General features: G+C 37.3%; 406 protein-coding genes, 4 tRNA genes, 3 rRNA genes, 1 other RNA gene and 1 pseudogene (2 of these 415 running past the window's edge). 220 read left to right on the top strand and 195 right to left on the bottom strand.

Translation table 11 applies throughout. From position 1 onward, the window contains the following. Nucleotides 1-464 carry the final stretch of an ABC1 kinase family protein gene (locus ACZZZK_RS20920; RefSeq protein ID WP_463485821.1) on the top strand. 841 nt of this gene lie to the left of the window's left edge, so 464 of the gene's 1,305 nt are visible here — the last part of the coding sequence; its start codon lies beyond the left edge, outside the window; it ends in the stop codon at nucleotides 462-464. 211 nt (nucleotides 465-675) lie between these two features. On the opposite strand, the gene ACZZZK_RS20915 is transcribed toward ACZZZK_RS20920, so the two are convergent. Together ACZZZK_RS20915 and ACZZZK_RS20910 are read right to left on the bottom strand one after the other, a co-directional pair. Continuing rightward, nucleotides 676-894, bottom strand: a complete 219-nt coding sequence (locus ACZZZK_RS20915) for a hypothetical protein (protein WP_463485820.1) — start codon at nucleotides 892-894, stop codon at nucleotides 676-678. A gap of 37 nt (nucleotides 895-931) precedes the next feature. Next, the gene (locus tag ACZZZK_RS20910) at nucleotides 932-1,288 is read right to left on the bottom strand and encodes a response regulator (protein ID WP_056850336.1); all 357 of its coding nucleotides are present in this window, start codon (nucleotides 1,286-1,288) and stop codon (nucleotides 932-934) included. A gap of 315 nt (nucleotides 1,289-1,603) precedes the next feature. Between ACZZZK_RS20910 and ACZZZK_RS20905 the strand changes: the two genes are divergently transcribed. Further along, nucleotides 1,604-2,206 (top strand): GIN domain-containing protein, encoded by a 603-nt coding sequence (locus ACZZZK_RS20905; RefSeq protein ID WP_463485819.1) that lies wholly within the window; start codon nucleotides 1,604-1,606, stop codon nucleotides 2,204-2,206. A 157-nt stretch (nucleotides 2,207-2,363) separates the two neighbouring features. On the opposite strand, the gene ACZZZK_RS20900 is transcribed toward ACZZZK_RS20905, so the two are convergent. From ACZZZK_RS20900 to ACZZZK_RS20875, 6 genes are all read right to left on the bottom strand, one after another. Further along, nucleotides 2,364-4,778, bottom strand: a complete 2,415-nt coding sequence (locus ACZZZK_RS20900) for a GAF domain-containing protein (RefSeq protein ID WP_463485818.1) — start codon at nucleotides 4,776-4,778, stop codon at nucleotides 2,364-2,366. A gap of 140 nt (nucleotides 4,779-4,918) precedes the next feature. Continuing rightward, on the bottom strand, nucleotides 4,919-8,524 hold the full coding sequence (locus ACZZZK_RS20895) for a BamA/TamA family outer membrane protein (protein WP_463485817.1): 3,606 nt from the start codon (nucleotides 8,522-8,524) through the stop codon (nucleotides 4,919-4,921). A gap of 39 nt (nucleotides 8,525-8,563) precedes the next feature. Next, nucleotides 8,564-9,466: an SdiA-regulated domain-containing protein gene (locus ACZZZK_RS20890; RefSeq protein WP_463485816.1), complete on the bottom strand. Its 903-nt coding sequence runs from the start codon at nucleotides 9,464-9,466 to the stop codon at nucleotides 8,564-8,566. Between the two features lie 10 nt (nucleotides 9,467-9,476). Beyond that, nucleotides 9,477-11,519 (bottom strand): polyphosphate kinase 1, encoded by a 2,043-nt coding sequence (gene ppk1, locus ACZZZK_RS20885; protein WP_463485815.1) that lies wholly within the window; start codon nucleotides 11,517-11,519, stop codon nucleotides 9,477-9,479. Continuing rightward, on the bottom strand, nucleotides 11,519-12,736 hold the full coding sequence (locus ACZZZK_RS20880; protein WP_463485814.1) for a Pycsar system effector family protein: 1,218 nt from the start codon (nucleotides 12,734-12,736) through the stop codon (nucleotides 11,519-11,521). The genes ppk1 and ACZZZK_RS20880 overlap by 1 nt, the downstream gene beginning before the upstream one ends. A gap of 204 nt (nucleotides 12,737-12,940) precedes the next feature. Beyond that, the gene (locus ACZZZK_RS20875; RefSeq protein ID WP_463485813.1) at nucleotides 12,941-14,269 is read right to left on the bottom strand and encodes a putative sensor domain DACNV-containing protein; all 1,329 of its coding nucleotides are present in this window, start codon (nucleotides 14,267-14,269) and stop codon (nucleotides 12,941-12,943) included. A gap of 225 nt (nucleotides 14,270-14,494) precedes the next feature. Between ACZZZK_RS20875 and ACZZZK_RS20870 the strand changes: the two genes are divergently transcribed. From ACZZZK_RS20870 to ACZZZK_RS20860, 3 genes are all read left to right on the top strand, one after another. Further along, nucleotides 14,495-14,779: a hypothetical protein gene (locus tag ACZZZK_RS20870; RefSeq protein WP_265800207.1), complete on the top strand. Its 285-nt coding sequence runs from the start codon at nucleotides 14,495-14,497 to the stop codon at nucleotides 14,777-14,779. A 25-nt stretch (nucleotides 14,780-14,804) separates the two neighbouring features. Then, nucleotides 14,805-15,008, top strand: a complete 204-nt coding sequence (locus ACZZZK_RS20865; protein ID WP_463485812.1) for a hypothetical protein — start codon at nucleotides 14,805-14,807, stop codon at nucleotides 15,006-15,008. A gap of 68 nt (nucleotides 15,009-15,076) precedes the next feature. Further along, nucleotides 15,077-15,421 (top strand): hypothetical protein, encoded by a 345-nt coding sequence (locus tag ACZZZK_RS20860; RefSeq protein WP_463485811.1) that lies wholly within the window; start codon nucleotides 15,077-15,079, stop codon nucleotides 15,419-15,421. 59 nt (nucleotides 15,422-15,480) lie between these two features. On the opposite strand, the gene ACZZZK_RS20855 is transcribed toward ACZZZK_RS20860, so the two are convergent. From ACZZZK_RS20855 to ACZZZK_RS20845, 3 genes are all read right to left on the bottom strand, one after another. Continuing rightward, nucleotides 15,481-16,098, bottom strand: coding sequence for a hypothetical protein (locus ACZZZK_RS20855; protein ID WP_463485810.1), 618 nt, complete (start codon nucleotides 16,096-16,098; stop codon nucleotides 15,481-15,483). A gap of 134 nt (nucleotides 16,099-16,232) precedes the next feature. Continuing rightward, on the bottom strand, nucleotides 16,233-16,739 hold the full coding sequence (locus tag ACZZZK_RS20850) for a DUF4385 domain-containing protein (RefSeq protein WP_463485809.1): 507 nt from the start codon (nucleotides 16,737-16,739) through the stop codon (nucleotides 16,233-16,235). Nucleotides 16,740-16,751: 12 nt separating this feature from the next. After that, nucleotides 16,752-17,528, bottom strand: a complete 777-nt coding sequence (locus tag ACZZZK_RS20845; protein ID WP_463485808.1) for a DUF72 domain-containing protein — start codon at nucleotides 17,526-17,528, stop codon at nucleotides 16,752-16,754. 161 nt (nucleotides 17,529-17,689) lie between these two features. On the opposite strand from ACZZZK_RS20845, the gene ACZZZK_RS20840 reads away from it, so the two are divergent. Continuing rightward, a complete protein-coding gene (locus ACZZZK_RS20840) occupies nucleotides 17,690-17,983 on the top strand; it encodes a hypothetical protein (protein ID WP_463485807.1) in 294 nt (97 codons plus the stop codon). Between the two features lie 76 nt (nucleotides 17,984-18,059). On the opposite strand, the gene ACZZZK_RS20835 is transcribed toward ACZZZK_RS20840, so the two are convergent. The 3 genes from ACZZZK_RS20835 to ACZZZK_RS20825 all read right to left on the bottom strand — a co-directional run bounded on the left by ACZZZK_RS20835 (nucleotide 18,060) and on the right by ACZZZK_RS20825 (nucleotide 19,438). Further along, nucleotides 18,060-18,133, bottom strand: a tRNA-Ile gene (locus tag ACZZZK_RS20835). 118 nt (nucleotides 18,134-18,251) lie between these two features. Next, the gene (locus ACZZZK_RS20830) at nucleotides 18,252-18,797 is read right to left on the bottom strand and encodes a 2'-5' RNA ligase family protein (RefSeq protein ID WP_463485806.1); all 546 of its coding nucleotides are present in this window, start codon (nucleotides 18,795-18,797) and stop codon (nucleotides 18,252-18,254) included. A gap of 38 nt (nucleotides 18,798-18,835) precedes the next feature. After that, complete coding sequence (locus ACZZZK_RS20825; protein WP_463485805.1) at nucleotides 18,836-19,438, bottom strand: hypothetical protein; 603 nt, start codon at nucleotides 19,436-19,438, stop codon at nucleotides 18,836-18,838. A gap of 286 nt (nucleotides 19,439-19,724) precedes the next feature. Here ACZZZK_RS20825 and ACZZZK_RS20820 point away from each other — a divergent pair, with 286 nt between their 5' ends. The 4 genes from ACZZZK_RS20820 to ACZZZK_RS20805 all read left to right on the top strand — a co-directional run bounded on the left by ACZZZK_RS20820 (nucleotide 19,725) and on the right by ACZZZK_RS20805 (nucleotide 24,026). Then, a complete protein-coding gene (locus tag ACZZZK_RS20820) occupies nucleotides 19,725-20,066 on the top strand; it encodes a hypothetical protein (protein ID WP_463485804.1) in 342 nt (113 codons plus the stop codon). Nucleotides 20,067-20,181: 115 nt separating this feature from the next. After that, nucleotides 20,182-21,186, top strand: a complete 1,005-nt coding sequence (locus ACZZZK_RS20815) for an ABC transporter transmembrane domain-containing protein (protein ID WP_265800196.1) — start codon at nucleotides 20,182-20,184, stop codon at nucleotides 21,184-21,186. Continuing rightward, a complete protein-coding gene (locus ACZZZK_RS20810; protein ID WP_463485803.1) occupies nucleotides 21,179-22,543 on the top strand; it encodes an HlyD family secretion protein in 1,365 nt (454 codons plus the stop codon). Before ACZZZK_RS20815 ends, ACZZZK_RS20810 begins: the two co-directional genes overlap by 8 nt. Before the next feature lie 58 nt (nucleotides 22,544-22,601). Further along, nucleotides 22,602-24,026, top strand: a complete 1,425-nt coding sequence (locus ACZZZK_RS20805) for a TolC family protein (RefSeq protein WP_463485802.1) — start codon at nucleotides 22,602-22,604, stop codon at nucleotides 24,024-24,026. 33 nt (nucleotides 24,027-24,059) lie between these two features. Here the strand turns inward: ACZZZK_RS20805 and ACZZZK_RS20800 are convergent, their stop codons facing one another. Genes ACZZZK_RS20800 through ACZZZK_RS20775 form a run of 6 tightly spaced genes read right to left on the bottom strand, consistent with a single transcriptional unit; the run spans nucleotide 24,060 to nucleotide 36,152 of the window. Next, nucleotides 24,060-28,088 carry a hybrid sensor histidine kinase/response regulator gene (locus ACZZZK_RS20800; RefSeq protein ID WP_463485801.1) on the bottom strand — a complete coding sequence of 1,343 codons (4,029 nt, stop codon included), beginning with the start codon at nucleotides 28,086-28,088 and terminating at the stop codon, nucleotides 24,060-24,062. A gap of 51 nt (nucleotides 28,089-28,139) precedes the next feature. Then, nucleotides 28,140-29,216: a glycoside hydrolase family 2 TIM barrel-domain containing protein gene (locus ACZZZK_RS20795; protein WP_463485800.1), complete on the bottom strand. Its 1,077-nt coding sequence runs from the start codon at nucleotides 29,214-29,216 to the stop codon at nucleotides 28,140-28,142. Between the two features lie 36 nt (nucleotides 29,217-29,252). Beyond that, on the bottom strand, nucleotides 29,253-30,299 hold the full coding sequence (locus tag ACZZZK_RS20790) for a glycoside hydrolase family 43 protein (protein WP_463485799.1): 1,047 nt from the start codon (nucleotides 30,297-30,299) through the stop codon (nucleotides 29,253-29,255). 1 nt (nucleotide 30,300) lies between these two features. Beyond that, complete coding sequence (locus ACZZZK_RS20785) at nucleotides 30,301-31,383, bottom strand: glycoside hydrolase family 43 protein (protein WP_463485798.1); 1,083 nt, start codon at nucleotides 31,381-31,383, stop codon at nucleotides 30,301-30,303. Nucleotides 31,384-31,432: 49 nt separating this feature from the next. Further along, complete coding sequence (locus ACZZZK_RS20780) at nucleotides 31,433-32,968, bottom strand: RagB/SusD family nutrient uptake outer membrane protein (protein ID WP_463485797.1); 1,536 nt, start codon at nucleotides 32,966-32,968, stop codon at nucleotides 31,433-31,435. Between the two features lie 16 nt (nucleotides 32,969-32,984). Then, nucleotides 32,985-36,152: a SusC/RagA family TonB-linked outer membrane protein gene (locus ACZZZK_RS20775; RefSeq protein ID WP_463485796.1), complete on the bottom strand. Its 3,168-nt coding sequence runs from the start codon at nucleotides 36,150-36,152 to the stop codon at nucleotides 32,985-32,987. 546 nt (nucleotides 36,153-36,698) lie between these two features. Here ACZZZK_RS20775 and ACZZZK_RS20770 point away from each other — a divergent pair. Beyond that, the gene (locus ACZZZK_RS20770) at nucleotides 36,699-37,418 is read left to right on the top strand and encodes a hypothetical protein (protein WP_463485795.1); all 720 of its coding nucleotides are present in this window, start codon (nucleotides 36,699-36,701) and stop codon (nucleotides 37,416-37,418) included. Here the strand turns inward: ACZZZK_RS20770 and ACZZZK_RS20765 are convergent. Beyond that, nucleotides 37,412-37,930 carry a DinB family protein gene (locus ACZZZK_RS20765; RefSeq protein ID WP_463485794.1) on the bottom strand — a complete coding sequence of 173 codons (519 nt, stop codon included), beginning with the start codon at nucleotides 37,928-37,930 and terminating at the stop codon, nucleotides 37,412-37,414. The two genes, ACZZZK_RS20770 and ACZZZK_RS20765, sit on opposite strands and share 7 nt — an antisense overlap. Nucleotides 37,931-38,035: 105 nt before the next feature. Then, nucleotides 38,036-39,118 (bottom strand): fatty acid desaturase family protein, encoded by a 1,083-nt coding sequence (locus tag ACZZZK_RS20760; RefSeq protein WP_463485793.1) that lies wholly within the window; start codon nucleotides 39,116-39,118, stop codon nucleotides 38,036-38,038. A 318-nt stretch (nucleotides 39,119-39,436) separates the two neighbouring features. Here ACZZZK_RS20760 and ACZZZK_RS20755 point away from each other — a divergent pair, with 318 nt between their 5' ends. Beyond that, on the top strand, nucleotides 39,437-40,705 hold the full coding sequence (locus ACZZZK_RS20755; protein ID WP_463485792.1) for an Hsp70 family protein: 1,269 nt from the start codon (nucleotides 39,437-39,439) through the stop codon (nucleotides 40,703-40,705). 228 nt (nucleotides 40,706-40,933) lie between these two features. On the opposite strand, the gene ACZZZK_RS20750 is transcribed toward ACZZZK_RS20755, so the two are convergent. The 4 genes from ACZZZK_RS20750 to ACZZZK_RS20735 form a co-directional block, all read right to left on the bottom strand. Beyond that, a complete protein-coding gene (locus tag ACZZZK_RS20750; protein WP_463485791.1) occupies nucleotides 40,934-41,710 on the bottom strand; it encodes a helix-turn-helix domain-containing protein in 777 nt (258 codons plus the stop codon). A 301-nt stretch (nucleotides 41,711-42,011) separates the two neighbouring features. After that, on the bottom strand, nucleotides 42,012-42,209 hold the full coding sequence (locus ACZZZK_RS20745) for a cold-shock protein (protein ID WP_056850364.1): 198 nt from the start codon (nucleotides 42,207-42,209) through the stop codon (nucleotides 42,012-42,014). Between the two features lie 3 nt (nucleotides 42,210-42,212). Then, the gene (locus tag ACZZZK_RS20740; RefSeq protein ID WP_463485790.1) at nucleotides 42,213-42,398 is read right to left on the bottom strand and encodes a cold-shock protein; all 186 of its coding nucleotides are present in this window, start codon (nucleotides 42,396-42,398) and stop codon (nucleotides 42,213-42,215) included. Between the two features lie 409 nt (nucleotides 42,399-42,807). Then, on the bottom strand, nucleotides 42,808-43,017 hold the full coding sequence (locus ACZZZK_RS20735) for a cold shock domain-containing protein (RefSeq protein ID WP_463485789.1): 210 nt from the start codon (nucleotides 43,015-43,017) through the stop codon (nucleotides 42,808-42,810). 199 nt (nucleotides 43,018-43,216) lie between these two features. On the opposite strand from ACZZZK_RS20735, the gene ACZZZK_RS20730 reads away from it, so the two are divergent. The 3 genes from ACZZZK_RS20730 (at nucleotide 43,217) to ACZZZK_RS20720 (ending at nucleotide 44,444) form a co-directional block, all read left to right on the top strand. After that, a complete protein-coding gene (locus ACZZZK_RS20730) occupies nucleotides 43,217-43,399 on the top strand; it encodes a hypothetical protein (RefSeq protein ID WP_463485788.1) in 183 nt (60 codons plus the stop codon). A gap of 81 nt (nucleotides 43,400-43,480) precedes the next feature. Continuing rightward, nucleotides 43,481-44,116, top strand: a complete 636-nt coding sequence (locus ACZZZK_RS20725; protein ID WP_463485787.1) for an HAD family hydrolase — start codon at nucleotides 43,481-43,483, stop codon at nucleotides 44,114-44,116. Nucleotides 44,117-44,123: 7 nt separating this feature from the next. Next, nucleotides 44,124-44,444, top strand: coding sequence for an Mpo1-like protein (locus ACZZZK_RS20720; RefSeq protein WP_463485786.1), 321 nt, complete (start codon nucleotides 44,124-44,126; stop codon nucleotides 44,442-44,444). 272 nt (nucleotides 44,445-44,716) lie between these two features. On the opposite strand, the gene ACZZZK_RS20715 is transcribed toward ACZZZK_RS20720, so the two are convergent. Beyond that, nucleotides 44,717-45,904 carry a proline dehydrogenase family protein gene (locus ACZZZK_RS20715; protein ID WP_463485785.1) on the bottom strand — a complete coding sequence of 396 codons (1,188 nt, stop codon included), beginning with the start codon at nucleotides 45,902-45,904 and terminating at the stop codon, nucleotides 44,717-44,719. Nucleotides 45,905-45,996: 92 nt separating this feature from the next. Between ACZZZK_RS20715 and ACZZZK_RS20710 the strand changes: the two genes are divergently transcribed. The 9 genes from ACZZZK_RS20710 to ACZZZK_RS20670 all read left to right on the top strand — a co-directional run bounded on the left by ACZZZK_RS20710 (nucleotide 45,997) and on the right by ACZZZK_RS20670 (nucleotide 55,320). Beyond that, nucleotides 45,997-46,203 (top strand): RNA-binding S4 domain-containing protein, encoded by a 207-nt coding sequence (locus ACZZZK_RS20710; RefSeq protein WP_056850370.1) that lies wholly within the window; start codon nucleotides 45,997-45,999, stop codon nucleotides 46,201-46,203. Beyond that, a complete protein-coding gene (aroB, locus tag ACZZZK_RS20705; RefSeq protein ID WP_463485784.1) occupies nucleotides 46,203-47,261 on the top strand; it encodes a 3-dehydroquinate synthase in 1,059 nt (352 codons plus the stop codon). Before ACZZZK_RS20710 ends, aroB begins: the two co-directional genes overlap by 1 nt. Nucleotide 47,262: 1 nt before the next feature. After that, on the top strand, nucleotides 47,263-48,213 hold the full coding sequence (locus tag ACZZZK_RS20700; protein WP_463485783.1) for a sterol desaturase family protein: 951 nt from the start codon (nucleotides 47,263-47,265) through the stop codon (nucleotides 48,211-48,213). 667 nt (nucleotides 48,214-48,880) lie between these two features. Further along, on the top strand, nucleotides 48,881-49,714 hold the full coding sequence (locus ACZZZK_RS20695) for a prephenate dehydratase (protein ID WP_463485782.1): 834 nt from the start codon (nucleotides 48,881-48,883) through the stop codon (nucleotides 49,712-49,714). A gap of 106 nt (nucleotides 49,715-49,820) precedes the next feature. Further along, on the top strand, nucleotides 49,821-50,960 hold the full coding sequence (locus ACZZZK_RS20690; protein WP_463485781.1) for a chorismate mutase: 1,140 nt from the start codon (nucleotides 49,821-49,823) through the stop codon (nucleotides 50,958-50,960). 259 nt (nucleotides 50,961-51,219) lie between these two features. Then, nucleotides 51,220-52,488 carry a 3-phosphoshikimate 1-carboxyvinyltransferase gene (gene aroA / locus ACZZZK_RS20685; protein WP_463485780.1) on the top strand — a complete coding sequence of 423 codons (1,269 nt, stop codon included), beginning with the start codon at nucleotides 51,220-51,222 and terminating at the stop codon, nucleotides 52,486-52,488. A 101-nt stretch (nucleotides 52,489-52,589) separates the two neighbouring features. Beyond that, complete coding sequence (gene aroC, locus ACZZZK_RS20680; RefSeq protein WP_463485779.1) at nucleotides 52,590-53,687, top strand: chorismate synthase; 1,098 nt, start codon at nucleotides 52,590-52,592, stop codon at nucleotides 53,685-53,687. A gap of 146 nt (nucleotides 53,688-53,833) precedes the next feature. Then, nucleotides 53,834-54,445 (top strand): DUF1684 domain-containing protein, encoded by a 612-nt coding sequence (locus tag ACZZZK_RS20675; RefSeq protein ID WP_463485778.1) that lies wholly within the window; start codon nucleotides 53,834-53,836, stop codon nucleotides 54,443-54,445. Between the two features lie 122 nt (nucleotides 54,446-54,567). Further along, on the top strand, nucleotides 54,568-55,320 hold the full coding sequence (locus tag ACZZZK_RS20670) for a LytR/AlgR family response regulator transcription factor (RefSeq protein ID WP_463485777.1): 753 nt from the start codon (nucleotides 54,568-54,570) through the stop codon (nucleotides 55,318-55,320). A 59-nt stretch (nucleotides 55,321-55,379) separates the two neighbouring features. Here ACZZZK_RS20670 and ACZZZK_RS20665 read toward each other — a convergent pair whose 3' ends face one another. Then, nucleotides 55,380-57,644 (bottom strand): tetratricopeptide repeat-containing sensor histidine kinase, encoded by a 2,265-nt coding sequence (locus tag ACZZZK_RS20665; RefSeq protein WP_463485776.1) that lies wholly within the window; start codon nucleotides 57,642-57,644, stop codon nucleotides 55,380-55,382. A gap of 288 nt (nucleotides 57,645-57,932) precedes the next feature. Beyond that, a complete protein-coding gene (locus ACZZZK_RS20660; protein WP_463485775.1) occupies nucleotides 57,933-60,356 on the bottom strand; it encodes an alpha-ketoacid dehydrogenase subunit alpha/beta in 2,424 nt (807 codons plus the stop codon). 166 nt (nucleotides 60,357-60,522) lie between these two features. Here ACZZZK_RS20660 and ACZZZK_RS20655 point away from each other — a divergent pair, with 166 nt between their 5' ends. Both ACZZZK_RS20655 and ACZZZK_RS20650 read left to right on the top strand, forming a co-directional pair. After that, complete coding sequence (locus ACZZZK_RS20655; RefSeq protein ID WP_056850381.1) at nucleotides 60,523-60,915, top strand: DUF1573 domain-containing protein; 393 nt, start codon at nucleotides 60,523-60,525, stop codon at nucleotides 60,913-60,915. Between the two features lie 62 nt (nucleotides 60,916-60,977). Further along, nucleotides 60,978-62,177, top strand: coding sequence for a pyridoxal phosphate-dependent aminotransferase (locus ACZZZK_RS20650; protein ID WP_463485774.1), 1,200 nt, complete (start codon nucleotides 60,978-60,980; stop codon nucleotides 62,175-62,177). 428 nt (nucleotides 62,178-62,605) lie between these two features. Here ACZZZK_RS20650 and ACZZZK_RS20645 read toward each other — a convergent pair whose 3' ends face one another. The 3 genes from ACZZZK_RS20645 to ssrA all read right to left on the bottom strand — a co-directional run bounded on the left by ACZZZK_RS20645 (nucleotide 62,606) and on the right by ssrA (nucleotide 64,529). Continuing rightward, nucleotides 62,606-63,313 (bottom strand): hypothetical protein, encoded by a 708-nt coding sequence (locus tag ACZZZK_RS20645; RefSeq protein ID WP_463485773.1) that lies wholly within the window; start codon nucleotides 63,311-63,313, stop codon nucleotides 62,606-62,608. Nucleotides 63,314-63,673: 360 nt separating this feature from the next. Beyond that, complete coding sequence (locus ACZZZK_RS20640) at nucleotides 63,674-63,946, bottom strand: hypothetical protein (protein WP_463485772.1); 273 nt, start codon at nucleotides 63,944-63,946, stop codon at nucleotides 63,674-63,676. Nucleotides 63,947-64,162: 216 nt separating this feature from the next. After that, nucleotides 64,163-64,529, bottom strand: a transfer-messenger RNA (tmRNA) gene (gene ssrA, locus ACZZZK_RS20635). A gap of 234 nt (nucleotides 64,530-64,763) precedes the next feature. Here ssrA and ACZZZK_RS20630 point away from each other — a divergent pair. Beyond that, nucleotides 64,764-64,973: a hypothetical protein gene (locus ACZZZK_RS20630; protein WP_463485771.1), complete on the top strand. Its 210-nt coding sequence runs from the start codon at nucleotides 64,764-64,766 to the stop codon at nucleotides 64,971-64,973. Nucleotides 64,974-65,180: 207 nt separating this feature from the next. Continuing rightward, nucleotides 65,181-65,477 (top strand): hypothetical protein, encoded by a 297-nt coding sequence (locus ACZZZK_RS20625; protein WP_463485770.1) that lies wholly within the window; start codon nucleotides 65,181-65,183, stop codon nucleotides 65,475-65,477. A gap of 134 nt (nucleotides 65,478-65,611) precedes the next feature. On the opposite strand, the gene ACZZZK_RS20620 is transcribed toward ACZZZK_RS20625, so the two are convergent. The 5 genes from ACZZZK_RS20620 to ACZZZK_RS20600 all read right to left on the bottom strand — a co-directional run bounded on the left by ACZZZK_RS20620 (nucleotide 65,612) and on the right by ACZZZK_RS20600 (nucleotide 71,609). Beyond that, complete coding sequence (locus tag ACZZZK_RS20620) at nucleotides 65,612-66,055, bottom strand: luciferase domain-containing protein (protein ID WP_463485769.1); 444 nt, start codon at nucleotides 66,053-66,055, stop codon at nucleotides 65,612-65,614. Further along, on the bottom strand, nucleotides 66,052-66,954 hold the full coding sequence (locus tag ACZZZK_RS20615; RefSeq protein ID WP_463485768.1) for an SRPBCC family protein: 903 nt from the start codon (nucleotides 66,952-66,954) through the stop codon (nucleotides 66,052-66,054). Before ACZZZK_RS20615 ends, ACZZZK_RS20620 begins: the two co-directional genes overlap by 4 nt. A 109-nt stretch (nucleotides 66,955-67,063) precedes the next feature. After that, nucleotides 67,064-67,951 (bottom strand): SMP-30/gluconolactonase/LRE family protein, encoded by an 888-nt coding sequence (locus ACZZZK_RS20610; RefSeq protein WP_463485767.1) that lies wholly within the window; start codon nucleotides 67,949-67,951, stop codon nucleotides 67,064-67,066. A 177-nt stretch (nucleotides 67,952-68,128) separates the two neighbouring features. Next, the gene (locus tag ACZZZK_RS20605) at nucleotides 68,129-69,928 is read right to left on the bottom strand and encodes an ABC transporter ATP-binding protein (RefSeq protein WP_463485766.1); all 1,800 of its coding nucleotides are present in this window, start codon (nucleotides 69,926-69,928) and stop codon (nucleotides 68,129-68,131) included. Next, nucleotides 69,873-71,609 (bottom strand): ABC transporter ATP-binding protein, encoded by a 1,737-nt coding sequence (locus tag ACZZZK_RS20600; protein ID WP_463485765.1) that lies wholly within the window; start codon nucleotides 71,607-71,609, stop codon nucleotides 69,873-69,875. Before ACZZZK_RS20600 ends, ACZZZK_RS20605 begins: the two co-directional genes overlap by 56 nt. 391 nt (nucleotides 71,610-72,000) lie before the next feature. Between ACZZZK_RS20600 and ACZZZK_RS20595 the strand changes: the two genes are divergently transcribed. Next, a complete protein-coding gene (locus tag ACZZZK_RS20595; protein WP_463485764.1) occupies nucleotides 72,001-72,846 on the top strand; it encodes a CvfB family protein in 846 nt (281 codons plus the stop codon). 75 nt (nucleotides 72,847-72,921) lie between these two features. Here the strand turns inward: ACZZZK_RS20595 and ACZZZK_RS20590 are convergent, their stop codons facing one another. Both ACZZZK_RS20590 and ACZZZK_RS20585 read right to left on the bottom strand, forming a co-directional pair. Continuing rightward, on the bottom strand, nucleotides 72,922-73,590 hold the full coding sequence (locus ACZZZK_RS20590) for an MCP four helix bundle domain-containing protein (protein WP_463485763.1): 669 nt from the start codon (nucleotides 73,588-73,590) through the stop codon (nucleotides 72,922-72,924). Nucleotides 73,591-73,803: 213 nt separating this feature from the next. Continuing rightward, on the bottom strand, nucleotides 73,804-75,237 hold the full coding sequence (locus ACZZZK_RS20585; protein ID WP_463485762.1) for an ATP-dependent DNA helicase: 1,434 nt from the start codon (nucleotides 75,235-75,237) through the stop codon (nucleotides 73,804-73,806). Between the two features lie 148 nt (nucleotides 75,238-75,385). Here ACZZZK_RS20585 and ACZZZK_RS20580 point away from each other — a divergent pair, with 148 nt between their 5' ends. After that, nucleotides 75,386-75,583, top strand: a complete 198-nt coding sequence (locus ACZZZK_RS20580; RefSeq protein WP_463485761.1) for a hypothetical protein — start codon at nucleotides 75,386-75,388, stop codon at nucleotides 75,581-75,583. 70 nt (nucleotides 75,584-75,653) lie between these two features. Here the strand turns inward: ACZZZK_RS20580 and ACZZZK_RS20575 are convergent, their stop codons facing one another. Continuing rightward, nucleotides 75,654-76,793 (bottom strand): putative sensor domain DACNV-containing protein, encoded by a 1,140-nt coding sequence (locus ACZZZK_RS20575; protein WP_463485760.1) that lies wholly within the window; start codon nucleotides 76,791-76,793, stop codon nucleotides 75,654-75,656. Between the two features lie 381 nt (nucleotides 76,794-77,174). On the opposite strand from ACZZZK_RS20575, the gene ACZZZK_RS20570 reads away from it, so the two are divergent. The 5 genes from ACZZZK_RS20570 to ACZZZK_RS20550 all read left to right on the top strand — a co-directional run bounded on the left by ACZZZK_RS20570 (nucleotide 77,175) and on the right by ACZZZK_RS20550 (nucleotide 80,446). After that, entirely contained in the window at nucleotides 77,175-77,981 is an 807-nt protein-coding gene (locus ACZZZK_RS20570; RefSeq protein ID WP_463485759.1) for a DUF3822 family protein, read from the top strand. Next, the gene (gene rsmD / locus ACZZZK_RS20565) at nucleotides 77,972-78,508 is read left to right on the top strand and encodes a 16S rRNA (guanine(966)-N(2))-methyltransferase RsmD (RefSeq protein WP_463485758.1); all 537 of its coding nucleotides are present in this window, start codon (nucleotides 77,972-77,974) and stop codon (nucleotides 78,506-78,508) included. Before ACZZZK_RS20570 ends, rsmD begins: the two co-directional genes overlap by 10 nt. Before the next feature lie 206 nt (nucleotides 78,509-78,714). Next, nucleotides 78,715-79,176 carry a pantetheine-phosphate adenylyltransferase gene (gene coaD, locus ACZZZK_RS20560; RefSeq protein WP_056850396.1) on the top strand — a complete coding sequence of 154 codons (462 nt, stop codon included), beginning with the start codon at nucleotides 78,715-78,717 and terminating at the stop codon, nucleotides 79,174-79,176. Nucleotides 79,177-79,347: 171 nt separating this feature from the next. Continuing rightward, complete coding sequence (locus ACZZZK_RS20555; protein ID WP_463485757.1) at nucleotides 79,348-79,851, top strand: RNA polymerase sigma factor; 504 nt, start codon at nucleotides 79,348-79,350, stop codon at nucleotides 79,849-79,851. Further along, on the top strand, nucleotides 79,841-80,446 hold the full coding sequence (locus tag ACZZZK_RS20550; protein ID WP_463485756.1) for a hypothetical protein: 606 nt from the start codon (nucleotides 79,841-79,843) through the stop codon (nucleotides 80,444-80,446). Before ACZZZK_RS20555 ends, ACZZZK_RS20550 begins: the two co-directional genes overlap by 11 nt. A 247-nt stretch (nucleotides 80,447-80,693) precedes the next feature. On the opposite strand, the gene ACZZZK_RS20545 is transcribed toward ACZZZK_RS20550, so the two are convergent. After that, nucleotides 80,694-81,305, bottom strand: a complete 612-nt coding sequence (locus ACZZZK_RS20545) for an NUDIX hydrolase (protein WP_056851230.1) — start codon at nucleotides 81,303-81,305, stop codon at nucleotides 80,694-80,696. Here ACZZZK_RS20545 and pyrE point away from each other — a divergent pair. The 6 genes from pyrE (at nucleotide 81,304) to ACZZZK_RS20515 (ending at nucleotide 87,805) form a co-directional block, all read left to right on the top strand. After that, nucleotides 81,304-81,963, top strand: coding sequence for an orotate phosphoribosyltransferase (gene pyrE, locus ACZZZK_RS20540; RefSeq protein WP_463485755.1), 660 nt, complete (start codon nucleotides 81,304-81,306; stop codon nucleotides 81,961-81,963). The genes ACZZZK_RS20545 and pyrE overlap by 2 nt on opposite strands. 45 nt (nucleotides 81,964-82,008) lie before the next feature. Continuing rightward, entirely contained in the window at nucleotides 82,009-82,407 is a 399-nt protein-coding gene (locus ACZZZK_RS20535; protein ID WP_265801264.1) for an SRPBCC family protein, read from the top strand. A gap of 387 nt (nucleotides 82,408-82,794) precedes the next feature. Beyond that, complete coding sequence (gene clpB, locus ACZZZK_RS20530) at nucleotides 82,795-85,395, top strand: ATP-dependent chaperone ClpB (protein ID WP_463485754.1); 2,601 nt, start codon at nucleotides 82,795-82,797, stop codon at nucleotides 85,393-85,395. A gap of 277 nt (nucleotides 85,396-85,672) precedes the next feature. Continuing rightward, complete coding sequence (locus tag ACZZZK_RS20525) at nucleotides 85,673-86,326, top strand: hypothetical protein (RefSeq protein ID WP_463485753.1); 654 nt, start codon at nucleotides 85,673-85,675, stop codon at nucleotides 86,324-86,326. A 10-nt stretch (nucleotides 86,327-86,336) separates the two neighbouring features. Next, a complete protein-coding gene (locus ACZZZK_RS20520) occupies nucleotides 86,337-86,834 on the top strand; it encodes a hypothetical protein (RefSeq protein WP_463485752.1) in 498 nt (165 codons plus the stop codon). 455 nt (nucleotides 86,835-87,289) lie between these two features. After that, nucleotides 87,290-87,805: a DUF6646 family protein gene (locus ACZZZK_RS20515; RefSeq protein ID WP_463485751.1), complete on the top strand. Its 516-nt coding sequence runs from the start codon at nucleotides 87,290-87,292 to the stop codon at nucleotides 87,803-87,805. Nucleotides 87,806-87,993: 188 nt separating this feature from the next. Here ACZZZK_RS20515 and ACZZZK_RS20510 read toward each other — a convergent pair whose 3' ends face one another. Beyond that, nucleotides 87,994-89,196: an MFS transporter gene (locus ACZZZK_RS20510; RefSeq protein WP_463485750.1), complete on the bottom strand. Its 1,203-nt coding sequence runs from the start codon at nucleotides 89,194-89,196 to the stop codon at nucleotides 87,994-87,996. A 106-nt stretch (nucleotides 89,197-89,302) separates the two neighbouring features. Between ACZZZK_RS20510 and ACZZZK_RS20505 the strand changes: the two genes are divergently transcribed. Further along, nucleotides 89,303-89,860, top strand: coding sequence for an NADPH-dependent FMN reductase (locus tag ACZZZK_RS20505; RefSeq protein WP_463485749.1), 558 nt, complete (start codon nucleotides 89,303-89,305; stop codon nucleotides 89,858-89,860). A gap of 607 nt (nucleotides 89,861-90,467) precedes the next feature. Continuing rightward, nucleotides 90,468-91,070, top strand: coding sequence for an outer membrane beta-barrel protein (locus tag ACZZZK_RS20500; protein ID WP_463485748.1), 603 nt, complete (start codon nucleotides 90,468-90,470; stop codon nucleotides 91,068-91,070). 165 nt (nucleotides 91,071-91,235) lie between these two features. Here ACZZZK_RS20500 and ACZZZK_RS20495 read toward each other — a convergent pair whose 3' ends face one another. Beyond that, entirely contained in the window at nucleotides 91,236-92,888 is a 1,653-nt protein-coding gene (locus tag ACZZZK_RS20495; protein WP_463485747.1) for a M28 family metallopeptidase, read from the bottom strand. A 447-nt stretch (nucleotides 92,889-93,335) separates the two neighbouring features. Between ACZZZK_RS20495 and ACZZZK_RS20490 the strand changes: the two genes are divergently transcribed. The 18 genes from ACZZZK_RS20490 (at nucleotide 93,336) to ACZZZK_RS20405 (ending at nucleotide 106,291) form a co-directional block, all read left to right on the top strand. Beyond that, nucleotides 93,336-94,061: a hypothetical protein gene (locus ACZZZK_RS20490; protein WP_463485746.1), complete on the top strand. Its 726-nt coding sequence runs from the start codon at nucleotides 93,336-93,338 to the stop codon at nucleotides 94,059-94,061. 167 nt (nucleotides 94,062-94,228) lie between these two features. Further along, complete coding sequence (locus tag ACZZZK_RS20485) at nucleotides 94,229-94,825, top strand: hypothetical protein (RefSeq protein ID WP_463485745.1); 597 nt, start codon at nucleotides 94,229-94,231, stop codon at nucleotides 94,823-94,825. Nucleotides 94,826-95,001: 176 nt separating this feature from the next. Continuing rightward, the gene (locus ACZZZK_RS20480) at nucleotides 95,002-95,499 is read left to right on the top strand and encodes a hypothetical protein (RefSeq protein WP_463485744.1); all 498 of its coding nucleotides are present in this window, start codon (nucleotides 95,002-95,004) and stop codon (nucleotides 95,497-95,499) included. Between the two features lie 198 nt (nucleotides 95,500-95,697). Next, nucleotides 95,698-96,519 carry a hypothetical protein gene (locus tag ACZZZK_RS20475; RefSeq protein WP_463485743.1) on the top strand — a complete coding sequence of 274 codons (822 nt, stop codon included), beginning with the start codon at nucleotides 95,698-95,700 and terminating at the stop codon, nucleotides 96,517-96,519. Between the two features lie 181 nt (nucleotides 96,520-96,700). Then, a complete protein-coding gene (locus ACZZZK_RS20470) occupies nucleotides 96,701-97,549 on the top strand; it encodes a hypothetical protein (RefSeq protein WP_463485742.1) in 849 nt (282 codons plus the stop codon). Nucleotides 97,550-97,723: 174 nt separating this feature from the next. Continuing rightward, a complete protein-coding gene (locus tag ACZZZK_RS20465) occupies nucleotides 97,724-98,131 on the top strand; it encodes an NTF2 fold immunity protein (RefSeq protein ID WP_463485741.1) in 408 nt (135 codons plus the stop codon). 190 nt (nucleotides 98,132-98,321) lie between these two features. Next, nucleotides 98,322-99,152 carry a hypothetical protein gene (locus ACZZZK_RS20460; protein ID WP_463485740.1) on the top strand — a complete coding sequence of 277 codons (831 nt, stop codon included), beginning with the start codon at nucleotides 98,322-98,324 and terminating at the stop codon, nucleotides 99,150-99,152. Nucleotides 99,153-99,341: 189 nt separating this feature from the next. Next, nucleotides 99,342-99,989 (top strand): hypothetical protein, encoded by a 648-nt coding sequence (locus tag ACZZZK_RS20455; protein ID WP_463485739.1) that lies wholly within the window; start codon nucleotides 99,342-99,344, stop codon nucleotides 99,987-99,989. 208 nt (nucleotides 99,990-100,197) lie between these two features. Further along, nucleotides 100,198-100,563 carry a hypothetical protein gene (locus ACZZZK_RS20450; RefSeq protein WP_463485738.1) on the top strand — a complete coding sequence of 122 codons (366 nt, stop codon included), beginning with the start codon at nucleotides 100,198-100,200 and terminating at the stop codon, nucleotides 100,561-100,563. Between the two features lie 134 nt (nucleotides 100,564-100,697). Continuing rightward, nucleotides 100,698-101,060 (top strand): cupin domain-containing protein, encoded by a 363-nt coding sequence (locus ACZZZK_RS20445; RefSeq protein ID WP_463485737.1) that lies wholly within the window; start codon nucleotides 100,698-100,700, stop codon nucleotides 101,058-101,060. Nucleotides 101,061-101,136: 76 nt separating this feature from the next. Continuing rightward, nucleotides 101,137-101,640 (top strand): hypothetical protein, encoded by a 504-nt coding sequence (locus tag ACZZZK_RS20440; protein WP_463485736.1) that lies wholly within the window; start codon nucleotides 101,137-101,139, stop codon nucleotides 101,638-101,640. Between the two features lie 180 nt (nucleotides 101,641-101,820). Then, nucleotides 101,821-102,489, top strand: coding sequence for an EF-Tu C-terminal domain-related protein (locus tag ACZZZK_RS20435; protein ID WP_463485735.1), 669 nt, complete (start codon nucleotides 101,821-101,823; stop codon nucleotides 102,487-102,489). Between the two features lie 184 nt (nucleotides 102,490-102,673). Continuing rightward, nucleotides 102,674-102,949 carry a hypothetical protein gene (locus ACZZZK_RS20430; RefSeq protein ID WP_463485734.1) on the top strand — a complete coding sequence of 92 codons (276 nt, stop codon included), beginning with the start codon at nucleotides 102,674-102,676 and terminating at the stop codon, nucleotides 102,947-102,949. Beyond that, nucleotides 102,946-103,281 (top strand): Imm19 family immunity protein, encoded by a 336-nt coding sequence (locus ACZZZK_RS20425; RefSeq protein WP_463485733.1) that lies wholly within the window; start codon nucleotides 102,946-102,948, stop codon nucleotides 103,279-103,281. Before ACZZZK_RS20430 ends, ACZZZK_RS20425 begins: the two co-directional genes overlap by 4 nt. A 172-nt stretch (nucleotides 103,282-103,453) precedes the next feature. Beyond that, nucleotides 103,454-104,167: a hypothetical protein gene (locus tag ACZZZK_RS20420; protein ID WP_463485732.1), complete on the top strand. Its 714-nt coding sequence runs from the start codon at nucleotides 103,454-103,456 to the stop codon at nucleotides 104,165-104,167. A 26-nt stretch (nucleotides 104,168-104,193) separates the two neighbouring features. Continuing rightward, nucleotides 104,194-104,460, top strand: coding sequence for a 50S ribosomal protein L11 methyltransferase (locus tag ACZZZK_RS20415; protein WP_463485731.1), 267 nt, complete (start codon nucleotides 104,194-104,196; stop codon nucleotides 104,458-104,460). Between the two features lie 517 nt (nucleotides 104,461-104,977). Continuing rightward, complete coding sequence (locus ACZZZK_RS20410; RefSeq protein ID WP_463485730.1) at nucleotides 104,978-105,538, top strand: hypothetical protein; 561 nt, start codon at nucleotides 104,978-104,980, stop codon at nucleotides 105,536-105,538. A gap of 201 nt (nucleotides 105,539-105,739) precedes the next feature. Next, a complete protein-coding gene (locus tag ACZZZK_RS20405) occupies nucleotides 105,740-106,291 on the top strand; it encodes a DUF2199 domain-containing protein (protein WP_463485729.1) in 552 nt (183 codons plus the stop codon). A gap of 141 nt (nucleotides 106,292-106,432) precedes the next feature. Here the strand turns inward: ACZZZK_RS20405 and ACZZZK_RS20400 are convergent. The 3 genes and pseudogenes from ACZZZK_RS20400 to ACZZZK_RS20390 all read right to left on the bottom strand — a co-directional run bounded on the left by ACZZZK_RS20400 (nucleotide 106,433) and on the right by ACZZZK_RS20390 (nucleotide 111,439). Continuing rightward, nucleotides 106,433-107,350: pseudogene (locus ACZZZK_RS20400) on the bottom strand (IS3 family transposase). A 1,016-nt stretch (nucleotides 107,351-108,366) separates the two neighbouring features. After that, entirely contained in the window at nucleotides 108,367-108,810 is a 444-nt protein-coding gene (locus ACZZZK_RS20395; RefSeq protein WP_463485728.1) for a PepSY-like domain-containing protein, read from the bottom strand. Nucleotides 108,811-108,931: 121 nt separating this feature from the next. Further along, a complete protein-coding gene (locus ACZZZK_RS20390; RefSeq protein WP_463485727.1) occupies nucleotides 108,932-111,439 on the bottom strand; it encodes a S9 family peptidase in 2,508 nt (835 codons plus the stop codon). 175 nt (nucleotides 111,440-111,614) lie between these two features. Between ACZZZK_RS20390 and ACZZZK_RS20385 the strand changes: the two genes are divergently transcribed. The 3 genes from ACZZZK_RS20385 (at nucleotide 111,615) to ACZZZK_RS20375 (ending at nucleotide 114,795) form a co-directional block, all read left to right on the top strand. After that, nucleotides 111,615-112,493, top strand: coding sequence for a polysaccharide deacetylase family protein (locus tag ACZZZK_RS20385; protein WP_463485726.1), 879 nt, complete (start codon nucleotides 111,615-111,617; stop codon nucleotides 112,491-112,493). A 177-nt stretch (nucleotides 112,494-112,670) separates the two neighbouring features. Then, nucleotides 112,671-113,558: a polysaccharide deacetylase family protein gene (locus ACZZZK_RS20380; protein WP_463485725.1), complete on the top strand. Its 888-nt coding sequence runs from the start codon at nucleotides 112,671-112,673 to the stop codon at nucleotides 113,556-113,558. Nucleotides 113,559-113,625: 67 nt separating this feature from the next. Continuing rightward, nucleotides 113,626-114,795, top strand: a complete 1,170-nt coding sequence (locus ACZZZK_RS20375; protein ID WP_463485724.1) for a DUF3298 and DUF4163 domain-containing protein — start codon at nucleotides 113,626-113,628, stop codon at nucleotides 114,793-114,795. A 460-nt stretch (nucleotides 114,796-115,255) separates the two neighbouring features. Here ACZZZK_RS20375 and ACZZZK_RS20370 read toward each other — a convergent pair whose 3' ends face one another. The 3 genes from ACZZZK_RS20370 to ACZZZK_RS20360 form a co-directional block, all read right to left on the bottom strand. Then, nucleotides 115,256-115,708, bottom strand: coding sequence for a 3-oxoacyl-ACP synthase (locus ACZZZK_RS20370; RefSeq protein ID WP_463485723.1), 453 nt, complete (start codon nucleotides 115,706-115,708; stop codon nucleotides 115,256-115,258). A gap of 88 nt (nucleotides 115,709-115,796) precedes the next feature. Beyond that, nucleotides 115,797-116,369, bottom strand: a complete 573-nt coding sequence (locus ACZZZK_RS20365; RefSeq protein ID WP_463485722.1) for a nitroreductase family protein — start codon at nucleotides 116,367-116,369, stop codon at nucleotides 115,797-115,799. A 173-nt stretch (nucleotides 116,370-116,542) separates the two neighbouring features. Further along, nucleotides 116,543-117,082, bottom strand: a complete 540-nt coding sequence (locus ACZZZK_RS20360) for a hypothetical protein (RefSeq protein ID WP_463485721.1) — start codon at nucleotides 117,080-117,082, stop codon at nucleotides 116,543-116,545. 1,136 nt (nucleotides 117,083-118,218) lie between these two features. Between ACZZZK_RS20360 and ACZZZK_RS20355 the strand changes: the two genes are divergently transcribed. The 6 genes from ACZZZK_RS20355 to ACZZZK_RS20330 all read left to right on the top strand — a co-directional run bounded on the left by ACZZZK_RS20355 (nucleotide 118,219) and on the right by ACZZZK_RS20330 (nucleotide 123,851). Beyond that, nucleotides 118,219-119,841 (top strand): ABC-F family ATP-binding cassette domain-containing protein, encoded by a 1,623-nt coding sequence (locus tag ACZZZK_RS20355; RefSeq protein WP_265801213.1) that lies wholly within the window; start codon nucleotides 118,219-118,221, stop codon nucleotides 119,839-119,841. Between the two features lie 80 nt (nucleotides 119,842-119,921). Then, a complete protein-coding gene (locus ACZZZK_RS20350) occupies nucleotides 119,922-120,575 on the top strand; it encodes a hypothetical protein (RefSeq protein ID WP_463485720.1) in 654 nt (217 codons plus the stop codon). Nucleotides 120,576-120,677: 102 nt separating this feature from the next. Beyond that, nucleotides 120,678-121,379: a DUF4397 domain-containing protein gene (locus ACZZZK_RS20345; protein ID WP_463485719.1), complete on the top strand. Its 702-nt coding sequence runs from the start codon at nucleotides 120,678-120,680 to the stop codon at nucleotides 121,377-121,379. Between the two features lie 116 nt (nucleotides 121,380-121,495). After that, a complete protein-coding gene (locus ACZZZK_RS20340) occupies nucleotides 121,496-122,080 on the top strand; it encodes an RNA polymerase sigma factor (protein ID WP_082455101.1) in 585 nt (194 codons plus the stop codon). Then, nucleotides 122,073-123,338 (top strand): hypothetical protein, encoded by a 1,266-nt coding sequence (locus ACZZZK_RS20335; protein WP_463485718.1) that lies wholly within the window; start codon nucleotides 122,073-122,075, stop codon nucleotides 123,336-123,338. The genes ACZZZK_RS20340 and ACZZZK_RS20335 overlap by 8 nt, the downstream gene beginning before the upstream one ends. A 63-nt stretch (nucleotides 123,339-123,401) precedes the next feature. Next, on the top strand, nucleotides 123,402-123,851 hold the full coding sequence (locus ACZZZK_RS20330; RefSeq protein ID WP_056851450.1) for a hypothetical protein: 450 nt from the start codon (nucleotides 123,402-123,404) through the stop codon (nucleotides 123,849-123,851). 51 nt (nucleotides 123,852-123,902) lie between these two features. On the opposite strand, the gene ACZZZK_RS20325 is transcribed toward ACZZZK_RS20330, so the two are convergent. Beyond that, the gene (locus ACZZZK_RS20325) at nucleotides 123,903-124,409 is read right to left on the bottom strand and encodes an FKBP-type peptidyl-prolyl cis-trans isomerase (protein ID WP_265801206.1); all 507 of its coding nucleotides are present in this window, start codon (nucleotides 124,407-124,409) and stop codon (nucleotides 123,903-123,905) included. Nucleotides 124,410-124,419: 10 nt separating this feature from the next. Next, nucleotides 124,420-126,441, bottom strand: coding sequence for a thioredoxin domain-containing protein (locus ACZZZK_RS20320; protein WP_463485717.1), 2,022 nt, complete (start codon nucleotides 126,439-126,441; stop codon nucleotides 124,420-124,422). Nucleotides 126,442-126,548: 107 nt separating this feature from the next. On the opposite strand from ACZZZK_RS20320, the gene ACZZZK_RS20315 reads away from it, so the two are divergent. Continuing rightward, a complete protein-coding gene (locus ACZZZK_RS20315; RefSeq protein WP_463485716.1) occupies nucleotides 126,549-127,646 on the top strand; it encodes a mandelate racemase/muconate lactonizing enzyme family protein in 1,098 nt (365 codons plus the stop codon). 211 nt (nucleotides 127,647-127,857) lie between these two features. Here the strand turns inward: ACZZZK_RS20315 and ACZZZK_RS20310 are convergent, their stop codons facing one another. After that, nucleotides 127,858-128,724 carry a glycoside hydrolase family 25 protein gene (locus tag ACZZZK_RS20310; protein WP_463485715.1) on the bottom strand — a complete coding sequence of 289 codons (867 nt, stop codon included), beginning with the start codon at nucleotides 128,722-128,724 and terminating at the stop codon, nucleotides 127,858-127,860. 149 nt (nucleotides 128,725-128,873) lie between these two features. Here ACZZZK_RS20310 and ACZZZK_RS20305 point away from each other — a divergent pair, with 149 nt between their 5' ends. Further along, nucleotides 128,874-130,127 (top strand): MFS transporter, encoded by a 1,254-nt coding sequence (locus ACZZZK_RS20305; RefSeq protein WP_463485714.1) that lies wholly within the window; start codon nucleotides 128,874-128,876, stop codon nucleotides 130,125-130,127. Nucleotides 130,128-130,462: 335 nt separating this feature from the next. Here ACZZZK_RS20305 and ACZZZK_RS20300 read toward each other — a convergent pair whose 3' ends face one another. Further along, nucleotides 130,463-131,443, bottom strand: coding sequence for a glycoside hydrolase family 43 protein (locus ACZZZK_RS20300; RefSeq protein WP_463485713.1), 981 nt, complete (start codon nucleotides 131,441-131,443; stop codon nucleotides 130,463-130,465). 21 nt (nucleotides 131,444-131,464) lie between these two features. Here ACZZZK_RS20300 and ACZZZK_RS20295 point away from each other — a divergent pair, with 21 nt between their 5' ends. Beyond that, nucleotides 131,465-131,635, top strand: coding sequence for a hypothetical protein (locus ACZZZK_RS20295; protein ID WP_463485712.1), 171 nt, complete (start codon nucleotides 131,465-131,467; stop codon nucleotides 131,633-131,635). 205 nt (nucleotides 131,636-131,840) lie between these two features. Here ACZZZK_RS20295 and ACZZZK_RS20290 read toward each other — a convergent pair whose 3' ends face one another. Then, a complete protein-coding gene (locus ACZZZK_RS20290; RefSeq protein WP_463485711.1) occupies nucleotides 131,841-133,211 on the bottom strand; it encodes a dipeptidase in 1,371 nt (456 codons plus the stop codon). A gap of 252 nt (nucleotides 133,212-133,463) precedes the next feature. Between ACZZZK_RS20290 and ACZZZK_RS20285 the strand changes: the two genes are divergently transcribed. Genes ACZZZK_RS20285 through ACZZZK_RS20275 form a run of 3 tightly spaced genes read left to right on the top strand, consistent with a single transcriptional unit; the run spans nucleotide 133,464 to nucleotide 136,552 of the window. Continuing rightward, nucleotides 133,464-134,438: a GDSL-type esterase/lipase family protein gene (locus tag ACZZZK_RS20285; protein ID WP_463485710.1), complete on the top strand. Its 975-nt coding sequence runs from the start codon at nucleotides 133,464-133,466 to the stop codon at nucleotides 134,436-134,438. Between the two features lie 55 nt (nucleotides 134,439-134,493). Beyond that, complete coding sequence (locus ACZZZK_RS20280) at nucleotides 134,494-135,051, top strand: PH domain-containing protein (RefSeq protein WP_463485709.1); 558 nt, start codon at nucleotides 134,494-134,496, stop codon at nucleotides 135,049-135,051. Beyond that, nucleotides 135,044-136,552, top strand: coding sequence for a PH domain-containing protein (locus ACZZZK_RS20275; protein ID WP_463485708.1), 1,509 nt, complete (start codon nucleotides 135,044-135,046; stop codon nucleotides 136,550-136,552). The genes ACZZZK_RS20280 and ACZZZK_RS20275 overlap by 8 nt, the downstream gene beginning before the upstream one ends. A 181-nt stretch (nucleotides 136,553-136,733) precedes the next feature. On the opposite strand, the gene ACZZZK_RS20270 is transcribed toward ACZZZK_RS20275, so the two are convergent. After that, nucleotides 136,734-137,057, bottom strand: coding sequence for a DUF493 family protein (locus ACZZZK_RS20270; protein ID WP_463485707.1), 324 nt, complete (start codon nucleotides 137,055-137,057; stop codon nucleotides 136,734-136,736). Nucleotides 137,058-137,334: 277 nt separating this feature from the next. Between ACZZZK_RS20270 and ACZZZK_RS20265 the strand changes: the two genes are divergently transcribed. Continuing rightward, a complete protein-coding gene (locus ACZZZK_RS20265; RefSeq protein WP_463486307.1) occupies nucleotides 137,335-139,635 on the top strand; it encodes an ATP-dependent helicase in 2,301 nt (766 codons plus the stop codon). A 47-nt stretch (nucleotides 139,636-139,682) separates the two neighbouring features. On the opposite strand, the gene ACZZZK_RS20260 is transcribed toward ACZZZK_RS20265, so the two are convergent. After that, nucleotides 139,683-140,828: an LGFP repeat-containing protein gene (locus tag ACZZZK_RS20260; protein WP_463485706.1), complete on the bottom strand. Its 1,146-nt coding sequence runs from the start codon at nucleotides 140,826-140,828 to the stop codon at nucleotides 139,683-139,685. Between the two features lie 277 nt (nucleotides 140,829-141,105). Between ACZZZK_RS20260 and smc the strand changes: the two genes are divergently transcribed. The 3 genes from smc (at nucleotide 141,106) to ACZZZK_RS20245 (ending at nucleotide 145,965) form a co-directional block, all read left to right on the top strand. Beyond that, complete coding sequence (gene smc / locus ACZZZK_RS20255; protein WP_463485705.1) at nucleotides 141,106-144,645, top strand: chromosome segregation protein SMC; 3,540 nt, start codon at nucleotides 141,106-141,108, stop codon at nucleotides 144,643-144,645. A gap of 99 nt (nucleotides 144,646-144,744) precedes the next feature. Continuing rightward, nucleotides 144,745-144,942 carry a hypothetical protein gene (locus ACZZZK_RS20250; protein ID WP_463485704.1) on the top strand — a complete coding sequence of 66 codons (198 nt, stop codon included), beginning with the start codon at nucleotides 144,745-144,747 and terminating at the stop codon, nucleotides 144,940-144,942. A 48-nt stretch (nucleotides 144,943-144,990) separates the two neighbouring features. Continuing rightward, nucleotides 144,991-145,965 carry a M28 family peptidase gene (locus ACZZZK_RS20245; protein ID WP_463485703.1) on the top strand — a complete coding sequence of 325 codons (975 nt, stop codon included), beginning with the start codon at nucleotides 144,991-144,993 and terminating at the stop codon, nucleotides 145,963-145,965. Here ACZZZK_RS20245 and rsmG read toward each other — a convergent pair whose 3' ends face one another. Next, nucleotides 145,966-146,601 carry a 16S rRNA (guanine(527)-N(7))-methyltransferase RsmG gene (gene rsmG, locus ACZZZK_RS20240; RefSeq protein WP_463485702.1) on the bottom strand — a complete coding sequence of 212 codons (636 nt, stop codon included), beginning with the start codon at nucleotides 146,599-146,601 and terminating at the stop codon, nucleotides 145,966-145,968. It abuts the gene before it with no gap. Between the two features lie 26 nt (nucleotides 146,602-146,627). Continuing rightward, nucleotides 146,628-147,839: a glycosyltransferase gene (locus ACZZZK_RS20235; RefSeq protein WP_463485701.1), complete on the bottom strand. Its 1,212-nt coding sequence runs from the start codon at nucleotides 147,837-147,839 to the stop codon at nucleotides 146,628-146,630. Nucleotides 147,840-147,936: 97 nt separating this feature from the next. Here ACZZZK_RS20235 and tgt point away from each other — a divergent pair, with 97 nt between their 5' ends. The 6 genes from tgt (at nucleotide 147,937) to ACZZZK_RS20205 (ending at nucleotide 156,163) form a co-directional block, all read left to right on the top strand. After that, a complete protein-coding gene (gene tgt, locus ACZZZK_RS20230) occupies nucleotides 147,937-149,067 on the top strand; it encodes a tRNA guanosine(34) transglycosylase Tgt (protein WP_463485700.1) in 1,131 nt (376 codons plus the stop codon). 1 nt (nucleotide 149,068) lies between these two features. Further along, a complete protein-coding gene (locus ACZZZK_RS20225; protein WP_082455102.1) occupies nucleotides 149,069-150,172 on the top strand; it encodes an LptF/LptG family permease in 1,104 nt (367 codons plus the stop codon). A 2-nt stretch (nucleotides 150,173-150,174) separates the two neighbouring features. After that, a complete protein-coding gene (locus ACZZZK_RS20220; protein ID WP_463485699.1) occupies nucleotides 150,175-151,053 on the top strand; it encodes a DMT family transporter in 879 nt (292 codons plus the stop codon). Nucleotides 151,054-152,333: 1,280 nt separating this feature from the next. Then, on the top strand, nucleotides 152,334-155,138 hold the full coding sequence (locus ACZZZK_RS20215; protein WP_463485698.1) for a TolB family protein: 2,805 nt from the start codon (nucleotides 152,334-152,336) through the stop codon (nucleotides 155,136-155,138). Between the two features lie 139 nt (nucleotides 155,139-155,277). Then, nucleotides 155,278-155,559, top strand: coding sequence for a LapA family protein (locus tag ACZZZK_RS20210; RefSeq protein ID WP_463485697.1), 282 nt, complete (start codon nucleotides 155,278-155,280; stop codon nucleotides 155,557-155,559). A gap of 211 nt (nucleotides 155,560-155,770) precedes the next feature. Then, a complete protein-coding gene (locus ACZZZK_RS20205; protein WP_463485696.1) occupies nucleotides 155,771-156,163 on the top strand; it encodes a GxxExxY protein in 393 nt (130 codons plus the stop codon). Nucleotides 156,164-156,244: 81 nt separating this feature from the next. On the opposite strand, the gene ACZZZK_RS20200 is transcribed toward ACZZZK_RS20205, so the two are convergent. From ACZZZK_RS20200 to ispE, 5 genes are all read right to left on the bottom strand, one after another. Then, entirely contained in the window at nucleotides 156,245-156,544 is a 300-nt protein-coding gene (locus ACZZZK_RS20200) for a response regulator (protein ID WP_463485695.1), read from the bottom strand. Nucleotides 156,545-156,624: 80 nt separating this feature from the next. Further along, on the bottom strand, nucleotides 156,625-157,344 hold the full coding sequence (locus tag ACZZZK_RS20195; protein WP_265799756.1) for a pirin family protein: 720 nt from the start codon (nucleotides 157,342-157,344) through the stop codon (nucleotides 156,625-156,627). Between the two features lie 249 nt (nucleotides 157,345-157,593). Continuing rightward, the gene (locus tag ACZZZK_RS20190; RefSeq protein WP_463485694.1) at nucleotides 157,594-158,760 is read right to left on the bottom strand and encodes an O-succinylhomoserine sulfhydrylase; all 1,167 of its coding nucleotides are present in this window, start codon (nucleotides 158,758-158,760) and stop codon (nucleotides 157,594-157,596) included. A 70-nt stretch (nucleotides 158,761-158,830) separates the two neighbouring features. Then, complete coding sequence (locus tag ACZZZK_RS20185) at nucleotides 158,831-159,250, bottom strand: OsmC family protein (protein ID WP_463485693.1); 420 nt, start codon at nucleotides 159,248-159,250, stop codon at nucleotides 158,831-158,833. 78 nt (nucleotides 159,251-159,328) lie between these two features. Further along, nucleotides 159,329-160,132, bottom strand: coding sequence for a 4-(cytidine 5'-diphospho)-2-C-methyl-D-erythritol kinase (gene ispE, locus ACZZZK_RS20180; RefSeq protein ID WP_463485692.1), 804 nt, complete (start codon nucleotides 160,130-160,132; stop codon nucleotides 159,329-159,331). Nucleotides 160,133-160,330: 198 nt separating this feature from the next. On the opposite strand from ispE, the gene ACZZZK_RS20175 reads away from it, so the two are divergent. From ACZZZK_RS20175 to ACZZZK_RS20155, 5 genes are all read left to right on the top strand, one after another. Further along, nucleotides 160,331-161,125 carry a thymidylate synthase gene (locus ACZZZK_RS20175; protein WP_463485691.1) on the top strand — a complete coding sequence of 265 codons (795 nt, stop codon included), beginning with the start codon at nucleotides 160,331-160,333 and terminating at the stop codon, nucleotides 161,123-161,125. A 211-nt stretch (nucleotides 161,126-161,336) separates the two neighbouring features. Further along, nucleotides 161,337-161,846, top strand: coding sequence for a dihydrofolate reductase (locus ACZZZK_RS20170; protein WP_265799764.1), 510 nt, complete (start codon nucleotides 161,337-161,339; stop codon nucleotides 161,844-161,846). A 389-nt stretch (nucleotides 161,847-162,235) separates the two neighbouring features. Further along, nucleotides 162,236-165,214 (top strand): protein translocase subunit SecDF, encoded by a 2,979-nt coding sequence (gene secDF, locus ACZZZK_RS20165; RefSeq protein WP_463485690.1) that lies wholly within the window; start codon nucleotides 162,236-162,238, stop codon nucleotides 165,212-165,214. 652 nt (nucleotides 165,215-165,866) lie between these two features. Next, entirely contained in the window at nucleotides 165,867-167,192 is a 1,326-nt protein-coding gene (locus tag ACZZZK_RS20160; protein WP_463485689.1) for an NAD(P)/FAD-dependent oxidoreductase, read from the top strand. Between the two features lie 197 nt (nucleotides 167,193-167,389). Continuing rightward, nucleotides 167,390-168,250, top strand: a complete 861-nt coding sequence (locus ACZZZK_RS20155) for a hydroxymethylglutaryl-CoA lyase (protein ID WP_463485688.1) — start codon at nucleotides 167,390-167,392, stop codon at nucleotides 168,248-168,250. A 161-nt stretch (nucleotides 168,251-168,411) separates the two neighbouring features. On the opposite strand, the gene ACZZZK_RS20150 is transcribed toward ACZZZK_RS20155, so the two are convergent. The 3 genes from ACZZZK_RS20150 to fbaA form a co-directional block, all read right to left on the bottom strand. Further along, nucleotides 168,412-168,834: a GNAT family N-acetyltransferase gene (locus tag ACZZZK_RS20150; RefSeq protein WP_056851284.1), complete on the bottom strand. Its 423-nt coding sequence runs from the start codon at nucleotides 168,832-168,834 to the stop codon at nucleotides 168,412-168,414. Next, entirely contained in the window at nucleotides 168,834-169,316 is a 483-nt protein-coding gene (locus ACZZZK_RS20145) for a low affinity iron permease family protein (RefSeq protein ID WP_056851285.1), read from the bottom strand. Before ACZZZK_RS20145 ends, ACZZZK_RS20150 begins: the two co-directional genes overlap by 1 nt. 142 nt (nucleotides 169,317-169,458) lie before the next feature. Beyond that, nucleotides 169,459-170,538, bottom strand: a complete 1,080-nt coding sequence (fbaA, locus tag ACZZZK_RS20140) for a class II fructose-bisphosphate aldolase (protein WP_463485687.1) — start codon at nucleotides 170,536-170,538, stop codon at nucleotides 169,459-169,461. Between the two features lie 347 nt (nucleotides 170,539-170,885). On the opposite strand from fbaA, the gene accD reads away from it, so the two are divergent. The 5 genes from accD to ACZZZK_RS20115 all read left to right on the top strand — a co-directional run bounded on the left by accD (nucleotide 170,886) and on the right by ACZZZK_RS20115 (nucleotide 176,777). Next, a complete protein-coding gene (gene accD, locus ACZZZK_RS20135) occupies nucleotides 170,886-171,731 on the top strand; it encodes an acetyl-CoA carboxylase, carboxyltransferase subunit beta (protein ID WP_056851287.1) in 846 nt (281 codons plus the stop codon). A gap of 978 nt (nucleotides 171,732-172,709) precedes the next feature. Then, nucleotides 172,710-173,081, top strand: coding sequence for a YciI family protein (locus tag ACZZZK_RS20130; RefSeq protein WP_463485686.1), 372 nt, complete (start codon nucleotides 172,710-172,712; stop codon nucleotides 173,079-173,081). Nucleotides 173,082-173,099: 18 nt separating this feature from the next. Next, the gene (locus ACZZZK_RS20125) at nucleotides 173,100-173,852 is read left to right on the top strand and encodes a helix-turn-helix domain-containing protein (RefSeq protein ID WP_463485685.1); all 753 of its coding nucleotides are present in this window, start codon (nucleotides 173,100-173,102) and stop codon (nucleotides 173,850-173,852) included. A 23-nt stretch (nucleotides 173,853-173,875) separates the two neighbouring features. Then, nucleotides 173,876-175,036, top strand: a complete 1,161-nt coding sequence (locus ACZZZK_RS20120) for an FAD-dependent oxidoreductase (RefSeq protein ID WP_463485684.1) — start codon at nucleotides 173,876-173,878, stop codon at nucleotides 175,034-175,036. A 193-nt stretch (nucleotides 175,037-175,229) separates the two neighbouring features. Further along, nucleotides 175,230-176,777, top strand: coding sequence for a M20/M25/M40 family metallo-hydrolase (locus tag ACZZZK_RS20115; RefSeq protein WP_463485683.1), 1,548 nt, complete (start codon nucleotides 175,230-175,232; stop codon nucleotides 176,775-176,777). Nucleotides 176,778-177,071: 294 nt separating this feature from the next. Here ACZZZK_RS20115 and ACZZZK_RS20110 read toward each other — a convergent pair whose 3' ends face one another. From ACZZZK_RS20110 to ACZZZK_RS20080, 7 genes are all read right to left on the bottom strand, one after another. Further along, a complete protein-coding gene (locus tag ACZZZK_RS20110) occupies nucleotides 177,072-178,076 on the bottom strand; it encodes a cytochrome d ubiquinol oxidase subunit II (protein ID WP_463485682.1) in 1,005 nt (334 codons plus the stop codon). Nucleotide 178,077: 1 nt separating this feature from the next. Then, entirely contained in the window at nucleotides 178,078-179,409 is a 1,332-nt protein-coding gene (locus ACZZZK_RS20105; RefSeq protein WP_463485681.1) for a cytochrome ubiquinol oxidase subunit I, read from the bottom strand. A 181-nt stretch (nucleotides 179,410-179,590) separates the two neighbouring features. Then, entirely contained in the window at nucleotides 179,591-180,490 is a 900-nt protein-coding gene (locus tag ACZZZK_RS20100; protein WP_463485680.1) for an MBL fold metallo-hydrolase, read from the bottom strand. A 77-nt stretch (nucleotides 180,491-180,567) separates the two neighbouring features. Next, complete coding sequence (locus ACZZZK_RS20095; protein WP_056851293.1) at nucleotides 180,568-180,771, bottom strand: hypothetical protein; 204 nt, start codon at nucleotides 180,769-180,771, stop codon at nucleotides 180,568-180,570. A gap of 864 nt (nucleotides 180,772-181,635) precedes the next feature. Further along, entirely contained in the window at nucleotides 181,636-182,784 is a 1,149-nt protein-coding gene (locus tag ACZZZK_RS20090; RefSeq protein ID WP_463485679.1) for a cysteine desulfurase family protein, read from the bottom strand. Nucleotides 182,785-182,787: 3 nt separating this feature from the next. Then, nucleotides 182,788-184,176 carry a phosphoglucosamine mutase gene (glmM, locus tag ACZZZK_RS20085; protein WP_463485678.1) on the bottom strand — a complete coding sequence of 463 codons (1,389 nt, stop codon included), beginning with the start codon at nucleotides 184,174-184,176 and terminating at the stop codon, nucleotides 182,788-182,790. Nucleotides 184,177-184,335: 159 nt separating this feature from the next. Then, entirely contained in the window at nucleotides 184,336-184,494 is a 159-nt protein-coding gene (locus ACZZZK_RS20080; protein ID WP_463485677.1) for a hypothetical protein, read from the bottom strand. A 418-nt stretch (nucleotides 184,495-184,912) separates the two neighbouring features. On the opposite strand from ACZZZK_RS20080, the gene ACZZZK_RS20075 reads away from it, so the two are divergent. Genes ACZZZK_RS20075 through ACZZZK_RS20060 form a run of 4 tightly spaced genes read left to right on the top strand, consistent with a single transcriptional unit; the run spans nucleotide 184,913 to nucleotide 187,603 of the window. Beyond that, nucleotides 184,913-185,644 carry a class I SAM-dependent methyltransferase gene (locus ACZZZK_RS20075; protein WP_463485676.1) on the top strand — a complete coding sequence of 244 codons (732 nt, stop codon included), beginning with the start codon at nucleotides 184,913-184,915 and terminating at the stop codon, nucleotides 185,642-185,644. Then, on the top strand, nucleotides 185,641-186,204 hold the full coding sequence (locus tag ACZZZK_RS20070) for a phosphatase PAP2 family protein (protein WP_463485675.1): 564 nt from the start codon (nucleotides 185,641-185,643) through the stop codon (nucleotides 186,202-186,204). The genes ACZZZK_RS20075 and ACZZZK_RS20070 overlap by 4 nt, the downstream gene beginning before the upstream one ends. Beyond that, nucleotides 186,204-186,926, top strand: a complete 723-nt coding sequence (locus tag ACZZZK_RS20065) for a ZIP family metal transporter (RefSeq protein ID WP_056851298.1) — start codon at nucleotides 186,204-186,206, stop codon at nucleotides 186,924-186,926. The genes ACZZZK_RS20070 and ACZZZK_RS20065 overlap by 1 nt, the downstream gene beginning before the upstream one ends. 50 nt (nucleotides 186,927-186,976) lie before the next feature. Then, nucleotides 186,977-187,603 carry a Uma2 family endonuclease gene (locus tag ACZZZK_RS20060; RefSeq protein ID WP_463485674.1) on the top strand — a complete coding sequence of 209 codons (627 nt, stop codon included), beginning with the start codon at nucleotides 186,977-186,979 and terminating at the stop codon, nucleotides 187,601-187,603. Between the two features lie 35 nt (nucleotides 187,604-187,638). Here the strand turns inward: ACZZZK_RS20060 and ACZZZK_RS20055 are convergent, their stop codons facing one another. From ACZZZK_RS20055 to ACZZZK_RS20040, 4 genes are all read right to left on the bottom strand, one after another. Further along, entirely contained in the window at nucleotides 187,639-187,782 is a 144-nt protein-coding gene (locus ACZZZK_RS20055; protein WP_162237770.1) for a DUF5522 domain-containing protein, read from the bottom strand. Nucleotides 187,783-187,872: 90 nt separating this feature from the next. Beyond that, nucleotides 187,873-188,814 carry an exonuclease gene (locus ACZZZK_RS20050; protein WP_463485673.1) on the bottom strand — a complete coding sequence of 314 codons (942 nt, stop codon included), beginning with the start codon at nucleotides 188,812-188,814 and terminating at the stop codon, nucleotides 187,873-187,875. Between the two features lie 93 nt (nucleotides 188,815-188,907). Then, nucleotides 188,908-189,516, bottom strand: a complete 609-nt coding sequence (gene coaE, locus ACZZZK_RS20045; protein WP_463485672.1) for a dephospho-CoA kinase — start codon at nucleotides 189,514-189,516, stop codon at nucleotides 188,908-188,910. Next, complete coding sequence (locus ACZZZK_RS20040; protein ID WP_463485671.1) at nucleotides 189,516-190,463, bottom strand: YbbR-like domain-containing protein; 948 nt, start codon at nucleotides 190,461-190,463, stop codon at nucleotides 189,516-189,518. The genes coaE and ACZZZK_RS20040 overlap by 1 nt, the downstream gene beginning before the upstream one ends. Nucleotides 190,464-190,604: 141 nt before the next feature. Between ACZZZK_RS20040 and ACZZZK_RS20035 the strand changes: the two genes are divergently transcribed. Then, nucleotides 190,605-191,546 carry an energy transducer TonB gene (locus ACZZZK_RS20035; protein ID WP_463485670.1) on the top strand — a complete coding sequence of 314 codons (942 nt, stop codon included), beginning with the start codon at nucleotides 190,605-190,607 and terminating at the stop codon, nucleotides 191,544-191,546. Between the two features lie 54 nt (nucleotides 191,547-191,600). On the opposite strand, the gene yajC is transcribed toward ACZZZK_RS20035, so the two are convergent. The 4 genes from yajC to ACZZZK_RS20015 all read right to left on the bottom strand — a co-directional run bounded on the left by yajC (nucleotide 191,601) and on the right by ACZZZK_RS20015 (nucleotide 194,519). Then, nucleotides 191,601-191,924 (bottom strand): preprotein translocase subunit YajC, encoded by a 324-nt coding sequence (gene yajC / locus ACZZZK_RS20030; RefSeq protein ID WP_056851304.1) that lies wholly within the window; start codon nucleotides 191,922-191,924, stop codon nucleotides 191,601-191,603. Nucleotides 191,925-191,987: 63 nt separating this feature from the next. Then, complete coding sequence (locus ACZZZK_RS20025; RefSeq protein WP_463485669.1) at nucleotides 191,988-192,431, bottom strand: DUF1573 domain-containing protein; 444 nt, start codon at nucleotides 192,429-192,431, stop codon at nucleotides 191,988-191,990. 2 nt (nucleotides 192,432-192,433) lie between these two features. Beyond that, nucleotides 192,434-193,384 carry a transcription antitermination factor NusB gene (nusB, locus tag ACZZZK_RS20020; RefSeq protein ID WP_265799794.1) on the bottom strand — a complete coding sequence of 317 codons (951 nt, stop codon included), beginning with the start codon at nucleotides 193,382-193,384 and terminating at the stop codon, nucleotides 192,434-192,436. Nucleotides 193,385-193,430: 46 nt separating this feature from the next. Continuing rightward, nucleotides 193,431-194,519 (bottom strand): Glu/Leu/Phe/Val family dehydrogenase, encoded by a 1,089-nt coding sequence (locus ACZZZK_RS20015; protein ID WP_463485668.1) that lies wholly within the window; start codon nucleotides 194,517-194,519, stop codon nucleotides 193,431-193,433. 401 nt (nucleotides 194,520-194,920) lie between these two features. Between ACZZZK_RS20015 and ACZZZK_RS20010 the strand changes: the two genes are divergently transcribed. Next, nucleotides 194,921-196,711: an ABC transporter ATP-binding protein gene (locus tag ACZZZK_RS20010; RefSeq protein WP_463485667.1), complete on the top strand. Its 1,791-nt coding sequence runs from the start codon at nucleotides 194,921-194,923 to the stop codon at nucleotides 196,709-196,711. A gap of 79 nt (nucleotides 196,712-196,790) precedes the next feature. After that, nucleotides 196,791-197,114: a DUF3276 family protein gene (locus ACZZZK_RS20005; RefSeq protein WP_463485666.1), complete on the top strand. Its 324-nt coding sequence runs from the start codon at nucleotides 196,791-196,793 to the stop codon at nucleotides 197,112-197,114. 74 nt (nucleotides 197,115-197,188) lie between these two features. Here ACZZZK_RS20005 and ACZZZK_RS20000 read toward each other — a convergent pair whose 3' ends face one another. Further along, nucleotides 197,189-197,653 (bottom strand): hypothetical protein, encoded by a 465-nt coding sequence (locus ACZZZK_RS20000; protein ID WP_463485665.1) that lies wholly within the window; start codon nucleotides 197,651-197,653, stop codon nucleotides 197,189-197,191. Nucleotides 197,654-197,863: 210 nt separating this feature from the next. On the opposite strand from ACZZZK_RS20000, the gene ychF reads away from it, so the two are divergent. Continuing rightward, on the top strand, nucleotides 197,864-198,964 hold the full coding sequence (ychF, locus tag ACZZZK_RS19995; RefSeq protein ID WP_463485664.1) for a redox-regulated ATPase YchF: 1,101 nt from the start codon (nucleotides 197,864-197,866) through the stop codon (nucleotides 198,962-198,964). Between the two features lie 314 nt (nucleotides 198,965-199,278). On the opposite strand, the gene ACZZZK_RS19990 is transcribed toward ychF, so the two are convergent. The 3 genes from ACZZZK_RS19990 to ACZZZK_RS19980 form a co-directional block, all read right to left on the bottom strand. After that, the gene (locus ACZZZK_RS19990) at nucleotides 199,279-199,893 is read right to left on the bottom strand and encodes an HAD family hydrolase (protein ID WP_463485663.1); all 615 of its coding nucleotides are present in this window, start codon (nucleotides 199,891-199,893) and stop codon (nucleotides 199,279-199,281) included. 9 nt (nucleotides 199,894-199,902) lie between these two features. Further along, nucleotides 199,903-201,276, bottom strand: coding sequence for a magnesium transporter (mgtE, locus tag ACZZZK_RS19985; RefSeq protein ID WP_265799802.1), 1,374 nt, complete (start codon nucleotides 201,274-201,276; stop codon nucleotides 199,903-199,905). Between the two features lie 236 nt (nucleotides 201,277-201,512). Continuing rightward, nucleotides 201,513-201,584: transfer RNA gene (locus ACZZZK_RS19980), tRNA-Arg, on the bottom strand. A 204-nt stretch (nucleotides 201,585-201,788) separates the two neighbouring features. Between ACZZZK_RS19980 and ACZZZK_RS19975 the strand changes: the two genes are divergently transcribed. Continuing rightward, a complete protein-coding gene (locus ACZZZK_RS19975; protein ID WP_463485662.1) occupies nucleotides 201,789-202,319 on the top strand; it encodes an OmpA family protein in 531 nt (176 codons plus the stop codon). A gap of 198 nt (nucleotides 202,320-202,517) precedes the next feature. Continuing rightward, nucleotides 202,518-203,351 (top strand): alpha/beta fold hydrolase, encoded by an 834-nt coding sequence (locus ACZZZK_RS19970; RefSeq protein ID WP_463485661.1) that lies wholly within the window; start codon nucleotides 202,518-202,520, stop codon nucleotides 203,349-203,351. Between the two features lies 1 nt (nucleotide 203,352). Here ACZZZK_RS19970 and ACZZZK_RS19965 read toward each other — a convergent pair whose 3' ends face one another. Beyond that, nucleotides 203,353-204,093 (bottom strand): response regulator, encoded by a 741-nt coding sequence (locus tag ACZZZK_RS19965; RefSeq protein WP_463485660.1) that lies wholly within the window; start codon nucleotides 204,091-204,093, stop codon nucleotides 203,353-203,355. A 17-nt stretch (nucleotides 204,094-204,110) separates the two neighbouring features. Beyond that, nucleotides 204,111-204,806, bottom strand: coding sequence for a LytR/AlgR family response regulator transcription factor (locus ACZZZK_RS19960; RefSeq protein WP_463485659.1), 696 nt, complete (start codon nucleotides 204,804-204,806; stop codon nucleotides 204,111-204,113). A 236-nt stretch (nucleotides 204,807-205,042) separates the two neighbouring features. On the opposite strand from ACZZZK_RS19960, the gene ACZZZK_RS19955 reads away from it, so the two are divergent. The 6 genes from ACZZZK_RS19955 (at nucleotide 205,043) to ACZZZK_RS19930 (ending at nucleotide 211,640) form a co-directional block, all read left to right on the top strand. Further along, nucleotides 205,043-205,660: a peptidase M16 family protein gene (locus tag ACZZZK_RS19955; protein ID WP_463485658.1), complete on the top strand. Its 618-nt coding sequence runs from the start codon at nucleotides 205,043-205,045 to the stop codon at nucleotides 205,658-205,660. 140 nt (nucleotides 205,661-205,800) lie between these two features. Continuing rightward, the gene (locus ACZZZK_RS19950) at nucleotides 205,801-207,150 is read left to right on the top strand and encodes a M28 family metallopeptidase (RefSeq protein WP_463485657.1); all 1,350 of its coding nucleotides are present in this window, start codon (nucleotides 205,801-205,803) and stop codon (nucleotides 207,148-207,150) included. Between the two features lie 44 nt (nucleotides 207,151-207,194). After that, complete coding sequence (locus ACZZZK_RS19945; RefSeq protein ID WP_463485656.1) at nucleotides 207,195-207,668, top strand: TspO/MBR family protein; 474 nt, start codon at nucleotides 207,195-207,197, stop codon at nucleotides 207,666-207,668. Between the two features lie 55 nt (nucleotides 207,669-207,723). Next, nucleotides 207,724-210,015: a patatin-like phospholipase family protein gene (locus tag ACZZZK_RS19940; RefSeq protein WP_463485655.1), complete on the top strand. Its 2,292-nt coding sequence runs from the start codon at nucleotides 207,724-207,726 to the stop codon at nucleotides 210,013-210,015. Further along, nucleotides 210,012-210,542: a hypothetical protein gene (locus ACZZZK_RS19935; protein ID WP_056851322.1), complete on the top strand. Its 531-nt coding sequence runs from the start codon at nucleotides 210,012-210,014 to the stop codon at nucleotides 210,540-210,542. The genes ACZZZK_RS19940 and ACZZZK_RS19935 overlap by 4 nt, the downstream gene beginning before the upstream one ends. Before the next feature lie 183 nt (nucleotides 210,543-210,725). After that, entirely contained in the window at nucleotides 210,726-211,640 is a 915-nt protein-coding gene (locus ACZZZK_RS19930) for a Ppx/GppA phosphatase family protein (protein ID WP_463485654.1), read from the top strand. Here ACZZZK_RS19930 and ACZZZK_RS19925 read toward each other — a convergent pair. The 9 genes from ACZZZK_RS19925 to ACZZZK_RS19885 all read right to left on the bottom strand — a co-directional run bounded on the left by ACZZZK_RS19925 (nucleotide 211,635) and on the right by ACZZZK_RS19885 (nucleotide 218,681). After that, complete coding sequence (locus ACZZZK_RS19925; RefSeq protein WP_463485653.1) at nucleotides 211,635-212,324, bottom strand: carboxypeptidase-like regulatory domain-containing protein; 690 nt, start codon at nucleotides 212,322-212,324, stop codon at nucleotides 211,635-211,637. The two genes, ACZZZK_RS19930 and ACZZZK_RS19925, sit on opposite strands and share 6 nt — an antisense overlap. Before the next feature lie 75 nt (nucleotides 212,325-212,399). Next, nucleotides 212,400-212,969 (bottom strand): Maf family protein, encoded by a 570-nt coding sequence (locus tag ACZZZK_RS19920; RefSeq protein WP_463485652.1) that lies wholly within the window; start codon nucleotides 212,967-212,969, stop codon nucleotides 212,400-212,402. A 73-nt stretch (nucleotides 212,970-213,042) separates the two neighbouring features. Next, nucleotides 213,043-213,432 (bottom strand): hypothetical protein, encoded by a 390-nt coding sequence (locus ACZZZK_RS19915; RefSeq protein WP_463485651.1) that lies wholly within the window; start codon nucleotides 213,430-213,432, stop codon nucleotides 213,043-213,045. Nucleotides 213,433-213,577: 145 nt separating this feature from the next. Further along, nucleotides 213,578-214,105, bottom strand: coding sequence for a KdsC family phosphatase (locus tag ACZZZK_RS19910; protein WP_463485650.1), 528 nt, complete (start codon nucleotides 214,103-214,105; stop codon nucleotides 213,578-213,580). Between the two features lie 162 nt (nucleotides 214,106-214,267). Next, the gene (gene iscX / locus ACZZZK_RS19905) at nucleotides 214,268-214,513 is read right to left on the bottom strand and encodes a Fe-S cluster assembly protein IscX (protein ID WP_056851329.1); all 246 of its coding nucleotides are present in this window, start codon (nucleotides 214,511-214,513) and stop codon (nucleotides 214,268-214,270) included. A 121-nt stretch (nucleotides 214,514-214,634) separates the two neighbouring features. Beyond that, nucleotides 214,635-214,967, bottom strand: a complete 333-nt coding sequence (locus ACZZZK_RS19900; RefSeq protein ID WP_056851330.1) for a 2Fe-2S iron-sulfur cluster-binding protein — start codon at nucleotides 214,965-214,967, stop codon at nucleotides 214,635-214,637. Between the two features lie 39 nt (nucleotides 214,968-215,006). Next, the gene (locus ACZZZK_RS19895) at nucleotides 215,007-215,771 is read right to left on the bottom strand and encodes a Rossmann-like and DUF2520 domain-containing protein (RefSeq protein WP_463485649.1); all 765 of its coding nucleotides are present in this window, start codon (nucleotides 215,769-215,771) and stop codon (nucleotides 215,007-215,009) included. A 4-nt stretch (nucleotides 215,772-215,775) separates the two neighbouring features. Continuing rightward, nucleotides 215,776-218,241, bottom strand: a complete 2,466-nt coding sequence (locus tag ACZZZK_RS19890; RefSeq protein ID WP_463485648.1) for a heme lyase CcmF/NrfE family subunit — start codon at nucleotides 218,239-218,241, stop codon at nucleotides 215,776-215,778. A 5-nt stretch (nucleotides 218,242-218,246) separates the two neighbouring features. Continuing rightward, a complete protein-coding gene (locus ACZZZK_RS19885) occupies nucleotides 218,247-218,681 on the bottom strand; it encodes a cytochrome c maturation protein CcmE domain-containing protein (RefSeq protein WP_056851333.1) in 435 nt (144 codons plus the stop codon). Nucleotides 218,682-219,146: 465 nt separating this feature from the next. On the opposite strand from ACZZZK_RS19885, the gene ACZZZK_RS19880 reads away from it, so the two are divergent. From ACZZZK_RS19880 to ACZZZK_RS19865, 4 genes are all read left to right on the top strand, one after another. Then, complete coding sequence (locus ACZZZK_RS19880; RefSeq protein WP_463485647.1) at nucleotides 219,147-219,827, top strand: hypothetical protein; 681 nt, start codon at nucleotides 219,147-219,149, stop codon at nucleotides 219,825-219,827. Nucleotide 219,828: 1 nt separating this feature from the next. Further along, nucleotides 219,829-221,922, top strand: coding sequence for a hypothetical protein (locus ACZZZK_RS19875; RefSeq protein WP_463485646.1), 2,094 nt, complete (start codon nucleotides 219,829-219,831; stop codon nucleotides 221,920-221,922). 92 nt (nucleotides 221,923-222,014) lie between these two features. After that, nucleotides 222,015-223,367 carry a hypothetical protein gene (locus ACZZZK_RS19870; RefSeq protein WP_463485645.1) on the top strand — a complete coding sequence of 451 codons (1,353 nt, stop codon included), beginning with the start codon at nucleotides 222,015-222,017 and terminating at the stop codon, nucleotides 223,365-223,367. Between the two features lie 55 nt (nucleotides 223,368-223,422). Next, entirely contained in the window at nucleotides 223,423-225,033 is a 1,611-nt protein-coding gene (locus ACZZZK_RS19865; RefSeq protein WP_463485644.1) for a Na+/H+ antiporter, read from the top strand. 516 nt (nucleotides 225,034-225,549) lie between these two features. Here ACZZZK_RS19865 and ACZZZK_RS19860 read toward each other — a convergent pair. The 4 genes from ACZZZK_RS19860 to ACZZZK_RS19845 all read right to left on the bottom strand — a co-directional run bounded on the left by ACZZZK_RS19860 (nucleotide 225,550) and on the right by ACZZZK_RS19845 (nucleotide 228,839). Then, a complete protein-coding gene (locus ACZZZK_RS19860) occupies nucleotides 225,550-226,971 on the bottom strand; it encodes a Glu/Leu/Phe/Val family dehydrogenase (RefSeq protein ID WP_056851338.1) in 1,422 nt (473 codons plus the stop codon). Between the two features lie 133 nt (nucleotides 226,972-227,104). Then, nucleotides 227,105-227,323 (bottom strand): CcmD family protein, encoded by a 219-nt coding sequence (locus ACZZZK_RS19855; RefSeq protein WP_463485643.1) that lies wholly within the window; start codon nucleotides 227,321-227,323, stop codon nucleotides 227,105-227,107. A gap of 69 nt (nucleotides 227,324-227,392) precedes the next feature. Then, nucleotides 227,393-228,055 (bottom strand): cytochrome c biogenesis protein CcsA, encoded by a 663-nt coding sequence (gene ccsA, locus ACZZZK_RS19850; RefSeq protein WP_463485642.1) that lies wholly within the window; start codon nucleotides 228,053-228,055, stop codon nucleotides 227,393-227,395. A gap of 118 nt (nucleotides 228,056-228,173) precedes the next feature. Continuing rightward, entirely contained in the window at nucleotides 228,174-228,839 is a 666-nt protein-coding gene (locus tag ACZZZK_RS19845; protein WP_463485641.1) for a heme exporter protein CcmB, read from the bottom strand. A 505-nt stretch (nucleotides 228,840-229,344) separates the two neighbouring features. Between ACZZZK_RS19845 and ACZZZK_RS19840 the strand changes: the two genes are divergently transcribed. Both ACZZZK_RS19840 and ACZZZK_RS19835 read left to right on the top strand, forming a co-directional pair. Further along, nucleotides 229,345-229,824 carry a methylated-DNA--[protein]-cysteine S-methyltransferase gene (locus ACZZZK_RS19840; protein ID WP_463485640.1) on the top strand — a complete coding sequence of 160 codons (480 nt, stop codon included), beginning with the start codon at nucleotides 229,345-229,347 and terminating at the stop codon, nucleotides 229,822-229,824. Between the two features lies 1 nt (nucleotide 229,825). Then, nucleotides 229,826-230,212: a cupin domain-containing protein gene (locus ACZZZK_RS19835; protein ID WP_463485639.1), complete on the top strand. Its 387-nt coding sequence runs from the start codon at nucleotides 229,826-229,828 to the stop codon at nucleotides 230,210-230,212. A 34-nt stretch (nucleotides 230,213-230,246) separates the two neighbouring features. On the opposite strand, the gene ACZZZK_RS19830 is transcribed toward ACZZZK_RS19835, so the two are convergent. From ACZZZK_RS19830 to ACZZZK_RS19815, 4 genes are all read right to left on the bottom strand, one after another. Then, nucleotides 230,247-230,660 (bottom strand): hypothetical protein, encoded by a 414-nt coding sequence (locus tag ACZZZK_RS19830; protein ID WP_463485638.1) that lies wholly within the window; start codon nucleotides 230,658-230,660, stop codon nucleotides 230,247-230,249. Nucleotides 230,661-230,848: 188 nt separating this feature from the next. Then, nucleotides 230,849-231,184, bottom strand: coding sequence for a gliding motility protein GldC (gene gldC / locus ACZZZK_RS19825; RefSeq protein ID WP_010602534.1), 336 nt, complete (start codon nucleotides 231,182-231,184; stop codon nucleotides 230,849-230,851). A 127-nt stretch (nucleotides 231,185-231,311) separates the two neighbouring features. Continuing rightward, nucleotides 231,312-231,584 carry a hypothetical protein gene (locus ACZZZK_RS19820; RefSeq protein WP_463485637.1) on the bottom strand — a complete coding sequence of 91 codons (273 nt, stop codon included), beginning with the start codon at nucleotides 231,582-231,584 and terminating at the stop codon, nucleotides 231,312-231,314. A 4-nt stretch (nucleotides 231,585-231,588) separates the two neighbouring features. Continuing rightward, nucleotides 231,589-232,935 (bottom strand): DEAD/DEAH box helicase, encoded by a 1,347-nt coding sequence (locus ACZZZK_RS19815; RefSeq protein WP_056851345.1) that lies wholly within the window; start codon nucleotides 232,933-232,935, stop codon nucleotides 231,589-231,591. 414 nt (nucleotides 232,936-233,349) lie between these two features. Here ACZZZK_RS19815 and ACZZZK_RS19810 point away from each other — a divergent pair, with 414 nt between their 5' ends. From ACZZZK_RS19810 to ACZZZK_RS19795, 4 genes are read left to right on the top strand one after another with little or no spacing between them, the layout of a single operon-like run. After that, entirely contained in the window at nucleotides 233,350-234,684 is a 1,335-nt protein-coding gene (locus tag ACZZZK_RS19810; RefSeq protein ID WP_463485636.1) for a dihydroorotase, read from the top strand. A 33-nt stretch (nucleotides 234,685-234,717) separates the two neighbouring features. After that, nucleotides 234,718-234,915 carry a DUF2683 family protein gene (locus ACZZZK_RS19805; protein ID WP_463485635.1) on the top strand — a complete coding sequence of 66 codons (198 nt, stop codon included), beginning with the start codon at nucleotides 234,718-234,720 and terminating at the stop codon, nucleotides 234,913-234,915. Continuing rightward, nucleotides 234,906-235,172, top strand: a complete 267-nt coding sequence (locus ACZZZK_RS19800; protein ID WP_463485634.1) for a Txe/YoeB family addiction module toxin — start codon at nucleotides 234,906-234,908, stop codon at nucleotides 235,170-235,172. The genes ACZZZK_RS19805 and ACZZZK_RS19800 overlap by 10 nt, the downstream gene beginning before the upstream one ends. Then, nucleotides 235,172-236,248 (top strand): DUF3810 domain-containing protein, encoded by a 1,077-nt coding sequence (locus tag ACZZZK_RS19795; RefSeq protein ID WP_463485633.1) that lies wholly within the window; start codon nucleotides 235,172-235,174, stop codon nucleotides 236,246-236,248. Before ACZZZK_RS19800 ends, ACZZZK_RS19795 begins: the two co-directional genes overlap by 1 nt. A gap of 77 nt (nucleotides 236,249-236,325) precedes the next feature. Here ACZZZK_RS19795 and ACZZZK_RS19790 read toward each other — a convergent pair whose 3' ends face one another. Then, nucleotides 236,326-236,907, bottom strand: a complete 582-nt coding sequence (locus ACZZZK_RS19790; protein WP_463485632.1) for a MiaE family protein — start codon at nucleotides 236,905-236,907, stop codon at nucleotides 236,326-236,328. 152 nt (nucleotides 236,908-237,059) lie between these two features. Between ACZZZK_RS19790 and ACZZZK_RS19785 the strand changes: the two genes are divergently transcribed. The 4 genes from ACZZZK_RS19785 (at nucleotide 237,060) to ACZZZK_RS19770 (ending at nucleotide 242,514) form a co-directional block, all read left to right on the top strand. Beyond that, nucleotides 237,060-238,289: a glycosyltransferase family 4 protein gene (locus ACZZZK_RS19785; protein WP_463485631.1), complete on the top strand. Its 1,230-nt coding sequence runs from the start codon at nucleotides 237,060-237,062 to the stop codon at nucleotides 238,287-238,289. Between the two features lie 437 nt (nucleotides 238,290-238,726). After that, nucleotides 238,727-240,583 (top strand): molecular chaperone DnaK, encoded by a 1,857-nt coding sequence (gene dnaK, locus ACZZZK_RS19780; RefSeq protein ID WP_463485630.1) that lies wholly within the window; start codon nucleotides 238,727-238,729, stop codon nucleotides 240,581-240,583. 133 nt (nucleotides 240,584-240,716) lie between these two features. After that, nucleotides 240,717-241,403, top strand: a complete 687-nt coding sequence (locus ACZZZK_RS19775) for a hypothetical protein (RefSeq protein ID WP_463485629.1) — start codon at nucleotides 240,717-240,719, stop codon at nucleotides 241,401-241,403. Nucleotides 241,404-241,482: 79 nt separating this feature from the next. After that, a complete protein-coding gene (locus tag ACZZZK_RS19770) occupies nucleotides 241,483-242,514 on the top strand; it encodes an LLM class flavin-dependent oxidoreductase (protein ID WP_463485628.1) in 1,032 nt (343 codons plus the stop codon). Nucleotides 242,515-242,625: 111 nt separating this feature from the next. On the opposite strand, the gene ACZZZK_RS19765 is transcribed toward ACZZZK_RS19770, so the two are convergent. Continuing rightward, the gene (locus ACZZZK_RS19765; protein ID WP_463485627.1) at nucleotides 242,626-243,069 is read right to left on the bottom strand and encodes a DUF4395 domain-containing protein; all 444 of its coding nucleotides are present in this window, start codon (nucleotides 243,067-243,069) and stop codon (nucleotides 242,626-242,628) included. Nucleotides 243,070-243,211: 142 nt separating this feature from the next. Between ACZZZK_RS19765 and ACZZZK_RS19760 the strand changes: the two genes are divergently transcribed. The 4 genes from ACZZZK_RS19760 to ACZZZK_RS19745 all read left to right on the top strand — a co-directional run bounded on the left by ACZZZK_RS19760 (nucleotide 243,212) and on the right by ACZZZK_RS19745 (nucleotide 248,325). Next, the gene (locus tag ACZZZK_RS19760; RefSeq protein WP_463485626.1) at nucleotides 243,212-245,560 is read left to right on the top strand and encodes a DUF2339 domain-containing protein; all 2,349 of its coding nucleotides are present in this window, start codon (nucleotides 243,212-243,214) and stop codon (nucleotides 245,558-245,560) included. Next, entirely contained in the window at nucleotides 245,538-246,770 is a 1,233-nt protein-coding gene (locus tag ACZZZK_RS19755; RefSeq protein ID WP_463485625.1) for a hypothetical protein, read from the top strand. Before ACZZZK_RS19760 ends, ACZZZK_RS19755 begins: the two co-directional genes overlap by 23 nt. 116 nt (nucleotides 246,771-246,886) lie before the next feature. Further along, nucleotides 246,887-247,339, top strand: coding sequence for a DUF1569 domain-containing protein (locus ACZZZK_RS19750; RefSeq protein ID WP_463485624.1), 453 nt, complete (start codon nucleotides 246,887-246,889; stop codon nucleotides 247,337-247,339). 29 nt (nucleotides 247,340-247,368) lie between these two features. Further along, nucleotides 247,369-248,325 (top strand): zinc dependent phospholipase C family protein, encoded by a 957-nt coding sequence (locus ACZZZK_RS19745; RefSeq protein ID WP_463485623.1) that lies wholly within the window; start codon nucleotides 247,369-247,371, stop codon nucleotides 248,323-248,325. Nucleotides 248,326-248,405: 80 nt separating this feature from the next. On the opposite strand, the gene ACZZZK_RS19740 is transcribed toward ACZZZK_RS19745, so the two are convergent. The 12 genes from ACZZZK_RS19740 to ACZZZK_RS19685 all read right to left on the bottom strand — a co-directional run bounded on the left by ACZZZK_RS19740 (nucleotide 248,406) and on the right by ACZZZK_RS19685 (nucleotide 259,638). Then, nucleotides 248,406-249,089, bottom strand: a complete 684-nt coding sequence (locus tag ACZZZK_RS19740) for a VTT domain-containing protein (protein WP_463485622.1) — start codon at nucleotides 249,087-249,089, stop codon at nucleotides 248,406-248,408. Nucleotides 249,090-249,155: 66 nt separating this feature from the next. Beyond that, nucleotides 249,156-249,866 carry a hypothetical protein gene (locus tag ACZZZK_RS19735; protein ID WP_463485621.1) on the bottom strand — a complete coding sequence of 237 codons (711 nt, stop codon included), beginning with the start codon at nucleotides 249,864-249,866 and terminating at the stop codon, nucleotides 249,156-249,158. Between the two features lie 59 nt (nucleotides 249,867-249,925). Then, the gene (locus tag ACZZZK_RS19730) at nucleotides 249,926-250,597 is read right to left on the bottom strand and encodes a DUF4397 domain-containing protein (protein ID WP_463485620.1); all 672 of its coding nucleotides are present in this window, start codon (nucleotides 250,595-250,597) and stop codon (nucleotides 249,926-249,928) included. Between the two features lie 82 nt (nucleotides 250,598-250,679). Next, nucleotides 250,680-251,804, bottom strand: a complete 1,125-nt coding sequence (gene dnaN, locus ACZZZK_RS19725) for a DNA polymerase III subunit beta (protein WP_056851361.1) — start codon at nucleotides 251,802-251,804, stop codon at nucleotides 250,680-250,682. 33 nt (nucleotides 251,805-251,837) lie between these two features. Continuing rightward, nucleotides 251,838-253,526 carry a gliding motility-associated ABC transporter substrate-binding protein GldG gene (gene gldG, locus ACZZZK_RS19720; RefSeq protein WP_463485619.1) on the bottom strand — a complete coding sequence of 563 codons (1,689 nt, stop codon included), beginning with the start codon at nucleotides 253,524-253,526 and terminating at the stop codon, nucleotides 251,838-251,840. Beyond that, on the bottom strand, nucleotides 253,523-254,248 hold the full coding sequence (gene gldF / locus ACZZZK_RS19715; RefSeq protein WP_463485618.1) for a gliding motility-associated ABC transporter permease subunit GldF: 726 nt from the start codon (nucleotides 254,246-254,248) through the stop codon (nucleotides 253,523-253,525). Before gldF ends, gldG begins: the two co-directional genes overlap by 4 nt. A 41-nt stretch (nucleotides 254,249-254,289) precedes the next feature. Continuing rightward, nucleotides 254,290-255,063: a hypothetical protein gene (locus ACZZZK_RS19710; RefSeq protein ID WP_463485617.1), complete on the bottom strand. Its 774-nt coding sequence runs from the start codon at nucleotides 255,061-255,063 to the stop codon at nucleotides 254,290-254,292. A 361-nt stretch (nucleotides 255,064-255,424) separates the two neighbouring features. Then, nucleotides 255,425-256,075 (bottom strand): porin family protein, encoded by a 651-nt coding sequence (locus ACZZZK_RS19705; RefSeq protein WP_463485616.1) that lies wholly within the window; start codon nucleotides 256,073-256,075, stop codon nucleotides 255,425-255,427. Nucleotides 256,076-256,236: 161 nt separating this feature from the next. Then, on the bottom strand, nucleotides 256,237-256,773 hold the full coding sequence (locus ACZZZK_RS19700) for a hypothetical protein (protein ID WP_463485615.1): 537 nt from the start codon (nucleotides 256,771-256,773) through the stop codon (nucleotides 256,237-256,239). A gap of 3 nt (nucleotides 256,774-256,776) precedes the next feature. After that, on the bottom strand, nucleotides 256,777-257,484 hold the full coding sequence (locus tag ACZZZK_RS19695; protein WP_463485614.1) for an ATP-binding cassette domain-containing protein: 708 nt from the start codon (nucleotides 257,482-257,484) through the stop codon (nucleotides 256,777-256,779). A 91-nt stretch (nucleotides 257,485-257,575) separates the two neighbouring features. Continuing rightward, the gene (locus ACZZZK_RS19690; protein WP_463485613.1) at nucleotides 257,576-258,496 is read right to left on the bottom strand and encodes a glycerophosphodiester phosphodiesterase family protein; all 921 of its coding nucleotides are present in this window, start codon (nucleotides 258,494-258,496) and stop codon (nucleotides 257,576-257,578) included. A 134-nt stretch (nucleotides 258,497-258,630) separates the two neighbouring features. Further along, nucleotides 258,631-259,638 (bottom strand): IS110 family RNA-guided transposase, encoded by a 1,008-nt coding sequence (locus ACZZZK_RS19685; RefSeq protein ID WP_463485612.1) that lies wholly within the window; start codon nucleotides 259,636-259,638, stop codon nucleotides 258,631-258,633. A gap of 412 nt (nucleotides 259,639-260,050) precedes the next feature. Here ACZZZK_RS19685 and ACZZZK_RS19680 point away from each other — a divergent pair, with 412 nt between their 5' ends. Then, nucleotides 260,051-261,694: a glycine--tRNA ligase gene (locus ACZZZK_RS19680; protein WP_463485611.1), complete on the top strand. Its 1,644-nt coding sequence runs from the start codon at nucleotides 260,051-260,053 to the stop codon at nucleotides 261,692-261,694. Between the two features lie 191 nt (nucleotides 261,695-261,885). On the opposite strand, the gene ACZZZK_RS19675 is transcribed toward ACZZZK_RS19680, so the two are convergent. Next, a complete protein-coding gene (locus ACZZZK_RS19675) occupies nucleotides 261,886-263,082 on the bottom strand; it encodes a C40 family peptidase (protein WP_463485610.1) in 1,197 nt (398 codons plus the stop codon). Nucleotides 263,083-263,204: 122 nt separating this feature from the next. On the opposite strand from ACZZZK_RS19675, the gene ACZZZK_RS19670 reads away from it, so the two are divergent. From ACZZZK_RS19670 to ACZZZK_RS19635, 8 genes are all read left to right on the top strand, one after another. Further along, nucleotides 263,205-263,912, top strand: coding sequence for a CAP domain-containing protein (locus tag ACZZZK_RS19670; RefSeq protein ID WP_463485609.1), 708 nt, complete (start codon nucleotides 263,205-263,207; stop codon nucleotides 263,910-263,912). Nucleotides 263,913-264,031: 119 nt separating this feature from the next. Continuing rightward, nucleotides 264,032-264,535, top strand: coding sequence for a GtrA family protein (locus ACZZZK_RS19665; protein ID WP_056851371.1), 504 nt, complete (start codon nucleotides 264,032-264,034; stop codon nucleotides 264,533-264,535). Nucleotides 264,536-264,975: 440 nt separating this feature from the next. After that, nucleotides 264,976-266,754: an aromatic amino acid hydroxylase gene (locus ACZZZK_RS19660; RefSeq protein WP_463485608.1), complete on the top strand. Its 1,779-nt coding sequence runs from the start codon at nucleotides 264,976-264,978 to the stop codon at nucleotides 266,752-266,754. Nucleotides 266,755-266,812: 58 nt separating this feature from the next. Next, nucleotides 266,813-266,980 (top strand): hypothetical protein, encoded by a 168-nt coding sequence (locus ACZZZK_RS19655; protein WP_157255777.1) that lies wholly within the window; start codon nucleotides 266,813-266,815, stop codon nucleotides 266,978-266,980. Beyond that, nucleotides 266,967-267,329, top strand: coding sequence for a type II toxin-antitoxin system VapC family toxin (locus tag ACZZZK_RS19650; RefSeq protein WP_463485607.1), 363 nt, complete (start codon nucleotides 266,967-266,969; stop codon nucleotides 267,327-267,329). The genes ACZZZK_RS19655 and ACZZZK_RS19650 overlap by 14 nt, the downstream gene beginning before the upstream one ends. Before the next feature lie 43 nt (nucleotides 267,330-267,372). Next, nucleotides 267,373-268,074, top strand: coding sequence for an SDR family oxidoreductase (locus ACZZZK_RS19645; RefSeq protein WP_463485606.1), 702 nt, complete (start codon nucleotides 267,373-267,375; stop codon nucleotides 268,072-268,074). Nucleotides 268,075-268,189: 115 nt separating this feature from the next. Continuing rightward, nucleotides 268,190-268,552 carry a DUF4870 domain-containing protein gene (locus ACZZZK_RS19640; RefSeq protein ID WP_463485605.1) on the top strand — a complete coding sequence of 121 codons (363 nt, stop codon included), beginning with the start codon at nucleotides 268,190-268,192 and terminating at the stop codon, nucleotides 268,550-268,552. A 117-nt stretch (nucleotides 268,553-268,669) separates the two neighbouring features. Beyond that, nucleotides 268,670-269,215 (top strand): C40 family peptidase, encoded by a 546-nt coding sequence (locus ACZZZK_RS19635; protein WP_463485604.1) that lies wholly within the window; start codon nucleotides 268,670-268,672, stop codon nucleotides 269,213-269,215. A gap of 2 nt (nucleotides 269,216-269,217) precedes the next feature. Here ACZZZK_RS19635 and ACZZZK_RS19630 read toward each other — a convergent pair whose 3' ends face one another. From ACZZZK_RS19630 to ACZZZK_RS19615, 4 genes are all read right to left on the bottom strand, one after another. Beyond that, nucleotides 269,218-269,826, bottom strand: a complete 609-nt coding sequence (locus ACZZZK_RS19630) for a YdeI/OmpD-associated family protein (protein WP_463485603.1) — start codon at nucleotides 269,824-269,826, stop codon at nucleotides 269,218-269,220. Between the two features lie 24 nt (nucleotides 269,827-269,850). Beyond that, nucleotides 269,851-270,738: a flavin reductase family protein gene (locus ACZZZK_RS19625; RefSeq protein WP_463485602.1), complete on the bottom strand. Its 888-nt coding sequence runs from the start codon at nucleotides 270,736-270,738 to the stop codon at nucleotides 269,851-269,853. 508 nt (nucleotides 270,739-271,246) lie between these two features. Continuing rightward, entirely contained in the window at nucleotides 271,247-272,242 is a 996-nt protein-coding gene (locus tag ACZZZK_RS19620; protein WP_463485601.1) for a fumarylacetoacetate hydrolase family protein, read from the bottom strand. Between the two features lie 64 nt (nucleotides 272,243-272,306). Then, a complete protein-coding gene (locus ACZZZK_RS19615; RefSeq protein ID WP_463485600.1) occupies nucleotides 272,307-272,762 on the bottom strand; it encodes a hypothetical protein in 456 nt (151 codons plus the stop codon). Nucleotides 272,763-273,029: 267 nt separating this feature from the next. On the opposite strand from ACZZZK_RS19615, the gene ACZZZK_RS19610 reads away from it, so the two are divergent. The 3 genes from ACZZZK_RS19610 (at nucleotide 273,030) to ACZZZK_RS19600 (ending at nucleotide 276,099) form a co-directional block, all read left to right on the top strand. After that, entirely contained in the window at nucleotides 273,030-274,196 is a 1,167-nt protein-coding gene (locus ACZZZK_RS19610; protein WP_463485599.1) for a homogentisate 1,2-dioxygenase, read from the top strand. Between the two features lie 169 nt (nucleotides 274,197-274,365). Further along, nucleotides 274,366-275,496 (top strand): 4-hydroxyphenylpyruvate dioxygenase, encoded by a 1,131-nt coding sequence (gene hppD, locus ACZZZK_RS19605; protein ID WP_463485598.1) that lies wholly within the window; start codon nucleotides 274,366-274,368, stop codon nucleotides 275,494-275,496. Between the two features lie 141 nt (nucleotides 275,497-275,637). Further along, entirely contained in the window at nucleotides 275,638-276,099 is a 462-nt protein-coding gene (locus tag ACZZZK_RS19600; RefSeq protein ID WP_463485597.1) for a hypothetical protein, read from the top strand. 40 nt (nucleotides 276,100-276,139) lie between these two features. Here ACZZZK_RS19600 and ACZZZK_RS19595 read toward each other — a convergent pair whose 3' ends face one another. From ACZZZK_RS19595 to dnaE, 7 genes are all read right to left on the bottom strand, one after another. After that, nucleotides 276,140-277,876: a thiamine pyrophosphate-dependent enzyme gene (locus ACZZZK_RS19595; protein ID WP_463485596.1), complete on the bottom strand. Its 1,737-nt coding sequence runs from the start codon at nucleotides 277,874-277,876 to the stop codon at nucleotides 276,140-276,142. 292 nt (nucleotides 277,877-278,168) lie between these two features. Further along, the gene (locus ACZZZK_RS19590) at nucleotides 278,169-278,687 is read right to left on the bottom strand and encodes a DsbA family protein (RefSeq protein ID WP_463485595.1); all 519 of its coding nucleotides are present in this window, start codon (nucleotides 278,685-278,687) and stop codon (nucleotides 278,169-278,171) included. After that, nucleotides 278,680-279,153 carry a redoxin domain-containing protein gene (locus ACZZZK_RS19585; protein ID WP_463485594.1) on the bottom strand — a complete coding sequence of 158 codons (474 nt, stop codon included), beginning with the start codon at nucleotides 279,151-279,153 and terminating at the stop codon, nucleotides 278,680-278,682. The genes ACZZZK_RS19590 and ACZZZK_RS19585 overlap by 8 nt, the downstream gene beginning before the upstream one ends. Nucleotides 279,154-279,225: 72 nt before the next feature. Then, nucleotides 279,226-280,143 (bottom strand): DUF58 domain-containing protein, encoded by a 918-nt coding sequence (locus ACZZZK_RS19580; RefSeq protein ID WP_463485593.1) that lies wholly within the window; start codon nucleotides 280,141-280,143, stop codon nucleotides 279,226-279,228. A 384-nt stretch (nucleotides 280,144-280,527) separates the two neighbouring features. Continuing rightward, nucleotides 280,528-281,736 (bottom strand): PQQ-dependent sugar dehydrogenase, encoded by a 1,209-nt coding sequence (locus ACZZZK_RS19575; protein WP_463485592.1) that lies wholly within the window; start codon nucleotides 281,734-281,736, stop codon nucleotides 280,528-280,530. Nucleotides 281,737-281,887: 151 nt separating this feature from the next. After that, complete coding sequence (gene trxA, locus ACZZZK_RS19570; protein ID WP_056851389.1) at nucleotides 281,888-282,208, bottom strand: thioredoxin; 321 nt, start codon at nucleotides 282,206-282,208, stop codon at nucleotides 281,888-281,890. A gap of 157 nt (nucleotides 282,209-282,365) precedes the next feature. After that, nucleotides 282,366-286,799, bottom strand: a complete 4,434-nt coding sequence (gene dnaE, locus ACZZZK_RS19565) for a DNA polymerase III subunit alpha (protein WP_463485591.1) — start codon at nucleotides 286,797-286,799, stop codon at nucleotides 282,366-282,368. Nucleotides 286,800-287,154: 355 nt separating this feature from the next. Here dnaE and mdh point away from each other — a divergent pair, with 355 nt between their 5' ends. From mdh to ACZZZK_RS19525, 8 genes are all read left to right on the top strand, one after another. Next, entirely contained in the window at nucleotides 287,155-288,093 is a 939-nt protein-coding gene (gene mdh / locus ACZZZK_RS19560) for a malate dehydrogenase (RefSeq protein WP_463485590.1), read from the top strand. Then, nucleotides 288,094-288,543: a retropepsin-like aspartic protease gene (locus ACZZZK_RS19555; protein ID WP_463485589.1), complete on the top strand. Its 450-nt coding sequence runs from the start codon at nucleotides 288,094-288,096 to the stop codon at nucleotides 288,541-288,543. After that, nucleotides 288,524-288,919 (top strand): group III truncated hemoglobin, encoded by a 396-nt coding sequence (locus ACZZZK_RS19550; RefSeq protein ID WP_463485588.1) that lies wholly within the window; start codon nucleotides 288,524-288,526, stop codon nucleotides 288,917-288,919. The genes ACZZZK_RS19555 and ACZZZK_RS19550 overlap by 20 nt, the downstream gene beginning before the upstream one ends. 56 nt (nucleotides 288,920-288,975) lie before the next feature. After that, nucleotides 288,976-289,515: an SRPBCC family protein gene (locus ACZZZK_RS19545; RefSeq protein ID WP_463485587.1), complete on the top strand. Its 540-nt coding sequence runs from the start codon at nucleotides 288,976-288,978 to the stop codon at nucleotides 289,513-289,515. A gap of 170 nt (nucleotides 289,516-289,685) precedes the next feature. Beyond that, nucleotides 289,686-290,360: a response regulator transcription factor gene (locus ACZZZK_RS19540; protein WP_463485586.1), complete on the top strand. Its 675-nt coding sequence runs from the start codon at nucleotides 289,686-289,688 to the stop codon at nucleotides 290,358-290,360. A 3-nt stretch (nucleotides 290,361-290,363) separates the two neighbouring features. Continuing rightward, the gene (locus tag ACZZZK_RS19535) at nucleotides 290,364-291,725 is read left to right on the top strand and encodes a sensor histidine kinase (RefSeq protein WP_463485585.1); all 1,362 of its coding nucleotides are present in this window, start codon (nucleotides 290,364-290,366) and stop codon (nucleotides 291,723-291,725) included. 196 nt (nucleotides 291,726-291,921) lie between these two features. Further along, the gene (locus ACZZZK_RS19530; protein ID WP_463485584.1) at nucleotides 291,922-292,419 is read left to right on the top strand and encodes a hypothetical protein; all 498 of its coding nucleotides are present in this window, start codon (nucleotides 291,922-291,924) and stop codon (nucleotides 292,417-292,419) included. Nucleotides 292,420-292,444: 25 nt separating this feature from the next. After that, nucleotides 292,445-293,371, top strand: a complete 927-nt coding sequence (locus ACZZZK_RS19525) for a bestrophin family protein (protein ID WP_056851398.1) — start codon at nucleotides 292,445-292,447, stop codon at nucleotides 293,369-293,371. Nucleotides 293,372-293,556: 185 nt separating this feature from the next. Here ACZZZK_RS19525 and ACZZZK_RS19520 read toward each other — a convergent pair whose 3' ends face one another. Next, the gene (locus tag ACZZZK_RS19520) at nucleotides 293,557-294,777 is read right to left on the bottom strand and encodes an ABC transporter permease (protein ID WP_463485583.1); all 1,221 of its coding nucleotides are present in this window, start codon (nucleotides 294,775-294,777) and stop codon (nucleotides 293,557-293,559) included. A gap of 166 nt (nucleotides 294,778-294,943) precedes the next feature. On the opposite strand from ACZZZK_RS19520, the gene ACZZZK_RS19515 reads away from it, so the two are divergent. Both ACZZZK_RS19515 and ACZZZK_RS19510 read left to right on the top strand, forming a co-directional pair. After that, entirely contained in the window at nucleotides 294,944-296,215 is a 1,272-nt protein-coding gene (locus tag ACZZZK_RS19515; RefSeq protein ID WP_463485582.1) for an exo-beta-N-acetylmuramidase NamZ family protein, read from the top strand. Nucleotides 296,216-296,302: 87 nt separating this feature from the next. Continuing rightward, a complete protein-coding gene (locus ACZZZK_RS19510) occupies nucleotides 296,303-296,566 on the top strand; it encodes a hypothetical protein (RefSeq protein WP_463485581.1) in 264 nt (87 codons plus the stop codon). A gap of 55 nt (nucleotides 296,567-296,621) precedes the next feature. Here the strand turns inward: ACZZZK_RS19510 and ACZZZK_RS19505 are convergent, their stop codons facing one another. Further along, entirely contained in the window at nucleotides 296,622-298,472 is a 1,851-nt protein-coding gene (locus tag ACZZZK_RS19505) for an ATP-binding protein (RefSeq protein ID WP_463485580.1), read from the bottom strand. A 23-nt stretch (nucleotides 298,473-298,495) separates the two neighbouring features. After that, nucleotides 298,496-299,542: a DNA topoisomerase IB gene (locus ACZZZK_RS19500; RefSeq protein ID WP_463485579.1), complete on the bottom strand. Its 1,047-nt coding sequence runs from the start codon at nucleotides 299,540-299,542 to the stop codon at nucleotides 298,496-298,498. 89 nt (nucleotides 299,543-299,631) lie between these two features. Here ACZZZK_RS19500 and fmt point away from each other — a divergent pair, with 89 nt between their 5' ends. After that, nucleotides 299,632-300,540 carry a methionyl-tRNA formyltransferase gene (gene fmt, locus ACZZZK_RS19495; protein WP_463485578.1) on the top strand — a complete coding sequence of 303 codons (909 nt, stop codon included), beginning with the start codon at nucleotides 299,632-299,634 and terminating at the stop codon, nucleotides 300,538-300,540. 23 nt (nucleotides 300,541-300,563) lie between these two features. Here the strand turns inward: fmt and ACZZZK_RS19490 are convergent, their stop codons facing one another. Further along, on the bottom strand, nucleotides 300,564-301,403 hold the full coding sequence (locus ACZZZK_RS19490) for an aminotransferase class IV (RefSeq protein WP_463485577.1): 840 nt from the start codon (nucleotides 301,401-301,403) through the stop codon (nucleotides 300,564-300,566). A gap of 3 nt (nucleotides 301,404-301,406) precedes the next feature. Continuing rightward, complete coding sequence (locus ACZZZK_RS19485) at nucleotides 301,407-302,435, bottom strand: RluA family pseudouridine synthase (protein ID WP_463485576.1); 1,029 nt, start codon at nucleotides 302,433-302,435, stop codon at nucleotides 301,407-301,409. A gap of 365 nt (nucleotides 302,436-302,800) precedes the next feature. Between ACZZZK_RS19485 and ACZZZK_RS19480 the strand changes: the two genes are divergently transcribed. From ACZZZK_RS19480 to ACZZZK_RS19470, 3 genes are all read left to right on the top strand, one after another. Continuing rightward, nucleotides 302,801-303,670 carry a 1-aminocyclopropane-1-carboxylate deaminase/D-cysteine desulfhydrase gene (locus ACZZZK_RS19480; RefSeq protein ID WP_463485575.1) on the top strand — a complete coding sequence of 290 codons (870 nt, stop codon included), beginning with the start codon at nucleotides 302,801-302,803 and terminating at the stop codon, nucleotides 303,668-303,670. A 246-nt stretch (nucleotides 303,671-303,916) separates the two neighbouring features. Further along, nucleotides 303,917-305,248, top strand: coding sequence for an L-lysine 6-transaminase (lat, locus tag ACZZZK_RS19475; RefSeq protein ID WP_463485574.1), 1,332 nt, complete (start codon nucleotides 303,917-303,919; stop codon nucleotides 305,246-305,248). A 62-nt stretch (nucleotides 305,249-305,310) separates the two neighbouring features. After that, nucleotides 305,311-305,652: a hypothetical protein gene (locus ACZZZK_RS19470; RefSeq protein WP_463485573.1), complete on the top strand. Its 342-nt coding sequence runs from the start codon at nucleotides 305,311-305,313 to the stop codon at nucleotides 305,650-305,652. A gap of 362 nt (nucleotides 305,653-306,014) precedes the next feature. Here ACZZZK_RS19470 and ACZZZK_RS19465 read toward each other — a convergent pair whose 3' ends face one another. The 4 genes from ACZZZK_RS19465 to ACZZZK_RS19450 form a co-directional block, all read right to left on the bottom strand. Further along, on the bottom strand, nucleotides 306,015-307,379 hold the full coding sequence (locus ACZZZK_RS19465; RefSeq protein ID WP_463485572.1) for an acyl-CoA dehydrogenase family protein: 1,365 nt from the start codon (nucleotides 307,377-307,379) through the stop codon (nucleotides 306,015-306,017). A 258-nt stretch (nucleotides 307,380-307,637) separates the two neighbouring features. Then, a complete protein-coding gene (bshB1, locus tag ACZZZK_RS19460) occupies nucleotides 307,638-308,354 on the bottom strand; it encodes a bacillithiol biosynthesis deacetylase BshB1 (RefSeq protein WP_463485571.1) in 717 nt (238 codons plus the stop codon). Next, nucleotides 308,354-308,872: a glutathione peroxidase gene (locus ACZZZK_RS19455; protein WP_463485570.1), complete on the bottom strand. Its 519-nt coding sequence runs from the start codon at nucleotides 308,870-308,872 to the stop codon at nucleotides 308,354-308,356. The genes bshB1 and ACZZZK_RS19455 overlap by 1 nt, the downstream gene beginning before the upstream one ends. Nucleotides 308,873-308,876: 4 nt before the next feature. After that, complete coding sequence (locus ACZZZK_RS19450; protein ID WP_463485569.1) at nucleotides 308,877-309,491, bottom strand: DUF4294 domain-containing protein; 615 nt, start codon at nucleotides 309,489-309,491, stop codon at nucleotides 308,877-308,879. Nucleotides 309,492-309,601: 110 nt separating this feature from the next. Here ACZZZK_RS19450 and ACZZZK_RS19445 point away from each other — a divergent pair, with 110 nt between their 5' ends. From ACZZZK_RS19445 to ACZZZK_RS19425, 5 genes are all read left to right on the top strand, one after another. After that, the gene (locus ACZZZK_RS19445) at nucleotides 309,602-311,809 is read left to right on the top strand and encodes a RelA/SpoT family protein (RefSeq protein WP_463485568.1); all 2,208 of its coding nucleotides are present in this window, start codon (nucleotides 309,602-309,604) and stop codon (nucleotides 311,807-311,809) included. A 63-nt stretch (nucleotides 311,810-311,872) separates the two neighbouring features. Next, nucleotides 311,873-312,559, top strand: a complete 687-nt coding sequence (locus tag ACZZZK_RS19440) for a hypothetical protein (RefSeq protein WP_463485567.1) — start codon at nucleotides 311,873-311,875, stop codon at nucleotides 312,557-312,559. A 147-nt stretch (nucleotides 312,560-312,706) separates the two neighbouring features. Continuing rightward, nucleotides 312,707-313,201 (top strand): Fur family transcriptional regulator, encoded by a 495-nt coding sequence (locus ACZZZK_RS19435; protein WP_056851415.1) that lies wholly within the window; start codon nucleotides 312,707-312,709, stop codon nucleotides 313,199-313,201. Nucleotides 313,202-313,239: 38 nt separating this feature from the next. Continuing rightward, nucleotides 313,240-314,520, top strand: a complete 1,281-nt coding sequence (locus tag ACZZZK_RS19430) for an adenylosuccinate synthase (RefSeq protein WP_463485566.1) — start codon at nucleotides 313,240-313,242, stop codon at nucleotides 314,518-314,520. A 229-nt stretch (nucleotides 314,521-314,749) separates the two neighbouring features. Continuing rightward, nucleotides 314,750-316,009 carry an anthranilate synthase component I family protein gene (locus ACZZZK_RS19425; protein WP_463485565.1) on the top strand — a complete coding sequence of 420 codons (1,260 nt, stop codon included), beginning with the start codon at nucleotides 314,750-314,752 and terminating at the stop codon, nucleotides 316,007-316,009. 168 nt (nucleotides 316,010-316,177) lie between these two features. Here ACZZZK_RS19425 and ACZZZK_RS19420 read toward each other — a convergent pair whose 3' ends face one another. The 4 genes from ACZZZK_RS19420 to ACZZZK_RS19405 all read right to left on the bottom strand — a co-directional run bounded on the left by ACZZZK_RS19420 (nucleotide 316,178) and on the right by ACZZZK_RS19405 (nucleotide 319,215). Further along, nucleotides 316,178-316,981, bottom strand: coding sequence for a M48 family metallopeptidase (locus tag ACZZZK_RS19420; RefSeq protein WP_463485564.1), 804 nt, complete (start codon nucleotides 316,979-316,981; stop codon nucleotides 316,178-316,180). Between the two features lie 96 nt (nucleotides 316,982-317,077). Further along, on the bottom strand, nucleotides 317,078-317,725 hold the full coding sequence (gene plsY, locus ACZZZK_RS19415; protein ID WP_463485563.1) for a glycerol-3-phosphate 1-O-acyltransferase PlsY: 648 nt from the start codon (nucleotides 317,723-317,725) through the stop codon (nucleotides 317,078-317,080). 48 nt (nucleotides 317,726-317,773) lie between these two features. Continuing rightward, nucleotides 317,774-318,616: a carboxylating nicotinate-nucleotide diphosphorylase gene (gene nadC, locus ACZZZK_RS19410; protein ID WP_463485562.1), complete on the bottom strand. Its 843-nt coding sequence runs from the start codon at nucleotides 318,614-318,616 to the stop codon at nucleotides 317,774-317,776. A gap of 212 nt (nucleotides 318,617-318,828) precedes the next feature. Further along, nucleotides 318,829-319,215, bottom strand: a complete 387-nt coding sequence (locus ACZZZK_RS19405) for a DUF4783 domain-containing protein (RefSeq protein ID WP_463485561.1) — start codon at nucleotides 319,213-319,215, stop codon at nucleotides 318,829-318,831. A 185-nt stretch (nucleotides 319,216-319,400) separates the two neighbouring features. On the opposite strand from ACZZZK_RS19405, the gene gpmI reads away from it, so the two are divergent. Further along, a complete protein-coding gene (gene gpmI / locus ACZZZK_RS19400; RefSeq protein ID WP_463485560.1) occupies nucleotides 319,401-320,924 on the top strand; it encodes a 2,3-bisphosphoglycerate-independent phosphoglycerate mutase in 1,524 nt (507 codons plus the stop codon). Continuing rightward, nucleotides 320,924-321,454 (top strand): hypothetical protein, encoded by a 531-nt coding sequence (locus tag ACZZZK_RS19395; protein WP_463485559.1) that lies wholly within the window; start codon nucleotides 320,924-320,926, stop codon nucleotides 321,452-321,454. Before gpmI ends, ACZZZK_RS19395 begins: the two co-directional genes overlap by 1 nt. Nucleotides 321,455-321,497: 43 nt before the next feature. On the opposite strand, the gene ACZZZK_RS19390 is transcribed toward ACZZZK_RS19395, so the two are convergent. Further along, nucleotides 321,498-322,118, bottom strand: a complete 621-nt coding sequence (locus tag ACZZZK_RS19390; protein WP_265801665.1) for a tetratricopeptide repeat protein — start codon at nucleotides 322,116-322,118, stop codon at nucleotides 321,498-321,500. A gap of 309 nt (nucleotides 322,119-322,427) precedes the next feature. On the opposite strand from ACZZZK_RS19390, the gene lon reads away from it, so the two are divergent. Together lon and ACZZZK_RS19380 are read left to right on the top strand one after the other, a co-directional pair. Beyond that, entirely contained in the window at nucleotides 322,428-324,899 is a 2,472-nt protein-coding gene (lon, locus tag ACZZZK_RS19385) for an endopeptidase La (protein WP_463485558.1), read from the top strand. Between the two features lie 82 nt (nucleotides 324,900-324,981). Further along, nucleotides 324,982-325,932, top strand: a complete 951-nt coding sequence (locus ACZZZK_RS19380) for a lipid A deacylase LpxR family protein (RefSeq protein ID WP_463485557.1) — start codon at nucleotides 324,982-324,984, stop codon at nucleotides 325,930-325,932. Here the strand turns inward: ACZZZK_RS19380 and arfB are convergent, their stop codons facing one another. Then, nucleotides 325,933-326,346: an alternative ribosome rescue aminoacyl-tRNA hydrolase ArfB gene (arfB, locus tag ACZZZK_RS19375; protein WP_463485556.1), complete on the bottom strand. Its 414-nt coding sequence runs from the start codon at nucleotides 326,344-326,346 to the stop codon at nucleotides 325,933-325,935. 70 nt (nucleotides 326,347-326,416) lie between these two features. On the opposite strand from arfB, the gene cmk reads away from it, so the two are divergent. The 8 genes from cmk (at nucleotide 326,417) to ACZZZK_RS19335 (ending at nucleotide 336,102) form a co-directional block, all read left to right on the top strand. Then, complete coding sequence (gene cmk, locus ACZZZK_RS19370) at nucleotides 326,417-327,097, top strand: (d)CMP kinase (protein WP_463485555.1); 681 nt, start codon at nucleotides 326,417-326,419, stop codon at nucleotides 327,095-327,097. Nucleotides 327,098-327,157: 60 nt separating this feature from the next. After that, on the top strand, nucleotides 327,158-327,991 hold the full coding sequence (locus tag ACZZZK_RS19365) for a 3-keto-disaccharide hydrolase (protein WP_463485554.1): 834 nt from the start codon (nucleotides 327,158-327,160) through the stop codon (nucleotides 327,989-327,991). 65 nt (nucleotides 327,992-328,056) lie between these two features. After that, on the top strand, nucleotides 328,057-329,550 hold the full coding sequence (locus ACZZZK_RS19360) for a TPM domain-containing protein (protein ID WP_463485553.1): 1,494 nt from the start codon (nucleotides 328,057-328,059) through the stop codon (nucleotides 329,548-329,550). Nucleotides 329,551-329,675: 125 nt separating this feature from the next. Further along, nucleotides 329,676-330,665 (top strand): SH3 domain-containing protein, encoded by a 990-nt coding sequence (locus ACZZZK_RS19355; RefSeq protein ID WP_463485552.1) that lies wholly within the window; start codon nucleotides 329,676-329,678, stop codon nucleotides 330,663-330,665. 23 nt (nucleotides 330,666-330,688) lie between these two features. Beyond that, nucleotides 330,689-330,895, top strand: a complete 207-nt coding sequence (locus ACZZZK_RS19350) for a hypothetical protein (RefSeq protein ID WP_463485551.1) — start codon at nucleotides 330,689-330,691, stop codon at nucleotides 330,893-330,895. A 657-nt stretch (nucleotides 330,896-331,552) separates the two neighbouring features. Next, nucleotides 331,553-333,487, top strand: a complete 1,935-nt coding sequence (gene rpsA, locus ACZZZK_RS19345) for a 30S ribosomal protein S1 (RefSeq protein ID WP_010600211.1) — start codon at nucleotides 331,553-331,555, stop codon at nucleotides 333,485-333,487. A gap of 656 nt (nucleotides 333,488-334,143) precedes the next feature. Further along, nucleotides 334,144-335,811: a beta-N-acetylhexosaminidase gene (locus ACZZZK_RS19340; RefSeq protein ID WP_463485550.1), complete on the top strand. Its 1,668-nt coding sequence runs from the start codon at nucleotides 334,144-334,146 to the stop codon at nucleotides 335,809-335,811. Between the two features lie 90 nt (nucleotides 335,812-335,901). Then, entirely contained in the window at nucleotides 335,902-336,102 is a 201-nt protein-coding gene (locus ACZZZK_RS19335) for a hypothetical protein (RefSeq protein WP_463485549.1), read from the top strand. Here ACZZZK_RS19335 and ACZZZK_RS19330 read toward each other — a convergent pair. Next, the gene (locus ACZZZK_RS19330; RefSeq protein WP_463485548.1) at nucleotides 336,099-336,494 is read right to left on the bottom strand and encodes a thiol-disulfide oxidoreductase DCC family protein; all 396 of its coding nucleotides are present in this window, start codon (nucleotides 336,492-336,494) and stop codon (nucleotides 336,099-336,101) included. The two genes, ACZZZK_RS19335 and ACZZZK_RS19330, sit on opposite strands and share 4 nt — an antisense overlap. A 254-nt stretch (nucleotides 336,495-336,748) precedes the next feature. Here ACZZZK_RS19330 and pyrR point away from each other — a divergent pair, with 254 nt between their 5' ends. From pyrR to ACZZZK_RS19275, 11 genes are all read left to right on the top strand, one after another. Then, the gene (gene pyrR / locus ACZZZK_RS19325; protein WP_463485547.1) at nucleotides 336,749-337,294 is read left to right on the top strand and encodes a bifunctional pyr operon transcriptional regulator/uracil phosphoribosyltransferase PyrR; all 546 of its coding nucleotides are present in this window, start codon (nucleotides 336,749-336,751) and stop codon (nucleotides 337,292-337,294) included. Nucleotides 337,295-337,301: 7 nt separating this feature from the next. Beyond that, the gene (locus tag ACZZZK_RS19320) at nucleotides 337,302-338,231 is read left to right on the top strand and encodes an aspartate carbamoyltransferase catalytic subunit (RefSeq protein WP_463485546.1); all 930 of its coding nucleotides are present in this window, start codon (nucleotides 337,302-337,304) and stop codon (nucleotides 338,229-338,231) included. A 301-nt stretch (nucleotides 338,232-338,532) separates the two neighbouring features. Further along, a complete protein-coding gene (locus ACZZZK_RS19315) occupies nucleotides 338,533-341,556 on the top strand; it encodes a tetratricopeptide repeat protein (protein ID WP_463485545.1) in 3,024 nt (1,007 codons plus the stop codon). Between the two features lie 4 nt (nucleotides 341,557-341,560). Continuing rightward, nucleotides 341,561-343,258 (top strand): hypothetical protein, encoded by a 1,698-nt coding sequence (locus tag ACZZZK_RS19310; RefSeq protein WP_463485544.1) that lies wholly within the window; start codon nucleotides 341,561-341,563, stop codon nucleotides 343,256-343,258. 54 nt (nucleotides 343,259-343,312) lie between these two features. After that, a complete protein-coding gene (locus ACZZZK_RS19305) occupies nucleotides 343,313-344,785 on the top strand; it encodes an HU domain-containing protein (RefSeq protein WP_463485543.1) in 1,473 nt (490 codons plus the stop codon). Then, nucleotides 344,785-345,489 (top strand): MotA/TolQ/ExbB proton channel family protein, encoded by a 705-nt coding sequence (locus tag ACZZZK_RS19300; RefSeq protein ID WP_056851440.1) that lies wholly within the window; start codon nucleotides 344,785-344,787, stop codon nucleotides 345,487-345,489. Before ACZZZK_RS19305 ends, ACZZZK_RS19300 begins: the two co-directional genes overlap by 1 nt. Next, nucleotides 345,489-345,890 (top strand): ExbD/TolR family protein, encoded by a 402-nt coding sequence (locus ACZZZK_RS19295; RefSeq protein WP_056851441.1) that lies wholly within the window; start codon nucleotides 345,489-345,491, stop codon nucleotides 345,888-345,890. The genes ACZZZK_RS19300 and ACZZZK_RS19295 overlap by 1 nt, the downstream gene beginning before the upstream one ends. After that, nucleotides 345,890-346,723, top strand: coding sequence for an energy transducer TonB (locus ACZZZK_RS19290; RefSeq protein ID WP_463485542.1), 834 nt, complete (start codon nucleotides 345,890-345,892; stop codon nucleotides 346,721-346,723). The genes ACZZZK_RS19295 and ACZZZK_RS19290 overlap by 1 nt, the downstream gene beginning before the upstream one ends. Before the next feature lie 75 nt (nucleotides 346,724-346,798). Then, nucleotides 346,799-348,043, top strand: a complete 1,245-nt coding sequence (locus tag ACZZZK_RS19285) for a bifunctional folylpolyglutamate synthase/dihydrofolate synthase (RefSeq protein WP_463485541.1) — start codon at nucleotides 346,799-346,801, stop codon at nucleotides 348,041-348,043. Nucleotides 348,044-348,112: 69 nt separating this feature from the next. Then, on the top strand, nucleotides 348,113-349,771 hold the full coding sequence (gene pafA, locus ACZZZK_RS19280) for an alkaline phosphatase PafA (RefSeq protein WP_463485540.1): 1,659 nt from the start codon (nucleotides 348,113-348,115) through the stop codon (nucleotides 349,769-349,771). A 161-nt stretch (nucleotides 349,772-349,932) separates the two neighbouring features. Next, nucleotides 349,933-353,304, top strand: a complete 3,372-nt coding sequence (locus tag ACZZZK_RS19275) for a methylmalonyl-CoA mutase family protein (protein ID WP_463485539.1) — start codon at nucleotides 349,933-349,935, stop codon at nucleotides 353,302-353,304. A gap of 55 nt (nucleotides 353,305-353,359) precedes the next feature. Here ACZZZK_RS19275 and ACZZZK_RS19270 read toward each other — a convergent pair whose 3' ends face one another. From ACZZZK_RS19270 to ACZZZK_RS19245, 6 genes are all read right to left on the bottom strand, one after another. Next, entirely contained in the window at nucleotides 353,360-354,340 is a 981-nt protein-coding gene (locus ACZZZK_RS19270; RefSeq protein WP_056851446.1) for an acyl-ACP desaturase, read from the bottom strand. Nucleotides 354,341-355,017: 677 nt separating this feature from the next. Next, nucleotides 355,018-355,129 (bottom strand): 5S ribosomal RNA (gene rrf / locus ACZZZK_RS19265). Nucleotides 355,130-355,265: 136 nt separating this feature from the next. After that, nucleotides 355,266-358,142: ribosomal RNA gene (locus ACZZZK_RS19260) — 23S ribosomal RNA — on the bottom strand. Nucleotides 358,143-358,532: 390 nt separating this feature from the next. Further along, nucleotides 358,533-358,606, bottom strand: a tRNA-Ala gene (locus ACZZZK_RS19255). 13 nt (nucleotides 358,607-358,619) lie between these two features. Beyond that, nucleotides 358,620-358,694 (bottom strand) — tRNA-Ile (locus tag ACZZZK_RS19250). A 185-nt stretch (nucleotides 358,695-358,879) separates the two neighbouring features. Further along, nucleotides 358,880-360,399: ribosomal RNA gene (locus ACZZZK_RS19245) — 16S ribosomal RNA — on the bottom strand. Together the 16S, 23S and 5S rRNA genes with 2 tRNA genes alongside form the textbook arrangement of a ribosomal RNA operon. Before the next feature lie 1,322 nt (nucleotides 360,400-361,721). On the opposite strand from ACZZZK_RS19245, the gene ACZZZK_RS19240 reads away from it, so the two are divergent. The 9 genes from ACZZZK_RS19240 (at nucleotide 361,722) to ACZZZK_RS19200 (ending at nucleotide 372,055) form a co-directional block, all read left to right on the top strand. Further along, a complete protein-coding gene (locus ACZZZK_RS19240) occupies nucleotides 361,722-362,666 on the top strand; it encodes an outer membrane protein assembly factor BamD (protein ID WP_056849431.1) in 945 nt (314 codons plus the stop codon). 7 nt (nucleotides 362,667-362,673) lie between these two features. After that, a complete protein-coding gene (locus tag ACZZZK_RS19235; protein ID WP_025145617.1) occupies nucleotides 362,674-363,000 on the top strand; it encodes a DNA-directed RNA polymerase subunit omega in 327 nt (108 codons plus the stop codon). 76 nt (nucleotides 363,001-363,076) lie between these two features. Next, nucleotides 363,077-364,273, top strand: a complete 1,197-nt coding sequence (gene coaBC, locus ACZZZK_RS19230; RefSeq protein WP_463485538.1) for a bifunctional phosphopantothenoylcysteine decarboxylase/phosphopantothenate--cysteine ligase CoaBC — start codon at nucleotides 363,077-363,079, stop codon at nucleotides 364,271-364,273. Further along, complete coding sequence (gene porD / locus ACZZZK_RS19225) at nucleotides 364,270-365,163, top strand: type IX secretion system protein PorD (protein WP_463485537.1); 894 nt, start codon at nucleotides 364,270-364,272, stop codon at nucleotides 365,161-365,163. Before coaBC ends, porD begins: the two co-directional genes overlap by 4 nt. A gap of 248 nt (nucleotides 365,164-365,411) precedes the next feature. After that, the gene (locus tag ACZZZK_RS19220) at nucleotides 365,412-365,783 is read left to right on the top strand and encodes a BlaI/MecI/CopY family transcriptional regulator (protein ID WP_463485536.1); all 372 of its coding nucleotides are present in this window, start codon (nucleotides 365,412-365,414) and stop codon (nucleotides 365,781-365,783) included. 81 nt (nucleotides 365,784-365,864) lie between these two features. Further along, on the top strand, nucleotides 365,865-367,646 hold the full coding sequence (locus tag ACZZZK_RS19215; RefSeq protein ID WP_463485535.1) for a M56 family metallopeptidase: 1,782 nt from the start codon (nucleotides 365,865-365,867) through the stop codon (nucleotides 367,644-367,646). A gap of 95 nt (nucleotides 367,647-367,741) precedes the next feature. Continuing rightward, entirely contained in the window at nucleotides 367,742-369,394 is a 1,653-nt protein-coding gene (gene recN / locus ACZZZK_RS19210) for a DNA repair protein RecN (RefSeq protein WP_463485534.1), read from the top strand. 126 nt (nucleotides 369,395-369,520) lie between these two features. Continuing rightward, nucleotides 369,521-370,753 (top strand): carboxypeptidase-like regulatory domain-containing protein, encoded by a 1,233-nt coding sequence (locus tag ACZZZK_RS19205; protein WP_463485533.1) that lies wholly within the window; start codon nucleotides 369,521-369,523, stop codon nucleotides 370,751-370,753. Between the two features lie 69 nt (nucleotides 370,754-370,822). Further along, on the top strand, nucleotides 370,823-372,055 hold the full coding sequence (locus tag ACZZZK_RS19200) for a carboxypeptidase-like regulatory domain-containing protein (RefSeq protein ID WP_463485532.1): 1,233 nt from the start codon (nucleotides 370,823-370,825) through the stop codon (nucleotides 372,053-372,055). Nucleotides 372,056-372,059: 4 nt separating this feature from the next. Here ACZZZK_RS19200 and ACZZZK_RS19195 read toward each other — a convergent pair whose 3' ends face one another. The 7 genes from ACZZZK_RS19195 to ACZZZK_RS19165 form a co-directional block, all read right to left on the bottom strand. Then, nucleotides 372,060-374,018 carry a fibronectin type III domain-containing protein gene (locus ACZZZK_RS19195; protein ID WP_463485531.1) on the bottom strand — a complete coding sequence of 653 codons (1,959 nt, stop codon included), beginning with the start codon at nucleotides 374,016-374,018 and terminating at the stop codon, nucleotides 372,060-372,062. Nucleotides 374,019-374,035: 17 nt separating this feature from the next. After that, a complete protein-coding gene (locus ACZZZK_RS19190) occupies nucleotides 374,036-381,358 on the bottom strand; it encodes a hypothetical protein (protein WP_463485530.1) in 7,323 nt (2,440 codons plus the stop codon). Between the two features lie 73 nt (nucleotides 381,359-381,431). Then, nucleotides 381,432-383,117: a TonB-dependent receptor gene (locus ACZZZK_RS19185; RefSeq protein ID WP_463485529.1), complete on the bottom strand. Its 1,686-nt coding sequence runs from the start codon at nucleotides 383,115-383,117 to the stop codon at nucleotides 381,432-381,434. A gap of 66 nt (nucleotides 383,118-383,183) precedes the next feature. Beyond that, nucleotides 383,184-384,989, bottom strand: coding sequence for a hypothetical protein (locus ACZZZK_RS19180; protein WP_463485528.1), 1,806 nt, complete (start codon nucleotides 384,987-384,989; stop codon nucleotides 383,184-383,186). Nucleotides 384,990-385,121: 132 nt separating this feature from the next. Then, the gene (locus tag ACZZZK_RS19175) at nucleotides 385,122-385,730 is read right to left on the bottom strand and encodes a hypothetical protein (protein WP_463485527.1); all 609 of its coding nucleotides are present in this window, start codon (nucleotides 385,728-385,730) and stop codon (nucleotides 385,122-385,124) included. 88 nt (nucleotides 385,731-385,818) lie between these two features. Continuing rightward, on the bottom strand, nucleotides 385,819-387,969 hold the full coding sequence (locus tag ACZZZK_RS19170; protein WP_463485526.1) for a tetratricopeptide repeat-containing sensor histidine kinase: 2,151 nt from the start codon (nucleotides 387,967-387,969) through the stop codon (nucleotides 385,819-385,821). A gap of 22 nt (nucleotides 387,970-387,991) precedes the next feature. Beyond that, the gene (locus ACZZZK_RS19165; protein WP_463485525.1) at nucleotides 387,992-388,708 is read right to left on the bottom strand and encodes a LytR/AlgR family response regulator transcription factor; all 717 of its coding nucleotides are present in this window, start codon (nucleotides 388,706-388,708) and stop codon (nucleotides 387,992-387,994) included. A 121-nt stretch (nucleotides 388,709-388,829) separates the two neighbouring features. On the opposite strand from ACZZZK_RS19165, the gene ACZZZK_RS19160 reads away from it, so the two are divergent. Together ACZZZK_RS19160 and ACZZZK_RS19155 are read left to right on the top strand one after the other, a co-directional pair. Continuing rightward, the gene (locus ACZZZK_RS19160) at nucleotides 388,830-389,897 is read left to right on the top strand and encodes a PA0069 family radical SAM protein (RefSeq protein WP_463485524.1); all 1,068 of its coding nucleotides are present in this window, start codon (nucleotides 388,830-388,832) and stop codon (nucleotides 389,895-389,897) included. Nucleotides 389,898-389,933: 36 nt separating this feature from the next. Continuing rightward, nucleotides 389,934-390,815, top strand: coding sequence for an ATP-grasp domain-containing protein (locus tag ACZZZK_RS19155; protein WP_463485523.1), 882 nt, complete (start codon nucleotides 389,934-389,936; stop codon nucleotides 390,813-390,815). A 52-nt stretch (nucleotides 390,816-390,867) separates the two neighbouring features. Here the strand turns inward: ACZZZK_RS19155 and ACZZZK_RS19150 are convergent, their stop codons facing one another. After that, entirely contained in the window at nucleotides 390,868-391,395 is a 528-nt protein-coding gene (locus ACZZZK_RS19150; RefSeq protein ID WP_463485522.1) for a CAP domain-containing protein, read from the bottom strand. A 185-nt stretch (nucleotides 391,396-391,580) separates the two neighbouring features. Then, the gene (locus ACZZZK_RS19145) at nucleotides 391,581-394,133 is read right to left on the bottom strand and encodes an ATP-dependent Clp protease ATP-binding subunit (protein ID WP_463485521.1); all 2,553 of its coding nucleotides are present in this window, start codon (nucleotides 394,131-394,133) and stop codon (nucleotides 391,581-391,583) included. A 718-nt stretch (nucleotides 394,134-394,851) separates the two neighbouring features. Here ACZZZK_RS19145 and ACZZZK_RS19140 point away from each other — a divergent pair. From ACZZZK_RS19140 to ettA, 3 genes are all read left to right on the top strand, one after another. After that, on the top strand, nucleotides 394,852-395,169 hold the full coding sequence (locus tag ACZZZK_RS19140; RefSeq protein WP_463485520.1) for a hypothetical protein: 318 nt from the start codon (nucleotides 394,852-394,854) through the stop codon (nucleotides 395,167-395,169). 52 nt (nucleotides 395,170-395,221) lie between these two features. Next, on the top strand, nucleotides 395,222-396,745 hold the full coding sequence (locus tag ACZZZK_RS19135) for a DUF4394 domain-containing protein (RefSeq protein ID WP_463485519.1): 1,524 nt from the start codon (nucleotides 395,222-395,224) through the stop codon (nucleotides 396,743-396,745). 127 nt (nucleotides 396,746-396,872) lie between these two features. Next, nucleotides 396,873-398,552, top strand: a complete 1,680-nt coding sequence (gene ettA / locus ACZZZK_RS19130; protein ID WP_056849417.1) for an energy-dependent translational throttle protein EttA — start codon at nucleotides 396,873-396,875, stop codon at nucleotides 398,550-398,552. Between the two features lie 45 nt (nucleotides 398,553-398,597). Here ettA and ACZZZK_RS19125 read toward each other — a convergent pair whose 3' ends face one another. The 6 genes from ACZZZK_RS19125 to ACZZZK_RS19100 all read right to left on the bottom strand — a co-directional run bounded on the left by ACZZZK_RS19125 (nucleotide 398,598) and on the right by ACZZZK_RS19100 (nucleotide 402,210). Then, nucleotides 398,598-398,990 (bottom strand): hypothetical protein, encoded by a 393-nt coding sequence (locus ACZZZK_RS19125; protein WP_463485518.1) that lies wholly within the window; start codon nucleotides 398,988-398,990, stop codon nucleotides 398,598-398,600. An 18-nt stretch (nucleotides 398,991-399,008) separates the two neighbouring features. Continuing rightward, complete coding sequence (locus tag ACZZZK_RS19120; RefSeq protein ID WP_463485517.1) at nucleotides 399,009-399,356, bottom strand: hypothetical protein; 348 nt, start codon at nucleotides 399,354-399,356, stop codon at nucleotides 399,009-399,011. A 175-nt stretch (nucleotides 399,357-399,531) separates the two neighbouring features. Further along, nucleotides 399,532-400,254 carry a GDSL-type esterase/lipase family protein gene (locus tag ACZZZK_RS19115; protein ID WP_463485516.1) on the bottom strand — a complete coding sequence of 241 codons (723 nt, stop codon included), beginning with the start codon at nucleotides 400,252-400,254 and terminating at the stop codon, nucleotides 399,532-399,534. Between the two features lie 24 nt (nucleotides 400,255-400,278). Further along, nucleotides 400,279-400,509 (bottom strand): DUF1456 family protein, encoded by a 231-nt coding sequence (locus tag ACZZZK_RS19110; RefSeq protein WP_121948305.1) that lies wholly within the window; start codon nucleotides 400,507-400,509, stop codon nucleotides 400,279-400,281. A 134-nt stretch (nucleotides 400,510-400,643) separates the two neighbouring features. After that, complete coding sequence (locus tag ACZZZK_RS19105) at nucleotides 400,644-401,948, bottom strand: DEAD/DEAH box helicase (protein WP_463485515.1); 1,305 nt, start codon at nucleotides 401,946-401,948, stop codon at nucleotides 400,644-400,646. 43 nt (nucleotides 401,949-401,991) lie between these two features. Further along, nucleotides 401,992-402,210 carry a hypothetical protein gene (locus ACZZZK_RS19100; protein WP_463485514.1) on the bottom strand — a complete coding sequence of 73 codons (219 nt, stop codon included), beginning with the start codon at nucleotides 402,208-402,210 and terminating at the stop codon, nucleotides 401,992-401,994. Nucleotides 402,211-402,452: 242 nt separating this feature from the next. On the opposite strand from ACZZZK_RS19100, the gene ACZZZK_RS19095 reads away from it, so the two are divergent. From ACZZZK_RS19095 to ACZZZK_RS19085, 3 genes are read left to right on the top strand one after another with little or no spacing between them, the layout of a single operon-like run. Continuing rightward, nucleotides 402,453-402,926 (top strand): ribonuclease H-like YkuK family protein, encoded by a 474-nt coding sequence (locus tag ACZZZK_RS19095; protein WP_056849412.1) that lies wholly within the window; start codon nucleotides 402,453-402,455, stop codon nucleotides 402,924-402,926. A gap of 47 nt (nucleotides 402,927-402,973) precedes the next feature. Continuing rightward, the gene (locus ACZZZK_RS19090) at nucleotides 402,974-403,501 is read left to right on the top strand and encodes a TlpA family protein disulfide reductase (RefSeq protein WP_463485513.1); all 528 of its coding nucleotides are present in this window, start codon (nucleotides 402,974-402,976) and stop codon (nucleotides 403,499-403,501) included. Between the two features lie 31 nt (nucleotides 403,502-403,532). After that, nucleotides 403,533-404,000: an SRPBCC family protein gene (locus ACZZZK_RS19085; RefSeq protein ID WP_463485512.1), complete on the top strand. Its 468-nt coding sequence runs from the start codon at nucleotides 403,533-403,535 to the stop codon at nucleotides 403,998-404,000. 1 nt (nucleotide 404,001) lies between these two features. On the opposite strand, the gene ACZZZK_RS19080 is transcribed toward ACZZZK_RS19085, so the two are convergent. From ACZZZK_RS19080 to ACZZZK_RS19060, 5 genes are all read right to left on the bottom strand, one after another. After that, nucleotides 404,002-404,577, bottom strand: a complete 576-nt coding sequence (locus ACZZZK_RS19080) for a DUF4468 domain-containing protein (RefSeq protein WP_463485511.1) — start codon at nucleotides 404,575-404,577, stop codon at nucleotides 404,002-404,004. 82 nt (nucleotides 404,578-404,659) lie between these two features. Beyond that, nucleotides 404,660-405,676 carry a porin gene (locus ACZZZK_RS19075; RefSeq protein ID WP_463485510.1) on the bottom strand — a complete coding sequence of 339 codons (1,017 nt, stop codon included), beginning with the start codon at nucleotides 405,674-405,676 and terminating at the stop codon, nucleotides 404,660-404,662. Between the two features lie 37 nt (nucleotides 405,677-405,713). Continuing rightward, a complete protein-coding gene (locus ACZZZK_RS19070) occupies nucleotides 405,714-407,102 on the bottom strand; it encodes an ammonium transporter (RefSeq protein WP_056849407.1) in 1,389 nt (462 codons plus the stop codon). Nucleotides 407,103-407,446: 344 nt separating this feature from the next. Next, nucleotides 407,447-408,394 carry a tRNA modification radical SAM protein MnmL/YtqA gene (gene mnmL / locus ACZZZK_RS19065; protein ID WP_463485509.1) on the bottom strand — a complete coding sequence of 316 codons (948 nt, stop codon included), beginning with the start codon at nucleotides 408,392-408,394 and terminating at the stop codon, nucleotides 407,447-407,449. Between the two features lie 427 nt (nucleotides 408,395-408,821). Continuing rightward, nucleotides 408,822-410,267 (bottom strand): APC family permease, encoded by a 1,446-nt coding sequence (locus ACZZZK_RS19060; RefSeq protein ID WP_463485508.1) that lies wholly within the window; start codon nucleotides 410,265-410,267, stop codon nucleotides 408,822-408,824. A 307-nt stretch (nucleotides 410,268-410,574) separates the two neighbouring features. On the opposite strand from ACZZZK_RS19060, the gene ACZZZK_RS19055 reads away from it, so the two are divergent. The 4 genes from ACZZZK_RS19055 (at nucleotide 410,575) to ACZZZK_RS19040 (ending at nucleotide 416,482) form a co-directional block, all read left to right on the top strand. After that, nucleotides 410,575-412,821, top strand: a complete 2,247-nt coding sequence (locus ACZZZK_RS19055) for a sodium-translocating pyrophosphatase (protein ID WP_463485507.1) — start codon at nucleotides 410,575-410,577, stop codon at nucleotides 412,819-412,821. Nucleotides 412,822-412,951: 130 nt separating this feature from the next. Continuing rightward, nucleotides 412,952-414,409 carry an amino acid permease gene (locus ACZZZK_RS19050; RefSeq protein ID WP_463485506.1) on the top strand — a complete coding sequence of 486 codons (1,458 nt, stop codon included), beginning with the start codon at nucleotides 412,952-412,954 and terminating at the stop codon, nucleotides 414,407-414,409. A gap of 95 nt (nucleotides 414,410-414,504) precedes the next feature. Then, the gene (locus tag ACZZZK_RS19045; protein WP_463485505.1) at nucleotides 414,505-415,842 is read left to right on the top strand and encodes a porin; all 1,338 of its coding nucleotides are present in this window, start codon (nucleotides 414,505-414,507) and stop codon (nucleotides 415,840-415,842) included. A 58-nt stretch (nucleotides 415,843-415,900) separates the two neighbouring features. Further along, on the top strand, nucleotides 415,901-416,482 hold the full coding sequence (locus tag ACZZZK_RS19040) for a MarC family protein (RefSeq protein WP_056849401.1): 582 nt from the start codon (nucleotides 415,901-415,903) through the stop codon (nucleotides 416,480-416,482). A 422-nt stretch (nucleotides 416,483-416,904) separates the two neighbouring features. Here the strand turns inward: ACZZZK_RS19040 and ACZZZK_RS19035 are convergent, their stop codons facing one another. From ACZZZK_RS19035 to ACZZZK_RS19015, 5 genes are all read right to left on the bottom strand, one after another. Beyond that, nucleotides 416,905-418,071 (bottom strand): RsmB/NOP family class I SAM-dependent RNA methyltransferase, encoded by a 1,167-nt coding sequence (locus ACZZZK_RS19035; protein WP_463485504.1) that lies wholly within the window; start codon nucleotides 418,069-418,071, stop codon nucleotides 416,905-416,907. 22 nt (nucleotides 418,072-418,093) lie between these two features. Then, on the bottom strand, nucleotides 418,094-419,308 hold the full coding sequence (locus tag ACZZZK_RS19030) for an ABC transporter substrate-binding protein (protein WP_463485503.1): 1,215 nt from the start codon (nucleotides 419,306-419,308) through the stop codon (nucleotides 418,094-418,096). Between the two features lie 111 nt (nucleotides 419,309-419,419). Then, a complete protein-coding gene (gene guaA / locus ACZZZK_RS19025; protein ID WP_463485502.1) occupies nucleotides 419,420-420,949 on the bottom strand; it encodes a glutamine-hydrolyzing GMP synthase in 1,530 nt (509 codons plus the stop codon). A 154-nt stretch (nucleotides 420,950-421,103) separates the two neighbouring features. Beyond that, nucleotides 421,104-421,562 (bottom strand): deoxycytidylate deaminase, encoded by a 459-nt coding sequence (locus tag ACZZZK_RS19020; protein WP_463485501.1) that lies wholly within the window; start codon nucleotides 421,560-421,562, stop codon nucleotides 421,104-421,106. 63 nt (nucleotides 421,563-421,625) lie between these two features. Then, nucleotides 421,626-423,059, bottom strand: a complete 1,434-nt coding sequence (locus tag ACZZZK_RS19015; RefSeq protein WP_463485500.1) for an MFS transporter — start codon at nucleotides 423,057-423,059, stop codon at nucleotides 421,626-421,628. A gap of 144 nt (nucleotides 423,060-423,203) precedes the next feature. On the opposite strand from ACZZZK_RS19015, the gene ACZZZK_RS19010 reads away from it, so the two are divergent. Beyond that, nucleotides 423,204-423,830 carry a LysE family translocator gene (locus ACZZZK_RS19010; RefSeq protein WP_056849395.1) on the top strand — a complete coding sequence of 209 codons (627 nt, stop codon included), beginning with the start codon at nucleotides 423,204-423,206 and terminating at the stop codon, nucleotides 423,828-423,830. A gap of 8 nt (nucleotides 423,831-423,838) precedes the next feature. Here the strand turns inward: ACZZZK_RS19010 and ACZZZK_RS19005 are convergent, their stop codons facing one another. Together ACZZZK_RS19005 and ACZZZK_RS19000 are read right to left on the bottom strand one after the other, a co-directional pair. Then, on the bottom strand, nucleotides 423,839-424,402 hold the full coding sequence (locus ACZZZK_RS19005) for a hypothetical protein (protein WP_463485499.1): 564 nt from the start codon (nucleotides 424,400-424,402) through the stop codon (nucleotides 423,839-423,841). Between the two features lie 232 nt (nucleotides 424,403-424,634). Then, nucleotides 424,635-426,536: an amidophosphoribosyltransferase gene (locus ACZZZK_RS19000; RefSeq protein ID WP_463485498.1), complete on the bottom strand. Its 1,902-nt coding sequence runs from the start codon at nucleotides 426,534-426,536 to the stop codon at nucleotides 424,635-424,637. Nucleotides 426,537-426,748: 212 nt separating this feature from the next. Between ACZZZK_RS19000 and ACZZZK_RS18995 the strand changes: the two genes are divergently transcribed. The 4 genes from ACZZZK_RS18995 to ACZZZK_RS18980 are packed head-to-tail and all read left to right on the top strand — an operon-like array spanning nucleotide 426,749 to nucleotide 433,581. After that, nucleotides 426,749-429,526: a TonB-dependent receptor domain-containing protein gene (locus ACZZZK_RS18995; protein ID WP_463485497.1), complete on the top strand. Its 2,778-nt coding sequence runs from the start codon at nucleotides 426,749-426,751 to the stop codon at nucleotides 429,524-429,526. 3 nt (nucleotides 429,527-429,529) lie between these two features. Then, nucleotides 429,530-430,861 carry a DUF4876 domain-containing protein gene (locus tag ACZZZK_RS18990; protein ID WP_463485496.1) on the top strand — a complete coding sequence of 444 codons (1,332 nt, stop codon included), beginning with the start codon at nucleotides 429,530-429,532 and terminating at the stop codon, nucleotides 430,859-430,861. 19 nt (nucleotides 430,862-430,880) lie between these two features. Then, entirely contained in the window at nucleotides 430,881-432,437 is a 1,557-nt protein-coding gene (locus ACZZZK_RS18985) for a DUF6850 family outer membrane beta-barrel protein (protein WP_463485495.1), read from the top strand. A 4-nt stretch (nucleotides 432,438-432,441) separates the two neighbouring features. Then, nucleotides 432,442-433,581, top strand: coding sequence for a cytochrome-c peroxidase (locus ACZZZK_RS18980; protein ID WP_463485494.1), 1,140 nt, complete (start codon nucleotides 432,442-432,444; stop codon nucleotides 433,579-433,581). 914 nt (nucleotides 433,582-434,495) lie between these two features. Here the strand turns inward: ACZZZK_RS18980 and murI are convergent. The 13 genes from murI to ubiE all read right to left on the bottom strand — a co-directional run bounded on the left by murI (nucleotide 434,496) and on the right by ubiE (nucleotide 446,421). After that, nucleotides 434,496-435,314 (bottom strand): glutamate racemase, encoded by an 819-nt coding sequence (gene murI / locus ACZZZK_RS18975; RefSeq protein ID WP_463485493.1) that lies wholly within the window; start codon nucleotides 435,312-435,314, stop codon nucleotides 434,496-434,498. 149 nt (nucleotides 435,315-435,463) lie between these two features. Continuing rightward, nucleotides 435,464-436,042, bottom strand: coding sequence for an OmpH/Skp family outer membrane protein (locus tag ACZZZK_RS18970; RefSeq protein WP_463485492.1), 579 nt, complete (start codon nucleotides 436,040-436,042; stop codon nucleotides 435,464-435,466). Between the two features lie 60 nt (nucleotides 436,043-436,102). Next, nucleotides 436,103-436,633, bottom strand: a complete 531-nt coding sequence (locus ACZZZK_RS18965) for an OmpH/Skp family outer membrane protein (RefSeq protein WP_056851821.1) — start codon at nucleotides 436,631-436,633, stop codon at nucleotides 436,103-436,105. 99 nt (nucleotides 436,634-436,732) lie between these two features. Next, on the bottom strand, nucleotides 436,733-439,276 hold the full coding sequence (gene bamA, locus ACZZZK_RS18960; RefSeq protein WP_463486306.1) for an outer membrane protein assembly factor BamA: 2,544 nt from the start codon (nucleotides 439,274-439,276) through the stop codon (nucleotides 436,733-436,735). Between the two features lie 153 nt (nucleotides 439,277-439,429). Next, entirely contained in the window at nucleotides 439,430-440,170 is a 741-nt protein-coding gene (locus tag ACZZZK_RS18955; protein ID WP_463485491.1) for an isoprenyl transferase, read from the bottom strand. 19 nt (nucleotides 440,171-440,189) lie between these two features. After that, nucleotides 440,190-440,993 carry a type IX secretion system protein PorG gene (porG, locus tag ACZZZK_RS18950; protein WP_463485490.1) on the bottom strand — a complete coding sequence of 268 codons (804 nt, stop codon included), beginning with the start codon at nucleotides 440,991-440,993 and terminating at the stop codon, nucleotides 440,190-440,192. A gap of 2 nt (nucleotides 440,994-440,995) precedes the next feature. Further along, nucleotides 440,996-441,877 carry an NAD kinase gene (locus ACZZZK_RS18945; protein ID WP_056851824.1) on the bottom strand — a complete coding sequence of 294 codons (882 nt, stop codon included), beginning with the start codon at nucleotides 441,875-441,877 and terminating at the stop codon, nucleotides 440,996-440,998. 7 nt (nucleotides 441,878-441,884) lie between these two features. Then, on the bottom strand, nucleotides 441,885-442,547 hold the full coding sequence (locus ACZZZK_RS18940; protein WP_463485489.1) for a CBS domain-containing protein: 663 nt from the start codon (nucleotides 442,545-442,547) through the stop codon (nucleotides 441,885-441,887). Beyond that, complete coding sequence (locus ACZZZK_RS18935; protein WP_463485488.1) at nucleotides 442,547-443,311, bottom strand: alpha/beta fold hydrolase; 765 nt, start codon at nucleotides 443,309-443,311, stop codon at nucleotides 442,547-442,549. The genes ACZZZK_RS18940 and ACZZZK_RS18935 overlap by 1 nt, the downstream gene beginning before the upstream one ends. A gap of 195 nt (nucleotides 443,312-443,506) precedes the next feature. Further along, complete coding sequence (locus ACZZZK_RS18930; RefSeq protein WP_463485487.1) at nucleotides 443,507-443,953, bottom strand: GatB/YqeY domain-containing protein; 447 nt, start codon at nucleotides 443,951-443,953, stop codon at nucleotides 443,507-443,509. 87 nt (nucleotides 443,954-444,040) lie between these two features. Beyond that, nucleotides 444,041-444,802, bottom strand: a complete 762-nt coding sequence (locus ACZZZK_RS18925) for an SDR family oxidoreductase (RefSeq protein ID WP_463485486.1) — start codon at nucleotides 444,800-444,802, stop codon at nucleotides 444,041-444,043. A gap of 93 nt (nucleotides 444,803-444,895) precedes the next feature. Next, nucleotides 444,896-445,693, bottom strand: coding sequence for a type IX secretion/gliding motility protein PorT/SprT (gene porT / locus ACZZZK_RS18920; protein ID WP_463485485.1), 798 nt, complete (start codon nucleotides 445,691-445,693; stop codon nucleotides 444,896-444,898). After that, complete coding sequence (gene ubiE / locus ACZZZK_RS18915; protein ID WP_463485484.1) at nucleotides 445,690-446,421, bottom strand: bifunctional demethylmenaquinone methyltransferase/2-methoxy-6-polyprenyl-1,4-benzoquinol methylase UbiE; 732 nt, start codon at nucleotides 446,419-446,421, stop codon at nucleotides 445,690-445,692. The genes porT and ubiE overlap by 4 nt, the downstream gene beginning before the upstream one ends. A gap of 250 nt (nucleotides 446,422-446,671) precedes the next feature. On the opposite strand from ubiE, the gene yihA reads away from it, so the two are divergent. The 3 genes from yihA (at nucleotide 446,672) to ACZZZK_RS18900 (ending at nucleotide 450,008) form a co-directional block, all read left to right on the top strand. Beyond that, nucleotides 446,672-447,295 carry a ribosome biogenesis GTP-binding protein YihA/YsxC gene (gene yihA, locus ACZZZK_RS18910; protein ID WP_463485483.1) on the top strand — a complete coding sequence of 208 codons (624 nt, stop codon included), beginning with the start codon at nucleotides 446,672-446,674 and terminating at the stop codon, nucleotides 447,293-447,295. Between the two features lie 61 nt (nucleotides 447,296-447,356). After that, nucleotides 447,357-448,214: a UbiA-like polyprenyltransferase gene (locus ACZZZK_RS18905; RefSeq protein WP_463485482.1), complete on the top strand. Its 858-nt coding sequence runs from the start codon at nucleotides 447,357-447,359 to the stop codon at nucleotides 448,212-448,214. Between the two features lie 87 nt (nucleotides 448,215-448,301). After that, nucleotides 448,302-450,008, top strand: coding sequence for a M3 family oligoendopeptidase (locus ACZZZK_RS18900; protein ID WP_463485481.1), 1,707 nt, complete (start codon nucleotides 448,302-448,304; stop codon nucleotides 450,006-450,008). Between the two features lie 713 nt (nucleotides 450,009-450,721). Here ACZZZK_RS18900 and ACZZZK_RS18895 read toward each other — a convergent pair. Further along, nucleotides 450,722-451,945, bottom strand: coding sequence for an MFS transporter (locus tag ACZZZK_RS18895; protein ID WP_463485480.1), 1,224 nt, complete (start codon nucleotides 451,943-451,945; stop codon nucleotides 450,722-450,724). 283 nt (nucleotides 451,946-452,228) lie between these two features. Between ACZZZK_RS18895 and ACZZZK_RS18890 the strand changes: the two genes are divergently transcribed. Next, entirely contained in the window at nucleotides 452,229-454,175 is a 1,947-nt protein-coding gene (locus ACZZZK_RS18890) for an amino acid permease (RefSeq protein ID WP_463485479.1), read from the top strand. Further along, complete coding sequence (locus ACZZZK_RS18885) at nucleotides 454,175-454,723, top strand: transposase (RefSeq protein ID WP_463485478.1); 549 nt, start codon at nucleotides 454,175-454,177, stop codon at nucleotides 454,721-454,723. Before ACZZZK_RS18890 ends, ACZZZK_RS18885 begins: the two co-directional genes overlap by 1 nt. 57 nt (nucleotides 454,724-454,780) lie before the next feature. Here the strand turns inward: ACZZZK_RS18885 and ACZZZK_RS18880 are convergent, their stop codons facing one another. Together ACZZZK_RS18880 and ACZZZK_RS18875 are read right to left on the bottom strand one after the other, a co-directional pair. Next, nucleotides 454,781-454,939 carry a hypothetical protein gene (locus ACZZZK_RS18880; protein WP_157255801.1) on the bottom strand — a complete coding sequence of 53 codons (159 nt, stop codon included), beginning with the start codon at nucleotides 454,937-454,939 and terminating at the stop codon, nucleotides 454,781-454,783. A gap of 3 nt (nucleotides 454,940-454,942) precedes the next feature. Further along, entirely contained in the window at nucleotides 454,943-456,904 is a 1,962-nt protein-coding gene (locus ACZZZK_RS18875) for a KUP/HAK/KT family potassium transporter (RefSeq protein WP_265800939.1), read from the bottom strand. A 180-nt stretch (nucleotides 456,905-457,084) separates the two neighbouring features. Here ACZZZK_RS18875 and ACZZZK_RS18870 point away from each other — a divergent pair, with 180 nt between their 5' ends. The 5 genes from ACZZZK_RS18870 to ACZZZK_RS18850 form a co-directional block, all read left to right on the top strand. Further along, nucleotides 457,085-457,615 (top strand): T9SS type A sorting domain-containing protein, encoded by a 531-nt coding sequence (locus ACZZZK_RS18870; protein WP_463485477.1) that lies wholly within the window; start codon nucleotides 457,085-457,087, stop codon nucleotides 457,613-457,615. A gap of 71 nt (nucleotides 457,616-457,686) precedes the next feature. Beyond that, on the top strand, nucleotides 457,687-458,298 hold the full coding sequence (locus ACZZZK_RS18865) for a fumarylacetoacetate hydrolase family protein (RefSeq protein ID WP_463485476.1): 612 nt from the start codon (nucleotides 457,687-457,689) through the stop codon (nucleotides 458,296-458,298). Between the two features lie 3 nt (nucleotides 458,299-458,301). Further along, the gene (locus ACZZZK_RS18860) at nucleotides 458,302-460,035 is read left to right on the top strand and encodes a M23 family metallopeptidase (RefSeq protein WP_463485475.1); all 1,734 of its coding nucleotides are present in this window, start codon (nucleotides 458,302-458,304) and stop codon (nucleotides 460,033-460,035) included. A gap of 341 nt (nucleotides 460,036-460,376) precedes the next feature. Next, the gene (gene bcp / locus ACZZZK_RS18855) at nucleotides 460,377-460,841 is read left to right on the top strand and encodes a thioredoxin-dependent thiol peroxidase (RefSeq protein WP_463485474.1); all 465 of its coding nucleotides are present in this window, start codon (nucleotides 460,377-460,379) and stop codon (nucleotides 460,839-460,841) included. A 57-nt stretch (nucleotides 460,842-460,898) separates the two neighbouring features. Further along, on the top strand, nucleotides 460,899-461,373 hold the 5' portion of the coding sequence (locus ACZZZK_RS18850) for a transketolase (RefSeq protein WP_056851842.1). Its footprint extends 371 nt past the window's final position; the window shows 475 of its 846 coding nt (coding positions 1-475); its start codon is at nucleotides 460,899-460,901; the stop codon falls past the right edge of the window.

Genomic DNA, 461,373 nt, shown 5'->3' with positions numbered 1-461,373 from the left:
ACCCAGGAAATTTTATGATTACGCCAAATGAAGATTTAGGTGTAATTGATTTTGGCTGTATTAAAGAATTGCCAAATGATTTCTACTATCCATTTTTCTCATTAATTTCTACTGATGTAATCAACGATAAACAAAAAACCATTGATGCTTTTAGAAAGCTTGATATGATTCACAATGATGATACGGAAAATCAAGTCGAATTTTATTATAAAGCCTATAAAGAAATGATCAGCCTTTTTGCTAAGCCCTATATCAATAAGATATTTGACTTTAGCAAACCTGAATTTTTTGATCAACTATATGCTTATGGCGAAAAAATATCTAGAATGCCTGAATTTAAACAAGCTAGAGGCGTAAAGCATTTTATCTATGTAAACAGAACGAATTTTGGGCTTTATCAAATTCTGCATGAGCTGCAGGCTACGGTTAGCACGGATACTTACGAGCCAACGCTGAATAGGTAGTTACAGACTTTCCTACCAAATTTAGATTTTACTTTTGCTGCGTGATTGCTATTCCATCGAAATAATTTCCGTTTTGCAAACCTATGGTTAGCAATCTATCAAAGCCGCTCGTATTTCGATTTATGGTTATAACTATTGTATTGCCATTTATTCTTCCCACTTTGAAATCAGTATGATTGACAACGAAATTTTTATCTGTCTTTTTTACTGTCTATAAATCAACATCAACTTTGTTAAGCATGATGTTATTTAGCCACCAACTAGTTGATTCGGTATTAATGGTTATCGAATTTAAATTGGCGTTTAATGTCGCCGCTTTCTGAGATAATTTAATATTATCTTTCCATTTTCCTATTGGCTGATCTTTTTTACAAGAAATAAGGAGCAAAATCATCACGGAAATTAAGATTCGATAAGGAATATTTTTCATCAGAATTAGCATGAGAAATTCAAATAGCGGCTTAATGTTAAGCGTTTTTCTTTACTACGTCAACCATATGATCTATATCAAATGGCTTTTCAATGTAATCGTCAGCTTTACACTCTTCCGCAGTTTTTGGCAAATCGGCAGAAGTTGATGTGAGTACTGCAGAAACGTCCTCCGTCTCCGGATCAGATTTTAATGCCTTTATAATCTCAGATCCTTTAACTTTTCCCTTGATATGGTCATCGACTATCACTAAATCAGGATCAATTTCTTCTATATTCTCGATAGGTTCGGTGGTTAAAGATGGTGTAACATCAAAACCCTCCTCATCTAACACTTGGTCCATTATATCAAGAATATCTTTATTATCCTGAACAAGTACAACCTTTTTCTTCATAAACTAAATAGGAATATTAATCCATAAATATAGCAAAAAGAATAGTTGCAAGATATACTATTATTTTTTTTACGTGTCAACAACAGTGTACGCTTGAAGTTTCAAATTAACGTGGTTCAAAAACTTCTAGAAAGTTTCATGTTTTCGTCTTGAATTTATGCCCGTTCGTCGAGAATTACATGAGACTGGTATAATACAGACAGAACGCTTGCAACGTTTTCGATTTGGGAGCGTCTTATCTACAAAACAAAAACAAAATTACCTAAACAATTCAATAACAATTAATTAACATTTAATTATCAAATAAAAAACATTATGAAAACCTCAATCAAAACCCTAATCACATCTTCATTTGCAGCAATCGTTTTATCTACAACTCTATTTTCTTCCAGCATTTCGGCTACCGAAGTTGCACCAGTAAAAGTTTCGAGAGTTAGTGATTTTAAAAGAATTTCGGTTAAAGGAAATGTTGAAATTACTTTAATTCAAAGATCAAAAGCTGGAGTAACCTATGCAGATGATAATATTGGAAGTGCAAAAGTTTTTCAGGATGGAGATAACTTAAAGATCTCATCATCGGATAAGGAACTAACCAAAGTAATCGTTTATGTTAATGATATTTTTAGGATAGAAGCATCGGAAAATGCCATTGTTAAAACTGAGGGCAAATTGACTACCAAATTTTTACAAATTTTCTTGAATGGCAACGCACACGCAGATATCAACACCAGCACTGAAGGTTTATACACGGTAATTAAAGATAATGCCGATTTGAAATTAAGCGGTTCTACCGACAGCCACACACTGGTAATGGGCAAGAATCAAAAACTAACTATCGATAAATTTGCAGCTTTGAAAACGAACATGAGCTCGGTGGAAACAGTTGCTATCGAAAAGGAAATTGCTTCAATAAACTAAAAATTCACACACAAATAAAACGAAGGGCTTTCTGAGATGATCAGAAAGCCCTTTTTAATTTATCGCTAAAATACTGTTGAAGATCATCTAAAATCTATACATTTCTTTACAATCTTCAACACGATCACTTAATTAGGAGATCAAATATTTTATAATGCTAATTCTGGAGCATTTTAGCTATCTCTTTTTCAATCGATTTGAGTTCTCTTGGCTTTAGCTTCTTTGCAGCATCGCGTTTGTCATCTAAATACTTCACGCCTACACGCAGCGCTTTTAATCCTGAAACACCTTGTAATTCATCTAAATCGAGTAACTCAACATCGTTAGTTAAATAGCCTTGAACCTGCATGTATTTGATGTATTCAAGATATTCCTTAGCTTCTTCCTGGTTAAAATAAACCATCGAAATTTTATGTGGTTGCGTCAAACGTTCGCTGGTACCCTTAATCAAAACCTTATCTATTCGCTTTTTAACAACTTCATAGCGGATATTATAAGCGCCCTCTACATCGAAGCGTCGTTCGTCATTTCTGAAACTAATATCAATGGCGTTTGAATGGATAAATATCAATTGTGTTGTTTCTAAAGGCCGTGGCATTTCGCCAATTAGGCTTTTCGATAAACGGGCAATATCAACCATCGAAGTCAATTGCCATAATCGGATATTTTTTAAGTATAAAATATCGAATGGCTTCTCTGGAGCAATTTCCTGTCCGATATAAATATCATATTCTACCCCATCTGTTCTAAACTTGGCAAAATAGCAAGGATACGATGCCTGCAAATTAGCCTGCGATTTTTCTAAGTATTGACTTACTTCCGTATTGATTAACTGCATCGAAATTTCCAACTGCCGGCGATTTGCATAGGCAGCTCCGGTTTCGGGCACAATTACAGTAAAATACTCATTAACAATTTCTGCAGTTTCTGGGTGATTTGTTTTGATAATAGATAAGAATGGATAAACTTCCATCTCTAAAAATTCTCTTAAACGATTTTCTTCATTCGATGAAGCAAAACTTCCAATCTGTTTAATCCAATCTTTACAATTAAATAAAAGCTTGTCAATCAGATCAAGTTTAACTGTTTTTTTTATGGCTTTTAGTGCATCCATTAAATGATTTAATAGTACGTTTAAATCATCTTTAAGTGCCTTGTTGCGTTCTGTTGTCGAATTTCTAATATCAATTGCACCAAACAATGGGTACATATGCTTGAAAGTAACAGTTTCTATTTCTTTTACTTTACTATTGGTATTCTGACTTTGAAGAAAATGCCATACCGCTTCATTGAATTTCCATTGAACTGATGGTTGCAAGGCAGTAAACTTATCCATTAGTACCTCATCCATTTTCGCATCAAACTCTTCAATGCTATATTGAAAAAGCTGGCCAATTAACGGCATTGCCGGACGTAATCTTGAAAGCAATTTATCATCAACTAATACTTCATGGTTAGAATAAACTTCTAATACACCAGCAAGCTGGTTATTGTAGTATACCGGTAAAACAGAATAAGAACAAACTCCAGCTGCTTTTAATACCCTTAAAAATGGATCTTTCGAAATTTGATCATCATTAATGGCGCTTACAAATATCGCCTTTGGATTTTCCTTGTATTTATCAACTAATGAATAGAATACTTCCTCTTCGAGATTTGCCGCCTTTGCCGAATTGATCAGCATACTTTGAGAAAACTCTTTATTATCGAAAACCAGTTTGTTATTTACCGTTAGAAACGGCATCAGCCCAAATTCTAAATCCCCATTACCACTTAAACTTTTTAAAGCCTGGATAACGTGGGTATAAGCCTCGGTTTGATAGTTGTGATTTACCAGAGCATCACGAATACCATCAATTGAGTTTTGCAAAGTAACATCGGTAATGGAGATGATACTAAAACCTTCGAAGCAGAAGTTTTGCAATGGCAAATGAGTAATCAAATATTCCAGCTCATTATCTTCCTGAAAATAACGACCTAATTCCTCAAAATTAATTTTAGGCAGGTCGCCTTTGTGTTTGATATCTACAAATTTGGTATCAGTTTGAATATTATAATACTGTGTAAGCTTCGATTCTTCGTTAACATGTCCGTAAATAATTTCATTTTTAAGTACGTAAGTGAAGTTATAAAAACGGCTTAAAATGATATTATAAATAAACTTAAGCTGTTTCTTTTCAACCGGCTCACTATCTTTTGTAACTTTATTTTTAGGATCGTGATCTTTGAAAAATTTATAAAAGGCGTTAGTACTAAAGAAAATCTGATCGGGTATTGGTGTACTTAGCGCCCAGAACAAATCATCTTCATCACCCATTAACGGGGTAAGGATGGTAAAAATTAACTCTAATGTATCTTTGTATTTAGATAATTCTTCAGCGCTGATGCTTGTTAAAAGCACTTTATCTTTTTCAATTTTTTCGAGTAAAAATCTGTAAAATTCAGATTTAACTGATTTTTCTGTTTTTAATCTATCTTTTAAGTACTCCACGAGGGGGCGGAAAGACAGAGAAGATTCTACCTGGCAACCTATACATTCGTTTTTATGTATTTTTATTACGTTGGTATTCATTGTATAAGTTTTTCTATAGTGTAAATTTTATAGTTATCTAATTAATTATTAATCCGTTGCAAAGGTAAGCACTGGTTAAAGCAAAATCGTCTTTGAAACGTAATACTTGGGTTTAGTATCTATAAGGATGTTACACAAATTTAGTACCTAAAATTTAATGATAGGTATGGATACCAGCCATCAGACGAATGTCCCATCACAAATCTTACAACCGTGAGTGATGCCGGAGCGAAGTAAACGCCTCCACCAACGCCATGGTGCCATGTTGTTGAAATTTCATTGCGTTTCCAAACCCTACCCACATCATAAAAGCCAAGTAAGCCAACTTGTCCGGGTAAAACATAACTGACTAAATCACCAAGTCTTGCTCTTAACTCTAAGTTGTTATAAAAAATGTGCTCTCCAGCGAATCTGAACTGGCGATAACCTTGAAGGTTGCCTTGTCCTCCAAGATATAAAGCCTGGTAAAAAGCAGGTTGTCCTACCGTTACTCCTCCCCCGAATCGATCAGCCAAGATGAAATTTTTTCTTCCATCTAAGTTTTTGTACAACGATACACTGGCGGTAAGCTGACCAATAGAATTGGAATACTTGTTTACACCCTTATACGCAAGCAATTTGAAATCTACATAACTTCCTAAAGTTGGAAGCAAATCATTATCACGTGTATTGTTTACAAAATTTACAATCGCCCCAGCAAACATTTTTTCATTTCTAACCGTCAAACTGTCAGCTGAATGGAGCTGACCAGGATTTAAAATAAAACGCCCATCGTTGTCCTCTTTGTTAAATTTATAATATTGATAAGATGGACCAATAGAAAGAGTCGACTTCGGTCTTCTCCAACGAATGGCAGCATCAACCTGGTAAAGATTAAATCGAGCACGATAATACCTGATATCATCTCCATGTTCATCAAAACGGGTGTCATTACCTAAACCGAAAAAGTTTTGCGTATTGTTCGGAGCATAAGCATTGGCATTAACCAGCAAATCGCCTTTACCCAAAGCCTTTAGCCACTCCCCTTTGTAATTAAAACGGAATGCTTTGGTAGAAAATGAATGCAAAAACGAAACAGTCTGCGAGTTTCCCCAAGGTTGTTTCCTAAAGCCAGGGTTAGTTTGTTTGTAAACCAAGCCCAATAAAATTCCATCATCTCTGTTGTAACCTGCATTGAGATTGTACGATCTTCTAACGTACATATCTTTTGGGATGTAGCTAAAATTGGCCGTATCATTAGAAATTATTTTTTTGATTTTATCTTGAGATTCTCCTTGATAAATTGCTTTATCGGTTCTTCCGTACAACCTTACAGTGCTGTTGCTATTGGCGAAATCATAAAACTTATTTCCCTTACCCCCGATGATGCGAATTTTAATCTTAGAATTTTTATTATCCAAAAGCAAACTATCGTTACCATTGTGCATGTAAATCCTGAGCTCCTTTGTTACGTTAGGATCGAACTTGCGATCAAACAGCTCATCTTTGATATTTCCTTCTTTTGATATCTTATTAATTTTAACCCTTAAACCATCGTTCTCGGCATCGGTAACTTTAATAAGTTCGTGTTTATCGGTCATTTCAATATCGACAATGCGATTGAAGAAATGATAATAATCATTCATCATTTTTGGCAAGTTTGCTACACGCTCACGCAGTGTGGTTAAAAATGCATCGTGATGAAGGGAATAACTAGGTTCTGGCAGTTTCTTTAATGCTTTTTCAAAAACTTCATCATTATAGTTTGCGCAAAAATCTTTAACAATCTTATTAAATTCCTCCTCGTCAATATTGGCCGTCCAACGACTGCTAATTTCTCTTCCTTCCCATAAAAACCAATTGATATTTTGAATTGGCCGTTCGTAGCCTTGCATCATAGGCAATAATGAAGAGGATTGCGTAAAGCGTTGTAATTTTCCATCGCCACGAAAGAAAACCTGATCCCGATCGCGGGGAACCGGCGAATAGGTTGAGCCCTCTTTTGTTTTTGTTTCCTTCCAACGCCATTGGTCTTCATGCCTGTCCCAATCGCCAAGTAAAACATCCAATGCTCTTGCTTTCACCCACGCCGGACCATCTAATTTGTTATCATTATCTTCAGTTAATTTCTTATCCATTTTTGGTGAACTGTCTGATTCTCCAACAGGTTCACGCTCTTCGAACAAGCATAATGTATTGGCAAAAGCAGATTCAAACTCACCTAAACCATCATCGGGTGAAACCCAGCCTATTATCGGATTTGAATGTGGTATGTTTGCCGCTTTAGCCAATTCTGGCACTACCAATGCAGAAAATGGATGCTGTGCAGACATGTTATCCTTAATAATGTCTTTCGCAAAAGTATTTCTTAAGCCTTCCGGCAGCAATACTTCGGGAAATTTTTCTACACTGCGTAGAACATATTCTTTTCCGTTTTTATCTTCTAAACGTAAAGAGCGTGATTGATTACCACCTCCACGCTGAGTGGCTTTTAAGCCTCCCATCATTTTTGAAACATGAAGTACCGGAACTTTGGTTCGCTCAGCATATTCCTTTCTGTAATTTTCGCCAAAAACATAGCGATGAAAACGCCCAACACTATCGTATTCAGGTTTAATTTTCACAAAAATACTATCAGCGGTAATTGGTTTATCGCGGTTACGAACCTTTGAAGGAATGGTTTCGAACTTCTTAATATAGCTATATACTTTTTTCACACTGGTATCAGAATAAACATAATACTCGTAACGCATATCGTTATTCATCAACTGATCGGCAACAACATAACCTTGCTCCATCGCATGAAAAAGAGAGGTTTTACCTTGTTTATTTGGAGAGGTTTTTGAACCTGAACCACTCACAATCTGAAGTTGCTTTCCTTTGATTAACTGTAAACCATGTTCATGACCAGCTACATAAGTTACATTTGGATAATCGCCAAATACTCCGTTTACCGATCTGATCATATCTTTATACGCTGGATGATTTAGATCTTCAGGGCTTAAAAGCGTTGACCTTAAGAAAGGATAAACAGAACCTAACACCGGCATTGGGATATAAAGATTTTTGTTTAGAGAAGTTAAAGGGAAAAGGTGATTTCTTAGATTAAAGTAACCACCATGAGGGCCGTAACTTTGAAACGGATGGTGCGAAGCCAACAAAATTACTTTGTCTTTATTTTGCTCCAACAGTTCTTCCATTCTCACTAAAACCTCATCCTTTGTATTGCAATCGCACTCACTGGCCGCATTGGCTTTGTTGTAAGGAAACAGCCACCATTCGCTATCATAAGCAATAATGGTTAATTTATCTGTTAATTTAATAGCTACCGGATCAGGGCAACCATTATCAGGAATTAATTTTAAAAGCGGATCGCCCTGAGCCTTTAAAAAATCATCTTGTGCTTTAATTTTTGCCAAGCCTTTTGGTCCGGATTTATCCCAATCATGATTGCCGGGAATAAAATAAACCGTAGCACCCATTGAGCGCATAGGCTCATACTGAGAACGCAAAATTTTCTTGGTATCTTCCTCTTCCAAACTTCCTGGCAAACCCATACCCGTTGGATAAATGTTATCGCCTAAGTAAACTACTGTGGTTTTTTTAGGGATGATTTGTTTTGCAGCATTTTTTAAATCCTGCATTTGAGCGGTATTCATCTCGCCAGCATCGCCGAAAAGAATAACACGATATTTTACATCGCTTTGCGCAAAGGCAATAAGTTGGGTTAAAAATAAGATTGCTAAAAGGGTAAATCTTTTAATCATAGCCAGGCGTTTGTATAAAGATAGGATAATTTAAACTGCTTACTTTTTCAGCTTAAACATTAAAATATTTCCGGCAGATAAGTCACCACCTTCGTTTGAGATATAAAGATTGTTGTCCCGATCAAAAGCGATTCCTTCTGGCTGATTGAATGAAGTACCTTTTAATGGATAAGTTGCCTTCACTTTAAAGTCAGCATCGGTAATTACCAATAACTTGTTAACCGAAGAAAGAACATACCACTCGCCTGTTGAAGTATTTTTTGCCAAAGCCGAAGGACGAAATTTAAGTTTTGATTCACCTGCCAAATCAGCTATTTCTTTATATGGTAAGGAGAAAGTTCCGGCAGGGGTAAATTTCCCTCCCTCGAATTTAAAAGCGAAAATATCAGTTGCTTCTTTCTTTTCTTTTTTAACCTCTTTGGTTAAAACATATACCATCCCATTACTTTCATCGGCTGCTAAGCCTTCATATTCTGCTTTTGGAACCAAGTCTTTCGTTTTCTCCACGTTCGCTACTTCAGTCTTATTAATTTCTGAAATGGGAAAAGTATGCAGTTCGCCATTACTTTTTAAAACAATCACATAATCCTTTACGATCGCGACGTCTTCATAATCGCCTTTTCCGCCAAATTTGGTAAACTTTGATTCCTTATCACTCAAGCCCAGATAGAACAAATCTCCATCTTCATCCTGAATAGCAAAAACCTTACTTGGGTCGCCTTTGTGAAAAACAATACCAGAGATTTCGAAAAGATTTTGCGGCATATTGTATTTAACCGGGTTTTCTAAATCATAAGGCAGATTGGATTTTGCCTCGCTATTTTGAGAAGTTTCAGTCGTTTTCGAATTATCGTCGCGTTTTTCGTTTACACAAGAAACACCAATAAAAGCTATAGCCATTAATGCAATAGACATTGCTGTCTTAGATCCTATTTTATTCATGGGAAGAAAATTAATTTTTATTTTTTAAGTATTCATAAATAGCATGCTGTGATGAAACCTGGATCTGATCGTTTTTAATTGATACGTTATCCATGTTTTCATTTATAAAAACAGCTTGCACATTATCCTGTTTTTGAAGGTTGATAATATCTAATAATTCTTGCTTTATTTTTTGATCATAGATAGGAAAGCAAACCTCTATCCTACGGTAAATGTTCCGGTTCATCCAATCGGCCGAGCCCATATAAACCTCTTCTGAGCCAAGATTATGAAAAATAAAAACCCGACCATGTTCTAAATAACGGTCGACGATTCGGATTACCTTAATATTTTCACTCATGCCCGCTACGCCTGGGATCAGCCTGCAAATGCCACGAATAATCATTTCAATTTGCACACCCGCAACAGAGGCTTCATATAATTTGTTAATTAAAACCTTTTCTTCGAGGTTATTCATTTTTATGGTAATCGCGGCCGCTTTCCCTTCTTTTGCATATTGAATTTCACGCTCAATAAGTGAAATAAACGTTTGTTGCAAATTAAACTGTGCTACCAATAACTCATCAAATTCGATAAAATTATTTGCGCTTGGTTTAACACGTTTGGCCAGAAAAATAAAAAGCAGTTCTACTTCTCGTAACATCTCTTTATTTGCAGTCATCAAAATGTGATCTGTATAAAAACTGGCGGTAGTTTCATTGAAGTTACCAGTGGCAAATAAACCTACATACCGCATTCTACCCTCAACCTTGCGCTTAACCAAGGCAACTTTTGCATGTACTTTTAAAGCGGTAACACTGTAGATGATATCTACCCCAACCGCTTTCATTTTTTTTGCCCATTTAATATTGTTTGCTTCATCGAAACGGGCTTTAAGCTCTACTAAAACAGTTACTTTTTTCCCGTTTTTTGCAGCGCTGATTAAGGCATTTACAATTTTCGAGTCGCTTGCTACGCGATAGAGTGTAACATAAATCTCTTGTACAGTTTCGTCAATGGCTGCTTCATTAAAGAAACGTAAAACACTATCGTAACTCTGATAAGGGGTGTGTACAATGATATCGTTTTTATAAATAGCCTCGGTTAAAGAACCATCAATAAGATCGGTATCACATATTTTCGGCCAGGAATCATTGGAAAGCTTATCCGATTTTATAGGAAAAGACATCAGATCTTTCAGGTTGTGGTATTGACCTCCCTCTATATTGTTGGCTTTTTTTAGATTGAAGATTTTCTTCACTAAAACCAATACATTAATTGGAATTCCAGGCTGGTGGAGAAAACGGGTAGCTAAACCTAAATCGCGTTTTTGCAATTGCTTCTCTAATTGCTCCGACAAACTTCCGGAGTATTCATCCTTGAGGTCAATCTCCGCGTCTCTCGTTATTTTGAAACTAAAACACCCCGTAATTTCATCATTCGGAAAAATGCGATTTAAATGAAAACGGATAATATCATCCAAAAAAACAACAAAGGTTTCACTCGCCGATTCTACTTTGTAAAAACGAGGCAATTCATTTGAGGGAATATTTAAAATAACAGCTTTAGTATCTGAATCTTTTTTTAGTGTAATTAAGAAGTACAGCTCATTATTAACTGGAAAGAATTTGGTTTTCTCATTGATAAAAACTGGCTGCAAAAAAGCTAAAACCTGACTTAAAAAATATTGGGTGATTGATTTTTGAATTTCTGCTGGATAAATCTCTCCATAAACGAGATTTATTTTATTTGATTTAAGCGCTGGAATGATATTGCCTTTTAATATTTTCCCGAAGCGCTGTTGCTGATCAGAAATTAATTGATTGGCTCTTTTTAATAGATCTTCCTCGATATGAATATCGTTATCCTCTCTGCTGCTCAATTTTTCCAAAGCTAAAAGTACAGGCATGCGTACCCGATAAAATTCATCAAGATTAGATGAAAAAATTGATAAAAATTTAATTCTTTCCAGTAATGGAACCGATTCGCGTTCGGCTTCCATTAGCACACGTTCATTAAATTTCAGCCAGCTTAAATCGCGGTTAAAAAAAGAAGTTTCGATCATTGCAGCCATTAAAGTTTACCGTAAGCCGCATAAGCGATTACAAATGCAAAAACCGCAGCAATTAACCCCCACATAAAAATATTGTAGGCTAAACGAATCAGTTTATATTTCCTCCCCAATACTACACCTTGCGAATAAACATCTGTTATCAAGGTTCCATAAAGAAAATCTTTGTCGTTCATTACTTTGATCATCCCCTCGGTATAACTAGGCAAGCTCATTTTATAGAAATTACCAAAGAAAAGTAAATTAACCTTCTTATCATCCATATCTTGCTGCGTAAATTCTCCTTTAGGGATGGACGGCCTAGTTGATAAAATAGAAACGACCACACAGGTTAAACTAACAATAAGCAAAATAAATGTTGGAATAATTAAGTTTCCATGATCTTCTAACCTTCTCAGCAATAAACTCACAATTAAGGAAAGCATAATAGAATTTACGGTAATCAGGATGTGGGCTTTATTATCAGCCATATCACTTAAACGCTGATTATTGGTTGCTGTAATCCTAAACATGGTCTCAATACCTTTGTCTGGCCGATCATCTTTACCTTTCTTTTTAACCTTTGACAAATCTATTGCCGGCGCAAAATTTTTCGGCTCTTGCAATTCGGTATTAATGACCTCCTGAGGCGTTAACTTGCTTTTCAGCTTGCTAATATTGGCTTGCTTCTGGTCGTTAAGTAAAAGAATGGCATAATCAGTTTGATAGCGGTGAGATTCCATAAACTGAATATCTTTTTTTCGCCATTCCAACTTACTAATGTCTTTTTTATGGATGAGCTCGGCCTCCTTGTGCATGAGCTTTCCTTTCTTTCGAAAATCAGGTAATCCAAGGTGAAACAAATCTGCATCACAAACAATTTTATCGATTTGATTTTTAGGAGATTGAGGTATTTTTGTAGCCATAATAGCACTTTTTACCTGGTCTCTGATTTCGGTCTCCACATTTTGCTCAACCAAAAATTTATCTGCAAGCTCTGCCCCTTTAACTTCATGATTTAAAGCATCATCGTAATAACCCGTATCGTGGAAGTAGGCGGCAACAGTGACCGTAAAAAAATCCTGATCACTAAGCTGATAGTGGTTAGCGATTTGCTGAGCGGCCTTTACTACCTCTTCAGTATGCTCAAAATTATGATAAACCAATCGCGGATCGCTGTGGTTGCGAAAATAATCGCTTACGTACTTTTCTACGTTTTCCTGCAATTGTTTATAGCTCATGAATAGATTCTAATTGTACTAATTTATTTGTTCGGGAGAAATGCATTTTCTTTAAATACTTTAAGGCTAAAATTGTTTGCCAATATTAAATATAAAATTACGCTAAATTTTGCAAAAGTGATGCAGGAAGGTTCAGACTTGTATTAAGCTTTATATTTTACAATTCTATTATTGATTGTGAACGATTTAAAATATCTGAAATATCTACTGTTGGTTTCGCCTGCCCGAGCGGCTGGTTTTATACTGCTGTGTTTTTATATTCTCCCACATAATTAATTTATCTTCAATTTTAGAAAAGGCTCTAATTTCTCCATCTTGCGAAATCACAAAACCAAGCGCCGAAGGATGATTCCAACAGTAGGAAATCATAGATCTGTGTCTGGTTCCGTAATGTTTAGGATCATGCGGTACAAGCGATTTCGGAGTAGCTGTAGAAGTATTGGAAACAAAGATTTTTCGAGGCATTTTCTTCGATCTTAAAACCGCTCCAAAACCATTTGCAACCATGCTTTCATTAAATAATATCACTCCATCTACGCAACTTTGCGATGCTATAAAACTAATAGCGCCTTTAATTTCATCGGCTGTGCCTTTTTTATGGAAGAACAGCTCTGTTTCTTTTTGATAGGTATTTCGGGCAACCGATCTTCTTCCTTTTTTAAAATCACTATAAATTCTATTTTCAACTACATACTGGTCTATGGATGCTTTTGCATGTGCAATCAAGGCCTGTGCAAGCCGATCGTAGTGTATTTTGTATTTAACATCTAAATCAATTGTGTCCGGAGCGATTAAAATTGCGCCACCGTGCTGATAGTTTTGAATTTTCAACAACAGTCGTGAAAAGGTTTGAATCCATAAACCATCCAAAAACTCTTCCCACTCTGTGTATTGTTCCGTTGGATGAACCTGATCGATATATGTTCTTAATGCAACTTTCAAAAAGTCAGCATTTTTCTTAATCATTTTAGATATTGGTCCAATAGTTAGTACGTCCAGGTACCTTTTAACCAGAACATTTTGTTTAAGTGTAGCTAAAAGTTCGTAATCAAAAAACACATGTAGTGTACCAATGTCGCTCACAGCAACCTGAAATAATCCTGGTTGTTCAGAGTACATATCAGACTCGTAGTTGAGAAAATTTTGATAGTGCATGGCCTGATCAATCATTCCCCAAACATAAAGGCGCCCTTTATCGTCAAAATATACTGCCAAAGATGTGCTCGCAGGGTCGGCCGCTTTCGATAGTTTGGCCAATGATTTGGTCGTCATGGGGATTCGTCGATCGAAAGCAATGCAACTCCAGCGCTCTGGAACTAAGTTTGCTGGCGGAGCAGGATCGGGATTATCGGGATTGATTAACGTAACTGTAACTCGGGTCAAATCACTTTCCTCTTTACACATACTAGAGTAAAAGAGACAATCGAACAAATTTTCTAACACGGCCAATTCTGGAAGCAATTGTTTACTCCTGGTAAGACGAAGTTTGTGCTGAACTAATAAAGCAAGATCAATTGGGCGAGAATTTTCCAAAGTGAATGGTTTATCAAATAAACAAAATGAGACCTCTAAAGTTTGTTTACAAACATTAAAGTTGTGGGATAGCTAACAATCTTTCGAATATCATGATGATCCAATAAAATGAATTAAATAGTGATTTTTCATTTCAATAAATCAATTTTCCAAACTTATTTGAAAAGATCATGTTAAGTTATTAGGCCAATTCAGTTCGGTTGCGCTTAATACATTTAAAATTTTATGATGAAAATAAGTGATGAGGGGTTATTGATTCCCAACGATTATTACAGAACCCAATTTATAGATAGTTTTCGAGGCGGCATTGAAGGAGACAACACGATGACCTTTATTGTGAAAGATGATACCGATTTGGTTGTTTATGCCAATGCGGCAAAACTGGTTTGGGAATCTGTTGGAGATTACCCATCAAGCTTTAGAGGAATTGTTCGTACAAAACATGGAAATGCTTTTGCCACATTTGAATATGTTGGCGCTTTGAGTGAATCGGTTTCAGCCGCTGGGTAAATACATTATTTAAAATATATCTATTATGAAAACGAAATTATTAATAATTGGCTTAGCTATTTGTGCTTCGTTTGCAGCCTGTAATGGCAAACAAGCCGATCAGGAAAATGCTGATAAAATGAATCAATATACTGATTCAACATCTTTGGATACGACAACAAAAGATAGTACTAACGCAAACAACATGGCAGATTCTACAACAAATGCTCCCGCAGATGCTAACCATTAGGTAGATAATATAAGACCTGGTAAAACCTTGTGGAGGAAGAAGTGTTTGTTTTAAAAATATTCGATATTATGACTGAAGAAAAAAAACAACAAGCAATAAAATTGTTAAAGCAAGGGTTAGAAACGGTTGAAGAACGTGAATACACCGAAATTGCAGAAGTGCCAACCGAAGATAGCGATCGGTTTGAAGTGAAATATAGTTTTTTACATGATAATGTAGAAGGAATATTCACTGTAGTAGGCCGCAGTAATGAATTGCATGCATCAGATGAGGAAAAAGATTTAAAAATCACCTTACTGAGCGAATTTGCCGAGGACTCTTTACATTACGATTCGGCAACAGCGAAAGAGCAAGTTGATCACGATTTAATTAACGTTGAAGAATATCTGCACCGCCATATTAATGAGGGATAAATATTGAAACAGAGAGGATAAAATAGTTATCTATTTATCCTCTCTGTAATATTAATTTCCTAACTCCTTTTTAGCAAGCCTTTAACAAGGCTTTTCCATTGTGGATAAGAGAAGCCGATTCTCGCGGCTGTGCCTACTATAGCATTTCGAAAGTTATCTAATCCATTACCAGTTTCAAAATTTGGCGATTCGTTGCGAGCATGTTCCTCTGCATACACGAAGTTTTTGATTCGTTTAATTTGAAATGTAGAAGTGGCTCGCGACGTTAAAAAGTGAGCGATTTTTCCATCTGGCTCCAGTGGATGTGCTGATGGACGAACTCTAATAGTAAAAATGTCCTGATCGAAATCTACTTCAGAAAAAACTGCTTCTACATGCACCCAGTCGTAACCCTTTCCTAATCGCGTTCCTGGTCCGGGAATATCAATTCGGATGTAGTCGCCCTCCTCCACTTCACGATCGCAGGCACGGCCAGCATGATCAAAAAGTTTGAAAGATGATAATGGAATACTGGATAACGAACCCCAATTATTTACATCCGATAACCGATGCTTAACAACTTGATAAAATGCGGTAGCTTCTTGTTCACTGTCGAATTCAACATTTTCTACTGCATCTGTTTCAGCTCCACTTTGATGTACTGGAACATGATCTTTTCCGATAATTTCTCTTTCCATTGCGATAAATGTTATCAGTTTTTAACTATCCAATTAATAACACAATCATTTATTTAGAGGCTTTGTTTTATCAAATTAAGTTTTATACCGTCGATGCTAAGAAATTAATCCGCCCAATGAAACTTATATTTAAGCTAACCTAATTTAATTTTCCATTGCTGTTTCTGACTTCGATAATCCGGATCATTCTCTGCCCTTTTCCAAAACCCATAAAATATATCGGCAGCTTTTGCCTTCTCCTCCTCACCAGTGCCACGCTCCAGAGGCGAGTAACCGTTCTTCGCATCGTACTTTTTGCCGCCTTTATAATTTGCATATCTCCTTGCCCGGGTATAACCCATTTGCAGGTATTTCCTGGCGAGATCAGCACCAACAAATTCGTTATTCGATAAATAAGTTTCAAATAATTGATAGATTTTTTCAGCGCTTTCCTTTGCGATTTCCTGATTTTTAAATCTCCAAAGAGGACCGATTTCTGATTTATAAGGCTCGCAGATTAAAACGCCTTGTTCACCTTTTCCAACCTTATACTTTTCTGGATTTTCCCTATAATCAATATCTGGCTTCCAGGCATATTTAGAAACGTCAAAGTCGAGATAGGACGGCGTGGATAATTTTTCTTTTGCTGGATGATCTTTCACGTACATCTGGTTTTAGTATTCGCCGATATTGCTTTCTTCAATCATCGATTGAAGTGTGCTGATATTTTCATGTGCATTTCCCATTGTGTTGTTGAAGTAAATAAAAACTTTCTTTCCTTCCATCATCCAGTCTTTTATATAGCTAGCATATTCAGAAAGAAACGCCTCTTCATAACTCCCTTTATAATTTCCATCAGGTCCATGAAACCGCAAGTACACAAATGAAACATCATTAAACTCCATCGGACTAGCACTGAAGGACTTATCGTGAATAACAGAAGCGAAACTAAATTCGGTTAACAATTCGCTAATTTCTTCAACATAAAGAGATGGGTGCCGTAACTCTACCGCAATCTTCCATTTGTTACCGATATTGTAACTGTGTAAATTCTCCATCAAGCTTCGCAGCTGCGAGAAATCGCCAAGGCGAATACTCGGCGGTAGCTGAACCAACAGGCAACCTTTTTTATCCTCAACACGGTTGATTACGTTGAAAAATTGTGAGATTTCTGCAGGATCAAACGCCAGTTTTTTTTTATGGGTAATTCCCTTAAACAGTTTAAAAGTAAACTTAAAGCTTTCTCCAACTTCTTCCCGCCATTTGCTTACTGTTGATGGTTGCGGAATTTTATAAAAAGAACTGTTAATTTCTATGCTATTCATTAAACTGCTATAATAAACCAGCCTGGATTTGTCCTGAAATTCTACCGGATAGAAAGATTTATTTGGTACTGGCAAAAGCAAACCACTTGTTCCGAGATAATATTTTTCAGTGTTGATGTTGTTCATAAGCTACTATTCAACATCTATTTCGAGGTAATTGTTGTTACCATTAGCACTTTGCTAAACAATTGATTGCTAAAATTAAAACCTAATAAACTTTAATTGGTTATATCATCATGAATGGACTAAGCATACAACAACTTTTCGATCAATACTAAGATATTATATTGGAGGTTGAATTAGCGAAGAAAAATATTGATGAAACGCCATTGAAAGATCTTTCCGAAGAAGATTATATCTCTGCGGATGAAGCAGAAAAATATGTGACCAATTACGCAGAAAGGGAGCGTAAAATGGCGCACTTAGAAAGAGTAAGCCAGGAATGGTCGGAAATATCTGATGAACTTGCCGCCAAATTGTGCATTATTAATACCAAAGTTTTGGTAAATGATAAACGTGATGATACTAAAGCATTAATTTATTGTGTAGATGGAGCGGTTACAGTTGAGGAGATTGAGTAATCTCAAATTGAAATGCTGGTAATAACAAATTACAAAAAAGCCCTTCAGAATAAACTGAAGGGCGACTTTTTGTATGTGGGCCCACCTGGGCTCGAACCAGGGACCAAAAGATTATGAGTCTTCTACTCTAACCAGCTGAGCTATAGGCCCGAAAAACTTTCGTTTTTTTTGAGAGTGCAATGTTACAAATTTGCTTCGAATATTGGCAAATCTTTTTGAAAAAAATTATCGGCTAAATATTCAAAACATTGTATTTCAGCAATAAATTTTAAGCAAGTGGAAAATAATCAACGTGCTTCCAAGGTCCGCCAAGGTACTCCCACAGATCCAAACCTAAGGCACAGCAAGTGAATGGAACAAAATTTTCGGATAGTTTACGGTAAAGTTCTTTTGCCACTTCTGCCTTAACTTTATTTTGAACAGTAACATGAGGCCGATAACCTTGCCTGTCTTGTGCCGTTAAGTTATCCCAAAAATGTTGCGCAATTTTTGATCTAAGGGTCTTTAATTCTTCACTTTCAATTTTATAAGCTACCCCATTGCCTAAAAAACGCAGGGAGTTTACTTCCAAATCAAATTGTTTGACAACCAGGCTTTTCAAAAAATTCACAATGTCATCGTAATTAACCAAATGGTGGAAAAGCGTTAGGTGAGCATTAAGTAAATTTCTTTCTTTAGGAAAATAGGCTTTGCGTTGCTGATCAAAAAAATCTTGGCTTTTTTGATCTATTCTGAGTGTAAGGATGTAAACTGGCATTAAAAAAGCATCATCGATAACAAGTAATTTATATACTGCTAACAGCTGGTGCCTCAAGATGTTTTTCAGTTAGCTAAAGAATAAAGAGAATTCTATTAATTGTTTTTATCATAAAACTTGAAAAAGTCGTTCAATCTGAAAATTTTTGTGAGGTAAGAATAATCTTGATTAACGCGATTATAATTTTCAAAATCCGGCTCTTCATCGTCGATATTACCTTTGCCCATTGTTCTGTCAGGAATAAATAAATCGGTGGTCACTTCAGGTTTGCCTAAAAGCGAATAAATTTCCCGGTCTTCTATTGCATAAGCTTTAAACTGACTTCTTAAATCTTTTTTGGTGTAGATGATATTATAAATTACATACTTTGACTTTGTTGGATTTATTACACCGTATTCTGTCGGATCTAAATATAAATCTGCTGCAACTATGTTATAATCTTTACAGTCAATTTTATGATGACCCATTTCTAAATCGACTTTTAAAAACGTATTTGCTGGAACTTCATACTGCTGATCGTCGATGTTAACTACTAAAGCTTTGTTTGTAGGATTATCAATTAAAGTAGAACCGTTGATTTTTGCTTTCCAAACCAACTCGTAATAGCCGTAGCCAACAAAAGCCAGAACCACGAATAAGAGAACTAAAATTCCGCCGGTGGTTAGTTTTTTGGATGGTGCTGCTGTATGCTCTGCCATATCATTTAATTTTATAATGAATAAGTTTAAAATTTCTGTCGTTAAAAATAACAACCTCCTACATTAAAAATCTCATCCAATTATTATTCGCGGATTTTCAGGACAAATTTGTCAACATTGAGCAGCTATAGCTAGTCTATAATTTCCATTCACTCCTTTTTCTAATCCTGTTTTAATACTAGTATAACATTTAAGTTATCAAACCCTCAAGCTTTATGAAATTGACTTTTGCATGAAGCTTAACATCCGATACAAACATTTTCGCCCCTATCTTTGTATATAAGCGATGATGATGAAGCACCTGAGAAATAATTTTACCAAAAGCACCTTTGGCTTTTTGCTGCTGAGCATGCTGATGTTAAAATTCTTTTCTTATTCTATTTCTACATTCGCATCATCGAATAGTTCATATTCAACCGAAAAAGGCACAGAAGATAATCAAGATAAAGATGAGGAGTCTTTTGAGAAAGCAAAAAAGAAACTTCAGCTTTACGAATCTTCAGCAACTCATAAGGAAAATTTGCATTACATTAACCGGATGTTACTTCCCGCTCAAATGCAAAAAACGAAGCTGCATATTTTTCCGCCCCGAAATGTTCCAACACCGCCTCCCGACTTTTTGATATAATCTATTTGATTTATTTCAAAGAGAATCGATGGACGTGATTAGGTCTCCTGTTACATCCTGCTATCTCCTTGAGTTTTCTGCAAAGCATTTAAACTATTTTTAATCGTTAATATAAATGAAAAATCAACATATTGCCGGTGCACCAACGCCCTGGCAACGCCTAGTACGCATGCTCCATTTGGAGCGAAAAACCATCAATTACATCTATGTATATGCGTTACTAATAGGCTTAATTGGATTATCTCTACCTCTGGGAACAAGTGCAGTTTTTAACCTACTATCTAATGGAGCTGTTTATAGTTCAACCTATATTCTTATCGCAGTAATCCTGGTGGGCATTGTAATCGGTGGAATTTTATTAATTGGCCAACTTACACTGGTCGAATTTTTGGAGCAAAAAATATTCACCAAGGCTGCATTAGAATTTGCATTTCGTTTACCCCGAATCAAAAAGAAAGCGCTGGAAGGTGAGAATCCCTCAGAGTTAGTTAACCGTTTCTTCGATATTTTGACCATTCAAAAAGGCTTAACAAAATTACTGGTGGACATTATTGCAGCTGGAGTCCAGATATTTTTCAGCGTGATTTTGTTATCATTTTATCATCCTGTTTTTATGGCCTTCGGAACATTTGTATTGTTTGTAATTGTTTTGGTGCTAGTGATATATTATCGTCGTGGTGTACAAACCAGCATGGAAGAATCGAGCTATAAATATGAAGTGGTAGCTTATTTGGAAGAGATTGCCGGAGATTTAGACACTTATCGCCAAAGCAGTTCGAAAAGAAAGGAAATTATAGATCGCACTGATGAAATTACCGCAAATTACATTCAAGCCCGTAATGATCATTTCACCGTGTTAAGAAACTTTTTTATGAGTGCAGTGGCATTGCGTACCGTGTTAATGGGTGCACTACTGCTAATGGGATCTTATTTTGTAGTAGAAAGACAAATCACTTTTGGCCAGTTTGTGGCAGCAGAAGTGATTATCGTACAAATTAGTTATGCCATTGAGAAGTTGATGACCAATTTAAATACAGTGTTTGATATGGTTACCGGAAGTGAAAAATTAGCCGTTGTAACCGATTTAGAATTAGAGGAAGGAGACTTGAACCATGGGTAAAATTAGCAACAATTTGGCTCAGATTAAAAATTGGGAAGAGCTTTCAACGCATGCAAATAGCAGAATTATTGATGCCAAAGGTTCAAAACGGTTAGGGAAAGTTGCACTATTTGTCCTTGTTTTCTTCATCATCCTCCTATTTCTTCCATACCGCCAAACTATCCCTGGCCGAGGTACAGTTACCGCTTTGCGGCCTGAAGACAGACCTCAAACTGTACAGAATCAAATTGGAGGAAGAATTGAACATTGGGCAGTTAGAGAAGGCCAGGAAGTAAAAAAAGGAGATACCATTTTAGTGATCTCGGAAACGAGCCAGTCGTATTTCGACCCAGAATTACCCACCCGATTAAATGAACAATTAGACGCCAAACGCGGAAGCGAAACCGCAGCGGCACAAAAAATGGATGCCACCAGATCTCAAATTGATGCATTGAGCGATGGCTTGCGTTTCCAAATGAAGGCTGCAGAAAACAAGGTTCTTCAGGCCAGAAATTACTTAAGCATAGATAGTGCAGATCTTTTAGCTGTTCAAAAATTTTATGAAACTGCAAAAGCTCGTTTAGAACGATATGAAGCAGGTTACAAAAACGGCCTGTTCTCTTTAACAGACATCGAAACCCGTAGGTTAAAATTACAGGAAGACAATGCCAAAGTCATCAGCCAGCAAAATAAGTTGGGTAACTCCCGCCAAAATCTATTGAACTCGATTATCGAGCTCGACAACATCAGGGCGAAGTATCAAGAATCATTAGCAAAAGCGCAGTCTGATATGAGTTCGGCTATTTCTAGCAGGGCAAGTGCGCAGGGTGAAATTGCCAAATTGAGAAACGATATTTCCAACATTAATGTAAGGAGAAGTTTATACGTTGTTCGTGCACCACAAAACGGATACGTTGTAAAAACGCTAAAGGCTGGTATTGGCGAAAATATAAAAGAAGGAGAATCAGTAGCCACCTTGCAACCAAAATCGCCTATGGTAGCAGCAGAATTATACGTTAGCGCCATGGATGTTCCGCTAATTCTGGATACCAGCAATGTGCGGTTGCAATTTGAAGGTTGGCCATCCGTTCAATTTTCGGGCTGGCCATCTGTTGCTGTGGGTACCTTCGCTGGCCAAATATTCTCTATTGATAAAGTGAGCAGTCCTGACGGAAAATATCGCGTTTTGATTAGCCAAACCAATCCTGTACCTAAAAATGATGAGCCTTGGCCACCGCAATTACGACAGGGATCTGGTGTTTTCGGTCGCATCATTCTTCGATCTGTTCCATTATGGTATGAAATCTGGCGGCAACTTAATGGTTTCCCTCCAAGTTTAGAAAGAGAACCTCCAAAAAGTTTGACAGATACAAAATAAAGAAGCATTTAAGATGAACATAAAATTGAAAAGCTTTTCTGTCTGCTTAATATGGTTTTTGTTAATAAGCCAAATTGGTGTTGCACAGCTAAAGCCGAATACCGTTGTTAAAAAAAGTTACGATACCGCCCGGGTTTTCTCTTTGGAAGATTTACAAATGCTGGTATTTAAATATCATCCAATTATTAAACAAGCGGCATTATTAAGTGAGGCTGCACGGGCTAATGTTTTGCAGTCGCTGGGCTATTTTGACCCTACACTAAAAGCAGGCTTTGCCAGAAAGTTGTTTGGAAACACTGAGTATTATAATAAATGGGATAGCGAGCTTAAAATCCCTTTATGGTTGGCCGGTGCAGATTTAAAAGTGGGTTACGACCGCAACGTTGGAACTTACGTTAATCCAGAGAGTCAAACCAGTTCACAGGGTCTATCGGCAATTGGTATTAGCATTCCATTAGGACAGGGCTTAATTATCGATGCCCGCAGGAACACCTTGCGCCAATCGAAAATTATGGTGCAATATGCAGAAGCCGATCAACTCAAACAAATAAATAGTGTTTGGTATGGCGTGGCCAAAGATTATTGGAACTGGTATTATGCTTATAAGCAATATGAGTTGATTGAAGAAGGACTTGATTTGGCCGACCGACGGTTTAAGGCATTAAGTACGCAAACCATATTGGGAGATAAACCTGCTATTGATTCGGTAGAAGCTTATATCACCGTGCAAGAAAGAATGATCCAGCGGGCCAAATCAGCAATAGAGCTGCAAAATGCTCGATTGGTTTTGTCAAACCACCTTTGGAATGAAGATGGAAATCCATTGGAATTACCTGCAGACGCTATTCCGCAAAATGCAACCGAAACCCCTGCTAAACTAAACCCTTTAATTTTGGATTCGCTATTGGGTCAATCGGCAAACCAACACCCAGAGTTGGTAAAGTTGCGTACAAAAGGTGCTCAATTAGCCATTGAACGAAGTTACCGCCAGGAATTACTGAAACCTAAACTAAATGTTATTGGTAATTTAATTTCGAATAGAACCAGCTTTAACAGTAATATTCCGGGTTACTATGATTTTAACTGGAGCAATTACAAGTTAGGGATCGAATTTGCCTTCCCGTTATTTTTACGATCTGAACGTGGTAAGCTTAGAGAAGTAAAAATAAAACAGCAAGAGCTAAATTTTGAGCTGCAGCAATTTGGAAGGGAAATTAGAAATAACATCGTAGCATCATACAATGACGTTGCTGCCTACTCCGCTCAATTGGCTCTTCAACAAAAAAGTATAGAGAATCAGCAAGTTTTGGTTAACGGCGAAAACCAAAAATTTACACTCGGGGAAAGTAACTTGTTTTTAATTAACAGTAGGGAAACAAAGTTAATCGACATGAAAATTAAACAAGAAAGTATGATTTCGAGTTACCAGAAAACGATAGCCGAGCTTTACTACAAAGCGGGTACAAGGCAGCTACAAAATTAAAACAAATAGGTTTATGGCGGGATATTCCAATAGTTAATCTACTGGAATATCCCGTTTATATTTTTCAGCAAACTCTGTTGGCGTGAGTTCAAATTGCGTGAAAAAGCATTTACTAAAATACGAATGGGAGTTGAAACCTACCATGTAACCAATTTCTGAGATCGTGTACTCTTGTTCTACCAATAACTTCGCAGCTGTTTTTAGCCTAATCAATCTGACAAACTCATTCGGTACGTGGCCAGTTTTAGCTTTAATTTTCTTGTATAAACTAGATCGGCTTAAACCCACTTCCCTACCTAAATCTTCTACTGATAATTGTGGGTCGGAAATCCTGGCTTCGATTATCTGAGTAATTTTTTCCAGGAATTTTTTATCCCTATTGCCACTGATTAAAATTTCAGTTCCTTCCAAAGGGCTTTGAGAAAAGCGTTGCCTCAAATTCGATTGCAGCTCCAACAGATTTTTGATGACTAAAGAAAGCTGTTTCCACTTAAATGGTTTTGAAATATAGGCATCTGCCCCACTTTCCAAACCCTGTATTTCTGCATCGGTATTGGTTTTAGCCGTAAGCAGCACTACGGGCAAATGGCTGTAATCAATATCATTTTTTATGATTTTACAAAGCTCAATCCCGTCCATCACCGGCATCATCACGTCAGAAATAACTAAATCGACCTGATGATTATCCAGTTGTTTTAGGCCCTCTTTTCCATTTTTTGCTTTTAAAGTATGATAACCTTCAGCAATAAAACTTTTTAACAGAAAATCTAACAATGATGGATCATCTTCTACTACCAAAACCGTTTGTCTGCCCTCCCGATCTTCATTTAAGGCATCTAAATCATCAGTGATGCTTATTTCGTTTTGAATAAACGGGATCAAAACGGTGAACGTTGTTTTTACACCCTCGGAGCTTTGCACTTCTAACCTGCCGCCATGCTTTTCCGTTAATGATTTTGCCAAAGCAAGGCCAATCCCTGTTCCGCCTAAGTTTGTATACTGATGTTCTGCTGTAGAAACCTTAAAAAATTTCTTGAAAATTGAGTCCAATTGCGCTTTTGGAATCCCAATTCCATCATCTTCCACGCTAATGGAAATCATTTGTACGCCGTTTTCACTCGTGTACAAATCGTTAACTTTTATTTCCAGTTTCTCTCTTGCAAATTTAAACGCATTGATTAATAAATTGCTTAATATCTTCATTAAGGCCTCAGGATCGGCGTTTACTTCTAATGTTTTGAAATGGCTTTGTACAGAAAACGCTAATTCGCGTTTGGTAGCAATTGGCGCAAAGCGATCGCGGATGCTGTTTATTAAATAAATAAGTTCAATGGGTTCTGGGTGGATTTCGAAAATATCACTTTCAATACGCCTGAAATCCAATAGTTGATTAACCAGAGTGAGCAACCGATCTGAATTTTCTTCCATCACCTGTAACTGGCTCAAGCTTTCCGCATCTTTCTCCTTTCGGGATAAGAGCCTTTCTAGCGGAGCGATAATCAACGATAATGGCGTACGGATTTCATGCGCCATAGCCGTAAAAAACTCTATTTTTTGTTTGTAAAAATCCTGCTCATTTTTATTTTTAAGTCGCTCAAGCTTAATTTCATTGCGCTTACGTGCTTTCGTATAAACATATCTTCGCAGCCAAAAAGCACCCGAAACAAGTATCAGAAAATAAAAAATGTAAGCCGGTATGGTTTTATAAAATGGTGGCAGAATGGTAATTTTAATGCTGGAAATCTTTCCCGTATCTGCGCCTAAATCATCAATTACTTTCACCTGAAAGCTATATTCACCCGCTGGAAGATTGGTATAAGTTGCCTTACGCTGACTTCCCACGTTATTCCAGCCCTTATCAAAACCTTCCATTTTAAATGCGTATTGCAATTTGTTAGGCGCTATGAAACTCAAAGAGGCATATTCGATACTCAAAACCGATTGATTGTGGTTTAACACCACCTCATCCGTATAATTAATGGAACGTTTTAATGGACTGTTTTCATCATTCAGATCTAAATCTTTGTTAAATAACTGAAAGTTGGTAAGAGAGACTTTCGGGGTTGTTGTACTGCTTTGAACCTGGTTGGGATAAAAAGCATTAAAACCATTTATACCGCCGAAGTATAATTTGCCCGATGAATCTTTGTAATACGCCTTGTAATTATATTGCTGACTTTGAAGATTATCCCATTTACCAAAGCTCTTTTTTGCCTTCGTTTTAGGATCAAATTCAAACACCCCGTTATTGGTAGAAAACCACATTTTACCGAAATTGTCTTTTACGATACCATAAATTACAGCACTTTTTATCCAGTTTTCATCATCGTACGATTTAAACTTACCTGTTTTCTTGTTCAGTACATTAAGGCCGCTTCCATCAGTTCCCAACCAAAGATTGCCTTCTCCATCATCGAGTATACAAATTACCTTGTTCGAACTTATAGCGCCTGGATTTTTCGAGTAAGCATATTGCTTAAGTTGATTATTCGGATCCATCCGAATCAATCCATTGTCGTAAGTGGCAATCCATATAATATTGTCTGTATCTTGATAAACCTGATAAATACAGCTCTTTTCCAGGTTCTTTCCTTTTATTCTGATGAATCTGTCATTTTTTTCATCATAAAGATTCAAACCTGAAATGGTGGACACCCAGATTCTACCCTGCCGATCTTCTTCTATCGAATAAACACTGTTGTCACTTAAGGTATTGGCATTATTCGGATCGCTTTTGTATCTTTTTATCTTCCCCGTTGATGGATTTAAGACATTTAAACCTCCTGTGTACATCCCAATCCAGATATTTCCAGATTTGCTTTTGTAAAGTGCATGAATATTGTGGTATGAAAGACTGTCTTGCCCTGCCGAAAACGGGAATTTCTTAAAAGTTTTATCAGCACTGTTAAAAAAGTTCAAGCCACCATCTTCAGTTCCGATCCACATCTGGCCGGGTTTAGTTTCTAAAAATGCACTTACCGCATTTCCAGACAGCGAATTTTTAACTCCCGATGGATAATAGAATTCAAAACCTGAGCTTCCCTCGTGGTAATAATTCAATCCACCAAAATAGGTTCCCACCCAAATACCACCTTCTTTATCTTTAAAAACGTTGTAAACGGCATCGTCGTTAATACTGAAAAGATCGTTATTTTTGTTTTGATAAACAGTAAAGCGATTATTTTTCCGGTCGAAGATGTTTAGGCCTTTTTCGGTGCCCAGGCAAATGTAGCCAGGTTTGGGTTCATAAATCGTGCGAACAATATTGTCGCTTATCGAGTTTCCGGCAGATTTTTGATAAATGGTAAACTGATTGGTTTGATGATTCCATAGGTTTAGACCGCCTGCCATCGTACCGATCCAGATATCGCCGTTGGCATCTTTATACAAATCAAGAATTACGTTGCTGGATAACTTTGATGTTGAGGAGGTGGTGTAATGGCGAACTTGGAGTGTTCTGGGGTTCAAAACATCGATCCCCTTTCCGTAAGTCCCCAGCCAAATGTCGCCGGTATTGTCCTGCAAAATTTTTGGCACTTCGTTCGATGAAATTTTAATACCCGAGGAAGTGGAGAAATTGAGTAATCCCTGTGTTTTCGGCGCATAACAGTAAATGCCCTTCTCCTTGGTCGCAATCCAAATTTTCCCATCTTTGGATCGCATGATATCGTTTATGAAAAAATTTTTGAGCGGTTTAAAGAGCGTAAATTTCTCAGTCTCTAAATTGAAAACATAAATACCTTCATCTGTTCCAATCCAAAATGTTTTTGAATCATATTTGAAAATTTTTCTGATGAAGTTATTGCCTATCGTGCCCGGAATCCCTTTTTGGTATTGAAAAGACTTGAAATCGTAACCATCAAACCTGCTTAAACCATATTTGGTTCCAAACCACATATAACCCTGATCATCTTGCTCAATATCCCAGATTGTATTGGCACACAATCCATCACTAACGGTATAATGCCGAAAAAAAATCTTTTGGGCAGATCCATTTTCGGTCAGAAAAAAACTAAAAAAAAGTAGCAGGGCTATCGCCCTGCTTAGTTTTTCGAATTTCATATAATGGCTAGATAGAGCACACAATATAGCGATCTTTGCTGTGCAGCACCACTATTTTATATCATTAAGTTTTTTGATTACTTCAACCTCTTCCTTTTTGTAAGGTGTTCCATCTTTTCTAAAAACTTCATGAAACCATTCTTTAGGTTCTTCGCCATTTGGAAGTGGCGTATCCCAGGCATATTTGGTATTTGATTTTCCATCCACCAAACCCCAGTTAATGGCGCCGATATTTTCCTTTTTCAAAATTGGCATCACCGTTTCAAAGCGGCTGCCCCTGGTACGAGCCATGTATTCGGTACAAATCATCGGCCTGCCATGAGATTTTAACATATCGATAACGCGTTGATGCCATTGTGGTTCTTCATAGTCGTGGTAAGTAATTACATCAGAATTTAAGGCCTGGAAGGCGTTCAGCTCTCTGTAATCCCAGGCCCAAAGTCCGGCACTAATTGGCTGCTCTGGATTTACCGCTCGTGCCCATGTAAACACCGCCTTTAGTAAGGGATATGAGGTGGTCAGCTTACCAGAGTTTCCTGGCTCGTTGTACAAATCCCATAGCAAAATGCGTTTATCAGTTTTAAAACGGCTCATTACATCTTTTACATATTTCTCTAAAGCCGGAAAGTTTGCCTCATTTTTTGAATCTGGGTCGCCTGGATCCTGAACCCATCCCGAATTGTGAATACCCGGTTTTGGGGCAGGTTGCTTGCCGATTTTCGCTTGCTTGTTCCAGCAATCATCAAAAAACACAAAAATGGTTTTGATCTTGTGTTTATCAGCAATGCTGAGATATTGATCCATTCGCTTTTTGAAGCCTTCTTTATCTTGTTTCCAGGCCAGGCTATGTAAATATACCCTCATGGTATTAAACCCGATGCTTTCTGCCCAACCCAATTCCTTATCGATGGTTGCCGCATCGAAAGTATCTGCCTGCCACATTTCCAACTGATTGATGGCTGTGCTTGGCAAAAAATCCGCTCCGTTAATCCATTTATATTGTTTGTACCAGGCATTTGCCTTTTCTATCGACCATACCTTTCCAACAACCGGTGTAGTTTCCTGAGCATGAGCCAAAGTGCTGAGACCCAAAAAAATTATTAATAAGTAACTGAAATATTTTTTCATGATGTAAATTTTAGCAGGGCTTTTAAGCCCTATTAATTATTTAGTTTGTGATGGAATTTGCAACTCCTGACCGCTTTTTACAGGAACCCCAAAATTTGGAGAACCATCGGCATTCCAGGTAAACTTTTGTGCTCGTGGCGATCGTTGTCCGCCGCAGCCTTGTCCGGGTGCCGAGTTTGCATGATATAAAATCCAATCTTCTTTCCCATCAGGAGATTTAAAAAACGAGTTATGCCCCGGAGCGTAAACGCCATTTTCTGGTGATTGCTTGAACACTGGTTGCTGGCTTTTTTCCCAGGATGAAACATCCAAGAGATCCTTTCCTTTCAATGTGAGCATTCCCAAAGCATAAAAATCAGTCCAACAGCCGCTCGCCGAATAAATTAAGAAAACCTTGCCTTTGTTGAACAAAATTTGCGGTCCTTCATTTACATCAACATGTGGCGGATTGCCTGGATCGTTTAAATCACCGTGTTTTTCCCATTCAAATTGTGGTGTAGAAATTTTATGTCTTGCGCCATCAATTGTCCAGGGGTTTTTCATTTTTGCAATGTATATTTCCTGTTTCTGGTTGATGTCTCCTTCCCAGCCAGCCCAAACCATATACAACTGTTTTTTGTAGGTAAAAACAGAACCATCGATAGCCCACTTATTGGTTGCATCGCCCACTTTTCCTTTAAAAACCCATTCTCCTTTTAGCGGATCTTTTGACGAGTTTTCAAGCACATACATTCGGTGGTTTTTGTTATTGCCATCATCAGCAGCGAAATACACATACCATTTACCCGCAATAAAATGAATCTCTGGTGCCCAAAGTTCTTTAGAATAGGCCGTATTTGGCGGTGGAATAAAGATGGTTTTCTTTTCGGCCGTTTTTAAATCAGCCAGATTTTTGGTTTTCCAAATCACCAGTTTATTCTGCATAGAATGGGTATAATAATAATAGCCATCTTTGTAAATACTCCACGGATCAGCACCAGAAGGCAGCAAAGGATTGGTGAAGGTTTGCGCCAAACCCAACTTTGCAACCAGAAGGATACAAACTGTGAGCGCAACCTTATAGATTTTATTTTTTTTATTCATATTACTTTTCTCCTGATGGTCTGGCAATTTGTAATCCTGTTGCTACAGGAGTACCGAAATCCGGACTTCCATCTGCTTTAAACGTAAATTTTTGCATCCGCACATTTCTTAAATCAGCACAACCCTGATTGGTTGCAGAGTTAGCATGATAAATGAGCCAGTTTTCCTTCCCATCCGGAGATTTGAAAAACGAATTATGCCCTGGGCCAAATGCATTGCTGCCGGGTTGTTTACTAAAAACCGGAGTGGTAGATTTTGTCCAGTCGGCTTTTACCAAAGGATTTCCTCCCGCTTTTAAACTGAGCTGACCCAACGCATAATCGTCCGTTCCGCAATAGCTGGCAGAATAAATGATAAAGGCTTTGTTATCTGGCCCTATTAGTGCCTGCGGCCCTTCATTAACCCCAAATCCATTTTTTTCCCAGGCAAATTCTGGCTCGGTTAACTTTGTTGCCGTACCTTCTAGGGTAAAAGGATTGGTCATTTTAGCGATGTAAATATTTTGTGTCAAATTCACATTCGTTACATCGGGACGCCCGCACCAAATGAAGTACCTGTTGCCATTAACTTGAAGAACAGAACCGTCAATTGCCCAAAAATCAGCACTTGGACTGAAAATTTTCCCTTTATCTACCCAGGTTCCGGTTGTTGGATCAGGACTGCTATTCTCCAAAACCCAAGTGCGCTGAGTTTTATCATCACCACTACCTGCAGTATAATAGATGTACCATTTACCATCGAAGAAGAACAATTCTGGTGCCCACACATTTCTAGAGTTTGCAGCACCAGCAACTGGAGTAAATACGGTTTTTGGTACAGCCGAACTTAGTTTAGACATTGCCGTGGTGCTCCATAAATTGATGGAAACGCCATTGGTTTGCAGATAATAATACACACCATCCTTTTGAAATACCGATGGATCCGCACCGTTCATTAAAGGATTGGAGAATGTGCTAGCCGCCACCGGTGGTTCAGGGTCGATGGGTGTTGGATTACTTGTTTTTCCGCAGGATAAGCCCATTGAGACCGCAATCCCCAACCAAAGCAGGTGAATTTTTAATCCTTTTGATGTTGAAATATTCATATAGGTGATGTTAAAAAGGTTAGCAGCTATACCGCTAACCTTAGTATAATTAATATTTAGGATTTTGCGTCAAATTAGAATTCAAATCAATATCACTCTGTGGTATTGGATAAACTTCGTGTTTGCCAACAATAAATCCGGTAAAATCAGCATCTCTGGTTGCTAACGCCGGACTTAAATCACCCCAACGTTGCAAATCTGCCCAGCGCCAGCCTTCTCCAGCCAATTCCGTTACACGCTCATGTTTCAATTGTGTTAAAAACTGAGCCTGGTTTAAACCTGGTTTTGCTACTGTTAAGGTGGCTAATCCAGCTCTCTGGCGAACTCTGTCTACATAAGGGTAAGCCTCAGCCGTTCTGTTTAAGCCATTTAGTGCTTCTGCATACATCAGCAAAACATCCGCATAGCGAATTAAACGATAGTTGTTAGGAGAACGGAAACCTTCCTGATTTTTCCAGTGATCATTTAACAATTTACGAAACCAAACGCCATTTGCATCAGGTCCGTTGCCATAACGACTTTGAAATGTTTGGCCATAAACGATTGTTGCAGTTGGGCCAGCTGGATTTGCGTTATTAAAAATGAACGATGCTGCTAAACGTGGATCTTGCGCATTGGCTACGGTTCTTTCCTGCAAAAACTCGTCAACTACCCATCTGCGGGCACCACCATCAGAAAAACCTACACCCGGAGGCGCAAAAAATTGTGCAATAGAAGTACCGGTATTGTTAATCGCACCCTCATTTACATCATCATCTGTATTCTCATTTACATTTTCGTTAAACTGAATCTCAAAAATAGATTCGCTGTTGTTTTCTTTCGTGATGATAAAATTGTCGCGATAATCGGCTGTTAAAGTGTAAGTTGAAGCACCTGCACCAGTAATTAAGTACGCAAAGGCATCTGCTGCTTGCTGATACATTTTTTGCTGAAGATAAGTTTTACCTAAAAGTGCATAAGCTGCACCTCTTGTGGCCCTGCCTAAATCAACTGCCGGATAACTTACCGGTAAATCCACAATGGCTTCAGTTAAATCTTTTGCCACCTGAGCATAAGCTTCAGTTGTAGTGGCATTTCTTGGAACATCTTTCGGTTGCGAAGGCGCCAACATTAACGGCGGGCGACCATAATAAAGTGTTAAATTGAAATAGAATAAAGCCCTTAAAAATTTTGCCTCAGCAATAATTCGTTTCTTTGTCGTTTCATTCATTGTAATGTTAGGCACATTTGCAATCACTTGATTGGCTCTGAAAACACCAACATAGAGTGTTTGCCAGGTATCGGCTGTAAGCCCATCATTATAATTAGTTTGATTGAAACGCATTAGATTGTTCAATCCACCATCTCCACCCGATCCAAAACCTTCATCAGATTTTAAAATTCCATGGTAATAAATCCATCGGGAATATAAACTCGCCGTACGGTAAAAAGTACCATAAACTGCATTAATTCCTTTTGTCGCATCGGTTTCGTTTTTCCAGAAACTTGCAATTGTTGGTGCATTTGGGTTAACTGCATCAAAATCTCTCTTACAGCCTGCTAAAGCAATAATCGTAACAGTTAATATGACTATATATTTTTTCATGATCTATTTATTAAAATTAAAAACCTACGCTTAAACCAAATGAAATGATTCTTGAGGATGGATAATTTCCGTTATCTACTCCTGGCTCAAGGTTTGGATTTGCACCTACAACATCAGGATCTAAACCGCTATATTTCGTAATGGTGAACATGTTTTGTCCACTCACATATAATCTTGCACTGCTAATGTTGGCTTTAGAGATTAATTTCTGCGGGAAACTATAACCCAATTCTACATTGCGTAATCTTAAGAATGAACCATCTTCAACCCATCTATCGCTATTTCCTCTTGCGTTTTCGTTGATTCCTCTATCGTTTGCAGCAAATTGATAACCCAATCTAGGGAAAGTCGTATCGGTGTTACTTGGTGTCCATGGATTGATATCTCTTCTGTAGTTTGAGTTACCGTAGCTGTCCAAATCTCTCAATACATCGTTATATAATTTCTGTCCGAAAGCGCCATACAACTGGATAGAAAGGGTGAAATCTTTATATCTGGAATTGAATTGCAAACCGCTTGTAAATTTCGGAAATGCTGATCCTGCATAAACACGGTCTTTATCATTTATATCATCATTTGTTCCACCATCCACAGTATTTTGATAGCGAATGTCGCCTGGTTTTGCATAAGCACTTTGTGCCCGGTGTGCATTAATTTCTGCCTGATTCTGGAAAATGCCATCAGTTTTTAAAACGAAGTATTCTCCAATCGATCCACCAACCTGCGTTCTCGTATTGCCAGACTGGATATAATCTTTCGGTAAACCTGTTTCGGTATCAATACCCAAATTACCCAATGACAATACTTTGTTTCTTACGATACTGATGTTACCAGCAATGTCCCATTTAAACGCACCATCTGATTTTGGACGATAACCTAAATTAAGTTCTACCCCCTTATTTTGAATCGAACCAATATTTACGATTGGATCACCTTGTAAATTACCCAAATATCTTGGCAACGGCTGGCTTAGCAATACATCTTCAGAAACTGATCTAAACAAATCAAAGTTGATAGTGAACTGATCTTTAAAAAGAGAGGCATCAAAACCTAAATTGGTTGTTTTTTTCTTTTCCCATCTTAAATCTCCAGAAGCAAGTTTTGCTTGTATCGCACCTGCTGTAGTTACCTGGTTTGGCCCTAAAACTACATCTGGCGCCTGGTTTAAGAAACCGATAAATTGAAACGGACTTAACGTATTGACACCCAGCACACCATAAGAACCACGTAATTTCAAATCAGAAACCCAATCAACTTTAAAGAAATCTTCTTTAGAAATTCTCCAACCCAAAGCACCAGATGGGAAATAACCCGTTCTAAATTGAGGAGAGAAACGAGAATCCTTATCGGCTCTAAAGGTAAAAGTGGCTAGGTATTTTTCATCATAAGTATAGTTTAATCTGCCTAAATAAGAATCCAATAAACTTTTATACAAGTCACCAGAAGATGTTCTGCTGGCCGTTGGACTAGAAACAAGCGTAGTAAAATATTCGCCATTAAGTTGAGTAAGGTTATTGGCATTACCCGAAACAAAGTCGGTTTGTGTAGTTTGCTGCGTGTAACCTACAACACCATTAATGCTGTGTTTACCGATGTTGTAATTGTAATTTAACGTGTGCTCTAACAAATAACTTAAAAATTGAGAGCGACGTTCGCCTAGCTGACTAAGTTCTGGTGATTGATTTTGATACCAAGAACCGTCTTTCCTCACTGATTTACTTTTATCAAAACTGGTTTCTATACCTGCATTAAACTTGTAATTTAAGCCTTCGATAATTTTGAAATCGACGTAAGCGTTACCGATTAACTTTGCAAAATTAGATCTAACAGAAGTAATGTTGGCAATGGCAACCTGATTACGCGAAAAAGTGTTGATGTTCGCATTTGAACCATAACCCCACCCTCCTGGATTTGCAGTACTGATTAAAGCATTGTCCTGAACCGGAATTAATGGAACACTTGAAAACATGTCGTACCATGGGTTGCCAGCAAAGGCGCCACCTTGAAACGGCGCTTTCGAAGTAGAAGAAGAGAAAGCAAGGTTTTCACCAAATTTGAAGCGACCTTTAGTTGTTTCGGTATTAACACGGAAGGATGCACGTTCGAATTCACGGGCAATTAATACCCCTTTATCTTTGAAATAACCACCAGAAATAAGGTATTTTGAACCATTACCACCACCAGAGATACTGGCATTATAATCCTGAACAGAACCTGTTCTTAATGTTTCATCCACCCAATCGGTATTAATTCTGCCATTGTAATTAGCAACACCAGGTTGAATAGCCATTCCTGATGCCTGATAAGCACGGGTGTTTGTTGCTGCATATTCCGCAGCATCCATCATATCGTAAGTTTTTGGAACCTGAGAAATGCTATATCTGGTTGCAATGCTGATTTTGGCTGGCCCTTCTTTACCTTTTTTCGTAGTGATTAAGATAACTCCATTACCTGCTCTTGAACCATAAATGGCAGCTGCAGATGCATCTTTCAAAATTTGAATGTCTTCTACATCATTTGGATTAACGGTAGTATTCGGGTCTGCAATCATTCCATCAATAACATAAAGCGGACTTGCATTACCGAACGTGGCTAAACCACGAATATTAACTACAGCTTCTTGTCCTGGTGCTCCACCGTTCCGAACAGAAACACCAGGTGTTTGACCCTGTAGTGCTTCGGGAAGTGAGCGGGACACTAATTTTTCAGTATTTCCTGTATTCACAGAACCCGTTGCACCGGTTAAATCTTTTCTTCTGATGGTTTGGTAACCGATGACCACCACATCATCTAAAGCAGTATTAGACGATTCTAAGGTTACATTAATTACAGGATTTGACCCGACAACAACTTCTTTTGCGCTGAAGCCAATGTAATTAAAAACTAACGTAGCATTTTCCGGTACGGTAATGCTGTACTTTCCCATTGCATCAGTAACAACTGTTTTACCACCGCCTTTAACGCTAACAGAAACTCCAGGCAGCGTTTCACCGCTGGCATCTTTTACCGTTCCTGAAATTTGAATGTCGGCTTTAAAAGCTTTAATTTCTAAAGCATTTTTATTTGTTGATGAGGCATACCCCGGCGTAATGATCGCTGCCATTACTAAGGGCAAAGCAACTAAGCGCATGAAGTTACCAACCTGATGAACATGAAATAGATCGAGTAAATTTCTTTTTTTCATAATGTTTACATTTGGTTTTTTTTTGTGGAGAGAAGTAGATATCCGTCTGTTATACGACAGATTTTAAGCAAAGATGTTCGGCTTTTTTTCATCATTTAGAAATAAGTTTATATCGGTTAGTTTGTCAAATCAAAAGAGATTTAACAATAGCAATGTTAATGCTTTGCACAATAAAGCGGTATAAAAATTGTTTCTAAATCTATAACAAATGTAGCTTCTGCTTTAAAATATATGTGCCAGAGGAGCAGAAATGGAGTTTTACTAAAACTCATCGTTCGGTAGTCCAAAAATTTGAGCAATCTTTTTTTCATCTAAACAGCTGAAACTAAAAAAACCATATCATGAAATATGGCGTTATTTAAACACGTGTCGTTAAATAAATTTTATAATTTTACTGCCTAACATTAATTATTAATGCCAATCCTTTCTCTTTCGCCAAAAGACCTTTCAAACTTCGATAAGCAGCTTGTACAATTATCCTCAACCAAAGATAAATTTGAATTAATCAGAGAAATTTACAAACGTGTATCTGTTAATGAAACCGAATTGGAAAAATTGGAATTTGCCGTAAATTTATTGCAGGTTCAAGGCAATTATGATTTACAAAAAGAAGCATTAAGGAAGCAGCACCAAAAACTTAAAGATATCAGACAAACGATAGACGATAGGATTTTGGTTGTTGAACAGAAACTGTATTTAGGGATTCCAGAAGACCTGGATGAAATGGAGCGTTTAATTACCGAGCAGGAAGCGATTGTTGCCGATCAGGAAAAATTAAATGATGATGAGCTTTCACTGCTGGAAAGCATGAGCCAAATAGACGTTGCGTTTGGGAAACAATTAGCAGAAATCGACCAATCAAGATCCAATCGAGATTTGCCTTTAAAAGCGAAATTAGAAAGAGAACTATTACAGGTGGAAGAAACTGAGAAAAAGATACAGTTCCAATCCAAGCTTTATTCTTTTGTTCCCATTCTAATTATTCCAATTATTTTAGATTATTTGGCTTATCGATTAGGCTTAAATGGGACAAAACAAATTATTTTTTCTCATTATATATTTTTAGTTTCCTTTTTGGGTATCCAAATATTTTTCGCAGATACCATCATTCAAAAAATAGGAAATTATTTGGCCAATAAGCAAGCAGATGTGTTTTTAAAACAAATTTCTGATGAGGTAAATCAACTTGACAAAGCCAAAAGGCAAATAGAGAACAAGCATGGAATCAAAGTCGAAGATATAGTTGCATTAGATATGAACTATTGATTTGTATAGTTTACCTTTATCACAGCCGCTGTAACCATTAATTGCCCTAAATGCCTCATGGTATGCTCGGCTCCATGAAAAAGTAAACCCATTACGGTAGAAGGTAAACCCGCTCTACCGATTCCTCTAAATTCAGTCAGGGTATTTACCTCAGTTTCTCTAAGTTGCTTCATGGCGATAATAATTTGCCCATCAAACCTCTCCATCAATGATTGAACAGTGTATCCGGTTTTACTATCAAACCCCTCTTCTTCCAGTTGCTTAAACTGAACTGGTGTTAAACTTTCGTTTCTGGCGTAAGTAAAAACACGGTCCAGCACGCCTGAAAGATGTTGCAGATGAAAGCCTACAGATGCCATACCAGCAGGCTTTTGCCACAAAAGTGCAGTAGGAAAATCGAGCAGATATTCATGTAATTCTTCTTGCGCCTGTAAAATCGCATGACCAACAGGCTGTAACAGAGGTTCGAGGTCCTGTAATGGTCCTCTCTGCCAAACTTCTAATTTTGCCATAAATAAATTTTAAGAAATGCCAATTTATAACAAATAGTGCAAGTTTGATCTTCCTAGATGATCATTTTTAAAAGTCAATAAATGGTAAACCGACTCTTATAGAAATTAAACTTCGTTGGTACCCATTTTTTTAAGCATGCGATAATGGGAAGCCAAAGCTTTTAAGAAAGTAGGGTTTTCATGATAAGGCAATCCGAACTCGGATGCTGTTGCTTTTACTATTCCTGATATCCAGCCATAATGAACATGGCATATTTTCGGAAAGAGGTGATGTTCAATTTGCCTGTTTAATCCGCCAAGAAAAAAGGCAGCAGCAGGACTATTTGTAGCGAAATTTGCTGTGGTATGCATTTGATGTTCAGCCCAAACTTCTTCCATATTACCAACGGCATCAGGAACTGGAAAGGCCGTTCCCTCAACTACGTGTGCCAATTGAAAAACCAACCCCATGGTTACCCCTTGCGCAATATGCAGGATCACAAAACCAATTAACACCTGCCACCAGGCAGCATCCATCACCAGAATTGGAACCGCAATAAATAAAAAATAATATAGAAACTTATAAAAAAACAGGTTAAAATATTCGATTTTTGGATGAACATTTTCCCTCGCACCAACCCGCTTCTGAAAGAATTTTTTATAATCTTTTCGCAACACCCATGAGATCGAGGCCAAGCCGTATAACGGAAAAGCGTACCACTGTTGAAAACGTTGATGCGGCTTTAGTTCATCTTCCTTACAAATTCGAATTAGTCCTGGCGCAATTTCAATATCTTCATCATGACCGGGAATATTAGTGTAAGTATGGTGAACCACATTGTGTGTAATATTCCAAACATACGGACTTGCGCCAAGCAAGTGGAAGATCATTCCTAATGCTTTATTTACCTTTTTATTTGCAGAAAATGAACCATGAATGGCATCATGGCAAACATTAAAGCCTATAAATGCACAAGTGACGCCCAGGCTCAGAGTGAGCAGCGTTAAATAAATAAACTTTACATCCGAAAATAAAATCGTAAAATACAGGATGCAGAAAATGCTTAGAAATATAATCGTTTTCAGCCACATAAATCCATTAGCATTAATCGTTAAACCGCGATTTATAAAACCTTGATTTACCCTTTGCCTAACTTCTGCATAAAAACTGTTACAACCCGCTGAAGGAAATTTGGTGATGATTTTCATTTTTCTCGTTTTACCTACCCGCTGTACAGGGGCGATACTCCGAGTTCATCAAGATGACATCCTCAATTGGATGACGTGTAAAGATATGAATGTAATATGATATACTTTGGTTTTCAGGCGCTTATTTTATCGCTTTAAAATAAATTTCAATATTGTTATTTATTAAGCAATTTTTTGCAACATTTGCGCCTTAAATTATTTCGAAAAAGTAGTTTTCAGCTTTTGCTTAATCAGTTTTATCATATCATTTCAGCATAGCTGAATATAGGTCCTGCTTAAAATAAGGATTTCTTAAACACATACAAAAATTCGTTAACCATGAGTAAGTTTCTGTACGGTATCGACTTTGGGACAACCAATTCGGCGCTATCTATATATGATGAAGAAAAAAAAGTGATTGTGGAAACCATCTCCATACCCTCTTTAATTTATTTTACAGAAGCGAAAAGCTTTGTAAATGGCGAAAGTCATATTGTTGGCGAAAAGGCAATCGAAGCCTATTTGAATGATGGAATGAAAGGCAGATTTATCAAATCTATTAAGCAAATTCTATCAAGAACAACCTTTACCGAAACCAGGATCCATAATAAAAGATACACTGCAGCCGATTTAGTAACGTTGATTTTGCAAGATTTAAAGGCAAAAGCTGATAAAATTATTGGTGGAGAATGCAAAAAGGCAATAATCGGGCGGCCGGTGTTTTTTGATGATGATAATACACAAAAAGATAGTCTGGCGCAGAGCCGATTAAAGAAAGCCGCAGAAAATGCGGGCTTTACAGATGTCCGTTTCCAATTTGAACCGATCGGCGCCGCCTTTGCCTATGAAAAAACGATTACTAAGAAAGAAAGGGTGTTGGTAGCCGACTTAGGTGGAGGAACAACAGATTTTACCTATTTGATTCTAGATCCTCAAAAAGTTGGCAGCAAAGACAGGAAGAATGATATGATCGCTTCGGGAGGCATTTACATCGGTGGCGATAGTTTAGATTCGGCTTTTATGTGGGATAGAGGAACATCATACTTTGGAAAAAATACTACCTATGAAGCGACACCAGGTAAAATATTAAATGTTCCTAAATCGCTATTTGCTAACATTTGTACTTGGGATAAAATGAATTTCTTTAATGGTTTAAAGATTCAAAAAGAGATTGAGGAGTATTATTATTACTCAGGAAATGATCCGAAGTTTAAAAATTTAATTACACTGATAGAAAATAACCTCGGCTACTCGTTATTTAGATCGATCGAAAAAACAAAAATAGAGCTGTCTGACCTTCCTGCTTCCGACTTTAAGTATTCTAACATGGATATAGAAATTGATGAAAATATTTCATTAAATCAATACAATAGCATCATCGAAAAGGATGTAAATAAGATAGAAGTTTACCTCAATCAATTTATGGAGACTTATAAAATAAACGCCAATGAGATCGATTGTTTATTTTTAACTGGAGGAACATCGATGGTTTCTGCGATACAAAATCTATTTAAAACTAAATTCCCCCATATTCCGCTAAATTCTGGTGATAACTTTAAAAGTGTGGCCAAGGGCTTAGCTTATAGCGGATATCTCTTTGAAGATTAGCATAGACCCTTACCTGTAGCTCATTATTGACATTTAATTTGAATTAAAATTTCTTCTTTTTAGAATAGAATTTTTAATTTAGCTTTAAATTAATGCGGCTGAATAGAAACAGCCAGACTACTTTACGCGTATGGCGCCGAGGCAAGATATGTGGTGAGGTAATAAAACCTGTTTCTTGCAAGAAATTAAATCTAAATAGATCTATTTCTTAACAGCAGCATTAATTTTTTATTCCTGAAGCGTAAATTGATTTACCGAAATACCCTTGTATCTTCTAAAGTTTGTTGTAAAGTTAGAAGTTCTTTCAAAACCTAAAATAGCTGCAATTTCATCTACCGAATAATCAGAATGTAACAGAAGTTCTTCTGCCTCTCTCATTATTCTATCTTTAATCAGTGCTGATAGACTTTTGCCTAAAACATGGTCCAAAAATAAATTCAGTCTCCTTGGACTTATCCCCATGCCTTCCGCGTAAAATTTAATAGAACGTTCTTGCTTATAAAATTGCTCTAAAATTGCCCTAAAGCGTAAAACTTGTTGAAGTTCATCTAAACTTAGTGCAGCCAGATAGCCATCTAAATTTGCGGTGTAACCTAAAAATAACGACAAATATTGTGAAAGGTATGCAGCATCTTTTTGCGCATCAATCTCTTTTTGAAGTTGTTTGAGCAAACTAAAAGTCTTTTTCGAACCGTTCTCATCTAAATCCTGGTATGAGAGTTTAAGAAAAAGATTTTTTGCTAACGGATCGAGGTGTTGAAGGAGGAATTCGGCATATAAAACACTACTAAAAGTTAACCAATAGCCTGTTATTACTTCTCCATCCAACCGAACTAAACCTTCCTCAGGAATAAAAAATATTCTTCCATTTAACAGATCATAATCTCCAGAATTCATGCGCAAACATCCGCGAGCCTCTTTTACAACCAATATTCTCATTGGGAAATTGGCTGGCAACGCCATTTCACTTTTGTAATGTCCGGTGATAACCTCCAGCTGTATCATAGAGGTATTAAGCTTTTTTAAAGGATTTCGTTCGCATTGTATATGAGACAGTGATTTAGATATTAGGTTACAATATATTAAGTTTTTATAATTTTATCGTCTTCGCCATTCAGTAAATTTTCAGAATATATCTTTTAAACCGCAATCCATATAAGAGTTAGCGATGCCTGTTTACCAAATGGTCTTTCATTTTAAACGCAAGCTATATAGCATGTCAATGCATCCGGACGCCAAATTTTACTCCAAAAAAAAAGCAAACTAGTATTAGTTCGCTTTTTAAATATTATTAATAGATGATGACTTAAGATTTTAAAACTGAAACTTTGATCACCTCAACATTGCTATTCGAAAAATTCAAATCAAAAACCACAATATTTTTTGTTTTAATTTTATCAACCAATCCTTGAGCAGAAACAACCAAATCTTTCCCACCGTTTGAAGGCGTTATTAAGCCGAATCCCTTTTCATCATCATAAAATTTTACTGTTCCTAACCGCATCACTTAAATTAATTTAACGTTAACAGCATTTAACCCTTTTTTTCCTTGAGTGACCTCGAACTCTACCTGATCATCTTGGTTGATTTTATCAACCAATCCAGTAATGTGAACGAAGATTTCTTCTCCGTTTTCAGCTTTAATGAAACCAAAACCCTTTGATTCATTGTAAAATTTAACTGTGCCTTGCATTTATTTTGAACGTTTTAGATTAATAAACATATCAAAATAGATAAAGTTTGAAAAACATAATAGATTGGAAAGGGAATTAAATAGAGAAACCTGCTAAATCAGAAGTTTAGCTGGCTAACATCAGAATTTTGCAGGCTTATGATGATTTCAATCTTTTAAGTGTGTGATATTTATGGCTGGTTTAGCTATATTTTCTTACTTGCAAAAATTACCCAAAACACAGAAATTCCGCTCAAAATAAATACAAGGCCTAAGATAAAGTTCAATTTGTCGTCCATTTATGTAAGCTACAACATTTTCGATGACATTGAAATGATTTATGTTAAATACAACCTATAGTTTTGGTTTTTATAAAATCATCAATTGGTGGAAGAGTTTAGCCATCCCTCATGGAATGTCCATAACTTGTTTATACTCCAATCTTTTTCGAAACGCCCATAATGTTTTTGGCAACTGTTCCTTTTTTAGTTATAGCAAGGTCGAATTCTACAGCGCTCCCAATGAAGAGACCTTTTGCTTTACAATCTACGATATCAAAATAGATACTTTGTATTACTAATTCCTGGGAGATTAAGCCAAAACCTCTCTGCTTGTTGTAAGCTGTAATTACACCGTTCATAGTTTAGTTAATTGAGCGTTTGTTTAACAAAACTATTAAATGAGAATTAATGAATGCGGTGTAGTAGATATGCAATCGTAAATAATCGATATTAAATGATTAAGAGTTGATTACGTAAAGAAAACAAGCTTTGGCACCTAAAAAAACTTATAATCGTTAAGAAATGTTTAATACTATATAACAAAAAAATGTTCCTATCATGAAAAATGTAAATAAAAAAACGTCATCGAAAGTGCTTGATGATGTTAAAGAAGGAGATCTGATTAAAGATGATACTGGAAAAAAAGGTGAAGTTGAACAAATTGAAATACTTAATCGAAAAAAAGAGAAACAATACTATTATAAAATCAAAGATGATGGAACGATTCTAGTTATTAAATAATTTCGAATAGAAACAGTGTTTTTCAGTTTTCTGCCTACATTATTAAATATTTGGAGATATTTGCAAAAAGTTTAACTACTCATGCAAAATATTAAAAACATCATTTTTGATTACGGCAACGTAATTTTCGACATTGATTTTAAAATCGCTCAAGCTTCGTTTCAAAAGCTTGGCATAACTGATATTGAAAATTTCTTTGCGCATAAAGCACACAATCAATTATTTGATGATTTTGAAACAGGCGCAATTTCTCCAGCCGAGTTTAGAGCCGGTATCAGAAATGCTGCAAATAAACCAGACCTAACCGATGCACAAATTGATGAAGCCTGGAATAGTTTATTAGTAGGAACAATCCAGGAAAACCATGCTTTATTATTAGAGGTAAAGAAGAAATACCGTACATTTTTATTAAGTAATAATAATGAAATTCATTACGATTGGATCATCAATTACTTAAAAACTACTTTTGAACTAAATAATTACGATGACTATTTTGAGAAAGCTTACTTTTCTCAACACATGAAATTGCGCAAGCCAAATACAAACATTTTCGAACAGGTTTTGAAAGAAAATAGTTTGGATCCAACCGAGACTTTATTTATCGACGACAGTCCTCAACATATTGAAGGTGCGAAAAAGGTGGGATTAAACACCCTGTTGATGACCGAAAAACCCGCTCAACTTGAGGATTTCTTGAGGAAAAATGGCATTTTGTAATTGAAAAATGATAGAACAGAAATTCAAATCACTTAAAGAATTTTATCCTTACTATTTAAGTGAACATAGCAACACAACATCCAGAATACTTCATTTTGTTGGAACTGGCCTAGTAGTGCTGGCGTTTTTTACAGGCTTTTTATTCCACGATTGGCGTTTCTTCTTAGCAATGCCGGTTTTGGGTTATGGCTTTGCCTGGGTGGGGCATTTATTTTTCGAGAAAAACAAACCTGCTACATTCCAATATCCAGGTTATAGTTTAGCAAGTGATTTTATTCTTTTTTATGATTTGCTAACAGGAAAACAGGGATTTGTGGCGAAGAAATAGTAGAGTCCTCTTCTCAATTTCATCGAGGATCTTATCCATAGCCAAACGGTTGCCACGGAAACACAGAATACACGAAAAAATGGATAATTGCCGATTATTAAACTAACTTAAGGTCTTTAAACCCGATTGCAGCGTAAATACTTTTTGGTGCACATCTTCAACAAACTTAGGCTGACAATAACAAAAAGATTGAAGCAAAAAGCGGGACTGAATTTTCCGAAAAACTACAGAACGCTCATTTCCAAATCATCAAAGGCATCCTCGAAAAACAATTAAAGCTTTCTCCTCTTCAATTCCCTTTCTATTAAACCTAATTCCCTACCCGTTTGTCCGGCAACAGAAGTATTTTCCTGCGCCCTTCTAAATAAATAGGGCATCACTGCTTTTATCGGTCCGTAAGGGACGTATTTTGCTACATTATAGTTGGCATCGGCAAGATTAAAACTCAAGTTATCACTCATCCCTAAAAGCTGTGCAAAATAAACATGGTGATGATTATGCGCTATCTTCTTCTCATCTAAAAGATAAGTTAATAGCCGACTGCTATCCTCATTATGCGTTCCGCAAACGATGGCAATTTCCTCAATATGATCTATACAATAACGTAAAGACTCATTGTAATCTCTATCTGAAGAAGCTTTATCTGGCTGAATTGGAGAAGGATAACCCATCTCTGCAGCACGTTTTCGTTCTTTTTCCATGTAGGCACCACGAACCATTTTTACCCCCAAAATGAAGCCAGCAGCTTTAGCAATCAAGTGATCTGCCTTCATATCTGCTAGTTTATCATGGCGGTACATTTGGTAAGTATTGTAAACAATTATGCGCTCCTTATTAAATTTACGCATCATATCCAGCGCTAATTCATCAATCGTATTCTGAATCCAGGTTTCCTCTGCATCAATCATTACCGGCACGCCTTTATCAAAAGCGGTGCGACAAATCATTTCACAACGTAATTTCACCTTGTCGAATTCTGCATTTTCATCTGCAGTTAAAGCCTGTTTCGCATCTAATTTCTCTAACAAAGCAAAGCGACCAATTCCTGTAATTTTGAAAACCGTTATCGGGATATTTTTATCGCCATCAGCACGCAAGATAGTACGAATAATTTCCTGGCATGTTTCATCAAAAACCACCTCTTCTTCCTCACCTTCAACCGAATAATCCAGGATCGTTCCAACACCACCCTTCGCCAATTGTCCAATGGCTTTATCGCATTCGGCAATGGTTTCTCCTCCACAAAACTGTTGAAAAATAGTGGCCTTAATGGCACCTTGGATAGGTAAACCGATATTGAGAAAGAAATTAGTGATTGGTGGGCCTACTTTAGTTAGAAAGTTGCTCCCAATCATTTTAAACAACCAAAACGCTTTTTTTAGTTCGGCATTGCTTTTTTGACGAAAGGCTACTTCTGTATTGTCGAAATTGGGTTGTTTATTGGGTGATGATTCAATCATTTGTTATATAATAAGTCAGATAGATGCAAAATTATAAAAAGCATCCATTCTACGAACGTAAAACCTCGAAATAATCGTATTTTTGCAGCAAAATGATACAATTCAAATTAGAAGGCGAATTTATTCCACTTATCCAATTGTTAAAAGCGACTGGATTAGTTGGTACTGGTGGCGACGCTCAGGCGGCTGTGATGGATGGTCTGGTAAAATGCAACGGTGAAGTAGAATTTCGCAAGCGCTACAAAGTGAGAGTTGGCGATATCATCTCTTTTGAACAAGATAAAATTGAGGTAATATAATGGAAACTTTAACTAGCGCAGGTCATTCGCTTTACTTCGAAAGTAATTTAGATGCCTTAAAAACACTTCTTGAAAGCAATAAATACAGCAAGGTTTTTATTCTTGCTGATGAACATACCAGCGAAATTTGTTTGCCCGTTTTTCAGTCGATGATGGATGATTTCGCAGAGTTCGACTTGATTGAAACTTCTGCAGGAGAAGAAAACAAAAACATCGATTTCTGCATTGGGATTTGGAAAACGCTTTTGGATTTTGAAGCCGACCGTAAAAGTTTGATGATAAATCTGGGTGGTGGCGTAATTACGGACATGGGTGGTTTTATTGCCTCAACCTACAAACGCGGCATTGATTTCATCAACGTTCCCACTACCCTACTTTCGCAGGTTGATGCCTCCGTTGGTGGTAAAACCGGTATTGATATCGACAATGTAAAAAACATGGTAGGTACCTTCACCCTACCTCAAATGGTTTTTATCGAAACCGAATTTTTAAAAACCCTGCCCAAACGCGAATTGCTATCTGGCTTTGCCGAAATGATAAAACACGGTTTAATCTACGACAAACCTTATTACGAGAAATTAAAAACCACCGATTATTTAACACCATCTGCCGAAGATATCTATCGGTCAGTTGAAATTAAAAACGAAGTGGTAACGATTGATCCACACGAAAAAAATCTGCGGAAGATCCTGAATTTCGGCCATACTATCGGGCATGCCGTAGAAAGCTATTCACTGGCTAATGACGAAAATCCTTTAACTCATGGGGAAGCAATTGCTATTGGTTTCGTTTGTGAGGCCGCTTTATCTGTTAAAAACATCGGGTTAGCAAAGGAAGAATTGAAAGATATCAGCGATTATATTTTATCGTTATATCCTAAATATGAGATTAAAAATGAAAGTTTCGAAACGCTTTTAGAATTAATGAAAAGCGACAAAAAGAACGAGGATGGAAATATTTTATTCTCCCTTTTAGAAACAACAGGCAAATGCACGTTCAACTGCCGTGTAAGCACAGCCGATATCTTAAGCAGTTTAGCGTACTATAATAGTTTATAAAATGAAGTTTACCGGAAGCGACGTATCGGTTGGAGGTTTGTTTGGCTTTGTGATTGTACTCACCCTGGTGGAGATGTATTTCAGCTACGCTCACGATAAAAAGCTATACACCAAACGCGATACCTGGACAAATATCTATCTGATGATTGTTGCCGTGGTGATTAACCTCGGCATGAAAACCGCAACATTTTTCCTGTTGGAATATTGCTATCAGTTCCGTCTTTTTGAAATCTCTAATATTTGGATCTATTGGTTAGTCCTTATTTTGGCACAGGATTTTCTTTATTGGTTTCTGCATACCGTTGGCCATTATGTCCGCTTCTTTTGGGCAATGCATGTTACGCATCATTCGTCAGAGCATTTTAATTTAACTACAGGTTTCAGGTCTACCGTTTTTGAGCCGCTTTATAGGGTATTCTTCTATTTGCCGTTGGCATTTATGGGCTTTACAGCAATGGATATCCTTTTCGCTTATCTGGTAACGCAGATTTACGGAAACCTGGTTCACACGCAGTATAAAATTAATTTCCCCAAATGGTATGAATACATTTTTGTAACGCCATCGCATCACCGCGTGCATCATGCCAGTAATGTGCGCTACCTGGATAAAAACATGGGAATGGTTTTAATCCTTTGGGACAGAATGTTTGGCACTTTCCAAGCCGAATTGCCTGAAGATAAAATCAAATATGGCTTAACCACTCAGCCAACAGATACTGGCCCCGTTAATATTATTTTCCATGAGCTTATTGCCCTTTCTGCTGATGTTAAAAAGGCTCCTACTTTTATGGATAAGGTAAAATATATTTTTAATCCTCCAGGTTGGAGCCACGATGGAAGCACGAAGATTGCGAAGATTATGCAGCAAGAATTACACGAAGCCGAAGCATTAGCAACCAATAATGTTAAAGGTTTTGATGAAAAACAGCGAACGCTAAGTTCAACAGGATAATATTCTAACGATCTGTATTTGACAGATCGTTTTTTGTTTAAGGAGATTTTGGAAATGAATGCTCGGTACTTTTGGCTTATTGAGTGCTGTTGTTCAATTGTTTAAAAAACTTATCATTCTTAGCACGACAAAAGTCAGTGTTCCGCAGGTATCTGTTTCATAGGTTGCAGATTCTTCGTGCCTCAGAATGACAGAACATTCAGGGTTGCTGCAATGTAAAAGATTACAAGCAAATTTTATATTGTAATCGAAGTAAAATCCTTTTATTTCGATAATCAACAGCCAAAAATACTCTCAGCATGGCAACAATTACCGATCCCGAACTGAGTATTTTCCAAACAACTTATATCTTACCGTTGCTTTCAAGTAACGGCGACTACAATTAAAATCCCAGAATCAACGATTTCATACCCATCTCTAAAACAGTCTAAATCAAAAGAAATTAAATTTTATTGAAAATATTTTAACTTTCCTATTGACAAATTAAATTTTGTTATTACATTTGGCTCATTCAAAAACGAAAATGAAATTATTCAACACATATTACTTTGGTTACTTTTACTATTTTAGTAAGAGCCGGGGCTAATATGCAAAATGATAGATAACAATATTAAAATGTATAAAAAAGTCCCGGCAAACAGCCGGGACTTTTTTGTTTTACGCAAAAATGGAAACGACAAAACGAGTAGCAATTCAAGGTATTAAAGCATCTTTTCATGAAGAAGCAGCCTACAAGTTCTTTGGTAAAAACATTGAAACGGTAGAATGCAATTCCTTTAAAGAAACTTGTGATAAATTAGAGAAAAATGATGCCGACTTCGTAGTGATGGCTATCGAAAACTCAATTGCTGGCAGTCTTTTACCAAACTACACTTTAATCAGAGATTATGGCTTCTCAGTAGTTGGGGAAGTTTATTTGCCTATCCAATTACATTTAATGGCCTTGCCTGGGGTAAAATTCGAAGATATTAAAATCGTCACTTCACACCCTATCGCCATCCGCCAATGCATTGATTTCTTTTACGATTATCCACACATTAAAATCGTTGAAAGTAATGACACCGCAGCTTGCGCAAAACGTATCCAGGAGGAGAAATTAACAGATACAATGGCTATTGCAAATAGTTTAGCAGCAGAGTTATATGGCCTTAATATTTTAGAACGAAGGGTTGAATCAAACAAAAAAAATTATACCCGTTTTCTGATTCTTAAGAAAGACAAAACCGATGAGGGCAAAAAAATAAACAAAGCATCTATCTGTTTTCAGGTTGGCCACAAAGCTGGCTCATTGGCAACCGTATTAAACATCTTTGCAGAACAAGAGGTAAGCTTAACAAAAATACAATCTATGCCGGTGTTGGGGAAAAGAAACGAATACTATTTTTACGTTGATTTAGAATGGCCCAGCACTGAAAAATACGACAAAGCAGTTCGGAAAGTATTAAAATATACTTCAAACTTTAATATTCTAGGCGAATATCAAAAAAACGATAAAGTGTAGAAGAGTAACGATTTTAGATTTACGAATTACGATTAAAAAAAATTAAAAAACTATCAAAATATATCTTCGGACTTCAGAATCCGGACTAAAAAACAACCCATAAATCATGAAACTTAATTTAAACATCCAGCCATTAAACACTTGGTTAAACGTTAACAACGAACCATTAATCATCTCGGGACCATGCAGTGCAGAAACTGAAGAACAATTACTCACCACAGCACACTTGTTGGCTGCAACTGGCAAAGTATCCGTTTTAAGAGCTGGTATCTGGAAACCACGTACACGCCCGGGAGAATTTGAAGGTATTGGAAGCATTGGTTTAGAGTGGTTGAAACGTGCTAAAGCCGAAACAGGTTTACCAACCGCTGTTGAAGTTGCCAATGCAAAACACGTTGAAGAAGCTTTGGCAGCTGGTGTTGATATTCTTTGGATTGGAGCACGTTCTACAGTAAATCCTTTCACGGTTCAGGAAATTGCCGATGCTTTGAAAGGTCACGATGTTCCGGTGTTAATTAAAAATCCGGTAAACCCTGATTTACAACTATGGATTGGTGCTATCGAGCGAATTAACGGAGCTGGCATTACCAAAATTGGAGCAATCCACCGTGGTTTCTCTTCATTCGAAAAAAGTTCTTTTCGTAACGAACCAATGTGGGAACTGGCTATTCAATTAAAAACTTTATGCCCGGATTTACCGATCATCAATGATCCAAGTCACATTTGCGGGAACCGTGAATTAATCCCATACATCTCACAAAAAGCGTTGGATTTGGATATGCAAGGCTTGATGATTGAGTCGCATGTTGATCCATCAGTAGCCTGGACAGATGCTAAACAACAAGTTACGCCAGCAGCATTATCTGAATTGGTTGATCGTTTAACTGTTCGGGAGCCAGAAGCACCAAATGAAGCTTTCGCTGATAAACTTGCCGATCTGCGTAAAAACATCGACAAAATTGATGACATCCTATTGCAAAAACTAGCTGAACGTATGGCTATTGTAGAGAAAATTGGTGAATACAAACGCGATAATCAAGTAACTATCTTACAGGTTAACCGTTGGGATGCCATCATTAAAAAAGGTCATGCTTTTGCAAAGGCTTTGAAATTAGATTTAAACTTTACAGAGAAATTTTTAGAATTGATGCACGGTGAATCAATCCGTAAACAAACTGAAATCATGAATGCTGGCAAAGCTGCAAAAGGAATCGCTGCTGAGCAACATACTGAAGTTTCGAAATAAGGTAGAGGCTTAGGTTTAAAGGTTAAAACTAAATACTTAACCGTTAATTCCTCTACAATCCGTCATTGCGAGGCACGAAGCAATCTTAATGCTCAAAACATTAGAATTCATTTATCCTCATAATTACAATTACAAAATACAATGATGTTGTATTTAAGAAGTGTCATTCTGAGCTTGTCGAAGAACTTTTAATAGTGTTTCGACGGGCTCAACATGACAAGCAAAAAAAATAACGCATCGAGAATAAAACCAGAATAAAATGTCTAGAAATGCCTTAGTTTCTTTTAAGGGAACCAAGAATATTAATACGGAAATCCAGTTAACAGGCTCGAAAAGCGAATGCAACAGAGCCTTGATTATAAGCGCTTTAAGCAAAAAATTGGTTAAGGTAGAAAACTTATCAAACGCAGCTGATACAGTAACACTTAATGGTATCCTTAATAATCTTGAAGAAGAGTTAGAAGTAGAAATCCAGGAATCTAAAACAGTAGATGTTGGTCCTGCGGGAACAGCGATGCGTTTTCTTTCGGCTTATCTTTCTGCCAAGAATGGAAACTTTTTATTAACCGGAACCGAGCGTATGAAACAACGCCCAATTGGAATCTTAGCAGAAGCTTTGAAAACTTTAGGGGCGGATATTTCCTATGCAGAAAACGACGGCTTTCCGCCATTAAACATTGTTGGTCCTTTGAATCAAAAGACAGCAGAGGTAAAGATTAAAGGTGATATCAGTAGCCAATATATTTCGGCTTTATTGATGATTGCTCCTATTCTGCCTCAGGGTTTAACTTTGGAAATAGAAGGTGAACTTACTTCGAAGCCATATGTTGATATGACCTTGGATATGTTGGCTGAAGTTGGTATTGAGCACTCCTGGAATGGCAATTCTATTACGATAAAACCACAATCATTTAAACCAGGAACATTGGTTGTTGAACCAGACTGGAGTGCAGCCTCTTATTGGTATAGCATTGCGGCTTTGGCTGATGAAGCTAAAATCGATTTGCCTGCCCTAAAAGAAAAAAGTTTACAGGGCGATAGTCAAATTCAGAAAATAATGAAAATTTTCGGGATTGCTACCGATAAAACTGAAAAGGGAATTTCCATCAGCAACTTAGGCTTATCGTTGGAAACAACGCAGGTTCTAGATTTAAAAACCTGCCCTGATTTAGCGCAAACGATTATTGTCATCGCAGCAGCCTTAGGCAAAAATATGTCGTTTACAGGTTTGGAAACCTTAAAGATTAAGGAAACTGATCGCATTGCGGCATTACAAAATGAGCTTGCTAAAATCGGTGTTACGCTTACTGAAAACAACCTGGTTTACACACTTAATACCGACGAACTTCATTTTCCTAATAAGATTACTATTGCAACTTATGAAGACCATAGAATGGCGATGGCTTTTGCACCTCTTGCATTGTTGATTGATGAAGTAGAAATTGAAGAAATGCAAGTTGTAGAAAAATCTTATCCTTATTTTTGGGAGGATTTGAAAAAAGCTGGATTTTTAGTTAAAAGTATTTAGTATAAAGTATCAAGACTGGATGCAAAAATCGCAACTTAAAATCATTTTTACTAAGAAAGATCAACCTAACGACTAAATACTAACTACTTTATACTTACAAAATGGCAGGCAACTCATTCGGACAACTATTTCGCATTACCACCTTTGGCGAATCTCATGGCGTTGCTATTGGGGTAATTATTGATGGCTGCCCGGCGCAATTGGATATCGACATGGATTTTATCCAATCTGAACTGGATAAACGCAGGCCAGGTCAATCGAAAATTACTACGCAAAGAAAAGAAAGTGATACCGTTCAAATTCTATCAGGTATTTTCGAAGGGAAAAGTACAGGAACGCCGATTGCTTTGTTAATTCCAAATGAAGATCAACGGTCGAAAGATTATGGCCATAATGTTGATGTTTATCGTCCGAGCCATGCAGATTATGTGTATGATGCAAAATATGGCATCCGCGACCATCGTGGTGGAGGACGTTCATCAGCCCGTGAAACTGCTGCCCGAGTTGCTGCAGGTGCAATTGCTAAATTGTTTTTAAAGCAACAAGGGATCGAAATTTTCGCCCATGTAACTTCAGTTGGAACCATAGAGGCTCCAAATTTAGAAAGCAACGATTTATCAGCTTTGCTTAAGATTCGGGAAGAAAACATCGTTCGTTGTGCAGATCCGGCTACGGCTCATGAAATGATTGAATTTATCGACTCCGTTAGAAAAGATGGTGACACCGTTGGTGGTAAAATAGGCTGTGTGATTAAAGGTTGTCCGGCTGGTTTAGGTGAACCTGTTTTTGACAAGCTACATGCCGATTTAGGCAAAGCGATGTTAAGCATCAATGCCGTACATGGTTTCGAATATGGATCTGGCTTCGCCGGAAGTGAATTAAGAGGCTCTCAACACAACGATATTCCTCAAGCAAAAGCCGCTGATTCAAAAGTATTTAAAACGACTACAAATTTCGCTGGTGGCATTCTGGGAGGTATTTCCAACGGAATGGATATTACTTTCAAAGTGGCTTTTAAACCTGTTGCTACCATTATGCACAATCAGCAAACCATAAATGCAGCCGGTGAGGTTTCTGAAATTAAAGGCAAAGGTCGCCACGATCCTTGTGTGGTACCAAGAGCGGTTGTAATTGTTGAAGCCATGGCAGCATTAGTATTGGCAGACCAGTTTTTGAGAAATAAAGTTAGTGTGATCTAGATTTAAGCCGTCATTTCGAACGCAGTGGAGAAATCTTTGGATAATAAACTTGATTCCAGGATTTCTTCCTTTCTTAACACTCAACCTGAAAGCACTTAAAAAGTCTTCGACAAGCTCAGACTGACAACATATATTGACGATAGATCATGATAAAACTCCTTCCTATCTTATTTCTTTTCTTTGGTTTAAACTCTTTCGCTCAATCCTATTCGGAGCAAATTAGCACACACCGCGAAAAATATAAACAAGATTTTATAAAAGAATCCAATTCCCCCTTAAAAGAAAACGATTTGCAAAATCTTCACTTTTATGATGCAGACAGCAGTTATAAAATTTCAGCCGATGTGGAGATTCTAAAAAATGAGAAGGTTTTCAAAATGCCGACATACGATGGAACGAGCAAGGAATTTTATCGCTATGCAAAAATTAATTTCAATTTAAATGGTAAAGCCATAACGATGACTTTATATAAAAGCATTGCTTTGGCCAGTAACCCAGCTTATAAGGATTTACTCTTTCTGCCCTTTACCGACGAAACGAATAATGTAGAAACTTACGGTGGCGGCCGATATATCGACCTGAGTTCGAAAGAAATTAGCGATAACAAGATAGAAGTAGACTTTAATAAAGCGTACAATCCTTATTGTGCTTACAGCGATGGTTATCGCTGCCCGGTCCCTCCAGAAGAAAATAATCTGGAATTAGCCATAAAAGCAGGAGAAAAAAAATTTACAGGAGAAAAGAAACATAAGAAATAAGATTAGTAATAATAACGAATAGGGTTATTAAAAAATTTTTATATCAATCGACATTATTTTGAAGTATATTTAAAACAATACGGTGTTAAGCCTGTACTATTATAAATTTAATAAATCCAACAATGTTGTATAAATGTATTATCGTTGACGATAATGAAATTGAGCGAGATGCGCTCGAAATGCACCTCAAAAAAATTCCATCATTAGAAATCGTAAAGGTTTGTACAAACGCTATTGAAGCAGCTAGCATATTATCCAATACTGATATCGACATTGTGTTCTCTGACATTGACATGCCTGATCTCTCTGGAACCGCCCTGTTAAAGATTATTAAACAAAAGCCCTTATTTATTTTCATTACCTCGCATAGCGAATATGCGGTAGAAAGCTACGATTTAGATGCGATTGATTTTGTAGTGAAACCAGCCACATTTGAAAGAGTTTTAAAAGCCACAAACAAAGCAATCGAATACCTTGAGTTAAAAAAGCAATTTATTAATGATGGAACCGATCATAGCCAATCTAAAAATGATCAAAAAGATTTCTTTTATTTTAAGGAAACCAAAGGCATAAGCAAGCTAAAATATGATGATGTAATCTATATCGAAAGTATGGGAGACTTTTCCAAACTGTTTACCAGCAGCGATAAACACATCATCTTGGTTAGCTTAAAAAATCTGGAAAAACAGCTTCCGAAAGAAATTTTCGCACGTGTGCACAAGCAATATATTATCAATATAAACCATATTGCCACATTAACTAACCATGAGGTTCATTTAGATTTCAATTTTGTAGTTCCAATCAGTTCGGCAAATAGACAAGAATTGATGGAAAATTCAATAGATAAGAAGATACTATCCAGATTTACTAAATAAGTTGCTGATTCCTTCTGGTGAGCAGAAAGAAGTTAAGATTTAACTAGCAGCCAATATAATTATTTAGGTAAGGTTATTGTAAATGTAGTTCCTCTGCCCTCATTTGGCTCTACCCTTATTTGGCCTTCCATTAAGGTTATAAATGTTCGGCAGAGCATTAATCCCAGCCCAGTCCCCTTCTCATTGTTGGTGCCTAAACTACTTTCACCAGTCGCCAAATACTCTGATTTGTTGAAATGATTGATTTGGCCAGAACTTAGTCCAACACCACTATCGGCAACTTTTATTTCAATATTATTCGCATTTGATATTGAACTCAATGTAATTTCACCACCTTGAGGTGTAAATTTAACCGCATTTGTTAGAAGGTTCCGGATGACGAGCGCCAGCATATTTGCATCTGCTTTACACTCTACTTGCTCGTTTATATGATTTGTTATGGAAATATTTTTTTGCTGAGCATGATCTTGCATTGATTTTATCACGTCAACCACTAACTCTTGAAGTTTGAGCACCTCCAAATGTGGATTAAAGCCTTGCATTTGGCTGGCTGCCCAATTCAATAAATTTTCCATCATCGTTGAAGTATAACTTAAGTTATTTTTTAAAGATGAAGCATATTTTGTTAATTTCTCTTGTTCGATATTTCCACCTTCCAGGAGTTGTATAAATGATATGAGTGAATTTATAGGTGTTCGCATATCATGACTCACCACACTGAATATCCGATCTTTTACTCTATTTAATTGTTCTAACTGCCTTTTTTGGGTATTAATTATAATATTTAACCGAGTGGTCTTCCTTTGATTTAAAAAGATAAGAAATGCAGTCAGAAGCACCAGCGTAATTGCAGCTGTAAGAAATATTTTTACCCGCCAATCAAAATTGATTTGCTGTTCCTGCTTGATTATTTGTTTATCGCGTAGCGAAGTTTCATACTTTGATTGCAGCTTTGCTCTTTCAAACTTGTTCTTTTGCAATTGCCGATCCATCTCCAGATCAGCTTGTTTCTTCAAAAAGGTAAAGCGCTGTAGTGTTTTTTCCTTATCACTCAAAATCAATTGCTGTTTTCTTAAAAATAGCTCTTGTTGCTGCTGCCTGGCTAATAAAACCTGTTTTTGTAGCTCAATGTCCGTTATCTTTTGTTTAAATTGATAGTCCTTTTCTTTAAATCCGAAATCGATCTGCATTTGCCTACGGGTAATTTCCCGTTCCTTTTCCCTGTTAAAAATTTGATCCCTTACTAAAACATATTCCTTATAAAATGCCAAAGATTCATCGTAATTATTCAAAACTTCATAAACATCACTTAAACCTAGCGCCGCGTTCTTCTTTGTCTCTAAAAAATTATTTTCTTTCGCTATCGCGAAGCTGCTCGAATAAAGCACTATTGCATTATCAAAATCTTTCTGCTTGCGGTAAAAGTGGCCTAGCGCATATAGACACTCTGCATGCATACTCTTATCGTCACCAACCTGACTTATTTGAATAGCTTTTTGATAAGATTTTAAGGCCAGATCATTTTCACCCATTTCGTTGTAAACGTTGCCGATATTGCGTTTATTTGATGCGATTAGTCCATTATCCTTTAATGATTCGGCGAGGGCCAGAGATTTTTCAAAGTTGAAAAGAGCAATTTGCAAACGCTCTTTATCTGTGTTGCCCATCTTGTTTAATTCCTCCTTGGAAGCATCGAAATAGGCAGAACCCATTAAATTATAAACCACAGAAACACCTCTCACACTTTCATCATCTTTCATAAAAACCTTAAGGGCCATTTGAAGATAAATTAGCGATTGACTGGCTTTTCCAAGATTCTGATAGATACTGGCGATGTTGGTGTAACAGCTCGCCATATCTGATTCGTTGCCCATTTTTTCATAAATGGCTATCGCTTTTTGGTTTACCTCGAGTGATTTGGCGTAATCTGGTATCCCGGCATACATGGCTCCTAAGTTTAAATAGGTACCCGCAATCATATCTAAATTTTTGAGCTGATTATATTCACCTATCGCGGAAAGATAATTTGTTTCAGCTTTGCCATAATTGGCTCGACCATGATAAAACAAACCTCTTCGATAATAGGTAATGGCAACAAACTTTCTAAGTTTTAATTGCTGTGCCAGCTGTATCGTACGATCGGCATAATCTTCCATGCGATCTACATCTTTCATGCGCATGTATTGTCGATATACTTCAGTAAGTATTTTAACTTTAGTGCTGTCGAACTGATTATAATTCTGATTTTTAGCCAGTAAGCTATCCAACCTTTTGTACTGATCTGCAGTTTGCCCTATTGAAAATAACGGAAACAAGAGTGTCAAAGTGAACAGCGTAAATAGCAAAAGCTTGCTATCTGTAGGCGTACAAAATCGCCTCCCGCTGGAATATGTTGTTAACTTCCTCAAAATATTGATACCTTAAGAAAGATAAGTGTAGGAAGAATTTATAGCATCACTGATGCGCAGTTGAAAAATAGGAAGCATAGTATAGGGATGATAGACTTTTAACTACGTAATATAACTGTTTTATTACAAAAGTAACCGATTTATCAATAATATTCTATAATTGCCTTCCGAATCTTGGGATATTACATTTTTTTTAACAGAAAGTTAGTAGATCGAAGGATATTTTGATGGATTGGCATCATGCATCATCTCATATATGGTTTCAATAATATCATCAACCGAAGGTTTACTAAAATAATCTCCATCTGACCCAAATGGCGGCCTATGAGCCTTTGCCGTCAATGTCTTAGGTTGGCCATCCAGGCTAAAATACCCTTTCTGACCCTCCAATATCTTCTGTAAAATATAAGCTGATGCACCACCTGGCACGTCCTCATCTACAATTAATAACTTGTTTGTTTTCGCTAATGAGCTTGCACAAATATTGGTTTTATCAAAAGGCAATAATGTTTGTGGATCAATGATTTCGACCGAGATACCCATCGTTGCCAATTCTTCTGCCGCTTCCTGAACCAATCTTAAGGATGAACCGTAGGAGATTACGGTGATATCTGTTCCTTCTTCTAAAACTTCGGCAATGCCAAGCGGAATGGTAAATTCGCCCACATTATTGGGCAGGTTTTCTTTTAAGCGATAACCATTAAGGCACTCGATAACCACTGCCGGTTCATCAGCCCTGAAAAGCGTGTTATACATCCCCGCAGCCTGAGTCATGTTACGAGGAACACACAAATGCATTCCTCTTAAAGAACCTAGCAGCATACTTATTGGCGAACCCGAATGCCAAACTCCTTCTAAACGATGTCCACGGGTACGTACAATTACTGGTGCTTTTTGAATTCCTTTTGTTCGGTAAGATAATGATGCTAAATCATCACTTAAAACATTCAGTGCAAATATTAAATAATCCAGGTATTGAATTTCGGCAATCGGTTTTAATCCCCTCATGGCCAAGCCTATCCCCTGTCCCATGATAGTCATTTCGCGAATACCGGTGTCAGTAATTCTCAATTCACCATACTTGGCTTGTAAGCCGGCAAAACCTTGATTTACATCACCAATGTTTCCTAAATCTTCCCCAAACGCAACCAATCGCTGATCGCGAGCAAAATTTTCATTAAAACAAGCATTCAGCACTTCCCTGCCATCAACCATTTTAGATTGATCGTCGTAAACTGGATTTATGATTTCAATTTGGTCGGGACTTTCTTTACCATCTGTATGGAGTTTGGAATTGTATCTCTCCTGATTCAAGACCTCTTGCGCCTTATACCATTTTAGCAGTTCATCTCTTTCTGTTGATGGAAACTTTGTTGATAAGCGAATAGCCTTTCTGGCAGAAGTAAACACTTCTCGGCGCTGCGCATCTGCCGTTGCCGCCAATTGAGCGGCGATTTTTGCCAATTCTGGTTGGTGTTTAACCATTCCATTTACAAGGTCGACAACCTTTTTTTGCTCTGGTTTTATACTATCCAAAAATTCGTTCCATGCTTCTTTTTGTGCATTGCGAACGAATATTTTTGCATTTTTTTCTATTTCCGAAATTTCTTCTTCCGATGCCACAGCCGAATCAAGCATCCATTCACGCATTTTTAATATGCAATCATGCTCATTTTCCCAAGTCAATCGATCTTTGGATTTGTATCTTTCATGAGAACCAGATGTAGAATGTCCTTGTGGCTGCGTAAGCTCGGTAACATGGATTAAAACAGGTACGTGCTCCTCTCTACAAACGGCAATAGCTTTCTCGTAAACTTCGCATAAAGCCGGATAATCCCATCCCTTTACTTTAAAAATTTCGTAACCAGGTTGTTGTGCATCTCTTTGAAAACCTTTTAAAACTTCAGAGATATCTTCCTTTGTAGTTTGGTATTTAGCCGGAACTGAAATGCCATAAGCGTCATCCCAAATTGAAATAGCCATAGGAATTTGTAATACTCCTGCAGCATTTATGGCTTCAAAGAACACACCTTCTGATGTTGAGGCATTGCCTATTGTACCAAAAGCCACCTCATTTCCATTTACAGAGAAATTTTTAAGATAGTCAAGCTCTTTGTTGTTTCTAAAAAGTTTAGACGCATAAGCCAAACCTACCAGTCGGGCCATTTGACCGCCAGTTGGAGAAATATCAGATGAGCAATTTTTTATTTGAGTTAAATCATTCCAGCTTCCATCTTCATTGATAGATTTGGTAGCAAAGTGACAATTCATTTGTCTTCCGCCAGAAAATGGATCTGCCCCATCAGTTGGATTTGCGTATAACTGGGCAAAGAATTGCTTGATGGTAGATATACCCGTAGCAAACGCAAATGTTTGATCGCGGTAATACCCAGAACGCCAATCGCCGTTTTTAAAAGCTTTAGCCATTGCCACCTGCGGCACTTCTTTACCATCGCCAAAAATGCCAAATTTAGCCTTCCCTGTTAACACTTCCCTACGCCCTAAAATACTAGCTTGTCTGCTTTCAAAGGCGATTTTATAATCATTAATAACGATACTTTTAAAATCGTTAAAACTTAATTCGGAACGGTCAATAGAGTTGGTTATAAATTTTTCATTCTGCATCATAATCAAATATTGGTTGCGGCAAATATATACAAAATTAAAAGTTTGCCTTTATCTTGAATTGTAAAATTATATATGGGAGGGGAAAATATAATTGGAATAGTTTTTGTTTTAAACTGAAAACATTAAATTTGTTTTAATAAAAATTGAAAAATAATTTCAACATAACATGAAAAAGATCTTAGTATTATTCGCTTTTGTTTTAGGTTTTGGTATCGCGGCAAATGCGCAGGCTAAACCAGCTGAATTTAAATTTGAATCTGAAACTCACGATTTCGGAAAAATTGCTTTAAATAAGCCTGTTACATTTGATTTCAAATACACAAACGTTGGTGAAGAACCGTTAATTATTTCAAAAGCAGAAGCAAGCTGTGGTTGCACAGTTCCAAAATATACAACTACACCTATTAAAAAAGGTGAATCAGGTGTAATCTCAGTTACTTTTAATGCAGCTGCAGGTCCATCACCGTTTTCAAAAGCAGTAACCATTTCTTCAAATGCTAAAACACCTATTAAAGTGCTTTATATTAAAGGTGAAACTGTTGCAGCTACATCGAAATAATATTTAATTTAAATTATAGTTAAAAGTCCCGATTTTCATCGGGACTTTTTTATTTTTGTGCCATGCCAAAAATTTCACAAAAAGGCCTGCAGATGCCTGCTTCGCCAATCAGAAAATTAACTCCATTCGCAGATAGAGCAAAACAGGATGGGAAAAAAGTTTTTCACCTCAATATAGGCCAGCCAGATATCGAAACGCCTGAAGGAATGTTAAATGCTATAAAAAACATCGATTTTAATGTTTGGGCATATACCCCCTCAGAAGGTACATTGGCTTATCGTTTAAAATTAACCGAATATTATAATAAGCTAGGCTACAATATTAAGCCAGAAAATATCTTGGTAACTGTTGGTGGCTCAGAAGCCATTACCATAGCCATGCAAACTTGCGTTAACGAGGGCGATGAAATCATTATTCCTGAACCCTTTTATGCAAATTACAATGGTTTTGCCTGCATGAGTAATGTGGTTGTAAAACCAATTTTATCATATATCGAAAATGGTTTTGCATTGCCCCCAATTGCCGAATTTGAGAAGCTAATCACAGAGAAGACTAAGGCGATTATCATTTGTAATCCTAACAATCCAACAGGCTATTTATATTCGAGGGAAGAATTAGAAGCTTTAAAAACATTGTGTGTAAAATATGATTTGTTTTTATTCTCTGACGAAGCTTACCGCGAATTTTGCTATGATGGCCGGGAATTTATCTCGCCAATGCACTTGGATGGATTAGATGAAAATGTGGTGATTATGGATACCGTGTCGAAACGTTATAGCGCTTGCGGTGCTCGGTTAGGCTGTTTAATTACTAAAAACAAAGATGTTATTGCTTCGGGATTGAAGTTTGCGCAAGCAAGATTAAGTCCGGGTATGGTTGAACAGATTGCTGGTGCAGCAGCTGTTGATACGCCTGATAGTTATTTTGAAAAAGTAAATACTGAATATACTTTACGTAGAGATACCTTAGTTAACCGTTTAAATAATATTGAAGGTGTTTTTTGCCCTAATCCAGGGGGTGCATTTTATGTGGTTGCAAAATTTCCGATTGATGATGCCGACAAATTTTGTCAGTGGATTTTAGAAGATTTCAGTTATGAAAACCAAACCGTGATGATGGCGCCAGCTACTGGCTTTTATTCTACACCCGGTTCCGGTAAAAATGAAGTCCGTATGGCCTACGTGTTAAACACTGCTGATTTAAATACAGCGATGGACTGTTTGGAAGTTGCGCTACAACAATATCCCGGAAGGAAAATATAATAGAATTTTTTGTAAACTAAAAAGGGGTTGTATCATAAATTAATTTCTCCCTGGATATTGTCACGTTGAGTTTATCGAAACGCTACTTAAACCAATTTTAACGAGTCCTTCGACAGGCTCAGGATGACATCTTCCGTCTATGATACAACCTCTTTTTTGTGGAGCCAGTATATTCCCCTCGCTGTCGCACGCGTGTCGCGTGTGCATTTAAAATCTCAATACCAATCATAAATAGCTAATATCAATTTCTCCCTGGCCACGAGAGGCTATTACACTATATACTTCCAGTGCCAAGCTCCATTTACAAATCCTGAAACAACAGAATTTTCATGTAGATTAATCTCTTTTGTTCAACAACTTCTATATTCCATAAGTATAAACCCTCTTCATTATAGAATTCGTATTTACGGCTCATGGTATTTCCATTTTTATTCACACGAGGTACGCGTGCGCCAGCGAGGTAATGTATTAGGTATCAATGGCAATGCGTTATGATAATAAGTATGATCTGCCCAATTAAATACAGCGGCTAGTTCAGCATCTTCTAAAAAAATATTCTCATCGGTATCGATATAAAAGCCCCCCCCTCCTACATCCATATACAACATTAAATTAATGGCAACAAAAACTCCTCCCGGTTCTATTCCAGAAAAGTTATAATGAAAATCGAATCTACCATTATCCGGAATTGGTGGGGCACTTGAAAAAAAAGAGCCCAAATCCTCCAAATAGAAATATTTTCTAGTATCAATAATTTCATTAGAATTAATGTCTATTGTTTGATAAGAAATTGTTTTCCCAGTACTGTTCAAAACTTCTTTGGCTTTATAAGTTTTTGTGGTATTAACATAAGATTCAATATCCCATATTGTATAACCATTTATTAATTGTTTGTTGAAATAAAATCCGATGTTAACATGTTGATCTGCAAAATCAACAACTGCATTTGCTAAATCCTCATTTTGTCTTAAATAGTAAGTTCTTTCTATCAACTCCCCAGACCGATCAAAAAATTCAGACATTCTTAATTCAGTATCCGCATAATATTCTTTATTATGATAGTCTTGAATATTTTGAGCTTGCAGAGCCGTCATTTGCACTCCTGATAGATTTGTATATTTTATAGTTGTACTCATATATTTTATTTAAATGGAATAAATGGGCCTAAATCCCCCCTCGCTGGCGCACGCGTGTCGCGTGTGCATTTAAATCAATACAAATCATAAATAGCTAATATCAATTAATCCCCTCGCTGGCGCACGCGTGTCGCGTGTGCATTTAAATCAATACAAATCATAAATAGCTAATATCAATTAATCCCTGGACACTATAGGCTATCACACTATATACTTCCAATGCCAAGCTTCATTTACAAACCCTGAAACCACCTGATCATGTAGTTAATCTCCCTTTTTATTCAATAACTTCTATACTCCATAAGTATAAGCCCTCTTTATTATAGAATTTGTATTTACGACTCATGGTATTTTCAATATTCATTCACACGCGGCACGCGTGCGCCAGCGAGGGAAATAAAATCCGATATTAACATGTTGATCCGCAAAATCAACAACTGCATTTGCTAAATCCTCATTTTCTCTTAAGTAGTAAGTTCTTCCTAGCAACTCTCCAGACCGATCAAAAAATTCAGACATTCTTAATTCAGTATTCTCATAATATTCTTTATTATGATAGTCTTGAATATTTTGAGCTTGCTGAGCCGTCGTTTGCACTCCTGATAGATTTGTATATTTTATAGTTGTACTCATATATATCTTATTTAAATGGAATAAATGGGCCTAAATCCCCTGCCTGGCGCACGCGTGTCGCGTGTGCATTTAAAATCTCAACACCAATTTTATTTCTAGGTACTGACTAAGTACCTTTTTTAGTACCTAAGATTGCATTTATAACCTTAATTATTCAACTAAAAATAGTATTTTAAAAACAAAAGACCCACATAACTTAATATGTGAGTCTTTTTTTGGTGGAGCCGAAGGGAGTCGAACCCTTGTCCAGTTGTGAGATAACTTATACCTTCTACATGCTTATTTTTCAATTGATTTTCGGGAAATAAACGGGCTGAAAACCGACCTTATTTAAATCCTTAGATGCTTTATCTCACTTCAAATCGCATCTCTTTGAAGCCAGCTTTGTTGTTTCGATGCCCCAGATTCTAACCCAACAATGCAGCAGCTAGAGGGACAAAAGCTAATTAGTTCTAAACTAAGCAGCTAAGGCGTAAGTATTTTCGCCAACTAAAATGTGAACGTTCTCTTTTAAGTGCTCTCCGTACAACGCACTGCATGCTAACATAACCTTCGCCACCCTGTCAAATCCAAGAACGGCCCCAGTTCAGTTTTCAGTTTGTAGTTCTCAATTATTTATCATAACATAAAACCAACTGTAAACAGGACTGCAAATATACAAAAAGCAAGCCAAATAGATACATAACGCAGCTGTATAAAATATTTAATCTCAGATTTCTCCTAAATTTATTCATCAAACATTATTTCAATAAAACCTAAGCGGTAATTTCAGTCAAAACCTTCAGTTACTTTTTTGGTTAATTACTAAAAGAATAATATGAAAGTAAGCTTTTCAGAAATATTTGATGTTGTAGAAGGTAACATCAATCCAAAGGTACCAGTAACCTATAATGGCTCTGGTTTAAATCCCGGACAAAGTTTTGCATTGGGCGAAACAGTTATGGGGGTAAATTTTTCTCAATATACCAATGGATATTTGGAGGTAATTAAAGAAGATGGAATTTACCATATTCAGTCATTCTATTAATGTCTTATAATTAAGATCGAATTGTTAACATATGAAAGATTTTAGTTTTCATCATCTGAGTCCATAGATGAGCCAAGATCTAAATAATAAGTTTGTTTAATTGTTGAAAACATCATCCCATAAGTAATCAAGGATGTATTACTTTTGTCTACAATGTTGTCCAACTATAAAATACTATATCTTTTTGAAAACGCTGAAACCCTGATCATGGAAGTTAAGCGTACTGATCTACCTGAAGGTACTGATATCGCACAAGTTTATCATTGGCTCTACCTGGATAAGCTAACCTCTTCAATGGTTAAATTATGGTTTAGGTCGATGGATTCATCGGCAGAAATAGAGGAAAGATTTTTTGAGCAGGGTTATTTGAAATTTAGTAACACCGAAGCAACTTTTATTGAGAAATACAACTCATCTCAACATAAATTAGTTAATTATACTCATCATCCTCTGTCAGAGGATACCCATCATTTAATTGAAGATTATTTTAAACAGCCTAGTTAATGCTGATTTTTTTAAAAATAAAAAAGCCCCTCAATCCTGAAAGGGCTTTTTTTGTTGTCTATCCCTATATTCTAGGAAGAACAAAATTAACTAACATGATTAATAATTTTGAGGTATGAATAAACTGAACAGAATTATTTATCTATTGAAATGATTTGGAGTTTCTGCCTCCTACTATAAGCTAGACTTAACAAGGAAAGCGCATTTTCTACATCAGTTTGGTTTTTAATATATAGACTTACCCAACCCGATTTTACAAAAATGTGATGCTCTCGTGCAATTCCATCGGCAATAAGTGCCTTTTTTGTCTGTACACTAAAACGTATGTCAAGGATACCATTGCTGTGCAAATGCCCTAATTCTTTCTGTTGATAGTTAAATTGCGTGCCACCAAATTTGTGTAAAGAGATAGACGTACCGTCCCAATTCAATACTTCTTCTTCGATTTCGTCGAACCAAGAAAGCATTTGCGGATTTGAAATGCATATCCATATTTTTATTAAACTATCGTAAATCAAACCGAAGAACGGGATAGATTTTAAAAAACCTAAATATTTCACAACAAAGCGAAATATCATTTCTCGCTCAATAGTTTGATATGATCCATTACTCTTAAATGAACATTTCTGGTAATGCTTTCTGCCCAAATATCATAATACCATATTGGAAAGACATGAAGTTTATACCAACTATTCCCGATAAGTGTTGTGGTTCCATCGCCATTGTCTTTTAAAATAAATTGTCCTTTATCAATATCGATATGCCCCATAATCTCTGGATCTTGAGGTTGATTGACAATATCAAAAGTTAGGTTTTTATTCACTTCAAAAGCAACTATTTTCTCGTCGAAAGTGTATCCATTGCTAAAAATACATTTTCTACCGGCGCCAAGTTTATTTGCTGTAACTGTGGTTTGCATCGGGCTTGGCATGCCTAGCTTGAATAACCAATATTGATTTGGCTGCTTAATTTTTTCAAATGCAATAACATTTTTCCAAATTTTATCTGGCGTTGCTTTAATGATGATCTCGTCCGATACCATATTCTCATATTGGTGGTCGGATACCGAATCAGCAATAAAGATTAATAAAAGAAGGGAAACAAAGCTGATGTTCATTTTCTGGTCACGCCTTTTAAACATCACCTTTCCAATAAATGCTCCGGTAACTACAAATGCAAATATCAATGGAGATACAATTAATAAACAAATTGTACCTTCTCCCAGAAAAAAATAGCTTAGCAATATTGCGATAAAACCATTTAAAATAGAATTCCATATCAAGGTTTTGTTAGATAATTTATAGTCTTTCCAAAACCAGGCGCTCATAATTCCCATTAGCATTGGTAGAATAACAAATTCGGAAAATACCAATACACCCCCACTGGATGGGTTAAGCATCTTATTATTACCGATGATAGATAGGATGATCAGGTTTGGAATGATGAAACCTAAAATCTTTTTGTTTGATTGATCCATTGCGTTAATCTTTAAACAAACATAAATTAATATCTCAAACTTTCAAAATATACTGAAAATAAAATATCAATTACAACTAATTCAAGAAAAGCAATAACTATTTGCGCACTTACTCAATGCCTTTTACCGTAGTCTCTATCTTGTAAAGGGATTTTGATGCGGTGATAAATAAGATATTTTTGTTTTTTCCTCCAAAACAAAGATTACCACACCATTCTTCGGGGATGTTAATATGACCAATCTGTTCGCCAGTTGGCTTGTAGATATTCACGCCTTTTCCTGTTACATAGATATTTCCGTTGCTATCTAAAGTCATACCATCAGAATTTTGATTGAGGATAACTTCTCTATTACTTAAAGATGCATCACCATTAATTTTATATCGATAGGTTTTATTGGCAGCCATATCAGCAACGTATAGGAATTTCCCATCGGGTGTTCCAACTATTCCATTTGGTTTTTGTAAATCATCTGCAACAATGATGGCCGTTTTCTTGCCTTTTGGAAGGTAATAAACGCGTTGTTTTTCAAGCTCCGGTTTTTGCCTTTTCCAGTAATTGCGTTGATAATAGGGATCGGTAAAGTAAATTCCTCCCTTGTTATCCAGCCAAATATCATTCGGTCCGTTAACTTTTTTACCCTCAAAATCGGAAAATAAAAGCGTTATTTTTTTGTTTTTATCGATAGACCAGATTTCATTATTTTCATCAGCACAAACAATCAGGTTTCCTTTTTTATCAAAATAAGTGCCGTTAGCTCTCCCCGATTTATCCATAAATAAACTCAGCTTTCCATTCGTATCATATTTCCATATCTTATCATTAGGCTGATCGGTAAAAAAAACATTTCCTTGTTTATCTACTGAGGCACCCTCGGTAAATTTGAACTGAGAAGATATAAGCTTTAGGCTATCTTGAAAAAAGATTGGCTTTGGAGATTGTGCATATGAAAATAAGGAGACCAAGATTAGACAAGAAAGGGAAAAATACTTTTTCATGGGTTAATATTTGGTTGGGCAAAATGCCGATTTATCTCTTGCGATGCAAGTAAAAATGTTGTGTTAGATTTTATCTTCTTTGCACGAAGCAATCTGTATGTGCTAGCTTAAAAAACCATAGTAGTAAGATTGCTTCGTGCCTCGCAATGACGAGTGTAATAAAATAACGATGAGCAGTTAACTCACTCGTTTTCCTTTGAGTAACATATCAAGCGCATCATTAAGGGTTCCAGCCTTCTGCACTTCGCCTTCGTTTACAAAGTAAATTTCATCGGCGTTTTCGATAGTATTTAAGCGGTGTGCAATGATTACTAACGTAGTTTCCTTTGATAATTTTGCTAAAATGCTCCCCAACAGTTGTTCGGTTATGGTATCGATATTCGCAGTGGCTTCGTCTAAAATTAACAATTCGGGGTTGCGTAAAACTGCCCTCATAAAGGCAATCAATTGTTTTTGTCCTAAACTAATACTATCAGCGCCAGAAGCAATTGGGGTATTTAATCCTTCATCAAAAATAGCCAAAAGGGCGTCTAGGTTTGCATCATGAATAATTTTTTTCAGTTCATCATCACTCACGTGTTGGTATTGGCTATTGCCATAAAGGATATTGTCTTTCACGGTTCCGGTGAACAAAAACGGCTCCTGCAATATGAAACCTATTTTTTTTGTTCGTTCTTCTGCAGTAAACGAACGAATATCTTTGCCATTGAGTAGCACTGTTCCCTTTGTGGCATCGTATAAGCGTGAAATTAATGAAGCAGTAGTTGTTTTTCCACCTCCTGTGGGTCCGATTAAAGCATAAGTTTTACCTTTCTCGAATTTCAAATTGATGTTATGCAAAATCTCTTTCGAATCATCGTAAGAGAAATGAACATTCTTAAATTCCAACAAAGCATCAGATGTAGTGGCTTTTGAATCTTCAACCTGATCCAAATTTGTTTGTAAAAACAGGATTTGCGAAACCCTGTCCCAACTTGCCATCGCTACCTGAAAACTAGTCCAAAGTGCGGCTAACTGCCTTAAAGGGTTATAAAAGTTTGTGCAGTAAGAGAGGTAACTTACCAGCAAACCCAAGGAAAAATGACCAATAGAAATTAAAAAAATACCGAATAGCAAAACAATTAATTGTGCCGAGCTAGAGAGTAAACCATAAACCGGAACAAAAATATTATTGGCTAATCCTGCTCCAATAGCTGTTTTGTAATTTTCTCTATTTGCCTCGTCAAAACGTTTTCTAAAATAATCGCGACGGTTAAAAGCAATAATAACCTTAAAATTATTTAAGCTTTCCTGAATTTCGGCACTTAAACCGCCAACACTTTTTAAGTTTTTGGCATTTTTATTTTTCACCCATGGAGACAAAGCCATAGTAAAAATAACGATAAGAACTGCTGGCGAAAGCGCCGCAGCACCCAGTTCAAAATGAATGGACAAAAGAAAAACACCGGCACCAATCATGGTGATAATGCTGCTTACAAACTGCATTAACGATTGCGAGAAAAACTGATTAAGCTTGTCGGTATCGCTGTTAACCCTCGAAATTAAATCGCCAGCCTTGTTCTCATTAAAAAACGAAACAGGTAATTCCTGGAGTTTATTAAAAATTGCATTACGCAGCGTAAATAGCATTCTTTGCCCAATTCCACCCATTAATTTCGTCTGCGTATAGCCGGTAACCATGGCAATAAGATACATTACCAATAAAATTCCACCAAAAACCAACACACCATGAAATTGCTTGGTCCTGATGTAGGCATCGATGGTATGTCCAACCAAAAGCGGTCCGAGCAGTAACAATCCTGAGTTTACCAAAATGGCAATTAAAGCCAACCAAAGATTTTTATGCTCGCCAGAAATGAATTGGAGCAATCTTTTAAGCGCCTGGTAGGTGGATTGCTTTTCCTGCTGTGATTGCAGCTGGTTAAGATTGTATTTCATAATTACTGGTACTCTGTTGTGAATTATAAATTTGAACATACTCAGGACTAGTTTTTAGCAGTTCCTGATGGGTTCCTGACGCAATAATTTCGCCTTGCATCAGCAAAATAACTTGATCGTAATTTTCGACAGAGGCTATCTTTTGAGTAACCGATAACAAGGTTATACCGGGATAATTTTGTTGGATATTTTCTAAAATCCGTTTTTCGGTGTTGGTATCTACCCTTGCAGTAAAATCATCAAGCAATAAAATCTTCGGATTTACCGCCAATGCCCTGGCTAACATGATACGCTGCTTTTGCCCACCAGAAAGGCTATTGCCACGCTCAGAAACGATGGTATTTAACTTCTCTGGAAGACTTTCTATAAAATCTTTCAATTCGGCAGTTTGAATTGCTTTCGCCAAAGATTCGTCGGTTACCGTATCGCTGAAAGCAATATTTTCGCGAATACTCATATTAAACATAATACTGTCCTGAAAGACAAAACCAACCTGTTTATGGAAATTCTCCTGATCATATTGATTCAGCTCCTTGTCATCAAACAGTATTTCGCCAGAGTTTGGACTAATTAATCCTGTTAAAATGTAAAGCAATTGCGTTTTCCCTGCAGCTGTCGGCCCTATTATAGCAATTCTCGAACCTGCTTTCGCACTGAATGAAATCGATTTCAGGATTGGTTTTTGTCCGATGGTTAGCGAAATGTTTTTGGCTTCTACATTACCGATAATCGGTGCTGTTAACAGGCCGGGATGATTAATTTCTGGCGCATTTAAAACACTTTCAATTCGTTGATAAGAAGCTGTTGCCTGAGCAATTACATTACTCATAAAACCAATTACCAAAATCGGGAAAATGATGAGCGCTAAATAGCTGTTAAAGGCTGCAAACTCACCCAAACTAATGCTATTGTCAATCACAAAATGCCCACCCAGCACTAAAATTGTCAAGCCTGATAAGTTCGCAACGAAAACGATAATAGGAATTAAACCTGCAAATAAACGAAGAATGGATAAGCCTAAGTCTCTGGCTTTCGCATTTGCATCGAGAAATTTATTGTACTCAAGTTGCTGCGAATTGATTACCCGAATTAGCGCCGAGCCTAAAATACTTTCGCTAATGACCTTGTTTAGCCAATCGATTACCTCGCGACTCTTGATAAACAATACCCTCACCTTTTTTAGTACAAAAAAGAAAGCGCCGCCAATAATAGGTACAATCGCAATAACACAAAGGGCCAGCTTCCAATTTATCATCAGCAGTAAAATACTGGCACCAACAATTAAAAATATCGATGAGGCAAGCGAAACAATGGCCTGAGAAACAAACATCTTGATCGAATCGGCATCGGAAGTGAGGTTTGTAAGCAATTTTAACGGATTTGCCTGAAGAATATAAGCATGACTCTGACGCGAAATCTGGTCGGAAAGTTTAGTTCTCAGATCTCTTGCCACCTTCTCGGAGGCATAAGTTTGTACAATACTTTGTAAGTAAGTGAAGATAAAAACCAACATAATTGCCAGGGCAAATTGAAGTAATATCGAATTTAAATTAAACGTGTTGTTGGTGTAAGAATCGATTCCTTGAGCGATAATTTTCGGTAGCAATAAATTAATTCCATTACTTAACAATGCGAATAAGATCAGCAGAAAAATTAAGCTTTTATATGATGCAAGCAAACTAAAAACACTGGGTTTTTTAGCCTCTTTGGGTTTTGCCATGTTGGGATACGAACTTTTGTAAAATTCAAATTTAACCCAATTATCTGAATAGATGTTATGTTTAATTTAAATTATTGAAGTAATACCTGGTAACCCAATCTACCTTCATTCTCGCAAATGCAGGAATCTTGGTAAGGCAGATAGGCACCACTTTGCTCCATCCTTTGTTCCTAAACGGGATGGCAGCGATATACTTTTTGAGAGTTGACAACTTTAATAGCGCTGTAGAAAGAAAGTTGTCAAAACTCTTTTTACAAAAAGATTTAGCGAACAGCCCGGCTGCAAACCCTATGAAATACTTCAGCACCTTTTCAAATAATTTTTAAAACATAATCCACTCAAACATTGCTACCTTTACAGCACAACCATTGAAGAAAATGGTTTCCATATTATGATTGAAATAGGAAAATATAACGAATTAAGGGTTTTAAGCAAAACAGAGGCTGGTTTAAACCTATCAGACGGCGATAAATTGGTCATTCTGCCTTACCAATATGTACCAAAAGGCTTGGAAATTGGCGACAATGTAAACGTTTTTGTTTATATCCAAAAGGATGGTCGCCTTACAGGAACTACCCAAAAAGCTTATGCCGAAGTAGGCGATTTTGCTTTTCTAAAAGTTGTTTCGGATGGAGAAGATGGCACTTATATCGATTTAGGCATTGATAAGGATGTTTATGTGCCGACCAAAGAACAAAAACGGCCGATGCAAAAAGGCTATAAATATGTGGTTTATTTGTATCTGGATGAAAATAACGAACGCCTTTTGGCTTCGTCAAAATTATACGATTTTGTTGAGGAGGAAGATTTCGATTTCGAAGAGGGCGATGAAGTGAGTTTGTTAATTACTGAAGAAACAGATTTGGGTTTCAACGCGATTATTAATAACACTTACATTGGCTTGCTGTACCATAATGAAGTTTTTGATAATATTCAGGTTGGAGAGCAGCGTAAAGGCTGGATCAAAAAGATCCGTGTCGAGGGCAAAATAGATTTGACTTTACAACCGAGCGGATATGGTCATATTCTGGATTCGAAAGAAATGATTTTAGCCGAATTAAAGAAAAGTGGCGGCATCATTGAACTGGGCGATAAGAGTTCTCCTGAAGAAATTTACCATCGTTTCCAGATCAGCAAAAGCGCTTTTAAGAAAACGATTGGTTCACTTTATAAAGAGCGTTTAATTGTACTTTCTGATGATTCGATTCGGTTACTCACTGATGATGATGCAGAATAAGTAGACTTTTCGCCACAGATTTGCAGATTATATTTTCTTCATCAATTGAGATAATCCGCGAATCTGCGGCGAAGTTTAATTCAAATTAAACTTATCATTCTGGATTTTTACCATGTTTGATGCCGAGATAATCGACACAATCATAATTCCGATAAAAACGGCCAGAATACCTTGAAAGGTTGAATAGATTTTCGTTCCTGAAACAAAGATTTTAGAATCCCTAATCAGCTCATCCCCCACTTTCGACTGAATTTTAATTAGGGCCGAAAGTTTTGTTAGCGTTTGAGCAGTAGCACTTCTCCCAATTGACTCGTAGATTTGTTTTCGTTCACTACCTGTAAGCGCAAGTATCTTACTTTCCAATTGCTCTTGAATATTTAGCGCAATTTTTAAATCTTTAAGAAAAGCTTTTTCTTGTTTTACCAGTAAGGTTAATTCGTATTTATTAATAACGGAATCGATTTTTTGATTGTGTTTTTTAATCTGTAACTGGCTATTTAAGGATTGACTTTCATTGTTTACCAAAGCATCCTGGAGAATGGTGTTTTTATGATAAAGATTTTCCGCAACAAAGTATAAATCGGTCGCTGGCACCAATCTATCGTTATACATTGAGATGAAAGATTCATTAATTTTATTTACACTTTTGTCTTCCAAAAAACGAATGAGCAAAGTGCAGCACATAATGCAAAACAATAAGAAAGCTATCTTCAGTTTGTTTTTAAGGCTAAATGCGAATTTCATAGTGTAGATTTGGTTAGCGAGTCAAGGTAAGAATTAAAGCGTAATAACTGCAAAAGATATCATTTCTAACCCTAAGAACAATTAATCTAACATGTTCTTAAATGTATCTTATGCTAATATTCTAATCTGCTATAAAGGCAATTCTATCTGTGCTTATCTTGTCCATCCGTGGTTGATATTTTATTAGGGCAAGTAAATCTGTGCAATCATCATCTAAAAATAATCTTCCTGTGCAGTTTTCGCGAAAAGCTGTGGAGCAAAATTAACCAGATACAACTCCTTTTTGGCCCTGGTAACTGCCGTATATAACCAACGCAGGAAATCCAAATCAATCATTTCTTCTGTCAAATAGCCCTGGTCGGCAAAAACAGCATCCCATTGGCCGCCCTGAGCTTTATGACAAGTAACCGCATAGGCAAACTTAATCTGCAAAGCGTTATAAAACGGATCGGCCTTGATAGCCAGCATCCGCTCCCTTTTATTTGCTATATGTTCATAATCTTCATTCAAACCATCAAAAAGCTTTTTATTCTGTTCGTAAGGTAGATTTGCCGACTCAAGATTCAAAGTGTCCAGCATCACTTTGCAACTAATCTGCCCGGCAGCAGGGAAATCCATAAATTCTAACGTGGCATCGGCAAAGCGAAAACCGTAACGCTCTTCTTCTCCCCTTACTCTAATTACTTTGGCCATGTCGCCGTTGGCAATAAAAGCTGTCTCCTCGTTTTCAGGGAGCCAGAAATAATTGTTTTTAACCACCATAATCTGGTCACCACCGGTCAATTCCTCTTCGCGATACAACAACCTGGCCCTGATTTGCTGATTATAAACATTAGCAGATTTATTAGAGCGGCAAACCACCAGTGTATTTTCTATCCCAAATTTTCGGTAAGCATATTCCAGGCCTTCAACCAACCGGGCGCCTGCCATGTTGTAAATATCTTTATAATTCTTTGTTAAAAATTTTGGCAAAGGATTTTCAGGATTTTTAGAAATCTGATTCCTCAACATGGTTGCATTGGCTAAAATGCCTGATTTTTTTTCCTGCCGAACCACCTCCTTTAATTCCACAGAAGTGACCGTCAATGCAAATTTATCTTTCAAATATTGCTCGTTTAAAGCAGGACTTTCCAAACTTCCAACAGGGGGCAATTGTGCCGTATCACCCACAAAAAGCAGGAAACAGTTTTTGGTATTGTACACAAACTCAAGTAAATCCCTCAAAATTGAAGAACCAGTTTCATTGAATTCATCAGCGATCATTGAGGCCTCATCAATAATAAAAAGAGTATTCTCTGAGAGATTTGGCGCCAATTGAAACTGCATTTCGGGTGATGCTGCTGAACGTTTTCTGTAAATTCTTTTATGGATGGTTAAGGCTTTGCGATAAGAATACTGGCTCATTACTTTGGCTGCCCGCCCGGTTGGAGCCAATAATTCGCTCCTCAAATTAAACTTCGCCAACACTTTTACCAACGCTGCCACGGAGGTCGTTTTACCGGTTCCGGCATACCCTTTCAACACAAAACACCTGTATTCATCGTCCTCCTGTAGAAATTTCGACATCCGCTCGCAAAAAAGCAACTGTTCTTTTGTCGGCGTGTGTGCATAAGCTTGGGCAATGAGTTCACTTTTATCGAGGTACATGGATTGTTGAATGGTTCTACTTTAAAATTGTTTTAAGCAGCGTTTGTTTTAATAATTTGGAAAGCAATAGTTTTGCTAATCAGTTGCTGCAGTCCGTCTTTCCCTGCCCGTCTGGCAGGCGGGCGCTGTATCTTTAAAAACTGATGTCATGCTGAGGCACGAAGCATCCCTGCCTACCGCAGGCAGGTGTTTCATCGTTTGCAGATTCTTCGTGCCTCAGAATGACAATGTAAACGATTTGCTGAAATTTAATAAGATGCCGCTGCAATACGGTTTAGGTGGCAAATATAGAGGTATTTTTAATGTTAGTCCCGGCGAAATGGAAAAAGCCAAAACATTAACTTAAATAGAAAAATTGTCGGCTTGAACTAGATCGAATTAAGATTGCTTCGTTCCTCTCAACGACGACTTTTCACTTACAACAATAACGTTTCAATGCGATGTGCCATCACCATATTCTGTTGCTTACTCCAGCTAAAAATAGTAAAATGTCCATCCTGCGAGGCCACTAAACCAATTGCCTGCGGTTGATCATTAACGAACTGTGCGACCGAAAAATGCCGGGTCCCCCCCAATTGCCCTGGATACAAAATTGCATCTTCACCCCCAACAATCGGTTCCGAAAAAGCAATTTGTTCTACGGTGGGTTTACCCTTCGCCCGGCCAATCTTTGCGCCGAAAGCAATCAAATCGAAATCCTCGTTAATGATAGTAGCACCATCAACCGCGGTTAACCCAGCTAAATGTTCCACTTCCCGACGCAAAGCGCCTTGAGAAAAAATTTCCGTTTGATTTCCACCTTGTTTAGCCAGATTTGATAGACCACAAAATGGTGGTTCTACCAGATATTGTATAGGATGAATAATCGACTCCTGCCACTTGGTATCATTTTTAGGCACAATTAATAGTGCGCCGCCCCTTCCGTGGCTCCGCATCGAAACCGAGAATTGAATCAGGATATTAATCGGATCGTTCCAACTAGCCAATACGGTCAAGTCAAGCAAAGCTTTCAAAATCGGTGGACAATCCCGGTTAGAACAGGAAGTATCATCTACAATTCTAATCTGCTCGCCTTTCAAAACAGCAACATTGGTGTACTTGCCTATTCCGTAAATTCTGCGGTGCTTAATCACAATAAGTCCGGGCTCCGAAACATCAACAACGAAACAGAAATTGGGTATATTTAAAGTTGTTCCCCAAATATAAAGTTCTCCATCTTCCTCCCACACCCCAAGGTGGATACCCGAACGTTCTACACCAGGCGCAACTTTAGTTATGGTATTTGCGTTAAGTGGTAGTGGCTTAGCAAATTTTAAAGGTTTGGAGGTTTGCGATGGGGGTAAAAAAGCAATAGAAATACGTGGCGAATGTCCTTCTTCTTTTCTTAAGCTACTCCAAAAAGCGACATCAATCAGTGCCTCAATGATTTTTCGATTAGGCTGGGTGGCCAGATCAAGTTCACCTTGGGCAGCTGCATTTGCATGCAGTTTAACAAAATGTTGCTCAATTTTAGCCGAAACAGTATTGGCGGCTTTATAAGTAGGCTTGTAACTCATGTTCCGAATTTAGGTTGAATATTTCAGATTCTAAATAAGCGAAAGGTTTGATTTTGGTAAAAAGATTTACGATGATCTTAACCGCAAAGAGCACAAAGATTTTGTTAACCACATAATCCGCAAAGAGCACGAAGTTGGGTGCGGAGTATAAGGTAAAAATTTTGAGTAAAGCATTTGCCGCAGAAACACTGAAGTCATGGAAAGGAAAACATAAAGTAAATTTTCGCGTAAATCTGTGTTTTCGTGGCAAAACTAAGCATCATGTCATACCGAAATAAATTTAGAAATAACGACCGCCTAAAAACCCAGCAACTTTGCGCCCTTTGCGAAAAACTTAGCGAGCTTTGCGGTTAATCCTTAAAAAACTCTATTTTTGTTTCAATGAGTAAAAACAGTCTCTTATTAGTCGATCCGAATATTAAAACTGATGCCTCGGTAAACTGCCATTTATTGTTAAAAATAACGAATGACAGCTTTTCTTATGCGGTGATTAACAAAGATTCTGATGAGGTTAGTATTATTTTTGATAAACAAGGCTGCGAAGATTTGGAAGAAGATTTGAAATCTGCCTTCGAAACTGATGTCTATCTAACTCGAAACTATGGTGAAATAAAGGCTGCTATTCATACCTCAAATTTCATTTTTATTCCTGACGAATGGTTTGATGCTGCTGATCTATCCGTTTACTCCAAATTTTTAGGTGGCGACGGAAAAATTTACACCAAACACCATGATGAATTAGGCTTCAATACACTTTTCTCATTGGATGAAAAAATGGAGAAAAAACTTCCTGAAAACACGAAGTTTTATCCTCAGTCTTCACCCTTATTAGCTTTGTTTAGTCATTTATCAGCTGATGCTTTATTGATTGATTTTACGGCATCTTCGTTCAACGTGCTTCTTGTAAAAAACAAGAAGGTCAATTTTCAAAACCATTACGAAGCGGAGAATCCAGAAGAGTTTAACTACTTTTTATTATTGATTATAGAGCAATTGGGTTTAACGGATGCTATTCCGGTTTACTTGCAGGGCATCATCAACGAAGACGACGATTTTTACAACACGCTTCTAAAATATTTCAACAACCTTTACTTTTTTCTTCCCGCAGGAAAACAAAACAGTGAATTGTTGGCTGATATGCCTAAACACTATTTTAGCGGATTACTTGCTTTAGATTTATGCGAATAATTGGAGGCAAACTAAAGGGAATTCGTTTGCAGCCTCCTGCAAATTTACCCGTTCGCCCAACAACAGATATGGCCAAAGAGGCGCTTTTCAATATTTTAAATAATCAGTTTGATTTTGAAAGCTGTACCGTTTTGGATTTATTCAGCGGTACGGGAAACCTGACATTTGAATTTGCTTCCCGCAATGCAGAAAAAATTTTAGCAATCGACATGGATTACGGTTGCGTAAACTGGGTAAAAACTACTGCGAAGAAGTACGAATTCAATCAAATTGAAGTACGCAAAGCAGATGTTTTCAAATTGTTGAATCAAATGACGGGTTCGTACGATATCATTTTTGCTGATCCACCGTACAACATGCCGAACATTCCCCAAATACCTGTGTTAGTTGCATCGCAAAAGCTACTTAAGCCTGATGGACTTTTGGTTGTGGAACATCAAAGTAATATGAAACTAAATAGCCAGCCTGGCTACACCGAAACCAGAAAATATGGAAATTCTTCTTTCAGTTTTTTTGAGTTTAGTTAACCGCAAAAAACACTAAGTATTTCGTAAAAAGTATGAAGGTTTTAACTGATTACTTAAATAGTCGTCATTGCGAGGCACGAAGCAATCTTTTTTTTAGGAATGTATATATCCGGATTAAGATTGCTTCGTGCCTCGCAATGACGTGATTATGAAAAGGTTTGTGCTCTACCCTTTTTCCTTTCCGCTTAAAAATCTATATTTGAAATATGAAGATAGCGCTATTTCCAGGTTCCTTTGACCCCATTACCATCGCTCACGTTAACATTTTGCAACGTGCTACTCCCCTTTTTGATAAGATTGTAATCGGCATTGGTTTAAATAGTTCCAAGCAAAATTTTCTTACTGCTGAGCAGCGACTTCAAATTTTAGAAACAGTTTTTGCGGGTTATCAAAACATCGAAATTCAAACTTACGAAGGTTTAACTGTAGATTTTTGCCGCAAAATAAATGCAACTTATATGGTTCGTGGTATTCGCTCGGCTTCAGATTTTGAATACGAAAGAGCGATTGCTCAAATTAATCAAACCATGATGCCCGAAGTAGAAACCATTCTACTTTTGAGTAAACCAGAATACTCAGCCATTAGCTCAACCATCGTCCGCGATATTTTAAGGAATCATGGCGATGTAAGTCCATTCGTACCCAAAGAGGCTTTAGGGTTTTTATAGTCGTTCTGACAAATTAATTTTCCGATAAAAAAAATGTAACGTTTTCGAAAAACCGTTACCAATGGAGTAAATAAATATAAATGAAAACTCGATTGGTATATTTTCAGATGATGAAAAGTTTCTTGAATTCCTCACTAATTCCGTTCATTTAGTAAAAACCGAATGCCATTGATGAAGGAAACTGAAACGACATTTCTGACCCTGATTAATCAGCATAAAGCGATTATACATAAAGTTTCGAAAATGTATATGAACGATGTAGAGCTGCAACGCGATCTTTTTCAAGAAATAGTAATGCAGCTGTGGAAAGCTTACCCATCTTTTAAAGGGAACAGCAAATTTTCCACCTGGATGTATCGTGTTGCATTAAACACGGCTTTGGTTTACTTTAAAAAGGACAATCGAAAAGTAGATAAAACACCTCTTGATGAAAACATCGACATTGTTGATGTGAATGAAAGTGAAATAAAAGAAGAAAAACTGGCCTACTTATATAAGGCAGTTCAAGAATTAAATGCTGTAGAAAAGGCTTTGATTTTTCTTTTCCTTGAAAACCAATCACACAGAGAAATTGCCGAAAATCTTGGAATAACAGAAGTTAATGCGAGGGTAAAGCTCAATAGAACCAAAGAAAAATTACAATTCATCATAAAGAAGAATGGCTATGAATTTTGACGATTTGAAAAACGACTGGAATGCAGATGGAGCTGAAGAAAACAACATCTCTGAAGATATGCTTAAAATGAACGAAGCACACACACTGATCGACATCATTAGAAGGAAAATGAAAATTGAGTTTTTTTATCAGATGATGGCTTTAATATTCATGGGGACCGTCCCTTTTCTCTTCGGCTTCGCCGATAATATGAAATTTATTTACATGGTGTTTTTTGGCATCACTTGCGGATTTACAACTTACTACTTTTGGAAATTCTACACCTTCTATAAAAATTCTTACGATCTGAGTTTAGATAGCCGTAAAAACATCATGTGGTTTTTTTACGAAATGAAATTAAACGTTGAACTTTATAAGGCATTGACCTACATTATTGTTTTTATTTGGGTAGGCTTTCTGGCAGTTTATCTATTAATTGCAAAAACATGGGCAATAGACAATGTTTTTGCAAAAATTTCTTCAACGTATATTGTGTTGAATTGCTTTATTACCATCTTAATTATTGGCGTAATTACCGAACTATGGGCATGGTATTATTATGGAAGGTATTTAAAACGCGTTAAAGCGATAGTTGATGAGCTGGATTTTGAGTAAATATTAGTTTAAATGACTATTGGTCGTTTTCTTTAACCGATCGTCATGCTGAATTTACTCCTGCGCTCGTTTCTAACAAGCGCATAAATAACACAGCGATTTAATCGCTAACTATGAATTTCATGCTGAATTTATTTCAGCATCTTTCTTGCTACTGAGACCCTGAAATGAATTCAGAGTGACGCAAAATGTGAGCCTGCGCTCGTTTCTAACGAGCGCATAAATAGCAAAGCGATTTAATCGCTAATTACAAAATCCCTCCAGCCCTTAACACGTCCATAATGGAAGGAAAAGTATTTTTCACTACCGGGCCAAGATGGTTTTTATCAAGCCAAACGGCCTCGTCTATCCCCTCTTCCTTTTGAGGAACCAACTTTGGCTCACCTTTTACAGTCATCCGATACCAGTTGGTTTTCTTGATCACCATTTTTGAACCATAAGGATAAACATGGTAAGTTTTACAAAGCTTTTCTTCTCGTTTAGCCACTTTAATCCCGCATTCTTCCTCCACTTCCCTTACCGCTGTTTCCTTCATATTTTCACCCTCCTCCAGCTTTCCTTTTGGCAAATCCCACTTTTTATTCCTAAAAATAAAGAGATAATTTCCATTAACGCTTTCTACCAACCCGCCGGCTGCTTTAATAATCTCACAGTTCTTTTTCAGCTTCCTGAATGTTTCCTGAGGGTTTTTGGTTAAGAAGATGTAGCTTTTTTTAGACCCATTTTTTAATTTTTTGTAAAATGTCTGCAAATCAAAATCCTGAAATTCAAGCTGTTGAATTTTTTCTTTTTGTTCCGGTAAAACATCTGATATAAAGAGGGTGTTATCGTTAATATAAATTCTGTATTTTTGGGCCATGTATAATAAAAGTGATATTGAACTAAAGGTAGCGGAATTTTTATTACAAATAAAGGCAATTAAATTACAACCTAATAATCCTTTTACCTGGGCATCTGGTTGGAAGTCGCCAATTTATTGCGATAACCGAATTACGTTATCTCATCCACAGGTGAGAACGTACATACGCCAGAAACTAGCACAGGCCATCCAAGAAGAATTTGGTTCGGTAGATGTTATTGCTGGAGTAGCAACCGCTGGAATTCCACAAGGCGTTTTAGTAGCTCAAGAGTTGGGATTACCTTTTATTTATGTAAGAGCTAAAGCAAAAGAACACGGTACGGGAAGCTTAATTGAAGGTGAAGTGGTAGAAGGGCAACGAGTAGTGGTGATTGAAGATCTTATTTCTACAGGAAAAAGCAGTTTACAAGCCGTGGATGCATTGAGAAGCGCAGGTTTATCAGTTGCTGGTTTAGCTGCAATTTTCACATACGGATTTGAAAAAGCAGATGAAAATTTTGCAGCCGCTAAGTGTCGCTACCTAACTTTATCTAACTATGCTGCCTTAATTGATTATGCTGCCGAGCACAGCATCATCGCCAAAAGCGACATGGAGTTATTAGGAAAATGGCGCTTAAACCCATCAGAATGGGGACAAGTTATCAGTCCTGAGTCTTAAATCCAGAGTTCGCAGTATTTTAAAATTAACCTATAAAAATATATAATGACGATTATTGAAAGCGCTGTAGAGGTAAGTAAGCCCGTTGCGGAAGTTTATGCTTTTCTCTCAAACATGAATAACCATCAACAATTGATGCCCGAAAATATCTATAACTGGGAATCTACAGAAGACGAAGCTCGTTTCACCATTCAAAACATGGCAAAATTAGCGATCGCCATATCTAATCGTGTTGAAAACCAAGAATTAACAGCAATTCCCACTGAAAAAGCACCTTTTGAGGTGGAATTAAAATGGACAGTTGCCGATAATGGAAATGGCACTACCACTGCAAAACACATCATCTCTGCAGATTTGAATATGATGATGAAAATGTTGGCTTCTGGTCCACTCCAAAAATTAGTCGATCATCAGACACAGAAATTAAAAGAAATTTTGGGGTAAAATATCGCTAATTGCCAAACTAGTTAAATGAGCCTAAAAACATTAATAGGCCAAAACATATCGAAAAGCATCTGTTCACCAAAAACGCAGATGCTTTTTTTTGTGCGTTTAGGTTTTCTTGATAGATGCAGTATTCTAGCCACCTAAACCTTATTGAAATGGAAAGCACCCGATTTTTCTTCGGGACTTGTAATGGAAAGAAGGGCTACAATTGCCAAGAACCAGTTACTTATGTTTCCAAATCATTTCAACTATTTAACAAGACAAAATTTCAGCACAAATCTTTAATAATCAGCAAATTAGTCACTATAATTTATACCGAACCGACAAAATTTCCGATTGTAAAATCAAATTTGCTGTGGCATTTGTTTTGATTAAAACGGTTATATGAACTTCAACAACTTTACAATAAAAGCCCAGGAAGCAATTCAACAGGCTTCTGAAATAGCCCAAGGCAACCAGCAACAGGCTATTGAAACGGCACACCTGCTTAAAGGTTTGCTTACTGTTGATGAAAACGTGGTTTCTTATGTTTTGAAGAAACTAAACGTGAACCTTAATTTACTCAACCAAAATCTAGATGCAGAGATTGCAAGATTCCCGAAAGTTAGCGGAAGCAATGTCTATCTGTCATCAAATACAAATAGTGTTTTGCAAAAGGCACAAACATTTTTAAAAGAATTTAAAGATGAATTTGTATCGGTAGAGCACCTCCTGTTAGGAATTTTGGCTGTGAATGACAGTACATCCAAATTATTAAAAGAGCAAGGTGCTAACGAAAAAGACCTTAAAAAAGCCATTACTGAACTCCGTGGCGATAACCGTGTAACCGACCAAAATGCTGAAGCTACTTATCAGGCTTTGGGCAAATATGCCCGTAATTTAAATGAGTATGCCGAAAGCGGAAAGCTCGATCCGGTAATTGGCCGTGATGAAGAAATCCGTCGGGTAATTCAAATATTATCTCGAAGAACAAAGAATAATCCGATTTTAATTGGCGAGCCAGGTGTGGGTAAAACGGCTATTGCCGAAGGAATTGCTTTCAGAATTATAAAAGGCGATGTGCCTGAAAATTTGAAAAGCAAAACCGTTTATTCCCTTGATATGGGCGCATTAATTGCTGGAGCAAAATACAAAGGTGAATTTGAAGAGCGATTGAAAGCGGTAGTGAAAGAGGTAACGCAAAGCGATGGCGATATCATTTTGTTTATCGACGAAATTCACACCCTCGTTGGTGCAGGCGGAGGCGAAGGTGCTATGGACGCTGCTAACATCTTAAAACCTGCGTTAGCTCGTGGCGAATTAAGGGCAATTGGTGCCACCACTTTGGATGAATATCAAAAATATTTAGAGAAAGATAAAGCCTTGGAACGCCGTTTTCAAAAGGTGATGGTAGAGGAACCTGATACACAGGATGCAATTTCTATTCTTCGTGGTTTGAAAGAACGCTATGAAACCCACCACAAAGTGCGGATTAAAGATGAAGCAATTATCGCTGCCGTAGAAATGAGTCAGCGTTATATTTCTGATCGTTTCTTGCCAGATAAAGCCATCGATTTAATGGATGAAGCGGCTTCAAAATTGCGCATGGAAATGGACAGTGTTCCAGAAAATGTAGATGCTTTGGATCGCGAAATTATGCGACTTGAAATTGAACGTGAGGCGATCAAACGCGAAAAAGATGACCGTAAAGTTCAGGATCTATCAGAAGAAATTGCCAATTTATCTGCTGAACGCGATGAGCTGAAAGCAAAATGGCAGGGAGAAAAAGACCTTGTTGATGCGGTAAATAATCAACTGGAACAGATTGAGCATTATAAATTAGAGGCTGAACAGGCCGAACGTGCCGGAGACTATGGCAAAGTTGCCGAAATCCGTTACGGAAAAATTAAAGAAGCGCAGGATCAGGTAGAAAAGCTGAAAGCTGATTTAGAAAACCAGCAAACAGATAGCCGAATGCTAAAAGAGGAAGTAACCGCCGATGATATTGCAGGCGTGGTAGGTAGATGGACAGGCATTCCGGTTACCAAATTAATTGCCAGCGAAAGGGAGAAATTGCTGAACCTTGAACACGAATTACACCAGCGTGTAGCTGGACAGGATGAGGCTATAGAAGCCATTTCTGATGCTATTCGCCGCTCGCGTGCAGGTTTACAAGACAAGCGCAAACCAATTGGTTCGTTTATTTTCCTGGGTACAACCGGGGTAGGTAAAACAGAGTTGGCAAAGGCCTTGGCAGAATTTTTATTTAACGATGAAAATGCCTTAACCCGGATCGACATGAGTGAATACCAGGAGCGCCATGCTGTTTCCCGCTTAATTGGTGCGCCTCCAGGATATGTAGGCTACGATGAAGGTGGGCAATTAACAGAAGCCGTTCGGCGTAAACCTTATTCGGTTGTATTGCTTGATGAGATTGAAAAAGCGCATCCGGATGTGTTTAACATTTTGTTGCAGGTATTAGATGATGGCCGTTTAACTGATAATAAAGGCAGAACGGTGAATTTTAAAAATACAATCATCATCATGACATCGAATATTGGAGCGCACTTAATTCAGGATAATTTCAAAAATCTAAGTGATGAAAACCGGGATGAGGTAATTGCAAAAACTAAAAATGAATTATTCGAGGTATTGAAACAAACCATCAGACCAGAGTTTCTAAATCGAATTGATGAATTAATCATGTTTACGCCGTTAAATCGCAATGAACTTAGAGATATTGTGGCTTTGCAATTTAGACATGTACAGCAAACACTTGCGGAAATGGGAATTGAAATGGATGCAAGTGAGGAAGCACTTGATTGGTTGGCACAGCTTGGTTACGATCCACAGTTTGGTGCCCGACCACTAAAAAGAGTTATTCAAAAAAGAATCTTGAATGAATTATCGAAGGAAATATTAGCCGGCAAGATCGATAAAGACAGTAAAATTAAGTTAGATATGTTTGATCACAATTTTGTGTTCCTGAACCAAAAACAAGATTAAATATCATCTCGATAAATGAAATCTCGCAGATTAATTTATGCGGGATTTTTTTTCATTTATTTTTTGATGGATATTTCATTTTCATTTAAGTCCTGCAGCTTTAAGCTCCCCAGCCAAGCTGAGAATGACGGCCGTTTATAGTTGGCATTTAAACACCTTTTACGTCAGAAAACCTGCAGCTGTAAAATTGATTTTACAATGCAATACGTTTATTTTAGGCTATTGTTTTTTGTTTTGATAATGATTATTATTGATTACACACAAAAACACAACACAAATGAAACCTAAATTAATCATCTTGGTGCTTCTATGCGCCATTAGTTGGCGTAGCCATGCGCAAACTGAAAAGGGTTCTGGCTTCGCCGGAATAAGCCTGAGCTTCGGAACCTCGAAACAAAATGATGCTATAGCCAGTATCAACACCTTTACGGCAACGCCTAGGGGCGGCTATTTTATTGCAAATAATCTCGCTATCGGGCTTGAAATTCCTTTAAATCTTTCAAAGCTTCGCGGGGAAAGTTACATTACATGGGATGAGGAAGATGGGCGCTACGAAGACCGTTATGGTCCGAAAGAATTTAGTTTCGGACTCTCGCCTTTCATTCGCAAGTATATAGATGTTAAAGAACGATTTAAATTTTTCGTTCAGGCGAATCTGCTACTCCAAATTAACACATTCAATCGAGTAGATGATGCAGGTTATCTGATTCGAACAGATGCACGAGCAAAAGGTTGGGGTGCTAGCTTAGCTCCTGGCTTCACCTATCTATTATCTGATGATTCGAGCCTCGATTTTTCATTCCCAATCTTAAGCTTTTTCCACCAAAATTATTATGCTGAAGAGTCGCTGTACAATTTCGATAAAAAGAACAATTTAAGATTAGCACTTGATAACTTCACACCCACTTTTACCATAAACTTTCACTTCTAAAGATTCTCTTATGAAAAATTTGTTTAACCAAGTTATGGGCTTAAGAAGTTCCGTAGTCGTTATTCTGCTATTCATTACCATGCAGGCAAATGCACAAAGATTCCGTGGGAAAATAGATTATTACAGTAGTGCACTATCTGAATTTGATGGAAAAATTAAATCCATTGATGATGTACAGATTGAATATTATCTCAGTGCACTTTCTGAATTTAATGGAAAAGTTAAAGCCATTGGAAATATTTCAGTGGAATATTACCTCAGTGCCATACCAGAGTTTAATGGTAAAATAAAATCTATTGGCAATAAAAACGTAGAATATTATTTATCTGCCTTACCCGGAATTACCGGTAAAATAAAATCCATCGGTTCCATTAAATTCGAATACAATTTTACTAATTCTCCAAAAAGTGATGGCAAGGTAAAATCTATTCAGAATGACGGTGACGATCTGGATTCTGAAGATGCATTAGACAATTACTATTTAATTGAACGATTGAATCGCCAATAATTTAAAATTTAGAAGTTTATAGGATGTATCATAAATCAATATCCCCGAACGTTGTCGCGTTGAGCTTTTCGAAACTGCTTTAAAGCTTTTGAGCAAGTTTTTACGATAATTTCGGGTTGTCATTTCGTATTTATGATACATCCTCTTTTTTATTCAATATCCACTGAAAACCCATTGAAACCATAAGCCGACAGAATTTATTCCGTTATAATTTCCTTAAAAAATCTTTTCTTATATATTTGCATCGCCAAATCGGCTTGCTAAATATCCTTATAGCAATTACATCCTGTAATACCAGCTTTATTTAAGCTGCTTTAAATTTAAATTTTCTTTGTAAACGGTTATCTCCTATCGGGATAAATGATTTCGAACCTACGCTTGACGTTAGTTTTTGGAATAAAGGAAGAGAATGAAAACCAGAATTTATTAATTACCCATAAAATCAATTGTTTAAAATGAAAAGAATTATTACTAGCTTATTTTTACTGGTTATTGCTTACACACAGGCAAATGCACAAAGTGATGCCTACAAAGGAAAAGATGATTTACGATTTCAGGTTGGCGCAAGTCTCCAAAAATGGGGTACCGGAATTGTTACTACGCTTGATTATGGCTTAGGCCAAAGCTTCTCCATCGGCGCACAGGCCGGCTATCTACTTGGTGTAAAATCTTTCGATGGGATTGAAAAACCAGGCTTTGGCGATCGTTTTGATCTCAAAGCTAGATTTAATGCAAATTTAGGAAGTGTGATTGGTTTGCCCGCTAATGTAGATTTATACCCTGGATTAAACCTGGGCCTTAAAAACTTTGGAGCTCATGTTGGCGGAAGAGTTTTCTTTGATAAAGGCTTCGGACTTTTTACAGAAGCACAATTTCCGATCGCAAAATATAATGCTGATGCAATTGGCTACGAGCGATTGAACAACCAATTCTCCTTTAACATTGGGGTTGCCTTCGATTTAGGGAAATAGTACCCTAAAAATCGCAGTTTTCAGTTAAATTCAACCGTTTAAAAGCATCGGCATTTGAGCCGATGCTTTTTCATTTCATGAAGTTTTATCTTTTTTTAAACCACCTAAAAAGCTAGTTCTTAATTTTTTTTGTGTTATAATTTGGTCAGGCTAATTTCGATGTTGCATTTTGAAGATTAACCAATCATTTATTTTTTATTGCTTTCAATATTTGGCAAAAATCCGGTTAGTAATCCTATCAGGGGCAAAAAGGCACAGATATTAAAAACATATTCAATACTGGTAGAATCTGCAAGTTTGCCTAACAGTGCAGAACCTATCCCTCCCATTCCAAAAGCAAAACCGAAAAACAGTCCAGCTACTAAGCCAACCTTCCCGGGAATCAATTCTTGTGCATAAACCAGGATGGCAGAAAAGGCTGAAGCCAAAATCATCCCGATAGGAACGATTAAAATACCTATCCAAAATAAATTGGCATGAGGTAATAAAAGGGCAAACGGTGCTGTGCCTAAAATTGAAGCCCAAATCACATATTTACGCCCAATTTTATCGCCAATTGGACCACCTAATAAAGTTCCTGCAGCTACTGAAAACAGGAATACAAATAAGTAAATCTGCGAGGTTTGTACAGAAACGTCAAATTTATTGATGAGGTAAAAAGTAAAATAGCTGGTTAGACTGGCCATGTAGAAGTATTTCGAAAAAATAAGCAACAACAGAATAACCACCGAAAAAACAATTTTATTTCTCGAAAACTGATTGGCGACAGTAGCAACAGCAGCTTTTTTGCTTCTGGAAAGGACAAAACCTTTGTACCAATTACCTACATAACTCAAAATCACGATGGCCAATAATGCGATAATAGAAAACCAAACCACACTAAATTGGCCATAGGGTACAATAATCCATGCAGCTAACAGCGGCCCTAAAGAGCTCCCTGCATTTCCACCCAATTGGAAAACCGATTGTGCCAAACCTCTTTTCCCTCCAGATGCGGCATGCGCCATTCGGGATGCTTCAGGGTGAAATATAGATGAGCCAACACCGATTAGCGCCACCGAAATTAACATGGTGTAAAAATGGGTGGATTGCGACAAGGTAATTAAGCCGATTAAAGTGAAACCCATGCCGACCGCCAATGAATAAGGTTGCGGTTTTTTATCGGTATACATCCCTACAAATGGCTGCAATAAAGAGGCGGCCAGCTGGAAGGTTAGCGTAATTAAGCCAATTTGAGAGAAACTGAGTTTGTAATTTGTTTTAATGATAGGATAAATCGCCGGAATAAGGGATTGAATAGTATCATTTAATAAATGTGAAAAACTTAAGGCAAACAATATCGGGAATACGGTTTTTTCGATAATGGCTTTTGAAGGATTCTGCTCGTTCATAAAAGGGAATAAATACGATGGCAAAAGTAGTGATAAAAATTTCTAACATTATTAAGTGTTACAGCGTGACTCTCAAACATTTTTACCGAGATGTGGTTTAATCCTTATGGAAAAAAACAGAAAAATTGTGGGCCTTTGTGGAAGTCTTAGAAAAGGCTCTTACAACGCGATGTTGCTTAAATTTGCCGGAACGTTAGTGCCAGAGGGTACAGAATTTGAAATCGTTTCTTATTATGATGTTCCGGTTTATAACGCCGATTACGATACACCTGAAATGCCAGAAAGACCATCAAGTGTAGTTAAATTTAGAGAGGCTTTAGCGCAGGCAGATGCTTTTATCATTGCCTCCCCAGAGTACAATTATTCTGTTCCCGGAGGATTGAAAAATGCAATTGATTGGGCCAGTAGAGGAAAAGATGCGCCATTAATGCACAAGCCCGTTGCGCTACTAGGTGCTACTCAAGGCATGTGGGGTACAGTTAGAATGCAAACTGCATTTCTTCCAATTTTTACTTTTTTGAATATGAACCCCGTTTTACAACCGGAAGTTTTAATTGCGCAAGCACAAGATAAATTTGACGAGGAGGGAAATCTAACTGACGAGAAAACCATCAGTTTGATCAAGAGAAAGATTGAGAACCTGATTGTTGCCTCCAAGGTTTAAGGCATTCTACAAAAGATTACAAGCTCTTCGCTTGAAATGATGATTACTATCCGTTGAGGTTGGGTAGCTTGTCGAAACACTTGATTAAATATGGTTAAGGTGTTTCGACAGGCTAAACAGGACAGCATCTAGGCAAAATGGTCTTTATGATACAGCCTTCTCACTTTGTAAGTTAAACACAATTGCTTTTCACAGTCGCGATTTTATGTTTGATTAAATTAACCCGCAGCATGACTGCAAATGTTAAATCATATTGAAGGCTCAGCTTCGATATCCTCCACTACAACTGAAAAATTACTTTCGGTGATATTCCTAAAAGATGTCAAAGCTTCCGAAAAAAGCTGACAAGAATCGGAAATAAAACTAAATTGTCAATTTGGCACCTACCAAAAATTAATCACTCGATTAAGTTTTAGTCACACAAAAATAATAAAGAATTAACATGCATTTTATATCTAATTCGCTATTAGGCGATTGGCTAAAAACTGATTTTTTAATGACGCTGAGAGCATTTTTTGGCACTGACATTGACTTTTAACCAAATATAGTCAGAAATTAAAAAAGTAAAACTGACTGTTTTTTTTAAACAAATAAATAATAAAAAAAGATGAAAAAACTATTATTATCAGTAGTAGCAGTTGCAGGTTTAGTGTATGGAGCAAATGCACAAACAGAAAAAGGAAAAGTAATTTTAGGTGGTAATGTGGGCTTCAATTCTACAAAAGTAGAAGGTGCAGCAAAATCTGATGTTAGCTTCAGCGTAGTACCAAGTGTTGGTTATTTTGTTGACAATAATTTCGCAATTGGTACCGGCGTGGGTTACAATTACAATAAACAAGTAAGTGAAAATACCTTAAACCAGGCATTCGTAGTAGCACCTTTTGGCCGTTACTATGTTGGTTTATCAGATCAATTTAAATTCTTCGGACAATTATCGGTTCCGATGGCGTTTGGAAACAATAAAATAGTGAACGACAATGGCGATACTAGTGCTAAAGTAGCCTCTACGACCAGCATTGGTGTAAACATTGCACCTGGTTTTGCTTTTTTCCCTACCAAAAGAATTGGTATTGAAGTATCAGTTAACGGTTTAGGATACAATAACCTAAATGTTAAAAATGAGATCACTGGAGGCGAAGTTTCTTCAAACTCATTCGGTTTAGAAGCAAATACTTTCGCTCCAAAATTGGGCGTTCAGTTCCACTTTTAATCGGAACGTTTTGTTTTAAAAAAGGCCTCAGATTCGCAGATTCTAAGGCCTTTTTTTTGCTTTCGTCATTTCGACCGAAGTGGAGAAATCTTTAAAAAATGAGTAACACCCTCAAATAAATTCAGGAAGGGAACGGGTGAAAAAAAATCAATGAACTACTGATTCTTATTTCTTTTCTCGTATCGCTTTAAATTCCGATCCCTCCTTCCACTTCGGATAAACATCTTCATTACTTAAACGGTAACCCATATCAAAAACCAATCTCACATCTTCTACAATTCCAGATAAATCCCAGGTTTTTGCATCAAAATTATCTTGCGGTGAATGATATCTGAATTTAGTAAAGTCAGCTACTTGTTTTAAACCCCACTCCCGGCCATTCTTGACATTATCAACTCCAGAACCCGTAAATAGCGATGGTACACCAACTTTCGCTAAGTTAAAATGATCAGAGCGGTAGTATAAACCAGAAGAAGGAACCGGATCTGGAACCACAATCCTACCCTGCTTTTTAGCTGAAGCAGAAGCGTAATCTTCTAACTCAGACTGACCGAAGCCATAAACTACAATATCTTTGGTTTTGCCAGCAATCCCCATCATATCCATATTGATATTGGCAACCGTTTTATCTAGAGGAAAAGAAGGATGTTTGGCATAGTATTCTGACCCTAGTAAACCCTGCTCCTCCGCAGTGTAGGAAATAAACAGAATAGTTCTGTTTGGGGCTTTTGGCAACTTCTTAAATGCCGAAGCGAGTTCGAACAATGACGCTACACCAGTTGCGTTATCAACCGCACCATTATAAATAGAGTCTCCCTGAATCTTCTCACCAATACCTAAATGATCCCAGTGAGCCGAATAAATAATAGCTTCATTTTTTCGGGTAGTGCCCGGTATTTTTGCCAAAACGTTATAAGTAACCGATTTTTTGATCGTATTCTTTACGGCTAAGGAAGTGGTTGCATTTAAATCTACTGCCTTAAAACTTTTGCTCCTGGCAGCCGAAAATAAGGCATCACTCTGACCAGCCATTTTGAAAAGTGCCTTGGCCTTATCCAAAGAAATCCAGCCCTCAATAACCGTTCGGTTCATGCCGTTATCTGCCGATTGCAAATTCAGTTTCGATTTCGACCAGCCACTGCGCACCACCGTCCAAGGGTAAGCTGCAGGTTCAGTATCGTGAATAATTAATACTGCAGCTGCACCTTGCCTCGAGGCTTCCTCGAATTTATAAGTCCAGCGACCGTAATAAGTCATGTTTTTGCCCTTAAATAAAGTCGAATCCGAAAAGCCCGGATCGTGGATCATAACCACGACCGTTTTACCTTTCACATCCAAATTTTTATAATCATCCCAGCCATATTCTGGAGCCACAATGCCATAACCCGCAAAAACCAAAGGCGAATTTTTTATGTTCACATCATCTTGTACACGGCGTGATCCTGCAACGAAATCCGTTAAATAATCCAGACTTAAACTCCCTGATTTCCCTTGAATCACCATCTTACTTTCCGGTACCGATTTAATCTCCACCATAGGCACTTCCTGGAAAAAGCTATCGCCATTGCCGGGCTCCAAACCTAAATTTTGAAATTCTCGTTTCAAATAATTGATGGTCTTAGTTTCGCCACCGGTAAAGGGTTTTCTCCCTTCCAAACTGTCTGCAGCAATTGCTGATAAATAATGAGTTAAGCTCGAATCGTTGATGGCTTTGATGGCCAGCGAATCTGGGCCGTTGCTAATACTATTTTCTTTTGCCTGCTTGCAGGAGTGAGCAAACAAGGCAATTGCCATCCCGTAATATAAGATTTTGTTCATTGAGGATATTTTAAGCTGGTAATTTAAGAAAAAATAGCGATTCGATGTTTTAAGGATCTGGAGCGCACCAACAGAAGCATTTTTTTGATTTAGCTTCCCGCTATCCATATTAAGTTTTAAACATCGATAAGCTGGCGATAGGAAAGTAATTACAAATTAAACCTTAATCATTACTATCGGGGCTAGATGGCGAAAACAGTAAAAATATTAAGGCTCCAGATGCGAAACGTTTTACGGTTTCCCCCTATTGCGATCGTTCAAATATTTTTTATTTTAGTAGGATCAACGTGTTTTATATGCCATCTACTTAGCACTAGATATCAAAAGCGATTTATTTGATAAAAGATTCGTAAAGCCACCAATTTGTTATGGCTTTACGAATGTTATTTAATTCGGCTTTGCGAAATGCGTAAATTTAGATGTTACCTGCAAGCTTAAACAACGACAATGGACAACAAAATCACGACATACTCAGCACTATTCGACTTGGTTGACATTGACACAATAGACCATAAGCAAAAAGACATTGCGACATTGTTTTTAAATGCAATGAACGATTGGCCGACCTATAATCAAAAGGAAATTTCCGACTTTGTAAAAGAACTCAAGGACTACTTTGGTAATCCTTTGACGATTGAGAAAATTTCAGCGAAAAAGTTTGACGGACAGAATGCTTGGCAAATTGAAGCAGGAAGTTCCATTGCTGACTTAATAGACATTTCAACAAAGTTTTGCAACCAATCAGACTTTGACAAAATCGTTGAAAACTTTTTAAATCATTACAGTTCAAGTTCATTTAAACAATCAGACAACAGACAAGAAAAAATTATTGACCGAGATTTTTGCGAGTGTTTAGAATATGAAATTTGTAAAGCATTTGAGCATTCAGACAATGACCAAATCAAAGGCTTTTGGTGTGACGGAATTTTATTAAACCAACCCGTCAGTCTTTACTCCCAAAAATTTGTAAACGACAATAGACACGTAAAATTGAAAGCATTTATCGGCAAAGACGGACAAACAGAATACGAATTGACTTTGAAATTTGGTGACAAGGCATTGAGCAGATATTCAAGAAACTTGGACATTAAAGAATGTTTGCCAAACCCAGACAAACAAAATTGGTTTGACATTGACACTAAACGAAATAAAATTGAGATACAACTTGACTAACGAAAGAAAGCCAGCAGGTAACAGCCGTTTTGCAAAAGCGGGGGTTTCGTGGTTCTATGAAAGTGAAGTGCTAAATTCAAGCTTTGTGCATCTAATGAAGTTTAGTGCTGAAAAACCCCGCCTTCGCAAAGCGGCAAAACGTTAGCGGTAATTATGACGAACACGAAATGGACAAAAAAGAACAACTGAGAATTTGGAAAGAAAAAGAACGAGAAAGAGAATTAACAGAAAATTCATTAAGTGAAAATTTGAGAACTTCAACTCTTGCTAAAATTCAATTAAACGAACCTATTTTTCACATCTCCAAAGACGATATTTTAAATGCCAATGCAACTAATTCGTTTGAGCTATTGCAGAAAATTGACCTGAAAATAATAGAATTAGCATTTAAAGTAAAACCGACCAAACTTGATATAAATGGAGTTAATGATGAAGCTATTAGGACTTTATCTTTTCCACTTAAAGCTGTATATTTTACTAATGAATTTGAAGGACTTCTTTCACTTGGAGATGCAGACAAAGAGTTTTACTATGAGGACAATTTAGAAAAATCTCAAAGAGACAATTATTTTAATGAACTCATCAACTATTATGTAGAAATGAAAAATCAAAAAATGATTTCACTAATAGACGATGGAAAAAAAGCAAAACGACAAAAAGATTTTGACAAAATTAGTGACATAATTGAACAGTTAGAAATTCAAAACGATGAATTAAGAATTAATTATATAAAACAAAATATAGAACAATTCGAATTAAAATAACCACCACTAACACTGGTTTTGCGTCAGGCGGGCTGAATTGCAAAACTCACCAGCAGTTTTTCAATTGAAATTAGTAATAATATCAGCTTTTGTGCTTCGATTTCCCGCCCGAACGCAAAGCCCGAAACGTTATGTGCTATTTTATTCCGACCATTATGTAAACGCAATAGAAAAAAATGAAATTAGTAGACGGCAATACAATAATTTATAGAAACACGCCAATGTTTGGTTATTTTCTATTTTGGACATTGACGTTCTTTTGTTTATTCGTCGGCTCAACACTTTGGGCAACTATGATATGGGTAGAAAGCTATTATGATATTCATACAGAGGACATTTTTTTTAGTGTGGGTCTTGCTTTTTTAGGACTCATATTTCTGATAGGAACATATAAATGCACAAAAAATTTAGTTTATATTTATAAAGAGAAGCCAATATTTACCCTTAATAAAATTGGAATAAAGTATTATGTCGACCGATTGATCAATTGGACTGAAATCGAGAAAATTATTTTGCAAAAAGACTTTGATGTAAAATATTTGACAATCTGTTCAATTGACAAGACACAAATAAGTTATCAATTGAATGCTACACAAACTACAGAGTTTAACAATCTACAGAATTTTAAAACTTGTTTAAATAAATTCCCAGTGAAGGTTGAAATTGATGAGTGAGGATGATAAAAACAGCACACAACAGGGTATTGCCAAAAGCGGGGCTGAAGTGCTTCGATTGAGCATTTATGCAAGGTTCAACAGTGGTAATTCTATTGAACTTTCGTGCTAAAAATCCCCGCCTTCGGCAATACCCGGAACGTTGTGCGATATGCTAAACCGACATTGTGCAAACTAACGAACAAAGATTTAATCCAAATGGATACAAAACAATTATTCAGACTTTTTAATAGTAAATTTTACTCAACAAATTGGCTTAACGAAAATAATGTTTTAGCAGGAAGTGAAGGCGAAGTAAAATATAGTTATTGTGGAGTAGACAAAGATTTCAAATTTGAATTTGTCAGTCAAAAAATCAACGAGACTTTTAGTGATGAGGATATCTATTTGTGTATTTCATCAAATAAAAGTTCTTTGGTTTCTAAATCAGACGCTGTCACAGAAATTGCAAAAATTCTACATAAAAAGGAAATTGGCATTATGGATAAATCATTTACGAAAATGCTGTTCTTTAATTCATATGGCACATTTAAAAGTGGAATTATCAGAGAATTTTCTGAAAGTCAGTCAAGACCTGACGGACATCTTTTAAGAGTAGAATTTTTTGCAAACATTATGGATGAAAGCACTACTATAGTTGCCAAAGCTATTCGCAAGCATTTTGAACACTTTGAAAAAGCACTACATAATGATTATGGAGGTATTATGGAATATCTTTGGATAGATTTGGAGTTGGTAGCACATTACAAATCTCATCCATTCCGTTATCAGAAAAGAGTTAGTCAGCCTTCCTCATACACAGACTTCTTTACCTATAATGTTGGTCATTATAGTATTCATCCCGATTACGAAAGATTGAAGAAATTATCAACGGATAAAGAAATTTGCGCCTATGTATTTGAATTGTTATATCATTCAACTCAAATTTTAGTTGAAAAACAAAAGAAATTAGGAAATTTTGACGCTACGAAATTTCGATTGGATTTTCTGTCTGCTATGGGAAAAATAGAATATTCTTGATAGACTAAAAAGCACAATCGCACAACAAGGGTTTTACAATAGTGGGGCGAAACTGTCATAAAGTGATGCCTTTGGCACAAAGTTCAACAGTTGTTCTTCGTTTGAACTTTTGTGCAAAATTGAAGATTTGTGCTTCGATTGCCCCACCATCGCAAAGCCCCAAAACGTTAGCACCAATTTTATGAAGACACGTATAACGACAATATTCACGACATTACTTCTGACATTTACGACAGTTTATGGACAGACTTACGAACCATTAGATTTAGCAAAAAAAATATTTTCGAAAGAGACTTTACCAAACATCGAGAATTATGTTTCTGGCGAATATGAAGGCAAACCAAACGGAAAAGATTTACAAAACGGTTCAATTACGAAATTTGCCTTACTCGGACAAACAGACAAAACAGCAGTTGTTGGAATGACTGTATTGGACTCAATTGGAAAAGGACTTGATACGTATTTGCACTTTGAAAAAGATACGTCTTGGAAAATGACTGCATTCAGGGCATTAGCAATGACAGGAATGATTGAGCAGATGAAAATTGAACTTGAAAAAATGACGCCACAACAAGTGGGCGAAATGATTGAAAAGTCAAAAAAGAATAAAAATGACGACTTTGAAATGTTTAAATCAAGAGAAGATTACCATTTTCAGTTAGGAAATACAAAACTAACACTTGAATTAGACGAAAATATAATAAACCATTTTCTGACAAATGAAGCAGAATTTGACCGTCTTAAAAACCTTGCTTTAACTCAACTTGAAAAAGAAAAAGTAGATAAAGAAAGAAGTTTGAAACTAATTGAAACCTCTAAAACTGACTATAATAAACTTTTCATTTCCTCAGTTTCGACAGGTGGTTACGAACTACGAAATTGCATTAATTTTTTAATCGGTGGAATGCTTGACAACTCAGTTGGATATTTTTACATAAAAGACAAAAAAGATTTGCCCGAAATGAACCCAAGTAGAATAATTATGATTAAAGAAATTGGAAACGGATGGTATATTTACAAGACAACATAAAAAAAACTTGTGCTAACAAGGGTTTTGCAATAGTGGAGCGAAACTGCAAAGTTCAACAACAGTTCTTCGATTGAACTTTTATGCAAAATTGAAGATTTGTGCTTCGATTGCCCCACCATCGCAAAGCCCCGAAACGTCATCACCAATAGTAAAACGACACAAACGGACATACGAATGATAAACTTAAAATCTATTTTCTTTTTGGCGATACTGACAATTTCCTTAACTGCTTGTGGGCAAAATAAAAGTGACCGCCTTATTCTTGGAAAATCATACGCTCAACAAGAACTAAAATCTGCACTAACTGACAAAGAGCAACATAATGTTATTGACAATAAATCTGTAATTATTAAAGACAGTGTGATCGCAATTAATACAGCCGAACCAATTCTTTTCAGCATTTATGGAAAAGATAACATAACTAAACAACGACCTTACGAAACTTATTTAATAGACAATTATTGGGTAATAACTGGAACACTTCCAAAAGGATATTTAGGAGGCACATTCTTAATAATTATAAATGCGTTTGATAATAAAATTATTAAAATAACTCACGGAAAACAAAAACTATCAAGCTGAACGAAAACTACTGATGCCAACAGCCGTTTTGCAAAAGCGGGGGTTTCGTGCTTCTATGACAGTGAAGTGCTAAATTCAAGCTTTGTGCATCTAATGAAGTTTAGTGCTAAAAATCCCCGCCTTCGCAAAGCGGCAAAACGTTGTGCGATATGCTAAACCGATAACACGCAGACAACCAAGATTTAAATCAATGGATACAAAACAATTATTTAGATTTTTTCACAGTAAATATGACTTAACGAATTGGTTAAATGAAAATGGAGAGTTAGCCCAAAGCGAAGGAGATGTAAAATGGTTTTACAGTGGTATAAATGAAGATTTTAAATCCGAATTCGTAAGTCAAAAAATCGACGAGACTTTTAATGATGGGGATATCTATTTGTGCATTTCTTCAAATAAAAGTTCTTTGGTTTCTAAATCAGAAGCTGTCACAGAAATCGCAAAAATTCTACATAAAAAGGAAATTGGCATTATGGATAAATCATTTACGAAAATGATGTTCTTTAATTCATATGGCACATTTAAAAGTGGAATTATCAGAGAATTTCCCGAAAGTCGTTCAAGACCTAACGGACATCTTTTAAGAGTAGAATTTTTTGCAAACTCTATGGATGAAAGCACTACTAAAGTTGCCAAAGCTATTCGCAAGCATTTTGAACACTTTGAAAAAGCACTACATAATGATTATGGAGGTATTATGGAATATCTTTGGATAGATTTGGAGTTGGTAGCACATTACAAATCTCATCCATTCCGTTATCAGAAAAGAGTTAGTCAGCCTTCCTCATACACAGACTTCTTTACCTATAATGTTGGTCATTATAGTATTCATCCCGATTACGAAAGATTGAAGAAATTATCAACGGATAAAGAAATTTGCGCCTATGTATTTGAATTGTTATATCATTCAACTCAAATTTTAGTTGAAAAACAAAAGAAATTAGGAAATTTTGACGCTACGAAATTTCGATTGGATTTTCTGTCTGCTATGGGAAAAATAGAATATTCTTTGACAGACTAAAAATCACAATCGCACAACAAGGGTTTTGCAACAGTGGGACGAAACTGTCATAAAGTGATGCCTTTGGCACAAAGTTCAACGGTAGTTCTTCGGTTCAACTTTTGCACAAAATTGAAGATCTTCGCTTCCCTGCAGGCAGCCAAGGATTGCCCTGCCATCGTAAAGCCCTAAACCGTTATATGACATAGTATGATGATACCGACATCTGAAATAAAACGAGAATTTAAGACCCCTTTGGGAGTTATTCGTTGCGGATTTATCTGTGCAGGACAAGACCGTGCTATTGAAACACAGAAATATGAAAACGGCAGTTCGGAAATTTTTAAAACAAACGGACACAAAATTGAAATCGTTTCATTTAAAATAAAAGTTCCGCTTTATAATGGCGACGGCTTGACTGACAGTTTCGGCTGGATTTTCAGAATTGAAAAAACAACTGAAATTGGCGAAAAGCTTGAAACATATTGTTTGCTTGACCAAATCAATGACGAAATAACCTTCGACACAGCGACTGGAGAGCACTTGGATGCGATACAAGCAGACAATAATGAATGGACATTGCATATTGGAACAGAAGACGGAGAAGTTTTAAACTTAAGAGCCGAAAATAACGACTGGTTTCCACCAAGACTTCAAAACAAAGTAAATTTCTATCAGTCAATAACAACAATGAAACAAAATGGATTTGTGACAAAAATTCCCGACCTTAATAAAGGAGAACAAATTTATATACAGTATTTGACAGCATACGACAAGAGAGATGAACAAAAAGTAAACACTTGGCTTGCGGTGGATGAATTTAAAAGAAAATTAGAAAATTGGATTGGAATATCATGAAAAAAATATGCCCTATAACACGAGTTTCGTGCTCTGTAGAATGTGTAGTGAGATCGTAAGTTTTTGCTCCGCATGAGTGTGAACAATCCCGCTTTTTAGTAAAGCCTAAAACGGTCAGTGGTAATGCAGCGAAAGCAGATACCAGGACAAAACAGTTAATTAAGTATAAAGCAAATTTGCCAAAAGAAGCAATTAAGTACTAAAATTTATGGCGACAACAGCAAAATTATTAGAAGACAGTTTACTGGTAATATGGAACGACAGGGATTCAAACAACCGTTTGGAATTCATGAAGAAAATTTATGCACCAGACATCCACTTTTACGAGACCAATGATGGAAATGCAATTGTAGGGCATCAGGCTATAAATGAGTTAATTTCAAAATTGCAGGCAGAATGGCCAATTGAATTCCAGTTTCAACTCAATAAACCATCGCAATTAAATCATCAAACACAGATTATCTCTTGGAACCTCGGACCAAAGGGAGCTTCGCCTGTTGCGACGGGGATGGATGTAGCCTATACAGAAAACGATTTGATTAAATCATTATATTTATTCTTGGATGAAAAATAAAGGTTGAGGACATATTGCCCGACTAAGCACTGCCTCGAATGTAATTTGGCATTAGTTGGGCTGGGAGAATTCTGTTATCCTCCTTCGCAAAGCCGCAAACCTTTAGCGATCATTCTAATTAAAACTAGCACAAAATGATAGAACCAGTAAATATAAATGAAAAATTATCTCAGTTTTCGGATTACTGGAATCCTAAAGTTGTTGGAGAACTTAATGGACAGCATGTTAAATTAGTAAAACTTCATGGTGAGTTCGTTTGGCATAAACATGAAAACGAAGATGAAATGTTTTTCGTTATAAATGGAATTTTAAAAATAGAGTTTAGAGACAAAACGGTCTCCATAAACCCTGGCGAATTTATAATCGTTCCTAAAGGAATTGAACACAAACCTATTGCAGATGATGAAGTTTCTATTATGCTTTTTGAACCGGATACAACCTTAAATACTGGCGATACAAGAGGAGAGTTAACTAGAGAAACCCTGGAAAGACTATAATTCAAGAACAAAAGAGCGAACCACTTGCGGCTACTTTGCGCCACTTGTTGTCGCTGCAACGAATAAACATAAACATATGAAAATCGGACAATTACTTATCGGAATCTTACTTGGTGCACTCCTGAGTTTTGGTTTAACTAAATATTTCAGCAAAGGCCAACTACAGGCGCAAAGCGACGGGACAAATAAAATTGATAGTTCTGCCTCTTCTGAAAAGTGGACTTGGCCAGACCAACTCGATGCATTAAAAGCTGCACCTGATAATCACAAAGTAGTTTATGAAGACGATAATGTGAGAGTTTTAGCCGTAATTCTAGATGGAAAAAAATCTGAGCCTATTCATACTCATAAATGGAAAAGCATCATGTGGATTTCTAAGCCAATCGTTCCTTGCCAAATAAATAGCTATAAGAAAACCGGAAATGGAAATCTTATAAAGGCTGATAGTTTGGTTATAAAAGAGATGCCAGTAAATATTGGGCAATTAATTAGTCCCGAAGGGCCAACTTCAATCACGAATTTGGGTAGAGAAAACGGCATAGCTTATCGAGTGGAATTTAAAAAAGACTTCAAATTATAATTTTTTTTATCTACTACGATTCAAAAAAAGCAATCAACAACATCAGTTTGGCCATTTGATAGATATTTGCTAAATTAATTACAGTTTTTCAATGGACTTTTGTGCTTCCCTGCTGTCGGAAGGCAAAAATTTAAAGAGCTATATCATTACCTGCAAGCTTTAACAAACAGACGCTGACCAATGACAACAGAAGAATTTGCAAAAAATTTCTACTTAGAGAAAATGAGTTTATTAAAATCCTCTTTCGATTTTGAAACGGACAAAATGACTTACGTTGCAACGAAAATTCGAGAATTACAACTCGACACTGAACAGACTGCAAAATTAAAACATATCGTTTCTTCTTTACTTACAGATACCTTTTATACCGTTTTATTAGGTCTCGATGGCTCGGCAAGTGTTGGAGACAGTAATCAAGAAGTTTTTAAAATATACGACGAACAAGAGAATTTAATCTCAGACTGTGGAGAACTTGAAGTAGAAGCTTATGAATATTTTCACAACCATAAGTTTGAGTTCGACAATTCGGAACCGGATTTTATTGCGACACTAACTTATTTAACAACCGAAGAAGGTGGACGAGAAACACCAGCGATGGCAAATTACCGACCTCAGATTAAATTCGACTTTGATGAAATGCAGACATCTGGACAACAAACTTTTATAGATAGAGAAATTGTATTTCCTGGGGAAACTGTAAATGCAGAGATTAAAATTATCGCAACAGAACATTTTGCCAACAAGTTGAAAGAAGGAATGACGTTTGAATTTTCAGAAGGTTCGACAGTGATAGGAACTGGAAAAATTAAATTACTAAAAAACGAGCTTCTGAGAAAGACCATTAGATAACTAGGTTTCTGAGATAGTGGAACGAATCTGTCGGGAAGTGATGCTCCTGGCATAAATTGCAACATCAGTATTTGATTGAACGTTTGTGCAAAATTGAACATTTGCTTGCCTGACTGGTTGGCCGGGATCACTTCGAGATCACAAGATAATTCAGGCACGAACATTAAAGCTTTAATACCTACAAATGAACAATATAATCACACTAAATGACTTAACAAATAACACATTTTTTTGGTATACTTATCTGAGTTGGTTTAGAGGTTATGATGAGGTGAACGAAATTAATATTGACGAAGCGCTGGAAGTCATTGGAATTGACCCGAAAGAATTATCTGCTTGGGAAAATGACTTTTTCTCACGAAGTGAAGGCGATAAGCATACAAAATATATCAGTGGAAAGTTAGATGAAAAGATAAGCTTCCTAATTGAATTTCAAGAATCCGAAATCGTGTTTTTTTGAACGGCATTTACATTGGAAACTTGGGTGGGCATTTTGAAGCATGGTTTTTTACCTGGCAGGAGCTTCTAGCATTCCAGAAATTCGATCAGCTTTTTCTTCTTCTACTGCCTTTAACTGGGGTTGAAGAACATCAAATTCAAGAAGCTAGTAAAGTAATAAACAATCATTTAAAAAGTATACCTAAGTTCGATTTTAAAGCTGAATATATTGCCAACTGTGTATTAAACGGACTTAAAATTGAGGGTAAGTTTTCTGAACAAAATGGAGTCGGCATTGTAAATAATCAAAATCATAGTATTCGAAATATTGAGAATTACCCGATCTATACATAAGAAGTGATTAAACTCAATAAAATTTTGAAACACCTTGTTGAAAAAACATAAATACATTTCCCTGTTAGAAAAGCAAGATGAAGATTCATATTTCATCTCCTGCTACGAACTATTAATATAAGATAAACATTTCGCTGTAGTTTTACAAAATCGATCTTAAACCAATATCAAAATGGAGAAAAAAATAATCTTAACCATAATCATTGCAATGTTTCTAACAATTATTGGTTGTAGAGGCGACAAAAAAGAACAACCAAAAGATGCTATTGTTAAAGTACAGAAAAATCGTAATCCACAAAATGATAGCCAACAACGGGAAGACACCCTAACTGAAGACAAAAAAGATCCGAATATCAATCCTGTTTATACTTCAAAATCTATCAACATTGAAAATGCATTAATAAACGGACATAAAGTGATATTATCTAAAACTGAGTTTGACGCCATATATCCAAGAAACGATTCGGTAAAAACGACCCTTTGGGAATGTGGAAATCCTTTTGAATGGTTGGATAAAAAATGGATGATAGAAAAGTATGGCCCTGAAAATAGAGAAAAAGGAACGTTTGAAAGATTTAACAGTGAAATTACAACTATCTACCTGAAAAAAATTGAATATAATACCAACAACCACCTTGTTTTATTTGATCGGGCTTCTGCTGAAAACAATTCTTTTAAAATAATCAGTCATAATATTACATTAGATAGGAATACAACTCTGGAAGGATTCAAGAAAATATTTCCGAATGCGGAAATTGAAAAATTAGCTGATAAGAACGAGGTTAGAGCCAGATTTTCCTTAGGAGAAAAGAGAGATGATGCCTTTTTAATTTATTTCAAAAATGGGAAGTTAAACTACTTCACTTTATGGTGGCTTTTGTGTTAAATAACAAGGCTGGATAAAGATTAAATATGGATACATTTGGCTGGCTTGAGGATGAATCAGTTTTAGGCGTGGGTACAGGCTTAGGTTTGTTAATGATCGGAGCAGCCAAGAAATTGACTACAGGAAAATCTTATGGGATTGATATTTTTAATAGTTATGACTTATCCAACACTTCAATTGAACAAACGAAAATAACTGCTGAACTTGAAAATGTTTCGCAGAAAATAGAGATACTAAAAGAAAACAGACTTAAAACTACTTTTGGCGACAGTTCGTTTGAGCTCACTATGTAAAATTTATGCTTGCACAATTTGTATAAAACCGAAGAAAGAGAAACTGCTTGTACAGAAATTTTTAGAATACTTAACCTAATGGAACCGTATTCATCTCAAATTTTAAAAATACAGGAGAGTATAAAAGAACGTTTGAGGCACTTGGCTTGATGGCAACAAAAGAAGGTGCTTATGTTTTCGATACTTTTCCGTCTTTGACGATTATTGTTGCTACACAAAAAATAGAAAGGTCGCAAACGAGGTATTATTTAGGCCATAGCATTACCCTATTTAGACTTAAAGTACTATAACTATTTCAAAAATTAATTAACCTTTGACACAGATTTTATTTATATTAAATCTCATATCATTATATTCTCTAATTGATTTTCAAACATGAGGGAACGGATATTTTGTAAACTGATCTATTTAAAAGATTCGTAAAGCCACCAATTTGTTATGGATTTACGAATGTTATTTAATTCGGCTTTGCGAAATGCGTAAATTTAGATGTTACCTGCAATTTTAGGACGACAAAATGAACCGACACCCATATAAAGACTTGACAATTGAAGTGCTTGACGAGCCTACCTACAAATTTGGTTCGACAGACAATAATTTCAATTACTCCAAGACCTACTTTGGTGACAATGGAGAACAATACCCGACATCTAAACACGGAATAAAAATTTATCGGGACGAACAAATTATTAACAGTTGTATTGTTATCGGCTCAGGCGGTGCGACAGGTATTAATCAAAACTCATCACTTGTTGACAATGACCGATTAGTAATTTGTTGTTGCAACACCATATTTAGTTTGACAATTGCTGACCTTGAATTAAGATGGCAAACGCAGGTCGACCAAGCAACTTGCTTTGAAATTTATAAGTTGCAAAACGACTACATTGTTCACGGAGAAATTGAAATATCTCGGATTGACAAAGAAGGAAATATTAAGTGGCAATTTGGTGGCTCGGACATTTTTGTTTCGTTTGACAATGACGAAGCTTTTAAATTAAATGCTGACCATATTGTATTGACAGATTTTTATAACATAAAATACAAAATAGACTTTGACGGAAAGGTTATCTGGTAATCACATGGGCAGACAGAAAAAACTGCAGGTAACAGCACCTTGCCAAAAGCGGGCCGTTCGTGGTTGCAGAAACTTTTAGGCTCTTAATAAACATTAGTGCAATTTGACAGGTTTGTGCTTCTAAAGCCACGCCTTCGGCAAGCTGCAAAACGTTAGCAGTAACTCTAACTGACGACAGCACAACCAAAGACAAATAGAAATATGAAAATATTTTCATTCTTAAAGAAAGACAACGCCAAACCGACCTACAAATGTTCTTGTTGCGGAAAGGTTTATGAGGAGTTGCCTCTTTGCTTTGGGTCTGACTATCCTGACTATTACTTTTCTGTTCCACCAAACGAACGAGAAAAACGAATTGAACTTAAAGAACGTTTGTGTGTGGTGGACAAACTACATTTCTTTCATCGTGGTAGGTTGACAATTCCAATAACTGACCATAACGAGAATTTAATTTTTAACGTGTGGACATCAATCAGTGCGGACAACTTTGGCAAACGAATGGACTTGTGGGAAGACCCAAATAGGACAAAAGAAGAACCATATTTTGGTTGGTTACAGACAACTGTTCCGACCTATGGCGACACATTAAACATCAAGACAATTGCGACAGAACAAGAAATTGGACTAATTCCTGAAATCAAATCAATTGAAGAAGGACATCGTTTGACGATCGACCAAGAAAACGGAATTACATACAAGAGAGTGGTAGAAATAGTGGACGAAATAATTAGACGACAACACAATGCGAATTAAAACTACAATGATGATAGAAGAGCTACTGCTAACATCGGTTTGGCAATATGGCGGCTGAAGTGCTTCTATGAAACATTTGTGCAATGTTCAACAGTGTAAGCTCCCCTGTTTTTCAGACCATTCAAAAGTATAATTTTGTCCTCAAATTTCCTGTAATAAATCTACAGGAGATTTGAAGTTCAATGCTTGATGTGGTCGATGGTAATTGTAATCCATCATCCATTCCTCTACTTTCTCCCTTACATCATCCAGGGAGTGAAATATGTATGCATTTAACAATTCTCTTCTGATGCTTCCATTCAATCTCCAACGCTCTGATAACCCGCAAGGACGGCAGTGAATAATCTATCTCAATAGCTAGCATCTCTCTGTTGTAATCATCAGCGATGTTCAACAACCTAAATTTCCTTCCATTCCAAAGCGCATCGCTCATAAAATCCATGGACCATACCTCATTTATAGTTTCTGGTACAGACAAAGGCTTCTTGACTCTTTCTAGCAGCCTCTTTTTTGCCCTGCGGCGGATATTAAGCCTCATTGATGTATAAATCCTATAAATCTTTTTATGGTTCCATTTAAGCCCTTTTCGACGCAATCGGTAGTAACACTGCCAGAAGCCTATGGAGACGTGCTTTTCAACAAGAAGTGAAAGCGCATCAACTACTTCACTATCATCCCGTCGTTTATGTTGATAATAATGTTTGCTGCGGTTCAATCCAACGCATTTACAGGCCTGACGATGGCTTATCCTTTTTACCATTTCATCCACTAAATCCCTTTTTTCGTCAGGCGTTAAAGCTTTTTTTCTACAGCCTCCTTGAAAACTTCATGCACGAGGCTAAGATTCGCATACATTTTCTTTAAAAGTGCATTTTCTTCCTCCAATGCCTTAAGTTTTGACAACTCTTTTACTTCCATTCCGCCATATCTCTGGCGCCATTTGTAAAAGGCTGCTGTACTTATTCCTAACTCTCTGCAGAGATCGTGCACATTCTTGCCATTCTCATGTTCCTTGATTGCTTTTACAATCTGGGATTCCGTAAACTTGATTCTTTTCATATTGCCAATTAAAATTAATAGTTTTTCTAATAGCCTCGCTGCGCTCGGTCTAGAATTCTACTTTTAACTGGTCTGAATTTGGGGAAGTGCACAGTTCTGGCATTTTCTATTCAATCATTTGGACAAAAAAATAAAACCTTAACCACTGCAGAACAATAGGTCTATGAAACAAATAGAAAAGCACTAAGAGACGAAAGAGAAGAACTCAAATTTCAACAACGGTTTGACTCATTGACAACCACGTTAGTAGACGAATGTAGAAAGAAATCAGGCATATAACAGCACCTTACCAAAAGCAAAGCGGATGTGAAAATGTATATTGAAGCAATTAATAAACAGTAGTGGTAATTTGCTCAGCTACAACAGAATACTCATATTAACAAAACATATTGTAAACTATCAACCTTTTTTCTTTAAAATTGTCCGTAGTTGCATCTTTCGATTCCCAATAAAGTGTGATTTCGCTCCTGACAACAATACATGAATAAAGTAATATTTAGATTTTGGTTAACTAATCTCGCAGCAGGTATAGCTCTATATATCATCTTTAGAATTGTGATATCGGAAACAAATCATGAGGACGGAGATTTTTGGATGTGGCTTTTACAGATTCTAGATATACTGTTAAACTTAGCCTATTCGTTTATATACCTAATCGCGATGGCGATTTGTTCATCCGTGATTTTCCTTAACTTGATTGATAAAATAAGAAATAACTTCTACCTATCGGTATTAACATTTCTGGGATTACCAGTATGCGGTGTCATTTTTATCGCAGGAGTTATGATAACTGAAAAGCTTTTAGAACACGATGAGGTTACCATATTTAGAAATCTATTAACCTTCTCAATAGCCTATCTACTATTTACCACTTTACAATTCTTGCTATTCAGAAGAAAAATAAACAAACAGGGTTTTAATGAGGTAAAGAGTTTGAGAAAAGAATAGGTTAAAGAACACAAGTAGCCATGCCATTTAAATGCAACAAACCCATCGATTTCTCGATGGGTTTGTTTTTAATCGGCTAATTCTTTAATAAATTTACCGTCTGCATTATACCAAACATTCACATCGGGTGTGCCTTCAATATCTACCTTATAAGTAATTTTGCCACCAGTATTTATCCAGTCTACATCCTCAATTCGTCCTTTCGGATATTTAACTTTAATACTTTTTGCTATTGAAGCAGGCAACTGATTATTGGAGATGTCTTTTTCCTGCGATACAACTTTTCCCATACTTGTATAAGTTACTTTGTGATCAACTTTTGCTAAATCGAAGTCAGCTTCATAGTTTCCACCCTTCATTTCCCAATCAGTATCAGTAGCTTTTGGAAAAGCCTTCATAAAAGCATTTTTTACCGCTGCAGGTACTTTGCTTTTGTCTATATCTTGAGCATTGCTGCTGGCCACTCCTCCCACCAGGAAGAATGCTGCCAAAATGGTGCTTTTGTAATTCATATTAAAATAACATTAGGGTATAAAAAATGTTTGAATAGTGCTTCAGTGATATTTGTTGGCCATTAACAAAAATAGCTTACGAAATCGTAAGCCATTTTATACTGAACAGAAATTTTATAAATTACTTTCCGGTTTTCTCCACATCTCGATCCATCTCTACCAAATCAACTTCCGCCGGATCAGAAAAATCGCCAATCAGGTACTTGTTAAAATGATCTGCTAATTTCCAGAAGGCATATTCTGTCATATCGCCGAAACCGTGACGCTGACCAGGGATTATCAGAAAATCGAAGCGTTTGCCAGCTTTCATTAAGGCGTTAGCAACCCGAATGGAGTTTGCCGGATGTACATTATTATCTACATCGCCATGCATTAATAATAAATGACCTTTTAAATTTTTTGCCAGATCAGGGTTTTTGTCAATGCTATATTTAAATGAAGTATCACCTTTTAGAGATACAATTTCCTTTACGCCATGGTGCTTTTCACTCCACCAACGGTTGTAAATACTATTGTCGTGGTTACCCGCATTAGAAACTGCTGCTTTGAAAAAGTTAGGATAAACCAACATGGCAGCGGTAGACATAAATCCACCACCTGAATGACCGGTGATGCCTACTTTTGTATCATCGATATAGTTGTATTTAGCGGCGAGTTGTTCAATTGCAGTTTTCTTATCTGCCAAACCATAATCGCGAAGGTTTCCGTAACCATAAGTGTGGTACCATTTCGATCGTGAAGGATTTCCCCCGCGGTTACCAACTGTAATCACTATATAACCAAATTGCGCCAGGCGTTCAGTGCGATCCATTGATTTACTGAAAGCTTTATTCACCGCTTCTGTTTGAGGCCCAGGATAAACATATTCAATAATTGGATATTTCTTATTCGGATCAAAATCAAATGGTTTGTACATTACACCATAAAGGTCGGTAATTCCATCATCAGCCTTAACAGTAAAAGGTTCAGGAAATTTATAGCCTGCAACCATTAATAGCGATAAATCAGCAGTTTCCAAATCCATTACTTTTCTACCGTTTTTATCATTTAAAGTAGATTTCGGCGCCGTGTTTACCCTCGAATAATTATCAACGAAAAAAGTATTATTATCATTCATACTGATGGCGTGATCGTAATCGCCTGCATTTAACAATTTAAGGTTGGAACCATCAAAATTGATGCTATACAAATGCAAATAATATGGATCCTCTTTAGCCTCTCTCCCATTGGCTGTGAAATAAAGTATGCGATTTTTTTCATCGATATTCACAATGCTTTCGCAGTGAAATGAACCTTTGGTGATTTGATTCTTTAGCTTTCCATTTCCATCAAATAAGTATAAATGTGCCCAACCATCGCGTTCACTCCAGTGGATTAATTCTTTGCCATTGTTTACCAAACCAGGGCGATTAACCTCTACGTAAGTATTAAATCGCTCATCAATCAATGGCGTAACTTTGCTTGTGGCGATATCAATTGTTCCAATATCAATTCGTTTTAAATCGCGGCTGGTACGTGAAAAATAAAATCTGCTGTCATCACCTAACCAAATGGAAGGACGAAATTCATTATCACGATCTTTTGCCAAAGAAGGTTTGCTCCAAACTGAAACACTTTGATCTTTAAAAGCTGAAACATTTAATTTCTTGAAGGATTTCGCTGCAAAATCGAACAACAAAATCTCGTCTTGAGGTGCCTCAGCTTCGCCCGGCATTTGGTATTTATAAGTTTCTAAAGTGGGGCGACCAGGTGTAACGCTATTGATTACCCACAAATCTTTAACCTTGCGGGAATCGGTACGATTTAAGATGAAATATTTAGCATTTGGTGACCAAAGCACATAAGCACCCCTACGTTTTTTATTGTTTTTTTCGTTTTCTACATTGTTTTCACCATCTCCATCACTTCCATAAGAATAAAATTTAACCCCATCTTTTGTAAGCTGATGTTCGACAATGGTACTATCGTCTTCGTTTTTAACAGCTTTTTTATAGTTATCCTTATCCATCCAATACAGGTTGTAGTTCCGGGAAAAAATTATTGCCGATGAATCTGGCGCAACAGCTCCCCAACTTGGTTTTGGTTTTGGTTTGCTGAAGTTTGCAACCTCCGTGAGTTTGGCCGAAGCCAGATCATATTTAAATGAAAAGATTTTCTTCTGTAACGAATCGGCCGCTTTTTTATCTTTACGATCGGGTTTTATTTCATCGATAGAGCTTTTAACCTCAAAAGAAATACTTTTCTCATCGGCAGCAAATTTCAGATTTTCCAAAGGCAGGTGTTCCGCATCAAAGGGATCGCGTACAATTAGCGTAATGTCTGCAGCAATTTTGGCGTTATCAAACATTAATTTTTTGCTTTTAGCAGCCGGATCTACTAAATACCAGAATTTTCCTTTCGGACTTTCGAAAGTGTACCAAAAACGATTGCTCAATTTTAGCCAATGCGGGTCGACTGAGGTAGAATACACCATTTTCTTCAACTTATTTGGCGAAAATCGCGAAGCAAGTTGATAATTTGCCTTAGGCTGAGCCGGATTATTTTCGGTTAAAGTAAAAGTTTTGTTTTGTGCCGCTACCGTTAGCGATAAAAACTGCGCACAAAGAACGAGTTTGTAGAGTTTGTTCATCAAAGTTGGTTATGAGCCGCTAAATTATTTAATAAAAGCTGATTATATCCCCGCAGATTGTAATAAAACAGTTAGCTAGCTTTATTTTCTCATTGGGAAAATATTTATCAACAACGGTTGTTTACCTGTATAATAACTTAGCAGAATTTATAGTTTTGTAGACATATACATAAATATGAAATACAAATTATTAACGATTATATCAGCTGGAATAATATTATTTACAAGCTGTCAATCTAAATCTCAAACCAGCGATGCTGATGGTAAGGATTCTACAGCACAAGCATCCACATCGGTAGAAAATACGGAAACTGCTGTTGATGTATCGAAGATAAAAGTGGCAGATGCAAAAACGATTCTAGCCAGAAAACAAGTTCCAATTTTGTGTTATCACCAGGTAAGAAACTGGAAACCAACTGATGGCAAGGTAGGTAAAGATTATATTGTAGAGATTCAAAACTTCAAAGACCAAATGAAAATGTTAGCCGACAGTGGCTACCACACCATTTTGCCCGATCAGCTTTATGCTTACTTAAATACGGGTGCTGCGCTACCGAGTAAGCCTATAATGTTGACTTTTGATGATACGGATTTAGATCAGTTTACCATCGTAAACCCAACTTTAAAGAAACTGGGCTATAAAGCTGTCTATTTCATCATGACTGTTTCCATTGGCAAAAAGGGAAAATTTGTTGATTACATGAGCAGCGACCAGATTAAGCAACTTTCTGATGAAGGAAACGTGATTGGTTCTCATACCTACGACCACAAAAATTTTAAAAAATATGCCGGTAAAGATTGGGAGGAGCAGTTAGATAAACCAACAAAACGTTTAGAAGAAATTACGGGTAAAAAAATGACAGAGTTTGCTTATCCGTTTGGATTATGGAATGCCGAAGGAATTCCTGAATTAAAAAAACGTGGTTTTAGAATGGCTTACCAACTATCTACCAAACGCGATGAAAAGGATCCATTATTTACCATTCGCAGAATTATAGCAAGTGGTTATTGGAGCCCTAAAACATTAAGCAACAGCATTAAAAATAGTTTTTAAAGATCAATAAACCTCGGCGAAAGTCGGGGTTTTGTTTTATAAACGAAGTTCAATTAAATTTGATTTAAAGGTCCGTGCTTTAAAATCCGGCTTAGTAATAAAGAATGGGATGCCTTTGAAAAAGAATTTATTTTATCTGAAAACGCAGTATCTTTGATCAAATAAATACATCAAAAATTGATCTCGAATCTCAAACAAACTGCTCAACGCCTTCTGCTGATCACATCTATTGGATTAACATTAGCTTCTTGCAACAGCAATAGCGCTGAAGAAAAATCTGAACAAAAAAATAATGCAGGTGCAGCTGTAAACGACACCACAAAGGCCGAAGTAAAACCTGCTGATGCAAAAATGATCCTGGCCCGAAGAGAAGTACCGGTTTTATGCTATCATCAAATTAGAAACGCCTTAGCCAGCGATAGCAAACGAGCTGGTGATGATATCATTTCTCCTGATAAATTTAAACAACACATTAAAATGCTCGCCGATAGCGGCTACCACACAGTGCTTCCCGATCAACTTTATAATTATTTGGTTTATGGAACTAAACTGCCTGAAAAGCCAATCATGATCACTTTTGATGACACGGACATGGACCAGTTTACAGTTGGAAATTCTACCCTTAAAAAATATGGTTTTAAAGGGGTTTATTTCATCATGACTGTTTCTATCGGAAGAAAAGGCCGCATCAGTTATATGACCAAAGAAAACATTAAGCAATTAGCTGATGAGGGAAATACAATTGCCAGTCATACCTACGATCATAAAAACTTTGCACAGTTTACCGAAGAGGATTGGGAAACCCAGATAGACGAACCCACAAAAAAACTTGAGGAGATAACCGGGAAAAAGGTCGAATATTTCGCCTATCCTTATGGCGTTTTCAAAGCGGCAAATTTGCATAAACTGAAAGAGCATGGATTTAAAGCGGCTTTTATTTTATCTACAGCAAGGGATGAGAATTATCCACTTTACACCATCCGCCGCATCATAGATCCGGGGAGGTATTCAGCTAAAAACCTGTATTATAGCATTAATAAAAGCTTTAATAAAACAAAAAGCTAGTTCTATCTGTAACTGATGTAGATTAAGATAAAACCTTTTTATCCCTCAAAAAAATTTATTGATACAGATGAAAAATAATTTCCTTTTGTTGCTCCTAAGCGCTGCACTCTTATTTGCTTGCAACAGTTCCAAAAACGATAAAGCTGCTACAGATGATTCTGGCAAAGAGGCTACTGTAAAAACTGAACTTGAAGAAAATTTTTACAAAAGGCTTGAAGGAACAATTGCAGGAAAACCAGTCGTGATGAACCTGCAAAGATTAACTGGCGAGATTGAAGGCAATTATTTTTACGAGGGCTCTTGGTTAAACCTATCTATCGATACCCTGATAGGTAAAGATAGTGTAGTACTTTTTGAGAATAGCTTTTACGATTATTATTTTGATAAAGATGCAAAACAAAACCATTTGGGATTAAAATGGACCGGTAATGGTTTCAAAGGTACTTGGTCTGACGGTAGCGGAAGTAAAACTTTCCCGGTTTTTCTTGCAGAAAAGTACCCAGAGGGGAGTTATCAGTTTATAACCGGATCATATGCCGATTCTGTTAAAGCTTTTGCAGGTAATGATAAATCGCCCCATGCCAGTATCGGATTCGAATATTTAAAGGCAGTTAATAATGATGGTGCTGGAAAATGGCTAGATGACCAGCTTAAGCTAATTTCGGGAATCGACAAAGGAACTGCGGATAGAGCAACAGGTTTCAAAAAAATTGCTAGTACGTACCTGGAAGATTATAAAAAAGAAATTGGAGCGGAAAAAAAATCTGGTTCCGATCGTGGATATGAGCTGTGGATGAACTACTCGAGCAATAGCCAGCAATCTATCTCTTATAATCAAAATGGTTTTGTGGTTATTGATTTCTTAACGGATGCATACACAGGCGGTGCGCATGGTAACTACGGCAGCACGATGTTTTGCCTTGATGTTGTGAATAAAAAACAGATGGCATTAAGTGATATTGTTAAAATTGATTCCAACTCACTTCAGGGTTTGCTGGAAAAAAACCTTCGCAAGCAATATAATATTAAGCCTCAAGATCAAATCAGTACGGTTTTATTCGATAATTTCTTAAAACCAAACAATAACTTCTACTTCAATAAAAATGGGCTGGCGTTTATGTATAATCCTTATGAAGTTGCCAGTTACGCTCAAGGTCAGATTGTAGTATTTATTCCCTTCAGCGAGTTAAAAACCTATTTAATACCTGATTTCGCAAAAAGACTTGGAATAAGTTAATGGTGCTGATAAAGTTTTGATGGCTCGCTGGGCTGTCTCATAATCAATTTATCTACGAATCTTGTCACGTTGAGCTTGTCGAAACGCCTCAAAAGACATATTCCGCAACTCCTTCGACAGGCTACCATTGACGTTTTTAACTTTCCGTCTTTGCTTCTCCCGATTCTTCATCGGGAGAAGCAATCTCATTCGCGGTATTGTGCTATCGAATGAGATTGCTTCGTACCTCGCAATGACGAACGTTCTTAACGTCATTTTATATACACGCTGGTCTGTATTTGTAATCCAAACACCAAAACCGTGAATTTAAAATCAATTTTAAGACGAGATTGCAAATCTCGACTATCTGTGGTTACAATACGAGTATCGCTGGTCTGGATTTGCAATCCAGACCCCAGCACTGTGGATTTAAAAATCCACAAACCAATAACGAATTTGTAAAATCTCCACCGAAGAAAACCTAAAGAATTTCTTTGATCAAGTACTTATTTCCATTAAAGCTGATTTCATCGCCTACTTTACGTCCAATGAACGCTCTTCCGATGGGTGCCGCTTGAGAAACAGCGATAAATTTCTGATTCTCAAGGTTTAATTCGCCAGCACTAATGCTGATGTAAAAATTGCCCTCAGAAGTTAAAACCAAACTACCATTTTTTACTTCTTTGGCTGTATCAACATTTTCAATTTGCTGCAAAGCGATTTTTTGCTGACCCGCCTCATATAGCAATTTGCTGTTTCTATCCATTTCCTGCTGCATCATTTCACGCGTAGTTTCGTATTTATCGCCGGCACTACTTTTCGTATCGTCGTTTGATGCCTGCCTGGCTTGCAGCATGGAATACTCAATATTTTCTATTCTATTTTGAATAAAAGTTAAGCACAACTGATAAAGTTGAGATTTTAATGTTGACATATTTAGGGAAAAATATTAAATGAATATTGAAAAATAAGTGATGGAAACTAGCAAAGAGACTTGCGACTTACGCCTAATAACTCCAGACTTATTCTTCAATCCACTTTACTTTTTCTTCCATTGAACTGCGGTTTGGCATCCATGGTTTTTCGTTATGATACCCCATATAGAAAAGTCCGATACATTTTTCATTTTCGTCTAAACTTAAAAATCCTCCTAGATGATCGATTAATGGTGGCGAGCTCCAATAAGCACCAACTTTTAAACTTTCGGCGGTTAGAGCCATATTTTGAACAGCACAAGAAACCGCAGCTAACTCTTCCCATTCGGGTATTTTACCACTTAATGCCATTTGGATTGCAATGATACAAGCTGCCTGACCGGTTTTTTCGGCAAAACTATCATATTTTTTTTGAAGAAATTGTTGCGGAGAAACATGTGACTGATAAAGTCTTCCAAGCTCCTCCCCTAATTTTTTTAGACCGGCTTTTCTGATTACGGTAAAGCGCCAGGGTTGGGTTAATTTATGTGTGGGCGCATAATTGGCACTTTCTAAAATCTGATTGATCACCTCAACCGAGATTTCTTTTTTGATATAACTCGCTGGAAAAATACTCCGACGTTCTTTTATAATTTGAGATACAATTTCGTAATTGGTCATTTGGTAAAAATAGTTAAAAGCAAAAAGATTACAGCGAAAGCATATATCAAATGTGTTAAAACCTGAAACTTTTTACTTTCCACTGTCTCGAAAATTTCACTTTCCACTTTCTACTTTTCACTCTCAAATTTTCACTCTCAACTTTCTACTCTCAACTTTCTACTTTTCACTTTCTACTTTTGTAGTTGTTTCCTAATCTGTTTCACTTTAGCAAAAAAAGCGATACTCTCCAGATCGACTAAAAATTCCATTGTTTCATTTAATTCGTTTCTAACCCATGGATGTTTGGGAATTAAATTGGCCAGAATATTCAAGCAGTGCGATTTTACCGCGACAGGTATCTTTTCGTCAATCAGCCAGGCAAAAACCACCTCAACAATGCAATCAGTATAATAGTTCACTATTAGTTCTTGCACTTCCCTGGTGGCTTTTTTGTGCGTCATAAAAGCCAAAATTTTGACATAATGCCGAAGTGAAGATAAATTTTGTTGTGAAGGGAGTTTTTCGAGAAAATAATATGCGAAGGGCAAAAAGCGTTCCTGATGATTGGAGTAAACACGCTCTAAAATCCAAGCCGCCCTAAAAGAGATTTGTTCATGATGTTGAAAACTTAAATCAATTAGATCTTTAGCAGAAAAATCTTCCATTGCGGCCAATGCCTCAACTTCCACCTTTCCAACAGGACGGCTTATGACAGCTAATAAATTTTGCATCGCACCCTAAAATTAGGTAATTTTTTAGTTCTTACGGCTGAAGCCGAAGGCAATGAACAAGAAAAATGCAACATCACTGCTTATGGTTTCAAAGAAACAAAATGATGAATTATACTAAATAATTATGATCCTGAATCATTTACCTATAAGTGGCCGAAGGTTGTTGAATACTTTGTTCAAACAAACTACCTGTAGAGTCCAATTTAACAAAACCACCTTCTGAACCCTTGAATTTTAATAGGATAGATAAACACCTTTACCACCCCTAACCCCTCCTAACTTAGGAGGGGAATTGCTAGTAGTAAGGTTATATATTTATGCAAATTTGGGTTTGGTACTGATAAACCCACTTACTTCATCATACCCTTAAAAATTAAAATGAGTAGTTTCCAGCTCCCCTCCTTATTTTCAAGGAGGGGTTCGGGGGTGGTTATTTATTAGCGATTTGCGTTGCACTTATCGTCCTTTCCAGCTCTCCTTCTTATTTTCACTACCTGTAGATTCCAATTTAACAAAACCACCTTCTGAACCTTGCATTTTAGCAGGATAGATGAACACATTTACCACCCCTAACCCCTCCTAACTTAGGAGGGGAATTTGCTGGTAGTAAGGTGATGTTTTTACGCAAATTCGGGTTTGGTACTGTAAACCCACCAACTTCATTATACCCCTTAAAGATTAGAATGAGTAGTTTCCAGCTCTTCTCCTCATTTTCAAGGAGGGATTCGGGGGTGGTTATTTATTAGCGGTTTGCGTTGCAATTATCGTCCTTTCTATCGAAGCGGAGAAATCTTTTAACTACGGTTAAGTTATTGAATCATTAACTGTCTGCCGAAAAAAGTTCGGGAAGATGATTTTTAATTTCCGAATTCGTAAAAATTGAATCTGAGGATTTGGGCCATTTTTCCATTCGAAGCCCCTTACTTTGTTTAATAAACCAGATTGAACGGAAATACTTTTTGTTGTAGAATTTTAACATATTTTTCCGACAAAAACAAAAAGATTGGAGGGAAAGCGGGACTGCAATTGAGATGAAAGACTGAACACTGATTTTCAAATAAAAGCAAACACTACCCCACTATTGCCTTTTCTCTTCGGACTATAAACCCTATCTTTGCGGCTTATTTCTATTTATTATGATTTCAGTTTCTAATTTATCATTACGATACGGCAAACGCACACTATTTGAAGATGTTAACTTAAAGTTTACCCAGGGCAACTGCTACGGTGTAATTGGAGCTAACGGCGCAGGTAAATCTACTTTCTTGAAAATTTTATCGGGTGAAGTAAACCAGACTTCGGGTAGCGTTGCCTTTACTCCAGGCGAAAGAATGGCGGTTTTAAAGCAAAATCACTACGAATTTGATGAGGTTTCGGTATTGGAAACGGTGATGATTGGCCACAAAGAACTGTATGCCATCATGAAAGAAAAAGATGCCATTTACATGAAAGAAGATTTTACCGAAAAGGATGGCGAACGTGCAGGAGAGTTGGAAAATATCTTTGCTGAAATGGATGGTTGGAACATGGAAAGCAACGCAGCAACCATGTTGAGCAACCTTGGTATTACGGAAGATAACCACTATAAATTGCTAAAAGAGCTGGATAATACGCAAAAAGTACGGGTATTATTGGCTCAGGCATTATTTGGTAACCCAGATATTTTATTACTCGATGAACCTACCAACGATTTGGACATCGAAACAATTGCGTGGTTGGAAAACTTTTTGGCAGATTACCAGAATATTGTACTGGTGGTAAGTCACGACAGGCACTTTTTAGATGCCGTTTGTACGCATATTGTGGATATCGATTTCGCGAAGATGAGCATCTATACGGGTAACTATACTTTCTGGTACGAATCGAGTCAGTTGGCGTTAAAACAACGTAGCGACCAGAACAAGAAGATGGAGGATAAGGTAAAGGAGCTGCAGGAATTTATCCGCAGGTTTAGTGCCAATGCATCAAAGTCGAAGCAGGCTACCTCGCGTAAAAAAGCTTTAGATAAAATAGATATTACTGAAATTAAGGCTTCAAGTCGTAAATATCCGGCTATTATTTTTAACAATACCGGCCGTGAAGCGGGTGACCAGATTTTACAGGTTGATGCTTTAGGCAAATCAGGAAATGACGGTGTACTGTTCGATAAAGTAACCTTCATGGTAAATAAAGGCGATAAAATTGCTGTGTTATCGCAAAACAGTTTAGCTACCGCAGCATTTTACGATGTTTTAACAGGAAGAACGCCAGCAGATAAAGGCGAATTTAAATGGGGTGTTACCATCAGCACAGCTGATATTCCGAATGATAACTCTGAATATTTTGATGGAAAAGATGAAAACCTTGTCGATTGGTTACGTGAATACTCTGGAACAGATGCCGATGAGCAGTTTGTACGCAGCTTTTTAGGACGGATGTTATTCTCTGGCGAAGAGGTATTAAAAAACGTAAAAGTACTTTCGGGAGGAGAAAAAATGCGTTGCATGTTCTCCAGAATGATGTTGCAACAAGCCAATCTTTTGATGTTTGATGAGCCAACCAACCACTTGGATTTAGAATCAATCGAAGCGTTGAACAATGGTATGAAAGATTTCAAAGGAACCATTTTGTTTACTTCACGAGATCACCAGTTAACGGAAACGGTGGCAAACAGAATTATTGAGATTACGCCAAAAGGTACTATTGATAAGTTGATGACTTACGATGAGTATATTAACAGCCCTGATGTTGCAAAACTGCGTGAGGAAATGTACGCATAATAGTTACTGCTAAAATATATTTTGAAAAGCGTTTTGATATTAAATCAAAACGCTTTTTCTTTATAAATTAATCAAGTTTTATGAAAACGCTCGTTACTCTCCTCATCATAAGCTCAAGCCTCGCAACCTTTGCGCAAAAAAGTGATTCTACAAGAACTTATTACAGAATTATTCGGGGAACGATTGAACACGCTACAGAACTAAAATCCAAAAAGTACATCAGAAATGGAGAAGCTGAAATAAAATCTGGCAGAAAAGTTATCGCATCGGGCATCTATAAAGATGACAAGCGTTATGGCAGATGGAGGTTTTTCGATCGCAAAGATAGCCTTGAACAAATTTATAACTACACAACAAAAAAAGTAGAATATAATGCATCAACTAAAAACCTGAACTGTGTAATTGATTCCCTGAAAACAGGCGACAAGCTAGTATATCCAGCTAAAATTGGAGGCTTTACGTATGCTATGTACTACCTTCTCGATTTTTTTAAGATACCCTCAAATATTAGAAGTTTTCGTGGAGTACATGAATTATTTTATATTTTCCATTTGGACGATAATGGCAGGTTGATAAAATACGAAACTAGAATCTTATCGGCGGGCAACGAAAAAATAGATACAATAAATCTAAATAGACTTAGAGAGGAAGATTTTGAATTTTCACCTGCAATAGTAAATGGCAGACGCGTTGCCAGCAAAATTATTTATGAAAGCAAAATTACCGTCGATTAAAAATATCTACTTACAGCTGTAGCGTTTTCATCCCGTTAATCGTTTTATGATAAAAAGTGTTAATGGCCATTAACCAATTTTATTTAGAAATTGATTTAAAACATGAAAACTCATTTGAAAAACTTTAGCTTAACTACAAAAATTGCACTCTCTCTTCTCGTTATAACCACTATATTTTCTGCCTGTAAAAAAGATTGGGATGATACCCCAATTGAAGCCGCTGGTATTGGATATGTTCATGCATCGCCAGGCACCGGATCGCTTGATTTTGTTTTAGACAACTCTAAAATCGGCAATTTTACTTACACTAACGATAGGGGTTACTACGCAGCTTACCCAGGCACCAGGATTATCGGTGTAGCAAAGAAAGACTCATTGAAATATTTGACAAGTGGTACAGCAACTTTAAAAGGCGGATCTTTCTATTCGGCTTTTGTAGTCGACACATTGAAATCGACCAAAATTTTATTGGTCGAAGATGATTTGAAAGCTCCTGAAACTGACAAAGCCAAAGTGCGTTTTATTAACTTAAGTCCAGGTTCTGGTAAGTTAGATTTAGCAGTTGAAGGTAATGCTACTGCCTTGTTTACAGCAAAAGCTTTCAAAGAATATTCTACTTTCAGTTCCGTTAATCCTTCAGATAGCTACACCTTTCAGGTAAAAGAAGCCGGTTCGGCAACGGTTAAAGCAAGCTTACCAGCTGTAAAAATCGAAAAGGGAAAAATTTATACCATTTGGGCAAAAGGACTTAGCAGCACTACCGACAGTACCAAATTTGGTTTGGCTGTAATGACTAACAAGTAAAACCTACCAATGAAATAACATCGTTCTAAATTGGAATGGTGTTATTTCGTTAATTTTGCAACCGGAAAAGTTAAAAACAAGCATACTAATCAAAGTAAAAATAGTCCTTCCCAGGAGTGATAAAAAAGATACTCAGTTTTGAGGAAATTTTAAAAGGCTGCGTAAAAAACGACAATAGCTGTAAAGAAATGATGTATAAATCTTTCTATGGCTACTTAATGGGTATTATTTTAAGATACACAAAGAATGTTTCGGATAGTGAGGAACTTGTGAACGACAGCTTTATTAAAATATTTAAACACGTTGCTAATTTTAAATCTCCAAAAAATCCTGAAGAATTACAACGCTCCTTTAAAGGTTGGATTGCACAAATCGCATCCAGAACAGCGATAGATAAAATCAGAAGTACAAAGGCACAATTTTACGTTGATGATTTGGGTGAAGACGAACATCCTGTAACGCAGGTTTCTATTGCATCAGAACTGCATGTAAATGACATTTTAAATTTGCTCAATCACTTACCTGATACACAAAGGTTGGTTTTTAACCTATATGAGATTGAAGGCTTTGCACATGAAGAAATTTCGAAAATGCTAAACATCCCAGAAAGTTCCAGTCGGGTTTATCTCACGAGATCTAAAAATAAACTTCGCACACTTTATCAAAATACAATGGTTGGATCATACAAGAAAAATGGATAAAGAATTAATTGATCATATCGCCAAACAACTTCAACAGCACGAGGAACAATACGTTCCAGGTGCATGGGAGCGTTTTTCTGAAAAGAAAGATAAGCGAAGCCGTTTCGTTTTGTGGCCGATGTGGGTTGCTGCTGCTTTACTATTGGTTGTTGGAGGTACGTTCCTGGTATTTAATAGTCAAAATCACCAAGGCGATTTAGCGGTTATCAAGCCAAAAAAAATTGAACAGAAAAGAGTTGAAGATAATCGTGTACCTAAAACGAAAGAACCGAATATTACGCCTAAAAGCCATTTAAATACACCTTTAGCAGACAATACACAAACTCAAAACAGAGCAATAGAGGTAACCAGATTAACGGTGAATCCAATTGAGGAGGCTGTTCCCGCTAATACCACTCCTATTATAAAAAGCATTCACAATACGCTAGCCAATACATTATCTTCCATTCCGCTAACCTCATCCAGCAACAGAAAATTTGAAATTAAAGGAGGAACCAAACAAGAAAAAACATTCAAAAAGCCAACTTTTGAGGATTTGTTGGCGCAAGATAGTAAGTTGAGTGCGTTAAAAGGCACAACAAAAGCCCCAATTAATTCTAAATGGGAACCTGGAATTTACGTGGCACCTGCAATGGGAAATGATAACAAAGTGAACATGAATTATGGTTTTTCACTTTCGTATAACGTAGCCGATAAACTTTCTATAAGTTCGGGAATTGCCTATTCATCATTGAGTTCTACCAGCAATCCATCAACCCAAATTGGAGCCGCAAGTGATGCTGTAGCGAGTTCTGTGCCGAATTCGAGTCCAATAAACTCTTATTCAAGCAATTCTAGAAGTTTAGAATCCGTTAATGCCAGTGTTAGGGGCATTAATATTCCACTGGAATTGAAATATAATATTAGCAAGAAGTTTTACACTGGTGTTGGGGTTTCAGCCTTGGCTATTTTAAACAACAAACAAGACAATAATTATTTGGTAAGCACTGGCAGAAATATTACCGTGGCTAATACGGCCGGCGTTGCAGAGCAGAAAATGCTCATCGTTACCGAACGTGTTTCAGAAACTCAGCCGCAATCGTTGCAGGTTACTGATAAGTATATTGGCTTTTATAACTTTTCATTAGGTTACAAACAAAAAATTTCGAAGAAAACCGATTTCGCCATCGAACCATTTTTAAGGCTTCCGATGAAAACGTTTTCCAATGATAACCTTAACCTTACAAACGGTGGTTTGAGGTTGAAAATCGATTTTTAACGATTGTTATAAACGAGTTACAATTGCCATTATACATCTTTATTATATTTGTAGATGATTAAGATGAGCGCAAAGCTGCAACAGCTGGGATTTATATTCTTACTTTTTATTGGTTTTAGTGCGAAAGCACAACATGATCCGAGCGATCAGATGGATTCTCCAAACTGGGATGTCATTGGAGGCATCAGTTTCAAAACCGTTAAACCGACAGAGAAATACGCGGTTTACAATGCGAAGATTAAAAAATTCGAAAATAAGCCTTTTGAGCTTTCAGGCTATATTGTTCCGATAAAAGATGGGATGAAGCAAACTAAGTTTATGCTCTCTACCCTTCCTATCAACCAATGTTTTTATTGTGGCAAAAATGGAATCCCGATTATGGTTTTGGTAGAAATGGCCGAACCTATAAAATTTACTTATCAACCCATCACGGTTAAAGGGGTGCTGAAATTGAGTAATGCCAATACGATGGATAATCCACCAGTGCTTTTATCCACTTCGAAATTGCTTTAAACAAAAAATCCCGATCATTAGTCGGGATTTTTCTTTATAAATTATCTGATACTAGTGACCAGAATGACCGTCAGCTCCATGAGCATGACCGTGTGCTAATTCATCTTGAGTTGCTTCGCGAACGTTTAAAATGGTTCCCGCAAATAAAAGATTTTTTCCAGCCATTGGATGGTTCAAATCAACTGCAACAGTTTCATCATGAACGGCAGTAACACCAGCTCTAAATTGATTTCCGTTGTTATCCTGTAAAGGAATCACATCTCCAACCGCTGGAACTTCGCCACCTGCTTCTGTAAACATCGTTTTAGGCAAATCTGCAAAAGCACCTGGATCAATTTCTCCATAACCATCAGCAGCAGATAATTCGAAGCCATATTCATCGCCAGTTTTTAAGCCTGCTAAATGTTCTTCAAATTTAGGCAACATCATGCCAACGCCATATAAAAATACTAAAGGATTTTGCTCATCAGCTTTTTCAACAAAAACTTGTTGTCCTTCTTCGTTAGTAGTGTGCAAATCGTAAGTTACTGCGACTACTGTGTTCGGTGAAATATTCATTTAAATTGTTTTAATGTAAATACGCTAATGCTTCCTCAACAGTTTTAACCGGTAACTGGCATACTTTATTTCGGCAAATATAAACTTTTGTTTCATTGCTTTGCTTACCTTTTAACAGCGGCAAGTTACTTTTTGTTCCACCCAATGTAATTTTATTTGGAATATAATGATTGCTTAACTCCAATTTAATAGCATCGGTTTCTAAACCAACAATAGCAATCTCATTTATTCCCTGTATCTCATTGACCAATTGAATGGCCCAGTTGGAATAGGCCGATCCGTAGGTTTTTATTTTTGGAAAAATTGCTGCTAGCATTTCCTCAGTCTGGTTAATATATGCTTCTACATCGAAAAGTAAACCGAGTTTTTTTAAATTTTGAGCCATTGTAGAATTTGAAGCAGGAATCACATTATCCATAATCTCATGTTTCCGGGCAATCAGACTCTCGCTTTCAGCAGAAGTATAGAAAAACATTGGCGAATCTGGATCACTGAAGTTAGTAATCACATAATCGGCTAGCGCCTTTGCTTCAGTCAGCCAATACTCCTCAAAATCATATTCATATAAACCAATAAGCGCTTCAATTAAAAATGCGTAATCATCCAGAAATCCAGTGATGGATGCTTTGCCATTTTTAAAATTCCGGTACAATCCACCGTTTTTGGTTTTTACATTTGTCAGAATGAATTTCGCCGCAGCCGCAGCTTTGGAATAGTAAAATTCATGGTTTAACACTGTTGCTGCATCTGCTAATGCCTTGATCATCATCCCATTCCAGGCCGTAAGGCATTTATCATCTAAACCAGGTCTTATTCGCTTATCTCTTACTTCGATGAGTTTTGCTTTTGCAGATTGAACTTTATCATACAGCGTTGCAGCATCAGTTCCATATTTTTCTATGAGATCATCATCATCAATTGTTTTGCGCAGAATATTGGTTTGCTCCTCTTCCCAGTTTCCGTCTGGTGTAACATTGTAATAGTCTGCCAACAATTTTGCGTCATCACCTAATATGGAATCAAACTCTTGTCTATCCCACACATAAAATTTCCCCTCAACACCTTCACTATCTGCATCTAAAGCAGAATAAAACAAACCATCGGGCGAGGTCATTTCTTTAAATACCCAATCGATTGATTCGATGGCAGTTTGCTTAAATGAATCGAATTTAGTGCATTGGTAGGCCTCAATATATAAGCTGATCAGCTGGGCATTATCATAAAGCATTTTTTCAAAATGGGGAACATGCCATTTATCATCAACAGAGTAACGGGAAAAACCACCTCCAATTTGATCATAAATTCCTCCGCGGCTCATCTCTTCTAGTGTATGGCAAACGGCCGTAAACACTGATTCATCATCTTTTAAAAATCCGTAGCGTAAAAGAAAAGCCCAGTTGTTGGGAAGCGGAAACTTTGGAGCACGATTATATCCTCCGAAGCCGATATCAAAATGCCTTTTCCAGGGTTCGATAATTTCAGTTAAATGCTGCTCTATATATTCTTCCTCTTTGGGAGATGGGATGATTTTCTCGCTATCCTTGATGCCAGATGTTAATCTATCAGCATACTGAATGGCTTTATCAGGTTCGTTTGTCCACAATGCGGCAACGTTTTCCAGAATATTGATCCAATCATTTTTCCTGAAATAAGTCCCCCCGTAAATTGGGCGTTGATCGGGTAAACAAACACAGTTTAATGGCCAGCCACCGCTCCCGGTCATCAGTTGGATGGCATACATATAGATTTGATCAATATCCGGCCGCTCTTCCCGGTCGACTTTGATACAAACAAAATGCTGGTTCATCACTTCAGCAACTTCATGATTTTCAAAACTCTCCCGCTCCATCACATGGCACCAATGGCAGGCAGAATAACCAATACTGACCAAAATGAGTTTATTTTCAACTTTTGCTTTCTCTAACGCCTCTGTTCCCCATTCATACCAATGAACAGGATTGTAAGCATGTTGCAACAGATATGGTGAGGATGCATTAATTAAACTATTGGGCTCAGAATGTGTATTTGACATAGCGGTTTGGATCAATTTAAAAAATGTAAATCTATAAATTATCTACAAGCCTGTTTCGATTTAGTTTTTGTTTTTATACTTTAGTTGGAAATCTACTTGATCATCAAATGAAAATCACCCATACCGAAATCTACCGCTTCAGCATCCCGATGGAGCCCTTTGTAATTGCCACGGGCACCATGCATTTTGCACAAAATGTGCTCATCAGAATTTACACTGATGCCGGAATTCATGGAATAGGCGAATGCTCGGCTTTTCCGATGATTGTGGGTGAAACCCAGGAAACTTGTATAGCAATGGCGAAAGACTTTGCTGCTATTTTGAAAGGAAAAGATCCTCTGGAAATTCCTGAGCGGATGAACGACTTGCTGGGTTACGCAGATCATAATAATACCATAAAGAGCGCTTTTGACATGGCATTATTTGATATTGCAGCAAAACATGCGGGCTTGCCACTCTACCAGTTTTTAGGCGGAACAAGAAGAACCATCGAAACAGATATGACCGTTGGTATTGATACGCCTGATGGAATGGCAGCCACGGCGCTAAGTTATGTACAAAAGGGTTGCAGAATCATTAAGATCAAGCTGGGTAAAAAAGTGAGCGATGATATTGAAAGAGTAAGATGCATTAGAGAAGCTGTTGGAAACGATATCATTTTACGTTTAGATGCGAATCAAGGCTGGAGCTTTGACGATGCTTTATTCGCCCTTGGTGCACTGGAGAAATACAACATTGAGTTTTGTGAACAACCCATGAGAACCTGGTACGATGATAAATTGCCGGAGTTAAATGTCAATTCCCCGATTAAATTAATGGCTGATGAGAGTTGCTACAACCATCATGATGCCCGGAAATTGATTAATAGCCAATCGACAACCTATTTAAATATCAAATTTTCAAAATCAGGTGGAATTTTAGAAGCGCAAAAAATTCACGAAGAAGCGCTACAAACTGGCGTAAAATGTATGATAGGAAGCATGCTGGAAAGCAGAATAGCCTTGACTGCCAACCTTCATTTTGCACTGGCCAGTCCTAATGTCGAATTTTTTGATTTAGATACAGCGTTGTTAGGTCATTTAGCCGATCCATGCGTTGGGGGTTTAACCTACAATGGTTATTTTCTTGATGTTCCTGAAGAAATTGGAATAGGCGCAGAAGCTGATGAATTTTTCCTGGAGAAATGTGAAAGCTGGACGATTTAGTACAGTTGTTCATTCGTTCATTCGTTCATTGGTTTTCCTGTATGCGCCTTTAGAAAGGAAACTATTCGTTAGCGAATTTGGTGACTAATCAATGATTGATAACCAATTAAACCTAATAATAGATTGCTTTGTCGGCTGAAAAAAGAGTTCTTGCAATGACGAAAACGGTTATGCATCACTCCTAATGAAATAATGACCAGTGAACCAATGACTAATGAACTAATAGTTTATCCAATGCCAAACTATCGCCATTAAACGCATTAAAATCCACTGCGTGACCAATGCCATTAATTTTGGCTTTATCAGAATGCTGCCAAAACTTCCACCGACTTTTATCCATCCTTAATTTTGGTTGGTAGTAATGCGCAATCCATAAGGGATATTCATCGAAATGTTCTTCCAGATAATCCTCATAGAACTTTAAGCCCGAATAAATAATAGGCCTTACTTTGGTTTTAACTTCCACATAGTTGAGAAAATCGGCCAACTCGGCTCTCATTTTAACTGGAGAAACGCCGTCTAAACTTTCAATATCGACCACTGGCGGCAAATCGCCCTTTTCAATATTCACCACCTGTAGAAAAAACTTCGCCTGGGTTTTTCCATCTCGCTTTGGTCTGAAGAAATGATAAGCACCACATACAATCCCCACTTTCGGGGCTTCACGCCAGTTTCTTTGAAAATAAGGATCCACTTGTAAAAGGCCTTCTGTCGCCTTAATAAATGCAAATTTGACTTTCACCCCATCATCTTCCATATCTTTCACTTTTTGCCAGTTTATTTTTCCCTGATAATAAGACACATCAATTCCATGTATGGTATATTTTTTCGGAATTTTAATGTTGAAACTTTCATAGGTGCGGTAGTTGGGATCTTGTCCCCAATCTTTTATCCATCGCCAGGTGGCCACAAAGCCATTCAGGATATATCCGTAATAAAATGGGGAAAATAGAATCAGCAATAAACCAGCAATAACCACCTTCCACTGCGTAGGAAAAGGCTTAGATTTCTTTTTACGTACCGCAGGTTTTCTGGTAACAGGTTTTCTCGTAACGGGTTTTCTCTTCTCTGGCGGCATAGTTTATTTGAAGCCGCTAAGTTGAGGAAAATGAAGAACAAATAAAAAAGGATTTGCTGCATACTTCGACAGGATTATGACTTTGTCCGACTGGAATTAAATCCAATAGTTAAACAAAAAGTTCATTACTTTTGCGCACCAGATAAATCATGTTCAAGCTCATACTCAACACCTATAAAACGTCTTTCAGCGGATTAAGCCGAGAAACCTGGCTTCTAAGCATTGTGATGATGTTTAACAGATGCGGAAGTATGGCCGTTCCATTTATGGGTTTATATGTTACGCAAAGTTTGCACCGCTCCGAAATGGATGCCGGCCTAATTATCACGTTATTCGGCGTGGGTTCCATCCTGGGTTCGGCGACTGGCGGAAAATTAACGGATATGATCGGTTTTCGCCCAGTACAAATCCTTTCCTCTATTATCGGTGGCATTTTATTCATTTTATTTTCCACCATTACACATTTTACTAGCTTGTGTATACTGGCAGTGGTGATCAGCTTTTTTTCGGAAGCCTTTCGACCGGCGAATTTTACGGCGGTTGCACATTATGCCACCGCAGGAACCATCACGAGGTCTTATTCATTAAACAGGTTGGCAGTAAATATTGGCTGGTCGGTTGGCATCAGTTTAGCTGGCATCATTGCCTCATTCAATTATAAATTACTTTTTATCGTTGAAGGTGGTGTAAGTATCATCGTAGGTTTGCTCATTTTATCTTTCCTTCCACAGGTAAAAGGATTCATAAAAAAGGCTAAAGAGAATGCCTTGAATATGGTAATTATGAAACCCTGGAAAGATATATTTTATGTGAAATTCATCTTATTAACCACCATATTTATTACCTGTGCTTTCCTGATGTTTAGGGTAGTTCCGGTTTTCTTTAAAGAACAATGGCACATTGATGAGTTTGCCATTGGGATTATTATTGGAATAAATGGAGCAGTAATCGCTTTGTTTGAGATGATTATGATCAATAAAATCGAGGCTAAACGACCGCCAATGTTCTTTATCATCATCGGAGCGATTTTCTTCGCAGTCTCTTACCTAATGCTTAGCGCACCAATTGGCTTCCATTTGGTTGGGGCAGTTTTGGTAATCATAATATTTACCGGCGGGGAAATGTTCTCGCTTCCTTTTATCAACACAATCGTTATTAGCCGAAGTAACGAGCATAATAGAGGCTTATATGCTGCTGGTTATACCTTAAGCTGGTCTTGCGCTCAGGTAATCGGCCCTTTGGCTGGTTTTTTTATTGCTAAAAACATGGGCTACAACTGGCTTTGGTTCGGCCTTGCCTGCATGTTATTGTGCTGCGCCTGGGGATTTAACAGGCTTGGAAAGGTGAAGACTGAAAGTTTGGAGTTGGGAGTTGAGGGTTCAGAGTTGAAAGTTCAAGGTTGAACGTTGAAAGTTTAAGGTTGAAAGTTGAATGTTGAAAGTTGAAAGTTCAAGGTTAAAAGTTGAAATTTCAAGGTTGAGAGTTTAAAGTTCAAAGTTCATGGATGAAAGTTCAGGGTTCAAAGTTGAGTAGGAACTTCCTATTTTAAACGGCATTGGCTAGTTATTAAACTTACCATCATTACCTACCATCTTGTACTTCTAATTTATAGCCTGTAACAAGGAACCTATAACTAAAAAAAGTTCAAAGCGGGATTTAAATTTGCTCCGCTTTGAACTTTTTATACAATATCTGGGTAAAGGTCGACTATCAAATCGCCGTTTTGTTATTTGAAAATCTACTTCACCTTTTGTGCTTTTACGCCTTCATTTGTGATTTTTACAGGTAGGATCTTTCCATCGGCATCAAATTTCATTTCATCAATGCAGGTAACCCGATGGTTACCATCCGTTTCACTTAATGGCCTGCGGTGATAAACAATGTGATAAGTACCTTTTTTCTCGTTAATCAATAAGGAGTGGTGCCCCGCCCCTCTTGCCACTTCCGGGTCTTGCTTCAAAATTTTATCAACCCTTTTAAACGGACCAAACGGCGAATCTGCAATGGCATAGGCTACAGAATAATCCGGGCCAGTCCAGCCGCCTTCGCTCCACATAAAGTAATATTTCCCATCTTTAATAAACATGTAAGGACCTTCAACATAGTTTTCCGGGGTAATTTCTTTGAAAGTAGTTCCATCTTCAAACGGGACAAAACCGGTAAAATCTTTGTTCAACTTGGCAATGTTACAATGCTTCCAACCTCCGTAAATTAAATAGTACTGACCATCCTTATCTTTAAAAACGAATTGATCAATGGGCTGTGCACCATTATGAAATTTATCAACCAAAGGCTTTCCTAAATGATCTTTGTATGGCCCTTCAGGCTTATCAGCAACGGCAACTCCAATTCCACCTACTTCGTTGTCGCTTTGAATGTCGTTTGCTCCGAAGAACAAGTAATACTTTTTATCTTTTTGAACAATCGCCGGGGCCCACATCGCTTTATTCGCCCACTTCACCGCAGCAGTATCTAAAACACGGGGATGTTTTTTCCATGTAACCAAGTCATCAGAGGAGAAAGCATCCAGAAAAACCTGCTCTTTATACCTTGCCGAATAGGTGGGATAAACCCAATATTTGTTGTTGAAAATCGCCGCTTCCGGATCTGCATACCAACCTTGAAATATGGGATTTCCTGATTGATTAATCGTTTTAGTACTTTGAGCAAAAGAACTAAGTCCTGCTAAAAGTAAAAGAGATGAGAATATGTATTTCATGTGCACAATTTATGAAAAAATATGAATTATAAAATTGAATATGATTTTGGGAAAAGCAAAGATCTCGTTACCATCGGTTTCTTCAGCCCCGCTCCCGTTTCTGCTCCGATGAAACCTGTGCAACAGGCAAGCATTCAAAAAAAAATAAATGCAGATGCTCAAATCGGGAGCATCCACTTTGATCGGGTTTAGGCGGCCATTATGGTGGTGCTATGAAATTAAAACCGTTAACTATAAACCTGACAGCGCTAAATAGCCCGGAATGAAGCGCAGCTAAATGAGGACTATAAGCAATGGCAGGACTACAGTACCAATGAAAATCTGCCTTTCATTTTCAAAAAAAATCCCTGTCTGAACAAACAAACAGGGATTTTAACTTAGAATTATAAAAAACGACTTATTTACTTAGTTCTGCAAAATATTTATGGAACAAAGGCAAAGTTTCAATTCCTTTATAGTAATTGTAAATGTCGTATTTCTCGTTTGGTGAATGCAAGGCATCGCTATCTAATCCAAAGCCAAAAAGCACAGATTTTATACCCAAAACATCTTCGAATAAGGCTACGATTGGAATACTTCCTCCTCCACGTGTTGGAATGGCTTTTTTACCGAAGCTATCTTCAATCGCTTTTTCGGCAGCCTGATAGGCAATGCTATCGGTTGGCGTAACCACCGGTTCGCCACCGTGATGAGGCGTTACTTTTACCTTTACATTTTTAGGGGCAATGCTTTCAAAATGTTTGGTAAAAATTTCTGAGATTTCCTCAGAACTTTGATTTGGTACCAAACGCATCGAAATTTTCGCATTCGCTTTGCTTGGTAAAACGGTTTTAGCGCCTTCACCAATATAACCACTCCAAATTCCATTAACCTCCAAAGTCGGGCGGGTTCCTGTACGCTCTAAAGTAGAGTAACCTTTTTCGCCCCAAACCTCATCAATCGCTAAATCTTGCTTATATTCAGTTTCATCATAAGGAGCAGCATTTAAAGCTTTCTTCTCTTCATCACTCAATTCAACCACTTTATCGTAAAATGCAGGAATGGTAATGTGGTTATTTTCATCGTGTAGAGAAGCAATCATTTTGCACAATATTGTAGCCGGGTTAGCTACTGCACCGCCATAAACACCCGAATGTAAATCGCGGTTCGGACCAACAACTTCCACTTCCATATAAGCCAGGCCGCGTAAGCCCGTTTCTATTGAAGGATGCTCCATGCTGATCATCGAAGTATCAGAAATTAAAACCACATCGGCTTTCAAACGTTCTGCATTGTCTTTCACAAAAATGCCAAGATTTGCAGAACCAACTTCCTCCTCGCCTTCTATCATAAACTTAACGTTACAAGCCAAAGTATTGGTTTGCATCATCAATTCGAACGCCTTCACATGCATGTAAAACTGTCCCTTATCATCACAAGCACCACGAGCGTAGATTTTTCCATCGCGTACGGTCGGCTCAAACGGCGGTGTGTGCCATAATTCCAGGGGATCTGCAGGTTGCACATCGTAGTGACCATAAATTAAAACAGTTGGTAAAGCACTGTCTATTATTTTTTCACCGTAAACAATTGGATAACCAGCTGTTGGACATATTTCAACGTGATCTGCACCGGCATCTTTTAGTTTTTGCGCCACATAGTCAGCTGTTTTTAAAACATCAGCTTTATATTTTGGGTCGGCACTCACTGATGGAAAACGCAATAGTTCGAACAACTCGTCTAAAAAGCGTTGTTTGTGCGTTTCTACGTAATTTTTAATCTCTTGCATAACAAAATGAATTTGAGCAAATATATGATTTTACCATAAAAGCCCTTGATTTATCGTTTGTATTTTACTTTTATAACGTGTGTTTTTTGAGGAAGAAATTGGTTGATATCACTTAAATTTGACAAGACACTTAGTTTGTTAAGTAATTGTTGTTTTTAAATAAAATTCAACCTTACGAAATATTTTTTAAACCATTTTTTCGTAAATTGCACTTTTAAAATTATCCAAAAAGCCAAGAAATGATTCTTCACAATGAAAATTAGCATAAAGTTCAGTACTTTTTTAGTATTGCTATTTTCCATCACCATTTCTGGTTTTACGCAAACAACAAGCCCACCTCGGGTAAGTTGCCCTGAAGCAGCTCAGTTTTACGCTAGAGACAGTATTAATATTGTAACTTTTGGTGCAAGTACAGTTGAAGGAGTTAATGGAGCTGGTTTTCAAACTATGCTGAGAAACAACTTTTTGAATTGCTATCAAAACAAAGTTGTTGACATTACTAACCATGGTATTGGCGGCCAAACTACTTTTCAAGGCTTGTTACGAATAGATAATGCGATAAAAGACCGCACAGGTTTTATTGTAATTTCGATGGGCATTAATGATGCGTTGGCAATGGTTAACGGTAAAGGAAGCGTGGCCGAAACGGAGGCCAACATGCGTTCTTTGATTAGCATCAGTTTAAAGCAAAACCTGGTTCCAATTCTTTGTACACTACAAAATGTAGACGATAGAAACAGCACTCCGTTGGCTCAGGCAAACGTAAACATCAGGGCTTTAAATGTTGTTTATAGGCGTTTGGCCATTGAATATAAAATATATTTAGCAGATGTGAATGCAGCGATGCGGAGAGATTTCACCTTGTATCAAGATGCTTTTCATCCAAACGCCAGAGGTTATAGATTAATCAGCTATGTTATTTTCGATGCCATTAACAAAGCGATTTTTGATAAGTTTTTAATGTTTGTGGTTTCACAGAACTATCCAAATCCAGCCGGAACACAAACTTACCTTGATGTGGTTTTGCCAGAAACAGATAAACTTACCATACAGGTTTATGATATGATGGGCAGATTGGTAAAAACTGTTTTGAACGAATATATTAATACTGGTAAGCATACTCTGGAAATAAATACCTCTACTTTTGTCCCGGGGATCTATTTCTTCAAACTCACTTCCGATTCAGGGCAGTACAATGCTGCAAAAAAGTTTATTGTTGCGAGGTAACAAAAGATTACTGCTTTAGTCTTAAAACAGATTAATTAGTTTTATATCTTTAAAAATGCCTACTGACACTTTTACAAACGAAGCAATTGATATTAATTCGTTACCAAAATACGAAGAAATTTCTCTGAAAAAACCCCACTCCAATTATTGGAAAATCATTTGCATTAATTTAATCATCACTTTTCTAGTTATTGGCATTACTGCTGCTTTACTGATTTTTTTCAATGAGAAAATACAGCCACATGCATCAATCATCGTTAGCATTTATGTAGTAGTTGCCATTGTTACCGTTTTGCTTTTCTATGTTAGTTTTAAGAAACGTGGATATGCCATCAGAACCAAGGATGTAATTTACAAGAGTGGCATCATTGCCGAATCAACTACGATTGTGCCGCTAAATAGAATTCAGCATATCGAACTGAATGAAGGTTTTTTTTCGAGAATGTTTAATTTGGGTTCGCTGCAAATTTTTACTGCAGGTGGCCAAACAGGTCACCTCCATATTGCGGGCATACCAATTGATGAAGCAAAGAGCATAAGAGATTTGCTATTGAATAAACTCGAATTGCTTGAGACACCTGAAATTGAAACTAAACTGAAAGTTAATGAATAGCGATTTCAGTAAGCCCCAACGAGAGTCTGCTTTCGGAATAATCGTAATGGCAGCCCATACTGCGTTTAAAATTGGTAAGGCAACATTTTTCCTGGTTATTTATGCCTTTGTAAAAATGAGTGCAGCCTACACCGCATATGTACTTCTTGGTGTTGGTGTAATTATTTTGCTTTGTGTAGTTTTTTCTTATTTATGGTATCTAAACTTTACTTTTTTTCTAGATAAGGAAAAGCAGGAATTCGTAGTTAACAAGGGTATCTTAAATCGCGATCAGGTAATTATTCAGTTAGACAAGATTCAGCAGGTTAATATAAACCAAAATATCTTACAGAAAATGATTGGCGTTTATGGCCTCAAAATAGATACCGCCGGGGCAAGTGGAGAAGAAGTAAGTATCAAAGCCATTGACGAGGTTTCTGCTTATAATTTAAAGGAGCATTTATTAAAAGGCAAAACTGAAGCTACCGAACACGCCAATATATTAACAGATGAGCTACCAATAATCGATGAGGTTCCTTTTTTGAGAGTAAGTACCTGGACACTGTTTAAGGTTGGGCTAACCTCAAATTATGGGCAAAGTTTAACCGTAATCCTCGTATTCTTCATGTACACCGTTCAGGAAGCAAGGCATATTATGGACATTTTCGGCCTCGATAAAGGAGCTGTGCAAAGCACTGTTTTAGGTTTAGCCACCTTATTTTCTGTTGCCGTAATTGTGGTTATTTTTTTGATTGTGCTATTGTCAATCAACCTTATCAGAACTTTTTACAGGTATTTCCAACTGGAGGTAAGTCAGCATAAAAACTCCCTGCTATTATCGTCTGGCCTGATTGCGAAAAAAAATACCTTAATTAACCCTACCAAAGTTCAGATTACGAAACATAGCCAAAACTACTTTCAAAAGAAACTTAATCTCCTCAACATCAGTTTAAAGCAAGCACACTTTGGCGAAAGTAAAAAGGGTAAAGAAATGCAGGGCAATACGCTTGAAATTGTAGGATGTGACACTTTCGAAAGGGATGAACTATTGAAGATGATACTTGGACAGGTCCCAATTATAGGGAAAACTTTCGTTCCCGATTGGCGCTTTTTGAATTTGCCTATTTTCTTTAAACTGATTTTGCCAGTGACGATCTTTACGATTGTTGCTTTAAATGTTCCAGAAGTGAAACCCTTTCTGGGCTTCGCAGCAGCCTATTTCATTGTCGGAATTCTGATGATTTACATCAGTTACCGAAGGCACCGTATCTCCGTAAATCAGCAGTTTATTATCAAGAAAAGTGGAATTTGGGATGTTTCAAATGAAGTGATCGTTCCACACAAAATCCAGGCAATAACGGCTTCACAATATCCATGGCACAAAAGCGTAGATGTGGGACATTTGTGCCTACATACTGCAGCTGGACAAATTCATTTCAAATATGGGAATTACAGCGAGATCAAAACTTTAGTGAACTATTGGCTTTACCAGGTGGAGAGTGGTAATGAAAATTGGATGTAATAGTTTAGAGCTTGTTGCAACAGATCATTTAGGTTAACCCTATTTTTTTTTTGCAGAAATCATCTTTAGTCTGCAGGTCTAAAAAGATTCAAAATACTGAAATAGGTGGCAAATTTTTCCCGCAGATAACACAGATTTTCGCAGTTTTTTTACCAAAACCATCTTTGATCTGCGGGATAAATTATAGCGTCATTATACCTTTAATATTTGCTGTCTGTTTATAAATCGCAATTACTTCATCAGCACTTTGCATTTGTTTCTTTACTGTTATCGAAACATATTTGCCTGTTTTAGAAGGTTGTTCTAAAAATTCATCATTTGGCAAAACAGCACGAAGATCTTCGATTTTCTCTACACCGCCCGTCAAGATAAATTTGAAGTTGTAGATGCCTGGAAACTTTTCTACACTTTCCAGCTTCTCTTTTAAGTTAGCGTAAATATCTGTACTGTTTCCCTCTGGGATATTAGTGAATTCTATGTCCTTGTTTATTTTTTTCTCTTCCATAACTACGACATATCAAATTTTATTCCCAAATGGATAAGGTGAAATTTTGGCAGAAAAAAATCAGTGATTGTTAATTTACGAACTAGTTTAGCCAGTGAGATTACCTTCAACATAGATTGCAGTTATCCTATTCGTGATTTGATTAGTGATCACCATTGGGAAGTTTATATTATACCCGACTTTTCCTTTTCAAAAAAAACGGGCCTCTATTTCTCCACAAATTCAATAAAAAACTTTTGAATTGTTATTTTTGAACCTCAAAAAAACAGGAGCCGATTTGGACTATTTAGAAGGATTAAACCCACAACAAAGAGCAGCAGTAGAGAATACAAAAGGACCGGTAATGATTGTTGCAGGTGCTGGTTCGGGCAAAACCCGTGTAATTACTTATCGCGTTGCGCACCTCATTCAAACAGGAACCGACCCTTTTAATATTCTGGTTTTAACCTTTACCAACAAAGCGAGTAAAGATATGCGTGAGCGTATTTCGAAAGTGGTTGGTGCTGAGGCTAAAAACATTTGGATGGGTACTTTTCACTCTGTTTTCGCGAAGATTTTACGGGTAGAGGCAGAGAAAATTGGCTATCCAAACAACTTTACCATTTACGATACCGATGATAGTAAGAGTGTTATCCGTGCCATTTTAAAGGAAATGCAGTTAGACGATAAGTTATACGCCGCAAACTTTGTTTTTGGACGTATCTCTTCGGCAAAAAATAATCTTATTTCCTGGGGTGAATATCAGTCAAACGATCAGATTCAGGCAGAAGACATTCAAAACAAGCGTCCTTTAATTGGCCAGATTTATGAGCAATATGCCAAACGTTGTTTCAGGGCTGGTGCCATGGATTTTGACGATTTACTGTTTAAAACCAATATTCTGCTAAAAGAACACCCTGAGGTGTTGAATAAATATCAACAGAAATTTAGGTATTTAATGGTGGATGAGTACCAGGATACCAACTTTTCGCAATATACCATTGTGAAAAAACTGGCCGCTGCTTACCAGAACATTTGCGTGGTTGGTGATGATGCACAAAGTATCTACGCCTTTCGTGGAGCCAATATTCAAAACATCTTAAACTTCGAACGCGATTACCCTGATTTGAAGGTTTATAAACTGGAGCAAAACTACCGCTCTACCCAAAATATCGTTGATGCCGCCAGTAGCATTATCGCCAACAACAAAAATCAGTTGGAAAAAAATGTTTTCTCAGAAAATGTAGAGGGCGATAGAATCAAGGTTTCCCGTGCTTTTACTGATAATGAAGAGGGTAAATTGGTAGCCGAATCAATTATTCAGGAACGCGGTTTGAAAGGTTACCAATACCACGATTTTGCCATTCTATACCGTACCAATGCGCAAAGCAGAGCAATGGAGGAAGGCCTACGCAAGCTGAATGTTCCTTATAAAATATATGGTGGTACTTCTTTCTATCAAAGGAAAGAGATTAAGGATTTAATTGCTTACTTCCGTTTAACTTTTAATCCGAAGGATGAAGAAGCCATTAAAAGGGTAATCAATTATCCAAAACGTGGAATTGGAGACACTTCCATCGATAAAATCATCGTAGCTGCCGATCAAAATAATATCACCATGTGGGATGTAATTTCGAATGCGCATCAATACGTTGATGGTCGATTGGCTAACCAACTGAACGACTTTTCGATGATGGTTCAGAGTTTTCAAGCAGAGGCTAAAAAGCTTGATGCTTACGATTCAGCTTTGTTTATTGCACAACACGCAGGCATATTGAAGGAACTTTATACCGATGATAGCGTTGAAGGTAGGGCAAGATACGAAAACATTCAGGAGTTATTAAATGGTATAAAAGAGTTTGCGGAGCGTGAAGATATCGAAGAAAAAGGCCTGGATATTTTTATGCAGGATGTAGCGCTTTTAACCAATGATGATAAGGACGGCGACAAAAACAAGGATACGGTTTCGTTGATGACGATTCACTCTGCCAAAGGTTTGGAGTTTAAAAACGTATTTATTGTCGGCCTGGAGGAGAACCTTTTTCCATCGCAAATGTCGGTTAATTCCCGTTCCGATTTGGAAGAAGAACGCCGTTTATTTTATGTGGCCATTACACGTGCTGAAATTAAGCTAACCATAACTTACGCTACTTCTCGTTACCGTTGGGGAACATTAACTAACTGTGAACCAAGCCGTTTTATCAACGAAATTAATCCCAGATTTTTAGAGTTGGATGTGAAACCTGCTAAAAGCAACGTTTTTGAAGGCAACTTTGATGATGAACGCAAAACCTGGACTTCTCAACCTCGTGATTTCTTTAGCAAACCAAAACCTGCGAGCACTACTTCTGCCCCACCTCCTCGTCCGAAAACAACTTCGCTATTGGCAAAGGCACACGTTCCAACCCCTGGTTTCGCCCCCTCACAACCACACGAATTTCAAGGTGGCATGGAAGTAGAACACGAAAAATTTGGCTTTGGAAAGATTATTAGTCTGGAAGGAAATTTACCTGATGTTAAGGCAACCGTATTTTTCCAGGGTTTGGGCAACAAGCAGTTGTTATTGAAATTTGCAAAGCTGATGATTGTGAAAAATTGATATTGTATAAGGCTTAGCTGCCTTACACAATATCAGTACAAGCGCATTTAAGCCGGCACTATACCAAAATATACTTTGTAATTTGCATTGTGGCCGCGAAGGTTATTGGTAGAAAACTTGTAACCTACATTTTTATAATTTGAATTGTTGGTTCGTCTGGCCAGGAGGATAAGGTCTTTACCGGTGAGTACAATCCTTTCGCTTCCAATCTTATCATCGCCAAAGCCAAATAAATTATTTACCGCTTTCGCCACCTCCGGAATAAATTTTTGAATCAAGGGGCCTACCACCGCTGCAATTGCACCGCCAACAACAGGAATAAGTCCCAAAGCGGCAGTTCCTAAACCATGTGCTGCTGTCATAGCGGTCTGAATTTCCTTTCTAAATTTTTCTGGATCACCATGATCATTCTCCATTAACGTGATTTCAAGAATCAAACCATTGGGTTTGCCTCTGTAAATTTCAATCAAGTCAGGTCTTGATGTATCAGAATCTACTTTGCTATAGGTTTGCGATCTAAAGGCGGCACCAGAAAATGGTGAGACCACTCCCATCAATACATATGGCTCGTCTGCGCCAGATGTTTCGCCTGTTTCTCTCAAACAAATTAAGCCGGTATAGTGGAGCACAACATCATTTAAATCCAATGCACCGGTATCTGGCCACCAGTAAATACCGCCGTGTTGAAAGGAATTAACCCTTCCACCATCCGGAAAGTTACTTTCATCAGAGGTTGGATAACCTAAATACGATCTTTCCCAACCCAATTCTGCCCATCTCCTGCGAATGTCGCCCCAAATTGCTTGAGCTCCAGTCTGTGGCGACCACATAATGGTGGCCTGATCGCCGTTGAAGTGATTGAATCGCCCTGTTCCATCCCAGCAAGGAGATTCATCGGTATTGGGTATGCCCCAATTTACGCCGCCTAAAGCAACCCACTTTTGGTAAATGGCACCATGGATTTCCAATACAGATCTAGTATTGCTATTGTAACAAACACAGGCCAATTCGCCGTACCAGGCAATCCCATCTTTCCTTAAAAGCTGACCAAGAAACTTACTTCCACCCAGTTCATCGAAGCGCTTTTTTAACTTCGACTCAATACTTGAGATTACCGCGGTTTCTAGTTTCTTAGGAAACTTGTAATCTTTTAAAGCTTCTACAGAAACTTTTAATGATGATAACTTTGACATAACATTTATAGTTTAAATAAGAGGTAAATAATTCTTTAACTACATCACTTAAATCGATTAAGCTGATACGAAGTTGTAAAATTAAACAGCTGTTAATCAGATAAATGAGCAAATCGCGGCTATTGGCTAGCGAATTGCCAGTATCAATGAGTAAGAATTTGATATTGGTGTTAAGAATTAGCTGATGTGTTGTAATTTATTTATTTCGTGGACAAGAAACACTTGAAAAACCCCAAAATTTCCTTAATATTGGATTCCGTTCTCTCGTTGAAACACCATGCAACTCACCCGATTAGAAATTAAAGGATTTAAAAGCTTTGGCGACAAGGTGACCATCAATTTTAATGAAGGTGTTACAGCGATTGTTGGCCCGAACGGTTGCGGAAAATCGAATGTAATTGATGCCATGAGATGGGTGCTGGGTGAGCAAAGTACAAAAGCCTTGCGTTCTGAAAAGATGGAAAACATCATCTTTAATGGCACAAAAAACCGTAAACAAGCCCAATTAGCAGAGGTTTCCTTAAGCTTTGATAATACCAAAAACATTCTCCCAACAGCTTACTCTCAGGTTACAGTAACCCGTAAACTCTATCGGAATGGCGATAGCGAATACCGTTTGAATGATGTTCAATGCCGTTTGAAAGATATTACCGACCTATTTCTAGACACCGGAATTGGCTCTGATAGTTACTCCATTATCGAACTTAAAATGGTCGATGAAATTATCACAAATAAAGAACATAGCCGACGATCTTTGTTTGAGGAAGCCTCAGGAATATCGAAATACAAACTCCGCAAGAAACAAACTTTCAGTAAATTAAAAGACACTGAAGCCGACCTTGAGCGTGTGGAAGATTTGCTTTTTGAAATCGAAAAAAACTTAAAAACCCTCGAAAATCAAGCTCGCAAAGCCGAACGCTATTATAAATTAAAGGAGCAATATCGTGAGCTAAGTGTTCAATTGGCAACCCATCGAATTGCCTTTTTCCGTACTGATTTAAATGCATTGGAGAGCCAGGAGCAAAACCAGCAGGTACTAAGAACTGAACTCAGCACCAAAATTGATACTCATGAAGCTGAACTGCAAAAGCTCAAACTGGGCAGTATAAATCAAGAAAAAAACCTTTCCATTCAGCAAAAAGCAACTAACGAACTGGTTTCAAAAATTCGTGCTTACGAAAGCGAGAAGAAAGTAAAAAATGAACAAATGCGTTTTTTGCAAGAAAAAGAAACGCGTTTATCGGGAGAGCTGGAGAAAGATAAAAACCAAGTTAACCACATCAAATACAATATCAAGCGTTTAAATGAAGAGGTTTTAACTGAAACAGAAGTTTTCAACAAACTAGAATCTGACTTAAAGCTCCTAAAATCTTCTCTGGATACGCTACGCGAACAACAGCAGACAGAAAAAAACAGAGTTGATAACCTAATAAAATCCGTTAATGAATTACAAAACCAGGTTTATCAATCGCAAAAGGAGATAGACATTTTAAACATCCAAAAGGATGCCCTGGTGCAGGAAACCAACAGAAATGTTGATGATACTGAAACGAAAACATCAGAACTCAAAGCTTTTGATCATGCTTTGGCTGAATTGGATATTCAGGTTACGGAAAAGCAAAGCCAGATTAAACAGCTAAAAGAGGCTGAAGAAATCTTAAAGGAAAAATTAGCTCAATCGGAAATTAACTTAAGCACTAACAAGGAAAAACTTACCGCCGAAAACCGTAAGAAAGATGCCAAGCAGAATGAATACAACCTTACAAAATCGCTTGTAGACAGTTTGGAGGGCTTCCCAGAATCTATCCGTTTCTTAAAAAAGAACAATGCTTTTGCAAAAAGTGCTTTGCTCCTATCGGATATTTTATTCTGTAATGAAGACTACCGGATTGCTATTGAGAATTATCTGGAACCGGTAATGAACCATTATGTGGTTGATCATTATTCTGATGCCGTTCAGGCAATTAACTTATTAACGGATGCCAGTCGTGGGCGGGCGAATTTTTTCATTTTGGAAAATATCCCTGATAAAAACCCAACGTTGAACACACATGAAGGCTTAATTTCAGCCTTATCTGTTATCGAGGTAGATAAAAAGTACCAGCATCTCTGCAACTTACTTTTGCAAAATGTATATATCGCTGTTGAAGAGCAGGAAAATTTTTTCAGAACCAAATCAACCGAAACCGCAACCATTCTGGCAAAAAATGGAAAATATGCACAGACGAAGTTCACTTTGGCAGGTGGTTCAGTAGGATTGTTTGAGGGTAAAAGAATCGGTCGTGCTAAAAACCTGGAGAATTTAGCAAAGGAAATTAAAGCTTCAGAATCGCTGATTAACCAGTACACTACAGCAATTACCGCTGAAACCGATAATATTTTTAATCTAAAAGAAGCATCAAAAGTAAACCAGATTAATGCTTTGCAACAAGAGTTGAATCGTTTCATTAACGAACAAATTTCTGTTCAAACACGTCGCGATCAATACCAGGAATTTATTACAACCAGTGAAAATCGCAAAACCGATATAGCCCAGAAAATCGTTTCCATAGAGAAATCTCTATCGGAAAAATTGCCTGCCTTGGTTAATTTACAGAAAAAGCAGCAGCAAGACCATTTGAATCTTCAGGAACAACAAATCAATTATCAGGAGCTGGCCGACCAGGTAAATGACTCAGCTGGTAAGTATAACCAGGACAATATCCGCTTCCATCAACAACAAAACAAACTATCGAGCCTGGAGAAAGATTTAGACTACCGATTTGTACAGGAAGAAGCTTTGAACAAGCGCATTGCCCAGAACGACAAAGAACTTCAGGACACTTTAACGCAAATTACAGCAACTTTACAACATACCGATTTGAGCGATGACACGCTTTTGGAAATGTATCAACAGCGTGAAGAAATGGAAAAAGGTCTTGCTGATGTTGAAAAAGAGTACTTTGAAGGCAAAGGCAATATTAATGAGTTGGAGAATAACCTGACCAATATTCGCAAGAGCCGGGAGGAAACGGATTTCCTTTTAACCGAGATAAAGGATAAAAAAAATACACTTAAAATCGACCTGAACTCCCTAAAAGAGCGATTGGCAGTAGAATTCAATATCGACATTAACGATCTTCTTGATACCGAAAGCGAAGTAGAAGCATCTGAAAGTGAGTTTGAGATTCGTCAGAAAGTAGAAAAAATGAAGCGCCAACTGGATGAGTTTGGTGCCATTAACTCCATGGCGATGGAAGCGTTTAAGGAAATGGAAGAGCGTTACATTTTTATCCAAAATCAGAAAAAGGATCTTAACGCAGCCAAAACCGACCTTTTGCAAACGATAAAAGAGATTGATGATACTGCAAAAGAAAAATTCATGCAGGCTTTTACACAGGCACGGGAACATTTCATTGTGGTTTTCCGGTCTCTTTTTAACGAGGAAGACAGCTGTGATTTGATCTTATCTGATGTCAACAATCCTTTAGAGGCAGATATCGACATCGTTGCGAGGCCTAAAGGTAAAAGACCGCTATCGATCAACCAATTATCTGGAGGTGAAAAAACACTTACTGCCACTGCTTTACTGTTCTCGCTTTATCTGCTGAAACCAGCTCCGTTCTGTATATTTGATGAGGTTGATGCCCCTTTGGATGATACTAACATCGATAAGTTTAACAATATTATTAGAAAATTTTCCGATCAATCACAGTTTATTATAGTGTCTCATAATAAAAGAACTATTGCCAGTACCGACATTATTTATGGCGTTACGATGGTAGAACAAGGTGTCTCTAGAGTTGTAGCGGTTGATTTAAGAGAAGTTGCAGCTTAAGCTGAGAGCTTAGCGGCTAAAGCAGAATACTAATATCTAAAAATGCTTTCCGTAACATTGGTAAATTCAAATTCTGGTGAAGTTCTTATAAACGCTGTCATGCTGAGGCACGAAGCATCTGCAGCCGATGAAACACCTGCCTGCGGTAGGCAGGGATACTTCGTGCCTCAGGATGACAAAACCACAACTCCACAACAGCATAAAAAACTATATTTCCATTTCAATGTCTCAATAATTAATATCTTTAAACATAATTTAATCATCACGTCATTGCGAAGCATGTTCTTTAATTTCTAATTAAGTTTTAGGATTGCTTCGTGCCTCGCAATGACGAAAAAAAACAACATGAAAATCCTTTATATTATCCCCTTAGCCATGATGCTAAGTTGCTGTTCATCAGTTAAAAATCAAACTTCCGCTGGCTCAGGCAAACTAGATACCCAACTTTTAAAAGATGTGGAAGTTTTATCTTCCGACGCCTATCAGGGGAGAAAAACCGGCACAAAAGGTGCTGAAATGGCGAGAGCTTACATTATTGAGCGTTTTCAAAAACTTGGTCTAAAATCTTATCCTCAAAATGTTAACTACGCACAAGAATTTACATTTAATGCCAGAGGTGGAGCAAAAGTAAACGGCACAAATATCATTGGCTACATTCCTGGCAAAGGAACAGATGTGATTGTAGTTTCAGCTCATTATGACCACCTGGGAGTCGTTAAGGATCAGGTATTTAATGGTGCCGATGACAATGCATCAGGTACGGCAGGCTTACTTAAAATTGCTGCCTACTTTGCTAAGAACAAGCCTAACAATACGATCATCTTCGCCTCATTTGATGCAGAAGAAATGGGTTTACAGGGCGCAAAAGCATTTGTGGCTAATCCACCTGTAAATATCAATACCATCGCAGTAAACATAAATATGGATATGATTAGCCATAGCGACAAAGGTGAACTGTACGTAGCTGGTACATTCAAATATCCAGAGTTAAAGAAATATATTGATACCAACAGAAAAGAAATCAAAGTTATTTTAGGCCATGATGATCCGAAAATGGGGCATGATGATTGGACAAACCAAAGCGATCAGGGCGCATTCAATGCTAAAAATATTCCTTTCCTATATTTTGGCGTTGAAGACCATAAAGATTATCATAAAGCAACAGATGAGTATTCTACAATCACTAAACCATTTTTTAGCGATGCCGCGAATGCTGTTCTAGAGGTTGTTAAAGCAGTAGATAAACAAACTGGTTTGCAACAATTATTAAAAGACAAAATGAGGATGATGGATAATCCGCAGAAGGTAAATAAGTTTTAGCTACTGCGGAACGTACACTACATATTTAGTTTCAAAAAAATCTTCCTCAAAAAATTCTGAAAGCGGATACAATTCTGCTTTCAGTTTTGATTCCTTTATTTCTTCCTCTAAATCGCCACCTTTCAAATATAAAATACCATTTGGAATGGCATTAATGGCGTCTTTTTTGAATTTACCTTGAATCCAGGGATAAAATTCGCCTAAACGAGTAACTGCTCTGGAGACAACAAAGTTGAATTTTTCTTTAACCTGTTCTGCCCTTAAATGATCGGCTTTTAAATTATTCAATCCCAAAGCAGAAGCCACTTCCTTAACCACTTTTATTTTTTTTCCAATTGAATCGACCAATTGAAACTGGGTCTCTGGAAACAAAATAGCTAATGGAATGCCAGGAAAACCTCCGCCTGTACCCACATCTAAAACCGATTCACCGGCTTTGAAAGTACAGATCTTTGCTATACCAAGCGAATGCAGTACATGGCGTTCGTATAATTCTTCAATGTCTTTTCTGGAAATTACATTGATTTGAGCATTCCAAAAAACGTATAATTCAAACAGTTGCGTAAACTGATCGATTTGTTGCGCAGTTAAATCAGGAAAATATTTTAGAATGATATCAGGTTTTACATCAGCCATGCGGTAATTCTTAAAGGTTTTTTTACTTATTTCCAATTCACTTTTTTCTTTCCAAATAGGGCAAGAAAGCCGTTAAGGGTTAAAAAGAAAAACAAAAGTATATCTAAAATCGGGAACCACCAACGTAAATCACCATAGTTTAAACGTTTCAGCAATTTCGGATAAACGAAACAACGGATCACGATACTCAGCAGCAATATTCCACCAGCAATATACTGGGCTTCCCGGCTTAAAAACATACATCCTGCAAAGAATCCATAAAATAGAAATTGGATAATGATCTGCAGACTTAAAATGAATTTATGTTTCGACTTATACATTTTACCCGCACCGAAATGACGCTTTTTTTGGCGCAGATAGCCGGCCCAAGTATGGTTCGGCTCACTCCAAACATGACTTTCTTGATTCATTCTAATTTCGGTATTGTGCTTGTTGGCATGTGCGTTAACAAATAAATCATCATCCCCCGAAGGGATATGCATGTGAGCGGCAAAACCTTTGTGCTTAAAAAAAAGCGATTTTTTATAGGCCATGTTTCTACCTACTCCCATGTAAGGCATCCCTTTTATAGCAAAACCCAGATAATTTACCGCTGTAAAAAAGGTTTCAAAACGAATTAAGGCATTTAATAGGCCTCTTCGTTTTAAATAAGGTGAGTAGCCCAAAACAATTTCTACATTTTCATCGCGTGGCTGTTGCATATCCATTAACCAACTATCAGAAGCAGGCGTACAATCGGCATCAGTAAAAACCAACCAATCGTATTTTGCAGCCTTAATTCCCATAGTTACAGCAAACTTTTTACCCGCGAGGAATTTATCATTATCTAAAATCTTCACTACTTTCAGGTTGGAATACTTTTTCTCCCAGGCCTCCAAAAATTCTTCTGTACCATCCCAAGAGCGGTCGTTAACCACTACAACTTCAAAATTCGGGTAATTCTGATTGAGTACTGAGGGAAGATATTGTTCGAGATTTTTGATCTCATTTCTCGCACAGATGATTACACTTACTGGCTTCTGAGCTATTTTGGGTACTTCTTCAATATTGGTATTGGCGAGTTTCAAATGAACGAATAGAACATAGTAAAGTTGCACAAGTAAGCAAAACGCCAATAAAGAGAGCAAAATATTTTCAAGCAGGGTTAATATCACGATGTTAAAATAAATAGGCGCAAATTTCACATTTTTAATCTGCAATACGCCTGATGTTGAAAAAAATAGGTCGCATAAACACATAATTAAATTTTGGGGATCATTCTATCCATTAGCTTTAGGCACTAAACGCTAGAAGATTACCTACAGGTGCGCTAAATTTGTTACTTTTGCAACCTATATGAAATTTACTTTACAGGCTAACGATCCTTTATCAAAAGCCAGAGCAGGAACGGTTACAACCGCCCACGGAGAGATACAAACGCCAATTTTTATGCCTGTTGGCACCGCAGGAACTGTGAAGGCTGTGCATCAGCGAGAGCTAAAGGAAGATATTGAAGCACAAATTATACTGGGAAATACCTACCATTTATATTTAAGACCAGGGTTGGATATTTTAGAAGGTGCTGGAGGTTTGCATAAATTTATAGGCTGGGATCGTCCGATTTTAACAGATAGCGGAGGCTATCAAGTATACTCGTTAAGTAAAGTTCGAAAGATAAAAGAAGAAGGCGTAACGTTTCATTCGCACATTGATGGCTCAAAACATTTGTTTACACCAGAATATGCTATGGACATTCAGCGGACTATTGGCGCTGATATTATCATGGCATTCGATGAATGTACGCCATATCCTTGCGATTATACCTATGCAGCTGAATCAATTAAAATGACCCATCGCTGGTTGAAGCGATGCTGCACTCATTTTGATAATACAGAACCAAAATATGGCTTCGACCAGACGTTGTTCCCTATTGTACAAGGGTCGGTTTATAAAGATCTGCGGATAAAATCTGCTGAATTTATTGCCAGCATGAACCGTGAAGGGAACGCCATTGGAGGTTTATCTGTTGGAGAACCTGCTGAGGAAATGTATGCCATGACGGAAGTGGTTTGCGATATATTACCTTACGAAAAACCCCGTTATTTAATGGGTGTTGGAACACCAATTAATATTCTGGAAAACATTGCGCTTGGTGTAGATATGTTCGATTGTGTAATGCCTACAAGAAATGCCCGTAACGGAATGCTTTTTACCCGAAATGGAATAATCAATATCAGAAATAAGAAGTGGGAAAATGATTTTTCTCCTTTAGATGCAGAAAGTGACTTACACGCCGACCAGGTGACCAGCAAGGCTTACCTCAGACATCTGGTTCATAGCAAAGAGATGCTTGGCGCACAAATTGCAACATTGCATAATTTACACTTCTATCTGTGGTTAGTGAAGCAAGCCCGCGAAAAAATAATTGCTGGCGAATTTTACGAATGGAAAAACAAAATGGTCAAAATTTTAGGCAATAAACTATAAAATGAGTCTGATAAAAGGGAGAATTAAAATTATCGATCAATATATTATTGGTAAATACCTGGGTACTTTCGTATATACCCTGGCTATTTTCGTGATTATTATTGTTGTTTTTGATTTATCAGAAAAGATGGATGATTTCATGAAAAGCGGGCTTAGCTTCTGGGGTGTACTCACCAAATACTACGCAGGCTCCATCCCTTTTTACGTAAACATGCTCTCTCCACTCATCAACTTTATTGCCGTAATTTTTTTTACCGCGAAGATGGCTGATCAAACCGAAATTGTTCCCATTTTAAGTGGTGGTGTAAGTTTCAATAGATTCTTGTTCCCTTATTTCGTATCGGCTACGATCATATTTTCAGCAAATTTGGTTTCTAACCTTTACATTTTACCCTATACCAACACCTTAAAAAACAGCTTCGAAAATACCTTTGTAAAACGAAACGACCCTTCGACCAAATCAAATATCCACATGAAACTGGATAACAAAACTTACATTTATATTGAGAGTTTTGATAATAAAACCAACTATGGATATCGCTTCACACTAGACAATTTTAATGGAGATGTGATGGTAAAAAAAATCGTTGCAGATAACATCAAATGGGATTCGTTAAAGAGAAAATGGCAGTTGAGTAACTATTCTATTAGAAAAATTGATGGGCTGAAAGAAAGCATGATTTATGGAAGTGGTAAAGTAAAAGATACCATTTTAGACATGCGTCCTGATGATTTTTCTGCCTATGATAATGTAGTTCAAAATCTATCTACAAAGGAACTTTCAGAGAAGATCAGAAAGGAGAAAATTCGCGGAACGGGTATCATGAACGATCTCGAATTTGAGAAATTCAAACGCTATTTACATCCATTATCTGCCTACATTTTAACGTTGATTGGTGTTGCTTTATCCTCCCGAAAAGTTCGCGGTGGAGTTGGGGTATCATTGGGAATAGGCATCTTTATTAGCTTTGCCTATATCGTGTTTAATCAATTCACACAAATGTTTTCTACAAAAGGTGGGTTGCCTCCATTTTTAGCAGTGATCTTACCTACAATCGTATTCGGCATGTTAGGTATTTACCTTCTCCGAAAAGCTCCAAAATAGAGATGGACATCAATAAAAAGAATTTAATTATTCTTCATTTAACGGTTTTAATTTGGGGTTTTACCGGAGTACTCGGGAAAGTAATTTCGATAGATGCAGTACCATTAGTTTGGTATCGTGTTTTGATTGCAACCTCAACTCTTTTCCTTTGGTTTATCGCTACTAAAAAGAATATAAAAATCACAAAACTGCAGTTTATACAGTTCTTTTTAACGGGCGGAATTGTAGCCATTCACTGGATATTTTTCTTTCATGCAATTAAGGTTTCTACCGTTTCGGTAACGCTGGTATTCCTCTCCTCTTTTACATTATTCACAGCCATTTTAGAACCGCTGATCAAAAAACAATCCATTCAAATGGGTGATGTGCTAATCGGGTTACTAATAATTCTGGGGATTTATATGATCTTCAAATTCGAAGGCCAATATACTTTGGGGATTATTTTCGGACTTTTAGCAGCAGTCGCCTCCAGTCTTTTTTCTACTATAAATTCTACGCTCGTTCAAAAAAGTGAGCCCTCCATTATTGGATTTTATGAATTGGTTGGTGGATTATTCTGGATTACCATATACCGTATTTATGATGGCTCATTCCAAAATATGAGCTTTAATTTAAGTGTAAATAACTGGATTTATATTGGCATTCTCGGTACACTTTGCACCTCCGTTGCCTATGTTGCAGGCGTATCAGTAATGAGAACTTTATCGGCTTTTCGCGTAGCGTTAGTAACCAATTTAGAACCCGTTTATGGCATCATACTCGCTTACTTTTTCTTTAAAGATAAAGAGCAAATGACCGGTGGTTTTTACATTGGAGCAATGATTATTTTAGGTGCTATATTTCTTTATCCGGTTTATAAAAAGAGGTATAATAAGAGATAATTCAAGGTTGCAATTCATGCTATAATTTCCTATTCAATTAGCTTGATCTATGCACGAATGAACTGAAATTCGTATGGTATTTGTTGTCGATTTGAGACAATGGAAACAATGCAAATTCATAGGGTGAAACGGTATAAATCCACGTCTCCTTAGAACCAGATTTTATTTAAATTTCCAACTCAACAACTAGCAATTATAGGTGGAAAATTGCGAATTTTCAGTAAACATCATCAAGCATTCTAACAGCAAATTTCTCAAATAGACAGCTAAATTTTAATGGTGTGCTATTTAAATTTTCGCTGTCTATTTGAGCTTTAGTGCGAACTGAAAGTGAATATTTAACAAAATTCCCCGCTTGTGATATAAAAATTGATCACTTATTCGAAACCGTTATAAGCAGCTCATAAACAGTAGATTAAGCCGCAAAATAAGTTTTTCATTATAGCTTATATTTTTTTATTTATCGGCGAATATTGCAAGGAATTGCAATTTAAAAAGGCAAATCAGGCATTTTTGATACCTAAATCTCACCTTAAAATATACGTTATTTAGAAAAGTTAAGTCCGAAATACCAAAAAAAACGATCGATTTTCAAAGTATAAAAATTGTTAATTAATACTTTTTATAGATTCGAAAGAGCCTAATACCCAAAACCGTTAAACTAAATTCTCTTAAAAAAACTTTGGAAACGAGCTTCTCTCAAAGATACCAGCCGAGTTTATTTAATGACATATTGTCATCGTACTTAAAATATGGAGTGTTTAGTTTAAACGATTAAACTTTTCCTACAAGCTACAATCACCAGATAACTTTAGCGATCATGAGGCAAATTATGATAACAAAAAACCAGGTCTACCACTGAAAAATCGATAAACAAAACCAGAATCCAAGAGAAAAAAAATGTCATCAAACGTTACAGAATTTACTTAAAAGCGGTGTTAATTAAGAGCAATTCACATCGAAAATTTCTATAAAAGTCGGAAAAAATAAATTTAAATCCGTAACACCCTCCGCAGCATTGAGCAAAAAATTTTGAAGAAAATCGATTAATAAGTGTACATTAATGGCAGATTTGGAAAGATTATAAAAATTATAAAATCATCCCACTAAATCTCAATTATTGATTAAATTGTTATATAAAAAGCGGTAACATCTAAATTTACTTAATTTACATATAATTTTTAAAATCAATAACTTATATATTTTTATATCAAGAAAAATTGCACGAAAATTAAAAGTCAAAAAACAATTAAAACTAAATATTTTAGCAATCAACTCAAATGCATTCAAATAACACTAACATCATACTATTTATCAAGCATTTAACGACTATTATATTAAGCTTTGTTTCACTATCTGTTTTTGGGCAGATTTTCAGCGCAGCCCAGAACCCACTTAGTGTAAGATGGAACTATATCCAGTCTGGAGGCTTCAAAATTATTTATCCTCAAGAGATGGAGAAAGAAGCACAAAGAATGGCGAATACACTACCCTTCATCTACCCTAAAATCGGCTTAGGCTTGAGGCAACAAAATACCTCCATCCCACTCCTCTTACAGAACCGCGGAACCATAGCAAATGGCTTCGTTCAGTTAGGCCCGAAGAAGTCTGAATTCTACACCACACCACCACAATATTTTGATAGTCAAGATTGGCTGAATAACCTCGCAGTCCATGAACTTCGACACATTGCTCAGTTTGACAAGTTGACAGGATCACAAAGACGTCCCTTTCCAGAGCTGGTTTACTTCGCCTATTTTGGCGCCGGCTTACCAACCTGGTTTTTCGAGGGTGATGCTGTGGTGAATGAAACTGCACTCACCCAATCAGGACGAGGGCGGCAGCCCAATTGGATCATGCCTTTTCGGACATCGGTTTTAGAAGGCAAAAAATTCTCGTACAGCAAAGCTTATTTCGGATCTAACAAAGATGTAACGCCAGGCTACTATCAAACCGGATACTTAATGGTTGCCGACATGAGAGAAAGGCATGGACAGTTCATTTCCGACAGCTTACTGGGCGACATCAGAAGAAGACCATTAAGGCTTTATCCTTTTTCGCAAAGCCTGAAAAAAATCACCGGAAAAAACACAAAAAAATATTTCCTTTCCACACAAGAAAAGCTAACCGAAAATTGGAAAAAACAGGATGAAGAAACTTCAAAAGATAAGTATGAAAATTTAAATAAAGAAACATCACTGGCAACGAACTATTTTCTCCCAGTTCGTTTAAATAAAACCCAGATTTTAGCGCTCAAAGAAAGCAAGCAAGATGCCCGTTATTTTGTGATCATAAATGAAGATAAAAGTGAACGAAAATTGTTTGGAATTGGTAACCAGGAACAGCCCTGGTTCAGTTACAAAAATAACGTTTTGGTTTGGGATGAAATTCGCTACGACCCCAGGTACAAGCAGCGAAGTTACAGTGTAATTTGCTCATACAATTTTAATACAAAAAAATTCAAAAAGCTCAGCAGTCAAAGCCGACTCTTCTCCCCTAGCCTTTCGAGTGATGGCAAAAAAATAATCGCTGCAAAAGTTGAACTCAACAACCAGTTTAACCTTGTAGAAATTGATGCCTCATCTGGTAAGATCTTGAAAACTTACCCCAACGCTGAAAACGAAATTTTACAAACACCGAGTTTCGACGAAACCGGAAATCGTATTGCTTACATCAGCGTAAGCGAGAATGGAAAAAACTTATGGCTGCTAGAGGACGAGAAAAAAACACCACTCATTTCTAACAGCAGACAACAGCTCAGTCGGCCAATTTTTATCGGCGACAAAATTGTTTTCAACGCACACTTTAATGGCATCGATAACATCTACAATATTGATATCAATTCTAAAAAAATAAATGCTTTGAGCAATTCAAAATATGGCGCATTCAATGCGACCGAAACTGATCATGAAAAAATCACTTTTAACGATTATAACATCAACGGTTATGAAATTGCAGAGAAAGCAATAACGGAAAATCCAGTTGGAGAAAACACCTTTGTAGATTTTTCTTCAGCAGCAGAAAAGCAAGAACGTGCGGGTAATATTTTCGAAAATATTTCCGACAGCACTTTCCAGACCAAGCGCTTTCGTCAAGACTTAAACCTGTTCAGTTTTCATAGTGTGATTCCGGTAATCGACAATGAATATGTTTTCGGCCTTGAGCTGCAATCTAACAATTTGCTTAATACGATGGACTTCTATACCGGCGCAAAATACCATCGGGACTTAAAACGTTTTGAGTATACGGCAGATATTAGCTATAAGGCGCTTTACCCTGTTTTTAGTGTTCTATATCGCAATCGACCAAAACGAACGTTCTATCGAGCTAAAAACGCGATTCAGCAAGGAGATTGGAGAGAGAACTTCATCAAACTTAACGCATCGGTACCGCTATCATTTAATGCAAGGAATCAAAACTACTCTTTCACACTCAATGCGGCAACCAGTTTTACACAGCGATACCTTGCAGAGAATATGCCGACTAATTTCATTCGAGAGTTGAAATTTCCAATGGAATATAATTTTACTTTTAACCACAGTGTGCGAACCACCGAACGAGACATTGCGCCAAGATGGGCACAGATTTTAAGGGCAACTTATAACCACCAACCATTTGATAAAAATTTAACCGGCGAAATCCTTGCGCTGGAAAGTTTCTTGTACTTCCCAGGCCTGGCGAAAAACCATTCTTTCCTGGCGAGTTTCAACTACCAAAAAGCAAGCGGCGCCAATCAGTATGCTACAGAAATTGCAACGGTTTACGGCTACAACAATATCCTCGCAAAAAGCAAGTTGCAAAACAGCATGCTTTTCAATTATCGTTTTCCATTTGCTTTTCCAGATTGGGAATTGAGCTCTTTAGTCTATGTGCGAAATGTTAGAGCGGGTTTGTTTTGTCATTATGAAAACATAGGTGTAGACAGCAACATTGGCCAACCTAAAACCTATGGCGTAGAACTAAACAGTAGTTTAAATCTTTTAAGATACCAACCCGTAGTTGATGTTGGGGCGAGATTGGTTTTCGTTAACAAAATTTACGATCAAAACCCAATATTAGAATTTTCTTTCAATTATTCATTTTAAGTAAAGCAAAACATATTCTTGTTAAGATTTTTCTTTCATCAGAATCAAAAAAAAGAGTATTTTCACCCTACTTGAACAAAGAAGCAAACCAATAATACAATTTGTTGTTTATCAATCAGTTTTAACAAATACCAGACTTATGAGTGGAAAAACCATATTCATCATCATCCTTACGGCATTACTAACTGCTTTTTTATTCCTAAACAGTGATGAAGTAGCATTCAATTTCATTATTGTGGATGGTGTTTTTGTTTCTAAACTGATCGTAATCGGAGTTTGTGTAGTGATTGGTTTTATTATCGGCTTCGTTGCAGGTCGACCTAGAAAAACAGTGAGTAGTTACGATACTGAAATTGAGAAAAATCAGCCAGTAAGCAATAAAAAGGAATTAAGTGATGAGGACAGGGATTATATCAGTTAAAAGCAGAAGTTACCAAGATTTCAAGGATTGAATGATTTTAGGATTTGCAATACTAGATCAATTTAATTGAAAGGATCAGAACTAAACTAATTTACTAGTTCTGGGATTTGTTAGGTTTGAAAATAATTTGCCGAGGAATTGTAATGGATTAAAAATTTGATGGATATTAGATCATCCCTATTTCTAGAAAGTAAAATTTAATTCTACCAAAATGAAATATGGCGATTTAACGGGAAAAATCATCGGCTGTGCTATAAAAGTACATTGCACTTTGGGTTCGGGCTTTCAGGAAGTGATTTATCAACGAGCACTCTCTATAGAAATGCAAAAACAAAATTTAAGTTTTAGCAGAGAAATGGAAATGACCATCTTTTACGATAACATTCAGATTGGTATAAGAAGAGTAGACTTTTTTGTTGAAGATATGATCATGCTTGAACTCAAAGCAGTATCTGAATTAACTGATGCACACTTAAATCAAGCCATAAATTACTTAGAGGCTTACAATCTTCCTGTTGGTTTGCTTATAAATTTTGGTAGCAAGAGCTTAATTTTTAAAAGAGTGTATAACACCAATCATCCTGAAAAAAAAAGACCAGTTTAATGAGATAAAGACCCTTACGATTCGACCTCGGAAACCAAATTCTTGAAATCCTTTAATCTTAAAAATCCTAGTCAAAGACTATTAGCATAGCGCAGTCATAATTTCGCCGTAAAGCAATCCACTTCCGCCACCGTAATGCTGAATAATCTTCACATTAGGTTTGAGCTCGTTTATACGCTTTCTAAGCACCTGTTCACACTCAAGATCAATTCCGTTACCTAAAAGCACCAAATCAACATCCTGCGTTTCTAAAACAGACATTGCTTCCTCGTCTGTACAAACACAAATGCCTTTCCATTCAGGTCGGGCGTTAAGCAATCTGTTCATTACGATAGTAATTTCTGTGTCTCGACCGATATAAAGTATAGTATTTTGCATCATATTTTCGTTTAATTTAAACGTAAAAAGTTGCGAGTAAGAGCTTTAGCCCTATCACCCGCAACTTTTAACACGTAACTGAATTATAATTCCATCGGAACATCCATTAATAACACTTCTGCGTCTGCAGAGTTTGCTTTAAAGCTGATGCTGTCCGTATCCCAAATCCCTAAACCATCTCTTTTGTTTAATGTTTGGCCGTTAATGGTAACTTCTCCATTAATCACAAAGGCGTACACACCGTTTCCAGCTTTTTTAATTTTGTATTCGGTTTCGAAGCCTTCATCAAATTTACCCAATGAGAACCAGGCATCCTGATGAATCCAAACTCCAGCATCATCTTGGTTTGGTGATAAAATCTGCTGAAAATTGTTGTGACGAGCTTCAACATCTAAAGTTTGCTGGTCGTAACGTGGCGTAACATTTTTCTTGTTAGGGAACAGCCAGATTTGTAATAAATTTAACTGTTCGTCTGCCAAAGCGTTAAATTCACTATGGCTAACCCCGGTTCCGGCGCTCATTACCTGGATTTCTCCGCTTTTAATTACTGCCGAATTTCCCATGCTATCCTTGTGTGCAATGGCACCTGCCAATGGAATCGTAATGATTTCCATATTATCGTGTGGGTGAGTTCCAAAACCCATTCCACCATCAATCAAGTCATCATTTAAAACCCGTAAAACTCCAAAGTGCATTCTTTCAGGATTGTAGTAGTTAGCAAAACTGAATGAGTGGTGAGCATTTAACCAACCATGGTTTGCATGGCCTCTGGTGTTTTCTTTGTGCAAAATAAACTGTGACATAAATTTCCTTTCTTGTTTATGATACAAATTTACTGCAGGTTTGAAACCTGTGCATTGATGTAGGGTAAGAAAGTTTGGGGTTTTGAGTTTCGAGCTAGTGGTTCGAAGTTAGGGGTCATTCATATCGCTTTGTTGGAATTGATCACCGATAAGGGCCTGCAAGCCATCAAAAAAAATGGGGCTATCGTAACCGACGCCCCACTGCAATTATTTTTCTAAAAATTGTAATTCGTAATTCTAAAGTCGTAATTACGAAAGTGCCTGTTCAATATCTGCTAAAATATCATCAATATGCTCCAAACCGATTGACAAACGGATAGAGCCTTGCTCAATGCCCACAATATTGCGTTCCTCTTCTGTAAGTTTGCTGTGCGTACTTGTTGCCGGGTGCGTAGCGATTGAACGTGTATCGGCCAAATTTGCAGAGATGGAGAACATTTTCAGGCCATCCATAAATTTGCGGGCACCTTCAACGCCACCTTCAACCACAATAGTGACGATACCACCACCCTGCTTCATTTGCTTTTTAGCAATTTCATACTGAGGGTGAGAAGGAAGAAAGGGATATTTAACCAATTTAATTTTTGGATGTTTTTCCAAATACTCAGCCACTTTTAAAGCACTCTCGCAGTGGCGGTCCATACGAACAGCCAGGGTTTCTAAACTTTTAGATAAAATCCAGGCGTTAAATGGCGACAAAGCCGGGCCACTATGACGGGCAAATGCAACAACTTCAGTAATTAATTCCTTCGTACCTAAAACAATTCCGCCCAGCACTCTTCCTTGTCCATCGATGTATTTCGTAGCAGAATGAATAGAAAGATGCGCACCTAATTTAATCGGCTGCTGCAAATATGGCGTTGCAAAACAATTATCAACTACTAAAAGCTGATGATGTTTTTTGGCTAAATCGCCAAGGAAAGCTAAATCGATAATATCAATACCGGGATTTGATGGCGTTTCAACGAAAATCATTTTGGTATTCGGCTTAATCAAAGCTTCCCAATCTTCAGGCTTATCCAAATCAGCATAATCAAAAGTTACACCCCATTTAGAGAAAACATTGGTTAATAGCTGATGTGTTGATCCAAAAACTGAGCGACTGGAAACGATATGGTCGCCGGCTTTTAAGAAGGCACCAAATGTGGTGAAAATAGCAGCCATACCCGTTGCAGTAGCAAAACCATCTTCAGCACCTTCTAAAAGGCACATTTTTTCTATAAACTCTGAGGTATTTGGGTTTGAATAACGGCTATAAACATTTCCCTCTTTCTCGTTTGCAAATAAAGCCCGCATTTCTTCAGCATCATCAAACTTGTAGCTCGAAGTGAGATAAATTGGTGCAGAGTGTTCTTTGTGCGAACTGCGTTCTGTTTGAGTGCGTATAGCTATAGTTTCAAAATTTTCGGATTTCATTTTGTCTTGTGATATGAGTATTGAGATTGGTGATACGAGATTCCAGACCTTAAGCCATAAACCTTTTACCCTAAACCTTATTTATGTTATATGTAAAATTAATCTTCGCAGAGCGACCTAAAATGTTGGATACGGAACAATATTTATCGAAGGTCATAGCCAAAGCCCTTTCCACTTTTGCTGGATTTAAATCGCCTGATAAATCGAAGTGAATTTCAATTTCGTCGAAAATAGGCGGCATCTCTTCATTCTTGCGGGTAGCATTGATGGCGATTTTAATATCTTCAAGTGGTTCTTTCTGTTTGGTTAACACATTTACCATGTCTATTCCACTACAACCACCAAGTCCAACCAAAAGCATTTCCATAGGTCTGAAACCTTTGCCCTCGCCACCAATAGCAGCTTTCGCATCTAATTCGACGGTAAAACCGCTTTCATTTACTGCTTCGAAATTAAATTTTCCGCTTTTGCGGATGAGATTTATATTCATTTTGTAGTATCGAGTATTTAGTATCAAGTATCAAGACGATTTTGCTTTAGTCTTTCAGCTTTTACCTTTCAGCTCTTTTTAAATATTATAATAAACTAAATTGTCTTTTTCCAGTTCGGGCAGTTTAACAGGTGCGTTAAAAATTGCAAAAACAGACGAGCCGCTACCACTCATTAAAGCGAATGTTGCGCCTGCATCGTATAAACTGGTTTTTATTTGATGAATTTGGGGATATTTTGCGAATACCGATGGCTCGAAATCGTTGATAACCTTATTCTTCCATGTTGTTGGCGACAAATGTATGATTTCTTTTAAGGATTGCAAAGGCTTTTGAGGTTTTACAAGCGCATAAGCATCCGCTGTACTCACGTGTACAGGCGGTTTCACTAAAACTTTAAACCAGGTTAACAAATCTACTTCGCACTTTTCAAATTCATCGCCTTTGTTAAAGGCGTAAACAGGTGTATTTTCGATAAAAAAAGCACAATCTGCACCAAGCTTACGGGCGTAATTCTCCATGTCTGTAATCGATAGGCCCAACTTGAATTTATCATTTAACAATTTTATAAGGAAAGCGCAATCTGCCGAACCACCTCCCAAACCTGCTCCTACCGGAATGTTTTTCAATAAATTAATCTGCTGCGCAGGAATTTCAAAATCTTGTTTAACGAGATGATAAGCTTTTATACACAGATTATCATTAGCATCACCAGGAATATCAATGCCATGAATTTTGCAGGAGGTGAAATCAGCATCGGTAATTTCAACTGAATCTTTGATATTAATAGGATAAAAAACGGTTTCGAGGTTGTGATAACCATCGTTGCGTTTCTCAGTAATATTTAAGCCCAGGTTTATTTTTGCATTTGGAAAAGATAACATTCGGATTTGAGATTTGAGATTTGAGATTTGAGATTTCCCCCTCAAAGTCAAATACAGTGCTGATGCAAACATACAAAAGTCAGGCTTGTTTAAAAATCCGTTAATGTAGAAAACTAAAAGATTTCGTGATTAAGATTTTTTACATATTTGTAATTAATAATTTATTTAAGATTTGGAAGCCCTTTAGGGTTCGGAGTTATGAAACAATATTTAGATTTAATGCAACATGTGCTGGATCACGGCGCTCAAAAACACGACCGCACGGGAACAGGAACAATTAGCGTTTTCGGCTATCAAATGCGTTTCAATTTGAAGGAGGGCTTTCCGATGGTTACCACGAAGAAACTGCATTTAAAATCTATCATACATGAATTAATCTGGTTCTTGACTGGCGATACAAACATTAAATACTTAAAAGATAATGGCGTTCGCATTTGGGATGAATGGGCAGACGAAGAGGGAAACCTCGGCCCAGTTTATGGTTCACAATGGAGAAGTTGGCCAACACCAGATGGACAACACATCGATCAAATTACGAACATCATTAACACGATTAAAAACAATCCAGATTCGCGAAGAATTATTGTTTCTGCATGGAACGTAGCAGAAATCGAAAACATGGCTTTGCCTCCTTGCCACGCTTTCTTTCAGTTTTACGTAGCTGATGGTAAATTAAGCTGCCAACTCTATCAGCGTAGTGCCGATATTTTCTTGGGCGTGCCTTTTAATATTGCTTCTTATGCCTTATTAACCATGATGGTGGCACAAGTTTGTGGTTTAGAAGCTGGCGATTTTATTCACACTTTAGGCGATGCGCATTTGTACAATAACCATATCGAGCAGGCACATTTGCAATTAAGCAGAGAGCCGAAACCGCTTCCAACCATGAAAATCAATCCTGATGTAAAAAGCATTTTCGATTTTAAATTCGAGGATTTTACACTAGAGAATTATGAGGCTCATCCGCATATTAAAGGTATCGTAGCAGTATAACACCTCGCCCCCCTGAAAGTGTAGCTGAAGGCAAGTTGAAAATTAAAGCATATAAAAACAGGGCGCTTCACTCCGCTCGCAAACTCTCGATTTTCGGCACAATGCGCTCCCATGGTCGTCATTGCGAGGAGGCACGACGAAGCAATCTCATTCCGTAAGCACTCATGCAGCTTTAAGAAAGTTGTTGCATCACTAATAAACTATTGAACTAATGACCAATGAACTAAAAAACCCTTCCCTTGCTATAGCAGTAGCGGTAGGTGAAAACTTCGCGATAGGAAAAAACAACCAGCTTTTGTGGCACATGCCAGCTGATTTAAAGTTTTTTAAACAAACCACTTCGGGCCACACCGTGGTAATGGGCCGTAAGACCTTCGATTCTGTTGGTAAACCCTTACCAAATCGCAGAAACATTGTCATCACGAGAGATTCATCGTTAAAAATTGATGGCGTTGAGATTGTGAATAGTCTTGATGAAGCATTAGAAATTACTAAAGCAGAAGAAAAACCTGTTTTTGTTGTTGGTGGTGCGGAAATTTATCGCCAGGCTTTACCGAAAACAGACCTACTTTACCTAACTACAATTCATCATACTTTTGACGCTGATACATTTTTCCCAGAGATCGACAGAAATGATTGGGAAGTGGTGAGCAGCGATCCGCATAAAGCTGATGAGAAAAACAAATACGATTATACTTTTGAAGTGCTTAAAAGGAAATAATCAGAGAAAGTCGTAATTCAGAGCCTCGAAGCAATTTTACTACTATGGGTTTTTAGCAAACGCATTAAGATTGCTTCGTGCCTCGCAATGACGATAGCCTAGTTGCCACTTAAACCTGACAATAGCGACAGCCTCCGATTTTTTTGATCGGAGCTACAGCAGTTGGCAGGACCGAACAAAAGCAAAATGCCACTGCAATTGCTTTCCAAATAAATCAAACCTTAATTTTGGCGCAAAAACAATATGTGCGTATCGAATGCATGGGTATAATTATCTGGTAAAAATTAATCTTAATAAATTATCAACTAAGGGGTTCTATAATTTAAAAATTTAATTAGATTTGCCGACTTGTTAAAAAACAGCGAAAGACAAATTATTTTAAACAAACAATGCAAGGAAAAGGTTTTATAAAGTTTATAGCGATAGTATTGGCTATCGTTTGTGCGTATGCACTTTCCTTTACTTTGGTAGCATCCAAAGTAGAGAAAGACGCAAAAAACTATGCGAAAGGTGATGCAGCCAAAGAAAAGGCTTACTTAGATTCGATGAGTACCGAGAAAGTTTACCCGCTTGTTGGGTTCACTTACGGCGAAGTTAAATCGAAAGAGATTAATTTAGGTCTAGACTTAAAAGGCGGTATGAACGTAACGATGGAGATATCGTTAGCGGAATTGGTTAAATCTTTAGCGGGCAACCCTACTGATGCTAACTTTAACAAAGCAGTTCAGAACGCACAAATTCAGCTAAATGCTGGCGGTAAAGATTATATCAAAATTTTTGTCGATGAATTTGAAAAATTAAGTCCGGGTGTAAAACTTGCTGACTATTTTTCTAATCAAGACAATGCATCGCAATTAAAACCAAGTGCAAGCAATGGCGAAGTTGAATCTTTCTTAGAGAAAGAGGCTACAAGTGCTATCGATCGCTCATTTACTGTTTTACGTTCTCGTATTGATGGTTTCGGTGTTGTGAGTCCGAACATGCAAAAACAAGAAGGTAGTAACCGCATCTTAATTGAGATGCCAGGTGTGCAGGATAAAGAACGTATTGCTAAACTTTTACAAGGCTCTGCCGAATTACAATTCTGGCAAGTATACCAGGTACAGGAAGTAGCACCTTTGTTAGAAAACATTAACAAAACTTTAGCTGCAACTTTAAAAACTGAAACTCCTGCCGCTACTACAGATACGGCTACTAAAGCTGGCGGCAAATTAGCCGGCTTAGAGAATGCTGCTAAAGACTCCACTGCAAAAGGTGGCAAATTAGCTGGCTTAGGTAAAAAAGATTCTACCGCAGTAAGAGCTGAATTAGCAAAATCAAATCCATTATACGCAGTTTTAAGTCTTCCTATTTATCAAGGAGAAAACGGACAACAACAATTAATGCCAGGTGCAGTTGTTGGTATGTCGTTACAAAAAGATACTGCAAAGGTTAATAACTACTTAAAACTTCCTGAGGTTGCCGCAGCAATTCCATCTACGATGAAATTTATGTGGAGCGTTAAACCTAGAGAAGGATCTAAAGTGTTTGAACTTTATGCTATAAAAGTTACCAGTGCTGATGGCAAACCAGATTTAGGTGGTGAAGCAATCAGCGATTCGCGTGCTGACTTTGATCAAAAAGGTAAACCAGAGGTAACCATGTACATGACCAGCGAAGGTGCTGCGAAATGGAAAAAAATTACTGCTGAAGCTGCCGCTGATCCTAACAATAAAAAATCTATCGCTATTGTGTTAGATAACATGGTTTATTCTGCTCCTACTGTTCAGAATGAAATTGGTGGTGGTGTTTCATCAATTACCGGTAATTTCACACAGGCAGATACTAAGGATTTATCAAACATCTTAAAAGCTGGTAAATTACCTGCTCCTGCTCGTATTGCTGGTAGTTATATCGTTGGTCCAACTTTAGGTGCACAAGCTATCCATGATGGTTTAATTTCATTCGTGATTGCGTTTATCGTGATCCTGATCTTCATGGCATTGTATTATCACCGTGCTGGTTGGGTTGCAAACTTTGCCTTATTGGTTAACTTGTTTTTCATCATCGGTATTTTGGTATCGCTTGGTGCGGTGTTAACATTGCCTGGTATTGCCGGTATCGTGCTTACCATTGGTCTATCCGTAGATGCGAACATTCTAATTTTCGAACGTGTACGTGAAGAGCTTGCCTTGGGCAAAAACATTCCTACTGCAATTAAAGAAGGTTTTAAACATGCAATGCCATCTATCTTAGATGCAAACATTACCGTATTTATTTTAGGTGCTATTCTTTACGCTTTCGGTAGCGGTCCGGTTCAAGGTTTTGCAACTACCTTGTGTATCGGTATCCTTTCTTCATTATTTGCTGCTGTATTAATTTCAAGATTAGTTTTCGAAGCGATGTTAGATCGTAAAATGGAAATTAGCTTTGATAATCAGTTTACACGTAATGCATTTAAAAATTTAGCTTTCAACTTTGTTGGTCGTCGTAAAATCTATTACATCATTTCTACAGTGATCATCTTAGCTGGTATTGGCATGTATTTCAAACATGGTGGTTTAAACCTTGGCGTAGATTTTAAAGGTGGTAGAACTTACCTTGTACACTTCGATAAAGCGGTTAACACTGAAGATATCAAATCTCAGTTAACTCCTGTTTTCGGTAATGAAACGCCTGAGGTTAAAACAGCAGGAGAAAACAGTCAGGTTAAAATTACCACTACTTTCCACATCGAAGATCAAGATGTGAAAACTGATAAAGTGGTTGAAGATGCTTTAAACAAAGGATTAGCAGGTTCGAAATATGAAATTGTAAGTTCGCAAAAAGTGACGCCAATTATCGCCAGCGATATTGTTAATGGAGCTTTTTACGCAGTATTGATTTCATGTATCTTCATGTTTATCTACATCGTAGTGCGATTTAAAAAATGGCAATATGGTTTAGGTGCTGTATTGGCATTAGCCCACGACGTTTTAATGGTACTTTCTTTCTATACCATTTTAGATGGTGTTTTACCATTCTCATTAGAAATTGGTCAGGATTTTATTGCAGCAATTTTAACAGTAATGGGTTACACCATGACAGAAACTGTTGTTGTGTTTGACCGTATTCGTGAAAAATTAAAAGAAGCTGGTAAAGAAGATTTACATGGTGAAGAACGTAACCAATTGATCAACTTCGCATTGAACAGTACTTTAAGTCGTACGATTTTGACTTCGTTAACCGTATTCTTCGTATTATTGGTGATCTTCATCTTTGGTGGCGATAGCATCCGCGGATTTATCTTCGCCTTATTAATCGGCCGTGTTATCGGTACGTATTCATCATTATGTATCTCTACTCCTATCGTAATCGATTTGGGTAGCTCGGAAGAAAAGAAAAAATAAGATCTAGATTCTGAGAATATATTAAACGCCTTCCTGATCAATCGGGAAGGCATTTTTTTTTACAGCCTCACCCTTGGGAAGTTCGTGGTATGAAAAGTTTTCCAGCCGCCCTCTCCGGAAGAGAGGGTTTTGGCAGACTGTGATCTAAACCCATCGGTTCGAACCACATCATTTTATTTCCTTCTCTCCTGGAGAGGGATTTGCACTAACTTTTCATATCCTGAAGAGAGGGTTTTGGAAGACTGTGATTTAAACCCATCGGTTCAAACCACATCATTTTGTTTCCCTCTCTTCCAGAGAGGGATTTGCACTAACTTCCCATAACCACAAACGTTGATAGGGTGAGGCTTTCTACGATTGACGTGCACTAGATAACCAATACTATAGACAATAATACAGTGAGGTTTTTGAAAAGCAAAACCCGAATTTCTTCGGCAACTTCAGCCCTGCTGTCCACTTTATTTCGCTGCGCTCCATGCTCGTTTCCATCAGGTTTATTTTAGCCAGAACACTGCTGAAAACCAGCGAAAACCAACTCGGTCATATCAAAGTTATATCTCTATAGAAGCGCTTAAGAAACGGTTCAAAACTTTAATTCTTAAACCTTTTGGCTATCTTTTTGTTACATTAGTAACAGATAAAGCGTTTTAAAATGGATTTACAACTTCCTAAAAGTGAATACCCAAGAGTAGTTATAGTTGGCGGTGGATTTGGCGGGATAGAACTAGCTAAACGATTAAAGAATAAACCTTTTCAAGTAGTCATGCTTGATAAACATAATTATCATACTTTTCAACCTTTACTTTACCAGGTAGCAACAGGCGGATTGGAAGCTGATTCCATTGCATTTCCCTTGAGAAAGATTTTTAAAGGGCAAAAAAACCTAATCTTTAGGGTAACTAAAGTGACGGAAGTAAATGCTGCTGAAAACTGTTTGATGACAGATATTGGAAAAGTGAGTTATGATTATTTAGTAATTGCCACTGGTTCGACCAGTAATTTCTTCGGCAACCAAGAAATCGAGGCGAATTCAATGCCGATGAAATCTATTCCAGAGGCTTTAGATTTAAGAAGTTTGATTCTGCAAAATTTCGAAAAATCGTTAATTGAAAAGGATTTAGATAAGAAAAGCGCTCTATTAAACTTCGTGGTAGTGGGTGGAGGCCCAACAGGTGTGGAAACTGCTGGAGCAATTTCAGAACTGAAAAGACATGTTATTCCTAACGATTATCCAGAAATGGATGTGAGTAAAGTGAACATTTATCTGATTGAAAATTCCCCTGAGCTTTTAGGGCCAATGTCGCCACAGGCACAACAAAAATCTAAAGAATTTTTAATTAAGATGGGTGTTCAGGTAATGAACGATACTCGTGTTTTAGGTTACGATGGTCATACCCTTTCGTTACAAGATAAGGCGCCAATATTAAGTTCGACAGTAATTTGGAGCGCTGGCGTAAAAGGCGTGGTATTGCCGGGCCTAGACAAAGCAGAAGTGGTTCGTGGTGGTAGATTAAAAACTGATACCCAAAATCTGGTTGTCGGTTATCAAAATATCTATGCCATTGGCGATGTTGCGGCGATAATTGATGAGGCCACTCCAAACGGACATCCCGGAGTAGCTCCAGCGGCTATCCAGCAGGGACATCATCTAGCTAAAAACTTAATCAACATCAAAGAAAATAAACCGTTAGAAAAATTCAAGTATTTCGATAAAGGTTCTATGGCAACAGTTGGCCGGAACAAAGCTGTTGTTGATATTGGCAAAATTCGTTTCCAAGGGGTTTTTGCTTGGTTTACCTGGATGTTCGTTCACTTAATGACCCTTGTTGGATTTAGAAATAAAATTATTGTATTTGTAAATTGGGTTTGGAGTTATTTTAGTTATGATAGAGGAACGAGATTGATTATCAGAACGTTTGCTAAAGACCGGAGCGTTGACTACAGAGCCGAAGTACCCAGCGTGAAGGAAGTTCATTAGTCATTAGTCATTGGTCATTGGTCATTGGTCATTGGTCATTGGTCATTGGTCATTGGTCATTGGTCATTGGTCATTGGTCATTGGTCATTGGTCATTGGTCATTAAAGTAAACTCGATTTGATGATCACAGTTTTCTCTAATCTTCTTTTCTTTGCGAAAAACTTTGCGCACTTTGCGGTTAATAACGACTGAGCCAAATGAGTAATCAAAAATTCAAACTTGTAGAATGTCCACGTGATGCCATGCAGGGTTTACATGATTTCGTCCCAACGGATTTAAAATCAGAATATCTAAACCTTCTCCTTCAGGTAGGTTTCGACACGCTCGATTTTGGAAGTTTTGTATCGCCAAAGGCTATTCCGCAAATGGCAGATACTGCTCAAGTATTGGACCATTTAGATTTAACTCAAACGTCAACAAAGCTATTAGCAATTGTAGCGAATTTGAGGGGTGTAGAAGAAGCTATAAAACACGAGCAAATCAATTATTTAGGTTTTCCATTTTCCATATCGGAAACATTTCAGCAACGCAATACAAATTCGAGCATTTCGCAATCGTTAAATACAGTTGAAGAAATGTTATCTCTTTGTGATCAAAACAACAAAACTGCTGTTATTTATCTCTCCATGGGGTTTGGAAATCCTTACGGAGATGAATGGAATTACGAGATTGTAGAAAAATGGGCTGACGTTTTAGTTGCCAAAGGCGTTAAAATTCTTTCATTAGCAGATACGGTTGGGGTTTCGACTCCCGAAAAAATCACATCCATCCTTCCAAAACTGATTACAAAATTCAACAAAACTGAAATTGGTATTCATTTGCACTCTACCCCTGTAGAACGATATGAAAAGATTGAAGCCGCATACCACTCTGGGGTAAAACGGATAGATTCTGCCTTAAAAGGTTTTGGCGGTTGCCCTATGGCTGCTGATGATTTAACTGGCAATATAGCTACTGAGGATGTGATAAGCTTTTTAAACTCGAAAGGTGAAGCGCTCCATCTTAATATGGATAAATGGAATGAAGCGATGGCTTTGTCAGGAAAGATATTTGGGTAGGTTAATTTATTGTGCTTTTTAGATGGTCGTCATTTTGAGGCACAAAGCAATTCTACTACTGAAGGTGAGAATGTAAGCTTAAGATTTACATCAAAAGCCTTTTAATCTATAGCAAAAGCATTAAGATTGCTTCGTACCTCGCAATGACGACTAGTTAACAACTACACTTTCTTTACCATCTTGAAATGCTGAATTCCAGCCTCTTCAAATTGTTCTCCTTCGGCAACAAAACCGAACTTAGCATATAAACTCATCGCATCTAATTGGGAATTTAAGTAAATGTAATGTGCGTCTTCAGGCAAGTCAGAAAGCGCTTCTGCAATTAGTGCTCTCCCTACACCCTGACCCCTAAAATCTTGCAACACCGCAAAGCGCTCTAGTTTGTAGCCTAAATCCGTTTTGCGCCAACGGCATGCGCCACAGGGTTGGCCATTATGCGTAGCCAGAAAATGAATAGATTCATCTTCATGCTCCCATTCCAATTCTGGTGGGCAGTTTTGCTCATCAACAAATACAATTTTTCTAATGGCAAATACTTTATCTAAATCTTCGGGGTGAATCACCTTTTGAACTTGTAAGCTCATTATTTTTCTTTTTTAAAGTGTTTATTCAATTTCAATTTTTCCTCATTTAATTCTTTAGCCACATCTATAGAATGTGAGCAGCGAATATCAGCCTCTTTCTTTGCAAGTGCAGCAATGGTTACATAAAAGTGATGTAACTGATCTAATTCTTTTTCACTTAAATCCTCGATATCAACCATCCGGTTACTCGCTCCCTGTTGCGCAGCAATAAGCTCGTTCAATTTTAGCTGGATAGCTTTTCCATCTTTATTCTGTGCCTTTTGGATCAGGAAAACCATTAGGAAAGTTATAATCGTAGTACCAGTATTAATAACCAGTTGCCAGGTTTCAGAATAATGAAAAACCGGCCCTGTAACTGCCCAGATTACAACAATTGCTGTGGCTGCAATAAACGCAGCAGAGCTACCCGTAAACTTGGTAGCGGCGTTAGCGAAACGTTCAAAAAGGTTATTATTTACTGGCTCGTTAGTTCTATTTATCATCGCAATATGTTTGCTTAAATGTAAAAATAAAAACAAACAAAAGCGCCATAAGTTTTTAAACCTATGGCGCCTCCATCTAAATATCGAATGATGATTTTTGAATGACTGATTAACTATTTCAGCTTAAAAAATTCAATTCAACTTATAATTTATCGTTCGCATTGATGCAATTCAAATCTTCGAAAGCAATGGTTAAACGTTTAACAAAAGCTTCTTCAGCTTTACGTAACCAAACACGTGGATCGTAGTATTTCTTATTTGGTTTATCATCACCCTCAGGGTTACCGATTTGACCTTGAAGATAAGCCTCATTCTTTTTGTAATATTCTAAAATACCATCCCAGAATGCCCATTGCATATCTGTATCGATATTCATTTTAATAGCACCATAAGAAATTGCTTCTCTGATTTCTTCCTGAGAAGAACCAGAACCACCATGAAAAACAAAGTTAATTGGTTTTTCAGCGCTCAGGTTGAATTTCTCTTTGATAAAGTCTTGAGAATTTTTCAAAATAACCGGTTGTAATTTTACATTACCAGGCTTGTAAACGCCATGTACGTTTCCAAACGCAGCAGCAACAGTAAAACGAGGAGAAACTTTGCTTAATTCTTCGTAAGCATAAGCAACTTCGCTTGGTTGGGTATATAATTTCGAGCTATCTACATCGCTATTGTCTACACCATCTTCTTCACCACCTGTAACACCAAGTTCGATTTCGATGGTCATGTTCATCTTGGCCATGCGTGCAAAATATTTTGCAGAAATCTCCATATTTTCTTCAATCGGCTCCTCCGAAAGATCTAACATATGTGATGAAAACAAAGGTTTTCCAGTTTCAGCGAAGAATTTTTCACCGTGGTCTAAAAGGCCATCAATCCAAGGCAACAATTTTTTAGCGGCGTGGTCGGTATGTAAAACCACAGCAACACCATAATGTTCTGCCAATAAATGCACATGTTTAGCTGCCGATACAGCACCTAAAATACATGCTTGCAATTTTTCGTTATCTAAAGATTTACCTGCATAAAACTGCGCTCCTCCATTTGATAACTGAATCATAACTGGCGAATTTACTGCCTTTGCAGTTTCCATTACCGCATTAACCGTGTTTGTACCGGTTACGTTAACTGCTGGTAAAGCAAACTGATGTTTCTTAGCCTGCTCAAATAATTCTTGAACGGCATCTCCGTAAATTACGCCTTTGTAGCCTTTTAAACTCATCTCTTGTTAATTTTATTAAGTTCGAAGTTATAAAAAAAAATTACAATCCAAGCTTTTGTAACAACAGAATTATTTGCCTTACAAGCATATAAGGCAAGTTTAGTGTAAAAATAACATTATCCTTAGTGTAAAATTCACACTCTTAACACTAATAGTTTTTTTTATCCACAGGCTCTTACTTTGAATTAAGTTGAAATAGCGCATCAGTAACGCTTAAAAGAGTCTGTCGATAAAAATAGTTTATCAGCGTTACTTTATTAATTTGATAATTTAAATTTGATTATTGGTTAACATCAAACTTGCATATATTTTTCGTTTCTTTGCAATCCAATTCTTTAAAAAATTATATGGCTTGGTTTAAGAGAGAAAATAAAGGTATCATTACCACAACCGAAGAGAAGAAAGAGGCACCAGATGGCGTGTGGAATAAGTGTCCGAATTGCAAAAAACCGCTACATCAGGCAGAGTTACAGGAAAACAAATACGTTTGCCATTACTGCAACTATCACTTGAGAGTAGGTTCTAAAGAATATTTTGAAGTTTTATTCGATAATAACGAGTTTAAAGAGCTTTTCCCGAATTTAACCTCTGGCGATCCTTTAAATTTTAACGATAACAAACCTTATACCGATAGAATTATCGAAAGTCAGGCTAAAACCGGCTTAAAAGACGCTATCCGTGCTGGTGTAGGAAAAATTGAAGGACAGGATTTAGTGATTGCCTGTATGGATTTTGCTTTTATTGGTGGTTCAATGGGTTCGGTTGTTGGCGAAAAAATCGCTCGTTCAATCGATTATAGCATCAAACACAAAATTCCGTTTCTGATGATTTCTAAATCAGGCGGTGCTCGTATGATGGAAGCTGCATTTTCATTAATGCAAATGGCTAAAACATCTGCGAAATTGGCGCTGTTAAGTCAGGCTAAAATTCCATACATCTCTTTACTTACCGACCCTACGACCGGTGGCGTTACAGCATCTTATGCCATGCTTGGCGACATTAACATTGCAGAACCGGGCGCATTAATCGGTTTCGCTGGCCCAAGGGTGATTAAAGAAACCATTAAAAAAGACTTGCCGAAAGGATTCCAAACTTCAGAATTTGTTTTAGAACATGGTTTCCTTGATTTTATTGTGGATAGAAGAGCTATGAAAGCTAAAATAGGCGCTTTTATTAAGATGATGAATAATTAATTTGGTTCAATAGCCATTGGTTAATAGTTCACTGGACATTGGTTCATTAGTCATTGGTTCATTTGTCATTTGTTCACTGGTGCAAACTGACTAATTGATTTTAAAAAAGATATGAAAAGCAGGGCTTGAATAACTTCGGTTATTTCAGTCCTGCTTTTTGCTTGTAGTCCCGATTGAAAAGATCGGGAGCTACCGCGGCAATCAGGTTTAGATAACGAAGAGAGGTAGCATTTCATTTTGTCTCCCCCTACATGAAGCTTCTCTATTTCATTGCATATGGTTGAGTTTATTCCGTATATTTATGAATCAGCAGATATGTTAAAAAATTAACGTCTACCCGACATCCCGCCACGAAAAACAATGAATAACTATCTCGACCTAACAACAGTTCAGTCATATTTAAATTTAGGAAAGACTATGGAGGTTTTTTCTAGGAAGAATTTCGGAAGACAAAGAGGTAATCAGTTACATTGACCTAAAGAGAACGGAATCGGGCGAATTTGAGATTAATCATTATGAACTATTTGACGAAGGGGGTTTAGAATTTGTTGATTTATATTCCTTTTCATCCTTCGACCCAGATATGGGTTTTGAGACTCATACTTTCGACAGTATTAACCTCGTTATAGAATTTATACATGACATATCCAAGTTAAATGAAATCAAGTTCTTGAATGCAGGGTTAATTCAAGACGAATATAAAAAACTATTAATTTCAGAAGGGCGCAGTTAAACGTAACAAATGAACTACTGCTGTTAAATTTAAATTACGCCAGGTCTTCTTGGTTCTCAAATACTTATTATTTTTAGTTACTTTAGTGCTATGCGATAGGGAAGTGCTTTTATCGGACACAATATAGCTTATGATAGTTAGAATTAGCTAAGCCAACCAACCATGAAAATAATAACATTATCCCTCCTATTCATCAGCTTCGCTTTACTAAGCCAAGCGCAAGAAAACCAAAATATGATGAAGCATTGGCTAAAAAACTAGGTGCAGATAATTATGGCATGAAAACATATGTTCTGGTAATGCTCAAAACTGGATCAAACACCACCGCTACAAAAAAAGAAACCGACAGCTTGTGTACGGGGCACATGAGCAACATGGGAATTCTTATTAAGGAAAATAAGCTAATTGTGGCAGGTCCTATGGCTAAAAATGATAAGCAATACCGCGGTATTTTTATCCTTAATACAAAATCTATTGAAGAGGCAAAAACCTGGTTAGCAACCGACCCCGCCATCAATTCAAAATTGTTAGACTTCGATATTTTCAACTGGTACGGTTCTGCAGCATTGGCAGAATATCTCCCATTTCATGATAAAGTGCAGAAAGGACGTCCTTAATCCCACAACTTGTACCTCATGAGTATTAATCCAAGCTACAAATACATTAAACCAGAAGGGTCAATTGCCGATTTTGTGGATCGCTTTTCTTCACTTGAAAATCTATCTGACGCAAACAATGGCATCATTATTCCAAATGGGAGGATTGATTTATTGTTCTCTAAAACTGCAGACAATCATTTTCAAATCACCTTAATGGGCTTAGAAACCAAGCCAAAATTGATACCGAAACTCAATGTTTCATCATTTTTTTCCATCAGTTTCACGCCTCTTGCTATAGAATACATCTTACATCAGCCCATTGCCGACATATTAAACAGCGGCAAAATATTAGCAACCAACTTTTGGGATTTTGGCTTAAATGATCTCGATGATTTTGGCAAATTTTGTGAAAAAGCATCGCATAAAATAAAATCAATCATATCTAAAGAAGTAGATGAACGCAAGCGAAAGCTATTTCAACTAATTTTTGCCAATAATGGCGAAATGAGCATCAAAGAGCTTTCTGAAAAAGTAGCTTGGAGCGAACGACAAATCAATCGCTATTTTAACCAGCAACTAGGAATTTCATTAAAAGCCTACTGTAACATCCTGCGTTTTCAAGCCTCACTTCCACATATTAAAGACGGCCAACTTTCTCCGCAGCTGAACTTTACCGATCAATCGCACTTTATCAAAGAAATAAAAAAGCTTTCCGGCGTTTCTCCGAAAGAGTTATTTAAAAATGAAAACGACCGTTTTTTACAATTTTTAGTTTACGACAAAAAATAATTTTGTAACATAAATTTTAAGTTATGTTACTACAAAATAAATCAATTGCCATTATCGGCGGCGGTCCCGGTGGACTGACACTAGCCAAACTCTTAGCACTTAAAGGTGCAGATGTTAAAGTTTACGAAAGAGATTTCGATAAAAATGCACGAGTACAAGGTTCTCCGCTTGATCTGCACGACGACTCTGGTTTGGCGGCGCTTCGCAAAGCAAATCTATTAGAAGAGTTTAAAAATAATTTTCTTCCAGGAGCCGACAAAAAACTCATTATGAATGAGCATGCTGAAATACTTTTTAGCGATCATGATTATAAAATCGAAGAAAATTTCGAAAACGAACATTTCCGTCCAGAGATAGATCGCGGTGCGCTAAGAAAAATTTTGTTAGCGTCTATAGATCCTTCTCATATCATTTGGAATAGCCACTTTATTGCTATGGAACAAAAGAACGATGGTTGGATGCTACATTTTAAAGACAAGGAATCTATATATGCTGACATTGTAATTGCTGCTGACGGAGCCAATTCAAAAATCCGTCCTTACGTTACAGATATCAAACCATTTTATTCTGGTATCACTATGCTCGAAGGAAATATTTACAATGCGGAAAAAGCAGCTCCAAATATTTTTAAGCTATTAAGAGGTGGAAAAATCATGGCTTTTGGAAATGAGCAAAACATATTAATGGGTCAAAAAGGCAATGGAGAAATTGGCTTTTATGCTAGTTTTAAAACTGATGAAAACTGGGCTAAGAATAATGGACTTGATTATAGCGATAAAGCCCAGATGTTAGATTGGTTTAAAGCAAACTATCCCGGATGGAGTAATATTTGGAACGAATTGTTTGAAATTACAACAGTACCATTCATTCCCCGGCCAATTTATTGCATCCCTTTAGATCAAAAATGGAAGTCGCTATCTAATTTAACGCTAGTTGGAGATGCAGCACATGTAATGCCTCCATTCGCTGGAGAAGGCGTTAATATGGCCATGCTTGATGCGCTCGAATTAAGTGAAAATTTAACGTCTAACCAGCATCAAACTTTACTTGAAGCTATTTCTACCTATGAAAGTAACATGCTTAAACGAGCTGCTATTGTGTCGACGGAATCACTTGAGAATGGTAATTTGATGCATGCTGAAAACGCCCTAAATGATATGTTAAGTTTCTTTGCAGCACATTAATACCCAAACATAAGATAGCAGACTTACACAAGTGACATTAACCTTTGCAACATTTCTATTAAAAAAGCTTCAAAACCGACTTATTACCTAATTTAGGAGTCAATTATTCAATAGAATAAGCTTACAAATGAACCTACCATAACAACAAATTATGGTAACTCCATCTGACAACCTAAAAAATAAATATATACAGATGAATAAAAAACTACTTTTGCCAACATTACTCCTCTTCACTTCCTCTTTTGCTTTTGCACAAGACAAAAAGTTAATCGACAACATCGTAAAAGAAGTAAATGAGAACTCACAATTAGAAAAATTAGCGCATGAGCTTTTAGATGTAGTTGGGCCGCGTTTAGTGGGTTCACCGCAAATGAAACAAGCAAATGATTGGGCGGTAAAGAAATACAGCGATTGGGGAATCTCTGCCAAAAATGAAAAATGGGGAGAATGGCGTGGATGGGAAAGAGGTGTTACGCATATCGATTTGGTAAGCCCTCGGTTAAGAACTCTAGAAGGCACGCAATTGGCCTGGAGTCCATCTACCAATGGAAAGGCGATCAATGCCGAAGCCATTATTCTGCCTGCAATTACTGATTCTGTTTCCTTTCAAAAATGGTTACCAAACGTAAAAGGCAAATTGGTTCTCATTTCTATGAATCAAATTTCTGGCAGACCTGAGAAAAACTGGGAAGAATTTGCAACAAAAGATTTATTCGAGAAATATAAAAAGGAAAAAGCAGACGCTTTAAAGGCATTTGCAGCAGGTATAGCTAAAACAGGGCTAAATGCAAAAGCACTGGCACTTGCCATCGAAAATGCAGGGGCTGCAGGAATTATCATCAATAATTGGTCGCAAGGTTTTGGTGTAGATAAAATTTTTGGTGCCAATACTACAAAAATCCCGACTTTAGATTTATCTGTTGAGGATTATGGTTTAGTTTACCGTTTAGCACAAAGCGGGAATAAGCCCATGTTAAAAATTGAGTCTGAATCGAAGGAACATGGTGTAGTACCAACATTCAACACCATTGCAGAAATTAAAGGAAAGCAAAAGCCGAAGGAATATGTGATGCTATCGGCCCACTTCGATTCATGGGATGGTGCCAGCGGTGCAACTGATAACGGTTCTGGAACAATTATGATGATGGAAGCGATGCGCATTTTAAAGAAATTTTATCCAAATCCGAAACGCACCATTTTGGTTGGCCATTGGGGAAGTGAAGAACAAGGATTAAATGGCTCGAGAGCTTTTGTAGAAGATCATCCGGAAGTTGTTGGTAATTTGCAGGCTCTATTTAATCAGGATAACGGCACAGGACGTGTGGTTAACATAGGTGGCCAAGGTTTTGCAAAATCAAAAGATTACATTACCCGTTGGTTAGCGGCTGTACCGGATACTATTAAAAATCAGATTAAAACCAGTTTCCCTGGGATGCCTGGAGCAGGTGGTTCTGATTTCGCATCTTTTGTAGCTGCAGGAGCATTAGGTTATTCGCTAAGCTCTACAAGCTGGGATTATGGAACTTACACCTGGCATACCAATCGCGATAGCTACGATAAATTGGTTTTCGACGAAATTCGAAGCAATGTAATTTTAGCTGCGATTATGGTTTATATGGCTTGTGAAGATCCTGAAAAAACTTCGACAGAGAAAGCAACAGATTTACCAGTAAACGAGCGTACAGGCAAACAAGTTACCTGGCCCGAAGCAAGAAAAGCTACCAGAAAAGGCGGTTTGTAGCAAATAATAGATCAAGAGAGCATTCAGAAATGGATGCTCTTTTTTGTTTGATATGGATGTGTTAATGCATTGCCGTTAAGCATAAACCCGATAAAGTGTAAATACTTTTTTGTAGCCCGTACTCCAACTATTGCTTCGTCTTTCTCCCGTAGCATTAACGAATAGTTGCAAACTGACAGAAGTTAAAAAAGATTGAAACGATAGCGGGACTTTCGGAACCGAAGAACTACTAAGAGTGCTTTCCAAATTAAATCATTAGAAAAAGGTTTATACGTAGTAATGGAGAGACAACCACTACTCTTCTTTTTTCTTAAATTTATAAAACAAATAACCCAGAAACGGCAAAATTAAAATGCTACCTAACAATAAGGCTACGCCCAAACTATAAATTGTTTTTGGCGGGCCAATCGCCTCAAACAACGAAATGGCGTCACCATTTTTCAAGAGTATAAAATTCGGAAAGTGTGCATAACTAATGGCCAACAAAATCATTGTTACCTGAAAGCCAGCTAAAATTCTCAACGTTTTTGTTTCTCCTTTTACTAGAAGATACCATAATAAAATGAGTGACAGACTTGCCAAAATGATAGAAGCAAGACCAACCGCATTTTTGAAAACCCAATCGATTAGTGGAATACCATCAAAATGGGCTGCAATGAAAACCATTGCCCCAAATACAACGGCAGCAATATTCATGTACTCTGCTTTTTTAATAAACCTTCGCTTATCTTGTTCATCACCAGTTTCGCCAATCAGGTAAATGGCTGCAAGGAATCCGCATAAGGCCACAGTAAATAAGCCGACGGATATAGAGAACCAATTTAACCAACTCCAAACGTAGGCTGTTAAAAAATCTTTAGCATCAAGATCAATGTGGCCAGAAATTAAACTGCCTGCTATAATTCCTAAAAATAAAGGCGTGATGAAACTGGAGTACCTGAAAATTCGATTGTAAAGCCATTGCATGTCATCCTTAATCGCATCGTAATGACGGAATACAAAGGCCGTACCACGGGCAATAATTCCAATGAGCATGATTAACAATGGAATATGGAGATGCACAGACATGGTGGTATAAATGTATGGAAAACCGACAAAGAGAATTACAATTGCGATGATCAGCCACATGTGATTTGCCTCCCAAACGGGACCAATGGCCTGATACATTGTTTTCCTGGTTCGGCTTCTATTCTTCGTAGAAGTAAAGAGCTCGATAATCCCGGCGCCAAAATCAGCACCTCCCAATAAGAAGTAAAGCAAAATAGCCAGACATAAGAAAGTAACTACAACATATTCCATATTATGATTTCAAATCGTGGCTATCGGATTTATCGTAAACAACGGGCACCATTTTAATCTGCCTGTAAAGGAGAAAAGTAACTACAATGCTTAACGAGATATAAATTGCTGAGAAAATGTAAAATGAATAAGCAATACCGGGCATAGGTGTAACGGCATCTTTCGTTCGCATTATCCCATAAATAATCCATGGTTGTCTTCCTACTTCAGTTACCACCCAGCCAGCTTCTAAGGCGATGTAGCCCAAAGGAATGGATGCTACAAAGAGTTTAAGCAGCCAGCGCTTATCTATTACTGATCGCTTTCTGATGATATTGATAAAGAAAATCAATGAAATAAGAGCCAAGAGCGTACCGATACCCACCATAATTTGAAAGGCATAATGCGTAATCGCGACCGGTGGATGTTCATTTTCAGGAATTTGATCTAAGCCCTTAACCTCGGCATGAAAATCGCCATGAGCAAGGAAACTGAGTGCACCAGGTATCTTTATTGCTCCCTTTACAGTTTTATCTTTTTCGTTAACAATTCCCCCGATTAATAGCGGCGCTGGTTTCTCTGTTTTATAAAGCGCTTCCATTGCGGCAAGTTTTGCAGGCTGTCTTTCAGCTACATCTTTTGCAGAAATATCTCCACTCAAAGGTTGCAGTATGGCTCCAATACAAGCAAAAACAGCCGCAATTTTAAATGCTTTAAAGTGAAAATCTCTGTTTTTATTCCGCAAAATCATAAGTGCGTGCACACCGGCTACCGCAAAGCCAGTAGCCGTAAAAGCCGCCAAACACATATGCAGCGCTTGCGAAAACCATGCCTTGTTAAACATAGCTTGTATTGGGTCGATATTGAAGTATCTGCCGTTTACAAAATCGAATCCTGCCGGGCTGTTCATCCAGGCATTTGCAGCTACGACCAATATCCCTGAAGCCAAGCCGCTAACACCAACAACTACGCCCGTAAACCAATGAAACCATTTGTTTAGCTTGTTCCAGCCATAAAGAAAAAAGCCTAACGCAATGGCTTCGATAAAAAATGCCGTACCTTCCAGAGAGAAGGGCATCCCGAAAATAGGCCCTGCATGTTCCATAAACCTTGGCCATAACAAGCCCAGCTCAAATGATAACATAGTGCCAGACACGGCACCCGTGGCAAAAAAAATGGCAACCCCCTTACTCCAGGCTTTTGTGAGGTTTTTATAGACTTCCTGATTGGTTCGTAGCCACTTATAGTGAGAAACCGCCATAAAAAATGGCATCACCATTCCGATACAAGAAAAAATAATATGAAAGCCCAGGGAAAGAGCCATTTGCGAACGTGCCGCTAAAAAATCATCCATATCTGATATTGGATTTGTATAGACAAATATAACAGATAAGAGGTAGCTTTATGTAGTTAACAAATGGCTATCTCCTTATTTTTCAAATATAGAATGTTTATAAATTGAAAAAAGATTTGGCAAAATAAAGCCGCAGATTTGCAAGTGAATTTTAAAACATCTCAAAATCTACGGCAGAAATTTAAACGCCTTTTAGTTCATCATAAGCAGCTGTTAAACTCCTTTGAATACCTTCGCCTTGCCATTCCGGAGCATTTGGTATTGCAGTTGCTTTTAATATATCTTCTTTTGATTTACCTGCCTTTATTTCAGCACCGACAAAACTCAGTAGATTTTGAAGATAATTTTGAAATGCCTTGATATCAGCTTTGTTTCCAGTAACTTTTTCTGGCTCACGGCTATGGCCAAAGATAAATAAGGTATCATTGTCAAACTGGTTATGTATTTTTTCTAAAGCGGTAACCCAATTGCCGATATGAGCACCATTTTCTCTATCGATATAAGGATATTTTCTATTGGAAACCAGGTCGCCGACATGAACGATGTTTGCATTTTCAAAATGGTAAACAGCGTCGCCATTTGTATGGGCAGAACCATAGTAGTAAGCACTAATCTTTTCATCGCCAACAGGTGCTTTCCAACCGGTACCGAATGTAGTATCTGGCAACAATTGTTTATCTAAACTATTTGCCTTCTCTGCCCCTCTTTTCTGATTAACAAGCGAATTTTGATGCGCCACTACTTTTTCCGCCAAACCTTTGAAAGCGATGTTACCCGCGGTATGGTCGCCATGATGGTGCGTGTTGATTAAATATTTAAAAGGTTTTTCGCCAAGTTTTTTCAATTCTTCAATAACATGCGGTGCCGATGTTGGAAACTGTGCATCAACAACAACAAAGCCATTTGATGAATTTAACCAGCCGATAGTTCCACCCTGCTCAGTGAAAATACCGACGTTGTTTCTCAATGGCTTGAAGTTATACGCCCGCAACATTTCTTGCTGAGCAAAAACATCTGTTTTATAAATTGAGAGCAAGGCCATTGCCAATGCAGAATTTGTAATAAAATTTCTTCTTTCCATTTTTTCAATCAACATAAAAAGCCACAACAAAATGCTGTGGCTTAAATTTAAAAATTTATACGCTAAATACCAATGCGCTAAATGCCAGAACCTGGTGTAGTGCCTGGCTCGTGACCTGGTCCAAATGCATTGTTCTTTCGGTTTTTATCCTTTTCGAATAAATTCGTAGCCTGTTTAGAAGATTTATTATTATCAAGAGAATCATGCTCTCTTACATCTTCAACTTCTTTATCTAGTAAGTCATTCTGAATAACTTTTCCCTTTTCTTTATTAGTTTCCATAGTATTTCAAATTGATGTACTAATGCAACAAGCGAAAATGGAATATTGTTTTTTTTAGTTCTTTAAGGAATCATTTTGACGCAATATACCCACTCGTTTCCATGGAAAAGTCTCATTTGCCTTAAATTTGAACTTATAGCATTGAGCCTGAGAGCTTTCTCAACTCGTGAATACAACCAAAAGAATTGAATTTCCGTTTATGAATTCTGTTAAAATGATGCGATGACTCAAACGAAAACGGTGATAAAATGAATTTGTAAATATGCTTTCTGCTGTCTGATGAGTTCAGATTCTCGGTGCTTGCTACCTGAGCATTAGTTTTTTGATTTTCAATAACGATAAATTTATAAAAGCATTGGCTGCTTTTGAGGGTGAATTAAATTTTCGAAAAATTCGTTTTTTTCTCTATTCAAGAAAATTTTGCAAAGCTGTTTTATAATTGCTTAACCTTATCCTAAAGAGATATTTGATAAGGTTTCGTTGAGGAACTCATGTGTCTTGGCTTTTGGATAGCCTTTATCTTAATTAAATATAAGTTTTTCTTTTGAGATTTGCAAGGGATTTAAAAATTGCCGGTGACTGACGTCAACAGTAATGAAATGCAACTAACTTCGAACTGAAGCTATTAATATCATTGCCGTCCCTGCTTCAGCAGACGGATTTAAAAATTTAATACCTTTCCCAAGCACTCAAACCTATATTAAATAAACCTGATTGCCGTGGAAACCAAAAGCTTTTTCTGCTTTGGTTGGAATAGAAAGCAGGACTAACCTTAATCAATGAGCTGCACTTGCTTTCCAAAAAAATCGCAAAAAAAAGTCTCGAATTGCTCCGAGACTTTTTCCTATTTGGTTACTGATATTTTTAGGCTAAAGCATTTTGCTTTATCACCATTTTAACTTTATCAATTACGTAATCCAGTTCCTCTTTAGTAGTATATTTACTAAAAGAAAAGCGAACTGATGGACGATTTGGGTCGGCTTTGATGCCATTTAAAACGTGAGAACCAATGTTCGAGCCTGAAGAACAAGCGCTACCGCCAGAGGCACAAATGCCATTGATATCCAAATTAAACAACAACATATCGGCCATGTCCATTTCTGGAAACGACACATTTAATACGGTGTAAAGACTTTTGTCTGCATCTGTTTCTCCGTTGAAGCCAATTCCCGGAATCTCGGCAATCAATTGTTCTTTTAGATAATCTTTTAACCCCTGAATGTGGCTTTGATGTTCGGCCATTTCTGCATAGGCAATTTCCAACGCTTTGGCCAGCCCAACAATGCCGTAAACATTTTCGGTACCACCACGCATGTTACGCTCTTGTGCACCCCCATAAATCATCGGTGGAATTTTGATGTTGCTATTTACATACAAGAAACCCACCCCTTTCGGACCATGTAGCTTATGTGCCGCACAAACAATGAAATGCGCTCTTAATTCACGCACATTGTGTACGTAATGCCCCATGGTTTGCACCGTATCGGCATGATATATGGCGTTATATTTTTCGCAGATATCGCCAACTTTAATCATATCGGTTAAAGTACCCAATTCGTTATTTGCATGCATTAGCGAGACAAAAGTGCGATCGTTGTTTTGCAATAACTCTTCCAGATGGGCATAATCTACATTACCTTTTTCATCAATATTGACGAAACTTAATTTATCAATTTCGCCATTTTTGAGCATCGTATTTAAGGTATGTTCTACCGCGTGATGCTCAATTTTAGAAGTGATGGCATGCTTAATTCCATAAGCAGAAATGCCACACCGGATAGCAGTATTATCTGCTTCGGTACCTCCAGAGGTGAAGAATATTTCGGATGGTGAGGCACCTAAAAGGCCAGAAACCGTTTTACGAGCTTTCTCTACCAGCGTTCTAACCTCTCTCCCTAGTGCATGAATAGCAGATGGATTGCCAAAATGGTTTTCCATTACATTGGTCATTTCAGCAATTACGTCTTTATCCAATGGCGTTGTAGCTGCATTATCTAAATAAACTCTTTTCATGTACTAGTTTAATTTAAGTATTTCTTTGATGTCCGAAATAATTTTGTTCGCTAAATTTTCTGCAGTGGCTTCGTTTTCTGCTTCGCTATAAATACGGATAATTGGCTCGGTATTAGATCTGCGCAAATGAACCCAGGTTTTATCGAATTCGATTTTTAACCCATCGATAGTGCTGTAAGGTTGGTTTTTGTACTTTTCCTCAACCTGTTTTAACAAATTATCGATATCCATTTCTGGTGTAAGGGTAATTTTATTTTTTGAAATATGGTATTGTGGGTAGCTGCTTCTTAACAATGAAATTGATTTTCCAAATCTGGCTAAATGGGTTAAAAATAATGCAATACCAACCAAAGCATCTCTGCCGTAATGCGATTCTGGATAGATAATGCCGCCATTACCTTCGCCGCCAATAATTGCATTGGTTTCTTTCATTTTGTTAACTACATTCACTTCGCCAACCGCTGATGCGTTATATTCCGAACCAGCTTTTTCAGTAACATCTCGTAAAGCCCGTGTTGAAGAAAGATTAGAAACGGTATTTCCTGGCGTATTTTTTAACACATAATCGGCAACGGCGACTAAGGTATATTCCTCGCCAAACATGCTTCCATCTTCATTTACAAAACATAAACGGTCCACATCTGGATCAACCACGATCCCTAAATCGGCATTTTGCTTTTGTACCTCTTTTGAAATTTCAGTTAAATTTTCGGGAAGCGGCTCAGGGTTATGTGGAAAGTGACCGTTAGGATCGCAATATAATTCGGTAACTCTTGTTACGCCCAAGGCTTTCAACAAAGCAGGAATAAAAATTCCGCCGGTCGAGTTTACACAATCAATAACAACCTTAAAATCGGCTTTTTTTATGGCATCCACATCAACTAATGGCAATGCTAAAACCTTATCTATATGTTTCTGTAGGTAAGTATCATTTTGTATAACCTTACCTAATTGATCCACCTCAGCAAATTCGAAACTTGCACTCTCGGCTAAGTCGAGCACTTCTTTTCCATCTAAATCGCTGATAAATTCTCCATCTGCGTTTAGCAACTTCAAGGCATTCCATTGTTTCGGGTTATGGCTGGCGGTTAAAATAATTCCTCCTCCTGCTTGTTCATCCGGAACTGCAACTTCTACTGTTGGTGTTGTTGAAAGGCCTAAATCGATTACCTCAATCCCTAATCCTTGGAGGGTTCCAATAACCAAATTGTTCACCATTTCGCCTGAAATACGTGCATCGCGACCTAATACGATTCGTTTGTTTCCTGTTTTTTGTACTACCCAGCTACCAAAAGCCGCTGTAAATTTCACTATATCTATCGGTGTTAAGCCGTTTCCAGCTTGTCCGCCAATGGTTCCTCGTATTCCTGAAATCGATTTTATTAAAGTCACTTTGTGGGTTTTATTTAAAGTTCAAAAATAAGAAAAAAAACAAGATAGCAGCTATTTTAGGCTGCCTCGGCTTGTTAATTTACATTGTTTTTATATCTATTTATACGATATATTTAATAGAAATTCGGTTAAGGTTTTAGTCAAACGTGTGATTGGTTTTTATTTTTTTCTGGAAAGCCAGAGCAATAGTGCATCGGTTTCTGCAGTCCCGCCATTCATTACAGTCTTTTTCAAACCTCTGTCATTCTGAGGCACGAAGAATCCCTGCCTACCGCAGGCAGGTGTTTCATCGGTTGTAGATGCTTCGTGCCTCAGCATGACAGTATATTAAGGTTGCTGCAATAAAAAAGTATTTCCATTACTGTCGGGTTTGGAGCAATCAAGATTGTGAGGGAAAACTAATAATTGCTGCCGTCATTGCGAAGCAAGAAGCAATCTTACTACTTGAACTTTGTCTTCGTTTAACCCAAAGCTTTAAGATTGCTTCGTGCCTCGCAATGACGATTGATCTAAAACAAACCTTTCTTTCTAAACCTGACAACAGCGGCAGCCCCGAGTTTTTCTACGAGGGCTACAGCGAATGGCACGGCTATATTGCCCAATGATAAACTGAACGTTGATTTCCAAAACAAAAATCATTTTAACAATTATAAATTGCTTCGCTGTGAAATTAATGTACTTTGTTTATCTCAATTTTATCTAAGTTTGCAAATTCCAAAACAAAAAGGCTTTTTATATGCAACGTAAGTGGTTTCAATATTGGTTTAATTCGCCATATTATCATATTCTTTATCAACAAAGAAACGATGCAGAAGCCGAATTTTTCATCGATAAGTTAACAGAATACCTTAGTCCGGCGGCCGATTCGAAAATGCTTGATATTGCTTGCGGGAAAGGTAGGCATTCTATTTATCTCAATAAAAAAGGCTTTGATGTTACAGGAATCGATCTATCAGAACAAAGCATAAAATACGCCAGGCAATTCGAAAACAATAAACTGCATTTTTTGGTGCATGATATGCGGAAATTGTTTTATATCAACTATTTTGATGTGGCGTTAAACTTATTTACCAGTTTTGGTTATTTTGATACCGAGAAAGACCACGTGAATGCGCTTAAAACGTTTAGAAAATGTTTAAAAACCAATGGAACCCTGGTTATAGATTATTTTAATTCTGAAAAAATCGTCAGAAATTTAAATCATTGCGAAGTTAAATCGCTTGATGGCATTGCCTTTAATATCACTAAAAATGTAGTGGAAGGGAAGATTATCAAAAAAATAAATTTCGATGATAAGGGCAAAACATACAATTTCGAAGAACGGGTTCAGGCTTTTAGTTTTGAAGATTTTGAGCGTATGTTAACCAAAGCAGGCCTGATGGTTCAAAAAGCTTTCGGCAGTTATGCGCTCGACAATTTCGATGCATGCAACTCCGATCGTTTAATTTTAATTTGTAAAAAGGCATGATAGAAAGCATACAGCAATTTGATGTTGAGCTTTTTTTGAAAATCCATCGTGGACTTTCTAATGGCTTTTTCGATTGGCTGATGCCTTTAATGCGCAATCGTTTTTTTTGGTCGCCGCTGTATATTTTTATTATTGTTTTCTGCATTAAGCAGTATAAAAAACAAGGATACTATATTATTGGAATGGTACTTTTCACCTTCGCCACGGGGGATTTGATCGCATCTCGTTTAATAAAACCGTTTGTGGCCCGGGTAAGGCCTTGCAATGATTTCAGTTTGGCAAATGATATTATTCACCGGGTGCCATGCGGCAGTGGATTAAGTTTTCCCTCAGCCCATGCTACCAACCATTTTGCTATTGCTGTGTTTTTAATTTGCGTATTTTACGGTCGCTGGAAGCCTATTTTGCCTCTTGGGCTATTTTGGGCAGCAATAATTAGCTTTGCGCAAGTTTACGTGGGCGTCCATTACCCGATAGATGTAACTACAGGTGCAATATTGGGAATTTTGATTGGTTTTATCTGTTCGAGAATATTTAAAAAATTACAACCCGAATTTTAATGGAAGCTTGGAAATTTGCCGTACTTTTTTTCTGCGCTTTTTTAGGCGGCTCGGCCATTTTTTTGGTCAAAAGTGATAAATCAAAACTACTGAAATTAATCCTTTCTTTCAGTGGCTCTTACCTATTTGCCATTACGGTTCTGCACCTGATACCCGACGCCTATAGCGGGCCCGACAAAGGTGAAATTGGTATTTTTATATTGGTAGGTTTCTTATTGCAGGTTTTTTTGGAGCAGTTTTCTGAAGGTGTAGAACACGGACATATCCATAAGCACCACGATGGAAATGTTTTTCCATTCGGGATTATGATTAGCCTTTGCCTGCATGCTTTTTTAGAGGGTATGCCACTTGCCAAAGATCAGCATAACGAACTTATTTTTGGAATCTCGTTACACCACATTCCAGCGGCATTTGCTTTGGCAAGCATTTTAATGCAAAACCATTTCAAAAAAGGAAGCATCATCATGTATTTGATAATTTTCGCCGTGATGGCCCCGCTTGGCTTTTATGTAAGTGTTGGTTTAAGCAACGGAACCATTGGAGGTATCGATGCTTATTTCAACAAAATTATGGGAATTGTAATTGGTATTTTCCTGCATATTTCCACTACAATTTTATTCGAATCGAGCGCAGACCATAAAATTAATACCCGAAAAATGATTGCTGTTCTACTTGGAATTGGCGTGGCTTTAATTGGTTTCTTTGCCGGGCATTCTCATTAGTATTTCCAATTGAGCAAGGTTTTATCTGAAAACATTCAGTATATTAGAACATGGAAGAGATTGTAAATGAGCCTAATGTAGAATACAAAAAGAGGCATTTTACTGTTACTGAATATCTGGAGATGGAAAAGGCATCGCAAGAAAAGCATGAGTATTTTCAGGGCGAAATATTTCCTTTACACCGAGACCAAAGTGATGGAGTAAAATCAATGTCAGGTGCTAGCTTTAATCATAATCTTATTTTCTCTAGCCTCTTCGGATTTCTTTCAACGAAGCTTGCAGGTTCCAAATGTATTCCCTTTGGTAGCGATATGCGAATGAACATACCAGAAAATACGCTATTCACCTATCCTGATATTTCTGTCTATTGTAATGGAATTAAGCATTCTACTGATGATAAGGATACCGTTTTAGAACCAACTGTTATTATTGAAATTCTTTCTCCATCAACTAAAGATTATGATAGAGGAAACAAATTTCGACTTTACAGGGATATTCCAACATTAAAGGAATATATTTTAATTGATACTGAATCAATATTAGTTGAAGCATTTTACCTCAACGAAAAGCAAAATTGGGAACTTATAGAATACAAGGAAATTAACAACTCATTAAATTTTGTTTCGATGGGATTCGACGTAGCTTTGAGTGATATTTATAAGCATGTACGTCTCTAAAAGTTGGAACTGAAAATTGAAGACCGCCAATTGAATTACTTCTTCTCTTTCTTCTTCCCATAACCCCAGGGACAATGCTTGCATTTATTTTTACAACAATATCCACGTTTTAAATGGTATGCCGCTGTAAAAACCATTAATCCGTCTTCGTTAAAATAAAAGTCTTCGCCCTCTTTCATAATTAATGAGTGAATGATTGAATCTTGAATGAGTGAATATTTGCAATCATCAGGATTTTGAAAATCCTTAGATACTAAAAATCCTGTTCCTTAGTTTAGTATTTTTACCTCCAGCTTACCCTCAAAATATTCTTTTAATTGATTGCCATCTCCATGCAAGGTCCAAACTTGTTTCGGTTGTACTTTTTCAATAGTTTCTAAAATCGCATCCCAATCTGCATGATCGGAAATGTAAAGAGAAATTCCATTTTGTTGTTGCAGATTCTTCCAACCCGATGCAAAAGCCCGAACAACATTTATCGCTTTGTGGTAACTATGAAAAACCATCGGCGGAACAATATAAACCTGGTGCTCATGATTATTCTTCATCACCTTTCTATCATACATTTTATAGTTACCAATTTTCATCCCGAAGTCTTCGTAAATTTTAACAAAGGGCATAATGCTATGGTGGACCATCACATTTTTTGTAGAACAATGTTCACTTAACAACTGAATAATACGTTGACTTTTCCCTAAAGCATAGGCGCCCAGCATAATATTGGCTGAAGTTTCGTTCAGTTTCTTAATCTCATCAATTGGAGAAGGGTGCTTCGTTTCGGGGTTGGCGAACGTACTTTCGGTAATTAAAACATCTGCTTTCACAAACTCGAAAGGCTCGCAAGTAGCATCTGGCTCTATCTTATAATCTCCTGTGTAAAGGTATTTTACATTTTGATATTCCATTAAAACCTGCGCCGAACCTAAAATATGCCCTGCAGAATAAAACGTGATGGCTACATCCTTAATTTTAAACGTTTCATGGTATTTTTTAAGATGAAAATCTACCGCCGCAAATTTACGGTAACGGTGTTTCATAAAGCTTTCTGTTGCAGCAGTGCAGTAAACATTCTGACTTCCACCGATAGCATGGTCGCCATGTGCATGAGAAACCACGGCATCATTTACAGGTTGTTGCGGGTCTAAATAAAAATCGCCATAAACACAATATAAACCTGTTGGCGTAATGGTGATAAAATCGTCTAAAATCATGACTAGGTTCTGTTGGATTTAAGGATAAGGCAGGATTTTAGGCTATTAGACATATTATTAAAAAATGATTTGATAAAATATTTGAGATGAGTATTAACTAAGCGTATTGGCGGCCAGGTTTAAAAACTCTTTGTGTAGGGCAAGAACTTGCTCGATAATAGAATGTGCTTCATCATTCATGATAAAATGATTGGCCATTTTAGCTTTTTCGTCATCACTCATCTGCTTGTCCATCCTTGCTTTAACTTGTTCTGCAGTGCTATTGTCGCGTTGCATCACACGGTTTATTTTCACATCTGTTGGCGCAGTAACCAGAATTGTTGTATCGCACATTTTGTAAGAACCACTTTCAAAAAGCAAAGCAGCCTCTTTTAACGTGTAAGGAGCGTTAGGATTCACATTGGCTTCCCACCTATCAAAAGCCCTAAAAACTGCAGGATGAACTAAGGCGTTTAACTTCGCCAATTCGGCTTCATTATTAAACACAATACCTGCGATGTGTTTATTGTTTAGCTTTCCTTCTTCGAAATAACTTTCCTCACCAAAGGTTGATTTTATAGCTTCAATAAGCAATTCATCTTCAACCATCATATTCTTGGCTTCAGTATCGGCATAAAAGATTGGAATACCCAGAACCTCGAAAACCTTACAAACTGTTGTTTTGCCACTACCAATTCCGCCTGTTATCCCAACTTTATACATTATTTTTCTACTACAAAATCTATTTTCGATGGGCTTACGCTAATCAGTTTGCAATAATCTGGAAACTCAGTAATCTTTACAGCAAACTGGCGATGGTTTAGGTTTTTCCATTCATCAACATCAATGGTTGCCGTAATAAAATTTGCATCAACTTGTGCATAACTGCCCAAGGCAACCAAAAATGTTACCTTAACTTTCTTTGGATAAAGCTTAATGCTGTTGTAATTTCTGTTATTTAATATCTTCAACGGCACCTCAACAGTCTTCTCGGTAAACTCATCAACTGAAAGTTTTACTTCGGTTGATGATGGATAAATGCTTACGTTTTTATGAATACTATGTTGGAGACCAATTCGAGCTGTGGTGCTGTTCTGTAAATTATTTATTTTTAAAGTATCTGTAGGCCAAGCAATAATTTTGCTCAATTCTTCTTGTGGGCCGGCTACAGTGACTGTTTTTGGGTTCAGTATCACCTCACTCGCCAATCCATACTGTTTATGAAATGCCAGTTGACTCACCAATTTTATATTAACTTTTTTAATGATCTGTTTTGTAAAATCGAAATACAAGGTATCTGGCTTAACCGAAATCACCTTTTGTGCACTTCCTACCTGTTTATTAATATTATAAAGCTGATCGGATAGAACTACAAAGTCCCTTGCATTTAGTTGACTCAAATTAACTGAAATTGATGGCGGACTTATCCTCAATCGGGCAAAGACAAGTTGCCAACCAGTGCCTTCCACCTCTAAATCTAGGGTATCAGTCTGTAAAGGATAAAAAGCTCTTTTAGCAGGTTTATTTTTGAATACAATAACCGTTTTCGCTATGTAATTGTATTTATTATTCAATGCCATGAAAAGCCAAGCCGCTATAGCCAAAAATAAACAGGCTAATAGTGTTAAAACACGTCGTCTTTCAATTTTAGTTAATCTAATAAAGGGCATATTATAAATTAAACAACTTACCGCATCATTTGTGCTCGATAAAGCAATTCTTCCAAATGTAACAATTTATTAATTCCTATGTAATAAAAGAAAACGGATTTTGAAAAGAGGTTTTCTATATTAGCACCATCAATCTGAATTATGAAAAAAATCATCTTATTACTGCTTGTCTCCGCCTTATCATGTTATGCATTTAGCCAAAAACGGTCAAACGTTTATTATTTTAAAGATGGAGTTCCTGTAAAAAATAATGAATCAGCCGATTACCGAAGGGTTATTCAAGAACCAGACTCTGGATCGAAATTTTATAACCTTTACGAGTTTTATGCAGATAATACGGATAAAACGATTGGCAAGCTATCTAACTTTGAACCTAATCTGGTTTATGAGGGAGAGCTTAAACGCTTTAATAAAAAAGGAATTTTAATTGAAAAAACCAATTATCTGAATGGCAAGCCAATTGGCGAATCATCATCATATTATGCCAATGGGCAATTGGCAAGAGTTATTCTATACGATGATGCGGATAAATCTGATAAACAGAAACGTTCTGCTTTCAAAGTGATTTCGGGTTTCGATTCTTTGGGAAATCAATTTATAAAAGATGGCAACGGACACTTAAATATGAATAAACGTGAAGAAGGAGATTATGTGAATGGTTACAAAGATGGCGAGTGGAAAGGTAAAATAGGTAAAGATAGCTATGTTGAAAAGTATAATAATGGATATTTTATTGACGGCATTGCAACATTTGAAAACGGAGAGACAAAAAAGTATAAAACCGAAGAAGAAAAGCCAGATTATCCAGGTGGAATAACTGAATTCTACAGGTATTTATCCAGAAATTTTAAATACCCATCTGAAGCCCTAAGAAATAAGATCTCTGGGAAATTATTTATCAGTTTTGTTGTCGAAAAAGACGGGAAGTTATCTAATTATAAGTTTAAAAACGACCTGGGTTATGGAACCAGGGAAGAAGCCATCCGTGTTTTGAACGAGTGCCGCAATTGGAACCCGGGGTTACAACATGGCATTCCAGTAAAGGTGTCTTACAATATCAATATAAACCTGGCGCAACAATAACAAACAAAAAAGGGTTCCGAAATTCGGAACCCTTTTTCATGCTAAATGCATTGATTATGCTTTTGCTACAGGAGGAACAACTGCTTTGGTTGCATCTAAAGAAACCGCCGATTTATCGAAGCGAATTTTCACTCCACCTTCTACTTCGATTAAGAAAGTAGTATCGTTCATATCAGCGATACGGCCGTGAATACCTGCAGTAGTGATAATCTTATCACCTTTTTTTAATCCTTCTATTAATTTTTTATGGTCTTTAGCTTTTTTAACCTGTGGACGGATCATGAAAAAATAGAATACTACCGCGATAGCACCTAACATAATTAATTGTCCGTATTGGCCAAATCCACCTGCTGCTTGTAAAATTACTGTTGATGTCATTTCTTATTTATTTGATTATTGATTGTAAGTAAGGGTATAGGTACAAAACCAAACCTTAACATTTTATTTTTTTGTAAGCACCTCGCCTACCAAGTGTACCGTTGAAACTGTTGGGTTTGCATTTGAAGTTACTGTTACCACTTTATCCTGCATTCCTTCTTTCCCTGTACTATTAAACACAACTTTAATTACACCTTCTTTTCCCGGTAAAATAGGTTCTTTCGGCACTTCTGGAACGGTACAACCACAAGTGGCTGTAGCATTTGAAATGATTAAAGGGCTTTTACCTGTATTCTTAAATTTGAATTGGTGTTCTACACTTTCACCTTGGTTAATTTTTTCGAAATCAAAAATATCTTTCTCAAAAACAATTATTGGTGCATCAGGTGAGGCAATTGTAGTTGCTGCCAACGAATCATTTCCTGCAACGTGATCTGTAGAATTGTTTGCATTTCGGCAAGCTGTGAAAGAGATTGCTGCAATAGCAAGGATGAATAATTTTTTCATTATTAGTCTTCAATTAATCCGCGACCGATTTTTTTAATCGTATTTGTCTTCTTAAGGTCGCCTAAAATTTTGTCTAAAATACCGTTAATAAACGAATTACTTTTCGGCGTACTGTAATCTTTTGATAGCTCCAAATATTCGTTAATGGTTACTTTTACAGGAATTGATGGAAAGTTTAAAAGCTCGCAGATAGCCATCTTCATCAAAATGGTATCCATTAAAGCAATCCGTTCCGACTCCCAATTTTTTGTACGCTCTGCAATCAATTCCTGGTATTTAGCATCATTCTGCAAGGTGTGTACAAATAAATCTTGCACAAATTTGCTGTCTTCCACCCAATCAGCGCTTATTTCGGTAAGTTTATTTTTGAAAGGATCGTCAGACGTAAAGTTCTTCAACGTTTTTGCAACCATTCCTTTCATCACCTCGTGATCTACCTGCCAATTGATAAATTTCTCTTCGAAAACCTGGATAATACCCTGGTTTTTTAAAATAATTTTTCTGAAAATATATTTGATAATATCTTTTGACGATTCTAAGCTTTCGTTCGGATCTGCAAGATAATCGGCATATTCCTGAGATGCTTTTAAAGAATTATATACTGTTTTACGGATTTCTGGATCGAAGCCCCAATCTACTTTGTATTTTTTTACCGCAGAAACATATTCTGGGTTTTGCTGCATTAAAACGCTAAACTTGTTGTGTAGCAGTTTCATATTTGGATTTAAATCCTCAGCAGTTTTAAGGTATTTGTTAGCACGTTCTGCAGCATCGTTTGCTGTAAACTCTGTAACTTCAACCATCAATGATAACATCCAGATGTACATTTCGTACACGCTATCAATACTTTGCATTAAAGTTTTCAAATCTCCTTTAATGTCTTTTTTGTCTGCCATGTGCCAAGCAAAAATATTTTGCAAAGCTTTGATTCTTAAGTGCCTTCTATTTAACATGAATGTAAGAACGAGTGCGGTTTATAAAACCTATTTTAATAATTATTTAATATGATGATTTAATTTTTTTAACATCTGCAATACGCTTTTCAGCAATTCTGTTTGCAGCAATATTTGTTGATATTTTCTCGGCTTTACTCAACTTGATTACGTTACGTGTAGCCTCGTAAATATTTTCGGTAAGTTGCACTGTACGTTTTTTTCCAAAACCAGTCCATTCAGAGTAACAAGCAATTAAGCCACCAGCATTAATTAAATAATCTGGCGCAAATAAAATGCCTTTTTTCAAAAGCAATTCGCTGTCTAAAACCTCATCTTTTAACTGATTATTGGCCGAACCTGCAATAATTGCAAACTTCATTTTTGCAATGGTTTTATTATTAACCGTTGCTCCCATTGCACATGGCGCATAAACATCCGCATCGCAACCAAAAATTTTATCAGCCTCAATGGGTTTTGCTTTATATTTTCGGGCAACATAAGTTAATTGCTCCTGGTTAATATCACTTATTAAAACCTCTGCATTTTCCTTTCTAAGCAAAGCAACCAAATGTTCGCCCACATTGCCAATTCCTTGTACTACAATTGTCCTGCCCGCAAGCATGTCGGTTCCAAAAACCTCTTTCACACTAGCTTTAATGCCTAAATAAACCCCCTGTGCCGTAAATGGAGCTGGATTTCCTGCCCCTCCAATTGATTCGGGAACGCCGGTTACATAATTGGTTTCCATGCGGATATACTCCATGTCCCGAGTATTGGTCCCCATTTCTTCAGCTGTAATAAACTCGCCATTAAGGTTTTTAATAAACCTGCCATAGCTACGCATTAAAGTTTCGGTTTTATCTTTACGAGAATCACCGATAATTACGCCTTTTCCGCCACCTAAATTTAATCCGGTAATTGCCGATTTATAGGTCATCCCACGCGATAAACGCAAGGCATCTTCCAAAGCTTCGCCCTCTGTTGCATAGCTCCACATCCTCGTTCCGCCTAAAGCCGGACCCAAGGTAGTATCATGTATCGCGATAATTGCCTTTAAGCCCGTATCAGGATCATTACAAAAAACCAATTTTTTATGCCCGTAAGCACTCAATTGCTCTAAAATGGAAAAATCTGACGAAGAATTTGCTGGCATATTGAACGTTCGGCTAATCTGCTGCAAAATTAAAATAAAAAACGATTAATACACTTATATAAATAAACTATTTGCGTTGCTACTACAAACAATTATTTAGATGGTTTTTTCAAAAGCAATTTCCGCTGTATTTGTGCATACAGTCTCTCAATTGCTAAAACTTAGACTGCTTTGCGCTTCAATACTTGTTAGTGTTAGATAGGGCGTTCTTAACAAAAGGTATTGTTTAGGCACTGTGTTATTTAATTAGCTGTTATTGATAATGCGTTAAATCAAACAACCTCCTCGATCTCTTTAGCTTAACCTTTCAAAACCTAATAATGTCATTATTTTTTTAAAGCTTAGCTATTGAAACATAAATATGCGGCACGAAATAACAAATTTATCTAAGTTTGTATTGCATGAAACATCTTAGCAGATTAAACAAATACTTTTTAAAATATAAGTGGTGGATTATTCCGGGCAGTATTTTCGTGGTCATCTCCAATATTTTTGGCGTGGTGCCAGCTCAGGTAATCGGCTATGCGGTAGATTTAATTACTGAAAATGTTCAGGTTTATAATCTTTTTGGAGGTTTTAATCGTCAGGAAATCATTTACGATATTTTTAGCAGCAACCTATTATTTTTTGGATTGCTGGTGGTGGCATTGTACGTATTAAGGGGTTTGTTCCTGTTTTTCATGAGGCAAACCATCATTCTCATGTCTCGGCACATTGAGTTTGATATGAAAAACGATATCTATCAGCATTATCAAAAATTAAGCCTGGGTTTTTACCGCCGCAACAATACCGGCGATTTGATGAACCGGGCAACTGAAGATGTGAATCGCGTGAGGATGTATGTTGGACCAGCGATTATGTATACCATTAATACATTTGTTTTATCTGTGCTGATCATCTGGTCTATGTTTGATGTAAACTCGAAATTGGCCATATATTGCCTGTTGCCCCTTCCCTTTTTAGTCATCATTATATATTATGTAAACACTTTGATTTTCAAAAAAAGCGGAAAAATCCAGGAACGATTATCAGATTTATCAAGCTTTGTGCAAGAACGTTTTTCAGGTATCAGAATTATTAAATCTTATGTACGCGAAGATTATACCCGCAACATGTTTGAGATTCAAAGCAATGAGTATAAAAAAGATTCGATGAGTTTGGTAAAGGTTTCTGCCCTTTTTTACCCTACTATGCTTTTGTTAATTGGCTTGAGTACCATTTTAACTATTTACGTGGGCGGTAACCAGGTAATGAATGGCAGTATTACAGCAGGAAATATTGCCGAGTTCATCATTTATATCAATCAGTTAACTTTCCCGGTAACTATGCTGGGTTGGGTAACCTCCTTAATACAGCGGGCGGCAGCTTCTCAAAAAAGAATTAACGAATTTTTAGACATTCCTTCCGATATTCAATCAACAAACAATGAAGAGAAAGAAATTCAAGGCAACATCAAATTTGAAAATGTTAGCTTCGTTTATCCTGATACAGGAATATTAGCGCTTCAAAACTTAAGTTTTGAAATTAAGAGCGGTGAGTTTGTGGCAATTATTGGAAAAACAGGTTCTGGAAAATCAACATTGGCAAACTTAATTATGCGGATGTATGATGTGGAGCAAGGAGCTATCAGTGTTGATGGGGAAAATTTAAAATCGTTAAACCTTAAATACTACCGCAACCAGATTGGCTTTGTGCCACAAGAGGTTTTTCTATTCTCTGATACGATCAAAAACAATATTGCTTTTGGTTTAGATAAAGTTACGGATGAAGCAGTATACGATGCTGCTAAAAATGCTTCGGTTTATCATAACATCATTGATTTTGATGAAAAGTTCGAAACCATGTTGGGCGAAAGAGGAATCACACTTTCCGGCGGACAAAAACAACGTGTATCCATTGCAAGGGCTTTAATCAAATCTCCTAAAATTTTGATATTCGACGATTGTTTATCTGCGGTTGACACCAAAACAGAGGAGGAAATTCTCCAGAATTTGGGTAAAATCATGAAAGATAGAACCAGTATCTTAATTGCGCACCGGATTTCAACCATAAAAAATGCCGATAAGATTTTGGTACTGGACGATGGTAAAATAATAGAACAAGGTACACATGATGAATTGCTTAACCTTAACGGAAGTTATACTGAGCTTTATCATAACCAATTATTGGAAGAGGAAACAAGAACAATTTAAATTGTATCAAAATTGTATTTTGTACTTTAAATATTTGCTTTATATTTACCGAAACCAAAAACCAACATCAATACCAACCATGGGAGAATTCGACAACAAGGAAAGAGAAGAAGTTTTTTCAAAGAAAGTAAGAGCAGGTAAGAGAACTTATTTCTTCGACGTGAAGGCTACTCGCTCAGGTGATTATTATTTAACCATTACCGAGAGCAAGAAAAGATTAGAAGACGGTGTATTCGTAAAGCATAAAATCTTTTTATATAAAGAAGATTTCGAAAAATTTGCTGAAGGATTAAACGAAACTGTTGACTATATTAAAACTCACCAGGATGTTGTGGAGAAACGTTATGAATACTCTGAAAACGGAGAACATAGCGCAAAAACAAATGATGATTTTTCTTTTTAATAAATTATAATTTCGAAATAAAAGCCCTTGTCTCATCAACAAGGGCTTTTTATGTGTCTGAGTTTTTTACTGTATTATGCGACGGCCATGCCAGCACCGACCATGAATATTAATAAAAAGTAAAAGGCTATTATGGCAATGGTAATCGATCCCCAAAATTTAAATAAGGATTTTAAACTTAGTATCGCAGAATTTAAACTTTCCTGATCACCGAATAAGACGCCCTGTTTACCTTTATTAGCTATTTTATTAAGCAAAATGCTTGGATAAAACAGAAGCAAACCCAGTACGAAATAAATTACCGTTACTATGGTTGTTCCACTTGAACCCAATTGCCCCATTTGAGTGGCCACAGCAGGATTACTATTAATTAATGCAGGTATGCTAAAGGCTGCAATAATTACAAAAATTGAAACAACAAAACCAACTACGGAAAGAAATTTTGCCCATTTAGTAATATCATAAAGATAACTGCGTATATCTTCTGTTACTACTAATTTCACTTCAGCCGGTTTCTGCTCCTCAAATTCTTCTATCATCTTGTTTTAATTTTCGATAAACTTAGATAAAATATACTGGCGCTACAAATTCGAATCTCTAAATAAAGGTTTAAAAGCTTATCTTTGCCGCCTGAAAAAGGTGAGAAGTGAGAAGTGAGAAGTGAGAAGTGAGAAGTGAGAAGTGAGAAGTGAGAAGTGAGAAGTGAGAAGTGAGAAGTCAAATCGTAAATCGTAAATTAAAAAATATAAATGGCATTACAATGTGGTATTGTGGGTTTACCAAATGTTGGAAAATCGACTCTTTTTAACTGTTTATCAAATGCAAAGGCACAAGCTGCTAACTTTCCGTTTTGTACAATTGAGCCAAACGTTGGCGTAATTACTGTGCCTGATGATAGATTGACCAAACTTGCTGAACTGGTTAAGCCAAACAAGGTACAACCTAATACGATTGAAATTGTTGATATCGCGGGTTTGGTAAAGGGCGCTTCGAAGGGTGAAGGTTTAGGCAACCAGTTTTTAGGAAACATTCGTGCTACGAATGCAATTATCCATGTTTTACGTTGCTTCGATGATGGCAATGTGATCCATGTTGATGGTTCTGTTGATCCCATTCGCGATAAAGAAATAATTGATACAGAGTTGCAATTAAAGGATTTGGATACTGTTGACAAACGTATTCAAAAGGTGGAAAAGATGGCAAAAACGGGTGGCGATAAAGATGCTAAACGTACTTATGAAATTTTAACGGTTGTTAAATCTCATTTAGAAAACGGAAAATCTATCCGTACCGCAGCACTGCCTCAGGAAGACTTTGATTTTATCGAAGATTTAGGCTTATTGACTCAAAAACCAGTAATGTATGTCTGTAACGTTGATGAAGCATCGGTAGTAACCGGAAATAAATATGTGGATTTAGTCAAAGCAAATGTTGCAGATGAAAAAGCTGAAGTTTTGGTTATTTCAGCAAAAATCGAATCGGAGATTGCCGAACTGGAAAGTTATGAGGAGCGCCAGGAGTTTTTGGCAGATTTGGGCTTAGATGAATCTGGTGTAAACAAACTAATTCGTGCAGCTTATAAATTATTAAATTTATATACCTATTTCACTGCAGGTGTACAGGAAGTAAGAGCCTGGACCATAACAAAAGGCTTTACAGCACCACAAGCAGCTGGTGTGATTCACACCGATTTTGAAAAAGGATTTATCCGTGCTGAAGTAATTAAATATAATGATTTCGTAACCTTGGGTTCGGAAAATGCTTGTAAAGATGCAGGTAAATTAGGTGTAGAAGGAAAAACCTATGTAGTAGAAGATGGCGACATTATGCACTTTAGGTTCAATGTATAACCCGTAAATTCTCTAAAGCAAATTTAAAGTTATAGAGCCACTCGAGAGAGTGGCTTTTTTTTGGATTTATTTGCCACGGAAACATTGAATTAGGCTTGAATTGCCGTATTGAAAGGCCAGCTATGCAAAACTTAAATAGTTGCTCGATCTTAGTTTCTTAAACCCGATTGAAGTGACATCCCCTGACTTTTCATCAGGGATATAACGGAAAGCGGGAACAGACAATAAAAAAAGATCCTGTCTTTGCTTTCCAAATAACTGAAACAGTCGAAAATTCGACCTTACGATCTCATTTCAAACCGACACAAGCGAAACTAAATTTCTAAACCGTAAGCTGCCAGTTGCGCTTTCGTATCCTCATAACTGGTATGATGAATGCCTTTCAGTCCTAAACCTTCGGCAACCTGAACAAAAAGCATTCTATCGTCTATATATAAACTGGTTTCTACATCGCTCTGCGAAATATCTATCGCCACTTTGAATATATCGGCATCGGGTTTACGGAAATGAACGAAACTCGACGACACGAAAAAATCAACAAATTCATTTAATTTAAATGTGCTGATTCGATATTGATTTAACTCTCGCCCTTCGTTACTGATTACTGCAACTTTTAAATGATACTTTTTCTTCAAATCGCAAACCAATGCAACCATTTCAGGATAGTCTAGGGATTTACTAAACATGAATGCTTTGAAGTCATCATAACTAAATGACCGTTCTTGAAAGAAAACAATGCGTTCTAAATATTCATCCAAGGTAAGTTTCCCCACCTCATAAGTATCAAATGTAAGGTGATGGCGTTCCTCCAGATCAACAGAATCTAAATTAAATAATACCGCAGCTTCGCCCCTTGCTTGCCTGTCCCATCCGTTTGTTAACAATACCCCACCAATATCGGTGAAAAGCGTAGTAATTTTCGTTCGCATTTTTAAAAATTAAAGTAAGATTCCACTTAAAAACAATATGGCAAAAGAGAAGTAAATGATTAAACCGGTAACATCAACCAACGTAGCCACAAAAGGCGTAGAAGACACTGCCGGATCGGCGCCTACTTTTTTTAGAAGCAAAGGCAACATAGAACCCATTAATGTTCCCCAAAGTACAACACCTATTAAAGAGCAGCCTACCACAAGTCCAATTCTGATATAATGATCGGTAAAACCAGGCCAAAATAACTGCCATGAGGCGATAACTGCGAAGCTTAACAAACATAAAGTACAACCTAATAATATGCCAGAAAAAATTTCTCGTCGCATTACATTCCACCAATCTCTAACGGTAACTTCGCCGAGAGCCATAGCTTGAATAATTAAGGTTGCAGCTTGCGAACCACTATTGCCACCGCTTGAAATGATTAAAGGGATAAATGTTGCCAAAATTACAACCTGAGCAATTTGATTCTCGAAATTCGACATCGCAGCGATGGTAAGCAGCTCTCCGAAAAACAAAACAATTAACCAAACCACCCGCTTTTTATATAACTCAAAAACAGGAACATCCAAATAAGGTTCATCTAAGGCTTGAGACCCCCCTATTTTGTGAATATCTTCTGTATATTCTTCGTTTGCGATCCAGAGAATATCATCAACGGTTACAATACCCAAAAGAATATTATTCTCATCAACAACGGGCAAAGCCACCCGATTATTCATTCTGAAAATGCTGATGGCATCTTCCTGCGGATCATTCGCTTTCAACGCGATAAAACGTTTATCGGTTAATTCCCCTATTATCGCTTCAGGGTCGGCCAGTAAAACTTCTCGGATTCGAATATCATCAAGCAAAACTCCATCTTTATCAATTACATACACCACATCGATTGTTTCCGAATTTTTACCATACCGTCTGATGTGTGCTAAAACTCGGGTGATTGACCATTCTGGTTTCACAGCGATGTAATCGGGCGTCATTAAACGACCGATACTATCCTCTTTGTAACCTAGAAGTGCAAGAGATTCTTTTCTTTCTTCTGGAGGCAAAAGGGTAATCATTTTCTTAACTACATCACCCTTCAGCTCGCTAAAAAGTGCGGTACGATCATCTGGAGGAAGATCTTTAATAATTTGATTTAGTTTATTTCCAGTAAGTTTTTTGATAATTCTTTCCTGAGTTGGAAAATCGAGAATTCGGAAAACGTTAACAGCTCTGTTTGAAGATATTGTTTCGATAAATTTGGCTGCATGTTGTGGAAGCTCGTCAATTAACTCTTCTACATCCGAGATATTCAGTTCATCAAGATAGCGCTTTAACGCCTTATCATTCTCTTTTTCAAGCAATTGCTGAACCTCTTCTACAACCAATTCTTCCATAAACGATTCTTTTATTCTTTACATGCCTAAACCTTTATTAGCGGTTCGCAAAGGTGCATTTTTATTTTTAGAAATGCCAATTTAGACGTTAACAGCATGTTAAATTTTGACTTCCCACACAATTAAACTAACACAATCCCTAGACTATTAACAACTTAGAAAGGCATCGGTAAAAGATAGACTGAGATTAGTTCCAACAAAAAACCACCATAAAATAATTATGGTGGTTAAAGGTGTGCTCCCGACGAGATTCGAACTCATATCGATGGTACCGGAAACCATAATTCTATCCATTGAACTACGGGAGCAAGGCTGCAAATATAGAAAATCAAAATGTTAGTTTCTTGTATTATTGAAGGTAAAATCAACATTATTTGAATAAAATTTGAGGTTGATGTTCCTGATTAAAAAGAATTCAATACAAGTTCTTTGAAAAAATTCCGTTATAGGTTTAATCGTTATTTGTAGTTTTGATTGAAACACAAATTAAACCTAAAACAAAAATCTTTAACATGAACATTACCAAAAATCTTTTTTTAACCGCAATTATTGGCCTTTCTACTGTAACAATGTACTCTTGCAAGAGCAAGAAATTAATAACCAAACCAGATCCTGCTCCTGTTTCAAAACCTACCCCACCGGTTGAAGAAAAAAAACCCATTGCACCTCCACCAGCGAAAGAGGAAGTTGCAGTTGTTGAAAAACCAAACTTCAATTTAGATAATATTCAATTTGAGTTTAATTCGTTTGTGTTAAAAACGTCTTCGTTTGGTATTTTAGATAAAGCTGTAGCTGAAATGAAGAAAGCGCCAAATACTAAATTTGTTCTCCATGGCCATTCATCTGCAGAAGGTACTCCAGAACATAACATGTCGCTTTCAATTGATCGGGCGAATGCGGTAAAATCATATTTTGTGAACGCCGGCTTGGATGGTTCAATTTTCACAATTGTGGGTCACGGTGAAAAGGAGCCAATTACGTCAAATGCAAGTGAAGAAGGAAGAGCTGTAAACAGAAGAACTGAAATTAAGGTTCAGAATTAGATCTCGGTTCTTGCTGCGCTCAAACGGAATTAAAAAAAATGAACAAGCCGTTTGAGTCACATTTAAATAAATAAAAAACTACTTTAAAGCCTCTAAATGAGGCTTTTCTGTTCATTATAAAATTTATTTGAAAATATTAACTGATTTTTCTAACTTTCACAAACTGCTTATTATCTCTTTCATCTAAACATCTGTATCGTGCATCCTATACTCATCAGGAATAATGTAAAAATACTCGGTAAAGGTAATCAAGTTATTGTATTTGCACATGGTTTTGGGTGCGCACAGAGTTCATGGAAGTACATGACAGATGCATTTCTAGATGATTTCAAAGTGATACTCTTTGATTACGTTGGTTCTGGCAGCTCGGATAAAACTCAATACGATTACCACAAATACTCCACTTTAGAGGGTTATGCCTGTGATGTCCTTGATATTATCGAAACTCTTGGACTTAAAGACATTATTTTCGTTGGCCATTCGGTAAGTAGTATGATTGGGATGATCGCCGCTTTGCAAAAACCCGAAGCCTTTAAGAAACTCATTTTTATTGGGCCTTCTCCTAGATACCTTAACGATAGGGATTATATTGGCGGTTTTGAAGCTGCTGATATTGAAACCATTTTCACACAAATTGCCGAAGATTATGTTAGCTGGACTAAAGCGATCGCTCCAATAGTAATGAATAAAGCTGAAGAACCAGAATTAGCTGGTTTTTTGCAAGGTTGTTTTGAAGAAACAGAGCCAAGCATTGCACTGGCCTTCGCCATGGCAACATTTAAAGCAGATTACCGCGATCATTTAGAGAAGTTTGATATTCCGAGTTTAACGCTGCAAAGTAGCAATGATATCATGGCACCCTTCTCTGCTGGTGAATACATTCATCAAAACACAAGAAATAACTTCTTTGTAGTGATGAAAGCGACCGGGCATTTCCCACACATTAGTGAACCTGAAGAAACCATAAGGGAGATTAAGGATTTTATTGCTCATGAAAATATTCACACAACACGTGATGAGCTCTATGCCTAGCTTATCTCTGTGTTACTGAATCTATAAAATGTTGGGCTTCCGCTTTTGCTTTATTGCATATGGCGTAAATACAATCCAATAGTGATCCCATCTCGGATACATCCATATTTTCCAATGAACGTAAACTAGTCTCCAATTTAGACCTTAAGCCCACAATATAAATTGTTGAGAGCGTACGATGAGCAATCATCTTGATCTCTTCTCCTCTTTTTTCTGCAAAACTTTGTTGTAATTCTAACAAGTCCTGGTCAATCGTTTCGATAAATTTCTCAATTACTTCGATCTCATATTCTTCATCGCCTAAACTAACCTCTTTTAAATAGCTTAAATCAATAACTTCATAGGCATATTGATCTCCAGATTTTAGCTTCTCGTTTGGTAAAAATTGCGTAAGCATCCCAACCAGTTCAATCTTCTGGATTGGCTTACTGAAACATCCATTCATGCCAGCGGCAAAGCATTTATCCTTAACTTCATTAATATTAAAAGCAGTTATTGCTACAATAGGTATCTCCAGCCTAAGTTCTTGACGAATGATTTTAGTCAGTTCAAAACCATCTATTTTAGGCATCATGAGATCAAGCAAGATTAAAAAAAATGAGTGCGATTCAAGCAAAACTTGCGCTTCGTGTCCGTCGCTGGCAATTTTGAAACTAAAATCGTATTCTCGTAAATAGTTGGCTATTAGCTTTTGGTCGATTAAGTTATCTTCTACTATTAAAACATCAATTTGTTCTTTCATAAACATCTATTCACACATTAAAGAATTTGCATCCGCTTGTTTAGTGATGATTTATAGGCATCAGAAACTGGAACAAAATGTTGCTGAATAATCAGCGTTCCGCCCTCAACGGTATCTATTTTACTAATATTTACAATGAAAGAACGGTGTACCCGAGAAAACACATCCATCGGCAACTTATCTTCTACTGACTTCAATGAAGAATGAATTGCGTAATTTTTTTCATCCAGGTAAATTTTTACATAGTCGCCTCTGGCTTCCAAATAATTAATGTCTGCAAGTTTTATTCGTCTGATAATGTTGGAATCTCTAATGAATATAAACTCATCCTTTTTGGAAGGCATAAAGAAATTTTGATTCTTATAAATTTCTTTCGCCTTGATAATCGCTTTTAAAAACCGATCGGGCGTTATGGGTTTGGCAATAAAGTCAACCACATTTAAATCGTAGGCATCAGATGCATAATCTCTTTTCGAGCTTATAAAAACAATCAACGGCCTTTTCTCTCCTAAAGCTTTAACAAGTTCAATACCAGTAATTCCTGGCATTTCAACATCAAGAAGCAGTAAGTCAATTTTATTATTTGCTAATATCTTGTAAGCATCTGCAGCGTTCTCACATTCTGCAATTAGCTTTAAAGAGTCCTCAATTTTGAATAAATTTTTGAGGACACTTCTCGCTATTGCATTATCATCAATAATCAGACAGTTCATTTTATAGGGTTAGCGGAGCACTAAAACTAACCAATTACTTGAAAAGTCAATCGAACGTAATTAAAATGAATGAAATGAATAATTACTTACCAAACTAAAAACCAATAAAATTTTCAACACGTATATAAGCCCATTCAACTTGCAAAAGTGCCTTTCTATCGACAGAATGTTTACCGGATAAGCTTTTAGAAATACTTTTGACGACAGAAAATCATTTAAAAAATTAGAATAATCTCATGAACACAATTAAAACAATTACACTTTCGCTTTTAAGCTTAGTATCCATCTCCCTACATGCACAATCGTTCAAAGAACCTGTTGCTTACAAACTTAAAAACGGAATGAACATCATCATTTCGGAAAATGATCGCTCACCAAAAGCTTATGCAAGTTTTACTTTAGATAAAAAAGCATTCGCTGGCAGCAAAGATGGTATAGTTGAAATGCTAAACGCAGTTTTGAACGAAAGCATTACAAGCGATAATTTATCTTTTAAAGATAAGAGTGGCAAATTAGCTGCTTCAGCAGATACTTTCGATAAAGAACTTTCAAGTATGGCTTCTCTTTTGCAACATGCAAACATTACTGAGAAAACATTTAATACAGGAAAGGCAAAACTATTAATGAGCCTAAAGTTGCATGATTATGATTACGATCAAAGCGTTAATGAAACCTCAATAGCAAATTTAACATACAACGATGTCTTGAATTTCTACAATGAAATTTCTCCGGATAAAACATTTTTAACGATTGCTGGTGATGTAAACACAGTTGCAGCTAAAGCTTCAGTGAAAAAGGCCTTCGGTTTATGGAACACCAATAAAGTGTATCAAAACCAAGTAACTTCAAAATAGTATTTTTTAGTTTAGTTATTTTGCCCTTTGATTAAACTTCAAAGGGCTTTTTTATGCTTAAATGTTACAGATTTTTGCTTTAATCGCTGTTAACATTCAGCAATCATTCGATATATTAGCCTAATAATTTATTTCTCAAGATGAATAAAATTTACACTACTATTTTCCTGATTGCTTTTGGCACTTATGCCCAGGCTCAGACTATTGTTAATCGAAATCAAGATATCGAATCGATGGTAAAATCTGTGAATAAGGATTCGCTTAAGCAGTATATTTCGACCATGGTTAATTTTGGCACAAGATGTACTTTGAGTGATATAAAAAGTAAAACCAGAGGGATTGGCGCAGCGAGAAATTGGGTAGTTGCTAAGTTTAATCAATTTGCAAAGCAAAGCGATGGAAAACTAACAGCCTTTTTAGACACTACAACTTTTCAATCAGACGGAAAACGAATTGATAAAGCAACGTTATTAGGCAATGCGGTAGCTATTTTAAAAGGAACTGATACAAATGATAAACGGGTTTATGTTGTTAGTGGTCATTTAGATAGTCGCGTAACCGACGTAATGAACAGAACCAGCGATGCGCCTGGTGCTAATGATGATGGTAGTGGGGTTGCAGGTGTGATTGAAGCCGCCCGTATCATGAGTAAATATAAATTTTCTGCCACCATTATTTTTGTTGCGGTAAGTGGCGAAGAGCAATCATTATTAGGATCCGGATTTATGGCAGCCAAAGCCAAAAAAGAAGGTTGGAATATTGATGCAATGCTCAACAATGATATGATTGGCAGCAACAACAGCAGCGAAACGCAAATTATCGACAACACCCGACTGAGGGTTTTTAGTGAAGGCTTACCCAGTTACGAGTTGGATAAGAATGCAAAAGCCATTCGTCAGTTTGGGTTAGAAAATGATGGGAAAAGCCGGCAATTGGCTCGATATGTAAAAGAAGTTGGCGAAAGATACGTGGATCAACTCGAAGTGAAGCTTATTTATAGAAATGACCGTTTCTTGCGTGGTGGCGACCATACACCCTTTGTTGAAAATGGATTTCCGGCAGTGAGAATTACTGAAATGAACGAAAATTTTGACCATCAGCATCAGGATTTAAGAACCGAAAACGGCATTCGTTATGGCGATTTACAGGAATTTATGGATTTTGAATATCTCCGGAAAAATACTGCTGTGAACATTTCTGTTTTGGCCAATCTGGCAAAAGCACCATCGAACCCTGTAGAGGTAAAAATCGATGTAAAGAACCTGAGCAATTCATCATCTTTGTATTGGAAAGCACCAACAAATGGTCTGGTGAAAGGTTATTATGTGCTGATGCGTGAAACGAGCAGCCCAGTTTGGGAAAAGAAATTTTTTACCACAGCAACCGAATTGAAAGTTCCTTACAGCAAAGACAACTATCTATTTGCGGTACAAAGTGTTGGTAAAGATGATAGTGAGAGTTTGCCTGTGGTTCCAGGAATTGGCCGCTAATGAAACTTTTAAAATTTGTGGTTGTTTAATTTCCAAAAATTAGAATGAAATTCAAACCTGTAGCTTTTTTAATAAATATTGTCATCACCCTGGGTATTGGCGCTTTAGGAGGTTTGGCAACTTCTGAATCGGTTAAAACATGGTATCCTACATTAAATAAACCCTCTTTTAACCCACCAAATTGGTTGTTTGCCCCGGTTTGGACGAGCCTTTACATATTAATTGGTATTGCGGCCTATTTAGTTTGGATAAAACGAGATAAAATCGCCCATTTTCCAAGGGTTTTAGCGATCTATTTTATCCAATTAATCTTAAATTTATGCTGGTCATTTATCTTTTTCTCCCTTCATGAAATAGGCTTCGCATTATTCGAAATCATCATCTTACTGATCGTAATTGTGGTTAATGCAATTGCATTTTACAAGATCGATAAATGGGCCGGCTATTTATTCATCCCTTATATTCTTTGGGTAAGTTTTGCATCATTTTTAACTTATAGCATTTTCATGTTGAATTAATTTTAAAAGAAAACACTATTTTAGAGGAGTGGTAGCTTTTAAAAGATTTTTGCTGATGCTCTTCATTTTGTGCTGTGCTAAGCTACATGCGCAAAAAGTAGGCCTTGTATTTAGTGGTGGTGGCGCCAAAGGACTTGCTCACATTGGTACACTTAAAGCATTAGAGGAAAACCAAATTCCGATAGATTACATTACCGGAACATCAATGGGCGGGATTGTTGGTGCAATGTACGCCGCAGGCTATTCGCCTAAGCAAATTGAACAAATTGCGGTAAGCAAAGAATTTCAGAACTGGGTAAACGGAAGATACACGAGCGATTATACCTATTACTTTCAGAAAAACGCACCAAATGCATCAATGTTAACAGCCAAAGTGGCAATTGATACTGGCTTTCACTTTAGTTTTCGCTCCAATATCATTAATGATATTCCACTTAATTTTGCTTTTTTAGAACTCTTTTCTCAAGCATCGGCAGTTTCGAAAGATAATTTTGATAACCTCTTTGTGCCCTATCGTTGTATGGTTGCCGATGTACTTTCGCAGAAAAGCATCACCGTAAGTAAAGGAAGTTTAGCCGAAGCTGTGAGAGCTACAATGACCGTTCCCATTGTTTACAGGCCAATTAAATTAGATGGTAAATATGTTTTCGATGGAGGTTTGTATAATAACTTTCCAGCCGATGTAATGGAAAAAGAGTTTAAACCCGATTATGTAATTGGCGCAAATGTTTCTTCAAAAACTTATAACGAATATCCAAAAAATATTGATGACAGGTTGATGAACCGCTTTTTGGTTTACATGTTTCTATCTAAATCAGATTCTACCATGATTGGCAAAAACGGCATTTATATCCAGCCCGATTTGGGTGCTTACAGTGTAACCAATTTTGCCCCGGTAGAGGATTTAATTAAAAAAGGATATGATGCTACCATGGCTGATATGCCTCGAATTAAAGCCCTGATCACGAAAAGAGTCGACCCACAGGAGCTGGAACGGAAAAGGGCAGCATTTAATTCGCGTAAACCCGATTTAAATTTTAGCAATATCATCGTTTCCGGTGTAAATAGTCAGCAAAAAAAATATGTAGAGCGGCTTTTTAAGAGTGACAAGGCAACCTTTAACCTAGAAGATATCAAACGGGGTTACTATAAACTAGTGGCCGATCAAACTTTCGAAACCATTTACCCTAAAATATCATACCAGGCCGCTACTGACAATTATACTTTTGAGGTGGTTGCACAACCAAAAAAAAGCTTCAAACTCGATTTAGGCGGCAACATTTCGACCAGGCCAATAAGCAACGTTTTTTTGGGTGCAGAATATAATTACCTCAATAGAAAAGCTTATACTTTTGGCACCAGCTTTTATTCAGGAAGATTTTATGAATCTGTTCAGGTTAATGGCCGTATCGATTATCCCACAAAACTGCCCATTTTTTTAGCGGCTGAGCTTACTTATAACCACTGGAATTTCTACAATACGAGTAAAATTTTTATCGAAAACCCCCGTCCCATTTATATAGAGCAGTCGGATAGAAAAATAGATTTGATGATGGGTGTACCACTAAACTACAATACAAAAGTAGTTTTGCATGCTAATTTCATCAATAATAACGACCGCTACAGTCCTAACAATACCTTTTCGGTAGGCGATTTATTGGATCAAACCATTTTCAACGGTTTTAGAGGTTCGTTAAATCTGGAGAAAAATTCGTTAAATAGAAAACAATATGCCACCAATGGTCAAAGTTTTTCTCTCAGTGTAAATTATACAACCGGTCGCGAAAATTATAATCCAGGTAACATATCACGTAATATCCCTGGTTTTTCAAAACCAATTGGCGTAAGCAGGTTACGGCAATGGGGAAGTATCAAACTCACACAGGAAAACTATTTTCTACACCTTAATAAATACACTTTAGGCTATATTGTAGAAGGTGTAATTTCGAACCAACCCCTGTTTAGTAATTATTATTCTACTCTTTTGGTTTCTCCGGCATTTTACCCGATACAAGATAGCCGATCGCTCTTTTTAGATAAGTTTAGAGCCACCACATACGCAGCAGGAGGAATAAAAAACATTTATAACTTTAGAAAAAATTTGGATTTTAGATTGGAAGGATACTTATTTTTGCCACATAAAGAGTTCGAATTAAATAATTTTCAAGATGTAGATTATGCGAGAGCGATAAGCAAAATACGCTATGCGGCTACAGCTGGCGTAGTTTATCATACGCCTGTTGGCCCTGTAAGCTTAAGCTACAATTTATATAACGATGCAATTAAAAGAAATGGTGTATTATTACATATCGGTTATCTAATTTACAATAAACGTTCTATCGAATGAAGCGAATCATTTTACTATTATCCCTGTGTTTAATCGGTTTTTTTAGCTCGGCACAAACTGCAGCCATCAATAATTTTCTCGTAAAAGAAAATTTGCTTAAAAATAATAAACTGGCCATCATAGCTGCCGATTCATTAAATGTTCCAAACGAAAATATTAATGGCACCTATACCTTTAGCGTTAGCGGCTTTACGCAAGTATTAAAATTTAACGATGGAATTGCGGTGCTCCCCCTTCCTATCGATAAATCGACATTTGTCTATATCAAACATCAAAACGATACGGGCACCCATAGCAAGTTGGTTTACGTCTATAAGAAAGATGCTGATCTCACCCCGTATGCTATTAGCAGCTTATGGCTTTTTATTATTCCTATTGCGCTGGTGATTATTGCTTTTGCATTCAGGAAACTCATCATTTTCGTTGTGATAGCCTTTTTAATATTTGTTTATTTTAACCACAGTAGCGGTTTGAATATTGGCACCTTTTTCGAAAGTATTTTTGATGGTTTGAAGAATTTATTCTGATTTGGAAAGCAAAAGCAATGACCTGTTTAACGTAAGTCCGGCTTTTTGCTAAATTCCCGATGATATTCAGTGCGGATTGTTCGGCACAGCCATCGGGAGATATCGCTTCAATCCGGTTTATTAAATTAATACAATGCTACTATGAAAGTCGCCCTTCCACCGTTTTAAAATTATCACACTAAAATGCGTATTGCCGTAATAGACTTAGGAACGAATACATTTCATTTGCTTGTTGCCGAGGTTATACATCAGCAGTTTGAAGTACTGCACAAAACTAACGTACCTGTTAAACTCGGCGAAGGAAGGATTAACGAGAACATGATTATACCGGCAGCTTTCAATCGTGGTATAGCCTGCTTAGAAAACTTTGCAGAAACCATCAAAGAATTTAAGGTAGACCAGGTTAAGGCCACCGCAACTTCGGCTGTGCGAAGTGCCAAAAACGGAAAGGATTTCGTTGAAGCTGTTTTACAAACCTGCGGAATTTCGATTGAAGTGATTAGCGGCGATGATGAGGCAGAGCTGATTTATCAAGGTGTAAAGTTGAGTGGTGCGATCAAACAATCTTCTTTAATAATGGATATTGGAGGCGGAAGTGTAGAGTTTATCCTTTGTGATACCGAAAAATTGCTTTGGAAAAAGAGTTATAATATCGGTGCCGCCCGTTTAGCGCAACAGTTTTTCAAATCCGATCCTATAAATGATGAAGACAAAAATGCACTTTTATATCATATTCAGACCGACTTAGCAGATCTATTTGAGAAATGTGAACAGTACGAACCGAAAATTTTAATTGGATCTGCAGGTGCATTTGAAACCTTTGCTGAATTGATCATCAAGAGAAAGAATTATCCTATAGATATTGCCACAGCCAAAACCTACGCATTTAACTACGATGAATACATCGAAACCGCTATTGAACTTTTAAATCGCAATCATTCGGAACGAGCAGCCATGAAAGGTATGATTCCGCTTCGGGTAGATATGATTGTGATGGCCACCCTAATTACAAACTACGTACTGGGCAGAGCAAAAATTAATGAAATTATCCTCTCCACTTACGATTTGAAGATGGGTTCGCTTGCAGGCTTTTTATAAGATTGTATTTCCCTTTTTCGGAACATACATTATTTTTCCTACAATCATCGGTTCCATTCTTAAGAGCAAATCAACTTGCTTTTCTACAGCGTAATTTAAGGTCATGTTGGCAGAGAACCGAGCGCTTTGAACAGCAAGGATTTTGTTTTCCTTACTGATTCCACTGGTAAATTTTATCTCGTAATTACCATTTTTATCAGTAGAAGCATAATATTTGGTATTCAGAATAACCACTCTAACTCCTGTCAGCGGTTTTTTATTCTCATCTAAAATTCTGCCGCTAATCTTTTTTATGTTAATTGGTTTCTTCTCGTCTGCATGGCTACGCAGTTTTTCGACGATCTGCGTTTCTGGCTTTTCCGCAAGTATCGACGCATTAACGTTTTGTGCAAAAATACTTACGCCTATGGCTAAAACCCCAATATATTTCATCCAGTTTCTATTGGCAGGCGCCACTACCAGATGGTAATTAAGTTGGTTGAGTTGAGTCTCGGTTAACCTTCCGCAAACTTCTGACGAAGCATTGGCTAATGTTTTAATAATATCAGCGTTACTATATCCGGTAAAATCTACCACACATTTATTGCAAGCCTGGCAAAAATTAAATCCATCCTTTTGATCCATCTCCTCCCAGTTTTGAGTGCAAGGTTCAGCAATGGTCACTAGTGCGTTTGAATTTTTCATCTTTCGGTGTATTTGCCTACATGATGAAAAATGATTTAGAATTCCACAGATGGAAATAAAAAAAAAACGAAGTGTTTAAAAAATCATGAATTTTTCTAGTTCTCGATACAGTTTCTCCGTTGGTAAACCCATTACGTTGGTGTAAGATCCTTCAATGCGTTCTACTACTACAAGGCCCCACCAATCTTGAACACCATAACTCCCGGCTTTATCAAATGGTTTATAGTTGTCGATATAAAAGTCGATTTCCTCACTTGTAACAGCTTTACAATAAACTTCGGTTCGATCATAAAAAGAAAACATTTTGTTGCCTTTAACAAGCGTTACACCAGTATAAACCTCATGCTTATTTCCTGATAGCTTAGCAAGCATTTCCTGTGCATGATTTTTATCTCTTGGTTTTCCCAATATTTCTCCATTCAGGGCGACAATGGTATCGGCAGTAATCACTACTTCATTGCCTGCTTCAAAGGCTTTTGCTTTTTGCTCCGAAATATAAACGGCTATTTCTGCAGCACTTAAATGTTCAGGGTAACTTTCATCAACATCCCTAAGTTCGACTTTGAAGTTTAGGCCCATAAGCTTAAGCAGCTCTTGCCTGCGTGGAGATTTTGAAGCGAGTATAACGGGAATTTTATTCAACATAATTTTTTGGAAAGCGCTAAAATAACAAAAGCGACAGAAATGCCGCTTTTGTTATTATCATTTTAATTAAAACTTAGTTATTTCCACCACGTTCCTGCATACGTTTCTGCATTTCAGCACGTTGTTCATCTTGCCATGTTTTATAAAGCTTTTTTTGGTCTTCAGTTAAAACGGCATTCACTTTAACATCTCCATCAGCACGAAATTTTTGCATTTTCTCTCTCATCGCCTCTCTGTCTCCACCTTGAGCTTCCTCACGCATTTTTTTCATTGCATCAGCTTGCTCGGTAAACACAGTGGTCAGCTTTGTTTTTTGATCAGCGCTTAGCTTCAACTTTTCATCAAGTTGTTTTACACGATCTTCTGGTTTCATCATCATACCACCACGACCGCCACCTTGCTGCGCATTTGCATAAGTTATTACTGAGAATAACAATGCACAAATCATCATTAATTTTTTCATGTTTTTTGTTTTGAAATTTAGACTTGTTGGAGTAAATCTGAAATCAAAAGTTTAAAGGAAGAGTGTAACTTCGCTGTTGCAAATCGAACTGGCTCTTCGATTGCCAATAGAGTATGGACAGCAGCCTAAGTTTTAGAAAATATAATTATTTACTTGAATCAGCAGCGTTAGGATGTTCATCATACCACTTACCTTGCACTTTCATCACCTTTTCAATAATATCGCGAACAGCGGTTTTCCCGCCTGGGTATGGAGAAATGAAGGCAGAAACGGCTTTGATTTCCTCCACAGCATCAGCGGGACAAGTAGCTAATCCGACTAATTTCATCACATGCAAATCAGGAATATCATCACCCATGTAAAGCACTTCTCCTGCCGTGATTTTTTTATCGGAAAGATATTGTTTAAAAATGGAAACCTTATCGCCAGACCCCAAAAACACATCAGTTATTCCTAGGTTGAAAAAGCGTTTTCCCATCGCAATACCATCTCCTCCTGAAATAATGCATAAGTTATAACCTTTTTTAACCGCCAGTTGCATGGCATAACCATCTTTGATATTGAAAGTACGCAATGATTGGCCGTTATCAGTTACCTGAACAGAGCCATCTGTAAGCACACCATCAACATCAAAAATGAAGGTTGTAATTTCTTTTAATTTTTGGAGAAACATGCAGCGTTGTGGGTTGAGAGTTACAAGTTATAAGTCAGGGTTTGTAAACATAGTAGTTAAAACCTTAAATCGCACCAAATTTGCTGGGTTATATTACAAGTTAGAGCATTAAAATAATAATTTCAAACCTTTAACTTTTAACTCATAACTGGTAACTCATTACTAATCTTGATTATCTCTCCACTCGTAAACCCAGGCAGATTGAATTTGCTCTAAATGGCCTTCGCTGCTTTCTTCACGGGTGCCCTTGAAGTTAGGTAATTCCAAAACCCACTCTAACAAATCGGTAAAACGGATGCGGTAAATCTTGGTTTCGCCAAACTCATCTCCAAATTTCTCATATAAAGACATTGCAATATCTTCATAATCGTTCCAGTAAAAGGGTAAGGCAAATTTATCGTTGTTCATGTTTTTATTTTTAGGTTGTAATGTTGGGTAATTTTTGTTAGAAGGTTTAAGGGTTATAAAGCTACCAGTTTGGAGCTTCAGAGCTTCGGATTCTAGACTGAAAACTTCATATTAAAGAAGCCTAATGTCCCATAAATCCAGATTGATCAGGAATGGTAACTTCAATATCGCCATTAATCACTACACACTGGCAGCCCAAACGTGAGGTTATTCGAGGCCTTACCGCCCTGTCAATAAAATCTTCTTCTTTATCAGAAATTTCTTCAATGTTATCCATTCCCTGGGTAACATAAACATGGCATGTACTGCATCCGCAAACACCGCCGCAGTTGTGTTGAAGTTCGATGCCATTATCCAGACAAACATCTAAAACAGACTCGCCAGCTGCTATAGGTAATTCTACAGGTGCATGATCTGCTTCTTCGAAATTTATTTTTAGTTTAAAAATGCTCATAATATTTTGCAAAAGTAAGAAGCAAAAGCCGTAAAAATGCTATTTAGGCATTAATTTTATGCTCTTGCTTAAAGTTTGATAAATGTTCTGCAATTCAGGTTGGCTTTCTAACAAACCTAAGTGCTTATTCATAGTGCTTTCATCTCCACGCACAGCGGGACCAGTTTGCACTTTCTCTGGTAAATTAACCATCACCTTATCTGCTGTTTCGGCAATTAATGGCCTGATGATGTTGAAATCAAGGCCATTTTCTACAAGAACTTGATTCGCTAAAGCATAAAGATGATTAGGAAAATTGCAGGCAAAAACAGCGGCAAGGTGAAGTGCTTTTCTCTTTTCTCCATCAATTTCGTAAACCTGATCACTTAGCTTTTCAGCAAGTTGTTTCAAAATCTCCAGATCATTGATGTTACTCGCTTCGATGCAAAGCGGTATATGATCAAAAGAAACTTCCTTCACTTTAGAGAAAGTTTGTAGGGGATAAAAAACTCCGGCTCTTGCTGTGTAATTTTTAATCGCAGAAATATCGGTTGTACCTGAACTATGAACTACAAGCCCCTCAACATTTTTTAAAGCTGAAGCAACGTGCTCAATAGCATCATCCTTAACTGAAATGATATATAAATCAGCAGTTTGATCCACTTCGGATAACTGATTTATGGCTTCGGCATTTACTTGTTCCGCAAGTGAACTGGCATTTAACGGATTCTGGCTATAAACCTGCACCACATTTTCTGCTTTGGCAAATAATGCCTTAGCTAAGTGTGTGGCTACATTTCCAGATCCTATTAAAACAATGTTCATCTACTTATGCTACTTTAGCTTCTTTTCGTCTTCTAAAAATAGATAGCAAGAAGCCTATGACCATAATAATTGTACCTGCCCAGTATAAGTTAATGAAAGGAAACTCAATGGCTTTAAAAACTACCCAGTCTTTTGCTTGTTGAGGTTTCTCAAAAATTTGAAGTTCAACCTTTTTCTCGTCAGGCAAAACCTGCGCAAAACGAAATTTCAAATCCAACTCATCCACTTTACGAGCAAAATCGAATGTGTTATTCCCTTTGATTAAAAACATTGGCTCGGCAGTATAAACTTTACCGGCGGCATTAATTTCTAAAGGTAAGCCAACAGCATAATCGCCTTGCGCCAATATTAAGTCTTTAGCAACCGGCTTGTTATTTAATGCTTTTACGGTTACAATTCCACTAGAAGTATGAATGGTATCCCCTACTGAAACCTTAACAATTCTTGGTGCTTTATAATTTTCATCGTCCGAATGACCTTCGTGATCTTCATGCGACTCCTGTTTTACCGCAGCACTTGTAATGTGCGTATACACATCGTAAGTTAAATAGTGCTTGGTATCTGGTGAAGCAATTAATCCCATCTTTTCATTATCCTGTACATGAGGATGTAAATTGAAATCCTCTTTCACTTTACCTTCTTTATCTACAACCTTAAAATTTAGAGTATAAATAGTGTTTGGTAATTGTGTAGTGTCAGAAACATAAGTTACCGTATACTTACCCATCTGTTTGGGCTCGTTTTTATATAACATGATGTTTTCACCCGGCTTTTCAGTCTTCTCGAAATCCTTTACAGGAATGAAATTATTTGCGTTGATAGAAAGTGGTTTATTCGTAGCTGCTGAAATTAAAGCACCCAAAATTAAGAATGCAAAACCAATGTGTGCTATTGCTGAACCAGCTAGTTTTACCTTGCCTCCGAAAGCTTGATATAGAATTGCAGCATTGGAAAGTACTGCAAAAATACAACTGAAAGTTATCAGGATGTACATGGTATTGGTATAGATATCGGCAACGTATACTAAACCAGCGGTCAAAACCAGTGAAAACAATATCACTGAGATTAAACTGCTGTAAAATTTTCTCGGATCAGTTCTTTTGTATTTTAAATATTGGGAGAATCCTGAAATTAATGTTACCAAAACCGCAAAAGGCGCTTGCCACTTGTTGTAATATTTAACTGCATCAATTGGAGGAGAAAAGTTAGTGCCGAATGCTTTATTAAATACAGGAACCGAGGTAGAAAAAATAACCTGAATACAAGCAACAGTTACCACTAACGCACCGATAAACATCCAAAATTCACGCGAATAGGTTTCCTCATCTTTAGTAGTAATTGGTAATTCTTTCCACCTTTTAACCACCAAAAATATAGCAAGGGCAGCAAACACCACGTTGTATAAAATCAAGTGACCAAACATGCCCATATCGGTAAATGAGTGAACAGATGTATCACCTAAAATTCCGCTTCGGGTTAAGAATGAAGCATACAATACCAATAAGAAACTTAAGAAAACCAGAGCAATTGCGGTAAAGTAAGCATGACCTGTGTTTTTGTAAGCAATCATTACGTGTACTGCACCGATTAAGGTTAACCATGGAATCAGCGAAGCATTTTCAACCGGGTCCCAGGCCCAGAAACCTCCAAAGTTTAGCGCTTCGTAAGCCCAGAACGAACCCATGATAATACCAGTACCCAAAACCATCACCGCAAAAAGCGTCCATGGCATTGCAGGTTTAATCCAGTCTTTATAACGTTTTTGCCACAAAGCAGCAATTCCGTAGGCAAAAGGTACCACCATACTTGCAAAACCCAAAAACAGGGTTGGCGGGTGAATAACCATCCAGTAATTTTGCAATAGTGGATTTAAACCTCTTCCGTCGGTTATAAATGTTAAGTATTTCGCAAAGTTTTCAGGATTTGCGAAAACTACAGGAGCCATCGCTTTCAAATCAACAGCATCTCTCAATAAAATAAATGGAGAACTACCAATACGTTCGCCAAAAATTTCTACACCTAACATCATTGAGGTTAAAAACACTTGCGAAAATGCCACAACGGTCATTACAGGTCGTTCCCAGGTTTTGGCTTTCCAAATTAAAAGCGCACCTAAAAATGATTGCCAAAAAGCCCAAAGCCAAAAACTTCCTTCCTGTCCCTCCCAAAACGCAGAAACGATATAGTAAATCGGAAGTTCTTTCGAAGAGTGGAAATAAACATAGTTATACTCGTTGTAATGGCCAAGGATCAGGTAAAAAAGCACCACGCCGATGCCAATTATACTCGCCCAGTTAACCAAAAAACCTATTCTACCAAGGTTACGCCAAGATTTATCTTCTAAATTTTCTTTGCGACTGGCAAAAAAATATGCAATTGTTGAAAGTAACGATGCACTAAAAGCCAACACAATAAAAAACTGCCCGATTTTACCCGGCAACAGGTTTTCGCCTACAAACTGAATATCCATTAAAATTAATTATATTTTTTTTCGCCGTACTTACCAACTGTATCCACCTTACCATCTTTATTCACTTCAACAAGATTATCGTTGTATTTAGATGGGCATTTCATTAAAATTTTCGACGCGTAGAATTTGTCCTTATCCATTTTTCCGATAAGAACTAATTTCTCAGATTTTTCAAAATCCTGAGGTTTTGTGCCATTATAAATCACCTCACGAACTTCTCCTTTTTCATCTTTCATATGGAATGCAAAATGATTAGCATCTTTCACAGCATCGTAATACATTCCTTTTGATTTTTCCCAATAACCCATTACGTGCTCCTCTTTTTGTGAAGAAGCCGCTTCTTTGAAATTTGAATAAGTATCTGTATTGGCGTTTAAGCTAAATAAGATTCCCACCGAAATAGCAATGGTAATCAAACCGATGATTGCACTTTTTTTCATTTTGTATGTTATTGTAAAAGCTGGCAACAAAGATAGAAAAATAGCCATAGCGAACGCCAGTTAACAATTTTCTTGTCTTTATATTGACAATTAGCTGATTAATACGGAAACCAAATTTTGGTTAAGATTTTATAAATCGATAACTGTTAAAAAAATTCATTAATAATATTTAGAAAATGAGCAAACAGCAATTCTTAGCTTAATCAGTCCCGCCATTTGCTTTAGCCCTCATCCAATGAAAAATTGGCTTTCGGGGCTACCGCTTTTTGTCGGGTTTCTTAACCCAGGTTAACCGCATGGAAACGAACACCGCTTAAAATTTCTTATCGGATAGTCCCCTCACCTGCCGAAATTGAAAGTGCTTTCAAATTGGAAATGAAAATCGATTAAAATTTCGCCTTTAATGATTAAGTTTGAAGCTTCAGATTATTCCTCAATTGCGTCCCATTTATTTAAAGAATTTTTATGAACCTTAGACAGTTCTACATTTTAGTTGCAGTTGCATTTATCATACCCATATTGAGTTCATGTTTTCAGGTTGTTGAAGAAATTACCATGCGAAACGACGGCACTGGCGATGTAATGTTAACCATTAATTTGAGCCAAAGTAAAACTAAAGTAGCATCAGTAATGCTGTTGGATAGTGTTCAGGGGTATAAAGTGCCCAGTAAGCAAAGAATTCAAAAGGAACTAAATGAGGCAGCAGCCTATTTGCGTAAAAGCGAAGGCATCACCAATGTTAAAACCACCAGCGATTTTAATAACTATATCGCCACCATAAGTTTTTCTTTCAAGGATGTTTCGAATATCAACAACATTGCCAAAAATATTCTTGCGCAGCAGAAAATCAAAGCAACAAATACCTCTTCATACACTTATAATAAAACGACAAAAACTTTTAACCGGAAATATCAGGCGGTTGCATCAGCAAAAACTGAATACAATAAACTTAAAAGTAAAGATAAAGCCGTATTTAACGGCGCAATGTATACCAGCATTTACCGCTTTGAGTCTCCAGTTACCAGCACTACCAATTCCGCCTCAAATCTATCAAAATCGAAGAAAGCGGTGATGCTTAAAGCAAGTGTAACGGATTTAATAAATGGAAAAATTAACGTTTCCAATCAAATACAACTATCTAAATAAAATGAAAAAAATTCTAATTGCGGTCTCCATTCTATTTCTCGCTAAATTAAATTACGCTCAAGATCTAGTTAAAAAAATCCCTTCAAACGCTTTTACTGTTGCTACCATCAAAGGCGACAATGTATTTAAACTGATGTTTGTTAAAGATTTTAATGAGTCGTTTCTCGGCAAAAAACTATTAACAGAAACTTCAAAATCCCTTGATCAAAATTTAAATAGTATTGAAGATTTTGGTGTGAACCTGGAAAAAAACATGTACTATTTCAACCAATTGAGCGATAGTATTACCTACAATTGTTTTTTGATTCCGCTTAAAGATGCTACGAAATTTGAAAGCCTGATCAAAGATAAAGACAAAAAAATCATAGTTGATGGCGATGTAAGAACATTGAAAATGCCCGATAATGGAGGCGTTATTATCAAATGGAATAAGGATATGTTGTATTTTATTACAGGGAGCATCCGAAGTTCTTTCTTTGCCGATTCGGCAAATTCTGCCCGCTACGGCATTAAAGACATTAAATATCAAACTAATTATGGAGATGTTGCTGCGCTAGAAAGTACTACAACTGTAGATAGCACGGCAGCTGTTGCCAGCGATGTGGTAGTTGTCGACGTTCCTGCACCGCCCACCGTTGGCGAATCATATCCTCAAATGGAAAGCCGTGAGGTAGTAAAAAAGAAGCAGCCGACACAAAAAAAGAAAAGTGCTACAAACAAATCAAAAGGAAAAAAGAAGGGCGCAAGAAGCAAGCCAAAAGCGATTGCTAAAAAACCAAAAAAAGTTATAGAAATAAAAGAACCAATGATTGAGGTGGTGGATTCACCTTACATGGAAGAAGGATACACAACCGATAGCACCGCAGTAATGACTGAAGCCGGCGATGCTGACGACCGGTATGATGAATATCAAAAGGAAAGAGAAGAACAGGACAGCTTGAAAAAAGAGCTGGCTATGGTTTGGATGACAGCAGAAGCCAATAAAATATTCACCGCGAATTATGAATCCATAGAAAAAAATAAATCTTATATTTCTAGTTTAGATAGCAAAGCCATTGCCGAACTTTGGGTTTCCAGCCTACAGGATGCTTACAATTCCATCGCTCCCGAATTTGGCACTTACGGAAAATCGGGTTTAATGAAAGGTTATGGCAGTTTAAATGCAAAGCTTTTTATGGATGAAAAAAGTTTCCGCATTTCTACAGGTTTGGAATTGGCCAAAGATCAAGCCGATGCCTATAAAAAAATAATGAACAGGAAATTAAATAAAAAGTTTCTAAAGTATGTTAATAGTGATAAAGCAATCGGCTTTATGGGTTATTCTATTGATACAAAAGCCTATTTAGAAGAATTTCCTAAATTAATGAAACAAACTTACGGTTCGTTTTTAGGCAAAAATATGGAAGAAGAAATTGAATTGGGAACCGATTTATTTTCACTTCTATTAGATGAAGAAGCGGTAAGCATGGTGGTTAAAGGCGACGCCATGTTTGTAATTAATGGCTTAAATACCAAAGATGTTACCTACACCACTTACAATTATGATGATGATTATAACCGTAAAGAAGTAACAAAAACCAAAAAAGAAACTTTGCCTGATTTCTTGTTTATGTTTTCATCAGAAGATCATCGATTGATGAACAAGCTGATTAAGTATGGCATGAATAAAAACTATGTTACGGTTAACAACAACATTTATAAAATTGAGGAGAAGAAAAGCCCAGTTGATATCTACTTTATGATAAAAGATGGTATCGTTTTCTTTGGCAATTCATTAACTGAAATGGAAAGTATCAACAACAATACTTTCGTTCCAGCCATTAGTAAATCGCATAAAACGCTTTTGGCAAAAAACAATTTTAGTTTCTTATTCAATGCGAAAAACCTGGTAGGCAAAGTTCCTACCGAAGAAATTGGAGGCGAAGAAACGGCAAAGAAATTCAATGAAACTTTGGGCAAAATGGGCAATATCTATATGAAATCGAATCCAATTAAAGGGAATGTGGTTTCTGCGGATATTAGTGCAGAAATACCAAATGGACATGAGAATGCTTTGAAATATCTGTTTTCATTAATTGAAAATGCTTCGAAATAATTCAACAATTAACCACAAATAAAAATGATGAACACAGATTTAACAAGTTAAATCTGTGTTCATCTGTGAAAATCTGTGGCAAAAAATGACGTATGAAGAAATTTCTAAAAATAGCAGCAGTGATTTTAATATCGCTGCTGATTTTTTTTATTGGTACGCTCAAGTACAGGAATTACAGTGCCAATCAAATAGCTATTCCAGAAAATACCACTTCTTTAGTAAAGATAAGGGTTGATGAAATTTTAAAAACATTGGCTTTCAATGCCATCTCAAACCCGGTTCATTACTTTAGATCAGATACAGGGAAAAATGTTGGGCGTTCTTTTAAGCGCTTTGACCATGGCCTAAGCATTCCTGCAAACCTATATTTGTATACCATAAAGAATCAACCGAGCACCTCTTTTTTTGCCAGATTTAAAATCAGGAATCTCCAAAATTTTGAAGATTTTTTAAGCAAGGCCGTAGGTTTTAAAATTAAAAAGGGTAGCAATGAGTTTAACTATGCAAAATCTGTATTGGGTAACGTAGCAATCTGTTACGATGAAAAAAGTGCTGCGGTAGTTTTTTCAAGTCAGATTGCAAATTTTGATGTGGCCCTGAAAGATGTTTTAAATGAAAAAAATTTCAAAAAAATGAGTGATGGTGGATTTAGCCAGCTGATCAGTTCCAGTAGTCACGTCGCTTTTCAAGAAAATGCTCAGCTTGCGGAGCTTAACTTTAAAAATGGCGAAATCAGTTTCAATGGAATTTTTAATACGCCAGAAGGAATGAAAATTAAGAGCGGGCTTTACAATCGCCAGCCGGCCAATACAAACAATGTAATGAACTTTTGGCTGAATGCAGATTTCGAACGAAACACGAAAAAAGAATTTAAGCTAAAAAATGTGGTTATTGAGCAAGATAGTCTGATAAAATACTATCATGGGCAGATTGACATGGAATGGATAAATACCACAAAGCAAACGGATTCGATTATTACTTATGAATACAACGATGATTTCGAAAAGGTGCAAAAAGTAACGCTTCAGCAAAAAGATGTTCCAAATGTTCTGATCAATATTTCTGCTGATGCTTTGCCGTTAAAAAACTACCTGGCCCGTCAAAACTCTATAAATTTTGATAGTGGCATAGTTAGGAAATCGGTTTTTCCTCTTTACCAAATATTTGTTGGGGGAAATAGCAAGCAACTTACCTTCAGCACAAAGAAAGCACCATCTCTTCATCAATATTCGCAAAAATCCAATAACTTCCTTGCCTTGAATGTCAATTTTAAACAATTAAACCGACAGTTTAGCTTGCCAATAATCTCCAGGTATCTGGAAAGCTTGAAATATTTAACCGTGTCAGCTCAAGCTACTGGCGACAAGAAAATCGCCTTACAAGGCAACTTAAAAATGAACAATCAAAACATCAACGCACTTTATCAACTTTTGAAAACCCTGTAGAATTTTATCATTCCAATATTCTTAATAAATTTATTGCAACAAACTAATAGCAAATATGCTCCACGACAATCTTATTTTAATCCTCATTTTGTTACTCGGCGTGACATTATTGGTGATGGTTGGTCAGAAATTAAAGATTTCATACCCTATTTTTTTAGTATTAGCAGGATTAATTATCGGATTTATTCCTGGCATCCCTCATGTAAAAATCGATCCTGATATTGTCTTCCTGCTCTTCTTACCTCCACTTCTTTATGAGGCCGCATGGTTTACCTCATGGAAAGATTTTTGGGAATACAAAGGTGGGATCTTTTTAATGGCGGTAGGTTTGGTAATTATTACATCAATGGCTGTAGCTTATGCTTCCGTTGCATTTATACCGGGCTTCACTTTGGCATTAGGATTTTTATTGGGTGGAATTATTTCGCCGCCAGACGCCGTTGCTGCAGCCGCGGTACTTAAAGGATTAAAAATTCCAAAAACGGTAAGTGCTTTACTAGAGGGCGAAAGTTTAGTAAACGATGCTTCCAGTTTAATCGTGTTTAAATTCGCTTTGGTTGCAGTTACCGCCGGAACTTTCGTTTTGCATGATGCAGCGATAGATTTTGTTTCCGTAGCTGGTTGTGGTATTTTAGTTGGATTGGCCGTTGGTGGTATCTTTTACGCTATACACAGATGGCTTCCAACAACTGAAAACATTGATACTGTGCTTACATTAATTACGCCCTACTTCATGTATATCGTAGCAGAACATTTTGAGGGTTCGGGTGTAATGGCCGTAGTTTCTGGAGGTTTATTACTCTCCAGTCAATCGCATATTATTTTAACTTCAAGCTCGCGAATTAAAACCGTTTCGGTTTGGTCTGCCTTGATATTCCTTTTAAATGGCGTAGTTTTTATTTTGATAGGTTTGGCATTGCCAGATATCGTAGCAGGGCTTGGCCCAGATTACCCGATAGGTAGAGCAATAGGCTACGGCGTGGGAATAAGTCTACTTGCTTTGGTAGTCCGCTTTATCTGGCTCTTCTCCACTGCCAGGATCACCAGGATTTTTAACAAAAAAACGAGAGTGCGCTACCAAGACATGACCTGGCATTCTTCGTTAGTAATTGTTTATGCCGGAATGCGGGGCGTAGTTTCTTTGGCCGCAGCATTATCTATTCCGGTAATGATTTCCGATCAGATTCCATTTCCATTAAGGAACCTGATCTTATTTATCACCTTCGTGGTTATATTCGTAACGCTGGTGGTACAGGGCTTAACGTTACCGTTTTTTATCAAATGGCTAAATATCCCAGCTCCGAAACATAAATTATCTGAACAGGAACAGACCAGCCAGATTAAACTTAAATTAATTGATCTCTCGTTGGATAAACTAAAAGCTGATTATCAATATCAATGTACCCACAATGAGTTAATGGTAAATTTAAAAGCAGAACTTCAACACTCGTTAATTGAAAAGAAAGATACTCTGAAAGCCTTTAAAGCTGGACAGATTGATCAGGTAGATTTGAAAGCATATCATGAAATTGTGCTGGCTTTGATTCAGGTTCAAAGGGATGAACTACATCATTTGAAAAGTAACAAAAACTACGACGATGATATTATCAGAAAAGAAGAATGGCGTTTGGATTTGGAAGAGTTGAGTATCACTTCCTCTGAATAAGGATTTACAATTGACGTTTTAACTTTGCATTGTTGCTTGCCGGTAGCAGTCAGGCGAAAACGATTTTCCTCGACTGAAGCGATTTCATTTGAGGTATTATTTTATCAAATGAGATTGCTTCGTACCTCTTAAGGTACGACCGCTTTTAACGTCACTAATATCGATTTTTATGAAATAAATTGACCCTACCATTGACGTTTTTAACTTTCCGTCATTGCGAAATCGATTTTTCATCGATTGAAGCAATCTCATCTGTGATACTATTTTATCAAATCAGATTGCTTCGTACCTCGCAAGGACGACTGTTCTCAACGTCATTTATATTGATTTTTATGAAATAAATTAACCCTCAGATTGACATCCACAATAGATTGCAACGAAGCGGGGCCAACCCAACCCCACAAAGCAAAGAACTAAAATTTCTAAAAAAAAATCCTTGCAAATTTTATATCTGAAAGGATTTATAATAAGATTGCAAATCTTGATAAAATCGAGATTCGCAATTACAGTTATAGGCTATGGCCAAACACCTAAGTTCATGTAAGAAACAGCAATTTTATCAATCGAATTAACAAATGCCGCTGTTCTTAATGTTTGGGTCGCTGGTTTATTTACCAATGTCTCACGGATTTCGTGGTAAGAATGAATCATTGTATCTTCCAAACCAGAGTTCACCAATTCGATCTCAGATGCACCTTTAACAATCATTAAGCGGTGTTCTGGAAGGATAGTTTTACCCGTTAAGTTTTCTAGAGTATTAATTAGGTTAGCGTTTGAATTAGCTGCGTAACGGTTTTCCATGCGGCCGAAAGCTACGTGAGAAAGATTTTTTAACCACTCAAAATAAGAAACCGTAACACCACCGGCATTGCAATACATATCTGGAATAATTATCCCGCCCATTTCTGTGAAAATAGCCTCAGCTTCTGGAGTTGTAGGTCCGTTAGCGCCTTCGGCAATAATTTTTGCCTTAACGTTGCGGATGTTATGCTCAGTAAACTGGTTTTCTAAAGCTGCCGGAACAAGTATATCGCAATCCTGCTCTAAGCCGTCCATCGAATTTTTGAAATCTGTAGCACCTGGGAAACCAAGAATTGAACCCGTATTTTTGCGGTGTGCAAAAACTTCGTCTACATTTAAGCCGTTAGGATTATAGATTGCTCCTTCGTACTCACATAAACCTACGATTGTCGCTCCAAATTCGGCCAGGAATTTAGCAGAGTGATAACCCACGTTACCCAAACCCTGAACAATTACTCTTTTATCTCCTAAACCCGCTTTGAAGCCAAGTTTAGCCATATCTTCTGCAACATCTACGCATTCACGAACGGCATATGCTACGCCACGGCCAGTAGCTTCTTTACGTCCGCGGATACCGTGGAGCGCAATTGGCTTACCCGTAACACAACCTAACGCATCTAGCTGACCTGGATTCATGGTCATATAAGTATCTGCAATCCAGCTCATTTCGCGTTCGCCCGATCCATAATCAGGAGCAGGAACGTCGATACCAGGACCAATAAAATTTTTCTTGATTAACTCTGTTGTATAACGACGAGTGATGGTTTCTAACTCGGCAACACTATATTGTTTAGTGTTGATTTTGATACCACCTTTAGCGCCACCAAATGGAACGTTTACGATGGCACATTTGTAAGTCATAAGGGCTGCAAGCGCCATTACTTCATCTTCGTTAACCATTTCGCTGTAGCGAATACCACCTTTTGTCGGACTCATGTGATGCGAGTGTTCCACACGCCAAGCATCAATTACTTCGAAACCATTTCCACGGCGAATTGGGAATTGGAAACGATAAACACTATTACACGCTTTAATCTGGTTCAATAAACCTTCAGGATGGTTGGTGAATTGAGCCGCACTGTCAAAGTTCTTGCATACATCAGCAAAAAACTTGTTCTCGTCTGCTAGATTAGCCATTATTTCTTTTTTATGAATTAAGTATGCCGCAAAATTGCCTAAAAAAAACGCATATATCCAAATGAAAAAATACTTAGTGTAAAGCCAACACCAATCAAAACTTCAGAGAAAGACAGCTTCAAACTGTTTAAACTTAGTTTTTAGGTGAGTTTTCTTTTTCGATTTTTTTTAATCTTTTATCGATAGAGAAAAGGTAAGCCAATAATCCAAGCAAAATGATCACTATGCAGGCAACAACAACGTAAATTTTACCATCGCTACGCAACTTATCCGCCATTTCTACGCCATTATCTTGCGCAAATAGCTGGATTGTAACAAGCATTAATATTAAGGAGAACAATATCTTTTTCATGTTAGTTTAATTTTTTGGTGTTTTAATTTTGGATGGCTAGTCTCTAATCCTTTTTCCTTGCTCTTTAATCTAATTTGCTTGTTGTTTGTTTTCTAGGGACCGTAGTCTGAATCTAATGGTGTAAACCCAGTAACCAATTAATATCCAGCCTAAGCATGCCGGGTAAAATACCATCCGCATTCGGCTATCTAAATCGTAGCTGTTAAAACCCGGGTTACCGCCATTTCCAGGATGTAATGAATCTTTTAGTCGTGGTAAAACGAATAGCAGAACCACCATCATCGGGAAGGCGAAGATGTTATAAATGGCAGAAATTTTAGCTCTTTTTTGTTCCTCATCTATCGCATTGCGAAGAATTAAGTAAGCAAAATAGAGTAAAACTGAAATGGCTGCAAAGTTTTGTTTAGGATCGAAACTCCAAAACTGGCCCCATGTATATTTTGCCCAGATGGCACCTGTTACTAATCCTAACAGACCAAAAATGATCCCTGCATTTACGCTTTCTACAGCTTTCATATCATCAATTTCACTTTTGGAGCTAAGAGATTTAATGCTGTAAAAGACAGAAATGGAAAACAATACAATCATGGCAAACCACATAGGTACATGGAAATATAAATTCCTGATTGATTCATTTAAAATAGGCAAACGAGGCACGCCAAGCAACAAACCTGCAATTGCAGTATAAACTACCAGCACTGAACCTAAAATTTTCCACCAAGTTTTATTCATACATATATTAATTTTGAAGGAGTGATTTTTGAATGAGTGAATATTGCCGCTGTTACTCAATTTTAAGCGATAGAAATTCACATTCACTCAATCATTCATTCTATAATTCAATCATCTTTTAGTCCCGCCAAAGGTAAGGAAATAACAATAATGAGGTGGCAACGGTAAGCACATTTACAACCAACAACATTCCAATTTCATCGTAACTATTCTCCCAGGGCAAGCCATCAACTGCATTTTTTGCTAATTTTATTAAAAGTATGAGTACCGGAATAATAATCGGGAAGCTTAAAATTGCCATCAGCATTCCACCGTTACCGGCTTTACTTGCAATGGCTGAAACCATGGTAAAAACCGTTGAAAAACTGATGCTACCCATCACTACCGCTACGTAATATAAAAGCAAATCGGGCGGTGTAAACGAATCGAACACCAAAGTATAAAAACCTAATGCGATGGTAGTTAATACCAACATTAGCAAAACGTTATAAACTGTTTTCGATATTAAAACTGCAGCCGGACTCGCTAAAACGTAGCTATATAACTGTTGTCCTTTAGTTTCCTGCAAAAAACTTTTTGAAACTCCGTTGATAGATGCAAACAAGATAATTATCCAGAACAATGCATTCCAGGCAAGCTTATCGCCTAAGCTTACAAAAGATAAATAGCAGGTAAAAATGGTAGAAACTACATACAATAATACACCGTTGATGGTATATTTGGAGCGCCACTCTAACAGCACTTCCTTGTGGATTAAATATTTAACCTCATTGGCCAATTGCATAACCGCAAAGATACTTTTATTGATAAATATTGTAAGGGTAATTTGTTGGATTGTTGTAATATTGTTTAAAGTTTTAGCTGTTAAATATTAGCCACGGAAACACAGAATACACGAAAAACTATCTGTTAGATTACTTAAAAGTTAATGATGTTTTTTTTATTCCGTGGACTCCGTGCTTCCGTGGCAACAATGTTTTATGGATTATAAGAAAAAACGAAGCTAACTAAAAAAAAGAATTAGCCACGGAAACACAGAATACACGGAAAACTAGATTACTTAAAAAGTAGATAATATTTTTTATTCCGTGAACTCCGTGCTTCCGTGGCAAAAATATTTTATGGATTATAAGGAAAACGAAACCAGCTACAAAAAAGAGTCAGCCACGGAAACACAGAATACACGGAAAATATTAGCCATAGATGAAAAGGATAAACACAGATAAGTTATTTGATTATTATTGTAAGCAAAAATCCGTGCTTATATGCGAACATCTTTGATAAAAAATATGGATTACGCATCTGTTTTAGAATCGCCAATTGGAAAAATAACCATCTTAGCTGATGATGATTTTGTTTACGCCATCACTTTTTCAGACCAAGATGTTGATAAGTTAAGGGAAAATGAGTTGACCAAAATGGTGGCAAAGCAACTTGAAAATTATTTTAAAGGTGATTTAAAAGCTTTCGATTTTCCAATAAAACAAAAAGGAACTGAATTTCAGCAAGGGGTTTGGCAGAACCTACTTAGCATCCCTTATGGCGAAACTACCTCCTATGCTAAGTTTTCGGTACATCAACCCTTAGCCATTCGGGCAATAGCTTCTGCTAACGGCAAAAACAATATTGCTATAGTGGTTCCTTGCCATCGAGTAATTGGTAGTGGCGGAAAATTGGTAGGTTATGCCGGTGGCTTATGGCGAAAACAATGGTTGCTGCAACACGAGAGAGAGGTTTCACAGAAAGGTCAAACAGAATTAAAATTTTAGCATGGATAAATTATCAGATAAAGCCGATACCAAAAATATAAAAGCCATTCGTTTAATCAATATTGTAGATGGGAAGTGTGATTTTGAATCAGGAACAATACCAATCAGACAGCATATTAATGCTAATTACTTCTTCGCTCAAACGGATGTTTCCTTGCAATACAGTCCTCATGCAGCACCACGCAGGCAATACGTTATTACGCTGAAAGGGAAATTAAAATTTACGGTAAGTAACGGTCAATCCTTCATTCTTGAACCTGGAATTATTTTAATAGCTGCAGATACATTTGGTGAAGGACACACCTGGGAAATTTTAGATGGAGAAGAATGGGAAAGGATTTATATCCCGCTGGAAGATGGTGCTGATGACCATTTTACAGCTGACTAGATACAAATTGAGCAATATTGTATCCCATTTCAAATTACTTCAAAGTACCTGGGTTACTTAATTTTTCTCCCTTTTTAGCACTGAAAAGCAGAAAAATTACGCCCACTAAAAGTACAATCCACCCCCATTGAAAATGCACTACCTTACCAATTAACTTATTGGCAAAACCATATTTAGTATAATTATTGGCTGTAAAATAAACTGCAATAACTGCCAGCACATACCAGATGGCCATTACGAAACTCATAAACCGAAAGGCACCGGCTTTTCTGATAAAAAGGAAAAGAACGGAAATTGCGATAATTGCATAGGTAATGAAAAATAGACGGGCATCAGACTGATATAAGTTCCAATTTCCTTTTATCGGCACCTTTAACATCGGACAAAAACCTGCCACTACACATAACAAAATGCCTAACCAGGCTCTGAATTTATTTAGAATTAACATTTTGATTCAAGATTTTAACTGAGGGTTGATTACACTGATTTAATGATTTCACAGATTTTAATAATTGATTTTGCTATTAGATCATATCTTATCACTAATTTGTTTCGCATTTTTTAATGACTAATGACTAATGACTAATGACTAATGACTAATGACTAATGACTAATGACTAATGACCAATGACTCAATTACTGCCCTTCAATAATCCCCATCTTTTCCGCGAAATGCGCACAGTAATCGCGTAAATCTTCCACAATTAAAGTTTCGTTTGTAGCCTTTAAAAAGCTATCACCCATGGTTTGCAGCGTTTCATAGAAAAACCGTTTCATTTCATCAACAGGCATATCTTTTGTCCAAAGATCTATTTTTAAAGTATTTTTATAGTTATGATCCCAAACGGATAAAAACATTGCTTTAGCTGGTACTTTATCCGCATTACCAGAATCAGTACTTTCCCATAGAATGTTATCAGGATTATTTGCCTCGTCTAACTCAACTGTTAGTTTTATTTCTGCTGTCTTCATTTTCAAAAATTGATTATACCGATAAAAAGTATGCAGTTATCAGTTTATTTTTTACGGTTGCAAAGATGCTTATTTTTTGATTTGATTGCACAGATGAATGAATTAGAAAGTTTTTTTTACCCTTGAATTACGCTATTTTTCTGATGATAATGATCAGGATGACGGTGATAACGATAAAGATAGATTCTACAAGCCAAATCTTCTTCAAATCTTTTAGTGTGAAACGGAAAATTAAATCCGTAACAAAAGTAACCAAGATCAGGCATCCTAAAATAAGCAGATAAAAACCACTCATATCGATCTGTCTTGGTGCAGTATCTTTAGCAGTTAATAGATTAAAAACCACTAGGCCTAAACCAGCGGCTCCAATGATGTTTAAAGGGGTAATCCTCAATTTCATTTCACTACTTCTTCTTATCGAAACGTTTACCTTTTTTAAAACTTTTAATTTCTTTTCCAGCCTTAGCTTTAGCTTTTTCTCTTGCCTTCTTATCTATTGCTGCAGCATGTTTTTTCTCATGGAAAGCACCTTTAAAATCAGGATCTTCCTTGCGTTTTTGCATGTCAATTTCCTTGGCAATATGCTGACGTTCCTCATAAGGCGTTTCATCAATGTAAACACCTTCCGGAATTTCAGCTACAGGAATATATTGGCGAATTAGCTTTTCAATTTTACGGATGTAGTATTTTTCAGCATCGGTAGCAAAAGTTATGGCATCACCCTTGGCAAAGGCTCTACCTGTTCTGCCAATTCTGTGCACATAATCTTCAATAATAATAGGTACATCAAAATTTATAACATGACTTACATCGCTCACATCGATTCCCCTACTGGCTACATCAGTGGCCACCAATACGCGGATGTTACCTTCTTTGAAACTATTTATAGAGTTAATTCTAGTATTCTGTCCTTTATTAGCATGAATCACCCGAACATTGTCGGCACCATATCTTCGTTCAATAAAACTGAAGATATTATCAGCAACTGTTTTAGTTTTACAAAAAATAATCAACCTGGTAAAGGCCTCATCATTTTTTAAAAGATGTTGTAACAGATTGATTTTTGTTTTGAAATTTGGAACGTAATATAAGGTCTGCGTAACATTAGCAGCAGGTGTAGCCTGTGCAGATGCCTCAATTACCAAAGGGTTATTCAAGAAATCTCCGGCAATTTTTTGAACTAAATCGCTCATTGTTGCAGAGAACAACAGGTTTTGGCGTTTGCGTGGAACGATTTCTAAAATCCGATGTATCGAACCAATAAAGCCCATATCCATCATTTTATCGGCCTCATCAAGTACCAAAAATTTTAAGCTTTGCGTATTAATATCGCCATCTAAATATAAATCCAGAAATCTTCCAGGCGTAGCAATTAAAATATCAACGCCTTTTGCTATTTGCTCTTTCTGCGTTTTCGGACCAATTCCGCCAAAAATTACCAGCGAGCGCAGGTCTGTATAGGTAGAGAACAGCTTCACCTGCTCAGCAATTTGCATGGCCAGTTCACGTGTCGGAGATAAAATTAAAGCCCTCGGATTTTCACCCTGAGCATATTTTAACTGCATTAAAATGGGCAAAACGAAAGCCGCAGTTTTTCCAGTTCCGGTTTCGGCGATACCAAAAATATCTTGTCCGGATAGCACCGGTGCAATTGCTTTTTCCTGTATCGGGGTGGCAACGGTATAACCCGCATCGGCAACTGCATTTAAAATTTGCCTGTTTAACTTAAATTCTTCGAACGATTTTGCCATAGCGCACAAAGATAGGCTTTTTAAGCCGAAAGGCTTAAACTAGTGTGAAGTTCGGAGTCGTGAGCCGTTAGTCCATAAAGCCAAAATCACTTAAGAGATTTATGGGAAAGCAATTCCAGCATTTTCTTTAATTACGGTAGTCCTGCTATCATTTCAAGCTTTTTTTAACTCCTGTCATTCTGAGGCACTAAGAATCTCTTTCATCGGTTGCAGATGCTTCGTACCTCAGCACGACAAGTATTTTCGGGGTTGCTGCGAATCAAAAAAGTATTTACACTTTATCTCGTTTATTTAAATCAAAACAGCAACATCAAACTTAATTTACACCTTTCATCCGCCCAATCTGGCTACTTTATACTTTTTACTTTATACTTTATACTTCCCACTTTCTACTAAAACACTACCTTTGAAACCATGAATGCTTACCTGATAAAAGCCGCAACAATTGTAAACGAAGGTCAGAAATTTGTTGCCGATGTATTAATTAAAGATGGATTTATTGCCAAAATAGGTCAAAACCTTTCTGCGGATAATGTAGAAGAAATTAATGCCGAGGGACAGTACCTTTTACCAGGAATGATTGATGATCAAGTGCATTTTCGCGAGCCAGGTTTAACACATAAAGCAGATATTTTTACGGAAAGCATGGCAGCCGTGGCAGGTGGAATTACGTCTTTCATGGAAATGCCAAACACGGTTCCAAATACCTTAACGCAAGATTTACTTGCTGATAAATATGCTATTGCTGCAGAAACTTCATTAGCCAATTACTCATTTTATATGGGTGCCAGCAATGATAACATTGAAGAAGTTTTAAAAACCGACCGAAAAAATGTGTGTGGCATTAAAGTTTTCATGGGTTCGTCAACGGGTAATATGTTGGTTGACAATGAAAAAACATTGGAAAATATTTTTAGCAAAGCGCCAATTTTGGTAGCTACGCATTGCGAAGATGAGGCCACTATCCGCCATAATTTAGCAGAATTTAAGGTAAAATACGGTGACGATTTAACGATAGAAATGCATCCGCTGATTCGTAGTGCTGAAGCTTGTTATAAATCTTCTTCTTTAGCGGTTGAGCTGGCAAAAGCCTACCAAACGCGTTTGCACATTCTTCACATTTCAACGGCGAAAGAAATTGCACTTTTCGATAATAGCATCCCACTGAAAGATAAAAAAATAACTGCAGAGGCTTGCGTTCATCACCTTTGGTTTAATGATCAGGATTACGCAACTAAAGGAAACTTCATCAAATGGAATCCTGCTGTTAAAACGGAAGAAGATCAGAATGGTATTCTTCAAGGTGTCTTAAATGATAATATTGATGTGATCGCCACCGACCATGCGCCACATACCTTGGAAGAAAAACAACAGCCTTATTCACAAGCGCCATCAGGCGGACCATTGGTTCAACATGCTCTGCCTGCTTTATTGGAAATGCATTTACAAGGCAAAATTTCATTAGAGAAAATAGTGGAGAAAACGGCACATAACCTGGCTATTTGTTTTGATATTGAAAAACGTGGCTTCATTCGCGAGGGCTATTGGGCAGATCTAGTTTTGGTTGATTTAAAAGACTCGTGGAAAGTAACCAAGTTGAATAATTTCTACAAATGTGGTTGGAGTCCTTTTGATGGAGATACTTTCCAAGCCAGCGTTACACACACTTTTGTGTCAGGAAATTTGGCCTACCAGAAAGGCAGATTCACTACCGACCAGATTGGCAAGCGACTAACTTTTGCGAGATAGATTTGTTATATTTGTTTATTAAGCAACATCAAAATGGAAACTTTAATTGCACATCCCAAAAACGAAGAACAAGCCACAGCTTTAAAAGCGGTAATGAAAGCTTTGAAAATTGATTTTGAGACCAAAAAGAGCCCATATAACCCAGAATTTGTAAAAGATATTTTGCAAGCCCGTGAAGATATTAAGAATGGCAAAGGTGTAAAAATTGCCGTTGAAGATTTATGGAAGTAATATATGCTCCAAAAGCTATTGAGCATTTAAACTACTGGAAAAAATCTGGCAACAAGGCTATTCAGAAAAAAATTCAGCAATTAATTTTAGCTATTCAAGAAAATCCATTTGAGGGTATTGGAAAGCCTGAACCACTAAAATATGAATTGTCCGGTTCTTGGTCTAGAAGAATTAATGAAGAACACAGAATTGTTTATGAAATTCACGATAACGGAATTATTATCTTGGAAATTCAATCTTTAAAAGGCCATTATTAATGGTATATAAGCATTCGGTATATAAAATATTTTTGGTTTCAATCAGTTTAACTATACTGATTTACATCTTCGGCCTATTCCCAAGCCTTGTTCAAAAATATTATTCAGCAGGCTTTTATCCATACATTTCATCGGGTTTAAGATTTTCATCCTCCATTTTCCCGTTTGCCATTGGTGATATTGTTTACGCATTAATTATTGGTTTTGTCGTTTACAGAATCATCAGGTTTTTCAAAAAAAGAAAATCTTTACAGAGAGTACACAGAATTATAATTCCGCTGCAAGTTTTAAACTTTTGTTTAATTCTTTACATCATTTTCAAATTGGTTTGGGGCTTAAATTACAGTCGAACGAGTGTTAGTGAAGCGCTAGGTATTGGAAGTGAAAAGTATAGCGTAAAAGAGTTGCTTCTTTTGGGCGAATATTTTGTAAAAAAAACAAATGATTTAAAGTTAAAGCAGACGGGAATTCCCGCTTACTCTATCAAGGACTTGGAAATTGGCTCATCAAAAGCTTATCACTTAATGGAGAAAAGGAATTCGTTATTTCGCTATAAAAACCCCTGTTTAAAATCTGTTTTAAGTCCTTATTTAGTGAGCAAAGCAGGAATAGAAGGTTACTATGCGCCGTTAACCGGAGAGGCAAACATGAATATGGCCTTGCCTGATTTTGTAAAACCTTATGTTTCTTGCCATGAAATTGCTCATCAACTAGGCATTTCGTACGAAGATGAAGCTAATTTGCTAGGCTATTTAACTGCAAGTAATAGTCCCGATGTGAATTACCAATATTCGGCCAATTATGAAATGTTAAGGTATATTTTGTTTGAAATTAGAATGAAATCTCCTGATGATTACAAAATACTTCATGATAAATTATCAGAAAAGGTTTTAGATGATTTTAAAACGGAGAAAGAATTTTGGCGAAAATACAACGGCGACATGTTCGGATACATGGATGCCGCTTTCGATAGTTTCTTAAAGCTCAATAACCAACCTAAAGGAATCGATAGCTATCAGGATATTGTGATTTGGCTGTGGAATATTCATAAAAAAGAGTTGAAAGTTAAAAGTTAAAAGTTCCAGGTTGACAGTGCAATTTGAATGGTATTTACGCCCAGAACATACAACCTATAACATACAACTTTCAACTTCTATCCATGTATCGCCTCTCTCGTTCCGAAACTTTGGATTAACTCCCCTTCAAATTCCAACCAGTCTTTCCAGCGTTTATCAACATCAACATCTGTAGAATATTTACGGGCGAAATTTAGAAAAGTAGTGTAATGACCAGCCTCCGAAACCATAAGCTCGTGGTAGAATTTCGCTAATTCTTCATCTTTTATATTAAGCGAAAGCACTCGAAAACGCTCGCAACTTCTGGCCTCAATCATTGCAGCAAACAACAGTCGATCAACAAAAGCCTGGTTTCTGCTACCGTCTTTTTTACTGAACTTGACTAAACGGCCAACGTAATCATCTTTCCTTTCTCTGCTTAAAGTATAACCGCGTTGTTTAATAATTTCAATTACCATTTGAAAATGCTGCATTTCTTCAATTGCAATGGCTGTTAATTCATCAACCAAATCTTGATGCTCAGAGTTTTGAGTGATCAAGGTGATAGCGTTTGATGCTGCTTTTTGTTCGCACCAGGCATGGTCAGATAAAATTTCCTCTAAATTCGATTCAGCAATATTTGCCCAACGTGGGTCTGTTAACAATTTTAATCCTAACATGTGGTGGTGTAATTGAGCTGCAAAATTAAGAATATTTAAGATACGTTTAATATCTCCCGCAGATTTAGAAGATAAACGCAGATCTGGGTTTTTAATCTGCGAAAATCACATTTATCTGCGGGAGCAAAAAAAAAGAGCTTATTTTGTAGAAAATGAGTAGAAGCGCAAAAAAAATATTAATCATTGGATTGGTTTGGCCTGAGCCTACTTCATCGGCAGCGGGAACAAGAATGATTCAATTGGTTGATTTGTTTTTGCAGAAAGGTTATCAGGTCACTTTTGCCTCCGCGGCATCGAAAAGTGATTTCAGTTTTGATTTCTCACCCACTTCAGTAATTGAGGAGCCAATAAAACTAAATGATGAGAGTTTCAATTTATTTCTTCAAAAGTTAAACCCCGATATTGTACTCTTCGATCGCTTTATGGTTGAGGAACAGTATGGTTGGCGGGTTCAGCAGGAATGCCCCGATGCGCTTCGGATTTTGGACACTGAAGATTTACATAGCCTGCGAAGTGCAAGACAGCAAAGTGATAAAAAGCAATCGAAAATCGATTTATTTTCTGATACAGCAAAAAGAGAGATTGCTTCTATTCTACGTTGCGATCTTTCCCTAATTATTTCTGAGGTGGAAATGAAAATTATGGAAGAAACTTTTAAAATTGATCTTTCGTTACTCTACTACCTCCCGTTTCTTGAAAATGAAATTACAGAGGAATCCATTAAAAGCTGGACTCCTTTTGAAGAAAGGGCAGGTTTTGTTTTCATTGGCAATTTTCTACATGAACCGAATTGGAACACTGTTCAGATTTTGAAAACCAAAATCTGGCCAGCATTAAGGAAGAAACTACCTGGCATAAATATGAATATATACGGTTCTTATGCTTCTCAAAAAGTATTACAATTGGAGAATAAAAACGAAAAATTTTTTATTCGTGGAAGAGCCACTGATGCAAGACAAACAATTTCAACGCATAGAATTTTACTGGCTCCTATCCAGTTTGGTGCGGGTGTTAAAGGAAAATTTATCGATGCCATGCAAGTTGGAACGCCATCTATTACCACTTCAATTGGTGCCGAGGCCATGAAAGGTTCGCTGGAGTGGAATGGTTTTATTAAAGACGACTTAGAAAGTTTTATCGAAAAAGCGGCTTTGCTTTATAATGATGAAACCGCTTGGTCTTTAGCTCAAAAAAATGGAATTAAGATTATCAATGAACGATATTCTTCTACGCATTTTGCTGACTCATTTATAAGTGTTTTAGAAAATCTGGATATCCAGAAACATCGTCAGCATAATTTTATTGGTCAGATTTTGAATCATCATACTTTGCAGAGCACAAAGTATATGTCTTTGTGGATTGAAGAGAAGAATAGAAAGTAGTTTGTCTTAGCCAGACAGGCTTCCCACTTTTTCTTGATAAAAATGTACAAAGCCGAGTGTTTTTACCTGTTTAATAGCAGTGTCCAGCTCCCCTCCCTTATTTTCCAAGGAGGGGTTGGGGGTGGTTTGCTTCCCAAAAGCGTTTTACATCTGTCCATAAACCTGATTGACGGGGAAAGCCCAAACTTTTTTCTGTTTGGCTTGTACCAAAAGCAGGGCTGCTTTTCGCGAAGGATTACAGATCCATTCATTTCCAATCAGATTTTGAGATTTTCAGGATAAGAAAGGATTACGGACCAGGATTTTAGGATTGAAAGATGAAACAGAACTTACGGCTTTAATTTTCGGACTTTCCGCCCTCGGACTTACCGGCTTTCTTTACAACATTAAAACATTTCAATCTCTAAACATTGCAACAATCTGCGTAAATTCGCAGCATGGCAAAAATTTCAATTAACCTTGCTACAGGTTCGTTTCAGAAGGAAGAAATTATAGTAGGCATAGATTTAGGCACCACAAACAGTCTGGTTGCTTTTATCAATCCTGATAAAAATCCGCAGGTAATTAACGATGCTGGTAAGGGAATTTTGGTTCCTTCGGTGGTATATTTCAACAGCCAAAACGAAGCAATTGTGGGTAATGAGGCGAAAGAATTCTTAACTACAGATCCTGCTAACACCATTTTCTCGGTGAAGCGATTACTTGGCCGCTCTTACAAAGATGTTGCTGAACACAAAGATATATTTTCTTACAAAGTGATTGATGATGACACAGATGCTTTGGTAAAAATTCAGGCAGGAGATCGTTTTTATACGCCGATTGAATTATCTGCTGAAATTTTAAAAGAACTGAAAGCGAGAGCAGAACATGCTTTAAAAACACCTGTGAATCGGGCTGTTATAACTGTTCCGGCATACTTTAATGATAGTCAGCGACAGGCTACAAGGGATGCTGGAAAACTTGCCGGCCTTGACGTCATGCGGATTGTTAACGAACCAACCGCGGCAAGTTTGGCTTACGGAATTGGGCTTGATCCGACTGAGCAAAAAACCATTGCCGTTTACGATTTAGGTGGTGGAACTTTTGATGTTTCTATCCTCCAAATTCAAAATGGAATTTTCGAAGTTTTGGCTACCAATGGCAACACTTACCTTGGCGGCGATGATTTCGACCGGGCGATTTTAAACTATTGGATTGAAAAAAATAAAATTGATTTTGCAGCGGTTGCTGCGGATAATATTTTAATGCAAACCTTGCGTTTAAAGGCTGAAGCAGCTAAAAAAGCGCTTTCTACGCAAAATTTATACAACGAGCAGGTTGGCGAAATCTGGTGTACTTTGGATAAGAAAACTTTCGAGCAACTGATTACCGCAAAGGTGGATGAAACCATCACTGCTTGTAAAAATGCTTTGAAAGATGCAGATTTAACTTCAGCAGATATTGATGAAGTAATTTTAGTGGGCGGTTCTACCCGTACGCCATTTGTAAAGCAGGCGGTAGAGAATTTCTTTGGCAAAAAACCGCAGGATAATATTAATCCTGATGAAGTTGTGGCCTTGGGTGCTGCTATCCAGGCTGATGTTTTGGCTGGAAATCGTTCTGATATTTTATTGCTTGATGTTACTCCTCTTTCGCTTGGTATCGAAACGATGGGTGGTTTAATGGATGTAATTATCTCCCGTAACAGCAAAGTGCCTACCAAAGCCGGTCGCCAATACACCACTTCGATTGATGGGCAGGTAAATATAAAAATTTCTGTTTACCAGGGTGAACGCGATTTGGTAAAGGAGAATCGTAAACTAGCGGAATTTGATTTGAAAGGGATTCCGGCGATGCCTGCAGGTTTGCCGAAAGTAGATATCAACTTTTTGCTAAATGCTGATGGAATTTTAACGGTACAAGCTATTGAACTCCGTTCGGGTGTGAAGCAGGAAATCGAGATTACACCAAGTTATGGGTTAAGTGATGATACAGTTGAAAAAATGTTGTTGGATAGCATTGAATTTGCGCAAAGCGATGTGGAGCAACGCATGTTGATTGAGGCTCGAAGTGAGGGCGAGCAACTCCTTTACACTGCAGAGCGTTTTATTGAAAAGCATGCTGAACATTTAACAGACGCAGAAATTGCCGAAACAAAAGTTCATATCGAAGCTTTGAAAACTGCTTTAGCCACACAGGAAAAAGATACGATTTTGAAAAAAGCCGATGAGTTGAATGAGTTCACTCGTCCGTTTGCTGAACGTGTAATGGACGCGGCGATTTCCACAGCGATGAAAGGTAAGAAGATAGAGTAAGTCCGAGGTTGGGAGTTGGAAGTCCGATGATATTAATTCTAATTCATTTAAAGCATTTCACTTTGAGCTTGTTTCATAATCATTTGCGCTATATGGAAAAACAAATCTAAATTCATCATTCAATTAAAAACCAATGCTGAGGAATTTGTTTTGTATTATTTTCAGTTTGTTAATTCTATCAAATTGCAGTAACAAAAAGAAAAACAATGAAGAAGAAGAAGAAACCATCATTACCGCACTTCTTCCTGCAATAATTGACTCAACCTGCATGGATTTGAGGATATACGAATTTCGACTACCTGTACCTAAATCAGTTTATGATAAAAATAATAAGTTTATCAGATTTGATTATTCTAATTTAGCAAAAGATTCAATCATCTATAAAGGAAGACTAGATTCTTTAAATAAAGACACGAGTACCTTATATGTGCAGTTTAATCCTATATTAAAAGATGTTGATGAAAAATACAAACAGGAATTATTTTATCACTTCAAAATTAAAGAGGAAAAAGAAAGGCCAAGAAATGAAACGCTAACAATTCCTTACCAAAACATCAAAACCAAAAAGAAATTTAAACTTCAAATTTCTTCAAAAATGCCAAAAATTAATAAGGCCGATGGTGTTTTTAGCAATTATGGTTCAAGTTTTTCCGGTTCGTTTTCTATCTCTAGAATTTATTTTGACATGGAAAGGAATTTTGGAGTTCTAACTGTTGGTTATTTCTGTGGAACGAGATGTGGAGAAGGGTTTACCATCTTTATTAAAAAAGTAAGCGATAAATGGATAATCGATGAAATTGTAAATACTTGGATTGCTTAATGACAATGAATTTTCTTACCATACATCAAAACTTCTCTGCCCCTAACCTATTAACTTTGCTATATAAATTTTAGCAATTATGGAATTAGGTATCGGCATGTTCGGCGATTTGCAAGTTAATGCAAAGGGAGAAATTCAACCCGCCCAACAAAGACTTCAAGAAATTATAGAAGAAATTAAATTGATGGATGAAGTAGGATTAGATTTCTACGGCATCGGTGAACACCATCGTCCTGATTATGCAGTTTCGAGTCCGGAGATTATTTTGGCTGCAGCCGCAACAGTTACCAAAAATATTAAGTTAAGTAGTGCAGTATCGGTTTTGAGTTCTTCAGATCCAGTAAAGCTCTACCAAAATTTTGCTACTATTGATTTAATTTCAAACGGCAGAGCCGAATTAATGGCTGGTCGCGGGAGTTTTATCGAATCTTTTCCATTATTCGGGTACAATCTTCAGGATTATGATGAACTTTATGAAGAGAAATTAGCGCTGCTTTTAAAAATTAATGAAGAACCAAAAATAACCTGGAAGGGAAAATTCAGGCCCGAGCTGGTTAACCAGCAGGTTTTACCACGGGCTGTTAATGATCATTTAAAGATTTGGGTGGCCGTTGGCGGTACACCGGAATCGGTTGAACGTGCCGGACGATTGGGTTTACCCGTGATGTTTGCGATTATTGGTGGGCAGCCTTCGCAATTTAAACCGCTATTTGATTACTACAAAAAAGTTTATCAGGCTTACGGGCACGATATGAGTAAATTTGAAGTTGGTGTACATATGCACTCACTATTTGGCGAGGATAGTCAGGAAACAGCAGATTATTATTATCCTTTATACTCCGCTCAGATGAATAGAGTTGGAAAAAGCCGTGGTTGGCCTCCGTTCCAAAGAAATCAATTTGAAGCTGGCAGAAGTGCTAACGGCGCTTTGATTATTGGCGATGCCGCTGAATCTGTTGATAAAATTCTTGCTATGGAAGAAACCTTTGGCTTAACCCGTTTCTCAGCACACATGGACGTCGGCGGACCATCACATGCGGCAATGATGAAATCGATAGAAATCTTCGGAAACAAAATCGCCCCGGAAGTGAGAAAAGCTTTGTCGAAATAGTCTCAGATCGTCCTTTCGAAATGAGCTTTCGCGATTGAGAAATCTTTGAAATGGCAAACACTGGTTTTTAAAAATCCTTGGCTTGGCTCAAAGAAAGCATGTAATAAACGCTTAATATTTATTGTCTTTCGAAATCAGATTGACGAAAGTATAAACATAACAACCTATACAAACGCCTAGTAAGCTTTCGAGCAAGGCAAAAATTATCATTATTGCAGTTAGCGTTAAGGCCACTGTTGAAAAATTCAGTATAAATGTCGCGGTAATCAATAGGCAGAAAACAAAGCCCATGGTTGCCGCGAATTTCTTAGGCGCTAAATCAGTCATTTTTGGCTTTAAGCTCAAAGCCTTAGCTAAATTAATGGCTATGAACTTCATCGGACTAAATTTTCCAGAACTAAAGGCCCGTAAAGCAAAATCTATAGTTAGGAAAAACATAACCCAATAATTTGAGAATATAACACAGCCAATTGCAATGCATGCAACCATAAATGCAATCAATCTAACCACATTTTCATTTACTCTTTCTGCTGAGATGGGACAGGATATTTCCATTTATCTTTTTTTCAAACCTACCAATTTAAATACACCAATCGAATATTTTCCTTAACCTTGTAAAATTCATTCCTATATTTAATAAATTAACGACTACCGAAAATATAGAATGGATAATTCAGAGAGATTAAACTTCCTTTTAATGAAGCTCGAAAATTTATTGCTTAGGCAACAAGGTTTTGAGGCAGAAATAGAAGCTTTAAAACAAGAAGTAAGGGCTTTACAATCGCCAGGCGCTGCTAATGTTCAACCCTTAACACCAGTTGCCGAACCTATTCTTTCACCTCCGCCTAGAAATACTCCACCAAGTACGGTAAATCAAAATAACCCTGCACCACAAGCTGCTCCAAGTCCATTCCAACCGCCCGTAAATCAACCGCAAAGTAATTTCGCAGATCGGTTTACACGTGAAAACATGGTTAAATCGGATTTTGAGAAGTTCATCGGAGAAAATCTGATCAGCAAAATTGGTATTCTCATATTAATTCTTGGCGTGTGCATCGGGGCAAAATACGCTATAGATCATGATATGATCAGCCCGCTCACCCGGATTGTTTTGGGCTATGCGGTCGGAGCCGGATTAATGGCTTTCGCAATTAAACTGAAAGAGAAATATGAAAACTTTTCGGCTGTATTAGTCAGTGGTGCCATCGCCATCATGTATTTTATTACTTATGCAGCTTATGATTTCTATTCGCTTATTCCGCAAGCATTAGCATTTCTGTTGATGGTTGTCTTCACTTCTTTTACTGTTGTAGCTGCCATAAAATACAACAAGCAGGTTATTGCCCATATTGGTTTGGTTGGTGCTTATGCTGTTCCATTTTTGCTCAGCGATGGTTCAGGAAAGATTGGCGTATTGTTTACCTATATGGCTATCATCAACATCGGCATCCTGATTTTGAGCTTTAAAAAGTATTGGAAGCCACTTTTTTATGCATCTTTCAGTTTAACCTGGATCATATTTCTTTCCTGGCGATTAAATTTAAGAGGTGAAGAAGATCATTTCGCCATATCGCTTTTATTTTCTTCAGTGTTTTTCATCATTTTTTACATTACCAATTTAGCTTACAAGGTGTCAAAAAAGGAAATCTTTGGCTTTAGTGATGTCGTTATTTTGCTTTTGAATTCTTTCATTTACTACGGAATCGGATATTTTATTTTAGCTGCTAACAAAAATAGTGTTGAATTACTAGGGCTTTTTACGCTCGCAAACGCCGTGATCCACTTTATAGTAAGCTTAATTATTTACAAGAAGCAGCTTGCTGACAGAAACCTATTCTATTTGATTTTAGCCATGGTGATCACTTTTATTACGATGGCTGTTCCGGTGCAACTTAATGGCGGTTGGGTAACTATTTTCTGGGCAGTTGAGGCCGCTGTACTCTTCTATTTGGCAAGGGTTAAAGGCATTGCTATCTACGAAAAGCTATCATTTCCATTAATATTTTTAGCGTTCTTTAGCCTTTTAGAAGATTGGGCAAGGTTTAACGACATAAATTATGGAAATGCACCACATGTACTTCCATTTTTAAATGTCAGCTTTTTAACTGCCTGTATCTTCATTGGTAGTTTTGCCTGGATGCTGAACATCAATACTAAGGAAACCGAAAAATCTGGCGATTGGCTCTGGATAAGAAGCATTTTGAATTATGCGCTTCCATCAATTCTGGTTCTAACTGTTTACATTACTTTCCGAATAGAAATAGTTCGTTATTTCAGTGGTTTATTAGAGTCAACAAAAGTTACACTCCGTCAAAGAAATGGTTTTGACGATGCAAGCCATGCTTTTAATTATAATTATGAAACCCTTACAGCGGCCTGGCTTTATATCTATTCTATGTTTTTTGCCGCTGCGCTAACCTTTCTAAATATTAAAAAAATTCAGAAAAACGAACTAGCCATTGCAAATCTTATCATCAACCTGATGATGATTTTACTTTTCCTAACTAATGGATTATACACGCTTAGTGAACTGCGTGATAACTATTTATCAACCGAAAACGAATATTTTAATATCAGTTCATTTAATATTGTTATCCGATATATATCGATAGCATTTTTTGCACTCCTTATTGCTCAATGTTATTATTTGCAAAACTCAGGGCTGCTTAAAAAGAACTTCAAAACTATGTTCGAGTACCTGCTTTACATTTCAATTTTATGGGTTATTAGCAGTGAGTTGATTAACATTTTGGAGCTATCTGGAACAGATAAGAGTTACAAACTTGGTTTGAGTATTCTTTGGGGGATTTACTCCTTATTCCTCATCGGAATGGGAATTGCAAAAAACAAAAAACATTTAAGGATTGGGGCAATAGTATTATTCGGCATAACGCTAATTAAACTTTTCTTTTATGATATTTATTCGTTGAGTACAATCGCTAAAACTGTGGTTTTTGTCTCGTTGGGAGTGCTTTTACTTATAATTTCTTTTCTCTACAACAAATACAAACATTTAATTATTGATGATGTTAAAACTGAAAATTAGTATTCTTTTAGTGTTTTTGCTTGGTCATGGAATTGCTCAAGCTCAAACCAGCAGCTATAAATTTAAAAGAGATATTAGCGGTGTTAATTCAATTTGGCATAGCATAAAACTACCCGAACAACTGTATGCAGCCGAAAATAAGGGCTTCCAAGACTTAAGAATTTTTGGTGTGAATGGAAAAGATACCACTGAAGTTCCTTATTTACTAAAGCAGCGGGTAGATCAATTTATTTCGAAGGAAGTAGACTTTAAAATAATTAATAAAAGTTCGGATTTAGGCCTCTATTATTTCACATTTCAAGCCAATGCTGCGACTACAATTAATCAGATTAATTTATCATTCAAACAAAGTAATTTTGATTGGCAGGCTACTTTGGAAGGCAGTAACGATGACTTAAAATGGTTTTCTATTTTGAAAGATTACCGCATTCTTTCAATTAAAAATAATGATACTGATTATCAGTTTACTAAATTGAGTTTTCCCGATTCAAAATATCAGTATTTCAGAATGGCCTTGAAAAGCCCGGTTCAACCTGAATTATTAGAAGCAAAAATTTTTAAAACCGATACTATAAATGGCACTTATCAGGATGTAAAATATAAGGCTTATAATTTATATAATGATGCAAAAGCTAAGGAGACAGTTATAACCGTTGATTTAACTCGTCTAATGCCAGTATCAAATTTAAAGCTTAATGTTAACAACGACTTTGACTTTTATCGATCTTTTAAAATCGAATACGCAACTGACAGTGTCAAAACAGAAAAGGGCATGCAATATAATTATGCTGAGTTATATAACGGGACTTTGAGTTCCCTTGAGCCCTCAACATTTAATTTTCCAAATACCATTGCCTCGAGACTAAAAATAACCATCCAAAATAACGACAACAGACCTTTAAGCATAAGCGGCCTAGAACTGAAAGGAAATATCTTCGAACTGGTTGCTCGTTTCGATAACCCAACTCTCCAGTACGCTTTATACTATGGAAATAATACAGTTGCTGCCCCAAATTATGAAATTGAAAAATTTGAAAGTAAAATCCCTTCTGTTTTAGCTGCTTTAACCATCGGCAAAGAGCAGCAAAATCCAGCGTATGCTGAAAAAATTGAGAAACCATTATTTGAAAACAAGGCTTGGTTATGGGTTTTAATGGCAGTTATTATAGCATTGTTAGGTTGGTTTTCATTTAAAATGTTGAGGAATTAAGATCGTATTAAAAAGAAAGTTAAGCATAACATAGAAAACTCGATATGCTAAGAAGTTTGATATTTCGTATTAAATATATAGAGACAAATACAGAGATCATTTGATAGATTAAAAACATGAAGAATATTTTTCAACCCGCAGTAACTAAAGAAGTTATTGAAAGAATTAACAAATTAAGCCCAAATACTTCACAGCTTTGGGGTAAAATGAACGTTTCTCAAATGCTGGCCCATTGCAATGTAAGTTACGAATTGGTGTATGATACCAAACATGCAAAGCCTAATCCATTTATGAAATTCATCATGAAAGCTTTTGTAAAGAACATTGTCGTAAGTGAAAAACCTTATAAAAGAAATAGCCAAACTGCGCCATCGTTCGTAGTTACTGATGAAAAGGAATTTGAGAAAGAAAAAAATCGCTTAATTTCTTACATCAATCAAACGCAAGAGTTAGGCGAAAATCATTTCGACGGAAAAGAATCACACTCTTTTGGAAAGCTAACCAAGACAGAATGGAACAATATGTTTTACAAGCACTTAGACCATCACTTAAATCAATTTGGCGCTTAGAATTTGATTAATTTATGTAAATTCATAGTATGAAAAGATTAACGATTTTAATTATGTTAATCATCCCTTTCATTCTATGCACTTCCTGGGGTTTCTTTGCGCACCAAAGAATTAACAACCTTGCAATTTTCACCCTTCCGCAAGGCATGATCGTATTTTACAAGAAAAATATAAAGTTTATCACTGAACATGCAGTAGACCCTGATAAACGAAGATATGCTGATACCCTGGAAGCACCCAGGCACTATCTTGATGTAGAAAACTATGAGAAAGATATCGATAGTATTCCTGAAAAATGGAACGATGCATTAGCGAAATATGGTCAAAAACATCTCAATACAAATGGGATAGTGCCATGGCAAATCCAGCGTACCTATTTTAGTCTGGTAAAAGCATTTGCTAGTCGTGATTCGATAAAAATCTTAAAATACTCTGCAGATTTAGGTCATTATATCGGCGACGCTCACGTACCGTTGCATACTACTGCAAATCACAACGGCCAATTAACAAATCAAGTTGGCATTCATGCTTTTTGGGAGAGTAGATTACCGGAGCTATTTGCTTCGAATTATAACTTTGTTGTCGGCAAAGCGAAATACATTGAAAATCCTTTAAAAGATGCCTGGAAGATCGTTAAACATACCCATAGCTTGGTAGATACGGTTTTGACTTTAGAATCAAACTTGGCAGCAGCTTTTCCTTCCGATAAAAAATATAGCTTTTCTGAACGAAACAATACCGTTTTAAAACAGTATTCCGTTGAGTACTCAAAGAGGTATCATGATCAAATGAATAAGATGGTTGAGCGACAAATGCGATCTGCTATTATAGAAATTGGATCATTTTGGTATTCTGCCTGGGTAGATGCAGGACAACCGGAGCTTAAGAACCTGGTGAAGTTAGAGCTTGACCCCGCCGAAAAGCAAGCCAACGAAGAGGCGGAAAAGAAATATCAGCAAGGCACTGTTATTGGAAGAGAACTTTAAGCTAGGCGTAAGTATGAATGTAAAAGCCGCAAATAAACAGGTAAATCTGATTATTTGCGGCCTAGTATAAAAGTTCTTTTTTAGTCTTCTTTAATTTCTTCTTCGATAATCTCTTCAACTTTTTTCTTTGAAAAGATTGACTTCAAAGCACCATAAATTACAGGTAAGAAAGTTCCAACTGCAATGATTAGCACCAAAATTTCGAAGTTCTTTTCTACAAAGGGAATTTTACCCAGCAGATAACCTGCAAACAGTAAACTCGCAATCCAGGCAATACCCCCTAAAATATTGTAATAAGTAAATTTACCGAACGACATTCTTGCTGCTCCAGCCACGAATGGCGCAATAGTTCTGATGATTGGTAAAAAACGGCTAAAAATAATGGCTTTAGCACCGTGTTTTTCAAAATACTCATGAGATTGGTGGTAATATTTCAACTTGAGAATTTTGTTATTTTCTTTAAATACTTTGATTCCAAAATATTTACCAAGCTGATAGTTAACGGAGTTGCCTAAAATAGCAGCAGCAATTAAGATAAAAAGCATAAACCAGATGTTTAAGCCAGTTCCATCGCCTGCCACCAAAGCACCTACAGCAAATAACATGGAATCACCAGGTAAAAATGGGGTAACCACAAAGCCGGTTTCCGCGAAAATAATAATGAAAAGAATCAGGTAAGTCCAGGTTTTATATTCCTGCATAATTACTTCTAACGTTTCTTTTGTATTAGTAAGTAATTGTATAAGTAAGTCGAAAAATTCCAAGTGATGTTAATTTTAATTTGTCAAAAGTATGAATATCGAAGGGATAATGGAGAACTGTTATACGAATTAATTATTTGCTACTAATCGCTCTTTAAGCTTTCCATTTTTGGCACCCTCAATAATTACAGTGTAGACCTTGCCTTTTGCAAAGTTGGTGTATGAAATCGAATCCTGCACGCCTGCAGAGTCAACCAGATTTAGTAGGATCGAAGTGTTACTCTTGCCTACATCAGAAATTTGTTTATAGCTTGTTTTTTCTCCATAACCAATGCTTTCTACAATCTTTCCACTTTTATCTTTAATATCTACTTTAGAGCCTAATGTGTGGCCTAAATTAATAAACATGATCTGTGCTACGTTATTATTTTGCCTAACGGTATCTTGATAAATAATCATTTCTGGTTTTGTGGTAGGCAAAGTGTTTTTTATCGTGTAATAAATTGAATAATTTTTACCTAACGCAAAACTTTGTGTCACAGAACTGTTTGTAACGCCGGTAATGCTATTTCTTGAATCAATTAGATATTCTTTATCACCTTCTACAACAAAATACGAGGTGTTGGTACTTGTTGCCAAAGCAGAAACCCCGGTTACACTATTAAATAAAGCTTGATTGAAATAAAAATTTTGAGAGGTATCAGAAATGACTGTGTTAAATATCCTCACCTTTGCATCTCCAACAATTGAATTATCGTTTTTAATACAAGCACTAAATAAAACAACGGTAAAAATTAAAATTATCAGCTTTGAAGAAATCAAAAAATTACGTCTTTTCATAAAAAGGAATACTGTTGTTATAAAACGTAAAGATAATGGAAAGCATATAAACTTATGAATTAATTATCAGTTATAATGTGGGCTTCTAAAGCTGTGGCTGTGCTTCCACTAAACCAGATGGTGTAAATTTTTCCTGCTTCAAGTAAGGTTCCATCGATGGTTTTAATACTTCCCGAGCCTACAACATTATACCTAAGGCTCATTCCAGCATCCACCTGAAAGTAAGTAGATGCTTCTTTGTAAAGTAAACCGTTAACAAATTGAGTGCCCGCTTGAACGCTGACATTTATGCCCGTTAAAAAAAAAGGGGTTAAGTTAATGAGTTTAATTTTCGCTTTGCCCGCTTCGGTATTGCTTAAATTATCCTCAAAAGTTATAATTTCTCTCGCTCCGGTACGATTACCAACTAAAAATGTAGAGTAAGTTAAAGATGGAGTAAAATTAAAGGTAGATTCTGTTGGGAGATTTGCCGAACCCATGAATTTAACAATTCTGCTTCCCGAAACAATTTTTAAATAATCAGTTGATTCAGTAAAGGCAATTGCAGTGGTCGAATTTTTTTGGCCATCTACGTAAATATCTTGATTGGCTTCTGTTAAAGTAGCATTTATGAATTTAACTTTAGCCTCTCCTTTTACTACTACATTCGGATCTGGTTTTTTACAGGCTATGATGCAGTTAACAAATAGGACGAAGCATAGAAAGAGGGAGCGTTTAGTAAAGATTTTCATAGTTAGATTATTTGGTCGGTAAACAAAGATGGCTCGGTCAAAAACCAAGCCACCTTTAATATTCTAACTTTGAAACTTTATTTTAATAACTGTTGTTAAGCATTACAGGCATTACCAACATCAATACATCTTCATTTTCATCGTTGGTTTGAGGAATCAAAAGTCCCGCTCTATTTGGTGTAGATAATTCCAAAGTAACCTCATCACCGCTCAAATTGCTCAACATTTCGATTAAGAAACGGGCATTAAAACCAATTTCCAGATCTTCGCCATCATACTGGCAGCTTAAACGCTCATGTGCTTCGTTAGCAAAATCCAAATCTTCTGAAGAGATATTCAACTCGCTACCGTTAATTTTTAGTCTTACCTGGTGGGTAGTTTTATTAGCGAAAATAACTACGCGACGTAGAGTATTTAAAAATAATCCCCTGTCTATAACCAGTTTATTAGGATTATTTTGAGGAATTACTGCTTCATAATCAGGATAACGTTCGTCTATTAAACGACACACTAAGTTGATATTTTCGAACTTGAAGAAAGCACTTGTAGCATTATAATCAACTGATACATTGATATCTGTTGATGGCAAAGCTGCCTTCAAAAGTGTTAAAGCTTTTTTGGGCAAAATAAATGATGTTGCTTTATCAGCTTTACTATCCATTCTGCGGTAGCGAACTAATTTATGTGCATCAGTTGCCACAAAAGTAATATGTTGAGGAGATAACTGGCAGAATACACCAGTCATTGCCGGGCGTAACTCATCGTTACTCACTGCAAATATCGTTTTGGTAATGGCTTCAGTTAAAACTGATGCAGGCAAATTAACGGATGATGCATTTTCAACCACAGGGATTTTTGGAAAATCATCACCATTTTCACCACTTAGTTTATATTTTCCATCGCCAGCACTAATTTCTATTGCGAAAGAAGTATCATCAATATTGAAAGCAATTGGCTGATCTGGTAACGTTTTAAGTGTATCTAATAAGATTTTAGATGGAACTGCAACCTTTCCCTCCTCCTTTGATTCTACAGCCAAAGCAGTTGTCATGCTTGTTTGTAAATCGGTTGCAGAGATCGTTAAGTTTCCGTCTTTAATTTCGAAAAGAAAATTTTCTAATATTGGTAAAACTGTACTGCTGCTTGACGCACCATTTACAGTTTGCAAGTGTTTTAATAAAGTTGATGTGGATACAATAAATCTCATGATATCATTTAGTCTTCTTCAAAAATATAAAAATTATTTAGCGTACTTGTATTTGCGGTAATAATGTTGAAAAATTGCAAAGAATATTAACAATAGCATTGGAGCAACTACATTTATAAACTGCCATTTGGCTTTTTCGAGTTTAATTTTGGCTTTATCCAACAACCTTATTTTAACTTCTTTATCGCGTAAGCTAATTAAGTTATCATCATCGGTAAAATAATCTACTATATTTAATAAAAGGGCTTTATTACCGAATGTGCGCTGCGAATAACGATCGAAACCCAGGGGAAATGCAGAACCATCTTTTTCTGAAACCTGATTTTTAAAAATGTCACCATCTCCTAACACAATCATTTTTGAAGATTTACTGTTGGCGACATTTGTGTAAGGCTGATCAATCCCCGCAGGTAGCGGCCTGCCTGCAAAAACCGATGGGAAACTGCCCTCTAACATCAAACCTACATGCTGTGGCGAACTTTGAAACTCACGTGGATCTAGTTGCTCTGCAATCATCTGCAAACTAAAAGGTTTAGGCAAATTATAAATCTTGTTATATGGCGAAGTGGATAAAATATAAGATTTTTGAACACCTTTTACGCCAATTGTATCTACTGTACTTGGAAATTCAGATTTAATTCCGTCTAATTTCTTTACCACGCTGTGAGTGGTATCGGGAAGTAGAATTGGATAATAAATCCAATGCATCAACTGCATTTGACTTTGGCCGCCAACTGCTCCGGTTGAAACCGGAATTTCAACATTGTTCGCGGGATCGGCGATGATATTGTAATTTACCCTGGCGCCATACATAAACAGCATATCATCTAAATTCAAGTCTCTCGACGTTGCCATCTGGCCGTTTTGGGTTCTTAAATTTTCTAAATCGGCATTATTTTGATCGATACTCCAAAGCACACGACCGCCATTCATTACAAAATAATTTATTTTATATTTCTCAGTTTCTGTAAAAGGTTTTTTAGGCTTCGCGATGATCATCATGTTCAGCTTATCCAACCCTTCTTTAGTGATCGTATTTAAGTTGACACGGCCTACAATGTAATTATTGGCTAAGGTTACTCTTACATCCTCCAACTCTAAATCGGTCAGTTCGTCGTTAGATTCCGTAAAACCAATTCGCGGATTGTAACCGTTGAGCACCTTTTTTAAATTAGAAGTAAATGTGTACTCTAAATTCTCTATCGATCGATTAATATTTTCTTCATAGCCACCTGCAACATTAAAATTTTGTAGCAGTTTAACCGGCATTTGTTTCCCATCAACCTCAATTACAGCTGCCGGAACAACAATTTTTTCGGTGGTACCGCTCTCGGTTTTTAACGCTGTTCTTGTAGCCTCAATCCCATCCTGGGCCATATTGTAAATTACGGTATCTTGCTCTTCAACTGTTAACCCGGCTAAAGGATCTACGTAAACCAGTTTCACTTCAGCAGTAGAATAAGCCTTAAAATCAGAAAGTAAATCTTTAACTCCTGCTTGCAAACGTTTAAAAGCTGGTGGAAGCTGACCATCTAAAAACACGGTAATCGTAATTGGTTTTAGGTTATTGGTTAAAAGTGTTTTCGTTTTTTCGCTTAAAGTGAAGCGTTTATCTGCAGTAAAATCGAAGCGATGAAAAAAATAATTACCTGCTACATTTAGCAAAACTAAGGCCGCAATAAATACAACCGAGTTTATCCGTTTTTTATTTTTAGCAATCATCGTTTCCCTCCTATCACTAACTTGGTAAAAAATAAAAACAGGCAAGAGGCTGTGATGAAATAGATTAAATCTCTGGTATCTAGCACACCTCTACTAATGGAGTTATAATGTTGATTTATCCCTAAATTGGTAATAAAACCTTCTATGTTTTGCAGCGAAATAAGTTGACTAGTGTAATCGAAACCTAAGAAAGCAAAAGCACATAAGGCCGCACAGATTACAAAAGCAACAACCTGATTTTTCGTTAACGCTGAAGAAAATAAGCCAATCGAGGTAAAGGTTGCACCTAACAAAAACAAGCCTATGTAAGATCCGATTATCGCTCCAGAATCTACATTGCCTTCCGGAAATCCCAGTTTTGATATAGAATAGGCGTAAATTAAAGTTGGGATCAACGAAAACAATATCAATACTAAGCTGGCTAAGTATTTTGCGATAATGATCTGCCAAATGGTAATTGGCCGGGTAATAAGCAATTCATAGGTCCCTTCACGTCTTTCTTCAGCAAAAGATCGCATGGTAATTGCAGGAATAAGAAACATAAATAAATAGGGAACCAAGCTGAAGAAGCCACCTAAATCAGCATATCCATAATCAAGAATGGAGGTATCAGGAAAAAACCAAAGCAAAAGACCAGAAACCAATAAAAAAATGCCGATGGTGATGTAAGCAACCATCGAACTTACAAAACTGAATAACTCGCGTCTAAAAACTGCGTACATGTGCTAATAAAACTTCGAAGTTAACCATTTATTTGAGCATATTAAAGATGATTTCGAAGTAAATAAGCCTTAAATAATTCGCTAACATTAGTAATACTTTCGTAATTCGGTTTTATAAAACCAATGCCCGGATTGTCCTGATCCCAGATGGCGCCAATCATGACAGAACTTATTATGATAAAGATCGTAGTAACAATAAAAGTTTGGTTGCTGTGAATCTTCGTAATATAACCGATAAGAAAACCCATTAAAAATGAATAGATAATTAATATAGTAATGATTAAAGTGGGCGTGTTTTTACCATAATTTTGGGTAAGGCGAATATAGGCTGAACGTAAAGCACTGGTATTTGAAGTGATTTCGGAAATTTCGGATCTGCTTTCTTCATGTTTTTTTTGATAATTTATTAAAAAATAATCCAATTGCTGATCATTAGCGAGAATGTCTCTAACAATGAATTCGCTTTCTTTAGCGCTTGGATTTAGATTTTTATTGTGGATATCAAAAAAAGTTGAGAGGTATTTGTGAACGCCCTGTTTTAACTCATCCTCGTAATATTTGGATTTCTTAATTACCAACGAAAGTTTATCGGCCACAGCATAAATTTCATCATTCCTTTGGTTAGCATTATGGCTTGAGCCAGCCAATGCAAAGGAGAGCAACAAGGCGTAAATGCTCATTAAACTGGATTCGATACCAATATTTTTCCATGATTTATCTAACCTTAAACGGTGTGCCGCATACCTGGCGCCAACAAAAACGCTCAACAAAAGCAAGCAGGGATAAATCAGTAAGAAAAAGATGTATTGAAACATAGATTTGTTTGCAGTTAATTTAAGTGCTGTAGAAGTATTTCAGTTCTAAATAGAGGTTTTATTATTTATTAAATGATAAGCCCATTCCTACCGAGAAAATAGAATTCCAAAATATATTTCATCTATCTGATCTCTATCTAAACTACTTTAATTCTAACCCTAACCAGGCTGAATAAACTTTTCTTTATTTTAAGCGGCTAAAAGACAATAAGGTAAAAATTATCAGTTTCATATTGATTTTTAGATACCCGAAATTAACAAAATCCGATAAAGATTAATTGGTTTTATGTTCTAAATAATCCTTGTAACAAAAAAAGCTTCTTGAAATTAATCAAGAAGCTTCTAAATATTATGGTATTGCTTAGAAAGAATAACCCAGGCCTACCGAAAATACTTTATTTTTGAATTTAACATCTACTTCACTTGGCTCATCAATAACGCTACTTAAACCTAATCCATAACCAGCATGGATATTTAATTTATTATTGAATTGAAAACCAGCTAAAAAGTTTAATCCAAATTCTCCGCGTTTGATACCATCATTTGAATCAAATTCGATTTTTTCCTTTTCAGAACCATATTTAACGTTTCCACTTAAAGCATAAGCAAAATAAGGGCCTGCGCCAATGAATACCTTTCCTGCATTATTCACTTTAAAATTTGCAAGAACGTTTACTGGCAACTCCAGATAATTTAAGTTTAAAGTAGCTGACTCGTTAGTTAAATCTGATTCTTCGAAATCGAAGGTTTCGCCGCCCAGTTTGCTTCCCTTTCCAATAAAACTTAAGCCCGGTTGAATGGAAATAATGTCTGACAATGCAAATTCTGCTGTTCCACCAACATAAAATGATGTTTTTGAATCGAAACCGATTGATGTACCTCCAGCAGAAATACTCATGCTTGGGAAAGCAACACCCGCTTTTACGCCAAAGGTTACAGGTTTACTTGTTTGAGCTGATGCTGCATAGCCCATGCCAGCAAGCATTAATAAAGATAATAATGTTTTTTTCATTTGATTTTTGATTAAACGTATATTTAGTTGATGCAATAGACGTTAATTATCATCAAATAGTTACGCAAATCGGTCGAAAAAAATTATATCTACCTGATTATCAGAAACAATAATATCAAATCAAAAAAATTAATTTAATAGTGCCAATTCTATTTATTACTCTACAGGCCAAAAACATAGGCAACCCGAATACCTGCAAATCCTTTTGAGCTAGAATTGTTAATACCCAAAATGTTGGTTTCATTTTTACCTGCCCAAGCTTCGTAACGGATGCCAATATCCAGTTTATTGCTGCCAGACAATTTGAATTGGTTCCCTATTCCGGGCGACCAGATAAATACATTTCGTTGGCTGTTAATGGACAACCCTGCTCCTACCTGAGCTTCAGCATAAAAACTTTGGTTTTGGTATTTAACCCCGCCTTTAAGTGGGATAAAGGTTAAATCGCGTAGATTAATTAATTGGTTGCGTTTTCCGAAGAAATTCATAAAACCTGCATTAACGGTTAGCGCTAATTGTGATGACACTGGAAATTCTGCCTTTGCAGATGCGCCCAAACCTATTCCAGATAAACTGAGAAAATTTCCAGATGGAAGTCCAAATTCGGCACCGATGCTGATATTAGAAGAAGTTTGTGCTTTCGCATTTAGGCATAAAAAAAGGATAGCAAGGAGAGCCAAGAAACGTACTTTAAACATAGATCAGGCAGTGAGTTTTCTAAAAATAGCTTCTAATGAGCTGTTATTATTTGATTTCTTTATTCCTTCGAGTGAATCGTTAGCTACAATTTTGCCTTTATTTATGATGATGATATCATCGCAAATGGCCTCAACTTCCTGCATGATGTGCGTGGAGATAATTACGGTTTTGTTTTTGCCAAGTTCTTTGATCAGTGCTCTTATATCCACCAATTGATTTGGATCTAAGCCAGACGTAGGTTCATCTAAGATTAAAACATCAGGATTGTGAATGATCGCTTGAGCCAAACCAACTCTCTGGCGATAACCTTTAGATAACATTCCTATTTTTTTATGTTGCTCAGGTGTTAAGCCAACCATTTTAATTACTTCATCAATACGGTGAGCTAAATTTTTCATTTCATAGGTTTGGCCTACAAAATTCAAAAATTCCTTAATGTACATGTCGGTATAAAGCGGTGTGTTTTCTGGCAGGTAGCCAATATGCTTTTTTGCTTCAATGGCTTCTGTTAAAATATTTTTGCCGGCAATTTCAGCATCGCCAGAAGTGGGTTCCAAATAACCGGTAAGCATGCGCATTGTAGTTGATTTCCCTGCACCATTCGGCCCCAGGAAACCCAAAATCCGTCCTGGTTTGGCTTCAAAACTAATCACATCTACCGCCTTTTGGTTATGATAGTGTTTGGACAGATTTTTTACTAAAATACTCATTTTGTTTTTTTATAAATCAGTCGTCATTGCGAGGCACGAAGCAATCTCTCTGGCAATATAGATTGCTTTGTACATCGCTATGACAGTAATATTAGTTAATATTGGCTGAACTCAGTTTCTTATTATACCGGAATTTATCCAATTGTTCGGCAGCTTGGGCAATATTATCCGATGACAAGATATCTGCTCCATTATTTACCAAATGATAATATACATTTTTGGCAGGATTGGCAATCGAGCTTTTATCGATATTTCCCATTGTACCGAGAATGGTTGTGATACCTTTTTCATGTAGATAACTGTACAGTTCTTTATCAGGTGCACTTACCCCCACAAAAGCTACAATTCTATTATTTGGGATGCCCAAATTGTTTAATCGCTTCAGTTCAGATTTTTTTTGTACTGATGCAGAAATCATTAAGTCGGGCGCCAATTGATGCACTTCCTGTGCCTGATTCGCTGTATAAGTGATGATGATTGAGTTGCTTTCAACTTTATACTGCTTCACTTTCTCAATTACTTTGGCATAACTCACTCCACGTTTTAAATCGATAGTGAGCAAAACCTTGCCTTTACTCCAGCTCAATACGCTATCCAAAGTTGGAATTTTGAAACTGGTTTCTTTTCCATCGTCATCTTTCAGGTTAAAAGCTTGGAGTTCTTTGTAAGTGTAATTTCCAATAGCCCCTTTGCCTGTCGAAGTTCTATCCAGTTTATCATCATGCATAATCACCATTACCGAATCTTTGCTATAAGCAATATCAAATTCGATCACCATCGGATTATACGTGGTGGCGTTTTCGAAAGTTTCAATACAATTTTCAGGAAATCCGGGCATTGGTCCGCCGCGGTGAGCGCTAATTAATGGAAAGCGTTTCTCAGGCGACCATTGTAAGAACTGATATAATTCTTCGGTTTTATTGAATTTAATATAATGATGAACTTTTCCTTCTTGTTTGCAGGCAGTAAAAACTGAGATTGCAGCAAAGAAAAGTAGATAGTGAAATTTCATGTTTCAAAAATAGGAAAAAATGGATGATGTAAAATGGAATTCTTGGCGTTGTGCTTTTTACACGTGAATAGATTAGCAACTTTAGCCACCTTAAACCCGTATTCTATGGTTTTTGCAAATAAATTTTAAAATATTTAGGCAGCATTATAAAGATCTTTCTTATAGGGTCTGTTTTTCAATACTGCTGCAAAAGCTCTGCTGACCAGTTTGTTTCTCAATACGTTTAGAACAGCTGAATGATGCTTTCCTTCTTGTATCTTTCTGTCATAATACCTTTTGAACTCATTATCCTTTTTGATTGTGTTGAGCGCACACATGGTAAGTAGTGTTTTTATTCTTTTATTTGCCAGGTGGCTAACCTTTGGCTTCCCCTTTAGTGTTGTTCCAGAGGTATTTCCGAAAGGGGCAATACCACAATAACAGGCAAACTTCCTGGGATCCTCGAACAGACTGAATCCTTGCGTAAGGACCACGATAAACATCGCTGTCTGAGGCCCTATACAGTATACGGAGTTGACCAGACGATATTGCTTTTCAAGTAGTTTGTCCGCTTTTACACATCTTATAAGTTCCGCTTCAATCATGTCAATTTTCTTGTCATATTCTTTGATCAGTGACTTCCTGATCTCCAATGTAAAATCTGCTGAATCTCCATCGAAAGCTTCCAGCTCTCCACTTGCGTTTTTTAATGCCGTCTGTTGCTTCACAAGCTGCTTTCTACAGCTCAATAAATGCTTTAGCTTGCTTATGGTTTTGCTCGGAAGTTTAAAAAGAACAGCTTTGCGCCTATGTAAAAAACCATAGTTGGCTATTTCGGCAGCATCTGCCTTATCAGATTTGCCACGTTTTAGACCAAGGGAGCGCTTAAGCCTCAGGGCGTTCTCAACCCAGAGATTTCCGCCCTGTCCGTCAAAAAAGGTACAGATAGGAAGTGTGTAGAGTCCGGTATCCTCTGCGCAAAAAAGCATCTCAGCAATCGAAAGGCCGGTAAGCTCCTGCATCCAGGCCACCATTTCCTTACAGCCTTCCTCATTGTTGCTAAAGGTGCCATGAAACTGCTCATCAGGATTTTCAGTAAGAAAAAACACTACATCTGTTTTCATTTTTGAAACATCGATGCCCGCAAATAATCTGTAATTCATAACTTTGGGTTGTTAAGTGGAAAAAACAAACCTTAATGTTGAATAAAACTAAATCCCTTAACGGTCCAGCGAAGACTAAAATTCTATATGGTTCTTGTTCAACAAACGGCAGTGCTCTAATACGGGTTTTAGGTCTTTAACCTAGATCGAGCCAAAGTGCAGCACTGCCGTTAAGGTTTTTATTCAAATCTCAAATATTTCTAAGAATATTCAAACCTAAGGGATTGCAGCGAACACGTAGTGCAACGAAGTAAAGTGCAAAGCGGGACTGAAATAAACTGATAAGCACTGTATTTGCTTTTCGAAAAATTTTTGAAGCATTTAAGGCATTTAGAAACATCAAAGCAGGGGTTTTTACTTTAATTTTTCAGCTTTAGTCTTTCAGCTCAAAATAATTATCTTTGCCTGCATTATGGCTCAAAAGAATAACGACGAACAATTTAAAAATGTAATCTCACACGCTAAAGAATACGGTTTCGTATTCCAAAGCAGCGAAATATATGATGGCTTAAGCGCCGTTTACGACTATGGCCAATTGGGTGCCGAGTTAAAAAATAACATTAAAACGTACTGGTGGAAAGCCATGGTACAAATGCATGAAAACATTGTGGGCATTGATTCTGCGATTTTTATGCACCCGAAAGTTTGGAAAGCAAGCGGACACGTTGATGGTTTCAACGACCCGATGATTGACAACAAGGATTCGAAAAAACGTTATCGTGCCGATCAATTATTAGAGAATAAAATTGATGAACTATATACTGAACTTGCCAATTTCAGTGCTGAAAACAAAGTTAAATTTGCAGAATTTCAGCAGGAGATTTTAAATTTAAGCGATGAAGGCCAAGCAAGCTGGGTACCGAGTTTTAAAGATGAGGAAGGAATTTTAGATAGCGAAAAATATCCTTTTATTGATGAAGCAAGCTGGAGATTTGTTAAAAAAGGCTTAGCCCTTGAGGTAGAAATGAACCTCGCCCTTAAAGCTGAAAATTTAGCACAGCTGAAAGATTTAATTGTTGATTATAAGGTAATCTGCCCGATCTCAAAAACATCTAACTGGACAGATGTTCGCCAATTTAACCTGATGTTTAGCACTCAATTTGGAGCTATGGCAGAAGGCAGTGATGAAGTTTATCTTCGCCCGGAGACTGCTCAAGGTATTTTCGTAAACTTTTTGAACGTTCAAAAATCAGGAAGAATGAAAATTCCTTTTGGTATTGCACAAATTGGAAAAGCTTTTAGAAATGAAGTAATTGCCCGTCAGTTTATTATGCGCATGCGAGAGTTTGAGCAAATGGAAATGCAATTCTTTGTGCGCCCGGGAGAAGACAAAAAATGGTTTGAGTATTGGAAAGAGGCTCGTTTAAAATGGCACAAAGCTTTGGGAACTTCATCAGAAAAATACCGCTACCACGACCACGTTAAATTAGCACACTACGCAAATGCGGCAACTGATATTGAGTTCGAATTCCCTTTCGGATTTAAAGAAGTGGAGGGTATTCACAGCAGAACGGATTTCGATTTAACCCAACACCAGGAGTTTTCTGGCAAGAAAATGCAGTATTTCGACAACGATTTAAATGAAGATGGCAAACCTTATGGAAATTATGTTCCTTACGTAATCGAAACATCTATCGGTTTAGACCGCATGTTCTTGTTAACGATGATTAATGCTTTCGAAGAACAAGATTTAAGCACCGAAGAAAAACAAGATAGCCGTACGTTATTGCGCTTACACCCTGCTTTGGCACCTTACAAAGTGGCTGTTTTCCCTTTAACTAAAAAGGATGGTTTACCAGAAAAGGCTAGGGAAATTATGGATACTCTGAAATTTGATTTCAACTGTATTTATGAAGAAAAAGATGCCATTGGAAAGCGCTACCGCCGTCAGGATGCTGTTGGCACCCCATTTTGTATAACAGTTGATCACCAAAGTTTAGAAGACAATACCGTGACCATTCGCCACCGCGATAGCATGGATCAGGAACGTGTTGCGATTGCAGACTTAGCGGACATTGTGGGCAAAGCGGTAAGCTGGAGAACTCTTTTGGCATAATAAAATCGAAATGCGCTAAGTCAATTTTGGAATTGAATTTAGCACAGCATCACATCATATATAGTCGCAGGTTTAAAAGCCTGCGACTTTTTTTGTTTAAAACAGTCATAAACGTTATCAATCATCAGTTTTAAACAGAAGTTACAAAAGCAAAATTTGCTTTAAAAGCACATTGAGAAATACAAAACCTTCTAATTCCCGTACCATTCGTGGTTTTCTACCCTAGTAATCTCTGGCTTTCCGATTTGATTGAGATACCTTCTGGCACCTACCAGCGTTTTATATTCCCGCTCATCGAAGTTGGTTGCTCCAGGCTTTAAGCTATTAATTCTAACCATTCCTGCTGATTGGATAAACTCCCCATCGCTCATATAAATGGCCGTATGCGTTATTCGCCCCTTGAAGTCACCCCTCAGTTTCGCGGCTGCGAAAAACAGTAAATCTCCCGCTTTTAAATTCTTCAGGCACTTATCAATGCTAGTAGAATCATTTTCCAGCACCTCAATCTCCTCACCAATCAACGCCTGCTGCGAGGCATCTCTAGGAATTACAATCCCGTTTAGAAAATAGCTGGTTTTGGTAAAGCCGCTGCAATCAACGCCTTTAACTGATGTGCCTCCCCATAGATACGGAACGCCAAAAAGTGTTTTGGCACTGCTTAAAATGCCATCCGCAGTCGGGTTGGTTTGTTTCTGCCAGGTTGAAAACGAAGTTCCTTCGGCTTTTTTAATATACCCTATTCTCTTGTCAGGAAATACCACCTGATAGAAGTTTTTCACTTCAGCTGTTACTTCCAAAATGTTCCCTTTCACCAAGTCAGAAACCCGAAGAGATTTTTCATCAGCTTTGCTGTAAGCGTGACCATAATCGGCCAAATAAATCATCCGCTTCGCATTTTTCCAACGTTCAAAGCTTTGTCGATTCATCAGGCTAACCGCTGCTCCATCCGTATAGGAGATATAGCCGTCTGGTGTTTTAACCAAATAATATCCGCCCTGTTTTTTTAATACTTGCACAGGAGTGCCCAAAGTCATTTGTGTCATCATTTCTGCCGCGTTTTGGGGCGCTGCCCTATTGTTGCAAACCGAAAGATTAGCCAAACCAAACTCCAAACCATTAAGTGATTTCGATGGTAAAAGCTCGCTAATTTTTACAAGTCCGGTTACCTGGCTCAACTTAGCAGCTAAACTTTGTAATGCTTTTTCAGAAGTGCTTTCTGCATAAATGGTATCGCCTTTAAAACCAACGTTAAAGTAAACTGATCGCTTATCTGGCGCAAATTCTTTTTTTACAGCGTTAGCAATTACCCGGTAAGCGGCGGTATCAACCTGTGCTTTTACAGCTATTGTTGTCCCAAGCAGCAGAGCCAGAATAAACATTCGTATCATGTTCTAAAATTAGTAATAATCCATTATCTCAGCATTCAATAAGTTGTAACTAATCACTTACCTGGACAGATTTTGGTTTAATTTTTACCTCTAAAAATAAATGATTTTTAACGGCGTTATTGATGAATACCGTCACTTTGATGAACAAACTATTTTTAGCCTTTTCATTTCTTATCGTTATCGGCAGGCAGGCTAATGCGCAAACCTGGACGGACGCCGAATTTCGCAGAGCCAATACGGCAGCAAATGCCTCCTATTTAACTAATGAAGAAAAAGATATTGTGATGTACATGAATTTAATCCGCATGGATGGAGAAAAATTCTATTATACTTTTCTGGATGATTACATCTATAGCTACAATGCTAAAGTTCGAAAATATCGCAACTATAATCAATTGCGTATCACCCAAGATAACCCTTACTACATCTCCCTGCTTAAGCATTTACGCGGCATTAAAAATTTGCCGATGTTTTATCCTGATGAGAAATTGAGTGCATTGAGTAAGAGCCATGCCTTAGATTTAAAAAAATACAGCTTAAGTTCGCATGAAAGCAGTAATGGCAATTCATTCACAAGACGTCTTTCAAAGTTTTTCCCCAACCTCACCAAAAGCGAAAATATTGATTTTGGCTATTCAAAAAGCCTAGACATTGTTTGCCATTTGCTTCTGGATTGCGGGGTGCCCGAGCTAGGGCATCGATTTAACATTATCGATCAAAAGAACAAACTCAACACAGTTGGTATTAGCATTCAAGGTCACCCAACATACACCTGGTGTGCGGTAATCGATTTTGTTGCACAGCCCGCCTACCAAAACAACGCGAAATAAATACTGGGCCTTCTAATTAGTTTATGTAAACTCATTCAAAGTGGCTTTCGCCAGCATCATTTTGCATTTTATTTAACAATTGTGCCAAATCTTTCTATTTTTGGCCAAATAATTCCATAATGCGTAAAGCCATTTTATCTTTTATCGACTTTTTTTATCCACCGTTTAAAAGATTTATTTCCTTACATAATTTCAGGTATTTAGCTACCGGCGGAAGTACTTTTGTACTCGGCTTGGTTGTCTTCTATCTGGCTTATAATTATTTGTTTTTAACAGAAGAAGTTAAAGTTTTAGCTATGACGCTGAAACGGAATACGATGGCTTTAATTGTTGAGTTTGCAATTGTGATTCCTTACAGCTTTTTACTGAATAAATATGTGATTTTTACGCATAGCGAAGTTAAATCGCGTACTCAATTATTTAGATTTATAAATCTACAGTTCATTAACATGTTGTTAAACTATGTGTTATTGAAATTTTTTGTAGAAATGCTGGGAATCTATCCGACCATTTCGCGGTTGGTTGTATCAGTTGGCATTGCCGGATTTAGTTATCTCTACCAACATTACTTTACCTTCAGTGTTAAAAAAATTGGGGATAAGAAAGTTGCCAAAAAGCACTAATTTCTTTTTGAAAAGCAGGTTCAGCAGCATTTAGGTTAATCCGGCCCCGCCCTCATTTCAAATCCGCTCCCGATGAAAAATCGGGATTGCGTGTTTTTCATTAAGTCGGGTTTAGCTAGCCTTGGTCGTGGTTCTGTTTATGGTTGAGAGCACATTCCCAAAAAAACCATGTTGATGAGCACGGTCTGGTGTGATTAAACGGGATGGAAGCGGTATCCTTTTTACGCATTTGTAATGCGTAAAAGATTTAGCGAACAGCCCGGCTACCCATTGAAATGAAAGGCAGGTTTGGCTTTTCAAATGATTAATCTATTTATTAAAATTAGCATTTATTGCCTCAAACCTTTATTACGCTGTGCTGTTAATTTAAGCAGTCGCTTATTTGTTAACATAAAGGCAACACCATATATTAGCTCCCGACCAACTTATTTTCATAAACCATGAGCCATTTTAATGACTTTAATAATGCCCAGGTAGCCAAACTACCCAAGCATTTAAAACAGTTTATTGTTGACCAAAACTACGAGAAATATACGCCTATAGATCAGGCGGTTTGGCGGTATGTGATGCGACAAAATTATAGCTACCTAAAAAACGTGGCTTATTATCCATACATAAAGGGTTTACAAAGAGCGGGTTTGAGTATAGAACATATTCCTGATTTGCAAACCATGAATGACAATTTGGGTAAGATTGGTTGGGGTGCCGTTACTGTTGATGGTTTTATTCCGCCTGCAGCCTTTATGGAATATCAGGCTTACCGGGTTTTGGTTATTGCCGCTGATATCAGGCAAATTAACCACATTGAATATACGCCTGCTCCAGATATTATTCACGAAAGCGCTGGGCATGCGCCGATCATTGCAGATACTGACTATAACAATTACCTCAGTTACTTCGGTTCTATTGGCGCAAAAGCGATGTTCTCTGCCAAAGATTTTGAACTTTATGAAGCGATTAGAAAGCTCTCTATTTTGAAGGAAGCTGTTGATGCCAACGAAAGTGAAATCGCCAAAGCAGAAAAAGAACTTCGGTACATTAATGAGAATATGGGCGAACCATCTGAAATGGCTTTGCTGGGTCGGCTGCATTGGTGGACAGTGGAATATGGCTTAATCGGAACTTTGGAGAACCCAAAAATTTATGGTGCCGGATTACTTTCTTCCATCGGTGAAAGTGCGAGTTGCATGCAAAGAGATGTTGAAAAAATTTGGTATAACATGGATACCATTAATTATGCTTACGACATTACTAAGCCACAGCCGCAATTATTTGTGACAGAAACTTTCCAGAATTTAATTGATGTTTTAGAAACCTTTGCAAATACCATGGCCTTTAGAGTTGGAGGTGCAGAAAGTGTGATGAAAGCTATTGCTTGCAAGAACGTTGCTACCGCAGTGTATAGCTCGGGTTTGCAGGTCAGCGGCGTATTTACTGATATTGGCCTAAACGCTGATGATGAAGTAACATTTATTAAAACAACCGGCGTTTCGGCATTGGCTTTCGCAGGAAAGCAGCTGCAAAATCACGGCAAAGATTATCACAAAGATGGGTTTTCCTCTCCCGTTGGAAGACTCAAAACTTCGCTAAGGGCCCTCGAAAATTATAGTGATGAAGAAATGGAAATGGCTGGGCTTTACCTCGGCAATAACACCAATTTGACCTTTGAAAGTGGCATTACTGTAGCGGGCAAGGTGAATAATATTTTAAAAAGAGCAGACAAAACAATATTAATCACCTTTGAGGAATGTACCGTTACCGAAGGCAATGGAAACATTTTATTTAAACCCGAATGGGGAGTTTACGACATGGCCGTTGGCGATAAAATTGCATCTGTATTTAATGGAGCTGCAGATAAAGATGCTTTCGAAGAAATTACCTTGGTTAGCTTGGAGAAAACTCAGCAAATCGCTTACGATGATAAGACCTTAAAACTTCATCAACTATATAAAAGCGTTCGGGAGATTAGGGAAAGCGGTGATCACTTAGCGCAGCTACCTGATATATTTGATCAACTTAGAACCAACCACAGGCAAGACTGGCTTTGTGTCTTGGAAATTCTAGAACTTGTTTACCATAAGAAAATCTACCATCAATTGGAAAGGGACGTTTTGATTTACCTTGAGCTTAAGGCAGCCAGAGAAGCCGATCATCGGAAATTGATTAATGATGGTTTGCATGTGATTAAATATCCGGTGAGCCAGTTAGTTGCGGAATAGTCGAAATGCAAATAATTTAAGCCTGCCAAAAATTGATTTTAATTGATTAAATTTGATTATGATAATTGAAATTCAGCAACCCGTTACTAAAGAAAAAGTACAAGAAGCAATAAAAAAAGTTTCGGAAGGAGCTGCAAAAAAAAGCTTACGTAAGCACTTCGGCAAACTTCAGCGTGGACTTGATGGCGTTGATTATCAACAAAAAATAAGAAATGAGTTCATTTAGTTTTGTTGCTGATACAAACTTTCTCATTAATGTTCACGAGGGTTTAGAAAAAACCGAACCCTTTCTAGATGGAACTGCAATCGTTTCAGTAATATCTGAAATTGAATTATTAGGCTGGCATTTGCTTAAGGAGAACGAGAGATTAGGACTAAAATCTTTATTAGAAGATTGTGTAATAATTGAATTGAATTCTGAAATAAAAAATATTGCGATCTCAATTCGTCAGCAATATCGAGTAAAAACTCCCGATGCGATAATCGCTGCCACTTCAAAATTTTTGCAAATCCCACTAGTTACCTCCGATAAAGGTTTTAAGTCGATAGTTGATATCGAACTAATTTTAATTTAGCAAACAACAGCACTTTCAAGCTGATATCAATCAAAAGAATAAAATGAATATCATAATTACCGGGGCAAGCAGCGGAATTGGTTTCGAAACAGCTTTAGAATTCAGTTTACAAAAAGAAAACAAAATTGTTGCCATAGCCCGTACTGCAGATAAATTGCGGAAGCTACTAGAAATTGCGAAGGGAATTAACCCTGATTGTACATTATTACCTGTAGAGTTTGACATCGTAAATGACGATTATGCAGCGCTTATTCCATTTTTGAAAGAGCGATTGGGGCATGTAGATATTTTGATTAACAATGCCGGTGCGTTAATTAATAAACCTTTTTTACAAACTACAGAAGCAGATCTTGCTGAAATGCTCCAAAGCAATGTGATCTCTCATTTCAGGATGACCCAACAAATTCTACAACTGATGCAAACTGGCGGACACATTTTAAACATTGGCAGTATGGGCGGTTTTCAGGGCAGTGTTAAATTTCCTGGATTGGCAGCATATTCTGCCAGTAAATCGGCTTTGCACACACTGACGGAATGCCTGGCTTTTGAATTGGCTGAAACCGGAATTAAAGTAAACTGTTTGGCCTTAGGCTCTGCTCAAACTGAAATGCTGGAGGCAGCGTTTCCGGGATATCAAAGTCCGGTTATGGCCTTTGAGATGGGTAAATATATTGCTGATTTCGCTAAAACCGGGCACAAATTTTTTAATGGAAAAGTATTGCCAGTTGCGGTAACTACACCCTAATAACAATTTTATAATGGTAATTTATCTTTTTGTTTAAAAGATTTGATTACTTTTCCTAAATTAAATGTAATCATAAGTCCTGTAATAAATTATACTTAAAACTAAATCTAAATTAATGGAAACAAACAAAAACTTCGGAACACCTGATAATGGCAAAACTGCCGCAATTGTTAGTTACATCACACTAATAGGATGGTTAATTTCCTATTTTGGCATGTATAAGGAAAATAAAACAGCCTTATCTACATATCATTTACGTCAATCACTTCTTCTTCACTTGAGTATGATTGTCCTTAACATTGCGCTTTCTATTATAATTATGATTATCCCAACTATTATTTTGGTATACGTAAGCTGGGTAGTATATGTCGGTTATCTTATATTAATGATTTTAGGTGCAATAAGTGCCAGCAATCAAGAACAGAAACCTTTACCTATATTTGGAAATAAAGCTCAAGAAGTGTTTTCAAGCATTTAAATCGATGTTTATTATAAAAACAAAAGAAGCTCAAGTAAACTTGGGCTTCTTTTGTTTTAACTGGTTTTCCACATTTTGAGCTCCCTTAGATTATTTTTCTATCTTTGGCTCCAACATATGAAGAAATTAATCATTCCAATTCTGTTTTTCATTTTGTCTGCAACCGCAGGAAAAGCTCAAACCATCATACCAGCACAATACCAGGAAATGGTTAAAAAACTGGTTGCTAATCTACCAAAAGAAGCTAAGGCTCCATCAGGTAATCAAGAAACAAAGTCTGAAACACTTATCGATTTTGCTAAAAGCATGTTAGGTATTCGCTACCGTTATGCTACAAGCAATCCGAAATTAGGTTTTGATTGTTCTGGTTTTGTAAGTTATGTTTTTAGCAATTTTGGTTTTAAGGTGCCGCGTTCATCACGTGAATTTAGTGGCGCAGGTAAAGAAACTAACCTGGAAAATGCAAAAGTTGGTGATGTTTTAATTTTTACAGGCAGTAATTCAAAGGTAAGACGTATCGGTCATGTAGGCATCGTTTATTCTATCGATGAAAACGGAATAAAGTTTATTCACGCCTCTTCAGGCAAGGCTCATAGCGTAACCATCACCGAGCTTAACGGACATTACAGAAACCGCTTCATGAAGATTGTAAGTATTTTATAGCGTTATTTCTTTAGGTACTTCCACATTCTCGGCTTTCCTTCGCCAAGCCATTCCAAAGCGGTTTCTAAACGCTTTTGTTTAGTAGCTTCAGTTTTTGCCTCTTCTAGCCAAATCACATACTCTCTTTTATTTGATTCGCTAAAATTCTGAAAAACACGTAACGCAACCGGATCGTTCTGTAAAGCATCAACAAGAAACTGAGGCACAATTAACGGCGGCTTTTCAGCACTTTTTGGTTTCGGCGGAAGTTTAATACCTGCTTCATTAAGCTGTATTGCCTGTTGAATATAAGCCATCAGCACTTCGTCTGGTGGTAAATCTGCAAACGTCCTGATTTTCCCGAGTGCACCCATAGCGTTCGTTCGATCTTTAAAAAGATTGAGCTCGTCTGTCATTAATGAGCCTTTCCAAAAACCAAAAGCACAATGATTTTTGAATGAAGCCATATGGCAAACCGGACCCTTGAGCTCAAAAAATGGCATGCTCCATTTCATCTTTTCTTCTATCCGGGCATCTGCTTTGTGAACTAGATTTCTCAAATGATCCAAAATTGGAATGGCGAATTCAGCAGAATTTATAATGTACTGATCAACCTGAACAATGGTGTGCATGATGTTGGGTTTTAGAAATTAAATTTAAAGTAAAACGACTTTTAAAGCAAGTGTTACCTCCCCGCTCTCAAGGAAGGTTTTGGCGAGTTCGTGCAGCTCTCGCTCCCTATTGGTAGCATCACCTATTGTGGCATCCAAAATTTCCTTCACCTCAGGATGCGAGCTTACCAAGTCAACTTCCTGCTCATCTGGCAGCACTTCAACATTCCCTAACATCCCCAAATCATTCCCGGTTAACACTTTAGATAAACGAACTGCTTTAGGCAAAGCATCCACCCCTATTCCGAGCTTAGCCAAAGGTTTGGCCACTTTAAACAAATTGTTTTCAGTAACCCGGCAGTACCAATCGCCACCCAAGCGGGCTACCAAATCAATTTTCTTTTGATCGATTTTCCCACTGTTATCCAAAATATCTTCATTGATGTGGATTAACTTTATTTCAGCGAGTATTAAATTACCAGCACCATGGTTATCGCCTAAAGGGATTACCTGATTAACCACACATTCAAACTGAACTGGTGCTTCTGAAACCCTTGGTGGAGTAACTAAATCAGATGCTAGCATTGTAAATCCTGCTTTTTCAAACTCATTCACGCCTTTTGCATATTCGGTACTGGCTAAACTCATTTGCTGTACCATATCGTAATTTACAATATTAATAACGCATTCTTTTACCTGTAATACGTTCTCCAATGTGTGTTTTGTGGTATTATCGCGAACCCTTCTTGCTGGCGAAAAGATACAAATGGGCGGCTTTGTGCTAAACATATTGAAAAAGCTAAAGGGACTTAAATTAATATTTCCGTCAGCATCAATAGTCGAGGCAAAGCAAATTGGACGAGGTGCAATAGCATATTGCAGATAATCCTGCAATTGAACAGCACTTAAATCTTCAGTTTTTAGGGTTAACAAAGTTGGAATGTTTTAGTTGGTGAAATGTTTTAACATTGGAAAGCGTGAAAGTTGGAATGTTTTTAATGTTGGAAAGTTGAAAATCAAGGAAAACGCTATTTATAAAATTAGCCCCACTATATTATACATCTTTATTAATCATGCCTTCGTCATTGCGATCCCGATTTTATCGGGAGAAGCAATCTCATTTGATAGCACGCTACCAAGAATGAGATTGCTTCGTACCTCGCCTGCCTTCCGCAGGCAGGCAATGACGACCGTTCTTAACACCACTTATATTGGTTTTTATGAAATAAATTTAACCCCGAGCATGACAGGGACATTCTACGTTACTGCATCAAAAAAAGTTTCGCCACTGTTGTTTTATTGTTTAAGGTAAACTTAAGTAAATCAAACCTAACAACAGCGAAAACGAACTACAATTGAGTAAAGCGCCCGCCTGCCGGACGGGCAAGAATGGCAGGGCTGCAGCAACAGAAATGAGGTGAACCCTGCTTTTCAAATTGTTTTATTTCTTCAAAGCCAAGATCGAAAAATCGGTATCTGCTTTTGTAATGTTATTGGTTAGCGCACCTAAACCTGTGATTTCCATTTCTACCACATCGCCGGGTTGCAACCATTGTGTTTTATAATTCGGATCATTTAATAAACCGGTTCCGTTCAGCTCGAGAAAGCAGCCCGTACCCACCGTTCCCGACCCAATTACGTCGCCTGGCAGAATGTCGACCCCATAAGCACAACGCTCAATGATCTCGGCAAAAGTCCAATCCATATCCGCAGCATTTCCCTGAGATACCTCAATACCGTTTACACGACAAGTCATTTTCAAATCGTAAGCATTCCCCACATGGCCTTCCTTTGCTGGTACTTTATATTTTTCAATTTCATCTGGCGTAACCAACCACGGTCCAATCACCGTAGAAAAGTCTTTCCCTTTCGCCGGACCAAGATTGAGCAGCATTTCTTCCATTTGTAGGGTGCGGGCACTCATGTCATTCATCACCATATACCCAGCGATGTAATCATCAGCCTCTGCTGCTTTAATATTTCTACCTTTTTTACCAATCACAATTGCCAGCTCAAGTTCGAAATCGAGTTTATCGAAGTGATCTGGCATACACTCAATTTCTCCCGTACCTTGAATAGCATTATGGTTTGTAAAATAAAATATAGGATACTCATCAAATTGAGGAATCATATCAACTTTGCGGTTTCTTCGTGCTGCTGCAACATGTTGCCTAAAAGCATAACCATCTCTACAACTGGTTGGGTGAGGAACCGGAGCCAAAATTTCATAAAAGATTTCCTCTTTCGCCAATAACGATCCATCATTAATTTGTAAATCAATTTTTTTTGCCCGTTCCATCAGTACTTCTCCGCCTTGCAAAAATTCATTCATTGTATCAGGAAGCAGCTTATCACAACTGTTTAAATTATAGATGTGGCCATCTATAAACAGGCCAAGGTGCTCTCTATCTTCAGTTTTATAACTTACTAATTTCATATAAATTTGGTTAAAGTACGTGGTAAAGCTAATAATTTACGACAGGAAAAGAAAAATGCCTGCACTATTTAAGTTCAGTATATTTTTGCAAATCTTTTTTAATTAATGGAAAATCTTTCTCCTCCAACCTTTTATAATATCGTTTGTTCGCAAAAAGTTCACCTGTTAACAGACCCAATGAAACGCCAACAGGAATACCAACTATGATCAAAACTACCGATTCCAGTACATTTGAGCTTTCTACCGAGAGGGCAAGAAAAACAAGGGCGCCTGCAATTGCAAATGGCGCCACTACTCCACGCCTGTGAATAAATAGCTTGTCAATATTTTCCGCTTTCAGTATGCTGGTATCACCATTATTTTTCACCAAAATAAGTTGTTTATTTTCTGCGGAATAGAAAAAACCACGGTATCGCTTGCCAGAGTGCTCAACAACCTTAATTTTATATTTCCATTTTTTTTGAGCCGATACGGTGAAGCAAGTCAGGAAGCAGATGAGGAGCGTTAAGAATATTTTCATCGAATTTTGGTTAGAATTAAAGATAAAGAAATTTCATCTTAAAAATAAAATCATTACTTTAGCATCATCAAAACCATGATTTTAAAAGCATTACATATCAATTTAGTGAACGACGCCATTGCTGCCCGTCGCTATAAAATGCTATCTAAATTAATCATGGCTCAATATTCTCTGTAATTCTCATCACCTTTCCCTATAAATTGAAACGCCGCTGCGTTTTGATTGTTTATTCTTTTAGATCTTATTTCTAACCTAACTTATATCATTATGCCTGTTTATCATAAATTGGGGCAGATACCAGCAAAACGTCATACGGTTTTCCGTAAGCCCGATGGAAATTTATACGCCGAAGAACTGGTTTCTACCGAAGGTTTTTCGAGTTTATATTCGTTGGTTTACCACTGCCATCCGCCTACCATTGTGAAACATTTAGGTGAACCTTACAGCGTGGAACCAAAAATTGCTCGTGAAAAGCACCTCAAACATACCAGCCTAATCGGTTTCAATATCAAGCCTGAAGATGATTTTTTAAAAAGCAGAAAACCCGTTTTGGTGAATAGCGATTTACATATCGTATTGGCCGCTCCGAAAAAATCAATGACTGATTATTTCTATAAAAACAGCCAGGCTGATGAAATGATCTTCATTCATGAGGGTTCGGGTAAACTGAAAACGGGTTTCGGGGAAATTAAATTTGCTTACGGAGATTATCTGATCATTCCAAGGGGAACAATTTATCAAATGGAATTTGACAATGAGGTAAATAGATTGTTCATTGTTGAAAGTTTTAGTCCGATCAGGCCTCCAAAACGATACTTAAACCAGTATGGACAGTTAATGGAGCATTCGCCATACTGTGAAAGAGATTTAAGGTTACCTGAGAATTTGCAAACGCATGATGAATACGGCGATTTCAAGGTACTCATTAAAAAACAAGGCTTAATCTACCCTTACACTTACGGTACACATCCTTTTGACTATGTAGGCTGGGATGGATATCATTATCCTTACGCATTCTCGATCCACGATTTCGAGCCGATAACTGGCCGTCTGCATCAACCGCCTCCGGTACATCAAACATTTGAAGGGCATAATTTTGTGATTTGCTCTTTCGTTCCACGAAAATACGACTACCATCCAGATTCTATCCCGGCACCTTATAACCACAGCAATGTAGACAGCGATGAAGTGCTTTATTATGTCGATGGCGATTTTATGAGTCGAAAAAGCGTGGTTAAAGGACAAATTACGCTCCATCCCGGCGGTATTCCACATGGTCCGCATCCAGGAACAGTGGAAAAATCCATTGGAAAAGAAAAAACAGATGAGCTAGCCGTAATGATTGATCCTTTCAAACCGCTGATGCTTACGCAAGATGCAATTGATATAGAAGATGAAAATTACCACAAAAGCTGGCAGATTAATATAGAATAGGTGGTTGGGATAAGGAAGTCCAATGCTATAGAGCGTAGTTACACAGCAATTAAAATCGACTTTAGGCTTATCAAAATAAAATCATCCGATCTCGGCCGCCCGACTTCGGACTTAGTAAAAATTTAAATCCTCGGATATCTAAATCGGATTCCGGACTATCAAAAAAAATATGGAAACACTAACATTCGCAGAGAAAATAGCTAAGGCACAGGATTTTCTGCCTATTAATGGAACAGATTATATAGAATTTTACGTGGGCAATGCAAAACAAGCTGCTCATTATTACAAAACCGCTTTTGGCTTCCAAAGCTTGGCTTATGCCGGTCCGGAAACTGGTGTTCGCGATAGAGCCTCTTATGTTTTACAACAGGGAAAAATCAGGTTAATCCTAACCACGGCCTTGAAATCTGACCATCCAATTGCAGAACATGTTAAAAAACATGGCGACGGCGTTAAAGTGCTTGCCCTTTGGGTTGATGATGCTTATAGTGCATTCGAAGAAACGACGAAACGCGGCGCAAAACCCTACATGGAACCTAAAACATTAACTGATGAAAATGGTGAGGTTAAAATGAGCGGTATTTACACCTATGGAGAAACGGTGCACATGTTTATCGAAAGAAAAAACTATTCTGGCACTTTTATGCCAGGTTATCGGGTTTGGGAAAGTGACTATAAACCTGCAGATGCCGGGCTTTTATACATCGATCATTGTGTGGGCAATGTAGGTTGGAACAGGATGAATGAAGCAGTACAGTGGTACGAAGACGTAATGGGCTTTGTAAATATCCTGTCTTTTGATGACAAACAAATCAATACGGAATATTCAGCTTTGATGAGCAAGGTAATGAGTAATGGTAATGGTTTCTCAAAATTCCCTATTAATGAGCCCGCAGAAGGTAAAAAGAAATCGCAAATTGAGGAGTACTTAGAATACTATGAAGGTGAAGGCGTACAACATATTGCAGTAGCTACGAAAGACATTGTTCACACAGTGAGAGAACTTAAATCTCGTGGAGTTGAATTTTTGAGTGCGCCACCTGAAGCTTATTATGATATGATGCCACAACGGGTAGGCAAAATTGATGAAGAAATTTCGTTGCTGGAAAGTTTAGGGATTTTAGTTGATTGTGATGAAGAAGGCTATTTACTCCAGATTTTTACCAAACCGGTAGAAGATCGCCCGACACTATTTTTCGAAATTATCCAACGTAAGGGTGCTCAAAGTTTCGGTGCAGGAAATTTCAAAGCATTATTCGAATCTTTAGAACGTGAACAAGAGTTAAGGGGAAATTTGTAGGTTTTGCAAAAGAAACCGTCGTTGCGAGATACGAAGCAATCTCTTTAAACTGAGATTGCTTCGTTACTTACTGATTTATAGGTATTTGCTTTTTCAAATTATTTGATTAGTTTTAGGTACACACAAAAAAACCAAATAATTATGAGAACAAAATTAACCTTGCTGATCCTTTTGATGATCACATTCAAAGGATTTTCACAAAACAAATCTGAAACCATTCAAACCATCAATCAACTATTAGCTAGTGCTATTGGCGGTACTGACAGTATCTTAATTAAAGGGCAGATTACTCAGTTGAAAATTACAGAAAATGCTTTTAAAGTTGATGATGACGGCAAAAGCGGTCACTTTATAATCAAACTCGAGAGCGAAAATGAATCAATTAAAAAAGACGGTATGACGATGATCAGCGATTGGAAAGGCTTTAAGGTTCATCCGTCAACTAACAACACAACGTTGAAAACGATCTATCCAATTTTCGAGAAAAGAGATGGCGAACCAGAGAACGATAAAAATGGAATTAAATACTATTGTTTGGCTGGAAATGAGGACAAACTGATTGCCTCTCTGTTACACCTACAAAACCTGTATTCAAAAAAATAACTTAAACAAAAAGCCAGATGACCTGGCTTTTTGTTTTCATTTAAAGCACTTCGCCGAAGTGTTTATAATTGGATTTGATGGTATCGAAAACCTCCGTCATTTTTCCACCCAGCATTAACTTCGCCATCGATTCTGTCATTCCTTTTATTTGCGCCCACTCTATTTTTGGCGGCATGGCCAGCGCATTAGGATTTGTCATAATATTTAGCAGCACCGGTCCGCTTTCGGTTAATGCGTTAGCAATAGCGGTTTCTACTTCATCAGGCTTTGAAACTGTTATACCTTTGAAACCCATGGCTTGTGCTACTAGTGCAAAGTCAGGGTTAATCATATCGGTTTCATTATCTGGCAAGCCATCAACTTCCATTTCAAGTTTCACCATTCCAAGTGCCCTGTTATTAAAAACAACCAATTTTATAGGAAGGTTGTACTGTTTAATCGTAGCCAAATCACCAAGTAACATTGATAAACCGCCATCTCCGCATAAGGCAATTACTGGCTGTTCCGGATGTGCAAGAGCAGCGCCAATTGCCATAGGCATTGCATTAGCCATAGAACCGTGGTTAAACGAGCCTAACATTTTGCGTTTACCTGTACCATCAATAAACCGGGCTCCCCACACGCAACACATTCCGGTATCAACCGTAAAAATCGCATCATGAGCAGCCAAACGATTTATGGTTTCAGCCACAAATTCAGGTTGAATTTTATTTTCCTCGCCTTGATCCTTTACATAAACCTGTTGGTTTTCCTTTACCTTTTCGTAAAATTCAAGTTGGGCTTTCAAAAATTTATCATCTGTTTTATCCTTCAATAGCGGAAGAAGTGCTTTCAAAGAATCAGCTACATCGCCACACAAACCCATGGTTAATTTCGCTCTTCTTCCAAGTCGTTCTGGTCTTTCATCTATCTGAATTATTTTGTTCTTCACCGGCATGAAGTTCACGTAAGGAAAATCGGTTCCCAATAGAAGCACCAAATCTGCCTCATGCATGGCATGATAACCAGAGGGTTGCCCTAAAAGACCAGTCATCCCTACCGAATATGGGTTATCATATTGAATACCCATTTTCCCCCTGAATGAAAAGCCAATTGGTGCTTTTAACTTTGAAGCCAGTTCTACCACTTCATCATGCGCCTCTGATGCACCAATACCGCAATAAATCATCACTTTCTTTTCCTCGTTCAGCAGCTCAGCCAATGCAGCTAATTCTTCATCTGAAGGACGAATGACAGGCTTGTTGCGGAATATTTGCATCGCAGTAACACTTTCCACGGCATCCATTTCGGCCACATCACCGGGTAAGCCAAAAACCGAAACGCCTTTTTTATGGATAGCGGTTTGAATAGCCGTTTGAAACATACGTGGAGCTTGTTCGGCAGTGGTAGCCAACTGATTATAGTAACTACAATCGTCAAAAAGTTTTATGGTGTTGGTTTCCTGAAAAAATTCAGTTCCAAATTCGCCGGTAGGAATAGTAGATGCAATGGCAATCACCGGCACATGAGATCGGTGCGCATCGTAAAGGCCATTTATTAAGTGAACATGCCCCGGACCGCAACTTCCTGCGCAACATGCTATTCCGTCTAGCTCAGCTTCAGCTGCTGCTGCAAAAGCACCCGCTTCTTCATTCCGGACATGAATCCATTTAATTTTACCATTTCGCCTTACTGCATCATTGAAATAATTCAGACTATCGCCAGTAACGGCATAAACCCTTTTCACACCAGCTTCAACAAGCATTTCTACAAGTTGCTCAGCAACATTTTTGGCCATACAATTTTAGATTATGATCAACATCACTATGATGATGACAGGTTATAAATATTCTCTTGCTTACAATTGTTTGCAGCCAGAAAAAGAAATAATCGAATCTGACTGTTTACAGACTGGGAATCCGACCGAGATTATCTTCTTCACTAAAACTTCATAAATGAAATGCACCTTTGAATAACAAAATACGAAGCGATTTCTGTTTTGTTAAATTCTAAAAACTCATAATTAGTTTTTTAGTTTTCCGGTTACCCTTATCTGATACCTCATGTGTTGCAAAACACATGAGGTTTTTTTATTCTGTACTTTCTTTAAGCATCTGATATAAATCAGTAGCTGCGCCATCAAACTTGTTTCCGTTAACATAAAATGAAGGCGTACCATTTACGCCACTTCTCACGCCGCTCTCAAAATCATCTTCTACCTTTTGTTTCACATCAGCATTGGTACTATCCGCTTGAAATTTTTCAATATCCAAACCAATCGTTTCTGCTAATTCATCAAATAAATCTTCATCCAAACGATATTGGTTTTCGTAAAGTGCATCATGCATCTCCCAAAACTTACCTTGCAAGGCTGCTGCTTCAGCAGCTATTGCAGCTGGAAAAGCGAATGGATGTGCTTCCTGTAGTGGAAAATTCCTAAATACGAAGTTGATCTGATCCCCAAAAGTTTCTTCAATTTCTTTTACAATTGGATAAGCATCCCCACAGTAAGGACATTGATAATCGCCATATTCTACAATGGTAATTGGTGCATCTTGTTTTCCCTGTGCATGATCTTTCTCCGTAACTTCCGGTTTTAGCTTACTCATAGTTTCTATTTTTATCTAATGCTTCTAATGCATCCAAAATTCCATCAGCCCCTGGGTTTACTGCCGTAGGCGATAAATAGCTCCAGGCAATTTTTCCCTCTTTATCAATAACAAAAAGTGCCCGCTTACTTTCTCCAACCTTTTCATCATATACGCCATAAACCTTAGATACGGCTCCTTTTGGCTCAAAATCTGCCAGGAGCGGGAAATGCAGATTTCGGTCCTTTTCAAAAGCCAGGTGGCACCAAACACTATCCACAGAAATTCCAAAAATTTGAGCATCGTGTTTACTAAAATACTTCAGCATTTCATTGTAAAGCGCCATCTGGTCGCTGCAAACCGGACTCCAGTCTGCCGGGTAAAATGCCAAGATCACATTTTTACCTAAAAAATCTTTTAACTTAATTTTTTGATCGGGAGTGGCATTCAATTCAAAATCTGGTGCCTTGGTTCCTTTTTCTAACATGTTATGGGGTTTAAGAATTCAAATATATAACCAACACGAGTAAGTAGATGTTGTTTTTAGTTGAGGTAATTGCTAACCGAGCTTCTGCCGTTTGATGAGGTAAGCCTGCAGAATCGGATAAAATCCATCGTTGATATCTGCATCTACCAAGTCAATTTTGTTTTGAGCGCATTTCAAAGCAAGCTCTTGTCTATAAGCAGAGACTGAAGCTTTGTAATTTTCTTTCACCTGGTTCGCATGAACTTTAATAGTGGCTCCTGTTTCCATATCCACAAACTGATATGGGCGGTTTTCAAAATCAAAGTCCACTTCTTTTGCTTTATCAACCACGTTGAATACCACAACTTCGTGTTTATTAAATTTCAAATGCTGTAAAGCATCAAAAAAATCGTCGGTTGCTTGGTTGTTGATTTGAGTACTAAACAAGTCACTGAAAATAATTACGAGAGACCGTTTGTGAATCAATTCTGCCACCTGGTGTAAAGCGCCACTTAAGTTTGTATGGGCATTCAACTTTGGGTTCTCCAAGAGATCTTCCAGCTGAGCAAACAAAAATTTTTGATGGGCGGTTGTAGATTTTGCCGGAGAATTCAGCAATACCTCGTCAGCAAAAAGGCTTAAACCAAAGGCATCACGCTGCCTTTTTAACAAATACATGAGTGAAGCACTGGCCTCGATGGCGAAGGTAAGCTTATTTTTTTTCGGTTCCGGAAAATACATCGAAGAGGAAACATCAATTACAAACTGGCAGCGTAAATTGGTTTCCTCTTCAAAGCGCTTGCTATAAAGCTTATCAGTTTTAGCGTAGAGCTTCCAGTCGATATTTTTTACGTTATCGCCATTATTGTATTGGCGATGTTCAGCAAACTCCACCGAAAATCCATGAAAAGGACTTTTATGCAGCCCGGTGATAAAGCCTTCAACTACTTGCTTTGCTAATAATTCCAGATTGCCAAAACTGGTTTCATTTTCATACTTTACCGTCTGCATATCGTAAAGCTAATAAAAGATTTATGAATTAAAATAGGTTTTTAGCATTCATAACGACATAATATTTCAGAAACAGCAGAGATGAGATTTTTTTGAAAACGGTTTTGGTTGACACGAGGTTTAGATGGAAGGATTTCCGCTATCGGATGGTGTTTTCACCTGCCGAAACCTCAAAAGATGGTTGGTGAGGACACCAACTATTAAGGCGAGGATTGCAAGCCTATTTGTCTATCTTTTGATGTACTCAACTACTAACCAACTACATTCTATCGGCTGGTGTCTCCACCAGCCGAGCCCTCAAGAGATGGTTGGTGAGGACACCAACCATTAGTACGATGATTGCAAGCCTATCTATCGGCTGGTGTCTCCACCAGCCGAAATTATCTACTTTTTGGCTATCTTATATAAGTTGCCATTATCAGTCACTGCGTAAAGTACTCCATCCTTTTCTACCAGATCTCTAAAGCGCTCGCCTTTACCTTCCAATAAATGCTCCTCGCCAACAACCTTGTTTTCTTTGATTACTAACCGAATAATATGTGAGCCACTTAATCCGCCGACAAACAAATTCCCTTTCCACTCGGGTATTATGCTGCTATTGTAAAAAGCAATCGAGCCTGGAGAAATTACAGGGTTCCAATAGTAAACCGGTTGCTCCATACCCTCCTTTTGTTGAATGCCTTCTCCAACTGCCTTTCCACTATATTCAATACCATAGGTGATAATTGGCCAGCCGTAATTTTTGCCGGGTTTAATTAAGTTTAGCTCATCGCCACCACGTGGACCGAATTCCGCTTCCCATAAATCGCCAGTTTGTGGATTAATGGCCAAACCATCTGGATTACGCAAGCCATAAGCATAAATTTCAGGCCGTGCATCTGCTTTTCCAGCAAAAGGTCCATTAGGTACAGCTTTACCTTCTGTTGTTAAATGAAGAATTTTGCCCAAAGAAGAGTTTAAATGTTGTGCCTGAATTCTTATTTCTCTATCCGAACGTTCTCCGGTGCTCACAAACATATCTCCGTTTTTATCGAAAACAATTCTCGACCCGTACTGCAATTTACCCGTATGGGCCGGTGTGGCACGATAAATTACTTTTTGATTTTCAATCTTCGTCTCATCAGCAGACAGTTTTCCTTTTGCTATTGCAAGCACAACCCCTGTAGTTTGTGGTTCTGAATACGCAAAATAGACCATTCTATTTTTTGCGAAATTAGGATCAAGCGTGACATCCAACAAACCACCCTGACCAGAGGCATCTACCTTTGGCATGCCTGTGATTTTCTTGCTTGATTTTCCATCAGCAGTAAGCACCACCATGGTTCCTTGCTTTTGCGTAATCAGAAATCCGCCATTGGGTAAAACCGAAATTGCCCATGGATTTTCAAGCTTACCGTTGATGATCGATATTTCTAACGGAGTGGAAGTTTTTATGCCAGCAATACGGGTTTGACCAGTGAAAGCTGGTTTATAATCGGCAGTTGGTTTGCCGGATTCTACAGGACTTTGGGCAGCTACATCTGTAACGCTAAAACAATTTACAGCTACTGCAGCGATGAATATACCTAATACCTTGTTGTTAATTAATTTCATGGGGATATGGATTTTTAATTTAAAGAAACGAAAATATTTCTTCATAAAAAAACCCGTATCCTTTTAAAGAACCCGGGTTTTAAATATGTTACAAGCTTAAGCTAAATGCTCAGACTGATAATTGTCCTAGCTTAAAACTCTAGCTTTTTTCTTAAGCCAATTGCTTGTTTAATTTTTCAGCTAATACTGATTTTGGAACTGCACCAACTTGTTTGTCAACAACCTGACCGTCTTTAAAGTATAATAAAGCTGGAATATTGCGGATACCGAATTGTGTCGAAATTTGAGGGTTATTATCAACGTTCACTTTTCCAACAACTGCTTTACCATCGTATTCTTTCGCAATTTCTTCTACTACAGGACCAACCATGCGACAAGGGCCACACCATTCTGCCCAAAAATCTACTAATACGGGTTTATCTGATTTTAATACAAGCTCCTCGAAGTTTGCATCTGTGATTTCTAATGCCATAATTATTTTTTTTATGTTCAAATATAGGTATTCAATTGTAATGCCAACTATAGTGTAATGTCAATTTGACATTGTTGTGGTTTGTTTCATTTAACACTTATTAAGAGTAAGTAAGCAATCTTTCTAATCTAGATTTTTACTCTTAAACGCCAGAAACTTAATTTAACTTATAGTTTACAACATTGAGCCCGACCAATTGTTCTAAGAACTTATTGTTAGGATTGATTTTCAAATTCTTCGAAGGCAGATCCAACATAATTTGCTTCTCAGTATCGAAAACAGCGAAGTTAAGTTGGCAGTTTTGCTGCTCTGAATTTGCCTTATTGTCCGCTAAAATAAGTTCAATTTCCCGCATCAACTCTTCATTCACACGTTCAATCGGCACTTGGATGGTTAAACTCTTAGCCAGCTTATCCCTCAATTCAGACATTAAATTTATGGCCGTTATTTTAAACTCCCAATCACCTGCTTTACCAAAGCGTTCACCCACTCTACCTCTGATTTGTAAAAAGTAACCTTCGGTTAAAAAAGATTTGAATTTCAGAAAATCTTCTCCGAATAGCGCCATTTCGCAAGCATCCTCATAATCTTCAAATACAAATGTCCCGAAAGGCTTACCAGTCTTCGTAATTCTTTGAGATGCCGCTACGACCAAACCACCCACACAAAGTTCACGGTTTTGAAGTTTAGCAAATTCAGCTAATACTTCTTCATTGGTATCGCCCATCCTTACTTTATTGATGATGCTAAGTTGCCTTACGCCATGGGTACAAAACTTATCGAGTTCCAATTTATAATTATCCAGTGGATGGCCTGAAAGGAAAATCCCAATTGCATCTTTTTCATACTTCAATCGATCCATCAAAGCCCATTCAGGAGAAACCGGTAAAGTGGGTTCTAATATTAAATCGGCCTTTGAACCACCAAATAATGACCCTTGCGAAGTACTTTCATTATTTTGAAAGTCGTTAGCAAACTTGATGATTTTTTCGATCCCATTCATTTTATCGTTCGGACCTATATAAAAATACTGTGCCCGATGGCCGCCAAACGCATCAAAAGCACCGCTATAAACGAAACTTTCATATGCCTTTTTATTTACAATACGGGTATTAGATCGCTTTGCGAAATCGTAAACAGAAGCATAAGGACCATTTCCCAATCGCTCTTCGATAATACTTTCTACTGCTTTCTCGCCTACTCCTTTAACCGCCGACATACCGAAACGCACCTCGCCCCTAACATTTACAGAGAACTTTAAATCAGATTCGTTAACATCAGGGCCTAAAACCGTCACGCCCATCTGTCTACATTCTTCCATAAAGAAAGCTACCTGTTTAATATCGCTCATATTATTGGAAAGTACCGCAGCCATATATTCTGCCGGGTAATGCGCCTTCAAATACGCCGTTTGGTAAGCAATCCAAGCGTAACAAGTAGAGTGCGATTTGTTAAACGCGTAAGAGGCAAATGCTTCCCAATCTTTCCAGATTTTTTCGAGCGTTGTAGCATCATGACCTTTTTCTGCCGCCTGTTTTACAAATTTAGGCTTCATTTTATCCAAAACGTCTTTCTGCTTTTTACCCATCGCCTTCCGCAAAACGTCGGCCTCACCTTTGGTAAAACCTGCTAATTTTTGGGATAAAAGCATCACCTGCTCCTGATAAACAGTGATACCATAAGTTTCCTTCAGGTATTCTTCGCAAGCATCTAAATCATATTGTATTTCTTCTTCGCCATTTTTCCGCCTAACAAAACTTGGAATATATTCCATCGGTCCTGGGCGATAAAGCGCATTCATGGCAATTAAATCGTCAAAAACCGTAGGCTTCAGTTCCTTCATATACTTTTGCATACCCGGACTCTCATACTGGAAAATCCCAATCGTTTCACCACGCTGGAAAAGCTCATAAGTCATTACATCATCAATTGGGAACGTATCCGGATCGAGATTAATGCCATGCCTTTTCTTTACCAGTTTAACGGTATCTTTTATTAACGTAAGGGTTTTTAAACCCAAAAAGTCCATTTTTAAGAGACCAGCACTTTCTACAACGGAGTTATCAAATTGCGTAACATATAAATCAGAATCCTTTGCGGTAGCCACCGGAACGAAGTTGGTGATATCGCTTGGCGTAATAATTACCCCGCAGGCATGGATACCTGTATTTCTTAATGAACCCTCTAAAACTTGTGCTTGCTGAATAGTTTCTGCACTTAGGTCTTTTAAAAGCCCCATCGCTTTTAACTCCTGAACACGCTCGTATTCATCCGGGCGAAGCGCATCTTTCAGTGCTTTCTCATCCAGGTTGAAGATTTTTGCGAGCTTCATATTTGGAATCAGCTTCGCTATTTTATCTGCCTCGAATAAAGGCAAATCTAAAACCCTGGCAGTATCACGGATGGAAGATTTCGCTGCCATGGTACCGTAGGTAATAATTTGGGCAACCTGACTGGAGCCGTATTTATTAATTACGTATTCCATTACTCTACCACGACCCTCATCGTCAAAGTCAATATCGATATCGGGCATGGAAACACGATCCGGATTTAAGAAACGCTCAAAAAGGAGATCGTACTTTATTGGGTCGATGTTGGTAATCCAAAGGCAATAAGCTACTACAGAGCCTGCAGCTGAACCACGGCCCGGACCAACAGACACATCTCTGCGACGGGCTTCAGCAATAAAATCCTGCACAATCAAAAAGTAACCCGGGTAGCCCGTTTTCTCGATGGTAGCCAGCTCAAAATCTAATCGTTCGGTAACCTCTGGTGTTAATACGCCATATCGTTTTTTTGCTCCCTCGTAGGTTAAATGTCGTAAAAATTTATTTTCTCCACGTTTTCCTCCATCATTTTCATCTTCAGCAACCAAAAATTCTTCAGGGATATCAAATTTCGGCAAGAGTACTTCACGAGCAAGCTTGTAGGTTTCTATCTTATCTACAACCTCTTGTATATTTAAAATGGCTTCGGGCAAATCAGCAAAAAGCGCTTTCATTTCCTCACCCGATTTAAAGTAGTATTCCTGGTTCGGCAAACCATATCGGTAACCGCGGCCGCGACCAATTGGCGTGGCTTGCTTTTCACCATCTTTTACACAAAGGAGAATATCATGCGCATTCGCATCCTTTTTATTGATGTAATAGGTGTTATTGGTCGCAATCAGCTTCACTTCATGCTTGCGGGCCAGCGCAACAAGCGAAGCATTAACGCGGTCTTCATCTTCCTGATTGTGGCGCATCACTTCTACATAGAAATCTTCGCCGAATTTTTCTTTCCACCAAACCAAAGCTTCTTCAGCCTGGTTTTCACCCATATTTAAAAGCTTATTCGAAATCTCTCCCGAAAGGTTTCCAGATAACACAATAATATCATCTTTATACTGCTCAATTACATTTCTATCAATACGTGGAACGTAATAAAACCCTTTTGTATAAGCAATAGAAGACATTTTGGCTAAATTGTGATAGCCTTTTTTGTTCTTCGCTAACAGCACCATTTGGTAACCATTATCCTTCACCGTTCTATTTAAGTGATCATCGCAAACAAAAAACTCTACCCCAATAATTGGTGTCATTACCACTTCAGTTGGCCGTTCTCCAGCTTCAATGGCTTCTGCATTCTTAGCTTCAGCTGCTTTATTGTGGTTTAAAACTGCATTTACAAAGTGAAAAGCACCCATCATATTGGCATGATCCGTCATGGCTACAGCAGGCATTTTTTGTGCTGCAGCTGCTTTTATAAGAGCAGGAATACTGATTGTACTTTGTAATACCGAAAATTGCGTGTGATTATGTAAATGCACAAAAGTTGCCGCAGCAAGCTCTTGTTTATTTTCTGCAAGCTCTTGCTTAGAAACCCCTCCACCTTCAGCCTTTTGAAGGCGTTTACGAATCTCATCAGAAGCGGCCTTTAGGTTAACATGCGGGATTCCGAAGTCTGGAATGGAACCAGCATTATATTCCCGAAAACGCGGAAAATATTCTGCATCAACTAAAAGTTCTTCTTTTTTGAAAACCTCTTTTTTAATTAACTCCAGAAAACAACGCGTTGTGGCTTCAACATCGGCAGTGGCGTTATGGGCTTCATTAAACGGAACGCCAAATAGATATGAGTGTAATTCCGTTAATGTGGGCAATTTAAATCTACCGCCTCTACCTCCCGGAAGTTTTAAAAGCTCTGCAGTTACTTCCGTACAGGTATCTAAAACAGGCATTTCTGCCATGCGGTTTTCAACCCCAAAACGGTGAAACTCACATCCCATAATGTTTACATCAAAGCCTACATTTTGACCTACAATGAATTTCGCTTTTGATAAAACAGCATTAAATTTTTCTAAAACCTCAGCTAATGAAATGCCCTGCTCGGCTGCAAGTTCAGTAGAAATGCCATGGATTCGCTCCGCATCGTAAGGGATATTAAACCCCTCTGGACGAACCAAATAATCCTGATGCTCAACCATCCTCCCCATCTCATCATGCAATTGCCAGGCAATTTGAATACAACGCGGCCAATTATCCGTATCGGTAATTGGAGCATTGTAATTACGTGGCAAACCCGTGGTTTCAGTATCAAAAATTAAGTACATATTATTTGTAAAGAATTAGCCGTTGTAGAATATAAACGGTTCATCAAAAATAGACAATTTGGCCAGCGGATTTGTCAAATTTTATCAACAAAAGAATAAAGTGTTGATGCGCTCTGTCCACCGAAATTTATAATCTCGGCTATAGGTGATATATAAATTTGAAATCCAAAACTTTTATATCTAATGGATACAAATACCGTCTGTCAATGCTCACCTAAATGAGTTTAAATGAGATCAGTTTCTCAAGGCTGACGAAATTACAGCAGCAAACATAAAGTTGATAAAAGCGTTTCATAAGCTCGTATTTGTTTTTATCTTCGATAGATAATTAACAGCAAACCTTAAAATTAAATATATGAAAGTAACGGTTGTAGGTGCGGGCGCAGTTGGCGCTACTTGTGCAGATAATATTGCCAGAAAAGAATTAGCGAATGAACTTGTTTTGTTAGATATTAAAGAAGGTTTTGCCGAAGGTAAAGCCATTGATATGATGCAAACTACTACGCTTTTGGGCTTCGACACAAAAATTACTGGTGTAACCAACGATTATAGTAAAACAGCAGGATCTGATGTTGTTGTAATTACTTCAGGCTTACCGCGTAAACCCGGCATGACCCGTGAAGAGCTTATTGGCATCAATGCTGGAATTGTTAAAGGTGTTGCAGAAAATATTTTAAAGTTCTCTCCAGAAGCGATCATTATTGTGATTAGTAACCCGATGGATACCATGACCTATTTGGCTTTAAAATCTTTAGGATTACCAAAAAACCGAATTATCGGTATGGGTGGAACGCTTGATAGTTCTCGCTTTAAATTCTATTTATCGCAGGCACTAGATTGCAATCCAAATGATTTACAGGGTTTTGTTATTGGCGGCCATGGCGATACCACTATGATTCCGCTCACTCGTTTAGCTACCTATCAAAGTTTACCGGTAAGCAATTTGTTAGATAAAGATACGCTTGATAAAGTAGCTGCTGATACGATGGTTGGCGGCGCAACTTTAACCGGACTAATCGGAACTTCTGCCTGGTATGCACCGGGTGCAGCGGGAGCCGCTCTAGTAGAAGCTATTCTTCGCGATGAAAAAAAATTATTTACCTGCTGTGTTTCTCTGGAAGGAGAATACGGACAAGAAGATATATGCCTGGGCGTGCCTGTAATTATTGGTCGCAGTGGCTGGGAGAAGATCATCGATTTTAAATTAACTGATGACGAACAAGCGGCATTTAATAAAAGTGCTGATGCAGTTAGAAATATGAACAGCGTTTTAGCGGAGATGAAACTAGTTTAAATGAGTTCAATTTCCATCCCATTAAAATTAATAAACTTACAAGACGATGGCTTCCACCTTTTGGTGGAAGTTGTTGTTTTTAAGGAAAAGCATTTTGCCGTTTTAGATACCGGTGCATCAAGAAGTGTGTTCGATAAAAAACTAATTGAGCAACATCTGGCTGAAACTTTGCAGGTTTCAGAAGAAATAAATGCCGCAACATTATTTACCACAACAAGTACTATTCAGGCTACTATTCCCGAAGTTAAGATAGGAAGGCTGAAGATTAAAAACTACGAAACTGTTGCTTTTGATCTGCAGTCTGTTACTGATACCTATCAGCAATTCGGCCATCCACCAATTATCGGAATTATTGGTGGTGATATTTTGATGCAATATAAAGCGGTTATCAATTACGAAAAATCGACACTTAGACTTACAAATAATCCCAGTGAAAAAAGATATTATTGATCGAAATGATATTGTCTTATTGGTGGATTCATTTTATCAAAAAGTTCAGCAAAATGAGCGCATTGGTCCGATATTTACCCAGGTAATGCAAGTAGATTGGGCCCATCACCTCCCTAAAATGTACGACTTTTGGGAAAGCATCTTATTCGGAAAAGCAATATACAAGGGAAATCCCATGCTCACCCATTTCGATATTAACAAAAAAGCATCTTTAAAAAACGAAGAATTTGACACCTGGAAAAACATCTTTTTTAATACCGTTGATGAATTATTCGACGGAGAAAACGCTACAGTAATTAAGCAAAAAGCCCAATCTATAGCAGATTTAATGCACTTTAAATTAAATTCACCAAAATCCAACATCAATATCGTTTAGTATTGTTTCATTTTTGATGGTTTCTTACTAAATTTAGATAACCAAATAAATTAATCATGAAATTTTTAAAAGTACTGCTAGGCATCATTGTCTTATTAGCAATCATTATTTTAGTGGGTGGTTTACTTCTGCCAAAAAATTACTCAGTTTCCAGGTCGACAGTAATTAATGCACCAGATAGCATTATTTATAAAAACATTGCTGATTTTAAGGAATTCTACAAATGGAATCCATGGGCAAAAATGGAGCCGAGCGCTGAGGTATCATTTACAGGAACGCCAGGCAATCCAGGTCATCAATATAACTGGAAAGGGAAAGAAACCGGAGCTGGTTATATGAAAATCACTTCCGTAAATCCCAACAAAAACATCAACATCGATTTAATGTTTATTGAGCCATTTGAAAGCTTGGCTGATACAGAATTTGATATTATGCCAGAAGGAACTGCTAACAAGGTAACCTGGACGATGAGCGGAGAAAACAACATCATTAGCAAATGGATGTGTTTAGTAATGGGTGGAATGGATAAAATGATCGGTAAAGATTTTGAAAGCGGATTGGCAAGCCTGAAAGAAAAATCAGAGAAAGGGAATTAATCGGATTTAAGTCTTGCAAGCCTCTTAGTTTTCATAATTAAGAGGCTTTGTTTTTTGGTTATTTTTTGACAAACAAACATTTATGCCGTTATTGCGTTAAAAATCAATAATCTTATAATTTACGATCAGTAGATTTTCTTATTTCCTAATTTTAGATTATTAACCAACGAATGAATATATTATTAGTAGAAGACGAGCCAAACGTGGTTTCTGTAATTTCAAGAGGTTTAAGTGATGAAGGTTTTACAGTGAGTGTTGCGCCTGACGGATTGATCGGAAAGCAGCTCGCGGCAGACAATCAATTCGATTTAATTATACTTGACATCATGCTTCCAGGTATAAATGGATTGGAACTTTGCAAAATCATCAAATCAGAAACGCCAAACGTTCCTGTTATTATGCTCACCGCTTTAGGCACTACAGAAAATGTGGTTAATGGTTTAGATAACGGTGCTGATGATTACCTAATAAAGCCATTTAAATTTGCTGAGCTTTTTGCCCGTATTCGAATGCTGCTTCGTAGATATAATGGTGCTGCCAATCTAGATCAGATTATTAACATCGTAGATCTGCAGATTAATCTGACTGCAAAAACGGTTAAGCGCAATAATCAAGAAATTATATTAACGGCTACAGAATACCGTTTACTGGAGTTTATGGCGAAAAATAAGTCTAAAATTTTATCTCGAATAGATATTTTGGAAAGCGTTTGGGATATTGATTTTAATTTGGGCACCAACGTGGTTGATGTATATGTAAACTACCTCCGTAAAAAAATAGATAAACATGCTGATCAAAAACTGATTCATACAGCGGTAGGTTTAGGCTATGTTTTAAAAGGTTAACAAATGAACATTGCCAAAAAGATCACCCTATTATTTGCCATACTTTCAGCAGTAATTATTTCATTATTAAGTGGATTTGTTTGGTATTTTTCTAATGAATTTGCTTTTGAAGATTTTTATAAACGCTTAGAAGCCAGGGTAAATATTTCTGCGCAAATTAAGCTTTATGAAGATGCCAATAACCCTGCCTACGCCAAAATGCGTAACCGGTATCTGGAACGTTTACCATCGGAAAAGGCATTTATTTTTGAAGCTAAAGACATCAGTAAACATCGAATTGACAGTGTTTTGCCACAAAGCTTTTATAAGAAAATAAATGCGGGCTCTATGTCGCGTTATCGGTCAGAAAATCACTTTTATGCAGGCAAAGCCTTCAAAATAAACAATAAAGATTATCTGGTTATTGTTTCTGCAAATGATCCGGTGGGTTTTAGGGAATTGAAAGATCTTCAGCGGATCCTTCTTATTGGTTTTTTCCTCTCTGTTCTACTCTCCTTTGTGGTTGGATGGAAATTTTCCAATTATATGTTGATGCCTTTGCGGAACATCATTAAAAGTGTTAAAAAGATAAAAGCAGAAAACCTGCATATGCGGTTAGAAGTAAAAAGTGGCAGCGATGAGATGTCGCAATTGGCGCAAACATTTAACAACATGCTAAACCGGTTAGAAACTGCTTTTGAAACGCAGAACAATTTTATCAGTAATGCTTCCCACGAACTTCGAACACCATTAACAGTAATTAGTGGAGAGGTAGAACTGGCCATGCGGGCCAATACCGATCCACAGAAGCAGCAGTTAGCTTTAGAAAAAATTAAAGGTGAGGCCGAAAGATTGGAACATATTTTAACCAGTTTGTTAGGTCTGGCACAATCTGGCTTTAATGGAAAAAACCAACCCTGGGAACTGGTTAGGATGGATGAGTTGCTTTGGGAAATTAAAGCTTCAGTAAATCAGGTTCATCCAGAAAGTAAAATAGAAATAGACTTTTCTAAACTCCCCGATGACGATGAATTATTGAGTTTGAAAATCAATAAAAACCTGATTAAACTTGCCCTTACCAATATTGTAAGCAATGCATGTAAATATTCGAATGATAAATTGGTAAACGTTGCCATCGAAACAAGTGCTAATTCGCTTTCAATCGCAGTTACCGACCAAGGTATTGGAATTCCACAAACAGATATTCAACATATTTTTGAACCATTTTACAGGGCTTCAAACACAAATGACTTTAAAGGCTACGGAATAGGGCTACCTCTATCATTGAACATCATTAGATTACATCGCGGCAGCATTGCTATTAAATCGCAGGAAGGAATAGGTACAGAAATTAAAGTTTTACTACCGCTTACCAGTATTTACTAAGCTATTGGTTAAATCTCTTTCTTAAATTCCATAAAATTTCTAATTTTGCCTACAATTACTAGATAATTGAACATTTCTACAACCTGCATCTCTGGGTTTTATTAATTCTAATCCCGTTCTAATCTTATTCTTATTTCGCTGTAATCTTATGGCTGTAAACTTGTATAAATATTTATTCATTTAACAAGATAAAGCCATGAAAACAGTATTAGTACCAACAGATTTCAATTTAGAGAGTACAAAAATCATTGATGGTTTAACGCAGACTCAACCCAACGAAACCTTCAATATAATTTTTGTCCACGCATTTAAGTTATCAGACTCTATTACTGATATGTTAATGTTAAGCCGAAGAAGCAGAGATTACGAAAACATTAGCGACGAGTTTTACCAGACTTTGAATAATTACAAGGCGAAGTTTACTAATCAAATAGATACCATTGGTATAGAGTATTTCTATGGTAGCACAGTTGCTGCTTTCAAAAATTTCATCGAAGCTTTTGAGGTAGACTTTATTGCCTATCCTAAAGATTATAACTTTAAGCAAATCAACAAGTATAGTATCGATCCAAAAGTTCTAACCGCCCGTTGTGGCCGCGAAGTGTTGGAATTAAATATCATGACGCTTCATAATCAAGAAAATTTAATCGAAACTAAAATTCATGAAAACGAATTAAAAGCGGCAAACGCCTAATTATTAACGAAATAAACTTAAGACCATGCTGTTACGAAATAATATTCCCCTCACCTATATATTTGGAAAGATTAAAAAAGAATTGCTTTTTGTAATTGCTTATTCAGTTGGAATCGTCATTCTTTATCAAAACTTTCATGTTACCCGAATCTCAATTCCCATTACAGTGCCAGCTTTGCTGGGTACCATTATTTCTCTGTTGCTAGCGTTCAGATCGAACCAAGCTTACGATAGATGGTGGGAAGCTAGGATTTTATGGGGTGCCATTGTTAACGATTCCAGATCACTTTCCAGACAGATCCTTTCTTTTGTAGAAAACCCATATGGTTCTGATGAGATTGAACGTTTCAAAGAAAAATTCATCAAAAGGCAAATTGCCTGGACTTATGCACTAAGTCAAGCTTTAAGAGGATTTAATCCACGCAAAGGCCTAGAACAATATTTATCTGCTGATGAAATGGAGTTCATTAAAAGACGTAAAAATGTTACTGCCACCCTGTTGGAATTACATGCGATGGATTTGAAGAAAGCTTTGAATGAAGGCTGGATTAACAAATATCAACAAATTGAAATCGACAAAACGCTTACCGCTTTGTGTAACCATATGGGAGGCTGTGAACGGATTAAGAACACCGTTTTTCCGGTAACTTATAGTAAATATATCAACATGTCGATTCATTTATTCATTGTTTTATTGCCGTTTGGCTTGATTGAATATTTCGGTTACATGGAAGTTCCATTGGTTGTTGCTATTGCTGCCTTTTTCCTTTTGGTAGAGAAAATGGCTGTTCACCTGCAAGATCCGTTCGAAAACAAACCAACCGATACACCCACCACTACTATTTGTAGAACAATTGAGCGTGATCTTTGCCAAATGATTGATGACAACAAAATACTGGAAGATAAGCCACAAACTGAATTAGCTCAGGTTGGCTCATATTACATCTTATAAAATCTTAATTCTTAGTTCTATTCCAGGTTTGGAATAGGTTAGTTAAAAACGATAGGTCTTTTCCCTGGATGGGGAAAAGCCTATTTATTTTTGTGCCATGCTATAACATCTACACGTTCAAAGCTTTTTCCTCAGGTGAGGAATAAACCTAAGCAGCATATCTAGCTTTAAAAACCTCTTTTAATTTATTTGAACCTAATTGCTTTTAATGGCGAAACTTTGCTGATGAGCAGAGAGGGAATAATTAATACGATTAAACAAACCAGAACGGTTAAAACGTTTAAACCTAATACATCTAAAAAATGAAATTCTATTGGTGCATAAGCCAAAAAATACGATGATTGGTTCAGTTTAAAAATATGTGTTGCCTGTTGAAAGAACCCTAAGCCGAGGCCTAAAATATTTCCAAGCAGTAAGCCAATCCCTACGAGATAGGCAGCATTGTACAAGAAAATTTTCATAATGCTCCAGTTGCTCGCCCCGAATGATTTAAGCATTCCAATCATATTTGTACGCTCTAAAATCATAATTAACAATGCAGTAACCATATTAATTACCCCAACAATAAGCATTAAAATTAATAAAACCCTTGTGTTTACATCTAGTAAACCCAACCAGGTAAATATATTTGGAAAGTTTTCGATAATGGAAAACGAACGCAGATTTTGGGGTAAACTTTCAAAAATATCTGCCGAAACTTTATTAATAGCTTTGAAGCTTTTTATCCGGATTTCTATCCCACCAATTTGATCTGGCTTCCAGTTGTTTAAGCGTTTAATGATATTTAAGTTCCCAAGCACAAAGCTTTTGTCGATATCTTCCACCCCAATATCATAAATCCCCACAATTTTAAATTTACGTGGGCGCAACTGGTTTTGAACAAAATACATAATGAAATCGTCTCCAGTTTTAAGCTTCAACCGATTGGCTGTATAATTGGAAACCAGCAATTCCTGCATGGCAGCAGTGCTATCTGTAAAATCGATAATAGTTCCGCTTATAATGTGCTGTTTAATGTAATCCCAGTTGTAGGTTTTGTCGACACCCTTAAAATTAATGCCTTCAATTTCATCATTGGCCGATAAAATAGCTGGCTTGGTAGCAAAAGGATAGAAATATTCTACATCCGGATTATTGGTTAGCTTCTTTCTGGTTTCGCTATCCAGCACAAATGGAGAATGTTCAAAAGAGTTATTTAAATCATAACGAGTTATTTGCACATCGCCCAGATAACCCCGAACTTTATCTTGAATTTCGGTTTTAAAGCCTTTAATGATGGCGATAGTCAGAATCATTACGGCAAGGCTAAGCATTACACCTGCAATGGCTATGCGAACGATGAGTTTGGAAAATGGTCGCTCAGATTTAATAGCGATACGGCCGGCTATAAAGTATTCGAAATTCAATTTGATTATTTTGTAACAGCAAAAATGCTTAAATCCTTTTTAAAAATGGTATATATTTGGAATATATTGGTCAACTTTAAACAACATCCAAATAACAATAATCAAATAAGTAGCTAAATTGTTTTGTTGATTAACATCCAAAACCAAATCGTAAAATTTATCCCAAATGAAGAAATACATCAGTTTTGCACTAACCTCACTAATTGCCCTTTCTGCTTGTGGGCAGGGACCGAAAACTTTAGAGCAAGAAGTTGGAAAAGGCATTCCAAATAAAAAAACAGTTATTAGAAAAACTAATATTCCTGTAGAAACAACTATTAAAACTGGAGCGGAACAAACCGAAAAATACTTGCCGCTTTTAAAAGGAAAACGTGTAGGGATGGTTGTTAATCCGACATCAATTATCGGTACGCAAACATCGGTTGATAGCTTATTGAAACTCGGTGTTAAAATTCAAAAAATATTTGGCCCGGAGCATGGTTTTAGAGGCGATGCAAGTGCGGGGGTTAAAATAGATGATGCGATTGATGCCAAAACCGGAATTAAAGCTGTTTCACTTTACGGAAAGCACAGTACCCCAACTACAGAAGACTTGGCTGATATTGATGTGATGATATTTGATATTCAGGATGTTGGTGTGCGTTTTTACACCTACATTAACACTTTGCAACATGTTATGGAAGCTTGTGCTCTCAATAAAAAAGAGCTCTTGATATTGGATCGTCCAAATCCTAATGGTTATTTAATTGATGGCCCAATACTGGATCCTAAATTTAAATCTGGTATCGGTATTCAACCTATTCCAATTGCACACGGACTAACTGTTGGCGAATATGCGCAAATGCTTAACGGCGAAGGGTGGCTAAAAGACAAGGTAAAATGCAAAATCACAGTAATTAAAAATGCAAACTATAACCATGATATGGAATACGTGTTGCCAGTAAAACCATCGCCAAATTTAAATACTGCGCAATCTATATTGCTATACCCATCTACCTGTTTATTCGAAGGAACATATTTAAATCACGGTCGTGGTACAATGTTTCCTTTTACCATTGTGGGCGCACCGTACCTGAAAGGGAAATTCGATTTCAGTTTTACACCAAAAAGCATCAAAGGCATGTCAGAAACGCCATTGTTTCAAGATCAGGTTTGCTACGGTTTGGATTTAAGGAAATATGATACTGCTGAACTTCGCAAAACAAAACAGGTTAATATTTCCTGGTTGATTGAATTATATAATGCCTCGCCGAAGAAAGAAGATTTTTTTAACAATAAGTTGAGTAAAGAAATGGGAACGATTGAAAAACTAGTAGGCGTTGGCGATTTTAGGCAACAAGTAATTGATGGGAAAAGCGAACAGGAAATTAGAGCAAGTTGGGAGCCGGGATTGAGTGCCTACAAAAAAATGAGATTAAAATATCTGCTTTATAAATAATGAGGCAATGAGTGAAGATGGAATGAGTGAATGATTGAGTGAGTGATCAGAACCAATAATTGAAACAATACTGCTAAAAACGTTGTTTTGAAAAGAGATAATGGTATTCATCATAGTCTAACACAAAAATCAATCATTTACATTATGAGCGGTCCAAAAAAAGAAAATAATAATCCAGGAAGTAATTATCAGGAAGAAGTACCTAAAGGCAGGGAGCCGGAAGATCATAAAACGGTGAGAAAACCGAATGACAGCTTGCCAAATAAACCGCCAAAAACAGAAAATCCAGCTAAGCAGCGGGAAAATGAAGAACAGCCGATAAACCCAATCAAAAAGGCTCCCAAAGAATAATTTAAATAGATTTATATGAAAGCCAAGTTTTTGAACTTGGCTTTTATTTTGACAACTACTTTACTTTCAAAGCGAAATAGAATGTCGACCCTTCCCCTTCTTCACTTTCAACCCATATTCTGCCACCTTCATTTTTGACAATTTCTGAAGAGATGTATAGCCCGAGCCCCAAGCCTGGATAAGTATGCTGAAGATTTCCACCTACCCGGTAAAACTGATCAAAAACCAAATGTTGTAAGTCTCTGGAAATACCAATTCCGTAATCTCGAACGCTCAAAATTACTTCATCATCATCCAAATAACTTGCTACGAAAATACTTTCGGCATCGTTGGAATATTTAATTGCGTTTGAAAGAAAATTAACAATTACCTGCCCTATTCGCTCCTTATCGGCATAAACTGAAGCATTGCTATTCACATCTAATTCGATCCGATGTTGTGAGGTGGTATGCTGTATTTCATCGACCATTTCATTCACCAGCGCATCAAACTCAAAATCAACGGGATTAAATGTCATCTTTCCTGATTGAATTTTAGTAACGTCGAGCAAATCGCCAATTAATCCGGTTAACCTGTTAAGTTGTATGTCCATCTTATGAACCATATTGGCTTTCTTTTCATCGCCTTCTTTGCGAATCATCTTTTCAAGCACCTGTGTGTAAGCCTTAATACTGGTTACAGGCGTCTTCAATTCGTGACTGGCAATGCCTAAAAACTCATCTTTCTGTTTTTGAAGCTGAACCAGTTTCGTAACATCAGTAGCGCAGTGCAAAATGGCATAAACTTCCCCTTCCGCATTGTGCAAAGGCTTATAGGTAAAGTTAAACCATTGAGGCTTCATCTCCCCATCTACAGGCAAAAATGCCATCTGCTGATCTGCATGGTAAGGTACACCTGTACGATAAACCTCTTTCAATAAGTTGATAAAGGGTTGGCCTTTCAGTTCTGGAATTGCCTCTTCGAATGGCAAACCAATAATGCTTTTATCTTTGCCCCAAAACTTGAGCATTTCATCATTCACGATAGATACGATAATATCTTCTGTTTCATAATAAGCTGTGGCCATGGGCGTATCAAGCACCAAATTTTTAAAGCGCCGTTCACTTTCTTCAAAAGCCAGACGAGATTTTACCTGGATGCTTACGTCATTAGCAACCACCATTACCCCTGTTATATTTTTGTCTTTATCACGAATGGGATCATAAACAAAGTTGAAATAGCAATCTTCTAGTACACCATTAAATTCCAGTTTTGCAAAAGTTTCATAACCATAATGTGCTACACCGTTTTGATAAACATCCTGCAATAATTTAGGAAAAGGCTGATTTTTGATTTCAGGTAAGGCATCGATTATTTTTTGCCCCAAGATACTTTTGTCTTTTCCCCAAATTTTAAGAAGCTCATCATTCGCATCTTCAACTACAAAATCATTACCTCGAAGTATCCCAATGGCAACCGGTGCATCGTAAATCATTTGCCTAAAAAGCTCTTCACTTTCTTTACACTTCAACTTAGCGTTTACCAATTCTGTAACATCTGTAGCATTATTTAAAATTGCCCAAACTTTACCATTTTCGTCTTTTAAAGGTTTGTAAATAAAATCAAAGTAAAACGTTTGAAGAATACCATTATTAATCAACTCAACTTTATCTTCCTTTGCCTCGTAGGCAATACCGGTTTCAAAAACATTTTTTAATATCTGGATAAATGGTTGACCATTTAATTCTGGCAAAGCAACATCTAAAGGCATTCCAATTACAGACTCATCTTTTCCCCAAGCTTTCAAAATCGCTTTATTGGCAATCTCGATGATGAGTTGTTCTCCTACGTACAAACCAATAGGCATCGCCGATTCTTCAGTTATGATAGAAAATAAAGAAGCTTTGTCTTGTAAATTTATTCGCATACTATTAAACAAAGTTAATCAATCTACTTACTGCCTGTAGCTTTTAAAAAAGATAAAAGCACTTTTTCATCATGCTCTAAACCTACTTTTCCGATGGTTTTATGGTTATTCATTTTCTTCAAATACTTTTCAAGTTCATTGTTCTCGTAAGCGGTAATTAAAATTGGATATACGTAAGAACTTTTACAAACTGCCCGGGTATTACCCAATTTTTTAGCCACACAATCTAAAACACTAACTACCGTTTTCTTGGTATTAAGTTCCCAATCTTTGTCTGCCGCACATTTAGAAAACTGACGTAAGGCTTCAAGCGTTCCTCCCCAGGTTCTAAAATCCTTTGCGGTAAAATCATTACCTGTTATTTCTTTAATGTAGTTATTAATTTTTCCAGAGTCGATCCCTCTATGCTCCTTACCATTTGTATAATATTGGAATAAATCCTGGCCAGGAATATCGCGGCATTTTTTTACAAGTTTAGCCAGGCTTCTGTCGTTGAGTACCACATTTTGCTTGACTCCTTTTTTACCAATAAAATCGATATGAATTTTACTCCCATTTATTTTAACATGCTTGTCTCTCAATGTCGTGAGTCCGAAAGAGCCATAAAGTTGCTTATAACTTTCATTGCCAACCCGAATTAAAGTTTTTTGAAGAACATCAACAGAAATTGCAAGCACTTTCCGCTCATCCAATTCTTTACGTTTTAAATCCTTAGCCAGTTTTTTTCTTGCTTCGGGTAAGGCTTTACCGAACTCATATAATCTAAAATATTTATCATCAGAGCGACGGCTTGTCCACTTTGGATGGTATTTATACTGTTTTCTCCCCGCAGCGTCGATTCCCGTAACCTGCAGATAAGCATTTGGCTTGTTGGCTATCCATACTTTTTGCCAGGCTGGCGGAATAACTAAAGATTTGATTCGGTCGAGATGTTTTTCATCCTTTATTTGTTGGCCATCCTTGTCTTCATAATGAAATTTACCGGGTTTACCTTTACGATAAATACCAGGCATGGAATCGGTTACGTAAACCAATCCGCTAGCTTTAACCACATCTTTCCCTTGTACCATTTTAACCTATAAGGATGATTTATTTTTAGTTATTTTGCAAAAAACTTAATGTAAATATTTACGTTGATTTAGAAACACAACACTTTCGTATGAAAATAGTTTTTATGGGTACGCCCGATTTTGCAGTGGCCTCGTTGGATGCTTTGGTTAAAGCCGATTTTGATATTGTAGCAGTTATAACAGCTCCTGACAAACCAGCTGGTCGCGGACAAAAACTAAATGAAAGTGCAGTAAAAAAATATGCTGTTGAGCATGAAATTCCGGTTTTACAGCCCGAAAAATTAAAAAACCCCGAGTTTTTAGACCAACTAAAATCATTTGATGCAGATTTACAAGTGGTTGTAGCTTTTAGAATGTTACCCGAGGTGGTTTGGAACATGCCAAAGAAGGGAACTATAAATCTACATGGATCGCTTCTGCCACAATATCGGGGGGCTGCTCCAATTAACCACGCTATTATTAATGGGGAAAAGGAAAGCGGCGTAACCACTTTTTTCTTAACCCATGAAATTGACACAGGCGATATTATTCAAAGCGCCACTACCCCTATAGCTGATGATGAAACTGCCGGTGAACTTCATGATAAACTAATGCAGATTGGCGCAGAGCTATTGGTTAAAACGGTTAAAGCGATTAAGGAGGATAATTACCAGGAACAGCCTCAACCACAGAGCGAGGTATTGAAACATGCACCAAAAATTTTTAAAGAAGATTGCAAAATAGATTGGAATCAGCCTGCACAACAGGTCTATAATCTCGTTCGCGGCCTGAGCCCTTATCCAACAGCATTCACATTTTTAAATGATAAAACCCTAAAAGTGTTTAAAGCGGAACTGGAAAGTAAAGAGCCAGGAATTGCAGCAGGTGGCTTTTTAACGGATGGAAAAACTTACCTGAAATTTGCTGCGAAAGACGGCTTTATCAAACTGATTGATATTCAATATGAAGGTAAAAAACGAATGTTAATTGAAGATTTTCTCCGAGGAATGAGGTTGTAATTCTTGTTAGTAATAATTCAATTTTAAAGATTATTCAGCTTATCAACTAAAAACTTCGAAACCTCATTAAAATAACGTTTCCTGCCGTAGCCCATTACCCATTGAATACCTTGAGCTGCGTTAGTGATGAAAACTTCTTCCGCTTCTTTCAAAATTTCAGGGTTTATTTGAGCCTCAGTCAGAGTTAGATCATTCATTCTACACAACTGCATCACAGCGCTCCGCATTACTCCGCTAATACATCCTTCGGTTAAAGCTGGTGTGTAAATTTGATCGTTATAAACAATAAATACATTTGCGCTAATGCTTTCGCACAAAAAACCATTTTGATTTAAAATCATGGCTTCATCCAAACGGTTTTGGCTCTTGAAAATTCCCGCCATCACGTAAGGCAATGCGTTGGATGTTTTGAAATTTGACAGCTTATTTATTGGCTTCGTAATTTCGTCGTAAACATCAATAATTAACCCTTTATTATTCAGTTCGTATCGATTGCTTTGCAGCGGTATGCCTTCCAACACATATCCGGCCTTATTAATTTCGGGTGTGTAAACTCCAGCTCCCTGACGATAAACAGATAATCGGAACCGAACGTTGCCATTCCATCTATTCTTTTTAACAAGATCAGCCGTTTTTTGGCGAAGAAAATAATCGTCCATTAAAGCATGTCCATCCATTTTCAGTGCCTTCATTCCGCCAACCAAACGGTCTGCATGAAAATCTGCAAACTGCAATTTATTGTCAATCATCCGCATGCTTTCAAACAGCCCGTCGCCAAATTTGAAACTTCTGTTAGAAGCTGTCAGGATGGGAACATCAACCGCATGAAATTCATCGTTAAAAAGAAGGTACTGTTGAGACATATTTTATGATACAGCAATATAATTTTCCCATTTATTCAATGCAGCTTTAAAATCGCTAGGTAGAGGTGACTCAAAATGCATATATTCCTTTGTTGTTGGATGAATAAAACCTAAACTTTGTGCATGTAAAGCCTGCCTGGGTAGCAACTCAAAACAGTTGTCTACAAATTGCTTGTATTTATTAAACGTGGTTCCTTTCAAAATCTTATCGCCTCCGTACATTGCATCATTAAATAAAGGATGCCCGATGTGCTGCATGTGAGCTCTAATTTGATGGGTACGACCAGTTTCCAATTCGCAACTGATGAGCGTAACATAGCCTAAACGCTTCAAAACTTTATAATGGGTTACCGACCACTTCCCTTTTGCTTCCTCATCGTAAATATCCATTACCCGCCTGTCTTTCACGCTTCTACCGATGTAACCGGTAACCGTTCCATCATTTTCTATATCGCCCCATACCAAAGCAATGTATTTTCTGGTTATGCTATGATCAAAAAACTGCCTGGCTAAATGCGTAATCGATTTCTCGTTTTTACTGATAAGAAGCAGTCCTGAGGTGTCTTTATCAATTCGATGGACCAGCCCAGGCCGTCCATCGTTGCCTGGTAGTTGAGGCAATTGTTCAAAATGGAAAGCCAACGCGTTTACTAAAGTCCCTGTATAATTATTAAAACCAGGGTGAACAACCATTCCGGCCACCTTGTTAACGACCAACAAATCGCTATCCTCGTAAATAATATCAAGTGGAATATCTTCAGGATAAACTTCAGTATCGCGAGGAGGATGAGGTAGAACAATCGAAATTTCATCAAAAGGCTTCACCTTATAACTTGCTTTTATCTGCTTTTGATTAACCAAAACATTGCCCGCATCAATTGCATTTTGAATCCGATTCCGAGAAGCATTCTCCACACGAACCATTAAAAATTTATCAATGCGCAACAAAGATTGCCCTTTGTCCACAATGATTTTTAAATGTTCATATAATTCCTGCTCTTCCGATTCCTGCAACTCTACCTCATTTTCCATGGTGCAAAAATAGGTTTTTAAGCCTAAGATTTTCTACCGCAGTTAAGTTTTACTGAAATTAGGTCGGTTGATTTATTAAGCATACAACCTTTGCTAAAAATAAAGACAAATGTATGTATATTGATGGACAGCAAGTTAAATTCATGTTAAGAAATTAATTTATTTGTCAATAAAACAATATTGGCTTATTTTTTGTAGTTGTGATGATCTAATCGATAACAATTATGAAAAATTTTACTCAAAACGTTAAGATTGTGCTTAATTTTTTTCCTTACTTAGTTAGGAAAATATACTTTAAGTAGAGTAAATCTAAAAAAAACGCCAAAAAAACACTTGCATTCAACAGGTGTTTTTTATTTTTACAGGTGTTTCAAAATATCTACAGTCCTGTCCAAAAATTAAAAATTAATCCATTTAGCAATCTATTTGTTAAACGAGATGATTTAATTGATCCTTACATTTCTGGAAACAAATGGCGTAAACTAAAATATATTTTAGAAAATGCCATACAGCAGAATAAAAACCACTTGGTTACCTTCGGAGGCGCATATTCCAATCATTTGGTAGCCACCGCAGCGGCAGCAGCAAAATTTGGCTTTCACTCTACAGCATTTGTTCGTGGGGAAGAAGTTAAAAACGAAATGCTTTTACTTTGTTCCCTTTATGGAATGAAACTCATTTTTACTGATCGGGAAGGTTACAAGGATAAATCGTTATTGTTCGAGAAAAAATTTGGCCAGGATAAAAACGCTTATTTTATTGATGAAGGTGGCGCATCAACAGAAGCCGTTCTGGGTTGCACAGAAATTATTGATGAGCTAACAGAAACCTACGATCACATCTTTGTTGCAGCAGGAACTGGGACTACCGCTGCTGGCCTGTTAAAAGCGATACAAAATAAAAGCTTGAATACTAAACTCCATGTTATACCCGTGTTAAAAGGTGGAGAGTTTATCCGCGACGAAATTTCTAAATACACTGAAATCTCCGAAAATTTCAACCTGCATACCACATATCATTTTGGTGGTTATGCAAAAACGCAACCTGAATTAATAGCATTCATTAAAAGCTTCACCACTCAAACCGGAATATTAATTGATCCAGTTTACACGGCAAAAATGTTTTATTCCATCTTTGATCTTCAGAAGAAAAGTGAAATTAAAGCAACGGATAAAATATTAGCCATTCACACCGGCGGGTTACTCGGAATATTGGGAATGAAGGATAAGTTTTAGCTATTGTGTAAAGGGAAATTCTGTTGCAGAAAAAATAATTTTTCATTTCAAAGCACCATATTTTAGCGGAATCATCCCGTTTCTGTCAAAAAAGTTTTCCACATTAAAGAAGTCCAAAATCCGTTTTTGTCTATAATCATACTTTAAACTGTTTAAACCTATTTTTTGCAATGATGGTACAAAAAGTGCTTAAATTTTAATGTTAGGCACATTTAACTAAATTTGATTTACACCAAAACCAAATTTATGTACCAATTAACAGTACCTGCCGATCGCGTTAACGAGTCTCTTAGTAAACACATTTTGGCTGATGGTTTCGACCTGACCTATGATATGGAGAAAAGCCATGGTGCATACATATACGACTCAAAATATAATAGAACACTACTTGATTTTTTTACCTGCTTTGCGTCAGTGCCACTAGGATATAATCATCCAAAAATGGTTAACGATGAAAGCTTTAAGAAAAACTTGTTGTTGGCTGCTATGGCAAACCCATCGAATTCTGATGTATACACACAACAATACGCCCAGTTTTTAGAAACTTTTTCAAGAGTTGGCATTCCGGATTATTTGCCCCATGCTTTTTTTATCGCCGGTGGCGCATTGGCCGTTGAAAATGCAATTAAGGTAGCCATGGACTGGAAAGTACAGAAAAATTTTGCCAAGGGTTACACCGAAGAAAAAGGCTTTAAAGTTTTGCACTTCGAAAGAGCTTTTCATGGCAGGTCTGGCTATACCTTAAGTTTAACAAATACGCTACCAGATAAAACGAAATGGTTTGCCAAATTCGACTGGCCAAGAGTTTCTATTCCCGATGTTAAATTTCCCCTTTCAGACAGCAACTTAGATCGTGCTATCCAAACCGAAGAGGATTCTATTGCACAAATTAAAAAAGCCTTTGCTGAGAATAAGGATGATATATGTGCTATTATCATCGAGCCCATTCAATCTGAAGGCGGCGATAATCACTTGCGTGAGGAATTTTTGATTCAACTCAAAACACTGGCCGATGAAAATGATGCTTTCTTGATTTTTGATGAAGTTCAAACCGGAGTCGGCTTAACAGGAAAATTTTGGTGTCACCAGTATTTCAGCGAAAAAGCTCGACCAGATATTGTTGCATTTGGTAAGAAAATGCAGGTTTGCGGTATTTTAGTTGGGAACAAGGTAGATCAGATTGAAACCAACGTATTTAAAGTTCCAAGCAGAATCAACTCTACATGGGGCGGAAATTTGGTAGATATGGTTCGCTCATCTCAAATCCTTCAGATAGTTGAAGAAGATAAATTATGCGAAAACGCGGCTCAGGTTGGAGCATACCTTAAAGACAACCTCTCCAAGTTTGCCCAGAAATTCGATAAAATGAGCAACGTTCGCGGCCGGGGATTACTCTGCTCTTTCGACTTTCCAAATAAAGAAATGCGGAATGATTTTATTAGCAAAGGACTTGCACAAAACGTGATGTTTTTGGGTTGTGGGGAGAAAACAATTCGTTTCCGCCCAGCACTTTGCATAGAACAAAAACATATTGACGAAGGCCTGACGGTTATGGAAAAAATATTGCCTTTATTGTAGCCATGAGTCGAAAATCACTTATTTATTTAATTTCCGCAGCGGTTGTAATTTTAGTCTTCCTTATGGTAAAAGATACTTTTAACCAGCCTGGAATTGAAGAGATGAAAGCTGGATTTAAAGAGATAGTGAAGTATAGAAATGCGAATAATACTGGCCCAGTACAGCGTATTTACGCAGTTACAGTTAAAGATTCCATTTGGAAAGAAATGGAGGATTATGGTAATTTAATGCCACACACCAAATATGGAAATACCAAAGTTTACTTCTTTATGGAAAGCGCAAATGTGCCTCAAACACTGCAGCCAGGAGAAGTAAACTTTGATCCTCAATTTAATAACTCATGCATCGCCTTATACGAGAAAAGTGCAATGAGCCAGGTGGTATTTAATAAGTATCCATTTTAAAATCATTTTTCCCACGCAGGTGGAAATACTAATTCTTTTTCCCTCAGTAGGTGTCTTCACAAACAGAAAAATAATGGGTTAGTTATTTGGAAATGAGCGGTTTGAAGCTTTTGGCATTTTCAGTCCCGTTTTCCCTCCTGCCGATGAAAATCGGCATCCGTCCACCCGTGTTTATAAATAAAGTTTGATGCTTTTGGGTAAATATACCCACCGTTTGAAAAACAGAACTACATTAAATAAACCAGACAGAAGCGGCAGCTCCCGATTTTTCATCGGGAGTACAGCGAATGGCGGGACTAAAGGATCTATGAAAGACTGACTTTCATTTCCAAATCAAACACCAAGTACAAATTCATCGTGCCTTATACAAATGCCGAAAAGCCGGTAATCGCTCTACCTACAATTAGTGTATTAATCTCTTTAGTACCTTCATACGAGTAAATGGCTTCTGCATCGGCCACAAAGCGAGCCACATTATATTCCAATAAAATTCCATTCCCGCCCATTACTTCGCGGGCTTTGCTCACTACATCACGGGTACGTAAGGAGCAGAAAACCTTCGCTAGCGAGGCATGTTCGTCTTTCAACAGGCCTTGATCTTGCAATTGCGACAGCCGAAAGCACAGCGTTTGCATCGCAGTTAAATTCGATAACATTTCTACCAGATGATTCTGGATTAACTGAAACGACGCAATGGGTTTCCCGAATTGTTTTCGAGTTCTGGTATATTCCAGCGCATTTTCGTAGGCACCACGGGCACAGCCAACGGCTTGCCAGGCAACACCTGCTCTTGTCATTTGTAAAACCTTTGCTGTATCCTTAAATGAATTGGCATTTTGTAAGCGATCAACCTCCATCACTTCACAGTTGGTTAACGTAATGATTCCGTTCTGAACGATGCGAAGGGCCATTTTGTCCTGCATCTTTTCTACTGCAAAACCTGGATTGTCCTTTTTTACGATAAAGCCTTTTACTTCATTGTCGGCTTCATCACGAGCCCAGATGATTAAAATATCGGCAAAAGTTGGATTACCGATCCACTTCTTTTGTCCATTTAAAATCCATTTACCGCCTACATTTCTGCAGGTTGTTGTCAAACCGCCTGCAGCAGCTGAGCCTACTTCAGGCTCTGTTAAACCAAAGGCGCCTATAATTTTAAATTGCTGCATAAGTGGCAGCCATTGTTGTTTTTGTTCTTCCGAGCCGCATAAGTAAATAGAACCCATGGCTAAACCACTTTGAACCCCAAAAAAGGTAGATATCGAAGTATCGATTCTGGCCATTTCCATAGCCAAAATGCCCTCCATTAAATTCGATTTTCCGGGACAGCCATAACCTTGATAAGTTAAGCCACAGATGTTTAGCTCAGCGAGTTTGGGGATAATTTCGAAGGGGAATTCTGCCTTATTCCAGTAGTGATTTACAATTGGCTTAACTTCTTTTTCTAAAAAAGCCCTCACCTTTAATTGCAAAGCCCTGTCTTCATCCTTCAAGGCCTCATCTCCCAAGTGATAAAAATCACCTTCAATTGGTGGTAATTCTTTCTTTTTACCAGAGCCTCCACCCATCATTTTCATCATTCCCGATATTTGCTTATCATCAAGATTTGAAATGGTTTCGACCATTTTAGGCAAGTCAACTTTTTTCGATAAAGCATCTAACTTAGCAAAATCTACGTGTTTGAAGAGATTGTATGCATTTTTAAGTGAAGAGAATATATTCGCCATTATTATTCGTTTTGAGAATAACAAATGAGTGACGCTTTTGTTGGATTATCCTATTTCGTTATCATGAGGAACGATGAATCCAGCTACATGCAGGAAGCAGTAATAACAACTTGCAGAATTTCGCTGAATTATTTAATCGACAGTTAGCTGAACCTATCGCTTTAAGTTGCTGAAATAAATTCAGCATGACGACCGTCTAATAAACTGAATAGATAAAAAACCTCAAATCTTTAAAAGTATGTTGGAAAATAATGAAATTTACCTCAAGTCAAATAAATTCTCAACACCCAACAACTTTCTTGAAGTAAAACCCTCGCCAAAAGTAGCGCCAATGCTTTTACCAAACTCCCTCGACCGACCAATTACGGTTTCAAAAAACTCTGGCGAAGAAATATAGGTTTGCAAGCCGTCTACATCAGGATTATAGAATTGCGTTTTGAAAGCTTTAATGGATTCAATTTTTTTATCCATGTGATCAGAAATATCAACGATAATATCTGGCTTTAAATAACGATCTTGGATATATTGCAATAGCAATCTTGGTCGGTGAGCCGACTGGTTTACACCATTTAACACAGTTTCTATTTTAGGAAGTCCTGATAAAAAAACAGAATCGTACACCAAATCTCCTGCCCTACCATGATCTGGGTGACGATCTTCGAGTGCATTGCTTAAAATAATTTCAGGCTGATATTTTCTGATCATTTTGATCACTTCGAGCCTATGAGACTCATCGTTTTGAAAAAATCCGTCGCGAAGCCGAAGATTTTCGCGGGCGTGCAAGCCTAGAATTTTAGCAGAATCTGCGGCTTCTTCATCTCTGGTTTCTGCGGTTCCACGGGTTCCTAATTCACCACGTGTCAAATCTACAATTCCAACTTTTTTACCTAAGGCAATGTGCTTTAAAATAGTTCCTGAGCAGCAAAGTTCTGCATCATCAGGATGAACGGCTATTACTAAAATATCTAACTTCATTATTTATGATTGGAATTTTCATTCAATAGTTGATGGACTTTCTTTTTGATTTTTGAACTCAAAGGTTTAGTGAATGGAAAATAAAAATCAACCAACTCTCCTTTTCTATTCAAAAGATATTTATGAAAATTCCACCGGGGTTTAGCGTTTAGCTTACCATTCTGCTTCTTCTCACTTAAAAAGAGATAAAGTGGATGCGCATTTGCGCCACGGACCATAATTTTATCGAAAACCGGAAATTTTACGCCATGATTAACTTCGCAAAAACTGACTATATCTGATCCATCTAGCGGTTCTTGTTTGCCAAAATCATTCGTAGGGAAACCCAAAATCTCGAAGTCAGGATGATCGATTTCGTCCTTCAATTGCTGCAGCTCTTTCAACTGCGGCGTGAAGCCACATTCAGACGCAGTGTTTACAATCAAAACAACTTTATTTCGATAAGCCGATAAAGGCTGATCTTCACCACTGATCTTCTTAACTTTAAAGGAATAAATATTGGGAATGCTTTTTTGCATTAGATTATTGATAAAATCCAGAAGTACGAATGATCGATTCTATATCTCTATCTTCGTTAGGATTATAGGTGCTTTTTAAATTATGCCCCACTACTCTGGCCACAATCTGATAAGAGAACGCAGCGAACCCACCCTTGGTTTGCTTAACAATATCATAAGTGGTTCGGCCAACTTCCCTGTCAATAAGCTTAGTAAGTATTTGTCCCTGCGTAATGGTTAACTCCTTTATTTCACGGTTAAACATGTCTTTAATTTCCTTATCACACTGTTTAACCAATTTCTTTTGTTCTCTTTTTTCAGGTGTTCTTGCTATTTCCTCTTCTAATTGCTCATATCTCCGCTTCGCGAATTTAGCATAAGGCATTACTTTTAAAACGTTGTAGCGCAAGCGATTATAGGCTGCTTTCTCTGCAGGCGATTTCCATATCCTGTTTCCATAAATGCTCACATCCAACAACTGCATCCAGGGTATCATCACACCATTATCATTTGTTGATGCTACACGAATGGTATCTGCTTTACCCAGTTTTGGAAAAACCGGTTGGACAGGGTCTTGAGCTTTTAGCTTTTCACTAAAAATCATGACAATAAACAGAATGATTAGCCCTTTAAATTTCATAAATTTATACCTTCACAAAGTTAGGTGTTATTTCATATATTAGTCGTTCAACAGAACTAATATAAGTTTTATTAACAGATAAGACGAAAATTTTTACGCAAAAAAAACAAATGAAAATAGAGTTAGTGATTGATTTAGAGGCGGAAAAGCAAGAGATTCTTAAAAGATATAGGGCATTACTGAGGGCAAGCAAATCTACCTTGCAAAAAGGAGATAAAAAAGAGATTCGAAAAGCTTTTGATATGGCATTGGAAAGCCATAAAGACATGCGTCGTAAATCTGGCGAGCCCTATATTTACCATCCAATTGCTGTGGCTCAAATTGCTGCAGAAGAAATTGGCTTAGGTACTACTTCAATTGTTTGTGCCCTGCTTCACGATGTGGTAGAAGATACTGACATTACTTTAGAAGATATTGAGCGTGAATTTGGCAAGAAAACCGCGAAAATTATTGATGGATTAACCAAAATTTCAGGCGTTTTCGATACTAATAGTTCTTTGCAGGCAGAGAATTTCCGTAAAATGTTGCTTACGCTGGCGGATGATGTTCGTGTGATTTTGATCAAACTTGCAGATCGTTTGCATAACATGCGCACCATGGATTTTATGCCTCGCCATAAGCAACTTAAAATCGCTTCGGAAACGATTTATTTATATGCGCCACTCGCCCATCGACTAGGTTTATACGCTATAAAATCAGAATTGGAAGATCTTTCGATGAAATATCTTGATCCTGATACCTATAAATTTATTGCTAAAAAACTAAACGAGAAAAAGGCAGAACGGGCATTATTCATCAAAAAATTTGTTGAGCCAATTGATGAAATTGTTCACGAACAGGGTTTGGTAGCTGATGTGTATGGCCGCCCAAAATCTATTCATTCGATCTGGAATAAGATGAAAAAGAAAAACATTCCTTTCGAGGAAGTTTATGATCTTTTTGCCATTAGAATTATTTTGGATAGCGCTTATGAAAACGAAAAAGCCGATTGTTGGAAAGCTTATTCGATTGTTACAGATTTATACCGCCCTAATCCCGATCGTTTACGCGATTGGGTTTCTTCTCCTAAAGGAAATGGTTATGAAAGTTTGCACACCACCGTAATGGGGCCTCGTGGGCAATGGGTAGAAGTTCAAATCCGTACGCAACGGATGAATGAAATTGCCGAAAAAGGTTTTGCAGCTCACTGGAAATACAAAGAATCGAGCAATGATAACGGTTTGGATCAATGGATTCAAAAAGTTAGAGAAATGCTCAATAATCCTGAAGCCAATGCTTTGGATTTTCTTGATGATTTTAAAATGAATCTGTTTTCGGATGAGATTTTCATCTTTACACCAAAAGGAGCATTAATTCAATTGCCTTTGGGTGCTACAGCTTTAGATTTTGCCTTTGAAATTCATACCGGCGTGGGCGCTACATGTATTGGAGCGAAGGTTAACCATAAATTAGTGCCAATTTCTTACAAGCTCCAAAATGGAGATCAGGTAGAGATTATCACTTCCAGTAAGCAGACACCGAAAGAAGACTGGCTGAATATTGTGGTTACGGCGAAGGCAAAGTCAAAAATTAAATCATCTTTAAAAGAAGAAAAACGCAAAATTGCTGATAACGGTAAGGAGATTTTAGAACGTAAACTGAAATCGTTGAAGATTACTTACAATACTGACAACTTGCAGAAACTGAGTTATTTCTTTAAACTGCCATCAACACAAGAGCTTTTTGTTAATGTGGCTTTAGGTAAAATTGAGCTTAAAGACATTAAGGAGTATTTAAATACGGAGAAAGAAGTAGAGAGCCGTGCACCAGAACGCCCTGAAAACCTATCTGTTGATGGGATCAAGAATAAAATTAAAGGCGGTGATTCTGATATTCTTTTGATTGGCGAAGACATGCAGCGTATTGATTATACTCTTGCTGCATGTTGCAATCCCATCCCTGGTGATGACGTTTTTGGCTTTATTACGGTTAGTGATGGCATAAAAATCCACAGGACAAATTGCCCGAATGCGGCACAACTGATGGCTAATTACGGCTACCGCGTGGTAAAAGCGAAGTGGAATAAACAGCAGGAATTAACTTTCTTAACGGGCTTGCGTATTGTTGGAATTGATGATGTGGGATTGATCAATAACATCACCAGGGTAATTTCAACAGATTTTAAGGTTAACATGAGATCAATTACGGTTGATACCAACGAAGGAATTTTTGACGGTTCTATTATGATTTTTGTAAATGATACCGAACATTTGGAGAACCTTATTCGGAACTTGTTAAAAGTGAAAGGCGTTACAGGAGTAACCCGGTTTGATGCATAGCCAATTGAGATTAAAGTTGAAAGGACTGAAGAATGCTTTAGCTATTTTAAAACATTAAGGTAAATGAAAACACTAATGTTTCTGCTCCTATTAGTTGCACTTGGGTGTAAGGAAAAAGCACTTAACAAATCTTCTCAGCAAAATAAAACTTCCTCGATTTTAAACACTTCTGAAAAAAATACGAAGGTAAAAACGGTACAATCATGGAATGATGAAACCAAAGTTATTGAAGAGAAAGATATTCTGTTAGGGAATCTCAATGGTAAATCAATTATTTTTGACCGCACTACTTATGATTATGGCGATGGGAATGCAACGATCTACATGGAGAATGGTAACAAAAAACTGGTTTTGTTTACTTATGATTACGATGGTTACCATGCGGGAGATATAAAGTTGGTACATCTAGTAAATCACCCTTTTGTTTACCTCACTTCTACGCATAGTCACGGTCATTTTCGGGGCAAACTTTATGCACTGGATTTAGCCGCTGGTAAAGCAAACTTGGTCGATGAAAGCAAAATAAGGCATTTAGCTGAAGATATAGGATCTTTTAAAAAACGAGACCTGGAATTTAGAAATGAGAATGGGCTGTTATTAGACAAATACAAAAATATTACCTCGGAAGATTACTATAGAAATAAGGAAGGCGAGAACTGCACTTACAAATGTTCTTTCAAATTAAAAAAAATAAAAAACAACACTTATGTTTTGGTATTGGTTAAAGGGAATATGATTTGTCGGTATTAATTTTAATACTTGCGCTTAGTTAGTGGGTCGTTTTATATCCTTAAAACACTTAAGCTTAGATCAGCCAAACTATTCTTACAACATTTCAACAATCTAAAAATTAAACAGTCAAACAATTTAACTACCTTTGAACGGAGTTTAAAAACTATGTCTGAACAAAATACAAATGAGCTCGTTCGCAAGATTTTTGAGGCTTATTTAGAGAACAAAAATCTACGCAAAACACCTGAGCGTTTCGCTATCCTGGAAGAAATATATTCCCGAAACGATCACTTTGATGTTGAAACCCTGTACATCCACATGAAAAATCAGAAGTATCGCGTAAGCCGTGCTACGGTTTATAACACGCTGGAATTATTGGTTTCGTGTGACCTGGTTACCAAACACCAGTTTGGTAAAAACATGGCGCAATTCGAAAAATCTTATGGCTATCGTCAACACGATCACGTGATTTGTATTGAGTGCGGAAAGGTAGTAGAATTTTGCGATCCCCGTATTCACCAAATTCAAACGATGGTGGGTGATCTTTTAAAATTTGACGTAAAACACCATTCGTTAAACCTTTATGGCTTTTGCTCAGATTGCAGCATGGCCAGAAAAGTAAATGAAACCGCCGGAGCGGCAAAACTTGAAGCAAATTAAATCAATCCACAAAATAAAACCAGATTAAATTTTTAATAATGACGCAAGTAGATGTACTTCTCGGCCTACAATGGGGCGACGAAGGAAAGGGAAAAATCGTTGATGTACTCAGTCCAAAATATGATCTTATTGCCCGTTTTCAGGGTGGCCCAAATGCCGGACATACTTTAGAGTTCGATGGCAAGAAATTCGTTTTAAATACTATCCCATCAGGAATTTTCAACGAAAAAACCATGAACCTTATTGGTAATGGCGTAGTTATCGATCCAATCATTTTAAAAAGAGAGCTAGATAATTTAAAAAAAGCTGGTCATGATCCAGTTGCTGAAGGCAAATTGGTGATTGCCCGTAAAGCACACTTAATTTTACCAACCCACCAATTATTGGATGCCGCTAACGAGGCTCGGATGGGCAAGAATAAAATCGGCTCGACATTAAAAGGCATCGGTCCAACTTATATGGATAAAACCGGCCGTAACGGTTTACGCGTTGGTGATACCACTCTTCCTGATTTTAAAGAGCGTTATACCAAGTTGGTAGAGAAACATACTGAAATCCTTTCGCATTATGAAGGTTTTGAATATGATTTGACTGAAAAAGAAGCCTCTTTCTTTGAAGCAATTGAATTCTTGAAAAGTATACCTCATGTAGATAGCGAGCATTTTGTTAATGGATACCTAAGAGAAGGAAAAGCGGTTTTGGCCGAAGGTGCGCAAGGTACCTTGTTAGATGTTGATTTCGGTTCATATCCGTTCGTAACTTCGAGCAATACTACCACTGCAGGTGCTTGTACAGGTTTAGGCATTGCGCCAAACAAAGTTGGTGCAGTTTACGGTATTTTCAAAGCATATTGTACGCGTGTTGGCGGCGGTCCTTTCCCAACCGAATTAGATAACGAAGTGGGTGAAAACCTTCGTGCTTTAGGTCACGAATTTGGTGCAACTACAGGCCGTGCCCGTCGTTGTGGCTGGATCGATCTTCCTGCATTAAAGTATGCGATCATGCTGAACGGTGTTACCGAATTAATTATGATGAAAGCCGATGTATTGGACACTTTCGATACAATTTACGCTTGTACCCATTACGAATATAATGGTGAAACCATCGATTACATGCCTTACGATATCATTTCAATTGAACCAAAACCGGTGTTGAAAGCAATTGAAGGTTGGGCTACAGATGTAACTAAAATTACTTCTGTTGAAGAAATTCCAGCGAAATTGAACGATTACATCGCATTCTTGGAAAAAGAATTAGAAGTGCCAATTAAGTTCCTTTCAGTAGGACCAGATAGAGCACAAACTTTAGAATTACGCTAGTAGGCTACTCATCTCGAGTGTAACGGAGAGATCGTTTCATTAGCTAACCATAAAAACATTAAAGCAATCCATTTTGGGTTGCTTTTTTTATTTGGAAAGCTCAGCAACCACTACTATTAACGTTACTCCCGCCAATGTTTCAAGTCCCGATTGAAAGCTGATTGGAAATTGAAAGAATGTGCAGCGGGAGCTTTCCTCTTATGTCGGGTTTAGTTACCTTTGCCGCAGCTTGAAAACCTCACAAACCAAATCTGATTTTAAACAAAAAGCTTTGCATTGGGCAAACCAATTCGAAGTTTGCTGCTTTTTAGATTCAAACCAATATTTAGATACTTATTCGGCATACGATTTTATTATCGCTGCTGGTGTTCAAAAAGAGTTACAACATTCTAGCAAAAATGCTTTTGAAGCATTGAAAGTGTTTTATGAAAAAGACAAACAATGGATGTTGGGTTTCTTCAGCTACGACCTTAAAAATGAAATTGAAGACCTTCAATCGAATAACATCGATCACTTAAATTTCCCAGATTTATACTTTTTTATCCCAAAGTATTTAATTGCCTGTAGAGACGGTAAAGCGAATGTTCTAATTGGATCCGATTCACTGTTAGATGAAATCAATAATTTTAATCTAACAGAAAAGGTTATAAAACAGCAGGTAAACATTAACCAAAGAATTAGCCGAAATCAATATACAGAAAGCGTCGAAAAACTCAAAAACCACATTCTTCGTGGCGACATCTACGAAGTCAATTTCTGTCAGGAGTTTTTTGCTGAGAATGCAGAAATTAACCCTGTGGAAACTTTCAGCCTTTTAAATGAGATTTCTCCTACTCCTTTTGCCGGATATTTCAAAGTGTACAATCAATATATCTTATCAGCTACACCAGAGCGTTTTCTTTGCAAACGGGGACCAAAGTTAATTTCGCAACCCATTAAAGGTACGGCGAGGAGAAGTGATAATCCAAGTGAAGACGAGAATATCAAAATCCAACTCAGAAACGACGTGAAGGAACAGTCAGAAAATGTGATGATTGTAGATTTGGTTCGCAACGATTTAACCAAATCAGCGGTTAAAGGTTCAGTAAGAGTGGAAGAGCTGTTCGGCATCTACAGTTTCCCACAGGTACATCAAATGGTTTCGACTATAAGTTGTCAGCTCGATCCTGAGGTTCATTTTATCGATGCCATCCGAAATGCTTTCCCAATGGGCTCAATGACTGGTGCACCCAAAGTTAAAGCCATGCAACTGATCGAACAATACGAGAAAACAAAAAGAGGAGTTTACTCAGGCTCATTTGGCTGTATCAGCCCTAATGGAGATTTCGACTTTAATGTAGTGATTAGAAGTATTCTGTATAATGCAGCTAACAAATACTTATCATTTCAGGTTGGCGGAGCAATAACTTACCAATGCGATCCTGAGAAAGAATACGAAGAATGTTTACTTAAGGCTAGTGCAATTTTGAAAGTACTAGGCCGTCGTTAGTCGTTAGTCGTTAGTCGTTAGTCGTTAGTCGTTAGTCGTTAGTCGTTAGTCAAAAACAGCAGGCCAAATAACTTGTTTTCACCTCAATAAAAAAGGTGGAAATTTTGCTGAGCAAATCTTTCCACCTTTAACTTTTTACTTTATACTTTTTACTTTACACTTTATACTCTATTTCTTGTAATACTTCATTGCCTCTGGCAAATCCCTTTGTATTTGTGCAATACGAGATTGATCTGTAGGGTGAGTACTTAAAAATGCTGGTGGTTTTTGCGAACCTGCACTTGCTTGTGCCATTCTCTGCCAAAAACCGATCGCTGTACTAGGATTATAACCGGCCATTGCCATAAATGATAAACCCATTTTATCTGCTTCCAACTCTTGATTTCTACCGTATTTTAAAATAGTCAATTGTCCACCTATACCATAAGCCTGGTTAATATAATCTGCGTATTTTGAGTTAGAAGATGCAGCGCCGACTAATGCACCTCCTACTTGTGCTGCCTGCATTTGCGAAGCCCGCTCGGCCGAATGTTGAGCAATAGCATGTGCAACTTCATGACCCATTACGGTAGCCAAACCCGCTTCATCTTTCGTTACAGGTAAAATACCTGTGTAAACAGCAATTTTTCCCCCTGGCATACACCAGGCATTTATTTCTTTACTATCGATTAAATTATATTCCCATTTATAATTTTTAATCTGTTCGCCATAACCATTCTGGTTCATATATTGAGTTACGGCAGCAGCAATTTTTTGCCCAACACGCTTTACCATAGCGGCGTTGCTGTTGTTAGATGCAACTACTTTAGTTTGAGGATCACTTAACAATTGTTGATATCCTATTGCAGCTTGTTGTTGCAATGAACTATCGTCTACCAAACTAAGTCTGCTTCTACCAGTTAATGGAACTGTAGAACATGAATTAAATAATAGAATACCAGCAACACTTGCTGTTAAAAATAACTTTTTCATATTGAGAATTTAAATGATCAGTGATACTTGTTTTGCAAGCTGAATTAGTAAACAGCAAGACAACAAATATGTTTTGAGTGAATGTGTTTTTGTTAATTAACCAGTTTTTTTCTTAAACAAATACACTTTTGATTCTTTGCCTTTAAGCAATCTCTCGAGATTTTTTTGGTGGGTAACTAAAATCAAAATACATACAACCATTCCATATAACACTTCAGATTTTATAGAAACCTGAAACAAAAAAACGACACTTAATGGAAATGTAAAACCTGCACAAATGGAGCTTAAGGATACATATTTCGTTAATAATAGCACAACCACAAAAACCAGAACACAAAGCATAGATGCTTCGAAGTTAACTGCCAAAATCATTCCAAAAAGAGTAGCAACGCCTTTGCCCCCACGGAAACCGGCGAAAACAGGAAATAAATGCCCCATCACGGCTGTAACGCCTAGGGCAAGTTTGTAATTGATAAATACAACGGAGGTCTCTGGACCAGTAACGGACATACCTATGAGATAAGCTAAATTGGTAGCGGTGTAGCCTTTAGCAATATCAATAATCATTACGGCTATACCAGCTTTCTTACCCAACACCCTGAATGTGTTGGTAGCACCTGCATTTCCACTTCCATATTCCCTTACATCAACGCCATAAAACGCCTGACCGAGCCATACAGCAGTTGGTATTGATCCAAAAAGATAGGCAACTAATAATGCACTGAGAGAATAAACCGTAACCATAGCCTACAATGATACAAAAAATAAGCCTTCCATTTTATAGCAAATCATTTAGTATGCCTTTAAACTAATGTCTAAACTTTTAACAGAATGCGTAAGTGCACCTATTGATATAAAATCTACACCACAGGCTGCATATTCAGCAACGTTCTCTTCTGTAATTCCACCCGATGCTTCGGTGATAAACTTACCATCTATGAGTTTTATGGCAGCTCTTAAATTATCAAAGCTAAAATTATCCAACATGATACGATCAACACCACCAATGGCCAATACTGCAGACAATTCCTCAATATTCCTCACTTCGATCTCGATTTGTAGCGATTTTTGGTTGTCTTTAAGATATTGTTGAGCAGCTCCAATTGCATTTGAAATTCCGCCAGCATAATCCACATGGTTATCCTTAATCAAAATCATGTCGTACAAACCAATTCTATGGTTTACACCTCCACCAATCCTTACGGCCCATTTCTCCAGATAACGCAAACCAGGTGTCGTTTTACGTGTATCTAATATTTGAGTCTTCGTCCCTTTTAAAAGCGAAACAATGCGATTGGTTTTAGTTGCTATCCCGCTCATTCTTTGCATGCAATTTAATACCAAGCGTTCTGCAATGAGAATGGAATGTGTACTTCCTGCTACCGTTAGACCAATATCTCCGAATTTAACACTTGCTCCATCATTGATCAATACATCAACCTTTAAATCGGCATCTACCTCTTTAAAAATTTCTACTGCTAGTTCCATACCCGCTAAAATGCCATCTTCTTTGATAATCAATTTGGCCTTTCCTAATGTTCCGGCTGGAATAGTTGATAATGAAGTATGATCGCCATCGCCAACATCCTCAGCTAATGCATTTTTTATGAACTGGTGTATAAGTTGAATATCCAAAATACAGATTTTAAGGGGCAAAAATAAGAATTATTTTTTAGCAGACAATTTACTGACAGATTTAAACCGAAGCTGAATTTATTAATCAGTATCGAAAATCATCAATAGCTCTTCATTAGCTATAAGGCATTTTATAAAGTTCAGTCTAAAACGAAATAGTGATTGTCGGGATAAATAAAAAGCCTTGTTTTAAAAGGAAGCTAAAGAATTGATTAATCCTTAGCAGGTTCGATTCGTAATTCGGTAATTAAGAAGCTATTATTTAATTTCTTCATGGTTACTGAAACTCTAAAAGTTTCTTTTGAAGTGCTTAAAAGAATAACACCGAAACGGTAATTAGGATTAGTATTAATTTTGTGGAAAATACTTGTTTTTACTGGCGGATGTTTGATGAAAAAATCTCGTAATATTTGTTCTCCCTGTGCTTTTGAGTATACATCTTCATCATCAATAATGATAAGTTCGATAGTTGATGCGAAATTTTTTGCAATTTCTTTAGCGTTACTAGATTTAAAATACGAAGATAAATCATCAATAATATCAGCCTGAAAGGCTTTAGGACTAAATAATGATGATAAACTAATAATTAGAAAAAACAAGCTCCGGATCATTTCTGTATTTTATAATCTCGGTATAGCTAAAATTATGCCATTAGCTTATCAAAAAATGGATTACATAATTTGTATAAGCTTCAATAAAGTTATATTTGCCCTGATATCAAAACACTAAAACATGTTTTAAATGAAAATGTTTTATCAGTGTTCAATTAAATTTTAAAATTAATATGATAACTAATAAAAAACTTGCGCTTATAATTTTAGATGGCTGGGGTTACGGAAGAAAAGATAATTCGGATGCTGCCTATGCTGCCAATACTCCTTTTTTCGATTCATTAATTAAAAATTATCCCAACTCAAAACTTGAAGCTTCTGGTGAAGCGGTGGGTCTGCCAGCCGGACAAATGGGAAATTCGGAAGTAGGCCACATGAATTTAGGCGCAGGCAGAGTAGTTTATCAAGAACTTGGAAGAATTAATAAATCCATCGCAGATAGGGAATTACATGTTAACCCGATTTTATTAGCTGCTTTTGATTATGCAAAGCAAAATAATAAAGCTGTGCATTTCATTGGACTGGTTTCAAATGGCGGAGTTCATGCCCATATCGAACACTTAAAAGCTTTGTGTGATGCCGCAAATGAAGCACATGTTGAAAAAACTTTTGTCCATGCTTTCTTAGACGGAAGGGATACAGACCCAAATTCTGGTTTAGGTTTTATTAGCGATCTTCAAAATCACATCGAAAACACATCGGCTAAATTAGCTACCATGGTTGGTCGCTACTATGCAATGGACCGCGATAATCGTTGGGAACGTGTGAAACAAGCTTATGATGTAATCGTTAACGGTATTGGCGAAAGAACGCAAGATGCTTTGGCTACGATTAAAAAATCTTATCAGAATGGTGTAACAGATGAGTTTTTGCAACCAGTTGTACTTACCCAGGATAATGGCGAGCCAGTGGCCACCATTAAGAATGATGATGTGGTAATTTGCTTCAATTTCCGTACAGATAGAGGAAGAGAAATTACAACTGCGCTAACGCAAAAAGATTTTCCGGAGCAACACATGCATAAATTGCCATTGTATTATGTTACGATGACTACCTATGATGAAAGCTTTGAAAAAGTAAATGTTATTTTTACAAAAGACGATTTGACGAAAACGATCGGTGAGGTTTTAGCCGAAAACAATAAAAATCAAATTCGCATTGCTGAAACTGAAAAATATCCTCACGTAACTTTCTTTTTCTCTGGAGGAAGAGAAACTGAATTCGCTAACGAAAAACGTATTTTAATACCTTCTCCAAAAGTAGCAACTTACGATTTACAACCGGAGATGAGTGCTGCAGGAATTACCGAAGCCATTAATGCCGAGATGGAAACAGGTTGGCCAGACTTTATTTGCTTAAACTTCGCCAACCCTGACATGGTAGGCCATACAGGTGTTTTCGATGCCGTAGTAAAAGCGGTTGAAACTGCCGACAAGTGCGCAGAAATTGTAGTGCGCAAAGGAATGGAAAATGGCTACTCCTTCATCTTGTTAGCAGATCATGGAAATTCAGAATATATGGTAAATGGCGACGGTTCTGTTAATACTGCCCACACCACCAATCTTGTTCCTTGTATTTTAATCGACAGCGACTATAACACCATTGCTGATGGTAAATTAGGCGATATTGCTCCTACTGTTTTGAAAATTTTAGGTGTTCCAATTCCTGAAGAAATGACAGGAAATGTGTTAGTATAATGAATAGAAGAATTTATATTTTACTCCTTGCTGTTGCCTTTGTTTCTTGCAATGAAGAGAAAAAATCTAAAGCAAATACAAATTTGATGTACTTTGATTTGAAAGGATATTTCGAAAAAGAGGCTGTTCGTTTGCAGAAACTTAATCCGGTAGTGAACAAAACAGTATCAGTTAACGGCAAGCAAGAAAGTAAAAAAATTAAGATAGCAGACTGGAAGAAAGAATTTGCTGTGTTTATTAATGCTGATATTAACAAAGCTTCTTGGAGGGGAAGTTTTGATATTAGCGAGCAAAATGGCGTAGACTATTATACTTCAGATAGTAAGAAAATACCGATCAAGAGGGTTGCAATCAAATGGAACGGTGAGAGAGCAGGTCTAATAGAAGTTATCATCGCTAATAAAAACATCCTTTTTCAATCTAACGATACTTTACGCTATTATCCTGATAGCTTGTACGCGATCAAAAAACAGCAAAAAATAAAGCTGTTGAACACTAAGATTTATCAAATTATTGGGAAATTGAAATAAAAAAAACAGGCTTTGAAATTTCAAAGCCTGTTTTTTTTTGTCTTTATTTTAATGAAGCAATTTGCGCTTTATCATAGGCAACCCAATCAATAATATCCTTCCGTAGCGGCTGCATAGTTAGCACTTTTTGAAAATCTGCAATTGAATTGTTAAACAGCGCAACACATGCAGTTTTCTCATCTTTCCGTTTTGCCTTATACGATCTAAAAATTGCATAGTCTTTATAAGCTAAAGCACGATTTTGAAACATTTGCGTATCCTCATCGCCATTAATTTCAATGGCCTTGGTAAAATCTTTAATTGCAGCGGTATAAAAATTTTCACGCATGGTGTTTAATGATTCCTTTGGGTCGTTCGCTATATTTAACCTTGCTTTTCCACGATAGTAGTATGCAGAAACTTCTGATGGTTTTACTGTAATTAAACGACTGTATGTTTCAATACATTTTTCATATTGAGCATTTTGAAAATATGAATAGCCTAACATCTGCAAAATTTTAGCATTCTCTGGCGTTTTAGCATCGGCTTTCTCCAGTTGGGTAACGGCAGTTTTATAATCTCCTTTAATCATTGCCTGCATGCTCCGCTCGTAATTGTTTTGTGCAAAACTGCTGGTAGATGATAATATGATTAATCCTAAAATTGCGTGTCTAAAATAGTTCATGTAACGAATAATATGTTTTTGTAATTCTACCGCCAAAAAAGACGAAATTTGTTGCAATATAATCCTATTCTGATAATTTAAAAGTTTTTTAATTTTTGGAAATAAAAAAGTTCTATATTAAACAATAGCTTAAACGTTAAAAACTTCATAATATGATATTGGCCGAAACAATATATTACTCTGCCTTTTTAACATAAGATTAATGGTATTTCTACTTTGGCACAAGAGTTGGAAATATTAGTTGAATAACATAAATAAACAAAGTGAAGACGATTGAACTGCCAGTTTGTCGTTAGAGGAAAAGTGATAATGAGTAAAGAAGATATATTTGATTTCCATAATGCCATGCCGATAATAAATGAGGATACAGAGTTTTTTCCCTTAATGTCTCAACAAGACGAGGAGGAAATGAACAACGAGGAAACACCTGAAACCCTGGCGATTTTGCCATTGAGAAATACTGTCTTATTCCCTGGAGTAGTAATTCCAATTACTGTTGGAAGAGACAAATCAATAAAATTAATTAAAGAAGCTTACAAAGGAAACAAGATTATTGGAGTAGTTTCTCAAAAAGATGTTTCGATAGAAGACCCTACTTTTGAGCAACTTAACACCGTTGGTACAGTAGCAAACATTATAAAGTTACTGCAAATGCCTGATGGCAATACCACCGTAATTATCCAGGGTAAGCAGCGTTTTAGCTTAATTGAAGAGGTGCAAAACGAACCTTATATTAAGGCTGTAGTTAAAAAGTTCGAAGAGCAAAAACATAAAGCCGATAAGGAGTTTAAAACCTTAATTGCATCTATTCGCGAAATGTCAGCGCAAATTATTCAGCTGTCGCCAAATATTCCAAGTGAGGCGAGTATCGCACTTAAAAACATCGAGAGCAATTCATTTTTGATTAATTTCATTTCTTCAAATATGAATGCCGAAATGGCCGATAAGCAAAAAATTCTTGAAATGGACAAATTGCAGGAACGGGCGCAGAAAGTAATGGAGCTTTTGATGGTAGAACTACAGATGTTGGAATTGAGAAACCAAATTCAATCCAAAGTCCGTACTGATCTTGACAAACAACAACGCGATTACTTCTTAAATCAACAGCTAAAAACAATTCAGGAAGAATTAGGTGGAAACTCTGCCGATTTAGAATTTGATGCCCTTCAGGAAAAAGCTAAAAAGAAAAAATGGGGACAACCTGTTGCTGATCATTTCGATAAAGAATTAGATAAACTGGGAAGAATGAATCCGGCAGCGCCAGATTATTCTGTTCAGCTCAATTACCTTGAATTGCTTTTAGATTTACCTTGGAGCGAATTTACCAAAGACAATTTCGATTTAAAACGTGCCCAACGGATTCTAGATAAAGATCATTTTGGTCTGGAAAAAGTGAAGCAGCGTATTGTTGAATATTTAGCGGTTTTGAAGCTAAAACGCGATATGAAAGCGCCTATCCTTTGTTTAGTTGGCCCTCCGGGAGTTGGTAAAACATCTTTAGGAAAATCAATTGCCAAAGCATTGGGGCGTAAATATGTTCGTATGGCTTTGGGCGGTATTCGCGATGAAGCTGAAATTCGTGGTCACCGCAAAACTTACATCGGTGCCATGCCAGGGCGTATTATTTCATCAATCAAAAAAGCGGGCGCAGATAACCCTGTGTTTGTATTGGATGAGATTGATAAGGTTGGAACTGACCACCGTGGCGATCCATCATCAGCTTTGCTGGAAGTGTTGGATCCGGAACAGAACAACGCTTTCTATGACCACTACGTTGAGGTAGATTACGATTTATCAAATATTTTATTCATCGCTACCGCAAACTCACTAAGTACTATACAGCCAGCTTTGCTAGATCGTATGGAGATTATCGAGGTGAATGGCTACACGATTGAAGAAAAAATTGAGATTGCCAAAAAATACCTTTTGCCTAAGCAAAAGGAAAACCACGGTTTGCAAAACAAGGATATTAATCTAAAACCTGCTTTGATTGAAAAAGTAATTGAAGATTATACTCGTGAATCTGGAGTACGTGGTTTGGAGAAAAAAATTGGCTCCCTGGTTCGTGGTGTAGCTACCAAGCTTGCAATGGAAGAAGAGTATAATGTTACGCTAACGAATGACGACGTTGAACGTATTTTAGGCGCACCTATTTACGATAAAGATTTATACGAAGGCAATGAAGTTGCTGGTGTAGTTACAGGCTTGGCCTGGACAAGTGTTGGTGGCGATATTTTATTTATCGAATCGAGCTTGAGTCCTGGTAAAGGCAAGTTAACTTTAACCGGTAATTTAGGCGATGTGATGAAAGAATCAGCAGTGATTGCACTAGCCTATTTACGTGCTCATGCTGCAGAATTTGGCATCGATTACACTTTATTTGATAACTGGGATGTTCACGTTCACGTACCCGCCGGTGCTACGCCAAAAGATGGCCCATCAGCTGGCATTACCATGCTTACTGCTTTAACATCGGCATTTACACAAAGAAAGGTTAAGCAACATTTAGCCATGACCGGAGAGATTACCCTACGTGGTAAAGTACTTCCGGTTGGCGGAATTAAAGAGAAAATCCTTGCGGCAAAAAGGGCGAATATCAAAGAAATTATTCTTTGTAAAAGCAACCGTAAAGATATTTTAGAAATCAAGGAAAGCTATATCAAAGACCTTAAATTTCATTACGTAACAGAAATGAGTGAGGTGATTGAATTGGCGCTAACAAAAAACAAAGTTAAAAAGCCATTGGATTTGAGCATTAAAGTAGCTCCAATAGTCAACTAAATTGTAATCTTTTAGCTGATTGATCAATAATCCAATAACTATAAATACATTTATAGCCCCGATAAAGTATCGGGGCTTTTTTATGAAATCACTTTTCACCACCCTACTTCTTGGTTTAATTTCTTTAGGCTGTTTTGCACAATCATTTAAAAATGAGTTTGGTTTTAAAACTGAAAATGATGCGTATTTAGCCACTCTAAATGATCGTTACTATACCAATGGCCTGTTCATCTATTTTCGCAGAGCGATAGATCCTGCTAAGTTTTCTGAAAAAGTGGAGAAGAAAACCTATGAAATTTCAGCCGGACAAAAAATGTATACCCCTTACTGGGGTCAGGTAGCTAAGAAGGAAGATCAAGATAGACCTTTTGCTGGCTATTTATACGCTGGAGGCACTTATTCAATCTTTTATAAAAATGAAAGTGTATTGGAAACGAGCCTAGAACTCGGTGCCGTTGGACCAAACTCTCTGGCCAAAGAAGCACAAGAATTCTTGCATAAAACAGTAGGCTTTTATACTCCGGCTGGATGGGAATATCAAATTAAAAATGAATTAGCGGTTAATTTAGCAGCCAACTATAGTAAACTTCTAATTCGATCTAATGATAATGTGGTAGATTTAAGCGGAACCGGCTATGCAAACCTGGGAACAACTTTTTCTGGCCTGGGTGCTTCAGTCTTGTTTAGAGCGGGCAGATTAAACCAGCTCTTCAACAGTGCTTACCACAATGCAGTAATTGGAAATTCAAAAACTGCGGCTTTAAATAAATCAGAGTTTTTCTTCTACTTAAAGCCACAGTTAAATGTAGTTGCTTACGATGCAACCATACAAGGAAGTTTATTTAATGACGATAGTCCTTTAACATTTGGAGTAAAACCAATAGTTTTTGAACAACAATTTGGCGTAAATTATAGTTCAAAAAGATTCACCATTGATTTTAATATCATCTTTAAAACCAAAGAAGTTAAAAGTATAGCCAAAGCACAAAATTATGGCGGCTTAAGTTTGTATTATAGATTTGGGAAGATTTAATTACTCAAAATTTGGCTTTTTTCTTAATTGTTTTTTATCACCATTTACCGATTTATTTTTCAATCGCTTTTGGATAACTGCCTTTGGAATTTTCGTAGGCTTTCTTTTTTTCTGAATTTGAAGAGACCGTTTAAGCAGATCGATCAGTTTAGCAATGGTTTTCTCTTTATTAAGCAGCTGACTTCGGTCTTCTTGCGAAACAATATGCAATAAGCCATCATTGTCCATTCGGTTATCAAGTCGCGATTTTAAAAGCACCTTTTCCTCTTCATTAAAAAAAGTGGCATTTTCCAAATCAAAGATTAATTCGACTTTACTGGAAACTTTATTAACGTTTTGCCCACCCTTTCCCCCACTTCTGGAGGTTTTGAAGGTAACTGACTTTAAAATTTCTTCTCGTGTGGGTAACATCATGCAAAAGTATAAAGAATAGTAATCTAAAAAAAGCAACTAAATCCACCGCTTTTTTTACCTTTGCAACAGAATGAAAAAGAACTTGGTTATAGCTATTGATGGCTACTCATCTTGCGGAAAAAGCACTTTAGCAAAAGCATTGGCTAAAAAATTAGGTTTTATTTATGTAGATAGTGGTGCGATGTATCGGGCTGTAACGCTGTATTTCTTAAGGAATGAAATTGATATTTATAATGACGAAGCCGTTACTGATGCGCTACAACACATCGAATTAAATTTCCATTCTCGTGATTATGAATCACACATTACTCTGAACGGAGAAGAAGTTTCTGATGAGATTCGTTTGATGCCTGTTTCTGAAAATGTGAGCGAAGTTTCTGCTCATAAAATTGTTCGCCATGAAATGGTTAAGCAACAACAACGCATGGGCAAATCGAAAAATATTGTAATGGACGGGCGTGATATCGGTACCACCGTTTTTCCAAACGCACCCTTAAAGTTCTTCATGACAGCTGATCCCAAAATTAGAGCAGAGCGCAGGTTTAAAGAACTGGAAAGCAAGGGCAATAATCAAACCACTTTAGAAGAAGTGTTTGAAAACCTTGCACATCGAGATTATGCTGATACCACACGCAAAGAAAGCCCCCTGGTTAGGGCCGATGACGCTATAATTTTAGACAATACCAATTTAACACAAGAAGAACAATTGGCTTTTGCACTGGAAAAAGTTGAACCATTGCTTCCTAATTGATATTAAATTTATTCAGTTGGTTTAAATTTCATATTTTTAGCTGCTAACCATTAAGCTACTATGAAATTAAAACAATATTCTTCTGTACTATTTTTCCTGTTTGCTGTCATCTCTTTTAATGCTTCTGCACAAAAGGGCTGGATTAACCTTTTCAATGGAAAAGATTTAAAAGATTGGAACATTAAAATTGCCAAACACGATTACAAGGATAATTATGCAAATACATTTCGGGTAAAAAATGGCTTAATGACCGTAGGTTATGAAGGCTACAAAGAATTTGACAAACAGTACGGTCACATTTTTTACAAAAAACCATTTTCCTACTACTTATTAAGGGTTACCTACCGTTTTGTTGGCGATCAAGCCAAAGGTGGTGAGGGCTGGGCAACAAGAAACAGCGGTGCCATGCTGCATTGTCAGGATCCAGCTACGATGTTAAAAGATCAGGATTTTCCTATTTCTATAGAAGCACAGATTTTAGGTGGTGATGGAGAACATACACGCCACACCAGCAATGTGTGCACGCCCGGAACCCTAATAAATTACGATGGCAAATTGTTTACAGGCCATTGCATGGATTCTAAATCGAAAACTTATGCTGGAGACCAGTGGGTAACCGCAGATTTTTTAGTACTTGGCGATTCAGTAGTTAAACACATTATAGCTGGAGAAGTTGTATTGGAATATACAAAACCACAAGTGGGAGGCGGAAGTGTAACTAACTTCGATCCTAAAGTTAAGATAGATGGCACCCCATTAAAATCTGGTTACATTTCCCTTCAAAGCGAAAGCCATCCGATTGAATTTAAAACAGTGAAACTTTTCGATTTAGCTCCATACGCTAAAAACCAGGCAAAACTTGATCAATTAATTGATAAAATCCTTAAAGAATAACAACACTTATCCCCTATTGTTATGAATGATTGAAATGCTATTGCTAACCGTTACTAAATGATCTGATGCTCAAAACTCATTCAATTAAGAAGCTTACCTTTTTACTATTTTTCTTTTGCACAACATTAACATTTGCACAGAAAGCTTACAAAGTTAATGAAATTCCAGACCCTAAAAATAATGGTGGCGGTTGGGTGAGTAATCCGGATGGAATCCTCACCGCTGATGATGTTGCCAATGTTAACAGCTCAATTTCAAGGTTCGAAAAAGAAACCAATGTTCAGGTAGCGGTTGTAATTGTAAATAATTTCGATACTAATCAGGAAGACTTTGATTTTGCTTATGAGCTTTTTAACACTTGGGGAATTGGGCAAAAAAGCAGTAACAATGGCTTGCTTTTATTTATTGCTAAAGATCGGAGGAAGTATCGTTTTATTACGGGCACAGGAACTGAGGGGGTTCTACCCGATGTAAAACTGAAACACATTGCAGAACAAAACCTAATTCCGGCTTTTAGAGAAAATGATTTCGGAACAGGGATAATCAATACCATCAATGCAATTGGCGTGATCATCCTAAACCCAGACAACAAATCGGAACTTAACCAATTCTTTACTCAAAAAGAAGATAACAACAACCTTGAAAAGTTTTGGATACCTATTGTTGTTATCATAGTAGCCTTCTTCGGAGTGTTTAAATTGGTAAACAGACAAACTAAAAAAACAAATACCATACAAGCTAAAGGCAAATCTGATCTAGAAAAATCAATTACCAACGGCTGTGCCGGACTTTTCATGTTTGTTTTCATCAGTATTTTTGCACTCGTATTTTTTGATGGGTTTGGTTTATTTTCGAAGATCAAATTATCCCATATACCTTTCATTTTATACGGCGTTTTAGCGATAGGCCTCTTTTTTAGATATCTATACCATATCTCTACATTGAGAAAAACATATTATGATGATAAGAATTTCTTTAACGCGGTAACTGATTTCAATAAAAAGAATTTTTGGATGGTCATTTTTTCTCCGCTGATATTATTTGCACTGATAAATTATCTATTTAAACGTACGAAGAACATCGATAGATTTAAGCCTGTTCTTGATAGCCAAAAACGAGAAATGATTCGTTTAGATAGAGACATTAACATTGAGGGCAAACCTTTTTTAACTGGCGGACAGCGGGCGGAAGAAATAGCAAAATCTTATGATTACGATATCTGGGAAAGTGCTGACCATAAAGAGCATATTATTAAACAATGGCCAGCTGAAGAATATAATGATTTAACTGAATGCCCAAAATGCAGTTTTAGAACTTATAAACTAAATAAAAAAGTTACGGTAACAGCTGCAACTTACAGTCATGATGGGCAGGCTAAGCTTATTAATGAATGTAGTTGCTGTAAAAATGTCGAATTTATAAAATGGATTGTATTGCCAATGTTGGTAGAATCCAAATCTTCTTCCAGCTCGTCATCAAGCAGCAGCAGCTCGTCATCTTCATCAAGCAGTTGGGGCGGTGGCAGCAGTAGCGGCGGTGGTTCGGGGGGAAGTTGGTAAACGGATTATAGCAAGATAATGTGAAGCTTATGAAAGTATTTTTTAATTTTGCCTGCGTTAGCACGATGTTTGCTTATTCGAGTTTCCATATTTTTATTAATTGCTATTGCTAAAATCCCAGAAACATGATTAGAATTTTCTTTTTGATAACTGCTCTTTTTTTAATATCCAACTTTGTTCATGCCCAAGAAACTTATCGGGTAAAGGCAGACAAGTTGCGAGTGAGAGCGAGCAGTGATCCTAAAAGCAAAGTGGTAGCTAACCTAATGCAAAACGAGAATATTACTGTTTTGGATGCAAGTGATGCAAAATTTTATAAAATAAAAATCAAGAATGGTGAAGGCTGGGTAAGTAAAGATTTCATCGAAAAAGTTCCTTCCACTACTCCTGCCTCAACGCCGCCAGCAACAACTCCACAAACCACAACGGTGCAAAACAATCCAGCTGATAGCACAGCAGATGTTATTTATCGCGTAACTACTGATAACTTAAGAGTTAGACAAAAAGCCGATCCAAAAAGTAAAGTCATTGGTTATCTACCCGAAAATGAAAATGTTGCGGTTATCGATTCAGCTGACGCCAGTTATTTCAAAATTAAGGTTACCAATGGCGAAGGCTGGGTAAGTAAAGAATTTTTGGTAAGGGTTTCGCCAGTTAAGGCTCCAATTAAAAAGCATACTACTTCCATTGAGATTCCTTCAATTGATAAGGATTATTCTAACATTATCTTCTTCGTGGTTGTTGCTTTGGTAATGGGTACTATTTTGTATTTCATTTTCAAATACTCAAACCAAAATAAAATTCTGATTGGTATTTCAGCCATTGTAGTTTTGGTAGTGATTTATTTTTGCTTCGTTACTTTTATTCAACCTAAAAAAGTTTCAGGCACATTTATAAGCGATAGCGAAACCCAATATAAAACGTTCGATTTCGGTACAAAAGACTCTGTTATTGTAAAAGATACTTATACAGATTCTACCTTTGCTACGAAATATGTTATCGAAGGTGATATGATTAAAATGTACGACCAACAAAACATGATTCTCCTGTTAATAAGAGATGAAAACACGTTGGTTGGAGAAGGATTTACAAGAGGAACCTTTACAAAGAAGTAGACTATAAATTGTATATTTGATATATGAAAGTGTTACTCGAAATACCTGACAATAAGGCGTCTTCATTAATGGAAGTATTGAATAGCATTCCTTATGTTAAAACAAAAACCATTATTGAACCTAAAGAGATTTTAAAAGCAGAAATAAAAGAAGCAGTTAAAGAATTGAACTTGATACGACAAGGAAAGTTGAAGGGAATATCTGCAGAACAATTGCTTAATGAGTTATAGTATAATAGCAGTTCCAAGCTTTAGGAAAGAACTAAAAAGACTTGCGAAAAAATACAATTCTTTAAAAGATGAAATATCATCTTTATTCCACAGTCTTGAAGAAAATCCGACAATCGGCACTCCTATTGGAAAAAACTGCTATAAAATCTGAATTGCAATTTCATCAAAAGGCAAAGGAAAATCTGGCGGAGCTCGAATTATAACAAACTTCATTGTAACTGATTCAACAGTATATTTACTTTCGATTTATGATAAATCTGAAAAGGATAGTATTTCAGATAGGGAGCTTGTTGAGCTATTAAATGAGATTTCTGAATAGCAGATAACATTGTTTATAGCTTTATGTTGTTTCTTACACAATCTTTGTTTCTAAACCCGGTAGCGGCGGCGGCCCCCGATTTTTCATGGGGGCTACAGCGAATGACGGGACTAGAGCAACCGAAGAATTACTGAATGCTCATTTTCAAATCCTAATATAAATCACATCAAAATTATTTGAATTTTACGATCTAGATGCTCAAATAAATTTAGCATGACGATTGGCAGAATTATAATAACCTTAAAATCAGCAACATTTATTAAAAAAATCTTTTCTATTAATTAAAATATTTTTACCTTTGCTCTCCCTAAATAGGGAAAAAAGGAGATAATTAATTAATGGCTAAAAAACAAGTAGCAGAAAAAGAATTAGCAGCTAAAACAGCTGAGCTTCAGGGAGAAGGCGGACGCCTGACTGAAAAAGAAACTATTGAATCAGAAGCTGATTCAGTTTCGATCGAATCGATCAAATCATCATTAGCAACACCAACCGAAGATTTCGATTGGGATGCAGATGAAAAAGTTTTCGGTAATTACAATGATGCAGACCGTAAAAAGTTTGAAGATATGTATGCTGGAACATTCAATCAGATCACTAAAGGTGAAATCATTAGCGGTATCGTTGTTTCAATTAACAACAAAGACGTAGTATTAAACGTTGGTTTTAAATCAGACGGTTTAGTTTCTACTTCAGAATTCCGTGATACACCTGATTTAAAAATCGGCGATTCAGTTGACGTTTTCGTTGAAGCACCAGAAGATGCTAATGGTCAATTGATCCTTTCTCGCAAAAGAGCAAAAACTCAAAGATCTTGGGAAGCTATTAACGAGGCTCTTGAAAATGATAGAATCATCAACGGTTTCGTTAAGAGCCGTACTAAAGGTGGTTTAATTGTTGATATCATGGGCGTTGAAGCTTTCTTACCAGGTTCTCAAATTGATATTAAACCTATCCGTGATTACGATGTTTACGTTGGTAAAACAATGGAATTCAAAGTTGTTAAAATTAACCATGAGTTTAAAAACGTAGTAGTTTCTCATAAAGTGTTAATTGAAGACGATTTAGAATCACAAAAAGTAGAAATCGTTTCTAAATTAGAAAAAGGACAGGTATTAGAAGGTACTGTTAAAAACATTACTGATTTCGGTGTGTTCATCGATTTAGGTGGTGTTGATGGTTTACTTCACATTACTGATATTTCTTGGGGCCGCATAGAGCATCCAAAAGAAGTATTATCATTAGATGAAAAAATCAACGTGGTTGTTTTAGATTTCGATGATGAGAAAAAACGTATCGCTTTAGGCTTAAAACAATTAACTCCACACCCTTGGGAAAACTTAAGTACTGACATTCAAGTTGGTTCTAAAGTAAAAGGAAAAATCGTAACTGTTGCAGATTACGGTGCTTTCTTAGAAATCATCCCAGGTGTTGAAGGTTTAATCCACGTTTCTGAAATGAGCTGGTCACAAAACTTAAGAAATCCACAAGAATTCTTAAAAGTTGGTGATGAGATCGAAGCTGAAGTTTTAACTTTAGATAGAGACGAGCGCAAAATGAGCTTAGGTATTAAACAATTATCTAACGATCCATGGCAAGAAGTTGCTGCTAAATTCCCAGTTGGAAGCAAGCACAAAGCAACTGTTAAAAACATGACTAACTTCGGTGTTTTTGTTGAAATCGAAGAAGGTATTGATGGTTTAATCCACATCTCTGATTTATCTTGGTCTAAAAAAGTAAACCACCCTAATGAATTCACTAAAGTTGGTGATGTATTAGACGTTGTTGTTTTAGAACTTGATGTTGATAACCGTAAATTAAGCCTTGGTCACAAACAATTGGAAGAAAACCCTTGGGATACTTTCGAAACGATCTTTACTTTAGATTCGGTTCACCAAGGAACAGTTGTTAAAGTAACTGATAAAGGTGCTGTTATTGCTTTACCATACGGTGTAGAAGGTTTCGTACCAACTAAACACATGGTTAAAGAAGATGGTACTTCAGTTAAAGCAGAAGAAACTAACGATTTCAAAATCATCGAGTTTAACAAAGAAGCTAAACGCATCGTTGTTTCTCACGCTCGTATTTGGGAAGAAGTTAAAGCTGAAGCTGTAGCAGAAGAAAGAAATGCTAAGAAAAAAGAAGCTAAAGCTGCTGTAACTGCAGTTAAGAAAGTTAAAGATTCTGTAGAGAAATCTACTTTAGGAGATTTAGACGTATTGGCTCAATTGAAATCGCAATTAGAAGGCGAAGAAAGCAAAGCTAAAAAAGGCTAGTTCTTTTTAACTGAATATATTAATCCCGATAGCGAAAGTTATCGGGATTTTTTTTACCTCGCCCTATGAAAGGCAGAAGTTTTTGTTGTTTCAATGCAGTCCCTCTCCTAAAAGAGAGGGAAACAATGGAAGGCGGTTTTAACCTATTTTAGCTTTCCACTGCCCGCAAAATTCCTCTCTTCAAGGATAGGGACAGTAGCTACCGAGTTCTACTTCTAACTTTAATAGGGTGAGGTTTTTTATTAACAATCTTTCCTTAAAGAAAGAGAAACCATGGAAAGTGGTTTTAACGTACTTCACTCCCAGTATCTACAAAATCGCTTTGGCTAAAACGGGAAACGATGAAGGGCGTTATAACCTTGCTTTCCATTGTCCATAAAATCCCTCTCTTCAAGGAGAGGGACAGTAGCAAGCAAGTTCTACTTCTAACTTCAATAGGGTGAGGTTTTTGAAAACGAAAGCAAGTACCAATCGGTAACTCCTGGCCCGCTATTCATTCAATATTTTCCAAACCTATAAGGTCTTTGAGACCTTATAGGTTTAACAAAAAGGATTTCACTCCCATCGGGTTTAGGTAACATCAGTACTTCGTTAACCAAAACCTTTCCTTTCATCCGTTTAGAATTATTACTTTTGAAAAAGGAAACCATTCTAGTATGAAGAAGATTATTTTTTTGTTTTTATCATTTGCTTTTTGCTACCATCTTTCTGCCCAGGAAGTAAACATCATTCCACAGCCTGTAAGTATTAAAACTGGCTTAAGCACAGAAAAATTTATAATCGATAAAAACACTGAAATTATTTCGAATGATTCATTATCCAACTCAGCATTATTTCTACAAAATTATATTCAAAAATATTACGATCTCAAAGTTCGGATTAACCCTAATTCAACAGCTAAAAAAAACATAATCAAACTAGAAATAGTTACTCGATTACTAAAAAGTTCAAACGAATACGAACTGATAAGCAACTACGAGCAAATAGTAATTTATGCCAATTCAGAAAATGGACTTTTTTATGGTGTACAAACATTGATTCAATTATTACCTCAAGTAAAAACAGAACAATTAATTATTCCATCAGTATCCATAACCGATTATCCCCGCTTCGATTACCGCGGAATGCACTTAGATGTAAGTCGCCATTTTTTTGACGTGGAATTTGTTAAGCAATACATTGATTACCTGGCCCTGCACAAAATGAACTATTTTCATTGGCATTTAACCGATGACCACGGCTGGAGAATCGAGATTAAAAAGTACCCGAAGCTCACCGAAATTGGTGCCTGGCGTTACGGTAGCATCATCGGTTTATGGCCAGGAAAAGGCAATGAAAACATTAAATATCAGGTTTTGCCCACAGCAATTAATATTACTCCAAAAGATGCTGTGATCAAAACTGATGGGATTAAACATGGTGGGTTTTATACGCAAGAGCAAATAAAAGAAGTGGTGGAATATGCGGCTAAACGCTACATTACTATAATTCCAGAAATTGAAATGCCAGCCCACAGTATGGCTGTTCTGGCTGCTTACCCAGAATTAGGAACAGAACCGAATAAAAAATATACCGTTGCCGAAACCTGGGGAATGATGAACAAATACAATAACGTTTTGCAAGCCTCAGACACCACATTCAAATTTTTAGAAAATGTACTCACAGAAATAATGGATTTGTTTCCATCGCAATATATCCATATCGGTGGCGATGAAGCCTCTAAAGTTTGGTGGAAACAGTCTCCTGTTTCTCAACAAATTATGAAGGCGAATAATTTAAAATCGGAAAGCGAATTACAAAGTTACTTCATCCGCAGGATTGAGAAATTTGTAAATAGCAAAGGCAAAACCATCATTGGCTGGAATGAAATTTTGCAGGGTGGCTTAGCACCAAATGCAGTAGTAATGAGTTGGCAAGGTGAAAAAGGCGGCATTGAAGCAGCGAAACAAAACCATAAAGCCATCATGACCCCTGAAAATAAATTGTATTTTAACCATGCGCAATTTGTTAAGGAAGATAGCTTAACCGCTGGTAAACCTTCACTTTTGGCTGATGTTTACAATTATGAGCCTATTCCTGCAGAACTTGATGCAGAGCAGGCGAAGTACATCTGGGGTGGCCAAGGCTGTTTATGGAGTGAGTATATCACTAATCCGGCAAAAGTACAATACCAGCTATTTCCTAGATTAGATGCTTTGAGCGAAATCTTGTGGAGCCCAAAAGAAAAGAAAAATTATGCTGATTTTCAAAAACGTTTGAAAACACAATTTAAACGATACGATTTGATAGGGATAGAATATTCAAAAAAGTATCTTGAAAATTGATTATCCAACCTTACACTTCATAAATAACTGTTTTAATCTCAATACAGTTCCTTCTAATAATTATTCCAATCTTTGCCTCAAAATTAAACTATGCGTAAAGTCTTTGCAGTTATTTGCACCTTGATTACACTATTTGTACTTAAAGAAACGATAAATATTTTCATTACCGACGAAGCAGATATTGTTAAACAGCGAAGCATATTTATCGTAATCGCCCTGAGTATTTCAATCCCTATGGTGATTTTAACGCTTTGGCTGTGGAAACCTAGAAATAATCAGGAACAGGATTAATCGATAAAGCGCTGCTTTAGTTCTGGTGTCGGTAGCCAGCAACTCTCCTGCCTTCCCCACCACTTATAGCGGTTTTTGGCGATAATATCATAAAACCAATCACGAATAAATTTTGGAACGAGGATAAACACATAAAGTGTTGGCCATAAGCCGTTCAATTTTCTGGCAATCTTTAACGCAGCTGCTGATTTTGTATAAAGCTGACCATCTTCAAGTAGAATAATAGAATTAAGCTGATTTAGATCGACATTGAATTTGGGTAAGACAGCTTTGGCGTATTCGCCTTGCAAAGCGGTAAACTTAAATAGATTTTTTTTATCACGTTCAATCGCAAATTGGACTGAAGCATTACACAGGTTACAAACACCATCGAAAAAAATTACCCGTTCCATTTACAAATATAAAAACTTCAGCGCTTATTATATTTTCAATGAATGCTTATGAATGTCATTTAATGTTAGAGGAATTCAAAGCACGGCCTATTTAGTTGAATAGAAGATCATTTGTTGTGATAAATGCCTATTTACGCATATAATCAAAATTCAACAAATTAACAATCAAACACTTTGGTAATTTGCCTTGAGAACTTTCAACTTTCTGCTTTCAACTTTCTACTTTTTCCCTATATTTGCCCAATCCTTCTTCAATGCAAAAGAAAACACTTCTTGACGGACAAAAAATTCAGATTACAATTAAGAGGCTTTGCCATCAATTAATTGAAAACCACGATGATTTCGCGAATACCGTTTTAATTGGCATCCAGCCACGCGGTATCTTTCTTGCCGATCGCATTCATCAAGAGCTCGAAACCATTCTAAAAAACAAAAAAATTTTAAAGGGAAACCTCGACATTACTTTTTTTAGGGATGATTTTAGGCGTAAAGATGGATTGGTAACAGCAAGTAGCAATTCCATTGATTTCATTATTGAGGGCAAAAAAGTGATCCTCATTGATGATGTACTTTGGACCGGAAGAACCATTAGAGCTGCACTTGATGCGTTACTCGCTTATGGCCGACCAGAGAAAGTAGAACTGTTGGTGCTGATTGATCGCAGGTTTAGTAGACATTTACCTATCGAACCCGATTACATTGGTCATCAGGTGGATAGCTTAAATTCACAGCAAGTGAAAGTAACCTGGGCAAGTGAAGGAAGTGAAGACAAAGTGATTTTATTATCCGAAAAACAATAATATAAAAATGGCAGCAGACAAACTATCAACCCGACATCTTTTAGGCATTAAAGATATTAACCGGAATGATATCGAATTGATTTTCGAAACTGCAGATAATTTCAAAGAAGTAATTAATAGGCCCATTAAAAAGGTTCCTTCACTTCGGGACATTACCATTGCCAATATTTTCTTTGAAAATTCTACCCGCACAAAACTTTCTTTTGAACTTGCTGAAAAGAGGTTATCAGCAGATGTGGTAAACTTCGCTGCATCATCATCATCAGTGAGCAAAGGAGAAACATTGATTGATACGGTTAACAACATTCTATCGATGAAAGTCGACATGGTGGTGATGCGTCATCCCTATGCAGGAGCAGGTCAGTTTTTGAGCAAACATGTAAAAGCGCAAATTGTAAATGCTGGCGACGGGGCTCATGAACACCCAACCCAGGCTTTACTTGATGCTTTCTCCATCCGCCAGAAATTAGGCGATGTGAGTGGGAAGAAAGTGGTTATTGTTGGAGATATTTTGCACTCTCGGGTAGCAATCTCTAACATCCTTTGTCTACAGCGTTTAGGTGCGGAAGTGATGGTTTGCGGACCAACCACTTTAATTCCCAAACACATCCATCAACTTGGAGTAAAAGTTGAACATAACTTAATTAAAGCACTGAATTGGTGCGATGTAGCGAACATGCTTCGCATTCAACTGGAGCGTCAGGATATTAAATATTTTCCATCTTTGAGAGAATACGCCATGATGTATGGCCTAAATAAACAGATTCTCGATAACCTCGATAAGGAAATAATCGTCATGCACCCGGGCCCGATTAATCGTGGTGTGGAGATTACAAGTGATGTTGCCGACAGTAAACAATCCATCATTTTAGAACAGGTAGAAAACGGTGTGGCTATTAGAATGGCTGTACTTTATTTACTAGCAAGCCAAGGGTAAGTTAGTTCAATAGTCATTGGTTCATCAGTCATTTTTTACTAGCGGGCGAAAAATTCTAGTGAATTAAACTCCGACTAATAGTTACCTACTACACAATCGAGAGTTTCCATAATTTTGGCTCATTTCACCAATGAACTAATGACTATTGAACGACTGACTCAGTCTAATTTTCAACATTCAACTTTCTTCTATACCAATTTTGAAAACCCTTCGTTTATTTGTGTTATTAACAGATGTTAATTACTTATGTTGATAAACAATGATACTATTTCTAATTTAGTACCAACCATATTTGAAACCGATGCAGAAAAAATACTTACTAATTCCGCTATTCATGGCAGGAAGTTTTACCACTTATGCGCAAGTTAGCGCAGTGCAAAACCTCAATAAAAACTACCAGACTGGCTTAGAATTATTAGACAAAGAAAAATATACCGCTGCTGCACAGCAGTTTAAACTTGTTGAACAACAACGCTATAAACCGTCTACGCAAACCGAAAGCAATGCTGAACTATCTCTACTTAAAGAGAATGCAAAATTTTATGCAGCCGTTTGTGCGTTAGAATTAACTAATAGTGATGCAGAAAGTTTATTTCAAGCTTTTATCCGTGATTATCCTTTAAATCCCAATACAAAACTGGCCTATTTTTATGTAGGAAAAACTTATTTTGGTCAAAAAAATTACAAGAAAGCGCTAGAATGGTTCGAAAAAACTGATCCGTCTACCCTATCAGCCAAACAACGTAACGAATATCAATTTAAGCAGGGTTACTCCTATTTTGAGCTGCAAGACTATGAAAAAGCAGAACCACTATTCGAGAAAGTAAAAAAAGAGGAAGGCGATTTCCAAGAAAGTGCGACTTACTATTTTGCTTACATCAACTACCTAAATAAAGAATACAAAACTGCATTAGCTAATTTTGAAAAGCTGAAAGGATCACCAACCTATGAAGCAAGTTATCCATACTACATCACCTCAATGTATTATTTGGATGAACGCTACGATGATGTAATCAGCTATGCACTAGAATCTATTCAAAAAACCAAACAACAGTTCGAACCTGAAATGTTGAGTTTAGTTGCTGCTTCTTACTTTGCGAAATCGGAATTTAAGAACGCTGAAAAGTATTTTGCAGAGTTTTATGCTAAAGATAAAAGCGAAACCAAAAACAACTTATTCATTTACCAATATGGATATTCGTTGTTCCAGAATAAAAAGTATAAAGAATCTGTTGCCATTTTAGAAAAGTTAAACAACGATGACATTTATCTCCAAAACGGAATGCATACTTTGGGTAAGGCATTTATCCAATTGGGCAACAAACAAAAAGCACAAAGTGCATTTTTCAGAGCTTCACGTTTAGATTTTGATAAAACCATTCAAGAAGAAGCCTGGTTAAGTTATGCCAAGTTAAGCTATGAGTTAGATTTCCATCAACAAGCTTTAGAAGCAACACAAGGATTTTTGAAAACTTTTCCAAAATCTCGTAAAATTAACGAAGCTAAAACCTTGTTAGGAGAAGTACTTTTAACCACTAAAAACTATCAGGCGGCAGTTGATATTTTGGAACCGATTCCGGATAAAACCCTTGAGGCTAAAGAAGCCTACCAAAAGGTTACTTATTTCCGTGGGTTAGAATTTTATAATGAAAGAGCTTTTCCGAATGCCTTATCAATGTTTTTACGTTCTGATAAATTTCCGGAAGACAATGAGATCCACGCTTTAAATACTTATTGGAAAGCCGAAGCAATGTACGAACTACGGAAATATGGCGAAGCCGTTTCTACATTCGAAAAGTTTTTGAAAATGCCTGATGCCGATAAAACCGGCGTTTATAACTTTGCCAATTACGCCCTCGCCTATTCTGCATTTGAGGATGAGAAATATGCTAAGTCAGCAACCTATTTCGAGAAATTTCTCCAGGGAAATGATAAAGATCAAAAAACCATTGATGATGCAACTATTCGTTTGGCCGATTCTTATTTCGTAAATAAAACTTACGGAAACGCGATGACCAATTACAACAGAATCATTGACAGGCATACTACATCTGAAGATTACGCCACTTTTCAAAAAGGAATGATCCAGGGTTTGGAAAACCAATACGATGCGAAAATTGCGACCATGCAAACGTTGTTGTCAAAATTCCCTAACTCTAATTATGCAGATGATGCGGGTTTTGAAACAGCCTATACTTATTTTAACAAAGGCGATTTCGATAAATCGAAGTCAGATCTTGTTGCTTTGGTGGCAAAATACCCACGTAGCAGTTATGTTCCAAAAGCATTAGTGACTATTGGATTGGTTCAATACAACCAAGATCAGGACGATGTAGCTTTAGAATCATTCAAAAAAGTAATCCGCGATTATCCTACATCTGAAGAGGCTAAACAAGCGATGGAATCTATTAAAAACATTTATGTAGATAAAGGTGATGCAAATGGATTTATCCAATATGCCAACACCACTCCGCTTGGCAACTATTCAGATAACGAGCAAGACAACATCATTTTTGCGGCGGCGAATAACCTTTACTTAAAGGGCGATGCCAACGGCGCTTTCCAGGCGGTTAATGCTTATTTTGATAAATTCCCTAAAGCTAACCACGAAAAAGAAGCGAAATTTATCAGGGCAGAATCTTTGGTTAAACTAGGTCGCCCTGATGAAGCAATACCTGATTATGAATTTATATTAAATGATTGGACAAGCGACTATACCGAACGATCATTGGTGAGCATTTCTCAATTGTTCCTCAACCAGAAAAAATATAATGAAGCAATTGTTTATTTGAAAAGATTAGAAACTACAACAGATTATAAAGCACATTACAGTTTTGCCATCAACAACTTATTAAAAGCATATACAGCTTTAAATATGCCTGATGATATGTTGAAATACGCTAAGCTGACAAATGAATCTGAAAAAGCTTCGGAAGAAGAAAAGAATAGTTCTGGCTTGTTTTCTGGTAAAGCTTATTTGCTAAAAGGAGATACCACAACTGCGGTTAAAGAATTTAAAAACGTTGTGGCTAAAACCAAAACGGCTGCCGCTGCCGAGGCAAAATACAACCTTGCACTTATCGAATACAACAAAGGCGATTTCAAAACATCAACTAAAACTTGTTTTGATATTGTGAACAACATGGCTTCACATGATTATTGGGTAGCTAAAGCCTTTATCTTGTTATCTGATAATTATGTTGCCCTGAAAGATAACTTGCAAGCAAAAAGTACACTTCTAAGTATAATTGATAATTACGAAGGCAAGGATGATATCATTCCGACAGCCAAAGAGAAACTAGAAAAACTAAACCAGAAGAAGTAGAATTATGAAGTCGATTAAATATATATATAGTTTGCTGTTTTTTGCTGCTGCTGGTTTAACAACTGTCCAGGCACAGGAAAAGAAAGCTGAAGAAAAGGCCGTAGTGAGTGAGGAAATTGAAGTTGTTCGCCCTTACAAACCTATTTTGGCTGAAGCCGTTAAACTGAGAAGAAGTCCGAATTTGGATGACGTAAAAACTTATAAAGCGAAATTAAATTACAGCGTAACAGACAAAAAGTTAGAGCTAAACAGCGATATTCAAAAATTACAAGCGCAGCAGCTTGCAGAAGAGAAGGCAAGTATTTTAGTAAATAACTATGTAAAAGGCGCATTTGGTTCACTTTCTACATTATTAGGCGAAGCTTACTTTAATACTGGAAAAGATGAAGGTTTACAGCTTGGCGGTTATTTCAAACATTTTAGCCAGGAAGGTAAATTAAACAAACAGAACAGCAGTCAACAACAATTAAGCATTTTTGGCCGTAGTATTTTAGAGGAAAATACAGTAAGTGGACGTTTAAATTTTGAAAGAAATGGCACCTACTTTTACGGCTTGGATAATGCAAACCCAACCTTAAATCCAAACCCTGACAAACAAGCTTTAACGCTTTTAGAATTAGAGGGTGAGTTGGTTAAAAACTTCACCGAAGATGAGGACGCATTGAGTTATGCGGTGAAAGCTAATGCTTATTTATGGAATGACCGTTTTAGCGCCAAAGAAAGTTATCTTTCACTAAATGGATACCTAAACAAAAGAATCAGTTCATTTAATTTAGGTTTGGCAGCATCTACAGAATTTGGGAATACCAAAGACGCACTAACAAGCGTAGGAAATAACTTACTCCGCCTAAATCCTTATATCCGTTTGCAGGTTAAAGGAGCAAAAGTTACGGCAGGAATTAATTTCGTTCAGGAATTCGGTGCATTCAGCAGTTCAAGAATTTTCCCGGCAGTAACTGCTGATTTCACCCTCGTACCTGATTACTTACAGGTTTTCGGAGAAGTTAAGGGTGATGTAAACAGAAACTCAATGAAAGGCTTAACAGATGAAAATCCATGGTTGAATAGCAATATCTTGATTAAAAATACGGTTGAAAAGTTAAGCATTAGTGCGGGAATTAAAGGAACTGGTGGACCAGGCTTTGGCTACAAGGCCCGTTTTTATATGAAGCAGTTTGACGATCTTCCTTTATTCATTAATAACTTCGATAATTTTAACAAGTTTGATGTCATTTATGATTTTGGCAAAACGAAATTGACTGGCTTAGAAGGTGAAATCTCAATCCAGGTAAGCGATGCATTAAAGTGGACTGGAAAGTTAAATATTGATGATTGGAAGCCTGCTCAAGAAACTTATTCGTGGTTTAAACCAGGATTAAAGGTTAGCTCAAACTTCGTTTATACTTATAATAAAAAGCTGAGTTTTAATGCAGCTGTGGTAATGCAAGATGATGTAAAAGCGAAAGTTAATGTTCAACAACCAGTAAATCCACTACAGTATTTGGTGCCAAATACCAGCATCGAACGTATAGAAACAGTTAAAGGATTTGTAGATTTGGGCATCGGTGCAGATTATCGCATCAACAACAAATTTTCTGTTTTTGCAAAAGCCAATAACCTGTTGAATTCGAAATATAACCGCTTTTTATATTATCAGGTTAACGGGTTAAATGTTTTCGGCGGACTAACTTATTCATTTTAAATACATTAGATTAATTATTGCGTAGGTTTAGAAAAAACGCTTAATTTTACCGGAATGGATATCTTATCATACCTTTTGGAACTTTTGCAACAGCGCAAAGAAGTTGGCATTACCGGCTTGGGCACCTTCTATAAAAAGAAGTTTCCAGGCAGGTACGATAAGGAAAAACAATCATTTTTACCACCAAGTTATGCTCTGGCATTTACATCTGATGTAAAAAATGATGAGGCCCTAACCAATTTTATTGCTTCTGAAAGAAATATTTCAGCCGAGAGTTCATCTTATTACATTTCGCAATTTGTAGATGAAGTGAACCAAAAACTGGAAGTAGAACATGAGGCTGATCTTGAGAATTTGGGTCGATTATATTTCACAGAGCACGAAGGTCTAAGCTTTGATGCGGCTAAAAATATAAACTACGGATCAGAATTTTATGGTCTACCCGCATTGCCTGAAATCATTTCAGATCAACAGCAAACGGATGCCACTGACAAAGATGATGAGGTATATGATGAAATAGCCGAAGCACCAAATGCACCTGTTCAGCCTAAAGAAACAGCCCATATACATCCTATTATTGAAAATGTAAAATTGGATGAAGTAGAAGATGATTTGCGCAATACTTTAAAGCACACTACAAAATCAGGCGAAGAAGTTACTGATGCGCCAGATTTTATAAAAGAACAGCATACCGAACATCCAAACAGATTTGGCCATACGCCAGAAAATGAGGAGGCCGTAAGGGCTTTGACACCCGAGGAAATCGAAGTGCCGGAAAGTATTGTTCAACAACATGAAGAACATCCAAACCGTTTCGGGCACACTCCAGAAAGCGAAGAGGAAAAAACTTATATCAATCTGGAAGATGAAACTGCAAAAGATGAGCCTGTAATTGAAGCGCCTGAGTTTATTAAAGAGCAACATGCCGAGCATCCAAACCGATTTGGTCACGATCCGATTGTTCAAGAAACATTCGAGGAAGAAAAAAGATCTATTTGGCTAAAAGTGCTCCTCATCATTTTCGGAATTCTGTTGATTGGAGTGATCATCTATTTTGCCAAACCAGATTTGTTTAAACAGCAGGCTGCGTTACAAACTACCACACCTGCAGTTGTGCCAGATTCACCAAAAACACAAATAGATACTGCAAAGGCAAAACAAGATTCGATAGCTAAAACAGACAGTACTTTAAAAGCGAATCAAATTGCTACGCCAAAAGTTGATTCTTCAGCGCTAAAAAAAGTGGGTCCTACTCCATCCAATGCTCCGTTGGCTACAGAGAAATCAATGTTTCATGTAATAGCGGTTTCTTACGAAACAGAAGCAGCAGCATTAAGATACATTGAAAAAGTAAAAAAAATTGGCCTTAATGCAACTATCGCAAAAATGGAAGGCAGAAGAAAAAAGGTAAGTATTGCGAGTTTCCCCACTAAAGAGGAGGCAGAAAAGCAAAAAGAAATTCTACAAAAACGATTAAAAGGAACAGGATTTTACGTTAAAGAAATAAAAAACAACACACAACCATAATGATAACTTTATTAATTCAAGACACCACACAAGCACTTCAAGATACAGCGAATGCAGTTAACCAGGCACTAACGCAACCAGAGCCAGAATTACATTTCATCGATCTGCTTTTTAAAGGTGGATGGGTGATGCTGCCTTTGGCATTATTAGCCTTTTTAGCCTTAATCATATTTGTTGAACGTTATTTAACCATCAAAAAGGCCACGAAAGATGAGTCGAATTTAATGGGACAAATCAGATCATATATTCAATCTGGAAATTTAGATGGGGCAATGTCGCTGTTAAGAAACAACAACTCCCCTCTTAGTCGCATGTTGCAAAAAGGCTTAAAACGCATTGGCCGCCCAATTAAAGAAATCGAAGGTGCTATTGAAAATGTTGGTAAACTAGAGGTTGCTAAACTTGAAAAAAATATCAGTATCCTAGGTATTGTTGCAGGTATCGCTCCGATGTTGGGTTTCGTAGGTACCATTGTTGGGGTAATTACAATTTTCCATCAGGTATCCATTAAAGGTGCTATTGAAATTGGAACTATTTCTGGTGGTTTGTATACTAAAATGATCACTTCAGCAACAGGTTTAATCATTGGTATTATCGCTTACGTACTTTACCATATTCTAAATATCATGGTAGAAAAAATCATCCTAAAAATGGAAACGGATGCAATTGACTTTATTGATTTATTAGAAGAGCCAGGTAAATAATGAACTTACGCAAAAGAACAAAAGGGTCAGTAGAAGTACACACTTCAGCGTTGAACGATATTATGTTCTTCCTGATGCTGTTCTTCCTTTTGGCATCTGCAGTGGTTAACCCAACTGTAGTAAAATTGTTGTTGCCGCAGTCGTCAAGCGGGCAGCAATCTACTGCTAAAAAAGCAGTTACAGTTACTATAGACGAAAATTTAAAATATTCCGTTGATAAGAAACCAGTTACAATGGAGCAATTGGAGCCAACTTTAGCCGCTTACCAAAAACTGGCTCCAGATATGACCATCCTTTTATATGTATCTCGTAACGTTACTTATCAAGATGGTTTTGTTGTTAATGATATAGCAAATAAGTTAAAATTGAAGCTTGTTGTGGCTGTTGAGCCTAAAAAATAATGGATTACAAAGCACAAAATATAAATAACGAAGAAAACAATTATCCGAAGGCTGTAGCTATTGCCAGTGGGATAATGGGGTTTTTATTGTTGATTAGCTTTTTTATTGTAATTAATTCCTTTCAACCACCTGAAGATTTAGGCATGGGTGGTATGGTGGTTAACTATGGTACTTCTGCCGAGGGGATGGGCGATGATTACACGAGCATCGAGGAGCCTTCCGCTGATCCAAATGCAAATGGAAAAGCACCAGATAAAGTAACACCCGAAGAAAAAGTTACTCCGACAACAACTACAGAAAATTCTGATAAGGAAGTTCAAACTCAGAATACGGAAGATGCTATTGCGGTAAATACAAAACCTACAAAAACAACCAACACAGCGCCGACTACCGTTACAGAAGATAAACCTTCGAAACCAGTTATCAATCAAAATGCGCTTTATAAGGGCAAAAAAAATACGGGTCAGGGTCAGGGAGATGGAACCGGCAGCACAGCTGGAAACCAGGGATCAGTTAATGGTGATCCCTTAGCACCGAATTATGGTGAAGGAGGATCTGGTTATGGAAACAAGCCTATTGAACTTCGACGTTTTTCAAACCTGGTCATTCCGAAAGATGATGGACAAGTGAGAGGGAGGATTGCTATTAGGATCTATTTCAATAAATCTGGAAGAATTACAGATGCCAGACAAGAACTGAAAGGGTCTACTATAACCGATAGAGAACTGGTTGAGAAATGTGTTCAAGCGGTAAAAAACTCATCTTTAACAAGTTCTGGCGTAGGCGGAGATAATCAAACCGGAGTGGTGGTCTTCAACTTTAAAGTTAACTAAAACAACTATTACTATAATTCAGCATCTGAGGTGAATTACCAGCAAACGCTTGATTATTTATATAGCAAACTCCCAATGTTTACACGTGTGGGGGCTTCTGCTTTTAAAAAAGACCTCACTAATACCATCATATTTTGCAATGCTCTTGATAATCCGCAGGATAAATTCAAGAGCATACATGTTGCCGGTACAAACGGAAAAGGGTCTACCTCGCACATGCTTGCGGCAATTTTACAAGCCGAAGGTTATAAAACTGGTTTGTATACCTCCCCTCATTTAAAAGATTTTCGCGAGCGTATCCGCATCAATGGAAAAATGATTAGTAAAACGGAAGTGGTTTCCTTCGTAAAAAATCAACAAAAGTTGATAAACGAAGTAGAACCATCTTTTTTCGAAGTCACTGTTGCACTGGCTTTTGATCATTTTGCAAAACATAAAGTAGATATTGCGGTTATTGAGGTTGGTTTGGGGGGCAGGTTGGACTCAACCAACATCATTCAACCAGAGCTTTCGGTTATTACCAACATCAGCATGGACCACACCAATATGCTGGGCAATACCATAGAAGAGATTGCTGGAGAAAAAGCTGGCATTATCAAAAGGAATACGCCGGTAATTATTGGCGAAACCCAGCCGAAGTCTGCAGTTGTTTTCCAACAAAAAGCAAAGGAAATGAATGCATCAATTGTTTTCGCCGATGCACAAATGGTTGTTAAGGATTTTAAGATCGTAAACACGAAATTATCGCTAAATATTGATCAAAATCATCAGATCAGATTTAAGAATTTGATAACGGATTTAACGGGCACTTATCAACAAAAAAATATTTTAACTGTTTTACAAGCCATTGAAATTCTGAATGAGTTATCTACTTTCAAAATATCTGATAAGAGTATTTATAATGGATTAAAGCAAGTTAAAAAGTTAACAGCTTTACAGGGCCGCTGGCAAACTCTATCTAAAAACCCATTGGTTATTTGCGATACCGGCCACAACGAAGCTGGAATTGCTGAAGTGATAAAGAACATTAACCAAACACCATTCGAAAATTTACACATTGTTTTCGGCATGGTAAAAGACAAGGATATTTCAAAGGTACTTTCCATGATGCCAAAAAATGCAACCTATTACTTTTGCAAACCCGATCTGGAAAGGGCTATGAATGCTACTGAACTTAAAGCGCAAGCACTAACTTATTCACTAATTGGAAATGATTATCCATCGGTTGTTCAAGCTAAGGAAACAGCTGTCAAAAATGCTAAAAAAAACGATTTGGTGTTTATTGGCGGTAGCACATTCGTTGTTGCCGAAGCGTTATAAAATCTTTACATAATCTTCAAAATTTCTTCATTTGAAAAGTGTTACTTTAGTCTTTTAACTAAAAACAGAATGAAGAAAATTTCTTATTTACTTATTTCCCTATCTATTTTTTCCTTTACAACAGCAAATGCTCAGGCAAAAAAAGCCACGGCCAATACAGCTAAAGCTTTCCCTAGCGAAATTGCTCGCCCAAAATTAGTGGTGGGTTTAGTGGTCGATCAAATGAGATGGGATTATTTATATCGCTTTTATAATCGTTATTCAAATGGTGGTTTTAAAAGACTAATAAACGAAGGTTTTTCGGTTGAAAATACGCTGATTCCATACACACCAACTTACACCGCTGTTGGTCATACCACCATTTATACCGGTTCAGTTCCAGCAGTTCATGGAATTATCGGTAATGATTGGTACGATTCAGAAACTAAGAAAAACGTGTATTGTACCGAAGATTCTACGGTTGTAACCGTTGGAAGCAGCCCTTCTCCTGAAGGTAACATGTCACCTAAAAACATGCTTACCACAACCATAACTGATGAATTAAGATTAGCAACAAACTTCAAAGGAAAAGTTATAGGGATCTCTTTAAAAGATAGAGGTTCGATCCTACCAGCTGGTCATGCAGCAAATGCAGCTTATTGGTATCAGGGTAGCACTGGCAACTGGATTACAAGCAGTTATTATATGAAGGAGGTTCCGATGTGGATTGCTGATTATAATAAGATGAAGCTTGCAAATAAATTTTATGCAAAAAATTGGGAAACATTATATCCAATTAACACCTACACAAACAGCACAGCTGATGAAAAAGCTTACGAAGGCAAAAGCAGTGTGTTTCCACATCTCTTAACTCAAAACATTGATAAAAACTTTGATGCTATTAGAAGTACCCCATACGGTAACACCATTACTTTAGATCTAGCAAAACTTGCAATTTTATCAGAAGATTTGGGACAAGATAATATTACTGATTTCCTTGCGGTAAGTTGTTCATCAACAGATTATGTTGGCCATGCTTACGGACCAAATTCTGTAGAACTTGAAGATACCTATTTACGTTTAGACAAAGATTTTGAAGACTTTTTCAATTATTTAGATAAAAAAGTGGGTAAAGGGAATTACACCCTATTTTTAAGTGCCGATCATGCGGTTGCACACGTTCCAGCCTTTATGAAAGAAAATAAACTTCCGGCAGGTATCGTAAGTGATAGAGATATTGTTTTTAAATTGAATGCTTTTCTAAATGAAAAATTCAAGGTTAACAATGTAGTTTTAAAATCAATGAATAATCAAATCCATTTCGATCACGATAAAACCGATAATGGAAATGTGAGTTTCGATGTGATTAAAGCCGCTTCAATCGAATTTTTGAAACGATTGGAGGGTTTTGCAAACGTAGTTGATGTTTCAAGAGTTTCCTTAGCAACGCTACCTGAAGTTCAGAAAAGAATGATCACAAATGGTTATAATGCTCGCAGAAGTGGCGATTTATACTATATTTTAAATCCAAACTGGTTTAATGGAAGCAGCACAGGTACAACTCACGGCAATTGGAATCCTTACGATGCGCACATTCCCTTGGTATTTATGGGCTGGGGAATTAAACCTGGCGCAACGAATAAAACCCATTACATGACAGATATAGCACCGACCTTAGCTGCGTTGCTCCATATTCAAATGCCAAATGGCACCGTAGGTGAACCCATCACAGAAATCACCAATAAATAAACAACGAAGCCAACTAGATTTAGTTGGCTTCGTTGTTTATAAAGAGTATCAATACCATTATACAAGCATCAAATTGCAAGGATTTGCTACATTTGTTCATCCAAATATAGTCTCAATAAGCATTGCAGAATTTCATTTTGTGAGATCTTAAATCCTATAGTATGCAACAAGTAGAAATATACAAGCCAAAAAATAAAATTCGTTTTGTCACTGCCGCTTCCCTTTTTGATGGTCATGATGCAACCATAAATATCATGCGTCGAATTTTACAGTCATCCGGGGCCGAAGTAATTCACCTTGGTCATAATCGCTCAGTTGATGAAGTGGTAAACTGTGCTATTCAAGAAGACGTTCAGGGAATTGCAATGACATCGTATCAAGGCGGGCATATCGAATATTTTAAATATATGTATGATCTGTTGCAGGAACGTGGATCTGGTCATATCAAGATATTTGCAGGCGGAGGTGGGGTAATCTTACCCACAGAAATTGAAGAATTGGAATCCTATGGAATCTCTAAAATCTATTCGCCTGATGATGGAAGAAAGATGGGATTGCAGGGAATGATCAATGATATGTTGATCAAAACAGACTTTGTAACCAAGGCAGAAATCACAGATGAACTAAAAACGATTCCGAATAAAGAGATCACAGCAATTGCTGGAGCAATAACCGTAGCCGAAAATGATCCCGAAGGGGCTCAGGAATTTGTTAACGAACTAAAAAAATTATCGCTAAACAACAATGCTCCTATTCTCGGAATAACCGGAACGGGTGGTGCTGGAAAGTCGTCGCTGGTAGATGAACTGGTACGTAGATTTTTGGTTGAAGTGCCAGATAAAACCCTTGCGATTATTTCCGTTGATCCTTCGAAAAGGAAAACCGGTGGTGCCCTTCTCGGAGATCGTATCCGAATGAATGCAATCAATAATCCGAGAGTTTATATGAGGTCGCTTGCAACCCGACAAGCAAACCTTGCATTATCAAAAAATGTACAGGAAAGTATAGACATTTGCAAAGCTGCTGGTTACGACCTTATTATTGTAGAGACTTCCGGAATTGGCCAGTCTGATACAGAAATTACAGAACACTGTGATGTTTCTCTATATGTGATGACACCTGAATTTGGTGCAGCTACACAGCTCGAAAAAATCGATATGCTCGATTTTGCTGACCTCGTTGCCATCAATAAATTCGATAAACGTGGTGCCTTGGATGCACTTCGCGATGTAAGAAAACAATATAAACGCAACCACAATATTTTTGATGCGAAGGATGAAGAGATTCCCGTTTACGGAACCATGGCTTCCCAATTCAACGACCCTGGGATGAACAACTTATTTGTGGCCTTGATGGACAAAATTAGAGTCAAAACATATACAGATTTCAAGGCAAAAATGGAATTAACTTCAGATCAGTCGGAGAAAATCTACATCATTCCACCTGATCGGATCCGTTATTTAGCAGAAATAGCAGAATCAAGCCAAATGTATAACGAGTGGGTTGATAAACAGGTTGGTATAGCAAGAAAGATGTATCAGCTTAAAGGCGTAATCGATTTGGCTGTTGAAAATGAATCTTTAGGGCTGGGCAGCGGTTTAGAAAATGCTTATACTTTTTTTGAAGAACAGTTAGACGGTGATTGTAAACGGCTGTTGCGTCAATGGCCTGATACCAAACGAGCTTATAAAGAGGAGTATTTTATTTATAAAGTTCGTGATAAAGAAATTAGGCAGCCCCTGTTTTATGAGTCCCTGTCTAAATTACAAATCCCAAAGGTTTCACTTCCGCGTTATGAGGATTGGGGAGACGTGTTAAGATGGCTGTTAACAGAGAATCTTCCAGGTGAATTTCCTTATGCCGCAGGCGTATTTCCGCTTAAACGTGAAGGCGAAGACCCGACAAGAATGTTCGCCGGCGAGGGTGGTCCTGAAAGAACCAACAAACGTTTTCATTATGTATCACTCGGACAACCGGCTCATCGCTTGTCTACAGCATTCGATTCTGTAACTTTATATGGTGAGGATCCTCATATTAGACCAGATATTTATGGCAAAATTGGTAATTCAGGTGTAAGTATCGCAACCATAGACGATGCCAAGAAACTGTATTCAGGTTTCGACCTTTGTGCACCGTCTACATCGGTTTCAATGACAATCAATGGCCCTGCCCCCATGTTATTAGGATTTTTCATGAACGCTGCGATAGATCAGCAATGTGAAAAATACATTATCGAAAACGGTTTGGAAGCTGAAGTAGAACAAAAAATACAGGAAATCTTTAAAAATAGTAATTCAGAAAGACCAAAGTATAACAGCGACTTACCAACGGGTAACAATGGTCTTGGCTTAATGCTACTTGGTGTAACTGGCGATGAAGTATTGCCAGCTGACGTTTATGCACAAATTAAAGCAAAGGCCATCAGTGCTGTGCGTGGAACTGTACAGGCTGATATCCTTAAAGAAGATCAGGCTCAAAATACCTGCATATTTTCTACCGAATTCGCTTTGAGAATGATGGGAGACATTCAAAAATATTTCATTGATGAAAAGGTAAGAAATTTTTATTCCGTGTCAATTTCAGGTTATCATATTGCCGAAGCTGGAGCAAATCCAATTTCACAGCTTGCTTTTACCTTAAGTAATGGTTTTACATTTGTTGAATATTATTTGAGCAGAGGCATGCATATCGATGAATTTGCGCCGAACTTATCTTTCTTTTTCTCTAATGGAATCGATCCCGAGTACGCGGTTATTGGCAGGGTAGCCAGACGAATCTGGGCGAAAGCGATTAAAAACAAATACAAAGGAAACGATCGGTCGCAGAAACTCAAATACCATATCCAAACATCAGGCAGATCATTACATGCACAGGAGATCGATTTTAATGATATCAGAACTACCTTGCAAGCACTTTATGCAATTTACGATAACTGCAATTCGCTCCACACTAATGCTTATGACGAAGCCATCACTACCCCTACCGAAGAATCAGTACGCAGAGCCATGGCAATTCAGCTCATCATCAACAGAGAATTGGGCTTGGCAAAAAATGAAAATCCGCTGCAGGGAGCCTTTATTATCGAAGAACTCACCGACCTTGTCGAAAATGCCGTGCTTCAAGAATTTAAAAGAATTAATGATCGTGGCGGAGTTTTAGGAGCCATGGAAACCATGTATCAACGTGGTAAGATCCAGGAAGAAAGCTTGTACTATGAAACCTTGAAACACACTGGAGAATTTCCAATAGTTGGGGTAAATACTTTTTTGAATAAAAATGGTTCTCCTACTATTGTTCCTGGAGAAGTAATTAGAGCTACCGAAGAAGAAAAGCAATATCAAATTGCGGCACTTCAAAAATTTCAGGATCGAAACGAAAATAAATCTTCGTCGCTGCTTAGACAGTTACAAAAATCAGCAATTGCAGGAGAGAACATTTTTGAGCAACTGATGGAGGTATGTAAGGTTTGTTCGTTAGGTCAAATTAGCAATGCGCTCTATGAAGTAGGCGGTCAATACCGCAGAAACATGTAGAACAAAAAAGGGTTCTTCTTAATAAAGAACCCTTTCAAAAATATATTTATATCGTTTAGCCTGCAATCCAGGTAAACTTATAGTCCATAGTTGGATTTTTCATACGCTCAGCAACACGTAACAAACGAGAAGGTAGAGCCATAATATAATCACGAGCCTTTTCACCCGCATCATTTAAATCACGCATCCCTTCTATTTTCCAATCTTCAATCAGCGATTGCATGATTTCAACGTAGTCAACAGCCGTATAAACACCTAAACGTTGCGCTGCGTCAGTAAAATGACCGAAGGTTTGTCCAATTTTTAAACCAACCTCACGTAAAAAGTGAGCTGGCATTACAATCTTTTTCCGCATCATATCTTCAAACGCAATCATAGCTTCATTCGGATCAACTTCAAAAATACGATTCATGAAGTCTTTATAAGCCTTAGCATGTCTCGCTTCATCAGATGCAATGGTTCCACACATCTTAGAAAGCAAAGTGTCACCATCTTTTTTAGCCAAAGATGCCACACGTCTGTGTGATATATTAGTAGCTAACTCCTGAAACGAAGTATAAATGAAATTACGATAAGGGTCATGTCCTGTACCAATATCAAAACCATCTGCAATCAGATATTGAGTAGATATCTCCATCTGGCGCATATCCACCCTGCCCGACAAATACAAATACTTATTCAATAAGTCACCATGACGGTTTTCTTCAGCGGTCCAGTGTCTGTTCCATTTCATCCATCCGCCATCTTCTTTCATACTTGGCCCCTGAACCATAGCTAACCACGATTCATAAGTAGGTAAAGCTTCCTCGGTGATAGTATCACCAACTAAAACTGCAACTAAATCGTAAGATAAATCTTTGGCATTCTCCCTTAAAATCCTGATGTCCTGATAAAAGTTTTCACTCGTAGAATCAGGAAGAAAATCTGATGGTTGCCAATTGGTGTCAATTGGTTTAAGATAGGTTTCCATCATATCAAGCATATATTTTTCAATATGCACCATTACTTCCCTTCTTTTATCTGCAAAAAAACTCATTATTTGTGTTTATATATTGTTGTGTCAAAGATAACCAAATATTATGGCAAACTACATGTTAATAACACATTTACAACGATTCAGTTTCAAAATCGTTCCAAATAAGTGCCGATAAGTTGTTTTTGGAAAAGAACATCACCGTTTCATTTCTTCTTCAGTCCCGCTGTCCCTTCAATCTTTTTGTTTAAGGTATATTGGCTTTGAGCGGCAGCGGTACAAAAAGGATTTTCGTACCATCAGGTTTATCAGACCCAGGGGGGTGTTTTATCGTTCGGGCCTGCTTTCCCGCAGGTATGCAAAACCGGGTCCACCCAGCTATATGACCTATATTCCTATATGGTTCAACAACTCAAGGCAGATCTGTGATTATCTACCCATGAACGCAATGAACACTGCTGTTTTATGCCGAGAGCCTTGCTATCTGATAAACAGAGAAAGTCTTAAAAACCGGATCCATCCAGCTATATGACCTATATCCCCTATATGGTTCAACAACTCCAGACAGATCTAGATTAATGTAGCCATGAAAGCAATAGGAGCATTTCTTAAGGAAAGTTACTCTCTGTTCCCTGCCCTTTATTCTTTTCTCCCCTTGAATTACAGAACCGTTTTAAACGAAGAAACCCCATCAGCTGTTGCTGACGGGGTTCTCGCTAATGCCCTTTTGGGGCTTTAAGATTTGGCACCGACCTACTCTCCCACGTGTTACCGCAGTACCATCGGCTCTGGTGGGCTTAACTTCTCTGTTCGGAATGGGAAGAGGTGGACACCACCGATATAGGCACCTAAATGTTTTTAAATAGTATATAGTATTTAGTCGTTGGTATTTAGACATCTAATCTATCTACCAAGTACCCAGTACCAACTACTAAATGACATATTATTGAAAGAAGTTATGTTAGAAGAACAAACAACAGTCTGTTTGCTTTGAAAGCTTCGGATGATTAGTACTACTCGACTGTGCTGTCGCCAGCTTTACATCTGTAGCCTATCAACGTAGTAGTCTTCTACGGTCCTATATGGAATTCTCATCTCGTGGCTAGTTTCGCACTTAGATGCTTTCAGCGCTTATCTATTCCCAGCGTAGCTACTCTGCAATGCCCCTGGCGGAACAACAGATTCACTAGAGGCTAGTCCAACCCGGTCCTCTCGTACTAAGGTCAGCCCCACTCAAAATTCCTACGCCCACAACAGATAGGGACCGAACTGTCTCGCGACGTTCTGAACCCAGCTCGCGTGCCACTTTAATCGGCGAACAGCCGAACCCTTGGGACCTTCTCCAGCCCCAGGATGTGACGAGCCGACATCGAGGTGCCAAACCTCCCCGTCGATATGAGCTCTTGGGGGAGATCAGCCTGTTATCCCCAGCGTACCTTTTATCCTTTGAGCGATGGCCCTTCCATGCAGAACCACCGGATCACTATATCCGTCTTTCGACCCTGATCGACCTGTATGTCTCACAGTCAAGCAAGCTTATGCTATTGCACTCCGCGTACGGTTACCAAGCGTACTGAGCTTACCTTTGAAAGCCTCCGTTACCTTTTTGGAGGCGACCACCCCAGTCAAACTACCCATCAAACAATGTCTCCCGCTAGGCGGGATTAGACACCGAATACAGAAAGGGTGGTATTTCAACGTTGGCTCCACGACGCCTAGCGACGCCGCTTCAAAGCCTCCCACCTATCCTACACATCCTGTATCCAATGTCAATGTTAAATTGTAGTGAAGGTGCATGGGGTCTTTCCGTCCCGTTGCGGGTACCCGGCGTCTTCACCGGGACCACAATTTCACCGAGCTCATGGCTGAGACAGCGCCCAGATCGTTACACCATTCGTGCAGGTCGGAACTTACCCGACAAGGAATTTCGCTACCTTAGGACCGTTATAGTTACGGCCGCCGTTTACTGGGGCTTCGATTCAATGCTTCTCCTTGCGGATGACATCCCCTCTTAACCTTCCAGCACCGGGCAGGTGTCAGGCCTTATACCTCATCTTTCGATTTTGCAAAGCCATGTGTTTTTGTTAAACAGTCGCCTGGGCCTTTTCACTGCGGCTGACATTGCTGCCAGCGCCCCTTCTCCCGAAGTTACAGGGCCATTTTGCCGAGTTCCTTAGCCATGATTCACTCGAGCACCTTAGAATCCTCTTCCCGGATACCTGTGTCGGTTTGCGGTACGGGTTTTTATAACCTGAAGCTTAGCGGTTTTTCTTGGAAGTCTGATTACCTGCGCTATCCACTCACCCGAAGGCTTGCGGTACTATCGACTTTCAGCTAGATCGGCGGATTTGCCTACCGTTCCATTACCTACTGTCTTTAACGATCTATTCCGTCAGATCGCGGCAGTGTCACTACTCCGTCCCCACATCGCAGTTATAAAAAGTACTGGAATATTAACCAGTTGTCCATCGAATTTCCCCTTCGGGTTCTCCTTAGGTCCCGACTGACCCTGATCCGATTAGCGTTGATCAGGAAACCTTATCCTTTCGGTGGGCGGGTTTCTCTCCCGCCTTATCGTTACTTATGCCTACATTTGCTTTTCTAGAAGCTCCAGCACCCATTACCAGATACCTTCGCTGCCGCTAGAATGCTCCCCTACCGATATATTTCAATCCCATAGCTTCGGTGTACAATTTAATGCCCGTTTATTATCCATGCCCGATCGCTCGACTAGTGAGCTGTTACGCACTCTTTAAATGAATGGCTGCTTCCAAGCCAACATCCTAGCTGTCTGTGCAATCGGACCTCGTTAGTTCAACTTAACTGTAACTTGGGGACCTTAGCTGATGGTCTGGGTTCTTTCCCTCTCGGCGCGTGACCTTAGCACCCCGCGCCTCACTGCAGATCATATTTCATAGCATTCGGAGTTTGTCTGGATTTGGTAGGATTTGACTCCCCCGCACCCAATCAGTAGCTCTACCTCTATGAAACTTAATATCCACGCTGTTCCTAAAAACATTTCGGGGAGTACGAGCTATTTCCCAGTTTGATTAGCCTTTCACCCCTACCCACAGATCATCCGGAAACTTTTCAACGTTTATCGGTTCGGTCCTCCAGTACGTGTTACCGCACCTTCAACCTGTCCATGGGTAGATCACAAGGTTTCGCGTCTACCCCCTCTGACTATACGCCCTATTCAGACTCGCTTTCGCTTCGGATCCGTGCCTGAAGCACTTAACCTTGCCAGAGAGGAGTAACTCGTAGGCTCATTATGCAAAAGGCACGCCGTCACACCACTTGGATGCTCCGACCGCTTGTAAGTACACGGTTTCAGGTTCTATTTCACTCCCCTGTTCGGGGTTCTTTTCACCTTTCCCTCACGGTACTGGTTCACTATCGGTCTCTCAGGAGTATTTAGCCTTACCGGATGGTGCCGGCAGATTCCCACAAGGCGTCTCCGACCTCGCGGTACTCAGGATACTGCTAGACTAGCATTCTATACGTGTACCGGGCTATCACCGTGTATCGCTGGGCTTCCCATCCCATTCCACTTCTGTTTGCTAATGCCACGTTGCAGTCCTACAACCCCACCTATGCCGTAACATGGATGGTTTGGGCTCTTTCCCTTTCGCTCGCCACTACTCAGGAAATCATTGTTATTTTCTCTTCCTCTGCTTACTTAGATGTTTCAGTTCGGCAGGTTTGCTCATTATATGTGACTGGTCTTCAACCAGCCGGGTTGCCCCATTCGGAAATCTTCGGATCAATTCCTATTTGCAAATACCCGAAGCTTATCGCAGCTTATCACGTCCTTCATCGCCTCTGAGAGCCAAGGCATCCCCCGTGTACTCTTTATTACTTTCTTCTACTCATATGCCTTTTGCGCCATATGGTATGCTTTTTTTGCTCTTGTTATGATGTCTCATGCTTATCGGTCTCTTGCGATTCCTTTAAGCGAGCACAAACACAACAGTCGCCTATTGTTGTTTGCTCTTCTTTTTTAACTTCTTCCAATATGTCAAAGAACTTTACCAAGGCTGAAGATCGAAGGTATAAAGGTTTAGGATTTCATCGTCCTATACCTAAGCTCCGTTTCAGCTTCGTTAGTCAAAAACTGCGGTCTCGAACCGTTTCTTGTAGTCCTTAGTACTCAGTATATAGTACTTAGATTATCACAAGTGCCCCATGGCGTTTCTTTTCTTTCTTTCAATCTGTCAATGATGACCACCGATCCCGGTGATGTGTTTTCTTACTGTGGAGAATAACGGAGTCGAACCGTTGACCTCCTGCGTGCAAGGCAGGCGCTCTAGCCAGCTGAGCTAATCCCCCAGGATTATTAAAGTAGTCCCGTCCAGATTTGAACTGGAGACCCCTACATTATCAGTGTAGTGCTCTAACCAGGCTGAGCTACGGGACTGTGCTTTTCGGTGTGGCATTCTTTGCGGTTAGTATATTACCGCTACCGCTCCATTTGCTTTACCTAGCTTTCGTTCCGATGTCTTTTGGTTACCAGACAACCGTCATTTCTTCTGGGTGTTTTCTTTTTTGTTTCTCTTGTTTTGAAATATCATGTTGCGCAGTGAGTAGTCAACTCCACTCCAGAAAGGAGGTATTCCAGCCGCACCTTCCGGTACGGCTACCTTGTTACGACTTAGCCCCAGTTATCGGTTTTACCCTAGGACGCTCCTTTCGGTTACATACTTTAGGTACCCCCAACTTCCATGGCTTGACGGGCGGTGTGTACAAGGCCCGGGAACGTATTCACCGCGTCATTGCTGATACGCGATTACTAGCGAATCCAACTTCATGGGGTCGAGTTGCAGACCCCAATCCGAACTGTGAATGGCTTTGTGAGATTCGCATCATATTGCTATGTAGCTGCCCTCTGTACCATCCATTGTAGCACGTGTGTAGCCCCGGACGTAAGGGCCATGATGACTTGACGTCGTCCCCTCCTTCCTCTCTGTTTGCACAGGCAGTCTGTTTAGAGTCCCCACCATAACGTGCTGGCAACTAAACATAGGGGTTGCGCTCGTTGCGGGACTTAACCCAACACCTCACGGCACGAGCTGACGACAGCCATGCAGCACCTAGTTTCGTGTGATTGCTCACTGATCCATCTCTGGATCATTCACTAACTTTCAAGCCCGGGTAAGGTTCCTCGCGTATCATCGAATTAAACCACATGCTCCTCCGCTTGTGCGGGCCCCCGTCAATTCCTTTGAGTTTCACTCTTGCGAGCGTACTCCCCAGGTGGAACACTTAACGCTTTCGCTTAGCCGCTGACTGTGTATCGCCAACAGCGAGTGTTCATCGTTTAGGGCGTGGACTACCAGGGTATCTAATCCTGTTTGATCCCCACGCTTTCGTGCCTCAGCGTCAATAAGACCATAGTAAGCTGCCTTCGCAATCGGTGTTCTGAGACATATCTATGCATTTCACCGCTACTTGTCTCATTCCGCCTACCTCTAGTCCATTCAAGCCCATCAGTATCAAGGGCACTGCGATAGTTGAGCTACCGTCTTTCACCCCTGACTTAACAGGCCGCCTACGCACCCTTTAAACCCAATAAATCCGGATAACGCTTGGATCCTCCGTATTACCGCGGCTGCTGGCACGGAGTTAGCCGATCCTTATTCCTTCGGTACATTCAGCTATTTACACGTAAATAGGTTTATTCCCGAATAAAAGCAGTTTACAACCCATAGGGCAGTCTTCCTGCACGCGGCATGGCTGGTTCAGAGTTGCCTCCATTGACCAATATTCCTTACTGCTGCCTCCCGTAGGAGTCTGGTCCGTGTCTCAGTACCAGTGTGGGGGGCCATCCTCTCAGATCCCCTAGTCATCGTCGCCTTGGTGGGCCGTTACCCCGCCAACTAGCTAATGACACGCATGCCCATCTCCATCCCATAAATGTTTGATCATTGGATAATGCCATCCTGTGATTTTATGCGGTATTAATCCGGATTTCTCCGGGCTATCCCCCAGATGAAGGTAGGTTGCATACGCGTTACGCACCCGTGCGCCGGTCTCAAAGAAGCAAGCCTCTTCTACCCCTCGACTTGCATGTATTAGGCCTGCCGCTAGCGTTCATCCTGAGCCAGGATCAAACTCTCCATTGTAAAATGTGTTGTAAGATTCTGACCAGTTTTAACTATCGTTAAAAATAGTCTTCTTTTGTTTTGTCCGTTGGACATTGACTTTAAAATGTAATAAGGAACTCTGTACTTGAATTCGTACTTCATTACCCCACTACGCATCATTGACATCTCTTTTAAGAACTTATCGACAATCGCCTCACGGCCTGTCTTTATATATCTGCTCGCTTCAGTTGGGCATGAGTCTTGATCGTCTCTTCCCTGTTTCCGCTCGTTTCAATCTTTTTGTTTCCAGTCTTCCGCGACATCCGCCGCTCGACTTTTTCCCTTTCCTTTCGGTTGGGAGTGCAAAGGTAGAAAACTTTTTCGGACTTCCAAATAAAATAATTTTTATTTTTTCGTTCCCCGTTTTCTTTCTGCTTTTCAATTTTCCGCTTTTTCAGGCGGCTTCCCGTTCCTTCCGAACCGGGCTGCAAAGGTAGCGATCTTTTTCTTTTCCGCAAATTTATTTTGAAATAAATTATTGGCCTTTCTCCCCTCTCACATTCCCCAGATCCATCTTTTCACTGCAACCGTTTCCTCCGAAGCGGGATGCAAAAGTAGAAAAAATTCCGCTCCCACCAAATACTCCACTCCCTTTTTTTTGATCTTTATTGTAAAAGCCTGTTTTTCAAGCGGAAAATTATTCGATAACAGCAAAACAAATAGGGCGATCGGGTGTACGCTTCGGAAAATCACACCCAAAGGACCCTGGTCGAGCTATCGGGAGCAGGAAAACATAGGATGGACTGATGATGCAAAATGTGAGCTTTCTTGGGTTTTTGAACCATATAGAGATATAGAAAATATAGGTTTTAAAGCGCAGAGGTCGTTTTGGCTTCAGCGGCCGCTGTGATTTTGGCCTTCGGCCATGAGCTTTTTGTTTTATGAACCAGATAGAAATATAGGACATATAGATTGGACGGTATATTGGTAGCTTAGCTACTAAGCCGGAATAGTAAGGGTTTCGGTGTAATTGTTTTAGGTTTATTGGATAGGATAGGGTTTGTTTCTCCCAAAAGCTGCGCCACGTAAGCCGATCAAAGTAGAAAAATCCATATTTGATGCCTGCAACAGGGACGCACCTAATTTTTAAAGAAATCAATTTAAACGCGGAACAAGATTAAAATTCTAGTAATTGGGAACAGTGCTTTCAAAAATAAATATGTATAGCATATATATTATAGGAGTAGAACTAATGTGTATGTTAAAAATTGTTAACTATATATATGTAGTGGGTTGTATTGCATAGCTTAGCGGCGAATTGTTTTTATTGATGTTATCGTATTATTAATTATCTTTGCAGAATGTTTAAAGTTAAACACTTAATTATTTTAGTATTTGTTGCCGCATTGGGTATTGCGGGTTGTAAAAGTCGTTTTGAGAAATTGAGGGCGAGTAACGACGTTGCGAAAAAATATCAAGAGGCACTTCGTTTGTATAATAAGAGAGATTACAGTAAAGCATTGGTACTTTTTGAAGATCTTTCGCAGAAATATCGTGGGCGTGCAGAAGCTGAAGATTTAAACTATTATTATGCTTACACTTTATATAGATTAAGCGATTATACAACGGCCAGATATCAGTTTAAAAGCTTTGCAGATACTTATCCGGCTAGTAAAAATGCTGAAGAGGCTCGCTATATGGGCGCTTATTGCTATTACCTGGAATCACCTGCTTTTTCGTTAGATCAAGAAAACACTTATAAGGCTATTGATGCATTGCAATTATTTATCAACTTATACCCAACGAGTGATCGTGCCGCTGCTGCAGGTAAATACATTGCGACATTGCGAGGCAAGTTGGAAGATAAGGCTTTTGAGAATGCCAAAATGTACCTGACTACTGGTCCAAGTAATGTTGATAATTACAGAGCTGCTGTTATTGCTTTAAAAAATGCACAACGAGATTATCCAGATATCAAATATGCAGAAGAGATGGATTATCTCATGATAAAAGCTCAGTATCTGTACGCAAAAAACAGCTACATTATTCGCCAGGAAGATCGTTATAATGAAGCCATAGAACTATATACAGAATTTACAGAAAACCATCCTGAAAGCAAGTTTACTAAAGAAGCTAAGCAACTTAAACAAGATGTTGAGGATGGCATTGCTACTACCAAACAAGAGCTGGCTTTATATGCGGCTGACCAAGAAAAATATAAGCAGATGTTGATTAGGACTGGTAGATTAAAAGATACCGTTTCTTTAAAACCAACTACTGCCGATAACACGAATATTAAAAATTAATCAATACATGAATACTAACAAACCTGCTGTACCGAACACTACAGTGACTAGAAACGTTCACGATTTAGATAAAACTACAGATAACTTATATGAATCTTTAGTTGTAATTGCCAAAAGAGCAAATCAGATTTCTAACAACGTGAAAGAAGAGCTTCACGGTAAATTGGCAGAATTTGCATCGAGCAACGATAACTTAGAAGAGATTTTTGAAAACCGTGAGCAAATTGAAATCAGCAAGCACTATGAGCGTATGCCAAAGCCTGTTTTGGTTGCAATTGATGAATTTTTAAACGAGAAAATTTATCACAGAAATCCTGCTAAAGAACAAAAATAATTAGCGAAGAGCAAGGGGCATAGCGCTTTCTTAAGCATGTTTAGTGCTCTAAGTCTAGCTTTATGCCAAACAGTTCATGCTAAAAAATAAAAATATTATCCTTGGCGTTTGCGGCAGCATTGCAGCTTATAAGTCGGCTATTCTGGTTCGATTACTGATTAAAGCTGGTGCAAACGTTAAGGTTATCCTGACCCCCGATGGCGCAAATTTCATTACGCCACTTACCCTTGCTACGCTTTCTAAAAATCCTGTTTATACCCGATACTTCGAAGAGGAAACCGGTGTTTGGAGCAACCATGTTGAACTTGGTTTATGGGCCGATTTAATTATTATTGCACCGATTAGTGCGAATACGCTGGCTAAACTTGCTTCAGGTATTTGTGATAATTTGCTAACTGCCGTATATCTTTCTGCAAAATGTGATGTTTATGTTGCACCTGCAATGGATTTAGATATGTGGAAACATGAAAGTACACAAACCAACATTTTAAAAATTTATAGCTTTGGCAATACGGTTATTTCTCCTAGTAGTGGCGAATTAGCCAGTGGACTTCACGGTGAGGGAAGAATGGCGGAACCGGAGGAGATTATTTCTTTTCTTGATGAATCGATTAAAGCCTTGCAGCCTTTACATGGTAAAAAAGTAATGGTTACCGCCGGCCCAACTTATGAAGCTATTGACCCTGTTAGATTTATCGGGAACCATTCGTCGGGAAAGATGGGTTTTGCTTTGGCTGATGAATTGACGAACCTCGGCGCCGAAGTAACACTAGTTGCCGGACCAACCGCACAAATATCATCAACAGATTTAAAAAGGCTGGATGTAGTAAGTGCAGAAGAAATGCTGAACGCCTGTATGTCAATTTCTCCAGCTATGGATATTATAGTGATGTGTGCAGCTGTTGCAGATTATCGTCCAAAAGTGGTTGCTACCCAAAAAATTAAAAAGCAAGAATCTGAATTGACTTTAGAACTGGAAAAGACCGTTGATATTTTGGCGACTTTAGGAAAGAACAAAAAAGACAGTCAGATTTTAGTTGGATTTGCATTGGAAACCAATGATGAAGAAAACTATGCTAAAGGTAAGTTGGAAAAGAAAAATCTAGATTTAGTGGTTCTAAATTCCTTAAATGATAAAGGTGCAGGATTTAAATCGGATACGAATAAAATTACTATTTTTAACAAAGCATTAGAGCGATCTGTTTACGAAATGAAGTCGAAAACAGATGTAGCTAAAGACATTTGTGCTGCTATTTTAAAGATTTCAAGATGATAAAAAAAATTGTTTGGATATTGCTATTGATGGGTTTGGGGAAAGTGCAAGCACAAGAACTAAATGCGAGAGTAACAGTTTTGGCTCCTCAGGTTTCAAATATGAGTAAGCCCACCCTGGAAGCGTTGCAAAGAACAATTCGTGATTTTTTAAACAATAATAAATTTAGTAGCGAAAGTTATAAACCACAAGAACGAATTGATTGTAGCTTCGTAATTACAATTAACTCTTGGGACGGTGGTTCTGGATACATAGCCGAGGCACAAATTCAAAGTAGCAGACCGGTTTTCAACAGCTCGTATAACAGTACTTTATTGAACATGAGTGACAAAAATTTTGATTTCAGTTACAATGATGGCTCTACGATTGATTTTTCCGATCAGAATTATATCTCTAACATTAGTGCACTTCTCTCCTATTATGCCTATACTATTATCGGTTTAGATAAAGACAGCTTTGCAAGAATGGGAGGCAATAACTACTTCAAAAAAGCACAGAATATTATCAATCTTGCTCAAGCATCAGGTAATACCGGATGGAAGGCGGCAGATGGGTTGCGTAATCGTTTTTGGTTTAATGAAAACGTATTGAATCCAGTTTTCAGCGAATTGAGAGCCTTTATTTATACCTATCACTTAAATGGTTTAGATCAACTTACAGATAACGATAAAGGCTTAACACAGATTGTCTCTGCACTACCAGCTTTACAGCAAATGGATAAACAGAAGTTGGGATCCATCTTTCCAAACGTTTATTTTGCTTCTAAAGCTGAAGAAGTGACCAATGTATTATCAAAGTTGAATACCCAAGAACGTATGAAGGCTTATAACATGCTTGCTGAAATAGATCCAGCAAATATTGGTAAATACGAAGGCTTGAAAAAAAATTAATACTTTTTTCATCTTCTCAAATCTTTAGTTGAGTAATATTTGTACAAGCTTTGGTGCACATCAGCATTGTGTTCTTGATCGAATTTTAACTAAAGATGCAACACTTTAAACTTGCCTGCGTCTTATCTCCAGGAGAGGCTTCTAGCTTTCCGGTTATTCCCCTATTCTAAAAAAAAATATTAAAATATTTTGAATATACGAATATCTTCGTACATTCGATTACGAAATAATTCGTAGAACGGTAACATATGACGCATAGCAACATCAAACCCACAGAAGGCGAAATGGAAATTTTACAAGTACTTTGGCAAAAAGGCTTGGCTACAGTAAGAGAGGTATATGAGGCTTTGAATAAAAAAGATTCTGGTTATACCACCACTTTGAAATTAATGCAAATTATGCATGAGAAAGGCCTGGTAGAAAGGGATACCAACCAAAAGACGCACATCTACAAAGCTATTGTGAGCAAAGATAAAACTGAGAAACAAATGGTGAGCAAGATGATTGATAATGTATTTAATGGTTCGGCAGCTCGGTTAGTCATGCAGGCTTTAGGTAACCACAGCGCTAGCGCCGATGAGCTTGATGAAATTAAAAAATATTTAGATGGCCTTAAGTAAGGCAAAGTTGAAGGGGACGGTTTAGGGTTTAGATCCCTAAAATTTATCAGCAAAAAATCAATAAGAAATAAAACCACCATTATGGAAACTTTATTACAACAATTTATCAAAGCATTTGGCTGGAGCATTTTAAATTCGCTCTGGCAAAGCGCCCTTATTTACGGAGTTTTGTTTATCATCCTACTAAGTGTGCCAAAAATGGCTGCAAGATATAAACATAATTTGGCTTTCGGGTCTATCGTATTAATGTTCACCGGCTTTGTGTACAATTTTTTGAGCAAGATCACATTTAATACTCCGAAAGAAGCAATCATCAGTAATGTTGAAGCAGTACAGCTTCACCAATATTTCAATAACCTCCCTCTCAGCTTTAGTAGCAAGGCAGAGCAGTACTTCCCTATGGTTGCGGCTTTCTACATTATCGGAATCTTTTTACAACTTTTTGTAATTAGCAAAGGTTATCACCAGCTTGCTAAATTTAAGAAAGATAGCTTAAGCGCTATCCCTGTAAGTTGGAAAATAATATTTGACGAAGTTACCCTGAAACTTCAAATTAATAAAGCGGTCAAATTCCAGCTGTCGTCAATTGTGAATGTTCCGTTAGTAATTGGCTATTTAAAGCCGGTAGTTTTATTTCCGGTGGCACTGGTAAATCAGTTGGATAATGATCAGGTTGAGGCTATTCTTATCCATGAATTATCCCATATCAGAAGAAATGATTACTTACTTAACCTAATTAAAACTGGAATCGAAACGTTGTTGTTCTACAATCCCTTTGTGTGGATGGCGGGGAGATTTATCCATATCGAACGCGAACATGCTTGCGATGATCTGGTATTGAAGCTGACTGGGAAGCCTCTAAATTATGCTCATGCATTACTTAAGTTAGAACTTTTAAAAGATAAAAGCAGTCCGGCTTATGCTTTAGCAGCAACCGGAAAGACACAAAATTTATATCAACGTATAAAAAGAATCACGAATATGAAAACGAATTATTTAAATGTCAAACAGCAGATGGCTGCGCTAACTTTAGGGGTGGCATGCTTATTTTCTATCGCATGGATTAATCCTGCAACAACGAAAAAGGTAAATAAAACCATGGTTAGGCAACAAATGATTGCTACTTCTCATGATCGGAAAAATTTAAAAACTATTGTTTGCCTTGATACGACTAAGAAGCGCAAGATTAAGATAGTAACGATAGATGCCAATGGTAAAAAAACGGAATATAACTCCGTAAAAGAAATGCCGGACAGTTTAAGGAGAGATTTTTATAAGGATGAAGTTTTCTCAGGAAATAGGGTTTTTAGGATGAACATTGATTCCGGATTTGGATTTAAAGATTCATTGTTTCAAGCTAAACTTTATAAAAAATTCAATTCGCCAGAGGCGCAAGCGAAATGGAAAAAATTTGGTGAAGATGTAGCCAAACAGTACAACTCGCCGGAGGCACAGGCAAAATGGAAGAAATTCGGTGAAGATATCGCAAAAGAATATAACTCTCCAGAGGCACAAGCTAAATGGAGAAAGCTAAGTGACGATATGATTGCTAAAATGAACAATCCTGAGTTTAGGGCACAACTCGATCATGCTCGGATTAAAAGCTTAAAAGGGATTGATCGTACTAAATTAGCTGAGCTAGCAAGAATTAATTCAGACTCATTATTTATCAATATGAATGACAATATTGCATTTGGAATGGATGGAACATCGATTTATATGAATCAAAACTCAAGTAATAATACTAATAAGGTTAAACAAACAAGAGAGTATCAAAAATTGAAGCAAAAATTCGACAATGAAGTAAAAGAGCTTAAAGAAAAAATGGAAAAGGCAGAGCGTAAGGAAAGAAAAGAGAACTAAACCAAACATGCAAATATTAAACGGCGAAGATTATTCTTCGCCGTTTTTGTTTTTAGGCATTTGTTAAAATAACTTTTTTTAATTTCGTACTCAGTATGCTACAAAAACTTTCTATTCGTAATTACGCATTAATCGATAGTTTGGATATCGAATTTGATAAAGGTTTAAATATTATCACTGGTGAAACAGGTGCTGGTAAATCGATCATTCTAGGTGCGCTGTCATTGATACTGGGTCAGCGGGCAGAGAGCAAATACTTTTTTAACCAAGATAAAAAATGCGTTATTGAAGGTGTTTTTGCATTGGCTGATGAACTCTTGAGAGAAATTTTTGAAGAAAACGACTTAGACTTTTCTAATGAGACCATTTTAAGGAGAGAGATTTCGATTGATGGAAAAACAAGGTCGTTTATAAATGATACACCAGTTAACCTGTCCATTTTGAAGCAAATTGGCGAAAAGTTAATCGATATTCATTCACAACATGCTACCCAAGAAATTAATGATGCCGATTTTCAATTGCTCATTGTAGATTCGTTGGCTAATCATAAAGCTTTATTATTTGAATACCGAAATCATTTTAAAAAATTAAAGCAAGATAGCAGCCGTTTAAAAAAATTAATTAGTGATGCTGACGAGGCCCGAAGCAAACAAGATTACGAACAGTTTTTGTTTAACGAGTTAGAGCAAGCTAACTTAAAAGAAGGCGAGCAAGAAGATTTAGAACTAGAGCTGGAGAAACTTACCCATGCCGAAACGATAAAAAGGGCTTTACTCAATTCCAGTGCTTTACTAAATGAAAGTGAACCTTCGGCAATGCAGATATTAAAGGAAGCCCAGCTGCAGCTACAAAGTATAGAAAAGTTCGATCCCGCTATCAATATACTTTTCGAGCGTTTAAAATCATCAATAATCGAAATTAAAGACATTGCAGATGAAGTTTCGAGCTTGGAAGAAAACACTGTACACAGCGCTGATCGTTTAGAAATCATCAATCAACGACTAGATTCATTTTATTCTTTGCAGCAAAAACATCGCGTAACTAACAATAATGAGTTATTGGCTATTCAAAGCCAATTAGAAAATAATTTAAATCAGTTGTTAAGTTCTGATGAAAACATTGAAAAACTTCAAAAGGAAATTGAGCAGCTTAAAATTGATCTTACGAAGCAGGCAAATCAGCTGAGTTCAAACAGAAAAAAGGCAATTAGAACAGTTGAAGATCAAACGAGCAATACTTTGAAAAAAGTGGGTATGCCGAATGCCAAATTGGTTTTAAAGCAACAACAACAAATAGAATTAGGCAAAGATGGCCTCGACGAAATCTCCTTACTATTTTCTGCAAATGCTGGTCAAGCCCCTGCTCCGGTAAATAAAGTAGCATCTGGAGGAGAATTATCAAGGTTGATGCTGGCCATTAAAGCTTTGCTTGCTCAACATACTTCATTACCGACCATAATTTTTGATGAAATTGATACGGGAATTTCCGGAGAAACGGCACTAAAGGTGGGCGAAGTAATATCAGCCCTTGGAGGAAATATGCAGGTAATTTCTATTACTCACCTACCGCAAATTGCGGCCAAAGGTAAATCTCACTATTTTGTGCATAAAAATGAAGCTGGAGGAAAAACCACCACTGGCATTCGTAAACTAAAACAGGAAGAAAGAGTAGCGGTTATAGCGGAAATGTTAAGTGGTAAAACCCCAGGCGCATCGGCAATTGAGAATGCAAAGGAACTTTTGGGATAGATTCATCTCCTCGGAGGTTGCCAAGTGAAGATTAATTCGGAAAAAGAGCACATAAAATTTCAGTGGCTGCATTGCAAAATTCGCATTAATCCAAATTAACTATTAACTTAGTTGATATTTATATTTATGAGATCAGCTTCACTTTTATTCCTCCTATTTTTCACCATTCATTTCTGCTCTGCCCAACAATTTACATTATCTGGCTCCATAAAAGATAAACGTGGTGAAGCCTTACCTGGTACCGGAATTTTTGTGAGCGGCTACAAGATCGCTACGGTTGCTGATAATAATGGGGAATATCAGTTACCACTTAAACCGGGTAATTATGATATTTTATTTCAGTTAATTGGTTATAAAGCCGTAAGTAAAAATGTAATTATATCGGATAAGCCTATAAAGTTGGATGTCTTTTTAGAAGAAAGCATTACCCAATTATCAGAGGTAACGATTAAACCAGATCCAAACCGAACTTACTATATAGGCATGTTTCGTGATTTTTTTATCGGCACAACAGAAAACGCTGCTGATTGTAAAATAATGAATCCGAATGTGTTGCTTATTGATTACGATAAGGAGTTAAATCGGCTTAGCGTAAAAACCAATGAATTTTTGATTATAGAAAACAAGGCTTTAGGCTATAACATTAAGTATTTAATTAAACAGTTTGAATGGGATAGTAAAACAAGGGTGATCTACTATGAGGGCTTTCCATATTATGAAGATTTGAAAGGTTCGGAAAGAAAACAAAAGATTTGGACAAAGAAACGTTTAGCTGCTTATTTGGGTTCACCGCAGCACTTCTTTAAATCTCTTTATCAAAATAAAGCAACGGAGGAAGGATTCATCATCAACAAAATAATCACAAAAGTTAACCCAGACAGACCTTCGGATAGTTTAATCAATGCCAATTTGAAACGTTTAACTAAAATGCAAATGAGCATAACGGGCAAAATTGTCATTGGTGGTAGTAAGGATGATTCTTTGAACTATTGGATGAACAAAAAAAAATTAAGTAAAGGAATTTCCATTTTAAATCGGGCTCCGATTTTGCAAGACACACTCGTTAAAACCTTTAATGCGAACATTAAGGCCGTCAATTTCACCGATAAGCTTTATGTAATTTATACAAAAGATACCGAAAGCCCACTTTTTACAGATCGCCTTGGACAATCTATTTCCAGACCTTTAGACATGCCAAACTATCAGATTTCGACAATCGATTTACAGGTGGCTCCTGTTTATTTTTATGAGAATGGAGGAGTTTACAATCCTCGATCGATGTTATATTCTGGTTATTGGGCTTGGGAAAAAATTGCTGATAGTGTTCCGATGGATTATATCCCAATGAATAAGCGCTAAACTAATGTTAAAATTTTAAAATAATTTTCTGAATTCGTAATATTACGGCTTTTGGTTACATTCGCTCTCATGATTAAAAGCCTGTTGGCATCGTTATTTTTCATTTTTATTGGTACCTGTGCCATTGCTCAAAATACATTTACCATTAGCGGAATTGTTAGAGATAATAAAGATGGATTGCCTGGGGCAAGTATTTATCTAAGTGGTTATAAAATTGCAACTGTAGCAGATAATGACGGGAAATTTAAACTCCCAAACTTGAAGCCCGGCAGTTATGATCTGCTTGTTCAGATTGTGGGTTATCTCCCCTACTCCAAAAGCGTTATTATTTCGGATAAATCAGTGGTTGTTGATCTGGTTTTAAAAGAAAATGTAGCACAATTAGACGAAGTGGTTGTTCGGGCAGATCCAAATCGTCAAAAATATATCAACCAGTTTAAAGAGTTTTTTATTGGCAAATCGCCAAATGCGCTTCAGTGCAAAATACTAAACCCCCAGGTACTTAATGTAGATTTTGACATTACTAAAAGTACTTTAACAGTAACCACAACTGAGTTTCTTATAGTTGAAAACAAGGCGCTCGGCTATCGACTAAAGTATATGCTTGATCATTTTGAGTATAACTCCAGAACGCACATCATTTATTATTCTGGCCACCCATTTTTCGAAGAGCTAAAAGCTTCGGCAGCAAAAAAGAAAAAATATATTGCTGCTCGTGAAACCGCGTATTATGGTTCCTCTCAACATTTTTTCAGATCGCTGTATGCTGGAAAAAGTAAGGAAGAAGGGTTTATCATTAACAAAATGATTAAAATTCCCAACCCAAATCGGTATCCAGAATACGTGATTAATAGTACACTTGAGAAGATAAAAACCCTTCCAGGAAAAACAGGCATAAGAAAAACTGCTGGCAAAATTGATACTGCCTTGCTTAACTTCTGGACCAAGCAACAGGCAATGCCCCGAACCATTGATAAGTTTTCAAGAGGCGATGTTTTGCCCGATACTTTAGTGCATGATTTTAATGAAAACATGAAATACCTTAGTTATACCGATGCCCTAATTATTCAGTATACAAAAGAAAAAGAATCGCTGGCTTATTCCAATACCGGTTTTTGGATTTTCAGACCATTAGATGTTCCAGAAAATGAAATATCAGTTGCAAACTTAACAGGCCCAGGTGTACGATTTTACGAGAATGGTGGTATTCATGATTCCAGAGCGCTTTTATATGAGGGATTTTGGGCTTACGAGAAAGTGGCAGATATGGTCCCGATGGATTACGTACCACTTTCAAAGTAAGCATTTATTTAATCCTCAAACTAATATAATCGCTTAGGGCACTTTCTATTTCATTTTGAACCACAGTAATAGCATAAGTATTCAAGGCATCTTTGTTGGGTTTAGCATCTTCAAATCTTGTAGTATCCTTACCTACATCGCCTAATAAAATTTTATTTTTGTTATCAATTCTATACACTCTATAACCCGTTATACCCTCTTGCATTGTTTTATCCCACGAAATGGAAATTTTACCGTCTATTTCATTTGAGTTAAGATTATAAACAGGTAAAACTTTGAACTTTAGCGCATTGATGGTTGCATTTACCTTTAAATCGCTAGCATAGTTATTTCCAATGGCTTGTAATGCATATTCATAGCTTGTGCTAGCATTAGCTGTACTGTCTATAAAACTATTGGTTGCTGAGATTAAAGGGTCTGTACTCATTTTTGCGAATTTTTCTTCTCCGACAATTTTGCGCCAAAGATTGAATCCTAAAATGGTTTCATCAACTTTATTGTTCCAATAAATTAACACGTTGTTGCCCAACCGTTTTGCCATAACATTTATAGGTGTTGCTACAGAAATAACGCTTGGGGAAACAACATTAATAATCGCGGATAAGGGGCTGATATCATACGAGGTATTTACAGCTTTTACGCCATACGTTAAAGTTTTTCCTTTATATCCGTTAGGCAAAACATCATCAAAAGTAACAGTCAAACTATCACTTAAAATTAAGTCTGTTATTTGGGTTAAAGTATCTAATTCACTGCCTCTGTACACATAATAACCTCTTGTATAAAACTCGGGCCTTGTCCAGCTAAGGTGAATTTTACCATTATTTTGAACAGCATCTATTGTTGCTGGAGCAAGCGCTTTTTTATTGGCTTTTAGCATTCCCTTTATGCGGGCGCTTGGATAACCATTTCCATATTGTGTAACGGGCACTAACATGTAAAAATAATTTTTTACCGGATGTATTTTTTTATCAAAGAAAATGGTGTCTTGTGGTGAAGCAGATCCGATCAATTTATAGTCTGCACTATCGTAACTGTCCGCTCGATAAATGTAAATCGCATTCATATTTGGTGTTCCATCCAATTGCCAACTCAATTTTATCGCATTTTCTTTTTCTAAACTTACCGTGTTAATTTTGTTAAAACTTGGGGCATTATTGTGAGCAATGTTTGCAACTCTTACCGTGTCAGAGGTTAACCCTTCATTTCCAAGTTCATCAAATGGTACAGCAAAATACTGATAGGTTTTCCCTTTCTCTAGTAGTGTATCAACACTAAGGAAAACCAGAGTATCACCTTGGCGAACTGATCCGGTTAAGCTACCAACTGGTTGAAATTTTGTTTGCATATAAGTGCTGCGAAAAACTTTTATCCCAGCAGGCATATTTGTGTTTTGAGAAAAGTATTTCAGCACCATTTTATCGTTAAATGGTTCGATATGCATTGTACTTAAAAAAAAGTCTGGTTTTCTAACCGCTGGAAAACTACCTGAAATTATTTTTTCGCTAAGGGTTCGTTGTCCGCTGACGGTAATGTTGGTAATTTTATATTCGTATTTGATATTCGGCAGGGCAGAATCATCATAATATGCCGTTTTTAAAGCTTCCCGGTATGCCGGTGTATAGCCATAAAATGCAACAGAATCTAAAGTGACGGCTCTAGAAATCATATCCCAAATTCGAGGAAATAATCTTTTATCAGGCATACTGAAAACTTCGTAATGGCGGGCTGCAGTATTCAAATCGGCCAGAAAAAGGGCCGAATCTTGTTCAAAATGCAATGTTGATAATTCCTTCCAGTCTTCTCTTGGCGATTTCCTGCTGATTTTAAAATATGTCGACCTTGGAATTTCTTTACCGAGATCGATGAAGTTTCCAGCAGCTGCACTGCTCACACTCTGGGCATTTGCATTCCAAGCAAAAAATAAACTTACTGTTGTAAAAAGGACGATGAGCTTTTTCATATGATCTCTTTTAAAATTTATTTATTGGTTTGGCACTTATTATTGTCAGCACAAGTATCTGATGTCAGATTAAACGATATGTTAGTGCTTTGACCGCCACCTACAGCCAGGCTACCCCTCGCAGCCATCGCAATAGAACCACTTTTACTGATATCAGCCAGTCCAAAAATGCTTTGTTTTACCTCGTAATTTAATTTTACGCTATTACAGAAATCAAACTTTGCTTGTTCTTTTAGCGCATATTTCAGCCTTGCGGTTAAATCAACTTCTATCCCACCTGATGCGCTAGTGCCCGTAATAGAAGCCATTGAAACCCTCACTGAACCGAATGCGCCAGCTTGAAGTGTAAAATTAGGCACATTAGCAAAATTCATTTGTAAGAGTGCATCTACACCGCATTCGGCTACTAAACCAATAGAAACCAGAGGGATTACCGGAGGTAAATCTATTTTCAGTTTGTAAGGTTCAAATAAATCTTTACGCCCGGCTACAATGAATCCCGTTAAATCAAATTTCCCGCAATCGGGTAATTTATGGTGATTAAACTGGGTTACCCTATCCACTACATTTTGAGGGAGTGAACTGTAATTTCCAACTAAAAACCCTGCCTTAAATGGGCTTATTATCGGAACCGGAACAGTTACGCTTGCCGCTATAAATGTGTAAAAACCATTTTTATCAATCATTATTTCGGCTTCGCCGGATGCACTTGCAGCGCCAATGTCAACCTTTTCCATTTGCAGGTTACCAAGAATACGTTTTTCGGGCCAATCGAAAACCATATTCATTTTGCCAAATGGTGTATTTGCCCCGCTTACTTTAATGGTACCAGAATCGTAAGCAACTTCGCCAAAGACTTTAAAAGTTAGCGGGTTTGGATCAGCAAAACCTTTAATTGGTGTATTGTCTTTCTGTTTTAGCGAACCGGTAAAACTTAAATAATCCCAATCGTTATTTTTAACCGATGTGCTTGCGCTCGAGATAATTAAATTGGTGTTTGATCCGAATGCAATCTTTGGTAAATCAGTAGACGTGTTAACCATTTTAATGGAAATATTATCACCCGTTTTGTTAAGCAGCACCGGAATTTCTGGCAACTGGTTTGGTTCATAAACTGTTCCATATAAATTGATCACATTATCTGCCAAGGTTTTAGCAGTGCTAATCTTGTTTCCAAATTTATCAGTAAAATCTGCCGTTTTGGAATTGAACACTACGTAGCCTTTGCCAATATCAAATTTAACTTCTTCAAATGCAGGTTTCGATTCTAGTTTGCCATTAACTTTGCTGTATTTAAAGCCGCCATAAAATTTCTGTAACCTTGGTATTTTTAAATTCACATCCCCAAGTATTGTAAAATCATTTTGTGATGATTCAATCATTATGGGTTTAAAATCAATTTGATTAAAGGCAGTTACTGATTTTGAGTTTGGCGAGAAATCGACATATTGTTCTCCAGAACTCACTAAAGTAGCCGCGGTAATACCAATACCTTGTGGAATTCCTGGCAAAGGCTGAATGCTACCGGCTTCCTTACCATTTTTCCCCAACATTCTTAATATGTAATGTGCTTTTAAGTCATCACCTATTTTTGGATCGAGACCAAAAGTTGGCTCAACATCCGCAGCAACATTTACATCAACAATGCCACCTAAGCTTAATTTCTTCACGTTTACTTCACTAATCAAGAGAGCATCGTTGCGGAGCCTAAATTTTTTGAAAGGGATATTTAACACTCCAGTTTTGATCATGTTATTGCTGCTCGCTAATGCTACAATACCTCCTTCATCGGTAGAAAACTTCCATTGTGGGATGGTAATCGTCCATTTCTCCATGGTTAAATTCAATGGTGATGCGCTTGAAATCGTTCCGACACTATTCTGATCAATTTTCAATTCAGGAAGTTTTAAGGTAATTACGTCGCCAAGCGTACTTACTTTTGTAGCCGTAATGGTTGGTAATAACCTAATTTTGCCATCAATAAAGTAAGTTGAATCTGCTGAGGTGTGCGCATCAAATTCCAAAAGTTTAAATTTAATATCACCTCCGTTGGCTTCAGAAAAATAGTATTTAGGCGTGGTGGCGTTTGGAGATCCAGTGGCAAGTAAATTAATGGTGTTATTCAATACCCCGTTTTTTTTCGTTGCAAAATAAAAGCTTGTATTATCAAATTTTAAAAAGCTGCTTGGATAGTTAAAAGAGTTATCCGTTATTTTAACTTTTGCCTGGAATGTACCTGTGTTATCCGTTACCTTTTTTACCAGTATTTGGCTGCCATTAGCCAACACATCAGCATAATAACTTTGTCTAAATCTTGTTTTTAATTGTTTTGCATCTAGTAAAATATCGCCTACCGGAACCGCTATTTTTTTACCCGATGCATCTGCAGTGATTTTAACTTCAACCTTATTAAAAATGATTTTCTTACTTTCATCTGCCAACTTAAAATCACTACTGGTTTGTTTTACATCTAGATCTCCCGACAGTTTGTAGTTTCCAGATGCCATAGCGCTAGCTTCTGTAAGGTTAACATGATAACCCAACAACTTATCTCCTTCAAAATCAACCTTAGTTAAATCAAAATCGGCTTTTAATTGAGATGCCGCAAGCGTAATCGTTTGACCGATAATGGTACCATCGTTAATTTCCGGTCCGTAAGCAGTCAATTTTATTTTAGTGCCATATCCAGCTAAGCCTTTTAATTCATAAGAACCATCCGGTTTAGTAGTGGTTTGAATAGTAGATGCGCCAATGCCATTATCAACATAAACTGTTGCATTAGGTAACTTTAATTTATTAACGGTTACGACTCCCGAAATGGTAAAGCCTTTATCAAGAATAATTTTTTCCTCCTTAAAATAAGGCGTTTCTAAATTTGTTAGCGAGAACTCTTTGCCAATATAACCTGAAGAGGCAGGAGGAACAATTTTTACTACAAAATTCTTCTCTGCAATATTCATAAAATTAACATACACAATACCTTTACTATCTGTAACATAAGTGTATTCCAGTAATTTAATATTGGCATTTGGCACAGGTTCGCCCGAAGAATTGGTGACTACAAATTTGATTCTGTGCTCTCTTGTGGTCAAAACTATTGCACCCATCTCGGTATTTCCTTTTGATGAAACGGCGATGCTTTTGGTTTCGTTAAAATATTTTAAATCATTTGGAATAATTTCAATGTAGGCCGACTTATTTGGGGCGATGTAAGCATTGAAGGTTTGTTTACAATCGCTGATAAAGGTATTTGTAAAGGTGGTATTAACTTTAACTCCTCCAAAAGTAGTTGTTCCAGTAGAGCCAGAATTATTACCAATTTTTTTGGTTACACATTCCGATTCTGTTTCTTGAATGAAACTGCTACCGGTGATTTTATATAGCGCAGGTATGGGCTCTCCTTTGGCATTTACGATATGGCCGGTAACAGATGCTGAAGGTTTATAGTATAAATTATTGAAAACCTTTTGCCCAAGCTGCATATTGTTAATCTCATAATACCATTTTTCCTTTGGTGATTCTTTACCGGTTGAATCGTGGGTAACATAGCCATCAATTTGAATTGAAATTTTTGCTGTTATTCCTATTAGCGCCACCGATTTGAAACTAAAATACCCGTAACTATCAATTGGAAGAAAGTAGAATATTCCGCCCACGTTAATTCTCGCGGTAACTTTTTCTTTATTTGCACCAATCCCTTCGCCACTAATGCTGTTTATTAACCTCCCGGCAACAATTGGATTATCGCGTTCAAGTTGAGTATCTTGATTAAAAGTTGGTTCTACAAATTCATTATTAAAGAGAAATGTTTTTCCTAAGAACACTGTTGGATCAATATCAGCATCGTGTAGGTAAAAATTTGTAGTATTTGGCTTGTATGAGCTCGCAATATTGGCTTCATCCTTAAAAATCGGCACGAAAGTATAACCTCTACTTTGCAGTACGTGATTAAAGGTCAAGCCTCCTTTTTTGCTCGAGCCATAATCTACCAGGTTTGGATCGGTAGGCAGCTTTTCCTCAAACAAAACGTTGTTAAATTTTCTACCTTCTGCCAATAATCCACTGTGGTTCGATCTGCGGAGTTCGATAGGAACACTCGTGATATGTTCATTATCCAAACCTAACTTCTTATCGTATTTTTCTTTTTTATAAAGGCTGATGTTAACTTTTGCCGATCGCACAAAAGCATACAGCGAACCCACATCTAAGGTTTGTAGCGGGTTTATCTCGATGTTATTATCCGGGCTGCAAAACAAATCCATATCATCTACCACTAAACGGTAAACCATTTTTAAAGTACACGGACCGTTAGAGCCAACATTAAATGATTTCACAACGGTATAATCTGGCAAAAGAGGCGCTGGTCCTGAAGCTCTACTGGCCAATAATTCATTATCATCATAAAAACCGAATGCACCATTTAAAAGCGTAAACTTTTTAGCCTGCACTTGTTTAACTTTAACTGATGAACTTACATCGTAAGAGTTTGATAATCCGCCGGTAGTAACAGTACTAACTGCCGTGATTACTTTGCCTCCGGCCATTGTTGTAATACCATTCCCCATCTGCGAAAGCGCATCTTTTACAGGGCTTTGCGTAAACGGATCCAAAAGTGGATTTGTGGCATCAGCCATTACCTGGTTTATAAATTGATTTTTTAATGCGTTTGCATCGCCCATCCCGGTAAATTGCGATTGCCAAATATCTTTCAATGTCGTTGCTGCCGGGTTTGTTTGTGGCGGTGTTGGTATTGGTGGAGCCTTTACAACAAATGAAAACAAATTTTTAGAAACCGTTACAGAATCCCATATTGGAATATCGACAAAATTAAATGAGCCATCACTCGTGGTGGTAGTCGGTTTAAGGCTTTTTTTAACGTTATCTACGTATTCATAAAATTTTGCATCTTCTTTAGTACTTCTATCCGATCCATTTGCATTTACCCCACTAACTTGGATACCTACAAATTGATTATTCAGAATGCTGGTAGGCAACGCATAAGATTTTCCACCGGCTTGTTCTGTAAAAACCAAAAACGGTTCCAAATGCACTTTGGCATTTTGCATTGGCATGGCGCCGCCAACTCCGTCAGAATATCTATATAATAATCGGCCCTTAATGTTGGCAATAGGTGCTTGCTCAGTTGTCCAATTCAAGGTTTTTTCTACTTCAAAACTTGCTGTTCCTACGGCTTTGAAACTATCGTAATTTTTGTTTGATTTTTTGCCAGGGATCAATATCGTATTCTGAAATGCAAATGGCTCATCTATAATAACGGCTTTAGTTTTAGGGTCCAAAACATTAATATAATAGGTATCATCGGTATTCCCTTTACAAATTAGTTTGGCAAAACTTACTACGGCTTCAGGTAATGTGGCACTAGCGTTTATTTTGGTTAAATCTGTTGATGTTTTATAAACCATCTCTGGCACCTGCCCAGTAATGCTACCTAATTTCCTATAAAGGGTTGATTTGTTAGATGGCAATCCTTGCCCTTCATATATCGGGATTCCTCCATCCTTACTTAAACGGTAAATGGTTACCTGCAAATCATTTAATGCTTCGCGAACGCGAACCACATCTTTAGTTTCTTTCTGCATGTAGGCTTTTTGAATGTAAGCCTTAGTGATATGTAAATTTAACTGATAGGATTTAACCAGCGAAGTAAAATCTCCCACGTTAAATTCTTGTCCGGTTCCATTTAGTTCAACAGTACGATCTGGTTCTCCGTAATAATTATTAGTTGGAAAATCAATTGTATAATAAGCTACTAAATTCCCTGATAAAGCCTTTACGGTTTCGGTAACTTTTGCGGTAAACCTACCATCGCTACTGGTTTTTACTAAATAAGATGATGGCTCTTGGGGATTAACGCTGGCAACACTAATATTATCTTTAATGGTTTTGCCAGATTGATCAACCGTTTTAAAAAACTTATTTAACCTTATGGTACCATATATAGGATAGGTTTGATCATTTTCGAAATGGTATTGTACTTTTCCTTTTAAGGTTAATATTACTGGTTTCGCAAGCGTATCGGCGATTTTTTGATAAATGAAACTACCTGTCACACTTTCGCCAGCCAATTCATTATATGACAACATCAAACTTTTTGAAAAAGCATTTGATTGAAAACCAGCCGGAAGGTCAAGCTCTCCCACACCTTTCTTGCGGTAGGCTTTAATTTTAAATTCATACGAACGCTTATCTACGAAAGTTCCACTACCTAAATCAGTAAATGAGAAACTATCAAACCCATTTTGACTGGCTACAATGGTATTCTTAATTTTATCTTTAATTTCTATGTTGTACCTAAGCGTCTTGTCATCAGGCTTATTTATACCATCAACATAACCATAATCAATAGCTTTTTCCGAAGTTTTATCTTCATCTCTGTTAATGAGTTTCCAACGGATGTAAAGTGGGAATTTATTATTCACAGCAATAGGCTTACCAAAATTTGATGGGTTTGGAAGCAGAATTTCAATGTTTTTTATTGTAGCTTGTTCTACTTGTGCAACCGTTCCAAACGTAAAAACGTTAGCGCCGCTTTTACCATCATTTTTAAAAATTGTTTTTCCTGATGGGTCTATTGCCTGAACCCGCCAGGCATAAGTTTTTCCAACTACCAATGGCTGATCAGATGGATTTAAAGTATATGAAGTGGTAATTATATTTTTATTGATCAATGGAAATGATGTTGCGTTTAAAATCTGATTAGGATCAGACTTAACCAATGGCATTTCTGCAATCTGCAAAAGATATTGTGTCCCAACAGGTGTAAAACCAGGATTAATCCAATTGAAAACAACTGATTGAGGTTTGATTGCCGGAACCGACTCATTAACACTCGGACCAACCAATACCGGTGCGTCTGGGTAAGCTATTGAAATGGTTGTACAGCCTAATGGAGCAGCAGATGAAAGCACTTGATTGCTTTGAATGTCAACCGCCTGAATACAAAAGGTATAATTTCCTTCAGGCAATCTGGAGGTATAAATTAACCTGCTTTTATCTATTCCATAAACATTTAAGGTATTTAAGTCGAAAATATCCTTTAATGCCAACCCGTTTAACTGCTTGGTTTCATTTGGATTTAAAGTAATAGGTTGTAAAGGAACATAATTGGATTTTGTGGTGATTTTGATCCCATTATCACCCTCAAGCTGGCCCGTTAATTTTATACTTCTCGCTGTAGAAGTTAAATTCTGAACGATCAATAATACTTTTGATGCATTTGAGCCTGAATAATCAGCGTAGTATGGAGAGTATGGCGGTACAATAGTAACATTCACATTTACCGATTGAGCATCTGCATCTTTAGCACAGAATGATAACATCAGCCCTAATATTAATATGAATATTCCTTTGGAAAACTTAAGAAATCGTCTAAAATTGATCATAGCTTGAGTGTTAAAATGAGTGTACTAAACCAACATTTGTACGTAACTCATTAAATGTTGGCAGTGTAATATCTTTTGAATTACTTTTTAAATAGTTGAGCGAAATATTGGCAGCATCGCGTTTGCCCAAACGGTATGAACCATTTAAATTGGTATTAAAAACGGTTCCGGCATCCAAATCGTTATTTCGCTGAAGCTGATAACTTGCCGACAGGTTTAAGCCTACCTTACCTTTATCGATACTTTTGGACAAGCCCAAGGTTGGTCCATAAAAAATGGATTTACCAAAGGCAACATTTGCAATGGTATAATTAATATTGGCATTGGCACCAAAAGATTTTTTCGGTAAGCCAAACTGGTAGGAAAAATTAAGCGTTTTACTATCCGATTTGCTGTTTGGGGCAGTAAACTCATTAAGATCAACCAGCGATTGAATATTGGCAACCAAAATAAATCCGTGAGCTACCGCTTCGCGATTGATATTGTATCGAAAAACAGAGCTCAGATTATGGTTCGTTCTGGCAATTCGAAGTACATCCAAAACTGGGTTTAAGCCGCGATCTTGCGTAATACCAAAATTGGTATACCGTAAATCAATCCCGTAGGCAGGTTTATTGAAGGAGATATTGGCTGAACCGATTTTTCGGTTAGAGCGAAAAGACTTATCTCGCAACAGGTTATCGTTCTGCAAACCGAAACTACCGCCAACCTGCAATTGATTTTTAAATAATCTAAAGGCAGTTTCTACCGTATAATTTTGCACATCAGTTTCAAAGTAATAAGCACCCATACTTTTATAATCGGGATCAACTCTTCGATACTTCAGTTTTACACTATAAAAGTTTGCATTATAGCCTAAGCTGGTTTGTGCTGCTGTGAGTAATTGGGTAGACGAGTTAAGAGTCACTAATTTCTTTATAAAACTTATTCTATCTAGCTGAATATTTTCAACGGTATCCGAGAGCACATTTCTGGTGAAAATACTCCCTGAAAAATCCATATCAAAAACAAAGCGTTTTAAAAAACTGAACTTGGAGGAGAAACCCAATACCATATTTTCTGATGGTGTTAAAAGAATCGAAGTCGGCTTAATGGCTAATGAATTAATATCATCTTTACCATTTAAAAAGATAATATCAAAGTGGTTTCGGTCTGTTCCTAAGCCAAGTTTAACGCTGTAGGCAGTACGTTTATATGCAGGTTGTTGCGCTAAAGCTAAAGGCTGATTCAAATCTTCTTCAATGGCCTTGTTAAATCTGCCATAAATAAAACCGAAACGTAGTTTGCCTGGATTTAACTCAACTCCTCCACCCAAAAAATTATGCCCTGCCAAGGTAAATGGAGAAAACTCCAAACTGCGCCAACCTGCATGGACGGTTGCCCATTTATAGGTTGGGCTAATGCCGTATTGGTTAAATGGCTGGGTGTAGCTTCTCTGCTGATCGCTAACTACAACTGTAAAAGGAAAAGACACACCGTACAAAGAAAGTGATGGTGCGCCATTAAAAATATAAGAAAATGCTCTTTGCCTTGCTGGTATTCCGTTAACGTTATAGGTACCGAAACCCAATCCTATTGAGCCATTTATTGTGATGGGTTTTTGTTTACCGATGTTACCTATATCTTGGGCGCTAACGGCTAGGGAGCATATAAATACAAGCAAAAATCCTGCAATTAAAATTGATAAGCGTTTCATAATACATTGATTTTAAGGATGCGTTAAAAAAATCAGCAGGTGATGAACCTGCTGATAAAAGCGTTATCATTGTATTTTTCTGAAATCTTTATCGCTTAAATTGAGCTTTTGCATGGCCTGAAGCATAGGCGATTGATTTGGATTTATTGTACCTAGCGTCCCAATTGAACTAGGCGGGATAATTACTATCCTAACCTTATCTACCGCATAAGATTGGTGGGTGGCAAATGGGTTTCCATATGATATTCTTACCTTTGCATCGGTTGGATTGATGCGCAGATTGGATACATAAGTTACTGTATAGCCAGGTGTTTTTTCGGTATAGTTTAATTGTTGCCAGCTATAACTTCCACCACCTGAATTTTTGCGAATGTAAACCATTACTACACCATTTTTTGCCGATGTATAATTGGCCGCAGGGATGTTAAAAACAGTGGATGTATCATTCACGGCCACACCTTGTTTTCTTAAAACATAATTATCAACTTGTAAAACCCAGCTAAATGCTACATTATCGGCAGTTTCCAATGCAATTACATTCGCATTTCCGTCATTCCCTTTTAGCGATGTTCCAGAGCCCCAAACACCATTATTTTTCGGACCATAAATGGTATAGGTACTAATGTCGATATAGAAATCGCCGGTCAATCCTACTCCTCCATTTGGTGCACCAACGCCATTAAGAATGGTGCTACCGTTAGTGCCATTAGTACCGTTTGCACCCCTTAATGAAATACCAGCACCCCAACCTGCTGCCGTTTTTGGTCCGTAAAGCATTACCGTAAACCTACCAATAAAGTAATCGCCTATTTTGCCTAATACAGGATCAGGAAAATAATCTCCACCGTAAATAACTGTTCCATCTGCTCCAGCCGGACCTGTTGGACCTTGCGCACCATCGGCACCTCTTAGCAATATTGGAATTCCCCATCCGTCAGCATTTTTTGGCCCGTATAGTAAATAACTTCTTTTATCCAGATAGTAATCACCGTTCGCCCCAATTGTAGAATCGGGAGGTGTTATACCGCTATAGGTCACACTGCCATTCGTTCCATTGGTTCCATTTGTACCGTTAGCTCCGTTTGTGCCATTGGCTCCATTTGTACCATTTGTGCCGTTCGTACCTCTTAAAACGAGTGGCGTTCCCCATCCAGCAACCGTTTTTGGTCCATATAAATTCCCCGTATTTTTATCAAGATAATAGTCTCCATTAACACCAATTGTTACAACCGGCGTTCCTGAACCACTATAAATAATACTACCGTCTTTACCTGCAGCACCAGTTGGGCCTTGTGCACCATCTGCACCTCTTAATAAAATTGGAATTCCCCAACCGATAGCAGCAGTTTTGGGTCCGTAAAGTAAGAAGTTAGTTTTATCGAGATAGAAATCGCCATTGGTACCCAAAGCAGCTGCAGGTGAACCTGTTCCACTTAAAGTTGTACTTCCATTTGTGCCATTAGTACCGTTTGTCCCGTTCGTGCCATTAGTTCCGTTAGTTCCTGATGAGCCAGTTGCACCCGTGGCACCGGTAGCACCAGTTGCGCCGGTAGCACCGGTAGCACCGGTGGCTCCTGTAGCACCCATCAAAGTTAATGGTGAGCCCCAACCTGTGGCAAGTTTTGGTCCGTATAATTGGGCATTTGTAATATTTAAATAGTAATCACCCGGTTTACCAACAGCGATCGACGGCGCAGTATTTCCACTGTAGATGATGCTTCCATCTGCACCTGCTGCACCAACCGCCCCAACTGGGCCGGCTGGGCCAATTGGTCCTGCCGGACCTTCTGGTCCAGTTAAACCATCTTTGGTACAAGAACTAATTATCGCTGTAAGTAAAAAAATTAAGCCGAATAGGTAACTTTTTTTCATAATAGTAGAGTTAAGATTGTCTGTTTAGAGATTACTTATTGAAGATAACTGTAGATCAGGCCATCACTATTTTATTATCGACGAACGTATCGGTATAATCGGCAAAGGAATCACCAAAGCATTTTGGATTTTTTAAAACGCCGGATCCATTGAATTTGGCCGATAAATCACCTTGAATTTCCCTTCTGTAAACTTTACGCTTCGCTCGGGGTTGGTTTCGTAAACGGCATACATTGTTGGTGAAAATGTTCCCTCAATAACATAAGCTTCTTTGTTGGATTTATCTATTTTGGTAATTTGAACAGTATTTTCCTGAATTGGAACCTCTGGCGTAACGCTAGCCAATTCCTTATCAGAACTTTTTGCCTCAGGAAAATAAAATACCCCGCTCAACATTCCATTATCATTTCTGGTTGACGGATAATTGCCTACCGCTAATTCTTTAGCAGAGTGAAAAGATACATCAACCCTCGAGCCGTCTTCGGCTTCGGCATAAATAGAAAATTGATGTCCCAATTGTTTATAGCTCACATTGTATTCCTTAAATTCTTTTGAGGGAAATGCTTCCCACAATTTTCCCTTTATTTTCACAGAAAAGTATTCATCAGCTTGTTTAATCTCTGATTGGGCAGGTGATGAATCTGATTTGGTTTGGGTAGAATTGCAGGAAATGCATACAGAAAGCGTTAGCAACCAGAAGCACGAGCAAATGGTTTTCTTAACATTTAGATTAATTTTCATTTCGGTTTATTTAGCACATAAACCTATTTATATCAGTGAAAATTTGGTTATTAAAATCTATAAAGGGATATAAATAATCGTTAAACAGCTATTGGAAGGTAATCGAAACTTCGGTGATTTTTGGAGTGCTCACAATGCCCACTTTTGCATTAAGTTTTAGGCTGAGTTCTCTCACAATTAACAGGCCATAACCTGATGATTTACTGCCAACGTCATTTTGATTTAATAATTCAGCTATTTTAGTTAGCGGTATCTCATCGCCGTTATTGCTTATGGATAAATATTTTTTCCCTTCGCCATCAAAGCCTGCATTTAAACCAATATTGCCATTTTGATGAGAATGATTGATGGCGTTTTGTAATAGATTACGAATAATAATGATCAGAAAGTTTTCATCACTTTCAATAGTTCCAAATCGTGTTTTGGCTATTTCCAGAGTTAAATTCTTTGCATCAGCTTGGCTCGTCATCAAAGCAATAGATTGTTCGAAAAGTAAGGTTATGTCTATAGCATCAATTTCAAGCTGGAAATTTTCCATTTGGCTCTTAGACCATAACAGTAAATCTTCCATGGTAGCTAACAAATTTTTAGAAGATTGCATCAATTTTTCTTGATTTTTTTCCTTCTCGTCTATTGAAATATTAACTGTGATTTGTTGCAACCTTAAAAAGGTAAAAAGTTGACTTACAGGACTTCTTAAATCATGAGAGATAATACTGAAGAGCTTCGTTTTCGTTTGATTTGCTTGATCCAATTGGTTGTTGATGATATCCAACTGTTGATTTTTCTTATCTAAAAGCAAATTAGCCTTTTTCTTATTTATATAAATCCGATAAAAAAGTATGGAAATGAGCAATGCCAGAAAAACACAAATGATAAGAATAGTTTGATATTGCCTTTGCTGCTTAATTTCTTTATTTTGCGCATCGCTTTGCGCATTCAAAAATTTAATCCTTTGCTCTTTTTCGGCATTTTTATATTTGAATTCAATTGCATTAATACCTTCTCTACTTTTCGCAAAGTATATACTATCGCGAATTAAATTGTATTTATTAAAAAATTGATAGGCTTTTTGATGATTATTTAACTGCTGATAATTCTGTGCCAACTTGAGTAATATTCCGGCAAAAATATCCTTATTAAAATTGTAAGAGTTTGGCAAAGCCTGCTCTAAATAATAGACTGATTTGGCATGTTTTTTCTGTTCGTATAATAGATGGCCCATTAAGGTTGTTGCCAGTAAAATAGTTTCCTTACTTTCAGAAGTGATGGCCAGGCTATAAGCATCCATTGTATACTTATTTGCTAAATTCATTTCCTTCTTTTTGAGGTGATATTCACCAAAGAGCCGATTTGCAGCACTTAGAGGTGCAGTTTCATAAAAATAATCTTTCACCATAGCCTTATATACCTTTCGATAATAAAACATGGCGCTATCGGTTTTATCAATATTTAAATAGGCTTTCTCCAAGTTGATGGACATACGCACTCTGCCGCCTGTATATTGCGCAAAATAGGGTTCTGATCTTTTTAAATAATTTATGGCACTTTGATTTTGATTCAAGTCTAAATATAAACTCCCCAAATTTGAGAGGGCTAAACCTAAATCAATTTGAGATTTATGATCCTTTTTCTTTTGATAGAAATATTCTTTAGTTGATAACGAATTCAAAGATGTTTCAATAGCTTGTTCGTAATCGCCATTGTATAAATAGTATTCGCTCAAGGCCGATAACAATTCATCTTTGATAGCAATATCTTTAACTGTAGTCTGCAACTCTATTAACCGTTTATTATAGCGATTCATTTCAGCAAATCTTCCTGTATAACGATACAGATAATTAATTTGCCGTATGGCGGCAACCTCATTTCCAATATCATTTCCCCTTTGTGCACTACCAATACTCTTCTTTAGATAGAAAAAAGCGCTATCGTAATTGAGCTGAATTTTATAGGTTAATCCTGTTAAATATTCCAGTCGATACAAATTCTTAAAATCGCTACGTTGAGTAGCATTCAAACCGCGTTTACAAACCTTTATTAAATCAGAAAAGTCGATAAATTTGCCGCTGGCGGAAATATAATTGAAAAGGGAATAACAGTACTGATTATATGCTTCTGCTTTTTTCCTCGCTACTTTATATTTTTGGAAATTTGGTTCAGGAGGTTTCTGAGCGAATATGCTTTGCCATAAAATTGACAAAACGATCAATAAAAAGAAACGATAGTACCTAAACATATTGATTATGAACCTTAAAACTTCATAAACGTAGCGATAATTCTAATTTGGTATTTTTGTAATAGGTTTTCCCAATGGGTAATATTTTGCCCGCTATACAAACTTCTTTGTGCCCGATGGTGCTTATCTTATCTTTAAGCACTGCGTAACTTCTATGGATCCTCATAAATTTACCAGAAGGCAATGAATCGATAAACCTCGTTAAGGTGGCAAGTGTTAAATGAACCTTAGTTTCTGTTACAATTTTAGTATAATCGCCAAAAGCTTCTAAATATAAAATGTCGTTAACATTTACACTTTTTGTGGTTATACCATCTTTAAAAACAACATTTTCCCTTTCGAATAGTACATCATAGGCTTCAGCCTTATTTTTAAGTTGTTTAAAATCCAACAATCTTTTTACTGTATTTTCAAAACGATCGCTCTCTAATGGCTTTAAAATGTAATCAAAAACTTTAAGTTGAAAACCCTCTAAAGCATATTCTGGATGGGAAGAAATGATGATATTTATGGTATTGAAATTCTTGATAGTTCTGATAAAATCCAAGCCATTAATCTCTGGCATATCTATATCAATAAATAAAATATCGGGCTTAAGATGGAAAGTATTCAAAGCTTCAATGCAGTTGCCAAAACTACCAGTAAGCTGTAAACCTGCTGAATTATTGATTTCATTCTCAACCGATTGCCGATCTAGATCGCAATCATCTATAACAATGCATGACAAAGGAGCGTTCATTTATGCAGGATTTTGGTAGCCTAAACTTAACAAAAATAATACATTTATCTATCAGGTGAAATTAAATAAAAATTATCAACACCGACATCTGTTTGCTAAAAAAATTAGTAATTTTATTCTAATGATTAGCGAAGAAGAGAAAACATATTTTAAAGGAAGAGGTGCACAAGTTAATCCTCATAACAAATTCTTAAAAGATGTTTATGTAAAGGAACACGATGAAGGCATTGATGATTGGGAAGAATCCGATCGAAAAACATCCTTTATTTTTGAAAATTCAAAATCTATTGTCAACAAAGTGGATAGTCCAGATGTTGGAATGGCTTATTCCTTAAATCCATATCAGGGTTGCGAACATGGTTGCACCTATTGTTATGCCCGCAATTCACATCAATATTGGGGATACAGCGCTGGGCTGGAGTTCGAAAGGAAAATTATTGTAAAAAAGGATGCTCCCTTACTTTTCAAAAAGTTTCTGGAGAAAAAAGGATGGGATGCTGCTACCATCTCCTTATCAGGAAATACCGATTGCTATCAGCCCGCCGAAAGGAAGTTTAAACTGACCAGGCAATTGCTAGAAATTGCTTTAGAATATAAACAACCTATCGGGATGATAACCAAAAATTCGCTGATTCTTCGCGACAGTGACATTTTGCAAGAAATGGCAAAACTCAATTTATGCATGGTCTATGTATCCATCAACAGCTTGAACGAAGATTTGCGACAAGTGATGGAGCCGAGAACAACCACTTCAAAACAACGACTAAAAATTGTAGAAGAGTTAAGCAAAGCTGGAATACCAATGGGCGTAATGGTGGCCCCGCTTGTACCGGGTTTGAGCGACCACGAAATCCCTACGATATTAAAAGCAGTTGCAAATGCTGGAGCTATAAAATCAGGATATACCATAGTACGGCTAAACGGGGCTATTGGCCAAATTTTTGAAGATTGGTTAAGGAAAAATTTTCCTGATCGGTTTGATAAGGTTTGGCACATGATTCAAAGTTGCCATGGCGGAACGGTAAACGACAGTCGTTTTGGCGACAGAATGCGTGGAGAGGGAAATATAGCAAAGATGATCAGCGATAGTTTTAGATTGCATGCCAGACTGAACGGCTTGAATAAAAAGGAAATTATCTTAAACCATTCACTTTTTAAAGTGCCTAACGATCAAATGTCACTCTTTTAATTTGTTTGTTTAAATGATAAAACATAGTTTTAAACCATGAATATTGCATTAGTGACTTATTTAGATCAGGGGAAATATGATTCAGATACCGTTGAAAGCGAAGATGATAGACTCTTAGACTTTCTGCAGGCGAAAGGATTAAACATTCAAAAAGTAATATGGAATGATCCAAATACCAACTGGGAAAATTATCAACTTGCCATTTTAAAATCGCCGTGGGATTATTTTGATTTAATTGAGCAGTTTCACCAGTGGCTCAGCCTGCTCGAAGATAAAAAAGTAAAACTGCTCAATCCAATTGATGTGGTGAGGTGGAATACCCATAAACACTACTTAAAGGAAATTCAGCAAGCTGGGTTAAAGATTACACCAAGCATTTTTCTTGAAAGAGATGAAAAAATTGACTTCAATATATTTTTCAAAAAGTTCCAAACCAAAAAACTGATTGTAAAACCCTGTGTAAGCGGCGGCGCCAAAAATACCTTCAAGGTTACTGCAACGAATGTAAAAGAAATTGAAGAGAAGTTAACAGATTTGATCAAAACAGAAGACTTTATTATTCAGCCTTTTCTGCCAGAAATTTTGGAGAGCGGCGAATGGTCTTTCATTTTTTTTAACGGCGTCTACAGTCACGCTCTAATTAAGCAAGCCAAACGTGGAGATTTTAGGGTTCAGCCGGCACACGGCGGTTCAGTACATCCTCAAAATCCCGATCAAAAATTAATTGAAACCGCAGCCAGATACGTTCGCCAATTTGCAAAAAATTGTCTTTATGCCAGAGTGGATGGTGTTTTCGTAGATGGTGATTTTTTATTGATGGAACTGGAATTAATTGAGCCGTTTCTTTTTCTAAATAACGATCAACAAAATTATGAGCGCTATTATAAAGCATTAACTGAACTAACAGAAGATTTATAATGGAATAATTATCCTCGAATCAATATCCACGAAGTTGATACGTTTTGGCTGGTTACATTTTTGCTGCAAACACCTGGGTCCAGAAAGTTCCCGATCTGGCAGCTCCCATCTCTTTGAAATTTGCATTCATCATGTTTTTGCAATGTCCCTCACTTTTCAGCCAGTCGTTAAAAACCTGTATCTCGGTAGTTTGACCTGAGGCTATATTTTCTCCAACGACTTTCCAAATATAACCTGTGGCCGTTACCCGATTGCCAACGCTAGTTCCATCTGCAGATTCGTGCTGCATTTTATTGATAGACAGCATGTATTTGCTTTGCGTAATCGCAGCCAGCGTCAAATTAGCATTCCATGTTACACCAGCAACGGGTGGCATTTTTGTAGTGCCACAATTGCAACCCGCCAAGCGTGTATCATTTACTAATTTCAACATTAAATCATTGTTTAAGTTAGTCTGGGCAGCACTTTCCGTTTTCGCTTGAGGTGTCTGATTTTCATCATTAGCAATATTGATGTTTTTCTTACAGGATGTAGCCAGGCAAATCATTGCTAAACACATCATCGGGACAAATGATTTCATTAGATAGGATTGATTTCTGAGCGAAATATACAGCGAAATCAAACAACAAAAAATTTAAATTTTCAATATTTTATTGCCATTCAACCTATTCAAAGCATTATCGATGCATTTTGTAATCCTACAAATACAGTACTCAAAAAACTTTGTAAAACAAAAAACTCCCAATTTTCATTGGGAGTTTCATTTTATTTACTTGAAGAATCTTCTTCTTTTTTAGGCTCTTCTTTTTTCGCTTCGCCTTTTTTGTGATTGACTGAAATCAATTCTGTTTCCTTATCGTAATCGATTTCTAAAACATCGCCTTCAGTTAATTCACCTTTAAGAATTTCTTCTGCAATTGGATCTTCTAAATACTTCTGAATGGCACGTTTTAATGGACGTGCGCCAAAATTACTGTCGAAGCCTTTATCTGCAATATAGTCCTTCGCATTTTCAGTTAGTGCAATTTCGTAACCTAAAGTATGTACACGACCGAATAAAGCTTTTAATTCAATATCAATGATTCTGAAAATTTCATCTTTACCTAAGCTATTGAATACCACTACATCATCAACACGATTTAAAAACTCAGGAGCAAAAGCACGTTTCAATGCACTTTCAATTACACCGCGGCTGTGGGAATCGGCCTGATTGGTTTTAGCAGAAGTAGAAAAACCAACACCTTGACCAAAATCTTTTAGCTGACGGGCACCAATGTTTGATGTCATAATGATGATTGTATTTCTAAAATCAACTTTTCTACCTAAACTATCGGTTAATTGTCCTTCATCTAAAACCTGTAATAAAATATTGAATACATCTGGGTGCGCTTTTTCAATCTCATCCAATAAGATTACAGCATAAGGTTTTCTTCTAACTTTTTCAGTTAACTGGCCACCTTCTTCGTAACCTACGTATCCTGGAGGCGCTCCCACCAAACGTGATACCGCAAATTTCTCCATGTATTCACTCATATCAATTTGAATTAGTGAATCATCACTATCAAACATGAAACGAGCCAACTCTTTTGCTAATTCTGTTTTACCAACACCTGTAGGGCCTAAGAAGATAAATGAACCGATTGGTTTTTTAGGATCTTTCAATCCAGCTCTTGTACGTTGGATGGCTTTAGTCAATTTCTTAATTGCATCATCCTGACCAATAATTTTTTCGGCCACTTTATCGTACATGTTCAATAGCTTCTGGCTATCAGTTTGCCCAACACGTTGCACCGGAATACCAGTCATCATTGCAACCACTTCCGCTACGTTATCTTCCGATACTTCGTAACGTTTAGTTTTAGTTTCCGCTTCCCACTCCGCTTTAGCTTTATCTAATTCTTCAATTAAATTCTTCTCTGTATCCCGAAGTTTAGCAGCTTCTTCATATTTCTGACTGCGAACAACTTTATTTTTCTCTAACTTAATATCTTCGATTTTAGCCTCGATATCAATAATGTTTTGCGGAACATGAATGTTCGTCAAGTGAACTCTCGAACCTGCTTCATCTAAAGCATCAATCGCTTTATCTGGCAAGAAACGGTCAGAAATATAACGAGAAGTTAAAGTTACACAGGCCTGAATCGCTTCATCAGTGTAAGTTACACCATGGTGCTCTTCGTACTTATCTTTAATTCGGGTTAAAATTTCAACAGTTTCGTCTGGCGTAGCCGGTTCAACCATCACTTTTTGGAAACGACGATCTAAAGCACCATCTTTTTCAATATACTGACGGTATTCGTCTAAAGTAGTTGCACCAATACATTGAATTTCTCCCCTTGCCAAAGCCGGTTTAAACATGTTCGAAGCATCAAGAGAACCCGATGCGCCACCTGCTCCAACAATGGTGTGAATTTCATCAATAAATAAAATTACATCAGTAGATTTTTCAAGCTCGTTCATTACGGCTTTCATACGCTCCTCAAACTGTCCACGGTATTTTGTACCGGCCACTAGTGATGCTAAATCCAATGTAACTACACGCTTGCCAAACAGCACACGCGAAACTTTGCGTTGAACAATACGTAAGGCTAAACCTTCAGCAATTGCCGATTTACCTACTCCAGGCTCTCCAATCAAAATTGGATTGTTCTTTTTTCTACGAGACAAAATCTGCGATACACGCTCGATTTCTTTCTCACGGCCAACGATCGGATCTAAACGACCTTCTTCCGCAGCCTTTGTTAAATCACGACCGAAGTTATCTAAAACCGGAGTTTTTGATTTAATATCCGAAACCTTTTTAGGTGTACTAAAGCTCTCTTCCTCACGATAATCATCATCGCCACCAGTTGATGCGCTGTTTGAAATATCGTCTCTGAAACCATTTTTATTCACTTCAACCTCCTGTTTAAAAACATCATAAGTAACACCATATTGTAGTAGAATTTGCGAGGCGATGTTATCATCATCCCTTAAAACCGACAACAATAAATGTTCAGTACCAATTAAATCGCTTTTAAATATTTTAGCTTCTAAGTAAGTAATTTTTAAAACTTTTTCTGCCTGTTTAGTTAACGGAATATTACCCAAGTTAACTGTAACACTCGAAGTGCCGCGAACAGCATCTTCAATTGAGCGGCGCAATTTACCGGTATCAACTCCTAACGATCGTAAAATTTTTATGGCCATGCCATCGCCTTCGCGAATCAGGCCTAATAATAAATGCTCGGTTCCAATGTAATCATGCCCTAAACGGAGCGCTTCCTCCCTACTAAAAGAGATTACATCTTTAACCTGTGGTGAAAATTTTGCTTCCATAATACCTTTCTTAACAGCTACGTCCCTAAACTATAAAATATATTATAAAAAGAGTACCTGCTGTTTTCTTTATTTTATCAACAATTGCGCCATCAAGGTGGAGAAACAGGCTTTTGTAACCTTAATCTTCCAGAAATCAACGTAAGAATTTCGTTAAGATAATATTAAATTACTTTATATATATCTACGTAATAAGTGTTTTATAAGTTTTAAGGCAGATTTTTAGTACTAACCTTAATGCCGCTTTAAATATTGTCGGTTTTTTGTAAGGAAATTCACACCAACTCATACTGACAAATTGTAACCTTTTACATAAGCAATTTACAAGTTTTGACAGTAAATAAAAAGATATTGACATCATTTATCAACTAAACTACAAAACTTAATGGCGGGCAAATAAAGATTCTGCTTAATCACTAATGAATTAACCTTTTACAAATGATTTTGTTTTCTGGAAAAGGCAGGCCGTTAGCTGCTGTTTGGGCAAGCCCCGCTAACACTACAAGTCCGTTTGTGTAGAAAAAACACAATCCGGGCTTTCCGCTAATATCGGGTTTAATTAACAAATAAAATACATCTATCAACGTAGACTATTCAAGGGGCAGAACGAATTTTCTGCGGTTTGAAAAGCCATCGCATCAGTAGTCAAAAATAATTTATTCCAAAAAAATCTAAGCCCAAATAACTAACGTATATGTAACTGATTTTGACAATTAATATGGCACCTCGCTACCAACGGTTTTTTATTATACTTTTTTTGCTGCTTGCTTTTGCCGGCAGAATAGTGGTATATGCAATTCCGGTTACGCAGGTAGCCAAAGAAGTGATCAAGAAAAATTCGACTGATGAAACTGATAAGTCATCTTCAGAAAAACAAAACCAACTGGAAGAAAAAGTGAAACTAACAGATCTTGATTTGAACAATATTCTAAATTTTGAATTTTCCAATCTCAACAGTGCAAATCAGCTTTCATTCTCCGGCAATTTCATTTTAGCTTATTGCCATCTTCAGGTACCTGAACAACCCCCGAAATAGTAGCCTACCTAGCTCCTATTTTTTCAATTAAATAATTACTAAAACTACAATCATGATGAAATCTAGACATTTCTTCATAATGGCACTTTTTGCCCTTATGACCCCAATTTTATTTTCTGCCTGCAAAAAAGACAGAAATAATCCGATGGAAACACTTGTTCCGGGCCCGGATTTAAATTTTTACGCCTTAACATCCGACAGCAAATTGTTGATGATCAACGCTAAAAACCCTTCTTCTGCAACGTCGACAGTAAGCATTTCTGGCTTACAACAAGGTGAAACGCTTTTAGGGATAGATTTCCGCCCTGCTACCGGACAGCTTTATGGCATTGGCAGCACTAGCCGCTTATATGTTATCGATCAGAAAACAGGTGCAGCAAGATCCATTTCTGCCGCCCCTTTTACTACATTATTATCTGGTACATCAGTAGGTTTCGATTTCAATCCAACGGTAGATCGTATTCGTGTGGTAACCAATAATGGTCAAAACCTTCGTTTAAACCCAGAAACGGGTACAGTAATGATTGTAGATGGCGCCATCAACGGTGTTACAAATGCAAAAGTTACTTCGGTAGCTTATACACAAAATAAAGCCGGTGCCACAGCAACCGTTCTTTTTGATATTGATGCAGCTACGGATAAACTTTATAAACAAGATCCACCGAATGATGGAAAACTAGTTGAAGTTGGAAGCTTAGGTTTCGATGTTGAAGAAGCTGGTGGTTTCGATATTAATCCTGATGGAACTGTGGCTATTGCAGCACTATCGGTTGCAGGAACTTCATCTCTTTTCACTATTGATACCAATACTGGTAAAGCATCAAAAATTGGAAACCTTCCTGCAAATATTACAGGTTTAGCTATTCCAACTGAGCCTGTTGCTTATGCAGTTTCTAACAATAATGAGTTATTAATTTTCAATCCAATGGCTGCAACACCAACAGTTGCGGTTAAAACGATTGCTGGCATTCAAACTGGCGAACAAATTTTAGGTATAGATTTCCGTCCATTAAACGGACAACTGTATGCTTTAGGCAGCAGCAGCAGAATCTATACCATTAACACTTCTTCTGGCGCAGCTACATCTGTAGGTACAACTCCATTTAGCACTTTGTTAAGTGGCACACAATTCGGCTTCGATTTCAATCCAACTGTCGATCGCATCAGGATTGTAAGTAATGCTGGCCAGAACTTAAGGTTCAACCCATTGGATGGAAGTGTAATTGTAGATGGAACGTTAAATCCAGCAACTACCGGAATCACTGGTGCAGCTTATACCAATAACTTTTTTGGCGCAACTACAACAGTTTTATTTGATATTGATTCAAATAGCGATAAGTTGGTAAAACAAGATAATCCAAACGGTGGATTGTTGGTTGACGTAGGTGCTTTAGGTGTTAATGTTGAGGCAAGCAACGGCTTTGATATCGGCGGCACTAGTGGCTTAGCTTATGGTTTATTTACTGTGGGTACAACTCAGAGAGTTTACAGCGTAAACTTAACTACTGGAGCAGCTACTGCTGGTGCAACAGTAACTAATGCTTCTAGAGGTTTTGCTTTAGGCTTAGGTTTTTAATTACTATATTTTATTGATGAATGGCTGCAGTATAATTACTGCGGTCATTTTTTTTGGCATACTAATTCTGGCTATCACTTAGATTTTTGTTTCAAAATAAGCATCTTTGCAGAAATAAAATTCCATTATGTCTGACGAAAAAATAATCTTTTCAATGGCTGGAGTGAGTAAAATCTATCCACCACAAAAACAGGTTTTAAAAAATATTTACTTATCATTTTTCTACGGTGCTAAAATTGGCGTTGTTGGTTTAAACGGTTCTGGTAAATCATCTTTACTAAAAATAATTGCCGGCTTAGATAAATCCATACAGGGCGAAGTAGTGTTTTCGCCAGGTTACTCTGTAGGTTATCTTGCGCAGGAACCAATTCTTGATCCTGAGAAAACAGTACGGGAAGTGGTTGAAGAAGGTGTTGCCGAAGTAACTGCTATTTTAAAAGAATACGAAGAAGTAAATGAAGCTTTCGGCTTGGAAGAAAATTATTCTGACGCCGATAAGATGGATAAATTAATGGCTCGCCAGGGCGAACTACAAGATAAAATCGATGCTTTAGGTGCCTGGGAGATTGATTCGAGATTAGAAAGAGCAATGGATGCTTTGCGCTGCCCTGATCCGGAAACTAAAATTGGCGTACTTTCAGGTGGTGAACGCCGCCGCGTGGCCATGTGCCGCTTGTTGCTTCAAAAACCCGATGTTTTATTATTGGATGAGCCAACTAACCACTTGGATGCAGAAAGTATCGATTGGTTAGAGCAATTCTTACAAAACTACGAAGGAACCGTTATCGCCGTAACCCACGATAGGTATTTCTTAGACAATGTAGCCGGATGGATTTTGGAGCTGGATCGCGGTGAAGGTATTCCCTGGAAAGGCAATTATTCCTCATGGCTAGATCAGAAGGCCAAACGTTTGGCACAAGAAGATAAAACAGAAAGTAAACGTCAAAAAGCTTTGGAGCGTGAATTGGAATGGGTACGCATGGCACCAAAAGCCCGTCATGCAAAATCTAAGGCTCGTTTAGCAAATTACGACAAGCTGGCATCTGAGGATGGAAAAGAAAGAGAAGATAAATTGGAGCTTTTTATCCCTGCGGGTCCTCGCTTGGGGAACGTGGTAATCGAAGCAACGAATGTAACTAAAGCTTATGGCGATAAAGTTTTGTTTGATAACTTAAACTTTTCGTTGCCACCGGCCGGTATTGTCGGCATTATTGGTCCAAATGGTGCAGGTAAAACAACTTTATTCCGCTTAATTACCGGACAGGAAGAACCAGATAATGGAACCTTCCGTGTGGGTGAAACTGTCGAGCTGGGTTATGTAGATCAAATGCATAATGATTTGGATGCAGATAAAACCGTTTACGAAAACATTACTGATGGTTTGGATAACATTCAATTGGGAACCAAAGCAGTAAATGGCCGTGCTTATGTTTCTAAATTCAACTTCAACGGGGGCGATCAACAGAAAAAAGTAGGTATTTTATCGGGTGGAGAACGTAATCGAGTTCACTTGGCTATCACTTTAAAGAAAGGTGCAAACGTACTTTTGCTCGATGAGCCGACGAATGATATTGATGTGAACACTTTACGGGCATTAGAAGAAGCTTTAGAAAACTTCGGTGGTTGTGCCGTGGTTATTAGTCACGATAGGTGGTTTTTAGACAGGATTTGTACACACATTTTAGCTTTTGAAGGCAATTCTGAAGTTTATTTCTTCGAAGGAAATTATTCTGATTACGAGGAAAATAGAAAGAAACGCTTGGGAGATGTAGCTCCGAAACGAATTAGATATAAAAAACTAAACTAGTAACAAAAAGTCCCGAGTAAAATCGGGACTTCTTGTTTTATCAATTTAATGTGAACTTGTAATAAACGGACCATTCGGTTGCTGACTTTCTTTAGCTTTTCGCTTTCCTCTAAAAAAGAAATAAAGATTAAGAAACAGCATAATTCCCAGGTAAATAGAAAATCCTCCGATTTTAGAACTTAGGGCTTCAACTAAATCCTGGTAGCTATTAGAATAGATAGTTATTTTCATGATTAAAAGCGCAAAACCAACATTCAATAAATAAAATCCTGTTTCGAAAAGTTTATTTGTTGCATTTGCAATCTCCTCTCTTCCTTTAAAAATATCGAGCATGTAAATCTTACTATTTTTAAATAATGTTTTTGAAACATAAAAAGTTAAGAAAAGTGCTACTGGTAAATAGACAGCATAACCGATTAAAATTTTGGTAGTTTCCATGACTAAATTTTTAGATTGTTATTTAATTAATTTATGAATGGTATTGGTAAGCAAAAAAATATTCGAATAATGTAATACTGAAAGTATGCAGATGATTATGGCCACTTTGCTAGCCAAAACTTCTGCGAGTTGCAGTGAGTTGTTAATGGTTTCCCAACCTATCAGCGTCATAGCGCAATAGCCGATATTAACCAAATAGTAACAAACCAAAAGCGATTTGTTAATTTGTTGGCACAATTCCAAATGATCAGGAATCAGCGCAGCGACAAAAATATTACCGTTTCGATAGCAAATTTTTCCCACTATCACGATGATAAAAACAATTACTGAAATGAAGATGCCGTAACCTAATAAATTGTAATTCATTTTACCAGTTTTTAATAATCATCAACCCCATCCTATCCAGTCAAAATTCAGTAGCATTAAATCCACATACTTTCATTTTGATGAAGTAAATGTAAACACTATTTTCTGTATTTTCAAATATTATTGAAAGTTTAAATAAAAAAATAAACCCATGCCCGTTAGCCATGGATTTATTTTATTTTCTTCTTCTTAAGATTTTATCTATGGCTTGTTCTGTTACGGTTTCCATTACCTTGTAACCAGCAAAATTTGGATGTACTCCGTCTTCAGTATATTCGGCTTTTTGTCCATTTCTTTCGTCTACCAATGGTGTCCAATAATCCAAAATAGTAAAACGGTTGGCTTTTGCATAGGCAACAATTTCATCATTAAGCGAAATAATCTGATCTGCCACGCCTTTTAAATTTTTATTCCAGGGGTACTCGTAAATGGGCAAATATTTGCAGAGAATAACCTTAATATGATTTTTCTTCGCCAATTCTGTCATTGATTTGATGTTGTTTAAAACCGTTTCGTTGCTTACGTGGCCTTTGTTTCCAGCCAAATCATTGCTACCTGCTAAAATGATAACTGCTTTCGGTTTCAGGTTAATAACATCCTGCCTAAACCTAATTAATAATTGGGGAGAGATTTGTCCGCTTATTCCTCTATCTATATAAGGGTTGCGCTTAAAATATTCGGGATCTTTCTGTTTCCAGAATTCGAATATTGAACTACCTAAAAACACTACTCTTTTCTCGCCCTTTGCTGCCGGGGCCAACAATTCGCTTTCTCGCTTATATTTGGAAAGCGCCGCCCAATCGTCGGAAAAATCTTCTTTTTTATTTGAATCGGGTTGTTGGGCAAATAAGGTTACAGAGCTTAAGGCAAATAGGAATATTAATATCTTAATTTTCATTAACATGGGATGTTGTTAATCAATTTACTTTTTCTCTTCTCTCGGGCCTCTTTTATAGATTACCAAACCATTTAAAAAATTACGCAAAATCTGATCTCCACAGGGTTTGAAATTTTCATGGTCTTCATTCCTAAAAATATCGCCCAATTCAGCTTTTGTAACTTTAAATCCTACTAAATCGCAAATGGTAATTATATCATCTGTTTTTAATGACAGTGCGACTCTTAATTTTTTTAATATATCGTTATTGCTCATGTTTTGTTTTTAATTATTGAATTTTGATTGAGTGAATTAGGGATTGATGTTAATTATTGAATTCTGAATGAGTGAATGATTGAATAATGCTCGTCACTTTACTGCCCAATCTTTCAACCTTCAACCTTCAACTCCTAACTCGCTATCTCCAGTTTCAATTTCTTTCCTTTAATTTTCTCGCCAGCCAATGTGCGCATCAATTGATCAGCTTTTGCTCGCTTTACAGCTACATAGCTGGTGGTATCTTTCACTTCTATCAATCCCAACTCCTCTTTGGCAAGTCCACCTTTTTGCAAGAATAAACCTACTATATCTATTTTATTAATTTTATCTTTCTTTCCGTGAGCCAAATACAAGGTTACCCACTCACTGGCTTCTGGAACAGCATAATTGTCTTTAAGCTCTTCCTCTTCTATATTTTCCGGAATGTACTTATAATTTTCTTCAGGGGTAATTACAGCATAAGCAGTTCCCTTTGCATGCATCCTGGCTGTACGTCCATTTCGATGAATATAGGCATCTTCAGTATAGGGCAGCTGATAGTGAACGATGTATTCAATTTCAGGGATATCGAGCCCACGGGCGGCCAAATCTGTTGTAATTAAAATTTTGTGACTGCCGTTTCTGAATTTCAATAGTGCTTTCTCCCTATCAATCTGCTCCATTCCGCCATGAAAAACATCGTGTCCTAAACCATGCTCAAACAAAATATCACTAATTCGATCTACCGTTTCACGGTGATTACAGAACACTAGCGTATTTTTGTTCCCTATCTTACTCAATAACCTAAATACGGTTTCCAACTTATCTGCCGCTGGCGCCGTTACCTTTTTTAGTACTAAATCTGGCTTGGCTTTCAAGTTTTTTGAAAAATCGATATCCACAGGATTTTTCAATTTCACAAAGGCAGGAATCTCTTCCATTTTTGTAGCCGAAGTAAGAATTCGTTGCTTCAAAGATAAAAGCTTGCCGATGATGTAAGACATATCCGATTCGAAACCAAACTCCAAAGATTTATCAAACTCATCAAGAATTAAATTTTCAACGAAAGATTCATCAAAATTCTGGTGTTCCAAATGATAAGCAATCCGACCTGGCGTACCAATTAATACAGCAGGCGGATGAGTAAGATTATTTTTTTCTACCCGAACGGCATGTCCTCCATAGCAACAATTAACCTTAAATGGAGTTCCCATTTGTTTAAAAACCTGTTCAATTTGCAAAGCAAGTTCTCTTGAAGGCACCAAAATCATGGCTTGAACACCTTTAACTTCGGGTTTTAATTTTTGCAGTAAGGGCAATAGAAAAGCCAAGGTCTTGCCAGATCCGGTTGGCGCAATCAGCAATACATCGTTGCCGGATTTTACTGCCTTTAAAGCAGCCTCCTGCATCTCATTAAGCTTGGTAATATTTAATCTTTTTAAGGCGTCCTCTATCATTTCGCCAAAGATAAGCATTTCGATTGGCCCTTATAAAATTCAATTAGAACTTAAACAGCCTTGATTTAAGTTTTCTAATGGCAGAAAAGCTGAAACGTTTTTCCAATAACATTAACATGCTACCACGTTTGGCCATTGAGGAGTTAACTTTTTCTGTTACAAGATCAACAGATGATTTTAATCTATCAGTTAAATCATCCGCAAATTTATTGGCTCTGCTGTTTTGCAAAAGCTGAAGTTCTTGAATTAATTCTGCTCTCATAATCATCGAATTTTAATATGAAATGTAACCAATAAAACGTCCGTTAAGTTGTAATTAATATGAATCAATTGATATTAATTACATTTAAAACACTTAACTTGTTGAAAACTAAGTTTTTGTTAACAAATAAACAACCTAACTTAACATCAATTTAATTTCTAGCTCCTATTTTTATATAAACCCAAGTACCATTTGTGCCAAAGAGATTCCTTTGGAATTAACCTTAAAAAACAATTTAGTGTATGACCTGGAAAAAATTTAGCGGAGAAATCATCCAATCTTCTATCCTTGAAGAAGTAGAGCAAGCCATTATCCGAGAAACAGAAAATGGCTACAAACTGAAAGTCTGTATCGGAACCGATTCGCAAGTTAAGGGACTGACAACCGATTTTGCAACGGTTATCGTACTGCTAAGAGAGCATCATGGTGGCTTCATGTACATCCATCAGGAAAAAAGCACTCAACAAGTGGGTATAAAAGAAAGAATGTTGATGGAGGTTCAAAAATCAATCGAAACTGCTTATTCTATTTGCGATTTGCTGGATATTTATGATGTTGCTTTAGAAGTTCATGCAGATATTAACACCAATCCTTCATTCAAATCGAACAAGGCACTAAACGATGCCATGGGATATATTTTGAGTATGGGTTTTATTTTCAAGGCCAAACCTGAAGCATTTGCCAGCTCTACCTGCGCAGATAAAATGGTACACTAGTTTTGCAAAGAAAATTTATAAGAGTATCTTTAAAATAAATCATTTGTATGAAGAAGATATTTCTTTTATTATCTCTGGCTTTTTCGATTAACACATTTGCGCAGACAAGCGATGAAGGCTCGTACACAAAAGTTGGTGATACAGCGCCTACTTTTACATTCGAAATCGAAAAAGGCAAAATTGTAGATTTAGCCGATTTTAAGGGTAAATTAATTTTAATTAACCTTTTTGCCACCTGGTGCCCACCCTGCAATACCGAGTTGCCACTGGTGCAAAAACAAATTTGGGATAAGCATAAAAACGACAAAAACTTTCAATTTTTTGTATTTGGAAGAGAGGAAGGATGGGACAAATTAATACCCTATAAAACTAAACGAGGTTTTACATTTCCTATTCTTCCTGATGTAGACAGAAGTATTTTCAGCAAATTCGCAAAACAATCTATCCCTCGAAACATTTTGATTGATCAAAATGGGAAGATCATTTATCAATCTATTGGCTATGAAGAAAAAGAATTTCAGCTCCTGGTAAAATTGATCGATGATAAATTAAATGCTGCAGCTAACACAAAATAACGGTAAATGTGTTTATGTATAAAAATCTGATTTGAAATTACATAGGACAGAATTCACTCAAAAACTTCCCATTAGCATAGAAAAAGCCTGGGATTTTTTCTCTTCGCCGTTAAATCTGGCAGAAATTACGCCAGCTGATATGACTTTCGATGTTACTTCACCTAATATGGAGAACACAAAAATGTATCCCGGTTTGATTATCACTTATAAGGTATCACCACTTCTGGGAATAAAGCTCGATTGGGTTACGGAAATTACCCACGTAAAAGATCAGGAATATTTTATAGATGAGCAGCGCTTTGGACCATTTGCCTTTTGGCATCATCAGCACCAGTTTAAACCAATAGATAGCGGTGTGTTAATGCATGATATTTTGCATTACAGCGTAGGCTGGGGACCAATCGGTAATGTAGCAAACGCAGTTGTGGTGAAGAACAAAATCAAAGGTATATTTGATTTTCGTTACCAAAAGGTAGAAGAGCTTTTTGGAAAACCATAGCCTACCACTTATTGGTAGAAATGGTTTTTTCTTTTGCAGGTACTGGTGCTTTTTTATCTGTAGCCAAATACTTTTTAAACGTATCACTTAATTTTGCAACTTTTGCATAGGCTCCGGCTTGAACATCTCTCCAAGACCCTGCATTTAATTTATCTGCTTGTTTTTCGAGTGGCGTTGCAACGTTTGTTTTGGCTACGAAATTACCATAGCGATCTCGTTGATAAGGAATGTAGGTAAAATCAGTTAACCAATAGCGATACTTCCCTTGCTTAACCTGGAAAGAAAGATTATAGTTTAGTTCGCCGCTAGGATGACCAACAACTAGAACAGTTTTATCGATTATTAATTTTCCTGTAGCTAAAATAGAAGTATCTGTGCGTTCTGTTATTTTTAATGATTTTTTGTTAGTGGTAAAAAATTCTGTTGCCCGATCTATCAAGACCGACTTATCAAGGCTTTGAGAATCAACAACTTTATAATAAATATACTTACCATTTTCATCTTTAGGAAATTGCTTTTCCTGAGCCGAGAGCTCAATTGTTAAAAGTAAGAGAAAAATTGCGAGTGTATATTTCATATTAATGGTGTTAATCGGAACCTAAGTTAAAAAAAAGCCGCCAGTTTAGATGGACTGGCGGCTTGGTAAATATTGATTGCTTTTAGAAAGCGTAAACTGCTGCTAATGAAAACTGCCCGGCATTTGGAGCAGCCATTCCATTTTCCTTTGCAAATGGTTTGGTTCCGCTATGATCTAATCTAACTTCGGGAATGAAAGTTAAGCCTCCCGATTTTATGTTTGCTGTTAGCGTAACTGAAGTATACTTTTCACCCTCAATACCACCTACATTTTTGTATTTAAAATACTCACCTCTTAAACCCAACGCAACAGCGTCGGTAAATGCATATTGAGGATATAGTGCTGCACCAGCATAGCCGCCAGCATCATGATTGATATCATAGTTGGCTGCGTTTAAACCCAACTTGAACTTATCTGTAATTTGATAAGCAGTAGTTAAATCAGCAATTGTACCATAACCACCACCACCAGCACCAGATAATACGTTCAAATATGCAGTCCAGCCTTCAACAGGAGAAACCATTAACTGGCCACCAATACTTGATACGCCACGAGTTGCCGTATAAACATTCCAATCGTTGAACAAACCAGCCATTAAACTTACTTTATCAGAGAACTTATAGGTTGCTTTAATTCCCGCATTTTGAAAAGGGCCATTGGTGAATAAGTACGAAGTAGAGTAGTTAAAATTTCCTACCGGAGATATTACTTCATAACCAATAAATGTTCCCATGTAACCTGCCGTCATAGAAAACTGATCTGTAAAATCGTAGTTGACGTATAAGTTTTGAATATGGAAAGATGATCCATCATCAGAAGCATCTAAAATTGATTGGGTTTGGCCTCTTGGTCCGAATGAAAGTTCACCTACGAATGATGCTTTTCCGGTTTTTTTCTTCAAAACCAAATCAATCATCCCTAATGATACTGAATTATGATCTGATGCAAATGAAGTTCCGATATTGGGTTGTTTAGCAAAATCGTACTTAAAATAGGTATCAACCGAGCCCGAAATTTCGAGTGGAGATGTTGGCGTTTCTTGAGCGAGGGCGCAGCTAGCGCTGGCCATTGCGAAAATAGCAGTTAAAAATTTCTTCATGTTTGAGCTTTATTTGGGTTTAGATATTATTAAAAGGTTAGGCTATTGGTTCTGTTAAAGGGCTATTTTTTTCAATGTAGATAGCTCTCTCTTCCACTAACAATGTACCTTGAGAATACTTTTCATTATGTTGCGATTCATCAAGTCCCATTTCTTCTTCCTCTTCTGATACACGAATTGGTTGAATTAAGTTGATGAATTTAAAGATGATGAAAGACACCACAAAACTGAAGATGATTACGATTACGGCACCTTTAACCTGAGTAAAGAAAAACTCAGTACCACCATACAATAAACCATCAGCACCAATGCTGTTTACCGTTTTAGTTGCGAAAACACCTGTTAAAATCATCCCAACAATACCACCAACACCATGGCAAGGGAATACATCCAAAGTATCATCTAAGCTTGTTTTTTGTTTCCATGAAACAACCAGGTTAGAGATTACTGATGCAATAACACCAATAAAGATACTTGAAGGAATACTTACAAAACCAGCACCTGGAGTAATAGCCACTAAACCAACTACCGCTCCAATACAGAAACCTAGAACGGATGGTTTTTTGCCTCTCGCTACATCAAAGAACATCCATGATAAACCTGCCGCACCTGCCGCAGTATTCGTGGTTAAAAAAGCTGAAACTGCTAAAGAGTTTGCTCCTAAAGCCGAACCTGCGTTAAAGCCGAACCAACCGAACCAAAGTAAACCTGTACCAATTAATACGTAAGGAATATTTGCAGGCGGAACTTCTTTATGCTCTAAGTGAGATTTTCTACGTTTTAACACCAACGCTCCCGCTAAAGCAGCCATACCAGCTGAAATGTGAACAACTGTACCACCAGCAAAATCAAGAACACCCATTTTTAATAAGAATCCTTCTGGCGACCATGTCCAGTGTGCCAATGGCGAATAAACGAAAATGGCAAACAATACAATAAACAAAATGTATGAAGTAAATTTGATACGTTCAGCTACAGCACCAACAACCAAACCTGGAGTGATGATGGCGAACATAAGTTGGAACACAGCGAAAAGCGATAAAGGAATAGTACCCCAAGCTGGTCCAGAGTTTACACCTTGAAAGAACAAATAAGTTGAAGGATTTCCAATAAATCCACCTATTGATTCTCCAAATGCAAGACTGAAACCTACAACTGTCCAAAGAACAGTAATAACCCCCGCCGCAACTACACTTTTAATCATAGTTGATAGTACATTTTTACGGTGAACCATACCACCATAGAAAAATGCAAGACCAGGAGTCATTAAAAACACCAAAGCTGCCGAAATTAAAACGAAGGCAATATCAGGTGCACTGTATTTTCCGTCGTCAAAATTTGGAAGTAAAGGAATAAATAGTGCTGCAATTGCCACAATCATTAAGACTGCGAAGGGCGCATACTGTTTGAGGGAAAATTTACTCATGTTTTTTAGTTTAATTTGTTTGTTTTAATAGATCTCTTAATAATTCAATAATTATTTCGATAAAAATACGACATATTGTAATTTTTACACCATTTAATTAAATAATTATAACAAAAACAGCAGATTTTTGTAAAACAAAGCAAAAAAAAGGGCTAAAAATGAAACGATAACAAAAAACGACACTTTTTATAGGCGCATTTTAACAAAAACAAAATCGCGTATTTTGAAAGAATAACAAGTTTTTATCAATTTTTTGAAGAATATTATCACATTAAAGATGTAAAACAAAAAAATCCTGCGATAATTCGCAGGATTTGGTAAAAAATTTAATAAAAAGTAAATAATTAGCCTAAATAAAGAGAGCCTTGAACAACCTCTCTTTTTTCAAGTGCTTTATCTATATATGTTTGAATTGCCGATTTATTTAACCCCCAATTTGGCGCAATTAGCAAATCCCAATCAGAAATTCCAAATAAACGCTGAATTACAATATCTGGCCGTAGCATCGGAATAAGTTCGCAGAGCAAATCTGTATATTCTTCTAGGGTAAAAAGCTTAAAGGGTTCTTTTTTATACTTCGCACCCATTATAGAGCCTTCTACAATATGAAGATGGTGAAATTTAACAAACTTAATTTGAGGGAAACGGTTGATTTCATGAATATAGCCATGCATCATTTCCTTAGTTTCCCAGGGGAAACCAAAGATGGTGTGCACACAAAGATCGAGTTTACTATTTTCCAGAAGCTTAACCGCGGCTACAAATTCTCCATGGCTGCAGCCTCTGTTAATCTGTTCTAACGTTTCATCATAAATGGATTCCATTCCCATTTCCAAATCAACGTCGAAACGATCGGCGTAACTTTCCAGCAAAGCCACCTTTTCTGCGTCGATACAATCAGGACGAGTTCCTACCGAAAAACCAACAATATCTTCTGTATTTACTGATAGTGCTTCATCATACATCATCTTTAAATAATGCGTTGGCGCATAAGTATTGGTATTTGGCTGGAAGTAAACGATAAACTTATCAGCTTTATAACTGGTTCTCGCCCGTTTAATCCCCTCCTCCAATTGCTCTCTGATGGTAGGCATCTTGCGTGACGGCTCGGGCGTAAAAGAATCTACGTTACAATAAGTGCAACCACCAAAACCCTTACTACCATCTCTGTTAGGGCAGGTAAAACCACCATCTACAATTACTTTAAATACACGCTGGCCGTTATATTTTTCACGTAGATGTGTGCCATAATTTTTATATCCCTTTATACCTAAATCAACCTGTGTTCCCATTGCCGCAAAAATACACAAATAGATTTAAGTATAAGTTTTTAGCTTTTAAGTTTACATATCGATCATAATTTTTAAAAAATCAAAACAGTATTCCATTTGAATGTGGCTTTTTAGGTGGCTACCGCAACGGGTAATCTCTAAAAGTATTTTATGGCTGTGGGGTTTACGGATTGAGTTTCATGCAATTGTTGAAATTAACTAAACCCGACTGTTGCGGAAATCCTTTTTATAAACCTTGTAGGTTTCGGCGTAGCCGTTTGAAAACCTATAAGGTTTAAATAAAAAGATTGGAGTGAAGGCGGGACTTCGGAAACCGATGGACACAGAAACCTGCTTTTCGAATAGAAAATTAGGCTACAGACATTATTACACAAAAAAGGAGCAAATAAATCTGCTCCCTTACAATGTCAACTTTCTAATATCAATTTTAAACTGAACCTTCTTTTTTTCTATTGATAAAGAAATATACCGGAACACCAAGTAAAACAATGATAAGCCCAGGCCAGGTATATTGTTGTTTATATATCAAAAGCAAGATGCAAAATGCAGCACCAATTAATAAGTAGATAATTGGCGTCATTGGATATAACCAGGTTTTATATGGCCTTTCTAAATTGGGTTGCTTCAATCTTAAATATATAACGCCAAAAACGGTGATCATATAAAATAGCACGATAACAAAAGAAATCATATCTAATAAGTTGCCGTATTGGCCGCTCAAACATAAAACCGAGGCCCAGATTCCTTGCATCCAAAGTGATTTTTCAGGCACGCCGTTTTTATTGTTTTCGAGAGCAGCTTTGAAAAACATTCCGTCTTGTGCCATGGTTTGAAAAACCCTTGCTCCTGCTAGCACGATACCATTTACACAGCCGAAAGTAGAAACCATTACCAGAACAGCCATTACAATTGTTCCGATCCCACTTCCAAAAATTTGTTCGGATGCAGCAACAGCAACCCGATCATTAGCAGCAAAAGCAATGCTATCTCTACCTAAGGTATTCAGATAAATGAAGTTAACCAATAGATAAAGAATCATTACTGCCGAAGTGCCCAAAACCATCGATCGGACAACATTTTTCTTTGGATTTTCAATTTCTCCCGAAACGAAGGTTACATTTTCCCATGCTACACTGGAAAAAACCGAGCCCACCATTGCAGCGGCAATACCGCCCATAATAGTCATTCCGGAAATAGATTCCCAGCCCGATTTGGTCAAATTACCAGCCGAATCTGTTTTAAGATTATTAAACGCATCCCAACCGAAACTCATATTTTCAGACCAGAAATTGCTCTTCACCAACAGGAAACCTAAGATAATTAAGCCGATTAAAGCCACAATTTTAGATCCTGTAAAGATATTTTGCAATATTTTCCCGCTTTCTACCCCTTTCGTGTTGATATAAGTGAGCAATAAGATTACACCGATCGCTAAAATCTGGATCCAGGTAATTTTATATCCACCACTTTGAAAAATCGGAGCGGCATCGCTTAAAGCGGGTATTAAATAGGCGGTAAATTTTCCGAAGGCTACCGCAACAGCTGCAATGGTACCCGTTTGGATTACTGTAAAAAGTCCCCAGCCATAAAGGAAGCCCATCATTTTACCAAAAATTTCTTTGAGGTAAGTGTATTGACCTCCTGCTTTTGGAAACATTGCAGATAACTCTCCATAACTAATTGCAGCAGCAACCGTCATTACCCCCGTAATTACCCAAACTACAATTAACCAGTAGCCAGAGCCGAGGTTTCTCATGATATCGGCGCTGACAATGAAGATTCCGCTACCAATCATTGATCCCATTACCAACATCGCAGCATCAAAAAGACCTAATTTTCTTTTCGTAGATCCCTTTTCCTGAAGATTTTCCATTTTAAATTTTTAGTTTGGTTTTTAGTTGTAGTTAGCGGCTAATTTATTTATAAAAATACAGAAAGCAACTTCTTGCTTTGTATTATTTTAATGAAGATGAAATGCCTGAATGACATTTAGCCTTAAGAATGCGTTGGAAATTCCGCACTTCAGTCATTCCTTCATTCTCTATTATTTTATTTAACCACAAGGAAATAAAATTATTATATTGCTAAACTAATAACCAAAATGCTAAAATCAATGTTCTTTACTTATGAGGGTAATTTTATGAACTTGATATCAACAAACCAATAACCAAATATTAACTATGAATTTTTTACAAGACAACTTAATTTACACTATTCCGGCGTTGGGCCTAGTTGGAATAATTGTGATGATGATTAAAAGCGCCTGGGTAAACAAGCAAGATGCAGGCGATAAAAACATGCAGGAACTTGCTGGCTATATTGCCGATGGTGCAATGGCTTTTTTAAAAGCTGAATGGAAAGTTTTGAGCATTTTTGCTGTATTTACAGCGGCTTTGCTTGCTTATTCAGGAACCATTACCGAAATCAATGGTGTTCCCATGCATTCTAGCTGGATTATCTCGATTTCATTTCTTATCGGCGCATTCTTTTCTGCAAGCGCTGGTTATATCGGAATGAAATCGGCGACTAAAGCTAACGTAAGAACTACACAAGCTGCAAGGACTAGCTTAAAACAAGCGCTAAAAGTTTCGTTTACCGGCGGAACGGTGATGGGCTTAGGGGTAGCTGGATTAGCCGTATTGGGACTAGGTGGTTTATTCATCGTCTTTTTAAAATATTTTAATGTAGTATCGGTTAATAGCGTAGAGATGAAAACCGCTATCGAAGTATTAACCGGGTTTTCGTTAGGAGCTGAATCAATTGCTTTATTTGCCCGCGTAGGCGGCGGTATTTACACAAAAGCTGCCGATGTAGGGGCCGATTTAGTGGGTAAAGTAGAAGCGGGTATTCCTGAAGATGATGTACGTAACCCGGCAACAATTGCCGATAATGTGGGTGATAATGTGGGTGACGTTGCCGGAATGGGCGCCGATTTATTCGGTTCATACGTGGCGACAATTTTAGCAACGATGGTTTTAGGCCAGGAAATAGATGTGAAAGATAATTTTGGCGGGATGTCTCCAATCCTTTTACCTATGGTTATTTGCGGCCTGGGTATTATCTTCTCTATTATCGGAACGTGGTTCGTTACCATTAAAGATGAAAAATCAAATGTTCAAAATGCGCTGAACCTGGGAAATTGGTCTTCAATTATCATCACCGCAGTTGCCTCATTCTTCATCGTAAAATGGATGTTGCCTGAAACTTTGAATTTACGTGGATATCAGTTTTCTAGCATAAACGTTTTCTATGCCATCATGGTCGGTTTAGTAGTGGGTACCATAATGAGTATCGTTACCGAGTACTACACCGCTATGGGCAAAGGTCCTGTAAACTCAATTATTCAACAATCGTCTACAGGTCATGCTACGAATATCATTGCTGGTTTATCTGTAGGAATGAAATCGACGGTTATTCCTATTTTGGTATTAGCTGGCGGGATCATGTCGTCTTATTACTTTGCCGGGCTATACGGAGTAGCTATTGCTGCTGCCGGAATGATGGCAACTACCGCTATGCAATTGGCCATTGATGCTTTTGGTCCGATTGCAGATAATGCTGGTGGTATCGCAGAGATGAGCCAGCTCCCTCCAGAGGTTAGAGAAAGAACAGATAATTTAGATGCAGTTGGAAATACTACTGCAGCTACTGGAAAAGGATTTGCTATTGCCTCTGCTGCTTTAACCTCATTGGCTTTGTTTGCTGCATTTGTTGGAATTGCTGGCATTAGTGCTATCGATATTTACAAAGCACCGGTTTTAGCAGGCTTGTTTGTGGGTGGAATGATTCCTTTTATTTTCTCGGCTCTATGTATTCAGGCGGTTGGAAAGGCTGCGATGGATATGGTTCAGGAAGTTCGCAGGCAGTTTCGTGAAATTCCAGGCATTATGGAGTATAAAGCAAAGCCTGAATATGAAAAATGCGTAGCCATTTCAACAAAGGCTTCAATCAGAGAAATGATGCTTCCTGGTGCCATTGCACTTATTACACCTATTATTATTGGGTTTGCTTTCGGGCCAGAAGTTTTAGGTGGTTTGTTAGCTGGGGTTACCGTAACGGGCGTATTGATGGGAATTTTTCAAAGTAACGCTGGTGGTGCCTGGGACAATGCCAAAAAATCTTTTGAGCAAGGTGTAATGATCAATGGCGAAATGTTTTATAAAAAGTCAGAACCACATAAAGCTTCGGTAACCGGGGATACCGTTGGCGATCCTTTCAAAGATACATCTGGCCCATCAATGAATATTTTAATCAAATTGATGTCGATTGTTTCATTGGTTATTGCTCCATACATCGCAGTTACGGCAATCCCTGGCAATCATCAACAGGAAGTTAGGAAAGAAATCAAGATTCAGCAGAAAATCGATGCATCTGGCAATATAATTAACGATACTTTGATCAATAGTACCGATACTTTAACGCACTAACTGTAAAATCATAGAGAGATTAAGACTTAAAAGGGGTTTTTAGCAAAATCCCTTTTTGTTTTTCGCAATTTTTATTTAGGTTTACCGCTTATTATCATAAAATCAACAAACATAAAAGACTAAACAAATTATGAATCTAAAAAAGCCTATTGATGTGCTTATAGCAGAATCTGCTGAAAGTGGAGAGGGCACACTCAAACGTACGCTAAGCAGTACGAGCCTTGTTGCATTGGGTATTGGAGCTATTATTGGGGCAGGTTTATTCTCTTTAACTGGTATCGCTGCTGCAGACCACGCTGGTCCGGCTGTAACCTTATCATTTGTATTGGCTGCTGTAGGCTGTGCTTTCGCTGGGTTATGTTATGCAGAATTTGCATCTATGATTCCGGTTGCGGGTAGTGCTTATACTTACTCTTACGCCACCATGGGCGAATTTATGGCATGGGTAATCGGTTGGGATTTAGTATTGGAATATGCACTTGGAGCGGCCACAGTTGGTGTATCCTGGTCTGGCTATTTTAATAAACTCCTCCACGAGTTCGGAATGGAAATGCCGCTATATTTAACAAAATCTTTTGCTGAAGTAGATGGCGGCGGAATTAACCTTCCTGCTGTTGTTATCGTTTCCTTATTATCACTCATGCTAATCCGTGGTACCAAAGAATCAGCTAGTCTTAACAATATTTTGGTAATTGTAAAAGTTACTGTTGTAATTGTATTTATTGCGCTTGGATGGAAATTTATCAATCCTGCTAACCACACGCCATATATTCCAGAAAATACTGGTGTTAAAGGTGAATTTGGTATCTCTGGTATCGCCGCTGGTGCCGCTTTAGTATTCTTCGCATTTATTGGTTTTGATGCTGTTTCTACAGCGGCTCAGGAAGCTAAAAACCCTCAAAAAGGAATGCCGATCGGTATCTTAGGCTCACTAGTAGTTTGTACCATACTTTATGTATTGTTTGCACACGTAATGACAGGATTAGTTCCTTATTCTGTCTTTAAAGGTGATGCATCTCCAGCAGCTACTGCATTTAAAGTAACAGGATATAGTTGGTTGCAAATGGGATTAATCATTGCCATTTTAGCAGGTTACACTTCCGTAATCCTGGTAATGTTAATGGGACAATCAAGGGTATTTTATACCATGTCTAAAGATGGTTTATTGCCTAAATTCTTCAGTAGCATTCACTCTAAATTCAGAACGCCATTTAAAACCAACATCTTCTTTATGTTCTTTGTGAGCATATTCGCTGGTTTTGTTCCGGTAACTGATTTAGGCCACATGGTTTCGATAGGAACTTTATTCGCTTTCTCATTGGTTTGCATCGGCGTAATGTTGTTACGTAAAACTGATCCAGATAGAGCAAGGCCATTTAGAACACCGTTGGTGCCATTTGTGCCAATTATGGGCGTAATTGTTTGTGTTTATTTAATGTCGTCGTTACCAATAGAAGCATGGATTCGTTTAGCAATCTGGATGGCTTTAGGTGTATCGATTTACTTCTTCTACGGAAAAGGAAATTCAGTACTCAGAAATAAAGGAAAAGTGGTTACTCCAGTTGATCCTCCAAAACCAGAATTATAGAATTAAATATTTAAAGCCTCGAGAAATCGGGGCTTTTTTGTGCCATTTATTTTGGTAAAGATTTTATTGATATACCTTTGCAGAAAATCAGCTACATGAACCAACCATTTTTATCGGCATTTGGTAAATACATTATTGGTATTTTATTTTTGTTCGTTATTTCTTCAAATGCTTTTGCACAACGCACTATAAATGATATCATAGATTCTACAACGGTGAATCACCTGTTAATCATCTCCAAGAAATATGGTTCATTATCATTTAGCGGTTATATGCAACCTCAGTTTCAGGTGGCCCAAACGAACGGTACACAAGCAGAATATCAGGGTGGCAATTTTGGCGAGTTCACCAATAATCGTTTTCGTTTAAGACGAGGCAGGCTAAGGGCCGATTATATGATATTGAATGATGACCAAAGTCCATCTACTTATTTTGTTTTGCAATTTGATGGAACTGAGCAGGGCGTTAATATCAGGGATTTTTGGGGCCGTTATTATGAAAACAAGTGGAAGCTACTCCACATCACTTTGGGGCTTTCCGGCCGTCCTTTTGGAAATGAATTACAACTCTCCTCTTCAGTAAGGGAAGCACCAGAACGTGGCCGGATGTCGCAGATTTTAATGAAGACCGAACGCGATTTGGGCGTCACTTTTACCTTTAATCCAAGATGGAAAGACGCTATGCTCAAAAATTTCGTACTCGATTTAGGTGTTTACAATGGCCAAGGTTTAGCTGGTCCAGGAGAATTTGATAACAGTAAAGACGTAATTGCAAGGTTAAGCCATAAACCTTATAAAATAAAAAGCGTGGGTTTATCCATTGCTGGCGGAATAAGTACCTTGCAAGGCGGACTAAACCATCGCTTGCCTGTGAGTTATAAGATGGATAATCAAAATGGCATTATGAGCATGGTTAAAGATTCTTCTGCTTCAACTATCAATAAGGTTGCTCCGAGGAAGTATTATGGAGCGGACATCCAGCTTGCAACATCAACCAAAAGCTGGAAATCGGAATTAAGAGCAGAGGTGATTTCCGGGCTCCAATCTGCAACGGCCACAACTTCGACCACGCCTGGCTCTTACCCCGTCGATAATAAATCTGTTCCGTTGCCCTATTATACCAGAAACTTTAATGGTGCTTATTTCACTTTTGTGCAAACCTTAAATAGCACAGATAACCAACTTATCTTAAAATATGATTGGTACGATCCCAATTCGAAAGTTAAAGGGATGGATATCTCGGCAACCAAAGGCTTAACTGCTGCTGACGTTCGCTTTGATACCTTTGGCTTCGGCTTTTTGCACCATTTTAATCCACACTTTAAAGCCGTTTTATACTACGATATCATCAAGAATGAATCGACCCAAATACCAGATTATACAGATGATAGAAAAGACAATGTGTTTACTTTAAGAACCCAGTTCTATTTCTAAAGAATTTGTTGATAAGGATTTAATACAAATTGACTTACCTTTATTAAAATTGCACCCTATGAAATTCGATTTTTTAAAGTTCGACTTCAACCAAATTTTAACCACCACAATGGTTATTTTTGCCATTATCGATATTTTAGGTTCAATTCCGGTAGTGATAGAGCTACGCAAAAAAGCAGGTCATATCGAATCAGAAAAGGCTTCTATCGTAGCTACAGCCTTGATGATTTTATTTCTTTTCTTAGGAGAATCGCTTCTTAAGGTAATCGGTCTCGATGTAGAATCATTTGCTATTGCAGGCTCATTTGTAATTTTCTTCATTGCAATGGAAATGGTTTTAGGTTTGACCATTTTTAAAGAAGAAGCCCCTGAAACGGTTTCAATCGTACCACTGGCTTTCCCGTTAATTGCAGGTGCAGGAACGATGACAACATTACTCTCTCTGAAGACTGAATATCAAACGCAAAACATTTTAGTGGGCATTATTTTGAATATGCTTTTTGTTTACTTCGTTTTAAAAAATACGGAGAGATTGGAAAAATTATTTGGAAAAACAGGATTAAATATCCTTCGCAAAGCGTTTGGAGTAATTTTATTAGCCATTGCAATTAAATTATTCAGGAACAATACGGGGCTTTAGGGATTATTTTAAAGATTCGTCATCCTCCATTTATTTCAAGGTTCAATACCGCAAAAAAGATGATGTAGCTTCGTTTTTCATTACAAGCTAAGTCGTCATTGCGAGGAGATACGACGAAGCAATCTTAATGCGATCGCTACCTGCTATAGTTGTAGGATTGCTTCGTGCCTCGCAATGACAATCATTGTATTAAATGACAATCCTAAAATCAATCTGTAACAATAATTTCGTATATTCATCTAGACATAAAGCTAACCAAAATGAACAGCTTTGAGGAATATACATTAATAATTGGGGCGATTGCTGTTTTAATCGAAGCAGTGAAGTACGTTAAAAAGAATTTCAAATCATGGTTTGAGCATGTATAGTCTGTGCATTAAAACAAGTTCACAAATTTTCTTGAAATAATCCAGTAGTCTTAATTAATCCTGGCGCTTAATCAATCTGGCCACAAACATCGTATCAGCGTTGTTTTGATAACCTTTAATAAGCTCCATTTTTTCTAAAGTCAGCGGCAAAGTTTCCAAGAGGTGATTAACAACATCTTCATTTTCGGCAGCAAAAGCCGAGCAGGTAATGTAAACCAAAGGCTTTCCAGGCTTAAGATATTTAACCACGTTAGTGGCAATGGCCTTTTGTATCGTTGCGAATTGATCTATCTTCCGTTCCTCAAAAAAAGTAAGCATTTCTGGCGTTCTCCCCCAGGTACCCGAACCTGTGCATGGAGCATCTAAAATAATCCCATCGAACTGATAATGATGAAGTATCTGATCATTATTTCTCAAAAGATCGAGTTCTTTTTTATGGTATTTTCTTATGCCTGCAAAACGAAATCGTTCATCTAAATTCAATAGAACTGACTCTCGTAAATCACTTACTAACAATTCTATTACGGGCTCCAAACTGTGTAAAAGCAAGGTTTTCCCACCAGATGCGGCGCAACAGTCCCACCATTTATCCCATTTATTGGGTAAAAAATATTCTCCAGTATATTGTGAAGATAAATCCTGCACCTGATAAGATCCTTCTTTTAAAACGGTTTCCAACTTTGTACCATTTGGTAGAGCTAATGCAGTTTTTGATACCTGCTTTACGTCAATATTTTCACTTCTTAGTTGATCAATAATCTGCTCTGCCTGACCCTCCGCAACCCTGATAAATAAATCAGGTTGTGTAAAAAATGATCTTAAAAAATCTTTTTTATTTAAACTTTCAGATAATTTTTCTTGGTGAGGATAGACATCTGTTAATACAAATGCTGGAAATTTCTCTTTGACTTTTTCTAACTTTTCCAGCAATGAAAGTTGTATCTGATCTGTAAATTCTGGAAAGTTTTTCTCTACAATAGGACTTAGCGTGTCATGGCAAAGAAAATCTGCAAGGCTTAACCTTTGCTCTTGATTCAATTGCAAAAGCGCTTTGCCCAATCTATAAAAGCTGTAAACATGCCGTGTTGCCCATCGCCTATCGGAAGAACCCATTTGTTTATTTTGCTTAAAATAACCAGGCAAAAATCGATGCAGTGGCAAACTGCCATCGTAATGGGTTAAAATTTGTTCAAAGGCACGTAACTGATGATCAGCTCTCATAAAAAAAAGGGAAGTAATGATATTATTCGATAATATTTAGGGCAAAGTTTTTATACTTCAAAAGCATTAAACTGGTATTAATATAGCCTAATTTTTCATCATGAATAAAAGAAAAATTGTTGTGTAAACCTTTGTACTTTTCTTTGGTAATGTACTCCAAATAATTTTCACCGTACTGATCTAACAGTTTACCGAAATAAACCCCAATATCGAATCCTTTAAAAGCATATTCTCCAGGCTCAAAGCCATATAGGCGCCGATATTTTTTTATAAATGAGGTTACCGCAGTACTTTTATAATCAATTTTATAAGATGAACTCACTATCGTATTTAATGCCTGTACCTTTTCTGTTGGATAATTTTGTTTCACCCAGTTTGGATGACCGAATAAGTTTATGTTATAACCTCCTGTAGGAAGATTTTTTAATTTATACAGTTTGTCTATGGTGGGTAAAACGAAGGCTCTATCCGCTGAAGTAACAATAACTGCATATTGTTTGCCTTTTATCATTTTGGTTTCCAAGGTATATGCCGACGCATACTCCTGCACAATAAATTTAGGATTACTTTGCAAATATGTTCTCAAAGGAGCAGCGAACTGCTCATCCTCACTTTTTCTAGGGTTGATTAAAACCACAATCGTATTAGCAGGGTTGAAATTCCTGGTGATATAGGTAGCTATTTTCTTGCCATGCAAATCGATATTGTTCACAATTGAAATCAGATTTGGATTATTGAATTCTGATGGACTTGAAGCCGCTAAAGGCGAAACTACCGGGATATTATTTTCTTTGGAATAGGATGCAATAAATTTTTGTCCATCAGGAAAAACAGGCCCAACAATTAAGTTGCTTTGTTTAAAACGCTCATTTTTGTAAAGCATCGAAATATGGGCATTATCATCCTGGGTATCGAAAACATTCAATTTAAAGTTTAGTCCGGATGCAGCCGCTGAATCAATTCCAAGCTTAAATCCCTGATAAAAATCAATCGGCATTGCATACTTTTCTACATCCGCCTTGGTAGCGGTTTTTAAATTGATTTCATCAAGTCTAAATGGTGCTAATAACGAGATGCTAGCTTGAGTAAACTTCTTTACAGGTTTCTTCTTTTCTTCAGGTTTTTCCTTTTCAACAGGTTTACTGGTTGGTGGTTTGGGTGTTCTTATTTTTGGTGAACAAGCACCTAAAACCAAAGTGAAAAGCAGTAATATCCAGTAACCGTTTTTTAAATTCATACCTATCTTTTTAACAAAATATGCCAGCAAAAGTTTATTCACTTTGCTAGCATACTTCAATACTTGTTTTAAATGATTCTTAAGATTTTAAAAATCAGGATTCTCAAATCTTTATTCCCACTCAATAGTTGCAGGTGGTTTCGAGCTGATATCGTACACCACCCTATTGATACCTTTAACCCTATTGATAATTTCATTGGAAATCTTCGCCAATAATGGATAAGGCAAATGGCACCAGTCGGCTGTCATGCCATCCACTGATTCAACAGCTCTAAGTGCAATTACGTTTTCGTAAGTACGCTCATCACCCATTACCCCTACCGATTGAACCGGCAAAAAGATAGAACCCGCCTGCCAAACTTTATCGTATAAACCAGCAGCTTTAAGTTCATTGATATAAATCGCGTCTGCATCTTGTAAAATGGCAACTTTCTCTGCTGTAACTTCTCCCAAAATACGGATTCCTAAACCTGGCCCAGGGAAAGGATGGCGACCTAATATCACATCATCAATACCTAAAGCTTTACCCACTCTTCTTACCTCATCTTTAAACAATGTTTTTAATGGCTCCACAACTTTTAACTTCATAAAATCGGGCAAACCACCTACATTATGATGTGATTTGATAGTAGCAGATGGACCATTAACGGAGATTGACTCGATTACATCAGGATAAATAGTACCCTGACCCAACCAGTTCACTCCGGTTACCTCGTGTGCAGCGTCATCAAAAACCTCAATGAAAACACGACCAATGGCTTTACGTTTCAATTCAGGATCAGTAACTCCAGCAAGTTGACTTAAAAACCGATCTTTAGCATCGATCCCTTTGATGTTTAAACCCATGTGTTTGTATTGTTCCAATACCTGGGCATATTCATCTTTACGAAGCAAACCATTATCAACAAAGATGCAATGTAAATTTGCACCAATTGCTTTATGCAATAAAACAGCAGCAACACTACTATCAACACCGCCAGATAAGCCTAAAACAACTTTATCATTACCCAAGGTAGATTGCAATTCTGCAATAGTAGTTTCGATAAATGCTGTTGAAGTCCAATCCTGACTACAGCCACAAATATCTACCAAAAAGTTTTCCAATAGAACTTTTCCATCAATACTGTGTGTTACTTCAGGGTGAAATTGTATCGCATAAGTATTTGAATCTTTAATGTGATAAGCTGCAACCTTAACGCTTTCTGTGCTGGCAATTAACTCTGCATTTTCTGGCAAATCTGTAATGGTATCGCCATGGCTCATCCAAACCTGAGAATCGATATTGATGCCTTTAAAAAGTTTATTTTCCTGGTTAACAAAGCTTAGGTTAGCACGACCATATTCGCGTGTTGAAGAAGCACGAACCTGACCACCAGTTTGTTGCGCAATATATTGAGCACCATAACATACAGCCAATAATGGATATTTGGTATGATAGTTTGATAGATCAATTTGTGGAGCATCATCCTGACGAACTGAATATGGGCTACCTGAAAAGATAACACCTTTTACATCCTCGGTAATTTCAGGAAGATTGTTGAATGGATATATTTCACAGTAAATATTTAGTTCGCGAACTCTACGAGCGATGAGTTGTGTAAATTGCGAACCAAAATCGACGATAATGATTTTTTCTTGCATCCGCAAAGATAGATAAAGAAAGGGAATTGTTAAATTGTTTTAGAGTTATTTATAATCAAATCTATTGTTAGTTAATGGTTTTCAGTTACCAGTTGTTATCAGCAGCTGGACCCTTCCATAATTTATAAATTCTAACAATTATCAATTTACAGTTTTAGCTTTCCATTAACTTTACCTCTACCCCAAACTTCCTCAAGAAATCAACACCTTCATCACTCGGCAAACCTTTGTATGCTGCGTAAGATTTTGAATAATAAACCAATTTAATTCCTGATGACAAAATTAATCTGGCACAGGCGATACAGGGTGATAACGTAGTATAGAGTGTGCATCCTTCAATCTTGGAGCCATTTTTAGAAGCGTATAGAATAGCATTTTCTTCTGCATGAAGCGCCAACGAACAGCTTCCCTTGCTGTCTCTTGCACAACCGTGTTCTGGCCATTCTTCGTCACAATTATGTGTTCCTGCTGGCGGCCCATTATAGCCGATAGAGATGATTCTGGTATCTTTTGTTAAAACCGCACCGACATGGGCACGTACGCAATGCGAACGTTCCGCTAAATCAGTAGCGAGATTCATAAATATGGTATCGAAACTTGGTTTATTAGTCATGCTTAAAATAAAAAAGCCACGAAGCAGTTTAACTTCGTGGCTGTAAAAATACTTTATTAAAAATTAATGTCCGCCAGAAATTTTCTGATCAAAATTAATTCCTTGTGATCTTAAAATTCCACTTACTCTCCAGGCGTAGAAAGCAAGATAGGCGAAACACGAGATACCAACAATGTAACTGTATTGAATACCGGTATACTCCGATACTGCCCCTTGTAACCAACTGATAATTCCACCGCCCATAATCATCATAATTAGGAAACTACTTCCCTGACTGGTGTGCTTTCCTAAACCACTTACTGCTAAAGTGAAAATACATGGCCACAATGTGCTACAAAATAAACCTACGCTTGTGATAGCATAAACACTAACCATTCCAGTGGTAAACATTCCGATAAGTAACGCAAGTATGCCAATTGCAGAAAATATTAATAGCATTCTTGCCGGATTTCCTTTACTCGCCATGTCAGCAATAATCAATACTAAAATGATTAATCCATAAACGTAGAATGGAGCCAAGTCGTGATCGGCAATGGCATTAACCGCTAAGAAAATTCCAAAAGCTAAATATGGCGCAACAAATCTTAATATTTTTTGAGTCTGGATGTTATCGGTGAAAGCTTCTACAGCTCCGGTCCATCTACCAATCATCATACTTGCCCAGTATAGTGAAATATAAGGTGCAATATCATGCAATGCGAAACCTAAATCTTTCTCCATATAAGCAGGTAAATTACTTGCTGTAGATACTTCTACACCCACATAAACAAAAATTGCAATCATTCCCAAAACCAATTGTGGGAACTTCAAGGCAGATCCTTTTGCACCTTTTTCTTCTATTTTCGCTTCAACCAACGCTGGTCTATCTGGTAAAGAAGATAATTTTAAGAATATCGCGACAGCAATGAAGGCAACCCCTAGAATTAGATAAGGAATCTTAACACTTTCGATACTAATATCTGAACTTGCATTTGCTGCCGAACCGAAAATGGCAAAACTTACAATAAGTGGTCCAATGGTAGTTCCGAAGTTATTGATACCGCCTGCAAGGGTGAGTCGCTGTGAACCCGTTTTAATTGGACCCAAGGCAATTGCTAAAGGGTTGGCAACGGTTTGTTGTAGCGAAAAACCTAATGCAACGATAAATAAACCGGACAACATTAGCGGGAACGATGCCAAATTTGCCGCCGGATAAAATAATAGTGTACCTAATGCCGAAATCACAAGACCTAACGCAAGTGAGTTTTTATAGCCTAGTTTATTTACAATGTCTTGCCCGATTAGCACCGAAATTCCGTTATAGATAAGCGCACCCACGGTGTAGGCAATATAAAATGCCAGTGAAACCAACTGACTTTCAGCTTGTGATAAATCAAAAGCTTTCTTGAAAACCGGAATTAAAATATCATTACTTGCGGCAACAAAGCCCCAAAAAAAGAATACGGTTACCAAGGGAATAAATTGGGCCCACTTGGTTTGTGTTTGTTCTGAACTCATGTTTAAAATATAGTTTTAGTGGGGCTAAACTTAGATAAAAAAAAATTAAAAAATAGTAACTTTTATGCAACTTATGCAACAAAAATAAATGCACCATCTTTAGGTATAAAATTGCATATTCGCATATTATAAACAATACAATACATGTTTGAAGCCATATTATTAGGTATTGGGGCAGGGATTATTTCGTCGTTTTTAACAGGTCCGGTATTTTTTGCAATGATTAAAACCAGTATAGAAAGAGGCTTTATGGCAGGGTTTTCTTTAGCTATTGGGGTTATAATTAGTGATGTTATATTAATCGCATTAGTCCTTTTTGGAAGTCAGTTTTTCGATTATAAAGCTAGCTTCGACAAATATGTCGGTACCATTGGAGGTATTTTCTTACTCGCCGTAGGAATATATTATCTGGTTTCAAAAATGAAGGTAAATTACGATTCCGCAACCCTCCAGAAGATCAGCAAAAGAGGTTATGTTTTAAAGGGATTTCTGATGTGCATCCTCACTCCTTCTACCTTAATGTTCTGGATTATTGTAAGCGGAATAATATCTGTTAAGCTGAATAACATGCTGAACGAAAAATTGGTTTGCTTTTTTATCGCGATGGTTACTCAGCTGAGCATAGATGGAGCAAAGAGTTTCTATTCAAGTAAACTCAGATACAAAATAAAGGAAGACGCCCTAAAAACACTTAATAAAATTGCAGGGGTAATTATTATTCTATTTGCATTTTGGCTTATTTACAAAACGTATGTTCAGTTTTATGCGTAGAATACTCACTAAAGTACGTCATCGAGATTATAAATATCAACATAATCCAATAGCTTCCCACCAGCGCAGTTTTCCATTTTTTGCAAACGATAATAGGAACGGCTGCCTTTTTTAAAAAATACCTGCGCACCAGTTTTTTCACAAGGCACACCGCCGTTGTTATCTTTGATATACGTGATTATCGTTCCTTCGAAGGAAATTCTGTTGGCGTCCAATCTTTTCAAACGTCCATCAATTTTAAGGTATTCATTGTCGGTATTCGTTTGCTCCCCCTTTATGGAGAACCATTTACTGTCCTTTTTAAGGATTTCGGCCGAACCCTTTTCACTTTCAAAACTGATCCATTGCAAACTTATCGGAACACGTTTGCTCACGTTTATTTCTACTTTAGGAATACGGCTCTTGATATCTTCCTTTACATTTTTTAAGGTATCATTCAATTCTGAAAGCTTGGTTGAAATACTATCGCTTGTATTGTCGATAGCGTTTGTAACTTGTTGTTGATTACTTTCAGAACAGCTTAAGCCTAAACAAACGGTAGATATCAGGCAAAATTTTATTAGGTTTTTCATAGTGGAGAATTAACATTTACACCCTTCTAAATGTTTTTCGCTGTCAAAGAAGATGTGCAATCTACAAGAACAAAGAATGATAAAACGTTTACCAAATGAGGCTAATAATCTCCAATAACGTGGCAAGAGTGTCACTTTCTATATAATATCAAACACAAATGAATTTAAATTTTTTGGACAAAAAAAATAGCCCGCATAAATGCGGGCTATTCAAATTCAAAATATCTAAGGATTAATATGCCCTTTGATTATTCCCTTCTTTCCAGTTAATGAAAGCTTTGTTCACTACTTTATTGCCACCTGGAGTTGGATAATTACCAGAGAAATACCAGTCACCTTTGTTTTTCGGACAAGCTTCATGCAAGTTCTCCAAACTTTGATAAATTACTTCTACCTCGGCAACAGTGCCTTTAGGTGTGATAATCTGCGCAATTTTAGCGGAAATTTCTTCCGGAGTGAAGGGTTTGTAAATCTCTTTTACATGATTCACGATTTCTTCTTTCGGAAGTAATAATGAAGCTTTACATTTTGCATAAACATCTTCAATCACCTGCCACATGCCACGCTCAGTTAATAACTGAATTGCAGCATCGAAAGCAACAAACTGCCCCATTCTGCTCATATCAATACCGTAACAATCTGGGTAACGAATTTGAGGTGCAGATGAAACAATGATAATTTTCTTAGGATGTAAACGATCTACGATTTTAATAATACTTTGTTTTAAAGTAGTACCCCGAACAATTGAATCATCCAAGGCTACCAAAGTATCCTGATGGTTATTGATAATACCATAAGTGGTATCATAAACGTGGGCCACCATTTCACTTCTATCCGCATCCTGCGTAATAAAAGTTCGCAGTTTCACATCTTTTACAGCCAGCTTTTCAACCCGGGGTGCAAGAGATAACAATTCCTCCAGCTGCTCATCAGATAACTCCTCTTTTTTATGTAGAAGAATATCTTTTTGATGCCTGCGTACATATTGTTGCACACCATCAACCATACCAAAGAAAGCCACTTCAGCAGTGTTTGGTATAAAAGAGAAAACGGTGTTTTTTAAATCGTAGTGAACGGCCTGAAGAATTTTATCGCTCAATAAACGACCTAATTGCTTGCGTTCGCGGTAAATTTCTACATCACTTCCTTTTGAGAAATAGATGCGTTCGAACGAACAAGATAATCTTTCGGTAGGCTCACGGAACTGCTCCATGCTTACCTCGCCGTTTTTCTTGATAATTAAAGCATGACCAGGATCGATCTCCTTAACATCTTTAAACTGGATGTTGAAAGCAGTTTGTAGTGCTGGTCGTTCAGAAGCAGCCACTACAATCTCATCATCATAATAGTAATAGGCTGGACGAATACCTGCCGGATCACGCATGATGAATGAATCGCCGTTACCCACCATACCGCAGATAGAATAGCCACCATCCCAGGTTTTAGCCGAGCGGCGAAGAATATTTGCGATATCTAAATGATCAGAAATTTTGTGCGTGATGGCCACATTGTCGTGTCCCTCTTTTTTATATTGATCGAAAAGTTCTTGATTTTCATCATCCAAAAAGTGACCAATTTTTTCTAAAACAGTAACGGTATCGGCTTTTTCTTTTGGATGCTGACCTAACTCATAGAGTTGCTCCAATAACTCATCAACATTCGTCATGTTGAAGTTACCTGCAATAACCAGGTTACGGGTCATCCAGTTGTTTTGCCTTAAGAAAGGGTGGCAGTTTTCAATACTATTTTTACCATGTGTACCATAACGCAAATGGCCCAATAACACCTCGCCGATAAAGCTAACATTGTTTTTGAGCCACTCTGTATCCTGCATTAATTCAGGGGTGTTTTCTTGTATATCTACGAATTTGTTTTGAACATACTCGAAGATATCTGCTACCGCATTCGAAGCCATGCTCCGGTATCGGCTAATGTACCTACTGCCAGGTTTCATATCCAATTTAATGGTGGCAATACCTGCGCCATCCTGGCCCCGGTTATGCTGTTTTTCCATTAAAAGATATAATTTGTTAAGGCCGTAAAGTGCTGTACCGTACTTTTGCTGGTAGTAAGAAAGTGGTTTTAACAGGCGAATAAAAGCGATTCCGCATTCGTGTTTTATCTGATCACTCATTGTGTGGGTTTGAAGCCGCAAAGTTATCCTTTTAAATAATCACAACCTAAACAAAAGTATTTTCTTTTGTCACAATGAGGTTAATTTGGAATGCAATAGACCTTAATTAGTTGTAAACCAAATAATGCTAAATTATCTGGAATTGTTCTAAATAGTTTTGTTGATAACTGTTAAATCTCTATGTTTGCGCCATTATTAAGATTTAGTCTAAATTGAAGAAACTTTACATTTCATTATTAGTTTTGGTTTGTCTTGCCGGGATGGCGCAAGCGCAAAACGTTGTTACCGGAAAAGTGGTAGACCCTGAAAACAAGCCGCTAGAGCTTGTAAACATTAAAGTTGTTGAAACCAATCAGTATACAATAACTGATAAAGCTGGGGTTTTTAGAATAAATGGCTCCGAAACCAATAATAATCTAACCCTCGAATTCTCCTATATTGGTTATCAGAAACTAAGCTTTCCAATTACTGTTAAAGCAGGAGAAACCAATCTCGGAAACATCAGCCTAAAGGTTTTAGATTTAAGCTTGGAGAACATTGAAATCAATGCGAAGCGGAACTATTCGGGTTCCAGCAACTCATCATTAGTTATTACTAGAGACTTAATTGAACAAACACCGGCGCTAAGTGTGAATGATTTATTAAATCAAATCCCCAATAGAAAAATTCAACCTCCGTCTTTGCAAAATGTACAAAATATTAATCTGAGAGCTGCATACGAACCAACGACTAATGGAAAAGGAAGTTTTGAATTAAATAATGCGTTTGGTATAGCCATCATAATGGATGGCAACACTCTAAGTAACAATGCCAACATGCAAAGTTTTAATCCGGGCCGAATTGGTGGAGTTGGATCTTCTTTTGTGACGAGTGGCTCATATGGAATCAGAGGAACAGGGAATGACGGAAATAATTATACCGGAGATTACACTTTCGGAGGGACGGATTTACGCCAAATCCCTGCAGATAATATTGAAAGCATCGAAGTTATTGCAGGAGTAGCCCCTGCTAAATACGGCGATCTAACCGATGGAGCAATCATCATTGAGCGCCAGGCAGGTAAATCACCAGCTTATTTACGAATGCAATTAAGAGATAATGCGACCTCTTACGGTTTTTCAAAAGGTTTCGAAATCAGCCCGAAATATGGCTCAGTAAACGTTGGGATTAATTATGTGAATTCGTTTCAAGATAATCGAGATAAACTTAAAGCCTATAGACGTATTAATGGCAATGCGATGTGGACAAATTCCTTCGGAAAATCAAAGCAGCTGAAAAACACTTTTAGTCTAGATTATGGTAGAAACTTAGACGGGATTAAATACGATCCTGATGATGAAAAAAGTACCAGGACAAAATTTGATAGCTGGAACTTTAGCGTAGCGAATAGAAGCAATTATCTCTTGGAAAAAGGTTTCCTGAAAAATATTGGTTTAAATTTAAGGTATGCAGAAGGCCATCAGGTAAGTTATAAAGAGGAATTGGTAAATGATGCTTACGTTTTATACAGTACCGCAACCACTACCGGAATCCACGAGGGATATTATGACTCTGGCATTTATACGGCAAAATCTCTTATCGACGGTCGGCCAATTAATGCCTCAGCATCTTTAGATTTCACCGGAGGATTTGAAACAGGAAATCTCATTCACAATTTATCCTTTGGCGGGAGTTTTAGTTATGCCGCTAATAAAGGACTTGGCCAAACGATAGACCCAAATGAACCGAGAGGAACAGCACGAGTTGCAAGTACATCCTTAGGAACAAAAAGCTCAGAGCGTTATTATGATTTTCGATTGGCGCTCTCGCAAAAAGATTTGGGTTTTTACATCGAAGACGTTTTTACAGCAACAGTACTGGGTAAACCACTAAATATAAGAGCTGGTATTCGTTCGGATATTCAAAATGGCTACGCTTCTCTTTCGCCAAGAACAAATATTAATTACGAGGTGAACAAAAACTTAAGATTTGGATTGGCATATGGTCTATCGTACAAATCTCCAGGTTTAGCGCAGCGATATCCAGGACCAACGTTTTTTGAAATCCCACTATTGAATGCCTACAATGGCAAAGTTAACGAAAGTACTTATCTAGTATACGTTGAAAGATATGAGCCAACAAGTGCAGGTTTGAAGCCTTCTAAAAGCGAAAGCATTGAGCTTTCGGCTCAAATTAAAATAGACAAATTTAATTTGTCGCTTTCTGTTTTCAATAAAAAATCCAGAAACGGAATATCCACTGTTCAAAACTTACAGACCATTGAACTTCCAACCTATACAGCAACAATTAATCCTGGAGCTAAACCGACAATTCAAACTAAAGGAGTACAACCCTATGCAATTAGTTATTCTTATTTTAAAAACGACCTAGCATCCAATAATCAAGGTTTCGAAGTGATCATAAATTCTCCTCAAATAAAGGAGTTGAAAACTACCTTCAATATTAGTGGCGGCCTTTTTCGGACTTCGTATTTGAGTACCTCTAACAGTTTAAGCAATAAGCTTCCAAGTATAATTCCAACTGACCCAAATTACGCCTATATCGGAGTATATGAACCAATAAATAAAAGATCTTATTTCAGTAATGGTAGAATCACAAGTGTTACTCACATACCTAAACTGAGTTTGGTTGTTTCATTTGTCGCGGAGTTTGATATTCTAGACAAAAGTAGAACAAATGCAAGTTCTAGAATCCCGCTAGGCTACTATAAGAGATACAACCAATATATTGCTATCAGCAACTTCGATCGTAACAATTCCTCTTACGGCCATCTTTATATCACTCCGCAAGAGCAGTCGGAAAACGACCTTCCAAGGATTATATCCAACTACCACTTAAGCATAGCAAAGGAGATAAAAAAGCGTTTTAAGTTTGCTTTCAATGTGTATAATGTATTTAATCACCGTCCTTATTACATCACTCCAACTGGTACCTACCGATATCCAAATAGCACACCAACATTTGGCGCCGAATTATCTATAAAACTTTAAAAGATGAAAAAAATAATCACTATTATTTCATGTATCTCATTGCTGCTAATCGCATGCAAAAAATACCAAGGCGATATTCCTGAAATTCATCCTGTTAAATTTCAGATACTTACCTCTTATGCTTCGCAGGATTTAGGGAAATTATTGCCAAAATCAAAAATTGAAGTAACGATCAAAAACACAAAAAACAATGTACTTCAAAAATATACCACCAGCAACGATGGTACGGTGCTGTTAGATTCGATTTCTCCTGGTGTTTATGATATTTCAGCAATGATAAAAATATCTGCTACCGATTATACAGCACTTACTGGAGAAAGCGTAGACAAAGAAGTTGTATTTAATGCATCAGAAAAATCAAGAACAATCACTATAGAGGATAATCAAAATATATCACTAAAATTAATTTCTGGATCTACAGGTCCCTGGGTAATCAAGCAAATTTATTATGCTGGTTCGAATACTACTACTGGAGCATCATTCCGTGATCAATTTATAGAAATATACAACAATTCTGATTCAGTTCTTTTTGCGGATAGTTTGTACATCGCTGAAGCGCTAGGCATTCAAAACTTCACCTCAACAAACATTCACAGGCAAAATAACAATCAGTATGATTGGTCAAAAGCACAAGGTATGCCAAGCGATATTGACGCGAATAATTCATACATCTACACAAGAGCACTTTTGATGATCCCAGGGAATGGTAGCCAATATCCTGTTAAACCTGGCGAAAGCATTGTATTAGCACAAACTGCGTTAAACCACAAAGCTCCTTTTACAGGGACAGACGGAAAAACAATCACAGCAAGAGATCCATCGCTAACCATTGATTTGAGCGGTGCCGATTTTGAAGCTTATTATGCCCCGTTTTTACCTAAACCCTTAGCCTCGGATATAGATAATCCAAGTGTTCCGAACGTCGATGTACTATCATACAGCGGGACGGATCTGATATTCGACAATCCAGGAAGAATGGGGTATATTATTTTCAAGAACAAGGGAACTACTGAGATTAAGAAATTGCCTCAATACCCTTTTCCAACTATTGCGCCGCCACAAGCCAATGCCGATAAATATTATCAAATTCCAATCGACTTTATTATAGATGGAGTCGAAATTCAGCCTAGTAGCGCCGCTTCTAGGGTTCCAAAAAAATTGGGTGCTTCTATAGATGCGCTTTATACGTATGCTCCTAATGGTGCTTATTCTTCCCAATCCGTTATACGAAAAACAGAGACGACAGTAAATGGAAGAAGGATTTTAAAAGACACGAATAACTCCGCTGAAGATTTTGACTATTTCCCACTCGCAATCCCCCGTGGATTTAAATAAGCAGCTAACAAAAAAAGAAATGAAGAACACCTTTTTATACGCACTTTTATTTTTTGGCACTTTCTCTACTGCGTTTGGACAAAAGCAGGATTCGATAATGACAGGCATGCGCAATAAATTATTTTCCGTTGACTCATCATTATTCAGCAGTTACACATTTGCAAAGTCAAGTCCGTTCTATATTAAAAAACTAATGCCTAAAACTTTTAACACCTTATCTATTGGTCAAGGTTTTGAACAAGGACATTTAATGAAATCTCAGGATGCGACTAAACTTTCAAACACATTTTTGAGTACAGAAGGAGTTTCGCAGCTAAACTCTATCACGGTTTGGGGACAATTTTCCTATAATAGAATCATAGAAGATAGCACACGTTTTTCTCATCAAACGCGTAATAATATTGCTAATCCATATTATTTTGGCTCGTTAAAAAATGTAAGTTATCAGAGATCGATTTACAAATTAAAGGCCTTCGCCAATAAAAATATATTGAATGATAAGCTACCTATTGGGCTAGGAGCTGATTATAGGATCGGCGATCATTATTCAACAAACGACCCAAGAGGCAATGTAAACGATTACCAACTAAATTTAGTTGGGACGGTTGGCTACAATATCACAAAAGCACTATCTATTGGCGTTGCATACCGCTTTGGGTATGGTCTTGAAAAAGTAAACGTAGCATATAAAAACGCCAGTCTTAATCAAGGAAGAGTGAGTCCAGAGTTTACCAACTACCTAATCAACGGTTATGGAGAAGCTGGCGAATATAATGAAGCCAGAACAGTTCAAAATAATCAAAACAGAAATGGAGTTGATGTATATCTAACTTATCAACCAAAAAGTATCGGTAGCTTTAACCTGAACTACCAAACATCTAAGGAAAAACAACAATTTGATTACAGAGCCTCTGATGGAATAACAAGCTTCATAAACTTTAACCTGGTAAAAGAGAGTTATCGCCTGTTTTGGCTAAAAGAACTATCGGAAGGTGGAATAAGTGTAGACTTAAATTACATTACTAACAAAGGAGATAACTATCTTAATAATTATTTGGCAAACAGCTACCTGTTCAACAACAATCTTATCTCAGCTGCTGGAGTTTACACCATCAAGAAAAACAACCTCATACACAACATTGGTTTAAGCTTAAATAAATACGAAGAACGTAGACAGGATGGCTTAGCCGGAAATGATATCCGTTTTAATCAATTGAATTATGCTTTAAGCTACGGCTTTAACCACAATGGTAAAAACAATCATAACTGGGGAATTAATATATCTGCTTTATATAATCATTACCTTGATTCTGATTTTAACGTACTGCTTGCCAATGAAGGTATCTTCACAAGAACTGTAATCTATCATGACTATTCCTATAACACAACCTCAAAATTTGGAGGAAATTTTACCGCCGACTATAGCATCCCAATGTTTCGACAAGTCCAAACTGGGATTAAAGTTGGATTTAGTTACTGGAAAAGGGATGATTTAAAAGATTTCGGACGTGTCTTAGCAAGCGCCCCTGGCAAAGACCGCTTTTCTTCCAATATCAGCTTAAATCTGTATTTTTAGCCTTATGAATAAAGTTTTCCTCACGCTTGCCCTAATCTTTACCGGATTAATCCTACTATCATTTCAATCAACAAATTTCAACGATGATGAGGAACTGAGCATAGATAGCTTGCGCAAAGTTTATTCAAAACCTACAGATCAATGGCCAAAGCCGACCGTAGATAAAGGAGCAGTTTTTCAAGAATTGGGAGAACTTCCGCCCTCTCCCGTCGATTTAAAAAATGATTCGGTTAAAAAGGTTGTTGAACTGGGTAAAATCTTATTTTTCGATCCTCGTTTATCCGGTTCAAACCAAATTTCCTGCTCGAGCTGCCATGCACCAGATTTACATTGGTCTGATGGTCGTCAGGTTTCTGTTGGACATGATCATTTAACAAACATCCGTAATGCGCCCTCTTTAGAAAACGTATGGTTCTACAAACGTTTATTTTGGGATGGACGAGCGGCTAGTTTGGAAGAACAGGCAGAAAGCCCGGTGGCGGCACATAATGAGATGCACCAGGATATGAAAACTTTATCCAAAAAATTAAGTAAAATAAAGGGATATCAACCATTCTTTGTTGATGCATTTGGATCGAAGACCATCACCAACAAAAGGATATTCGAAAGTCTGGCCACTTTTCAACGCAGCATTGTAAGCAGGAGAACCCCATTCGATCGTTTCCTGGCTAGAGATAAGAAGGCATTGACCGATCAACAGTTAGTGGGTTTACATTTATTCCGCACCAAAGCCCGTTGTATTAATTGCCATAATGGTCCATTATTTACCGACAATGAGTTCCACAACGATGGGTTAACTTATTTCAAACGTAAATATGAAGACTTAGGCTTGTACAATGTAACCAAGAAACCAGAAGATGTAGGTAAATTTAAAACGCCTGGATTAAGAAATGTAATGAAAACGGCGCCTTGGTTCCATAATGGTTTATTCCCAGATATGGATGGTGTGATGAACATGTACAATGTGGGCATGCCCGTTCAGAGGGTTCGGGCAGAACAGACAAATGACCCACTATTGCCTAAGAACGATAAGTTGTTAAAAGGCTTAATGTTGAGTAAAGCAGAAAAGGATGCGGTGGTTTCTTTTCTAGAGGCGCTCTCCTCGCTTACAATTTTAGTTAGGGTAGAGAAATTGCCGCAGTAATCGGTTTCGAGTTTTGAGTTACCGGTTGCCAGTTACCGGTTATGAGTTACAAGTTACAAGTCTAGTCGGACAAAAAACGCATCAATTGGTAGTGAGCGCATTAAGATTCCCACCTGCGTGGGAATGACGGGATGGTTTAGCGAATTGGCTAAACTCCAGACACAGCCACCAACAATGAACGGTCGTCATCCTCATCTTGACTGGGTATCTTAAACTGAAAGACAGGTAAAAGTAATTCCAAGAGCAACGCATTAGGACTCCCACCTGCGTGGGAATGACTGAATGGTTAGTGAATTGGCTAAACTCCAGACACAGCCACCAACAATGAACGGTCGTCATCCTTAGTTTGACTGGGGATCTTAACCCGAAAAAAGCAAAGTACTTTTAACAGCAACGCATTAAGATTCCCACCTGCGTGGGAATGACGGTATGGTTTATTGAATTGGCTAAACTCCAGACACAGCCACCAACAATGAACGGTCGTCATCCTCAGCTTGACTGGGGATCTTAAACCGAAAGACAGGCAAACGTAATTTTAACAGCAACGCCTTAGAATTCCCACCTACGTGGGAATGACGGAATGGTTAGTGAATTGGCTAAACTCCGGATACAGCCACCAACAATGAACGGTCGTCATCCTCAGCTTGACTGGGGATCTTAAACCAAGAAACAAGCAAAATTAATTGTAATAGCGAGAGCTTTAAGATTCCCACCTGCGTGGGAATGACGGAATGGTTAGCGAATTGGCTACACTCCAGATACAGCCACCAACAATGAACGGTCGTCATCCTCAGCTTGACTGGGGATCCTAATGCCAAAAACAATCAAAATTAATTTCAACAGCGAGCGCTTTAAGATTTCCATTTGAATGGGAATGATGGGTGGTTTGTGATGACCTATCTAATGCATAGCATTTACATGCGCCCTGAATTCAATTCCTCACCAAAAAAAATGGACGCCTGGGCATCAAAAGCCAGCGGATCGCCACTGGTGTAAAAAGATTTAAGTCCCTCTTTACTCAACTTCGTTTCTATCTCAGGATGCCTTTCTAAATAATCAACCAAACTTTTGGCTACAATTTCTCCCTGAGTTAAGATATTAATGTAGTCAGGCAAAACCATTTTTAACTTTGGCATAAGTAAGGGATAATGCGTGCAAGCCAAAAGAACGCAGTCTATTTCTGCCGACTGTTCCATTAACCGATTACAATATTCGTCGATAAAAAAATCAGCACCAGATTGCAAATGCTCATTGTTTTCTATTAAGGGTACCCACATTGGGCAACTTTGCTGATATACCTTAACCTCTGGAAAAAACTTATTAATCTCCAATAAATAGGATTGCGAATTTACAGTTCCCCGAGTACCCATTACGCCAACATGGCCGCTGGATGTGAAGCTGCCAATAACCTCCGCCGTTGGCCTGATGACACCCAAAACCCTTTTATCTGGATACTTAACAGGTAAATCTTTTTGTTGGATAGTTCTTAAAGCTTTTGCAGAAGCGGTATTACAAGCCAGGATTACCAATTCACAGCCCTGTGCGAAAAGCCATTCCACACATTCGAGGGTATATTTGTAAATCGTATCAAAAGAATGATCACCGTAAGGAGAACGGGCATTATCGCCTAGATAGATATAATTGTAATGGGGCAATTGATCAGCTATCGACCGAAAAACAGTTAAGCCACCATAACCTGAATCGAAAATACCTATAGGCGAACTTTTTTGCATCACCGTAAAGATATTATTTTATTGTTGAAAAGTTGGGAAGTGGGAAAGTTGGATGATGACCAAAAAAAAGCGGAACCAAATTACTTTGATTCCGCTTTATATTTTGAATTAGTACTAGAGACTATTGACTCAATACTCTCGACTCCAAACTATTTCTTAGGAGCTGGTGCTTTAGCTGCAGTAGCAGAAATACCTAATTTAGTTTTAACTGCTGAAGTGATATCATCACCACCTTCCCAGAAAACCAGGTTATTACCACCTTGTCCGTTTGCAATATCGAAAACGTAAGCTAAACCTTTTTCTTTCGCCACAGCAGAAATTGCAGTAGCTACCTTAGCTTGAATAGGTTGAAATAACTCACCTTGTTTAGTACCAACATCTTGAGATGCTTTAGTACGAGCATCAGTAATGCGTTTTTCTAAATCCTGTAATGCTTGGCCAGCAGCTTGTAATTCTTTACCAACTGATTCTTTATTTGCTTCGCTTAAAGTTTTTTCTTTAGCTTGGGCTGCAGACAATTGAGTTTGATATTCTTTGATCATCGCATCAATTTCTGCTTGTTTAGTTTTACCCAAAGTTTCCAATGTAGTTTGAGCCGCTTTAGCTTCAGGAAGATTTGCAAACACATCTTCTGAATTAATGTGACCTAATTTTTGTTGCGCACTTGCCATATTCGCTGTAAACATTAACCCTGCTGCTACAAAGAATACGTTAATTAACTTTCTCATCGTTCTATTTTACTTTTTATTTTTTTTGTTTGTTTTCTAAAATCTAAGGGGGCGAATATACTAATTTTTTCCAGCCCCTGGCTTGTAACCTAATTTCACAATTACATCATTACTAACATCGTAGCTGCTGCTTGCATAAATCATCATGGTTGCTTCACTACTTTTGTCAAAAATGAAATCAAGATATTTAGCCTTCGCAATCTGTTTAATTACATCAGAAACTTTCTCTTGAATTGGCTTGATTAATTTTGCTCTGCTTTGAAAAAGCTCACCATCTGGTCCGAACTTTTGGCGCTGAAACTCTTTCGCCTGTTTTTCTTTCTCAATGATTTCGTTTTCGCGGCGTTTACGCATATCATCAGTTAACAATACCTGATCTGCCTGATAGGCTTTGTACATCCGGTCGATTTCAGAAAAATTCTGGTCAACTTGTTGTTGCCATTGTTTAGATGCTACTTCTAACTGGCTTAATGCAGACTTATATTCTGGCATCTGTTTCAAAATATACTCGGTGTCTACATAAGCAAACTTTTGGGCATAAGCGCCAAAGGTTGTGCATAATAAAAATGCGATAAAAAGATACTTCTTCATTTGTGTGTGTATTTAATGATTCGTTATAACCTAAGCTTTTAATAAACTCAACTTAAGGCGTTTTATTACATATTTAGTTAAATTTTTATACTTTATCAATTAAAATCCACCTAATTGTTGTGCGATACTGAAGTGGAACTGGCCTTTGTTCGAATCAGGTAATCCTGGAATCGCATCAAAACCGTAACCATAATCAATACCCAACAAACCAAATATTGGTAGAAAGATTCTCGCACCTACGCCAACTGATCTTCTCACGTTGAAAGGATTAAAATCGCTAAACTTATTCCAGGTATTACCACCTTCGGCAAAAGCCAATACGAAAGCAGTAGCTTGTTGACTTGCAATAACTGGATAACGTGCCTCTAAAACATACTTGGTGTAAATCGGACTACCAGATTGTTGTGCAATACGAGGATCTGAACCTACTGGAATAACTGTATTGTTTGCATAACCACGCATCGCGATTAGTTCTGATCCTTGTAAGAAATCAAATCCTTGCATACCATCACCACCTAGTTTGAAACGCTCAAACGCTGATTGACCTACTGCACTGTTGTACTGCCCTAAGAAACCAAATTGTGCCTGTGCTTTAATTACCAAATTACCTGCAACGCGTTGGTACCATTGCGAATCAAATTTCCACTTGTGGTATTCAGTAAAGCGATATTTCTCTTTATCAGGTGCGGTTGCATAATTCACTTTATTAAATAATGAATATGGAGGTGTTGCCTGAATAGTGAAACGAATAAATGAACCCGATTTAGGGAAAATTGGTGAATCTCTTGAGTCGCGACTGATCTCTTGCGATAAGTTTAAATTGTAAGAAGTACCCGAAGTAAATAAATAACCTGGGTAGTTACTTAAAATATACTGCTGTAAGTTAACGGCATGGCTCAACTGGAAATAGTTATCCGGCCAGTTTAATCTTCTACCCAAACTCACGGTAACACCATTTAAACGGATTTTCTGGAACTGAGAGTTATCCGAATTTAAACCGTTTGACTGTAGTGAGGTAAAAGCACTTACACCAAAACTTACTGGCTTTTCTCCACCAAACCATGGCTGAGAGAAAGAGAAGCTATAAGATTGATAGTATTTACCATTCGTTTGCCCACGTAAACTTAATTTTTGTCCATCTCCCTTTGGAAGTGGCTTATAAGCTTTCAGGTTGAACAAGTTTCTTAATGAGAAGTTATTGAAAGTTAAACCCAAGGTACCGATAATGCGGCCACCACCAAAACCACCTGATAACTCAATCTGATCTGAAGGTTTTTCCTCTACAGCATACTCAATATCAACTGTTCCATCTGCAGGATTAGGACGAGGAGTTGGAACTGTCTTCGATTCATCAAAGTTACCTAACTGACCAATCTCACGAATGGTACGAATTAAATCACTTTTATTAAATTTTTGTCCCGGCTTGGTACGAATCTCCCGTAACACAACCTTATCATTGGTAATCGTATTTCCTTTTAAAGTAATTCTATTGTTGGTGTATTGCGGCCCTTCATACATACGCATTTCTACGTCAACCGTATCGCCATAAATTTTAGTTTGTACCGGATCAATATTGAAAGTTAAATAACCATTATCGGTGTACATGCTATTGATGTCGCCACCGTTCTCACCGCCACCGTTTAATTTCTTGTTTAACCTTTCTTCACTAAATACATCACCTTTCTCAATGGTTAAAACTTTATTTAAAATACTATCAGCATAGATGGCATTTCCAGCCCAGGTAATATTACCGAAATAATATTTCTTTCCTTCATATAAATCCATTTTAATATTTACCCTTTTCTTATTGTATTGGTAAATACTATCTTTCAGTAATTCAGCATCACGGTATCCCTTTTCATGCATCTTACCAATCATCTTCACCTTATTCTCTTCATATTTTTCTTTAGAGAATTTTCCTGAACCCCAAAAACGCCACCATGCAAATTGCTTAGGATTTTTTAAGTACTTTCTAAGCTTAGCAGCTTTAAAATCTTTGTTTCCGGTAAATTCGATGCGCTGAACTTTTACACGACTGCCTTTATCAATATTCGCTTCCAATACCACGCTATTTTCAGCATTTGGATCTTTACGCGTTTTGTAATCTATTGTAGTAAAAAAATAACCTTTATCTAACATGTACTTCTTTACAATAGCCGAAGTAGTGTTGTATAAGTTGTCGTTTACAATTTTCCCGGTTTTATCATTAAGTTTTTCCTGAATAGCCGTTTTTTGCGATTTGCTGATTCCTTTCAAATCGATTGAACTTAAACGAGGACGTTCAACCACTTCGATTTCGAAATACACAGAATCCTGAACAAATTTTTCGATATTAATTTTAACATCATCAAACAATCCCTGCGCCCAAAGCGTTTTAATCGCATCAGAAGTAGCCTCACCAGGAAGAGTAACTTTATCTCCCTTTGTTAATTTTGATAAGGTGATTAATACATCTTTATCAAGATATTGCGTTCCTGTAACGGTTGTGCCACCAATGATATATTCTTTTGGACTAAAATAATCGAGATCTAAGCCTCCAACTTTTAAAGATGGGGTTGCTGGCGCCTTACCTGTCGGACGTATTTGCGCAAAGGCTGGAGCAGCTAAAATGACTAGGATTAAAACTTGAAATATTCTTTTCATTAAAATAATTTGTTCAGTAATGGCCACGAAGGTAACAATGTTTTTTTTAGCAAAATTTACATTTGCCATGTTTCCCTTATTATGGTTTCATTTATCGTATAAAAGTGGTGCTAAGTTAGTTTAAACGCTTGTTAAAAAGTGTTAAAAGAAAAATTAGTTCAATTGTTCGCTAATTTTTCCGAAACGGCGTTCGCGTTTTTGATAGTCAACAATAGCCTCAAAGAGATCTTCTCTTCTAAAATCTGGCCACAAAACATCAGTGAAATAAAACTCCGTATAAGCCATTTGCCAAAGCAAATAATTACTTATCCGATGTTCGCCACTTGTTCTGATCATTAACTCCGGGTCTGGAATATTTACGGTTGTAAGTTTCGATGAAAAGAGATCCTCATCGATATCATCCATAGAGATTGTATTATCTTTTACGGCCTCAGCAATTTTTCTGGCCGCCTCAACAATTTCCCATTTTGCACTATAGCTAAGCGCCAGTGTTAAGGTACATTTTTCGTTGTGGGCAGTTTTATCCATTGCTTCTTTCAAATCATCAATACACTCTTGTGGTAAAGATGATATGTTGCCAATAGCATTAAGCTTAACTTTATTTTTGTTGAGGGTTTCGGTTTCTCTGTTAATTGTTGAGATCAGGATTTGCATCAAAGCATCAACCTCTTCCTTCGGACGATTCCAGTTTTCGGTAGAAAAAGCATAAAGCGTTAAGTATTCAATACCTACTTCAACACAGCCTTCTACAATATCTTTTACAGAAAGTACACCTTGCTCATGCCCAAAAACACGCACTTTTCCCTGGCCTTTTGCCCATCTTCCATTCCCATCCATGATAACGGCAATGTGCTTTGGCAGGCGGCTATAGTCTATTTGTTCTTTAAAATCCATTAATTAAGTCAAAATCAGCTTAAAACGAGTAGCATTTTGAGGATACAAAGGTAAAAGATATGCCAACACTAACAAATAGATAAGTGTCCCTTTTTCTAAAATCTCCTCTTTGGGTTCCTGCAACACCAATTTGACCGATAGATGGATCGGATAAATTGATGCGATTTCCATCTGAACCAACAAATACCTGTTTATCGCTGTCCGGATACCTTTCACTAACATCGTCAATATAGTCAGTCAACGGCGTTCTATAGCCTAACTCCGTAAAAACACTCCAGGTATCTTTATAATTGTATCGTAAACCCACACCATAAGGAATGGTTAAAACGGCATTTTTATATCCATTCTCCTGTCCTTCCGTAGCCAGTCTATCCAAACGATAGGTTTCACCGTCGTATTTAACTTTTGGTTTAAATACCACAAAACCAGCACCCGCAAATAAGTAAGGTGTAAATTGACGGGTTCCACCACCCAAATTATAATTAAAAAAATTGAAATCGATCAGCGCACTGAATTCGTTTAAGGAAGTATTAAAACTTAAGTTTCTTTCTCTGAACTGTGCATTGTTTGATTGTGAATCTTTAGCCTGAATCTGGCCATAAGTATAGTTTAATCTTACCCCTAAGTATTGATTGAAGTTTTTCTTTCCATAAACTCCGGCCGAAATACCACTCACTTTTAAAGGGTGGTTTTGATTAAGATCACCCATGTATCCTGCGCCACCGCCCATCAGCCCGATTTCCCAATTGCCCTCTTGAGCAAAAGATATTTTTCCTCCGGTAATAAGAAATAAGATGATGATTAGGAGTTTATTTAGCGTCATACTTAGTAGTTACGGGTATCTATGCCCCATAATAATTTATTCCTTAACGTGTTTAAGTAAGTTTCATTGTTAAGACGAATAAGATTTATGCAAAAGTCGGCTTTTTTTATTGATATTTTAACTGAACGCTCTACCGTTACGGTTCTACTATCACACGAGACCAAAAATTTAGATTCTCTGGCTTCCACTTCGAAAGATAATTTATTATCATCGGGAAGCACTACCGGCCGCACATTTAGATTGTGGGGTGCAATAGGCGTAACTACGAAATTTTCAGAATCTGGATAAATGATTGGTCCACCGCAGCTTAGCGAGTATGCCGTGGAACCCGTTGGCGTGGCAATAATTAAACCGTCGGCCCAGTACGAATTGATAAATTCATCATTCATTGATGCATGAATAATCATCATAGCCGAATTATCCCGCCTGTGGATGGTGATGTCGTTCAACGCAAAATTTTCTTCTCCGAATAATCCATTATCCGATTCTAAAACCAAAAGTGACCGTGTATCTAAGCTATATTCTTTATTTACCAACGCGTTAAGCGCCGATTCAATCTCGTTTTTATTGATACTGGCCAAAAAGCCCAAACGACCAAAATTGATCCCGATAACAGGAATATTCGAGTCGCGAATTAACGAAAGGGTATCAAGCAAAGTTCCATCTCCACCTAAACTTAAAAGCACATCCGCATGATCTTTTAGTTCCTTATGATTATGAAAAATTACCGTATTGGCTGGCAACTTGATTTTACCGTGAAGCGATGTTTTAAACTTAGAATATAAAACGGGTTGAATATTATGAGTGGCCAGAAAATTAAAAACCTCCTGCACATAGGGTAAAACTGTATCGTTAAAATCCCTCCCGTAAATTGCGATCCTCATAAAATATTTAAACGTTTAGATAGTTCATGAAAGAATCATAACGTTCCTGAGAACCATCGTCAATTTGTGTGTTGTTGTAAACTTCCTTCACCAGGTAATCGTACCTTTCAAAAGAAGCCACAAGCGATGTAATTTCTGTTTTATTAACTTTTAAAGTCACTTCCATCCGAGTGGAATCATCAAAAGTATTGACATAAGACGATAAGATCTGAGCATTATCTGCTTCGACAATTTGTGAGATATGTGCCAAAGAATTATCCCGGTTACTGATTTCCAACACAATAATTCCGCCTGGCTCATTAACAGCATACTGTTCAGCCACGGCATCAACCATGTTGTTAATAGAAATTAAGCCCAGGTAGTTTTTTTGCTGATCGACAACCGGTACAGCGGTTAGTTTTAGCTGGCTCATCAAACGAATCACATCATAAGTGTGTGCGTCGCTTAAGGTAAAAACGTTTAGGAAATTAACGCCTGAATCCGTCAAAATTGTATCGTGCTTGCTGATGTTTAATAAATCATCTTCGGAAACTAAACCCAACAAAGAAGCTTCGCTAAGAACTGGCATGTGCTTCACTTTAAATTCGTTCATACGATCTAAAGCTTTTTGCACCGTGTCATCAGCTCTTAATGATGGAATAGCATTCGATATGATTTCTTCAGCAAACATTATTTAAGTAAAATTCTATCTAAAAATTTCTCCAGATAACCATTAAATATTTCCGGATGCTCCATCATAGGGGCATGACCGCATTTATCAACCCAGTTCAATTCAGAATTAGGCAACAATTGATGGAATTCTTCTGCTACTTCTGGCGGTGTAACTTTATCATTCTTTCCCCAAATCAATGAAACGGGGATGGTTATTTTTGAAAGTTCCTTGGCCATATTGTGGCGAATTGCCGACTTAGCCATCGTTAAAATCCTAATCACCCGAGATCGGTCGTTAACGGTTTTAAACACATCATCAACCAATTCTTTTGTTGCCGTTGCTGGATCGTAAAAAGTAAACTCTACCTTTTCTTTAATATAATCATAACTCTCACGACGCGGGAATGAACCTCCGAAAGCATTTTCGTATAAGCCAGAGCTACCTGTTAAAACCAAAGCCTTAACAAATTCCTGATGCGCAACTGTAAAAACCAAACCTACGTGACCTCCTAAGGAATTACCCACCAAAACCACTTGATTTAATCCCTTAAATTTTAAAAAACGATGTAAGTACCTTGAAAGTGCTTTAACGCCTAAAGTTAAAATTGGCAAATCGTAAATAGGTAGAATGGGAATAATTACATGATAACGATCTTTAAATTGCTCTATAACACGCTCCCAGTTACTCAATTCGCCCATTAAACCATGCAGCAATACCAACTTTTCGCCTTTTCCAGCTTCAATGTATTTAAATCCGTCTTCTTCAATTATCTGGTATGTCATATATATTATAGGTGGTATTGTGCACTAAGTTAGTAGAGTAAAATTAAATTTTCGCATTTCTATGCTATTTTTCTGAAATAAAACCAATAACGGTATAAAAACCTTCGTTAAAGTATAAAGATGCAAGTATCAAGTATCAAAACAGTGTCTAGATTCATTTTACTTTGGTCTTTTGCCTTTAGTCGTTAAGCTTAACTATGCGAGCTTCTCTTTTACAATTTCAGCTATTAATTTGCCATCTGCCTTACCTGCAAGTTCTTTATTGGCCAAACCCATCACCCTCCCCATATCTTTAACCGATGTAGCACCAGATTGTTTGATCACGCTTTCGATAATCACTGCAACCTCAGCCCTATCCAACTGCTGCGGCAAAAATTGGTTAATTACCGCAATTTCTTCTTCCTCTACCTGAAACAAATCTTCACGATTTTGTTGCTTGTAAATATCAGCTGACTCCCGGCGTTGCTTTATTAGCTTTTGAAGAATTTTCAATTCTGTTTCTTCGGTAATTTCTTCTGCTGAACCCTTTTCGGTTTTAGCCAACAGTAAAGCTGCTTTAATTGCCCTTAATCCTCTTAACTGAGCATTATCTTTAGCCAACATGGCTTTTTTTATTTCTTGATCTATTGTGTTTGATATCATATACCCCAAACCCCTAAAGGGGCCTCCATTCTTAAATTCTATTATTTGGTTTATACACGCCCAGTTTTTAATTCCCCTTTTAGGGGGTTAGGGGGTTCTATTTATAATCGTTGCCGTAGCCTGTACAGTTGGCATAATCAGCATATCGTTTATATTTACATGTTTCGGGCGACTTACTACATACCAAATCGCATCCGCTATATCATCGGCGATAAGTGGCTCCAGGTTTTCGTACACTTTTTTAGCCCTGTCTTCATCTCCTTTAAATCGTACCACCGAAAATTCAGTTTCCACCATACCTGGATTAATTTCAGTGACCTTAATGCCGTGAGGCAAAAGATCGATCCGCATACCTTTACTTAATGCATCAACCGCATGTTTGCTGGCACAATACACGTTTCCGTTTGGATAAACTTCCTTTCCAGCAATTGAACCGATGTTAATGATATGACCTGATTGATTTGGAATCATCCAGTTAGAAACAATTTTGGTAACATACAGCAATCCTTTAACATTGGTATCAATCATGGTATCCCAATCATTTGTATCGCCCTTATCAATCGGATCCAAGCCCTGGCTTAAACCGGCATTGTTAACCAATACATCAACATTTTTCCAATCTGCAGGTAAATTTCCCAACACAGTTGATAAACTTTCTTTGTCACGAACATCAGCTAAAACCTGCTTAATTTCGATGGTATATTTATCAGCCAAATGATGCGAAAGTTTCGCCAAACGATCTTCGCGACGGGCAAGTAAAATTAAGTGATAACCTTGTTGGGCGAAGGTGTGCGCACAAGCTTCGCCAATACCAGATGTTGCGCCTGTAATTAATGCAATTTTAGACATGTTTATGAATAATTTAGCTTCAGTTTAACCAGGAGCATTGCTGCAATTGGTTTTATTAACGCAGGCAAAGGTAAGTTTTTTTGAATTGTACGGCTATTGAAAAATTAAACTGAACGTTAATTGACGTAATTTTAACTTATCAATAGGATTAGCAAAAGCAGTATCGTCGTGCTGAAGCAAATCATTGGTTGAGTAAGCCACCTTAATTTCGGGCGACATTTTGAAGTACTCGAAATACAAGTCGAAACCTATTCCCGTTTCATAGGATAGATAATTGCGCTGATTTTTCAGCAACTTGTTTATCGGTGTTTCGCCTTCATCGAAGAATTTCTTTTTTGAAGCGATATCTATCGAATATTTAGCACCGCCCAACCAGTAAGCCCTAAAGTTGTTCATGCGGTTCGATTTAACTTTTATACCTATCGGAAACTCGAACATGGTGGCCTGAACCTTCTTATCGATTAAGGTTTGATAATTTTTCGTTTGGCCATTGCCGAGATCAATGGGATCTAGTGGTAAGTACTCATACGTAACCACACGATCACTAAAAATCAATGATGGAGTTGCACGAATATCAAAATTCTCTGCCAAGCGCCTGTTCATCACAAAACCTAAACCAAAGCCCTGCGAAGGTGGACTTGAAATAGCATTCAAAGAATTTGTAACTGGCAAACCCGAATTCGGATCATAAGACACGCCCAAAGAATTTGGCACTTCATAAAAAGGTGCCCGCCAGTTTTCTTTTTTAAGAATTTTGTATTCTGCAGAAATATACTGAAAATTAAATCCAAAGCTCCAATCCTCATCATCAATTCCGCCACCCCAGTTCTGAGCCAGGCAAGCCGTAGAAATTATGAATAACGAAAGGATGAGGCTTAATTTTTTTATCATTTAGTACCGACGTAGATTGAACTTATTCCAAACGTTAAAATTCTTTGTTTGGTACTTTTGAAACCAACTTTTTCCATAAGGGTTGTAAAATCACTTCCATCAGGAAAAGCGGCTACAGATTCAGGTAAATAAGTGTAGGCTCTGGCATCTTTCGAAAACAACTTTCCGAAGAATGGTGTAACATGCAGGAAGTAAAAATTATATAGTTGCTTTACTGGAAAAACACGGGGTTTTGAAAATTCTAAGATGACCATTTTGCCGTTGGGCTTTAACACCCTGTACATATCTGTTAAACCTTTTTCGAGGTTTTCGAAGTTACGAACGCCGTATGCGCAAGTAATGGCATCGAAAGTATTGTCCTCAAAATGCAGGCCTTCCGAATCGCCTAACTGAACGGTAAAAGTTTCGTTTAAGCTGCGCTCATTTATCTTTTTCTTAGCCACCTCTAGCATTCCCTCAGAAATATCTACACCAATCACTTTTTCAGGATGAAGTTTTTTAATTGCTTCGAAAGCAAAATCGCCTGTTCCTGTGGCTACATCCAGTAAATTTCTCGGTTGAATGGAAACCAACTCTTTAATTGCTTTTTTACGCCACAGTACATCAATCCCTAAAGAAAGAAAATGGTTCAAAAAATCGTAGGTACCCGAAATGTTGTTAAACATGGTTGCAACCTGCTCTTTCTTGGTTGCGTCTTCTACTTGATAAGGAGTGATATTCTGATTCATGGTATGGGGCAAAGATAGGGAAAAAGTCCGAAGTCGGGAGTCAATAGTCGGAAGTCTAGAGTATCAAAAAGTATCAAAAGCGATAAAAAGTTAGAATTATACCAAAGGTGGATTACAGATGACTTTAAATGCAGTTTTGGAGAGCAGATATGCGATATGCTTGAGCGAATTTTACAATATCAAGAGATTGCCGATTTAGACTAAAGGCTTCAGACTTCGGACTTCCGACTCAAAACCCTACCTTTGCAATATGGTTATCAAAACGGCAACATTTGTTTGCAGCAACACCCAGATTTCGGCTTTACCGATACCAACAATGCCCGAGTATGCATTTATTGGCCGGTCAAATGTGGGCAAATCTTCTTTAATTAACATGTTGGTTAATCAACATGGACTGGCAAAAACCTCTCAGCGGCCCGGAAAAACGCAACTCATTAACCATTTTCTAATTAATGAGAAATGGTACATTGTCGATTTGCCAGGCTACGGCTACGCGAAGGTTTCTAAAACCAGTAGAGAAAAGTGGGAGAAATTTATTCGTGCATATATCACTAAAAGAGAAAGCTTACAGTGTGTTTTCGTGTTAATAGACAGTCGTTTAGAGCCTCAACAGATTGACATTGAATTCTGCTATTGGTTGGGCGAAAAGCAAATTCCATTTTCGTTGATTTTCACTAAGGCAGATAAACAAGGCATGACCACCACTCAAAAAAATGTAGCTGCTTTTAAGAAAAACTTAGGTGAGTTTTTTGAAGAAATCCCCGCAACCTTTATTACATCAGCCGAAAAAGGTAACGGAAAAGATGAAGTTTTAAATTTTATTACGGAGGTGAATCAAGATTTTGTAGTTCCATCAGACTACAAGAAGTTCTAAGCGCTTCGCAGTTTTCAAAGAAGTTTGAGATCTTAACATAACAATATTCGTATATCAGTAAATGAAAAAATACTTTTCACTCGTATTATTCGCTCACTCGGTTTTTGCTTTACCGTTTGCAATGATTGGGTTTTTCCTGGGCGTTACCACTACCGAAAATCCTTTCTCGTGGTATAAATTAATCCTTGTACTGCTTTGTATGGTTTTCGCTAGAAATGCTGCAATGGCATTCAACCGCTATTTGGATAGAAACATTGATGCCAAAAACCCACGTACCCAAATGCGGGATATTCCGGCGGGAAAAGTGTCTGCTAATGAGGCATTAATTTTCGTGATTGTAAACTGCGTATTTTTTTCCGTTGCCACCTACTTTATCAATCCGCTTTGCTTCTATCTATCGCCTGTGGCGCTTTTTGTCGTTTTATTTTACAGCTACACCAAGAGATTTACTGCATTGTGTCACCTCGTTTTAGGCTTAGGTTTATCGCTAGCCCCTATTGGCGCCTATATTGCAGTAACCGGGCATTTTGCTTTGGTACCGGTGTTATACTCCTTAACGGTCCTGTTTTGGGTAAGTGGCTTCGATATTATTTATGCCTTACAGGATGAGGATTTCGACCGTGAAGAAAAATTACACTCCATTCCGTCGGCACTTGGCATAAAAAATGCACTCAATGTGTCGGTTTTATTGCATGTACTTTCTGCAATCTGTGTGATCCTACCGGTGTTTTTTACCGAGTTTAGTTGGGTTTATTATGTTGGGATTGTATTTTTCTGTTCGATGCTGATTTATCAGCACCTGTTAGTAAAACCAAATGATATTAGTAAAGTAAACAGAGCGTTTCAAACTTTAAATGGATATGCATCAGTGGTGTTTGCTATTTGCTTTTTAATCGACGCTTACATCAGGACCAAATAATAATAAATGATAGAATGAATGAGTTTTGAATGATAGAATGTTACGCAACATGCTATCACTCATTCGAAATTCAATAATTAATAAAACATGATTATAGAAAAAAAAATAAGAACATATATTCCTCAAGATTTAGCCATCACCTGGGAAAGCTTATCTCCACTTTTTACCGAACTACAAAACCGTGAAATTAACAGTGTTGATGAATTGGAACAATGGTTAAAAGATCGCTCAGAATTGGAGGCTGCTTTAGAAGAAGATTTCGCCTGGCGATACATAAAGATGAGTTGTGATACGGCAAATGAAGAATTGGTTAAAAACTTCCAGTATTTCGCAGAGGAAATTGAACCCAAAATTTCTCCTTTATCAAATGAATTGAATAAGAAGTTTGTCGATAGTCCTTTTATGGATGATCTAGACAAAGAGAAGTTTTTTGTTTACAGCAGAGCGATTAAAAAGGCTTTGGAGATTTATCGCGAGGAAAATATCGAACTTTTTACGCAATTACAAGTTAAACAACAGAAATATCAAGGCATTACTGGTGCCATGAGTGTTGAAATTAATGGGCAGGAATATACACTGGAACAGGCTTCCATTTTTATAAAGGATTTAAATCGCGAGGTGCGGGAGAATGCATGGAAAACCATTCAACAGCGCCGGCTAATCGATAAAGATGATTTAAACATGCTGTTTGATGAACTGATTAAATTGCGTAACCAGGTTGCTTTGAATGCTGGCTTTGCAAACTATCGCGATTATATGTTTCAGGCTTTGGGCCGTTTTGATTATACACCACAAGATTGCTACGATTTTGCCAATGCGATTGAAAAGGAAATCGTTCCCATTTTAAAGGAACAAGCAGAAAAACGTCGTGAAGCTTTGGGCTTAGAAACGCTAAGGCCTTGGGATATGGAGGTTAGTGTAAGCGGGAAACCTGCATTGAAACCTTTTAACAACGGTGCTGAACTTATTGATAAAAGTATCGCCTGTTTTAATGCCATTGATGAAAAGTTGGGTACAAAGCTAGCTACAATGAAAGCCAATAATCTTTTCGATGTAGAAAGCAGAAAAGGTAAAGCGCCAGGTGGATACAATTATCCTTTGGCGGAAACCGGTGCACCATTTATTTTTATGAATTCGGCTAATTCTCTTCGCGATTTAACTACCATGGTTCATGAAGGTGGCCACGCCATCCATACTTTTCTAACGGCAAACTTAGAATTAAATGATTTTAAGCATTGCCCATCTGAAGTTGCTGAACTGGCATCAATGAGTATGGAATTGATTTCAATGGATAATTGGAATGTTTATTTCGACAATGAGGAAGATTTGATTCGTGCCAAAAAAGAGCAATTGGCTGATGTTTTAAAAACGTTGCCATGGGTGGCGGTAATCGACCAGTTTCAGCATTGGATTTACACCAACCCAAATCATACTGCTGCTGATCGTGAAGAAACTTTCAAGCAAATTTACAACCGTTTTGGTGCAGGCTTCGCCGATTGGACAGATCTGGATCAACAATTTGGTAATGTTTGGCAGAAACAGTTGCACTTATTTGAGGTTCCGTTTTACTATATTGAATATGCTATTGCGCAGTTAGGTGCGATTGCAGTTTGGAAAAACTATAAGGAAAATCCTGAAAAAGCGTTAGAACAATATTTGGCAGCACTTTCTCTAGGTTATACCAAACCAATGAATGAGATTTATGAAACGGCAGGAATCAAGTTCGATTTTAGTGCAGAATATGTTAAAGAGTTGGCTGCTTTTGTAAAAGAAGAGCTAGAGAAATTAGGATAGATTGAGGTTTAGGGTTTAGGGTTTAGGGTTTAGGGTTTAGGGTTTAGGGACAGGTCTTTAAACCTAAATTAGTTTTAAATAAAAGAAAGTCGTAGTGTTTGCTGCGACTTTCTTTTTGATATTGGGTTGATTAAGCGACCTCCATCCTAGTCCTAGCGTCTCGCTAATACTGATCGCTCAAACCAATCAGAATATCTAATTTTAGTTATATTATCTCACTACGAATCTTCGAAGTAAAAAATCTGCGAAATCTCCGTAATCTGCGGGAAAAAATTAATCGCAAGGAATGGCCAGCTGATTATAGTTCTAGCATTTCGCTAAAACGCTATAGAAAACGTAAAATAGATCTACCGCTGATCTCACAGATTGACGCAGAGCAACTTGTTAATAGCGAAATTTTAGTCGTAGCGGTTCGTTTAAGCTTTGCAAAAACAAAACATCTGCGAAATCTCCGTAATCTGCGGGAGAAAAAATTAATCGCAAGGAATGGCCAGCTGATTGTAGTTTTAGCGTCTCGCTAAAACGCTATAGCAAACTAAAATAGGTCTCCCGCTGATCTCACAGATTTCCGCAGAGCAAATTATTAATAGCGAAATTTTAGTCGTAGCGTTTAAGCCTTGCGAAAACAAAAAAATCTGCGAATTTCTCCGTAATCTGCGGGAGAACAATAAAGCGTATAAACTTCCGCTTGATTCAAAGACAATACTAATTAGCTAAGCAGTAACCTCATCCTTCTTTCTGGTTTTCATAATCAAAACCATTATCGCTACCGAAATCACAATCATCACTAAATAACTGAAACTCAAATTCCGTTCATCTTTTGCCGGGAACAAATTCACGATGCCATAACTTAGAAAGGAAACGATTACATAAGTAATTCCGCCTGTTAAACCCCCAGCTATACCCGCATTTTTAGGAAATTTACTTAGGCAGAATGTGAAATAATTATTAAAAGTAAAACCAGCACCAATGTGAATAATGAAAGCGAAAAAAATCAGTGAAAATAAATTCGATACAAAATTTAAGCTAACGATCATTAAAGCTACAAACACTACCTGAAGTAGCGAATTGAGCATTAATCTTTTAAAAAACGGCTTATTGATGGTTGCTTTTCCTATAAAACCGCCAACCATCCAGGCGAAGCCTAAAACCAACGAACTATAACCTGCGACAACCGGCGAATAATGCAGTTCATGTTCAATAATAAATGGCCCGGTCATGTTATAAACCATTACCATACAGTAGGCAAGGCCGAGCATTACGATACCAAGCGTAAAACTGGTTGTTTTCACCATACTTAAATAAATATTGCTAATCTTTTTCAGTTGGAAATCTGTAAAATTTGTCAGCGTTTCTCCACTAAACAAAAATTCCAACCCGGCAAAAACTAAAGCGAAACCTGCAAGGAAGTAAAAGTTAGATTCCCAGCCAAATGACGTTTGTAGATAACCGCCTACAAACGGCGCTATAATTGGCCCGGTAGACCAAATAATGGAAAACAGACTCAAATAATGCTTTAACTTATCGCCTGTAAACAAATCGACAAAATATGCCCTTTTAGCCACGACTACTGCACCGACAGAAAGACCATGAACAATTCTCATTAAATAAATAAGGTAAATATTATGGGTGATGGCAATAATTATACTCGCCGCCGCAAATATCAATAGGCTGTATAACCCAATTTTGTACCGTCCAAAACTATCCAGCAAACTCCCTACAAAGAGCTGAGCAACGCCGTAGCTGATCAGAAAAATACTTAATGTCAATTGAACCTGAACACTGCTGATGTTCATTTCGCCTGCCATTGTTGGTAGTGATGGAATGTAAATATCTGTGGCAAAACCAGAGAGTGGAATAAGGGTGAATGCCAAAATTGTTGCTATGCCTTGATTTTTTTCTTTTATCGCCGGTCGATGTGTAATAGAAGATGTCATTGTTGAGGAATTGAATGGATATTTGAAACCATCACTAAATAATGCGGCAAAAGTAGTATTTTATCACAATGCCGATTTATCAGTAAGCCAATAAACACATCGAGATTACAAAAGAGTGGTATTTTTACTTTTGAAACAGAATAGTTGAAGGATTTTATAGACTAAAGCACCATCTTTTACTCCAAAAATCATTTGAAAATGAATGTAGAGAAATTTATATCTTGCTTTAAACGTTTTTAACCGATATTTTTTTAAGTTTGAAGAATACAACAACCAGGCAAAAATGTTCGAAAAGCTATTTAGAAAGAAATCTATCTCCAAAATTTTAAAAGATGCAGCAAGCGGCTATGGCGATCATGAAAATACGCTTCATAAAACATTAGGGGTACGAGATTTAACTGCGTTTGGTATTGCGGCCATTATTGGTGCTGGTATTTTTAGTACCATTGGTAAAGCCAGTGCAGATGGTGGTCCGGCTGTGATATTTTTGTTTATTTTTACCGCTGTTGCTTGTAGTTTTGCGGCTTTCGCCTATGCAGAATTTGCTTCAATGGTTCCGGTGTCGGGCAGTGCATACACTTATTCTTACGTAGCATTTGGCGAGTTGGTGGCCTGGATAATTGGCTGGTCGCTCATCATGGAATACTCGATAGGAAATATCACAGTAGCCATTTCTTGGTCTGATTACTTTACCGGATTACTCTCTTCTATTAAAATACCATTTTTAGACATTCACGGAATCCATGTTCCGGATTGGGCAACGATGGATTATTTGAGTGCCTATAACGGACATAAAATTGCTGAAGCTTTATCGGCGGCAGGCAAAAATCTTAATGATTTGGATTCTGCTACAGCTTTAGCGAATAACGCCTGGTTAACCGCTCCACAAATTGGAGGCTTCCACCTGGTTGCAGACATTCCCGCCCTTGGAATCATTATTTTGATTACCTGGTTAATTTACCGCGGAATGAAAGAAAGCCGTAATGCCAGCAACGCAATGGTTGTGGTGAAGCTGGCTGTGATTCTATTAGTGCTTGCGGTTGGTATATTTTATGTTGACACCAATAATTGGAACCCTTTTGCGCCAAACGGAGTTTCGGGGGTTTTGAAAGGTGTTTCTGCAGTTTTCTTCGCTTATATCGGTTTCGATGCAATTTCTACAACTGCCGAAGAATGTAAAAATCCGCAACGTGATTTGCCCCGTGGAATGATGTGGGCTATTATCATTTGTACCATTTTATATGTTGCTATTGCCCTGGTTTTAACAGGAATCGTAAAATCTGATACGCTTGCAGTGGGCGATCCACTGGCATTTGTTTTTGATCAAATCAATTTAAAATTGATGAGTGGCATCATTGCCGTTAGTGCTGTTTTCGCAATGGCTAGTGTGCTGTTAGTGTTTCAAATGGGGCAACCACGTATTTGGATGAGCATGAGTCGCGATGGATTGTTACCAAAGTCTTTTTCAAAAATCCACCCGAAATACAAAACCCCATCATTCGCGACCATCGTAGTCGGCTTCGTTGTTGCTGTTCCGTCGTTATTTATGAACTTAACCATTGTAACGGATCTCTGTTCGATAGGAACTTTATTTGCCTTTGTATTGGTTTGTGCCGGGGTTTTGGTATTGCAAAACCGTCCGGATGTGCAACGTGGCAAGTTTAGAATCCCTTATGTAAATAGCAAGTTTATTGTTCCAATTGCTTTTATTGCAGCAGTAGCATTCGCCTTCACACAATACGGTAAGGAAACAAAAGCATTCCTTTTAAACTCTCCTAAAACCGTTACCACAGTCAATTTCGTGACTTCCTTAAACGGAGAAGAACTAAAAATTGTAAAAGAAGAAATTGTAAAAAATGCGGCTCCACAGATTATGCTTGCAGATAAAGTTGACGCTGAGTCTTATTTGAGCGCATTACCTGGAGATCGTTACGAACAATTTATCTCCGCTTCTAAAATTTCATTCGAAAAAAAGTATGAGAATGGCTGGAGCCTTTTCAAACACAAAATACCGATGTGGATCTTCTTGATCATTTGTCTGATTATTTGCTATTACTGTATTACACACAATCTTTCTCTGATTCCGGTTCTAGGCCTTATAAGCTGCTTATACATGATGTGCGAATTGGGAATTTCCAACTGGATTGGTTTTGGTATCTGGCTGGTTGTTGGCTTAGTGGTCTATTTCGCGTACGGATATAAGCATAGCAAGTTGGCACAAGAGGTTTAATGGGTTATGATCCTTTATTACATCATCGCCGATCCATTAGGTTAAAAGGATTTGATTATTCTAGCTCAGGAGCATATTTTATTACAATTTGTTGCGAAGATAGGTTACATAGATTTGGAAAAGTAACTGACGGCGAGATGATTTTGAATGATTGCGGAATGATTGCATACAATGAGTGGCATAATTTAGCTGAAAGATTCTTGAATTTAGAGCTGGATGTTTTTCAAATTATGCCGAATCACATGCATGGAATAATAGTTTTGTCTGATGAAATAGTTGTCGGGGCAACCCTTGCGGTTGCCCAAAAAGAAAGTGAAACAAGGGCAACCGCAAGGGTTGCCCCGACAATATCCGATATAGTCGGAGCGTATAAATCAATTGTTTCTAACTCTTGCTTAGACCTGTTCAAGCTAAAAAACAAAACTATGGGAAAATTCTGGCAGAGGAATTACTACGAACATGTAATCCGGGATGAAAATGCTTATAATAATATCTCCAATTATATTTTGAACAACCCTAAAAAATGGGATGAAGATAAATTTCAATAAAAAACCCATTTCATTCGTTTGAATAAAATAGGTTTCTAATCTGATTAGGAATCAATTCTAATTTTCTTTTTTCTTAATAAAAGCCAGTGCCGTAATCATCACTAATCCTAATGCAGAGGCAATCATAAAAGTATTACCAGACTTAAGGTGGTAGATTTTAGCAGCCGGACCGGAGATAAAAAGACAAATACCGAGTATTAAAATTGCAGTTCTCATGGGTTAAACCGGTAATCTGTTGAGTTCAATATCGTCAGGAGTTACAAAAATTAAAGGCACTTTCTCTACATCTACATAGCTGCTATCCAAACCAAAACTTCGTTCTTCTGATAAACTCATTTTCTTTAACAGAAAATAATAGTCCATGATTTGTCTTTCGTAAAAACTCAATTTTGTAAACTTAGAAAGGTGTTTCTCCAATAGTACGAACCTAAAATCACCTGCAATTTTATGCTTATTTAAAGATTTGTATTGACTCGTGATATCAATTTCTCCATTTTTCACCAGCTCTTCAACCACTTTACGGTACAGCAAATTTACCCTTTGCTCTATCCTGAAACCTAAGCGGAAATCAATACGAATAAGCTTTCCGGGAATCAAGAATTCCACTTTATAATCTAAAGTATAAGGCTCGTCCATAACATCTACGTGAACCAACCAATAAACATCGGCACGTTTTGGTTCCTTTTGAATGATAGAGTAAATGATTTTTGATTCTATCTCTGTTTTAAAATTTGCACTGGTGAGGTAAACCAATTGTGAGGAGTACTTTGGAACCGTTTCATCATTACTCAACTCACTCAATATCTGGTAGTAATCTTCAATTTCTACGTATTTAACAAAACGGTTTTTAATCTTGCGAGAGTTGTACCAAGTCCACATCACACTTAGTAAACCGCAACTAATCAACAGCGTTACCCATCCACCATGAACAAACTTAGCCATGTTACCTACTAAGAATGTCAGTTCAATAATAGTGTAAACCCCGACGAAAATAATGATCAAGTATTTGGGAAACTTTTTCCGCAGCATATAAACCGCTACTAAAACCGTTGTCATCAAGAAGGTAAGATTAATAGCTAAGCCATAAGCACCCTCCATATCATCGGATCTTTTGAAATAAAGCACAATTAAAATACAGCCGATACAAAGTAACCAGTTGATAGATGGCACATATAATTGTCCTTTTTGAACACTAGGATAGTTGATTTTAACTTTTGGCCAAAGGTTCAACCTTACTGCTTCAGAAATTAATGTAAATGAACCAGAAATCATGGCTTGCGAGGCAATTACAGCCGCTGTCGTCGCCAGAATAACCATATAAATAACGAGATTTTGTGGTACCAATTGGAAGAAAGGATTTTCCAACGGATTTCTAGGATTATAATTCGGGTGGCTTAGTACCCACGCTCCCTGACCCAAATAATTCAAAATCAGGGTTAGTTTTACAAAGATCCAACTGATGCGAATATTATCTTTACCACAATGACCTAAATCGCTATAAAGTGCCTCAGCACCTGTGGTACATAGGAATACTCCACCCAAAATCACCAACGCACTTGGATTGGTAACAAGTAAATGAATAGCGTAGTAAGGATTTAGTGCCTTAAACACAGATGGATCATCCATCACATGAGATATACCTGTGATGCCCAATGCGGCAAACCAAAAAAACATGATAGGTCCGAAAAGCTTACCCACTAAATTGGTTCCAAATTGCTGAATAACGAACAGTAGAGTAATAATCCCGATTACAATCGGCAATACCGGAACCGTTGGGAAGTTTAGTTTTAAACCTTCAATGGCCGAAGTTACCGTAATACTCGGTGTAATCATTCCATCTGCCAACAAAGCGGCACCTCCGATAATTGCAGGAATAACCAACCATTTAGCTTTTTTGCGAACTAAAGAATAAAGTGAGAAAATTCCGCCTTCACCTCTATTATCGGCCCTTAAGGTTATAATTACATATTTTATGGTGGTCTGGAGCGTCAAAGTCCAGATGATGCATGAAAGTGCACCCAATACGACATCCGAACTGATGGGTTGCCCTGCATCAAATACTGATTTAAAAATTGCTTTGAGCGTGTACAATGGTGATGTACCGATATCGCCGAACACAATTCCCAAACTTACCAGAACTCCTCCGGCCGTTAACGCGTTGACATTTTTATGATCTGACACTTCGTTGATATTTTTAGTGCGTCAAAAGTAAACTAACTATAACAAATTAACAACCATAATATTGTGTAATTTTCACACTATGAAAAACAAAATTAATTGTTAAATTGTGTTAAATTATAACAGAACCATAAAATGTTTAATTTCTTTGTTTTTAATTAATACATTTGCTTAACAAATTTGATGAAACTCTACCCACTAACGTTGCTCACAAAACTTGCATGCATTTTATGCATCGCTTTGTTGTCCAATGTTAATTCTTGGGCCCAACAAGCTGATAGTATTCATATTAGCTTAAAAAACAGAGTCAAAAAAACAAGCAGAGTTCCGGAGATTAAAGCGAATATTCAGCCTTACCGACCATTGTTTGGAACCTTAGGTACTTCAGGAATGTTCAACACTTATTCTGGAAGCGCAAAGCCTACAAATATTGCTGCAACGAAAGATAAATTACTCACCATAGTTAAAATTTATCCTAACCCTGTTGAAGATCAGCTTAATATTATTTTATCAATAGGAAAAGACGGCACCCAGACCACGGTTAAAATTATTGATTTATTGGGCAATGAAGTGGTTACGCTTGCCAATGAGAGGCTGAATGCTGGTGAACAAACCAGAACCTTTAATATCCCGAGCCGATTAAATGCTGGCATCTATTTTTTAAGAGTAATGGCGGGTTCAGAAAGCCAGGTAAAACGCATCTCTGTTTTATAAGCACAATTTCTTTTCTATTTTTGACTCTTCGGGAACCATTTCCGAAAAATACCTCATAAAATTAATCTAGTATGAAAATCATCGCTATTGGTCGCAATTATGCCGAACATGCAAAAGAATTAAATAATCCCATTCCTACAACGCCCGTAATTTTTATGAAACCCGATACGGCGTTATTGAAGGATAATAAACCTTTTTATTTGCCAGAATTTTCTAACGATGTTCATTATGAATTAGAAGTGGTGTTGAAAATCTGTAAAGAGGGCAAACATATCGCTGAAAAGTTTGCGGCAAATTATTATGACGAAATTGGTTTAGGTATTGATTTCACAGCGAGAGATATTCAAAGTAAGCACAAAGAAAAAGGCTTGCCATGGGAACTTGCAAAAAGTTTCGATAGCTCCGCCCCCATCAGTATCTTCTTCCCCAAATCTGATTTCGAAAATTTATATGATTTAAACTTCGAGTTGAAGATTAATGGCGAAACTCGTCAGAAAGGATATACCAAAGATTTACTCTTCTCGTTTGAAAAGATAATCAGTTTTGTTTCACAATACATTACCTTAAAAAAAGGCGATTTAATTTTTACCGGCACGCCTGAGGGGGTAGGAAAAATTAATCAGGGCGATAAACTGGAAGCATGGTTAGAAGACAAGCAACTGTTGAATTTTGATGTAAAATAAAGAATGATAAAAATCCCGATCCGTAACTTGTTCAATGCCTCTTTCCTTATTTATTTTTCTTTATTAGCTCATTTTGCACAGGCGCAACAAATATTTAGCACCAATAAATACCCAATAACCGATTTTCGACAGCCTTTGGATATTATTCCTCCTGCCCTGGCGGGATCATTTGGAGAAATTCGTGGCAACCATTTTCACTCTGGCATCGACTTCCGGACAAATCAACGCGAAGGGTATCCGGTTTATGCGGTTGCAGATGGGTACATTTCCCGCCTTAGGGTTCAAAATAGTGGCTTCGGCTTGGCGCTTTACATCAATCATCCAAATGGTTTTACCACTGTTTATGGCCACTTACAACGCTTTTCTCCAAAAATAGCAACCATTGTAAAAGATTTGGAATACGAAAAAAAATCATTCGAAATTGATGAGTTTCCTGAAGCCACACTTATTCCTGTTCGTAAGGGCGAAGTAATTGCTTGGTCAGGTAATCGGGGCAGTTCTGGAGGGCCGCATTTACATTTTGAAATTAGAGATACCAAAACAGAAGAAACCATAAACCCACAATTTTTCGGCATTAACATTCCTGATAATATCCCGCCGGTAATTCATGGTTTATATGTTTACCGTTTAAATGGAAAAACTTTTAACGAATTTACGCCGAAACAAGCCATTGGCATTAGTGGTGCAGCTGGCAGTTACAAAGCAATTGCTCAGGTTAGTTTAACCGGCGAAGTTGGTTTTGGCGTTGTGGTAACGGACAGGCACAATGGTTTATCTGGTACAAATGGTGTTTATTCTATCCAACTGGAGCTTGACGGCAAAATGATTTATACGTCTGCCTTAGAACGTTTTTCTTTTGAGAACAGCAAAGCGATTAATTCACACATCGATTATCCAACTTATATCAATACGAAAAGAAGTATTCAAAAAAGTTTTGTCGACCCTGGCAATCCCCTGAAAATTTATAGCGGGTTGGTGAATAGCGGAAGAATTAACTTTAACGATGGCGCAACCCACCAGCTCCGATATATCATAACCGATTCAAAAGGAAACGCATCAATATTGCCTTTTACGGTAAATGCTGGAACAGCTTCTCTCGCTGCTCCTGTTATCCCGGCGGGTTTAAATTTTCCTTATAACAAAGCCAGTGAATTTAATAGCGATGAAATCAAAGTGGTTATTCCGCAAGGCACTTTATATAATGACTTAAATTTTGTGTATAAAAAATTGCCTAAACCAGCTGGAAACGCTTATTCTGCCATACATCAAATTCATAATAGATTTACCCCGCTACATATTGGGTTTAATTTATGGATAAAAGCCGATGCCCTTCCCGAATATTTACGTGATAAAGCTTTAATAGTAAGCACAGGTGGTTCATCACAAGGCGGCTCGTTCGATAACGGGTACTTAAAGGCGACACCAAAGAATTTCGGCAGTTTTTATATTGCTGTTGATACCATTGCGCCCAGAATTGTCCCTACTAATATAGCCGATGGAAAAAGTATGGCGGGGTTATCAAAAATGACTTTCAAAATCAGTGATAATCTTTCTGGAATAAAAAGTTTTAGCGGCTACATTGATGGCAAATGGGTTTTAATGGAATTTGATACAAAAACAGCAACCCTATGGCATAGCTTTGATGATAGAACAGCATCTGGCAAACACACTCTTGAGTTGGTGGTAACAGACGGGAAAGATAATGTGAAGCGTTATGCCATTTCATTTTTCAGATAGCCGCATCAATCTTCTTTGAATTTGATGTTTGACCAATACAATTTTGCAGTCCAACACATTCAAAATAGCATCTATTTAGCCACTTAGCCCCGGGTACAGCGGTACACTGCAGCAAGTAGGGCACCGACGATGCGAAGCGTACAAGCGCAACACGGGAAGAATGGAGGTTTAACGTACAGAATTGCGCTCCAAAACAAAGAATTAATAAGTGAATTTCCGGCTAAATCAAAAATCTGAACCCTAATAATGTCATCTTTTAACATTCATTGAACACTATAACAGGTTAAACTGTTTAAATTGCAATCTCAAAATAGTCAGTTTACATCTAAAATCATTTATATATGGCCGAATTAAAGGAAGGCGATCAAGCACCTTCAATTACATCCAAAGATCAAAACGGAACCGCGGTTTCGTTGAGCGATTACCAAGGCAAAACAGTGGTACTGTATTTTTATCCGAAAGACGATACACCTGGCTGCACAGCCGAAGCCTGCGATTTTAGAGACAATTACCAGGGTTTGCAAGCTAAGGGAATTGTGGTTTTGGGTGTAAGTGTTGATGACGAAAAATCGCACCAAAAATTTGTAACTAAACACAACCTGCCTTTTACTTTACTGGCAGATACTGATCAGAAAATTGTAACTGATTATGGCGTTTGGGCAGAAAAAAACATGTATGGCAAAAAATACATGGGTACGGTTCGCACTACTTTCATTATTGATGGCGATGGCAAAATTACCCACATCATCAAAAAAGTTGACACTAAAAACGCTACTCAGCAAGTACTCGATTTAATCAATAACTAATTATGATATAGCAGTTAAAATATTAACTTTGCTATGTAACAACAACCTCTTATTTTAATGAAACATACAATAAAAGAGCTAGAAGATATTGCCTCGCAAATCAGAAGAGATATCGTAAGAATGGTTCACGGCTGCCAATCTGGCCATCCGGGCGCTTCGCTAGGATGTGCAGATTTTTTTACCGCTTTATATTTTGAAGTATTGAACCACAAAACAGACTTCACGATGGAAGGTAAAGGAGAAGATTTATTCTTCCTATCTAACGGACATATTTCACCAGTTTGGTACAGTACCTTGGCACACGCTGGTTATTTCGATAAAAGTGAATTGGCTACTTTCCGTAAATTAGATTCAAGATTGCAAGGTCACCCAACCACACATGAGCATCTACCAGGAATCCGCATCGCTTCGGGTTCATTAGGTCAGGGTTTATCAGTGGCTATTGGCGCTGCCTTAGCTAAGAAACTAAACGGTGATCATTCTCACATTTTTGCTTTATTAGGTGATGGCGAATTGCAAGAAGGACAAAACT

Source organism: Pedobacter sp. AC163 (assembly GCF_979258665.1).
This window is presented reverse-complemented; position numbering and strand designations above follow the sequence as displayed.

What these genes read in the sequence shown, in the direction of transcription:
- ACZZZK_RS19930 (WP_463485654.1), top strand. Translation starts at nt 210,726, where the DNA reads ATGCGTATTGCCGTAATAGACTTAGGAACGAATACATTTCATTTGCTT.
- ACZZZK_RS19320 (WP_463485546.1), top strand. Translation starts at nt 337,302, where the DNA reads ATGGCAGCAGACAAACTATCAACCCGACATCTTTTAGGCATTAAAGAT.
- ACZZZK_RS20765 (WP_463485794.1), bottom strand. Translation starts at nt 37,930, where the DNA reads ATGGCAAAATTAGAAGTTTGGCAGAGAGGACCATTACAGGACCTCGAA.
- ACZZZK_RS19190 (WP_463485530.1), bottom strand. Translation starts at nt 381,358, where the DNA reads ATGTTATCATTCTGTGCTAAAGATGCAGATGCTCAATCGGTAAATGTG.
- ACZZZK_RS20515 (WP_463485751.1), top strand. Translation starts at nt 87,290, where the DNA reads ATGAAAAGAATTATTACTAGCTTATTTTTACTGGTTATTGCTTACACA.
- ccsA (WP_463485642.1), bottom strand. Translation starts at nt 228,055, where the DNA reads ATGAATAAAACTTGGTGGAAAATTTTAGGTTCAGTGCTGGTAGTTTAT.
- ACZZZK_RS19515 (WP_463485582.1), top strand. Translation starts at nt 294,944, where the DNA reads ATGAAGAAATACATCAGTTTTGCACTAACCTCACTAATTGCCCTTTCT.
- cmk (WP_463485555.1), top strand. Translation starts at nt 326,417, where the DNA reads ATGAAAAAGAACTTGGTTATAGCTATTGATGGCTACTCATCTTGCGGA.
- ACZZZK_RS19455 (WP_463485570.1), bottom strand. Translation starts at nt 308,872, where the DNA reads ATGCAAAAAAGCATTCCCAATATTTATTCCTTTAAAGTTAAGAAGATC.
- ACZZZK_RS20485 (WP_463485745.1), top strand. Translation starts at nt 94,229, where the DNA reads ATGGACAAAAAAGAACAACTGAGAATTTGGAAAGAAAAAGAACGAGAA.
- ACZZZK_RS19125 (WP_463485518.1), bottom strand. Translation starts at nt 398,990, where the DNA reads ATGGAAACTACCAAAATTTTAATCGGTTATGCTGTCTATTTACCAGTA.
- ACZZZK_RS20545 (WP_056851230.1), bottom strand. Translation starts at nt 81,305, where the DNA reads ATGGCCCAAAAATACAGAATTTATATTAACGATAACACCCTCTTTATA.
- ACZZZK_RS20760 (WP_463485793.1), bottom strand. Translation starts at nt 39,118, where the DNA reads ATGAAAATCATCACCAAATTTCCTTCAGCGGGTTGTAACAGTTTTTAT.
- ACZZZK_RS18895 (WP_463485480.1), bottom strand. Translation starts at nt 451,945, where the DNA reads ATGACATCTTCTATTACACATCGACCGGCGATAAAAGAAAAAAATCAA.
- ACZZZK_RS19135 (WP_463485519.1), top strand. Translation starts at nt 395,222, where the DNA reads ATGATGAAATCTAGACATTTCTTCATAATGGCACTTTTTGCCCTTATG.
- ACZZZK_RS20220 (WP_463485699.1), top strand. Translation starts at nt 150,175, where the DNA reads ATGGACATCAATAAAAAGAATTTAATTATTCTTCATTTAACGGTTTTA.
- ACZZZK_RS19910 (WP_463485650.1), bottom strand. Translation starts at nt 214,105, where the DNA reads ATGTTTCTCCAAAAATTAAAAGAAATTACAACCTTCATTTTTGATGTT.
- gldF (WP_463485618.1), bottom strand. Translation starts at nt 254,248, where the DNA reads ATGTACGCAGTTTTTAGACGCGAGTTATTCAGTTTTGTAAGTTCGATG.
- ACZZZK_RS20895 (WP_463485817.1), bottom strand. Translation starts at nt 8,524, where the DNA reads ATGATTAAAAGATTTACCCTTTTAGCAATCTTATTTTTAACCCAACTT.
- ACZZZK_RS20730 (WP_463485788.1), top strand. Translation starts at nt 43,217, where the DNA reads ATGAAAAATGTAAATAAAAAAACGTCATCGAAAGTGCTTGATGATGTT.
- porT (WP_463485485.1), bottom strand. Translation starts at nt 445,693, where the DNA reads ATGATAAAAAAATTAAGCCTCATCCTTTCGTTATTCATAATTTCTACG.
- ACZZZK_RS20790 (WP_463485799.1), bottom strand. Translation starts at nt 30,299, where the DNA reads ATGAATAAAAAAAATAAAATCTATAAGGTTGCGCTCACAGTTTGTATC.
- ACZZZK_RS20430 (WP_463485734.1), top strand. Translation starts at nt 102,674, where the DNA reads ATGAACAATATAATCACACTAAATGACTTAACAAATAACACATTTTTT.
- ACZZZK_RS18930 (WP_463485487.1), bottom strand. Translation starts at nt 443,953, where the DNA reads ATGATATCAAACACAATAGATCAAGAAATAAAAAAAGCCATGTTGGCT.
- ispE (WP_463485692.1), bottom strand. Translation starts at nt 160,132, where the DNA reads ATGTTATCTTTTCCAAATGCAAAAATAAACCTGGGCTTAAATATTACT.
- ACZZZK_RS20145 (WP_056851285.1), bottom strand. Translation starts at nt 169,316, where the DNA reads ATGATAAATAGAACTAACGAGCCAGTAAATAATAACCTTTTTGAACGT.
- ACZZZK_RS18885 (WP_463485478.1), top strand. Translation starts at nt 454,175, where the DNA reads ATGGGTTATGATCCTTTATTACATCATCGCCGATCCATTAGGTTAAAA.
- ACZZZK_RS20720 (WP_463485786.1), top strand. Translation starts at nt 44,124, where the DNA reads ATGATAGAACAGAAATTCAAATCACTTAAAGAATTTTATCCTTACTAT.
- ACZZZK_RS19730 (WP_463485620.1), bottom strand. Translation starts at nt 250,597, where the DNA reads ATGAAAATCTTTACTAAACGCTCCCTCTTTCTATGCTTCGTCCTATTT.
- porD (WP_463485537.1), top strand. Translation starts at nt 364,270, where the DNA reads ATGATAAAAAAAATTGTTTGGATATTGCTATTGATGGGTTTGGGGAAA.
- ACZZZK_RS20650 (WP_463485774.1), top strand. Translation starts at nt 60,978, where the DNA reads ATGCCAAAAATTTCACAAAAAGGCCTGCAGATGCCTGCTTCGCCAATC.
- ACZZZK_RS20325 (WP_265801206.1), bottom strand. Translation starts at nt 124,409, where the DNA reads ATGAATATTTCACCGAACACAGTAGTCGCAGTAACTTACGATTTGCAC.
- ACZZZK_RS20070 (WP_463485675.1), top strand. Translation starts at nt 185,641, where the DNA reads ATGATAGAAAGCATACAGCAATTTGATGTTGAGCTTTTTTTGAAAATC.
- ACZZZK_RS19535 (WP_463485585.1), top strand. Translation starts at nt 290,364, where the DNA reads ATGAACATTGCCAAAAAGATCACCCTATTATTTGCCATACTTTCAGCA.
- ACZZZK_RS20305 (WP_463485714.1), top strand. Translation starts at nt 128,874, where the DNA reads ATGTTCAAGCTCATACTCAACACCTATAAAACGTCTTTCAGCGGATTA.
- ACZZZK_RS19010 (WP_056849395.1), top strand. Translation starts at nt 423,204, where the DNA reads ATGTTTGAAGCCATATTATTAGGTATTGGGGCAGGGATTATTTCGTCG.
- ACZZZK_RS20290 (WP_463485711.1), bottom strand. Translation starts at nt 133,211, where the DNA reads ATGCAAGAGATTAAAAATTACGTAGAAACGCACAAACAACGCTTTTTA.
- ACZZZK_RS19540 (WP_463485586.1), top strand. Translation starts at nt 289,686, where the DNA reads ATGAATATATTATTAGTAGAAGACGAGCCAAACGTGGTTTCTGTAATT.
- ACZZZK_RS20115 (WP_463485683.1), top strand. Translation starts at nt 175,230, where the DNA reads ATGAATAAAAAACTACTTTTGCCAACATTACTCCTCTTCACTTCCTCT.
- ACZZZK_RS20025 (WP_463485669.1), bottom strand. Translation starts at nt 192,431, where the DNA reads ATGAAAAAATTATTCATCCTTGCTATTGCAGCAATCTCTTTCACAGCT.
- ACZZZK_RS20275 (WP_463485708.1), top strand. Translation starts at nt 135,044, where the DNA reads ATGAATAGCGATTTCAGTAAGCCCCAACGAGAGTCTGCTTTCGGAATA.
- ACZZZK_RS20375 (WP_463485724.1), top strand. Translation starts at nt 113,626, where the DNA reads ATGAAAAATAATTTCCTTTTGTTGCTCCTAAGCGCTGCACTCTTATTT.
- ACZZZK_RS19390 (WP_265801665.1), bottom strand. Translation starts at nt 322,118, where the DNA reads ATGAACTATTTTAGACACGCAATTTTAGGATTAATCATATTATCATCT.
- ACZZZK_RS20090 (WP_463485679.1), bottom strand. Translation starts at nt 182,784, where the DNA reads ATGAAAAGAGTTTATTTAGATAATGCAGCTACAACGCCATTGGATAAA.
- ACZZZK_RS19055 (WP_463485507.1), top strand. Translation starts at nt 410,575, where the DNA reads ATGAATTTTTTACAAGACAACTTAATTTACACTATTCCGGCGTTGGGC.
- iscX (WP_056851329.1), bottom strand. Translation starts at nt 214,513, where the DNA reads ATGAACAACGATAAATTTGCCTTACCCTTTTACTGGAACGATTATGAA.
- ACZZZK_RS18980 (WP_463485494.1), top strand. Translation starts at nt 432,442, where the DNA reads ATGAATAAAGTTTTCCTCACGCTTGCCCTAATCTTTACCGGATTAATC.
- ACZZZK_RS19765 (WP_463485627.1), bottom strand. Translation starts at nt 243,069, where the DNA reads ATGGAAATATCCTGTCCCATCTCAGCAGAAAGAGTAAATGAAAATGTG.
- plsY (WP_463485563.1), bottom strand. Translation starts at nt 317,725, where the DNA reads ATGGTTACGGTTTATTCTCTCAGTGCATTATTAGTTGCCTATCTTTTT.
- ACZZZK_RS20600 (WP_463485765.1), bottom strand. Translation starts at nt 71,609, where the DNA reads ATGGCAAAACCCAAAGAGGCTAAAAAACCCAGTGTTTTTAGTTTGCTT.
- ACZZZK_RS20480 (WP_463485744.1), top strand. Translation starts at nt 95,002, where the DNA reads ATGAAATTAGTAGACGGCAATACAATAATTTATAGAAACACGCCAATG.
- ACZZZK_RS19820 (WP_463485637.1), bottom strand. Translation starts at nt 231,584, where the DNA reads ATGAAATTGAGGATTACCCCTTTAAACATCATTGGAGCCGCTGGTTTA.
- ACZZZK_RS20010 (WP_463485667.1), top strand. Translation starts at nt 194,921, where the DNA reads ATGAAACATCTTAGCAGATTAAACAAATACTTTTTAAAATATAAGTGG.
- ACZZZK_RS19700 (WP_463485615.1), bottom strand. Translation starts at nt 256,773, where the DNA reads ATGTTTAAAGTACGTTTCTTGGCTCTCCTTGCTATCCTTTTTTTATGC.
- ACZZZK_RS20800 (WP_463485801.1), bottom strand. Translation starts at nt 28,088, where the DNA reads ATGAAATTCGAAAAACTAAGCAGGGCGATAGCCCTGCTACTTTTTTTT.
- ACZZZK_RS19695 (WP_463485614.1), bottom strand. Translation starts at nt 257,484, where the DNA reads ATGAGTATTTTAGTAAAAAATCTGTCCAAACACTATCATAACCAAAAG.
- ACZZZK_RS20615 (WP_463485768.1), bottom strand. Translation starts at nt 66,954, where the DNA reads ATGGATCAATCAAACAAAAAGATTTTAGGTTTCATCATTCCAAACCTG.
- ACZZZK_RS20205 (WP_463485696.1), top strand. Translation starts at nt 155,771, where the DNA reads ATGAAATATGGCGATTTAACGGGAAAAATCATCGGCTGTGCTATAAAA.
- ACZZZK_RS20175 (WP_463485691.1), top strand. Translation starts at nt 160,331, where the DNA reads ATGAAACAATATTTAGATTTAATGCAACATGTGCTGGATCACGGCGCT.
- ACZZZK_RS19030 (WP_463485503.1), bottom strand. Translation starts at nt 419,308, where the DNA reads ATGAATTTAAAAAACGGTTACTGGATATTACTGCTTTTCACTTTGGTT.
- ACZZZK_RS20550 (WP_463485756.1), top strand. Translation starts at nt 79,841, where the DNA reads ATGAATTTTGACGATTTGAAAAACGACTGGAATGCAGATGGAGCTGAA.
- ACZZZK_RS20915 (WP_463485820.1), bottom strand. Translation starts at nt 894, where the DNA reads ATGAAAAATATTCCTTATCGAATCTTAATTTCCGTGATGATTTTGCTC.
- trxA (WP_056851389.1), bottom strand. Translation starts at nt 282,208, where the DNA reads ATGGCATTAGAAATCACAGATGCAAACTTCGAGGAGCTTGTATTAAAA.
- ACZZZK_RS19395 (WP_463485559.1), top strand. Translation starts at nt 320,924, where the DNA reads ATGAATAGAAGAATTTATATTTTACTCCTTGCTGTTGCCTTTGTTTCT.
- ACZZZK_RS20575 (WP_463485760.1), bottom strand. Translation starts at nt 76,793, where the DNA reads ATGAGTTACAAGCCTACTTATAAAGCCGCCAATACTGTTTCGGCTAAA.
- ACZZZK_RS20160 (WP_463485689.1), top strand. Translation starts at nt 165,867, where the DNA reads ATGGATTTACAACTTCCTAAAAGTGAATACCCAAGAGTAGTTATAGTT.
- ACZZZK_RS19805 (WP_463485635.1), top strand. Translation starts at nt 234,718, where the DNA reads ATGGAAACTTTAATTGCACATCCCAAAAACGAAGAACAAGCCACAGCT.
- ACZZZK_RS20060 (WP_463485674.1), top strand. Translation starts at nt 186,977, where the DNA reads ATGGAAGAGATTGTAAATGAGCCTAATGTAGAATACAAAAAGAGGCAT.
- ACZZZK_RS19060 (WP_463485508.1), bottom strand. Translation starts at nt 410,267, where the DNA reads ATGGAAAATCTTCAGGAAAAGGGATCTACGAAAAGAAAATTAGGTCTT.
- ACZZZK_RS20690 (WP_463485781.1), top strand. Translation starts at nt 49,821, where the DNA reads ATGAAACTTAATTTAAACATCCAGCCATTAAACACTTGGTTAAACGTT.
- ACZZZK_RS20460 (WP_463485740.1), top strand. Translation starts at nt 98,322, where the DNA reads ATGGATACAAAACAATTATTTAGATTTTTTCACAGTAAATATGACTTA.
- aroA (WP_463485780.1), top strand. Translation starts at nt 51,220, where the DNA reads ATGTCTAGAAATGCCTTAGTTTCTTTTAAGGGAACCAAGAATATTAAT.
- ACZZZK_RS20825 (WP_463485805.1), bottom strand. Translation starts at nt 19,438, where the DNA reads ATGGCAGAGCATACAGCAGCACCATCCAAAAAACTAACCACCGGCGGA.
- ACZZZK_RS19870 (WP_463485645.1), top strand. Translation starts at nt 222,015, where the DNA reads ATGAAGAAATTTCTAAAAATAGCAGCAGTGATTTTAATATCGCTGCTG.
- ACZZZK_RS19525 (WP_056851398.1), top strand. Translation starts at nt 292,445, where the DNA reads ATGCTGTTACGAAATAATATTCCCCTCACCTATATATTTGGAAAGATT.
- ACZZZK_RS18935 (WP_463485488.1), bottom strand. Translation starts at nt 443,311, where the DNA reads ATGACATACCAGATAATTGAAGAAGACGGATTTAAATACATTGAAGCT.
- aroC (WP_463485779.1), top strand. Translation starts at nt 52,590, where the DNA reads ATGGCAGGCAACTCATTCGGACAACTATTTCGCATTACCACCTTTGGC.
- ACZZZK_RS20510 (WP_463485750.1), bottom strand. Translation starts at nt 89,196, where the DNA reads ATGAACGAGCAGAATCCTTCAAAAGCCATTATCGAAAAAACCGTATTC.
- porG (WP_463485490.1), bottom strand. Translation starts at nt 440,993, where the DNA reads ATGACGCTAAATAAACTCCTAATCATCATCTTATTTCTTATTACCGGA.
- ACZZZK_RS19275 (WP_463485539.1), top strand. Translation starts at nt 349,933, where the DNA reads ATGCAACAAGTAGAAATATACAAGCCAAAAAATAAAATTCGTTTTGTC.
- ACZZZK_RS20455 (WP_463485739.1), top strand. Translation starts at nt 99,342, where the DNA reads ATGATGATACCGACATCTGAAATAAAACGAGAATTTAAGACCCCTTTG.
- ACZZZK_RS19680 (WP_463485611.1), top strand. Translation starts at nt 260,051, where the DNA reads ATGGCTCAAAAGAATAACGACGAACAATTTAAAAATGTAATCTCACAC.
- ACZZZK_RS20195 (WP_265799756.1), bottom strand. Translation starts at nt 157,344, where the DNA reads ATGTCACAGTTTATTTTGCACAAAGAAAACACCAGAGGCCATGCAAAC.
- ACZZZK_RS19745 (WP_463485623.1), top strand. Translation starts at nt 247,369, where the DNA reads ATGAAAAGATTAACGATTTTAATTATGTTAATCATCCCTTTCATTCTA.
- ACZZZK_RS19920 (WP_463485652.1), bottom strand. Translation starts at nt 212,969, where the DNA reads ATGTTGAATAAAATTCCCGTTATACTCGCTTCAAAATCTCCACGCAGG.
- ACZZZK_RS20595 (WP_463485764.1), top strand. Translation starts at nt 72,001, where the DNA reads ATGATTGAAATAGGAAAATATAACGAATTAAGGGTTTTAAGCAAAACA.
- ACZZZK_RS19090 (WP_463485513.1), top strand. Translation starts at nt 402,974, where the DNA reads ATGAAGAAGATATTTCTTTTATTATCTCTGGCTTTTTCGATTAACACA.
- ACZZZK_RS19335 (WP_463485549.1), top strand. Translation starts at nt 335,902, where the DNA reads ATGCGTAAAGTCTTTGCAGTTATTTGCACCTTGATTACACTATTTGTA.
- ACZZZK_RS20315 (WP_463485716.1), top strand. Translation starts at nt 126,549, where the DNA reads ATGAAAATCACCCATACCGAAATCTACCGCTTCAGCATCCCGATGGAG.
- ACZZZK_RS18870 (WP_463485477.1), top strand. Translation starts at nt 457,085, where the DNA reads ATGAAACTCTACCCACTAACGTTGCTCACAAAACTTGCATGCATTTTA.
- ACZZZK_RS20435 (WP_463485735.1), top strand. Translation starts at nt 101,821, where the DNA reads ATGACAACAGAAGAATTTGCAAAAAATTTCTACTTAGAGAAAATGAGT.
- dnaN (WP_056851361.1), bottom strand. Translation starts at nt 251,804, where the DNA reads ATGAGATTTATTGTATCCACATCAACTTTATTAAAACACTTGCAAACT.
- ACZZZK_RS20120 (WP_463485684.1), top strand. Translation starts at nt 173,876, where the DNA reads ATGTTACTACAAAATAAATCAATTGCCATTATCGGCGGCGGTCCCGGT.
- ACZZZK_RS18880 (WP_157255801.1), bottom strand. Translation starts at nt 454,939, where the DNA reads ATGAGAACTGCAATTTTAATACTCGGTATTTGTCTTTTTATCTCCGGT.
- ACZZZK_RS20310 (WP_463485715.1), bottom strand. Translation starts at nt 128,724, where the DNA reads ATGCCGCCAGAGAAGAGAAAACCCGTTACGAGAAAACCTGTTACCAGA.
- rsmG (WP_463485702.1), bottom strand. Translation starts at nt 146,601, where the DNA reads ATGGCTGATGTAAAACCTGATATCATTCTAAAATATTTTCCTGATTTA.
- accD (WP_056851287.1), top strand. Translation starts at nt 170,886, where the DNA reads ATGGCTTGGTTTAAGAGAGAAAATAAAGGTATCATTACCACAACCGAA.
- ACZZZK_RS19340 (WP_463485550.1), top strand. Translation starts at nt 334,144, where the DNA reads ATGAAGAAGATTATTTTTTTGTTTTTATCATTTGCTTTTTGCTACCAT.
- ACZZZK_RS18945 (WP_056851824.1), bottom strand. Translation starts at nt 441,877, where the DNA reads ATGAGGATCGCAATTTACGGGAGGGATTTTAACGATACAGTTTTACCC.
- ACZZZK_RS20050 (WP_463485673.1), bottom strand. Translation starts at nt 188,814, where the DNA reads ATGATTTTAGACGATTTTATCACCATTACGCCAACAGGTTTATATTGT.
- ACZZZK_RS19235 (WP_025145617.1), top strand. Translation starts at nt 362,674, where the DNA reads ATGAATACTAACAAACCTGCTGTACCGAACACTACAGTGACTAGAAAC.
- ACZZZK_RS19650 (WP_463485607.1), top strand. Translation starts at nt 266,967, where the DNA reads ATGAGTTCATTTAGTTTTGTTGCTGATACAAACTTTCTCATTAATGTT.
- ACZZZK_RS20005 (WP_463485666.1), top strand. Translation starts at nt 196,791, where the DNA reads ATGGGAGAATTCGACAACAAGGAAAGAGAAGAAGTTTTTTCAAAGAAA.
- ACZZZK_RS19500 (WP_463485579.1), bottom strand. Translation starts at nt 299,542, where the DNA reads ATGGTACAAGGGAAAGATGTGGTTAAAGCTAGCGGATTGGTTTACGTA.
- ACZZZK_RS19505 (WP_463485580.1), bottom strand. Translation starts at nt 298,472, where the DNA reads ATGCGAATAAATTTACAAGACAAAGCTTCTTTATTTTCTATCATAACT.
- yajC (WP_056851304.1), bottom strand. Translation starts at nt 191,924, where the DNA reads ATGACATCAACAGTAATTTTACAAGCAGCAGGTGGATTTGGCCAATAC.
- ACZZZK_RS19960 (WP_463485659.1), bottom strand. Translation starts at nt 204,806, where the DNA reads ATGAACTGTCTGATTATTGATGATAATGCAATAGCGAGAAGTGTCCTC.
- ACZZZK_RS19490 (WP_463485577.1), bottom strand. Translation starts at nt 301,403, where the DNA reads ATGTCTCAACAGTACCTTCTTTTTAACGATGAATTTCATGCGGTTGAT.
- ACZZZK_RS18940 (WP_463485489.1), bottom strand. Translation starts at nt 442,547, where the DNA reads ATGTTTGCTGAAGAAATCATATCGAATGCTATTCCATCATTAAGAGCT.
- ACZZZK_RS19900 (WP_056851330.1), bottom strand. Translation starts at nt 214,967, where the DNA reads ATGAGCATTTTTAAACTAAAAATAAATTTCGAAGAAGCAGATCATGCA.
- ACZZZK_RS20670 (WP_463485777.1), top strand. Translation starts at nt 54,568, where the DNA reads ATGTTGTATAAATGTATTATCGTTGACGATAATGAAATTGAGCGAGAT.
- ACZZZK_RS19150 (WP_463485522.1), bottom strand. Translation starts at nt 391,395, where the DNA reads ATGAAATCATTTGTCCCGATGATGTGTTTAGCAATGATTTGCCTGGCT.
- ACZZZK_RS20470 (WP_463485742.1), top strand. Translation starts at nt 96,701, where the DNA reads ATGAAGACACGTATAACGACAATATTCACGACATTACTTCTGACATTT.
- ACZZZK_RS20585 (WP_463485762.1), bottom strand. Translation starts at nt 75,237, where the DNA reads ATGTACCTCGATAAAAGTGAACTCATTGCCCAAGCTTATGCACACACG.
- ACZZZK_RS20360 (WP_463485721.1), bottom strand. Translation starts at nt 117,082, where the DNA reads ATGCAAAATTTATTAGCTGTCATAAGCCGTCCTGTTGGAAAGGTGGAA.
- ACZZZK_RS19170 (WP_463485526.1), bottom strand. Translation starts at nt 387,969, where the DNA reads ATGTTTAGGTACTATCGTTTCTTTTTATTGATCGTTTTGTCAATTTTA.
- rpsA (WP_010600211.1), top strand. Translation starts at nt 331,553, where the DNA reads ATGGCTAAAAAACAAGTAGCAGAAAAAGAATTAGCAGCTAAAACAGCT.
- ACZZZK_RS20715 (WP_463485785.1), bottom strand. Translation starts at nt 45,904, where the DNA reads ATGATTGAATCATCACCCAATAAACAACCCAATTTCGACAATACAGAA.
- ACZZZK_RS18900 (WP_463485481.1), top strand. Translation starts at nt 448,302, where the DNA reads ATGATTATAGAAAAAAAAATAAGAACATATATTCCTCAAGATTTAGCC.
- ACZZZK_RS19020 (WP_463485501.1), bottom strand. Translation starts at nt 421,562, where the DNA reads ATGACTAATAAACCAAGTTTCGATACCATATTTATGAATCTCGCTACT.
- ACZZZK_RS20865 (WP_463485812.1), top strand. Translation starts at nt 14,805, where the DNA reads ATGAAAACGAAATTATTAATAATTGGCTTAGCTATTTGTGCTTCGTTT.
- lon (WP_463485558.1), top strand. Translation starts at nt 322,428, where the DNA reads ATGAGTAAAGAAGATATATTTGATTTCCATAATGCCATGCCGATAATA.
- ACZZZK_RS20190 (WP_463485694.1), bottom strand. Translation starts at nt 158,760, where the DNA reads ATGAAATCCGAAAATTTTGAAACTATAGCTATACGCACTCAAACAGAA.
- ACZZZK_RS19045 (WP_463485505.1), top strand. Translation starts at nt 414,505, where the DNA reads ATGAACCAACCATTTTTATCGGCATTTGGTAAATACATTATTGGTATT.
- ACZZZK_RS19195 (WP_463485531.1), bottom strand. Translation starts at nt 374,018, where the DNA reads ATGAAAAAGCTCATCGTCCTTTTTACAACAGTAAGTTTATTTTTTGCT.
- ACZZZK_RS19145 (WP_463485521.1), bottom strand. Translation starts at nt 394,133, where the DNA reads ATGGAAGCAAAATTTTCACCACAGGTTAAAGATGTAATCTCTTTTAGT.
- ACZZZK_RS20355 (WP_265801213.1), top strand. Translation starts at nt 118,219, where the DNA reads ATGATTTCAGTTTCTAATTTATCATTACGATACGGCAAACGCACACTA.
- ACZZZK_RS19180 (WP_463485528.1), bottom strand. Translation starts at nt 384,989, where the DNA reads ATGAAAAAAAGTTACCTATTCGGCTTAATTTTTTTACTTACAGCGATA.
- ACZZZK_RS18865 (WP_463485476.1), top strand. Translation starts at nt 457,687, where the DNA reads ATGAAAATCATCGCTATTGGTCGCAATTATGCCGAACATGCAAAAGAA.
- ACZZZK_RS20580 (WP_463485761.1), top strand. Translation starts at nt 75,386, where the DNA reads ATGCTGAGGCACGAAGCATCCCTGCCTACCGCAGGCAGGTGTTTCATC.
- ACZZZK_RS20785 (WP_463485798.1), bottom strand. Translation starts at nt 31,383, where the DNA reads ATGAATATTTCAACATCAAAAGGATTAAAAATTCACCTGCTTTGGTTG.
- ACZZZK_RS20890 (WP_463485816.1), bottom strand. Translation starts at nt 9,466, where the DNA reads ATGAATAAAATAGGATCTAAGACAGCAATGTCTATTGCATTAATGGCT.
- ACZZZK_RS20775 (WP_463485796.1), bottom strand. Translation starts at nt 36,152, where the DNA reads ATGAAAAAAAGAAATTTACTCGATCTATTTCATGTTCATCAGGTTGGT.
- ACZZZK_RS19665 (WP_056851371.1), top strand. Translation starts at nt 264,032, where the DNA reads ATGCGTAAAGCCATTTTATCTTTTATCGACTTTTTTTATCCACCGTTT.
- ACZZZK_RS19815 (WP_056851345.1), bottom strand. Translation starts at nt 232,935, where the DNA reads ATGGCAAAATCGTTCGAAGAATTTAAGTTAAACAGGCAAATTTTAAAT.
- ACZZZK_RS20810 (WP_463485803.1), top strand. Translation starts at nt 21,179, where the DNA reads ATGGGTAAAATTAGCAACAATTTGGCTCAGATTAAAAATTGGGAAGAG.
- ACZZZK_RS20185 (WP_463485693.1), bottom strand. Translation starts at nt 159,250, where the DNA reads ATGAATATAAATCTCATCCGCAAAAGCGGAAAATTTAATTTCGAAGCA.
- ACZZZK_RS19110 (WP_121948305.1), bottom strand. Translation starts at nt 400,509, where the DNA reads ATGAGCAATAACGATATATTAAAAAAATTAAGAGTCGCACTGTCATTA.
- murI (WP_463485493.1), bottom strand. Translation starts at nt 435,314, where the DNA reads ATGCAAAAAAGTTCGCCTATAGGTATTTTCGATTCAGGTTATGGTGGC.
- ACZZZK_RS19080 (WP_463485511.1), bottom strand. Translation starts at nt 404,577, where the DNA reads ATGAAATATACACTCGCAATTTTTCTCTTACTTTTAACAATTGAGCTC.
- ACZZZK_RS19620 (WP_463485601.1), bottom strand. Translation starts at nt 272,242, where the DNA reads ATGAAATTAGTAAGTTATAAAACTGAAGATAGAGAGCACCTTGGCCTG.
- ACZZZK_RS19545 (WP_463485587.1), top strand. Translation starts at nt 288,976, where the DNA reads ATGAAATTTTTAAAAGTACTGCTAGGCATCATTGTCTTATTAGCAATC.
- ACZZZK_RS19555 (WP_463485589.1), top strand. Translation starts at nt 288,094, where the DNA reads ATGAGTTCAATTTCCATCCCATTAAAATTAATAAACTTACAAGACGAT.
- ACZZZK_RS19215 (WP_463485535.1), top strand. Translation starts at nt 365,865, where the DNA reads ATGGAAACTTTATTACAACAATTTATCAAAGCATTTGGCTGGAGCATT.
- ACZZZK_RS20110 (WP_463485682.1), bottom strand. Translation starts at nt 178,076, where the DNA reads ATGGAATATGTTGTAGTTACTTTCTTATGTCTGGCTATTTTGCTTTAC.
- aroB (WP_463485784.1), top strand. Translation starts at nt 46,203, where the DNA reads ATGGAAACTTTAACTAGCGCAGGTCATTCGCTTTACTTCGAAAGTAAT.
- ACZZZK_RS20905 (WP_463485819.1), top strand. Translation starts at nt 1,604, where the DNA reads ATGAAAACCTCAATCAAAACCCTAATCACATCTTCATTTGCAGCAATC.
- tgt (WP_463485700.1), top strand. Translation starts at nt 147,937, where the DNA reads ATGAAATTTACTTTACAGGCTAACGATCCTTTATCAAAAGCCAGAGCA.
- bamA (WP_463486306.1), bottom strand. Translation starts at nt 439,276, where the DNA reads ATGAAAAGAATATTTCAAGTTTTAATCCTAGTCATTTTAGCTGCTCCA.
- ACZZZK_RS20215 (WP_463485698.1), top strand. Translation starts at nt 152,334, where the DNA reads ATGCATTCAAATAACACTAACATCATACTATTTATCAAGCATTTAACG.
- ACZZZK_RS19890 (WP_463485648.1), bottom strand. Translation starts at nt 218,241, where the DNA reads ATGGATATTCAGTTTGTAGGCGAAAACCTGTTGCCGGGTAAAATCGGG.
- hppD (WP_463485598.1), top strand. Translation starts at nt 274,366, where the DNA reads ATGGAAACACTAACATTCGCAGAGAAAATAGCTAAGGCACAGGATTTT.
- ACZZZK_RS19690 (WP_463485613.1), bottom strand. Translation starts at nt 258,496, where the DNA reads ATGAAATTTCACTATCTACTTTTCTTTGCTGCAATCTCAGTTTTTACT.
- ACZZZK_RS20155 (WP_463485688.1), top strand. Translation starts at nt 167,390, where the DNA reads ATGAGTAATCAAAAATTCAAACTTGTAGAATGTCCACGTGATGCCATG.
- ACZZZK_RS19105 (WP_463485515.1), bottom strand. Translation starts at nt 401,948, where the DNA reads ATGATAGAGGACGCCTTAAAAAGATTAAATATTACCAAGCTTAATGAG.
- ACZZZK_RS20710 (WP_056850370.1), top strand. Translation starts at nt 45,997, where the DNA reads ATGATACAATTCAAATTAGAAGGCGAATTTATTCCACTTATCCAATTG.
- smc (WP_463485705.1), top strand. Translation starts at nt 141,106, where the DNA reads ATGCAACTCACCCGATTAGAAATTAAAGGATTTAAAAGCTTTGGCGAC.
- pyrE (WP_463485755.1), top strand. Translation starts at nt 81,304, where the DNA reads ATGTATAATAAAAGTGATATTGAACTAAAGGTAGCGGAATTTTTATTA.
- ACZZZK_RS19310 (WP_463485544.1), top strand. Translation starts at nt 341,561, where the DNA reads ATGAAGTCGATTAAATATATATATAGTTTGCTGTTTTTTGCTGCTGCT.
- ACZZZK_RS20555 (WP_463485757.1), top strand. Translation starts at nt 79,348, where the DNA reads ATGAAGGAAACTGAAACGACATTTCTGACCCTGATTAATCAGCATAAA.
- ACZZZK_RS19440 (WP_463485567.1), top strand. Translation starts at nt 311,873, where the DNA reads ATGAAAACACTAATGTTTCTGCTCCTATTAGTTGCACTTGGGTGTAAG.
- ACZZZK_RS20620 (WP_463485769.1), bottom strand. Translation starts at nt 66,055, where the DNA reads ATGATATTTCGCTTTGTTGTGAAATATTTAGGTTTTTTAAAATCTATC.
- ACZZZK_RS19795 (WP_463485633.1), top strand. Translation starts at nt 235,172, where the DNA reads ATGGTATATAAGCATTCGGTATATAAAATATTTTTGGTTTCAATCAGT.
- ACZZZK_RS19660 (WP_463485608.1), top strand. Translation starts at nt 264,976, where the DNA reads ATGAGCCATTTTAATGACTTTAATAATGCCCAGGTAGCCAAACTACCC.
- ACZZZK_RS20250 (WP_463485704.1), top strand. Translation starts at nt 144,745, where the DNA reads ATGCTGAGGCACGAAGCATCTGCAGCCGATGAAACACCTGCCTGCGGT.
- ACZZZK_RS19240 (WP_056849431.1), top strand. Translation starts at nt 361,722, where the DNA reads ATGTTTAAAGTTAAACACTTAATTATTTTAGTATTTGTTGCCGCATTG.
- ACZZZK_RS20200 (WP_463485695.1), bottom strand. Translation starts at nt 156,544, where the DNA reads ATGATGCAAAATACTATACTTTATATCGGTCGAGACACAGAAATTACT.
- ACZZZK_RS20105 (WP_463485681.1), bottom strand. Translation starts at nt 179,409, where the DNA reads ATGGATGATTTTTTAGCGGCACGTTCGCAAATGGCTCTTTCCCTGGGC.
- ACZZZK_RS18985 (WP_463485495.1), top strand. Translation starts at nt 430,881, where the DNA reads ATGAAGAACACCTTTTTATACGCACTTTTATTTTTTGGCACTTTCTCT.
- ACZZZK_RS20320 (WP_463485717.1), bottom strand. Translation starts at nt 126,441, where the DNA reads ATGTCAAATACACATTCTGAGCCCAATAGTTTAATTAATGCATCCTCA.
- ACZZZK_RS19785 (WP_463485631.1), top strand. Translation starts at nt 237,060, where the DNA reads ATGAGTAGAAGCGCAAAAAAAATATTAATCATTGGATTGGTTTGGCCT.
- ACZZZK_RS20260 (WP_463485706.1), bottom strand. Translation starts at nt 140,828, where the DNA reads ATGTCAAAGTTATCATCATTAAAAGTTTCTGTAGAAGCTTTAAAAGAT.
- ACZZZK_RS18925 (WP_463485486.1), bottom strand. Translation starts at nt 444,802, where the DNA reads ATGTCTAAAATTGCATTAATTACAGGCGCAACATCTGGTATTGGCGAA.
- ACZZZK_RS19035 (WP_463485504.1), bottom strand. Translation starts at nt 418,071, where the DNA reads ATGAGAGCTGATCATCAGTTACGTGCCTTTGAACAAATTTTAACCCAT.
- ACZZZK_RS19595 (WP_463485596.1), bottom strand. Translation starts at nt 277,876, where the DNA reads ATGGCCAAAAATGTTGCTGAGCAACTTGTAGAAATGCTTGTTGAAGCT.
- ACZZZK_RS19450 (WP_463485569.1), bottom strand. Translation starts at nt 309,491, where the DNA reads ATGAAATTTAAAGGGCTAATCATTCTGTTTATTGTCATGATTTTTAGT.
- ACZZZK_RS20055 (WP_162237770.1), bottom strand. Translation starts at nt 187,782, where the DNA reads ATGAAAGAGGGCGAAGACTTTTATTTTAACGAAGACGGATTAATGGTT.
- ACZZZK_RS20065 (WP_056851298.1), top strand. Translation starts at nt 186,204, where the DNA reads ATGGAAGCTTGGAAATTTGCCGTACTTTTTTTCTGCGCTTTTTTAGGC.
- ACZZZK_RS20245 (WP_463485703.1), top strand. Translation starts at nt 144,991, where the DNA reads ATGAAAATCCTTTATATTATCCCCTTAGCCATGATGCTAAGTTGCTGT.
- ACZZZK_RS20210 (WP_463485697.1), top strand. Translation starts at nt 155,278, where the DNA reads ATGAGTGGAAAAACCATATTCATCATCATCCTTACGGCATTACTAACT.
- rsmD (WP_463485758.1), top strand. Translation starts at nt 77,972, where the DNA reads ATGCGAATAATTGGAGGCAAACTAAAGGGAATTCGTTTGCAGCCTCCT.
- ACZZZK_RS19965 (WP_463485660.1), bottom strand. Translation starts at nt 204,093, where the DNA reads ATGAAAGAACAAATTGATGTTTTAATAGTAGAAGATAACTTAATCGAC.
- ACZZZK_RS19115 (WP_463485516.1), bottom strand. Translation starts at nt 400,254, where the DNA reads ATGAAAATTAAGATATTAATATTCCTATTTGCCTTAAGCTCTGTAACC.
- ACZZZK_RS19955 (WP_463485658.1), top strand. Translation starts at nt 205,043, where the DNA reads ATGAACACAATTAAAACAATTACACTTTCGCTTTTAAGCTTAGTATCC.
- clpB (WP_463485754.1), top strand. Translation starts at nt 82,795, where the DNA reads ATGAACTTCAACAACTTTACAATAAAAGCCCAGGAAGCAATTCAACAG.
- ACZZZK_RS19300 (WP_056851440.1), top strand. Translation starts at nt 344,785, where the DNA reads ATGATAACTTTATTAATTCAAGACACCACACAAGCACTTCAAGATACA.
- dnaE (WP_463485591.1), bottom strand. Translation starts at nt 286,799, where the DNA reads ATGTACTTAATTTTTGATACTGAAACCACGGGTTTGCCACGTAATTAC.
- ACZZZK_RS19005 (WP_463485499.1), bottom strand. Translation starts at nt 424,402, where the DNA reads ATGAAAAACCTAATAAAATTTTGCCTGATATCTACCGTTTGTTTAGGC.
- coaD (WP_056850396.1), top strand. Translation starts at nt 78,715, where the DNA reads ATGAAGATAGCGCTATTTCCAGGTTCCTTTGACCCCATTACCATCGCT.
- ACZZZK_RS19935 (WP_056851322.1), top strand. Translation starts at nt 210,012, where the DNA reads ATGAAGCGAATCATTTTACTATTATCCCTGTGTTTAATCGGTTTTTTT.
- ACZZZK_RS19590 (WP_463485595.1), bottom strand. Translation starts at nt 278,687, where the DNA reads ATGAGTAAGCTAAAACCGGAAGTTACGGAGAAAGATCATGCACAGGGA.
- ACZZZK_RS20860 (WP_463485811.1), top strand. Translation starts at nt 15,077, where the DNA reads ATGACTGAAGAAAAAAAACAACAAGCAATAAAATTGTTAAAGCAAGGG.
- ACZZZK_RS19205 (WP_463485533.1), top strand. Translation starts at nt 369,521, where the DNA reads ATGAGATCAGCTTCACTTTTATTCCTCCTATTTTTCACCATTCATTTC.
- ACZZZK_RS18860 (WP_463485475.1), top strand. Translation starts at nt 458,302, where the DNA reads ATGATAAAAATCCCGATCCGTAACTTGTTCAATGCCTCTTTCCTTATT.
- ACZZZK_RS20625 (WP_463485770.1), top strand. Translation starts at nt 65,181, where the DNA reads ATGGAAGTTAAGCGTACTGATCTACCTGAAGGTACTGATATCGCACAA.
- ACZZZK_RS20505 (WP_463485749.1), top strand. Translation starts at nt 89,303, where the DNA reads ATGGAAAAAAACAGAAAAATTGTGGGCCTTTGTGGAAGTCTTAGAAAA.
- ACZZZK_RS20280 (WP_463485709.1), top strand. Translation starts at nt 134,494, where the DNA reads ATGCCTACTGACACTTTTACAAACGAAGCAATTGATATTAATTCGTTA.
- ACZZZK_RS20490 (WP_463485746.1), top strand. Translation starts at nt 93,336, where the DNA reads ATGGACAACAAAATCACGACATACTCAGCACTATTCGACTTGGTTGAC.
- ACZZZK_RS19075 (WP_463485510.1), bottom strand. Translation starts at nt 405,676, where the DNA reads ATGAAGAAATTTTTAACTGCTATTTTCGCAATGGCCAGCGCTAGCTGC.
- ychF (WP_463485664.1), top strand. Translation starts at nt 197,864, where the DNA reads ATGGCATTACAATGTGGTATTGTGGGTTTACCAAATGTTGGAAAATCG.
- ACZZZK_RS19165 (WP_463485525.1), bottom strand. Translation starts at nt 388,708, where the DNA reads ATGAACGCTCCTTTGTCATGCATTGTTATAGATGATTGCGATCTAGAT.
- ACZZZK_RS20845 (WP_463485808.1), bottom strand. Translation starts at nt 17,528, where the DNA reads ATGAACAACATCAACACTGAAAAATATTATCTCGGAACAAGTGGTTTG.
- ACZZZK_RS20605 (WP_463485766.1), bottom strand. Translation starts at nt 69,928, where the DNA reads ATGTTCAAATTTATAATTCACAACAGAGTACCAGTAATTATGAAATAC.
- ACZZZK_RS20395 (WP_463485728.1), bottom strand. Translation starts at nt 108,810, where the DNA reads ATGAATTACAAAAGCACCATTTTGGCAGCATTCTTCCTGGTGGGAGGA.
- ACZZZK_RS19875 (WP_463485646.1), top strand. Translation starts at nt 219,829, where the DNA reads ATGAAAAAAATTCTAATTGCGGTCTCCATTCTATTTCTCGCTAAATTA.
- ACZZZK_RS20170 (WP_265799764.1), top strand. Translation starts at nt 161,337, where the DNA reads ATGACCAATGAACTAAAAAACCCTTCCCTTGCTATAGCAGTAGCGGTA.
- ACZZZK_RS19750 (WP_463485624.1), top strand. Translation starts at nt 246,887, where the DNA reads ATGAAGAATATTTTTCAACCCGCAGTAACTAAAGAAGTTATTGAAAGA.
- ACZZZK_RS20100 (WP_463485680.1), bottom strand. Translation starts at nt 180,490, where the DNA reads ATGGAAAGAAGAAATTTTATTACAAATTCTGCATTGGCAATGGCCTTG.
- ACZZZK_RS19295 (WP_056851441.1), top strand. Translation starts at nt 345,489, where the DNA reads ATGAACTTACGCAAAAGAACAAAAGGGTCAGTAGAAGTACACACTTCA.
- ACZZZK_RS19585 (WP_463485594.1), bottom strand. Translation starts at nt 279,153, where the DNA reads ATGTTAGAAAAAGGAACCAAGGCACCAGATTTTGAATTGAATGCCACT.
- ACZZZK_RS19270 (WP_056851446.1), bottom strand. Translation starts at nt 354,340, where the DNA reads ATGAGTTTTTTTGCAGATAAAAGAAGGGAAGTAATGGTGCATATTGAA.
- ACZZZK_RS19000 (WP_463485498.1), bottom strand. Translation starts at nt 426,536, where the DNA reads ATGAGTGATCAGATAAAACACGAATGCGGAATCGCTTTTATTCGCCTG.
- recN (WP_463485534.1), top strand. Translation starts at nt 367,742, where the DNA reads ATGCTACAAAAACTTTCTATTCGTAATTACGCATTAATCGATAGTTTG.
- ACZZZK_RS20350 (WP_463485720.1), top strand. Translation starts at nt 119,922, where the DNA reads ATGAAAACGCTCGTTACTCTCCTCATCATAAGCTCAAGCCTCGCAACC.
- ACZZZK_RS19610 (WP_463485599.1), top strand. Translation starts at nt 273,030, where the DNA reads ATGCCTGTTTATCATAAATTGGGGCAGATACCAGCAAAACGTCATACG.
- ACZZZK_RS20075 (WP_463485676.1), top strand. Translation starts at nt 184,913, where the DNA reads ATGCAACGTAAGTGGTTTCAATATTGGTTTAATTCGCCATATTATCAT.
- ACZZZK_RS19885 (WP_056851333.1), bottom strand. Translation starts at nt 218,681, where the DNA reads ATGAAAAAAAGTGCAATCATCGGTTTGATTACCATTGCTATTTCGGTG.
- ACZZZK_RS20535 (WP_265801264.1), top strand. Translation starts at nt 82,009, where the DNA reads ATGACGATTATTGAAAGCGCTGTAGAGGTAAGTAAGCCCGTTGCGGAA.
- guaA (WP_463485502.1), bottom strand. Translation starts at nt 420,949, where the DNA reads ATGCAAGAAAAAATCATTATCGTCGATTTTGGTTCGCAATTTACACAA.
- ACZZZK_RS20700 (WP_463485783.1), top strand. Translation starts at nt 47,263, where the DNA reads ATGAAGTTTACCGGAAGCGACGTATCGGTTGGAGGTTTGTTTGGCTTT.
- ACZZZK_RS19925 (WP_463485653.1), bottom strand. Translation starts at nt 212,324, where the DNA reads ATGAAAAATTCAAACGCACTAGTGACCATTGCTGAACCTTGCACTCAA.
- ACZZZK_RS19990 (WP_463485663.1), bottom strand. Translation starts at nt 199,893, where the DNA reads ATGCGAACGAAAATTACTACGCTTTTCACCGATATTGGTGGGGTATTG.
- ACZZZK_RS19600 (WP_463485597.1), top strand. Translation starts at nt 275,638, where the DNA reads ATGAGAACAAAATTAACCTTGCTGATCCTTTTGATGATCACATTCAAA.
- ACZZZK_RS19305 (WP_463485543.1), top strand. Translation starts at nt 343,313, where the DNA reads ATGGATATCTTATCATACCTTTTGGAACTTTTGCAACAGCGCAAAGAA.
- ACZZZK_RS20645 (WP_463485773.1), bottom strand. Translation starts at nt 63,313, where the DNA reads ATGAGTACAACTATAAAATATACAAATCTATCAGGAGTGCAAATGACG.
- yihA (WP_463485483.1), top strand. Translation starts at nt 446,672, where the DNA reads ATGGTTATCAAAACGGCAACATTTGTTTGCAGCAACACCCAGATTTCG.
- ACZZZK_RS18990 (WP_463485496.1), top strand. Translation starts at nt 429,530, where the DNA reads ATGAAAAAAATAATCACTATTATTTCATGTATCTCATTGCTGCTAATC.
- ACZZZK_RS19735 (WP_463485621.1), bottom strand. Translation starts at nt 249,866, where the DNA reads ATGAAAAGACGTAATTTTTTGATTTCTTCAAAGCTGATAATTTTAATT.
- mgtE (WP_265799802.1), bottom strand. Translation starts at nt 201,276, where the DNA reads ATGGAAGAATTGGTTGTAGAAGAGGTTCAGCAATTGCTTGAAAAAGAG.
- ACZZZK_RS20755 (WP_463485792.1), top strand. Translation starts at nt 39,437, where the DNA reads ATGAGTAAGTTTCTGTACGGTATCGACTTTGGGACAACCAATTCGGCG.
- ACZZZK_RS19775 (WP_463485629.1), top strand. Translation starts at nt 240,717, where the DNA reads ATGCTGAGGAATTTGTTTTGTATTATTTTCAGTTTGTTAATTCTATCA.
- ACZZZK_RS20000 (WP_463485665.1), bottom strand. Translation starts at nt 197,653, where the DNA reads ATGATAGAAGAATTTGAGGAGCAGAAACCGGCTGAAGTGAAATTAGTA.
- ACZZZK_RS19575 (WP_463485592.1), bottom strand. Translation starts at nt 281,736, where the DNA reads ATGAAATTAATTAACAACAAGGTATTAGGTATATTCATCGCTGCAGTA.
- ACZZZK_RS20335 (WP_463485718.1), top strand. Translation starts at nt 122,073, where the DNA reads ATGGATAAAGAATTAATTGATCATATCGCCAAACAACTTCAACAGCAC.
- ACZZZK_RS20570 (WP_463485759.1), top strand. Translation starts at nt 77,175, where the DNA reads ATGAGTAAAAACAGTCTCTTATTAGTCGATCCGAATATTAAAACTGAT.
- ACZZZK_RS19760 (WP_463485626.1), top strand. Translation starts at nt 243,212, where the DNA reads ATGAAGCTCGAAAATTTATTGCTTAGGCAACAAGGTTTTGAGGCAGAA.
- ACZZZK_RS19705 (WP_463485616.1), bottom strand. Translation starts at nt 256,075, where the DNA reads ATGAAAAAAACATTATTATCTTTATTAATGCTTGCTGGCATGGGCTAT.
- ACZZZK_RS20295 (WP_463485712.1), top strand. Translation starts at nt 131,465, where the DNA reads ATGAATTATAAAATTGAATATGATTTTGGGAAAAGCAAAGATCTCGTT.
- ACZZZK_RS19350 (WP_463485551.1), top strand. Translation starts at nt 330,689, where the DNA reads ATGAAAGTGTTACTCGAAATACCTGACAATAAGGCGTCTTCATTAATG.
- ACZZZK_RS19185 (WP_463485529.1), bottom strand. Translation starts at nt 383,117, where the DNA reads ATGAAACGCTTATCAATTTTAATTGCAGGATTTTTGCTTGTATTTATA.
- ACZZZK_RS18970 (WP_463485492.1), bottom strand. Translation starts at nt 436,042, where the DNA reads ATGAGAAAGTTAATTAACGTATTCTTTGTAGCAGCAGGGTTAATGTTT.
- ACZZZK_RS20815 (WP_265800196.1), top strand. Translation starts at nt 20,182, where the DNA reads ATGAAAAATCAACATATTGCCGGTGCACCAACGCCCTGGCAACGCCTA.
- ACZZZK_RS19645 (WP_463485606.1), top strand. Translation starts at nt 267,373, where the DNA reads ATGAATATCATAATTACCGGGGCAAGCAGCGGAATTGGTTTCGAAACA.
- ACZZZK_RS20740 (WP_463485790.1), bottom strand. Translation starts at nt 42,398, where the DNA reads ATGCAAGGCACAGTTAAATTTTACAATGAATCAAAGGGTTTTGGTTTC.
- ACZZZK_RS19120 (WP_463485517.1), bottom strand. Translation starts at nt 399,356, where the DNA reads ATGAATTACAATTTATTAGGTTACGGCATCTTCATTTCAGTAATTGTT.
- bcp (WP_463485474.1), top strand. Translation starts at nt 460,377, where the DNA reads ATGGCCGAATTAAAGGAAGGCGATCAAGCACCTTCAATTACATCCAAA.
- ACZZZK_RS19485 (WP_463485576.1), bottom strand. Translation starts at nt 302,435, where the DNA reads ATGGAAAATGAGGTAGAGTTGCAGGAATCGGAAGAGCAGGAATTATAT.
- ACZZZK_RS19015 (WP_463485500.1), bottom strand. Translation starts at nt 423,059, where the DNA reads ATGAGTTCAGAACAAACACAAACCAAGTGGGCCCAATTTATTCCCTTG.
- ACZZZK_RS19835 (WP_463485639.1), top strand. Translation starts at nt 229,826, where the DNA reads ATGGATAAATTATCAGATAAAGCCGATACCAAAAATATAAAAGCCATT.
- ACZZZK_RS20610 (WP_463485767.1), bottom strand. Translation starts at nt 67,951, where the DNA reads ATGAAAAAGTATTTTTCCCTTTCTTGTCTAATCTTGGTCTCCTTATTT.
- coaE (WP_463485672.1), bottom strand. Translation starts at nt 189,516, where the DNA reads ATGTATAAAGTTGGGATAACAGGCGGAATTGGTAGTGGCAAAACAACA.
- ACZZZK_RS19315 (WP_463485545.1), top strand. Translation starts at nt 338,533, where the DNA reads ATGCAGAAAAAATACTTACTAATTCCGCTATTCATGGCAGGAAGTTTT.
- ACZZZK_RS20725 (WP_463485787.1), top strand. Translation starts at nt 43,481, where the DNA reads ATGCAAAATATTAAAAACATCATTTTTGATTACGGCAACGTAATTTTC.
- ACZZZK_RS19365 (WP_463485554.1), top strand. Translation starts at nt 327,158, where the DNA reads ATGAAATTAAAACAATATTCTTCTGTACTATTTTTCCTGTTTGCTGTC.
- gldC (WP_010602534.1), bottom strand. Translation starts at nt 231,184, where the DNA reads ATGAAGACAGCAGAAATAAAACTAACAGTTGAGTTAGACGAGGCAAAT.
- ACZZZK_RS19290 (WP_463485542.1), top strand. Translation starts at nt 345,890, where the DNA reads ATGGATTACAAAGCACAAAATATAAATAACGAAGAAAACAATTATCCG.
- ACZZZK_RS19710 (WP_463485617.1), bottom strand. Translation starts at nt 255,063, where the DNA reads ATGTTTCAATACATCTTTTTCTTACTGATTTATCCCTGCTTGCTTTTG.
- arfB (WP_463485556.1), bottom strand. Translation starts at nt 326,346, where the DNA reads ATGATGTTACCCACACGAGAAGAAATTTTAAAGTCAGTTACCTTCAAA.
- ACZZZK_RS19095 (WP_056849412.1), top strand. Translation starts at nt 402,453, where the DNA reads ATGACCTGGAAAAAATTTAGCGGAGAAATCATCCAATCTTCTATCCTT.
- ACZZZK_RS19155 (WP_463485523.1), top strand. Translation starts at nt 389,934, where the DNA reads ATGAATATTGCATTAGTGACTTATTTAGATCAGGGGAAATATGATTCA.
- ACZZZK_RS18955 (WP_463485491.1), bottom strand. Translation starts at nt 440,170, where the DNA reads ATGGATTTTAAAGAACAAATAGACTATAGCCGCCTGCCAAAGCACATT.
- ACZZZK_RS19050 (WP_463485506.1), top strand. Translation starts at nt 412,952, where the DNA reads ATGAATCTAAAAAAGCCTATTGATGTGCTTATAGCAGAATCTGCTGAA.
- ACZZZK_RS20040 (WP_463485671.1), bottom strand. Translation starts at nt 190,463, where the DNA reads ATGCCCTTTATTAGATTAACTAAAATTGAAAGACGACGTGTTTTAACA.
- ACZZZK_RS19800 (WP_463485634.1), top strand. Translation starts at nt 234,906, where the DNA reads ATGGAAGTAATATATGCTCCAAAAGCTATTGAGCATTTAAACTACTGG.
- ACZZZK_RS20385 (WP_463485726.1), top strand. Translation starts at nt 111,615, where the DNA reads ATGAAATACAAATTATTAACGATTATATCAGCTGGAATAATATTATTT.
- ACZZZK_RS19975 (WP_463485662.1), top strand. Translation starts at nt 201,789, where the DNA reads ATGAACATTACCAAAAATCTTTTTTTAACCGCAATTATTGGCCTTTCT.
- ACZZZK_RS20910 (WP_056850336.1), bottom strand. Translation starts at nt 1,288, where the DNA reads ATGAAGAAAAAGGTTGTACTTGTTCAGGATAATAAAGATATTCTTGAT.
- ACZZZK_RS20750 (WP_463485791.1), bottom strand. Translation starts at nt 41,710, where the DNA reads ATGATACAGCTGGAGGTTATCACCGGACATTACAAAAGTGAAATGGCG.
- ACZZZK_RS20270 (WP_463485707.1), bottom strand. Translation starts at nt 137,057, where the DNA reads ATGGAAGAGAAAAAAATAAACAAGGACATAGAATTCACTAATATCCCA.
- ACZZZK_RS19670 (WP_463485609.1), top strand. Translation starts at nt 263,205, where the DNA reads ATGAATACCGTCACTTTGATGAACAAACTATTTTTAGCCTTTTCATTT.
- ACZZZK_RS19100 (WP_463485514.1), bottom strand. Translation starts at nt 402,210, where the DNA reads ATGAGAGCAGAATTAATTCAAGAACTTCAGCTTTTGCAAAACAGCAGA.
- ACZZZK_RS19640 (WP_463485605.1), top strand. Translation starts at nt 268,190, where the DNA reads ATGGAAACAAACAAAAACTTCGGAACACCTGATAATGGCAAAACTGCC.
- ACZZZK_RS19755 (WP_463485625.1), top strand. Translation starts at nt 245,538, where the DNA reads ATGATGTTAAAACTGAAAATTAGTATTCTTTTAGTGTTTTTGCTTGGT.
- ACZZZK_RS19220 (WP_463485536.1), top strand. Translation starts at nt 365,412, where the DNA reads ATGACGCATAGCAACATCAAACCCACAGAAGGCGAAATGGAAATTTTA.
- ACZZZK_RS19430 (WP_463485566.1), top strand. Translation starts at nt 313,240, where the DNA reads ATGACGCAAGTAGATGTACTTCTCGGCCTACAATGGGGCGACGAAGGA.
- ACZZZK_RS19865 (WP_463485644.1), top strand. Translation starts at nt 223,423, where the DNA reads ATGCTCCACGACAATCTTATTTTAATCCTCATTTTGTTACTCGGCGTG.
- ACZZZK_RS19465 (WP_463485572.1), bottom strand. Translation starts at nt 307,379, where the DNA reads ATGGCGAATATATTCTCTTCACTTAAAAATGCATACAATCTCTTCAAA.
- ACZZZK_RS19880 (WP_463485647.1), top strand. Translation starts at nt 219,147, where the DNA reads ATGAACCTTAGACAGTTCTACATTTTAGTTGCAGTTGCATTTATCATA.
- ettA (WP_056849417.1), top strand. Translation starts at nt 396,873, where the DNA reads ATGTCTGACGAAAAAATAATCTTTTCAATGGCTGGAGTGAGTAAAATC.
- ACZZZK_RS19915 (WP_463485651.1), bottom strand. Translation starts at nt 213,432, where the DNA reads ATGAAAAAATTAATGATGATTTGTGCATTGTTATTCTCAGTAATAACT.
- ACZZZK_RS19285 (WP_463485541.1), top strand. Translation starts at nt 346,799, where the DNA reads ATGTTTACACGTGTGGGGGCTTCTGCTTTTAAAAAAGACCTCACTAAT.
- ACZZZK_RS20125 (WP_463485685.1), top strand. Translation starts at nt 173,100, where the DNA reads ATGAGTATTAATCCAAGCTACAAATACATTAAACCAGAAGGGTCAATT.
- ACZZZK_RS19840 (WP_463485640.1), top strand. Translation starts at nt 229,345, where the DNA reads ATGGATTACGCATCTGTTTTAGAATCGCCAATTGGAAAAATAACCATC.
- ACZZZK_RS20405 (WP_463485729.1), top strand. Translation starts at nt 105,740, where the DNA reads ATGAAAATATTTTCATTCTTAAAGAAAGACAACGCCAAACCGACCTAC.
- ACZZZK_RS19810 (WP_463485636.1), top strand. Translation starts at nt 233,350, where the DNA reads ATGAATGCTTACCTGATAAAAGCCGCAACAATTGTAAACGAAGGTCAG.
- ubiE (WP_463485484.1), bottom strand. Translation starts at nt 446,421, where the DNA reads ATGAATCAGAATATCACTCCTTATCAAGTAGAAGACGCAACCAAGAAA.
- ACZZZK_RS20300 (WP_463485713.1), bottom strand. Translation starts at nt 131,443, where the DNA reads ATGAAATACATATTCTCATCTCTTTTACTTTTAGCAGGACTTAGTTCT.
- ACZZZK_RS19530 (WP_463485584.1), top strand. Translation starts at nt 291,922, where the DNA reads ATGAAAACAGTATTAGTACCAACAGATTTCAATTTAGAGAGTACAAAA.
- ACZZZK_RS20365 (WP_463485722.1), bottom strand. Translation starts at nt 116,369, where the DNA reads ATGACCAATTACGAAATTGTATCTCAAATTATAAAAGAACGTCGGAGT.
- ACZZZK_RS20880 (WP_463485814.1), bottom strand. Translation starts at nt 12,736, where the DNA reads ATGAGCTATAAACAATTGCAGGAAAACGTAGAAAAGTACGTAAGCGAT.
- ACZZZK_RS19070 (WP_056849407.1), bottom strand. Translation starts at nt 407,102, where the DNA reads ATGAGTAAATTTTCCCTCAAACAGTATGCGCCCTTCGCAGTCTTAATG.
- ACZZZK_RS20445 (WP_463485737.1), top strand. Translation starts at nt 100,698, where the DNA reads ATGATAGAACCAGTAAATATAAATGAAAAATTATCTCAGTTTTCGGAT.
- ACZZZK_RS19950 (WP_463485657.1), top strand. Translation starts at nt 205,801, where the DNA reads ATGAATAAAATTTACACTACTATTTTCCTGATTGCTTTTGGCACTTAT.
- ACZZZK_RS20640 (WP_463485772.1), bottom strand. Translation starts at nt 63,946, where the DNA reads ATGAGTACAACTATAAAATATACAAATCTATCAGGAGTGCAAACGACG.
- ACZZZK_RS19355 (WP_463485552.1), top strand. Translation starts at nt 329,676, where the DNA reads ATGATTAGAATTTTCTTTTTGATAACTGCTCTTTTTTTAATATCCAAC.
- ACZZZK_RS20795 (WP_463485800.1), bottom strand. Translation starts at nt 29,216, where the DNA reads ATGAAAAAATATTTCAGTTACTTATTAATAATTTTTTTGGGTCTCAGC.
- gldG (WP_463485619.1), bottom strand. Translation starts at nt 253,526, where the DNA reads ATGATTGCTAAAAATAAAAAACGGATAAACTCGGTTGTATTTATTGCG.
- ACZZZK_RS19770 (WP_463485628.1), top strand. Translation starts at nt 241,483, where the DNA reads ATGGAATTAGGTATCGGCATGTTCGGCGATTTGCAAGTTAATGCAAAG.
- dnaK (WP_463485630.1), top strand. Translation starts at nt 238,727, where the DNA reads ATGGCAAAAATTTCAATTAACCTTGCTACAGGTTCGTTTCAGAAGGAA.
- ACZZZK_RS20080 (WP_463485677.1), bottom strand. Translation starts at nt 184,494, where the DNA reads ATGCTGAGGCACGAAGCATCTACAACCGATGAAACACCTGCCTGCGGT.
- fbaA (WP_463485687.1), bottom strand. Translation starts at nt 170,538, where the DNA reads ATGAGTTTAAAAGGCTACAAAGGCGTAATTTACGGAGATGCCGTTCAA.
- ACZZZK_RS18890 (WP_463485479.1), top strand. Translation starts at nt 452,229, where the DNA reads ATGTTCGAAAAGCTATTTAGAAAGAAATCTATCTCCAAAATTTTAAAA.
- ACZZZK_RS20745 (WP_056850364.1), bottom strand. Translation starts at nt 42,209, where the DNA reads ATGCGGTTAGGAACAGTAAAATTTTATGATGATGAAAAGGGATTCGGC.
- ACZZZK_RS19830 (WP_463485638.1), bottom strand. Translation starts at nt 230,660, where the DNA reads ATGTTAATTCTAAATAAATTCAGAGCCTGGTTAGGCATTTTGTTATGT.
- ACZZZK_RS20035 (WP_463485670.1), top strand. Translation starts at nt 190,605, where the DNA reads ATGAAAAAAATCATCTTATTACTGCTTGTCTCCGCCTTATCATGTTAT.
- ACZZZK_RS19330 (WP_463485548.1), bottom strand. Translation starts at nt 336,494, where the DNA reads ATGGAACGGGTAATTTTTTTCGATGGTGTTTGTAACCTGTGTAATGCT.
- ACZZZK_RS20370 (WP_463485723.1), bottom strand. Translation starts at nt 115,708, where the DNA reads ATGTCAACATTAAAATCTCAACTTTATCAGTTGTGCTTAACTTTTATT.
- lat (WP_463485574.1), top strand. Translation starts at nt 303,917, where the DNA reads ATGTACCAATTAACAGTACCTGCCGATCGCGTTAACGAGTCTCTTAGT.
- ACZZZK_RS20465 (WP_463485741.1), top strand. Translation starts at nt 97,724, where the DNA reads ATGATAAACTTAAAATCTATTTTCTTTTTGGCGATACTGACAATTTCC.
- ACZZZK_RS19845 (WP_463485641.1), bottom strand. Translation starts at nt 228,839, where the DNA reads ATGCAATTGGCCAATGAGGTTAAATATTTAATCCACAAGGAAGTGCTG.
- ACZZZK_RS20015 (WP_463485668.1), bottom strand. Translation starts at nt 194,519, where the DNA reads ATGCCAGCAAATTCTTCGTCAGATTTTTCCATTTTAGAGCAATTGAGT.
- ACZZZK_RS20440 (WP_463485736.1), top strand. Translation starts at nt 101,137, where the DNA reads ATGAAAATCGGACAATTACTTATCGGAATCTTACTTGGTGCACTCCTG.
- ACZZZK_RS20520 (WP_463485752.1), top strand. Translation starts at nt 86,337, where the DNA reads ATGAAAAATTTGTTTAACCAAGTTATGGGCTTAAGAAGTTCCGTAGTC.
- ACZZZK_RS20820 (WP_463485804.1), top strand. Translation starts at nt 19,725, where the DNA reads ATGATGATGAAGCACCTGAGAAATAATTTTACCAAAAGCACCTTTGGC.
- ACZZZK_RS19895 (WP_463485649.1), bottom strand. Translation starts at nt 215,771, where the DNA reads ATGAACATTGTTTTAATAGGATCTGGAAATGTAGCCACACACTTAGCT.
- ACZZZK_RS20660 (WP_463485775.1), bottom strand. Translation starts at nt 60,356, where the DNA reads ATGATGCAGAATGAAAAATTTATAACCAACTCTATTGACCGTTCCGAA.
- bshB1 (WP_463485571.1), bottom strand. Translation starts at nt 308,354, where the DNA reads ATGAAGTTAGATATTTTAGTAATAGCCGTTCATCCTGATGATGCAGAA.
- ACZZZK_RS19420 (WP_463485564.1), bottom strand. Translation starts at nt 316,981, where the DNA reads ATGAAAAAGTTATTTTTAACAGCAAGTGTTGCTGGTATTCTATTATTT.
- ACZZZK_RS19360 (WP_463485553.1), top strand. Translation starts at nt 328,057, where the DNA reads ATGCTCAAAACTCATTCAATTAAGAAGCTTACCTTTTTACTATTTTTC.
- secDF (WP_463485690.1), top strand. Translation starts at nt 162,236, where the DNA reads ATGCAAGGAAAAGGTTTTATAAAGTTTATAGCGATAGTATTGGCTATC.
- ACZZZK_RS19615 (WP_463485600.1), bottom strand. Translation starts at nt 272,762, where the DNA reads ATGAAAATATTCTTAACGCTCCTCATCTGCTTCCTGACTTGCTTCACC.
- ppk1 (WP_463485815.1), bottom strand. Translation starts at nt 11,519, where the DNA reads ATGGCTGCAATGATCGAAACTTCTTTTTTTAACCGCGATTTAAGCTGG.
- ACZZZK_RS19940 (WP_463485655.1), top strand. Translation starts at nt 207,724, where the DNA reads ATGCTCTTCATTTTGTGCTGTGCTAAGCTACATGCGCAAAAAGTAGGC.
- ACZZZK_RS20450 (WP_463485738.1), top strand. Translation starts at nt 100,198, where the DNA reads ATGGCGACAACAGCAAAATTATTAGAAGACAGTTTACTGGTAATATGG.
- ACZZZK_RS20500 (WP_463485748.1), top strand. Translation starts at nt 90,468, where the DNA reads ATGAAAAAACTATTATTATCAGTAGTAGCAGTTGCAGGTTTAGTGTAT.
- ACZZZK_RS20285 (WP_463485710.1), top strand. Translation starts at nt 133,464, where the DNA reads ATGAAAATTAGCATAAAGTTCAGTACTTTTTTAGTATTGCTATTTTCC.
- fmt (WP_463485578.1), top strand. Translation starts at nt 299,632, where the DNA reads ATGAAAATAGTTTTTATGGGTACGCCCGATTTTGCAGTGGCCTCGTTG.
- ACZZZK_RS19630 (WP_463485603.1), bottom strand. Translation starts at nt 269,826, where the DNA reads ATGCACACCATTGTTCAGGTTGATCAGTACATTATAAATTCTGCTGAA.
- ACZZZK_RS20780 (WP_463485797.1), bottom strand. Translation starts at nt 32,968, where the DNA reads ATGAAAAAATATATAGTCATATTAACTGTTACGATTATTGCTTTAGCA.
- ACZZZK_RS20630 (WP_463485771.1), top strand. Translation starts at nt 64,764, where the DNA reads ATGAAAGTAAGCTTTTCAGAAATATTTGATGTTGTAGAAGGTAACATC.
- ACZZZK_RS19860 (WP_056851338.1), bottom strand. Translation starts at nt 226,971, where the DNA reads ATGGCTAATCTAGCAGACGAGAACAAGTTTTTTGCTGATGTATGCAAG.
- ACZZZK_RS18905 (WP_463485482.1), top strand. Translation starts at nt 447,357, where the DNA reads ATGAAAAAATACTTTTCACTCGTATTATTCGCTCACTCGGTTTTTGCT.
- ACZZZK_RS20855 (WP_463485810.1), bottom strand. Translation starts at nt 16,098, where the DNA reads ATGGAAAGAGAAATTATCGGAAAAGATCATGTTCCAGTACATCAAAGT.
- ACZZZK_RS19160 (WP_463485524.1), top strand. Translation starts at nt 388,830, where the DNA reads ATGATTAGCGAAGAAGAGAAAACATATTTTAAAGGAAGAGGTGCACAA.
- coaBC (WP_463485538.1), top strand. Translation starts at nt 363,077, where the DNA reads ATGCTAAAAAATAAAAATATTATCCTTGGCGTTTGCGGCAGCATTGCA.
- ACZZZK_RS19685 (WP_463485612.1), bottom strand. Translation starts at nt 259,638, where the DNA reads ATGAATTACAGATTATTTGCGGGCATCGATGTTTCAAAAATGAAAACA.
- ACZZZK_RS19040 (WP_056849401.1), top strand. Translation starts at nt 415,901, where the DNA reads ATGAAATTCGATTTTTTAAAGTTCGACTTCAACCAAATTTTAACCACC.
- ACZZZK_RS19175 (WP_463485527.1), bottom strand. Translation starts at nt 385,730, where the DNA reads ATGAAAATTAATCTAAATGTTAAGAAAACCATTTGCTCGTGCTTCTGG.
- ACZZZK_RS20330 (WP_056851450.1), top strand. Translation starts at nt 123,402, where the DNA reads ATGAGCGCAAAGCTGCAACAGCTGGGATTTATATTCTTACTTTTTATT.
- ACZZZK_RS19790 (WP_463485632.1), bottom strand. Translation starts at nt 236,907, where the DNA reads ATGTTAGGATTAAAATTGTTAACAGACCCACGTTGGGCAAATATTGCT.
- ACZZZK_RS19140 (WP_463485520.1), top strand. Translation starts at nt 394,852, where the DNA reads ATGGCACCTCGCTACCAACGGTTTTTTATTATACTTTTTTTGCTGCTT.
- ACZZZK_RS20695 (WP_463485782.1), top strand. Translation starts at nt 48,881, where the DNA reads ATGGAAACGACAAAACGAGTAGCAATTCAAGGTATTAAAGCATCTTTT.
- ACZZZK_RS20900 (WP_463485818.1), bottom strand. Translation starts at nt 4,778, where the DNA reads ATGAATACCAACGTAATAAAAATACATAAAAACGAATGTATAGGTTGC.
- ACZZZK_RS19470 (WP_463485573.1), top strand. Translation starts at nt 305,311, where the DNA reads ATGGTAAAAGATACTTTTAACCAGCCTGGAATTGAAGAGATGAAAGCT.
- ACZZZK_RS20590 (WP_463485763.1), bottom strand. Translation starts at nt 73,590, where the DNA reads ATGAAATTCGCATTTAGCCTTAAAAACAAACTGAAGATAGCTTTCTTA.
- ACZZZK_RS19655 (WP_157255777.1), top strand. Translation starts at nt 266,813, where the DNA reads ATGATAATTGAAATTCAGCAACCCGTTACTAAAGAAAAAGTACAAGAA.
- ACZZZK_RS20235 (WP_463485701.1), bottom strand. Translation starts at nt 147,839, where the DNA reads ATGTGTTTATGCGACCTATTTTTTTCAACATCAGGCGTATTGCAGATT.
- ACZZZK_RS20345 (WP_463485719.1), top strand. Translation starts at nt 120,678, where the DNA reads ATGAAAACTCATTTGAAAAACTTTAGCTTAACTACAAAAATTGCACTC.
- ACZZZK_RS20095 (WP_056851293.1), bottom strand. Translation starts at nt 180,771, where the DNA reads ATGGAAACTAATAAAGAAAAGGGAAAAGTTATTCAGAATGACTTACTA.
- ACZZZK_RS19445 (WP_463485568.1), top strand. Translation starts at nt 309,602, where the DNA reads ATGAAAATAGAGTTAGTGATTGATTTAGAGGCGGAAAAGCAAGAGATT.
- ACZZZK_RS19580 (WP_463485593.1), bottom strand. Translation starts at nt 280,143, where the DNA reads ATGCAGACGGTAAAGTATGAAAATGAAACCAGTTTTGGCAATCTGGAA.
- mdh (WP_463485590.1), top strand. Translation starts at nt 287,155, where the DNA reads ATGAAAGTAACGGTTGTAGGTGCGGGCGCAGTTGGCGCTACTTGTGCA.
- ACZZZK_RS20655 (WP_056850381.1), top strand. Translation starts at nt 60,523, where the DNA reads ATGAAAAAGATCTTAGTATTATTCGCTTTTGTTTTAGGTTTTGGTATC.
- gpmI (WP_463485560.1), top strand. Translation starts at nt 319,401, where the DNA reads ATGATAACTAATAAAAAACTTGCGCTTATAATTTTAGATGGCTGGGGT.
- ACZZZK_RS19435 (WP_056851415.1), top strand. Translation starts at nt 312,707, where the DNA reads ATGTCTGAACAAAATACAAATGAGCTCGTTCGCAAGATTTTTGAGGCT.
- ACZZZK_RS20415 (WP_463485731.1), top strand. Translation starts at nt 104,194, where the DNA reads ATGGATACATTTGGCTGGCTTGAGGATGAATCAGTTTTAGGCGTGGGT.
- ACZZZK_RS19945 (WP_463485656.1), top strand. Translation starts at nt 207,195, where the DNA reads ATGAAATTCAAACCTGTAGCTTTTTTAATAAATATTGTCATCACCCTG.
- ACZZZK_RS20150 (WP_056851284.1), bottom strand. Translation starts at nt 168,834, where the DNA reads ATGAGCTTACAAGTTCAAAAGGTGATTCACCCCGAAGATTTAGATAAA.
- ACZZZK_RS18965 (WP_056851821.1), bottom strand. Translation starts at nt 436,633, where the DNA reads ATGAAGAAGTATCTTTTTATCGCATTTTTATTATGCACAACCTTTGGC.
- ACZZZK_RS19855 (WP_463485643.1), bottom strand. Translation starts at nt 227,323, where the DNA reads ATGAAAAAGATATTGTTCTCCTTAATATTAATGCTTGTTACAATCCAG.
- ACZZZK_RS19635 (WP_463485604.1), top strand. Translation starts at nt 268,670, where the DNA reads ATGAAGAAATTAATCATTCCAATTCTGTTTTTCATTTTGTCTGCAACC.
- ACZZZK_RS20870 (WP_265800207.1), top strand. Translation starts at nt 14,495, where the DNA reads ATGATGAAAATAAGTGATGAGGGGTTATTGATTCCCAACGATTATTAC.
- nusB (WP_265799794.1), bottom strand. Translation starts at nt 193,384, where the DNA reads ATGTTAAATAGAAGGCACTTAAGAATCAAAGCTTTGCAAAATATTTTT.
- ACZZZK_RS20675 (WP_463485778.1), top strand. Translation starts at nt 53,834, where the DNA reads ATGATAAAACTCCTTCCTATCTTATTTCTTTTCTTTGGTTTAAACTCT.
- pyrR (WP_463485547.1), top strand. Translation starts at nt 336,749, where the DNA reads ATGCAAAAGAAAACACTTCTTGACGGACAAAAAATTCAGATTACAATT.
- ACZZZK_RS20225 (WP_082455102.1), top strand. Translation starts at nt 149,069, where the DNA reads ATGAGTCTGATAAAAGGGAGAATTAAAATTATCGATCAATATATTATT.
- ACZZZK_RS20410 (WP_463485730.1), top strand. Translation starts at nt 104,978, where the DNA reads ATGAACCGACACCCATATAAAGACTTGACAATTGAAGTGCTTGACGAG.
- ACZZZK_RS19380 (WP_463485557.1), top strand. Translation starts at nt 324,982, where the DNA reads ATGAAATCACTTTTCACCACCCTACTTCTTGGTTTAATTTCTTTAGGC.
- ACZZZK_RS19200 (WP_463485532.1), top strand. Translation starts at nt 370,823, where the DNA reads ATGATTAAAAGCCTGTTGGCATCGTTATTTTTCATTTTTATTGGTACC.
- mnmL (WP_463485509.1), bottom strand. Translation starts at nt 408,394, where the DNA reads ATGGGAACACAGGTTGATTTAGGTATAAAGGGATATAAAAATTATGGC.
- ACZZZK_RS20525 (WP_463485753.1), top strand. Translation starts at nt 85,673, where the DNA reads ATGAAACCTAAATTAATCATCTTGGTGCTTCTATGCGCCATTAGTTGG.
- ACZZZK_RS20495 (WP_463485747.1), bottom strand. Translation starts at nt 92,888, where the DNA reads ATGAACAAAATCTTATATTACGGGATGGCAATTGCCTTGTTTGCTCAC.
- pafA (WP_463485540.1), top strand. Translation starts at nt 348,113, where the DNA reads ATGAAGAAAATTTCTTATTTACTTATTTCCCTATCTATTTTTTCCTTT.
- ACZZZK_RS20735 (WP_463485789.1), bottom strand. Translation starts at nt 43,017, where the DNA reads ATGAACGGTGTAATTACAGCTTACAACAAGCAGAGAGGTTTTGGCTTA.
- ACZZZK_RS20475 (WP_463485743.1), top strand. Translation starts at nt 95,698, where the DNA reads ATGGATACAAAACAATTATTCAGACTTTTTAATAGTAAATTTTACTCA.
- ACZZZK_RS19675 (WP_463485610.1), bottom strand. Translation starts at nt 263,082, where the DNA reads ATGATACGAATGTTTATTCTGGCTCTGCTGCTTGGGACAACAATAGCT.
- ACZZZK_RS20420 (WP_463485732.1), top strand. Translation starts at nt 103,454, where the DNA reads ATGGAGAAAAAAATAATCTTAACCATAATCATTGCAATGTTTCTAACA.
- ACZZZK_RS20390 (WP_463485727.1), bottom strand. Translation starts at nt 111,439, where the DNA reads ATGAACAAACTCTACAAACTCGTTCTTTGTGCGCAGTTTTTATCGCTA.